Consider the following 461,373-nt stretch of genomic DNA (forward strand, 5'->3'; position numbering starts at 1 on the left):
TCAACGAGAGTGACTACAGAACCATTGGCAGGTTAATGAATGTGAACCATGGACTTCTCGATTCCATAGGAGTTGGAAGTACGGAACTTTCAGCCCTTGTATATGCAGCACGCCACAGTGGTGCCATAAGCGCCAAGATAACAGGTGCAGGAGGTGGCGGATGCATGGTCGCACTTGCAGAGGATGACAATGCGATATCCATTGCCAAAGCTATCGAAGAAGCTGGCGGAGAAGCCATTATTACAAAAAATACGGAAGAAGGCGTACGACTGGAGTAATTAAATGGATAAAAATAACATCACCATCCTGAAGATAGGTGGCAGTGTCATTACAGACAAAAGTGCTGATGACGGTGCTGCAAGAGTGGATGAAATAAAACGTATTGCCAGTGAAATTGCAGGTTTTGACGGTAAACTTATCATAGTACATGGAGCCGGTTCATTCGGTCATCCACAGGTCAAACGTTTTGACCTTACAGGAAAATTCGATCACACAGGATCAATAATAACACACATGTCTGTAAGGAAACTCAACACAATGGTTGTTGAAGCCCTGAACTCTGCCGGAGTGAACGCATTACCAGTACACCCAATGGCATGTACGGTTTCCAATAACAGCCGGATCGAGAGCATGTTCCTTGAACAAATCAAGAAAATGCTTGAGAACGATTTTGTTCCTGTTTTACATGGAGACATGGTGATGGACAGTGAGCTTGGGACTTCGGTTCTTTCCGGAGACCAGATAGTCCCATATCTGGCAATACAGATGAAAGCATCAAGAATTGGTATTGGAAGTGCTGAAGAAGGTGTGCTTGACAATAAAGGTGAAGTGATACCTAATATCAGCAATGAAAACTTCGAGATAATAAAAGAGTACCTCGGAGGGTCAGCTAATACTGATGTAACAGGCGGCATGCTGGGAAAAGTACTTGAGCTTTTAAATCTTAGTGAGCAGTCAAGTAGCACTTCTTATATATTCAATGCAGGCAATTCAGGAAACATATCCGATTTTCTGAAAGGAAAGAATATTGGCACCGCCATTTCTGGTGTCAAAATATAGATTTTAAGGTATTATCATGAGCACTTCCAGGAGAAAGATAGAGCATCTAGAATTATGCGCTGCAAGCCCGGTAGAATCGAGGAAAGTTGGACCAGGATTCAAAGATGTAATGCTGGTACACAGGGCTTTGCCAGAAATGGATATGGAGGATATAGACCTGTCTGTTCGTTTTCTGGAAAAGGACATGAATGCGCCTTTTATGATAGCATCCATTACAGGCGGACATCCTGATACAACACCAGTCAATGCTGCACTTGCAGAAGCTGCGGAAGAACTTGGAATTGGAATTGGCGTCGGAAGTCAGAGAGCAGCCATAGAGGACCCTTCACAGGAAGAGTCCTTCAGTATTGTAAGGGATAAAGCACCCAGTGCTTTTGTATATGGGAATATCGGTGCTGCACAGATAAGGGAATATGGCGTTGAAGGTGTGGAAAAGATCATTGAAATGATCGATGCAGATGCCATTGCAGTTCACCTGAACTTCCTGCAGGAAGCAATACAGCCGGAAGGAGACAGAGATGCTTCCGGAGCACTGGAAGTTATAAAAGAGATATGCTCCCTGGCAGTACCTGTAATTATTAAAGAAACAGGAGCTGGCATCTCACACGAAGACGCATTGCTTCTTAAAGATGCAGGTGCTTCTGCCATAGATGTAGGTGGCGTGGGAGGAACCAGCTGGTCCGGTGTGGAAGTATACCGTGCCAGAGAGAGAAAGGATACCGAATCAGAATTGCTTGGAGAGTTGTTCTGGGATTTCGGCATACCCACAGTACCAAGTATAGTGGAATGCAGTGTATTTTTACCTGTTATCGCAACAGGCGGCCTCCGAACAGGTTTGGATATTGCAAAATCGATAGCTTTAGGAGCATCAGTTGCAAGCGCTGCACTTCCTTTTGTTGAGCCGGCCCTGAAAGGAAAAGATGAGGTAGTAAACAGCATTCAACATATGCTAAATGAATTTAAGGTAGCAATGTTCCTTTGTGGCTGCAAAGATGTGAAAGACCTACACTCATCACCTACCGTAATCAGTGGCTGGACAAGAGAATATCTTGAACTACGTGGCTTTAATGTGAAAGACCTGGCCCTTCGTTCAAAGAATACTGATTTCCAGAGAGTTTAACATTCATCCAGTAAGGGAATACTTAAATAAAACACATACTATAATTAGAGAGTAATATACATGACAGAAATAGGAATTATTGCAGTTGGCGGCTATAATGAAATGGGCCGTAATATGACTGCCATCAGAATCAATGATGACATAATCATCGTTGATATGGGCCTCCGTCTGGATAGAGTTCAGATACATGAGGACGTAGAGATCGACAAAATGCATTCACTTGAACTCATTGAGATGGGAGCGATTCCCGATGACACAATTATGAAAGAGGTGAATGGAAATGTGCGTGCAATTGTCTGTACACACGGCCACCTTGACCACATTGGCGCAATATCAAAGCTTGCACACAGATACACAGCCCCCATTATAGGAACTCCTTATACAACAACCCTCATTAAACATCAAATTGAGTCTGAGAGAAAATTCGGAGTAAAGAACAACATCGTATCAATGAATGCTGGCGGAACAATGGAAATCACAAAGGACATTTCCATCGAATTCGTCAATACCCAGCACAGTATAATTGATACTATATTCCTTGTGATCCATACCGTAAGTGGTGCCATTGTATATGCATGTGACTTTAAGCTTGACAGGACACCTACCCTCGGGGAAGCACCTGACTTTAACAGGCTTAAGCAGCTTGGTGAGGAAGGAGTCATTGCACTTATCACAGAGAGCACAAACTCAGGACGTAACGGAAAAGCTCCGTCTGAAATGATAGCACACTCTATGCTAAGGGATGTACTACTTGAAACAGAAGAGTCAGATGTAGGCATGATCGTAACAACCTTTGCATCACACGTAGCCCGCATGAACTCCATTGTTAAATTTGCAGAAGAAATGGGAAGGACTCCCGTTCTTATGGGAAGATCAATGGAGAGATACATTGCAACTGCTCACCAGATGGGATACATAGACCTTCCGGATTCAGTAGAAATCTACGGAAACAGAAGAGAGATAGACAAAGCTCTGGCTAAGATCATGGAAGGCGGCAAGGACAAGTACCTGCCAGTTGTCACAGGTCACCAGGGAGAACCCGGTGCAGTTCTTGGAAGAATTGCAAACGGAGAGACACCTTTTAAAATTGATAAAGGTGACAGAGTAATATTCTCTGCAAATATCATACCAAACCCGATGACACAGGCAAACCGCTATGCACTTGAGACTAAATTGAAGATGCGCGGAGCCAGAATATATGATAATGTCCATGTTTCAGGACACGCATACCGTGAGGACCACTGGGAACTTCTGAGAATGCTCAAACCTGAACATGTGATACCTGCACACGGCACCATACAGATGCACAGCGAGTACATACAGATGGCAGAAGATGCAGGATACATACTGGGAGATACTCTTCACCTCCTGAGGAATGGAGAAGAACTCTACATTGACGAAGAGTAATTAATATAGATAGGGATGTTTATGGATTTGATTGAAGAGATTAAAAAACGTTCAGTGCATGTCGATAAAGGTATTGAGGAATACCTTCCTATAGACAAGCCATATGAACTTTATAAAGCAGCCAGATACCTTCCTGACGCCGGAGGTAAAAGACTTCGTCCGGCAACTGTAATTCTTGCTGCAGAAGCCGTAGGTTCTGATCTTGAAACGGTTCTTCCAGCCGCTGTGGCCGTGGAACTGGTCCATAATTTCACACTTGTCCATGATGATATAATGGACAGGGATGACATACGCCGCGGAATGCCTGCAGTCCATGTAAAATGGGGAGAAGCAGGAGCCATCCTTGCAGGTGATACCCTTTACTCAAAGGCTTTTGAGATACTTACACATGCATCAGGAGATCCAGAGCGCATACTGAAGTGTATCGACATACTTTCCAAGACATGCAGAGATATCTGCGAAGGACAATGGATGGACGTGGAGTTTGAGAGTCGCACAGATGTTACAAAGGAAGAATATCTCGAAATGATCGAGAAGAAAACCGGTGTGCTCTATGCCGCTTCCATGGAAATTGGCGCGATTCTTGGCGGTGCATCTGAAGAAGTTGCTGATGCATTCTACGAATGTGGAAGGTTGATAGGTATCGCTTTCCAGATCTACGATGATGTCATTGACATGACAACTCCTGAAGAAGTACTTGGAAAGGTCAGAGGCAGTGACCTTATGGAAGGTAAGAAGACACTCATAGCCATACATGCCCTGAACAAGGGTGTAGAACTTAAGATCTTTGGAAAGGGAGAGGCTACAACAGAAGAGATCAATGAAGCAGTTCACCAGCTCGAAGAAGCAGGATCCATAGATTATGTAAGAGACCTTGCACTGTCCTACGTGGCAAAAGGTAAAGAGCTTCTTGATGTTGTTGAAGAGTCAGAAGCAAAGACTATACTTCTGGCAATTGCAGATTATATGATCACAAGATCATATTGATCTGTTCACTTTTTTGAAGAGCCATGCTCTTCACACATCTTTTTTAGCCTAGCCATTTGTTAACAGACAAGGACAGATAGTTGTCAAAGCATCCCGAAATCGGATAGACGTTAGCTTAGGCTATTAATTGAAAATTCTGTTCTACTAAAAAAGAAAACAAAAAGTATTGAAAAATCAGGAGTTATCCTGTTTTTCAATTACAGCCTGTGCTGCGGAAAGTCTTGCTATTGGCACACGGAAAGGAGAGCAACTTACATAGTTCAGTCCGATATTATATCCGAACTTCACAGAGCTTGGTTCTCCACCATGTTCACCACATATACCAATCTTAAGATCAGGTCTTGTGGAACGTCCCTTTTCAATACCAATCCTGACAAGCTCACCAACGCCTTCCTGATCAAGGACTGCGAAAGGATCGTTTGTAAGTATGGAATTCTCGATATAGAATGGAAGGAACTTACCTGCATCATCCCTGCTGAAACCAAATGTTGTCTGTGTAAGATCATTAGTTCCAAATGAGAAGAACTCTGCCTCCTTTGCAATCTGATCTGCAGTCAGAGCAGCTCTTGGAAGTTCGATCATTGTACCTACAAGATAATCCAGTTTTACACCATTTTTGGCCATCACGGATTCTGCAACTTCAACAAGATCCTTCTTGGCGGAACTAAGTTCATTGACATGAGATATCAGAGGGACCATTATTTCAGGAACAATGTCCATACCACTTGATTTAAGCTCACATGCCGCTTCGATGATAGCCTGGACCTGCATCTTGTAAATTTCAGGGTATGTGATACCAAGACGGCAACCACGGTGGCCGAGCATCGGATTGGTCTCTACCATAGAGTCAACACGTTCCATCAGCCTTTTGATATCTTCCATCTCTTTGGAACTGCCACCTGCCGCCTCAACTGCCCTTAGTTTATCTGCAAGTTCTTCATGTTTCGGAAGGAACTCGTGCAAAGGCGGATCAAGAAGACGGATGGTTACAGGATAACCTTCCATTACCTTGAAGATACCCATGAAATCTTCTTTCTGCATTGGAAGAAGTTTATCGAGAGCTGCTTTTCTTACATTGGTATCTTCAGCCAGAATCATATCCCTTACTGCAGGAATACGGTCCTCGCCAAAGAACATATGCTCGGTTCTGCAAAGTCCGATACCTTCAGCACCAAATTCCCTGGCAACCTGAGCATCATGTGGTGTGTCTGCATTTGTCCTGACACCCATCTCCCTTACTTCATCCGCCCAGGAAAGTAGTACATCAAGTTCACCGCTTACAGTCGGAGTGATAAGGTCAACTTCACCAATGATGAGAGCACCAGTGGTTCCATCCAGAGTAACATAATCACCTTCATTCACAGTAACATCGCAGACTGTGAATGTTAAACTGCTCATATCAATACTGACTGCGCCACATCCGGCTACACAGGGTTTACCCATACCTCTTGCAACTACGGCTGCATGAGATGTCATACCTCCCCTTACAGTGAGGATTCCCTGTGCAGCATCCATGCCGCCTATATCCTCAGGAGAGGTCTCTGTACGGACAAGAATGACCTTTTCATTGTTCTTTGCCATTTCCTCTGCATGTTCTGCGGTGAAAACAACTTTACCAACAGCAGCACCCGGAGATGCAGGAAGACCTGTGGCAAGAACTTCATATTCAGCTTGGGAATCAATTGTTGGATGTAAAAGACGATCAATTTGTTCAGGAGAGACACGCATAAGAGCTGTTCGTTTATCAATGAGTCCTTCATTGACCATATCAACAGCGATTTTCAGTGCAGCAGCAGCAGTTCGTTTACCTGCTCTTGTTTGCAGCATGAATAATTTGCCCTCTTCAATGGTAAACTCGATATCCTGCATATCACTAAAGTGATTTTCCAGCTTCTTATATATCTCTTCAAGTTTTGCATAAGATTCTGGCATTGTATTCTCGAGGGTCACTATTGACTCAGGAGTCCTGATACCTGCAACAACATCCTCACCCTGCGCATTCATAAGATACTCGCCAAAGAAGCGTTTATCTCCTGTCGCAGGATCTCTTGTGAATGCCACTCCGGTACCAGAGGTTTCACCCATGTTACCATAGACCATTGATTGAACGTTTACAGCTGTACCCCATTCACCAGGAATATTGTTAAGGCGCCTGTAAGTGATCGCACGCTGGTTGTTCCATGAATTGAACACAGCATCAATTGCCATTTGGAGCTGCTTGCGTGGGTCCTGAGGGAAATCTTTGCCAGTTTCATCCCTTATTATAGACTTGAATGTTTCAACAAGTCCCTTAAGGGCATCAGCATTGAGATCAGTGTCAAGAACAACACCCAGCTTTTGTTTTTTCTCACTTAGAGCCGATTCGAACTTGTGATGTTGAATATCCAGCACAACATCACCGAACATGGTGAGGAACCTGCGGTAGCTGTCATAAGCGAATCTTTCATTGCCAGTCTTCTTTGCCAGACCTGCTACAGTATCATCATTTAACCCTAGGTTTAAAACAGTGTCCATCATGCCAGGCATAGAAACCCGTGCACCGGACCTTACTGAAATAAGCAAAGGGTTCTCATTGTTTCCGAACTTTTTGCCAGTTACCTTTTCGAGTTTTAATATTGCATTATTTATCTGGTCAATAACCTCGGTTGGATAAACCCCCTTATCAAGATAAAGTAAACAAACCTCAGTTGTTATGGTGAATCCTGGTGGAACAGGGATTCCCAGATTGGCCATCTCTGCAAGGTTGGCACCTTTGCCACCCAGCAGATCTTTCATACTATTTTTACCTTCAGTTTCTTCGTTTCCGAAAAAATATACGAATTTATTATCTGCCACCGAATTTCCTCCATGCATAAGAATATATGATGGACATTCATTAGTACTGTAAGTCGAGCCACAATTGTTCTTTTATAACTTTAAGGTTGTGGTCTGCGAACAACTGACATTGTCTGAAAAAACACAGATATGTTTTTGTACTGAAAAAAACTAATATTAAAATGCTTACGATAAGTATTTATAGAATTAGCGTACCATATAGTATAAAACCTAAAGACAGTAAAAGAACACACATGAAAAGATTAGGTCAGATACTGCATATTTCTAAGCAGAATGAAGTCGTTATTAGAGGCGACGAAAAGAAGTTTTCCGGGTCGATGAGGGAGTTACCCAGAATTAATTCTTTAGTTCTTGATAAATCCATTAAGCCTATCGGAAAGGTTTCCGGCATATTTGGTCCAGTTGACCAGCCCTATTTTACTCTGAAACCTGATAAGAGAATTATAGCTACCGGATTGGAAAAACTTGTAAATGAGCGCGTTTACGTTCAATGACGCATTGACGTAGATTATAAGTGATTACGCTGTGAGCTGTGGATGACTAAGAATATACTTACCAAATATATTTTCTTAAATGTTTATAAAAGGTGATTTTAATGGTCGAAGTTGAAAGGGTACGATATTCCGATACTTCCGAGAGGGAGAAGATACGTGCAATGATTAAAGCACGTAAAGAAAAAGATAAGAATTTAGATGTAGAAAAAGCGAAGGTCCAGTGTCCGGAATGTGGAAGCCGTAACCTTGTACAGGACTATGAGAGGGCAGAGCTCGTATGTTCTGACTGTGGGCTTGTGGTCGACGCAGAGTTTGTTGATGAAGGACCTGAATGGCGTGCTTTCGATCATGACCAGAGAATGAAGCGTTCCCGTGTGGGCGCACCAATGACCTACACGATACATGACAAAGGTCTGTCTACTATGATAGACTGGAGAAACCGTGACTCATACGGTAAATCAATTTCATCAAAGAACAGGGCTCAGCTGTACAGGCTAAGAAAATGGCAACGTAGGATAAGAGTAAGCAACGCTACGGAAAGGAACCTTGCATTCGCACTGTCCGAACTTGACCGTATGGCATCAGCTCTTGGTCTGCCAAGGACAGTTCGTGAAACTGCCGCTGTAGTATATAGGAAAGCAGTCGATAAGAACCTCATCCGTGGAAGAAGTATTGAAGGTGTTGCAGCAGCAGCATTGTATGCAGCATGCCGCCAGTGCAGTGTCCCAAGGACACTTGACGAGATTGGAGAAGTATCAAGGGTAAGCAGGAAAGAGATCGGCAGGACATACCGTTTCATTTCAAGAGAACTGTCCCTCAAACTCATGCCAACCTCACCAATAGATTATGTCCCAAGATTCTGTTCAGGACTTAACCTTAAAGGTGAAGTACAGTCCAGAGGTGTTGAGATCCTCAGGCAGGCTTCCGAGAAAGAACTTACCAGTGGCCGTGGACCAACCGGTGTTGCAGCAGCAGCAATTTACATTGCATCCATCCTTTGTGGAGAGCGCCGTACACAGCGTGAGGTCGCAGATGTTGCAGGTGTGACAGAAGTCACTATCCGTAACAGGTACAAAGAGCTTGCAGAAGAGCTTGACATAGAGATCATTCTCTAAAGAACTTGAACAATGACTGAACAAAGGAAGGCTGTACCACCACTTCCTTTGTTACACATACTTTTTTCCAAATCATTTTTAACATTTGACCGGATTTACCAGTATAGACTATGTTCGAACTACTGGAAATGCTGACAATAGGTTTTGCCGTGGGCATGACAGGTGCACTTGTACCTGGACCAATGCTTTTTGCCACGATAGACTCCTCCCTGAAAAAAGGATGGAGAGCAGGCCCCGAGATTTTCATAGGTCATGCGATTCTGGAGTTTCTGGTGTGCATATTGATAATATTTGGCATTACAGCGGTTAGCGACAATACAGTTCTTGCAATCTCCATAGCAGGAGGAGCCACACTTGTTGTGTTCGGTATCCTTACCATGAGAAATGCAAAAGGTGCAGCAAGTTCAATACATGAGCATGGGACCACAAACTCAAATCCAGTGCTTGCCGGAATAATCACTTCTGCCTCAAACCCATATTTCTGGTTGTGGTGGGTGGCTGCCGGAAGCGCCCTTGTCCTTAAGGGACTTGAGATAAGCATACTTGCAGCGGCGATGTTCGTGATAGGGCACTGGTTTGCAGACCTTGGCTATTTTACGGTTGTATCCACATCATTCAGTAAAGGAAAGAGGCTCATGTCCCCAAAAGTTTATGAAAGGGTACTGATGTCTTGTGGTCTGTTCCTTGTCCTGTTCGGGTCATGGTTTATTATAGGTACGTAAACATGAGAAAAAGTTGCATCAAGGTTTTGAAAAGAGAGGGCGAACCCATACGCAGAGCACTGCTGGAAATGGACCTGCTGGATAATTCCGCACGCATATGCTCCGAAGAAGATTACTTGTTCCTCCCGCTTACAGAAAAGCCACCGGAATCACAGTTAAAGGAACTGCCCGGAGAATTTGAACTTACTGAAAAGGAGTTTGAAGAACAGAAAGGACAATTAAAGCTTGAAGATCTACTGGACAACGCACCTCATTTTGAAATTGTTGGAGATATCGCACTTATAGAAGACGATGTGCCGGAACCTCAGAAGGTTGCTGATGCCATCATGAAGGTGAAGAAAAATGTAAAGACGGTTCTTGCTGCCATGAGTCCTGTGCAAGGAGAGTTTAGAACCCGCAGATTCAGAACTGTTGCGGGAGAGGACAGGACATCAACAATCCACAGAGAATATGGTTCACGCTTTTACATTGATCTTGAAAGAGCATACTTCACCCCCCGCCTTGCAACCGAACGCTCACGCATCCTTACACAGATAAAGGATGGACAGACTGTCGTAGACATGTTTGCAGGGGTTGGACCATACAGTATAATGATAGCCAGGAAAAGTCCCGACATCAAGGTTATCGCTATCGACAAGAACCCTGATGCTGTAGAGTTCTTACGCCACAACGTTGAACTCAATTCCACAAGCAATGTGGAGGCAATCGAAGGCGATGCCAACATTGAAGCTGAAAAGTTTGCAGGGGTAGCAGATCATGTGATCATGAACCTGCCCCACAATGCAAACGAGTTCCTTGACGCTGCGGTTAAACTCTGCGCACCAGGGGCAATTATTCACTATTACGATATCACACATGAAGACGATCTCTTTGACAGTTCCCTGAAACTGATTGAAGAAGCGGCAGAAAGAGCAGGCAGGACAATTGAAGTTGCTGAAAACAGAGTTGTGCGCTCATACGCCCCTCACCAGTTCAATGTCTGCATTGAAGTGAGAGTATTATAATTAAATATAATAACAAGCGAAATTATTAAATCAACATATAGAGTTATAGTGTCGTTCACAGTTGCCTCTGTGGCTTAGGGGTATAGCGGCTGATTCGTAATCAGCAGGTCGGGGGTTCAAATCCCCCCGGGGGCTCTTTTTTATAAATATTAAGCCGAAAAGTTTAACCTATAAACAAAAGCCTATAGAATAATAGCTTCCTCTTCGTTATCCTTTATGTTCTCCAGAATATCCCGTTCCATTTCTTCCAGAGTATTACCCGAATCCCACAGAAAATTCGGAACACCTAAGGACATTTGCTCTATATGCTGTTTTCTAAAATATTCACCACTTGCAGTAACAAAGCCTAACAATATTCCGATTCCTGTGAAAACGTACAGAATAGTGAATATCTTTCCTGCATCAGTTACCGGGGCAAAATCTCCATAACCTATGGTTGTCAGGGTGATTACTGAAAAATACAGGGAATCAAGCCATCTCCAACCTTCTACTGAATGATATACAATAGTTCCAAAAGTCAAGGTAATTATAACAAGCACAAAAAAACTTCTGAATTCAGGCTGCTTGAGCATTTTGTAGAGAGAACGCAGATATATGAAAAATGTCAGGAAAAACGGAATCATAATTGTTCTATTACTAAATCTTTCTTTATATGCAAATACTATTCGCTATTCCTTTTTAAAGATGATATCTGAAGAATCACGTAAAGATTCCATCAGATTAAATCCTTATTCATCTTTTCAGGCACTTGTAGAAATTGGCCTCAGAACACAGGCAATCCAGTTCAAACCCGGATATTCCCGGTATCCCTTGGTTTTGCATGCACCATAGATATATTTTTGATCATTAAATTCAAAAAGGCCGGAAATTTTCTCTCCTGAATGTAGAGCAGAGACTTCATCGGGAAGGGTAAGAATAGAACCAACGGAAAAATCCTCGTTGCCTGTTGTTTCAATCACTTCAAAATCATGGTTAACGTACACAGCAACACTGCCAGGGATAATCTCGCCTTTCCTGTCTTTAGGAAGACATGTTGACAATATCGTTTTCGCTTCAGTATCCCAATCGAACAGGACCCCAAGTACTCCTATAGATTTACCTTCCCGCTCGCCATTTTTGCGAACGCCGCCGGCATATATCAGAGACCGCTGCTTATCCTTTTCCAGAGAGGAATTCATGACGTCCTGAACAGCATATTGACTTGATCGTGAAGTACGGGCCCCTTCCTCAAACCAGATATGATCTGACACATCAAGTTCACTAAGTTCACTCATTAACTCTGTATTTGAACAGGCCCTGATAACTCCATTCAAGTCCGCTAAAAACAGATTCCTATACATGGTATAACTGCCATTGATAACTTTTAGCCGATCACTGGCTTTCATGAATTCCTCTTCAGATGGATTTAATAGCGCTTTCCAGAAATATTCATCAGTTGACCACCAGCGAATATCAGCCGACCTTTCAAAGAGATTTCGATCAATTAGATCGATGGCCTGTTTAGCAAAGTTTTCCAGTGTCTTTAAATTCAACTGCAGTTCAACAGCTGCCATCTCCTGCAGCAGCCCTTCCATTTTAGACGTAATGAAATTGCTGGATTGTGTGATCTGATTGAAAATTGGCCCCAACTGATCACCGCGTACTCCCATTTTTGAGCCGTATATGGTCCCGTTAATCGATATCAATAAAATTTCAGTTTTGTCATTTTGTATTTTTGCATAGGTCTGCTTATTGATATCCGGGTTGATATTGGAATTCATTAACTCTTTTGATTCAATATTATATCCACCATCTTCGATTGTGTCCACAAAAATATGTGATTTGGGAAGAATGATATGGGAACTCCAACCAAGCCCGCGATATTCCAGATAACCGTCTGTTCTGGAAGAAAATATGGCAGATTCGACCCCTTCAAAGGCCATATAGGCATTAGCCTGCCCTCCATCAACTAAGGCACGGTTATTTCGTGGAATATGCGCTTTTGTCCCAACCTCGAGTATATCTTCATCTGTGGAGGCAATAATTTTTCCATCACTACTGGTAAACATCGAATAACAGCCATCCTGTATGATGCCTTCCTGAGTTAAAGGCATATATTCATCCAGGATGATTTTGGCCTCTCCCTGAAAATCAAAATAGATACCCATGGCCCCAAGCACGTTGCCATCCTCATTGCTATCTTCACGAACAGCAGTGGAATATACAAGAGAAAGCTGCTCCTCTACTTTAGATGGACAAATATCCTCAGCAATATATTCTGTTCCGTTTTTAGTTTTCAAAGCCCTAGTAAACCAATCTTCATCGTTTACCCTTATACCTAAAACGTCTGATCTTCTAAGGCTGTTTGAATTAGCGATGACATATCCTTCAGAATCGGCAATGACCAGATCCCTATAAAGTGTATAGGAGGTCTTGATATCTTCCAACCGATCGCAGGCAAAGGAGATCTTAGAATCCAGATCCACCATATTTTGCAAAAAACTTTCCAGAGCCTTTTGATTTTTGTCCCCAGCCTGAGACGCATGGCAAAAGTGCTTAAATCTTCCGATAAAGTCCTTTAATGCTCCATCTTTTAATAATTCGGGGAAATTTCTAAGTTCGTCGGCGATCTGAGAATTTATATTTAATTCTGCCGCTGAAAGAGAAGCATCTGTTCCTTCAGTAATTGCCGGCTCTTGGGGTTGAGACTGACTTTGGCCTTCCCCCATAATTTGCAAAATAGATACCGCGTTTTGTTTGGTTTTTTCGTAAAATGCAATGCAATCGCTAAAAGCTGTTTCCAGTGCCCACCATCTTACATCGCAAGTCCGCTCAAGAAGATTCCTGTCCAGAGTGTTGATCTTATTATAAGCAGTAGTATGAAGAATTGATTCATGTTGTTCCTCTTTGGCGATATAATATTGATCAAATAATTTCTTTGTAATCTGTAATAACTGTCTAGAGAAACCTTCCACATGTTTCATCAATTCGATGATTTGATCCCGTTCTACTGAATTTTCACTGATTGCAACAGCTATGGCTTCTCCATAAAAACATACCGGGATAATAACATTCAGTTCATTGACAATTTCTTCATAGAACTCACGATGTTCAAAACGTATTGAAGGATCAAAAACACTGAAATTTTTTTCCACACTCATCTCAATTCCTCTGGACATTTACCTTTTTTACTTTTTTGATTATCTTCAAAATAGTGCGAGCAATGTTAACTTCCCTGCTATTAAATTTGTTAAATATGCTTAATGTTGCTGCTCTTAAGAGAACCAAATTTCTCTCATAACCAATTCGAACTAAGCATGCTTTTTCCGTATTAATCTGGATTTTTTGACCGCCAGTATAAACAATAACGTCCCATAGACCATATTCTTCATTCATTATACCTTCTAATCAAGTAGGTAATTATATTCCTTGTGAATATATATAAGATTAACTATAATATGAACTGTTACACTTATACAGTTAAATGCTTGTGCCAATTTTTGATTTTCAGGTTATTGATAAAAACGCAGCATGCACTCAAACTTATGTCCAGCATATAGCTCTACCAGTTCCACAACCTAGCGTTTTCGTGTTTTTTAGATATAATTACGGAGACATTATGCATATAAGTGACAAGTACAAAACAAAAAGAACTTACCCCGCCTGAGTATTTTAACTGTGTAACATACGCTGATTTCAAAAGAGTTCAGTGAGTATACCAGATGATTTACGTCAAATAATTTTAAATCAGCCCATAGGTGTTCTGGACTACAAGATGGGGTGCCTCACGGATTTTCTATTTATCCTAATTTCCAAATGTGAAGAATTAATAATTCAATTTCCCGAAATTGCCTATTTTTTAGAAAGCAGGAGCTAGCCACAAGCTACATCATCACCCTGAACCGACACCCACTATCCCCGGTAAGCACCTTTTTTTCCATCAGAATATTCAGAGCCCTGACAAGAACGAGCCTGAATTTCTTTTTAATATTTCCCATTGTACAATAGCAAAGTGTCCTTGAAGCAACTTCAATATCACATTAACAAGAAGGAAAAATAGCTGAACTGGATAAGCAATATGAAGCACTTGTTACGGAATCGAGAAAACTGTAATGGCATATGGTTTTAAAAAACATGAAGCCTGTGTTCTTTCAGGCTTCACAGATAAGTTCATGTTTTTAGAGATTAATCGATCTTATCAAACTTAGAAGCAGGTGCTCCGCAGATAGGACACTTGTCTTCAGGCTTACCCTCGTGAGTATGGCCACAGACACTGCATACGTAGTAATCGACCTCTTCATTGTTACCAATTTCAGCCAGTGCCTTTTCATAGAGGCTGGCGTGGATCTTTTCTACTTTATTTGCAACTTCAAAACTCCAGAGAGCCCTGTTGTCGCCTTCTGCCTTTGCCTCTTCGATAAATTTAGGATACATCTCCTCAAATTCATACGTTTCTCCGTGGATTGCTTCTTTCAGGTTATCCATTGTGGTCCCGATGCCGCCCATGCGCTGAAGATGATTTAGAGCATGAACTGTTTCAGCAGCAGCAGCAGCCCTGAAAAGTTTAGCTATCTGTGAGTAGCCTTCTTCATCTGCCTTCTTTGCAAATGCCAGGTATGTCCTGTTCGCCATTGATTCCCCAGTAAATGCTGCTTTAAGATTATCTTTAGAACTCATACATATCTCCTTTTGACTGTTTGTCATACATCATTAGGAACTTGTGCATATATCACACTAACGCCATGATGCCTGGAAATAGAATACACGTTAGCAGCAGTTGGATAGGATACTAAAAATCAATATTGGAAAAAGCGTTCTAAAATGGAAATACATATTGTAAAGAAAAAGGTGGGTTTTAGGTCACTCCACCAATTCTTCATTCTCCTGTGCCCATGCCGGCTGATCTATTGCAAAGAATTCAAGATCAGTATTTCCTGTATTTTCAGTATGCTGCTTTGAGCTTGCAGGTATGAGAATGAGTTGTCCTTCACCCAGTTCAAATGGCACATCCTCTATGTAAAGTACGCCTTCGCCTGCAAGAACATAATGAACTTCAGGATTTTTCATCATGTGAGATTCAATGGAACCACCCGGTTTGATGATCACATGAGCAATGCTGTAATCTACACCCAGATCCCCGTCAACTATTCCCGGATGGAGAAGATTTCCAAGTGATACGGTTCCAAAGCGAGTGAAATATTCAATATCCTGAAGATTATTGGTGTACACGTAATCATCCACATAGAAACCGGAAGTCACAAGATATGTCTGATCACCGATAGAAGCTCTTTTGACAAATGTGTATTTCAGGGTAGGAGAGGTCTCACCAGGTTTTGGCCATCGGTAATCGACCCATCCTTCGCCATCTTCACTCAGGGCAGTATCTATGAAAAGTTGACCAAGAGGATTACCGTTGTAGTCTTTAAGGTCGGATACATTTTCGCCCTCACTGCTTACATTCGGAGCGTAAGCCACACGTATTCCTTCAGTTGTCCATATACTGAGATAGATATCATTATGGAACCACTTGCTGTCTTTTTCTCTGAATTCATCAAATGCAAGTTCTCCTTTTTCATTCATGAGTTCGACAGCTTCATTTACCAGGGACATTGTAGCCCCTTTCTGAAAAGCCAGTCCGACAGAACCTTCTTCTACTGTTTGAACTTCCTGTCCAACAGGGTTAGCAGCATGTTTCTCACCCACGGTTGTATCTTCGGACTGTACACAACCAGCAACTGCCAGCAACATAATTGTGACAAAAAGAACACATATTAGTTTCTTAAAACGATTCATATTAGAACACCTGTAAAATTGAAATTAAAATTAAAACGCAAACCAAAAAGTTCTTTTTTTCTTTAGTGAGGTACTCCAGGAGATTCATTTTCCGGTGGTTATGTATATGTCCTGATCGGATCAGTTCATACCCCTGCTACTCAAATTGATTACATGTTACGATTGTGGTTATTAGCACATACATAAAAAAAAACTTATATTATAATTTGCAAACGATACTAATTGGTTAATACTATATTTAACTTACCAATATTATTGATATACACAATCATGTTCTCTCCTAAAAACTCGCCAATGCCCTGATTTTTAAGACTATGGATCATTTTGCAGATTACATAAATGAATTATACCAAAGAACCATTTGTTCATGTAGTTCAATAGAGGAAATGATCGAGATGAATAGATATATTATATGTAGCCTGGCAATTTTGTTAATAATAGCTTCTGCGATCTCAATGGGATGCACTGGAACTTATGATGAAAACAATATAAACGAAACCGGCAGAGTAGATGATAGTGCAAATAACGACTCTGATGAAAATCAGGTTTCTGAAGAAAATACCATTCAGGGAATGATAATCTTTGATGAACCTGTGGAATCGTTCTCCAATGCCACTGTATATCTGGAAGTAGATGATGTCAGTCTTCAGGATGTTGCATCCACTGTAATATCAGAAGAATCCATTGTTGGAGTTTCCATGAATGCCAGTGACATTCAGCCAGTGACATACCTTATCCACTACCCTGAACTTGAAGAGAAAAGAACATATTCACTTTCAGTACATGTAGATGTAGACGGCGACGGTAGGCTTTCAAATGGAGATTATTATAGTACATGGCACAACCCGGTTCCCACCGAACCCGGCGTATATGAGCTTGATGTTCATGTGGAAATGATCTGATATCTGATTATACTAAGATCCCGGTGCACCTGATTTGTGGATTGATGAATTAAAAATTTCAAGACGGGACAATTCCAGATCGGAAATAATATTCTGTTCTGGGATCCTATCCACCAACTTTTTAAGCGAACCATGAATTGATTCATACTATAGCCTGAAGTCATCTTTTAATGGCTTTTATGGCATCATAAGAAATGCAGCTAATGGTGAATAGAATTAGTCAATTAGAATAATATCATCAGTGATATTTACAACTCAATTATAGATTTATTAATATATATCCCCCTTGTTTCGTGTGGAATGAAAAATCAAGTACCTTCGCCATATTCTCACCTTAGTGCTTGACTCTTTTAAATATATAACTATTTATTCAAATAAATGTGTACTTTTTGTCGTCAATGAGCACCGTTCAAAAATAATAAAATGTAACCGACTTGTGAATAAATTTTAATTAAATACTGCTAAATTTAATAAGAGGCAGATTCCATTAGAGCATACATTTGACTATAGCACTTTACTTGCTTAGCAATTCTGTATTTGCCATCAGGGTGCTGAAAATTGCAAATAAACACAGGACATAGATTGATAATCAAAAACAAGAGGAAACAAAGTTGAATGAAAAAGCATTAAAATGGATAATGGGTTGGATAACTTTGTGGATTATCATTTCAATAATAATTCCCGTTGCATTTCACCTTTCTCTTGGATTTTTAGGAATCATGGCCCTTGCAATCATCTTCTGGTTATCTATGCTAATTGACTGTCTACAAAGAAGTGAAGATAATTTTCCCCTGCCTGGACAGTATGAGAAACTTATCTGGTCACTTATTTTGATATTCCTCAATGCCATAGGTGCAATTCTGTATTTTAGTCTGGTTCTGCTAAATACTAATGGAAAAAAAACAGAAACACCTGAAAAAATGGCCTGAAACTCCAGGATATTCCTGAGTTTCACAGCACCTTCAGATATTCGACAATATCATCCAGATCCTCATCAGACATATGCCATCGGGGCATGGCAAGATCCAGCTCGTCTCCTGAAGGTTCAAGCCCATCTCTGATAGCAATCTTTATGGTTTCATCTGTATATGATTCGTGTTCCTCGCCCTCTTCCATTTCGTGTTCTTCGGAAGTCAGTGAATCATAGGTGATATCCGCAGGTATAGCATAAGCCATCATGATAGGAACGCCGCCTTTTCCACTTACGCCGTGGCAATTAACACAACTTCCGCCGTGGACGTAAAGCCAGTTCGGACCATATGAAATGGGTATTTTCTGTCCGCTTTCATTGTATCCGGTATAATAGATAGTCTCGCCGTTGGAGTCGAACTCATTCTTAAAATCCTCTACACCATAAGGATAAACGTAACCTGAACCCATCATTCCACCCTGGCTATAACCTGAACCCATCATACCGCCAGGCATATTGTAGTAGTCAGGACCATAGGTAGTATACCCTGATGTCGGATTATTCAACATATTGAGAACAATCACCAGAAGGATAATTACAACCAATCCCAGAAACGCAAAGAAGTATCTTTCAAATTTATCCATACGCAAACCTCCCTTATAATACTGGAAACGGAATGAATATAATACTTTGCATTAAAACCTAGAATGTAGTGTTGTGATTGCTATTGCAGGACTTGTAAGCCTGTAATAATCAGGCAAGCATCTTATTAACACACATTTTTGGTTCTTAGTTGAGTGGACACTAACTTGTTTTTTGTCATTTTTTTGTTCTAATACAAAATGAATAAGCATAATAAACGGATAAGATTATTATTAATTATTTATAGAAATCTGTCGAATTTAATTAAGGTATTTATAAATAGAATTAGAAAGAGAGATTTTAATGTAAAACGGGATTATAGCCGGAAACATTCCGGCACTTAAAAAATTAAGGGGGAATTAATATGGCCGCATCACCAATAATGGATAGTGTATACACTATGCTAGACAAGATGATAGCTTTTCTTCCGACGTTAGTAGCTGTGATAATACTGCTGATAGTCGGAATGATCGCAGGAAAGGCATTAGGAAAGATCGGATCAAAGATACTTGATAAGATAGGTCTTGATGACCTTATAGACAAGACATCAATAGGGAAAATGATAGAGAGAACACAGATCACAACCGTGGAATTCTTTGATGCTACGATCAGGTGGTTTGTCTACTTTATCTTCGCCGTGATAATCATAGACCTTCTCAATGTGCAGATAGTTGCAGATTTTATCACCAATATAATACTCTACATACCAATAATACTCTCCGCAGTAGTAGTACTTATAATCGGACTTTTGGTAGTTGATTTCCTTGCAAACCTGGTAAAGAACGTACTGATAGCTTCAGGACTTGACGAACGTATATCAAAAACAAGTTTAGGAAATGCCATGAGTGCAAGCGGTATGACATCTTCGGGACTCATTGCTGGCATTGTACAGGTATTCGGTTACCTGATATTTATCATGGCAGCACTGAACATCCTCAAGCTCAATATGATTGCAGGAGTGGTAGAAGCAATCCTTGCATACCTGCCAAATCTCTTTGCAGGAGTACTCATACTTCTGATAGGATTATTGACCATTGATCTGTTTGCAGATTATATCGGCAGCCTTCTTGAGAACATGGATGTCCAGGGCACCAATGTATGGATACCTGCACTCAGGGGATTCCTCGCATTCATTGTAATCCTTCTCGCACTGGATGCGCTGCTCATCGACACAAGCATCTTCTACATACTCATCGGTCCGCTTGCATGGGGAATAGCTGTTGTAGTAGCTTTCAAATGGGGCATCAAGGATGCAATTGTAGAATATGCAAAAGCAAGGAAGTGAAAAATAAATAAAAAGGAAATAGCCAACTTTGCTGAATATATAATATAGACTGCTGGCCTCCCTGAGCCAGCCTCTTTTTTATCATTGTTCCTTCGTTGAACAAAAATCTTTTATCATCCCGGCTCAATCAGAACTATAATCCTTACCGGCGATGAATAACATGTTATCTGAAAAAGTTGCAAACATTCCCCCATTCTACGTGATGGAAGTACTTGAAAGAGCACAACAGCTTGAAGAACAGGGCAGGAGCATCATCCACCTGGAAATTGGAGAGCCGGATTTTCCAACTGCCACCCACATTTGTGATGCCGCAAAAGCAGCCATGTGTGCCGGCAATACAAAATACACACACAGTCAGGGACTTGCAGAACTCAGACAGGCTATCGCTAAGAACTATAAGGACAAATTCAATGTTGATATCAGTCCTGAGCAGATAATAATATCATCTGGCACAAGCCCGGCTATGCTCTTGCTTTTCCTTGCGCTTATCAACCCGGAAGATGAAGTGATCATGTCCAATCCCCATTACGCCTGTTACCCTAATTTTGTGACAACTGTGGGAGGTGTTCCAAATTTCATTTACACCAATGAGGAAAACGGATTTATGTTACAAGCAAAGGAAGTTGCAGCTCACATAAACCCGAGAACAAAAGCTATACTCATCAATTCACCATCCAATCCAACTGGCCAGGTTCTGCCTGATGCAACGTTGAGAGAACTTGCAGAAGCTGCCGGAGAAGTGCCAATAATATCAGACGAGATATACCAGGGACTTGTCTACGAAGGTGAAGACCATACTATATTAGAGTATACCGAGAATGCATTCGTCCTTAACGGCTTCTCAAAACTCTACGCTATGACAGGATGGAGACTAGGCTACCTTATAGCACCCAAAGAACATGTCAGAACGCTGCAAAAGATCCAGCAAAACCTGTTCATCTCAACCAATGCTTTTGTCCAGTATGCAGGAATTGCTGCCCTTGAAGGACCACAGGAACAGATTATGGAGATGGTTGAAACATATAACAAAAGACGTGTTTACCTGATTGGAAGACTCAGAGATATTGGTTTTGAAATAAAGACTGAACCAAAAGGAGCATACTATGTCCTTGCCGATGCTCGCAAATTCGGAGAAGATTCCCTGGAACTGAGTAGAAAGATACTGGAAGATATTGGAGTTGCTATTGCACCGGGAATTGATTTTGGACAGGGTGCCGAAGGGCATTTACGATTTTCATATGCAAACAGCCTTGAGAATATAAAAGAAGGCATGGACAGGCTTGAAGTCTATCTAAAATAATTGATACCGCATCAGGATACCTGCAATCTTGTAAAGTAAATTAAACAGAACAGGAATAATACAGGTATATTTATATATAACCTGCATCTCATTGTTACAAACAAGAATAGGCAATCCAAAAAAAGGTAGTTTTTTACATGACAACTGAGAGAACTGAAGATTATCTGAAAGTGATTGAAAAGATCATTGAAAGGAAAGGCTATGCCCAGGTAAAGGACGTATCCAGGGAGCTTGAACTCAGTTCACCCAGTGTCACAGGGATGTTCAAGAAGCTCACGAAAATGGGATACATCAACTATGAGAAATATGGCGGTGTTACCCTTACCCCTGAAGGCGAAAGAATCGCAAAGTGTACCATGGAAAAGCACAGCGTCATCAGGGATTTTTTGCAAATCCTTGGTTTGGATGAGGAAATTGCAGACCATGATGCCTGTAAGATCGAGCATGTACTTGCCCCTGAAACTTTTGATATACTCACTAAATTCGTAGAGTTCATCAATATGAGGGAAGAGGAGCCATACTGGCTTGAACATTTTGCTCACTACCACGAAACCGGTGAATACATTAATTGTAAGCCCTCTGCCAAGGATACCTGCCCTATACACGGAAAACGAAAAGAATAGACAATCCCGTATTTTACTTGTTCACTATTCTGTAAAAGCTCTTTACTAGCTGCATAACACGCATAGCTGGAAGTCCATATGTATTTTTCATGTTTTGCACACAAAAACAAATTAGGTAATGCGAAATTACTAAATACCAAAAAATAGATTACTGCTATCATCAAAATGGACAGGTAATGACTTGCAGAATATCCAGGAAACAACACTCGACACACTTAAACCCGGAGAGAAAGCCAGGATTACGAAAGTAAGGGTTAAAGGGGCTGCAAGACGGAAACTCTTTGACATGGGAATGGTTGCAGGTGCTGATATTGAACTTATCAGAAATGCACCACTTGGAGACCCCATGGAATACAGGATAAAAGGTTATCACCTTTCTATCCGAAAAGAAGAAGCAAGAGACATATATATTAATAAACATTAGTTTGGAGCTTTTCTTTCAAACTTTTAATATTCTGGCGCATAACTATTTTCAGAGGATTACTCGATGGAAGGCAGGGACATAAAGATAGCACTTACAGGAAACCCCAATGTCGGTAAGACCACACTTTTTAATGCACTTACAGGCTCCAGGCAACACGTAGGTAACTGGCCTGGCGTTACCGTTGAGAAAAAAAGCGGCAGGGTATCATACAAAGAGTATAATATCGAAGTTATAGACCTGCCCGGCACATACAGCCTCACAGCATACTCGATGGATGAAATAGTTGCACGAGATTTTATAATAGAGGAAAAACCGGATATTGTCATTCAGGTCGTAGATGCATCTAACCTGGAAAGGAACCTTTACCTCACCACACAACTCATGGAACTTGGTTCGAAGATACTCATTGTTCTTAATATGTGTGACATTGCAGAGGACAGAGGAGACCGAATTTATATCGATAAAATGCAGGAGCTGCTCGCAACACCCGTAATAAGAACAGTTGCAACACAGAAAAAAGGTCTTTGTGATCTCCTGGACAAGGTCATCGAACAAAAAGAACTTGCCCAGCATCATGGACATGAAATCGGATATGGCAACGAAATCGAGCAAAAGATCCTTGAGATCGAGAAAGTGCTTATAGAAGACGAAAACCGTGACAAGAGATACCCTCTGCGATGGGTAAGTATACGCCTGCTTGAAGGTGATAATAATGTCAGGGGAAAAATAGCAAACAGTCCTGTATATGCCAAGACCATGGAAATTATCGATTCAATTGACCAGGAAGAGTATGAGGCTGAAATCGCTGACAAGCGATACCTTGCTATTAATACCGTATTTCCCCAGATGTGTACCCGGGCCAATGACACATTGACCAAATCCGACATGATCGATAGAGTACTTACCAATAAATACCTGGGAATCCCCATATTCCTTGCATTGATGTGGGGAGCTTTCGAACTTACATTCGCCTTCGCAACTCCTTTTATGGATATGATAGACTTTGCAGCCTCATGGTTTGGAGAGTACGTTTCATCAACCCTTCAGCCAGAATGGCTGGCATCCCTTGTAGGAGACGGAATAATCGGCGGTGTAGGAGCAGTACTCGTATTCGTACCGAATATATTCATTTTGTTCTTCCTGCTATCGTTACTGGAAGGAAGCGGTTACCTTGCAAGAGCTGCATTCATCATGGACAAGCTCATGTACAAAATCGGCATGCATGGCAAGTCATTCATACCCATGTTAATGGGATTCGGATGCAATGTACCTGCCATCATGGCTGCAAGAAGCATTGAGGACGAAAAGGACAGGCTCATTACAATACTTATAGTACCATTTGTTTCATGCGGAGCCAGACTACCTATATATGTACTATTTGCAGGTACTTTCTTTGGAAGACAGGCAGGAACGGTCATTTTTGGAATGTACATACTAGGAATAGTCATTGCCGTAATATCAGCCAAAATATTAAGGGAAACAATCGTTAAAGGAAAGCCGGCACCATTCATAATGGAGCTGCCACCATACCGCGTTCCAACCCTTAAGACCAGCCTCATACACATGTGGGACAACGGCTTCATGTATATAAAGAAAGCCGGCACTATTATATTAGTAGGTGTTGTTGTCATCTGGATACTGGCATCCTTCCCATGGGGTGTTGAATACGGAAGCGAGGGAAGTTATGTTGGTAGCCTGGGACATGCCATAGAACCCTTGCTGAAGCCTCTTGGTTTTGACTGGAAGATCTCAGTTGCACTTATATTTGGACTGGTTGCTAAAGAAATAGTTGTTGCATCTATCGGAGTGCTCTATGGCACAGGAGATAATTCAGAAGCCTTGAGTGAGAGATTGTTGGCAGACCCGGGAATCACAGCACTTAGTTCACTTTCGCTTATGGCTTTCAGTTTGTTATACATGCCCTGTGTGGCAACAGTCGGAGTTATCAAAAAGGAAACAGGTTCATGGAAATGGACAATATTTGCAATCATCTATGGAATTGCTGTTGCCTGGATAACAGCATTCATAATATATCAGGGAGGAAAACTGCTTGGATATTAATGGAGATAATGTAAACGATGAAATGGATACCAGAATACCAATGATCTTCTCCATTGTCGCTGGTTCCCTTTATTTCCTGTTAGGACTACTTCAATTGTCAGCAGGCTTCACTAAGATCCTAATCGGACCGGAGGTACAGGTCCCATTGACCGGACTGTTGTTCGTGCCTGCGGACATAATTGGCTCGTTCGTCCTGCTATTAATAGGAACTGTTTTCATTTACGGAGTTATGGAGATGCGTTCAGGAATCCCGGAAGGCATATCGTATGCTTACGTAGGCATCCTTATCGCACTAATTTTTGCAGTAATATATATGTTAGTAAGTACAGGGAATATGCTTGAGGCATATCTCCTAAAAAACGAAGAGTTTATAGGATGGACACCTGCCAGTGACCTGAGACCCGGAATATACCTGGCAGTTCTTCCATTATTCGCACTCATTAAATGGCAGAATATGTTTAAACCACCACAGGAGAAAGGACTGTTAAAATGATTAGAGAAACATTGAAACTCCTGTTCATTGATAACTGCACAATGCAGGAAGCAGCAGAAAATCTTGGAATTAACCAGAGTAGCATGAAAGACAGACTAATTATGCTGCAACATATGGGATATATCAGGGAACTCTGCAATAATGCCGGGCCAAAGACATCAGCATGTTGTTCATGTAGTGCTGCGGCACCCACCTGCACTACCGGAGCAGGAGGCTTTGAAGGAAAGGCATACCAGCTGACAGAAAAGGGCGAAAGGATATGCTGTAAGTGAATTTATGTAAAATGTACTGAGTATTTTACAATAAATCATAGCATCAAATTTGCATTTTACACTTCTTCTAATTAATATGAATCGTTAGCATGCACGGAATAATACAGAATAGTACTGTCAAATTACAGCGGTTTTGGAATGTACTTCAATTAGTTTAAATATGATACTACGAGACAAAAAAACACCGCAACATATATTTTTAAGTTAGAACACAGATATTACGTTATTAAAATTTAAAAAGATGTAAAAGGGATTCAAATGAAACTTGGAGTTGCAATAGATATAGGTACCAGTGGTATCAGAGCACAGAAAATAGACCTGGAAAGTGGCGATATCCAGAAGACCGTCATTACTCTTCGCAATCCCCTTCCGGGAGCTAATGTAATGGATCACCTGGATTTTGCCATCACTTACGGGTTGGACCTTGCTCAAGGCCTGCACGTCAATGCAGTTAAACATGTCATCGAAACGCTTGGCATTAAACCAGAAGAACTGGAGAGAATGGCCATTTGTGGAAACCCTATACAGCTATCCATCTTCCAGGGAATCCCAATAGATGACCTTGCATATGCAGGAGAAAGGAAGAAAGAAAAGCTGAACATAAAGGAATCTGATAGAAGTGCCAGGGTAATTGAATGTTCAGAGATCAAAGGACTTGAAGTATATCCAAATGCAAAACTAGTAGTTCCTCCAGCCATCAGACACGAAGTTGGTGCTGACGCACTTGCACTTATTATTAAATCAGGATTCCTGGACACAAAGGACACAGCAATCGCCACTGATTACGGAACAAACGCTGAGATGGCACTTATTCATGAAGGCACCATCTATACAGGTTCTGCAGCAGCAGGCCCTGCACTTGAAGGTCAGCAGATAAAATACGGAAATCTGGCATCACCTTTTGTTATATCAGATGTTGAGTTTGAGAATGGAAACATACGCAATTATGTACTTGACGAAGAGATGAACACTGTAAAGGCCCAGCTCATAAACCCAAACAACGGAGACATAATTGAAGAGGATTCCATTAAAGCAAAGGGAATTACCGGAACCGGAGTTATTGCTATCATTGAAGCAGGAATGAAGAACGGAATTATTCAGCTTCCAAAGATAAACACCCCCGATCATATACTATACTTGCAGAACAAGATCAAATTCTTCGAGAAAGATGTCGAAGCTGCAGGACTCGCAATGGGTGCTATCCGTGCAGGACACCTTGCACTGTGTAATGCAGCAGGAATAGAGGTGGCAGATGTCAAGAAAGCATACATGTCCGGTGCTGCTGGCACATACATGGATGCTGTAAAGGCACACAAGGTAGGTATGGTTCCATTCAATGTAGAGGAAGTCATACAGATAGGTAATACATCACTTATAGTTGCCAGAGAGATCCTCCTTTCTGAAGACAGACTATGGGAACTCCAGGAAATTGCTTCAAGGATTGTAAGCAACCATGTAATGTTTGCAACTGACCCGGCATTCAAGGAAGCATATATCCAGGAGATATCATACTGGACTGAAGGAATGCCTTTCAAAATGCTTAAAAAATTCCTTAAGAAGAAGGGCCTTCCACAGATAGACCTACCCGAAGGCACCACAAAGGTCACCAAAGTTGTGGAGAAAGATATACCCGTACTTGGTGATGAAGGACTTGAAGTGCTCGAACGTGTAGGTACATATCTGACAATGAAGGTCACATGCCCAGAATGTCCAAAATGTATTAAGGTCTGTCCGAATGATGCAATTACCATCGATGAAGAAGGTGTCGTAATGATCAGTTCCGACCTTTGTGATGGTGCAAACTGTAAGAGATGCATTAATGCATGTCCAAAAGATACATTTAAATGGGAAAACCTTACTGTGCTGGAACAATCAGCATAACCTCTTTTTTTTTTGGATTTTTTTTAAAAGAAGGTATCAGATATGAAAATACTCGTAGTCGGTGGATTTTTAGGTAGTGGAAAGACTTCCACCATCATAAGATTAGGAACAGAATTCAGTAAAGCTGGTCAGAAAGTTGCCATTATTGTGAATGAGATCGGCGAAGTGGGTATTGATGGAGATGTAATCTCAAAGTACGGCCTGGACATGACCGAACTTACAAGTGGCTGTATTTGCTGCTCACTGAAGGTTAATATGAAAGTTACATTGACCCTTCTGGAAAAAGATTACAAACCAGATATAGTACTCATTGAACCTACCGGAATAGCATTCCCACAGCTCATCAAGAATGAGATCAATTTGATGGACCTAAAGAACACTACCATACAGCCTCTTGTTACACTGATAGATGGTAGCAGGTTTAAACAATTAATGAAAGAAGCCAAGAATTTTGCTATGCGTCAGATCATCGATGCAGAGATATTATGCATCAATAAGATCGACCTGATAGAGAAGATACGAGTACCTATCATTGAGGCTTCCGTACAACAATTGAACCCAACTGCAAAGGTCATACTGCTTTCTGCATCCCTGGAAGATGAACACTGGCATGACTTTGTGAAACTGGCAATGGGCGATGAACCCACCCAACAGGAAATGCGCGAGTTAAAAACAACAAGTGCAGATACGAAAGAGATCGATGAGACCACAGGGGCACCGGTCCAGGAGAGTCTCGATTCCATTGAAGCATCAGGCATAGCCAGCTACGCTACAGAATATATGATAAATGACAGAATTACCGCAGACCTTGCACAAAACGTTGCTAAGGACATAATGGATGCCATCAAATCAAAAGTTATGGAACTAAGTCCGGAATTTGTGGGACATATCAAGTTGTTCATAGAATCTGAATCAAATACATTCAAGACGAACCTAACTGCTTACGACCAGGATGTGACAACCGAAGTTATTGATACTGTCACCGGAGACATGCCCCGACTCAAGGTACTCTCCGCAGTTTCAAGTATAGACCATGAAAAGCTTGTACACATAGTAAATGATACAATTTCAGAGAAGCTGAATGACAACATGATCAATTTCAGGCACAATAAGCCACATGGACATGAGCATAACCATGGGCACCCAAAGCCAATTAACCTAATCAATAACAATTGATTAAGATACAGCTTTACACAAATAAAGCCTGTACCTTCTTTTTTTCATTAATTTTTAACTAATAAAGGATGACTATTCCTTTTTTGATAGATCAAAAATAAGATAGTCCCATCACCAGGTGTGAGATATCTGTGCGATTATTAAACATTATATAAGTATATCGCATGAACAGCAGAAAACCATTATTTTTGTAGATTTTGTGCCATGCACAATGTAGACTTCGACTTTTGACGATACTTAAATCAAACGGTTAACAAATGATAAGAAAATAGATACGAATCTAAAAACAAGGAATGAAATGAAATAGTTAACTAAGTTAAATGACATTTATTAGCATCGGACCAAAATAATAGTGTGTGTTTAAAAAATATATTAATTGATAATTAAATATGCCAATAACAAGCAAACTTTAGTTACATGCCGAGAAACAAGGAAATCTGCCAGTCATATATAAAACTAACCCATACACCCAAAAATTCCAACCGCAGCGAGTAAATAAAAATAATAAGTCCCACACATACTGTCTAAAGATAATCATATCTAGAAGCCCTAATATACTACTAAAAATGAAAACAGGGAGTACTGTGCAAGAAAATGTACTATTTTTCTATTTGAATTATATTATAAATGCACTAAACCGATAGGTTTATATACATATTTTGTTTATGTAATTGTGTGGAAAGATGAAGTTAGTTAATGACTAAAGATCGTTAGCAAATTGTTGTGGAGACTTTTGCTACATCACTCAAAGTCATAAGCCAACTGATGCCCATCTACTGCTTTATCGCATACTTCGCTTGAATGTATGACAAGTAGTAGAGTCAATCTAGATCTAAGGAGGTAGAATTAGATGGATATAGACCCAAGTAAAATATTAGTAAGGTACAATGTTGCTAAAGAAAAAGCACAGTCACCAGAAGAGTTAGCAGCTGAGATGTTCCCAACTGCAGAACCAGCAAGGTCAATCTGTGCTGCAATCTTTGATGGAGAAGAAGACGACGTAATCGAAGGCCTTGAGAAGGCAATCGAGGGCGGAGCAGACCCAATAGCACTTATTGATGATGTGCTCATGGTCGGAATGAAGATCACAACAGACCTGTATGACCAGGGTGTAATCTTCCTGCCAAACGTTATGATGTCAGCAGATGCAATGCTCGAGGGTATCGAGTTCTGTAAAGAACAGGGCGGTTCATCACCAAAACCAAAAGGAAAGGTTGTCTGCCACGTAGCAGAAGGTGACGTACACGACATCGGTAAGACAATTGTAGCAGCACTCCTCAGAGCAGCTGGATATGAAGTAGTAGACCTTGGACGTGACGTACCTGTCGATGAAGTTATCGCAGCTGTAAAGAAGGAAAGCCCAATGATGCTTACCGGAACAGCATTGATGACAACAACAATGTATGCATTCAAAGAAGTCAATGACAGACTCCTCGAGTCTGGTATCAAGATACCATTCCAGTGTGGTGGCGGAGCAGTAAACCAGGACTTCGTAACCCAGTATGAACTCGGAGTATATGGAGAAGAAGCAGCAGATGCACCAAAGATGGCAGACGCAATCGTTGCCGGAAAAGGACTTGCACAACTGAAGGAAACCTTCCACAAACACTAAGGAGTGAGAGAAATGGTAAAAAGATACACATCAATGGCATACAAAGCTGCTGACGACATGATCTTCGGTAAGTCAGTTTACCCAGTCAAGGCAGAACTCGGTTTAGAAGTAGGAGCAGGATACGTAACAGCAGAAGTTAACTACGCTCCAAGACCTGAAGCAGGTGTTTCCAAAGAGAAACTCGTTTCAGAATACCGCAGGCTCACAACCGACATCATGGCAAGAGCTGTACAGGTCGGTTTCCCAGCAATTTCACTGGAAACAGAACACGTCGAGCAGATGACCAACAACCCATCATGGGGAGCAGAAGTCGCTCACGTACAGAAGACCATCATGGAAGAATACCATGAAGAATACGGAATAAAATGTGGTCTCAGGCACACACCTGGTGACATCCGTGAAGACCGTGACCTCCTTGCACTCATCGGCAAGAAGTATGACACCCTTATGGAGTCATTCGAACAGGTTGCAGACTCAGGAGCAGACTTCCTGTCCATCGAAACAATGGGCGGTAAGGAAATTCTCGACTACGCAATTCTCAGAAACGATATTCCAGGACTCGTATATGCAATTGGCTGCCTTGGTTCAATTGACATGACCATGATCTGGGAAGACATCAGAAAGATTGCAGACAAGAAGGGCAGAGTTGCAGCTGGTGACACTGACTGTTCACAGGCAAACACCGCTATGTTCATAGCAGGTGGTCTCCTTGACAAGAACCTTGCACACACCATTGCAATCATTGCAAGAGCAATCTCCGCACCAAGAACACTCGCTGGATATGAAGCAGGTGCTCAGGGTCCAGGAAAGGACTGTGGATACGAGAACACAATCGTAAAGTCCATCACCGGATGCCCAATCGCTCAGGAAGGAAAGACCTCAACCTGTGCACACTCTGACGTAATGGGTAACCTCGTCATGCAGTGCTGTGACCTCTGGTCAAACGAATCTGTAGAATACCACGCAGAATTCGGTGGTACCTCTGTACAGTGCTGGTCCGAGTCCCTTAACTACGATGCAGCAATGCTTAACGTAGCAACAGAGACAGGAAACGCAAAGATGCTTCGTGACATCCTCGTACTCTCTGACAAATACAGAGACCCACAGGGATATGTCCTTGCATACGACAACGCATACAAGGTAGGACAGGCAATCGTAAAGGACGGCGACGATCTTTACCTCCGTGCAAAGAACGCAGCAGTATCCTGTGTTGACATCCTCAACTCAGCAGACAGCAAGAAACTCGTCATGTCAAAGTTCGAGATCAATGCACTTAACAATGCAAAGGCAGCACTCGACGCAATGACCGACGAAGCTGACACATTCATGAGCGATTCTGTCGAGAAATACAAGGCAGAAGTTGCAGTGTTCAGACCAGACGCAAACTACAAGTTCTAAATCTAGAACTTGTTTCTTTTTTCTTTTTTTCTTCTCTTAAAAATAATATACCCATACTGTTAAGTATGCTGTTTTCCTATGCATTGCTAAAAAAGAAAGTGCAGTCAGAAAAAGGATTATAATACGAACTTTTTAGGATAACCTACACCTGAAATTGTAATTGTGGTTTCAAGAGGAGCGTGTTTCCAGCCCTCCGGTAAAAATGTTTTTGTTGTCATCTTGATATCAATATTATCCTTGCTTACACCACATTCACCCATATAATCAAGAACCATACTTTTTCCATGTTCATTTGCATAATCTACAGCTTCGCGATATTTCTCAAAATCAGATCTTCCAACTGGAGAAAATACCAGATAACCTTGCTCAGGATCTGCAACAGAAATTGGCCGTATTATTATCTCGATTCTTTTGATTCCTTTTCCAAAGAGAGCACCTGCAGCATTTCCAACTTCTGCATGCTCAGGAATAATTATTTGTGCATCAATTATGTTTTCTATATTCTTCCGATAAGCTGAAACCGGCCCTCCAAGCAAAACTACCGGAATATCCACCTTGAATCTGGCATTGAATTGCCCATCAACTATTTTCTTGATCCCGGATTTATCGACATCATTAAGAATATAAGACATTAGATTGAAAGCCATATTTCGGGCCACAATATCCTTTACATTATTACAGAATTCAAAGGCACCCATTTTATTAAGATTACTAAGCTTGGCAGCCCCTACTTTTGACGCTTCAACATCCCAGAAAGTATAATCACCAAGTACATGAAGAGCATCTGTTGGAGTAAAACCAATTGCTTGTACCAATCTTTTCTGAATTAGGGAGTCAATCATAACAGTAGAAGGATATCTTTTGGACAAACTGGCAATTTCATTCAGGCTCATTGGTTCATCACCAATTGCCTTGAACACTTCAGCTTCCGACTCATCAAGACCCATAGGTTCAAACCCTGACCTCATGAAAAATTTTGTTGGCTGGATGTTCCTATCAAGCACACTTCTCAAGGGAGCAACACTTTTCTTCAACTTTTCCAGGAATCCCGGATATTTGGAAGATGCAAGACAAAGAGGAATTACCCTTCTCGGGCCAATATGAATTTCTTTGGAAGACGTCCACACATGACTATCTCCACCCATTGCAGAAGTCTCCATCCTTGTTGCACGAACCTTGGTATTCCAACCACCCACAACAGCCCCTGTATCAGATAACTCCGGTACGCCATCAGTTATTGCTGAAACATCAGTACTTGTTCCACCAACATCCACCACTGCGCAGGTATTCTTTCCTGAAAGGAAAGATGCTCCTACAAGACTTGCAGCTGGCCCGGAAAAAATAGATTCTACAGGTTTATCCAAGGCATCCTTCAAACCTACAACAGTGCCATCACATTTTAGCATTAGTAATCTGGCATCTATATCTTTTCTTTTGATCTCATCCATGACAGAAAGGATGAACTTATGCGAAATGGGAAGTAACTGGGCATTCAAAGATGCAGTAACTGCCCTTTCATATGCACCTAGATCCTGGGACAGTTCATGACCGCATACAACCGGCAACCCAGTAAGCTCATGTATTACTCTTGTGATGGCTAGTTCATGTTCTGGATTTCGGATGCTGAAAAAAGAAGAAACTGCAAATGCAGCAACATCGTCTTTGAATTTTAAAGCAAATTTTCGGACTGCATCAATATCAGGTTTTTCAATTTCCTCCCCATTATAACTATGACCACCAGGAATTGAAAGCACATGTTTTGTGGGGAATTCACCTTTCATAGGATGCTCTCCCACAAGGATCAGAGCTACCGGACTTCCGGTACCTTCAAGCACTGTGTTTGTAGCAAGAGTCGTGGAAACAGATACAAGAGTTACATTTTTAAGATAAACAGGATCAAGTCCATCAATAGCATTTCTAATACCTGCCACAAGATCAGGATATGTTGTAAGTGATTTGCTCGAACCCACCACAGAAGCATCTGAATCCCTTACCAGAATAGCATCTGTATACGTACCGCCAGCATCAATTCCCAGACTATAGTGCATAATAGACCTCCATTTTAAAATTAAAAATCCAAAGTTAAATTTGAAAAAAACAAACTAGTAGCGCAAATACCCTTTGGTTAATTAAAGATGAAACAGGTTATATTAAAAATTTATGTTAACACTGAATAATGAAAACGAAAGCAATAGAAGGGAAAATTAATAGAATTAAATCAAAAAAGAATGGAGACATGACCATAGTTGAACTATGGTATGTCTGTTTAGAAAATTTATGCGTAGTATTCGTCTCTTGCTTCGACCATTGCCTTAAGGTTTGCAACTGGAGTGTCAGGTGCAATTCCACAGCCTGGTGCAAGTACGTCGATACCGTCTTCGAGAGCCTTTGTTGCAGCTGCCTTGACTGTTGCTGCATCGCCTGCGAGGAGAACAAAAGGACTTGAAACGTTACCACAGATTGTTACCTTTCCAGCAACCTTTGCCTTTGCGCCCTTAAGGTCCTTTACTTTCTCTTCAATGCTGATTGATGGGAAGTGGCAGTCTGCCATCATTTCAAGGATTGGGGAAACATCGCCACAAATGTGGAGAATCATTGGGCCCTTTACACCATCTGCGAATTTCTGAAGGAATGGCTTGAGCATCTTGTCAAATGTGTCTGGTGACATAAGGTCAGGTGAGGCTACTGGATCTGGTACACTGATAACGTCTACTCCTGCGTCGAAGAGTGCGTTTGCGTACTCGATACATGCATCACATGCGAAGTCAAGAATTGTGTTGAAGTCTTCTGGTGCCTTGATGGACCATTTCATGAACTTCTTTACACTTGCAAGGTCGGATGCGAGTGTTACTGGACCTTCCATACCTGCAATTATAGGTACTTCGTCTCCTACTTTCTCCCTGATGATCTTCATTGTTTCAAGTACAGCAGGAATTCTGCCTACACTAAGGAGATTCTCTGGCATTGCAAGATTGTCAACGCCCTTTGGGTATGGGTGGTCGGTAACTGAAGGCTGCCTGTTCTTTGTACCCATGTTGACTTCACAACCCATTGCTTCTGCAAGTACTGTGAGACAGTATGGAGCTCTTACACCCTCAAGACCGCATACTTCGTATGATGCGACTGCAAGGTCTGCCATCTTCTGTGAGTCGGTGTGTGCTTCTGGCCATGCTGCGCCTGTGAGGTCCATGAGCTCAACAATAGCGGACTGTGTTACAGTGCAAACAGGTACTTTGTCGACTTCTTCACCTTTTAATGCTTTGAGTAATCTTTCTTTCATGTTCATAATGAATCCTTCTCTGTTGAGTAGATTTAAGTCACCCTGATTTGAGTAACATCAGATATAAAACTATTGGATTGAAGCAGAGGGATGCAGAAAATGAAGAAAAAACACAATTAATAACCATGAACAAATAGACATACGTATGTAAGAAAAAAGATAAAAAAACTAAAATATTGAATTACAAAAAAATAAGTTACAGATAAAAAGCTATGTCAAACCATCAGATTTGGCCTATTAACTACTTTTTACCATCACCCCAGATCGCAATAATCTTATCAATGGATATATGCGTGTACATATCATCATCCTTGATTGTCAGGACCCCGTCTGCACATGCTTCAACAACTCCGTAGAACCTATCAGGACCGCCACAATAGATATCTATCTTCTTGTTCAGATAATGTTCAACTATGAATGATTGCATTTTTAGCCTCCCTTTTATAGATTAAAAACCTTTACCCACATAAAATTGGTACTTTTATTTATATTAACGTTATCTATCCATCCAGCCTTACAAATAAAAGCAATTCAGCTCCAGAATCTCTTATTCTTGGCATAGTTCCTTTCAGCAACCAGTATATCGCGATAAAAAGCCTCTTCGTCATGACGCATTTTTTGTATTACCCTGGTTGCCATTTCCGGTCCCACACCCCTGCTTGCAAGTGCAATTGCCGCCATCTTCCCATGAGTCATTACGATATTTGCGTTTCTGTAAACTCTTCTGATACGCTTTATGTCCTCTTTTGCGGTCACTTTTTCCTGCTTCCTCACAAGTTTGATCTCATCTTCCTCCCATGGCTTCAAAGCAGCCACAAGACCTGAATCACAAACAGGACAGATTATCTTATCAGGAACATTCTTTACCATTCTTCTGGATGTCCACTTCTTACAATGAACACAGAAAAGTATCACATTATCATTCATTATGCGCTCTTTCAAAGCCATAACAATTGACCTGTCCGCCTTTTCAGGAGCTACAAGATCGCGTTTCATGGAAAAACCGGAACTACCAATAGGCGTTGAATTGCTGACAACAACCTGAATATCGCCCGAAGATACCTTTGTGAGTATATCTGTAACCCTTTCCACATCAAGCATATTGTGAAATATCTCTCTTATGACCTCGTCATACATCGCAGTGTCACGATATATCTCAAGAAGTTTCTTCATGCTGATCCGGTCATAATCCAGATCCTTACTAAGAGCACCGAACTTCCTGGCAACATGAACCATCTTCCATTTCATCAATGATGTGTTCTTCAGGGTCATCTCAATAATAGGTTCGATATGCTCCGGCTGAATATCTCTTAAAAGAACCTCGATCTCCTTTGCCTTGATCCTGCGTGGAAGTGTCATCCGTATCCTGTAAGGATCTATCTCCTGTGCAACACTGCTTCCATACCTTGCAGCGAGAAGGGAAGTGAGGACTTTTGCCAATGTCTCGTTCGCGTTATGGCCAAGGCATGTGTTTATAAGAACAGCATCACCATCATTCTCTATAACGAACATATGCTGATCAGGCAACGGATAACCACCTTCAATATGCTCCCTCAGAATAGAAAGCAACTCCTCCAGACCTTCAGGCTCCATAGGATAAACAGAACATACCTCTTTTGCAATGTCCTCATCCTCCTTCCCTTCATGGATCATACCCGCTACTAAGGAACGAATGCTTGCAACTTCCTGAGCTACCTCAAATGGCACCGGAATTTCCTCGCCGACCCAGCTTGGTATCTCCCCCATACCCCTTACGGGTTCCACTTTAATCCGATCACGGTCACTGACCATTTCAATGACTCGCCACATATCACCCTTGGTGATAAAAACAGCTCCTGGAGTAGCAAAATTAATTACAAAAGCCTCGTCCAGAACACCAACTGGCCTGCCGGTGACAATATCGAATATCTCGTACTTCCTCTCATCAGGTATCATGGAGAGGTTCTCATAATAGTATTGCCAGCTTTTTTTTCTCCGGCTTATGCAATCCGAACCTTCTTCCTGCCAGACCATCCGATAATCCAATATCTGGCTGATAACCTTCCTGAGAACCTCTATCCTCAGGTCTTTGAAAGGATATGCACGTTTCAAAATATTGTATATTTTCTCTACCCTGACCTCTCCGAAATCAAGTACCATACCTGAAAGCTGATTGGCCACCACATCCAGGGAATTCATATGCGGAGATATAGACTCAACTTTTCCATTCTGAGCCAGTTTGCAGATAGCCATGCTCTCTGCAACGTCATCGGCATCCATGGCAATTATAGTACCTCGGGAAATCTCATGTATCCTGTGTCCGGCACGCCCTACACGTTGTAATAATCTGGAAACCTGCCTCGGAGAACCATACTGGACCACGTGATCGACATTACCGATATCAATACCAAGTTCCATTGATGAAGTGCATATAAGACCCCTGAGGTCTCCATTCTTGAACGATTCCTCAGCCTCGATGCGTGAATCCACCGAGAGGGAACCATGATGAACACCAATTGGAAGCTCCAGCATATTAAAGCCCGCTGCAAGGGCTTCAGCACTTTGCCTTGTGTTTACAAAAACAAGAGTAGATACATTATCCATAACTATATCCCTGACACAACGCAGATGTGCAGCGAACTGAACATCGCATGCCAGCTTCTTTGAAAGTACCACGTCATCTTCTGTGACCTGCGGACTTACAACATTGAAATCCAGAAGCTTTAGCATGGATACCGAAATAACGGAAACATCCCTCTCTGTTCCTGCCAGGAATTTCGCCACTTCTTCTGGATTGCCTACGGTTGCCGAAAGTCCTATTCTCTGGAACTCGCCTGAAAGTTCCACAAGCCTTTCAAGACCAACTGAAAGCTGGGTTCCTCTTTTGGATGATGCCATCTCATGTATCTCGTCCACAACAACATGAGTGACGGATTCCAGATTCTTCCGAAGGCGTGAGCCCGTAAACATTGCCTGCAAAGTCTCAGGAGTCGTTATTAAGAAATCAGGCGGCTTTCGTGATTGCTTCTGCCTTTCATACTGGGAAGTATCACCATGCCTTACCTGTACGTCAATTCCAAGCTCTTTTCCCCACCACTGGATACGCGAGAGCATATCGCGATTTAGAGCACGCAGCGGTGTGATGTAAAGAACAGATATTCCAGTTCTCTGTTCCTGTGTTTTAGCAAGTATAGCGTGGAATATGGGGAGAACTGCTGATTCAGTCTTACCGGAACCGGTAGGCGCAATGAGGAATGTGTGGTCACCTCTGAGTATATATGGAAATACCTTTTCCTGAGGTTCAGTGGGAGCCTTAAATCCCTGCTTTTCAAGGGCAGCCTGTATCCGCGGGTCAAATGAATCGAAAATATTACCAAAGCTCATTTTTTAGTTCCCTTGCATTTTCTTTTTGAAGGACGCATCCTGCTTTCTTCCATTTTTCTTATGTTCTTCAGTTTTCCGAGTTTGGTCCCGTCCAGAAGATAGGCTTCTGCATTGTCAATATCCACACCTTTTGATGAGAACAGAGGACCAAGCAGGTCATCATGCAGGGATTCATTGAAAGCCACACCACCACATAATTCATTGAACGATGGCACGATTATCAACTCCGGATCGTTCCAGCTACCATTTTCTTCCCGCAGGTCCATGCTTGTGAAATGCTCCCTCATGACCTGAAGGTTCAGATGTGTCTTTATCCAGCTTTGTTCTACCGTGGCATATCCCAGGGAGTCAGTGAAACGAATCGTTGGATGATTGTGAGCGGCAATAATGTATTTTGCTGAAAGCAGAGCCGGGTCCGGCCAGGTATGCCCGTGGAAATATCCCACGTCCTCTATTACAGAACCACGTACTGGATGCACGGTTATGTTCTTCCTTTCCGGTAACAGGTATTCGATGCCACCATCATGATTGCCGGGGAAGATATCCACCATTGCTTGGTCGGAAAGCACTGAAAGGAAATATGGGATCTCATCCCGCTCCTGCCATGATATCTGTGGAACATTATGCTTCACATCCCCAAGCAGGATTATCCGGTCAGGAGATACTTTTTCAATGTATCCGAGGATTCGTTCAAGACCGTGTTTCATACGACTTGGAATGGAAAAACCACTTCTGTAAAGGTCCCACTCGATTCCAAGGTGTACATCGGCAATTATCAATGCCTTTGTATCATTGCTCACTACAAGTGCAGGTTCATCAAAAACCGGGTCTATCTCGATTGTCATTGTTGATGCAAATTAACGGTTGTCTTTTTCAGCTATTTGATCCATCTTTTTTGACAGCTCAATGACAGCAGTTTTTAGTTCTTCGATATCACTTTCGATGTCCAGCACCTTGTTAAAAAGAGGACTCCTGTCATCCTTGATGGCCTGTTCCTGTGCAAATCGCTGTTTGCTCGGAAACACATACACATAGGTCAGCCACATGCCTATGAATGCAGCAATGAATAATGCTGCAAGGAAGAAGAGATAATGAGGAAAGAGTGTCCTCATGAAACTGTCCCCTGAACTATAGTACTGAAGCCTTGTTATCATCAGGAAATTCAGCAGGGAGAAAAGGAACATGGTCTCTCCCACGATTATCAGTAACCCGCCAACTTTTGTTGACATCTTTCGTTGCTTTGGTACTATCCGATCAACTATAGAACTCATTAAGGAAATATTGGACTCATGGGATATTTAGATTATGTAGTATGGACAGGGAGATAACTGATCACTATATAATTCATGCATATTACGTGTTTTAATTATTAGACGGGATAAATATAGTTCTTTATAAATAACAAGAAATTCATATTAACTTTTTACTCTCGACTAAAATAACAGTTACCTGAAAGTTATGTCGCAAATCAAAAAACCATTGATTGATGTAATATTTGCATCTGAGAAAAGAAAACAGGTACTTTGGCTCTTAAAAGATGGAGCAAAGGAAATGGAGACACTTCTCAAATCTCTTGATACCAACAGGATAGCCCTGCTTCCTCAAATAAGGATACTTGAGGAGCATTACCTTGTTTCGCATGATAACGACATCTATGAATTGACAACTATTGGAAAACTAGTTGTTGATGATATGGCACCTTTACTAAATATTGTTGAAACTTGTGATACAGATATCGACTATTGGGGAACCCATAACCTTGATTTCATTCCAGCTCATCTCCTGAAAAGAATGAATGTATTTGAGAACTGTCAGATAATAAATCCCCCTATTACAGATCAATTCGATATAAAATGCATTTACAATGAAAAAAGTAAAGAATCAGATTTTCTCTATGCAATTACTGCAATGCTTTATCCTAACTATCATGTTGTATTCTCTGATCTGATTGACAACAATTTAAAAATAGATTTAATTGTCTCTGAAGATCTACTCAAGAAAATACGCACTGATTATCATGCGGATTTTGAAAATTATATGAAAACTGGATTAATCAATATCTATGCTTACAATAAAAGAATGGATATCTTGTTTTTTACATTTACGGAAGATAATTTGTTGATACGTTTGCTTAAAAGCAATGGGGATATTGATGGTAAGCTTTTGCTTTTCAATATAAATGCAAAAACGCTTGACTGGGCTGAAGAGCTCTTCAACTATTATCTAAAAGACTCGATTCCAGTAACTGAACTTTAGCAAATACTTGGTTTTTAAGTGGTTTGTTGGACACTAGTGATTAAAAGTTGAAGTTCTGTTTCTTGAATTTGAAAAATAATTGCTATTTAATTTTGATGAGAAGATTTCCGTTTTTGCTGCCATACACCAGAACAAACACCAAAAGATAGAATCCCATTTAATGTCCTTCAATCATTTTAAAATATGGACATTGCCGAAGAAACCTTAAAGAACATTGTTGCTGTAAATCAGCGTATAAGAGGCTTTCAAATGGAACATTGTTCAAAGGCAGAGAAACTTCAGAATCCTATTAGACAGGCAAAGATCATCGAAAACATGAGCGTTGACGAGCTGGTTCATGCCATTGATGGCTGCGCTTTCGGTGCAGGAAAATTAGCAGATGCTGTTGACATTTATACAGAGATGCTGGCTGGCGGATCTACCAGCTTCTTCGGATTGGCAGGAGCCATGGTGCCTGCAGGAATGCGGGACATAGTTACAGATCTTATAAAAGACGGGTACATCGATGTGCTTGTCACCACCGGTGCCAATATGGTGCATGAGATAGTGGAATCAATGGGACTGCACCACTATAAAGGATGTTCGGAATGTGATGACATCGAATTGAAGCATGAAGAAATAAACAGGATATACGATGTCTACCTGCCAGAACCTTATTTTGTCGATTTTGAAGAGAAACTGAAGGCAATTCTTTCTGACATAGGTCCTGACACCATCTCTATCAGGGAATTCATGACCCACCTCGGAAACAACATAGATGACAAGAATTCAATACTAAAAGCTGCAGCCGACATGAACGTCCCTGTCTATTGCCCTGCAATACAGGATTCAATGATAGGGCTCCAGGCATGGCTCTTCAAGCAGACAAACCCACTGAACGTCGACGCATTTGCAGACATGAAAGAGATAATCGATATCTGCTACGAGGCAAAGAATCCCGGAGCAGTGCTTATCGGCGGCGGTGTCCCGAAGAATTATATATTCCAGTCCATGCTCATAACCCATCAGGAATTCGAGTATGCCATCCAGCTCACAATGGACACCCCTGAAACAGGAGGACTTAGCGGTGCAACACTTGATGAAGCACGCTCATGGGGTAAGGTCAGCGAGACTGCACGCTCGGTAACAGTCCACTCTGATGCCACAATAACACTCCCGATCATGGTCGCTGCTGCAAGAAGCAGGCTTGCCAAATTGTAAGAAACACATTAAGGAGCGATTATATGGAAAAGAACACAAGACTCATACTTGCACTTGATGTCACAGACAGGGACGAAGCAATACAGATATCCGAAAAAGTTGCCGGATATGTAGATGCTATCAAAATAGGTTATCCCCTTGCCCTTGCAACAGGAATGGAAATAATTGGACAGCTTTCAAAGTATGCACCAATCATTGCAGATTTTAAGGTTGCTGACATACCAAATACAAACAGACTCATATGTGAGCAGGTATTCAAGGCTGGTGCAGATGGCGTAATAGTTCAGGGATTCACGGGACATGACAGTCTCGAAGCTGCTGTGAAACTTGCAAAAGAGCAGAAAAAGGATATTTTTGTCGTTACCGAAATGAGCCACCCCGGTGCTCTTGATTTCATGCAGCAGGCAGGAGAAGGCATTGCAAAGATGGCAGCAGACGTAAAGGCTTCCGGTGTTGTCGCACCGGCAACCCGTCCTGAGCGTGTTACAGAAATAAGAAAAATAATAGGAAACGAACTATCCATAATCTCACCTGGCGTAGGTGCCCAGGGAGGATCAGCCTCTGATGTAATAAAAGCTGGTGCTGACTGGGTGATCGTTGGCAGGAGCATTTACCAGTCGGATGAACCGGACATGGCTGCCAAAAAAATAGTTGATGAGATTAAAGAAGTAATCTGATCTTTTATCTGAAATTGTGTGCCGATGATGATAAAACCAAATCTGATATATGATGAACCCTATGAGTTCTGAGGCACACATTCATCCCATCAATTCTATATTCTGTTTGAGTATCTGTGAAAATACCTCATTCTTCTTGACATCTGATTTTGCTTCTTCAAGACTTCTCTTTAGATTTGAAACGGAGTTTTCAAGGCTCTGAATATAGATCATCTGCTGTTCCAGTTTGTTATTGAGCTTCTTGATATCGAGATTCTGGCGATGTATTGTAACATGAGTACCAATTTCATTGTTGGTTCTCTCAACCATCTCTTCAAGCTCTTTTCTTTTGGATTCCATCTCTGCAAGAGCTTTTTCAATATCCCCTTCTAATATTGAATTATCCTCACGCTTCTGCCTTAGCTTTTCATCCTCAGCCTCAAGCTCAGATTTCTTCTCTTTCAGAGCCTTCATCTCATCCTGCAAAGCAAGTTCTTTTTCTTTGTGAACCTGTATATTTTCCTCATGCTTTAACCTGAGTTTTTCATCCTCAGCCTCAAACTCAGATTTCTTTGTTTCCAGAGCCTTTATTTGCTCCAGGAAAGCCAGCTCCTTTTCTTCATGAGCCTTGACACTTTCTTCGTACTTCAGCCGGGAAGCTTCCAGTTCACCGGTCTTAGAACCAAGTTCAGAGAACTCAGTATGTATATTACCTTTTATGCTTTCAATTGAAGAACGCTTTTTAGTAAGGACTGATTCTTCATCCTCAAGTTCACATCTAAGTGTCTCAATGTCTGCACGCTTTCGGTTAAGCTCTTTTAACTCAGCGTAATAATCGGACTTTATTGCCTCAATGGCTGCAGGATAGGTGATATCTGCCAGATCAATAGAGATTTCCTCACCTGCTATTAGTTTCTCTTCCAGATACCGTCGCTTTTCATCCAGATCATGTTGCTGTTGGTTGTATTTTTCAAGCTCACTATCATAAGTAGATCTCAGGGAAGATAATTCTTCCATCTTTGCAGTATACTCAGCAAATTCTTTCTCATACCCAAGTCTTGAGTCTTCAAATTCTTTAACCTGAGCTTCAAATGCAGAACGCTTTTGTTCAAATGCAGCGATCTCTTTTTTAAGCGCTTCTTTCTGTTCAGGAGGGATTGACTTTTCAGCTTTCTGCACAGCAGATTTCATTATCGCACATTTATTCTTAAGCTCCTGTTCCTGTTCAGAGAATTTGCTTTTGAGTTCATCAAGTTCTTTTTGTTTTTGCTCATATTCGCTGAGATTGGATTCATACCGCTTCTTAATTTCTGAAAGAGCAGACTCTTTCTGGAGAAGCTCTTCTATGTCTGAACCCAGCTTTTTATAAACAGACTCCTGATTTTCCCGAGCATGACCCTGATTATTCCCTGACATGTAATTCTGCGGGCTTGAGGAAGATTCACCTTTTTTTACTTCCTTTCCCACATCATCTGTTGCATTAGGTTTTCTATAGATATTCGGAGTGAAAACCTTAGCTGAATTTTCAGCCTTTTTATTTTCCTCAGACCACAATGACTTCATGATATCAATTCCTCATTCTGTTTTCCAGCATGCAGTTGTTGCCAGAATTCCAGCGGCATGTTCCTGGCAAGTTCCAGTGCACCTTCAGAAATAGCAAATGTAGAGTCCGGGTCAAGGAATACTTTACCTCCACCAAGTTCTTTAAGCTCATTTTCAATAAAAGTACCAAGATTTGGTAGATTGCTGGTACCGCCAAATATATGGATATTGTTCCTTACGGTTTCACGTATATCCTGATCAACATCAGATAACACCCTGGTGATGCCTGAAACTATGTCAGTTAACACAAACTCACATGCAATCTGCATCTCTTCAGCTATTGATTCCTGAAGGGTGCCATTTTCAAGAGGAACATCCACAATACAAGAATCATGTACTGAACCAAGATTTCCGTATTTTTCTTTCCACTCCATAGCAAGTTCTTCCGTCATTTTTGAATCCGGCCATCTTTCATTGATAAGTTTAACGATCTCACGATCGATGTCCTTTCCGGCACATGGAAGACTCAGACACTCATTTTGCTGAGGAATGTTGCTGTTAATAACGCATATATCTGTTTTACCAGATCCTATATCCACTATCATTGACCCTTCCTGAAGAGACTTTTTGTAAGCTATGCAAAAAAGCTCATCAACAACCATTGCACCTGAAAATATCTCACTGGAAAGCTCCAGAAGATTCATTTTGTATTTCCGGTCCGCATTGGATGGTACACCTATTATTGCATAGGCAGTCTGTTTATCAGGGTCAACATCATGTTTATTAAGAAAATCTTTTAAAAACTTCTTGAAAGCAAGAACGTCATCTTTCCCCTTCAATTCATTGTTCAGGGGTTCTTTGATAACACCATCCTGCAATTCCATAGCTTGTTTACCGGATAGTATTTTCTCTTCTGTATTGTCGTTACCGTCCTGCAGAAAAGTTACCACACTTCGCTCAGAGAACTTTTTCCCATTGCTGGTGCAAACCGATGTTTTGAACACACCCGCATCTATTCCAAGATACAGGCACCCATTATTACTGTTAAAGTCCTCCATATTGATCTACCACTTTTTACTTGATCCTCATGAAACTCACACAAATATGATCATAAGATATTTTTTCCTGAATATGATGTCTTATTAAATCAGTATTTATATATTATGAACATGGGATTTCAGTTTATGGCGATGAATTAACAGAAAAAAAATTAACAGAAAGTAAAAAACAGATACATACGGCATTAAATGAACAAATATACCTATGAACAAGATTTGGAAATATATGTCATTGGATTATATATAACTCTCTTTATGTTTTTTGTACAAAACGTGTATGATACCATCTGCAAGTCCCAGTTGTGGTACATGCATATAATTGATATTACCCCAATTCATGACAGAGTAATATATCTTTGATGCAGGTACAATAACATCAGCCCGATCAGGACGCAGACCAATCTTTGTTATACGCTGCTCCAGTGTGAATCCTTTAAGGTAATTATTAAGATCTTTGATATCTTCAGCCATTAGAAGAGTACCATCCTTCCTGCCAGACATACGAAAGAGCTTGTTAATATTTCCACCACTTCCGATAGCATGCTCAGGTGCATTCTTACTGGTTACACTTTTCACCCAGCTTTTCATCTCATTCCAGTCCTTTTTTGTAACAATGCCTTCTAGCATTCGGATAGTACCTATATTGAATGACCTGTAAGCAAAAACATTGCTACCTTTGAACAGTATCAGTTCCGTACTGCCGCCACCCACATCAATATGCAGATAAGTTGAATCACTGCTTCCAACTATCTTTTCTATACGATTGGAATAGATTATCTTCGCTTCTTTCCTTCCGCTTATAACTTTAAGGTCAATTCCACTCTTTTTCTTGATCATGGAAACAATCTCATCGCTGTTGTCAGCCTCTCGCATGGCTGAAGTTGCACATGCCATAAAGTCAATTGGTCCATATGCATCCATCAGGTGTTTGAATGCGATCATCGTACTCACTAGACTGGAAATCTTTTCCTGAGATATATTGTTATGAACAAATGCATCCTCGCCAAGACGGATGGGCATACGCACAAGAGATACCTTTTCATAGATAGGTTCCACACCCCCGGAATCAACTCTTGATAGAAGCAACCTCACGGCATTGGAACCTACATCAATAGCAGCAAATTTCATCAGGCATCCTCATTATTCAATTGCTTTTCAAGGAAATCATAGATATCATCCTGAGCCCGGTAAGACCTGTCCCCACCTATTCTGTATTTATTATTCTGGTGCTCATCGATAATTCTTGCTTTGGTATTATCCAGGAATTGTAAACTCATGTATTCTTTCAACTCATTTTGAAGAGAAGGACCATATATGGGTGTCGCAACTTCCACACGCCTGTCCAGATTCCTTACCATCCAGTCAGCAGATGAAATGAAATACCTTTCCTCTTCATTGTTGCAGAAAATGAAAATACGGGAATGCTCGAGATACTTATCAACTATACTGATGGCTTCGATGTTTTCGCTGAACCCTTCAACACCCGGAACTAGTGAACAGATACCCCTGATAGCCAGTTTTATCCTGACCCCTGCCTTACTGGCATCATAAAGTGCATTGATCATCTCGCTATCCACAAGACTATTCATCTTCGCATGAATGTATGCCGGCTTCCCTTCTTTTGCATTCTTTATTTCATTTTCAATGTGTTTTTTGAATGCATTGCGCATTTGCAGAGGAGCTATTATGAGATGCTTGTAATCATATACTTTATAGTTATGAGTGAAGAAATCAAAAACCTTTTCCACTTCAAATGTCAGATCAGGATTTGATGTCATAAGCATATGATCACAATAGAGCTTTGCAGTAGATTCATTGAAATTACCTGTCCCGATGCAGGAATAATGAACAGGACTATTTCCCTCATTCCTTGTAATATGACAGAGTTTTGAATGGACTTTCAGACCGGGCACACCGTCAATAATCTTTGCACCCGCATCTTCAAGTTTCTGGGTCCAGTAAATATTGGATTCCTCATCAAACCTCGCCTGAAGTTCAATGACAACTGTAACGCTTTTCCCATTCTTTATTGCGTTAATGAGCGCATTGATAACATTGGAATTGCGGGCAACCCTGTAAAGGGTGATCTTTATGCTCGAAACATTGGGATCGATGGCTGCCTCTCTTAGAAGGTCAATGAAATAATCAAAAGACTGATAAGGATAATGAAGTAGAATATCTGTTTCCCTTATAGCAGCAAATATGCTTTTATGGCGCAGAAGGTCTTTGTGCGGTAAAGGATGTTTATTTTCATAAAAGAATGAATCGGGTCCTACCTGTGGAAAATTCATGAAATCCTTTGCATTATGATATTTACCACCTGGTACAAGATTTTCGAATTTTTGGATCTTTAGTCTTTTGAGCGTGAAATCCAGAAGATAGTAAGGCATATCCCGGTCATAGACAAAACGAACTGGCTGGCCTTTTTTTCTTTCCTCAAGGCTCTCAGATACCTTTTCAAAGAAACTTTTGGTTACATCATCATCAATATCCAGTTCAGAGTCCCTGGTCAGTTTTATCGTATATGCACCTATTGAATCATATTCAAATGTTGAGAAGATATCATCAAGACCAAAACGTATCACGTCATCCAGCATGATCACACATTTCTTCTCACCACAATGAGGAAGCATGATAAAACGGGGAAGAACATCCGCAGGAACCTCGATCAAAGCAAATTTTGAACCGTTTGGATCCCACTTTTTCCTGACATCGATTAGAAGATAGATAACCTGATTCTTTAAATATGGAAAACTTGGAATATCTTTCAGCATGACAGGAATAAGACGTGGCCGTACTTTTTCCTGGAAATAGGTTTTAAGGAAAGTCTTTTGAGCTTCATCAAGCTGTGTTTCATCAACAATGAAAATATCATGCTTTTCCAGCTCCTTTGTAAGTTCTACAAACACTTTGTCAAACTCATCCCGAAGCTCCAGCACTTTATTATGAACCTGTCTCATAACCTTTCTAGGTGAAACACCCACCATAACCTTGGATTTAAAACCAGCATCTATCATCCGCTGTAAAGTACCAACCCTTACGCTGAAAAACTCATCAAGGTTCGAAGAGAATATCCCAAGGAACTTGAGACGTTCAAGTAATGGGACTCCAGGATCTTTTGCTTCCTGGAGTACTCTTTCATTGAATGAAAGCCAGCTGATCTCCCGGTTAATATAATCCTTCACTTCATTGGACATAAAGCTCATTTTTCTTGATTTTAAAAACATTAGAATGCTGTCGTATTTTAATATAAATACAGCAATCCTGTTATTTAATACTTCATACAGATTCATATATAGTAGTATATAGTACAATATAGCCTAATACGATCAATACAAGTCAACAGACACCATTTTCAAGATAGGTAAATACCTGATATTGACTGCGAAAACCTCACACTGAAATCCGGATCGATAACCTTTGACCATACATCAGGGAAGGTATCAAGGAGGTTTTGAAGTTCCTGTTTCCTGTATTCAAGATAAGCATCCACACCCGGATAATCCTGAAGTCCGGTTGAAGCATGGGAACTTTTTTTATCAACTTCACCCCACCTGCCATATTTCTCGAAATTCTCCAGGAGTTCAAGTGCAACCACCGTATCATGCATATCTCCCAGATTATCCTGGAGGGCCTTCAGATCCCTTATAAGATCCCTGGACTCTGAACCAAGTACTTCTTTAAAGAATTCAAGTGTATAGCGTAGTATCTTAACATCAATTCTCAGCTGATGATATTTTTCAAGGGATGGATCGACTACTGTTTCATCTGAAATAACTTCATCATATGCTCTGACAGCTGCAAACTGGGTGTATAAAAGTACAGGCAGAACATCCATGACCCTGCAAGGAACAGGTTCACCATTCTTATTTATGGATTTCATTTTCCAGGCTTTTTTCCCCAGAAGATAATCAGCAAAATTATTTTTGAACTTATTATACTTTACATCATCCAGATACTCAAGCATGTTACCGCGCTGCTTTGCCTTCTCTATTAGAATGGAATCTGTAAGTGGATCCATGTCTATTCGTATTTCAGGAGATTGGCCCTCAAGGTAATGATCTATCTTCTCAAGGAAAACATCCAGATCTCTCACAGAACCCAGTACCCTTCTTGTAGATTTGATGTTCCTGTAATGTGAAAACATCTTTTTCATATCAAGATAATCTTCCAGAACCTCGATAGCCGAGCGCATACGCATTGCAGCAACCCTCATATCATGAAGTTGTTCAATATCCTTTCCTACTTTCGTCCCTCTCTCGTGCTCAACCATGACTCCGAAATGGAACATGAGTATCTTGCGTGCAGCATCTCGCATTGTATCGGTGGCCTTGATGTCGGTCTTTTTCATTGACCTGAATTCAGAGAACGGAACAACAGGCATGTCGGAGGCAGATATTTCTAGTGTCTCTGCGGAAGCCACTGCAATTGACCCAATATCTTCAACTTGAGTTTTTTCAGGTATTCCAATATCCTCTGTTTCCGGAATTTCAACTATTTCCGGGAATTGTGTTGTTTCCAGAGCTGTGGGTTCGATGAAGCTATTATCTTCTTTGATCTCTTCAGCAATTGCTGGATCAGACATCGTGTTTTCCTCAGTGTTCTCCATTATTTGTGACTCCGGCTGTTTTTCTCCAGAAGCTGTATCAGTTACGATGAATGTATCGTCGCTTCCACTTGTATTTGTAAGGAAAGCTGGCTCGTAAGAAGCTGTTGTTATATTAGTTATCAAGATACCTGCAAAGGTTGCAAGTACGGAACAATCATTATGTTGATCAGGTTCATTGGCGATGACAGAGCATTGTTTCTGAACGGTTGTTCCCTGCTCTTTTGAGCTTTCAAACGCCTGCAGAAAATAATTAGCGAAAATATTGATCAATAGCAGAAAAATCCCCAGTGAATAAAATATTATCACATAGGATACCCTTGGATATAAACAGTTGTCAGGGAATGAGAATACGAACATAAGAACTCCTGTTACAGAGAGCAGCATACCTGCTATGAAAGAATAATTCTGTGAAAGCTGACGGCGAATTCCTGCAATATTGATGCCTGCAAGAATTAACAGTATCCCAAAACCCAGTAAGAAGCAGACTATTAATATTACCTCTGAACCGGAACTGCGACTGAGCCTGCTGACTATTGCAAATAGAAGGCCGGTCATGCAAAACACCAGACCGATCAAAAAACCCAGAGATGCAGTTAAGGAATATTTCTTAACAAACATGTTCGATGACAATGATCTCCCCTCGGGTAATATCGACTATTATAATTTAATGCGCTTCAGTTCATTTATAGTCTCACTGAGAACCTTTTGCTGCATTTTCATTTGCCTGATATGACTTTTTATCAGGCGTTTTTTTGCTTTTTTGCTTTTGTTTTCGGAAAGTGAACCTTTTAGTGCCTTTAGCTTTGATTGGACCTTGAATTTCACTATTTCCCTGTCCTTAAGGATTGCTTTAACCGGACAGATCTTTATGCATTTGCCACAGTTGATGCATTTTTCATTTAAAATAAGAGCTTTCCCCTTTACCATATCAATTGCATCCACAGGACATTTTTTTACACATTTCCTGCACGAAATACATTCCTTTTTATTGACCCATGGCATATTATTCACTCCCTATTACTAATGGGTCAAGCAGGTATAAAAGTATATACAGTGAAGGAAATATACTATACGTTGCTGTCATGTGAAAACTTATGCTGACCAGATTCAACATTCATTTGCTTAAAGAGAGATTGATATGATCCAGTCCATCCAGTGGGGTATTGACCCTTTATCATTCGTTTTTCTGGAGAAGATAATACTTTCACTGATGATAGGGATACTTATCGGTATTGAGAGGGAACACTGGCGTGCAGATAAAAAGATATTCGCAGGGGTCAGAACCTTTGCCATTACCTGCATAACAGGTACTCTTGCCACGCTACTTGTTGATTATATCGGCGTATGGATACTTGTTATAACAAGTCTTCTTGCAGTTCTTTCTTCAGCAGCTCTCATATACGTCGTCAACATCCTCAAAGGTAAATCAGGACTTACTACTGCAATTGCACTCTTCTGCACATACCTTTTAGGAATAGTCGTTGCCCAGGGACTATATCTGGTAGCAATAGTCACAGCCCTTATACTGACTTTCATCCTTATAGAGAAGAAACCTCTGCATTCATTTGCAGAGCATCTCTCGGAAAGTGACATAAATAGCGCTATTAAATTCCTGGCAGTTGCCTTTGTACTTTACCCGATAATGCCGGAAGAACCCATCTATGGAATTCTGAGGCTCAAATCAGCCATACTTATAGTAGTACTGGTCTCATTCATTAGTTTTGTAAGTTATATTTCCCTGAAAAAGATGGGGCCAAAAGGTGGCATTCCGTATTCTGGTTTTTTTGGAGGATTCATTAGCAGTGAAGCCACCGTAGCTGCACTTTCAGGATTATCAATGAAAAGACCGATACTCAAGGATTCCATTCACATCGGTTCAATGCTTGCAGTAGTATCTATGATCATAAGTAACACTATTATAGCACTGATTGCAGATCCGACTGCAAAGACTGCCTCATTAATGGCTCCACCTTTCGTGGTAATGGGAAGCATCGCCATTATAGTTGTAGCACTCAAATGGAAGAATACATTGAACCTGGAAGAAAGCATAGATATAGGCTCACCGTTCGCACTTGGTCCGGCATTCAAATTCGGAGCTGTATTCACAATACTCCTTGTTATCGCTAACTTCGCTAACGAATATGGAGGAACAGGGGGGGCTTATGTGACAGCACTCGGAGGAATAGTCAGCAGTTCTGCAGTGACTGCTTCTGTAGCAGCACTGGCATTCTCAGGAAACCTTTCGGTCCAGACAGCTGCTGAAACAGCGATCCTTGCCGGACTTATCAGTACCCTCAGCAAAACATTCTACATAAAGGTCACCGGCTCACCCGAGCTGTTCAAAACATCCCTTTTATCATTCATCGCGATTGTAGCAGCCGGGTCTGTCACATTGATAATATGGAGCTTTTACATACGGACATATCTTGGTTAATTAGAGAATCTATATAACTATATATATTGAAGCGTACTATTTTTTATGGATAATACATGCTTGAAAATGTAGATCTGGATAAAAGTCTCAGCAAAGAAGAATATGATGACATAATCGAAGATTTGACGATACGAATTGGAGAACTACAGAGAAAAGCATGGAAAACGGACATACCCACCATCATAGTCTTTGAAGGTTGGCACGCATCCGGTATGACAGAGATAATCAACCGATTCCTTTTGACCCTCAACCCAATGGGATTTGACCTTTACACAACCGGAAAGCCCTGTTATCAGGAAGAGCAAAAACCACTATTATGGCGTTTCTGGACAAAGATACCGAAGAAGGGAAGCATCGCTATCTTTGACAGGAGCTGGTATCGCAGAGTAGTCATAGAACATGACGGGAAAGGTAAAGTGGATAAGCACATGCCGAAATGCCTTGAGGGTATAACCTATTTTGAAAGACAGCTCACAGATGAAGGATACCTCCTCATCAAATTCTTCCTTCATGTCAGCAAAAAAGAACAGGCAAAGAGATACCGTGACTTGAAGAAGGAAGGCGTACCACTTTTTATCGTAGAGGAAGAGGAACAGGAATATCTCAATGAATACGACAGGCATCTGCCCGTAATAGAAGGGATCCTTGAAAGAACGGACAAAGCCTCTGCACCATGGACCATTGTAGAGGCTGAGGACAAAAACTTTGCCACTGTTAAAGTGCTTGCAAAGGTTATAGAGTCGATAGAGAATAAAATAGTTGAAGCTGAGAGCAATGCCGAAGCAACTCAAAATGACCAAGTTGATAACTGTGTCATCCCGAACATAGATTCATCGATACTTGAAAAAATAGATCTGGATAAAAGTCTCGCTTACAAAGAATACAAAAAAGAAAAGAAGGCATGTCAGAAAAAGATAGCACAACTCCAGTATGAGCTTTTCAGGAACCGTATTCCCCTTATCGTACTATTTGAAGGCTGGGACGCTTCAGGAAAAGGTGGTAGCATAAGGCGACTTGCACAGAAACTGAACCCCAGATTATATCGTGTGATCCCTGTGGGAGTGCCTTCAAATTATGAACTGGCACATCATTATCTGTGGAGGTTCTACAATGAGATACCCGAAGCAGGCCACATCGGGATATATGACAGGAGCTGGTATGGCAGGGTGCTTGTGGAACGGGTGGAAAAACTGTGTAATACCCATGAATGGAAGCGTGCTTACAGGGAGATAAATGAGTTTGAGGAAATACTCACTAACTACGGCACCATAATCATCAAGTTCTGGACCCATATTGACAAAGAGGAACAGCTTAACCGGTTCAAGCAGCGTGAGAACACACCATATAAGAAATGGAAGATCACATCAGATGACTGGCGCAACAGGGAAAAATGGAACCTGTACCTTAGTGCTGCAGATGAGATGCTTCAAAAGACAAGCACTTCCTGGGCACCCTGGACAATCGTTGAATCCAATGACAAGTACTACTCAAGGATAAAGATACTACACACTGTCATCGACCGCATAGAAGAGGAACTGAAACAGAGAGGACTTCAATAGTCTTCCCTGAAATATACATCCTTTTCAAAGAGCAAACGCCACAGGTCAGCTTTTGTATCTGCCCTGTCGGCATCTGTGTCTGCTCCAGGCCCCATCACTTTTATGACTATGTCTTCTTTCTCAAGATCAATATCAACTATTTTACTATCCATTCTGCTGAGATCCAGTGCATCTGCGAGTCTTAGAATTGCGGACATTTTGAGTATGTCATCCTGCATCTGCAAAGGAAGCTGGGAGAACTTCTTGTTCTGGGATAGTTTTTGAAGCTTCTTTTTATCAATCCTCTTCTTATGGAGGAAGGTCATCCACGGCAGGAACAGACAGAGAGGATAGGGAAGTTCCTCAGGACATGTTGAAAGGAGGATATCCCTTCCTACCTTATGGTGGGTGCTGACATCGGTCATAACCCCTATATCATGAACAAGAGCTGCAAACCTCAATGTCTGGCGAAGATTCCCATCCAGTGCATGAATAGGTTTGAGTGCATCAAAGAGCATTAAGGAATTCTCGGCAACCTTACGGGCATGCTCCTGTTCGATACTGTATTCTTCGAACATATCCCTGATAGGCGAGAATGTTATCTGCTGATTATCAGAAACGATACCATAATCAAGGCTTTTAGCATCTTGTTTAATGTTCTCCATATAGAGTTCAAGCCCATTGTCAAATTTGGAACTGGTGCCTACAACCAGACCTGCTTCATCCCGGAAAAATGCAGCTATCTGATGAAGTTCATCCTCTTTGCCATCACCCATTAGCTCTACTTCAAGCTCAAGATAGATTTTTTTGTTGTTTCCACAAATGATGATAACATCATCAAAACTCAATTCGGCCACATGCCGTTCTCTGTTGTAGACCTGAAGGTCTGTTCTTTTGTGTTCTACAAGAAACAGTGGGAAGAGATTACCCGAGCCTATCATCTTTAATACCCGGTTCTTAAGGTCACAATCATTCCATTCTTTCACAGGAACCTTCTCAGAAAGGGTGAATTCGGTTTCTTCCCTCATATGGATAAGAGAACTTGCACTTTTCAGTGACTTGAGAGTATAGACCACCTTGTCTTTTTTTTCTCTGCACCTGAATGAAAAACCTGAAGCGTATATTGCCATGTCCAGTGTATCAAGGTAAGTATCTCTGAACTCTTTCAGCACAGCATCCGAAATACTAAACTCATTTATTGAATCTATATTCATGAGCTTATCGAACACATCACGCCCTGATACAAGGAACTTAGCTTCAATTTCCATAAAAGCAAATATGATGTCTTAAGTTAAAAGTCTTCTATTCAGGAGCAATGTCCCTTTTTATGGAAAATGTAAGAACCATCGCCATTGTTCGAAAAACCCATTTTTTCCCAGAATCCAATTGCTGTCGGCCTTACCCTGTCTGCAATGACAGTATTGAAATGTTCTTTGAAAAACTCTATTGTTTTACTTCCATAGTTATTTCCCTCAAATTCCGGAAAAATAGTTATGGAATGGATAGTCAGAACATTATCATCCACTCTGCCCCGGGCCTTTCCAACTCTTTGCCCATTGCGGTCGATATTCAGCCACCTGTAATCAGAACTTTGCACAGATGGGAGCAGTTTAAATGATAGTTCATGTGGCATCTCAAAGACATCCGACAATTATGTGTTATCAACCAACTTTTCGGTACAGCTGTGCATTTGCAACAACCGGTTCAAAGTATTCCTGCATTTCCAGAGGAATCTTCTGGGTCTGTTCGGTTGCAAAATAACCACCCTCAAGAGAATCATGGAACATCTTGAGAACTTCTATCCTTTCCTCTTCCTTAAAATGCAAAAGTACATTTTTACACAGAATCAGGTTGAGACCTGTTCTGATAGGTTTCAGATTTAAAAGGTCATTTTTTGTGAATTCAACACTTCTCCTGATTTCATCGGAAATCCGGAAGTGGTCGGGTTCATCTGCTGGTGAGAAATATTTATTGAATATTGGCTCCGGTATCCTCTGAACCATTTCCCGGGGGTATATACCTTTTTTAATTATATCTCCAAACAGGTTGCTGTTATCTATGTCCGTTGCATGTATCTTCACATTCCTGAAGGTCATACCCATATTCTCCCTCAGCACAATTGCCAGTGAGTAAGGTTCTGGACCCATGGCACAGCCGGCATCCCATATATGAATGTAACGTCGGCTTCGAAGTTCAGGAATTACATAATCCCTGATCATTTCCAATGTTTGCATATCCCTGAAAAAATAAGTGAAAGCTATTGCCATCCTCTCCTGCTACTATTTAAATATAATACATTAATTATATTTATATATTTCTCGGTTAAATTAAGGATGACTTGTGCAGATGATATTGAAGAGTAAAAAAAGTAAATTAAAAAGAAAAAAGAAAGGAAAAGAAAAAAGGATTGCCTGAATATCAGGCAAGACTTGCGATATCCTCAACTTCCTTTTTATTCAATACTTTTGCAAGATCAAGAAGTATCAGAAGGCGACCATCCATTTTGCCTACGCCTGTGATATATTCCTTACTTACACTTGACATGACAAGTTCAGGAGCCGGATCAATATTTGAAGCAGGGATTCTCAATACCTCATTCACGGAATCAACGATCATACCCACAACATTATTGCCGATCTCAACAACAATTATGCGTGAATGCTCATCTACTTCCTTTGATCGGAGATTAAAGCGTTTATCAAGATTGATAACCACAATAATCTTTCCACGCAGGTTGATGACACCTTCTACATACTCAGGAGATTGTGGGATCTGTGTGATCTCAGGCATCCGTATGATCTCCTGGACCTTCATGATCTCTACTCCGAATTCTTCACCACCTAGCTGGAAAACTACCATTTGTAATAATTCATCAACGGAAGTTGTTCCGGATTTTAAATCATCTGCCATTTATTATATCACACCTTATTAAACAAGAGCATGCTCTTTCTTTTCTATTCCCTGGCTTCTTGCAGGGCCTTTACTTTGTCCACCTGAGGTAGACGAAGAATCCAGTATAAACTTATCAACGACTGCTTTCATCTCACCTGCAAGGCTTGAGAGATCTTCTGCTGATCTTGAAAGTTCCTGCATTGTTGCGCTTTGTTCCTGAACCGCTGCAGATGCTTCTTCTGTTCCTGCTGCGGATTCTTCTGATATTGCACTGACCTCTTCAATAGAAGAAGTGACTTCTTCAATAGAAGCAGACTGTTCTTGTGCAGCAGCTGCAATATCCTGAACCATACTTGCTATCAGGTTACCTGCAGCAACCACATCTTCAATGACATTAGCTACTTCATTAATGGCAGATGCACCAGTCTCAACCTCTTCAGAACCCTGCTGCATGGATGTAACAGCATTGTGCGTGCCTTCCTGTATCTCCCCGATGAGTGTTGAGATCTGTTTGGCGGCATTACCTGAATCCTCAGCAAGTTTCCTCACTTCATCCGCCACAACGGCAAATCCACGGCCATGCTCACCTGCACGTGCTGCTTCAATTGCTGCATTCAGTGCAAGCAGATTGGTCTGGTCTGCAATGTTAGTGATCAGATTGACAATCTCACCTATCTGCTTGGACTTGCCATCAAGTTCCATTATGACACCGGAAGACTCTGAAGTTGCATTCCTGATGGAATTCATCTTGACAAGGAGATCTTTGGCAATTACACCAAGACTATTGATCAGTTCATTAGACTCCTTTGCATTCTCTGCTGCTTTTTGTGAATTCGTGGCAACTTCCTGCACAGTCATAGTCATATCTACCATTGCCCTTGAGACCTCTTCGGTCTTTGATGCCTGGCTCTGTGCCCCTCTCGAGATTTCTGAAACCGTATCAGCTACCTGATAGGACGAAGAAGACATCTGTTCAACAGAAGCTGACATCTCCTCGGCTGTTGATGCAACATTCCTTGAGCTGTCATATACCATTGAAACAACATCATTCAATGATAGTCTTGTGTTCTCAACACCATCTGTCAGTACCTTGAACTCTCCAACACCGTGAACAGAGACTGCCCTGCTGAGGTTGTTATTTGAAATTTCTCCCAGCACACTGGAGGAATCTGCAATTATTGCCTGCAGGTTTCCACCGAAATCATCGAGTGTATCGGAGAATAACTTGAAATCACCCTTTGTTACGAAGTCGAACCTTGCATCAAGGTCACCTTCAGAATACTTATTGACTATACGCATTGCCTCATTAAGTGGATTCACAAGCGCATCTATAGCCAGGTTGACAGTATTGATAGCGTCGCTGAAACGTCCCTCATAAAGGGAGCCATCTGCCCTGTAGTCAAGGTTACCGGCCTCCGCTGCGTTACCAAGTTTTATGAACTCATTTACAATACCCTCGATGTTGCTCATCATTGAAATGTAACATGGGATGAGCTCATCATTCTCGGAGCGTTTGCCAATCTTCTTAAGCCCTTCAAGATTGCTCAGGTCACCAACAGCGATCTTCTTGTTCACACTCATTGTGGTCAGGATTCTTTCACGAACACCATTTGTAGCGGATGCCACTTCAGCATAGATTCCCTGGTAATTACCTTCAACTTTTCTTGTATGATCGTTGTTAACCATAAGCTGCAGAATTTCATTGGACTCTACAAGACCACCGAGACCATCGATACAACCATTGATGTTGTTCTTGAGAATATTGAAGTCACCCTTGTATTCATCATTGATCTTTTCAGGTATCTCTCCCTTTGCTATCTGGTCAACATACTCAGCTGTCATTTTCAAAGGACAGATAACAGCATCAAATGCTTTGTTCACAGTTGTAGTCGCTTCATTGAAAAGACCCTGGAATCGTGAAGATTCAGCTCTGTGCTCAAGATTACCTGATTCGGCAGCGTGCCCCAGAGCAATGAACTCATCGGCCATTCCCTTGACTGTTTCCATGAGTCCAATGGTGTATGGCAACAGTTTATCATTCTCAGAACGTTTGCCTGCTTGCTTATATCTTTCAAGGTCACTGAAATCACCCTTGGCCATGAATTCGAATGTACGCTGGATATTCAGGAGCCTGTTGCGAACTTCGTTTACAGCCTGGCCTACTTCATAATAGATACCCTGATAATCTCCTTTCACATCCATTGTAAAATCGTTTACTGCCATTTTTTGCAACACATTGTTTGCTTCGACCATACCACCGATGCCATCAATACATGCATTGATGTTATTCTTTATCTCGTTGAAATCACCTTTATAGTCATCAGTTATCTTTTCAGGGATGTCACCTTTGGAGATACGATCAACATATTCAGCCGTCACATTAAGCGGAGCAATCATGGCATCAAATGCAGTATTTACAGTACTGACAGCCTCCTGGAAAAGACCATCAAACTTTGAAGGATCTACCCTGTAGTCTAGCTTTCCATCTTCTGTAGCATGACCAAGTTCAATGAACTCATCGGCCATTCCCTTAACCGTTTCCATAAGTCTGATAGTGTATGGCAACAGCTTATCATTTTCAGAACGCTTGCCTGCTTGCTTATATCTTTCAAGGTCACTGAAATCACCTCTGGCCATGAACTCGAATGTACGCTGGATGTTCAATAACCTGTTACGTACCTCATTTACAGCATAGGCATTATTCTTGAATACTCCATTATATTCACCATTAACACTGTTCTCAAAGTCGTTCTCAGCCAGCTTGAGAAGAATATCAGTGCTCTCATTCAGTGGTCTTGCAATTGAGTCGAGAGTATTATTAAGGTTCTCTATGATAGTCCTGAACTCACCACCATGACGTGTTGCATCGACACGCATATCAACTCTACCTTCTGCGCCTGCTATTGCAAGGCTCTCCGAGTCTTTGATAAGTGCATTGATCGCATCGACACAGATGTTCAGGTTGTTCTTGAAATCATTATAATCGCCTTTGAATTCCTTTGTGATCTTCGGAGGGATATCTCCCTTTGAAAGCCGATCCACATATTTGGATGCTGCTGTGAAAGGTCTGATAATCGAATCAAGCATTTCATTGATCCCAAGAACAAGTTCTTTGAATTCGCCTTCAAAATTCTCAGGGTCTGCACGAACATCAAGTTTACCTTCAATGGCGGAACTCACCAATAGATTGATCTGATCATGAAGCTTCTTCTGCTCATCTACATCCTTTTTCCACCCTGTGGCCTTGTCAAGAAAAGTATTCAATGCTTCTACCATCTTGCCTTCTGTACCATCGACCTGAAGGCTGAGTTTTGAACCAGAACTGCCGTTAGTAGTAGAATTCAAAATATTGATTACATCATTATGCAACTTGTTGCTCTTTTCTATTTTAAGAGAAGTCTGCTCAGAATGTATTTTCTGTTCTGCCACTTCGTTCTTCCACCCCGTGGCCTTGTCCAGAAAAGCATTCAATGCTTCTGTCATCTCTCTTTCAATCCCACTGCTTTGAAGGTTTAGTCTGGAATCAGACTCACCTTTTTCGATGGAATTCAAAACATCAATGATTTCATTGTATAGTTTGTTGTTTTTCCCTAACATATTATCACCCTATAAAATCAAATTCACTAAAGTGTAAGTTTAACTTTTGCACATATAACCTGTAAAAATTATACCCGAGCATACAATTCAGTATAATTATAATTAGGCTGATTTAAAGATAAGCACGATAATATAAAAGTATATCATTAAAAAATATATGAGAGAATCTATCAAAATGTTTTCAAAAGATGAATGACTAATAAAAATAGAATAGATAAAAGAAATGAATAGATCATGCTGAAATACAGGCAGCATAACCAGTACGAACTATCCCTGCCAGTTGGCTCTTTCCGAGCACTCTTATGGAGTTGATCAGAAAAAGCAAACGGTCATTGAGGTTACCGATTCCCTCTACAAAATCAGGAGATTGAGGAATATGGACAAGTTCGGGAATACGGATGATCTCCTGAACGTTGTTATACCCATTCCAAAATCCTCCCTGAACAGCTGAAGCATGTTATCGAAGAATTCTGAGCGATCTAAAGATATTTAATCCATTAAACAACCCCTTTCATCAGACAAGTAGTGGTTTCTGGAAATCACCCTTCTTAGAACTCGATCCTGAACCAGAGTGATCAAAATCATCAGATCCCTTACTCTGATTTTCATTACGTAACTCTACCTTGAACTTGTCAACAACTGATTTCATATCATTTGCAATAAACGCCAGTTCATCAGCAGAATTAGCAAGTTCGTGCAATGAAGAAGTTTGTTCCTGAACCGCGGCTGAAGTCTCTTCAGTGCCTGCTGCAGTCTCTTCAGATATTGCAGCCACTTCTTCCACAGAGGATGCTATCTCTTCAATTGCAGCAGATTGTTCTTCTGCAGTTGCAGCAATATCCGCAACCATTTTAGTGATACCATTTACAGAAATGATTATCTGTTCGATCTCACTAACAGCCAGGTTCAGGGATTCGGCACCTTTTGATACTTCCTCTGTCCCCATCTCCATGGATGAGACCGCTTCACCTGTACCAGATTGTATTTCCTGTATAAGTCCAGCTATCTGCTTTGCTGCATTTCCTGAATCTTCAGCAAGCTTTCTGACTTCGTCTGCAACAACGGCAAATCCACGGCCATGCTCTCCTGCTCTGGCAGCTTCAATGGCAGCATTCAGAGCAAGTAAGTTAGTCTGATCTGCAATACTGGTGATAAGGTTGACAATTTCATCAATCCTTTTTGATTTTTCTTCAAGATTGTTGATGACCTCTGCAGACCTGGAAACTGCTGTGCTTATACCATTCATCTTATTTAGCAGATCATTGGTAATATCACCCAACCCATTCATTTTTGCATTGGAGTCACGGGCATGGCTTGCAGCCATCTGTGAATTAGAAGCTACATCCTGTATACTTTGCGTCATATGTTGCATTGTACGAGATACTTCCTCCGTTTTCATTGACTGGTCTTGTGATCCCCTTGATATTTCCTCCACAGTACTGGCAACCTCAGTTGATGAGGAATTTAACAATGAAGTGGATGCAGACATATTATTGGCAGTATTTACAACCATATCAGATGCTTTCTTAACATTGTATACGATATCATTAAGAGATAATCTGGCACTTTCAATGCCATCTGTCAGTTTCTTATATTCCCCCACACATTCAACGGATATTGACCTTGTAAGATTATCATTAGCTATTTCCGAAAGAACTGTACTTGCATCCACTATTAGCTCATGCAGATTAGTTCCGAATGAATTCAAAGTATTTGCCAGTTCATTGAAATCCCCGTGCATTTCCATTGTGAGCCTTGCACCCAGATCACCTTGTGAATAGGATGTTATGACATCAGAACTTACTTTCAACGGAATTACAATTGCATCCAGAGTCTTATTCACACCATCAACGATCTTGTAGAAATCGCCACCATGCTTTGAGGCATCAGCCCTTACAGACAGTTGACCATTGATCCCCGCCTCTGCCAGCATCTCAGAATCTGCGACAAGTGAATTGATGGCTTCGATGCAACCGTTGAGATTGTTCTTGATCTCATTAAAGTCACCATAATAAGTATCAGTAATAACCTCAGGAATATCTCCCTTTGATATCCGGTCAATATACTCAGCGGCAACGTTCAACGGAGAAACTACCGAATCAAAGGCAGAATTGACATCAATTATAGCTTCTTCATATTTACCATTGAAACCGGATGCATCAGCCCTGTAATCGAGTCTGCCTTTCTCAACTGCAGCCCCAAGATCAACAAACTGGTCCACAAGACCCTGTATACTTTCCATCATTGCAATGTATGCAGGCATAAATTCATCATTTTCCGACCTCTTACCTATATTCCTATAGGCATCGAGCATCTGGAGATCACCCACAGCAAGCTGTTTTGTAGTATTCTGAATAACGATTGTATGCCCAAGAGCCTCATTAGTTGCTTTTGTAATTTCTCCGAATATTCCCTGATATTCCTTCTCGACCTTAATAGTAAAATCGTTAACTGCCATGTTCTGAAGAACATCATTGCATTCCACAAGAGCACCTAAACCATCGATACAATGATTGAGGTTGTTCTTGATTTCATTGAAGTCACCCCTATACTCATCTGTGATCTTATCAGGTATTTCTCCCTTAGATATGCGGTCAACATATTCTGCGGCAACGTTCAAAGGACCAATGAAAGCATCAAGTGTTTCATTAACAGCATTGACAACATCTCTCGGGTTACCTTCAAATTTACTTACGTCAGCACGTGCATCGAGCTTTCCGTTAATTGCTGCATCTGATAATTTCAGTACTTCCTTTGTGACGTTTACCTCTGAAGTCATATCCATAATGTATTCAAGACCACCAATGATCTCCCCGGAACTATCTCTTAGAGGTGTAGCCGTGTAACGGATAGGAAGCTCACCGGATGGCAGGCGTGCAATTGTGTCGGCAGAAGAGACGTTTCCAGTTTTCATGGCTCTTGCAACACGACAGTTCTCCGTATTACAATGAGGGGTATCGAACAGTTCATAGCATTTTGCACCTATACAAGTTTCAACAGCTTTTCCTGCTGCTGTCGCACCTGCAGGATTTATGAAAGATACATTGAAATCCATATCCACTGCCATAACCGGAGCTGGAATCCTGTTAAGAAGTTCTACCTTTGAACCTGACTCTTCAAGAGCATTCTTCACCTCGGTCTGGTCCATGAAAATTTCCAGAGAACCAATGACATTGCCGTGCCTGTCTTTAAGAGGAACTCCACTGCATTTGATAGAGACATCCTGACCAAGGTCTGCAACTGCCTCCCCATGTTCTATATTCTGAGTGATCATAGACCTTGTACATACACAACTATCGGTCTTGCAGACATTGGTCTTGTAATGGTCATAACATTTGGTACCGATCATGCTATTGGTTGCAAGACTGGCAGCTTCTGCTGCTTTGCTGTTGACATAGTTGATATTATACTCCCTGTCAATGACCATGAAGGGAACCGGAATATTATCGATGTGTCCCACAAGCGTACTGACCACATCATTCATTCCCTCTACGAGTTTAGCATATTCACCGCTGAACTTTGCAGAGTCTGCACGGGTAGCGAGCTTGCCCTCAATTGCAGCATCCGTAAGGAACTCAGCTTCAGTTAAAAGAGCATTAATAGAATCTATACAGAGGTTGAGGTTATTCTTGATCTCATTGAAATCCCCGCTGTAGGAATCAGTGATCTTTTGGGGAATATCACCTTTTGAAATACGATCGATGTACTCAGCAGCTACATTAAGAGGACCTATGAATGCATCAAGGCAACCATTCACTCCCTCCACAACCTTACGGAAATCGCCATTATGCCTGCTGGAATCTGCACGGGTATCAAGACGTCCTTCCACACCAGCCTGTGCAAGTATCACAGCATCATCGACCAATGCATTGATAGCATCTATACACATGTTGAGATTGTTCTTGATCTCATTGAAGTCACCTTTATACTCGTCCGTGATCTTTTCAGGAATGTCACCTTTTGAGATACGGTCAATATATTCTGCAGAAACGTTCAAAGGACCCATGACAGCATCAAGAAGCTGGTTTATACCACCAAGGATCCTGTTGCAATTACCTTCCATTGATGAAATATCACCACGTACGTCGAGTTTGCCCTCCACAACTGCATCGATCAATCGAAGGACTTCTCCTGCAAGCTTTTCATTCTGAACTTCATCAGCTGCCTTTAGGTCCAGTATCTTTTCTTTTTGAGCTAATTCATTCTTTAATGAGAAGTATTCGTCTAAAATAGCATTCAAAGATTGTGCCACTTTTCCATCTAAAGAACTACCTTTTGGAGAGATTCTGGCAGTTGAATCTCCCGATCCCACTGCATCAAGTACACTGATAAGTTCAGTCTTCAATTTATCGTTCATCCCTAGCATTATTCACCCTTCCTGAAAATTATGTGTTAATCTGTAAATTAATTAGTGCGATACCAGCAAACATCTGGAATTTAATATGCTGCAAGAGAAAATGCATTTGATTAGCAGCTTTGCCTTGCAAAGAAATATTATAGCGTGCATATATATAAATATATTTAGCATATAAATATTTGTATTTTTATTATAAACTTTAGTTGAAGACTGTCACGGGATTCGGATATGTGAAAGAAAGCCACACTGTTAACGACATCTTTATATATTGATTATTAACGCTTTAACAAAGCAAAAATGGATGCAAAATGAAATACCTCAAAACTATTAACTTTGTGTTCTATTGCGTCACATTTATCAGAGAGAAACAATACATAGTATATAAGTGGAAATATACAAAGAAGAACATCGCCTGATCAAAAATCTTCTGAAGGACAATCCTCGTGGCCTTAGTGTAACTGATATTTCCAAAAAAATAGGAATAAACAGAAATACTGTTGCTAAATATTTAGAGATCCTTCGCATAAGTGGACATGTTGAAATGGAGTCCATTGGTACTGCAAAGGTATATTTCTTATCCCAGAGGATACCTGTCTCTACATTACTTGATTTTTCTTCAGATAATATAGTAGTAATAGATAGTGAGCACAAAGTCATTCAGGCAAATGACAGATTTGCCGAGTTAGTCAACATTCCCAAAAAAGATTTTAGAGACAGACGAATCGATGATGTACCCATATCAATGCTATCAAATCGGACACTGATAGAAAAGATAGATGAAGGTCTGAAAGGAAAAGAACTGGTGGAGATCTTTGACCTTATCGTAAAGAATGAACTGTGTTTTTTCAAAACAAAAATAATTCCTTCAACGTTTGATGATGGGGAAGCGGGCGTAACCCTGATTATGGAAAACATAACAGAAGACGTTAACTCGCACAATACTTTAAAAGAACAACAGGAGATACTAGAAAATAGGGTTTCTGAAAGAACAGCAGAACTTGAAAGATCAAATGAATTACTAAAAAAAGAGATTACAGAAAGAAAAAAAGCAGAGGAACGAATTCTAGAGGAAAATACAAAAGCTCAGACCTATCTTGATGTTGCAGGCGTACTTATAATAGTGCTGGACGAAAATCAAAATTGCACCCTAATAAACAAAAAAGGACTCGAAATACTTGAATGTGCGAATGAGGACATCATTGGAAAGAACCTGAACGATAATTTTATCCTTGAATCAGAGAGGAATGATGTTCATGAGAGATGCTGCAGAATTTTGAATGATGGCTGTGAAATTAATTGTGAAAGCCACATTATCACACCCACTGGTAAAGAGAAACTTATCAAATGGATAAATGCAAGCATTAAAGATAAAAATGGAAACATTCATGGAATAATCGTATCTGGGCAAGATATCAGTGAGCAAAGAAGAATCGAAAATGAACTGAAGGAAAGTGAACAAAAATACCGCCTTCTTGCTGATAACACCCTTGATAGTATCTGGAAAATGGACAAAAACCTTGTATTTACCTATGCTAACCCTGCTACAAACTTAATAACAGACCTTGGTCCTGAGGATTTCATAGGAACTAAACTTCATGATCATTTCCCTGAAAGTGAAATGAAAAAAATGATGGAAATAATGTCCTCTTCTATGGAACACAGGCCTGATGGAAACTTTACAAAAATGGAAACAGTCATATATGATACAAAAAGAAACCTTGTACCAATAGATATCTATGCTAAAATGTTATTTGATGAGAATGGAGATTTTTGCGGATTGCAGGGAACAACCAGAAAAAGAACCAATGTTAATACGTCACATGAGTGAATATTAATATACAGTAAATTACTTTTTATTTACTTTTAATTATACTTTTTGTAGTTGTTGATTTTTTTAATTTACTACCAGATGTGACATGAAAATATATAAGCAGTCACCAGAAACTACATAAAAGAACATGATATATAAGGTACAATTTCATCTGCAAGAAGTTAGATGATTCACTATTATAATTAACCGCTCACAATTATATAGATTCCCGGAGGATTCCCATGAAAGTAAAAATCACTGAAACTATTCTTCGAGATGCGCATCAATCCCTCATTGCCACTAGAATGCGCACCCGTAACATGCTTCCAATTGTGGATAAGCTTGATGAAGTTGGATACTATTCACTTGAGATGTGGGGTGGAGCAACATTTGACAGCTCCATAAGATATCTCAACGAGGACCCATGGGAAAGATTAAGGGACCTGAAAAAACATATGAAGGAAACCCCTGCACAGATGCTCCTCAGAGGTCAGAACCTGGTAGGATACAGGCATTATTCCGACGATGTTGTAGAAAAGTTCGTTAAGAAAGCCCATGAGAATGGTATTGATATCTTCAGGGTATTTGATGCTGTAAACGATGTCCGCAACATGGAAAAAGCAATTACTGTTGCTAAAAAGGAAGGAGCTCATGTACAGGGAACAATAGCCTACACCATCAGTCCTGTCCATACGATTGACAAATATGTAGAACTGGCAACTGAACTTGCAGAGCTGGAATGTGATTCCCTGTGTATCAAGGATATGGCAGGTCTCATATCACCACAGCAGGCATATGACCTTGTAAAAGCACTGAAGTCAGAAGTGAACCTTCCTGTGGATCTGCACGCACACTGCACATCAGGAATGGCACCTATGAGCTACACTGCAGCATGCAGAGCAGGCGTTGATATATTAGATACTGCACTCTCCCCCTTTGCATGGGGAACATCACAACCGCCAACTGAATCGATCGTGGCCGCACTCGCTGAAACAAAGCGTGCTACAGGACTTGACCTTGAACTGATATCTGAAATATCACAGTATTTCAAGGAAATCAAAGAACACTACCGCTGTATACTTGATCCTATATCCGAGCAGGTTGACACCAATGTCCTGCTTTACCAGATACCAGGAGGAATGCTGTCAAACCTCGTATCCCAGCTCAAAGAGCAGAATGCGCTGGATAAGTTCAATGAGGTTCTCAAGGAAATGCCACTTGTACGTGCAGAACTTGGATACCCACCGCTTGTTACACCTACCAGCCAGATAGTAGGAACCCAGGCAGTACTCAATGTACTCATGGGCGAGAGATACAAGGTAATTCCAAAGGAAGTAAAAGATTATGTTCGCGGCCTTTACGGAAGACCACCGCAGAAGATAAGCGCCGAGATAATTGCAAAGATAATCGGCGAAGATGAACCGATCACCTGCCGACCTGCCGACCTTCTCCAGCCGGAATATGAGAAGATGAAGAAGGAAGCGGAAGAGATGGGCATCATAAAGAAAGAAGAGGATATCCTCACTTACATACTCTATCCTGCAATAGCTCCGGCATTCCTGAAAGGTGAACTTGAAGAAGAAGACCTTACACCTATCATGGAGAAAAGACACCCATGTGCTACAGCAGACGTTTCCGGCATACCAACTGAATACAAGGTGGAAGTTGACGGAGAAGTTTTCAATGTAAAGGTAAATCCTGTCGGCGGTTCTGTTAAAGTCGTTGAAGCAGATGAGAAGCCAACTGCAGATTCCGTACCCGGAGCCGTTACAAGTCACATGCAGGGAATGGTACTTTCCATAAAGGTCCAGATCGGAGATTCCATTGAAGAAGGCGACACGGTCTGCGTCATTGAAGCTATGAAAATGGAAAATGCAATCCATGCGCCACATGGAGGAACTGTCAAAGCCATTCTTATTTCAGATGGTGATGCTGTCAAATCCGGCGATGTACTAATGAGTATAGAGTAGGTGAACAGGTATGTTCAAGAAAGTACTGGTAGCCAACCGAGGTGAAATCGCCATCCGTGTAATGCGTGCATGTCGTGAACTTGGTGTTCAGACTGTGGCAGTGTACTCTGAAGCTGATAAGAATGCCCTTTTTGCAAAATATGCAGATGAGGCATATAGTATCGGCCCTGCGCCTTCCAGCCAGAGTTACCTCAATGGCGACAAGATCATAGAAGTTGCACTTGAATGCGGAGCAGAGGGTATTCACCCAGGATACGGATTCCTATCTGAGAACAGTAAATTCGCCCGCAAGTGCGAGGAAGCAGGAATTACATTCATAGGACCATCAAGCAAGTCCATTGAACAGATGGGAAGTAAGATCGCCGCCAGGAATACCATGATAGCCGCAGGTGTTCCGGTAGTACCAGGGACAAATGAGGCCATATCCGACCCGGAGAAAGCAGCGGATATCGCAGATGGTATCGGTTATCCAGTTATAATCAAAGCATCTGCCGGTGGCGGCGGCATAGGAATGAAAATAGTACATTCCAGAAAGGATTTTCACAATGCCCTTAATTCCATACAGTCTGTGGCGGAATCGGCTTTTGGAGACTCAACTGTTTTTATTGAGAAATATGTAGAAGAACCAAGACATATTGAATTCCAGATACTTGCAGACAAGTATGGAGATGCAGTATATGTCATGGAAAGGGAATGCTCCATACAGCGCAGGCACCAGAAACTCATTGAAGAGGCTCCATCTCCCGTAATGACACCTGAGCTTCGTAAACAGATGGGAGAAACTGCGGTCAAGGCTGCAAAGGCAATAGGATACGAGAACGCAGGAACTGTTGAGTTCCTTTACTCCAAAGGAGATTTCTATTTCCTTGAAGTCAACACCAGACTACAGGTAGAACATACCATCAGCGAAATGATTACCGGCATAGACCTCGCAAAGCAGCAGCTCCATATTGCATGTGGTGAGAAATTACCATTCAAGCAGGAAGATATTAGCATAAGAGGTTGGGCAATTGAATGTCGCCTTAACGCTGAAGATCCACTCAATGACTTCGCACCATCCCCCGGAAAAATAAGAAGATATCGTTCCGCAGGCGGACCAGGCATCAGGGTCGACAGTGGAGTTCATATGGGATACACCATTTCACCGTACTACGACTCCATGATCTCAAAACTCTGTGCATGGGGAAGTACCAGGGATGAAGCCATTGACAGGATGCAACGTGCACTTTATGAATACGTGGTCGTAGGAGTCACAACCAATATCCCATTCCATAAGGCAGTACTGAAACATCCTGCATTCAGGGAAGGAAAACTTACAACACACTTCATAGAGGACAACAATATCATAGAAGATGTGAAAAAGGTTGTTGAGGAAGATTCCGCCAAAGGTGCCACCCTGGCATCAGTACTTGATAACAAGGACCAGAAAATTGCTGCTGTCACCGCTGCTGTGGGCTCATATGTAAATGCTGCCAAAAAACAGACAAAGTAATAAACCTTTGGCAACAACATATAATATGGTGGGGAGTAAACATTCGTATGGTGGAATGCCTGTGAATGACAACAGAAAAGAGATTATAAGATTGTTAAGACAATCTGAAGGAAATCCGGTTTCAGGTCAGGATATAGGGGAAAAACTGGGCATATCCAGAGCAATGGTCTGGAAGTATGTGAGGAACCTCAGAAAAGAAGGATATGACATCCGTTCTTCTCCAAAAACAGGATATATACTTGATGCATATCCGGACAGAATAGACCCTGATGAGCTAAAAGCTATCTTGAAGACAAGTCTTATAGGAACTGATGTCCGATACTATTCGGACTTAGAGTCTACCAACAATACAGCCAGGGAAATTGCAACTAGATCGCCGGAAGGCACCGTAGTAATTGCGGAGACGCAGAGAAAGGGTCGCGGACGCATGGGGACCGAATGGCAATCTATCCCCGGCGGCATATGGTTGTCCCTTATACTCAAACCGTCTGTACCACTTGATAATGTCTCAAAGATAACACTCGTAGCTGGCATTGCAGTAACAAATACACTGAGAAATGCTGGAATTGATGCACGCATCAAATGGCCAAATGATGTATTAGTTAGAGGCAGGAAAATATGCGGAATACTCACCGAGGTCAGCGCCGAAGTTGAAAAGGTGGATTACGTCATCCTTGGTATCGGGATAAATGCAAATGTCAAACTTGTTGATTTTAGAGAAGATATAAGACTTAATTCCACAAGTATTTCCAATGAAATAGGAAAAGTAATTAACAGAACCGCTTTTATCGCATCGCTTCTTTATGAACTTGAACAGCAGTATATAATGTTCAAAACCCGGAAATTCACTGATATCATTGACGAATGGATAAATCTCTCTGATACTATCGGGAAAGAAGTAAAGATCAAAACACCAAATAAACTCATTGAAGGCAAAGCTGTGGGAATTACTGAAAACGGAGCGATTGTCGTCCTTGACAGAAACAATGAGAGACAGGAGATCATTGCAGGTAATTGCCGCTATCGTAATTGACTTTATGATGTGATACTTTGATGCCGCACTCAAAAAGAACCTGCAATATCATCATTGCATTTCTGCTTTTTATTTCAATAATAACATCGGTGTGTGCTGAACCCCTATTTATAAATGAATATAATGAACCTTTGATCATAAGAGAGCATAGCGAACCTTTGTTAATAAACGGAACCGGAATATTTCTGACAACCGGTGATTCATGGGATTTCTATCAGGGTTATACCTTAACTATCAAGAGTGTCAATATTGAACAAAAGCAAGTGTGGATCAAACTCCTGCATGAAGATGAACTCCTTAAAGAAGCGATCCTGTCAGAAGATGCTACTTTTGTCTATACTAAAGACCATGAAATACTGAACATTACCATGGATACTATATATGCAAGTCCCGGTGGAGAACTCGTTACTTTCAAACCAGTATACCAATACCAGGACAGTGATTTTCCGGAACCTGTAACCTCAGACGATGATGAGAATGTAAATCAAAGCATCGATAATCAGACTCCCGGAAACAGCACCAATAACCAGACAAGCGGATTTACAATATTCCAGGTAATTGCATCCATATCAGTTTTACTGGCATGCAGACGCTTTGTAAATTAAGCAAAAATAGGAAATATGGAAAGGAGATTAGAATTTCAGATCGCCTTTCTCCATTAATACTTTAAGGTCTTCAAGACTCAGACGACCACTCTTCTCCAGCTTCTCTTTGGCAACAACAAGATGCTCTTCCTGCTTCTTATCATCCTTTTCAACCTGGATATCATTGAGTTTCTCAAGATAAACACCAAGCTCATCCCTAAGAGCAGCGATCTTCTTCTTAAGAGGGTCGATCTTTTCCCTGATGGGGGCAGTAATAGCATATTTTTCTGAGATCAGTTTGTGAGCTTCATCAGCAGCTTTTCTCAATTCATCAGCTTGATTATAGAGATCGATCATTTCAAGATGGTATTTCTGAGATTCTTCTGCAAGTTTTCCAATTTCATCGCCAAAGTCTTCCTTTGATTCAAACACATCTTTTGAAGCTTCATATGTTTTCATTAGCTTCAGATGAATATCATTTGCATCAAATGCTGCTCCGAGACGCTCTTTAAGTTCAAGTAACCTGCCAAACAGATCCACCTCATGATTCAATGGAATATCAGCATTCAGGAAAAGGTCAAGGTCTGCAGCATAGGCTTTTGAAAGTGTCTCAACGCTTCCCTTAGACAACTTATTGAGGTCATCTCTTTTCGTTTTAAGTTCACTGATATCATCTGAGAATTTACGTGACTTTTCATGAACCTCATTCCTTGAAGATTTCAAAGCAGCTATCTTTGCATTGATAGAGTCTCTCTTGGCTTTGACATCCCGTGCTTTTGCCACCAGACCCTTTACCTTGGAATTAAAAGCATCACGCTTTACTTTCAGATCATCTGTGTTGGTACGATGAAGTTTGAGTTCCCTGAAGATACTTTTAAGCTCACGTTCATGGTGATCTACCTGAGTACGAAGGTCATTCGCTTTGTTCTTCAGTTCTTTTTCATTCATTGAAGAGATATCTATATCTGTCATGCTTTGACATCTCCCACATCAGCAGTTATGGGTTGTTTTTCCCAGTAATCCAATGCCTCTGTATGACTCTTAATCCTGTTCTCCAGCCATTTATATCTTGGAGATATTTCGTTCATTTCCCCCTCAAGTGAAGAGATGGAATTATTGTAGCTCTCCTCAGAACTATCAATTGAACTTAATTCCATTTTTGAACTAAGAGCCTGCCTGATCCTTTCCTGTATAGCATTAAGACGATCGTTAATCCCAGATGCTTTCGAGTCAAGAGAAGAGACACTCTGCAAAATAGAATCTACCTGTTTTTGTTCCTCATCAAGAGTAAGTGAACCTTTTACCTTTGAAAGCTTCTCTTTGGCGGAGTCCATTGCACGGGAAAATTCGTTATTATCGGAAATAGAGTCACTCAGTTCATCAAGCAACTTTTCTGCCTGATGATAGAACAATTGTCTTTTCTCAGTTAATATCTCTACTTTTTCCAGAACATCTTCCCTGTTCTTTTTAGAGGACTCGATACTTTCCAGAACTACTTTCATCTTATTTCCGAGTTCATCGAATTCAGAAGCATATTCATCTATGAATTTCTTATGCTTCTGCACAACTCCTCCAATCAGCCCTTTTCTGTCAAAGGTGTTTAGCGCATTATTCTCTGCGCCCGAAACTGCCATCTCATCATTCATAATAAAACCTCGTAGCATCTATACCCTGAATACCTGAGCATGTGCTACTTCATTAATGATCATTACATTGTTTTTATTTACAACACCGGACCTAACGGCACATGAAACTGCCTTTTCACCAAAGATGTTGACATTTGATGCTTTTGATATAACGTCAATAGCATCTTCCTCTGATATTAGTTCCCCTTTATAGAATTCTTCTGTTATTGTAACAGTGATATTTCCTTCTTTAAGAGTTTTTCCTATCAGTTCCCGGTCACACAAAGCAACAATACTGGTGTCACCTGATTTATGGATCTTGATATACATAGCATCACTTCTTCAAACTACTTTTACATGTTCTTTGTCGGGTTTTATCAGGTCACCGGAACGTCTCATCTTGGATATCAGCTCTTCTGCGTGCTGATGATCTATCTGCTGATTCTGGGCTTCTGCATAGACCTCTTCAAGCGGTGCTTTTCCACCAGGATGCTTTTCACCGACCATTTTGATAATTTCTTTGATAATCTTTATCTTATCCCTCTGGCTCTTACTTGTACCGGAAGCTATTATGTCCACATCGAATGCCCCGGTATCAGGATCAACACCGACCTGTCGTAGACAGGAATAGACTATCTTGGTCGTTCTTTTGGCATCATCCATTGTCGCAACATTACTGAGCCTAAGACGCGCACTTGCCTCTGCAAGTCTTACAAGAGCCTCAAGCTGACGTGCAGTAACAGGCACAGGAGCATCTTTCCCATCCCCCATCTTTCGCAGGTCCATGTAGAACTTGACAAGATGTTCACGTGCCTCCTGCTCCATTACGGGAAAAATATTCCTTCTCGAATAGGCAACATACTTCCTGAGCATATCGGCATCAATGACAGGTTTGATAACTTCCATATGTTCATCGACCTGTTCCTGAGTAATAATGCTTGAAGGCATGTTCTTACGCTGTTCTGAAAGTTCACCAGCATAATGTGACTTGAGAATGTGTTTGGCTATCCTTGAATCCATATCCTCGTTGGGCGTATCCAGCATAACAAATATCATATCAAATCTTGAGATCAGGGCAGGAGGCATGTTTATCTGCTGAGCTATGCCCTCATACCTGTCAAAACGCCCATATTTTGGATTTGCAGCACCAAGAAGTGCACATCGTGATTTCAGTGTGGCAAGAATACCTGCTTTTGCAACACTTATTGTCTGCTGTTCCATTGCCTCGTGGAGTGCACTCTTATCCTCTGTGCTCATCTTGTCCATTTCGTCCACTGCAGCGATACCCATGTCTGCCATGACAAGAGCACCTGCTTCCAATGTCCATCGGCCATCTCCCAGATCATCTTTTACTGCTGCAGCAGTAAGACCACTTGAAGACGCACTCTTACCTGATGCAAACACGCCTCTTGGAGAGAGCTTTACCATATAACGAAGCATCTGACTTTTTGCAACACCAGGATCTCCCACAAAGAGCATGTGAATATCACCACGTACCCTGGAACCATCGGGCAGATGTTTGGCAACACCTGAGAACAGTTGAAGTGAAAGGGCTTCTTTCACATCTTCATAACCATAAATTGAAGGAGCTATGGACCCTATTACTTTATTATATATTTCCGGGTCACGACTCATCGCAAGGATCTCTTCTTCCTCTTCCGGACTTATCTCGAGTTCATCAAATTCCAGATCCATGTATTCTATGGAATTGGCATGTAAGACCAGATCATAGAAAGGAGATTTGCCTTCACGAGTAGTTCTCTGGTGAGAACGTAAGACCCCATTGATGATGACACGATCTCCTGGTTTCACAATACCTGCCAGGTCATCTTCAATATCTACATCAAGACTTTGAGGTTGTGAACCGCCTTTAAGGTTCTCAGGAGATTCCTGTATCTGGAGTTTCTGGGCATCAATAAAAACAGACTGGTTTATGACTATTTTGAACGGACCATTACGGCCACAGGATTCATTTTCACACCCAACAGGTTCTACAAATTTAACCTCGGTCTGTGGGATCATTGTCACATGTTCACAACGCATACACTGGAATGCAGCTTCGAGAACCTTCGGACGTACTTCTGTCGCCTTACGGATCATACCATCAATGGCAACAAACTGGAGAAGGTGCTTGCTACGAAGATCCCTGTTAGGTATCTTATTTGGTATCCTTACAAAACGTACCCTTGTATCATCCAGAGTTTTCTCAACAGGAAGATCTATCTGACGCAGCGCATTGTTAGCACTGGGCATTACCTCATCAGGATTTATAAGAAGCTCACTGGCAAGTTCCCTATCAAATATTTCAAGATCGGGGAACTCAACTTCCAGACTACGCTGATCAGGATAATTGTTCGCAAGATCCAGAACACTATCCCAATAATATTTTTTAAGGAACACTACGAATTTTTCGTCCCACTTACCTTCAGTCATGGTTACACAATATTAGTTAAAAATCATTTAGGGAATCCAACATAGCCTTCAAATGATATGAACATTTCGAAACATACCCATTATACTATTCTTCATCCTGCTTGCACTCACTATCATAACGCCTCTGGATCTTACGCATGATACCATGAAGCGTATGCACTTCACGAGGAAGCAGACATGCTCTCCCGAATATTCTCTTTAACATCAGTTTGGTCTTTTCCCTTTTATGCACAGGATAATCAATATTGTCAATAAGCTCTGATAGATGCTCATACAGTAATCTCATATCCAGAGAATCTGCCAGCGGAGTATCACCAACTTTGATATCACTGAACTCGTAAAGGACAACAGCTACTGCATGGGATAAGTTCATGACCGGATATATATCAGATGTGGGAATCGTCATGATCAGATCGCACTTTTTAAGCTCGTCTCTGGCAAAACCATGATCCTCTCTTCCAAAGAGTATCGCAACCCTGCCACTCATGCCCTTAAGACGTTCTTTTATCTCCACCGGGGAATATCCGGGAACCCTTAAATGCAGGTCAAATCTCGAACCTGATATACCGGTAGTACCTATAACAATACTGCAATCATCAATAGCCTCTTCAAGAGTTGTGACTATCCTTGCATTAGCCAGTATATCTCTTGCATGTGAGGACATAGCCCTTGCTTCACCTTCAAGTTTACAGGGATTTACAAGTACCAGGTCTGAGAAACCAAAATTTTTCATTGCTCTTGTGACAGAACCTACATTTCCCTGATAAAGGGGCTCAACAAGTACTACTCTGAAATCCATTTGAACGATACAACCGTTGCATCTTGTTTATGATTTGCACTACTTAAGTATGTGACAGCATATAAGGTTAATTAACCAGAAATATTTCCGTGTGCATGAATTTTGAGCAACAAAGTGTCTACTGATATAGATTTCTTTGATGAAAATCTTTAAATAATATCGACACCACAATCATGCAAACCGAACCGGTTACTTATAAGTAAAAAATGATTTCAATTCTCGTAATAATTATACTTATATAGATATCAGGAGAAAACTAAATGGCTATGGATTATTTTGCAGGCGTAACTGACGCCTTAAGACTTACTTTTGTGCAGGTTATGATTATGGCGAACCTGTCCATTGGTATTTTCATTATAGGAATGTATATAAACTTAAAGAAGTGGGGTATGGGCTCCACAGGCTATGGTGCAGCACCTTCAAAAAGCATTTTAGCCTTCCCTAAGATGCTCATGTACCAGATGAGCGAGCACGCCCATGTCCACAACCAATCTGTTCTGGAAACATTTGTTCTTGACATAGTCTTCCAGAGAAGGATACTGAGAAGAAGCCCTCTCAGATGGTTCATGCACTTCACTATTTTCGTTGGCTGGATGGTCCTTTTTGTAATGTCACTTGCTATGTTCCTTGTGGAAATGATACACATGGTCGGCGAGAAAGTAGGATATGCACATTCACTTCCTGAATTTATGAGCCCTGAGGTCTTCAGAGAGCTCCTTGCAGTACCAAACGATGTATTCAGTTACATTCTGCTTATCGGAATAATTATCGCAATCTACAGAAGACTTTTTGTTGCAAAGGTAAGAGAAGCCACAATTGCATATGACTCAGTCCTTCTTATCGGTCTTACTGTAATCACAATATCAGGATTCATTGCAGACGGCATCAGGACCGGCAGATTCTGGGCACTTGGCATAGATGACCCTACTATAGCACCACCAATGGCGCTTTTCCACGTAATTATCTCACTACTGTTCTGTATTGCATACATCCCATTCAGTAAATACATACACATGATTGCAATACCACTCGCACTCCTTGCAAACAAGGGAGGAGAATAAAATGGCAAAACGTGAAACTTCCATTAATACAGAGAATTTTACAGCAGTCCAGCTTATGGAACTGGATTCATGCAGTCGCTGCGGCGAATGTGTGGACTGGTGTCCAACATATGATGCATCAGGAAAAGAACCTGGACTTGCACCAAGAGACAAGATCCTCAGGTGGAGAGAGTACATGAACAAGTCCTACGGACTTCGTGCAAAACTCTTTGGTCCAAAGGAAATACCTGAAGAAGAGATCGAGCAGTTCAAGAATGATGTATATGGCTGTACAACCTGCGGAATGTGTGCAACAGTCTGTGAATCAGCTATCAACACCGTCGAACTCTGGGAATCCATGCGTGCAAACCTTGTAAAGCGTGGAAACGGTCCATTCGGTAAGCAGGGTGCTTTCCTCAAACTAATCGGAGAGTACAAGAACCCTTACATGGAAGACAACAAGAACAGAACCAACTGGTTCCCTGAGGACATCAAGGTCGAAGACAAGGCAGAGATCCTTTACTTCGGAGGATGTACCGCAGAACTTAAACAGAGGAAACTTGCACTTGCAACCACACGTGTACTCAACAAGCTTGGAATCAAATTCACAATGCTCGGTGAAGATGAGATATGCTGTGGATCCGCACTTATCAGAACCGGCCAGTACTTCATCAATGATACTGCAAAGGTAAATGCACAGAAGAACATTGATAATATCAAAGCAAAGGGTGCAAAGACTGTACTCTACGCATGTGCCGGATGTTTCAGAGCATCACTCATTGACTGGCCAAGACTCACAGGAAAGGAACTTCCATTTAAAGTAATGCACATTACAGAGTTCCTGCAGAACCTTATTGAGAAAGGCGAGATCAAATGGGAGAAATCCATTGACAAGAAGGTCACATACCACGACCCATGCCACCTTGGGCGCCACGTAGGCGTATTCGAACCACCAAGAGCTGTTCTGGAAGCAATTCCAGGTATCGAGTTCGTCGAGATGGAAAGAATAGAGAACAACCAGCGCTGCTGTGGTGCTGGTGGTGGAGTGAAAGCAGGTATTCCTGACCTTGCACTCGGTGTTGCTTCAACACGTGTTGAAGATGCACTTGCAACAAAAGCAGACCTCCTTTCAAGTGCCTGCCCATTCTGTAAGAGAAACCTCAGTGACGGAAGGGATGCAATAGGTGCAAAGGAACTTGAAGTAGAGGACGTTGTCGTTCTTACTGCTGAAGCAATGGGAATTGACCTCAGCGACGCACCAGAGTGATTAATTTCACTCTTCCTTTTTTTATTTTTAGGGTAAATTGAATATACTTATTAGTACTATTTACGTTTCTCATGCAAATCCCTTATGAATTACTTGGTAAATTCTTCATAATACTTGCAATTGCTGCATTAGTAGTGTTGGGAATAGCATTATTACTTGGAGCATATAGCTTTAAAAAACAAAGGATACTCTTCCCTAATTTTGTCCTGTTCATTCTTTACCTGTTCTACGGCCCTGCAAAATGGATATGCAGAGTATTTGGTATCAAAGACACCCTGGTTGATGAGATACTGGTAGAAGTACGCAATGCAGTCATGCTTGAAGGGTTTAAGAAGATAAAGGATGGAAGAGTCATATTCCTTCCACAGTGCCTGAGACATCCGAATTGTAAAGCCCGTTGCGACCCCTTAGTGGGCTACGAATGTAAAATGTGTGGCCTTTGTGATATTGGAACCATATGCAAAGCTGCCAAGGAAAAGAATTTCGAAGTTTATGTTATACCAGGAGGGAGCTTTGTGAAAAAAATAATTAAAGCTCATCGGCCTGAAAGCTGTATAGGAGTAGCCTGTTACCCGGAACTGGCGGAATCTATGCAGGGAGCTTCACCCTTTATGATAGTACAGGGAGTTTCACTATTACAGGATGGATGCTATAACACTAAAGTGGATGTTGAGGAAGTGATCAGGAAAATGGAGGAGTGCAATGTATAGAACAATAGGAATTCTGGTTACTATAGTATTCTTACTTTCCATCCTGCTTGCATTCGTTGCGTTGACCGTGAGCCGCATCAGCCTTAACAGGCATGTATGGCTTGCAGGCTTCTTTGCCGGAATACTTGACTTTTTTTATATGCCTTTGAAGTACTTTTTTTATAAGTTCTCAGACCCCAGGATACTTGATAAATGGATGGTATCCCTTAAAAACATCTCAAACAGGAATGATTTCAGGAAAACTCAAAAACGCATGATAATAACCCCACATTGTATGCGTTCCATGGATTGCCCTGCATCCTCCACAAAAACTGGCATACAATGCATTTCCTGTGGAAAATGTATCTTTAGCAAACTTAAGGAAGATGCTGACAAGTATAGATATGACCTGTACATCGTAACAGGCTCTTCATTCGTAAAGCATGTGCTCAAAGAAAAGAACTATGATGCAGCTTTACTAATAGCCTGTGACTATGAACTGAACAAGGTAATGATGGGCCTTAAAGGTAAGAAAATTGTTACTTATGGAATTCCTATGCTCAATGACGGATGCTTCAATACGGAAGTTGAGTATGAAAAGGTAATAGAGACATTGGAAATGCTTTCTGATTAACCCTTTGAGAAATGTGGTGCTCAAATGTATGACCTTATAATCATTGGTGCCGGACCTTCCGGTTCGTCTGCCGGAAGAATAGCAGGAAAAAACGGAATTAAGACACTTATAATTGAGAAGGAGATATTTCCCCGATACAAACCATGTGGAGGAGCATTATCCGAACATGCGATGTCCTATCTTGATTTTAAAATACCGGATGAGATTATCGAAAAGGATATTTTCGGAGGAAGGGTTCGCTTCCGGGGAAAAAGTATAGAATACTTCAAAGATCACCGCCTTTCTGTTATCGTAACAAGAAGCATATTTGACAATTTTCTGCTTGAAAAAGCAAAAGAGACAGGCATTGACATTCATCACGGGGAAAAAGTAACAGACGTATCCCCAAATGGTGCTCATGTTTTAGTTACAACAAATAAAGATAGCTACAAAGCCAGATATGTGGTAATTGCAACCGGCTCACAGGGAAAACTTAAAACTGTGGTTAGAAGAGAGGACAACAAAAGTGAATATGGGGTTTGTCTTGTCACTGAAGTTGAGGAAAAGGATGAAGTTATTGACCAATATATTAAAGATGCTATCGAAATGCACTTTGGTGTATCCGGAGTAGGTTACGGATGGGTATTCCCGCACAAAGGTTATTACTCAGTGGGTGCCGGCAGTGTGATGGCAAAGCATCTCCCATATCCAAAAAAGGCAATGCAAGATTATCTGAAAGTTAATGGGTTCATGGGAGAATACAAACTCAATGGACATGTAATCCCATGTGGCGGCCACAAAAGAAAACTGGTTAAAGGAAGGATAATATTAAGTGGCGATGCAGCAGGCTTTGTTGATGCATTCACAGGTGAAGGACTGGCATATGCTATCCGGTCAGGACAACTTGCCGCGGAGATTATCAAAGAGAATGCAGCAAATGGGTCTGACCTTCAGGAACTTGTAAATTATGAAAACAGATGTTACTCCGAATTTGGCGAGCATCTAAAATATTCACTCATTTTTGCAAAGATAATGCACTACTTCCCCGAACGTTCTTTCAATGCATTTATAAAAGAAACGGACATACTTGACATGTTTCTTGAAGTTGTGACCTTTAACAGAACATATAAAGACCTGGTCAAATGGCTTATATTCAATTTCAAATTCCGCTGGCTTAAAAAATAAGAGTGTATTGAGTGAGGAGAGTAAGCTCCCTTCTGTTAATGCAATACATTCATCCCGCCTGGCAGGATTATGCGCTCCAAAGAGCTGCATTGACGGCATTCGGCTACGCGTCGACAAACTTCGGGAATGGTCTAAACAACCATCGACCCCTACTCCTGACTTGCACCCACGAGGATTCGCCGTTCCATCCGCGATCCATGCGACCTCAGCTTTTCAGCATCATAGCATTAACATGGTACGGTATCGTTTCTGTGCCAGCATGCAGCGAACTGCATGAGTTGCAAAGCAACTGCCCGGGCTCTCGCCCGATGCCCTTTACAGGCATTCGTGTGTTTAGAAGGTGGGGAGACTTTCCTCAGGTCATAAGACCCGGCGGCCGTCCTTCCTCTCTCGGTTATAAAGATGGTATTAAGTGATATATATCTTATTATGAACAAAACCATAAACCATCACAATCAGTAAAATTGCGCACTTCTGTATAAAATAAAATAGAACTGATGTTAATAATTAAAGATAACAACATAACATTTATAATAGATTTGCTAGAAACCTTTAATTGGTAAGATATGAAATACAATAGATACCTCATAGTTGGTATCACTTTACTAACGATACTATTGCTGTTCCTATTCACAGGAGCTGTTTCTCAAACCGAAACAGAGTTGTTTGGACTTGACGGATTAGATTCATACCAACATGGATACAGTACATTATTGTTAGGAATAGGATTGCCTCTTGTGCTGGCAATACTTTATCTATTTACCAGTACGAAAAAAAGCAAATCCCAGGAAAAATAAAAAGTGATTCAGCATTAAAGCTTAAGTACGCCACAGCCGCAGCCGCGATTCAACAGGTAATCTACTTTTGAAATAATCTCTTCCTGATGGAAATCAGATAATTCTTCGAACTCATCCTTATGCTTATCCTTGACGTGCTCTATCATTTTTTCCTTTGCTTTTTTCGGATCGGCATCGATCACAATGAAATCATCATTAAAGCCAAGATCCCTGCATCTTAGTATATGTACTATGATAAAACCTCCCTGATTAAAGTACAAACTCCTACCTTATTAATTTTTGTTTTAACTGCAAAAAAGAGGGCTGTTATCGCCGTACTTCAAAGGAAGAATGAAGCACCGATAACGATGAACAGAATACCTGCAGCTGTTGAGATGGTTCTTTTATTGATTCTCTCCATGAGGATCTTACCAACATATATGGCCATAGAAGACAGGACCAGTAAAGCAAATACAACCCCTATAAACACAAGTACAGGATCGTACTGCGTAGCAAAGAGAGCCGCTGCGAGCTGGGTTTTGTCACCCATTTCAGATACAAGGATGAGACCAAATCCAGATATAAAAGGACTCTTCAGTTCATAGGAGCCATCGTCATCATCCTCTGCCCTGTTCAGGAGTGTTGTCAGACCAAATATTATGAACAGTATGCCGGCACCTATGCGTACATATTCCATCGGAATCCTGTTTGCTATGAAATTCCCTAAAAGGATAGCAAGACCATCCGTCAGTACAAAAGCCAGCATCACACCGGCAAGTAGTGAAACATATTTTGTGGTCTTTGTAGAGAGGACAAGTACTGCAAGCTGGGTTTTGTCACCCAACTCAGCGAGCCCCACCAATAGGAATGGAATAAGAATGTCCTGAATCATGCATCATAAATCCCCAACCTCCTATATAAGATATCTTAAAGTAGCCATGTGAAATTTCGATTTAAATTCAAAATACAAGCAATATTCCAGTAACTGGTATCTGTCCGGTCAGGCTTGGTTGTAACTTTCTTTAATGATAACATATCTGAATTTGTTGATTATACAAATATCCCGGCGTGTCAGGGCAAAATATATAATACGAGATTTATTTGAACTCTTATGATAATTCGATAAACTTAAATACAGAATAACGGCAAGAGGCTGTCTGTTAGCGGTTTATAGACACAAAGAAACATGAAAAATAGAAACTTATTAGTAATAGCAAGCGCCAACCGTTATCCTACTATTACTATCCTGATGGTTAGGAACAGGGCGGAGGTAGGAAGACCGGCCTGCAAAAAATAGTATTATAAAATAGAGGAAGTGACAAAGCATGGGTAACCTTAGGCAACCAAATGCAAATGAAGCCACTCAGACCTTCAACAGGTCTAAGAGTGTAGTACCGATGTCAGGTATCTGTACACGTTGTGTGGACGGATGTCGTGGAAATTGTGAAATATTTAAATCAACATTCAGAGGACGTGAAGTCCTGTACCCCGGACCTTTTGGTGAGGTCACAGCCGGTGCAGACAAGAACTATCCTATTGACTACTCCCACCTTAACATACAGGGATATGCAGTAGGCGCAATAGGAATGCCAGATGACATGTTACCTGGCCCTGAAACTGCGAGATTCCCGAATGTTAGTACTGAGACAGAGTACGGCTGGGACAAAAAAGTAAAGATGAAGGTACCCATCTTCACCGGAGCATTAGGTTCCACCGAAATTGCAAGGAAGAACTGGGAACACTTTGCCATCGGCGCAGCTATTTCAGGTGTCACCATTGTTTGTGGTGAGAACGTATGTGGTATAGACCCTGGACTTAAAAGAGGAAATGACGGTCTTGTAACAGAATCACCAGAGATGGACCGCAGGATTGAACTCTACAACAAATATCATGATGGCTACGGTGAAATGCTCGTCCAGATGAACGTAGAGGACACAAAGCTTGGTGTAGCAGAATACCTTTCCAGCAAGCACGAAATGGATACTATTGAACTCAAATGGGGACAGGGTGCAAAATGTATTGGTGGAGAGATCAAGGTAAAAGAGCTTGACCGCGCTATCGAGCTTAAGAAAAGAGGTTATATCGTAACACCGGACCCTGAACTTGCATCTGTACAGGAAGCATACAAAGTTGGTGCCATAAGAGAATTCGAAAGGCACTCAAGACTTGGTTTTGTCACAGAGGAAGGATTCCATGCAGAATGTGACAGACTCAGAGACCTTGGATTCAAGCGTATTACATTGAAAACCGGTGCTTACTCGATGGCAGAGACTGCAATGGCTATCAAATACAGTTCCGACGCAAAGATCGACCTGCTCACCTATGACGGTGCTCCTGGTGGAACCGGTATGAGCCCATGGCCAATGATGGAAGAATGGGGAACACCAACAATATACCTGCAGTCACTTGTCCAGGAATTTGCAGATAAACTCACTTCAAAAGGCAAGAGAGTACCAGACCTTGCAATGGCCGGTGGATTCTCAAGCGAAGACGGTATCTACAAGGTTCTGGCAATGGGTGCTCCATACTTCAAGGCAGTATGCATGGGCCGTGGCCTCATGATCCCAGGAATGGTCGGTAAGAACATTGGCAAATGGCTTGCTGAAGATGACCTTCCAAAGACTGTATCCGAATTCGGACACAGGAAAGAAGAGATCTTCGTACACTATGAAGAACTGGAAGAGCGCTATGGTGCTGACATTGACAACATACCACTGGGTGCTATCGGTATATACTCATATGCTGAAAAGACCAGGGTTGGCCTGCAGCAACTCATGGCAGGTTCCAGAAGGTTCAATATTTCTACACTTTCACGTAAGGACCTCATGGCACTTACAGAAGATGCAGCAAAAGTAACCGGAATCTCATATGTCATGGATGCATACAGGGACATCGCAGAAGAGATACTCGATGGATAAACAAAGTAAGTTCAATACTTACTTTTATTTTCTTTTTTGATTTTTGAAAAGGGGAAGTTGGTCAGTCCTCAACTTCCAGTGCCTGAATTATATCATGGACAGTAAACTCGCCCCTGGCAACCCTTAGAACCATGGGATATATGAAGGAACAATCATCAATTGCACTCCAGCGTTCTTCTCCAATCGTCCTTATTAATTCATCCATGACTTTCCCGCACTCATTACAATATTTTGTTTCACTTTCAATACCACAAACAATACAGTTCATGAATTAACCTCCACATTTTTGTATTACCACAGGTTCCAATCTATGGTTATTTTAACTGTTTGTGCTGATAGTATTTAGGTTTTGAGTTACCAAATAGCCAGTTGTATCATATTTGAAGTACTTTCAAAACTCCTTTATCGCATACACAGCGTTATATTAATAAAATAACCATTCATTATTCAGCGACATATTACTAATTCATATTTACCAGAGGCCTAAACTTGTCAGATAATCTTTTTGATATTAAGGTAGGAGAACTCTCCTTCAAAAATCCCATCGCTCTTGCCCCAATGGGAGGAATAACCAATAGTTGTTTTGCAAATGAGAATGCAACCGATGCGGGACTGGTGATACTCGGAGGATACAACCTTGATGCTGCAACGCAGAAAGCAGCATCTGAAATGCTTGCAAGAGGAAGGGAAGAATTTGAATCCAATGAACCACTGAAGCTCATCGAAAGCGAGATAAAAGCAGTAAATGAAGGACCTGTCGTTGGAGTCAATGTAAGAAGTACAACGATAGAACCTCTGATAGAAGCTGCAAAGATCGCAAAACATGCAGATGCTATCCTGGAACTGGATGCTCATTGCAGACAGAAGGAAATCACAGACATCGGAGCAGGACAGGCACTTCTCACTGACCTCACCAAACTTTGCGACTGGATAGAACATATCAAGGAAACCGGTGTTGTACTGTCAGTCAAGGTACGTGCAAATGTAGTGGATGATATTGAACTGGTGCAGCAAATTGAAAGTTCTGGTGCTGATATACTTCATCTCGATGCCATGAAAGAAGGTTCCGGAGCAGACCTTAATCTCATAAAGAACATACGTGATTCCACACGGATGTTCCTCATTTGTAACAACTCTGTAACTGACATAGATGCTGCACAGGACATGTTCACACGCGGAGCTGATATGGTTTCCGTTGCAAGGGGTGTTCTTGAAGACTCAGGACTTATCAGTAACCTTGTTCACAGCATATCTGCCCAGCAGGAAGACATGGGATGGTACAATGCACCAAAACATGTTTGCAGAGGAGAAGGAGACCTGAGGGGACTGGCTTTTTGCTGTTTACCCGTAAAACCATGTCCCGTACACAATAATATCAAGAAGCTTGGTTACTCTGCACAGGAATTCGCAGATACTAAAATGGAGTTTGTCAAAGGTACTATGCTTGAGTATGGAGATAGTACATGTTTTGGAAGCCTTGCATGGTGCTGTAAGATATCAAAACGCTGTTACCTCAGAGATGGAGTGCTGGAAACACTTGGACTTTCAGATGCAGAATATATGCGCCTGAAGAAAGAACTTGCAGACTACATAATTAACAATGCTAAAAAGCCAATAGGCACCTCCAAGAATTAAGCAGCTATGAAAGACTCACTTTACACCATTAACAGAGGCAACTATCCGCTCTCATCCTACATTGCACGCTGCGCACAGCTTGCAATGTGCCTGGAAGTTTCTGCCTCTCCTAAACCTGGAAATATTGACAGGTATAATGACTACGAGGACACACGCTACGAGCATTTTCTGGCATCAGCCACAGGTGTTTACCCAGTTATAGAAGAGGCTTCATCCAAGACAGAGGACATAGGCAAATTCATCAGGAATGCTGTTACGGAAAGTGTAATGTGGCAAAAAGGAGGGAATACCCATTTCGGAGCATTCCTGCTGTTAGTACCTCTTGCAATGGCTGCAGGGGAAATTCTTCAGGAAGATGAACCTTTTACCATTCAGCAACTTGTAGAATCTGCGTACAGGATCGTTAAGAACACAGATACAACTGATTCTGTTGACTTTTATAGCTGTTTTGAAGCGGCAGGTGTAAAAGTAAATCCTGCAGATGAGTTCGACCTTCAGAATAAAGCTGCTATTGATGAGCTAAACGAAAGGGACATGAGTCTTTACAAGCTCATGGACATTGCCAGAGGATACGATCTTATAGCCAATGAATGGGTCACCGGTTTTAAAAGATGTGCCGCATGTGCTGAGATAATAATTGATGGCATGAATAACGATCTTTACCCTTCAAAAGTTAAAGCTGATATCAATGACATAACCGTTTATGCATTCATGAAGACACTTGCCGAGAATGAAGACACCTTCATCAGCACTAAATACGATGACAGAACCGCTGCTTACGTATCAGGACAGGCAAAAGCGATAATAAAAGAAATGTATAAAAGTCATGAAGACTTTGAGACTATATTGCCATTGATAGAAAAACTGGACAAAGAGCTTCTGGAGAAAAAAATCAATCCGGGGTCCACAGCAGATATCATCATCGCCGGTCTTTTTATCGCATTGCTTTCGGGAGTAAGGTTCTAATGGATAAGAAAATAAATTTTGATGATTTTGGTCTTTATGAAGGCATATCAGAAACTATTGTCACAACAAACCGAGGCTGGACAGCAAATGCCGCCCCCATGGGCATTATCCGTAAGAAAGACAAACTATTCGTCCGCATGTTCAAAGGTTCTAATACCTACAATAATGTGCTTTCAGAAAAGAGTCTTGTTGTAAATATCACTCTTGACCCATTGGTCTTTGTAAATTCTACTTTTACCGACCTTGAAGATTCAGATTTTGAAAATGTAAACCTGGGTGGCAGGAATTTTACTGCCCTGAAAAAAGCTCAATGCTGGATCGCTTTTGATTGTACGAACACAAAGATCACATCCGAAGCACTTGTTACGGAACTTGTACCCGCAGGTACACGTATGAACAAGATCCAGATAAGAGCACCTAACCGCGGCCTCTTCGGAGTCATTGAAGCCTGTGTACATGCAACCAGATACAAACTAACAGGTGACGACAAATACCTTAAACTAATCAAAGCATATGGTGACATAGTGGACAAATGCGGTGGAGAGGATGAAAAAGAAGCAATGAAATTGCTTTATGGCTACCTCTGACATGTCCCGATGAAAAGAATATAATAAGAAAAAGACTATTTTCTCCCTATGACAAAAACGATAGCATGGGGAATTACCGGGGCCGGGCATTTCCTTACATCCAGTTTTGGGATCTTCAAGCAGATCAAAAGTGAACATGACATAAGAGTTAATACTTTCCTGTCCAGTGCTGCTGAAGAAGTAGTAAGGATGTATGGACTTGAAAATGAGCTGGAAACAATATCCTGCGGAGAATACCTTGAAGAGATATTCCTCGAAACACAGCAGGGGAAAAGCTGGCCAAAAACAGGACGTTTCCTTCTCGATAAGTATGACGCACTAATCGTAACACCGGCAACATCCAATACAGTATCTAAAATTGCACACGGGACTGCTGATTCACTTGTAAGCAACGCTGTTGCACAGGCTGTAAAAGGAAGCGTACCGGTATATGTTGTGCCTGTTGACATAGCAGGTGTTGTCATATCAGAATTACCATATGGGATTGCCAGGGAAATTTGTCAAAAATGTGACCCATGTCCTCCGCGAGATAATTGTCCCAATGATGCTATTACAGACCAGATAGACCTGTTAAAATGCAGCGGGTGCGGAATCTGTAAAGAGCTCTGCAATTTCAATGCAATAAAAGGCGGACCTGTTGAACTGAAGGTCAGAGACATCGATGCAAGAAATGTGGACATCATGAAAGAACTTGAAGGTATAACGGTACTGGAAAAACCTGAGGATATACTGGAAATCCTCCACGAGATCTAAAACATAAGCATCTTACTTTTTATCTTATTCCAATACGTCGGCCAAGCTTATTCACATGGCCGATGAACATCTGCTTGATTACGAATGATACAGGGGTTTTTCCTCCACCCGGACTGGTACGGCCTTTGCGTATGGCATCCAGCACACCTTCAACTGTTCTGGAATCAGCCTGAATCTCCGTATATGACCTTCCCACCATTTCCGCTTCATGGGAATCGCTTCCGCCAACCATTGGAAATCCCAGTTCCTGAGCGACTTTTCTGGCTTTATTGTTGGGACCATCGGTTACACAGCGGGAATTCAACACTTCCACTGCATCAGTATCCAGTCCATCAACATAACCAATGCCATGGGATGTCATTTTAAAAGGATGAGGAATTATTACAACAGCTCCCTGCTGACGTGCCCTTTTGATGGTTTCTTCAGGGCTAAGTCCCGATTCTATGGATTCGCGAACTCCCAGCACAAGAATATGTCCTTTAGAGGAACTCACTTCCACACCAGGTATGACAATCAGATCCGAACCAATTTCCTTTGCCCTCTTGGAACATGCAATACCGCCCTCTATGGCATCATGGTCACATATAGCAAAACCATCGAGGCCGTTTCGGGCTGCATGCTCAAGTATATCGTCAAGGCTGGCATTGCTATCTTTCGAATAACAGGAATGGACGTGAAGATCGAGCTTCATGAAAGTACCTTAGTCTTAAGAGTTTATAAAGATATTTTAAAACCAGGAGAAATTGGGTGGTTGCGAACGGGTAATAGAATTTTGGTGGTTGGGTGGTTGGATAGGATTGGTGGTACATTAGAGAAGTACCCGTTCGCATGCATACAAACTACCTTATCGCATATATATATATCGATGCCCATAAAATTATTTAGGAACATATAATATTGCCCTTCAGGATAATTCTGCTGCTAAAGAAATGGCTTTATTTATAATCTTGTCCCGTGCTTCAAAATCTATCGAAATATCTTTACCGTACTTGATATTATGAACAAGACCTTCATCAAATATCCATGCTACAATTGACATTGCTTTTTCTGACATTGGAAAAGAGAGACTGATCCTTTCCCACTTTGGAAGGAGATCATGGATCTGTGCTTTAAGTTCATCGAATCCAAAACCACTTTTTGCAGACACAGCTACGGGATTGGGAGCAAGATAACCAAGACTTGACATGCGCTCTGTCAGTTCATCCTCTTCTATGAGATCAATTTTATTGAAAACTGTCACGATAGCCACATCCTGCAACTGATCCCACATTGTTTCATGGCATACAAGCAATTTTTTGCGTATGTTTTCCAGATCTTCAGAAGAATCAACAACAAGAAGAACGACATCTGCAAGGAAAATTTCGTCAAGGGTGGACCGAAAAGCATCCACCATCCAGTGAGGAAGGTCTTCGATAAAACCGACGGTATCCGTTAGCAAGACATCTCTTCCCTCCACATTCAGTGAACGCGTAGTAGGAAGCAGTGTTGTGAATAGCATATCCTTAGACTCGACGTTCTCATCCACAAGAGCGTTGAAAAGAGTACTTTTTCCTGCATTGGTGTAGCCTGCAAGTGCCACCAGCGAAAAACCCTTTGAGTGCCTGTGAATCCGGAGGGCTTCATTGTCCTTCTGTATCGTTTCCAGCTCACTTCTGATACGAGTCATCCTGTTCTTTATATCCTGTGCGTATGAATCCTCGTATCCTCCCAGACCCATAAAACCCGGCCTTTCATCTTTTTTGAGGATAGATATCACAGCCCGTGCCCTTGGAAGCTCATATTGGAGCCTTGCGAGTTCAACCTGCAATTTGGAACGATGAGTGGTTGCTCTGGTTGCGAATATTTCAAGGATTAGCTGAAACTTGTCAATAATCTCACAACGGCAGATCTCTGAAATATTGTATATCTGCATTGTACTGAGAGGATTGTGGAATATGATTTTATCAGGTTTCAGATGAACAACCATTTGTGCCAGTTCATCGACCTTGCCCCTTCCAAGATGGAACTTCCTGTCAGGATGCCTGGTCTGGGTTAGTTCGCACATAACCTCATAACCTGCTGCCTCAGCCAGTTCCCTGAGCTCATTTAGCTGAAGCATGTTCTTTTCATCTTCAGACCGTGGGTCATTTCGCTTTACTAAAATAGCACTTTTCATAGGGATACCTGATTTCCTGAATAATCATTGAACGCCCAGCTCTTTTAGAAGGAGTTTTCTTGAACTAAGCGATACATGATGGGCAATTTCAATGCATCGTCTTTCGCTCAGCGATTCCTGATATTTGAAATCATAAGAGAACATACTATCAATAAGCCATTGGGGTTTATTGTACATATCACCTGCTTCGGCGACTATGGTACCCTGGAACTTCAGTTCTGATACGGTCTCCTCGATCATCTTCACAACATACGGAATGTCGGGTGGCGATCTGCTCCTGAAAGACCGTATCGTTATCTGGTTGACCTTCTCAATGTGGTCAGCAGTAACAGATGCAGCGACAGCCGCACATACCATAAGATATTCATCTTTTACCTTATGACGTCCGGAAATGTCTACTGCTATTATATCAAACATCTGCTAAATCAAAGACATGGATATTATATAAGTTTGAGTAAATCTTTACATCTTTATTCTGCCGATATCGATATACTCGATGCCACTTGCAAATTCGACGGAATATAACATCTGTTTCCTGACACTGTTGGCAAGTCTCACTGCCCTTGACATCAGGGGAAGGAAGAATTCATAGTCCTGCGGAATTGCATGTACCAGATAATCCGAATGAGGAAGCTTGTTCAGTGATTTAACTTCATTGTAGACCCTGAAATGAGTACCAAATTTAAAACCGGTCTTTGGAACAAATCCCCTGCTGCGAAGGTCAACATACGTGCTGTACTTGCGTTCAAAATCAGGATCAATGGATGATGCTGTCTCGGAGAATTCGGCAAGGTCAGGAATATTGCCCGTTGTGCCATCCTTAATCTTTATGAGAGCCTGCTCAAGCAGGTATGCAGATTCTACAAGAGATAACTGGAGACGCTCATTATCAAGAGGTTTACCATAAAAACCATTTTCGTAAAGCAGATGTGAAGCCTCTTCATCCCATATCAGGACACGGTCTTCCAGCATCGTTGCAGGAACAGGTTCATCCTCTGGAAGGATTGCATCCATACTCCCTTTGATATCAGCTTTCTTCACTTCATAATAAGTAAGGTCACTTTCTTCATCAACAATGGCAAGCACCATTTGCTTGCGAACGTTTACCGCAGCAGTGTACTGTGAAAGAAGGTCCTTAATAGGCATTGGGATACGCTCAGACCTTACATAGACGAACATCTTTGCCTGGGTCTTGCCCGGATGGCCTCCCCTGGGATATACCCGGAAATCCGTAACACTTGGCTGGACATAGTATCCCCTCTCTCGAAGGTCTTTGTAAACAATGTACTTCAACTCAAAGAACTGCTGTCTGTTAGATGCTTCTGTGAAAAACTCCTGAAATGTAAGGGCCTTTTCATCCATGGTAATCTCAAGCCTGTTCTTGTAAAGCAGATATGCTGCCTCGATAAGTGTGAGTTCAAGAACATCGCCCTTTGGACGTCCGTAATACCCGGTGTTATACAGCTCATTAATAGCCTGTTTCCCGGCCTTTACCCTATCGTTGATAAGTTTTCCAATCAAAAAATTCACCTGAATTAAATAAGAATATGTGTAAGAATGTATATGGATTCAGATATTGGACTACCTATTTAACCATAGTGGACTGGAACCTGTGATTCCTGAAATATTGGAACAAAAGAGAATGTGAGAGTGACAATTGAAAATGAAGCCTGAAAGCCTCAGCTTAGAGGTAGGCTTCAGTAACATAACGGTGCATCATCCTATGACTATTGAAGTAGTATGCGATTAGTTCAATTGAATTGTTTATGAGGTTCACCCATTCATCTTTTCTCCAGTAGTATTTTGGGATTATGATATATTCCAATTTATTGTAAAGGTCATCCAGTTCCATCATTTCAATTTGTTCCAGAGATTTATCCACTTCCGGCCTGGGACCGATGGAATAACCTGTGACACCTTCAACACAACCTTCTATCCACCAGCCATCAAGCACACTGAAATTTACAACACCATTATGTGCGGCCTTCATACCACTGGTACCGGATGCTTCAAGTGGTTTTCTGGGATTGTTAAGCCAAACGTCAACGCCCGATACCATCTTCAGGGAAAGATCCATATCGTAATTTTCCAGATAAGCAATCTTTATTTCACTTTTGAGTTCTTCAGCATACCTAAAGATCATCTCTATGAATTTTTTGCCCTGTTCATCTTTAGGATGGGCTTTTCCTGCAAAGATCAACTGTATCTTTCCGGCTTCATTCACCTTTCTGAGTCTTTTAAGATCAGAAAAGATTAAAGTGGGTCTTTTGTATTCTGTAATGCGTCTTGCAAAGCCAATGGTCAGTGTATCATAATCCATATCATTCCCACATTCACGATTCACATAATCAATGAGATCTTTTTTTGCGAACTCATGCGCATCCCATATTTCACTATCCGGTATACTGCGGACCCTGACAAGAAGCTCCGGCTCATTTGCCCAGCCGGGAAGATATTCATCATAAAGTTTTCTGAAATGAGAACAAACCCATGTATAAGAGTGAACACCATTTGTTATAGAATTGAACTTGTATCCGGGAAACATTTTTTCAGATATTTCCCTGTGCCTTTTTGCAACACCGTTGACATAGTTTGAAAGGTTCAGACCAAGAACGGTCATATTCAATTGGTGTTCTCCGCCATACTTTTTGAGAATCTCAAAATCCGAGTTTTGCCCGATCAACTCCATCACAAGGTCATGTGAGAATACATCGTGTCCGCTTTCAATAGGTGTATGAGTAGTAAAAACACACAGCTCTTTGACTTTTGAGACTGACACATTATTCTGGTGCAGTAATTCAAGAGCAAGCAGACTGGAATGGCCTTCATTCATATGATATTTAGTTATGGAATAACCAAGCTCTTTCAGCATCCTGACCCCACCGATACCCAATATCATTTCCTGCTTCAATCGGTATTTTCGATCTCCGCCGTAAAGACTATGGGTTATCTGCCTGTCTTCCATGGAATTTCCTTCAACATCCGTATCCAGGAAAAGTACAGGAACGGTTTCCTGGGTGAGACTTTGGTGCTCATAGAACCATGCTTTGACCTTTACATCCCTGTTCTGAATTGTCACAGTCACTTCAGCTGGCAGAGGTTGCATGAAATCAGATGGGGACCATTCCTGCGGATGTTCGGTTTGCCTGCCAGCAGAATCAAGCTTCTGCATAAAATATCCCCTTCTGTTCAGGAGAGTGACACCAATAAGTGGAAGCCCCAGATCAGCGCTTGCCTTTATGGTATCGCCTGCCAGTATACCCAATCCACCACTGTAAGTAGGAATCTCCTTCTTTAATCCGATCTCCATTGAAAAATAGGCTATCTTACGCCCTTTTTCCAGAATGATATTATCCATATTATCATGCTCCTTCATGCTCTATGAAATATCTTTTGAAAATATTCTATTAAGGTTATTAACAATAAAATGACGTATTCACTAATATGCTTTCACATGAACAATTATAAATTAAAAAATAAGTGAAGTTACGACTTCCAATATTGCAAAAAAGATTAACTCATTCCCTCATCACAAAATCCACAAAGCTCCCTGCAAACTCCCTGTAAGAACTCGCAACCAGATGAGCATAGCATCCCAGAGTATTATTCACAGTAAGTCCGTCCCAACCGTCAATAATGCCGGTTCCGCGGGATAATTTGATAGCGAACTTTGCATCCTTCGGGATATCTGTAACTTCTGAGTGATGGAACTCATGACCACGGAAAGAGTTTCCTGTTTTGCCGATGACTGAATCCATTGCCAGTGAACCAATATTATAGCTGACAACACGTTTGTGGCCCATCAAAGTATGTCCGGGAAGTGCTCCCACCATATCGTGGGTTGATTCTGGCATCTCAGCCATATTGTGAGCGCCCTGTCCTTTTACTCCCGTACTGAGTTTTTCAGTCAGATACATGAGGCCACCGCATTCCGCATAGATTGGCAGGCCGGAACGTGATGCATCCAGAACGTCTTCACGCATGGAAACGTTGTTCTCAAGTTCTGCAGCGAAAAGCTCAGGATAGCCGCCGCCAAGATACAGGCCATCGACATCCGGGAGTTTTTTATCATGGATCGGGCTGAAGTATTTGATATCTGCCCCTGCCATCTGGAGCAGTTCCAGGTTATCGTGGTAATAGAAATTGAAAGCTTCATCAAGAGCAACACCAATGACCGGACGCTCTCCTTCGATCTCACGGGGAGTGAAAACTGTTTTTGGCGGACGCTCAAGAGCAGGAGCTGTTTGAGCCATCTCCAGCAGACGATCGATCTTAATGCCATCCTTAATGGTATTTTTAATGAAATCTATCCGCTCATCATAATTGTCAGCCCGACGGCGCTCCTCTATTGCAGGAACAAGGCCTAGATGCCTCATGGATATCTTCATGGAATTATTGCGGCGAATCACACCGATAACAGGAATACCTGTGTAGTGTTCGATGGCCTCTGTGGCTTTTTTCTCGTGGCGCGGACCACCTATATTGTTGAGGATGACACCGGTTATATGCACATCCCTGTCGAAATACTTAAAACCGTTTACAAGAGCAGCAGCCGAACGGGTGATACTCCTTGCATTGATGATAAGGATAACAGAACATTTCAGTATCTTAGCTATCTGTGCGGTGCTGCCTGTGTCCGAAAAACTGTCAAAACCTTCAAACAGGCCACGAACACCTTCAATGATAGCGATATCAGCATCACCGTCAGCTTCCGTGCCATGAATGAAAACATCCCGCACACCCTCCTCGTCCATCAGGAAACCATCGATATTACGAGCTCTGCGGCCCGTTATCTCAGAATAGTAACTGGGGTCGATGTAATCCAGTCCGACCTTATACGGCTGGACCTTATAACCCGCCTCGGTAAGAGCCGCAAGCAGACCAATTGTAATAGTGGTCTTGCCTGAGGAGGAACTGCCTGCTGACAGGAGTATCCTTGGTATTTCTTTTGTTTCTTGCTTTATTTCCGGGACAGGAGGATTGTGGGACATGGTCATCAACCTTAACGTGTAAGTTCGCGAAGCCTTTCATCTTCAAGTGCTTCAGGCATGACAGAATCTTCATTTGACATGATTGCATGTGCAAGTTCACGATAGACACCTGCAACAGGTGAGTCAGGAGCCTTTTCAAGCACGGAGAAACCATCCCTCTCGCAGTCCTGAACTATCTGCTCTTTTGGAATGAAAGCCATGAGTTTACTGCCTATCTCCCCCGAGAACTTCCTAACAATATCCTCTTCCCTTGTAACACTTCTGGAATTGCAGATTATGCCGGAAAGCTGAGTATCTATCTTGGCAAGTCCCCTGCAGATATTGTTTGCAGCATAGAGTGGCATGTATTCACCTGATGTAAGAATGTAAGCCTGGTTCACAAGTCCCTTGCGTATAGGCGCAACAAAGCCGCCACACACGATATCCCCAGGAACATCGTAGATGATAAGGTCCATATCATCGATAGACTTGCACATCTGCTTCAATTTCTGGATAGCAACGATAATCCCTCGTCCTGCACAGCCAATTCCAGGTTCGGGGCCACCGACTTCCACACATTTAACACCTTTGTAACCTTCATGGACGATATCTTCCTCCTTGACATCGATCTTCTGCCTGAGAAGGTCAAGGATTGTTGGTATTCTCTTACCACCAAGGAGTGTGATGGATGAATCGCTCTTTGGATCGCATCCGATGATCATGACTTTGTAACCTTCATCTGCACAGGCTGCTGCAACATTTGAAGCGGTACTGGATTTGCCGATGCCACCTTTGCCGTAGATGGCTATTCTTTTCTGTGCCATCAAGCAGCCTCCTGTTCCGCGTCTAATATATCCTTTGCAACTTCACGCATCGTTGCCCCAAACTCGGATTCAACAATGTGGGTCACACCAAGTGTCTTCGGATGCAGGTCGATCTCCACAATGACATTCGTGTGTCCCATTTCCTTTAACGGAATAACCTGTCTGGGACCATTTGTAACGGATATTACTTCCATTCCTGCAAGGTTGTCCATAGGTATTGCATGTGGCACACCGGTGATAACAGCAAAGTCGAAGTCGCTGTATTTTTCGGCGATCAGTTCACTGACCTTTTCACCTGCAATTGGGTACTCGTCCATACCACCAATATTCTCATGGATCGTGATTCCTTTTTCCTTGAAATCTTCCATTATTGATCTGGCATGATGCCGAACCCGTGGAAGACCAAGAGTATCATCCACGTTTGCCATGTTGATGACATTCTCTTCCATGCCAAGCTGGGCAGCTACTTCATTGATAGCAACGGTTATGTCAGCGAACATATAACCAGTCTCTTTCTTAGCATTCATAATGGTAAGACAGCGCTTGCCTTCTTTCAGATAATTGATAACCTTTTCAGCAACCTTATACTTCAGGTCTCCGCGTGAAGGAGTAAGGTATTCCCTGCTTGCTGCACCATGACGCTTCTCCACATTGGTTGCTTCCTCAAGAAGGATCTTCTGCCTTTCAAGCTCATCCGAATCTATGATACCTGCATCACATGCAGATTCCAATGCTATGAGAACACCTTTGGTATTGTTAGGGTATCCTGCATGCACTTCCACCTCAATGACAGGTACATCCAGTTTTGCATCCTGAACAGGCTCACGGAGCTCCTCTCCAATGATCATACTGGCACAGGTGCCCACCACGCCGATGAGTTTCGGATTGAACATCTCATTTACTTTTGTAAGTAAAGATGAGAGTTCATCACGTCCTCCAAAGACAAAGCCATTCTCATCAAGAGCAGTGGTCACAACATGTATACCATCCTCTTCAAGGAGTCTTGCGTGTTTGAATGAGCAACCGGGCGGACCGTGAAGTATAGCAACATCAACATTCAGGTCACGTAATGTATATAAGGCAGCCACGATAGAGCTTGGCCGCGGGTGTATTATTGAGATATCTTTTTCTGCCATATCTATCCCTTTTATCAATTTTGGAGTTATCCAATTATTATATTTGTTAAATTTCGTAATAAATAGTATACTTAAAGTAATACTGTTTTTCTGCACTATCTAGTTCTTTATCGTATAAAAGCACTAATCATACTAAAAAAACAAAGAAGAAAATACCGACAAAACAAAAGATAAAGAGGCTAACATCACCTGAAACATTTAACACATGACAGTATGATATCGCTCTTTGAAGATGCTTCAAGTGCCATACTCAGTCCTTCTTCAAGTCCGCAGGCATACACAACATTATTTTCATCTATGTCTTGCATTCTTTCGCCCACAAGTATCAATTGCCCAATATCCTTGCCACGCCTGCTTACAAACTCCGAAACATTCTCAGGAGGCAAACCTTCACAAACCTGGGCAGCTTCCTCACCAAGCACCATTATGATGCTTCCACTACCAGCCTCCGGTTTACTCAAAGCATAATCCAGCGAACGTTCTGCAGAACGTATATCCATACCGGAGTTGGAATTATCGATAAGTTTCCTGCCCGAAAATTCTTTCTCCTGCATTCTTCCCTGCAGACCTTCAAAGGTGCTGATGACTTTGGAGATGTTCTCCACAGAAACCCCCATCCACATTGCTACAGAACCTGAAGCTGCAAATGCAGTTGCATATGATCTTGAATTATAATTCTGGCGGAGGGATGAAGAAAAAACATCATCCTTGTGATCCAGAACTATACCTCCATCCTCAAAATGAATCTGAACATCGGCATCCAACCCGTCTGAATCGCTAAAAGTGAAAAAGGTCCTGCTATTTTCCTTTGCTTTATCCAGTGCCTTTCGGTCTCTTACATTCAGGAAGAAAACCTCTCCTGGCTTGCAATGAGAAAGTACGTCAATCTTGGAATCACTTGCGTGGGAAGTTGAAGCAGCAATCATGTAATCCGGTTCCAGTGTAGTAATGATTCCCACATCTGCAAACCCTGTAAGACCTATTGAGACTTCAAATACGTAACATTCCGCAGTAATACCCATTTCATTCAGCCTGTCAACTGCAAGAAGTACACTTCCCGGAGCTATACTTAAACCAAGGTGAACTATCCTGGAACTACCTTTATCCCACAATTCAAGACCTCTGGAAGTATGAAGTATCACCTTCATATTCCGTGAAAGCATGTCAGCAAGCAGGGATGCAGAACTTGTTTTGGCCTTTGAACCTGTGACCTCGATCACAGTGGCATCAGCCAGAGAATTTGTCATGGATAATATCAGACCCACGGCCCTGTGGTGGGTCATGATCTCAATCTCTTTTTCCCTGGCATCTGCAAGCATAGCATATTCAGGATACAGGTGTGCAGGGCTTACTATGAGATCAAAGACATCAACAGGCATCGGGTCCTTCGAAGTTATTATACCGTAGTTTGATTCAAGACCTGAAAGTACATTTTCATTCACTGTCCTGTAAACATCTACTACTGTGACATTAAAACCAAGAGAGGATAATTTCTCCGCGATGATAATGCCTGCATGAGTCAGGTCAAGAACTGCAACGTTGGTATGATCTAACATAGTAACATATCGAATTAAAAGAAAAAGAAAAATTAAAGGTCAAAACGAAAATGAAAAGATAGGATAACTGTAGTTCTCCTTACTTTCCATCGTCCGCTTCATCATCTTTATAACTGTCAGAACCTACCATTGCAGCGGAAATTGAATCAATTCCGTCAAGCCACTCTGCAACGAGACCATAAGGAACTTCTTCCATTATTTTTTCGGTGAGCTCTTTTCCACTGATAACAAGAGCACCTATTTCTGCAACTGTGCCAAGAGCGATCTCAATATCATCTGAGAACTCTGCCTCAAGAGCGACCTTTACAAGGTCTGCGATATCGGCACTGTTGTCGTAGTCACCACTGAGGTAAGCCTCGCATGCTGCAAAACCGCCCATCAGAGATGTCTGAAGAGACTCGACCATCATATCCACATCTTCTGAAATCGGGTCTATTTCTGCAAGTGCGATATCCCTTACCTGTGCAACGTACTCCAATGCAGACTCAGGAGAGATCAGTCCCTTTTCGCATTTTGCAATTATCTTTAAACATGCCAGGACAATGTCATCCTCCATGTTGACAAAGATAGCTCCTTCCTTGCCCTGTGGTTCGTCGGATTCATCAAATTTGAAATCGCTTTCTTTTACCTGATTGATCCAGTTATTCCAGCGTTCTGCTGTGTAAAAATCATGATGTACTACATCACCGTCCTTCCCTGCCATATAATTACCTCTGTATGATAGTATAAGATCTAATAAATCTGATATTTCTTTTTGTTCTTACGAATTGCTTTTTATATAAAAGATGTTCGCAACGAAACTATGCTCTTAGCTCCACCTTTTTCAAAGAACATCCCTGAACCTGAGTCTCATCCATAGGACCAAGCACCTTTATGACTGTGCATTTATCCCCTTCCTTAAGGCCTTCAGGATAAAGTATGTCATACACACTGTCGTCGAAAGACTGGCATTTTGGATGTTCGTAGCTTATCTTTGAACCTTCTACTGCCTTCCTAGATTCAATTGCCGCAACTATCGGGGAACTTTCAACATCAACAGTCAGTACTCCACCATCATGAATAAAACATTCGTGAACAGTATCGCTTCTGACCTTTGCAACACGGTACTTACGACCTGGCTCAAGATTCATGCAGGTACGCCTCAACTTGCATTTTTTACATTCACGGGACTCACCCATGAATATGAAATCCTCGCCTTCTTTTGCAAGCCTTGAACCAATAAGTGTAATGGTAGTATTGTTATCTATCATATAAATCACCTTGATAAATTGAATTTGGCTATCCCATTATGAAATAACTTTTGTTAATCGTGCAACCTTCTCGGCAGCCTCGGAAGTCAGACCTGCACCAAGTATTGTATATCTCTCAGGACGTATCTCATGTGCAACTAGAAGCGCCTCTAATATATACCTATCTTCAATTCCAAGTTCTTTAGCGGTTGTCGGAGCTCCTATTATCTCCAGGCATTCCTTTATCTTCTTCCAGTCACCGCCATGAAGATACATCATCATTATGGTCCCTACCCCGCATTGTTCTCCATGGAGAGCCGAGTTTGGAACCACCATGTCAAGTGCATGACTGAACATATGCTCCGAACCGGAAGCCGGTCTTGAAGAACCCGCAATACTCATGGCAACACCACTTGAGACCAGAGCCTTCACAACTATCCTCACAGAACTTTCCAGATCAGGTTTGATAGCTTCCGGAGAATCCATCAATATCTGGGCCGTCATCCTGGAAAGAGCAGCTGCATACTCACTGAAAGGCTCGTTCCTTAACCTATGGGCAAGTTCCCAATCAAGAACCGCAGTATAGTTTGAGATTATATCCCCGCATCCTGCAGCAAGCAAACGGTAAGGTGCACTGGATATTATATGTGTATCCGCGATCACGGCCATGGGAGCATTTACCTCAATGGATGCCTTCTTTCCTTTGTCGTGTATCGAAGCCCTTGATGAGACAATACCATCATGTGATGCCGCCGTAGGCACACTTATGAAAGGAAGATCGAGTTGTGTGGCTGCGAGTTTTGCCACATCTATGGACTTACCGCTTCCAACCCCTATAAGGTACTTCGAATTTGCTTCCTGTGCCTGAGCTGCTGCTTTTTTGACCTCGGCCATGGATGCTTCTTTTGAGACAGTTATAGCTGGCTCATAACCACATTCATCCAGAAGGTCGAATACAACATCTCCGGCTATCTTCTTAGTATTGTTTCCCGTAACAATGAAAGCACCTTCCCGGAGCTTCAGGTCATCACAAACATCCTTTATATCGTAGATAACATCAGGACCAACAACGACATCCCTTGGTAGCTGCATCCATTTTTTCTTGCCTTGTGTCGGGATCACTCATATACCTGCCAAAAACTGAATAATTGAATTTTGTTTGTAACCGAGTTTAGTAATCAATATCGTGTAAGCATCAGCCCGTCAATAAAAAACAGGCTTTAAATGAGATATTTATTATGGTTGGTTCGGTTTTCGCCTATACCCATAAACTATTAAATATTAGTCGTATTTAGGATATTCCTATATTATATGTTACTGCTGTGATTATAATGCCATTAATAGATAAAGTTACCCGATTCATTAACGATTATTACATTGACCCTATTCTTCAAGATAGTGGCTACAACATCGTTAATACTGTCACATGGGCTATATTGCTGGGAATATGTATTTTCGGCGTTGTAAAGTTGTTGAAAAAGCTGGATATAGAGATTGATGACAGGTTTACATTATCGGTGGTTCCATTTGTCCTTGCAGGTTCATCCCTGAGAGTGATAGAAGACACAGGAATACTTACAGCTCCTGCAAGTTACCTGTTCATAACCCCTAACATCTATTTTGTGGTATTTGCAATAACAGTGTTCTTCCTGGTGCTTTCAAAATGGATTGTGAAGTTAAAAGGAAGAGGAGATTACCGGAAAAACTTTGCAGGTTTTGGGCTCGCATGGTTCCTTGTAAATCTCACAGTCCTGTTTTACCTCGAAGACCTGGTTCTTCCATGGGTACCTGTATTTGTCATAGGTGCAGCAAGTGTAATAGTACTCCTGATAAAGCTCATATTTGACCGCATAGGTCTTGACCTGCTTAAAAGCAAGATCAATATAGCAATACTCTGGGCACACCTGATGGATGCATCTTCAACCATTGCAGGAATTGATTTTCTCGGATATTACGAAAAGCATGTGGTGCCATCATACCTCATAGACCTTACAGGTACGGCATTTGTGATGTATCCGTTAAAACTATCTATATTCATCCCGGTACTATATATACTGGATAATCATTTTGACGAGGACGAGGAATCACAGACATTAAAGACCTTCCTGAAACTGGTTATCATAGTCCTTGGATTATCACCTGCATGCAGGAACACCATCAGGATGGCATTCGGAGTTTAGGCCAATGCACGATGAAAATACAAAAGAGCTATTCAGGACCTACATCAACGAGTTGAAACCCTTTGTGTGGGCCAGTCTCCTATTCTTTATTTTATCAACTATTGCAGGTTACGCCTATTACGCAATTGAACCTTCATATGCATTGGATTCACTTGGAGGACTGGAAGAACTTGCAGAGATGCTTCAGGGCCTTTCTGCTTTTGAGATAATGCTGCTTATTTTTGTGAACAATGCCGTGAAAATGTTCTTTTCCATACTGCTGGGTTTTGTTTTTGGCATTATCCCTTTTGGATTTCTGGTGCTGAACGGATTTATCCTGGGTGTCTTCGCGCATTATCAGGGAGCTCAGAGCGGAGCATTGTTCATAATAGCAGGCCTGACCCCACACGGCATCATCGAAATACCCATGTTGATAATATCGTCTGCAATAGGAATGAAGATTGGATATGTTGCATTACAGGCAATCCGTTCACAACCTGCAGATCTTAAAGGAGAGATTATCAGAGGAATCAAATTCTACCTGCACTGGTTGTTCCCACTCATATTCCTTGCAGCCGTAATAGAGACATTCATAACACCAATGGTAATTTACCTGATTACCGGAATTTGAGATTCAAATTAAGCATTCTGACGTGAACAAGTTTATTAATACTAAATACAATGTCTGGAAAAAATCGAGGGCATACAATGATAGACAGAAAAGAGATCGCAGAGATCATTGAAGATTATGACATGGACAAGGTCAAGATAGGTGCTGTTGCTTCACATTCAGCACTAGATATCTTTGACGGTGCAATTGAAGAGAATTTCAGGACATATGCAGTCTGCCAGCAGGGTCGTGAAAAGACATACACGGACTACTTCAAATCACAAAGGGATAGCAATGGCAATGTTGTACGTGGAATTGTGGATGAACATATTTTATTGAACAAATTCAGTGAAACCACAAACCCGGACATCCAGAAAAAGCTGGTTGAAGAGAATGTGCTTTTCATACCAAACCGTTCATTTACATCTTATTGTGGTATCGATGAAGTAGAAAATGATTTTAAGGTCCCTCTTGTAGGAAGCAGGAACATGCTTCGCAGCGAGGAAAGAGGTATTGACCGTGACTACTACTGGCTCCTTGAAAAAGCGGGATTGCCATTCCCTGAGAGAATAAACGATCCACAGGACATTGAAGAACTTGTAATGGTAAAACTTCCCCATGCAGTCAAGAAACTGGAAAGAGGTTTCTTCACAGCAGGAACCTACGAGGAATACCAGCAAAAGGCACAATCTCTCCTTAAACAGGGTGTCATCACACAGGATGCCCTGGATAATGCAAGGATCGAACGCTATGTGATAGGCCCTGTGTTCAACTTCGATATGTTCTACTCACCTATCGAGACAGAGATGAGCAAACTTGAGATTCTTGGTGTTGACTGGCGCTTTGAGACAAGTCTGGATGGACATGTCCGTTTGCCTGCACCACAGCAGATGACACTTGCAGAACACCAGCTCACACCTGAATACACTGTTTGTGGCCACAATTCTGCAACCCTTAGAGAATCCCTCCTTGAAGAAGTGTTCAGGCTTTCTGAAAAGTACATCGAGGCTGCAAGCAAGTATTATGACCCCGGAGTGATCGGTCCGTTCTGTCTGCAGACATGTGTTGACAAAGACCTGAACTTCTACATATATGATGTAGCACCAAGAGTCGGTGGCGGAACCAATGTGCACATGTCAGTGGGACACCCATATGGTAATACCACATGGAGAAATACAATGAGCACAGGTCGCCGTGTTGCTTTTGAGATCAGAAGAGCTATTGAGACCGACCAGCTTGATAAGATCATAACATAAGTTATATTTTGTATAGTCTGAACCTGAAGTTCAGACTTAACTTTATTTTTTACGCCCATATTGCAATTTAATTAATAAGTATAGATGAATAATAGTCTTTTTATATAAGTATCTGCATAATATATTCTACATGGAAATCAACCGAGTTCCAACAGGAATAAATGAACTTGATGCGATACTTGAAGGTGGCTATCCTTCACAACAGGGTATTCTAATAAGTGGACCACCCGGCTCAGGAAAAAGTATTCTTGCAACTCATTTTCTTTACAGATCATGTAAAGACGGGAAAAAATGTATGTTGATGCTCACGCAGGTTAACGTGGAAAGCTACCTGGAGCAGGCACTGAGTATAGGAATCGATTTCCAGGCATGTATCGACAAGGGAAGCCTGCTTATTAAAAAATCATTTGAGACCCGTACAAATAAGATATACAACGCCGAAAGACATGGTACTGGAATCGGATTCCTTGAAAAGGATTGTGTCCAGAACGTGCTGGAAATACCGGATGACGTGGAGATCGTAGTAATAGATAATCTTGACATGTTATCCCTCTATCACAGCACTGAAGAATTTGCGGACAAATTTTTCACTATAAATGACATTCTTTTTGCTAAAAAATGTACAACGCTTTTTCTTATAGGACAGGAAGACTCGAGGACGAAACATACTATCGCACAACACACATCTTTTGGAAACATCGAGCTTTACACCGACCGTGATTCCTTTACAGGAAGAGGGATGCGTCAGATGTATATTCCAAAAATGAGATGCACATATCTTTCGCTGGAACCTCTCAATTTCAAGATCACAAAAGAAGGCATTAAGATAGAGAAGATATTCCAGAGAGATGAGATTATAAAAGATGCCCTTGGAGCTTTAGTGTAACCATACAGATTCAATGGTTACCCCCTTCGTATGACTTTTTAATAGTAAGTTATATACACCATTAAAAGAATAAGACCTGTTTTGCCATACTATAGGCATTTGTACTTTCTGTTTTGTTCGAAATCATTTAAATATGATTAATCGAATGATACACCACAAATCTAAACAGCAGGTAATCAATCTATTAAATTCATATTAAAATTATTACACTTTTAAAATATTGCCCAACCGGGAGGGAAATCAAAAATTGAGTCAACCTTGTGTTAATATCGGCATGGTAGGTCATGTCGACCACGGAAAAACCACACTTGTCAGCGCGCTGTCAGGGGTCTGGACAGACACGCACAGTGAAGAGCTGAAGCGTGGAATATCCATCAGACTGGGATACGCTGATGCCACATTCAGAAAATGCCCAAACTGCCCCGAACCTCAGTGTTATACAGTAAAAGACACTTGTGAAGGATGCAATGAACCATCTGAAGAGCTAAGGACAGTATCATTTGTAGATGCACCAGGTCACGAGACACTGATGGCTACTATGCTATCAGGTGCAGCCATTATGGATGGTGCAATGCTTGTTATTGCAGCAAACGAAACCTGCCCACAGCCCCAGACAAAAGAACACCTGATGGCATTGAACATCATTGGTATCAAGAACATTGTCATCGTGCAGAACAAAATCGACCTTGTATCAAAAGAAAAGGTCATCGAACACTATCACCAGATCAAGGAATTCGTTAAGGGCACTGTTGCTGAAGATGCTCCAATCGTACCAATATCTGCACAGCAGAACATAAACATCGATGCGCTTATCATGACGATGGAAAAAGTGATTCCAACGCCTGTGCATAAGAACGATAAACCACCTCACATGCTTATTGCAAGGTCCTTTGATATTAACAAACCAGGAACCAGCATTAAGAATATAAGTGGCGGAGTGATTGGCGGAACACTCACCGAAGGTCTGCTACATGCTGGCGATGAGCTTGAGATAAGACCCGGCAGGAAAGTAGAAAGTGACGGAGCTACCAGATGGGTGCCTATCAGGACAAAGGTATCAATGATAATTGCTGGTAAGGAAAATGTAGATGAAGCAACCCCTGGAGGACTTCTTGCAGTCGGTACGACCCTTGACCCCACACTTACAAAGAGTGATTCACTTACAGGACAGGTCGCAGGTCTGCCGGAAACTTTGCCACCTATTCACGATGATTTCAAACTTGAGCTCCACCTGCTCGAAAGAGTAGTCGGTGTCTCTGATGAAGAAGAGATAGGACCTATAAAGACCAGTGAGCCACTTATGCTTAATGTCGGTACAGCTACAACAGTAGGCGTGGTAACCAGTGCCCGTAAGGACATTGCTGAAGTTAAGTTGAAGAGACCTGTGTGCGCAGAGATCGGATCCACAGTAGCTATCAGCAGACGTGTAGGGTCACGCTGGAGACTTATTGGCGTAGGAGTTATTGAGGCTTGAAGGTAATTATTGATACAAATGCATTGATGATACCTGTTCAGTTCAATGTTGATATTTTCGAAGAGCTAAGAAGACTTGGGTATGACATACACCTTGTCCCGACAGCCGTTATCAATGAACTGAACATCCTTATAAAGAATCTCAAGGGTAGCGACAGGACAGCTGCAAAGGTTGCACGGGCAATGATAGATAGGTGTGAGATAATCCAGGCGGATGGACATGCCGATGATGTCATTCTTAATCTTGCGACCGATCTTGCAGCATCTGTACTCACAAATGACATAGGGCTTAGGAAAAGACTCGAAAAAAGAGATATCCCAGTCATATGCCTGCGACAGAAGAACAGGCTTGAGATACTACCATAATTCAATCATAGATCAGTTTAAAATCATATAAGTTGTTAAAGGCTAATTATACAGGATTATTGGAGTTAGTCACTATGTACAAAAAGATGAAACTTGCCGATACGATTCGCGTTGCACCCGAGCTTTTAGGCAAGGACGTTAACGAAAATGTCAGGAATGCCTTGAAACATAAACTCGAAGGCAGGATAGACAAGGAAATTGGAGCTATCGTTGCCATCACACAGATAAACGAGGTCGGAGAAGGACATATCCTTGTAGGCGATGGTGCTGTATATTACGATGCGACCTTTGAAGCAATAGTATTCGTACCAACTATCCAGGAAGTAATCGAAGGAGAAATTGTTGAAACTGTTGATTTCGGAGCATTTGTGACTATCGGAGCTATGGACGGACTCCTTCATGTGAGCCAGGTCACTGATGACTTTATGTCATACGACGGTAAGAACGGAAGACTTGTCAGCAAAACTGGCGGCAGGTCACTTGCTGAAGGCGATAAGGTCAGGGCACGTATAGTTGCTGTGAGCATCAACGAGAGAGACCCAAGGGAAAGTAAAATAGGACTGACCATGCGCCAGCATTCCCTGGGCAAGATGGAATGGCTTGAAGAAGCTAGAAGACCATCCGCAGAAAAAGAAGAGTGATCGGAGAGTATTAGATGAGCGAACAGGTTTGCCGGGAGTGTCACCGGATAATTATGAGTCAGACATGCCCTATTTGTGGTTCAAGCAATCTCAGTTCAGACTGGAGCGGCATGGTAATTATCATTGATCCGGAACGTTCAGAGATAGCAAAAAAAATGGACGTAAAAGTTCCGGATAAATATGCATTGAAGGTGCGCTGATTGGGCTTTCATTTAACTTTACCCGATACACTTCGACCACGTTTTCGAGAGATTTTCGGGTGTCTTTACAAGGGTAAAGGCGATGACACCATCAAAAAACTTTCCAAGGACTTAGGTAGTCCCACAAAACTTATATCCGTAGGTGATGTTACTACATTCCACTTGCTCAATCTTGGAATAATACCGGACATCCTTATAGTGGATGACCGCACCAAACGCGGACCGGCATCAGACCGGGTCGTAGTGGGTACCAAGCATAAAGGGTTCACCGAAATATCTGTAGACAATCCAGCCGGGGTCATAACCGAAGATCTGATAGACGCTGTAGGAAATGCGTTGAATGCAGATGAACATGTCAGGATATTTGTGCGCGGCGAGGAGGACCTGGCTGCTGTGCCTGCGATTCTTATGGCACCTGAAGGCTCAGCTGTTCTTTATGGGCAGCCGGACGAAGGTGTTGTACTTGTTAAGATAACGTTACCTAAAAAGGAACAAATGAAGGACCTGTTAACTGAGATACTCAATGAACAGGAACATAATACAGAACAAATAGAGACTATTCGGAGGAAACTGGATGGATATCAAAATCATTAACGATAAAAATAACGCGCTTCTCAACAGGCGTGAGTTAGATCTTAAAGTCACATTTGATGGTGCAACACCGTCAAGAAATGATGTAAGAAGCAAACTTGCAGCTATGCTTACAGTGCCAATGGGACTTGTAATCGTGCAGAAAATGGATAACGAGTTCGGTAAGCAGGAACTTAAAGGATACGTCAAGATCTATGAAGACGAAGCCCGCATGAAGCAGGTAGAAGAAACATATGTCCTTGAAAGAAACAAGATGCCTGAGCCAGAAGTTGCTGAAGAAGAGCCTGCAGAGGAATAAAAATGGCAGTAAAAGATTACTACAAAGTAAGCGGTGACTCCATTGAGCGCACCCACCAGTCATGCCCACGCTGTGGAGAAGGAGTATTCCTTGCAGAGCACAAAGACAGGCGTACTTGTGGCAAGTGCGGATACACCGAATTCAAGAAATAAATCTCATTCTACGCAACCTTTTAGAGGTTGCTTTTCCTTATTTTTAGCTCTATTTTCAGATATTTACTCATTGTTTTTAATGACTAGTGACATCCATCTTCAATAGAAGATTTTCTCATTTGAAGTCCTGTTCATATTCAAAGATATGACATGGACACAATGTCATAAAATATAATACTTTTTTTATACTTACTTTGATGGACATTAAAAATATTTCTAGCTCCTGATACGTGTTTTGTGCAAAGATATTCCGAAAGATTTAATAATAGGTAGATTGTTTGCAATTATTAGCTATTATGCAAATATTAGATAGTTTTGTTGATAAGTTACATTGCCGTATACATTATGAGTGAGTTGCATATTTATATACAAATTAGTAAATGCATAATTCATAGTAAATTATAAAAAGGGGAATCAAATGAGTTACGTTTATGCAGCCGTGATAGGCATATTGATAGGCATATTCATATTTGGCTTGAAGACTGGAGTAGGATGTGGTTTTTCCACTGTCAGAAAAAGAGATATCCTTATACTTGCAAGTGGTTATTTCGTCATTTCCATAATACTTGGTAGTCTGGTGGAAATGGTGGACCAGTCCTATATTGAAGCTATTTCAAATCTTGGAATGACACTGCATGTTTTCATAGCACTTATCCTTATTATCGCAGGGATATATACACAGAAAAAATGGGTCTGCGGCCATGATGTCTCAAAGAAGACATTTCTTGTTATCTCCGTACCTTGCCCTGTTTGCCTTACAGCTCTTTTTGTATCATGCATGATACTGGCATCAACCCTTGAGGTCAGCGGCTGGAAGGTCGGAGTACTTGTAGGCTTTGTTTTCTTTATTTCAGTAATATCATCAACGTGGGTCTTCAGAAAAATGAAAAGAACACCTGAGGATCTGGGAACAGCAATGATGTTCCTTGGAATTTTCTACCTGCTTGGAGCAATGATAGTTCCTGCTTATATCAAAGCAAAGAAACTCAACATGGCGTTAAGTAGTGGGGGAGAGTTTGAGATCATTCCACTGTTGATATTCACTATTTTCATAATTGGAGGCTATGCCCTCAATAACATAAGAGGTCAATAAAAATGGATGCTACTTCTTCGTTGTTTGGTATATTATACACGTTTTCAGCTTCATTGCTGTACCCGGTAATTATCATTCTGATACTACTGGTGGTATTCTCCCTGATGCTTATAGGAGAATTCCTGTCAGAATACGCAAAAAGACATAGAGATATCGGAAACCTTGAACTGTGCTGTAACAAGGTAAGAGAACATGTCAGCTCCCAAAAGTTCGGAGGAGCTGCCAGTTCACTACGTAATGTAAAACAAAATTTCATGGTAACAAGCTTTGCCATTTCTGCTGCAGAACATCTTGAAAAGAACATGATACCTGCCATTGAATGGCTATCACAGGAATATGAGATAAGGATGGCAAAGAGACTTGAACAGACAAGAATCGTTGCAACTATCGCCCCAATGCTGGGCCTGATGGGAACACTCATTCCCCTTGGACCTGCACTTATAGGTCTTGCACAGGGGGATATCGTACAACTTGCAAACAACCTCATGATAGCTTTTGCTACAACTGTCATCGGCCTGTTCGCAGGAACTATCGGCTATGTGCTCACCCAGGTCAGAAAAAGATGGTACTGGCAGGATATGGCTGACATCGACTATATCCTCGACACTCTGGAGGTTGGGGAGTGAAAGGGCGAAGATACAGACGAACAGGCCTCATTAATAACGAGGACGAACAAAACCCTTTGACCGGGGTTGCCAATCTTTTTGATATTGCAATGGTCTTCTCAGTGGCACTTCTGGTAGCACTGGTGATGTCGTACCAGATGCCGGAACTTCTCAGTCCCACAGAGGACATAACAATTGTTAAGAATCCGGGACAACAGGACATGAAGATAATCATCAAAGAAGAAGGTAAACCCATTGAAGTCCTGAACATGACCGATCAGATAGGCGGAGGAACAGGAGAAGCTCTTGGTACAGCCTATAAATTGGCTGATGGAAGGGTTGTTTATGTGCCTGAGGAAGAGGGGGCGAATACAACCTCTACTTAATTTTTTTTGTTTTTTTAGACAAGTCTTGTTGTTTTAAATCAATTAGTGTTTATAGCAACATAGCACATCGTTGTTTGTGATTTAAAAAAAATACAGAAATAAAACGATAATAGGCTAAGAACATAATTGGACACTCCCTCAAGCCGCCAAGCAAGTACAGGAGTGTCCTCACAAGTTATCGGGGGATAACATGCAAAGAAAAATAATATCAATATTAGTATTAAGCATATTGCTAATGATAACACTAACAGGTGTTGCTGCAGCAGATGAAGAGAAAATAAACATAACTTACATTGCATATAAATCGAGTGACGCACTCGAAACTGCAAGTCAAACAAATCCATATAGTGATTTCATAGATTACACTTACATTAGTTACTATGATTCTTCTAAAGACCCACAAGTAAGTGATGATATACTAGAAGCTGCAGAAAATGGCTTTTTTGAAACCCAGGATGTTGTATTCTGTAGTATGGTTTCATATGATGCTTATTCAGCTATTAATGATTCGCTGAAGTCTGCGCACGACTCCGGGACTTCACTGTTAAGCATCAAGACTAAACTTCCAACAGTACCTACTTATTTTGATTACAGGGCATATTATGAAGATGCAAATGACATTGATGTAAATGATACAATAGCTGTTTATTTCAACAACCTGGATACTTCAGGTAAAGGACTTGAGAATGCTGAGAACCTATTAATCTATCTTGCAACGGAATATGGTAATCATCCCGGGCTGACAGACAGTTGGGGCACATCAAGCAAAAACTATGAGGAATTCCTGTTCATTCTTGGTACTGATTTCAACAAGGATAACCTGACAACTGCTGCTCTGGCAGAAGATATAGACCTGGAGCTTAACACAACTGTACTTTCCACGACTGATGTTCCAGATGACTTTAACTTCTCGCAATATGGTGTCATTTTTATTGAATCACAACCGGAGGAACTTGTGAACACCACATGGAGAAGCAGCATTAATACTGCAAGAGCTAGCGGTGCATATGTGATTGGTTATAACCTTTCTGAGAACATCACTCTGACAAATGTTGACCTGTATTCAGATGATTATACTGATATTGAACGGTATTGGATACAAGGTGGTGAAACGAACATGGAAACCATGCTCAGGGTTATGGGACAGAAATTTGTTGACCTGTGGACCACCGATACCTACACTCCTGAGATAATCCAGCCAAAGATGAATGTGACCTATATCCTCAATCGTGACACCGCTGTTTACTATATGGATCTTGTATTGAATGAAAGAGAGATTATTACAGATCGTTTCAACGTTACTGTCATGGCTGGTGAGGAAGCTATCAACAACACTAATCTGGATCTTACAAATGAAGACGTAATTATTCTTTACATGGTTGGATCTAATCAGCTTCCTTTGATCAAAGATGAGCTTCTTGAGGCACAAGCCAATGGAGCTGAGATCGGTACCTTCGGTATGCTGTCCGATGTATATGGAATTGCTACCTTTGAAATGGAAAGTGATAATTATTCCATACTCACAGATTATCTCTATAATGACGGATACGAAAATATGGAGAACTGGATCCGCAGGGTTGGAGCTACATTCGGCAGTGTTTACATACAATACGCTGACCCGGCAGAACCGGAGATTCCAACAGACGGTATTTATCATCCAGATGCATTTCCTAGAATTTTTGCAGACAGTACAGAGTATCTGGAATGGTATGCAGAACACGGCTACAATGAATCAGAACTCACAATAGGAATAATTGGTGGCCAATTTGGCCAGACCGAACTTACATTCAACTCTGAAAATGCTATTATCAGAGAGCTTGAATCACAAGGCTGCAATGTGATCTACACTACATATGCAGTGTGTAGCGATGATGTGGACTACTTCCTCAAAGATGGAGAAGTACTGGTTGATTCTATCATTTCTGTTAAAGGATTCTATCTGAACTATAACAATCAGGAAGAAGGTGTGGAGTACCTGCAGGAAGTATATAACGTTCCGGTTTTAAAAGCAGTGCAGGATTATTACCAGACACCTGAAGACTATATTAACAGCACCAGTGGATTGAGTGTTAGCTGTATACCATGGCAGGTAACACAAGCCGAAATTGATGGTCTTACTGATTACATCTGGATTGCCGGAAGAGTTCAGGATGAAGAAACAGAACAGTATTACTATGAGCCTATTGATTATCAGGTAGAATGGCTCTGTAACAGAGCTATCGCATGGGCAGAACTTGGACAGATGGATAATTCTGACAAAAAGATAAGCATCATTTATTACAACCACGAAGGCGGTAAGAACAACATTGGTGCCAGTTATCTGGATATCGGTTCTAGTTTCACATTACTTATGGAAGCAATGCAGGCAGCAGGTTATGATATTGGAAACGACACTATTCCAAATGGAAGTGAGTTCATTGACTTATTCATAACCAGCAGAAATGTTGGTTCATGGGCACCAGGAGAACTTGAAAAAGTTGTTGAAAGCGGCTATACAACATTGGTTCCTGTGGATGATTATCTGGTATATTATAATAAACTTCCAGAAAGTGTACGTGAAGAAGTTGAGGAAACATGGGGCGAAGCTCCTGGTGACATCATGACCTATGAGAATGAGAGTGGTGAATATTTTGTTATACCAACTGTACAGTTTGGTAACATCAATTTCATACCGCAGCCTACAAGGGCAGGACTTTCCGATGAGTCACTCATCTACCACAATGAATCCATACCGCCAACACACCAGTACCTTGCAACATATTTCTGGATCAACAATGATTATGATGCAGATGCACTGATTCATTTTGGTACACACGGAACACAGGAATGGCTGCCAGGTAATGAAGTAGGACTATGGAAATATGATTACCCATCCATTATGGTTGCTGAGACACCTGTAGTTTACCCATACATTATGGACAATGTTGGTGAAGGTACACAGGCTAAGCGTCGTGGTAATGCTGTAATTATATCTCATCTGACACCTACAATAGTTGAAGCCGGGCTTTACGGTGACCTTGCTACTATACAGGATAAAATAGAGAATTATCAGGATGCAAAAGATGATGACGATGCCACAATGATGGCACTTTATCGTAACAGTACTATACAACTATACGATAATTTGAGTCTTGGTGAGGATCTTGGTTTCTCCACGAATGATTTGTCTACTATGACCGATGATGAATTCTCCAGTTTCCTGGACACTACACTGGAAGAATACCTCGACGAAATCAATGATGAGCTCATACCATATGGCTTACACACCTTTGGTGTCGCACCAGAAGATTTTGAACTTGTTTCGATGGTCAAGTCCATGCTTGGTGATGACTTCATCGATCATATCTATGATGTACTTTCAGAAGGTAGCGGTACAGAGGAACAGTGGGGAGAAGAAGCAAGCGTTGATGCAACATTACTGCTGAATGCAACTTTGCTTTATGGAACTAACATCTCAGTTGCTCAGACAGATATACTTGGAACTACCAATGATTCTGTTACAGCAGATCTTGAACTCGCTCTGGAATACGCTGATAATCTAGAACAAACCACCAGAGAAATTAACCAGACATTAAAGGCACTGGATGCTGAATATATTGAGCCTGGAACTGGTAATGATCCGATACGTAATCCTGATGCTTTACCCACAGGAACGAACTTCTACAGTTTTGATCAGAGACTGATTCCTGACGAGGAAACTGAGGCTCAAGGACGTGCAGTCATAAATGACTGGATAGACTCATATTATGCAGAGAATGGTGCTTATCCGAACAAGGTTGCCTTTATTCTATGGTCAGTCGAGACCATGCGTCACGAGGGACTCATGGAAGCACAAATATATGAGTTGCTTGGAGTAGAACCTGTAAGGAGTTCCGGCAGATTGACCGGTGAGTTCACTGTCATACCACTAAGTAACATGACTCATCCAAGGATTGATGTATTGATGGTACCTTCCGGTCTTTATCGTGATACATTCCCATTCCAGCTTGAACTGCTGGACAATGCGGTTCGTGCAGTTGCTGACCTTAATGAGACAAATGAGACTAACTACGTAAGGATGAACACTCTTGCTATAGAGGATGCAATGCTTGAACTGGGATACAATGAAAGTGTTGCACACTATATCTCAAGATCAAGAATATTCAGTGAGGCTGAAGGTACTTATGGTACTGGTTTAACCTCTGCAGTAGAAGCAAGTGATACATGGGATAACACATCAGAAATAGCTGATCTTTTCATTTCCAGAATGTCAAACATTTATGGAGTGGATGTATGGGGTGACAACTATGAGGATGTGTTCAAGCTCAATCTTATCAATGTAGATGCAGCAATACACAGTGATTCATCAAACCTCTATGGTCTCATGGACAACGATGACGTTTACCAGTATCTTGGTGGACTTGGTCTGGCTATAAGATCACTTGGTGGTGACGTTTCATTATATATTGCAGACTTTACTAGTGTGGATAATCCAGAAGTCATTACTCTTGGTGAAGCTTTCAGTAAAGAACTGGCTGCCAGATATCTCAATCCTAGCTGGTTGACCGGAATGATGGAGTATGATTATGCTGGTGCCAGAGAGATGATGAAGGCAGTCGAGTACATGTGGGGCTGGGAAGCAACAACACCGGATCTGGTGACTGATTCAGACTGGGACAAGATATATGAGACACTTGTGTTGGACTCACAGAATATAGGTGTGGATGACTTCCTGAAAGAGAATGCATACCAGTATCAGTCCGTAACTGCCAGATTGATTGAAAATATCAGAAAGGGAAGTTGGACTCCTTCAGACCCAGACACCTTGAATAATCTTGTCAATGAATTGGTTAAATCGGTGAATGAAAACGGAGTTACCTGCTGTCACCACACTTGTGGTAATGCGCAGCTTGCTGATTTCATAGCTGGAAAAATGCAGGCAGCAGGAGTCACCGCAGAAATGCAGGCAGCATACAATGAATTGATGTATGAAGCAACTCTCCGGGATCAGTTTGTGACACAGCAACAGATTGATACCAGTTCAGTAAAAACAACAGACGATTCTCTTAACTCTGTCCAAAGAACCATGGCAACAGGTTCATCAAACCAGACCATGATATCCGAGACAGGAGGAGCAGGAACGGACTATGACACACCAGTGCAGGATTCTGGAAAATCAACACCAGACAACTACGTCCAAGGTTATGAGATGACTCAAGAGAGTGTTACTAACGACAACAGCGTGAATAGTCCATCATTCTCAAGCTCGGATATCCTTGCTTCCGTATTTGTATTAGGAGCTCTCGGGGCCATATATCTGGGATTCTGGAAAAGAAGAGGTTTCTAAAGACTTTTTTGGCGCTTTCAAAAAAGCGCCTTTCTTTTTTCTTAAAATGGAATGGTGGCAACACACTAGTATCCATACATTAAATATACTTTTTTTAATATACTCACTGCATTTTATATAGAAGTTTGTTTGAATATATTTTACTGCTTAAATAAATCTTATTTTACATTCACGCACAAAAAGGATTCAGGCTCATGAATAGAACTACACTCACATTCATATGTATCTTTTTGATTCTGCTTTCCACCTCTTTCGCTTCGGCCAATGATGAGAATATGATCTTTCTGAAATCAGGGAATATAGATACAGACCTACCACCGGAAAGGAATGTATCCGAACGGGATCAGATCGGCATATCTTCAACATCTGAATTCGTGGACAGTTCCGAAACATATTATATCGTGCAATTTGAAGGACATGTCACCAAACAGTGGAAAGATGAAGTGCAGGACATCGGGGTCGAATTCTTTGATTATATTCCAAACAATGCTTTTGTTCTCAGGATGAATGGAACGGAGAAGAGTCTTGTAGAATCACTTGATTTTGTGCGCTGGACGGATGAACTAAAACCAGAATACAAACTTTCCTCAGGACTGAACGAATATGAAGACCAGGCATCTCTTGCTTCAACAGACACGAATGCTAATCTGATAGTTGTCCTCTTTGACCCGCAAGACAATACAAGAATCATAGAAGAGATTGAAGCTATCAATGGAAACATCATCAGCAGTTCACAAACAATCCTGAGGGTTGAAATAGCCGAAAGCAGGATAGATCAACTTGCTGCAATAAATGGAATTTGCTGGGTAGAGAACTACTCGGAGCCGGTCCTGTTCAATGATGTAGCTGCAGGCATTATGAATGTCAACACTGTACATAATGAACTTGGATTGAATGGAAGTGGGCAAATCGTGGCCGTCTGCGATACCGGACTTGATACTGGTGTTAATGATGAATCAATGCATGCTGATATTTTTGGAAGGATCATAAATATTACAGATTATTCTAATGATGGTCCCGCAGATGAAGGTCCTTTTGGGATATCCGGTGGCCATGGTACTCACGTAACAGGATCGGTTCTTGGAAACGGATCAATGTCGGATGGGCAATATAAAGGAATTGCGCCTGAAGCCAGTCTTTTATTTGAAGCAGTGCAGGATAGTGACGGGAGCCTTGGAGGAATTAGCAGAACCAGTGACCTCAGTTCCCTCTTTCAGGACGCATATGACCAGGGAGCTAGAATCCATACAAATAGTTGGGGTTACAATATTTTAGGTAGTTACACTACTCGCTCAAAACAAGTTGATCAATTTGTCTGGAATAATCCAGATATGTTAATACTATTTGCAGCAGGGAATTATGGCGATGACTCCGATGAAAACGGTGTTGTTGACCAGAATTCTATTACTTCCCCTGCAACTTCAAAAAACTGCATTGCGGTTGGTGCTTCGGAAAATGACAGAGGCGATAATTTTGGAACTGGATACAGGATATGGGGAAATATTTATTGGCTAGCTGGGTTCTTCGAAGGAGAACCTATTAAAAGTGATTATACTGCAAATAACCCCACCGGTATTGCAGCTTTCAGTGGTCGTGGACCTACCGACGATGGAAGGATTAAACCAGAACTTGTTGCTCCGGGAACATTTATTGCTTCTACAAGGTCCAGTCTGATAACTTGGTACGAGTGGGGAATTATTAATGAATTCGATGCATCTTATGCATACAATGGTGGAACAAGTATGGCCACACCACTTGTTGCAGGTTCCGCAGCCCTTGTAAGAGAATACTATACTGAAATAGAACAATTAGATAGTCCAAGTGCTGCATTACTAAAAGCTACCCTGCTCAATGGTGCATACGATATGACTCCCGGACAATATGGAATAGCCGAATATAAAGAGATAGCAGGTAGGCCGGATTATTCACAAGGTTGGGGACGTGTGGATGTTGAAAACTCCATACTTGTACCATATCCTGAAGTCATAGCATATTTCGATAATACTCCCCTTTCAGATTCAGGATCATGGGGCCACACGTATGAATATGTAGAAAGTGGCCAGCCCCTAAGAGCAACTCTCGTGTGGACGGATTATCCGGCATCTGAGTTGACAGGAAAAACACTGGTCAATGATCTTGATCTTACAATTACAGATTCATCAGGCATATATTATGGGAACGATGGACCTGACCATATAAACAATGTTGAAGGAATCGAACTTAATACTGCATTAGAAGGTGACTATACAATAACGGTCGATGGGTATGATGTTCAAGAAGGACCACAGCCCTTTGCACTGGTATTCTCATTCACCTGCGACAACAATGAGTTCCCTGCAAATGGTTCCTATGCAGATAACAGTACAACTGAAGTGTCAACCGATGTTGTACACCCCGGAGGAGTGAATGAGAGTTCCATACAGATGGAAATTGATGGTAACCTTATTGATTACACTGCTGCAAGCATAATTGATGGATACAGGATACAGTATAATGTTTCCAGCCCTTACAAGATTGGAGAACATAACGTCACAATTACAGCTTCGACAGATACCGGGCAGCAATTTTCCTACGAATGGGAATTCAATGTGAAACCTGAGATTACAAGTTTCAAACTCACAGATCCTGCTGTTGATGGAATAATTGATGAAGAAGCAAAGACCGTAGCTATAGTAGTACCATACGGCACTGATGTAACAGCATTGACACCAACAATAGATCATACAGGATCAAATGTGTCACCTGATACTGGAGTCTCGCAGGACTTTACTAATCCGGTTACCTACACTGTAACTGCTGCTGATTCAACCACTCAAGAATATGAAGTGACAGTAACAGTAGCAGAAAACCCTGCTAAAGCGATCACAAGCTTTGAATTTGAAGCACTGGCAGTAGTTGGTACAGTAAATGAAGATACAAAGACCGTAGCTTTATCACTACCATACGGTACTCTTGTAACATCATTGAAACCAACAATAACCCATACAGGAGCAAGTGTTTCACCTGATAGTGGAGTAGAGCAGGATTTTACTAACTCTGTTACTTACACTGTAACAGCAGAAGATGCATCAGCTCAGCAATATACAGTTACGGTGAATGTTGCTCCAAATACAGCTAAAGAGATTACAAGTTTCAAATTTACAGACCCTGTAGTGGAGGGGATAATAAATGAAACTGCAAAGACTGTCAATATAACAGTGCCTTATGGAACTGATAGAACAGATCTCGTACCAACTATAACTCACACTGGAGGCAAAATAGAACCAGATAGTGGATTAGCAAGGGATTTTACCAATCCTGTTACTTACAAAGTAACCGCGGAAGATACTACAACCCAACGATACACAGTTACAGTGAATGTTGCACCAAACAAAGCTAAAGAGATTACAAGTTTCAAATTAACAGATCCTGATGCGGAAGGAATAATAAATGAAACTGCAAAGACTGTCAATATGACAGTACCGTATGGAACAAATGTTACAGCACTTGTACCAACAATTGTGCATACTGGAGAAACTATATCTCCAAATACTGGAATCGCGCAGAACTTCACTAAACCTATAACTTATACCGTGACAGCAGAAGATGCAACTACACAGGAATACATAATAAATGTTCAAATTGCATCAAGTTCAAGCATCGTAACAGCCTCAACACCCGCAACCAGCGGAGGTGGCGGTGGAGGAGGAGGAGGAGGTGGCGGTGGAACTACAGGAGAAGAATACGAGAATATCGAAGTGAAGGATGTCAGTTCTATCTTTGTCGGAAAGGACATTAATGTGAAATTCAACTTCAAGAATGAGAACAACGATATCCAGTATGTTTCTTACAAGTCATTGAAAAATGCAGGAACTATTTCCGTCACTATTGAGTCATTGCGGGATAAGTCAACTTTTGCTGACAGCTTTCCATCCGGGGAAATATACAAGAACATTAACATATGGGTTGGAAAAACAGGGTATGCAACAGATAATAACATTGAAAATCCCGTTATCGGATTCAGAGTGGACAGGCAATGGATAGAAAATAATAATATTGATGTTGATTCGATAGCTCTTAACAGGTACAATGCCAAGTGGAGTAAACTTCTGACAACTCAAACCGATTCTGATAATGAATACTTTTATTTTGAGGCAAGCACACCAGGATTCTCGCCGTTTGCCATTACCGGTGAACCAAATGAGACAAATTTAAATAGTGTTTCTGAGAAACAGTATTCAACTGAAGATGATAATACATCGAATCTCAATACTTCAATAGCAAATGAGAATCAACCGGAAAACACAGTTAACGCCCTCTCAATTTTAATCAGTGGCTTAATAGTATCTTTTGTCTGCTTCCTTATAAGGAAGCAGTAAATTTTTTACTGGACTTTCACGTTCGGATTGAACCTGACCCTCATCCATATTTTTATTGTGCAGAATATATAAATATATTTATTGCAATATCAGAACATTCTGAATACAAAAATGGATGGTGCTTTATGCACACTAAAAACAAGATCCTGGTACTATTTATACTCATAAATTTAACCATTGCTACAATCTCCTCTGTGAGCGCAGACAATGGAAATACAGACGATGGCAACCTTATCCTATTAAAAGCCGGACATATAAACACAGACAATGCCACTGAACCTGAAGAACAGAACAATGGTTCAGAAACCCAGGGACTTTCAACCATGTCCATGGAAGACACGGAAAATTACTACATTGTGCAATTTACCGGTCCTGTAAGAGCTAGTTGGAAGCAGGAAATAACATCAACAGGAGCTACCATCTATAATTATATTCCAAACAATGCATTCATCTTCAAGATGAGTGATAATGTAAAAGTCCAGGTACAATCACTGGATTTTGTTAAGTGGATTGGCGAGTATAAACCAGAATACAAATACGAGCCAGAATTAACATACACCAACAGTATTCAGATAGCAAGTACTGAAATTGACACTGAAAATACGTACCATGTACTTCTTTTCTACTCGGAGGATTACGATAGTATAGCCAGTTCCATAGAATTACTTGGCGGAAAAATCATTTCCGGTTCAGGGAATATACTCAAAGTACAAATAGCCACGAATATGCTACCAGAGATAGCATCTATCAATGGAGTCAGCTGGATTGAAGAATATGTCCAGCCAACTGTAAACAATGATATTGCTGCAAATATTACCAATGCGAATACTGTTCATGAGACCTACAGATTGAATGGCAGCGGACAGATAGTAGCCATCGCCGATACAGGACTTGATACCGGAGTAAATGATAGTTCCATGCATGCAGACCTGAGGGGTAGAATCAAAAGTATAATACAAACATACAATGACGGAAGTTCAGCCGATTACGCTGGGCATGGAACCCACGTAGCAGGTTCAGTGCTTGGTAACGGCTCACTTTCAGGCGGGCAATACAGAGGAATAGCACCGGAAGCTGAATTGGTATTCCAGGCACTTGGTGATAATAACGGTAGTTCCCTTATGTATATTCCAGATGATCTGAATGACCTATTCCAAGAAGCGTACGACCTGGGAGCAAGAATACATACCAATAGTTGGGGCGGTGCTTCTAATGGAGCATATACCGTATTTTCGCTACAGGTCGACCAATTTACATGGGAACACCCAGATATGCTAATTCTTTTTTCAGCTGGAAATTCAGGAACAGATGCTGATGGCGATGGAGTCATAGATGAAGATTCCATAGCTTATCCTGCAACTGCAAAGAACTGTCTTACAGTTGGTGCATCAGAAAATGACAGAGGAGATAATTTTGGACAAGGGTCTTATCAGAATTGGGGATTCACATGGTCCAATAAATATCCTGAATCTCCAATATATGAAGATTACATGGCTAATGACATTGAAGGTATTGCTGCATTCAGCAGTCGTGGACCAACAGAGGATGGAAGGATTAAGCCTGATGTTGTTGCACCGGGAACATTCATCATTTCTACCAGATCAAGTCTTGCAAGTGGAACAGGATGGGGTACTGTTAGTGATAATAGTAACTACTTATACATGGGTGGAACCAGCATGTCCACTCCAATCACTGCAGGGTCTGCTGCTCTTGTAAGAGAATACTACACTGAAATAGAGAATCTGAGCAGCCCAAGTGCTGCATTACTTAAAGCAACAATAATAAACGGAGCAATGGATCTCACACCCGGACAATATGGTAATGGAAGCACACAGGAAATAGAAGGTAGGCCGGATTATTCACAAGGATGGGGACGTGTTGATATTGAAAATTCCATATATCCACAATACCCGGAAACGATCAGATATTTCGATGATCCTAAACCTTTGAACACAGGTGACTTCTGGAATGTGAGCTATGATATCCTTAATTCAGATCATCCCCTCAGAGTAACACTTGTCTGGACAGATTATCCAGGAGATGCAGCTGCAGAATTACAACTTGTGAACAACCTTGATCTCAAAGTAGTAGGACCTGATGATACATACAACGGTAATGGAAGGATCGACACGGTGAACAACGTGGAAGGTGTCGAACTGACCAATCCTTCTGCAGGAACATATACATTCATCGTGAATGGTACAGATATACCTCAAGGGCCCCAGAATTTCTCTCTTGTATTGTATTTTGCAGCCGATGTCAACGAATATCCACAAAATGACTCATATATTACTGATAGCACAACTGCCGTTTCAGTTAACCTTACACATCCCCATGGGATCAACATAAGTAGCATAGACATGACGACAGATGGTACCGAGGTGCTCCCCTCTTGGGTGAATATCACTGGCGGATACAAGGTAGAGAATATAACAACATACTCTGAAGGATACCACACTGTATCTGTGAGTGCATTGACAAACCTGAGTGAAGAGATCAGTTACGGATGGAGATTTTACGCCAGCGTTGAAGACAACGTAATTACGATAGAGGGGCTTGCAGAGAATTCGGTGATACAGGAAGAAACACTCGACATAAATGTCAGCAACAGAAAACTATGTGACTTCTGGTACAACGTTGACAATGGAACAAATTCCACAACAGAAACAGGATTTTCATTTAATACTACCCTCAACCTGACAGAGGGACGACATAATCTTACAGTATTTGCTGAGGACATAACAGGATATATAAATTCAACAACTGTTAATTTCACGGTATTCACAAGCCAACCAATTATTGATTCACCTGAGTCAGGAACTATCTATTATCTGCCAGAAGAGGACAGTTTTACAATGAATGGAACTGCAGGAGTTGCCACAAATGTTTCAGTCTATGTGAATGGAAACATTACCACTGAATCCTGGCCTGTTTCAAGCGGTGTGTTCAATATCAGCAACATTCCACTTTCTAATGGAACAAACACCGTCAACATTACATCCATCTTCAATAATTCAGTGGATGATTATTTCAGTCCCAATACCACCATATACCTGGGCCTTGGGGAGACTTTCAACACAGGTGGAAATGATGAAGTAACACTTGCAGTTCCAGGAATAGAAACCGGTATCGTTCACCCGGTACTTAACTTCAATATCAGCGGTACACCTGCCAATCCGGGCAATGTATCTGCAGCTATTGTAACAGGTAATGAACCTGAAAACAGCTCTAATTTGACAGGCCATGCAATTGATATCAAAGTGATAAATGCATCTGATGCCAACTATTCATATCAATTCGGCAGAAATGTATCCCTTACACTCGGATATAACCATAGCCTTGTTAATGGGAATAGTACCGGAAAGCTTGTGGTCGCATGGTATAACCCTGAAGAAGAGATGTGGATCCCATTCAGAAGTACGGTAAATACCTCCGAACATACTGTTACTGCAAATATTACCCACTTGAGCATTTATGCTCCACTTGAAGATAACACCGCACCTGTGATTTCCGATCTGACAAATTCCAGTACTTTATCATCCATAACCCTCACATGGAGCGAATCGGATGATACCGACCATGTAGAGATATGGAAAAACAATGCATTCCTTGAGAACAGTTCTGAACAGCTAATGGCAGACACTGGACTTTCTTCCAGCACAAGCTACAATTACAGTCTCAGAGCCATCGATTTTGCAGGTAACATTGGTAACTGGTCCAATATGACCGTAGCAACATCCTTACAGGCCAGTACTCCATCCAACCCCAGTTCCTCCGGAGGTGGTGGTGGAGGTGGGGGTTCCACAGGCGAAGAGTATGAGAACATTGCTTTTAAAGATGTACTTTCAGTGTATGCCGGAAAAGGGGATATAGTATACTTTGATTTTGATAATGAGAACAACGATATAGATTATGTCCGCTATAATTCGCTGAAGAATGCTGGAAAGATCAGTACTACCATTGAGATTTTGAAAAATACATCTACATTTGCAGACAGCCCGGTTTCCGGATTAATATACAGGAACATGAACATCTGGGTTGGTAAGACAGGTTACGCCACTGAGGGTAATGTCAAAGACCCCGTTATAGGGTTCAGGGTAAGTAAAAAATGGATAGAGAACAATGACATTGATCCAGCTACCATAGCATTGAACAGGTATAATGAGGAAAACTGGGAAATGCTTGATACTAAACAGAATGACCCTGATGATAACTATCTTTACTTTGAAGCGAGCACTCAGGGATTCTCACCTTTTGCAATTACTGCACAAGAACCATTAACAAAGAATACAGACGATATTGAAATCACTGTAACTGACATGAGTGATTCCGCAATAAAAGATACTGATACCGACACAGACCCTAGACAAAATGAAAATGATGGTGCCAGGAAGATTCCGGCAATATCCGGAATGATAACAATGATGATATTGGCCATCACCTGCGTATTCATCAGAAAACAGCAAAATTAATATTCAACTGCTAACCTTTAAGGGCTGGAGATATCAAATTGAAAGGAACAGTCCTTGGCATAGAGGGGACCGCATGGAATCTCAGTGCTGCCATCGTTAATGAGAAAGATGTAATTGCAGAAGTATCTGACATGTACCGGCCCCCCACTGGAGGAATACACCCCAGAGAAGCAGCCCAGCATCATGCAAAGTATGCATCTTATGTGATCAAAGGAGTGCTTGAGGAAGCGAACCAGAAAGGGGTCGATGCTTCACAGATAGATGCCATCTCTTTTTCCCAGGGACCCGGACTGGGAGCATGCCTGCGTACCGTGGCAACTGCGGCCAGAATGCTTGCAATAACCCTTGATGTACCACTTGTAGGCGTGAACCACTGTCTGGCCCATGTTGAAGTAGGCCGCTGGAAAACACCGGCAACTGACCCTGTTACCCTGTATGTCAGTGGTGCCAACTCACAGGTGCTGGCTTACAGGATGGGAAGATACAGGGTATTTGGAGAAACACTGGACATTGGACTTGGAAATGCCTTTGATAAATTTGCAAGGAGTGCCGGACTCGGACATCCGGGAGGACCACAGATAGAACAGTTTGCAAAAGGTGCTTCAAAATATATCCCTCTCCCATACGTTGTAAAGGGAATGGACCTTTCCTTTTCAGGATTATCTACGGCTGCAACCGAGGCTCTTAAAAATAATTCCATGGAAGATGTGTGTTACTCTTTCCAGGAAACTGCCTTTGCAATGGTTGTTGAAGTCACTGAGCGTGCTCTTGCACACACCGGAAAGAATGAAGTACTGCTTGCAGGTGGCGTGGGCGCCAATGCAAGACTTCGGGAAATGTTGGATATAATGTGCACAGAAAGAGGAGCTTATTTCCATGTGCCTGAAAAGAGATTCATGGGAGATAACGGCACTATGATAGCATATCTTGGACTTCTGATGTATGATTCAGGGAATGTGCTTGATATTGAGAACTCACATGTGAATCCTAATTTCAGACCGGATGATGTGGATGTAACATGGCTTCCCAAAGATTTTGAAGGCAGGAGATGAATATGTACCTGACAAGTGGTGCCGAAGCTACCGTGAAGGTGGAAGATGGGATGGTCATCAAGGAGAGAGTGCCAAAGAACTACCGCCTGAAAGAGCTTGATGAAAGGATAAGGAAAGAGAGGACAAAAGCCGAGGCCAGATTATTATCCGAAGCCAGAAGAGCCGGAGTGCCTACACCAATTATCTATGACATTGATAATTCCACGATAAAAATGCAGTATCTGGACGGAACTGCATTGAAATTCGTTATAGATGAGAATCTCAGTGAGCAAGTCGGGATTCTTGTAGCTGAACTTCACATGGCAGGCATTATCCACGGAGACCTCACAACTTCCAACCTGATTCTTTTCAACGACAGGATATACATGATAGATTTCGGTCTTTCATTCTTTGATAGCAGTACCGAAGCACGCGGAGTGGATGTACACGTCCTGTTCCAGACGTTTGAGAGCACGCACCGGGACCACGATAAGCTTATAGAGGCATTCTGCAGGGGTTACAGGCAGGAATTCAAGCAGGCTGATGAAGTGCTTGAAAGAGTAAAAGAAATAGAGAAAAGAGGAAGATATGCGTAAAATTGTATTTGTCACAGGTAATAAAGGTAAATTCCAAGAAGTCAGGGACATACTTGCAGTCAGGGGATTTGAAGTTATACAGAATACTGATGGCTATCCCGAACTTCAGGAAGAAGATCTGGAACCAATTGCAGCCTACGGTGCAAAGCTGTCAGCCGAGAGACTTGGAATGCCTGTTATGGTCGACGATTCAGGTTTGTTCATAAATACACTCAATGGTTTTCCCGGACCATATTCCGCATTCATTGAGAAGAACCTCGGAAACAAGAGAGTCCTCAAGATAATGGAAGATGAAACTGACAGGTCAGCCATGTTCAAGTCAGTCATCGGCTATTGTGAACCAGGAGGCGAGCCTCTTACATTCACCGGAACCGTTGAAGGAAAAATAGCTTTTGAAGAACTGGGAACCGGTGGTTTCGGATATGATCCTATCTTTGATTACAACGGAAAGACATTTGGTGAACTTGGAGATGAGTTCAAAAACACAGTATCACACCGAAGAAGGGCACTTGATAAGTTCTTAGAATGGCTGGATTGAAGGATTAAAGAAAAGAGGGGAAAAACGTGGGGGTTAAAGTAAATTCATTTCTCATGGATACACGTGGTGTTGATACTATCCCTCTTAAAATGATATTGTATCTTACAGTGACAGGGATTGTTATATTTCTAGTAGCTTCTTCATGGAATAGTTTGGCTCCAGTGTATTCTGGAGCAAAGGACAGCAAGCAGATAAATGCTGCAGCTCTTGAACTGCTATCCATACAGAACGGATATGCAAGGAATATTCTGGAACAGAATAGTCCTGATGGGTCTACATGCACTGTTGAACTTTCCATGCAAGATATCAGCTATCTGGCATTTGGTGTGGACCCGGACCCCGATATGAACGGGAACCTCACAGATAACCAGTGGGTTCCCGAAAACAATACAATCATCTGCCAGTATGTAAATGGTGTCAAAGACAGATACAATATTGATGGCAATGTCATTAATTTCAGAAAAGGAACACTGGATAATACCGGAAAATGGATACTTAATGACGAACTGGATACAAATAGAAATATTGGGATCCTTATTAAAGGACCTGTGGAAGGGAAGTTCAATTTTGAGCTAGTCCTTGCTGATGAAAAATATACTATTTCCCACTTTTAATATCGTTCTTAGTATCTCAGCAGGATGTACTTTTCATCGAAATAAGCACCTGGTGTTGTAAAGTCGAATACCACAAGAGCTCCGGCTTCGGGCCTCACCTGAAAAGAAACTTCCGTCCTTGGAGCAAGACCTTCATATTCCTCGTCATCCTCCAGGAAAACTCTCCTTATATCCACCACTACTTCCATGATGTCACCTGTTCTTAAAACGGGTTGCGTGGCTTTGAATATGGTCTGATCACGTGTTCTTATCGGGCTTACTGAAAAATACTCATCTGTTGGCAGATGTATGACATCACTTGTATCTGCCGTATCATACCTGACATTGGCAACATGTGAACCATCTGAAAGATAAATGATAAGCTGTGACAGATCTACATCCTCACTACCCGGACCAAGGGATACGGAAATATGTAATTTTGTGATCTCACCATAATCAACTGAATCACTCACAACAATCGTACCAGAAGTACTGCCTGAAGTATGAGATACAGTGAAATTATGAGTACCTGAGCGAGAGAAACGATATTCATAGTAGGAATCATCAACAACAGAGGTAGCCGCTTCGCCATCAACAGAAATATTAAACGCTCCGGAAGAGGATATCCACTCAATCATTCCACCTTTGGAACAAGTTAAATTAGTATCAGAAACCACACCATCCGCGACAGTTACCGTAGTATATGTGGCACGTTCACCTTCTACACGGTCAATTCTCATGTTGGAAGCGACTTCACGTGTCGTTTCCTGGCCGGTCTGTGATGCTTTTTGCTGTAGCACACCAGAAGTCTTGATTAAAAGAGCTGATGCTACTGCTGCCACAAGTACCATTGAGATGAAGATGATAAGAGTACCTATACCTACCTGTGCACGGTTGTCACTGTGCATTAAATGCTTCTGATTTGCTTTCGTGCGATTCCCTCATGAAACGTTTTAGCAATCGTGTAACAGGATTATATTGCTATACATACTATATTAATCCTGTTATTTAATACTATTGTGTCGCTAATATAGATATTGGTGGATTAATATCTAAATATTGAATTATATATCGGAGTATAACGATATCGTATTTAAGATAAACTGTAAACTCTCACCATGTCTACCTGTGCCAATTGTTATGTAAAAAAGGCCATATCCAGGAGGATTGCACGTGCGGGCGCACCATCACACCCCACAAGTTTTAAAGGAAGACATATGAAATAATAGATGCCGGCCTTTGCATCAGAGAAGTTCAAATACTCAACAATATTCAATCCATTGCGCAAAAATAGATTATGATTCGGTAGTGAGGGGTCCGTATCAACTGAAAGAGTATCCACACCCACTACACGAAAACCATTCTCTATTATCCATGAACCGGCAGTTGCCGCAAGCTTCCTGCCAAAATCCGTCGTATCTGATGATTCAAAGTGTGTCCCTGTTTTTATCAAAACAACATCAATATCATTTTCATCTGCATATTCCAGATAATGCTTACCAAGCTCATCACTTGTAATGCAGCCTTTCCCTAAAGACAGATCCAGCAAAACAGCTTTCCCCATAAAAGATTCCGGATCAAGACCATCAACAGGGGTTCCATCCTCAAAGATATGGGAAGGAGCATCAACATGAGTACCAGTGTGTGTCCCAATACTTATCCGGGATACTACAAAACCATCTTTTTCTATAGAAGACACTTTCTCTATAAGTGGGATGGGATCACCTTCATACACCGGAGTATTCGGAGAGATGCCGGTGGTGATGTCTATTATTCTGCCTGACATTTCAAAAAGAAGAAATAGATTTCACTCCAGAAAACGGAGTGAGTTATCAAGTACAGCTTGTGCCTGCTTTTCAGTTAATCCTGCGCCCATGGCAATTTTCAGGGCAAATTCCTTTGTAATGAGATTTCCCGGGCTATGGGTATCAGTATCAACTACCAGAGTTGCACCGGCCTCCATACCTATTCTGGCAACATGACCGTTGGTCCTGTTATGCCCATTCCGGGCAGTTATCTCAAGGCATACGTCATTATCACGGGCAATCTCAGCCTCTTCGATAGTGATAAAACCTGGATGTGCAAGTATATCCACATCTGCAAGCTCAACTGAAGCAGCATTGGTACCAGGCATAACAGGCTCATTTATGGTTTCCCCATGGACTACCACAATTTCTGCGCCCAACTCTTTTGCCATTCTTGCAAGCGGAGCTATTTTTCTAGGCGGAACATGAGTTATCTCAACACCCACTTTAACCTGAATATCAAGCTCATCCTCCAGATATTTTGCCTTACTTACGTTTTTGAGAATATGTTCTACATTTGTGAAATCAGCGTGGTCAGTAATACCTATAGCTCTGTATCCGTGAACTACAGCCCTTCTCACAAGTTCACTTGGTATGAGCTCGCCGTCACTAAAAATAGTATGAGTATGCATATCTATCATAAGAATACCTCATTTATTATGAGAATAGATTGTTGTATGTCCTGAAAATAGATAAAGTCATTCATAGGAAGACAAAAATAATATAATGTTTTATAGGCAATTCTTATAAGTTTAAATATTCTTAGAACTATGACTTTCTGATAAGGAAGGATGAAAAATTGACAGGAATTAGAAGATTGGTTCTGGATGTGCTTAAACCCCATCATCCATCAATTGTTGAATTGTCTAAGACACTAAGTGTACTCCCGGGAGTACATGGAGTAAACCTCAGCCTTTATGAGGTAGACCAGCAGACAGAAACGGTCAAGATCACCATTGAAGGTGAAAATCTCGACTATGACGAAGTAAAAGATTCAATTGAGAATCTCGGAGCAGTTGTACACAGCATAGATGAAATTGCCGCCGGAAAGAGGCTTGTAGAAGAAGTAGAGACACTGCAGGAAAGATAAAGGTATTAAATCAATACCTTTTCCTTTTAAGATTCATTTTTATTTTTAGTTTAAATTTGCTTAGAGGCTCTTGTATGCTCTTGCAATATTATGAATGACTCCCTCATGCTCCTGAGGGAAAAGACCGATGGTAAATACCTTCAATGCCTCATGATAGGCGTTAACCGCCATTTCGACATTGCGTTCTTTATTCTCTATTTCCGACATGGCAAAATAAGCATTTCCAAGATTGTTCTGGAGAGTGGCATACTCCACCGGCCGGGTTTCGATGGTATAGACATCAAGAGCAGCATTAAAAGCATTTATAGCATTGTTTATATTGTCCTTTTTATCATTGAATTCTGATATTTCAAGATATAGATTCCCAAGGTTGTTCTGAACCCCTGCATATTCCAGAGGGTAAGTATCTTTCCTGAAAACCCTCAGTGACTGATCATATGCATCAATTGCATTTTGGAGGTATATGGAGTCACTTTCTGCAACACTCGTCTTACGCCAGGCAGTTCCAAGCCTATTATGTATAGATGCAAAATAGATAGGATCCACAGCTATGGAATAATAATCAAGTGCTTCGTTATAGTAGCTGATAGAAGTATTGAGATCCTCATCACTACCTTGAGAAGCATATAATTTCAGGTATGTATCACCTAAACTGTACTGCACTCTTGCATATTCAGCCGGATACTCAGTTTTTGTGATGAACTTCAGGGAGGAGTCATATGCATATATACTGTTCTGCAAGTTACTTGAGGCATTAACAGTATCCACTGAAGCCATTTCCCCATATGCAACACCACGATAATAATGGTTCATCCCATATTCAAGAGGGAACTCGCTTGAAGATATTATTCCGAATACTGAGTTGTAGACCTGTAATGCCTGATCATAATTGCCTTCCTCACGCAATATTGATGCATTCTCCCATAAAGAATCTACTTCATGCAATGTCCTTTGTTTTTGTATATAACCGCCAAAGAGTGCATAACCTGCTACAAGAACCATGATAATCGCAACAAGTACAGGGATATATTTGGATCGATCTTTTGGAACAGGGACTTCAGCATTCATGTGACCAGATTCTCAAGTTTTTACAGAACCTGTTTACAAAAGAATGAGGTTCTGTTCAAGAAAGTACTACAAGTATATAGAACAATCTTGTATAAAAAAAGATAATATTCAGTGAAAAAGTATAATTGTACTTCAACCTGAAATTATATTATTATTCCAGCCTTTTTATCACTTCTGCAAAAGCAAAGTTCGGCTTTACGTCCTGAACCTTTATTCTTACACGATCTCCAAGCTCAACGCCTTTGACAAAAACAACAAAGTTGTCTATCAGAACTGCTCCGTCACCACTGGAACCTAGTTCCTTTATCTCAACTTCAAACTCACTACCACGCCTGACAGGTGATGTCAGGAATTTCTTACCAACAATATATATCTCAGCACTTTGAGACCTTGAAGCCTGGGGAGAGTAGGAACGTGTAAATGCGAAATTATCCCGGACCTCTTCAAGGAACTGGTTGAACATGTCACCCTGGAAGACCTTAACAACAAAATGTCCGTTGGGTTTGAGAATTTTCTTTGCACAGCCTAGAGCTGACCTCGTCAGATCGATAGACCTTGCATGATCAAGACTCCAGTTTCCACTGAGATTTGGCGCAGCATCACAGATTACAACGTCTGCACCGCCCTGTCCGACAAGCCCCAGGATCTTCTCGATTGTCCTGTCTGCGGTAATATCACCCATAACGGTCTCAACGCCTTCGATGGGAGCTATTCTCTTAAGGTCAACACCTACAACTCTTCCGCCTGATATTTCCTTTGCGACTTCCAGCCAGCCTCCGGGGGCTGCACCTAAGTCCACCACAGTATCCCCTTCTTTTATGATATTGTGTTTTCCATTTATCTGGAAAAGCTTGTAAGATGCCCTTGAACGATAACCTTCGTCCTTTGCTTTCCAGTAATACTTATCTCGCCTGTCTCTTGCCATATGAATACCTTGATAATACCTAAAAGTCAAATACCTTGTGCCGACTTCAGAGCTTCAATTCTGCTACTAAGCTCCTGAATCCCGGCTTCAAGACCTGCCATTGTATCTGGAAGCCAGAAACTGTAATCATAATACTGGTTCAATATGTCACTATACCTGTGTTCAAGGTTTTCCAGGTCTTTCGGATGAAATCTACCTTCATTAACAGAATTGATTTTGTCATCCAGATTTTTTATTCTTTTATGCAGGTTCTTGCTGAATCTGCTGGCCACTCTGCTAAGCTCAACTTCCCTTTTTGCCATCTCAAGTATATCGATGACCTCACTCAGGTCAAAAGGAACTTCCGGGAAAGCGTTTGGCCCAGATATATAATAGGAAAGTTCATCCTCATCCAGACCTTCGATCTCCTCCCAGGATACAACAGCTATCAGATGTTCTTTTTCCGCATCTTCACAAAGGTTTTTTATTGAAGGCAGAGTCAATGGAACGCTGCCCCTGAGTAAATATAATTCCTTTGCTACATGATAAATTTCATCTACTGTCAGGGCACCAAGAGCATCGACAATCCCACAGAGTTCTTCTTTACTTAGCATATAGACCAACCTTATCAGAACCTGTATCTCCGACTGATCAATATTTGATTTAAGATATCCGAGATGTTATTCTTTTCTATGTGAATATCAGAAGAGGACAATACTTGTTCAATGTCCAGAGGGATATCTGTCGCTATTTCCCTTGCAAGCTGAGGGTCACCTGCCAGAATAAGATAATCTATGGTCCCTTCAAATTCTTCAAGCATATCCTTGAGAGAGAATTTGACCTTGTCAATATGATGTGCAATATCTTCATCCCGCAGACGTTCAAAGCGTCTCTGGCTGAAACCTCCCTTTGCATGCTTGGCTTTGACACTGCTTTTGATCACTTGGAATGAATCGAATTCTTCCCTGTCAAGAGATAAGCCTACAAAGGATTCACCTGCATGCGCTACCAGGACACATATACTTGCATCCTTATTCAGCAATTCAATTACAGGAGTGATGTCAAAATTATTCCCTGTACCCCAGTAGGAACTCTTCAAAGGCAAAGGAGGAATTATCAACTCATTCACCATATGATCGGGAGAATGGAACAATACAAACCCTGTGGATGAATCGACCTTTTCGATCAATGCAAGGGTCTCACTGTCAATTAGTCTAAGCAGATTTTCATAATCCCTTATGCCATCCAGTCGCCCACCGGCAGCAATACAGACTGTTAGCAAGGATTCTGTCAGGTACTTTACAGACGAGATACATAAAAGAAACTCTTCAGTCCGTTGCTTGTTGAACAGGTCAACATGGGTGAAAGATAAGTCCCCTGAAGCTTCGACCTTTTGTTTATCGAGCTCATGTTCCAGAGTACAGAGCTTCACTTCTGCAGCCTTCAGATTTTCTTCAGCTTCCTGTTTTGCTGCAATAGCCTTCTTTTCGGATGCCGCACCTTTTTCATACCTCACATTAGCTGTTTTCACGTCCAGCTCAAGCTCAAGTATGTGCGACCGAAGCCGGTTGATCTCATTCTCCAGTTCTTCTTTACCCGAATATTTTTTGAAGATATAATTGATATTGTTAATTACCTTCTCTTTTTCGACCATCTAACAGCAATAAAAACGTCCTGTCTAAAAAATCTGTCTATATAGAACGAGAATACCGGAATTTGAATGAAATCAGAAATCAAGTTCAAAACAGATATAAGATACAAAAATAAAAAAGAGAAAAGAAGATCAGGCATCCATCACAAGACGGAAGCCTATTGCAGAATCCCCATCACGAGGATCCTGTTTCTTTCTGTATGCAGTATACAGTGCATTTTCCTTACTTGAGTAACTGCCACCTCTGGCAACCCTCAGGAAACTTGCTCCTTTCTCAACCGCACTGCCATCTTCCTGTGCACCGGAATAATCATCAACCCAGCTATCCTGCACGTATTCCCATACATTGCCGTGTACGTCGTAAAGTCCCCATTCATTTGGCAGTTTCTCACCCACATTATGAGTATGCTCGTAAGAATTCTCCTGATACCATGCATAGTCTTTCAGGAAAGGACCTTCATCCTCATCTATTTCACCGAATGAGTAAAGTGTTGTTGATCCTGCCCTTGCTGCATATTCCCATTCTGCCTCAGTTGGAAGCCTGTATTTAGTAGTTCCTTCCACCTCATTGAGTTTGTCAATGAACTCCTGAACATCATTCCATGAAACACTTTCAACCGGCTGGTCATTTCCTTTGTAACTTGAAGGATTATTGCCCATGACTGTTTCCCACTGCTCTTGTGTCACTTCATACTTACCAATGTAAAATGGATCATCCAGTCTTACCTCATGGATTGGCTGGGAATAAGCATACTTTGATGTACCCATATCAAAACTTCCGTCCTCGATCAACTGGAACTCTACACCAATCGAATTGGTGAACTCATCACCAAGGTCACCATTGTCTGCCGATGAACTGCCACCTTTACTATCACTGCCATTATCATCTGAAGTGCATCCTGTTGCAGCTATTGCAAGCAAGAGCACTGCCATGATTGTTATTACTTGTTTCGTACCTATCCGCATAATAAGCCCTCTATGCAACTTTTTTCGAGCACGATGGTATTAATAGATATCTATTTGTTCTAGTGTAAACGGCAATAGATGTAGTTTTCATCAGGTTTCCTTAAAATACTCATATGTATCGATCATATCCAGATAGATAGACGTCAGTAACATAAGTGAAATGAGAAAATAATAACCAATGATTTCAGACTTATAGATAGTTAGTACATGATAAAATCCACAGAAGTTATTCAGAATGCTGAGTTACAGGATTATGGGAATAAATTTAAAAAAGATGAAATGAGGTTATTAACCTGATTTCATCAACAAGAGAGGTCACTATATCCTCAATAGGCTTCCACGGTCATTTTGTGGGCAGTTACAACATCATCCATATTCATGACGATATTACCGTCTGATATCGTGTATGGAATGCTCTCCTTTGGATATGCAACACAGCCGCCCCGGATACCTTCACCTGTGGCAGCATCAAAGACAGTGCCGCATGAATCACAGACAAGGACATCACCTGTGAGTGTGAAACCTATTGAACCACATGGTGGACATACATTGGACCGGACCTGAACCTCATCATTGAGCTTGTAGGCCATAACTGAAACTTCCCCGATATCCGTATTCACTTTAAAGTGAACATTAGTATACCTTTCCACAGAACTGACAGGAATGGATACTGTATCCGCACTTGTCCAAGGTTCTATCCATGTTCCTTTAACAGGACCTGATCCTCCTGCTGAAGCAGAGCTCTCTGAATCCAAACAGCCCAATGCTGAAATAGATACTATTATCGCTAACAAAGATACAATGATCAATTTTCTATTCATACATATTACTCCTGAAATCTAGTAATGATACTTCCTTGAATTCTTTACTTAACGTAGCCATCCTGTAACTCAATTATTCGATCAGAATATGCAGCAAGCTCACTGTTATGAGTCACCATGATTACCGTCATCTCGCCAGCCAGCGACTTTAGCAGAGATATTATCCTAGAGCCGGTGAGAGCATCCAGCGCACCTGTAGGCTCATCAGCAAGCAGTATCTTTGGATTCATGACAACGGCTCTTGCGATAGCCACACGCTGCTGCTCACCACCACTCAGTTCTGATGGCCTGTGATTCATCCTGTGTGACAAGCCTACTTTTTCCATTGCACTTGCTACTGCACCGTCATCCTTCTCACCTGCAAAAACCAGTGGAAGAGCAACGTTCTCATAAGCCGTAAGTGAAGGGATGAGGTGGAACTGCTGGAAAATAAAGCCCACTGCCTTACGCCTTAGCTCAACAAGTTCTTTCTGGGACCTGCCTGTAATATCATCGCCATTGATATGGATACTTCCGCTTGTTGGATGGTCCAGCATACCTATAAGGTTCATAAGAGTGGTTTTTCCGGAACCTGACTGGCCCATGATGGAGACGAACTCACCGTTTTTTATTGCCAGGTCTATCCCATGCAGAACTTCTACTTCAGTTGAGCCTAAGTTGTAATTCTTTGTCACATCAGTGACCCTGATGACATCATGATTTTCAGACACTTCTAAGCACCTCCGCAGGGTCTATTCCAAGAGCCCTCTTTGCAGGAACAAGGGAAGCTACCATTCCGGTAAACATACAAATAGCAACAACCGGTAGCATAAGATCCCACATTGGATCGGGTGTTACTGAGACCAGCATCGGAGCTGAAACGAATGAAGCCAGGGTACCTATGAGGAAACCGATGCATCCCCCAACAATGCCAATGATCGCACCTTCCAGGAACAGCATGGAAACCACCTGGACATCGCTTGCACCTATGGCACGCATAATACCAATCTCCTTCATTTTTTCGTTAACAGAAGCAAGCATTGTGGAAGCAACGGTCAATGTGCTTACAAGCAGGGTAATAATAGAAACTGCCATAGCAGAGGATTTTGTATGATTGACAATTGCCATCTCATTTTGCACGATCTGGCTCATTGCCCGTGCTTCCATTCCCGGGAGAACACCTTCGATCTGCTGGCTCATTTCTTCAACCGGACAGGCATTACACAATGCACGTACCTCCAGACTGCTGACTTTTCCTTCCTGAGAAAGCAGATACTGGGAAGCCGCAAGCGGGAGTATGATGTAGCTGTCTTCATTATCCCCGGTGCTCTCTATCACACCTGCAACCTGAGCATTTATCGAGATATTGTCTTTTGAAAGTGTTATCATCGAACCTTCCTTAAGCCCCAGTGGAATGGCAATATCCGAACCCACCAGTACTTCTGGTTGTTCAGTGTTCTCTGAAGACATCCAGTGACCCTGAATATTCCACCAGGGTTTGAGATTCATTTCCTGTTCCGGGTCAACGCCCATCACAACAACAGAAGAGCCCTGAAGTTCTGCGATACCATAGAGTCTTGGTGCTACGACCGAGAGACTTGCATTATCCTTGATCGTGTAGATCTTCGGAATATCTGATTCTTCTATGTAGTTGTTTCCTGCGTAGAGTGAACCCATTGAAGAGTATCCATCCACAAGAGGGATGGATTCGATCTCAGGCCGGACTATTATGTTTGCACCGAATTTGTTCGTTGCTTCATGAAAGCCTTCAGTTGCTGCTGAGAATGTAGTTACGACAGCTACTATTGCAGCAGCAGCTACGACCACACCAAGCACAGCCACCAAAAGTTTTGTTTTCCTGCGGAATACGTCCTTCAATACAAAAGAGTGTAAATGCATCCTATTCTCCTCAATTTTGTGTCACCATTAGAGTGATTATACACTAAGTGTAAAGTTATTGATTTACAATAAGTGTAAAGGTAAATGAACTTTACGCCAAATGTAAAGCAAAAACTAAGAGAAACTCATAAGATATATATGGCTTTACAGCAGTTGTAAAATTATGGTAAAATTGGACAGAATAAACCTCTCCAATGAAGGATTGACCAAATTTTTCAGTCCCATTGAATCACAAATAATGCAGACTCTTTGGGAAAGTGAAGAACTGACAACTCCCGAGATAACTGAAAGGACAGGCATCCCATTATCAAGTGTAGCCGGTACTCTGGACAGGCTGGTGAAAGCCGGTTTTGCAACGCGGGAACTTGACAAGAGCGGAGCCAAGGTCAGATATCTCTATTCTGCTGCAGATTCCATGGACAATACTGCAAACACCATCACAAAAAAGGTACTTGACAGTCTTGTAGACACTTTCGGAAAAGTGGCGATAGAAAATTTCCACACATACCATAACAAGAAGTGAAATTTTCAGGACACGGAACATGTTCTCCATACAGGATGAAGTGGAATGCTATATTGCCTGCATTAATGAAGCCGGTCTACTGCCGGTGATAGGCATCTCAATAATCCTGGCACTGGCAATGTTCACTATATACTTCAAAACCAGAAAACCAGTTGCAAGGCTCTCATCATTTGCTGCAGGCCAGTTATTCATTATTTCTGCCATCGCAGCGATTGTCTATGCAATGCAGTGCAGCCAGATGTTAAGCATCGAAATATATCTTGGCTATGTGACACTGTCAACGGTGATCATCCTACTCCTGCCGAGAGCATACTACAAGGTACTTATCAAAAGATACGAAGCCAGGCCAATAACAGAGATCATGGACTGGCCTCAGGGATTTGTCAACGACCTGGATACAAAGTCAAGTGTATATTATTATGATTCGGCGGTACCCAGAGCCTTTGCTTCAGGAAAAGCTATTTTCCTGTCACTTGGAATACTGGAACTGGTAGATACGTCAGAACTGAAAGCCATCCTTGCACACGAAGTATGGCATCTTCGCTACAATAGCAGAACCCCGATATTAAGACAACTGGCACTGATGAGCTTTACAAAGAACCGTTCTGAGGATGAACTTGAGACGCTTGCAGACATGTTTGCAGAAAAGGTTGTCAGCAAGAAAGCACTCGAGTCAGCAAGAGCAAAGATAAGCTAATCTCGATCTTTAATGAAACCGTTCAAGCGTTTTCCTACCTCATGCCATAATCCGGATTAAACCACGCCATAGGAATATCAGCCTCAAACCCACCGTCTGACCTTCTGATCTTCTTTTCCAGCCAGCCTTCCTCGACAAAACCAAGAGACCTGTAGAGGTTTCTAGCGGCATGGTTGCTCTCCTTTACTATAACCTCGACCCTGAGGACCTCAGGATGTTCCGACCTCACCTTAGAGAGCAGAGTGGTAAAAAGCATCCTTCCAATTCCTTTCCTCTGAAAAGAGGGATGCACAACAAGAGTTAGGTGCTCAAGAACATGCGAGAATACACAAAGAGAGGGCCTGTATGTATGAATCTCACCGATTACCCGGCCACTGCCAATATCATCAACCACGAGGATGATACCATCTGCAAGGCTGTTTGTAAGGAATTTGTTGATATATTCCTCTGTGATCTCGTGGGGTTCACGGATAATGCCACCGGAGCGTGAGGCTACCTCACGGTAGAGAGATAGGAGTTTGGGTTTGTCTGCGAGGGTTGCGGGGCGAGGGAACGGCAAAGGATTCAATGAAAAAGCACCTTCTTTTCAATCTTTATAAATTTAATACCGTTCAAGTATAATATAGTACTAGTAGTGGTAAGATTAACAAAAATCTAACTTACATTACCCGCCCTTCTTAAATACTAAAAATCCACTTGTTTAATCAAAAAAGGATAGAATATGCCCCAGATTCCAAACGAACACCCCACCCTCTGGATAAAGTCTGCAAAATCCCGAACGCTTCAGGGAAAGACCATTGTGCTTGCAGTCACAGGCAGCATTGCTGCTGTAAGGACAGTGGAACTTGCGCGGGAATTTATTCGCAGGGGAGCGGACGTACATGCAGTTATGAGCGAGGCTGCCGGCTGGATAATCAACCCCATGGCCCTGCATTACGCTACAGGAAACGAGGTCATCACCAGCATAACCGGAAAAGTAGAGCATGTAGAGTTCTTTGGTAATCTCGGCAGGGCGGACCTATTATTAGTGGCACCTGCAACAGCCAATACACTTGGAAAAATAGCAGCAGGGATTGATGACACACCTGTGACAACCTTCGCAACCACTGCCATCGGTGCGGGCAAGCCGGTGATGATAGTTCCTGCAATGCATGAGGATATGTATAATCATCCTGCTGTTCTGGAGAATATTGAGAAAATAAAAGGTTGGGGAATCAGCTTCATCGGACCCAGGATTGAAGAAGGCATAGCAAAGATAGCCGGAAATGATGATATAGTGCTCCAGGTAGAGAGAACTATCGGAAAAAAGACGCTCTGCGGAAAGAAGATACTTATCACAAGTGGGTCCACGGCAGAACCTATAGACCCCATACGTATCCTGACAAATCGGGCATCAGGGAAGACCGGAGTTGAACTGGCACTGGAAGCCTACCGCAGGGGTGCTGATGTCACCATCGTACACAGGAACAAACTTGGAGTTTCGGGCATCAATGAGATACATACTGAAACTGCTGCTCAGATGACAGATGCCGTACTTGATGAACTTGCAAAGGACTACGATGTACTCATAAGTTCTGCAGCCATTGCAGATTATACTATAGATGCAAACGAGCAGAAGATCAAATCAGGTGAAGGGCTTGAGCTTTCATTCAAACCTACACGCAAGCTCATAAAAGAAGCCAGGAAATCATATCCGCAGGTGAAGATAATCGGATTCAAGGCAGAAGCCGGGGTGGATACAGAAGAATTGCTCAGGAGAGCAAAGCAGACCCTTGAAACTTCCGGGCTTGACATGATAGTTGCCAACGAGGTCAGCAAGAGTGGAATGGGAACCAACAGCAACAATATCACGATCATATACTCCGATATAAGAGAGAATCTTAATGTAGAAGGTTCCAAAAGCCTTATTTCAAATGTCCTTATGGATGAGATAACAGGACTGTTAGCAGCAAAGGACGAAGAATAGATGCCATGTAGATCATGCAAAGAAATTATTGCGGCCAGGGCTTTTGCACCTGCCCATATTACCGGCTTTTTTCAGATACATAACCATAATAACCCTATGAAAAAGGGCTCCACAGGATGCGGAGTGGTACTTGACGGAGGCGTTCATACCACCGTGACCATTGGCGAGGAGATAACTAATACAGAGATATTCCTCAACAAAAACAAGGTCGTGGGTGATACCAGCCGAGCAGTTGTGGAAGCGATAACAGAGCTTCCTGTAAAGGTAGAAAGCATATCTGACATACCAATTGGGTGCGGATTCGGAGCATCAGGAGCCGGAGCACTGGGAACAGCTTATGCATTGAACTATGCCCTCGGACTTGACCTAACCGCAAGCAAGCTTAATGATATAGCACATGTAGCGGAAGTCGGCAATGGCAGTGGACTGGGAGATGTTACAGGACAGGCACATGGTGGGATCCTTATTAGAAAGACACCGGGAGCACCATCTATTGCTTCGGTCGACTGCATACCTTCAAAAGAGAACGATGTTTACTGTGCGGTCCTTGGGGAATTGTCAACAAAATCAGTATTGAGTAATCCGGAGATGGTAAAGAACATCAATGCTGCCGGAAAAGAGGCCATGAAAAAACTAATGCAAAAGCCTTCTGTTGAGAACTTCATGACCTGCTCAAAGGAGTTTACCATGCAGGGCAAGCTTGCAAGCGAAAAGGTCCTGGATGCCATAGAAGCAGCAGATTCTATCGGAGTCACAGCATCTCAGGCAATGCTTGGAAATGCAGTGTTTTCAATGCCTTCACCATCAACAAACTATGAGCTTGAAGAGATTTTTTCAGAGTTTGGCACTGTACTCAAATTCAAGGTGATGACAGGTAGCATCAAAATTACCTGAGTGAAAACATATTTAAGAATTCCATTTATACATGGAGAGAATTAAAAAGTTTTCAATTATTTGAGAGGTTAGAACATGGTTGTTGAAGGTGAATGGGAACCTGAGCCCCCCAGAAGGGCACCTGATTTCCCTATAAAGGAAATACCACCCATAATGGTTAAAGTATTCCGCTCTATTGCAGTTGTTTTTGTAATATTGATCATTTTTTCAGTAATGTTCGGTTCAATTTTTGTTTCTGTCGGAGCCGGAGAAGTAGGTGTTAAATTTAACCAGTTCGGTGGTGTGGAAGATGATGAACTCGGAGAGGGACTGCACATAGTCCCACCATGGGTCAGTGTGACCAAGTACTCGGTCAGAAGTGAAACATACACCATGAGTGGAGTTACCGATGAGGGCCAGATAGTAGGAGATGACCAGATCAAAGCCCTTACAGTGGAAGGGCTTACACTGGGACTGGATATCACCGTCAGATACAGAGTAATACCTGATGAGGCCAGCAACGTACATCAGAATCTTGGAACTAACTATGCGGAAAAGATAATTCGCCCTACGATAAGATCATCCATACGTGAAGTAGTGTCCACAAAAACCGCTTTGCAGGTGTACGGCGAGGAAAGACAACTGGTTGCAGGCGAAATGCTGACCAATATCGACAATGCTCTGGGAAGCGATGGCATCATCGTGGAAGAAGTACTTGTGAGGAACGTTGTGTTACCAACAAGGGTCGCTGAGGCCATCGAGGCAAAACTCCAGGCTGACCAGGATGCCCAGAGGATGATATTCGTAAAAGAAAAAGAGCAGCTGGAAGCAGAAAGGAAGATCATCGAGGCTAATGGTATTGCAAATGCAACCATCGCGAAGGCACATGGTGAAGCTGAAGCACTTGGAATTATCAATGAACAACTGGCAAAGAATCCTAACCTCATAAATTACAAGTACATAGAAATGTTGCAGGGACAGGAAATACAGACTATGCTCGTCCCCACTGATCAGGGGATAATACTTGATGCCAGCAAATGAACATAAGGAGAAAACGGACTGAATGACAGGAATTACGAAAGACCACCCCAGATATGAATCCCTCATCACAAGGGAAAAGATAGTAGAAGGAGTAAATATGGGCATTACCAGCAAGCAAGGACTGGTTGCCCAGGGTCGTGGCGAAGCCTTTGACTATATATTAGGGGAGAAGACAATCGAATCTGCAGCGATTGCCGAAAGAGCGGCAGTCGCCTACATACTTCTTGCAAAGAACCCCATTATATCCGTGAACGGAAATACGGGGGCACTTGTACCTGACCAGCTAGTGTCACTTGCTGACATCACAGGTGCAAGACTTGAAGTGAACCTTTTCCACAGAAGTGATGCAAGGGTGCATAAGATAACAGAACACCTGAAGGCACATGGTGCAGGTGTCGTTCTTGGTGGCAAGGGCGATAAGAGACTTGACCTTTCGCATGACAGGGCAATTGTTGATGAGGAGGGTATTTTCAGTGCAGATGTTGTGCTGGTGCCACTTGAAGACGGAGACCGTTGCCAGAAGCTTGTGGAAATGGGAAAGACCGTTATTACGATCGACCTCAACCCTCTTTCCAGAACATCACTTACATCCACTGTCACTATTGTTGACAATGTCACCAGGGCACTCAACAATATGATCCAGTTCACAAAGGATATGAAAGGCGGGAGTAAAGACTCGCTTCAGGCTGTTATTGATGCTTATGACAATGACAGGGTCATATCAGATGCCCTGTATTCCATGCAGGAACACCTGAAAAACAAAGCAGAAGAGAAAGGAATTACATGGATCTGATAGAGACCACGCGCCAGTTTGTTGCCGAAATCCTTGCAGATGAACCAAGCACCCATGATATGTCGCATATTGAGCGTGTTGAGAACACCTGTATGAATATACACAAAAAGGAAGGTGGCGACCTGCAGGTCCTTCGTCTTGCAGCCCTGCTCCATGATGTGGGTATTGTAAGAGAGCACAAAGAAGGCGGAAATCATGCGCAGTACAGTGCGGAGATTGCAACTGAATTCCTCAGGGAGAACGGAGCAGAGGCAGAACTTATCGATCATGTGGCATCATGCATCCTTACCCATCGTTTCAGCCGGGGAATGCAGGCACAGACCATCGAGGCTAAGATCCTTCAGGATGCCGACAGGATAGATGCACTGGGTTCCGTGGGAATTTTCCGCTCACTCGTTTCAATGGGTGCTTTAAGGGCACTGAAACAGACCATTGGAACTGTGAAGGAAACCTCCATGAATGCTTACGCAGAAGACCCGTTCGATGGTTTCTACGATTATATGGAGAGGAAACCTTTCAAGATTATGGAAAGGCTGAACACAGAGACTGCAAAGGAAATTGCAGACCAGAGACTGGCAATAATGCGAATATATCTTGAGCAACTAAAGCAAGAAACGTTATAGGAGAGAGATTATGGCCGATATGATAATCAAAAATGCTTATATCCTCACAATGGACCCGTCCGTAGGAGACATAGAGAACGGAGTGGTGGTCATTGAGAATGGAATGATCAAAGAGATAGGAACTTCCACGCAGTGCAGCGCAGAGAAGGTTATCGATGCAAAAGGTTCAGTCCTTATGCCCGGACTTATAAACACCCACTGCCACGCAGGAATGACCATTTTCAGAGGCTATGCCGATGATATGCAGTTACAGGACTGGCTTGAGAATCATATATGGCCTGCTGAAGCACAACTTACAGACGAGGACATCTATGCAGGTACAAGGCTTGCATGTCTTGAAATGATACGCTCTGGAACTATCGCTTTTGCAGACATGTACATACATGAGAATAAGGTTGCTCAGGCCGTAGATGAAGCTGGCATCCGTGCTGCACTTTCCTATGGCATGATAGACTTTGGCGATAAGGAAAAGGCAGACAAGGAACTGAAAGAAGGCAGTGCTTTTGTCAAAGAGTGGAACGGAAAAGCAGATGGCAGGATAGATACCATGTATGGCCCACACGCACCTAATACATGTTCCAGAGATTTCCTTATCAGGGTTAAAGAGCAGGCTGTAAAGGATAATGTGAAGATACATATCCATGTCCTTGAAACCGAAGCAGAACTCAACTATATGAAAGAGAACTTTGGTATGTGCTCCATACACTTCCTCAAGGATATTGATTTCTGGGGACCGGATATTCTTGCTGCGCATTGTGTATGGCTTTCTGACGGCGATATCAAGATACTTGCAGAATATGGCGTCAACATTTCACACAACCCGAACAGCAACATGAAGCTGGCATCAGGAATATGCCCTGTTTCCAAACTGCTGGACAACGGAGCTAACGTCTGCATCGGAACAGATGGCTGTGCTTCCAATAACAACCTTGACATGTTCGAGGAAATGAGAATGGCAGCTCTTTTGCAAAAGGTCAGTACAATGGACCCCACAGTGCTTCCTGCACGCAAGGTGCTAGAGATGGCAACCATTAACGGTGCAAAGGCACTTGGCATTAAAAGCGGAATGCTGAAGGAAGGATACAACGCCGATATGATCATAGTTGATATGAATAAGGCACACCTGACACCCGTCTATGATGTTGCATCACATCTTGTTTACGCTGCCAGCGGCAAGGATGTGGAGACGACCATTGTGAATGGCAAGGTACTTATGGAAGAGGGTAAAGTCCTTTCACTGGATGAGCAGGAAGTAATAGACATTGCTATTCAGAGGTCAAAAGACCTTATATTGAAGATCAATAATTGATACAGACTACCATATACAGATTATCTTATTAGAATAAAATTGGAGAATTTAGATGAGCGATACTGAAATGATAGAATCCGGAAACATGAAGATTGACTGGGTTCTTAACCATATGCCTGTTCTCAATATAATCAGGGAACAGTTCGAAAAAGATAAACCACTTGCAGGTCACAGAGTTGGTATGGCCCTGCACGTAGAGGCCAAGACGGCCGCCCTGGTGGAAACATTGGCTATTGGCGGAGCAGAGGTAGCTATTGCAGGCTGCAATCCATTAAGCACACAAGATGACGTTTCTCTTGCACTTCACCAGAAGAATAACATCCAGTGCTTTGCAAAGTATGACTGCTGCACCGAGGAATACTATGAAGCCATTGACAAGGTCCTCGACTTCAAACCTGACATCACCATAGATGATGGAGCAGACCTCATTTTCAAGCTTCACACAGAACGCACTGATCTTTTACCAATGATCCTTGGTGGCTGTGAGGAAACAACAACAGGCATTCACAGGCTCAAATCCATGGAACGCGATGGTGCATTGAAAATGCCAGTCATTGCTGTAAACGATGCAATGACAAAGTTCCTATTCGACAACCGCTACGGTACCGGACAGTCAGCATGGGACGGTATAATGAGAACAACCAACCTCCTTGTAGCTGGTAAGAACGTTGTCATTGGCGGATACGGCTGGTGTGGTAAAGGTGCTGCAATGCGCGCAAGCGGACTTGGTGCAAATGTCATTGTCACCGAGATAGACCCGATAAGGGCACTTGAAGCACGTATGGATGGAAATCAGGTCATGCCAATGAGAGAGGCTGCAAAGATAGGAGACATATTCCTCACAACCACAGGTAACAAGGATATACTGAAAAGAGAAGACTTTGAGGTTATCAAAGACGGAGCAATACTTGCAAATGCAGGCCACTTCAACGTAGAGATCAACCTTGAAGACCTGAAATCCATGGCAAGCTCTGTAAAGACAGTCAGGAACAACATCAAAGAATACACCCTCAAAGACAGGCGTGTCTTTGTACTTGCAGACGGAAGGCTTGTGAACCTTGCCGCTGGTGACGGACATCCTGCAGAGGTAATGGATATGAGCTTTGCAAACCAGGCACTATGTGTAAGGTATATTGCAGAGAACAAGCTGGCAAACGGAGTTCATCCGGTACCCCTTGAATTGGATATAGGAGTTGCAGAGATGAAACTCAAATCCATGGGCATCAGCATTGATAAATTGTCAGAGGAACAAACAGCATATATGGATGGCTGGGAATGCGGGACGTAAGTCCCTTCTTTTTTTAAAATAAATAGTTTATCAGTTGCTACACCGAAAATACATTTTTTAAGCGGAGGTTACAGCCCCGTTGAGGGAGAAATCAGTAGGAACTGCACTGCACTTTGTAAAAAGTGAGAATAATAGCATATAAACCTTCTGTTTTTGATTTTAATTACAAATACATCCATAAAAAACATATAAGTAATATTAGTTCATTTTAGAGTATTGTAGTTCGAACGCGTGGAACAACACGAAAGCATTATATACCATAAGTGCTTTTATCCCCCGCTACACCGAAGTCGATGAACGTGAAGCAGCCTCAGCAAATCCACCCAACAAAGTGGGCTCGTAGCTCAGTCAGGCAGAGCGTCTGGCTTTTAACCAGACGGCCTAGGGTTCAAATCCCTACGAGCCCGCCACACTTTGCACAAGAGTGTTCACGTTCACATTTTTGAGGGAGGAGTAATATATTGAGAAAATTTAGCCTGCTTGACCACCAGTTAATCCCGAAACATGAGATTTTATCGGAAGATGAACTTAAATCTGTTTTAAAGCAATATGCTATTGATAAGGAGCAGCTGCCTAAAATAAAGGTTGTTGATCCGGTCATACAGGAAGTAGGGGCACAGGTTGGGGAAGTCGTTAAGATTACCCGTAACAGCCAGACTGCCGGCGAAGCATTTTACTATCGACTTGTTATCGCTTGAAGAAGCGAATCCCACATTTGTCATTTGACATGGGCTTTTTTACAATTTTACGATAATATAAATCATATAAAGAAGGTGCTATCATAGCGTTAACCAAAGGACAGATCCCACGTTCGTTTTTTACGAAAGATAAGATCGTACAGCATCACATCGATTCATATAACAAGTTTCTGGAGACAGGGTTGCAAAAGATCATCGATGAACAGCAGATAATCGAAACGGATCTTGAAGACACCTACATAAAACTGGGCGCTATCCGTGTAGAGAACCCGGTTGTGAAAGAAGCAGATGGAGCTATTGAGAATCTATACCCTAACGAAGCAAGGCTCAGGAACCTCTCCTATTCCGCACCACTCTACCTGCAGATGAGTGTTGTAGAGAATGATGAAGAAAAGGAACCACAGGAAGCGAAGATCGGCCAGCTCCCAGTAATGATCAAATCCAACATCTGCAACCTCACAAACCTCAGCGAGGAGGAGATGGTCAAATACGGCGAAGACCCACTTGACCCTGGAGGATATTTTATCGTTAACGGAACCGAGCGAGTAGTCATGACCCTGGAAGACCTCGCTCCGAACAAGATACTCACTGAGCTTGGTGAGAGATACGGAGACAGCATCGAAGTATCCAAGGTATTCTCACAAAGAAGAGGATACAGGGCACTGGTTGTTGTAGAGAGGGGCAGAAAATCACTTCTCGAAGTATCATTCCCATCAATTTCAGGACGTATCAACTTTATCACACTTATGAGGGCACTCGGTATCGAGACTGACGAAGATCTTGTTAAGGCCGTATCAACTGACCCTGAAATCATGAAATTCATGTTTGAGAACCTGGAAGAAGCAGAGGTTGATAACATTGAAGATGCCATGGAAAAGATAGGATCAAGGGTTGCTTCAGGACAGGCAAGGGATTACCAGATCAAACGTGCCAACTATGTCATTGACAGATACCTTTTGCCGCATCTTGGAAACGAGCCAACTGACAGGGCTTCAAAGGCAAGCTTCCTTGGAAGAATGGCAGAATCCTGTTTTGAGCTTGCATTGGGAAGGCGTACTTCTGATGACAAGGACCACTATTCAAACAAGAGATTGAAGCTTACTGGTGACCTTATGGAAGACCTGTTCAGGGTTGCATTCAACAGGCTCTCAAGAGACATCAAATACCAGCTTGAAAGAGCTAACATGAGGAACCGTGAGCTCAATGTTATCACACTTGTGAGGGCTGACGTGCTTACAGACAGATTACAGCACCCTCTTGCAACCGGTAACTGGGTAGGCGGCAGGACAGGTGTATCACAACTGCTTGACAGGACCGATTACATTTCAACACTTTCACACCTCAGGCGTGTAATATCCCCTCTTTCAAGAGCACAACCTCACTTTGAGGCTCGTGACCTTCACCCTACACAATGGGGAAGGCTTTGCCCTTCAGAAACCCCGGAAGGTCCGAATTGTGGTCTTGTGAAGAACTTCGCACAGATGGTGGAACTTTCAACCGGTGCTGATGAAGACAAAAAGATAAAGGGCATACTCTATGATCTTGGCGTTGTAAAGACTGTTCTTAACTCATCACTTAAAGCACTTCCAGAATATGATGCTGAACTCGATGACTACCTGGATGAGCTTGAGGCAAAACCAATAGTGGATGATGATCATAAACCGGAACCGATAGGATATACGAATTATTCAGATTCATTAGATGACATGGGAGGACTTCTCGATGAATGAAGCTAAAGTTTTCCTTAACGGAGAACTCATAGGAACCCATACGGACCCCACAGAGCTGATTGAAAACCTTAGAGAGCAGCGAGGTGCAGGAATTATTTCAGACCAAGTCAATGTCACATATTACGAAGACATACACGAGGTAATAATCAATACGGATATGGGCCGTGCAAGAAGACCACTCATCATTGTGAAAAATGGTGAAGCTCTTGTAACTGAGGAAGAGGAAGGACTGCTTGCTGAAGGCAAGATGTCTTACAACGAGATGACAAAGGCCGGCAAAATAGAGTACCTTGATTCCGAAGAAGAGGAAAATGCATTTATTGCACTTTACAGGGAAGACATTACCGACAAACACAGCCATATGGAGATCAATCCTGGACTGATGTTAGGTATCTGTACAGGAATGGTACCATACCCGGAACATAATGCATCCCCACGTAACACAATGGGTGCAGCAATGGTCAAACAGTGTATAGGAGTATCAACATCCAACACCAAGCTCAGGCCGGACACCCGTGCACACCTTTTGCACTACCCACAGAAAGCAATGGTCAGAACACAGACCTGCGAATCCATCCATTTCGATGACAGGCCGGCAGGACAGAACTTCGTTGTAGCTGTTATGTCCTACGAAGGACACAATATTGAAGATGCACTGGTCTTTAACAAAGGTTCCATTGAGAGAGGACTTGGAAGAAGTCATTTCCTCAGGACATTTGAGGGCGAAGAAAGACGTTACCCCGGTGGACAGGAAGACAAGTTCGAGATACCTGACTCCGAGTTCAGAGGTGCCCGCAGTCCTGAATCTTATGCAAATCTTGATATTGACGGTCTTGTGAACCCGGAGACGGTCGTCGGTCCAAATGACGTACTTATCGGAAAGACCAGTCCACCACGTTTCCTTGAGGAACAGTCAGACTTTGGAATCAGTGTTGAACAGCGCAGAGAAAGTGCTATTACAATGCGTTCCAACGAGAAAGGAGTCGTTGACACAGTCATTCTTACCGAATCAATTAACGGAACACGTCTTGCAAAGGTAAAGATAAGAGACCAGAGAATCCCTGAAATTGGTGACAAGTTCGCATCAAGACACGGACAGAAAGGAGTTATCGGCCTTATAGTTCCTTTTGCAGACATGCCATTTACAGAACATGGACTTGTACCTGACCTTGTAATCAACCCGCACGCGATCCCTTCACGTATGACAGTAGGCCACGTGCTTGAGATGATCGGCGGCAAGGTAGGTGCCATGGAAGGAAGAAGGATCAATGCAACCGCATTCTCCGGAGAGAATGAAGATGACCTGCGTGCAGCACTGAAAGAACAGGGATTTGCACACACAGGTAAAGAAGTATTCTCAGACGGCGTTACCGGCAAGAAGATACAGGCAGATGTGTTTGTAGGAGTTATCCTTTACCAGAAACTGCACCACATGGTAGCATCAAAGATGCACGCCAGGTCACGCGGACCTGTACAGGTGCTTACAAGGCAGCCTACAGAAGGTCGTGCCCGTGAAGGAGGTCTGCGTTTCGGAGAAATGGAGCGTGATGTGCTTATAGGACACGGCGCTGCAATGACCCTTAAGGAAAGGCTGCTCGATGAATCGGACAAAGTAACTGAGCTTGTCTGCGGACACTGCGGAATGATTGCAACATTTGACAGGAAGAGAAACATCAGATACTGTGCTAACTGTGGTGCTGAGACTGATATCCACCCTGTAGATATGAGTTATGCATTCAAACTGCTGCTTGATGAAATCAAATCCCTCGGCGTAGCTCCAAGACTCCAACTTGAGGATGCAGTATAATGGGTGATTTTAAAATGAACGATATTCCATCAATTCCAAAAAGAGTCGGGGCCATTAAATTCGGTCTGATATCACCTCGAGAAGTGAGGAAGATGAGCGTTACCGCCATCATAACGGCTGATACCTATGATGATGACGGTTATCCAATTGACATGGGTCTTATGGACCTGCGTCTGGGAGTTATTGACCCAGGTCTTAAATGTAAGACCTGTGGAAGCCGTGCTGGTGAATGTCCGGGGCACTTCGGACATATAGACCTTGTTGCACCAGTCATACACGTAGGATTTAACAAGACCATACGCAAGGCATTACGCTCAGTTTGCCGCAATTGCAGCAGGTTGATGCTTACTCCTGAAAAGAAAAATGATTTCCTTGCACAACTGGAAACTTCAAAAGAAATGGGACACCTTCCGGACGACATTATTAATGAGGTCTTTAAGGAAGCACGCAAGTCAAAGAGCTGCCCATACTGCTCAACCGATCAGCTTGAGATCAAATTTGAAAAGCCCAGTGATTATGTTGAGGACGGACACAAACTTACACCAACAGAGATACGTGACCGTTTTGAGAACATACCTGATGAGGATGTAAAAGTAATTGGAATGGACCCTGAGAGCGCAAGACCTGAATGGATGATCCTTACAGTTCTGCCAGTACCACCAGTAACTGTCAGACCATCAATTACTCTTGAATCAGGTCAGCGCAGTGAAGATGACCTTACCCACAAACTTGTGGACATCATCAGGATCAACCAGAGATTCCAGGAGAACAGGGATGCTGGCGCACCACAGCTCATTATAGAGGACCTGTGGGAATTGCTCCAGTACCACGTTACAACTTTCTTTGATAACGAAGTATCCGGTGTGCCACCTGCAAGACACAGGTCAGGAAGGCCGCTGAAGACACTCACCCAGCGTCTTAAAGGTAAGGAAGGAAGGTTCAGAGGAAGTCTGTCAGGTAAGCGTGTGAACTTCTCAGCACGTACTGTGGTATCCCCAGACCCTAACCTCAGTATCAACGAAGTAGGAGTTCCTTATGCAATTGCCAGGCATATGACAATACCTGAAAGGGTAACAACAAGGAATATTGACCTTCTTCGCATGTATATACTACGTGGTAAAGAAGTACACCCTGGTGCAAATTATGCCATAAGGGAGGACGGAAGGCGTATCAGAGTATCCGAGATCAACAAGGAAGAACTCGCAGAAAAGATTGAGGTCGGATGGACAGTCGAAAGGCAACTTATGGATGGAGACATTGTCCTATTCAACAGACAGCCATCCCTCCACAAGATGAGTATCATGGCTCACAGGGTCAAGGTACTGCCTAACAAGACATTCAGACTTAACCCTGCAGTATGTGCCCCGTACAACGCTGACTTTGACGGTGATGAGATGAACATGCACGTTCTCCAGACCGAAGAGTCCAGGGCTGAGGCCAGCATTCTCATGCAAGTACAGGAAAACATCCTGTCCCCTCGTTTCGGCGGACCTATCATTGGCGGTATACACGACCACATTTCTGGATTGTTCCTGCTAACAAGAAACGAGAACGCAATCACCAAGAATGCTGCTCTTGAACTGCTCAGGAAATCAGACATAAGAGATCTTCCGGAACCTGCAAGCTACTCCGAAGATGGAGAACCACTGTGGAACGGAAAGCAGATCTTCAGTCAGATTCTTCCAAAGGGATTGTACCTTGAGTTCCCTGCACAGGTATGTTTCAAATGTGACACCTGTAAGAAGAGAGGTTGTGAGTACAATGCATATGTGGTCATAGAGGACGGAGAAATGCTTCAGGGCACCATTGATGAACAAGGTATTGGTGCTTTCAAAGGTAAGATCCTTGATAAAGTTGTTAAGGAATACAGCCCGGAAGCAGGTGCCAAGTTCGTAGATGACTTTACAAGACTTGCTATCCGCGGTGTGATGAAGACAGGACTTAGTTTTGGTATCAGTGACGAAGACATACCCAAGACTGCTAAGTTACAGATCAATAACCTCCTTAAAGAAGCGGAAGAAACCGTAAAAGAGCTAATTGACGCATATGAAGCAAAAGAGCTTGAAGCATTGCCAGGACGTACACTTAAAGAGACTATAGAAATGAAGATCATGCAAGTACTCGGTAAGGCAAGAGATCAGACCGGTAACATTGCAGGTCAGCAACTTGGTCTTGAGAATTCTGCGGTTATAATGGCTAAGTCCGGTGCAAGAGGTTCAATGCTTAACCTTACCCAGATGGCTGCCTGTGTCGGACAACAGGCGGTTCGTGGTGAAAGGATCAGAAGAGGTTATGCAGGAAGGACACTCCCACACTTTGACAAGGGTGACCTTGGTGCAGATGCCCACGGATTCGTTAAAGCAAGTTATAAGAGCGGATTGAATCCAACTGAATATTTCTTCCACGCAATCGGTGGTCGTGAAGGTCTTGTAGATACTGCAGTCCGTACTTCCCAGTCAGGTTACCTGCAGAGGAGACTTGTAAACGCATTGCAGGATCTTGAAGTCCAGTACGACGGTACTGTGCGTGAGACCCGTGGTGTGGTTGTTCAGTTCAAATACGGAGAAGATGGAATCGATTCCACAAAGAGTGACTACAGCAAACCTGAAGCAGTACACAGGATTGTCAGAATGGTCACCGGGAAAGAGGTGAACTAATGACAATCAGTGAAGCAACTATTGATTCAATGATCAGTCAGCTCGATCTGCCTAAGAACATCATGAAGACATTGAGAGATGACGTGATGAAAGTAGGCGTCACAAAGAAAGAGCTGGAAGATATCATCGAGCGTGTGAAAGACAGTTACGAATATGCATGTGTAGAACCCTGTGAAGCAGTGGGTGTTGTATCAGCACAATCCATTGGTGAACCGGGCACTCAGATGACCATGCGTACCTTCCACTACGCTGGTGTCGCTGAAATTAACGTTACACTTGGTTTGCCACGTCTCATTGAGATTGTGGATGCAAGGAAACAGCCGAGTACACCAATGATGACCATCGCACTGGAAGAAGAATATGCAACTGACAGAGATAAAGCACGTAAGCTTGCATGGGAAATAGAGGCAACCCACATAGAACACCTTGCCGATATTACCACCGACCTTGCGAACATGCAACTCGTCATTGATCTGCACGAAAAGACACTTTTACACAGATCACTTAAACCAGATGAGATTGCAGACAAGCTTCATGAAGAACTTGGCGTAATGGTCAAGGTCTCAGAAACTGTTGCAAATCAGATCATTGTAATCCCAAGTGCACCCTCCTACAGAGAACTTCTCCAGCTGGCAAAGAATATTCACTTCATTACACTGAAAGGTATAGAAGGAATTAAAAGAGTTGTCATCAGGAAAGATGGAGAGGAATATACCCTTTATACAGAAGGTTCAAAGCTTAAAGAAGTACTTCAGATAGAAGGAACAGATGCTACAAGAACCTACACCAACAATATTGGAGAGATATTTGAGGTGTTTGGTATTGAAGCTGCAAGGAATTCCATAATTAAAGAAGCTACAGATACACTTGCAGAGCAGGGCCTTACTGTCGATATCAGACACATAATGCTTGTATCAGATATCATGTGCTGTGACGGAGAAGTAAAACAGATCGGTAGGCACGGTATTTCTGGTGAGAAAGCCAGTGTATTCGCGCGTGCGGCTTTCGAAGTTACAGTAACTCACCTACTTGATGCAGGTATGCGTGGAGATCGTGATGAACTCAACGGTGTTACTGAGAACATCATAGTAGGACAACCAATTAAGCTGGGAACAGGAGATGTGCATCTCGTAACGAGATGAACACTCTTTATAAAGAGCAACCAGAAAGTAGATATACGGAATCACTTATTAATACAAATCTCAAACTGACATTATAAATGAGTTGATATAAATGGATATTAACATAGACAAAGCACTGATCAAAGTGATCAGAACCGGAAAGGTGATCATTGGATCTAACAGGACTATTGATGCTGCCATGAACAATGAAGCAAAAATGGTTGTACTTGCCGCAAATTGCCCTGCAGATGTAAGAGCCAAGATTGAAAGCCTAGATGTACCGATACTTAACTACTCCGGAACAGGAACAGAACTTGGACCTGCCTGCGGAAAACCATTCATCATTGCTGCAATGGCTATCATTGACAGTGGTGAGTCCGACATCCTGGCTGCTGCTGCTTAAAGGAGTTGCAATATTTGGGCGAGATCAAGTTATCCACCGAAAGTATCCGATATATAGCGTTATTTGAAAATATAACAGGTGCAGCGGTCAAAGATTGCATAATCGATGACGGCAGAATAATATACGTGATCAAATCAGGCGATATGGGTGCTGCGATCGGGAAGAACGGAGACCATATTAACCGCATGAAAAATAAGGTGGATAAACAGATTGATCTTGTCGAATACTCGGACGAACCTGCTGCGTTTATAAAGAACGCATTCGGCCCGGTATCTGTAAAATCAGTGAATATCACAGACAGGAATAATAAGCGATTGGCTTATGTAGAAGTATCTAATAAAGACAAGGGTCTTGCCATAGGACGGAATGGGAAAAACATTGAAAAGGTAAAACTTGTCGCTAAGAGACATCACGACATCGATGATGTCATCCTGCAGTGATAATTCAAATAATATCATACTCATCAAAGACATTAATTGGAGACGTAATTATGCCAAATGGAAAATATGCAGCTCATACACTTCAGCGCATGCGAAAGGATGCAAGATGGAAGGACTCCCGCTATAACAGACGTACACTCGGACTTGACGTGAAAGCAGACCCTCTCGGTGGCGCACCTCAGGGAAGAGGTATTGTACTTGAGAAAGTGGGAATTGAGGCTAAGCAGCCAAACTCAGCTATCAGGAAATGTGTAAGAATACAGTTGATCAAGAACGGACGTCAGGTGTCAGCTTTCTGCCCTGGAGACGGTGCTATCAACTTTATCGACGAGCACGATGAAGTTACAGTAGAAAGAATTGGTGGCCGCATGGGTGGTGCAATGGGAGATATTCCCGGAGTACGCTTTAAGGTCACTGCTGTTAACAATGTATCCTTAAGAGAGATGGTCATTGGCCGAAAAGAGAAACCAAGGAGATAAATTAAATGTACAAGCTATTTGAAAAATGGGATCTCACTGAAGTAGATGTCACTGACCAGGGAATTAAAAGGTATGTGAATCTCGACCCTGTGATAATCCCTCACTCAAACGGAAAGCATGCAAGACAGCAGTTCAACAAGTCAGACATCTGCATCGTTGAGCGTCTTGTTAACAATGTTATGCGCAATGGACAGAACACCGGAAAGAAGCAGAATGCTATGAGGGTTGTTTCTGAAGCATTAGACATCATTAACACAAGAACCAAGAAGAACCCTGTACAGGTACTGGTAGAGGCTATCTCTAACGCAGGCCCAAGGGAAGAAGTAGTCAGACTTAAGTACGGCGGAATATCCGTGCCAAAAGCAGTGGACACTGCTCCACAGAGACGTGTAGACAGTGCACTCAGATACATCACAATGGGTGCAAACAAGGCTTCTTTCAAATCCAAGAGAAGTGCAGCAGACTGCCTTGCAGCAGAAATCATTGCAGCTTCAAACCGCGATGCAAAATGCTTCTCTATCAACAGAAAGGACTCAAAAGAAAGAGTCGCAAAGGCAGCACGTTAATGCAAATCCCAACACTTAGTAAATAAGGATCAGGTAGTAAATATGGGTAGAAGGAAAAAGATGGTTGAGCGCGTCACAGCGCTCATGAGCAATCCTGAAATGATACGTAACATCGGTATTGTTGCGCATATCGACCACGGGAAAACAACATTATCAGATAATCTCCTTGCAGGCGCAGGCATGATCTCAAAAGAACTTGCAGGCCGCCAGCTTTTCATGGACTCTGACGAAGAAGAACAGGCAAGAGGTATTACAATTGACTCTGCTAACGTATCAATGGTTCACGAGTACAACGGAAAGGAGTATCTCATCAACCTTATTGACACACCAGGGCACGTAGACTTTGGTGGCGACGTTACACGTGCAATGCGTGCAGTGGACGGAGCAGTCGTAGTTATTGATGCTGTAGAAGGTACAATGCCACAGACTGAGACAGTACTCAGGCAGGCATTAAAGGAACACGTTAAGCCAGTACTGTTCATCAACAAGGTAGACCGTCTCATAAACGAGTTACAGGTCGATGCACAGGAAATGCAGATCAGGCTCGGTAAACTTATCGACCACGTGAACAAGCTCATTAAAGGTATGAATGAAGAGCGCTACAATGCAGGATGGAGAGTCGATGCAGCAGAAGGTACTGTAGCATTCGGTTCAGCATTATACAACTGGGCTATCAGCGTACCAATGATGCAGAAGACCGGAGTCAGTTTCCAGCAAGTATTTGATTATTGCCGTGCTGAAGACATGAAGTCACTTGCAGAGAAATGCCCGCTTCATGAAGCGGTCAACGACATGGTTATCAGGTTCCTCCCAACACCTATTGTAGCTCAGGCTGACAGGGTCAATGTAATCTGGCACGGAGATAAGGAATCCAAGATCGGAAAGGCAATGCTCAGTGCAGATGCAACAGCTGATCTGGCTTTCATGGTAACAGATATCTCAATGGACCCTCATGCTGGTGAAGTTGCAACAGGAAGGTTGTTCAGCGGATCACTTACCCGTGGTATGGAAGTTTACGTATCCGGTGCTTCAAAGAAGAACAGGATTCAGCAGGTCGGTGTTTTCATGGGCCCTGAGAGGCTTGAAGTAGAGAACATCCCGGCAGGTAACATTGCAGCTGTAACAGGACTTAGGGACGCTATCGTCGGTTCAACAGTAACCACCCTTGATGGTATGGAAGCTTTCGAAAGTATAACCCATGCCAGTGAGCCGGTAGTTACCGTAGCTGTCGAAGCTAAACACATGAAGGATCTTCCTAAACTTGTCGAAGTATTGAGACAGGTCGCTAAAGAAGACCCAACTCTTAAGATCACACTGAACGAAGAGACCGGTGAGCACCTGATGGCAGGTATGGGAGAACTCCACCTTGAAGTCATTGCACACAGGATCGAGCGTGACAAGGGTGTAGAGATCACAACAACCCCACCTCTCGTAGTTTACCGTGAAACTATCCGTGGCACTGCAGGACCTGTAGAAGGTAAGTCACCAAACAGACACAACAGGTTCTACGTTACAGTTGAGCCTCTTGAGGAAGGAGTAAGGGAACTTATCAGAAACGGAGAAATCTCAATGCGCATGCCTGAGGTTGAGCGCAGAGAGAAGCTCATAGCTGCTGGTATGGACAAAGATGAAGCAAAGGGTATTGCAGACATATTTGAGAGCAATATCTACGTCGATGTAACAAAGGGTATCCAGTACCTCAATGAAACCATGGAACTTGTTCTTGAAGGATTCCAGGAAGTAATGAAGGCCGGACCACTCTCCAGAGAACCATGTATGGGCGTAAAGGTCAAACTTACAGATGCAAAGTTGCACGAAGATGCAGTCCACAGAGGACCAGCACAGGTAATTCCTGCATCAAGACAGGGAATTCAGGCAGCAATGCTCATGGCGGACGATACACTTCTTGAACCACACCAGAAGGTATTCATCCAGGTCCCACAGGACCAGATGGGTGGTGCCGCAAAGGAAATTCAGGGACGTCGTGGTGTCATTATTAATATGACCAGCGAAGGTGACATGACCATTATTGAGTCAAAGGCACCTGTATCTGAGTTATTCGGATTTGCAGGAGATATAAGATCTGCAACTGAAGGTCGCGCAATGTGGAGCACAGAATTCGCAGGCTTTGACACGCTTCCAGCTAACATGACAACAGAAGTTGTTAGCGGTATAAGAGAAAGGAAAGGACTTAAGAAGGAACTTCCACAAGCATCTGATTACCTGAGTATGTAATTGCGGAGATTTGCAGCTTTTTGCTGCAAAAATCCTATTTCGTCAGAAAGGTTTAAACGTAAAAAGACCTATTATGGCAAATCAAACTGATACATTATATTAGAATTAACTAAAGGAGATATGAAAATGGCAGCTGACAAACCACACATGAACTTGGCAGTTATCGGTCACATTGACCACGGCAAATCAACCTTTGTCGGAAGATTAATGTTCGAAACAGGAGCAGTACCTGCTCACCTGATCGAGAAATACAAGGCAGAAGCTAAAGAGAAAGGTAAAGAATCCTTCGCTTTCGCATGGGTAATGGACTCCCTGAAGGAAGAGCGTGAGAGAGGTATTACAATCGATATCGCTCACAAGAGATTCGACACAGACAAATACTACTTTACAGTAGTAGACTGCCCAGGTCACCGTGACTTCGTAAAGAACATGATCACAGGTGCATCCCAGGCAGACGCAGCTGTTCTTGTCGTAGCAGCACCTGATGGTGTAATGGCTCAGACAAAGGAACACGTATTCCTTTCAAGAACACTCGGTATCAACCAGCTTATCGTTGCTGTAAACAAGATGGATGCAGCTGAATACAGCGAAGAGAGATACAACCAGGTAAAGGCAGATGTAAGCCAGCTCCTCGGTATGGTAGGATTCAAGGCTTCAGAGATTCCATTTGTCCCAACATCCGCATTCGAAGGCGACAACATCACAAAGTCAAGCCCTAACACACCATGGTACACTGGTCCATCACTTCTTCAATGCCTTAACGAGCTAAAGGAACCAGAAAAGCCAGACAAGCTTCCACTCCGTATCCCTGTACAGGATGCATACACCATCTCCGGTATCGGAACCGTACCAGTAGGTAGGGTCGAGACAGGAATTATGAAGAAGGGTCAGAGCGTAACATTCAACCCAAGTGGCGTAACCGGCGAAGTAAAGTCAATCGAAATGCACCATGAAGAACAGCCACAGGCAGTTCCTGGTGACAACATCGGATGGAACGTACGTGGTGTAGGTAAGAACGATGTCCGCAGAGGAGATGTATGTGGCGCAGCTGACAACCCACCATCAGTAGCAGAAGAGTTCACAGGACAGATCGTTGTCCTTCAGCACCCATCCGCTATCACAGTAGGATACACCCCAGTATTCCACTGTCACACAACCCAGACTGCATGTACTCTCATGTCCATTGACAAGAAACTTGACCCTAAGACAGGTCAGACAAAGGAAGAGAACCCAACCTTCATTAAGGCTGGAGATGCAGCAATCGTAACCATCAGACCAACAAGGCCAATGGTTATCGAACCAGTAAAGGAAATCCCACAGCTCGGTAGATTCGCTATCCGTGATATGGGTATGACCATTGCTGCTGGCATGTGCATGAGTGTCAAACAGAAGCAGTAAGACACTCAAATTTCCTTTTTTTAGGAGAAGAACATGTCACAGAAAGCAAGAATAAGATTATCAGGAATCAGTCCTGTAAACCTTGATGGTGTTTGCGATCAGGTAAAAGCTATTGCAGACAGAACAGGGGTAAGTATCTCAGGACCAGTTCCACTACCAACCAAAAAGATGGTAGTACCTGTCCGTAAGAGTCCAAGTGGCGACGGAACTGCTACATGGGATCACTGGGAAATGCGTGTACATAAGAGACTTATTGACATTGCAGCAGATGAGCGTGCACTCAGGCAGCTTATGCGTATCCAGGTTCCTAAGGACATCAACATCGAGATAGTACTTCAGAACTAAGCTATAGTTATTGCTAGCAATAACTATAACCTTTAAGTTACAGATCAAATCTGTAACCTCTACTTCTCATCTTTCAGCCGGCACTCAAGAGTGCCGGCTATGAAAGATTTTAGGATAGAACTGCTGCAAACCTTCTGTTTTGATAGGTTCTTCCATTTCCTTAAATACTACTGAGATAAACCATCAGTACCGCAAAATATATCTAAACCACCAACTCATTAAAAATGTGGGGTTAAACTATGAAAGAAAAGGTACTGATATTAGGAGCAGGCTATGCCGGATCAGTAGTAGCCAATAAACTTGCCAGAGAATTCAGAAAGAAAATTGCTAAGGACGAACTGGAGATCACCATTCTTGACAAAAGTGACACCAGCATAAATCAGGGAGGATTCACATTCCTTCCATTTGGACTGTACACCCCCGAGGACATAATAAGAAAAAGAAAGAAACTTATCAGTCCACGTGTTAACACTGCCTTTGGAGATGATGGGGAAGTTACATCTGTTAATCTCAATAACAAAGAAGTGGCCGTCAAAAGTGGAAAGAAATACATTTATAACTACCTTGTAATTGCAATGGGAGCCCGTGCAGATGCTGATGCAGTACCCGGACTTGCAAACGAACTAAACACATTTTACACATCCATTGAAGGAGCAATGCAGGTTGGGGAGAAACTTCGAAATCTTGAGAAAGGAGATATAGTTATCTCTGTTGCCTCAATGCCCATACCCTGCCCTGGAGCTCCCGTGAAATTTGCATTCCTGCTCGATAGTTACCTCCGGAATATAAGGAAGAACAGGGAACAATTCAATCTTACATTACTCTGGCCTATGGAACCGATAGGGCCACCTGAATTCAATAAACTTGTAAGCGGCCTCCTTAAAGAGAAGAACATAGAAGTAAAAAGGAGCTTCCCGCTTGGTAAAGTCGATGCTTCCAAAAAAGAACTCAGTTCAAAGGAAGGAGAAACAATCAATTATGATCTTTTGATAGCTGTCCCTCCCCATAAACCTCAAAAACTCCTTGCTGACTCAGGACTTACAGATGAAAAAGGCTGGATACCATGCAATAAGACAACCCTCCAGTATCGAGGACCTGCGGGCAACCACGATGACGTTTACATCCTCGGGGATAACGGACCGGCAGATATACTGAAAACCGGAATAGGAGCACATTATCAGGCTCTCGTAGTTAGCCAGAACCTCATCAATGAGATATATGGCAATAAGATCAAAGTACCATACGAAGGAGAAACCGGCTGCCCCATAATAACAGAGATGGAAACCCCTGTTTCAGCAGGAGAAGCATACATAGCCACATGGAATTACGGAGTCATGCCAGCACCATTCAAGCCAACTAAAATGGGATGGTACATGTATCGTATGTATTACTACCTGCACTGGGACATGAGTGTAAAAGGGTTGTTCTAAGGAGTGATGGACATGGATAATGAAAATACACCAACAAGTATTCCCGTGGGACCTGAAGATATGGAAGCTTTTCTTGATCTGGTAAGAACTGCCAGGATCATGCAGGATTACATGAATGACCAGACAGCCCATGGAATCGCTGAAATCATGGCAACTGTCTTCAAGCTTGCAAACGCAGTAATAAGTACGGACATGGTGGATGTGATCGAGAGAGGATTGCAGGACCCGGAACTTGACAAAGCTCTTATCAATCCACCTAAAGTTGGATTTGGTGGTTTACTAAAACAAATGCAGGACGAGGATTTCCAGAAAGGTCTTGGCGTCATGCTGACACTCGTTAAAGCAATTGGAAGGGCCACAGAAGACTAAAATAAATGCATCCCACTTCCAAAGTGGGATAATTTGTTTTTTGACCTTATTTCGACGTAGAAACATGGTTCAATTTTAGTATGAATATTACACCAGAAGGAACATTGTCTTCTAATGTAATCTCACCATATCTTTCAACTATTTTCCTGGCAATATACAGACCAAGACCCGTATTTGCTGATTCGCCATACTTGAAACCTTCTTCAAATACACGTCCTTTGATCCTGTCAGGTATTCCACTACCATTGTCTGCTATCCTTAATTCGCAAAAGTTATCTTTTTCTTGCATAGTGATATTTATTCTGTCAGCCTTCCCATGGACTATTGCATTCTGTATGATGTTGCTGACCACAGAATGAAGACCGGTATCTGCTTTCACAGAACAATTACCAACCACATTGATGGTAACAGGGAACTCCTGTGCAGCCTCCAATATAAGCTGACGGAGGTTAAGGGTACTCAGTCCTTTAAGGGAAGTAAGTGATTCGAATTCTTTCATTTCCTTTATAAGATTCAGGCTATGTTCAACTGCCTTCTGGGACATATCAAGTTCTCGTTCCTCCATCCTTTCTTTAAGGTTGTCTACTGAAAGATAAATGATATTAAGGTCATTAAGAATATCATGGCGAATTATCTTGTTTACAAGTCCAAGTGTTTCCAGCAGGCTTTCCTGTGATTCTTTTTCCTTTACAAGATCGTATTCTTTCATTTTGAGTTCCCTGTAAAGAAGATCATATGGACTCATAAGACCAGTTACAACTATAGCTTTATACACAAGATAGAAAGAAAGTAGTTTGAAATAGTGCCCTATAAGATTGGAAAAACCATATACATCTATGTAAAAAGTAAATGACAGCTCTGAAAATATAGTAAAGATGATAGCAACGGATAGCAGCCTATAAACATTGTAGTTGAATTCTGCTTTATGCCTGTGTAGCATGAAAAGAGAGGCAAGCAAGAACAATGAGATAATATATTCACTCACTATTTTAAACTGTGTAAGGCCACTACCTTCAATAAAACAATCAGGAAAATAACCTGTAAAAATTGATGTGAGAAGAAGAGAAGTCACTACAAAGTATATGGAAAATACCTTATGAACATTCAGTGCCCTCCCCAGCATAAAAGGAGCAATTAACAGGGAAATACTTTGCATATACCGTGCAGCAATCCATAATTGAGTTGGCAGGTTTGCATCATAACCCAGGAAGATGCACATTCCCTTATAGCTGATTATATGCAAAAAATCAATACCTGCCACAAAAAGAAAGCTTATTCCAAGAAAAAGAAGATAGGAGTTTTTGATATAATTCCTGGAGTTCCAGGCAATCAGAAAAACAGCAGATATAACTACGACACTGGCTACCTCAACAATACTGTGGAATAGGAGATAACTCTTCAGGCTGACAAAATAAAGACATGCCAGAATTAAGAGAACCAGTAAAGTTTCAGAGTATCTTTCACATAAATATCTTGATCCCACAATGCAAACTCCTGTTATTCCCCGAGAATAAACAACAATATAATTTTAGACCACTAATATATGACCCCGTAGATTGAATTTATATGGAAATGAATATCTTTAATTTGCCACATAATTATCCATTCTGGCAGCATTTAGCTCTATCACAAATTTTGCACCTGTTGGTTTATTATCCTCAACCTGTACAGTACCACCATAGCGTTCAATTGTTTTCCTGGCTATATACAATCCAAATCCCGTATGACCGGTTTTTCCATACTTGTATCCTTCATCAAAAGCCCTGGATTTTACTTCATCGGGAATACCTGTACCATTATCTGCAATGGAAATCTCACAAGTGCCATTTTGGCTGACTATTCCAATATCAACCTTGGTGGCGTTTCCATGAATAATTGCATTACTTACTATATTATCAAGCACCGATGACATGGCTTTGTCCGCCATGATAACACAATCCCCTCTTACATTGAATTCTGCTGTGTGTTTACTAATGACACCATCCACCAGACTTTTCACATTCAAAAGCTCAAACTGTTTGTCGCCAGCTGAGACCTCTTCTATTTCCTTTAAATTCCTGATCAGGGCAACACTTTTTTGTGACGCTTGTTTGACCATAGAAAGGAATTTTTCATCGCCATTCTCTTCAAATATATCCAACGCTCCTATGATGATCTGGAGATCATTGGCAATATCATGCCGCAAAATACGATTTGTAGTACGAAGCATCTCAGCAAGTTTTACCTGCTCTTCCCTTGACCTGAATAACTCATGATAACGCCTTATATTGGATATTGCAAGTCCTGAACCTTTTGCAAGATCATAACCAGCACTTAGATACTCATCCAGATATTCCGGGAAAGCAACACCATGTATCTCAATAATACCCAGGACATCAGCAGTTGCCATGATCTTAATCGCAAAACCATCTTCAGTATCAAATACAATATAGTTTGAATCAGAATTCTTCAATTTGATTGTATTTTCCTGTTCAGTTCCAGGTAACTTGCAATACTTAAGCTCCATCCCATCTTCATTAAATGAGTAGTAAACAATATTTTTCGGAGCGAACATAGTGCTGAATAACTTGCAAATAGAATCAATTGCAACAGATTCATCCGTGATATCGGCAATTGTTTTGATAAAATCAATTGACATGGCATATGAAGCCGCTTTTCTGTTGCATATCTTTAACTGGCTCTGTTTCTTTTCAATATTCCATCGAAGTACCAGATTCTCAAATATAAGGTTGAAGTACTCCATACCAACATCATGAATTTTAAATGGAATCCCTGTAAATTCAGATAATTCCTTTGCCCTGACAATAAGGTCAGAATGAACACCTGTATCCAGAATGAGAATAGATGAATATGATTCAGAGAATGAAAAAACTGAATTATTATCATATTGAGCAACAGACTTGATATTATCCTGCCAGTTTTCCAGCCACCCGGAAACTATGATAAAAGAACCTGTCCCTTCATATTCCTGTAGAACTAAGTTCTCAGTAAATAGATCATACATGTGTTCGACCTTATGTACATTAACAGAGCCTGAGTATTCATCCGGAATGGAAACTTTCGGACAGGACCTATCACACAGAAGCAATATATCATTGTCACATTTCTGTTCCCTGATAATATCAAGAATAACTTCAGAGTTTCGGACATCCTGTGAAGAACTAAAATATACAGGTTTTATTCCTTTGAATTGCATATCTTCGGAAAGCACATATTCGACTTCCTTTCGAATGCATTCATGTGTAATGAGATAATTATCGTGAACCATACAATTCTACCTGTATCTTCCCCATTTTTCAACATATTCTGAGACAGACTTAAGCACTTCAGATGGAACAGGATATGGAATCTCACCATGATTGTCAGAGATAATATAGCCTCCACCGGTTGCTGCCTTTTGAATTGCATCTTTTACATGGTCTTCGGTTTCCTGCCGCGTCCAGTGCCTCATTTCTAAACCATTGAGGTTGCCCAATACTGTCATCTTCCCTTTACATACCGCCTTCATCTCTGCAAGATCTTCCAGCACACTTGTACAGATAACCGCAGTTCCGGTTTCTGCAATATCGTTTATTATAGGCAGGCACCTCCCCGAAGCCATGTGAGTTGCGGTCGGACCATTTATCCTGAAAATCGTTCTTTTTGCGACTTTAAAGCCTGTGTCCCGGTAAAGCTCAGGAGGAATAATAGTCGATGAAGAGACCGGATCAAAGTAGCAAATGGCAGTTGCACCTGACTCTATCTGCGCATTAGCCCACTGTATACAGAACTGTTCATTGATTCGCATTAATTCATTGAAAATATCAGGTTGCTCGTATATCAGATCCAGGTAATTACCGAAACCCATCTGCATGGTTGGCAATGAAAAGGGAGACATAACTACTCCAATAATAGGAATATCCTCACCTGCATGTTCTTTTATTATTTCTGTGGTCTTCAGGACTTTCTGCAATTGCAGTGATTCGAATACATCCGGTGCTTCCAGAGAAACTATATCCTGAAAATCCCGGAGTATAGGCCTTCCTGAATTTGGGGGACCATCAGGATAGAAAATTGAATTGCTGCCCCATGCTTCCATTTCAAGGGATGCGTAGTAAAAAGGATAATAACAATCATGACCATATTTATGTTGCATTTTTATCTGGCCCTGCGCAACCATTTCAGGATTTGAGAAATATTCTTCAATAGAAACATTGAACTCCTTGGCACCCTGTGTTGTCAATAACAGGAACAATGGAACCCTGTCAGGTTCTTCGTGACTGAGAGTGGTAAGGACTCTTTCCATGGGTGTCATTTCTTCGCTGCTTATTGGGATACCCCCAGAACCTCGTATATCCTGCCTATAGATTCCATGGCATCCACTGCCATAGCATCAGCACCAACTTCTTTCCACAGGTTACGGTCAAACAAGAATGGTGCACCACCCACTATTATCCTGGTTTTGATACCTTCACGCTCAAATATTAATCTGAGTTTTTTTACCTCATAGGCAATATTGAGCATCAGTGTCGAAGCCATTAGTACCTCAATACCGTCCTCTTTGACCTTTTGGGAAATTTTTTCCGGCCCCATGTCACCATAGTCATGGATATTGAACCCTCTGGCCCTGAGAAAAGAACAAACTATACGTTTTCCAAGCATATGCTCATCGCCCAGGGTTGTAATACCAATAACCGGCATGTCCTTCCTGGCAGGACTTTCGGCAGGCAATATCGTTTCAACTATTTCTTCACAAATCTTGCTTGCCATATACTCCTGAGATAATGCAATTTCACCACTTGCCCACATACGACCTATGTTTTCAAGGGCAGGCGAGATTACCTCATTGATCAACTCAAAAGCATTGTCACCAGTAAATTCATTTATTATCATCGTGGTTGCTGCTACCCTATTTAAAGAAAGTAAAGCATCCTCTAATTCCAAAGCCAGATAATTATCCGTACCTATACACGCACCACCTGATAAATGATATAAAGACTATGGTATTCAGTTATATAAGCTTATTATTAAAAAATAGATGTAGTCTTTAAAAAATATAATGAATGATCAATGTTGTATTACCAGTTACACTTACTCAAGAAAAAACATAATTAGATGATATTGTCAGGAAATAATGGGAAAAAGTATATAAGAAAAAGTACAATTCTCAATTGTGAACACAATGCCTTAAATGGCAAATCCAATCTATATAGAGATATTAAACAAAGGTATTATTCATGACCTACATCGAAAAAACGACGCTTGACAGGGAAGCATTAGTAGAGAAAATACTACAGCTCAAAAAAGAACGTAATGCTGTAATACTTGCCCACAACTACCAGGTAAAAGAAGTGCAGGACATAGCTGACTTCACGGGAGACTCATTGGAACTTGCCAGAAAAGCAGCCAATCAGGATGCAGATGTAATAGTATTCTGTGGAGTTGACTTCATGGCAGAAACAGCAGCCATCCTTTCACCTGAAAAAACAGTATTACTACCTGCTGCAGATGCAAATTGCCCTATGGCCGAAATGATAACTGCAGGAGAACTACGCGTCCTTAAAGAGAGATTCCCTGATGCGGAAGTTGTCTGTTATGTGAACACCTCAGCGGAAGTGAAAGCAGAGAGCGATATATGCTGTACATCCTCAAACGCTGTAAAAGTGGTCGAATCTCTTGATGCTGACCAGGTCATTTTCGTGCCTGACAGGAATCTGGGCAGTTATGTAGCCCGGTTCACCGACAAGGAAATAATGCCCTGGGAAGGATTCTGTTTTGTACATGACAGGATCACACCCGAAGATGTGAAGACAGCACGCCAGCTTCACCCTGATGCAGAAGTTCTGGTACATCCTGAATGCAGATCGGAAGTCGTTGATCTGGCAGACTATGTCTATTCAACATCCGGCATGATAGAACATGTCTTTAAGAGTAGCAGTAAAGAATTCATTATCGGTACTGAAGTAGGGATACTTCACAGGATGAAAAAAGACTGCCCGGACAAATTATGCTATCCTTTATCTTCAAATGCAGTATGCATTACCATGAAAAGAACAGACCTTCAGAAAGTTTACAAGGCCCTTGAAACTCTAACCCCTGAAGTAACAGTCCCGGAAGATGTGGCAGACAGGGCACGTCTGGCAATCCAGCGAATGCTTGACCTTTAAATTACTGAAAAATGAAAATAGGGATCAGGAATTATAGGCTTCCCCGGGTATCCAGCGATCACCGGCATCCCCTATTTCCTTTTTCCATATGGGGACACTTTCCTTTATTCTCTCGAGAATATACTCGCATGCATCAAATGCTTCCTTGCGGTGCCCTGCACCTACAATTATCAAGAGGATATTCTCACCCACAGGCAATTCCCCTATTCGGTGAATAACATCCACACTTTCAATGTCGAATTTTTCAAAGGCTTCATTACGTATGGTTTCAAGTTCACTGATGGCCACTTCTTCATAAACCTCGAACTGAAGTAAGTCCATCCCATCATCCCTGACAGTTCCCAGGAAAGTAACCATTGCACCCATTTTACTAGTTCTTGCCTGAGATATCATTGCGTTTATATCAAAGTCATCATGTGTAATTTTTATCATAGGAATCACTCCTGCAACTTGCCGATGTTACAACACACCTTGCAATCCTTCCTTCGGGATACTTTCAGTGTTTCCATCTCCGAGTAAAGACCATTCCATATGAGCAAACGGTTGGTCAGAAGCTCACCGGTACCCACTAGATACTTGATAACTTCGTTAGCCTGTATCATAGCAATTATACCAGGGGTCACGCCAACAACAGGAAATACTTCCGTTGGCGGAGGACTGGGAAAAACACAGTTGAAGCATGCACTTTCCCCGGGAATGATCGTCATTGCCTGACCATCAAAACCACGGATAGCACCATGAATAAGAGGTATACCTTTTTCGTGGGCAACCTGATTGAGAAGATAACGGACAGGGTAATTGTCCATTGCATCGACTATAATGTCAGCGTCACCTACCAGCTCCCGGATATTGGACTCATCTATTGTCAGATGGAATGTCTCGACGTTAATATGCGGATTTGCAGCCTGGAGTTTATCTTCAACAGATAATACTTTCTCCCTGCCTATATCCGATTCCCAGTGCAGTACCTGACGGTTAAGGTTGCTTGACTCCACAGAATCACGATCTGCAATTCTCAGGTGTCCCACACCGGCAACAGCAAGATAAAGGACTATCGGACACCCCAGTCCCCCTGCACCTGCAATGAAAACCTTTGCATCCTTTAATCGTTTCTGGCCATCCTCACCAAAAAGCATGATCTGCCTGCTATAACGTTCAAGCTCTTCTTTGCCTAGCATAATCCATATTCCTCAAACATGATTAATAACGGATAAGGATATCAAAGTTTATCCCTGTTGACCTTTATTTCATATTTCTCTGCAATATCCTGAAGGGAATCTGCAAGATAGTTGATCTTTTCCCATGAGAGACCATAGGTACTGAGCTTCCACGCGCGGGTTGCGCCAGCAAACTCCCCTACTATTCCCCTCTTTGTGAGTTCATCGGAGAAGAAGAAACCTCTTCTCTTATGTTTTTCTGCAACCACATCAAAGCTTCCGGTGGTGTCAACTTTTGAAAGGGCGTGCTTTCTCGGGTACTCAGATAATACTGCACTTCCTTCTATTTCGAGCAGCTTATCCATGAGGAAATTGGATTTCTTTAATTCTTCATCCCATTTCTGGGTACGCTCTTTCACTGTGGGGAAAGAGGCTATCATTGCCATCAGGGTCGAGCCCATAAGAGTACATCCAAGCATCTCGACCTCTTTAACTCCGAATTTGCGATTGGTCAGGTCACCTGTCATCTGCGTTGTCCTGAATACCACATCAGCCCATTCATCGGTTGTGGCAAGGACACCTGATGGTGCAGGGGACGCCATACTTTTGTGACCGGAACCAACTATAAAGTCAGCACCGATCTTCTTTCCATCCACAGGCATCACACCTACGGTATACGCTCCGTTGTAGAGGAAAGGAATATCATATTGGCGGGCAACCTTCCCGATCCCACTTACATCATGCTCATTTGCAAGCTGATAATCGAAATGGTCGATCATGATAAGTGCGGGAAGCTTTCCGGTCTCAGCAGTAACGTCCTCTATCCTGTCTGCCACTGCATCGGCTGTGATAATATTATTCTCATTAAGAGGGACTTCCTTCACTACACCGCCTGCACCTTCAACTGCAAGGAACTCTGTGTAGTGTGCCAGAGATGAGACGATCACAGTATCCCCCGGTTTCACAAGGCTTGATGTGACAGCCTGGAATCCTCTTCGTGCTCCAGGGACTACACGAGCCGTATCCATGTTAAGGAAAGCAGCAAGCTCCTGGTGGAAATCAGCGATGGGCGGTTTGGATATCTTGTCAAGTCTGAAGGGCTTACGACAACTGTCACAGGTAGAGTATCCGTCCCCATATGCAATGAGTGCCTTGCGGGCCTCCGGGGTTAGTCTTCCTGCTGCCTGTATTGGCTGGATATTAACGTATTCTTCCTCACGGCTTCGAATACCCAGTGTTCCGCCGATCTTAGTGATCTCAGGAACGCCGGTTCCAGCTTCCAGGTCGTCTATTACCGACCTGATATGCCGTATTTGCTCATTGAACCCATCCATATCTGTCGGGCCAGTCGAACCTGGTAGTGACTGACGCAGCATTTCGCGGACGTCTTCAAGGGCAAATAGCGCTTCAAATGTTTTCTGTGCTCTGATATCCATAGGAATACCTCGTGCTGCATCCCGGCTGTCAGTGAAAAAAGCACTTCCAGACAAAATACAGCATTAATATCGTGCATTTATCACCTATTCACGATTGTGAAATGATAATTAACAATAGTGAATATATAAACCATTGCATTGAGGAAAAGGAAAAGTGAAGATGAGAGAAAAGACTTTTAAGATTCAGGTTATATTCACAATTGTGAGCAAATACTCATTTTTAATTAAAAACTGATTAGCCAGAGGAAAAAATATCATGAAATTACCCTGTCAGATGATTGTCTGGGATGTTTTGCCAGCCATCAGAGCAGCAATTGCAGAAGAACTCGTTAACTGCGGCCTTTCCCAGCAGGAAGTTGCCAAAGAACTGGAAATGGCACCTTCGGCTGTTTCACAATACCTCTCCAAGAAAAGAGGTTATCGCATAGTATTTGATGAAGATGTCAAGAAATCCATACGCGTTCTTGCAGAAGACATGGAAGCAGGCCGTGTTGATAACCTTGCAGCAAGGATATGTGACATCTGCCACCAATTGCGTGAAGATGAGCAGCAATGCCATAATAGTGAAAGTGAAAAGTAATTAGAGGCATTTCCAGCCACGTAAACTTCTCCGGATGAGATCTTATGCTAAACGTTAAGCGGATAAGAGGCGATTTTCCAATCCTCGGGGACGTATCCTATATGGATAATGCCGCAACCAGCCTTTCCCCGGAACAGGTGCTTAGCTCCACAAACGATTTTGAAAGGCATTATCGGGCCAATGTAGGACGAGGTGTACACAGACTTACGAATGTAGCTTCCCAGCGTTACTGGCATGCACACCAGAAGATAGCCCGGTTCATTGGCGGAGAGAGTGGCATTACCGTGCTTACGAAGAATACAACAGAAGCCATCAATATGGTTGCCTGCGGGACAAAGTGGAATAAAGGTGACAAGGTGGTCACCACGATCCTTGAACATCATTCTGATTTTTTACCGTGGATGCGTCTGCGCAAGAGAGGCGTGAATGTTTCAATAATAAGAACAGATGCCCATGGTTCACTCGATATTAAAGACTTTGAGGCAGCAATAGATGAGAATACTAAGATCGTTGCCGTCACCCATGCCTCAAATGTCCTGGGAAACCTGTTGCCGGTAAAAGAGATAGCTGCCATCTGCCATGAAAAAGGAGCGAAACTACTTGTAGATGGGGCACAGTCAGTTCCGCACATCCCCATTGATGTAAAAGAACTTGGTTGCGATTACCTTTGCTTTTCAGGACATAAGATGTTAGGACCCACCGGAACAGGAATACTGTGGATGAAAGAGGAAGGACTTCAACCGCTGATGCTTGGTGGCGGTATGATAGGAAAGGTATCCGTGGATGATTACACTCTTGCAGAAGGGTATGAGAAGTATGAAGCCGGAACTCCCAATATTTCAGGAATGATAGGACTAGCAACGGCTATAGATTATCTTGATGATATAGGTATGCAGAACATAAAAGAGCATGAGGATAAACTGACAAAGCGACTGCTTTCAGGACTTCACGGTATTGAAAATGTGACTGTTTACGGACCTGAAAACATTCATGAAAGGATAGGTGTCGTATCCTTCAATGTTGAAGGAATGCATCCGCATGAAGTGGCACACATTCTTGATGAGGGCGCAGCTATCATGACACGGTCAGGAGAGCACTGCTGCCAGCCACTTATGAACCATATGGGACTTGAGAGCGGCACTGTCCGGGCAAGCCTCTATCTGTACAACACTGACGAGGAAGTAGACCTTCTGATAGACACAATGGAAGAACTGACAAGGAGATTATGAATGTACAGAGAAGTAGATTGTATAAAAGGAGATGGTGATTCCTTTGACCTGGAAATGCATCCGGTCATCGAAGAGATGCCACTTGCTGTCACTGTTAATGGGAGACATGCCCTTACCGCAATGGTAAGTCCTGATATGCTAAGGGAATTTGTGATCGGCTTTCTTTACACAGAGGGAATAATCAAAGATACGGATGAGATCGAGTCGATCAAAATTGAAGACACAAATGCCAGCATTCTTACAAAAAGTCCTTTCAAGATACTTGTCTCGAAGAAAACGGTCCTTAGTGGCTGTGGCGGGTCAATGTCCTACCTTGATATAGCCAAACTTCCTGAGATCGAGTCGGACCTCATCCTTGATTCTGAAACGATACGTACCGTTGTGAAAGAAGCACTTGATTCACAACTTCATGTATTGACAGGCGGAATACATGTAGTTGGAATGTACAATGCAAAAGGAAAGGTTTGTGTTGTTGAGGATATTGGAAGGCACAACGCACTTGACAAGATAATAGGCTATGCTCTTGAGAAAAATATCGATCTTTCCAGTACATACATCATCTGTTCCGGAAGGATATCATCGGAAATGGTAAGGAAATGCCTGACAGCTAACATCCCGGTAGTTGTCTCAAGAGGAGCAACTACAACACTTGCAATTGATATCGCAAGATCCCGTGGACTTACTATTGTCGGTTTTGTACGCAGCAAAAAGATGAATGTTTACTCAAGGGGAAACCGAATAACAGATATCCCACTTTCCATTTCTGAATCTCTGCGGGAAGATGAAAAAGAAGAAAGTAAGATGAAATGAAGATGTTCCGGCTCAGCCACCGAATACGACCTGCCTTATGTGAACATTATCACCATTATTAAGTACGGTATCTTCCGGAATGATGTGCCCGTCCCTTGACACAAGCACTTCTCCCTGACTTATGTCCAGATGGCGCAGCAGTTCTTCAACAGTAACTGATCCCATATTCATTTCTTCTGTTTTACCGGATGGCAATTTTACTTTCATGGTATGACCTGTAATAGATGGTAAAAATAAAACAAGGGGTTTTAGACTTTCAGGTTTATACGTTTTTAGCAAGAGCCATTGAGGCTCCTGCTTATCTGAGGGAAGCGAGGTGGAGAAGACCTCAAGCCAAGGCCCGGATTCGAACCGGGATGGAATCGCTCTGCAGGCGATTGCGTAGCCGCTCCGCCACCTTGGCAGACGTTTTTCTTCACAATTGTGAATATACCTAATACACAATTGTGATATTTAAGGTTTTTGTTCGCAACAATACTAAACAAATTATTATGCTTCATACTGAGAACTACTGTACATACTCACACAAATCTCCAAAACAACATCCAAACAACATTATATTTATCTTCAATGAGAAACATGCAGAACGAGCTTATTAATTTCAAGTAATGGACCTGTAGTGTAGCGGATATCACTTAAGCCTCCGGAGCTTAGAACCCGGGTTCGAGTCCCGGCAGGTTCACTAAAATTGCTTATATAGACCTATATGCTTTGTGTTTTTCCAGTTAATATCCACCTTTTTAAATATTGTCTGTGGCACATAATATACAATAGTGCACACCGCATTATAATTTGACAAAGCATAATGTCTTCCCGGAACTACTTGATTATTATTCCATAGCCCTAATTTAAAGTGTCTTTTTGCATACATTGACCATTTTTATCAAATTAGAGTATTGATAAAAGCCATTTAAATCTGGGGGCCACACAAGATTAGACATCTTTCTTATCAATTTTGATTTAGTGAGTTCTGCAGAAATTATATATAGTTGTATAAACCACATTCCTGCGCATAGAAAGGTAGATGGGAAGAAAGTCATCGGCGTACTAATATTTGAAGGAACTTTGTGAATAAACTCAAGTGAGAGCTTGTTCATATTTTTCAGAGCACAAGTATTCCGTTGACAATCTAATGTATTAGACATTAATTGATATATTCCTTGGGTGTATTCCTAACTATTTAGTTGATACAATTATATGATGATAAAAAATGGCACAACTTGATGTAAATTCAGAAATTGTAAAAGTCGTTAATGACAGTCCTGTGACTATATTCATATGGAAGCCAGAAGAAGGGTGGCCAGTAGAATTTGTCTCAGAGAATGTCAAACAGTTTGGATATTCATCTGAAGAGTTTCTTTCAGGCAGATTAAAGTATGAAGATATAATCCATCCTGATGACATTGAACGTGTACACAGAGAGGTTACTGAATACTCTGAAACATGTGTTGATAATTTTGTTCAGGAATATAGAATATTAACGCCATCCGGTGAAATACGGTATGTTGACGACAGAACTATTGTTCGGAGGGATGAGAGCGGTAATATTCAGTATTATGAAGGTATTATACTTGATATAAGCCAGCGAAAACTCTCTGAAAAAATAATAGATTGCCGCAATCAGATTCTTGAGGGCTTGGCGTCGGGTGAAACTCTTAATGAGATTCTCGCACGTTTGGTGAGATCAACTAAAAGACTTATACCGGAAGCAATCAGTATTGTCATGTTACTGGATGAGGAAAAGAAACATCTGGTTCATGCTATTTCTCTTGATCTTCCGGATTTTTACAAAAAAGCTATTGAAGGACTACCCATTGGTGAAGGTATAAGTTCCTGTTCAACTGCTGTTTACACCGGGAAAAGGGTTGTTGTAGAGGACATAATGGAGCATCCATACTGGGATGATCTTAGGGAAGTTGCAGTCCAGGCAGGCATTAGGGCTAGTTGTTGCGAACCCATAAGAAGTTCGAATAATGAGATATTTGGAACTTTTGGAATCTACTTCTGTGAACCACACAGGCCTACAAAAGAAGAAATTGATATCCTAAAAGCAAATGCCAATCTCGCAGCTATTGCAATAAACAAAAAGAACGTATTGGATAATGCTATTGAATCTGAACAAAAGCTTAAGATCATTCTCAATAATGTGAACGATCAGATCTATATAAGTGAACTTGACGGAAAAACACTCGCTGTTAACCAGGCCGTAGTAGATACATTGGGTTACAGCAGAAACGAGATGTTAAATTCCTATCCAATCGACATAATTCCCGCAAAAGATGTGCGTCAAGTGTCAAAACTTATGAAGAAGATCGAAAAGGATGGAAGGGCGGTATACGAGACCGAGGCTATACACAAGGATGGCAGGAGAATACCGCTGGAAGTCAGTGCCCGATTTATAATATATGATGGGAAGAAAGTCATCCTGTCAGTTGCCAGAGACATCACTGAGCGCAAAAGAGCCGAAAGAAAGCGCCGGCTTGAAGAGGAAAGGCTTGAAGCTCTTGTTAAACTAAATAGAATGACAGGTGCATCGTTGAATGAGATCACCGATTTTGCAAGGGAAGAAGCTGTAAGGCTTACTGAAAGTACGCTTGGATACCTTGCGTTCATGAATGCAGATGAAACAGCTCTTATTATGCATTCCTGGTCGAAAAGTGCTATGAATGAATGTGGTATCAAAGACAAACGTTTCGTGTATCCTATAAAGACTACCGGGTTATGGGGTGAAGCAATAAGGCAGCGCAGACCTATAATCACAAATGATTACTCTCATCCAAGTCCTATGAAAAAGGGATACCCTGAGGATCACGTGGAACTTACCAGGCATATGAATATTCCGATATTTGATGGTGACCATATAGTTGCCGTTGCAGGTGTTGGCAATAAAACAGAAGATTATGATGAATCAGATGTACGCCAGCTTACCTTATTGATGCAGGGCATGTGGAATCTCATTCAAAGAAAACAAATAGAAGATGCCTTAAAACAATATTCCGATGAACTAAAGATGGCAAATGAGGAACTAAGGTCCATTAACAGAATGAAGACCGAGTTCATTGCAGAAAGGCTGGAGTTTATAGATGGTCCTGAGCGTGCAGAGTGCGGTATCTTTGATGATGAGATGGTCATGGCTATTGATGATCAGCAGGCAAAAGCTATCGATTCCGTATTGCTTAACTCTGAAAGATTGAAACGTATGGTAAATTCACTTCTGTATATGAGTCAGGAACAGGCTGGAAAGATTGTATATACTTTTTCCCAGACGCATGTGGACAAACTAATATCTGAAGCCTTGATGAATCTTATATTACTAATAGATGAGAAAGGAATTGATTTAGAAGTTAATGTACCTGAGGGATTACCGACAATAAGCTCTGATAAGGATAAACTGACTCAAACATTGATAATTATTATAGATAATGCGATCAAATTCACTCCAGAAGGGGGAAGAATAAACATAGATCTGAGTGAAGAAAGTGCCCATCTGCACTTGAGGATATCTGATACGGGGCCAGGTATACAAAAAGATCTTATTCCGCATATCTTCCAGAAATTCTATCAAATGGAGGACTCAATGAGTCGAATGTACCAGGGACTTGAATCCGGTCTGTACATCTGTAAAGACATAATCCTTGAACATAAAGGGGAGATATGGATCGAAAGTGAAAAGGGTAAAGGAACAACATTCCACATAAGGCTTCCAATAGAGGTTGCGGAAGGCGATTCCACGCAGAATATCAAACGTGAGATGATGGCATGAAACTGGCTTTGTTAGGTACTCTTTTTCTCTCAGACAAAAGAAAAGATCTCCTCCTTCTGCTGATAGAAAGACCTATGAACATCGATGAGATCAAAAGCACACTTAATGTCACGTCCAGTGCTATGATGACGCAGATAAAGATCCTCATTGATCAGGGCATAATACTTTATGAGAATGATCAGTACCGACTTTCCAGTTTTGGTGAAGTTATTGTAAAGAAAATGGTCCCTCTATTAAATACCTTAATGGTCTTTGAAGACAATAAACAATACTGGGAAAATCATAAGGTAAAAGGTATTCCGGCACATCTTCTAGAGAGTATAGAAGAGCTAGGTTCCTGTGAACTTGTTGAGCCGGAACTCAATCGTATGTATGAATTGCCGAAAAAGTTCACCGACAATCTTGTACAGTCAAAATATATCATGGAAATCTCCTCTTCATTCAGCCCTACTTATCCTTATAAATACATTGAACTTGCCAGGAAAGGTGTCCGAATCTCACTCATAATAACAGAGTCTGTATTTGAAAGATTTGAAACGGAGTATTCCGAACAATTGAAGGATTATCTCGGGATGGAAAATACGGAACTTTTTGTGTGTAAAGAGGATATTGATTTTGCCTCAAGTGTAGTAACAGACAGATTCCTTTCATTGACACTGTTCTATAAGAATGGGATGTTCCACAATCATGCTATGATGAGTTTTGAAATGGATGCATTGAAGTGGGGAGAAGATATGTATCAGTTTTTCAGGCAGGCAGCACAAGAAGTGACTGGTCTCTGAGGTCCGTTTTTCATGTAGGGGATAGTTCCTCTGGTTATATTTTACTTTTTTTATCATGAAGTACTTGGATGGATATATTCTATTTTTGCTTTCATCAGATCAAAGCCATTAATTTAATTAAAACCATTAATCTAATTGTTGTTCATTTCAATTGTTAACGTTGTTAATTCCCAGGGTTTCATTCATAGGATTATGGTCCTGCTTAAAATGATAGCTGGTTCATAATATTAATGCCATTAACATATTACCTCCGGTTATGATATATATCGCAAATGAAATACTGTTCTTTGTTAACAGTGAGAAATGAAGGTTCACTGTGGAAACGATTTAAATTTTGGAGGCAATCTATGAAAACAGCAATCTTGAACCAATTAGCGGAAGCTGTGGTCGAAGGTGACGACGACCTGGCAGAAGAACTTTCACAAAAAGCCCTTGAAGAAGGTATCGATCCTTACGAGGCGATTGTGGACGGACTTGCAAAAGGAATGATCATTGTAAGTGACAAATATGAAAAAGGTGAAGCCTTTGTGCCACATCTGCTCATCGCATCCGGTGCCATGTATGCAGGTATGGACATACTGACCCCACATATGAAAGTAGAAGAGGGTGCCGGAAAGCGTTCTATTGGTGTGATTGGTACTATCGAAGGAGATGTCCACGATATCGGAAAGAACCTTGTCAAGACAATGATGTCTGCATCCGGCTTTGATATGGTCGATTTGGGACATGATGTGCCGGTCGAGAAATTCATAGAGGTGGCGAAGGAGAAGAAAGCAGACTTTGTTTCCATGAGTGCCTTGATGACCACTACCATGACCAACATGGAAAGAGTAATTGAGATGCTGCAGGAGGAAGGTATCAGAGATTCCCTCATAGTCATGATAGGAGGAGCACCTGTTTCCCCTGAATTCGCAGAAAAGATCGGTGCAGACTCTACACACTCTGATTCCATGGCGGCTACGGAATGGGCAAAGGATGCGGTAAGCAAACTTGCTCCTGCTGAACAGAGATGGAGCGAAGAGAAGATCTCACTTGGTAAGGTCAAATACAGAGAGATCCTGTCTAAAAAGAAGGTCAAAGGAAAGACAGACATCGGTCTGGAAACTGCGAAGCAGATCATTGCAGACTTTGAGAGTGTAGCTGTCAAGACAAAGGAAGAAATGACCCATATGGACAGGACACTGGCAGCAATGGGCGACAAAAAGGTCGACAGATTACCGGTATATCCTCTTGCCTGTGGAGTACTCAGGAAATTTGCCGGTGTTAATTACAAGCAGTATGCCACTGACATCAATGCGTTTGTTGAGAGTGCTTACCTGGGATCCAAATATCTGGATACAGACATGTTCGTAGGGCTCATAGATCTTTCTGCAACATCATCTGACTTTGGATGTAAGATAAAGTACCCTGAAGATGACACACCTTCATCTGAAGGACACCTTGAGGCATATGAACAGATTGAAGTTCCTGAGGTCAAGGAAGGTACTCGCGCCTATGAACTTATAATGGCTTCCAAGGCGGCTACTGAGAAACTTAACAAGGAACTCAATACACCATTTGTCGGATTCCATGAAGGTCCTCTGCTTACCCTTACCCAGCTCATGGGTGCAGATCGTGTCCTGATGGATATGAAGACACATCCTGATGTGGTGCTTGAAGCTGTCCAGAAATGTACAGATTACATCTGCCAGGTATCTGAACTGTTCTTTGAAGAAAGTGCCTGTAATGCACTGTGTATCGATAACCTATGGTCCAACAACGTAATCATGGACGAAGAGGACTACTGGAAGTTCGATGGAAAGTTCGTATATGACCAGCATTTGCCAATATTCAAGAAATACGATCAGCCATACATAATACACAACTGTGCAGATGCAGTACACTATGAAACACAGATCAAGAAATTCGGAACTCAGTTGTACAGCTACGCATACTATCCAAAACTAAGGAGCAAGGGATCACAGAACTATGCAGACCTTATTCCAAAGTATGGCGATATGTGCTGTATGATGGGAGAGGTCAACCCTGTAGAGTTTATGGATAATACCCCTGCAGGTGTTCAGAAAATAAAGGATGACACTAAAGATCTGCTTAAAGGTGTGCTCCCCGTACTCAAGGAGAACGGACTGCAATCCAAGTATGTAATGGCATCTGGTTGTGAGATACCACCTGGAGGACCTCTTACGACCGTGAAGGCAATGGTGGACACTGTAAAGGAACTGGGTCCTGACCTTCAGAAACAGATATTCGGATAAGCAGGAACTATCACTTCCCCCTGCTTTTCCTTTTTTTATTCTCATACGTGATTTAAAGATCACTTTATGAGGTCTATATCCATTGGGTGGTAAATCCCCATCTCCACAAAAGGGGGGTAAACCGCCCAACCTCCACATAACCCCTCCACATAAAAGGTGATAAGAATGAATCTTGGACTTGGCATAGACACTGGCGGCACATATACAGATGCTGTAATAATGGATCTTGAAGATGGATCAATAATAGATTCAAACAAATCGCTCACTACTTACCCTGATCTGATAACGGGAATAATTAATTCAATTGATGGCCTTAAAGCCGAATATCTTGCTAATGTGAGATTCACTTCAGTATCCACCACACTTGCCACCAACACCACGCTGGAGGGCAAGGGATACCCGGCAGGTCTCATACTCATAGGGTATAATATATCCCGGAAAATTCCAACAGACCATATCCTTTCCATAGAAGGCGGGCATGATGCTGATGGAAATGAAATGGAACCCCTGGGCAACCTGGGGAATGTGAGGGAATTTGTAACAACTAACCAACATAAGGTATCATCGTTTGCTGTATCATCGTATTTTGGAGTACGCAACCCGGAACATGAACTTATGGTCAAAGAGATGATCCAGGATCTGACAGATCTCCCCGTTGTTTGCGGACATGAACTTTCCATGGAACTTGGAGCCTACGAAAGGGCTTTGACAGCACTTCTTAATGCTCAGCTGATCCCGGTAATAGACCAGTTCATAAGGTCTGTAAGGTCTGTGATGCAGAATAAGAACATCAATTCGGTCTTAATGATGATGAAGTGTGACGGGTCGCTGGTCAGGATCGAAGAGGCACTGAAAAAACCAGTAGAATCCATTTTTTCCGGACCTGCTGCAAGCCTGTTGGGAGCTGCACATCTGACAGGCCTTAAGGACTGCCTGACCGTAGATGTGGGAGGGACAAGTACGGATATCTCTATGATCCTCGATGGCATGCCTGCCATCAGCAGTTCAGGTGCTGTGGTCGGCGATTGGGATACAATGGTCAAGGCTATCAAAATGAATACGTCTGCCATTGGAGGGGATAGTCATGTGTGGATGAAGGAAAAAGCGCATATCGGACCTACCAGGGTCATACCCCTATGTCTTTGCGCTGCCGAATTCCCCTCCATACTAAGTAAATTGCAGCATGCTGAAAAGTTCTCAAGTCGCATAATGAACGATATCATCCAGCCAACAACATTTTTCATGTCCAATGGAGCAAAATCCCATTCCCTGCACTCCTCTGAACTGGAGATAGAAGAGATGGAAATATTCGATGCAATTACAGACGAACCATCCTCTATATCGGATATTGCCTCTAAGACAAATAAGCATGCTCTGATGTTCGAAGGTATCCTGAGAAAGCTCATACAGAAAAGATATGTAAGACAGGTAGGCTTCACCCCTACTGACGTCCTACATGTGACCGGTGACTATACAAGATGGGATTCCAGTGCATCGATGCTGGGGGCCTTGGTCCTTTCAGAATATACTTCCATAGAACCCTTTGATCTCTGCACCAAACTCAAAGAAGATGTTGCCAGAGAAATCGTACTCAATCTCATTGCACACTGTGCAGATAAAGTGAAGAAAACATATCTGGAAAAAATATTGACAGGCACAGAACTAATGAAATTCACGATAAAAACCCCTGTGGTAATGGTAGGTGCTCCGGTAGCCCCATATTTGAAAGATATGAAATATTTCATTGATGCGGACATAAGACTTCCGCAGTACCATGAAGTGGGTAACGCTGTAGGTGCACTTGTCGGTAATGTGGTGTACAGGGAAGAAGTGCTGATAAGGCCAGCAGGTCCGGGAAGTTCACAATATCTGGTATTCTCCGAAAAAGGAAGACAAATGTTCGATGATTATCAGGATGCTCTTGACATGGCCAATTCCCTTGTCAACAGCACAGTTTCAGAGTATATGTCCGGCTACGGATTAAGTATGGATAATGTAAGGTTCGATCTTGAATGTAATAATATCGGGAGTATTGGAACAGTACCCCTTGAGACAAAGATTGTAGGGGTAGCCGTTGGTTCCCCCAGGAGGGTAATATGAGCACTTCACTGGAATATGCAGGAAATATGAATGCAGGGAACATGAACAGTATGAATGCACTGGATAATATGGATGCTCTGCGTCAGAGTGTGCGCAATCGTATCGGGATCAAGGATGATGTTGAAGAAGATGGTCTGATATACGAGATGCTACATGCTTCCAGAGATATTAAGGATCTTCTTGTATCCTCTTTTGGGCCACGTGGCTCGAGCAAGATAATAATCAATCCTACAGATGACATTTTCCTGACAAGTGATGGAAAGACCATAATCGAACAGATCGATGTGTTGCATCCTGTGGTCACGTCCCTCAAAGAACTTGCCATGTCCATGGACAGAGTATGTGGAGATGGTACAAAGACCGCAGTGATCATCGCTGCTTCTCTTATTGAGAATGCTGCTAAACTCGTGGATATTGGCCTGCATCCGACAACCATCATAAAAGGATACCAGCTTGCTCTGAACAAAGTGTACGATATCCTCAACTATGAGAGTATTCGGATAAGTTCTGACAGTGATCTTCATTCTGTCATAGAGAATGCCAGCCTGAGTAAAGGGGTTGAACCCCATCAGGCCCGGATAATAGCTGATATCGTTCTAAAAACACTTGCAATGATCAGGGATACCCATGGTGATGGTCACATAGATCTAAACGATTATGTCAAAGTTATAAAAAAGGTAGGTGCTCCATCTATAGAATCTATTTCAGGAATGGTCCTGGATGAAAGACCTGCAAGATCAGACATGCCTTATCACCTGGAAAATGCAAGCGTTCTTATGATCAATGGCAATGTGAAATTTGAGAGTAAGATCATAAATTCCCAGCGCAATCTAAGAATAGATGATCTCGCCGATCCAAAGCTGATCTTGCATGGACAGGAACGAAATTTGAAAGCCATGTCACAGAAGATAATTGATTCCGGGGCTAACCTTGTCTTTTGTGAAGGAGATGTGGATGAATCTATTGAGGCATCACTTGCAAAACATGGGATTCTACTTTTCCAAAAACTGAAGATAAGGGATATGGAGATGGTCTCAAAGGCAACAGGTGCAAGTATTCTTTCCATCAGGGATGATATACTTCCTCATAATCTGGGTTTTGCCGATGAGGCGAAGGTAGAGAAAAGAAACGATGAACATTTCCTTTTTCTTTCTGTCAGTGATCAGCTGATATCCACGATTATGATATGGGAGCCTTTCAGGTATGGTCTTGAAAAGATAGAGGAAGCAGTAGATGATGCAGTCAACAATGCTGCATTCATACTGAAGAATCCTATTGCCGTCAGAGGTGGAGGGGATGTCGAATTTGTGCTCTCACAGATGCTCAGGCATTATTCTTCCACGATTGTTGGGAAAGAGCAACTTGCAGTTATCGAATATGCAAACGCCCTTGAAGAGATTCCCAGAACACTTGCAAGAAACGTTGGTCTCAATGAAGTGGATACGATAACGAAAATGCTCAACTCCTATAACAAGGGAATAGACTGCAGGATCGACCTTAGCCGAAATGTCATTGCCAATGACCCTCCTGTATATGATTCTTTCAGCATTAAACAAATGGCTATTATCGCGGCGACTGAGGCTGTAAGCAATATGTTGAGAATTGATAAGATCGTATTGAAAAAGTCCTGATGGAGGAGTTAAATGCCTGATGAAATGACTTCAAAAGAACGTTTTATCAACGCTCTTGAATTAAAAGAGGTGGACAGGGTCCCACTGGGTTATTTGTGGTTCGGAGCTGGTGATGCAGTACTTGAGCGGATGAATACAAGCATGGAGGATGTTTATTATTCTGCAAAAGGGATTACAAGAGCACAGGTATTAGCAAGGGAAATGTATCACCATGACAATGTAATGTCCCCCTGGGGATGTTTGCTAGTGGAAGCGGAGGCCTTTGGGGCTAAAATAAACATCAAAAAAGATGCTTACCCTTCAATAGCCAGTTTTCCTCTAAAGTCTGCAAAAGAATATGAGAATATTGATCCAGTTGTCATTGAACGCTCTGAAAGAGTAAAGACCATTGAAGAATCCATATCCATGCTCAAAAAACAGCTTGGAGATGAGGTTTTTATTAGCTGTGCACTTCTCACCCCCCTCATGCTTGCTTCCCAGTTAATGGATGGGAGCAGGATGTACATTGAAATGATGAAGGATCCCGATAATTTTCATGCACTTCTTGATGTCCTCACTGATGGTTGCATCACCTTTGCAGATATGTTGCTTGATGCAGGAGCAGACGGTGCATTCATTGAGAATGGTGGCAGCACTTCAGATCTTTTCAGTCTTGAAATGGCAAAGGAATTTGGTTTTGAGTACTCTAAGAAATTATATTCACACATACAGGACAGCGGCGGTTATGTAATATCGCATAACTGTGCAAACCATGCATTCCATGAACTGGAAATGGCTCTTGAACCTGATGCTTTGAATTTCTTTTTTGGGAATGTGGAAACACTCGGAGAAAAGTATGGGATCGATTGCCTGAAGATCCACAATCATAAACACGTTGGTTGCAGGGAGAGATATTGTTTCAGGGATCTCAAAGATTTTAATGATCCAGGTGTATGCCTGATGGGAAATATCAATCCCTATGCATTCTGTTCAGGAAGGCTTGACGATATCGCTGCCGAAGTAAAGAATTGTATGGATGCGGCTCCTGATAAGGGGTTCATACTATCCACTGGATGTGAGATACCACTGAATACACCTCAGGAAGAGATGGGAATTCTCTGGGAATCAATGAAATCTTGTTTTAAGTAGGGGGAATAAAATGTATGGAATTGCCTTAGATGTGGGAACTAGCGGCTTTAGGGCGCAGTTGATAGATCTGGAAACAAAAGAAGTTGTCAAGACCTCAATGACAATGAAACATCCGTTGCCAGGTGGGAACGTGACTGATCACCTTGACTTTGCCATATCCATTGGAGAAGATGTGGCACATAGTATAATCATAGATGCTGTCGGAAAAATGATCGAAGGATTCGCTGTAGATCCATCGCAGATATCAAAGATGGCTGTCTGTGGTAACCCTATACAGCTCTCTCTTTTCCAGAATTCGGAGATACGTGATCTGGCCTATGTGGGGAGAAATATGCGAAAAAGACTGGGCATAGATAACGTACAACGTGATGCCCGAATTTTCAAAGCCACGGATATATTCCATGGAATCCTGAACCTTGTGAATTGTTTGATATTTATCCCGCCTGCAATCGAGCATGAGATCGGGGCTGATGCGCTTGCCATGATGATGGCGACGGATTTTCTTGAACAGGAAGAACCAACCCTTGTAACGGATTACGGAACGAATGCCGAGATGGCCATAAAGGTTGGCAACAGGATAATCACAGGAAGTGCTGCAGCCGGACCTGCTATAGAAGGACAGGGAATCAGTTGCGGTATGCTTGCAGCTCCGGGAGCGATCACGGATGTTGATCTGGAAAATGGTTTCTGGAGAATATCTGTACTGAATGAGAGTATGGATGTTGTAAAAGGTCATCTTATTGATCCGATAAGCGGAACGATACTTGAAGGGTCTGATATAGTACCGGCTGGTATTACGGGAACTGGTCTTATTTCTATATTGTCTCTTGCAATAGAAACAGGAATTATAATCAGTCCACCTAAACTAAAGTACGGGAAGATCAAGCTTGGTGACGGTATCGAGGTATCAGAAGAAGATATAAAAGAGGCTGGTAAGGCTATAGGTGCCATAAGGGCTGCTCAGTTGACCCTGATACATGAATCAGGGATCGACTATGAAGACCTTGGGACCATGTATATGAGCGGTGCTTCCGGAACCTATGTCGATCCTGCCAAAGCAAGGAAAATAGGCTCATGCCCTGATTTTACAAAGAGAACAGTGCAATTCGGGAACACATCCCTGGCTCTTGCAAGAGACATTGTTATTGAGAAGGTAAAGCTTGATGTGCTGATAGAATTGGCAGGAAATATAAAAGCTGATCATCTTATGATGGCAACCAGTGAAACCTTCAAGAAGCTCTATGCCTGTGAACTGGGATACTGGACAGAAGGTATGTCTATGGAGATGTACCGGAAACTTTTGAAGATGTCTAAATTACCTGAGCTGCCTGCTCCGGTTGCTTATCCTATGTTTGAGAAAAGGGTTACTAAAGATATCAGTGAGGCCGGTACCGGCCAGGTAGAAGTAATAGAGGACATAGGTGTCACTCTTGAAGAACTGGCAGTAGGGTGCATAATGTGCCACAGATGTGAAAAAGAATGTCCTGAGCATGCGATATTCATAAAAGCTGATGATGATCTCTTTGCAGAGTACAACTCCTTGAAATGTCTGGGAACGGCGTGCAAAAGATGTGTGACTGTGTGTCCGGTGCATGCAATTGACTACAAAGAGATAAAGATTATGGAAAGCTGACTTTTCCAGTACTTTCGACCGTAGATAAGGAGGATATCAATGACAGAAGTAAAGGTAAATTCCAGGATATGTGGGTTCACCCATGTAGTCAGGGGAAAAAGGGATGGTCAAAAGATAATTGTTGATATTGACACTCCATGTGAGAAGATCAAAAAAATGTCTCATCTGGAAGTCGATATGATGGATCTGTTCGATATAAAAGATAATCTTGTAATGGAAAAAGCTAAAGAGGCCAGGTGTACTGCCACATGTCTTGTGCCCTGCGCAGTGATGCATGTCTGTTGCATCGAAGCAGATTTTATGTCGGGTACACTTGCCAAAGATACAGGAAGCGTCGGTATCGAGTTCCTATAACCCACTCCTTAGTCAAAGTGAAAAACGTTATTTAATATTATAGACAGATACCCGAAATACAAGTACTTTAAATGGATGGTATTATATTAGCGAATCGAAAATGAGTCTCTCTAAAAAATTCCAACATATACTTGATGGAAAAAAGGTTGATACTCCTCTAGTAGGCACAGTTACAACATCAGGAATACTTGACCTGATGGATATTTCCAGAGCTAGCAGACCTGAGGCCGACAGGGATCCGGTAAAAATGGCAAAGCTTGCATCTTCCTTACATACGGTTGCAAAGTTTGAGGTCATACGCATTCCATTTGATGTGACGTTGATAGGCGAGGCACTTGGATGTCAGATCGATTTCGGCACAAAGGCAAGAACCCCGTCAATAATTACTCATCCTTTTGAAAATAATCCTGCAGATTTCGATGTCCCAACTGATTTGCTGGGGCGGGGAAGGATACCTGTTGTAATGGAAGCAATATCCCTTCTCAAAAGTTATCATGGATTACAGGTACCTTTAGTTGCAGGTATTGAAGGGCCTGCTGACCTTGCTTCTTATCTTTGCAGCATCAAATCATTTTTGAAGTTGACTATAAAGGAACCTGAAACTGCAAGGAATATTATCGAAAAATGCATCGATGCCTGCATTACTTGTGCCAATGCCTATCTTCTTTCAGGTGCAGATGCGGTTGTGGTTGGAGATGCTCTGTCCTCCCCGGAGATGATGGGTCCTGATGCATTCAGAAGAATTGTAAAACCTGCGTTGATCAGGTTCAATAAAAGCATAAGTGGCCATAGTATACTTCACATATGCGGCGAAACGGATAGTATTATGCCAGATATACTTGAATGTGGTTTTAGTGCTATAAGCATCGAAGAAAATGTGAAGGATCTGAAATATATGGTCGATTGTGCACACAGAAGCAATACAGCGATAATCGGAAATATTTCAACGGCCGACACCCTGTATAGAAAAACAGCGGAAGATGTCAGAAAAGAGGCCTTGCAATGCCTGGATGCAAATATAGATATACTTGCTCCCGGTTGCGGTATGGCTCCCGAGACGCCTTTAGAGAATATTCGGGCTATGGTCAAGTCGAGGGACGAGCATGTTGAAAAAATGTTCCGATTCAAAAAAGGCCCTGAATAATCATTTTGTGCTATCTTTTCATGAAGATATACTTTTGTTCCATAGTCCGTCTGGGTATATATACCAAAAGAGTATAATAAACCCGGCAGGTTCGTAAAAGTTTTCGGCGATCTTATGAGTCAGAAGCATTCTACAAAAGGAAAAAGAAAGACATCTGAAAAGCAAAAAACAAACATAAAAATGCTTCCACTTGTTCTGGGGGCCTTGCTTATGATAGCAGGAGTTATCGGAATACTTAGTAGTTCTGACGAACAAGCTGACTGGTCAGTTTCAGATGATGCAATTCTTTCTTACCCACAGATTAAGGATGCAGAGTACAGCATAAACAATATCACAACTTTGAATGACTCCGATATTGTGAAAGCTGTAACATTCAAAAGCAGGGACTCATATATCGAAGGATTGATAAGAATACCAGCAGTCGGCACTAGTATGCCCGGTGTTGTGATCCTCCCGGGGGCAGGCGTATCAAAAGAACAACAAACAGCTGTTCCTGAATTGCTCTCCAAATTGGGATATGCCACCATCACTATTGACCAGAGGAATTTCGGTGGAATTGACCCGCAGAGAGATTTTGAGCTGTTCATGAAAGGCGAGGAACCTGTTGAATATATGATGGTACATGATGCAATGGTAGCTGCAAATGTTATTGGTGAGCAAACAGAAGTTGATAGTGAAAATATTGCCATGCTCGGACTCAGCAACGGTGGAAGGTTCGCCATAATTGCAACAGCTATCGACCCTTCAATAAAAGGTGTTGTAGCCATCAGCACAAGCGGGTATGACACTGATACCATTACTGTTGATGAGAACACTGATCCTGATGCATACCTGTTCTACAGGTCCATAGACCCTGATACTTATCTCGAAGATATTTCACCCCGTAGATTTGTCATGCTTCACTCGCTCAACGACACCATAATCCCATATGAACTGGCTCAGCGCAGTTTTAACAAAGCACAGGAACCAAAAGCATTCTATGATTTCGAGGGTAGCACTCATGGCTACAGTGCCCTTATGAATAATGCAATTGAAAATGAGCTCGAACTTATATTCCAATAACTGCAGTTGACCTGAGAAATTAAAAGGATTGGGAAATTGCTTTCCCATGAACTTTTATGTTACTACAATAGTACCTTTGATAGCAGGATTATCCTTTACACTGAAAGCATAAGTTCCAGGCTTTTCAAAGGTGTAAGTGAATATCTTACCGTAGTAGATGGTCTGGTCATCCCATAGTCCGTCATCACTTACAAGAACAATTGGAAGCTTTGGCCTCTGAAGGTTTCTCCACGTTACAGCCTCTCCGGAATCTATTTCTATAATCTCAGGGGTTGCAATGCGGACGATAAGGAACTCATTACTGCGAGTTGTAGTCATTACCGGGGTTTGTTCCTGAGTTTGTACACTAACCTGTTCCATTTCTTCCATCATTACGGGTTCCGGCTCAACCACCATCGTGGTCTCCTTGACAGGAGTGGCTGCTACAGATGGCATCTTCTTTTCAGTCACTATAACTGTGCCCGTAATTGCAGGATTATCCTGTGCACTGAAGGAATAAGTACCGAGTTCCTCAAAAGTATATGTGAATATCTTACCGTAGTAGATAGTATAATCTTCCCAAAGTCCGTCATCACTCACAAGCACAACAGGAAGCTTTGGCCTCTGCAGATTTCTCCATGTAACAGTATCCCCTTCATAGACCTCCAATGTGGAAGGCGTTACTATGCGGATGATAAGGAACTCATTACTAGGAGTTGTGGTCATTACCTGAGTTTGTTCCTGAGTCTGCACGTTAACCTGTCCCATTTCTTCCGTCATTACGGGTTCCGGCTCAACCACCGTCTTAATCTCCTTTGCGGGAGTGGCGACCACAGATGGCATCTTCTTTTCAGTAACCACGACAGTTCCGGTTATTGCAGGATTATCTTTTGCACTGTAGGTGTAAATGCCGGGCTCTTCAAAAGTATAAGAGAAAATCCTACCGTAGTAGATAGTCTGGTCATCCCACAGCCCGTCATCACTCACGAGTACAACAGGAAGTTTTGGCCTTTGCTGGTTCCACCAGGTAACAGTTTCACCTGCTGAAATCTCTATTAAATCAGGTGTTGCGATTTTAATTATAACTATCTCGTTTGTCTGACTACTTGTTTCCATGGATGTGGCAGACATATCCACATCAGCTGTACCATAACCGTCTGCAGCCAATGCCGCAGATGTGAAAAGAACGGATAAGGTTATGAAAACTGTTGCAACTAATGATATTGTTCTAATGCATCTCATAAGAAAATTCCTCCCGAGGTTCCCCCTCCTCATATATAAATCATCTTCAATTCCATATAGCCAAACCCATGGAGACATAACAATAGATAAATGAATATTCTAATGGCCTGAAAAAAGTACAATGTTATTAGAATAAGACAAGATGTTTAGTAGCATACCTAAGAAACATTTTTCCAATGAGTATATATGCATTTAAAAGAAATTAGAATAGGGGGTTTAATGCAGTCCTCTTTACTTGATACATTGTTCCTTTCTGAAAAAAGGAAGGAATTGCTACTATTCCTGAAAGATGGTACAAAAGATTCGGATGACATAAAGGCAGCTTTTGATTTCCCATGGAAGTCCATGATACCCCAGATTAAGAAACTTGTTGAATGGGACCTGATAAGCTACAAAAATGGGAGTTGCACCCTTACTACCATGGGTGAGGTTATTGCGGAGAATATGGGACGCTTCCTGATGACACTGAAAACGCATGAACTATATAGGAACTACTGGCTGGAACATGATCTCAGCCCTATTCCAAAAAAACTTATTTACAGAATAGGCGAACTTGGATATTGTGAGATTCTTGAACCGAAACCCCCCGATATATTCAAACAACAGGAAGAGATACTCAGGAGAATGAATGGTTCGGACAGGATAATGACCTTTATCTCCATATATCACCCTGCACAACTAATTATCCTTTCAGAACTCGTGGAACATGGAACAAAACTTGACCTGATAATGACCGAAGATGTATACAATATGGTCAGGGGAGATATAGTACCAAACCTCAGTCTTATCCAGAGTGAGAATTCAATTTTTTCATCATTGAAAGAGGAATATGAAAAGGAATTAGGAAACCTTTTCAAAGACAAACTATCGGAAATCTTTGTGTACAGAGGAAATTTGAAACCTTTGACCATCATTGTAACGGACAGATTCCTTTCACTGACACTTTTGGACAAAGAAGGGAAGTACAACAATTCCAGCATTACGAGTTCCGAGCCTTCAGCTGTTCTATGGGGAGAAGCCCTTTTCACCCATTATAAGGAGAAGTCCTACAGACTGACAGAAACAGAACGCTGTTCAATTAGAAAAATAGAGAATTAACTACATACATTCATCCTGAAGAACAGTACCCCGATGAACTGTGAAATATTACTTTTATTTTATGCGTATGAAAGCCTGACCACATGAGGAATAGAAACCTTCTTCTTCCTTTTGTAGAGAGGAATTCACATCAGATGCTGACATCTGCATGTCCGTATAGGCGTCATCTTTCTGCTTCAATTGCATGCCAGTAACCATAATTTCCCTCGTCGATTTAAGAATTCAATAATAAAACCATTTATATAAATATATTAATTTATTATATATAAACATTCTTTTAATCAGGTTCAAGCTAAACGAATATATCATATATTAATGCGGCATTATTCCGGGTAAACAAATTACCACAGAATCTCAAAGACAGGATGAAGACATGAAAGAAAAAAAGATAAAAGGCGTCATTTTTGATATGGACAACACCCTTTTTGATTTTGTGAAAGCCAAAATAGCTGCCTGTACGGCCATTATAAAACATATTGGAACAGGTGACCCACATGAGCTATTATCTTATTTCCGCAGGGATAAGTATGGATTTGAGGACGTGGAAAATATCAGTGATTACCTGGTAGAATATGACTTATACTCTCAAGAGATTTTCCAGGAATGCTGTACGATATACCAGAGAGAGAAGATCCACACCATTGAACTTTATCCTGATGTGAAAAGAACCATGCTTGAGCTAAAGAGCATGGAACTTAGTATTGGAATACTCACAGATGCCGACAAAATGAATGCCCGAAAAAGGCTTCAGAAAGTTGATCTGTGTGGTTGCTTTGATTCCCTTTTCACTTTCGATATGACAGGATGGAAGAAGCCTTCCCATGAACCTTTCATGTATGCACTTGATTCAATGGGACTTGCGGCTCATGAAACTCTTTTTGTGGGAGACAGTCTCCGAAGGGACATCAGCCCATCAAAACAAATCGGGATGATGGCCGTGTATGCAGTATATGGAGACTGCAACCCCCCTGTTGACAGTCAATTCGTAGAAGAAAAACCAGACCATGTGATCAATAATTTCAGGGACCTGCTCGCAATCATTCAGAATGGGAATAAATGTGAAAATGACGGAATATGATGTAATTGTTGTCGGAGCCGGGCCTATCGGCTCAACTGCCGCAAGGTATGCTTCCATGCACGGGGCACGGACATTGATGGTAGAAGACCATGCATTTGTAGGAAGCCCCGTGGGATGCACCGGACTGCTAAGTACCCGGGCCGTCAGTGAATGTGATCTCAAGCCCTCGGGTGATTTTGTATTTAATTCAGTAAGAGGTGCCTTTGTGCATCCGATGAATGGAGACTGTCTGCCCATAGACGGGAAAAAGACAAAGGCCTATGTTGTTTCCAGGAAGATGTTCGACCGCCGTCTTGCTGCCATGGCAATTGAAAAAGATGTTGACCTGTGGCTGAACTCAAGAGTAAATGGTATTGAAAAAGCAGACGGCAAACAAAGAGTATCATTAGTCAGAAATGGACAATCTGAAACAGTAGAAGCAAAGGTTGTCATCGCTGCAGACGGTGTTCGCAGCAAGGTGGCAAAAATGGCGGGCCTTGGAAATGTTAGTAAGGTATTGTCAGGAATACAGGCAGAAGTACCTTATCGTTCAGATGATACCGATTTTGTGGAATTGTTCGTTGGTTCACAGGCACCTGGTTTCTTTGCATGGTCAGTTCCTGTGGATGAGAACATTTCCCGCATAGGGATGGCAATTGACCCTAAATACCAGCATGCGGCCGTAGCGAGTCAGACCCTTGAGAAACTGCTGGCAAATAATCCCCATATTGCCTCGAGATATGGAGGAGGAAAACTTGACCTTGTGATGGGAGGAATACCCCTCGGACCACTTGAAAAGACATACTCTGATGGTGTACTTGTGGTTGGGGATGCAGCCGGGCAGGTAAAGCCCACATCCGGCGGAGGAATATATACAGGCGCAGTCTGTGCGAAGATAGCAGGGGAAATAGCCGCAAAAGCTGTTGCTGAAGAAGACAGTTCAGTGAGTTTCCTCTCTGAGTATGATAAAAGATGGCGGACTGAAATTGGAAAAGAGCTTGCAATGGGCATGAGAATACACCGCTTTATCGGTGGACTTGATGACAATGAGCTTGACGGACTGATAGGTTCTATGAACAATCCCGCTATACTTGACACCATAACACGCTATGGGGACATGGACCATCCATCAATACTCATAAAGAAAATGTTGCACCCTTCAAGATCGGTGCATATGTTAAAGGTCTTTGGCGCATTTGCAAAAGCTGTTCTTTGAATGAGTGAGTTCACCCTAGTAGATACTTACGCCTTTTACGGAATCCAGTTTGAGCAGTTCTTCCACAATGCTGCCCGGAACCTTGGTATCTGTAATTATGGTTAGTTTTGCCTCAGTGACAAAGAAAGGATCATCAGATACTGCCTGTCGGATACTGATATTGTGCTGCGCTATAACCGTGGAGACCTCAGAGATTATTCCTTTGTGGGAAGCATCATCTGGTGTGATAATCACAACACCCTGTCCCATCAGAGGCGCAACATCACGAAGGAAAGGTATTGATCTCACATTCTGGAAGACCTTTCTCAGCAGTTCATCGGAAAGTATTACTTCGGTAGTGGAATCCACAACACGCCTGTCAACACCTGCTTCCCTTGCAAGTTGTGTGTGTGCTATCTCTATGGCACCTGAGGTAACCTTGCCCTCATCATTGACCTGAAAACCACGTTCAAAAATAAGCTTTAAGACCTTTTGCTGGGCAGGGTATTTTTCAAACTTGCTGAGTAATGTGCTCCACATATTCATCATGTAATCCTTTAAATTATAAAGATTTAAGGTTAATTAAATATGATACGGACTAATAGAATATAGATAACTTGACAAAGAAAAGACATTTTAAGTATGAGGTCGTGTATAACATTCTGTAATTCATCTTTCAATAAAGATAATCATCCGGATTATAATCGTTTTCTGATGTGATATTAGAATATTGACATTAACTCATTTCTACAATTGATCATAAATTCCGGGATCTTCACGATTTACACCAAAGGAGGTATTGAATGAAAATATACAAAGATTATGAAGACCTTCCAAAAATAAAATTGCCACTTGGGCAGGAAGTATCTATTAGCGACAGCACGATCAGGGACGGAGCACAGATGCCCGGTATTGTGATGAAAAGCCAGCAGAAGTTCCAGATATACAATTACCTGCACAAGATAGGGATAGAAAAACTTGAGACTTTTGTCTATAACGACAGAGATAGAAAAGCTATCAAACTCATGATGGATCAAGGATATGAATTCCCCGAGATCACCGGATGGGCACGTGCAAACCCTGCTGATATCGATATGGTCCTCAACATTGACGGCATAGAAGAAACCGGCATTCTGATGTCAGTCTCTGACCCACACATCTTTGATAAGATGGGACTGCCTACACGTGAGGCAGCCGAAGAAAAATACCTCACTGCACTTCAGTATGCAGTAGACCATGGTCTGCGCACCAGAGCACATATCGAAGATATGACCCGTGCTGACAATTATGATTTCACATACCCACTTGTTAAGAAGATAATGGACATCGACCCTGATTGTACCATTCGTATATGTGACACTATCGGATTCGGAATACCATTTGTTGGCGTTGATGAGCCATTCGGCATGCCTTCAATTGTACAATACCTGAAGGATGAGCTCAATGTGAAGAACATCGAGACCCACTGTCACGATGACTTTGGTCTTGCTGTTGCCAACTCCATTGCAGGATACTGGCACGGTGCAAACTGGTCAAACGTGACCTTCCTGGGAATAGGAGAAAGGGCAGGTAATGCAGAGATGGAGAAACTCCTGCTATTCCTTGCAAGACGCATAGAAGGATTTGACAAGTATAACCTTGAATGTCTTGTAGAATTTGCAAAGTTCATGGAAAGAGAGATTGGTATTCGTGTACCAAGGAACAAGTCAGTTGTGGGCAACAATGTATTCGCCCATGAATCAGGCATCCACTCTGCAGGCGTCATCAAGAACCCATTCACATACGAACCATATCCACCTGAGATCGTCGGTGGAAAAAGGATATTCCTCATAGGTGACTCCTCTGGTATAGAAGTACTGAGGTATAAGGTACAGGAAACACTGAATGAACTGATGGATGTAGAGATAGAGATAGGAAAGGACGACAAGCGTCTGCGAGCTATCCAGGCTGAGATCCAGAAGCTCTACAATGATGAGAAAAGGGTTTCCTGCATATCCGATGAAGAGGTCATGGCGTACGTGAAGAAGTACTTCATGTTCAACCCCATGGTCAGCAAGGACATGCACCGCAAGGAAGATGAAGAGAACGGTGACGAAGATTCAGATTCAAACGACACTTTAGGAAACACTAAAGCCCGTATGCATGATCTTGTAGACTGAACTTAAAAAAAATGACTGCTTTCATTAATGACAGCAAATAATTATTTTTGGTGGAAATATCCACCAAGACTCTTTTTTAATTAGTAAATTAATTTAAAAAAGTATAGGAGATGAAATTACTTCATCTCAGCTTCGACGTACTTTGCAATAGCTTCGGTCATTTCGCTCATCTTTGCATTGCCGCAGGCGCTGGATATTAGATACTAAAAAGCCCCTGCCGAAACCGGGGCTTTCCTTTTGTTCCCACAATAAAATTAAATGGAATCGATAATCCCATTCAAAATCGCACTAGGTCTCATGGCCCGGGATTTCAACTCCTCATCCGGAGCGTAGTATCCTTTGATATCCATAGCTTTGCCCTGAGCTTCTAACAACTCAGTGGCAATCTTCTCTTCATTTTCCATCAGAGCTTTAGCTACAGGTTCAAAAATCGCTTTTAATTCGCTATCTTTCTCCTGATCAGCCAGAGCCTGGGCCCAATACAGTGCCAGATAAAAATGAGATCCTCTGGTATCGATCTCATTCACTTTTCGGGAAGGTGATCTTCCGTTTTCCAGAACCAGCTCTGTCGCTTTATCCAATGTTTCTGCTAAAACCAGAGCTTTAGGATTATCAAAAGTGTTATCCAGATGCTCCAGAGAAGCAGCTAAGGCCAGGAATTCTCCCAGGGAGTCCCAACGCAAGTGACCTTCCGATTCAAATTGTTGTGCATGTTTGGGTGCCGAACCGCCGGCACCTGTCTCGAAAAGTCCACCGCCATTCATTAGGGGAACGATCGATAGCATTTTCGCACTGGTTCCCAATTCCAAAATAGGGAAGAGGTCTGTCAGATAATCCCTCAAAACATTTCCAGTCACAGAGATCGTATCTTTGCCCTCTTTAATTCTCTCCAATGAAAACCTAGTGGCTTCAACGGGAGATTTGATCAATAGTTCCAGACCATCAGTATCATGATCTTCCAAATATTTGTTCACTTTTTTAATGAGCTGTAAGTCGTGAGCTCTGTTCTCATCGAGCCAGAAGACTGCAGGAGTGCCTGTCGCTTTGGCTCGCTTGACGGCCAGCTTGACCCAGTCCTGGACGGGTGCGTCTTTCACCTGACACATGCGGAAGATATCTCCTTCCTCTACCGGCTGTTCAATGAGTACATTATTGTTGTCATCGATAACTTGAACTTTTCCTGTACCAGTCATCTCAAAGGTCTTGTCATGTGAGCCATATTCTTCAGCTTTTTGTGCCATAAGCCCCACATTGGAAACGCTTCCCATTTTTGATGGATCAAAGGCACCGTGTTTTTGACAGAACTCAATAGTTTCCTGATAAACTCCCGAATAAGAGCGGTCTGGAATTATGGCTTTCATATCTTTCAGTTTCCCGTCTGGTCCCCACATACCGCCTGATGAGCGGATTGCTGCAGGCATGGAAGCATCGACGATAACATCGCTGGGAACATGGAGATTGGTAATTCCCTTATCGGAGTTAACCATAGCCAATGCCGGTCTCTTTGCATACACAGCTTCTATATCTGCTTTGATCTCAGCCTGTTTGTCTTCAGGCAGATTCTGGATCTTTGTATAGAGATCACCCAGTCCGTTGTTGGGATCTACACCCAATTCTGAAAGCAGATCACCATATTTATCAAATATCTCTTTAAAGAAGACCTTAACCACATGACCGAAGATAATAGGGTCAGAAACTTTCATCATTGTCGCTTTCAAATGAACGGAGAATAAGACATCGTTAGCTTTGGCATCTTCTATCTGTTCAGCCAGAAATGCCTGAAGCGCTTTTTTGTTCATAACAGCTGCATCAATTATCTCTCCGGCCTGAAGAGGGGCTTTGTCTTTTAATAGTGTTTTATTATCAGCGTCATCTGTAAAGAAAATTCTGTAATTGGTAGCTTCTTCAATTTCAACAGATTTCTCACTGCCGTAAAAATCTCCGCCGGTCATGCTGGCTACATGGGATTTGGAATCGAACTTCCATTCTCCCATGGAATGGGGATGTTTTTTCGCATAATTTTTTACAGCTTTGGGAGCTCTGCGGTCAGAATTCCCTTCTCTAAGTACCGGGTTAACAGCACTGCCCTTGACAATATCGAATTTAGCTTTGATCGCCTTTTCTTCATCATTAGAAGGATTTTCGGGATAATCGGGCAGATCATATCCCTTAGCCTGGAGTTCTGCGACTGTGGCTTTGATCTGGGGAACTGAAGCACTGATATTGGGTAGTTTGATAATGTTGGCTTCAGGAGTTAAGACCATCTCTCCTAATTCGGAAAGGGCATCGGAAATCTTCTGGTCCTCTGTCAGTCTTTCGGGAAACTGGGCAATGATCCTTCCCGCCAGGGAGATATCCCTCGTTTCCATAGTGATCCCGGCGTTTTTCACATAAGCCTGTAAAATAGGCAGGAGCGAACTAGTTGCCAAAGCCGGAGCTTCATCGGTTTTCGTATAAATGATTGTCGATTTCTGTGCCATGTTAACCCTTTTCTCTGTAAATTAATATTGCTCAAAATCAATACGTTTTTTAACAAATTGTAATTTGACAGGAATCGTAAATTATAATATGAAAATTCAAATCGCTTTATTGACGACGACATCATATATATTTCATACCCAGAAAGCAAACATGGGTACTAAAAAAATTGAAAGTTTATTCCTTACAATAAAGACCCATGACCTTTGCAAGGTTCAATAGTCTCAGGATGGTCACTGCGATAACAAAAGCAAATCCAAGTATCACAATTACCAGGATAGCAGCCCTCTCCATGGAAATATCCGTATTCAGCAGCATGAAAGAAGTAATGGATACAATCATCAACTGACCAAGCAACGAAAGCAGACTGAGCCATACTTCCTTCCTTGTCAAAAAGGGCTTCAAGTTCATAGGCCTGTATTGATGTTACGGTCATTTATAGCTATTCACGGTCAACAATGGTCATCCGAATCATATGGCATTACAATTTTAGGTAAGTAACAACATACAGAACAGCATGAAACAGAGTTTCCCCATAACGGACGAGCACATGCACATTGACCCAAGGGCAAAAGGTCTCAAAGCTGTAAAGGAGTTCCAGAACACAGGCGGAACACATATTTTTCTTGTTATGAAACCAAGCTGGACCCTTGGTATAAAGGTCACGAAGCCTGAAGACCAGATCGCAGTCTTTGAAGAAACCGTTAACATCTCACGCCAGATCAATGAAACAGGCGTTACATCATTCCCGGTTCTGGGAGTGCATCCGGCAGAGATTTCAAAGCTAACCGAATACATGGAACTTCAAAAAGCTGTTGAAACCATGAAGGGTGGACTGGACATTGCGGCGGACTATGTGAAAAGAGGACTTGCTGTGGGACTTAAGAGCGGAAGACCGCATTACCCGGTAAGCCCTGAAGTGTGGAATGCTTCAAATGAGGTTATGGAATATGCATTCACGCTGGCCGCTGACCTTGACTGTGCCGTACAGTTACACACAGAAAATGTAGGGGAGCCGGAACTTATCGACATAACAGAACGGGCAAAAAAGACCGGCATCAAACTGCACAAAGTGGTCAAACATTACGCACCGCCACTTGTTGATATTTGTGAACGCCTGGGCATATTCCCCGGAGTGCTGGCAGGCAAAGATGCCATTGAGGAAGCACTGCAACAGGGTACGCGGTTCATGATGGAAACCGATTATATAGATGACCCCGAAAGGCCAGGAGCGGTGCTCGGACCAAAAACAATACCAAGAAAGACATTGAAGCTTGTAGAACAGTTTGGAGAAGAACCTTTCTGGAAGATCCATAAAGAAAATCCCGAAAAGGTCTACGACGTTGATATCGAGCTCTAGAACCTGTCAACAAGGACCATATAGATATCCATTACATTGGTGCCTGTCGGACCTGTAGTTATAAGGTCACCTGTTTCCTTGAAGAAAACATAGGAATTGTTGTCATAAAGCTCGTGTCTTGCATCGATCTGCAGATTTTTCCCCCGCTGTACAGTATCACCGTCTGCAAAGGCACCGGCATGATCAGTAGTGCCATCATTGCCATCCGTACCGGCCGCAAGCAAAAGAACTCCTTCAAGATCGGAAACCTCTATACCAAAAGAAAGAGCCATTTCCTGACATCTTCCACCCAGCCCCTTTCCTTTCATAGTAACTGTAGTCTCACCGCCAGCAAGAATACATGCAGGAAGTGGCAAAGGAGTACCTCTTAACCTTTCTTCCCTTGCAATTGAAGCAAAGACCTTTGCAACCTCCCTTGCCTCACCAACTATGGATGAAGAAAGGACCATGGTATTATACCCTAGCTCAGATGCCTTTTTTTGTGCTTCCTGTAAAGCAAGGGCATTATTGCCAACCAGATAATGAGAGGTTTTTTCAAAAACAGTGGCTCCCAATTTAGGAGTTTCCTCTATCACGCCTTCAAGACCATCTTCAAGCAAGCCGCTCACAGCAGGAGATAATTTCAGATCGTACCTTTCCACGATCTCATTGAACTCACTAAAAGTGGATGTGTCGGGAACGGTAGGTCCGGATGCAATAACATCCAGCGGATCCCCTACAACATCGGAAAGAATGAGACTCACAGATTCAGAAGGATAGGCCATTTTGGCAAGTCCGCCACCTTTTATGGAACATAGGTGCTTTCTTATTGTGTTAAGTTCATCAATTGTAGCACCGGCACGCGTGAGATAATCGGTGAGTTTTACAATATCAGTTATAGCTACGCCTTTACGCGGAAGCGTGATAAGAGCCGAACCGCCACCGGAGATAAGGAAAAATATAAGGTCCTTCTCACCAGTGCGCTCAAGAAAACTATGAACTATTTTCCCTGCAGCAACGCTATGTTCATCTGGCATCGGGTGACCTGACTCATAGACCTTCATCTTTACAAGTGAACCACCAAAACCATGTTTAGTTACAGCGATGCCATCTGTAAGAGAATCACCAAGGATATCCTCAATTGCTTTTGACATGGATATCGCAGCTTTTCCGAAGGCTACGGCATATATGTTATTATAACGTGAAAGGTCATAGGAACGATTATTGATGATAATATTCTTACCATCCTTGTTCATAGCCCTGTAAATACAGGCAGAAGGATCCACTGCAGAGATTGCCTCTGACAATATAGAATTAGCATCGTTTCTCATTTTTTCAGCCATATGGTATCATCCGTATTTAAAGTATTACAAGGATTTGATGGATTCAGGAACGACTGTATACTCCAATCAGTTCCCCGTAAGCAATAACATGACCTTTCATGGCATCTTCCACAAGACTCCTGTCAGAACCACTTTCAATACCCAGGTCCGTGTCAAGTGCATAGAATTTGAAGAAATACCTGTGAGTGCCTGAAGGAGGACATGGACCGGTGTAAGACACCTTATTTGCACCATTTGCTCCCTCTATACCCGGAATACTGTTTTCAGCAATTTGCGTTTCAGGGTCGATATTCCAGACAACCCAGTGTGTAAAAGTTCCAATTGGTGCATCAGGGTCATCCATGATCAATAAAAGCGAGACTGTATCCCCTGAAACACCAAGTGCCTCCAGTGGAGGATTGATATTGTCCCCATCACAAGTATATATTTCCGGAATAAAACTTCCATTTTCAAAAGCAGAACTGGATATGGATAATGCACCTATAGAGCCATTACCGGATAGAGTATCTTCCAGCATGGAAGAATTTGTCGCAGAATTGTTAGTCTCATATACATCAGGAACAACATCAGGATCTTCACCGGAGGGTTCCACACAACCTGAAAAAGATAAAGTTAGTAACAATAGCAATATTATTGCCGATATTGTGATTAAACGGCAAATAAGTCTGCCATCGTCTTTTAAACATTGATATGACTGGCTAAACCCTGGCATATTATCCCACAGATAATACACTAATTGCTGTCTATTTATTGTTTTTGGATACAGTGAAAAATGAATATATTTATGGAATATCAGATTCCGGAGAGTGATTCTGATATTATTCCTCTGGAATTATGATCCATGCAAGCACATATATAAGAAGTCCGGTGCCTAAACTGAAGAAAGTACCTACAGCCCACAAAAGTCTTACAACTACAGGATCAACTTCAAGATATTCACCAAGACCGGCACATACTCCTGCAAGCATCCGGTCATTTCTTGAGCGTCTCAATTTATTTTCCATATTTACCCACCATAACAGTAATGATCAATATCAAAGATCGCAGGTCTTGCAGTTGGTCCCGCAACATTCCGGATTATCGAACTGCCATTTAAGACCCCATTTTTTGATGTTCTGCAATATATTCAGGAACTCCTCGCCACTTTCAGTTAGGGAGTATTCTGATTTGATAGGAAACACTGAATCATCCACCTTCTTATCAACAAGGCCATGCTCTTCCAGTTCTTTCAATCTTGTAGAAAGGGTTTTCGGGGTCACGTCCTGCAATTTATTCTTAAGCTCGTTGAACCGTTTATGCCTGTTTTCCCCCTTGTACAACTCGTGCATAATGCATAAAGACCATTTTTTGCCGACAATATCGACCGTTTTGTAGATAGTACAATCTTTCATAGTATCTTATAAGAAACCACCCAATATATAAGTGAGTATCCGTAATATACTTATTATCCAGAAAAGAATTTTGGAAGAAGGAGTGACCAATATGGCAAAAGATTTACTTGAAAAGGGAGCAATCCTGCAGAGAGACCAGGAAACATATGCAATTGCACCGCACCTGCCTGGCGGAATTGTTTCAGCAGAACAACTCGGTAAAATTGCAGACGTTGCAAAGAAATATGGAGCCGCAACATTAAAAGTAACCTCTTCCCAGAGAGTTGCTATTGTAGGATTGAAAGAAGACGATATCGACAAAGCCTGGGAAGACCTTGGAATTAAGCCAGGTGCTGCCATCGGACTTTGTGTAAGAAGTATAAAGATATGCCCTGGTACTACATTCTGTAAGCGTGGACAACAGGATGCTGTAAGTCTTGGATTAAAACTTGATGAGAAATACCACGGAATGCCGCTCCCATCCAAATTCAAGATGGCTGTTTCCGGATGTATGAACTCATGCTCAGAACCCGCCATCAAAGATATCGGTATCATGGGTACACCAAAAGGATACACAGTCATGGTTGGTGGAAATGCAGCTATCAAACCAAGACTTGCTGATGTCATCGCAGATGAATTAAGTGAAGATGACGTCCTTGCGCTCGTAGATAAGATCATCAGCTTTACTAAGACCAATGGTTCAAAACACCGTCTTAGCAGAGTAATTGATGAAATGGGAATTGACAAGTTCAAGGAAGAGATCGGCTTATAATTTAGATATTTTTAAGGGGGAATTAGCCCCTTGTTTTCTTTCTTTTTATATGTTCCTTTAAAAACGGAGTTGTTATTATCGAAGATGCTAAACCGGCAACAAGAATTGCAGTAATAAGATGCGACATAGTCTCGGAAGCATGTCCGGGAGTAGGATGTTTCATGGCATTCAATAAAAAGAGAATGCACTTTAGTGATTATGAAGAGAATACAGAGATGGTTGCCTTTTTCACATGTGGTGGCTGCTCCGGCCGCAGGATATACCGCCTGTTGAAATCACTTAAGAAACGCGGAGTGGATGTTATCCATCTGAGTTCCTGTATGCAAATGGAGAACTATCCAAAATGTCCGCACATCGATGAGATAAAGAGAACAGTTGAAAATGCAGGAATAAAACTTGTGGAAGGAACACATCACTAACACATGGAGATTAGAATATGAGCCAGAGAATGATAGTCAAAATAGATGAAGATAAATGTACCGGATGTGGAAAATGCGTATCTCCCTGTGCTGAAGGAGCTATACAGATAATTAATGGAAAGGCAAAGGTCGTTTCAGAAGAACTCTGCGACGGAATGGGATTCTGCATAGGAGTTTGTCCTGAAGGCGCAATCACCATCGAAAAAAGAGAGGCTATTCCCTTTGACCTGAGGAAAGCCGAATCACAGCCAAAAAAGACAGATATTTCAATTCACTGTTTCAGTTGCGGCTGTGGCGAGGATAATAATTACCTGATGCCTGTAAGACATAACATGGAAAGTCTCTGGGTTTGCACAAGATGTCTTCCAAAACTTATCCACGGATGAGATAATGGCAATTGAGATCGAACTTAGCAAGGACGCAGACTACCTCTGCGACTACACTTTCAATTTTCATTGGCATAACAAAAGTCTTGATCCCGATTCACTGATACCAGACCAGAATGGTACAAAACTTACTTACAGGGACCTCGTCAATGAAATTAGGACAGGGGGCGAGGTTCGTATCAAAGGCAATGTGGCAAAGAATTTTGCTTACAGTATGGGAGCAGACCTGAAGCACTTCGGAGGGAACGGAGAAGCTGAAAAAACAGGCAGGATATTCATCCAGGGAGATGTCGGCCCTGAAGCCGGCATGGGCATGGTTGCCGGAACTCTGTATATCAAAGGCAATATCGGATATCCGATTGGGAATATAGTGGAACTCGAATCTGATGTGCAGGATTATCGAAAATTCCGCTCGATCACAGATGTCCTCTGTAATGGTCTCGGCGAGGATAAGCTCATAGATAACGACTTTAACGAAAAGCAAAGAACACTGATCCTTAAGGACGGTATATCCAGAGGTACTGTTGCTGCCAGGTGTCCATGTGATGCGAAGGTCATCATAGAAGGAGATGCATACAATGGAACGGGAATACTTGCAAAGAAAGCTACTGTTATCGTGAACGGAAATGCAGGCATGAACACTGGTTCACACCTTAACGGAGGAACTGTGGTGGTCCATGGAGATGTGGGGGAATTTGCCGGAGCATATATGAAAGACGGAAAACTCATTTTCCTGAGTGCTAAGGGTTTCATTGGTGCGGGAATGGAAGGTGGTTCCATATACTCAAAGAATAAGGCCAAAACAAGCCCTCCTGCTGCAAAGTCCAGAATGAAAGGAGAGGACAGTTCACTCATTAGAGAGATGATGGATGCCGGAAGAGTTGAATCAATGCTCTACAACAAGTATGAGCCAGAAGAAGAAAAACAGAAATATGCGGAAGTTCACATGCGTGACGGGTCCATTATTATGCGTAGGATCGACTGACTTCATGCTTTATCCAGCATTACCCAGAAAACGGAGCCTTTACCCTGCGGATTGTCTTCAACACCAACAGTGCCATTGTGGATGTCAACTATTCTTTTGACAATTGCAAGACCAAGACCGGATCCTTTTATACCTTTTTTGTCAGCTCTTTTGAATCTCTCAAAAATGTATGGCTTGGCTTCATCCGGAATTCCATCCCCTTCATCTGCCACCATTATTTTCCAGCTTTTGCCAATTTCAGCAATTTCCACCCTAATAGTACTACCTGAAGGACTATATTTGAGAGCATTGGATATCAAATTGGAAAAAACATCCTCAATTATATCGTTTATTCTGGAAGGATATTCTCCTTTGAGCTCGAAGTCAAGTTTAATGTCCTTTTTTCTAAATTCTGGAGAAAAACTACCGACAACATCCCATAATATAATACCAACATCATTTGTTTCAAATTTCATCTCTTCGTATGATTCAAGTTTTGAGAGTTTTGCGGCAGAACTTATCATTGATATCAGATGATCGGTCTGTTCGCTTATTATTTTGAGTGTTTCTTTTTTCTCAACATCCATTTCTTTCATGTACAGCACATCACTAAAACCTTTGACAATACCTGCAGGATTTAACAGGTCATGTCTCATAATATCTGCGAAAAGGTCCTTTAGTTCGTTTGAATCCTCAAGTTTTGATTTTTTTGCTTTCTCCAGCATCCAACGGGAATGCACTTCAAAAATAATAAAAAGCATAAATATGAGAGCTAAAACATACCAGTACTGGATAATTGCCTGCGTAGGAGATACTTTTCCGTAATCTACATATAAGCTAACCCTGAGTTCTTTCATAAGATTATCCACAGGACTATAGCTTGCCGGAACTGACCAACCACTTGAATCAAGAGTAATGGCAGCATTGCTGTTTGAAGGCATACTTAAAAGGGCTATAGATACTTTATTTGAAATATCATCTGATGTTAAAGCGGTCTTCCCGAACATCCATTCAGGGTAAATATCTGTGCTCACCAGTAGTGGAAAGTTCTCGTATTCCTTCTGATTAAGGACTTTGATATCCTTTAAATTTATCTTACCTTCAAGAGCCATTTTTTCCAGGGTGCCTGTCCGGACCGTTCCAGCATCGACATCCCCATTGATAATGGAAAGAACTACTTTATCATGGGTCTTCCCAAATGTTAGTTCGTTAAAATCAGTATTGTAATTTATACCATTATGGTGTAATTCCCCCGCGCCGGCAAGAAATCCACCAAATGATTCTTCGCTGACTGCCATAAAAGATTTATCTTTCAGATCCTGCAAAGAATTGATATCGTCCCTGTCAGCTCTTGTGAGAATTACACCGCCAAAACCATCGTATGAAGAATTTTCCCACATCGGCTGGAAAGTTGCAATCCTGCCAGCTCCGTAGATGCGCGCCATTTCTACGTAAACCATTGGATTTGAATAGAAAAAATCAATTCCTTCATTGTCTATAACAAAAAAGAATTCATCATAATCAAGAGGAATTACTTCAAAGGTTGTATTGGGAATGCTAGTTGACAGATACTCTGCAGTTGGAGTCCATTGCTCCATAGTATTATCCTTTTCTCCGTTAACAGAAAGAACACCAATTTTGTAAACATTGGATTCGCAATTCACCGTCGGAAGAAAAATAGAATTGAGAACAAAAATAAATAATATTACCCTCAGAATCCAACCAGCTTTTCCCTTACTAATTTACACCCCTCCCCTAAAGTGCAAATGTGTCTATAATACTTAAGATATTTAGTGTTTTTGACGCATTGTAATAAAAAAAGAAAGTGAGTGAAATTATTTCACTACAATGAACTTCAGGAGATTAGTACCACCAGGCTTTCCGTGACCTGAAATCTGACCCTGGGTGAGAATGACCATATCCCCTTCCCCAATATTGTCTGATTTCTTCAAAGCGTCCATTGCAGTTTCCTCCCAATCGAACACCTTCTGGCGGGTAAGTACTGGATAAACTGCATATTGCATTGCAAGTTGCTCACACGTAAGAGGATAGCGGCTAAAGGCAAGTATCCAGATATCCGGCCTGAATCTCGAAATATGCCTGGGAGTCTTTCCTGAAACAGTAGGCGTAATAACATAACGTATAGGAAGGCTGCGAAGTGCATCATTTACCTGTATCGAGATCATATCCTCAACACCCGGATGCATTTTATGGATGGCTTTTTTCATCATTTCAAGGCCTATTGTAGTGTGGTCCCTCCATTTTTCAGTTGACCTTGCTATTTTAGACATCATTTTAACAGTTTCAACCGGATATGTTCCTACTGCAGTTTCCGCTGAAAGCATGACTGCATCTGTCCCGTCTATAATAGCATTGGCCACATCTGTGGCTTCAGCCCTTGTAGGCCGGATATTGCCGGTCATTGATTCAAGCATCTGCGTTGCGGTTATTATCGGCGTGCTCATCAGGTTTGCCTTATGTATAATGTTCTTTTGGACAATAGGAACATCCTGTATCGGGATCTCTACGCCAAGATCACCACGGGCGATCATAATGGCATCGCTCTCTTTGATAATTGCATCTATGTTCTTTACAGCCTCTTCCCTCTCGATCTTTGAAACTATGAATATTTCTTTGCCCTGGCTTTCCGCATAGTTTCGAACCTGTATGATATCCTCTTTTGATTCTATGAATGACAGGCAGAATATGCTCAAACCTTCCTCAAGTCCGAAGTCAACGATCTCAAGGTCCCTTCCGGTTATGGGATTGATAAACATCTGGGAACCTGGCAAATTGATGCCTTTTTTAGAGAACAGGGGGCCGCCAACAACAACCTCACAATGAATATCTTCACCTTCGACACTTACACAATCAAGCTGGATGAAGCCATCATTCAGGTAAATAGGACTACCTGGAACCACACTATCTGTGATCTGTTTGTACTGAACAGGGATCAATAAATCCTTTCCGAGAACGTCACGTGAAGTCAAAGTTACATGCGCTCCTTTTTCCAGTATCATTGGTTCATCCTGGATTATTCCTACCCGTATCTTTGGCCCGGGGAGATCTGCCATTATAGCTACCACCCTGTTGAGTTCCCCGGCTATGGTCCTTATTCTCTTGATGATAGTACGGTGGTCATCAAGATCACCGTGAGAGAAATTCAGACGGGCAACATTCATGCCCTGCAGAATGAGTTCACGTAGCACATCCTCTGAAGAAGAGGCCGGGCCGATAGTACATACGATCTTTGTTTTATGATCTGGCAAGTCCATACTTTATCCCACCTTTATGATAAACAACAATTAATTCATTATTTCTTATGGAACTGATTAAATTAAGGCTTATTCCGAAGTATTCAATACACTATATATAGGATACATCATTAAAAATTATTTAAACTAACAGTATCCAATACATATTGGGGTTACCATGACAAATTCAATGTTTGAACTAACTGAGAAACAAAAGAAAGAACTCTCTGACATTTTCGGAAGAGGAGTTAATTTCAAAGATAAGGAAAGACACTTTTACACACATGATGTGGGAGCATTGCCATCACTTGTAAAAAAAATGGTTGGCAAAACAAAGCCTGCTGCGATTGTAAAAGTAAAGGATGAAGCAAAAGCTGTTGAGCTTGTTAATTTTGCACGCAAATACAAGATACCAATCGTGCCAAGAGCAGGTGCTTCATCAGGATACGGCGGCATCATACCCACAAAGGGCGGTATAATTGCCGATGTAACCCCCATGAGGAAAATAATCGATATTGACAAAGATAATCTCAAAGTGACTGTAGGCGCAGGTGCCGTCTGGTATGACCTTGAATCAAAACTTAACGAGGAAGGACTGGCTGTACAGGCAGTTCCATCAAGCGCACTTTCCGCAACAGTTGGAGGATGGCTTGCGCAGAACGGTGTGGGTTACGGAAGTTATGAATACGGCTGGTCACAGGACACTATGGAATCTGCCAGGGTCGTCCTGCCAAATGGAGAAGTTAAGGATTTCTCAGGAAATGAGCTTGACAAGATCATCGGCACAATGGGAACTACCGGTATCATCACACAGGTTACCCTGAAATTAAGGAAGTACGAAAAGAACGCTGCTATCTCTGCAGGATTCCCTGATGCTTCCAGCATGAAGAAAGCGATCAAGAAAGTAGGGGAGAAGAAAATACCCATCTGGGCCATCTCATTCTTAAATCCACAATGGGCTGACATGAAGAACAAATCCCCATATAAAACACATTATGGAGAAACTGTTGAGGAACACAGGCCGGAACTTCCGCATTCCTACATATGTAATTTTGCCTATCCGCAGTCAAGAGATGTCAGCGGCCTTGAAGACATAATCAGAGAAGCTGGCGGAGTGATCCTGCCACAGGAAATTGCTGACCATGAGACCCAGGAATGGTTCAGGTCCATGAAAGTGAAGAGACTTGGCCCTTCCTTTATTCCTGCTGAAGTGGTAGTGCCTGTCGATAAGATAGACACCATGTTCACAGAGATCGGTAAAAAGATTGGGCTTCCTGTACTGGTAGAGGGAATGGTCACAAAGGGTGATGAAGCTATTATGCTTTGTTTCATGCCTCACTCGGAAAGATCCTTCAAGTACAATCTTGCATTCCCGCTTGCCCTTAGTATTGTAAAGATAGCTGAGGAGAATGGCGGAAGGATATATGCATCTGGTCTCTATTTTGCGCAACAGGCAGATAAGGTCTACAAAAAGCGCCTGCCTCTTATTCAGGAGCTTAAGAAGCAGACCGATCCTGATGACATAATGAACCCTGAAACACTGACTGGCAAAACTATGTTGAAGACAGGACTTTCCTTTGCAAGAGCATTCGAGCCAATGGCCCGCATGGTCGGAAATATGTCAGGGGTTGGCGATCAGGAATTCAAAGAGGAGAAAAAAATACCGGGCGACATTATATCTCATGCGTACACCTGTGCCCAGTGTGGATACTGTGTGAATGAGTGTGACCAGTACTATGGCAGAGGCTGGGAATCACAGTCCCCACGTGGTAAGTGGTTCTTCATCAAGGAATACCTTGCCGGAAAAATGCCGCTTGACCAGGAACAGGTAGATACTTTCCTTGCCTGTACCACCTGTGAGATGTGTGATCATAACTGTCAGCTTGACCTGCCTATCGAACGTTCATGGATGACACTCAGAGAGAACTTTGTCCAGAAGAGAGGCATGATGACAATCCCCCCGTTTGAAATCATGGCTCAGAGTCTGGACAAGGAGAGGAACATCTGGGCAAATTACAGGGTTGACAGGGACAAGTGGCTGCCTGATGATATCAGGGCAAAGATCAAGGACAAGGCCGAGATCGCATACTTTGCAGGATGTACCGCATCTTTTGTGGAAAAGGATGTTGCAGAGGGTACGGTCCGGCTGCTTGATGAAGCTGGAATAGATTTCGCATACCTTGGTGACAAGGAAGCATGTTGTGGAATTCCAATGCTCGTTGCCGGAAAGTGGGATGTATTCGAGAGAATCCTGAAAATGAACATCGCCAACATGCAGAAACTTGGCGCAAAGACGGTTGTTACATCATGTCCTGCATGTCTGCTTATGTGGAGAACTATCTATCCACAGTGGGCTGAGAAACTTGGAATGGACTTTGACATTGAGGCAAAACACTATTCAGAAGTCCTGCTGGATAAACTGGATGTATTGAAGCCAAAGTTCAAGGTACCAATTAACAAGACCATTGCATGGCATGATTCATGTCACCTGGGAAGAGCCGGTGCAGGCGTCTACGAGCCACCACGAGAATTGCTCAAAGCAATCCCGGGAGTAACGTTCAAGGAGATGGAACACAACCGTGAGAAAGCACTCTGTTGTGGTTCAGTTGTAACCCTTATCGATGAGCCGAAAGTAGCAAGCAAGATAGGTAATACCCGTTTGCAGGAAGCTGTTGACCAGGATGCTGACATCATGGCTGCACTCTGTCCGTGCTGTCTTGTTCAGTTCAGGGTCGCTGCAAGGGATAATAATGTAGATATGAAGGTAGAGGACCTTGCAGCACTTGCAGCACGCAGTCTTGGATATGACATACCGGAAACTACAACTGATGCTCTTGTTGCATGGGCGACCTTCGAAAAGATGATAGAGCTGATGGAGCCGGAGAACATGACCGAGATGATGGTGGAACTCCTGCCTGACATGATCGGAGCCATGCCTTCATACATGCAGGCCATGATGAAGACGGTGAAGTACGTACCGGGCATGGATGTACTCATGAAACCCATGATGCCGATAATGATGCCTATGCTCATGCCTTCAATTATGCCAAAGGTCATGCCAAAGATGCTCAAGGCTGTTGAAAAGAGAGTCCCAATGCCGGATTATATGCTCGAGCAGATGCCAGACCTCATGCCGGCTGCAATGGGCAATCTTTTGCCGAACATGCTTCCGCAGCTCATACCTCTGCTGACACCGAAGATGATCGAGTATATCAAGACGAACTGAAGATTTAGATTTGTTTGACATTGCTTGAGGGCAGTGTCAATTTTTTTTTATTTCAGAAAGGTATTAATATATAATATGTAGGTATATTTTAAATTATGGATTCTCAAAATAATATTGAAGAGTGGTTAACATTAGCGGAAGAAGCTCTGACTTTGAATGAGCAAATCGAATGCTATGAGAAAGCATTAGCCATTAAGCCGGATAATATTGATATATGGATCAAAAAAATAAATCGTATTTGCGATATATGCCCCACTCCTTATGATATAATGTCTAATAATATTGATTTGGAAAAATCAATCTCAAATAAATGCAACAAAGAGAAAATTACTATAGAAGAATTTGAACTTTTGTTTATCAAAGCTAAAATATATGACACTTATGGCAAATATGATGAATCTGTGGAAACTTTTGATAGAGCATTGAATATATCACCAGATATTATAAAATTGTCGTGCAGCCAAATAATAGAAAGTTTCGACAATGTTCAATTAGAATTAGTTGATATAGCATTAGAACTCAAACCAAACGATACAGACTTATTAATAGATAAAGCTTGGTTGACTTTTGGTTGCCAATCGCAAGTTGACGAAGGTATAGAATATTTTAATAAAGCAGTAGCAATAAAGCCAAATGATGATTACATATTGAAGAGTAAAGCATCTTATTTAAACCATATGCGGAGATATAATGAAGCATTGGAAACTGTTGATCTTGCATTAGCTATAAAACCAGAAGATACTGTATTGTTAAGTGATAAAGCTTGTTATCTCAACAATTTAAGCAAATATGATGAAGCATTGGAAACTGTTGATCTTGCGTTAGCTATAAAACCAGAAGATACTGAATTGTTAATGAACAAAATTTGCTATCTCATCAATTTAAGAAGGTATGATGATTTATTGAAAAATATTAAGAGAGTCGATACAAGTTCAGAAAACATTAACCATTTAATTGAAAAAATAAGAACGCCTCAGTTTGGTAGCCCAGCTGATTCACCTATAATTTGTTCAGAAACTTATTCAGCATTTTATGATATAGGCACTGAATACTTTGAAAATAATAATTTAGAAAAAGCATTTAATTACTTTAATTATGCATCAAAAATAAAGCCTGATGATGCAGATATTTGGATTAAAAAAGGCGATTCAAAGTATAGAAATGGAAACTATGGACAAGCACGCATACAATACAATAAAGCAACAAAAGTTGATCCGAAAAATGCTGAAGCATTGTACAAAAAAGGTTTATCTTTGGATAAAAAAGGGGAAATTGAAGAAGCAAAAGAATGCATCGATAAAGCTTTAAAAATCAATCCAAATTATACCCTTGACCATGATTTAGACTATGAGATTTTTCCGTCAAACAAAAGTCCTCAAGCTCTCCACAATATTGGGACAAAACAACATAAAGAATTAGACCACCATCTTGAAAAGAAGCAAAAAACAAGAAGTGTTTGGAATAACATAAGTTATAATATTGTTGAAGCTGATGAGGGAGAAGAGGATAGAAGAGAAGTTACTTTTAGGAAACGAAATTCGACACTTATTAAGAATAAGAAGTCAGATTCAGATTATCGATGTGAAGTATGCGGAATCAGTTATGAAGATGTGTACGGCGAGATTGGAAAGAATTACATCATTGCCCATCATATAGAACCAATAGGAAATAGGGAAGGTTCATCCAAAACAACGCATGATGATATTGCTCTTTTATGCTCAAATTGCCACAATATGGTTCACAGAACAAACCCCCCAATGACTGTAGAAGAATTACGCAGTCTAATACAGAACATTTAATAGAAAAGAAGAATAAAAGGCTTTGAGCCTTTATTCTTAAAATTTACTTCTTAATTGGTTGGTCAGGCGTTACACCATAGTATTCTGTTCTTGCCTTGCCCCATGGACAACCTTTCGCGCCAAAAATCTTGAGTTCAATGTTCTGGATAGCTTTGAAAAAGCCATTGCCGGCACGTGCACCTTTACATACAAGACAGTAGTTCTCACAGAATACAGGAGCTTTTTTCTGGTCTGCCATAAATTATCCCCTCCGTTTGTTTCTCAGTTGTTTAGACTCGTCTGACGTTTTTTCCAGATAAAGATAAGAAAGACAGGTTATTATAATTTTGCCTGTATTTCCTTTGCAAATTCCTTAGCTTTCTGTACGCGTGATGCATCAGGCTGTCCTTTTGTGGATGGGCCCATCTCACCGAATGCTTTCATCTGCGGGTCGTCTGCCTTTAACAGCATGTCGATAACAGGCTGTGCAAGCTCACCCTGACAGTCAAATGTGCCAAGTATGTTTGCACCTTCTGCAGCCTGTGAAGCGGAACCGGTCCAGGAGTGGATAGCTTCGAATCCTTCAGGAACTGCATGGGTCATGAATATGGCTACATTCTTGCCGGATGTTTTCTCTGATAAAAAGGACTTTACCTTTGGCGGGACATCGAACTGTAGAACGGGGAAACCTATGAATGCAAGGTCATATCCTTCAAGGTCCGTGACCTCACCTATTGGTTTGATCTCCTTTTCCCCTTCAAGTTCTCCGTAAATGGCTTCTGCGATCTTCTGTGTGTTTCCGGTCTGGGTCATATATGTAACAAGTGTCTTCATATGGATACCTCTGTTTTTTGATAATTTAGTTTATCCACTATAGATTTATATAGATAAGCGTCAGGAAACTGTAGTTAATTGGAAGAGATACAAAAAAATGACCTTAAGTAGTCAATTCACCTGACATTTCAGGCAAGTAACTCTATTATGAAGGGATTTTGCTAAAAAATCAAAAGGGAATAAACCAAAACCCCGAAGGATTTTGGCACTAACTGAAAAAGAAAAAGGGTTAAGCTGAAGCTACCTTTTCAGCTTTAGCATCTACGGCTTCAACTACTTCAGCATCTTCTCTTGTCAGAGCTGCAATCAGACATCCTCTTGCAATGGAATATATAGGGTCTTTAGAGTCTGATAAAACATATTTGTTCTTCTTTACTTTGGAGATATTGATAGGAAGATTTGCTTCATTGATCCTCATTTCAAACATTTCCATGAATCCTCTTGCCCGGCTGCTGCCACCTGCGATAGCAACTGGGAATTCTGCATCCGGAGGAGCTACTTCGGAGAGTTTTCGTTTCAGGTTTGCAATAATATACGTTATTAGAGCATCGTAGTAGAGGGCAAGTGCACCCTGGACACTTCCAATCTCATAATCTGAGCTTAATGAAAAGTCACTTTCTTTTATTGCAGTTATCCTTTCATTTGCTACTCCGGTGGCACTGGATACCTGTTCATCGATCCAGTCTCCGCCTCTTGCAATGCTGAATGAGACTACAGGAGTTGCAAGATAGGCAACTGTTATGTTTGTCATGCCTGCTCCTACACTAATACCGATACCTGTAAAATTGAAGTCACCAAGCTCGGAAAATACAACTGCCAAACCTTCATCGATCAAATGGGTCTGATAACCGAATCTTTTTGCCAGAGCTTCAACGGTTTTGCTGTGATACAGTACGTTGACCTTGCTGTCAACAGGACTTGCAGGAACAGAAATGTATACTATCTCTCCTTCTTTTTCAGGCTTACCTAATACTCTCTCAATGATCAGTTTGATCATCGGAATGGATTCTTTCTCGTCAGGACTGATAATACCCTGTTTCATTGGCCTTCTAATTGGCTTGTTGAATACATTTGAAAACTTGAAAGCATCTTCCCCAAGTACATTGATCATGTTATCCTTCTGGGTGTATAGTATCTTGGCACTGTCCAGCATGTTTTGCGCCAGGTCCCCTGCTTCCATTTCCAAAAATGCATTTCTTTGCTGTGCAAATGAGATAGAATCTCCTTTTCCTTTCTCTGCACTTATTATGTTCATTGTTCCAACATCAAGTCCTTTTGCCATGTTTTATCTCCTGATTGAATTAAATTTAACTTTAAGTTTATCCGAAAAAGTTCTATTTTGCTCTGCTGCACTCTGTTTCATTGTTGCACTTAACATTTTGCTTGTCAGATCAATGCCGCAATCACTCACTTTGACCTTTCCACTGATGGTATTTTGCAGAAATTCGACTTCCCTGATACTATCCCTTAATTCGATTTTGCTCTGTGCTGATTCCTTCAGAGCTTTTCCCAGAACAAAATCACATGAGTCTTCTTTTATACCCAGATTAAATGTCGAAAAACTACTATTGCCGGATAAAGATTCATTTAATGTCTTCTCGACTTCTTTTTCAATATCCTCAATAGAATACTGGTTGACCGTATCTGTTTCAAGCAATAGCTTGGAACGCTCTTCAATAAGCTTTAGAACTGCATTCCCAAAGGCATTTCCTGAAAGGAGACAAATACCTGCAGCATATGAAAAAGATACATAGCTAACATTTGGATATACCCAGCTATTCGAATAGATGGTTGCAAAATAAAGTACTCCGCAAATTGAAGACAGGAATCCGAATATCATAACCCAATTACTATAAAGACCGTAGGGTCTGCGCTGACTTATCATCAGATTTATGCCCAATAGTACAAAGGAAAGTCCAATGCCCAGAAGACCATAAGTGGTTATTATTTCTGAAGGATCAGATGTTCTTCTGAGATGAACCATTATAGCAAATCCGATTGCACTGATGGATAAAATAAGGCCAGAGAGGAATATCATTGATCCAAAATAGTACCTGAATTTTGATTCCATTACGCGTATTGAATATTTTTTATAATATATAGTTTGTGCTTATACATATATATATATTATAAATATTAATAAATAAATATGTGTTAATAAATAGTACATTATATTAACCACCCAGGACTATTCAATGTGATTATCATCGAGATAAATCAACAAAAACATTGGATCTTATTAAATGAAATAAAGTGAAGATACTACAAACATAATACTTTCACCCCGCTTACATCACCCGCATATAGGTAAATCGCCAATTAACAACTCGATGACAGAGTTCGAGAGAAAAGTAAAGATCATAACCTTGATCCGCAGCATCCAAAAAAAGGATTCGGCAAGCAGAGAGAACGCAAGACAACAAACTCTTTTTTAAATTCTGCAGTCCACCGTAAACTATACCTATTAATCAACCTCATGAGATAAACAATGTCTTTGAGCAGCATCAGGATTAAAGGTGCTAAGGAGCACAACCTTAAGAATGTTGACCTCACCCTGCCGCGTGATAAGCTAATCGTCATCACCGGACTTAGTGGGTCAGGCAAATCATCACTTGCTTTTGATACAATTTACGCCGAAGGACAGCGCAGATATGTGGAATCACTCTCAGCGTATGCCAGGCAGTTCTTGGGGCTTATGGAAAAACCGGATGTGGAGTATATCGAAGGGCTGTCCCCTGCCATATCCATTGAGCAGAAGACCACAAGCAAGAACCCTCGCTCCACAGTAGGTACTGTTACTGAAATTTATGATTACCTGAGATTGCTCTTTGCCCGTATCGGTATAAGACACTGCCCTGACTGTGGACGAATAATAGAGACACAGAGCGTTGACCAGATAGTTGACAGCATAATGAACCTGCGGGAAGGCACCAAAATACATGTGCTGGCTCCACTTGTAAGAGAGAGGAAGGGAGAGTACAAGAAACTCCTCACCGACCTGCTTGCTGAGGGTTTCACACGTGTACGCATAGACGGTGAAGTGCACACGCTGGATGATGTTGAAAATATAGAGCTCGGACGTTATTTTAAACATAATATTGACATCGTGGTTGACAGGCTTGTAATCAAGAAAGGAATCGAGGAAAGACTATCAGATTCCGTGGAAACCGCACTTGAGAAAAGCGGAGGTACACTTACAGTTCAGGTCATCGATGGTGAGGAACTGACATTCAGCGAGAAGCTTGCATGTACTAAGTGTGGAATCGGTTTTGAAGAAATGGAACCTGCTGCATTCTCATTCAACAGTCCGCAGGGTGCATGTCCTGAATGTCACGGTCTTGGAACATCAATGGAATTCGATCCTGACCTGATAGTTCCAGACAGGACACTATCGCTTAATGAAGGAGCAGTAGAACCCTGGTACAGCAAAAAAGCTGATGGGTACTACATGCAGTCACTTCAGTCCCTGGCAAACTATAAAGGATTCTCAATGGACACTCCTTTTGAGGAGCTAGAACCAAGTATCCAGAACATCATATTCAATGGCAGTGAAGAACTTATTCCATTTGTCCATGTAGGAAAGAATGGCGGTATGTGGAAACATAAAGGCCGCTTTAAAGGAGTAATAGCAAACCTTTCCAAGGTATACGAAGGCACAGAATCAGAGAGCAGCAAGGAAAGGATGAGCAGGTACATCAGCACAAAACCATGCCTGACCTGCCATGGCAAGAGACTCAAACCAGTTACTATCGCCGTAACCATCGATGGAAAAAATATAATCAACGTAACGGAAATGTCCGTTGATGAAGCACTGGAATTCTTCAAGGAACTTGAACCAAAACTCAATGACAGGGAATATACAATCGCTCGTCTTATACTCAAAGAGATTAAGGCACGGCTTGGGTTCCTTGTTGATGTAGGTCTGGACTACTTGACACTGAGCAGGTCCGCAGCCACGCTTTCAGGAGGAGAAGCACAGCGTATCAGGCTTGCAACACAGATAGGTTCCAGTCTCATGGGCGTGCTCTACATACTTGACGAGCCAAGTATTGGTCTGCACCAGAGGGATAATCTCAGACTCATTACAACATTAAAACACCTGAGAGATATAGGAAATACCGTGATCGTGGTCGAGCACGATGAGGAAACCATAACCAGCGCCGACTATGTTGTTGATATGGGACCAGGAGCAGGCATACATGGAGGAGAAATAGTTGCCGAAGGTGCTCCTAAAGAGATAATGAAGAACAAGAATTCCACAACCGGAAAATATCTGAGCGGAAAACTGAAGATAGAGGTTCCCGATAAAAGAAGGGAAGCTACGGGTACTCTGGTCCTCCGGGGTGCCATCCAGAACAACCTCAAGTCAATTGATGTGGAATTCCCCCTTGGTATTCTTCTCTGTATCACCGGAGTATCCGGTTCCGGAAAGAGTACGCTAATCAATGAAACGCTTAACAAGGTGCTTGCAAAACAGCTTAACAAAGCAAGGGACATACCGGGCAAATACAGTTCCATAGATGGACTTGAGAATGTAGATAAGGTAATAACCATAGACCAGTCACCCATCGGACGCACACCCAGATCAAACCCCGCAACTTACACTAACCTTTTTACCCCTATCAGGGAACTCTTCGCCCAGACAAAAATGGCACGTGCAAGAGGTTACAAACCCGGACGTTTCAGTTTTAATGTCCGCGGCGGCAGGTGTGAAGCATGTTCAGGTGACGGGATAATCACCATTGAAATGCACTTTTTGCCTGACGTATACGTCCCATGTGAAGTGTGTCATGGCAAGCGTTACAACAGGGAAACCCTTGAAGTAACCTACAAGGACAAGAATATAGCCGAAGTTCTTGATATGACAGTTGAGGAAGCTTTTGAGTTCTTTGAGAATGTTCCTACTATCAGCCGCAAGCTTCAGACACTTAACGATGTGGGCCTGGGATACATAAAACTTGGACAGTCATCCACCACACTTTCAGGCGGAGAAGCGCAGAGAGTGAAACTCGCAACCGAACTAAGCAAGCGCTCAACCGGTAAAACAGTTCACATATTAGATGAACCCACAACAGGTCTTCACTTTGACGATGTGAAAAAGCTTCTTGAGGTCCTCCAGAGACTCGTGGATACAGGTAACACAGTTATAGTCATCGAACACAACCTCGATGTCATAAAAACCGCAGACTGGATAATAGACCTCGGGCCTGAGGGAGGAGACCGTGGCGGAGAAGTTATTGCGCAAGGAACTCCTGAAGAAGTGGCAAAGAGCTATATTTCCTATACAGGGAAGTTCTTGAAGAAAATGCTATAATAAAATAGACTCAGACAGTTCCTGCTCATTATCAGTTATTTTTTAATAATACTTTTGTACAAGGCCCATTGAGTACAATATATAAATTTCATAATAATATTATTTTATATATTATTGGCGTGTAATATAATACTCTCTTATAGATTTTATGAGCTCAATACCTGAATCACCAGGAAATGAACTCATGATGGAAAATCTGAAAAACGATTACAAAAATGCTATATGATACAGCAGAAGATGTAAATATGTACCTCAATTACTATGCAATTCCCTTAATCATCCTGGCATGTCTCCTGAGTGTACTGATATTTCATATTCAAAAACATAAAAATACAAATGGAACTACCAGCTTCTCGTTATTATTATTTTTCATCATTATTTATGCATTTTTTTATGCATTTGAAATATCTTCAACAACATTGAATTCTGCTCTAACATTTTATAAACTTGAATACATAGGAATTGCTTTTATACCTCTTTTTATGCTTATTTTTGCGATAAAATATACAGGAAAAAAACACTTGTTAACCACACCTGCAATCGTTGCTACCTTTGCAATTCCATTGATAACTATGATCCTTGTATTTACTACCGGGAAGCATACTTTATATCACAAAGAGATATTCCTGAGCTCTGAAACAATTTTCCCCAGTCTTGTATTCGAGCCAGGAATATGGTACGGTGTTCAGCAATTCTATCAAATTGCCTGTATCATTTTCAGCATAATCCTTCTCCTGAAAATGTGGCTGGAAGTAATACCAGCTTTTCGAAAGCAGGTCACCATAGTAATGATTGGTATAATGGTGCCTTTTTTAGTATTATTACTTTACATTGCCAGGATATTCCCACTTGGTCTTGATCCGATTCCTTATTCCCTTGCATTTAGTGGTCTGTTGATCTATGTAGGAATGACTCACTATAAGCTACTGGATGTAGCTCCTCTGGCACGGAGCTTACTATTTGAAAAATTACCTGACGGAGTGATTGTTCTCGATGGAATGCAAAGAATAGTTGATTACAACCATTCCGCCATTAAATACCTTGAACTTACATCAGAGGACATTGGAAGACATGCATCCAAAGTGCTGGCCTCATGGCCAGAACTTATTGATAATATCCAAAGTACGCATGGAATAGACAGTATTGAAGTAAACAAGAACATTGATGGTGCAAGTGTCTGGCTGAATGTTGATTTCCTTCCGCTTTTAGATGATAATAGGAATATAATGGGACAAATGATCGCTCTTCGAAACATCACAGAGAAGAAGAAAGCAGAAGAAATATTGCTTGAAACTAATAGGTATCTTGAAGAAGCCACAGCCCATGCACAAAATATGGCCGCTCAGGCAGAAATGGCAAATCGTGCCAAAAGTGAATTCCTTGCCAACATGAGCCATGAGATCCGCACACCTCTTAATGGAGTTATTGGTTTTTCAGATATACTGATGCAAACTGAACTTACAGATTCTCAATTCCATTACATGCAAACAGTGTATACATCAGCCAATACATTGCTTGATCTGGTCAATGATGTACTGGATTTTTCAAAGATCGAAGCTGGAAAACTGGAACTTGACCCGGAAATAACAGAACTTACAGAGCTTCTTAACCAAATTACGGATATTGTCAAGTACAAGGCTCATGAAAAAGAGCTTGAGCTCAAATTGAAGATAGTATCTGACATACCAAAGCACATTATTGTTGACAATCTGAGATTACGGCAGATATTGATCAATCTCTTGAGTAACGCCATTAAGTTCACAGAGAAGGGAGAGATCGAACTAAAAGTTGAAACTTTCAATATCCCTGATGACACACATGAGATTGGAATTAAATTCTCAGTAAAAGATACAGGAATTGGAATTGCAGAAAAGAACAGAGATAAGATATTTGATTCATTTTCACAGGAAGATGGTTCCATAAACCGCAGATATGGCGGAACTGGGCTTGGATTAACCATTTCAAACAGACTTCTGGAAATGATGGGATCAAAACTTGAGCTTGAAAGTGAAGTTGGAAAAGGAAGCACATTTTATTTTACAGTCGTTCTTCCCGTAAAAGAAGAAGAGAAAACAATTATTACAGATGTTCCTGAAAATCCCTGCAAAGCCCTCACAGAAGATAAAAAGGAAGCAAAATATTCCATATTAATAGCCGAAGACAATCAAACAAATATGGAATTGGCTTCGATCATCATTTCCGGATTACTACCGAAAGCAGAAATATTGAAGGCAGGGACGGGAACAGAGGTTGTTCAAATATTCAAAGAGAAAAAGCCTGATCTTATCTTCATGGACATACAGATGCCTGAAATGGATGGATATGATGCCACAAGGGAGATCAGGAAACTTGAATCTCAAAATAGGATGCTCACACCAATTATAGCCATTACTGCAAATGCATTTAAGGGTGAAAAAGAACGATGTCTGAAAGCAGGCATGGATGATCAGATCACCAAACCAATTATTTCCAACATGATTCAACATATTCTGGATAAATGGCTTTTCATGATTGAAATAAATCGAAATAATGACAACAATGATGATGCTATTGAGTCAGTCCATTTCGATAAAGAAAAATTGTTGGAAGCAATAAATGAGAATGAAGAAGTATACTGTATGTTGACTTCTATGGCTATTGGATCCATTACATCTAATCTGGAAGATATAATAACGGATCTTTCAAATAAAGATATACAGAGAGTAAAAGCTCATGTCCATAAGATGAAAGGAGCAGCACTTAATATTAATTTTAATATCCTTGGTAATCTGGCAAAGGAACTTGAAGAAGCCATTGAGCTCAACGGAGAAATTGTCCCCGATCTGCTGGAACAAATGAAAGACGAAATTGAATTTGTAAAACTTGACCTGGAAAAATAGATAAAAAAAGAGGAAATCAATTCCTCTTCAGTTTTGCAACAACGGCCTCAACCTGTTCCACAGAAGTACCGATGTATTTGTCCGGGTCTACAAGGTTGGTAATATCATCTTCACTCAGGTAGTTTGCAACGTTTGGGTTTGCCAGCAGGACATCCTTAAAGTGTTTGCCTGTTTCATGGGCTTCCATTGCACTGGAACGTACAAGCTCGTGGGCTTCCTGGCGACCTACTCCGCGCATTGCAAGTTCTATCATTACAGCCTCACCCATGTTCAGACCCTTAAGAAGATCAAGGTTACGGCGGATATTTTCAGGGTAGAACCTGAGATTTTCGATAACACCAATTGCGAGTTTTATTATGTGGTCTGTAAGAACACATGCCTCAGGGAAAACTATTCTTTCGCATGATGAATTAGTCAGGTCCCTTTCATCCCAGAGAGTGTTGTTCTGGAGTTCTGGTTCGACCATTGCACGCACGATCCTTGCAAGACCACAAATCTGCTCGGACTTGATAGGATTACGCTTGTGTGGCATTGTGGAAGAGCCAACCTGGTTTTTCCTGAAGCTTTCCTCAACCTCAGCAATCTCACTTCTCTGAAGGGTGCGTATCTCCACTGCTATCTTGTCAAGGGTTGTAACGGTATTTGCCATCCACATGACAAATTCTGCATGACGGTCCCTCTGGATGATCTGGTTTGAAACATCCACTGAACCAATCTCGAGGTACTTCATTACCCTTTTCTGGATCTCAATACCGTCCTTACCAAATGCAGCCTGAGTACCTACGGCACCTGTCATCTGACCGACTATAAGACGTGGTTTGAGTTGTTCAAGGCGTTCAATGTGTCTTGCAACCTCAGATGCCCATATGGCAAACCTCAATCCATAGGTTGTTGGAACACCGATCTGTCCATGTGTCCTTCCTGCACATACGAGATTCTTATGAGTATCTGCCTGAATAAGAAGTACATCCAGAAGCTTGTGAACCTTGTTTTCAAGGATCTTAACAGCATCCTTTAACTGAAGACCTGTTGCAGTGTCAAGCATGTCATTTGATGTAGCACCAAAGTGTACCCATTTATCTGCATCTTCCTCACACTTTTCGGACATCGCAATTACAACTGCCATCATGTCGTGGTGTATCTCATCCTCGATCTCTTTTACCCTTTCAAGCTCCACAGAACCAATACTGGCCTCTATTATATCTGCAGCTTCCTTAGGGATCAGTCCAATATCTGCTTCAGCCTTTGCAAGTGCAGCCTCAGCTTTCATGATTTTCTCAAGGCGGTTAGCCTCACTCCAGACAAATTTCATTTCGTCTGTTCCGTAGCGGTATTCTATGGGGTGGATTGCCATTTATTGAATCTCCATGATCTTGATATGAATAATATATCGGTCTATATGCTAGTATATTATAGTATCTTCCAATTAATGATATGCTTCTGGTATAGTTAATCTACCAATAAATAGGCTTTGTATGATAAATAAAAGGATAATATGATAGCAATGACGCAGAAGATAATTGCTTTGATCACCTACGACACCATTTATCCTTTTGGAAATCACTGTCAAAATGCAGATTGTGCTAAAGACTCATGATGATGTTTAGAGTTTTTGCTGACTTCAATGGATGCTTCTTCTTTTGTACTCATATTTAGAACCAAATATAAATTGTATTTTGCAGATAAATAATTGTCCATGTTTTTGAAAAAACAAAACAGTTAATGAAATCAAACCAAATTATTTAAATAATAGTGCATAGGAAGTGGGAATAGTATTGCAGACATCCTAATTACAATATATAAACATAGGTGGAACTATGGAACAGATAATAGAACACAATCTAACAAAAACACAGGTGATGTAATTGGTACTCGATACCGGAGATACAGCATTTATCATCATCTGTACCGCCATGGTCATGCTCATGACCCCAGGAGTAGGACTTTTCTATGGTGGAATGGTACGTAGTAAAAACATAATTTCCATGATAGCCATGGCTTTCATAGCCTTTGCCATTGTAAGTATCCAGTGGGTTACAATCGGTTACAGCCTCTCTTTTGGTACTGACATCTCAGGATTCATTGGCGGTCTGGACTACGTAGGCCTTGCAGGAGTAGGGCTTGAAGGTGAAGGAATCCCTGACATGTTATTCATGGCATTCCAGCTTGTTTTTGCAGGAATCACACTGGCAATCCTCACATCAGGAATTGCCGAACGTGTTAAATTAAGTTCTTTTATCGTTCTCGGATTACTCTGGACAACCCTTGTCTATGATCCTCTGGCCCACTGGGCATGGGGAGGCGGCTGGGCCGGAGAACTGGGTGCTCTTGACTTTGCAGGCGGTACCGTAGTACATATCAGCTCAGGATTTGGAGCTTTAGCACTTGCACTTGTTATCGGCAAGCGTTCAGGATTTGGAAAATACAGCATGGAAGCAGAGAACATCACAACAACTCTCCTCGGCGGATCACTTCTCTGGTTCGGTTGGTTCGGATTCAATGCAGGAAGCGCACTTGCAGCAAACGGACTTGCGGTCAATGCACTTGTAGTAACAAATGTATCTGCTGCAGCAGGCGCAATTACCTGGATGGCAGCATCATGGATAAAGGGTAAGCCAAGTTCACTGGGCCTTATCAGTGGAGCTGTTGCAGGTCTTGTAGCTATCACACCAGCCTCCGGTTTTGTTAGTCCTATGTCTGCCATTGTAATAGGTGGATTTGCCGGACTTCTCTGTTACGGAGCACTGCTCTTCCGTGTTCGCAGAGGACTTGATGAAAGTCTTGATGCCTGGGCAGTACACGGAATGGGAGGATTGTGGGGAGCACTTGCAACAGGAATATTTGCAAGCGCAGCCATTGGCGGAGTTGACGGACTCATCTATGGAAATACACATCAATTCCTGGTACAACTCATTGATGCTTCCGCTGCCATACTATATGCTTTCATAATGACCTTTATACTTGCCAAGCTTGTGGACAAGGTAATGGGATTACGTGTGACCGAAGAAGAAGAATATGTTGGACTTGATATATCCCAGCATGGTGAATCTACTACAGCCTGAGGTGATGTGAATGAAGAGAGTAAAAGCAATTATTCGCCCGGAGAAGCTGGAAGATGTAAAGGCGGCACTGGAAGAGAAAGGCTACTTTGCCATGACAGTTTATCAGGTTAAAGGACGTGGAGCACAGAAAGGTATCTGCCTCCAGTACAGAGGAAAACAGATCAAGGTAGATATGATCCCTAAGACCGAAATAGAGATGGTCGTGGGTGATGAAGACGTCAGACCTATCATCGAGATCATTAGAACAAGCGCAAGAACCGGTAAATTCGGTGACGGAAAGATTTTCGTATCCCCGATAGAGCTGGTAGCTGCAATCAGAAATGATGATGAGATAGTGTCTGAATAATATGAGGTAAAACCTCATATTCTTCTTTTTATTACAGATTTACACGCTCAAAACTGCGATTCAATTTCCTGAATTTTTAGCGTTATCGCACGTACCAGTCCAGTGGAACAACTATCTCATCGCCTTTTTTCTTTGCACCAAAAAGAGGAATCTCGAATTTTGTATCTTCCAGAAGAACAATTGAGAGACCACATCCGCCTCCACGAGGAATACATTGGATAACCATTGCTTTAAAATAAAGCTCTTCATCTTCATTCCCCCATGAAGGGACCTTGATGGTAATAGTATCACCCATGTTGTCAGGCAAATTATCTTCAAATTTGGATATTTTCTTGTAATCCAGTGTAAAACCAGTTCCTTTAAGGTTATTCGCAACATCCCTCACACTCAGATCAAGTGCATCTGCAATCTCCTCTATAGAGTATCCGGCCTGATGGAGAAACTCCGTAGATCCTTTGTTGAGATGGTCAAGGTCTGAATATTTCAACGGACGAGTCTTACACAATTGACGCATCTGTTCTAATTTATCACCAATATTCACTTCATGATCCAGAACAAAACCTCCTTAAATTAGCTTAGTGCAATGACATATATAAAATGCTTTTAGTTTATTTTGCTTCTAATGTTTTCTTCGAACCATTCAAGTATTGCAAACATGAGGTCAGAAGAAGACTTGATCAGATCATCCCTGCCACATATCTCATTTTCTGATTGTATGTACATGCCTTCTGCAAGATCGGAGCTGCAGTTTGTGATAAGACTACCCACACACGCCCCATCAACCTCTGGATGAAACTGCAATGCAAGCACATTGTCCCCATAGATAAAACCCTGCTCGGGACATGCTTCGCTTTCAAACAGACGTTTTGCACCTTCCGGGAGACTGAATGTATCACCATGCCACTGAAAAACAGAAATATCTGCAGGAACTTGAAAAAGAGTAACATCAGTCTGGAATGATTCAAGTGGATGAACTTCATGCCAGCCAATTTCCTTGTATTTATTTTTGGACACTTTTCCCCCCAGGACTTCAGAGATCATCTGGGCTCCAAAACATATACCATAGACTGCTTTACCAGATTCAATAGCCATTTTTACAAATTCTTTTTCTTTTTTCAGCCAGGGATATTCCTCTTCCTGATAGATACTCATCAGACCACCCATTATTATGAGCAGGTCGAAGTCATCCGGATGCGGAAAAGATGAATTTACGTATGGCATGGTCACGGATATAGAATGGTCTTTACTACATGCCCATTCTTTGATATTACCGAGAGTTTCAAATTCCAGATGGACAAGGCAATGTATTTTCATAATATATCTACCCCAAATAGGATTTCGGTTTTAAATCCTTTTGGGCTTTTAAAACCAAAAAATGAAGCTAAAATGTAGATATTCAAATATGAAAATGAAATGAGAATTGACTACCACTTAAATTAACTTATTCTTCGTCTTCTTTATAATCAAGTGTGCACTTGAATTCCTTCTCAGAACTGTTTATCAGATAGTAAGTTGCTGCAAGTGCAAGAATAAGTGTTCCCAGACCTATAAGGAACAGGGGCGCTGTATTTTTGATATCAATGATCATCACTTTTCTTACGATTGCAGTAACTCCTACAAGAATGATAACATCGACATTCATTGAAGATTCGGTGATTATCATCTTGACAGTTTCCAGCAACTCTATACCTATAATGACAAGGAAGAAAAGACCGAATACATCCAGTATCTGCTCCACACCGATCAAAAATAAAGGTGGTGTAAATAAGTCTTTAAACACAATCCATCCAATTTCCAATGTAGCACTGAGGATAACAAATGCCATCATCACGATGACTATTTTTATGATCACTTTCTGGAATTCATTGATATATTTGATTATCACATTATTCACCACTGGAGGGACTGTATTCAAGATAGTCGATTATATGGCAGGATTATAAAGACATTATCAATTAGTAACGTCTTGATAAAGTAGTTTTTCCTTTTTTTGAATGAATTTCCCAGTGACGCTTATATGGTAAAACGTATATTTCACATGAAACGTAAATCTAATGATGAATTGAACCTGTCAATTCTCAGGCGAGGTAAAAGATTGGTAGTTATTACTAAATACCGTGCTATTGCAGTATTTGCACTTTTGTTATTGATGATACTTATAGCTTTGATGCCACAGGAACAAATGAATATTGATTTTGAAAATCAGACTAATGAAACTCAGGATAATATGTCTGAAAATTCTACATTGATGTCAACAACAGATGACAAGCAAACCGATGAAGAGCCCGGATGGTGGAAACACGAAGGCCACAGTACAGTGACCGGCACCAACACCACCCCAGGTAGTTACCCTAATACTGATGGCGATGACAGCAAGAATGATACTCAGGAAATTCCCGAGTTCCCCTCAATTGCAGCACCCGTCATAATCACATTATCTATTGTCCTTTTCGCCGGAAAGAAATAGATATTATTTTTTTATCAGCCATGTGGAGGATAGTTCCTGGAATTTGCCCAATGAACGGTAACCCACCGCAGACAGATCGGACCTTAAACCTCCTACGGATATAGCACCAGTATTCCCCGGCTCAAAAAGAAGAATGAGTGCACCCAGGATTATGAAGAAGCAACCCTGTATGGTATTCATGAATATTGGTTCGTGAAGGAACAGGAATCCAAAGATGATGCCACTTACCGGTTCAAGTAATGCAAGTACGCTTACAGTCTGTGCTCGAATTTTTGCAGCACTGTTAAGATACAGAACCGAAGCAAATGCAGTTGTTATCAGCCCGAAAAGTATGAGAGTACGCAGGTTCATTACAAGTATGTCTACAGGAACTTTGCTGCCAAAAGGCAACAGTATCAGCAAACTGATGAAAGTTGACCAGAACAACTGGGAAATACCGGAATATTCATCCTTAAGATAACTTACAGTCATGATAGTTCCACTGTAAGAGATACCTGATATGACACCAAGAAAAATACCCAGCAAAAAGTGGGTATCGTATCCTGATGCGCCACTACCGGGCAATATAACGATGAGAATACCGCTTATCGATATTAACAGGGAAAACATCCCGCGCTTTGTAATCTTCTCTTTTAAAAAGAGAGGAGATAACAGTGTAACATATACAGGTGCAGTGTAAAGCAACAGAACGGCAATAGAAATACCTGCATATTTTATAGAACTGAAGTAAGTATAAAGCGTAAGAACGTTGAAAATAGCAATTAAGAGAATAAAAATCTTTTTTTTGTTCAAGCGTAGTATATCATCTCTTTTAGTCACAATACAATAAGCTAATAACAGCATGAATCCAAAAATAAGCCTGTAAAAGATAATAGAAGTTATTTGCATGTCGTAAATATGTTTTATGAAGATTCCACTAGCTCCAAATATAGTACATGAGATTATAAGCTCTAAATAAGAGTATTTGCTGCTTTTAGTAGATATCATCAGGGCTACGCAGAAACAGCCCCATATTATATAAATAAATCTGAAATCAACAATCATTAATAAATGTTATTACAAAATATGCATTAATAACCTATTAAACATAAAAATGATTTCAAAATAAGTCCGGTAGAAATATCAAAATAACAATCATTTGATGAAAGTAACCTGAATGGCAGGTATTTCTACAAATGAAAATATACAACATCTAAATAGAGAAGGAACTTTGCACTAGTTGTAAATTAAAAGTAGTTTTCCTGCAAATGCAGGAAAACACGTTATTGACAATAACCCCATTGACAATAATTTTAACGATAATGTTGACAATAACCCCGGAGCCACTCCGACAATTTTGAAATGACTACCAAACCGCTCATACTCCACTAAAGCCCCACTTTAACTCGCTCATACTCCTTTTATTTATCCTTCCGGGATTTTGGAAATGTAGACATTTTTCGTTTTTAGATACCGAGAGGGCCAGTATCGTGCCTACAATTCCATGCAATCCAATTTCGTTTTTCCGGAGGAATCTGGGATGAAATCCATATCGTACCACAATATGGCACATTTCGTTTGAGGCATTCTCTGGCTAGTAGATCTTGCCACAATTAATAGTAGATTTTACTACTACATAAATATATCTACACTTTAATATATGATGAGCATGATGATGATGAGGTGGTGTTCAAACCAAAAATCAATAACAACACCCACATAAAGGATTATTCTGAACAAAAGTACTTGCCCTGAAGAGCGAACTTTCCATACATGAAACACTCAGAACACATGCATCCTTTTTTCTGTGTTCCCGGATATGAACCTTTAGAACAAAACATGAAGATACCGTTTCCAGGATATGAAGGACATGTAGGACAATTACAACCCTTGGAATGATGATATGATGTGCAGATTCCAAAATATTTGCCACGACTTTTTGACATATCAGCTTTATCAGTATTCAAAAGCATACCTCACAACATACTGAAAATGTATATAAATAACGAAGAATGCACAGAAATTGAAAAAAGGAAAACTCAACCGAGTTTTTCCTTCAGGTATTCCTTGAAACTGGCATAATCCGTGCCAAGGTAATCCATATGTTCTTCCCTCGCCTCGATCTCTTTCAGGCTTTGAGGAAGTTCAGGCTCAATCCCTGTTTCATTCCTTACATGCTCCGGGAACTTTGCCGGGTCGGCAGTCTCCAGTGTCACAGCAAGTGTGTTATCACCGGTTTGTGATCTGAAATCAAGCAATCCTTTTATGCCGACTGCCCCATGTGGTTCAATTAGGATGCCGTACTTTTCGTAGACTTCCTTTATGGTTGCCTTGGTCTCATCATCTGTGACAGAGCCGGAGTAGATATCTTTTCTGAGCTTTTCCATGTCAGGCTCTTTGCTGATATTGCCCTTTTCATCCATTTCCCCGCCATAGATAGCTATGAGCCTTGAAAGATTGCTGGGATGTCCCACGTTCATTGCATTTGAAAGACAATTCTTTGACGGAACTATCTTTTCGTAGTCACCGGTGCTAAGGAAATGAGGGACTTCATCATTTTCATTCACAGAAGCGATTATCATTTTCACAGGAATACCCATGGTCCTTGCCAGGACGCAACCCATCATATTACCAAAGTTACCCGATGGAATGGAGAAGATAATCTCTTCCGGATAGTTCCTGAGTCTTGCGTATGAATAGATATAGTAGATAGATTGCGGAACAAGACGACCAATGTTTATGGAATTGGCTGATGAAAGATTGAAGTGTTTTAAGTCCTCATCTGCAAATGCCTGTTTTACCATTGCCTGGCAGTCATCGAATTTACCATCTATTGAGATGGCGGTGATATTCTCATTGAGGGTGGTCATCTGCTTGCGCTGGCGGTCAGACACCTCATCAGTCGGAAAGAGCACTATGACCTTTATGTTATCAAGACCGTAGAATGCATGTGCAACGGCACTGCCAGTATCACCGGAGGTAGCTGTGAGAATTGTCAGGCTCTTGTTCTCTTTGCTGAGGTAATACTGCATGAGCCTTGCCATCATACGGGCTGCAAAGTCTTTGAAGGATGCCGTAGGCCCCCGGTCAAGTCTCATGATATAGGTCTGTTCATCCATCTTCTCAAGAGGAACATCATAATTGTAAGCATCATAGGTGATCGCTTTGAGCGACTCATCGTCAACTTCACCATCAAGAACCTTGCTAAGTACCCTGTATGCAATCTCAGGATATGGTGCATCCTTGAAGGAGTCTATCTCTTCTTTAGAGAAGGTCGGAAGGCTCTTTGGCATGTAAAGCCCCCTGTCCGGTGCAAGCCCTGTTATCAGAGCCTCCTGAAAGCTTACTTCCGGTGCCTTAAGATTTGTACTATAGAGTTTCATTTTAATCAGGAATTCGGTTGATAAGTGTATAAACTAGCTAATGACCTTTAAAGGATAAATTAGTATGAATACCTTGCCATTCGCATAAAGCTATAACCTATAGGCAGAGTAGTGACATTTTTAAATAATGCGCAACCGGAGAGTTCCAGAATATTGCCTGGTGTTTTATTCAGAATCATTATTCTGAAACTGAATTTTGAAGCTTTGTTTCCAAAAAGAATTGTACTACCTCCTAAAAAATACCTTATTACCATACATGAACAATGGTTTTTGTCAGATAGAACATGTGTGTCAATAGCATTTGAGGGTAATTCATGTCAACAATAGCTGTTTCAGACGTACATCTCGGTATGAAGGAAGCAAAGGTCGATAAGTTTGTAGAATTCTTAGAATTTGTAAAATCCAATAAAATTGAACATCTGGTTCTTCTGGGAGACATAATCGATATATGGAGAAGGGATTTCACAAAGACTGTGCTTGAATGCTCCAAATCATTGAAGACCTTGAATGAAATGCTGGATAAAACCAAAGTCCATTATATAGTTGGGAACCATGATTTTTATTTGCTGCGTCTTAGCGAGCTTTTAGGGGAAAACTTTCCTTTCGAAGTAAAGAAAACAGCTGTAATTAAAAGTAAAAACCAGGAATTCTTCTTTTTTCATGGCTATCAGCTAGAGGTATTGTGTAACCCATACTACAAATCAATGAAAACATACGAAACATTCAGCGAACACATGTGTCTTGCAGGAGATGATGCAGGCAATGCTGCTGATAAACTATGGAAAAGTATTCAATCACATAGCTCTCTGTGGGACAGTTTGAAGAGATTTCCGGAAAATCCCCAGGATGCGCTTAGGTCAATGATTCAGCCACCAGAGGACAGAATCAAGAATTTCAATAAGCATAATGTCATCGAACCTATTGAAGAACTTGCAGGAGCAGAGACAAGGCATTTCCTTTTAAGCATACGACCCGATCAATATTTGATCTACGGCCATACTCACCATGCATACGTAGAAGATAAGAACAAAGTTGCAAATACCGGCAGCTGGGGCTTTGGTGAAGATAAGAAACTTGAGTATATTGAGATCACTGATGATAAAGTGGAATTGAAGGAATTTAAGCCATAGGCTTAGATTCCCATGCATTAATTGATCAATTGATTCACTCTGAATTAATCTTCTTCAAGAGCCATGCCATATTCAAAGCAAGGTTACCCATAGTCTGCATACCCTCTGCATCCTCATTAACATCCCCGGGATTTAAACCAACACCAAGATTCCAGTAAGAAGAACCCACGGTTATCATATTGGTTATTCCAAAAAGATGATTGATAGAATCATAAGCATGAACTGCACCAGCTCTGCGAACTGCAATTACAGCAGCACCGACTTTTCTTGAAAAGAGTCCACCACTTGCAATAGATACGAAACCTGCACGGTCTATGAGTGCCTTAGTCTCTGTGTTAACATCAGCAAAGTAGGTTGGCGAACCTATGACAATACCATCGGCATCCTTCATCTTTGTGATACACTCATTGATACCATCATCATCGAAAACACAAAGACCGTTTTTCTTTTCAAAACATGTCATGCATGCAGTACAACCGTGAACCTTCTTCCCGCCAATGTGAATAGTTTCGGTTTCTATCCCTTCAGCTTCAAGTTTGGATGTTAGTTCTTTTAATAGAGAGGCAGTGTTCCCTTCTTTTCTAGGGCTTCCGTTTATGGCAATTACTTTCATTTTTAATCCCTTTTTTTGTTTTTGTTAGGTTAGTTAACCAGGGAGAGAATATGTTTTGTGATTTTATAAATGGTTGTAGATATACAGGAAAATGTAATGAGAAAACATTTACTAATTCGACTTATTAAATCACGGCTTTAAAAATAAAAAAAGGAAGAGCATCCCGAAGAGGATACCCTAATTCATTTAATATCAATTTTCCTTAAGAACATGACAACGAACAGGCCTAGAATCCCTGCCGTCACCAGAGGACTGGCTGTTGGCACATATTCTTGTTCTGCCTGTACCGTTACAATAGCAATACAGCCATTCAGATTTACCTCAGGAGTAACAATTGCTTCAGGCACTTCGTTGATCATCACGTCACCATCAAACTCAATGCTGTAAACACCACTTGCAGGAACCAGTGAAGGAATCAATGAAATATCCCCGATATTGTCATCATGCCATTGGAGACCTTTCAAATGATAATGCCCGGAGAACCAGTGAACAACATTGATTCCATAATCATCGAATACTGTGGTGAGCCGGCCATATTCATCCTTACCGTCATAATCCTCTTTGTTGAATGCAAGAAGAGGATCGCCTTCTACCCTGTCAATTATTGTCCCATCCATTATCATCCGGTTGTTCCAGTCACTGAACAGTGCACCTGTCCTGAAGTTTGAGAGTGTCCTGTCATCAAGCAAGTCAAGAGGGTCATCTTTTACATGTATCTCACCAGCAATCTCTGAGGATGGAGATGACATCACCGGAATACCACCTGTGTTCAGAATTGCCGCACTTCCTGCAATCGTATCCAGTTCATAGATAGGAGGATGGTGAGTGAAGACCACCACATTCTTTATTCCCCTGCTACTGCATTCAGCAAGATGCTCGTTCAGCCACTGCCACGTACCATTTTCAATATCCGCATTTGACGAATCCTTGTAATGCAGGTCTGCATAGCCTTCAAATTTCCTGATAGTTGGCGGGAAGCTTGTTTCATCATACGGATCAAAATCATCTCTTGCACAAAAGTCCAGACAGATAAAATGATATGGCCCGTAATCAAATGCATAATTCTGGAAATGTGGTGCGGGGTACTCAGGAACATACGGATTCTCAGAAGGCATTGATTCCTGTTTATCCCAGCCATCCAGTTCAGTACCTAGCTCAGCATACTGTGATTCAAAATATTCTGCAAAAAGCTCTTCCGGATAATCAGGCCAGCCGCCGGATGTTGTATAGTCACCAGACTTGAACCAGATATCATGATTACCTATAACAGGAATGTAATTTACATTGGCACCTGTTGGAAGAGGCTGTTTCAGCCTTTCCAGCTCTGCAATTACCTGCTCATATTCCACCCTGTATCCAGCCTCCCCTTTCCATTCACCAGTGGCTGTGTTCCTACCCTGTATCAGGTCACCAAGGACTATTACGAATTCTATATTATCGTCAGTCACACCATTGTTGTTCAGAGAGATTATTTCGTCCACTGCATTTTTGAGAGCTGATGATGATATCGCATCATTTGAATCGTACTGGAGATCGGATATTATCGCAAATTTGTATTGCTCCCCTCCATTTCCAATCACAACCGGGATTGTCTCAAGCTCACTAATCGTTTGGGACGGAATATAGAATTCTATTGCACCTGCATCTTCCAGGAAGCCTTTTGCGGCATAGGATACAGGCATGCCATCTACAACCCCTTCCACATAATAGGTGCCCAGAAGTTCCCATATTATCACGATAGTGGCATTGCCAGTGTTGTCCAATGTTGGCACAGGAAGTGGTGTTGCCTGTTCAGTATCAAATAATATATTGACAACATCACCCGTTTCACCCGATGTGGCCTGAATAACTGTCTGGTCAGGATAGAAGACAGAAGGCGGAAGGTCAATTGGAAGTCCCACAGGAAGATAGGGTATCAGGTAGGACGTATCAAATTCGCCGGTGCTAACGGTAGTTACAGTTATTTCGGAAAAGTTGGCAACGATTGAATCATTCTTCCAGACATTCAACACCTGACCAAGTTGAGCACCACTGATTGAACTGACGTTTCCAAAAGAAATAGTGTAAAGATCTGCATTATTCTGAGTGACCTGACCCCAGTCCCATCGAAGATTTGCCCAGTTCCAGTAACCCCAGTTATGGTCGTGATAGCCTTTTACATTTTCGAATGTATAAGTGACAGGACCATTGGTACCATCCGGGATGGTAAGTGTTCCATTGACCATCATAAATGGTGATGCCACCAGCCAGTTCATGTCAATCATTTCAGACATGCTTGCAGCTTTCATTAAATGTGGCTCAGCATAAGGTTTGAACAAAGCATCAAAAACAGCATTCCCATCATCTGACTCCACATGCACAAGGTAACCTTCAGGAGTAAGGGTAACCCTACTGAATCCCATTATAACATCAGATGACATATCTGAAAAATCAGCCTGAGCCACCGGACTATAAATTCCAAACTTTGTGCCCGGCATTCCTGCAATACTGTACCCCAGCAATACCTGAGCAGAACTTGTTGCCGGAAATGTAGCAGAATCAGAAACATTACCGTTCAATTTCAGTGAAGCAACAATCGCAATATCCTGTTCTTCATCGATCATATTGAAATAATGCCATTCGTTGTACAGATCCGCACGATAATAATCTGCTGCATCCGGCGGATGAAAGACATCAATAACAGATAATTCAGATATCAGGTCACTGCTTCCATTTGCAAAAGCCAGGCCTGGTAATGCTGAAACAAACAGTGAGACAACTAACATTGTAATTACTATTGACCTAAATTTCATCTAATGTACCCCACAACCAATTTTGTAGTATGAATCTTATATTTTGTAGCGGAACATGATAATATTGATACGATAAAAGAAGTATTTTAGGAAACAATATTCCAGAGGAATGTTATTTAATAGAAAAGAAGGAGCGAAAGCTACGCCTGTATATAGAAAACAATAACAAAATGTAAGAATGAAAATAGTAATGTCAAAATTAGTAATTCTTGGTGCGGGAGATGCGATTCGAACGCATGAACTCCTACGAGACTAGGCTCTGAACCTAGCGCCTTTGGCCAGGCTGGGCAACTCCCGCATTGTGAATGTTGGTTAGTAGCGCTTTTTCTAATTAAACTTTGTGTTTGAAAAAGCTTTGAAGGAAACTGGTTGGTGTTAACCCAGCAGTTTCAGTAAAAGTGCTTTCTGGGCGTGCAGACGGTTCTCAGCCTGGTCGAAGACAACCGAATGCGGACCGTCCATAACCTCTGCGCTTATCTCCTCGCCACGGTGTGCCGGGAGGCAGTGCATAACGATAACATCAGGTTTTGCCTGTTCCACCAGTTCAGTGTTTATCTGGTATGGTGCAAGATCCTTCAGGCGCTTGTCGCGTTCGTCCTCATCACCCATAGAAACCCAGACGTCCGCATAGATAATGTCTGCATCCTTTGCGGCCTCATTTGGATCGTTGGTAATAGTGATATTTCCGCCAAGTTCCCTTGCAAGCTCCACAATGTCCTCATCCGGCTCATATCCCGGAGGACAGGCAACCACAGCTTCCATGTCCATGAGGGCACAGCCGATAATAGCTGAATTACATACATTATTCCCATCACCAACCCATGCGTACTTCAGGCCGGAGAGTTTGTTCTTGTACTCACGGATAGTGAGAAGGTCGGCAAGTATCTGGCATGGATGTTCCTTATCGGAAAGTGCATTAATGACTGGGATAGAGGAATGTTCTGCCAGTTGTTTCACCGTTTCATGGCTATAGACCCTTGCAATAATACCATAGAGATATCTTGAAAGCACTTCAGAAGTGTCTCCAACCGTCTCGCCGCGGCCAAGCTGCATATCCCTGGGATTCAGGTAGAGTCCATGCCCGCCAAGGTCACACATTGCAACCTCAAATGAGACACGAGTACGTGTAGAAGACTTCTCGAATATCATACCAAGACTCTTATTCTTCAGGAGGTCTGTGACCTTGCCCCTCAGACGTTTTTCTTTCAGGTCTTCCGCCATATCAAGTAACTCAATGACCTCATCATGAGAAAGGTCAGCCATGGAAATCAGGTGTTTCATACTATCAACCTTCACTAACTAATATTATTACTGTCCGCGTATTTGCGCCATATGGTCAATGCGTCTCTGGATAAGTTCAGCTTTGCCGATATCACTTCTGTAATGCAGGTCACCTGAGAGGTTTTCCAGAGCATTCTGGGCTATTTTTTCAGCCTCGGCAATGGAATCTGCAACACCTACAACAGCAACCGCCCTTGAACCGGTGGTATAGACCTTTCCATCCTTTTCGTAAACACTTGAATAGAAAAGTATGGCATTGTCAATGTCCCCTACAACTACTTCCCGGTCCTTCGTTGGTTTGTCAGGATAGCCTGCAGGAACAGCATACTTACAGACTGTTGCCTTCTTGCTGAACTTTATATTTAATTTATCAAGTGTACCACTTGTCATTGCACCGAGTACATCCACATAATCTGTTTCAAGCAAAGGCAATACATTCATTGCCTCGGGATCGCCGAAACGTGCATTGAATTCAATGACCCTGGGGCCATCTTTTGTGATCATGAACTGGCCATACAGTGTACCCCTGTACTTCTGCCCGGTTTCATTGTAAAGCGCCTTCACAGTGTCGATCATTATCTGTTTTGAGCCTTCCACATCTTCAGCAGTAAGGAAAGGAAGTATCTCACCAGGTGCATTGTAGGAACCCATTCCGCCTGTATTAGGTCCGAGATCGTTCTCAAATGCCCTCTTATGATCCTGCACTGTTGGCATGAAAGCAAGGTTCTTGCCATCCACAAAAGCCTGAAGAGTGAATTCCTCACCAACAAGGTTTTCCTCAACAACAACGCTTCCCTGGTCGAGCAGACTTGCAGCATACTCTTTTGCAGCTTCAACATCCGGCAACTGGTCACCCATTACCTTGACGCCTTTTCCACCAGTAAGACCTGATGGTTTGATAGCAACATTTCCAAGTTTGTCGATGAAAGCATCCATAGCATCCTTATCAGTGAACACATCAAAGACAGGACAGCCGGCAATGTTGTTATTTCTCATGAAATTACGTGCCCATGCCTTGTCAAACTCAAGTTGTGCTACCTTCCTCTTAGGGCTGGCAACGCTGATACCCGCATCCTCAAGGGCATCTGCAAGACCAACTGCAAGAGGTGCTTCAGGACCAACTACAACAAGTTCAATGTTCTTAGATAATGCGAACTCGACAACTTTTTCGACATTTGTCTCTTTTTCAAGAAGGAAATCCTCACATAGTTCAGCAATGCCCGGATTCTTCTTTGACATCACCGCATAGATGGACGGATCTTTTCTGCTTCGTGCTATTGCAGCTACCATAGCATGCTCTCTTCCGCCGCCACCAACTACTAATACATTCATATATCAAACCTCATCATCAAAAAATTATTATTAGCGATATCCAGATACGCTTGGACTTATATCGATATCTGTTATTGTTTTGTTATTTTATAGGAATCAGAATACCAAAGAGTTCTAATTCCTGAAATAAATAACTTGTCTTTATCTTTGCTGCGCAAATTCAGATAAGGTCACTTGCCCGGACCAGAGGAACGAGCTTCACACCTATATCACTCAGATTCTTCTCTGCCCCTGAATCACGGTCCACTACAGTAATGACCCTGTCCACAATGCCCCCTGCATCACGTATTGCAACGATGGCATCTTTTACAGAACCACCACTTGTGGTTACATCCTCAAGAAGCAAAATCTTAGAATCTTTCTGGAACTCACCGACAAAAAGTCCGCCAGTACCATAATCCTTTTCAGATTTGCGTATCAGCACAAGTGGAAGTTCCGTCTCAAGAGAGACAGCCGTAGCAAGAGGAACGCCACCAAGCACGACACCACCCACAAAATCAATATCAAGCCCGTTTATGACCCGTGCTGCTTCCTTTGCTATCACTTTAAGTGTAGCAGGATCTGTGCTGGCCTTCTTAATATCAACATAATAAGTACTCTTCTTCCCTGAAGCAAGTGTGAAATCACCGAACTTAACCGCACCACATGCTTTCAGTGCATCTACCAATGCACGTTTACCATTCCCTTCAGACATTTGATCACCTATAACTAAAAAGTTTAAAAGAATTATTTTTAAGCTCACCAGGGCTCATTCTTGACCCCGATGAAATATCCTATGATATTCGTACCCAGATGCAGAACAGGAGTCAGCACCAGCAGCACTATGATTATTGGAATTGTGAAATTAGCTGTGAACCAGGCAGGAGATGCTATGTATGTTAACAGCCATGCACCGAAAACAAAATCAAGCTGGTCAACAACAGGCAGGGGAGCGCCTCTTTTAAGTCCAAGTCTCCTCTTGAAGAAACTCATGAACATATCCCCGAAAAGGGAACCAAAAGCCAATGCAAATATCACAATAATAGCACTGGCACTCATGCCATTTCCTGCAAACGATGGAAGCTCAACTGAGAACAATGTTGTTCTCTTAGACAGATAATACATTTGCAGCAGACCCACTACCATTCCAAAGAATAAGCCTGCCAGAAGACCGCGGTATGTTTTCCCGTCCCCCAATATACGCCGCCCATCACTCATTGTTCTGCCACCGTCAATTGGCTTACCTCCACCAAAGACAGCCGCAAGAGGACTGGGAATATAAGCAGGAAGCATTAGCCAGACAGCAATTATCAGCATCTCTATCGTAGTTATCAACTCACATTTATTGCTCTGTTCTGATATACAACATCATTATTTAATATATCGAAGCACGACTGATAAAACATCTCTAATTATAAATATATTATACATATGTGAGTTGCCCTTATCTCTAACTATAAATATGTTGTATACATAAAATTTGCCGCAAGATGAAAAACAAAATACCCTATCCGACAACAAGTAATACCATGCTTGCGGCTGTTGTCACTTTTCTACTACTGGCAACAATAATAACAATGGGGATGTTAACACCCCTTATTGCAAAACTCACAACCGGAGTCGAGCTTAGCCTTGAACCGGAATATTTCAATAACAGAACTGCAATTCCTGTTGCCATCCTGATTCTTATCCTGAGTACAGGTATGCTCGTAGGTTATGCAGACCGCAAGTACATCTACCCAATAGTAGGATCTTCTGCCGCCCTATCAATCGTTTTTGCAGTATTCTCCCCTTTTGGGAATATGCCTATGGACATTTCATTGCCCATACTTATCGTTGCCCTGCTGGCAACCTTTTACAGGATTTTTAAGATATACAGCAACAACAAAAATGCTACTGCTTCAGCAAAGGTAAAGAAGCTCAGCGCACACGTGATCCATGTAGGAATTATATTAATTCTACTGGGAATAATCCTCAGCTCGAACATGAAAATGGAAAGTTCCGCTGTGCTTGGAACAGGGCAGACCGGCTCTTTTGAAGGCCAGCACTACCAATTAAAGATCAACAGCATGGATTCATACTACAGCGGAGAGGCTTTCAGAAATAATCCGGCATCATCCTACACTACAGAAATTGCTTTTGACATATATAAGAACGGGAATTATTTCAAGACCGGACATGTTAATTATATCACCGATTTCAAATGGGGACAAACATACACAACCACTTACATCAACCGCGGACTCACTGAAGAACTTTTCATAGCACCAAGAGCCATTGATGAATCCGAGAGTGAGATAGACCTCTACATGCGAACCGTACCCTTCATCAACTTTCTATGGGGAGGAATCTACCTGATGGTGATAGGTATCATTGCCCTGCTGGTAACAGACCGCAAGACAGATACAAAACCAGGACCCTCCGGCATAAGCAACAAAACAAACGAAGGAAGATATGACCACATGCTCGAGCAGGAAATAGAAAAACGTAAGGCAAAGCGAGCAAAAGGAAAGAGGCGATGATTTGAATTTAGGAATGATTCTCATATGGCTGGCCTTCATCTGTGGATGGGGAGCCACATTCTATTCTATTAACTATTATACAGCATCGAACCACAGGGCAAAAATGCGCTGGAATAAGCTGGAAATGCTGTGTACGGCATGCATTACCCTCTCGTCATTCATACTTGTAATACAACTCCTGAGTGTCAATGCTTCCTACGAATACGTATTCGATCACTCCAGCACAGACCTTTCATGGTTCTATCGCATATCGGCCTTCTGGGCCGGACAGGAAGGTTCCCTTCTGCTCTGGACGTGGGCGACACTTGTAATGCTTTTGCTTCTCCGCTACATCGGACACACAAAAGAATTGTCAGAAACAAGAATGATAGACATCACAAGAATTGTAACCATGATGGTTGTGTCCGTATTCCTGATACTGCTTGTGATTGACAACCCATTCTCTGCGTACCGTATACTCCCGTCAGGCACCATCGAAGCAACTAACTGGAACCCTTTCGCTATACTCTACGATGTACCCTACGGTCAGGGAATGAACCCGCTTTTGCGCAACCCCTGGATGGCTGTCCATCCGCCCGTACTGTTCCTGGGCTATGCAGCTTTTACCATACCTTTTGCAGCTGCCATTGGCAACCTTATTACAAAGGACAGCCGCTGGACACTTGTAGCAAGGGACTGGATGAGAATTGCATGGCTTTTCCTCACACTTGGAATAGGACTCGGAGGATTCTGGGCATATGAGGTACTCGGATGGGGAGCATGGTACTGGACATGGGACCCTGTGGAAACATCCTCACTCATACCATGGATAACTGCCACAGCCTACCTGCATGCCCATACACGTACAAAACATGGCGAATACGGATTCCTGGCACCACTGCTTGCAGTTGCCTCGTTCATACTGGTTATATTCGCAACCTTTGTAACAAGAAGCGGAATATGGGCTTCAGTACACTCATGGCAGGATTTTACAACAGAAGGCCTTATTATTGCCATATTCCTGATAATGCTCACAGGAAGCAGTGTATTCCTGTTAGCAAAAAGATATCTTGAAGATGAGGATGATAAGAAAGGAACGGCAACAGACTAAGTCTGAACCTTTCAAATCATTTTTCTGTTTTTTTTATTTTTTCACTACATAGAAATCATGGATTTGTATCTTTGACCGTCAAAACCTTTTTCCACCCATTCCCCCATATCAAAATCATTCATCAATGAATGTTTCAGTCTTCAGCCTGCCATTCTCTTCGATCAGTACTTCGATCTTCCTTTCAGCTTTTGATAACTTCTGATTGCATACGCGGGCAAGTTTCATTCCACGCTCAAATATCCCAAGACTCTCATCAAGGGTAAGCTGGCCCTTTTCAAGCTTCTCTACAAGGGATTCAAGCTCTTCCAGAGAGTTTTCAAAACTTATTTCATCCAGCCCTTCTATCCCTTCTGAATCATTCTTCCCTTCTTCCATAGACTCAACTCCTTTTCTCACCAATGTTCCTGTTTTCTGGCTTAACACCTGTCACTTTGCATTCCACAGTACCGTCAATTACCCTCAGATCCAGGCATTCATCAGGACCTACATCACCGATATGCCTCACAATGCTATGATCCCTACTGCGAAGAGCGATACTGTAACCCCGCTCCAGTGTGTTCAAAGGACTTATGGCGTTCAGACGCCCTGCAAGACCAGAAAGTGAGGATGCCTTTGATTCAATGATCTTTCGGAGTCCGAATTCCATGCGTGAGCTGAGTTCATCAACCCTTTGCATATCACGTCGCAGTATCTCAGCGAACCTTTCCGGCTCTATCCTTGAATAAAGATATTCCAGATGGTGGTATTTGTCGGATATGAAATGTATTGCAGCCTGCTCCATACGTGATGACAGGGAGAGAACATGTTTCTTCAACTCGGACTTTTCCGGAACCGCTATCTCTGCAGCTGCAGATGGTGTCGGAGCCCTGACATCCGCTACGAAATCAGCAATTGTGTAATCCGTTTCATGCCCCACTGCCGAGATTATTGGTACTCCGGAATCAAATATTACCCTTGCAACGGTTTCCTCATTAAAAGACCACAGGTCTTCAAGAGAGCCGCCACCCCTGCCAACAATTATTACGTCGACATCAGTCTTATTGAGATATTCGATCGACCGGACGATACTTTGGGCGGAGTTCTCCCCCTGAACAATTGCCGGACTGAGCAACACATCAACCGGAAACCTGCGTTTCAGCACGTGGAGTATATCATGAATTGCAGCCCCTGTTGGCGAGGTGACCACCCCCACCTTCCCCGGAAAACGAGGGATCTTTTTCTTGTGAGACACATCAAATAAACCCTCATCCTGCAGCCTGTTCCTGAGTTGCTCATAAGCCTTGTAAAGCTCACCTATTCCATCAGGACGCATATCCAGTACTCTCAACTGGTACTGACCACGTACGGTATAAACATCCACTGTTCCGAAAACAAGAACCTTCATGGATGCTTCAGGTTCGAACTTCAGGGTACGGTTGGTCATCCGGAAGCTCACACAACTAATCTGGGCACCTTTGTCCTTCAGGGTAAAATAATAATGGCCAGAGCTATGTTTTGTCAGATTTGATATCTCACCACGCACCCATAGTTGCCCTAGCTGCGGGTCCTGTGTTAGAACCTGCTTGATATATTCATTCAATTGCGAAACAGTATATATACCCATATAGAATCTCCGGCCTCTTTAATAAATTAGGCACCGGGAATATAAAATCCAGACGGAAGTTATGTGAAAGTATTATATTAACGCTTGTTGCCGATTGATTATAACTGCTGCAAGTACTTCATAAAATATAAGCGTATTAAAAATTAAATTATTAGAAATTAATTTCGAAATCTTTTAATAGATTATTCTGTTTTTCTTAAAAAACTTGACCCGTGAGCTAAAAACGTGACATTTGACAAAGTAGAAACTGACCGGATATTGAAAAACGATACTACGGGCATCACACAATATCAACAAATGCAATTGGTCCTGTCTGAACGAAGGCCAGCCGATAGTATGCCGGATACTAAAGGAAAGATCAACAGGGCATTCAATAAATTCTGGTCAGGTGTATCCTTACATCCGGACAGAATGTGTTCTATGCAGAGAAAAATTCACAGGTGTCCTCTGTGAAATGGAATCCATTTCAAAAGGAATTACAAAGAACATTACTCTCAAAGTGCCCGACAAAATCACAGTAGAATGTGATAATGAATACGGATTTGAATATGAAAAGCACCTCAAGTCCTATGTGAGACCTCCTTTTTCTACATCCAGGATCTACACAGAGCCACCGGATAACACCATTTTCCAGGAATGTTACGACATCAGTTATCAGAATGAGAGAAAGTTGCCGGTGAACATATACCAGTTAGCTGACCGTCCTGAAAAAATGTACATGATCAGCCCGATAGAATATTCCCTTGAAGAAAAAGAGCTCAAACTGATAGAAAGGATCAGGAAAAAGATGATAATGCACCGGCCTGCAGATCTGCAGTTTGCCGACCCTGCAAATTCGAGAGAATACTTCCGCAGGCTCAGCAAACAACTCCTGCTCGATGAGAATGATGTTGACGAAATAATCTCCAATCCTGCAAAAGTGAATATATGCAGCGACCTGCTCACAAAATATACCACAGGACTCGGAATACTTGAAGACCTGCTGTCCGATGAACGTGTCACTGATGTTTATGTGAACGCACCGGCCGACCGGAATCCTGTACACGTAGTACTTGATGGTGAGGAGTGTGTCACCAACATATACCTCTCTTCAGAAGACATGGAATCCATGGTGTCAAGACTTCGTTCAATTAGCGGGCGTCCTTTCGGGGAAGCGACACCTGTACTTGAGATGTTCCTCAGCGAATACGGAGTGCGTGTTTCAGTCATAGGAGATCCACTGAGTGCAAAAGGGATTGCCTATGCCTTCAGGAAACATGCAAAGGACCCCTGGACATTGCCAAAGCTCATCAATAACGGCTCCATCTCACCACTCACCGCAGGCCTTCTCAGTTTCATCATGGATGGACAGGACTCTGTTCTGGTTGCAGGAGGCGTGGGGGCTGGAAAGACTTCACTCATGTGCGCCTTGATCATGGAAATGCCGCAGAAATACCGAATGATAACCATTGAGGACACTCCTGAGATACCTGTTGAAGAGTTCCAGGAAATGGGCTGGAAAGTCCAGGGGCTCAACTCACAATCTGCTATCATGAAGTACGGTATTGAGATAGAGCCTACTGTGGCACTGCGGGCATCCCTGAGACTTGGTAGCTCATCCCTCATTATGGGAGAGGTAAGAGGTCCTGAAGTAGCCGCATTATATGAAGCAATGCAAGTAGGTGCTGCCGGAAACTCAGTCATAGGAACCATACACGGGTCATCCACAGATGCAGTTTACGAAAGAATTGTGAATACACTGGGAGTTCCACCTGCATCATTCAAGGCAACTGATGCAGTCATTGTCTGCTCCAATACCAGAATAGCCGGAAGCATGACAATGAAGCGACGAGTCATGCAGGTTGCCGAGGTCAATGAAAAATGGGAAGGGAATTGTGGAAAAGTGTTTTCGGACATACTCACTTACAATGCTCAGGAAGACTGCCTCAAACCTTCTGACATAATGGACAGGGGACAATCTGCCCTTATTGGAAAGATAGCAGATAAATGGGGCATTTCCATGGATGAGGCTTCCCGCAACATACGCATGAGGGCACAAATAAAAGCAAAGATAGCAGAGTATGCCAAAGAAGACCAACATCTGCTGGAAGCAAGGAATGTGGCTGTTGCGAACAACATGTTCTGGCTGCTTATGGACAGGGAAATTGCAGAATCTGGCGGAACCGATTACCAGAGAGTCTATGATAGATGGCTAGACTGGTTCAACAGGTTTGCCGGCAAGAAAGAAGAGAACTCTGCCATAATAGCGGATGGAACGAAAACTGCAGGGCAACTTGAGCACCACATCTACGCAGGTGGTCAGGTTGTACAATGAGAACTGGTACTACCATAGCTGCAAGTTCACATCTGCAAACTTCAGATGGCTTGTAAAGGATTTCGAGGTTTTCCGCCAGAAATCCGATAATGCTACCAGTGAGAACTACCATAATGCTATGGTCTATACAGGATTTGGACTTGAGCCACATGAAACCGTACTATTTTCCTATGTGGCTGCAGCCCTTGCACTGACAGGAATTCTCATTTTTGACTTTTTTCTTTTCAGGATCACTTCCTTTGAAGCATCCACCAGCAGAGCAGTAGTATTATTGAGCCTGTTATTTCCATTGGCTGTACTGCTTTACATGAGCGAGTACATCAAGATACATGCAAAGTGGATGAAGGTAAGCTCTCTTGGTGATATACCGGAGATAATCAGCTACATTGTAATGTCAATGAAACTTGTACCAAACATGGAGGTTGCCATTCGTTTTGCAGCCAGTAATTCCAGCAGGCCCCTTGCAAAGGACCTGAAAAAAATGATATGGAACCTGCATGTGAGGGAATACAGAGGAATTGATGACGCAATCCTTGAGTTCTCCAATCTATGGGGAAAGGACAGCGAATATTTCAAAAGGGCATTGCATCTTATAAAAAGTTCTACGAGCGAACCTGATGAAGCACAGAGAGTCATCACACTCAACAGGTCACTGGACCTTGTACTTGAAAGTACACGCAACCTCATGGATAGTTTTGCCTCAAAGCTAAAAACTCCCACCTATGTCCTTTATTCCATATTCATCCTGATACCACTTGCACTTGTAGCCCTGATGCCTGCTATAACCGTTGTAGGAATACGTTTTGGTATCGGAACCCTTGTGATAGTATATGATGTGGTGCTTCCACTGCTGACCTTTGCATATGCAGAGTACATACTGATGCAACGCCCTGCTGCTTTTATTCCGCAGGACATACCTGAAAGTCATCCGGAACTCACTAACATCAAAAAGAGAAAACAACAGGCTATGCTGCTTTCTTCAGCTATAGGGATTGTAATATCCTCACTCGGGTACATTTTGATTTACAAAGGGAACCCCTGGAATATAGTATCAACAGCGACGCTGGACGGTATTATTCCTCCCTCGCTTTTCATGATATGGGGCATTGTATTCGGGGTTGCAGTTTATTTGAATATCAGCTACGCGCCTTACAAGAAGATACGGGATGAAATACGCAGAATGGAGAACGAGTTTTCAGATGCACTATTTGTCCTTGGACGGAGAATATCCGAAGGCAGGTCTGCTGAAGAAGCTTTCATCCACACAGCTGCGACCATGCAGGGTTCAGATATAGCAACTGCATTTGAGAGGATATCACTTAACCTGATGAATATGAGAACAGATATCCATTCCGCGATATTTGACGAGGAATTCGGAGCATTCAGGGACATATATTCCGAAAGGATAAAGACTACCATGATGCTTTTCGTTGAAAGTGCACACAAAAGCCATGTCGTGGCAGGTGTTGCCATTGTCAAGCTTGCAGACCACCTCAAGGAACTCCAGAACGTAGAGTTGAACATAAAACAATCACTCTATGATATGACCTCAACCATGCGTACAACCGCTGCTGTCTTTGCACCCCTGATAGCAGGAGTTACAATTGCTCTCTCTGAAGTGATAGCAAAGATCCTCCAGAACATATCAGACAGCATCAATCGTCTCCCTGAAAATGCGTTTCCAGGTCCCGCACAGATATCACCCGAAAACCTGAACCAGTCCATACCCTCTGACCTTTTCATGTTCGCCATTGGAATATACATTATACTGATAACGGTCATACTAATTCGTTTTTCAGGCACTATCGAATTTGGAGGTGACAGGGCACAGTTGCGATATGAGATAGGGCAGATTCTACCAGTTACCATAATAGTCTTTACGGTTTCAACCATTTTTTCAAGGGTCATCTTCAGGGGAATGATATGAGGGAGTAACTGCCGCAAGATTAAAGGTTGCATAATCCCTTTTTTTTATAGAGGTGTATCCTATGAAAAAATCAATCGGAGCAAAATCCTTAGCTTACCCGACACCCGCATGGGTTGTTGGAAGCTATGACATGTTTGGGAATGCAAATGTAATGACTGCGGCCTGGGGAGGTATCTGCTGCTCAGAACCACCATGCATCAGTGTTTCCATGCGCAAGGCCACTTACACTTATGCCAATATAATGGAGAAAGAAGCTTTTACCATAAATATCCCCTCTGAAAAATACGTGAAGGAAACAGATTACTTTGGTATGGCAAGTGGAAAGGACGTGGATAAGTTTGAAAAGACAGGACTTACGGCTGTAAAAAGCGACCTGGTATATGCACCTTACATAGAAGAATTCCCTATTGTACTTGAATGCAAACTTGTACACAGCTTTGAACTGGGACTTCATACGCAGTTCATTGGAGAGATCATAGACATCAAAGCAGATGAGTCAGTACTTGATGAGAATGGGAATCCGGCCATCAGAAAGATAAAACCCATAATTTACTCACCTGAAAGAAATTATTATGGCGTTGGCGAATTACTTGGCAAGGCATTTTCCATAGGAATGGAGAAATAACTGCGAAACTATGGAATGGCTTTGTTCATTCCATATATACCAGCGCCTTGTTAGGACATGTTTTTACGCATTCCATACAGAGATCACATTTTTCATGATCCACATTAACAAAACCATTGATCCTGTAAAGTGCACCATTTGGACAGATGTTCTCGCACTTACCACATTTTCTGCATCCAATGGCCACAATAAAGCCTTCACGCTCTTCCATCGGAACTGATTATTGTTTAGATCGTAAATAATATTTCGGATATAGGACAATAAAATAGCCTTATATACATGCAGGTTATAGGAAACCTGAATGAGTGAAATAATTCAAGGTGAAGCAGGTTCTTTCTATTCTTTTCTTTCAGATGGCTGCAAACTCTGCCAGCAGGGAGCAAAGATGGTTCTTTTTATTACAGGGATCTGCCCGAAGGATTGTTTCTACTGTCCTGTTTCAGACGAGAGGCGTACTGATGCTACGTATGCTAATGAACGAAAGGTCTTTACTGACAAGGATGTACTTGAAGAAGTAAGACAAATGGATGCACTTGGAACAGGGATTACCGGTGGAGAGCCGCTTTTAAAAAAGAATTTGGTTATCCATTATATTAAATTACTGAAAACTGAATTCGGGATGAAGCATCACATACACATGTATACGTCCATTGCACCAGACAGGAAAATGCTAAATGAACTGGCTGAAGCAGGACTTGATGAAATCAGATTCCACCCTGCAGTGGAACTGTGGGACAGAATGGATGATACCAGCTATGCAGATTCAATAACCTTTGCAAAAGAACTGGGAATGGAAGTCGGAATTGAGATACCTTCGATCAAGGGTGCTGAAAATGTGGCACTTTTTGCAGAGAAGGCCGGATGCTTCCTTAACCTTAATGAACTGGAGTTCTCAGACACAAATACTGATGCTATGAAAGCAAAAGGTTATACCCTGAGAGATGATGTATCAAATGCAGTTATCGGCTCAGAGGAATATGCAGCTGAAATTGCCCCAGCTTGTGATAAGATACATTTCTGCTCATCAAGTTACAAAGATGCGGTGCAGCTTCGAAAAAGACTCATACGCATTGCTGAGAATACGGCACGGCCATTTGATGAGATTAGCGAGGACGGCACCATATATTACGGACACATCGAATGTGCTGTGAATGAAGATATAAAAACTGCAAGTAATGAACTATTGCAGATGGAAGTTCCGCCTGAAATGATGGAAACCACTGCTGATGGAATAGATATTGCCGGGTGGATACTGGAGGAAATCGCGGAATCCATCAGGAGTCCGATAAGAAAATTGTACATTCTTGAAAGATATCCTCTCATGGATGGATTAATTGTTGAGAAGATACCCCTGTAAAAGCTAAAATATATATGGGAGAATGATATAGATGGTACAATTTCCATATCCAATACGGATTTTAAGACTATTTCAAATAAATAGTTTTATAAGATAAAATAACATATTGAAGAAAGAGGTGTTTGTACTGGAAACGATTGAAGAGCGAGTAAGAGAAAGACTAATAAAATATCTTAGTCGCGATGATACTGGTATACGAAAAGTAGTACTGAAATTGTTCCTTAATGGTGGTAAATTCACTACAGGTGACGTGTACGAGCATCTTCATAATACGGATTTTGACGTGAGTTACAGAGGCGTCTCCGCAATGGTAGGTCTCATGAACACCAGATTAGGGATACTGAGTATTGATGTTACCGGAGATCACAATATATACTTGCTAAAGGAAGATTACAGGGATATTGTAAGAACCGTTCTTGATAACTACTAATATACCCCTACATTCTTTTTCGTATTTGAAAGGTTTCACGATTTAAAGAAACTATACTCTACGTAATGCACGGGAGTGTCACCCATACTAAGACGTATACCCCGAATATTTTACAAAGGATATGAACGTCTGCTTACGCAGGAAGTTCTAAATGCAGATGTTCCAAGGCACGTAGCCATTATTATGGACGGAAACCGCAGGTATGCGCGTAAGTTTGGCCAGATGACATCATTTGGGCACCGCATAGGAGCAAATGTTACTGAAAAAGTTATGGAATGGTCCTCCGAACTTGGAATAGAGTACCTCACAATATACGCTTTTTCGACTGAGAATTTCAACAGGTCAGACGATGAGAAAGATAAGCTCTTTGACCTTATCAAACTCAAATTTGATGAGATTGTCGTAGATGAAAGAACGCATGAAAGAAAGATGAGAGTTCATGCCATCGGCGATATCGAGAAATTGCCCGAATCTCTCCGCGATTCCATTAAAAATGTTGAACTTGTAACATCAGTATACGATAAGTTCAACCTCAATGTAGCAATCGCATACGGAGGCAGACAGGAAATAGTCCAGGCAGTAAGAGAGATTGCCAGTAAAGTTGAATTAGGAGAGCTGGAACCGGAAGATATCAATGAAGATACCATCTCCAATCACCTGTATCCAGCAGGAGGCTCAGCACTGCCTGATGTGGACCTTATCATACGCACAGGAGGAGATGAAAGAGTCTCCAATTTCCTTCCATGGCAGGCCAATGGAAGCGAATGTGCAGCATATTTCTGTGCACCTTTCTGGCCAGAGTTCCGCAAGATAGATTTCCTTCGCTCCATACGCGTATATCAGGCCCGTATGAAAGAAAGAAGAATGCATACAACCATTCGTGCTGCACATTTCCTGAAAGCCCTTGGAAAGGCGGAGATCGAAGAAGTAAGACAGCATTCCAAAGTAAAGAACTGAACTTTCTTTTGCTTGTTTTTCACTTATAAGCTGCCCTTTAAGTTATAATCATACATCTTGAAGCTGAGAGCTACCCACAGATTAAAACCTTCAGGAATTAAGAAACAAGCTACCATATAGAGTACAGCGCTCAGTTCAGAACAGCTTTTCCACACATTCCTTGAAATCACAGTAGGTACGAGTCTCTGCAATATTCTGGGGACCTGTAGCAAAAGTTTCCAGCATTGACCTGTAGTACCATTCCTGTTCTTCCTTAGGTGCATTGAACTTGTCCCAGAACCCTTCCCCTTCCATCCTTATATCGCTGATAAGGTCCCTGATATTGGCGAGCTTGTCTGCACATGAGAGGAGTTTTATCTCCCTGTTTGCCCGTCCCATATATTTGACGGTATATTCCTTACGTTCTTTCCAGTTTTGTGCCTTGTTGCCAGTAGCAGGCTGCCTGAGCTCTTCAGGTTCGGTAACAGCATCTACGTAATCAGCAATCTGCTGGCCATATTTTCTTAATATTGTTGCAATATCAACGTCAGTATCTTCAACGATGTCATGAAGCAATCCCGCTAAAACAAGTTCATCTGATGCATTCTCTTTGAGAAGGATGGATGCTACATCCATTAGATGTGATATGTACGGAGTACCTGACTTTCTTACACCATTCTTGTGTTCATGGATGGCAAAAGCAAATACATCAGCAAATTGGAGCAGATCATCCTCTTTTTCTTCCCCATACTTCTCCTCGAGATCATGAAACTGTATCCTGTAGTTTGCCAGCCTCACATGCTCATAAACAGTTAGTTCGCCATTGATCTCTGTTAATATCATCCTGTATTGGTCACTGATCCATACCTTCCTGGAAGGTTCCTCGGAGAGGAAATCCACATAGCTGAATAGTTCAGGTGTTTCTATAGGTTCAGAAACATTACCTGTATGAATGGTAATCCCGTTTCCTTTTTTTTCAGTGTTGTTGCAATGCTGGCTGATAAGCTCGCGTATTTTCATAATAATAACTCCGTTATTGATCTACATACTAACTTTACAGGTCTTAACCTATATGCTTTGCAGCTATTAGTACATCCTCCCGACAAAAGAGATCCGATTTCCCTGATTGGGAGAAAACGGTATTCTATAGAGGGTGCACGATAGCATATGAATAGAAAAAGGTATCACTAATAATATCAAATAAATCAATCTTGTTCTTTTAAATCATGCTTTTGCATTAATAAAAATAGTAACCACTGAGGAGTATAATTGATTTAAAAAGCTTGGTGCGGGAGGTGTGATTCGAACACACGAACTCCTACGAGACTAGGCCCTCAACCTAGCGCCTTTGGCCTGGCTGGGCAACCCCCGCATAAGATTTGCTGATGGAATTGTTTTAATTAAAGTGAAAGAATCTTCATTGAAGATGTAACATGTCGGAAAGTATGGTGCGGGAGGTGTGATTCGAACACACGAACTCCTACGAGACTAGGCCCTCAACCTAGCGCCTTTGGCCTGGCTGGGCAACCCCCGCATCATGAAGTACATCCTATAAAGATTAGGAGAGAAAATCTCCTAAACCAAGTCAGAGAGACTCTAAAATCTGCCCCAACTGGCTGGCTTTCTCTCTAATAGTTGTTCCTGCATTTATAATTAACTGTTGAACTGTGTATGAACCATCAGATTCCATGGTGAAAATGAAAGAACTTTCATCTTCAGACACCGTAATGGCATCAATTTCACATGCTGATGCACAGAGTTTACAGAGAATACATTTCAGGATATCGTCACCAGATATTTCTGCGCCGTTTGGACCAAGGTGAATAATGTTTTTCGGACACTCATCCACACATGCACCACACTGGTCACAGTTCTCGAATTTGACAACGGGCATATTCTTGTAGCCACAGGCCACGCCTGCCTGCCATTTTGCATGCTGATAACCATAGCCCATGTGAGCGATAGCTTCAAGCACTACCTTCTGGCCTTCTTTCAGATCAATAATAGGAATATTTTGATCGGCAGCCTGAACTTTTTCATCAGATGACACAAGGTCACCTGAATATACCATTCTCGGACCTTCAGCACTGAGTGTCAGAGATACCTTGCATGCAGGGCATTCTGAACCATCACATGTGCATTCTTCAACAGGTACGAACTCCTCAATGTCTGTTGTCAAAGGAATAAGGCCAAGCCTTAAAGCTAACTGTTCGTCAAAGAGGACAGATGTATTGTTATAGATGTTAACGTCATCTATTGCAAGAGTAGGTACGTCAGAGAGCGATGCTCTCCTTATACCATTTGCAAAGGCTGCACTTGCGTTTGACAATATAAACTTTGCAGACCTCTCTGACAGCTCAAGTATGTCTACTTCCATTGTCATGAGTTCATATCCATTTATTATTTTATACTCTTCTTCCGCCCTTTGGACGTGTACCGTCGTGTGGCACAGGAGTTACATCCTGTATTCTGCCAATCTTGATACCTGCTCTGGCAAATGACCTGATAGCTGCCTGTGCTCCAGGACCTGGGCTTCTCTGCTTGTTTCCACCTGGTGCACGCACCTTGATGTGAACGCCTTCAATGCCCTTGTCTCTAAGGAGATCAGCAAGCTGGGATGCCATTTGCATAGCGGTGTATGGTGAACTTTCATCACGTGCTGCCTTTACAACCATTCCACCAGATGATTTGGCGATGGTCTCAGCACCAGTGATATCAGTCACGGTAATGATAGTGTTATTGAATGAGCATTTGATGTGTGCTACAGCCCATATTCCATTTGCTGCCATAACTTACTCCTCCTTTCCTGCAATTGCTGAAGCTATCTGTGCTGGCCTTTCAGGATGTGATTCACCAGTGAGTGGTGAATTGCCATAGTAATCAATCAGCATTTCTTCGGTGTGTGATATAAGCATGCCAGGAATCGTTGCTTTCTTGCCATCTATTGCAATGTGACCGTGTGTAATGAACTGCCTTGCCTGCTTTGGAGTTCTTGCAAGACCAAGCCTGTATACCTGAGTCTGCAACCTGCGTTCCAGAATGGTCTCAGTCTGCAATGCAAGAATATCATCAATATTTGCATCGGATGGAAGGATTGAGAATCTTCTCAGCCTCTCAAGGATCTGGTCAGATTCAGTCTTAAGGTGGCCTGTAAGTTCTGTTTCTGCAGATTCTGCAAGAATCCTACGAGCGTCGCCTCTGTATCTTCTAAGGATACTGACTGCCTTCCAGAGTTCCTTCTTGTTACGGAGACCGTACTTTTTAAGGAGCTCTACTTCAGTTGCCATCCTGGCTGCCTGCCAAGGATGTTTTGGAGTATCGTAACTCTTTCTTTTTTTACCTGGATATCCCATGAGATCACCTTATTTACTTCTTCTTGCTTACGCCAATGGTTGAGCCACGTCTTCCGGTGGACTTTGTCCTCTGACCTCTGACCTTAAGGCCTCTCTCGTGCCTGAGACCACGGTATGCTCTTACCTTCTTCAGGTTGTTGATGTCTTCCCTGAAGGTCATGATTATGTCCTGACCAAGGTGATGTTTATTTTCACCAGTGATAGGATCTGCACATCTGTTAAGCATCCAGGTTGGGAGTTTATTTTCGAAATCAGCGATTGCTGCATCGAGCTTTGCAACGTCTTCATCAGGAAGATAACCGATAGTCTGCTTCGGGTCTACTCCTGTGCTTTCGACGATAATTCTTGAGGTTCTAAGTCCAATACCGCGAATACCTGTCAGCGCATACATTACAGGCTGACTACCCTGAAGGTCAGTATTCATGATACGGACTAAATGTCTTATTTCTTCATCTGCCATTATTTTTTCCTCCTTAGGGACGCAAAGCGTCCTGTAGCCTCGGAACAAAGTTCCGACACACCCAATAAAGGGCTAGGCGACTAAAGATTAATAGAATAATTCACCGTAATATACTACGTTTCTTATTTACACAATCCATGTAACAGAAAATAGCAATACAAGTGAACATTCCCTATAGGTTAATTACATAAATAGTTTCCTGTAAATTGATTTCGAAAGTTATTCTATGAAAACCCACACATCAGGAAGCAGAAAACATACCTAACTTCAACACTTAAGCAGTTGATTGCAAAAATGGCCTATCAAGTATTTTGAATATAATGACACCGGCAATGGAACAAAGAACAGCAAATACCATCGTTTCCTTAAACCCGTATAACTGAAGCATCGCACCGCCAAGAATAGCACCAACTATATTGCTTGCAGCTATCACAGAATTAAGAATTCCTGTTGCTGTGGCTTTTTCGTCACTGCGCTCCATTAGTAACTGGCTGGCACCTACAAAAAGGAATGACCACCCAAATGCAACAAAAACCATACCAGGAATTATGAAGACGTAATTTGGAGACATAAAATATCCAAAAAAGGCCAGTCCAGACATTATAAAACCCCATTTCATAAGCCACTCATTCCCGAACCTGTCCAACCTTCGCATAATCAAAAATTGCAGGAAGGGATTGATAGCATAGATAAGCCCTATCCATACACCGGAAGCTCCCAGGAATGTAAGATATAGCGGCAATATGGCCCACACCCCTGCAGCACCAGTATGCCGAACGAATACTGACAGATAAGTTGCAATGTTTTTCCTAAAAGTTTTGAGTGAAAAATAACTTACTTTCAGGGATGGTTTTTCAACATCTTTAAGTTGCAATGCTGCCAGAAATGAAATACAATAAAAAAAAGAAGAAATTATAAAAAGATACTTGATATCCCCAACAAAACCTGCAACCAGAAAACCAGCCATCCAACCCAGTGAACCAAATGAGCTAAACTTGCCTATACTTTCTTTTTGATAATATACATATACCGTAAGCGCTGCCGGATAGATGCCCATACAAAAGCCTACCAACGCACGGATAGCAGCAAGTGAAAGCGTATCATTTGCAAATACTTGCAATAAAAAAGCAATTGCGGACATCAACAGGCCAACGAGAACGATTGGTCGAAGGCGATTTATATCAGCAGCTTTGCCGAATATAAAGGATGAAACGAACGTAGCAAGACTAAAACATGCTGCAATGACACCTACTTCAAAGAATGAAGCCCCCAGCGACCTGGCAAATATAGGAATAAAAATGTTGGACATCATATGAGAGGCATTTGCCAAAAACTGAATAGTATTCACTTTCATAGTAGTATAAGGACCAAAAACCATTCCGGGTATTTTAAGTTATTGAAAGCATAACCATAGTTAAATTGAACAGGAATAATGAACACATCAGGCACGCATATGCTTAAAGAGAAATTAGAATCAGGCAGTAGCCGTCGACATTAGGTAGTTAAAAAAATACGCATCACTGAAGGTTGTTGAACGTTTGACCAAGGTCCCTTTCTAAACTTTTCAATAATTCTCTTGCCACATGATCAGCTATTTTACCAATTAGCGCTTCAGACGGATGCACCTGATCCAACCGACTGTTGCAAAGAGGACATACTACACACTCGGCAAGCGCCATGCTATCATCTACAACATTGGAAAATACCACATTAATTTCGCCTTCACACTCAGGACATGTCACCAGCGTGCTCCCATCATCATTGACATCCATGTTTAATTTAATATTGAATACTTTTAGATCATCCATTATATCGCCTCATTCTTCCAAACTTGTGGAGTAGTTTTCCAGTAATACCTAATTAAAGTGGTCCAAAGTAAAAAATCAAATTATACATTGAATGACAAATAGATGTTAAAAAAAAAGTTATGGCGCCGAGAGGGGGATTCGAACTCCCGAGGGGCGGATGCCCCACAAGCTTTCCAGGCTTGCGCCCTACCGCTAGACTATCTCGGCACACGTATTCAATCTGTTTTTGGTGGCTTGCTGTGCCAACCTTGCGCATAAGTGCCAGCATCCATTATTACTCTTTCGGTCGTAGCTACGATTCCATGCTTCTTTTCAAGCATTTCAGCAGTATCCATAAGAGAAGTACATAACGCTACAGCCTCACCTTTTAAGGTGAAAAGACAAATATCATCACCTTTTGCAATATTTTTGTCAAGACTTAATATACCAGGCACTGCTATTGCGGCACCCCTGCATACCGCATCCACCGCACTATCACGAATAATAATTTTTGGCAGATGGGAAAGACCTTCTTCCATAGGCCTGACAACCTCGCGTAAGAATGATTCGTCGCCATCCTCTTTCCAGAAAACATAGGCATCCTTCAGCTCATGGAGAGTCACAAGAGTATCCTCCCTGAAAGGACCAGTCTTAGTCCTGCGAAGTTCCTGCATGTGAGCACCGCAGCCCAGTGCAACACCAATGTCATGACATAACTTACGCATATAGGTACCAGCTTCGCAGCCAACTCTCATGAGAACTGATTTCTCTTTTACATCCAGAACTTCAAGATAATAGATATTTCTCACACGAACTGCACGTTTTACAGCAGAAATAATTGGCGGCATTTGAAAAATAGGCCCCGTGAACTGCCTGCAAACCCTGATAACCTTTTTTTCAGGGACGAACTCATGCAGAGTCATAAGGCAAATATACTCTTTCCCCGACAATCGAAGAGCTGCAACGGTCTTAGTTGCCCTGCCAAGCATAATTGGAAGTACACCAGTCACCACAGGATCCAATGAACCTGAATGACCTGCCTTACCCAGCTCAAGGATATCTTTGACCCAGGCCGTAACTTCATGACTTGTGGGACCTGCAGATTTGTCTAGATTGACAACACCCATTTCCAAATGCTGTCTGATTGGACGTTCATAAGGAGAACAGCCATAAAATGGGCTGGTTTTTGCTTCTGCTTTATGCACCAATTCACGTTTATATTCCGAAGGTAAGATACCAGAATTCATAGAACCCGCCAAAATTAGAAGTTAAAAGTATGATCGATAGCACAGGAAATAATATCAGCTATCTGGAATTGATCCCACTTTCTGGAATCGATCACAAGATCGTAAACAGAAAGATCGTTAATATCAATATTATATATTGTTTTATACCGGATTGCTTCCGATGCCTCACGTTCGATAGTTTCGTTGAGCTTGTCTTCAAAAGAACCGCTTTCCCTGCTGACAATTCTCTTCACACGAACATCAACTGAAGCTTTTATCCAGACCTTCATGGCCTTTTCAGCCATATGACCTGCAAGCCTTCCTTCAAGAATAATATTATCGCGAGTGTTGGCAATTTCTTTCTGACGCTCATCGATCTCAAGATCAATACTATCATCTGATTCGGCAAGTGCACCAAACTCTGCCAAACTCATACCATACTCTTTTGCAAGGGAACGGAAAACCTCCCCCGCAGATATCATTTCAAGACCATATTTCTCAGAAAGTAACCGGGATACAGTGGTAGTACCACTTCCCGGAAGACCACTAATAGTCACTAACACTTTATACTCCACCGACATCCAGAGCCTTTCTTATAAGCTGACTTACAGCCAGTGAGGCAATGAAATACCAGAAGATCCAATACTGGAAAGGACCAAATACAGTATCAGTTAGTATTTGCTGTCCCCAGAATGGAAACACAAATGAAGCAGCCTCATGACTTTTGATGTAATAATAAGCCCACATGAACAATGGCAAGGAGATTATACTGATGTATGCCATTGGCTTGAACTGCTGCTTTGACATCTCCATCTGATCCTGCATCATCTTTGAGCGCTCTTCTTCCATCTTCTTCATAAGAGCAGTGTTATTGGAAAGCTGGGCTTCCCTGAACTCTTTCTGGAATACTTTCATCTTTTCCTGAGTGTTACGCATCAGATCCCAATCAATTGTATATTTCTGAATGAGTGATGCGTAAAGCGCAGTAATTGACGCCATAATGAACAGGACTATATGAAAATTACTTGCTCCAAGTATTGTCACTACCGGGTCCATAATAATACTTACAGACTTGCCCAGAGAGTCTCTGAAGTCCTGTCCGAGTATCATGATTCCCAGCATAAGGGAAATACCGAAAGCCAACAAAAATTTATCCAGCTGTTTCTTAAATGATTGTGTAACCAAGGAGATAGCCTCTTTTGACTTGGGTTTATTTATATTGATCCATTATCCTGGAAATGTCAGCAAGGACAGAATCTACAGATCCTGCGCCATTCACATTTACAAGAAGTCCGGCATTGTCATAATAATCGATCAATGGTTTTGTCTTATCATTATAGACAGAAAGCCTCTGGCGTATGACCTCTTCCTTATCGTCATCCCTCTGGTAAAGTTCACTACCACATGCATTACAAAGTCCTTCCTGTTTAGGAGGATTGAACATCAGATGATAACTTTCACCACAGGCACAACTACGACGTCCACTGAGCCTTTTAACAAGCTCCTCATCTGTCACTTCAATATTAATGACAGAATCAAGAGGCTTGCTTATTTCGTCAAGGATTTCGTTAAGTGCATCTGCCTGAGGAATAGTTCGTGGATAACCGTCAAGAAGGTAACCAGTCTTGCAGTCAGGTTCTGTTAATCTGTTTCTGATGAGTCCTATGAGGACCTCATCAGGGACAAGTTCACCCTTATCCATGTATTCTTTTGCTTTTACCCCAAGCTCAGTCCCATCACGGACATTTGCTCTGAGGATATCCCCTGTGGATATGTGGGGAATACTATAATGCTTTGATAATTCCTTTGCCTGGGTGCCTTTGCCAGCACCCGGTGGGCCAAATAATGCAATATTCATGATTAACACCTTATTCCTGTCCGAAGAAGGATCTTACCATCGGATGCATCTCCATCATCTGCTCAGATGCTATATCCTCATACAGACGGTATACAATACTTACCGTAAGCAGAAGACCAGTACCACCTGCACCTCCAAGGGTACCAAGCAGACTTGCAACAAGTGTCAGAACACCTATGAAAGCACCACCAATGACAGTTACTTTTGGGATGTACCTTAACATCACTTTTTCAATACTTCCCACATTCCTTCTGAAACCCGGAATTTGCATACCTGAATTAAAGATCTTCTTAGCTGTGGGTTTTGCACCCATTCCAGTAGTCTCTATCCAGAACAGAGCAAAGACTATACCTCCTACTATCAGGAAGAAGGCATCGACAAGCACATGCAATCCTATTTGCCACATAGCGGGCACAGGAGCACCATAACTTGTAAATGTTTCTCTTACCAGTGAAGGTATCCAGTCATATGGACTGTGGATGGGAGCCAGATAATACATCAGACCATTGATAGGTTTTGAACCACTGAATTCACCAAGGAAAGTTATTCCCTTGCCGCTCAACAAAAGACCTACCATCTGGATATTAGCCTGCAATGCCCTTACAAGAATCATTGGCAGGACTGATGCGTATATGAGTTTGACAGGGAATTTGCCCCTTGCACCCCTTACTGCACTGTGTGCCAGAGGAATCTCGATACGCGTACTTTCTACATAGACGACAAGCAGGAAGATAACAATTGTACTTACAAGTGCAAGTATTCCACCACTTACCAGCATGAACATTATACCATCGCCGGAAAAGAGGAAATCTGCTTCCACATTTTGCACGATGTATAACCACTTGGGGAAGAAACCCGTTGGTAGACCACTTGAATCTGATGTCCAGTTGAACAAACCGGTCACAATCTGCTGGGAAACTCCAGCCACGATGAAAAGACCGACACCTGAACCAATACCCCATTTGGAAACTACCTCATCCATAAAGAGTACCAGTGTACCGCCTATGCATATCTGTATAAAGATGATAAATGTAATTACTCCCGTACCTACTCCTAAAGTAGCTGCAAGCGCCTGGTCCGGCTGAATGTAGCCGCCAGCGATCTGTGGCAGAGCCTCAAGTACGATCATTACAAAAACCATGAACTTCTGTGCGCCCTGGAAGAACGCCTGATCCGATGGATTGGACATGTCGAGCTTAATGACATCAGCACCAACCAATAGCTGAAGGACAATGGATGCGGTAACAATAGGACCTATACCAAGCAGCATCAAAGAACCCGAAGCTCCGGCAAAAAATGCTCTATAGGACTCGAAAAGATCTATCGAATCCGCTGACAATCCAAATAGCGGTACATTAGCAAGTGCGAAATAGAGCACAAGAATTCCAAGTGTCCACATCAGTTTATTTTTAAAGTGAACATGCCCCTCCGGACTTGCAACCGCAGGCAATTTATTGAAAATTGGTTCCAAACTATCCTTAAGACTCATTAATTCCACCCTTTGAATGGAAAAATCCATGCAATTATTAGGTTATAAAGTACACCTTAATGGATTTAAACATTAATAAATATGTACCCTTTAATTGCAGTAATATAAAATAAAAGAAGTAATGCCAAATGGCATTACTCGTCTATCTCAGTGCAAGATCCACCTGCACTTTCGATCTTTTCCTTTGCACTGGCTGAGAATCCAGCCGCTGTTACGGAAAACTTCTTTGAGACCTTACCGGCACCAAGTACCTTGTCTATATCAAGAACAGCAAGATCGATGACATATGCGCCATCCTGAAGTTCTGCAAAGCCATCTTCAACAAGCTGATCTGCAAGTTCATCGAGTTCTCCGACGTTTACGATTGAAACATCGTTTATGACCTTCAATGGACGTGTAAATCCTCTCTGGTGACCACGGAAGTATCCGAGCTTTAGCGCACGGGTAGCATGATGAGCATTCTCACCACATCTGCCTCGTCCACCACGGTTACCGGCACCACGTCTGTTCTTAGTAGTACCGCCACCACAGGTGCGTGATCCTCTGAACTTCTTTGTGTTGGTTTTCTTAGATGTCATAGGATTACCTCATTTTCTTCAACAACTTGTTGATGTCCTCACCATGGTTACCCAGTACACCGCCCTGCTGAACAGTTCTCTTTATACCAGAATGTCCTTTTCTTGGTGGGTGAAGTCTGAAAACAGGCTTTAGTTTAGGAACATCTTTCACTGTTGTCTCACCGTCACAGATAGCCTGTGCCAATGCCTTGATGGAATCATAGTTTGTGTTCTCAGCTACATACTCTTCAGTAAGTTTTACGTCACCTTCAAGTCTTCCACGGTTGGTGAGCATCTCTTCAAGAGTAGCGGCATCAATAACACCATATGCCACATAGTCCTTTACCTTCTGAATCATTCCTGCATTGTGAGGATTGTCGTTAAGGAGGACACAGTGGTTCACTCTGTGAAGACGAAGCATCTTAAGAGTATCCTTAATGGTACCCCTGACATTCACATCTCCACGTACTCTAACCAAAGCGTACATTTTAATCCTCCTTATTCACTATTTTTGCAGGCACTCTTACTGTACCTGCATTCTGCAATGCTGTGAATGTTGCTTTTGCGAAGTTCAAGGTTGTCCTTGTAGTACCCTCAGTTCTGGTCCAGACATCTTTGATACCTGCCTTCTCAAGCACTTTTCTTGCAGTGTCTCCTGCAGCAAGACCAAGTCCTCTTGGTGCTGGCTTTAGTTCGACAACGACACTGCCGACCTTTCCACGTACCTCGGAAGGTACTGTGTGTTCAAGTCCGCATGCACATTCCCATGAACCGCATCCACGCTTTACTTTAATTATATTGATCTTAGCATTGCTGATAGCTTTCCTGATTGCTGGTCCTACCTGAACGTCCTTTGCCTGTCCGAGACCGACAAAACCGTTTCCATTACCAACAATAACAGTTGCTCTGAACTTTACACGACGTCCAGAGTCAGTCATCCTCTGGACCATGTTGATATCAAGAACCTCATCCTCAAGATCAGGTAACAGAATATCGACTATATTGGATTCCCTTATAGGAAGACCTGACTCGATCGCCTCGTCCATGGAAGTGATCTGCCCTTCTTGAACGAGTTTTCCAAGCCTTGTCTGTGGAACCCATTCCTCTTCATATTGATATGCCATGTAATCACCTAGTTGAACTCAGCAGAGATCTTTGCCTTAACTGTATCGAACAGTTCAGGCAGATTTGAGCCTTCCATGTACTCTGCTACGTGTTCTCCTCTTACTCTCTCATCTGAAGGAAGAACAGATGAGTCATGAGGAATCTCAAATCCTGAATCTACGATGCCTTTCAAGGTTGCATACACACGTGATCCGGATGATGATGCCTGGAGTCCTATATCAAGAACGCCGTAATCAAGTCCTTTGCTTAGTGCCCTGTAACCGAACAACAGACCGGTGAGGTACGCAGCTGTTGTGTTACCAGTAGATGCCTCGTATCCATACTTTTTAAGTTCTGTTGAAATTGCAGATGAAAGGGTTACATCCCCTTCTGGTTTTGGAGCTACAAGCTGAATCTGCATGTGCCTTGAACTCTTGCGTACTACCACACGGTCTTCCTTTGAAAGGAGTAACCTGAGTCTCTGGTGGTAATCAGTACGCCCTTCTCTTCGTCGCCTGAAAGCGACTTTATATCTGGGTCCTGTTGCCATGATTATTCCTCGTGCTTTATTAGCTTCTCTGACTCAAGGTGTGCCTTAAGGTGAGCTACACTGCGGTATTCTCCACCCTTTGCCTTACGGTAAACCTTACAGTAAGTAGACCTGTCCAATGAACCATCTTCACGCATCTGTTTAAGTTCCTTCCTGAGAGCACGGATCTTTTTCATCCACTGCTCTTTACGAGGGTTACGTGCGCCTTTCTTACCTTTCCTCTTACCTTGTCCCTTGCGGTGACCATACTTGCGCTTGATATCTCTTATTCTTGCACGACCACGGCTTACACCTTTAACAGGAACAGCTTTGATACTGCCAGCTGCGACGAGCTCACGGATATCAGCTCTTGTAATAGCTACTGCGATTTCTGCTGATGCTTCAGGATCTAACCAGACCCTGTGAACACCACAATCCAATACCTGAGAAGCAATTCTCTTCTGGTTTGTAAGATCTGTCACCTTACTCACCTCTTGTTGGGTTGAGGATCTTGATAGAAAGCTCTGCAGCTTTTGCCTCAATGATTGCCTTCTTTCTTCCGCCAACCTTTGCAGATATCCTGATAGCTTCCTCAGTTGCATTTACAGAGTCAAGCTGTCCAACTGTGAATACAAGAACCTCTGAATATCCGGAGGGATGTAGACCTTTTACAGCGGCTGGACTTCCATAACCTACCTGAGCAAGAGCACCCTTACCTTTTATGTGCTGACGCTGTTTACCCTGAAGACCTCTTGGACGCCTCCAGTTGGAATCCAGACGCTTGTACTTGTGGCTGTCTGTCCTCTTGAAATCAGGTTTTTTGTGCTTCTGGATTTTCCTTACCTTAAAAAGGCGTTTAATTTTATCATCCATTCAAATCACCTACACTATCTTCTCCACAGTATATATTCCGTCCTGGAATACACGCGGGTCGAATCTCTTGATCCTTGTTGCCTGCTCAATGTTAGCTGCAGTCTGTCCAACATCCTCTTTGTCGATGCCTGTGACAATAACTTCATCAGCCGAGGTCTTGACAGCAGTCATACCAAGGATATTCGCTGACCTTGGCTTTTTCTCTCCAAGGAAATTGCTGATCATTAACTTCTTCCCATCAACCTTTAGTTGCATAGGGAAGTGAGCGTAAACGACCTTCATGCGATATTCGAATCCCTCTGAAACACCTTTAATCATGTTTCTAACATGTGATGCAAAGGTTCCGACCATTGCTTTCTGAGACTTCTTGGAAACACTTGAGTCTACAATGACCTGTGAATCTACAATCTCGATCTTGATGCCTGGGTACCAGAAAGTTCTTTCGTTTTTGCCTTTTGGTCCTGATGTTGTCAGGAGCTGGCCCACGAACGTAACAGTCACACCGTCAGGGATAGGGATTATTTTCTTTATTTCTTTTGCCATGTGACATCACATCCATCAGTACACATATGCAAGTAGCTGTCCACCGACATTATTCTCACGAGCTTCGTACTGTGATATTACACCATTTGAGGTGGTCAATATCAATGTTCCAAAGTTCTTTGCAGGAAGATACTGCTTTTCCCATCTTTCAAAGTCTGCAGCTCCTACTGAATAACGTGGTTTGATAGCACCACATTTGTTGATCCTACCAATAAGTTCTACCTTATAAATTCCCGCCTTACCATCTTCGACAAACTCGAATTCGCCGACATAGCCACGGTCCTGCATAACTTTCAGGACAGTACCGATAAGTTTTGATGCGGGTTTAATGATACAGGAATCTTTACCAATTGCCTCTGCGTTCTTTATCGTAGATAAAGCGTCAGCAAGCGGGTCTAATAATACCATTTCTTTCACCTCACGTATACTTTTCAAATCCCATATCGTGGGCAATCTCACGGAAACAGTGCCTGCAAAGATAAATATCATATTTTCTTACAAGTCCCTGTTTTCGTCCACATCTCTTACATTCACTTGCCCCTCTTCCAAAGCTCTTAGTGGTTTGAACCATTTATATTACCTCCACGGAGTATTCGTCTTTGAAGAAAGCAATGGTATCCTCTTTTGTAATCTTGTGAGATGAGGGGATTTTCCTTTTAACTATCCTTCTTTTGTTGATCCTGTAACCACGACGGTTGACAATCACATTGATATCCATTCCAAAGATACCAATGTTAGGATCATATCTCATGCCCGGGAAGTCAGTATGCTCTTCAATACCAAAAGCAACATTCCCGTACTTGTCAAATTGGGATGATCTGAGTTTGCTCTCTACAATATCAAGTGCTAATTTAAGAAATTTCTCTGCTGCTTCGGACCTAAGAGTAACTTTACAGCCAATTGGCTCGTTCTTCTTAATACCAAATGCCGGAAGAGTTCTTTTTGAGTATGTCCTGACAACAGACTGTCCGGTGATCTCACTGAGAATACCTTCGGCATCCACAAGGTGCTGGCCACTTTCTCCGACACCCATATGAACAACAACCTTTTCCACAATAGGTGTTCTCATTGGATTACTCAACGACCTCACCACCTAATAGAATTGCAGGTTCCTTCTCGCCTATGATGACAACGAAGTCTTCAATGGTCTCGAACTCATAGTCCCCGGATATTGCGACAGTGTTGTGTTTGGAACTCCTTACAGTATTGATCTCTTTGATAGTACCAATCTCGCCTGTATGCCTTCCACCAACGATCATAGCAAGATTACCGACCTCATATTTGATGTGCTTGACAATGTTCTTGTCAGGCAGTGAGAGGATGAGTGAATCCTTTGGCTTATAGTCATTGGAGCCCAGGAGGTTTGTACCGTCATTGAGGTTAAGCTGTACTATTCCACCTTTTAAGATAGTCTTGCCGTCGATCCTGCAAAGCTTGTTTGCATTTGAATCTTCCAGCTTATGAACTTCAAGTCTTCCCTTGCGGTCCAGTAGCATACGGTATGCCACATTATCAAGAGGGATTGAAATTACATCTAAAAGTCCTACAGGGAACCTGAGGTCCTTTCTTATGACACCATCAACAAGTATCTTACCTTCGGAAAGAATACGCTTTGCTTCTGCACGGGTGTCTACGATACCCAGCATATCCCTCAAGACGACGCTCAGAGGAATGCTCTGCTGCTTGTTATGTGGACCCGGTCTTGTTGATGTGACCCATTTGTTGGATTTCTTTGATACCTGCCAGCTGTTAGGGACAGATATTCTTTTCTGATGTTTGCCCACAAAATCACCTGTTATTAATAATTTCTGCTCTGTGTTTGTCCTTCATTTCAAGGGTTGTGATCATTACATTTGAAGGGTAAACAGGTCTTGCAACCTCAGTTCCGTCTGCTTTTGAAACTGTTACGCCTTCTACAACAATCGTTCCGTGCTTCAGGGAAATTGCTTCCACAATTCCAGAGGTACCTGCATGGTCCCCACGCATTACCTTTACAGTGTCACCAACAATTACATTAGCTGTGCGACGACCGTACTTCTCACGAAGATCCTTTGAAAGAAGAGCACCCATATATTTCTGCCTGATGTGCAGAGGAGCATTGTATCTTGCTTTCCTCTGTTTCCTTGGTTGATTTGATACCATATTTTCACACCTCACACAACAGTAGATGCTGTAGTACCTATCTTAGGGAATCTTTCAGCTGCTTCTCTTGCAACAGGACCTTTGATGTCAGTGCCTTTTGGAATTCCATCAGCATCAACAATGACAACTGCATTGTCTTCAAAGGAAACCCTCAGACCATCAGGACGACGAAGTTCCTGCTTCTGGCGTACGATTACTGCAAGAAGAATCTGCTTGCGCATTTCCGGAGTTCCTTTCTTCACGGAAACAACGCACATGTTGCCAACACCAGCCTTAGGATACCTGTTCTTAACACCCCTGTAGCCCTTTACGGATATAATCTCAACTACACGTGCACCTGTATTGTCCACGCAGTCAATCTTAGCACCGGCGTTAAGTGCACGGGGAACGGTGGATCTAATTCCTCTCATTCCTGTGCCTCCGCCTTAATGACTACAAACGACTTTGTCTTGCTAAGAGGCCTGCATTCTGCCACGGTCACAACGTCCCCTACTTTTGCATCAATGCAAGGTGGATTGTGTGCGTGGATCTTGGATTGCCTCTTTTCATATCTCTGATATTTCTTAATGAGAATCTCATGTTTGCGCTGGATGACCACAGTCTTGTCCATTTTATCGCTGACAACAGTCCCTACTAAGACCTGTCCACGAACTGGGAGTGCTCCATGGAATGGACAATTTACATCATCGCATTCAACTGCTGGAGCTGGGACATCCAATCCAATATCTTTAACCATGATTATTACCTCATGTGTATTTTTCTTATATTCTTTGTTCTGTTCTCAGGTTGTGAGAGCAGAAGGTTTCCATTCACTTTAACATACCTCTCAGCATGCTTACCGGATAAATGGGCAGGTATCTGAAACACGAAGGACGTACCGTTTTTCTGAATCATCTTTTCAATCCCTTCATTTGTTTGAATGATTATCATGTTCTTCGTTTCGTCAACCATTTTGCCGCTTATATCTTTCAAGGTCGGATTAGTAGCTTCTACTACTGTTACGTGCAATCCGACCAGTTCATGGAATACCAGTTTAGAAGGAGTGATCTCCAAATCAGATCTCCTTCATTTCCCGCTGGATGGTCTTTACCCTGGCAACGGTTTTCCTGAGTTCTCCAATCCTACCCGGATTGTCAGGAGCTCCGCCAGCAGATGAAAGAGCACGCTCGCGAATGAGTTCATTCCTCATTTTGTCGAGTTCGTCCATCCTTTCTTCCGGGGACATATCCCTGATCTCGTTCAAGCGAAGAATTGCCATTATTTCTCCTCCTTGTGAACACGTGAGACTGGATGCCAGTAATCATAGCTATCATGTTTATGCTGCCATACATCGTCAACCAGCCTTCGTTCTTCTCCGAGCTCTTCTGCAGGGATTGAATCATCAGATACAGATGCCTCGCCTACACAGGATTCATCTTCAACTTCCTCAGCTGAAGCTTCTTCAGTTACTCCTGTTTCTGCGACGTCAGCAACTTCTACTACTTCCTCCTCGTCAGCAACCTCGCCTTCGGATTCCTTGCCTACGAGTTCTGCGATGTCAGCTTTTGCAACTTCTGGTGCAACAGCTTCAACCACGTCAACCTCTACGACATCTCTAATATCAAAAGCGTCAGGTAATACTGCGCCTGGAGGGATGATCCTAACTTTGCAACCAAGAGTTCCCAGCTTCTTTACAGCTGTTGCGAAACCCTCGTCTACTATTTCATCAACAGGTTTTCCAGCGTGCTTTATGTATCCATTGACCATTTTTTCGACTCTGGATCTTGCACCTGTCAATTTGCCTGAAATAACTATTTCACAGCCCAATGCACCTGCATTCATAATAGCCCTCATGGTATTATGACCGGCCTTTCTGAAATACCAGCCTCTTTCAATTGAAGAAGCAAGGCGTGAAGCCATCATCTGAGCATTGAGTTCAGGTCTTTTAACTTCCTGAGCATCGATCTGAGGGTTATCCATATCGTACATCCTGTCGATGTCACGTGTAAGTTTACGGATGACCTTACCAGCCTTACCAATGACCATACCTGGCTTTTCAGCATATACAGTGATCTGAGTACCCATCGGAGTACGATTGATCTCCATTCCACCATAGCCTGCTTTGCTGAGCTGTTTAGAGAAATATTCATTCATTGAGGCTTTTACGTAACCTTCCTGAACGAACTTCTTTTCTATTGCCATTAACGCACCTCATTCAAAATAATCTCGACATTCACAGTATCTGTGTTACTAGGACTGCCGCGTCCACGTGCCCTTGGCCTCATACCATGGATTACACGTCCACGCTTTGCAGCAACATGCGCAATGTACATGTGCTCAGGGTCAAGTCCCTTATATTCAGCATTGTTTCCGGCATTCTCCAAGATCTTCAGGAAGGCCTCAGCGACCTTCACAGGGTACCTACCATTTGCCATTGGACCTTTTCTGTGTCCTGAACCATCGCAGTGCCTCTTGAAAGGAACTGCCTGTTTCATTATAACAACATTTTCAAGGTAATTTTTGGCTACTGAGGTACGCATGCCTTTGATGGCCTTACCAAGTTCTCTTGACTTTTTCGGAGAGATGTGAAGTTCAGAACCCATAGCTTTTGAGCTTACTTTAGGGTCCATTTCTATAGAATATCCTATTCTTGCCATTATCTCACCTTATTTAAGTGGTACGAACTTGCTTGAACGGGTTGCTCCTACACCAGCGCTTCCGTGGGAAACCTTTGGACGGGTTGGTGAGAACTCTCCGAATCTGTGTCCGATCATTTCAGGCTGAATCTCGAATGCCACAAATGATTTACCGTTATATACTTCTACATTTTTGCCGACCATTTCAGGGAATATAATGATATCCCTGTAGTGGGTCCTCAAATTATCCTTACCATCTCTGAGCTGCTGAACAACGCTCTTCCTGCCTTCTGTGTAGCCCCTCTTAAGAGTACGGCGTTCACGTGCAGGCAGCATCTCAACAAACTCATCAGTGCCAATGGCCAGGAGTTCTGATACCGTTTTACCACGGTAGGTGTATTCACCTTTTCGTTTTGGTAATCTTGATGATAATTTCTTTGCCATGTCATAACCTCCGGTTAACGCTTTCCGGTCCTGCGTGCTGCAATCTGACCTACCTTACGTCCAGGAGGCGCATTCCTTCCAACAGTTGTTGGCTTACCAGGATGCTTACGGTTACCGCCACCGAATGGGTGGTCAATAGCGTTCATAGCAATACCTGATACACGAGGATACTTTGCAGCTCTTGTCTTCATCTTGTGGTACTTCTTACCTGCCTTAAGGAAAGGCCTGTCAACCCTACCGCCACCAGCAACGATACCGATTGTTGCGCGACATTTAGGATTTAACCACTTCATCTCACCTGATGGCATCTGAACAACAGTCTTACCACGGTCGTGGGACACAACTGTTCCATAGGTGCCTGATGCACGTGCGAACTGTCCACCATCGTTTGGCTTTGACTCGATGTTACATACTGGGATACCTTCCGGGATCTCTGCCAGAGGCAGGATGTTACCAGGTTTTATCTCAGCTGATATTCCACATGCAATCTTTTCGCCTAAGGATATACCCTCAGGTGCAATGATCAGGCGCTCTTCACCATTGTCAAAGGAAACCCTTACAATAGGTGCTGAACGAGCCGGATCGTGTGTAATCTCAATAATTGTACCATACACTGTACCTTCTTCATCAACACGTGGGTGTTTAAGTGCAGCTTTGTACTTGTGTGAAGGAGCCCTATAAGTAGGACTTCCACGACCCCTGTTTTGTGATATGATTCTCTTTGTCATTTATGTCCACCTCACATCAGGCCAATTCTGGTCGCTATCTCGTGGGCTGCGTCTGTGCCTTCGAAAGTAACGATAGCTTTCTTCAGACCCTTCATTGTGCTCATGGTGCAGACAGATAATACAGGGAACCCATACATCTTCATTACATCGGCCTTGATCTGATTCTTGTTTGCGCGAGTATCAACAATGAACTGGAGTTTATTGTCTTCCAGCAGCATCATTGCCTTTTCAGTTATAAACGGATACTTAATGACGTTCATTCGAACATTCCTCCCAGAGAGGATATTGCAGACTCGGTCCAGACTACTAATCGGCCTGCATGAGTACCCGGTGCAAGAAGTTCAGCATTCAGTGCATCAACAGATACGACATCCACACCAGCAAGATTCCTTGCGGACTTCATTAATGGACTGTCACATGTTGCAACAATGAGAAGACTCTTCTTGTTCTTGTATCTCCTGCCACGAAGTTTGCCCTTTCCTGCGCGGATGTTCCTGCCGTCCTTTGCACGGACTACATCTTCATAAACACCTGCATTCTGCAAGAAACTTACAACATCCTTTGTCTTTGCGACGTTTTCCAGTTCATCTGCAGCCACCAAAGGAAGCTGTGCATCGAATCTGTGTCCACGGCCCTTTACAAGTTCTGCATCGATTGTAGCAGCAATTGCGGAGCGAATGGCCATACGTCTTTCCTTCTTGTTGACCTTTTCAGTCTTGTCTGCTTCAGGCTTTGGAGGATGTGCTCTCCTACCACCTACAGCCTGAGGAACTCTTGCTGCACGGCTACCATTGGCAATTCTTGGGATCTGAGCAGCGCCTCTGCCTGAGCCCCATGATCTTGCGGAAGTCTCCATACCAGCATACATCTTAGGACCGTATGGCTGATACCTGTTTGCCTGAGCTGCAAGAACTGCTCTTTTGATAAGATCAGGTCTGTATGCTTCATCAAATACATCAGGAAGGTCAATCTCTCCCTTTGCATTTCCTGATAGATCTATAATTTTTGCTGTAATCATTCAGTTCACCCCTGCTTGGACTGTGTGCTTACGTGAACGATCTCTGGTTCACTCATAGCAGGTACTTTTGATCTCATTGGATCTCTGAGTCTTACAAGCCTCTTTGAAGGTCCTGGAACGCTTCCTTTTATAAGGATATATTCACCACGGACAAGACCGTAGTTAAGGAAACCGCCTGCTGGAGTGATTTCATCCCCATCAGCACCCACCTTAAGGATACGCTTGTTGTATTCAGTTCTCTGGTGATAGCCCATCTGACCCATCTGAGGAACTCTCCAGTTTACGTGAGCTGGATGGAACGGACCTAGTGTACCGGTCTGCCTGAGACTTCCCTGACGTGAGTGTTTACCTTTCATCAGGCCGACACCCCATCTCTTAACAGGACCCTGAGTACCTTTACCGGTTGTAATAGCTGCTACGTCTACAAATGTACCTTCATCGAAAACATCGCTGATCTTTATTTCAGAGCCAAGTATGGACTTTGCATACTCGAACTTTGCCTTTACATCTGATCCGCTAACTGCAGTTTCCATTATGTCAGAGTTCTTCTTAGGAACACCGGTCAGCTTCTTTGGTAAAGTATAAGTGATCACTTTAATGTCTGTAACGTTGCCTTCATCAATCAAACTCTCGATCTTTGTAAGAGCGGATTCGGTGTTTGATGCCTTTGGCAATGCTATTGTCTTACCAAGACTTTCGTCAAGATCTGCTGCCCATGCTTCAGAAAGTGCTTTGTCACCATATGCTGAGCTGGTGTAGGCACGGACTGCAGCAACACGAACAGCAGGAGTTTCTACAACAGTTACAGGAACTGATATCTCCATACCTTCTGTGAGACTGTACTTAACGTCATCAATCATTACCACATGGGTCATACCTACCTTGTAACCTGCAAAGTCCTGGAGCTTTGGTTCTCCAGCAGTCTGCGGCCATGAGTTAAACCTTGGTATGTGGCTTTTTGCTCTTACGCGTGGACTGAAAGCGAGTGATCCTCGTCTTGGTCTGTGTCCTTTTGCCATTATTATTCTCCTAAATTATACATTTTCTACTTGACAGATCAATGCAATTTTGCAAAGACCCATTTACGCGAGAAAGTCAGGCAGGAACCACTAATGAAAAAGAAGTAGATATGACGCCAGCGGACTCCACGTACTCATATGGTACGCATTCAACACCGACCCTTACATCCCTCCAGTCATCAACGGACCTTAGTATGCCCAAAGGCATTACTGAGTGGTCATCTCTAAAAGATTTAAACACTTCAGTATTTTAACACATTTTGTGTAAGCGGGCATTCTCGAAGAGGCCCAATTATACTTCATGTTAAATCCGACTTTTTCGCACTGTAATCTTAATCCGGCCAGACATCCATATTTCAATGGAATCTAACGTTGCGCCATTAAAGGGATATATTGTATATAAACCTTTGCAAAGAAACAAACAAGAACAAATTAATATGAAATCGTAGCACTGCCAACCAGACATCAGGAAGAAATACAGTATAATAGTATAATAGTATAATGCACTATTATTAACACTGTAATATTACTACCAGAATTGGAGCTAGAATATGGAAATTAAAAAAGCTGTGATACCTGTTGCAGGAATGGGGACAAGATTTCTACCAGCAACAAAATCCATGCCAAAGGAAATGTTACCGATAATCGATAAACCAGTGATCCACTATGTGGTGGAAGAAGCTATAGCTTCGGGAATCGATGATATAATATTCATCACAGGGAGAAGTAAAAGGTCCATAGAGGACTATTTTGACGACTCCCCAGAACTGGAGAGCCACCTACATCAAAAGAACAATGATAAAATGCTGAAGATGATACAGGACATCTCATCCATGGTAGACATCCACTACATCAGGCAAAAAGAGCCAAGGGGTCTTGGAGATGCCATCCTCACTGCAAAGAAACACATCAACGATGAGCCTTTTGCCGTACTGCTTGGTGATGACATAATAGTGAACAAAAAACCGTGCACAAAACAGTTGATAGACAACTTTCAGAAATACGGACGTTCAACCATAGCAGTAGAGGAAGTTCCCCTCGAAAAAACAGGTAGTTATGGAATTATCAAAGGAAAAGCAATGGATGATTCATTATACATACTAGAAGACATCGTGGAAAAACCAAAGCCGGAAGATGCCCCATCCAACATCGGTGCGATCGGAAGATACGTGTTCACACCGGAAATAATGGAGTGTATACAAAAAACCGCCGCAGGAGTAGGTAACGAGATACAACTTACAGACAGTATACGCCTTTTGAAGGAAGAGCAGAAGATATATGCATACAAATTCACGGGTAAGAGATATGATACCGGCGACAAGGTAGAGTACGTGAAAGCCATCATCGATTTTGCCCTCAAGAATGAAGAAACAATGGAACAAATAAAAGAACATATCACAGATTTAAATCTGTGATTCCTTTTTTGGACTTAAAAATAAAAGAATTATTGTTGTCCAGGAGTAACACTCTCAGCCTTAGACCTGCGCTTTACAACCTTCCGGACAGTCCTACCCCTGAAATTCACACCACCAACAAGCTGTACACCAGGTTTGCGTTTGATAATTTCTGCATAATCGCCATTAAAAGTCGCGATTATGTTTTTGTTTGCAACCACTTTGACACGTCCACCAATACCAACAAGAGCTTTCAGAATGCCTTCTATTTGAGAAGGAGTTGCATTATGTGCAACCCTAATAAGATGTGATTCAACAGGCATAGTTCATCACCTTGTAATCGATTTTCTTACAGAGGATAGACGTGAAGGCTGCTTGGCCGGCGATACTTTTGCACCAGGTTTCAGGACATCGATGTTGGCAGGTGATCTAACCAATTCAGGCTTACCAGAGACAGCAGCAAATTCCACCTTTTCAGTCCCAACTACAACATCGATGGGTGCATTAACATCAGCATACTCATTGGCGGCTACTGACTGATCAAGGATAGTACCCACCTTCAAGGCATCAGGTTGCTCCGTCACTTTTCCCATCGTAAGCCTATTGCCCACCAATTCCTTTTTAGCAGAGTCAAGTGTCATTCCCACAACATCAGGAACCAGGACAGAAGTTATCTTTGAGATTACTATATCAACAGTATCACCAGATCTTGCAACAGAACTTCCGGAGGGGATCTGTGAAAGTACAGTACCCTGAATCAAATCACTTTCTTTTTCAGTAATCTCCCCCTGTACGAATCCGGCATCCTTTATTAGAGATAGTGCAGAGTCCACGTCAAGTCCGATAACATCCGGGACATCGATAAGGTCAGAGAACACAGGTTGCTTTGCTGAAGAACTGATGGTGAATTCCACCTCGCTCAGATTGCCAGCAGGGATAACATCATCTGCTTTAGGCAACTGGAAACGCAGTTCATTGTCCTGAACAGCAAGGTTCGTCCTGAGCTTTATGCTCATCGAACTCACACTATAATTCACATTCGATGAAGTGGAATTCATAGTTACATCCATCTCTTCAAGTGAATCACGGAATGTTTTTATAAGATTGGATGAGGTCAGTTCCGGCCTCGTACGTGAAAGTTGTTCCAGTTGCTTTTCAATTTCAGCTTTCTCCTTGAGTATTTCCTGTACCCTGCTGTCAAGGATAGCATAATCCTGTTTTAGGTTCAGGTTCTCCTTCTTCAATAATTCCAGTGAATCGTCTTTTAATACGAGTTCCTTTTGTATTGCCCCATATTCAGATTCCAGCCCTTCGATCGTCTTTTGAACCAAAGTATAGCTCTGCTTCTTTGCGGCTGCTGTTGTTGACCTGTTCAAACGATCAATGTTATTTCTAAGTTCTATGATATCGACCATCCCATACCCCCGAGTATCATTCCTTCACTACTTTGGAAGATGAAGGAACCGACACTATCTTGGCTTTCAGAACACTTGAACCTTTAACATCATAGGAATTAAGAGAATTGTATGAAGCATTCAATGGTGCTGCACTAAGGACACGTTTGTAGCCCCTTATACGGTTCTTTGAGTCACGTTCTTCCTCATACTTCATTGATAGAGCCATCTTCAGTTCGATATCCACCTCTGGTATGTGATACCAGGTTGCTTCAAGGCCATAATCCTGAAGAGCCTCATCACCTGAGAGCTCGATTTGAGTGTCAATGGAATTACGATCAAGTGCCTTCTGAGTCTCTGCAATAGATTTACCCATCTCGCTCAATATTGTAGATAGAGGACTTACAAGTACCTCTTCAATATTCACATTACTACTGGATGGCATATACTACCTCCTTCAATAATCATAAAAATAAATAATCAATGCAGGAATTTCTGCATTGATATTACATTAGTTACTCAGCAGCCTCTTTTACACGGACTGTAGGAACAGCTCTTTCAGGTGCTGGTACTGGCTTAAGGGTAGTTCTCAGAAGACTGGTACCCTCCTCATTGAATGTATACTTGGACTTGTATGTTGCATCATAGGTCGATGTGTATGCAACATTGGTAGTGTTCTCAAAGCTAACCTTGGACTTACCGAAGAGGAGACCTGCAAGACCACCCGACTGGTAGCTGCCCTTTATCTTCGATTCGTTGGTGAACTTGAATTCTCTGCCATATTTCTTTTCTGTAGAATACTCCCTCTTCATTGAAATCGTCATCTTTACCTCAATGATCGATTCGGTGAATTCATAGAAACGTGGCTCCAGACCATAAGTCAACAATGACATTGGCTGGTCGTTCGTAACCACATCTGTTGCGGTGACGTTACCATCCTCATCCACTGTTTCCTCTATATAGAGAATTACACTCCCAGCCTCTAGTTCTGTCTCTGCAAGGGCCTGTGCTACATTGATAGAATTCATATCAAGTGCGGTCTGCCCTTCTGCGATGGCAAAAGCCATCTCTTTTATCATGTCCCCGAATGGGACATCTAACAATTTCTGACCAACAGATACCATATTAACCCTCCCAAATTTTAGGTACATTATAATATAAGACATTATAATTTAAAAGATTTTGCTATAAATAATATAATTCTACCAAAAAATATTGTTGAGTGTTTCCACACATCAGATAAATTCCCAAAATATTGCATTCTGCAATCTATTTCAAAAAAAAACAAGCTGATAATATTTTAAATACAAAAAGAAAAGGTAAATAAGAATGAACTACAGTTCATCCCTGAGCTACAGACCTTCCCACTTCAAAAGCCCTGACATTAATATCAATGGTCTTTGGAGGGACAAGTTCCCTGACACACTCAAGCATAGTGCCTACAGGTATCGGCAGGTAATTTGAGACCGCACCCACCATAACAACATTCATGGATTGCGGATGCCCTGCTTCTTTTGCAAGCTCTGTGGCATTGAAGGCTTTTACCTCATGATTCTGCCCTAGTTTGGCAATTATTGCTTCAACATCCGGGTAAGTGCAAAGACCTGAAGTTACAGTTACCGGAAGTATCGGGTCGGTGTTGACTATAATTATACCATCGTCAGAAAGATATTCAAGGTATCTCAGTGCCTCGCTTGGTTCAAGGGCAAGAAGTACATCAGCACCTTTCAAAGGGATCATGGAACCGAGTTCACAGTCAAGCCTGATGTGGTTTACTACAGAACCGCCACGTTGTGCCATTCCATGAGTTTCAGCTGCACGTACCGGCATGTTTTCCTTCACAGCAGCCTTGCCGATTATATCTGATGCAAGGATCGCACCCTGTCCGCCTACACCGGCGATGACAAGATCGAATCGGGATATTCCTTCAGCACTCATTTCTTCACCTCTGAGATAGCATCAAACTTGCACATACGTGAACATACCCCACAGCCAGTACACATGTTATTTATAGATGCTTTTTTGGTCTTAGTATCAAATTCAATTGCAGGGCAACCGAGATTCACACATAGCCTGCATCCCACACATTTTTCAGCATCGACAGTAAATGGTTTTCTGCGAATGCCGGCACGTTTTGCATCAATGATACAATATTGCCTTGTGATGACAACGGAAGTTCCTTTGTAGCCCTTTGCCCTCTTGAAGACCTCTTCAGTCTGTTCAAGGTCATAAGGGTCGACGACTTCCACAAACTCGGCACCAAGTCCTCTGCAAAGCGCCTCAAGAGATACTTCCACCGTTGGCTCACCTGTGGCAGTCTTACCCATACCAGGATTTGGCTGGTGACCGGTCATTGCAGTGATACGATTGTCTACTATAGTTACTGTGATGTCAGCTTTATTATAGATAGCATTGAGCAGACCATTCATTCCGGTGTGGAAAAATGTTGAATCCCCAATGGAACAGCAGATAGGTTTTTTCTCGCCTGCCTGATACATCCCACTTGCCACAGTTATGCTTCCGCCCATACAGAGTGTTGTGTCAACTGTACCGCTCTGGATACCCAGTGTATAGCAACCAATGTCGCTTGGGAAGATCGCATTCTTACCATACACTTTTTTCATGACATGGAAAGTTGCCCTGTGGGAACATCCCGGACACATTACAGGAGGACGCATAGGAAGGTCGATCCTGCATGCATCGTAATCAAAATCTTCCCCGACATCAGCCGGAACGGCAGTTCGTTCAAGTCCGAGAACTTCTGCAAGAACATCTGCACAAATATCTGTGTTCAGCTCGAACACTCTTGGAACAGGACCCTGCATCTTGCCTATTACCTCAACGCTGGCACCGGTCTGCTGTGCTATTATCCGTACCTGTTCTTCCACTACAGGTTCCATTTCCTCGAAAACAAGGATCCTTTCAACATTTTCCATCAGGGTCCGTATCTTGTCCTCTGGAACAGGATAAGTCCCTATCTTAAGGAATGATGCATTCAATCCCTGTTTTATGATGGCTTCTTTGGCATATACGGAAGCAATTCCTGATGCTATGACACCAAGTGTTGAACCTTTGTTGATCTCCAGTTCATTCCAGGGAGAGTTCTCGAGTTCGGCAAGGATATCTTTTTGCAGTTCAAGCAGGTGAATATGCTGCACCCTGGCATTCTTTGGGACCATGACCCATCTTTCGAGCTCCTTCTGGAAGTTTGCTGCAGGTTTGTTCTCATTTACAGATCCGAGTTCCACATCGGATTTCCCATGGGATATGCGTGTTGTGGGCCTGAAAATTACAGGCATCTGCACCTTATTTGATAGCTCGAATGCATATGAGATCATGTCCTTTGCTTCCTGTGGTGTGGAAGGGTCCAGACATGGGATAAGTGAGAATTGTGAGTACCTGCGAGTATCCTGTTCGTTCTGTGATGAGTGGCATGAAGGATCATCTGCAACGATGATAATCATACTGCCCTTGACACCGGTATATGCCAGAGTCATCAGCGGGTCTGCTGCAACGTTGAGTCCAACATGTTTCATGGTCACTACGGAACGCACACCAGCCATCGCAGCACCGGCTGCAACTTCAAAGGCAACTTTCTCATTGACCGACCACTCTACGTAAAAATCCCTTTCCTTCATTCCTGCCAGTGTACCGATGATCTCGGATGACGGTGTCCCGGGATACCCGGATATAACCTGTCCTCCTCCTTCCACGATACCGCGTGCAATTGCAACGTTTCCCAGCATGTACTCGCGTGTGCTCATTATAATCTCCTTCTAGCCCTTACTTAACGATTATTGATAAAGATATCCAAAAGGATGTTGTATGTTAACATATGTCACTGCATGATGATTTAGTAATAACTGAACAAGAATAAACACGATATCAGCAGTGTCCTGTAAATATTTATAAACAAACACCGTGAAAATATAAACAATAGTTCTCCACAGGAGATAAGAACCCATGATAACGATTCGCTTTTACAGAATCTATGATATAGGACTGGATATTGACCTTGACTGGCTCGAAAAGGAACTGGCCAGCAGCTTCACCACAGCAAGAGCAAGCTTTGTGCGCGTCAGGCCCACATCTATTATCATGGAGGTAACGCCACTTTTTGTAAGACTGGGACAATGTAGTGTGGAGAAAGAAGGAAAGGACTTTGAGTTCTCTGTTTTTGCACGCATTTTCCGAATTGGTGCCATCAGCCTGTGTTTCGTTTATGAGAAAGAAGATGCAGATTTTGAATTCCTTGAAAATACAGCATTGTTATTCTCTGAACAGGAAGGACTTGAGGACCTGTTCCTGTCACATCTCAATACCCTCGCAGACATACTCAAGCCCCATATCAGAGGGTTTTCACTTAGCCCGGATTTCTTTGAAGACTATACTATCTACCATATGAACTGGATAGATGATTACATTGACCCAATGCCACTGCTTGCTGGTGAGAAAATAGATTTTTCACCGCAGATGAAAGAGGAAACGCTTAAAAGTGCGCAGAGTTATACAAAGAATGACCGTGCCATATTTTCCTGGGACTCTGCACTTATATGCGACCCCGATACTCCTACAGACCTTTTTGACCTTATAGAGTTTGCAAATGTTCAGGTCTTTGAACTGCGTTATTATGACAGGGAACTGAGCAGGAGCATGGAAAAAATGTACGATGACATCGCCCTTGCAGACAAACTCCCTTTTTTCAAAAGAAGACACCTGTACAGGACGATTATGACTCAGCTCATGCAGGACAATGCTGCCCTTTCCGAGGTCACCGAAAAGGTCAACAACCTTATCAAAGTCACTGAGGACGTTTACTATGCAAGGGTATATGCCACCGTCCTGAAAACACTGAGAAGCGAACAGTGGAGCGAGAGCGTAAACCATAAAATAGACATTATCAGGGACAATTATTCAATGCTCTCTGATGAGGTAAGAATCCAACACTCCAATTATCTTGAATGGATAATTATTGTGCTGATCGCGATCGAGATTGTGATGGCGGTTGTTGAGAGGATAGTTTGAGCTTGTGTTTTTTGCTTTAATTTTAGTTTGCTTTACTTAGAATGAGGGATGAATCCTAAGTAAAGGAAGCTTTACTTATTTTTAAATCCTTCAACCCTTACGTCATAATCGACAAATTTAAAACCAAAGAACTATGTGCAATACCACTATAATATATAATCTGACATCACTCTTTTAAAAAACCCAAGGTGGTTTATTTCATGGTTCTGGAAATTGAAGAAAAGGTCATTGAAGCAAAGAAGGCATCCATTATCCTCGCAAGTGTCAGCACAGACACAAAGAATGCTGCTCTTGAAGCAATGGCACAGGCACTTGACGATAATCGCGATAAAATACTTGAAGCAAACCAGAAGGACGTTGAGACTGCTGAAAAGCTGAAAAGGAAAGGAGAACTTTCCCAGGCTCTTGTGGACAGGCTCAAGGTCAGCGACAGTAAGATCAGCGGAATGATAGACGGTATACGTGACGTAATAAACCTTGAAGACCCCGTGGGCAAGACCATGGAGGCACTTGAACTTGATCAGGGTCTTGAACTCTACAAGGTAAGCTCCCCTATCGGACTCATCGGAGTAATATTTGAAGCACGTCCTGATGTCGTACCACAGGTCATGTCCCTCTGTCTTAAAAGTGGGAATGCCACCATATTCAAAGGCGGTAGCGAGGCACTCAACTCCAACCGCGTGATCTTCAATCTCTTAAATGAAGCAGCTGAATCCGTAAAAGGAATGCCTGAAGGTGCATTCCAGCTAATGGAAACAAGGGAAGAGGTCAATGACATTCTCAGCATGGACGCATATATCGACCTGCTTATCCCAAGAGGGTCCAACGCATTTGTAAAATACATGCAGGACAACACAAAGATACCTGTTCTCGGACATGCAGACGGTATCTGTCACGTATATGTTGACGATGAAGCAGACCTTGGAAAAGCATATGATGTATGTTTTGACTCAAAAGCCCAGTATCCTGCGGTCTGTAATGCAATGGAAACACTGCTGATCAACGAAAAGATAGCCGATAAATTCCTTCCTAAGATGGCAAGGATGTATGGCGATGCAAATGTAGAAATGCGCTGTGATGACAGCTCCTTTAAGATACTTGAGGAAATAGACTTCCTCCAAAACGTAAGCAGAGCCACTGAAGACGACTGGAAGACCGAGTACAACGACCTGATACTTTCTATAAAGATAGTCGGGTCTATGGAAGAGGCCATTGAACATATCAACAATTATGGTTCCCATCACACAGATGCCATCATAACGGAAAGCGACCTCAAAAAGAAGAGATTCACTGAACTGGTAGACTCATCAAGCGTGATGATCAACGCATCCACACGATTCGCAGATGGTTTCCGCTATGGAAAAGGCGCAGAAGTCGGCATCAGCACTAACAAGATACACGCACGTGGTCCTGTTGGCATGGAAGGACTCCTTATCTACAAATACATACTCGTGGGCAATGGCGACAAAGTTGCAGATTATGCAGGACCCGATGCGAAGAAATTCACACATCGCAGACTCAACAAGACAGCAGCAAATGCTCTTTCCAGAAAATAACTGACACAAAAAGCGGAAGAAAATACAGGAGCATCACTTTTGAACGACAGGAAAGAGCTCTTTAAAGATGTGACAAGGATAGTTGTAAAAATAGGCACATCATCCATCAACACCGAAGACGGTAAGCTGAACCGTCAGTTCATGGACAATATGGCTGCACAGGTTGCTGAACTGCACGAAATGGGTAAAAAGGTCATCCTTGTAAGCTCAGGTGCCATCGGCATAGGGATAGACATACTGGACTTTGACAGCAGACCAAAGGAAATACCTGTCAGGCAGGCATGTGCCGCAGTGGGTCAGGGTGTGCTCATGCAGGAATGGAGCAATTCCTTTGCAAAACATAACCTGAAAGTAGCCCAGATACTCCTCACTTATGAATCATTCTCAAACCGACTGACCTATCTCAACCTCAGGAACAGCATATCTACCCTCCTGAGCTATGGTGTTATACCAATCATCAACGAGAATGACACTACATCTGTTAACGAGATAGAAGCAACGTTCGGTGATAACGATAAACTTTCCGCAATGGTTGCCAGCAAGACAGAGGCCGACCTTCTCATCATTCTTTCCGACATTGATGGCCTTTATGACAAGAACCCAAAGCGAAACCATGATGCAAGACTCTTGAGCCTTGTGGAAGAGATCACACCTGAAGTCGAAAGTTACGGCGGGAATCCTACAAGCATGAAAGGTGTAGGCGGCATGAGAACCAAGATAGAGGCTGCAAAGATATGCCACATGTCAGGATGTTACCTTATCATCACTAACAGTGCTATCGAGAACGTTGTGACGAAAGTACTTGGTGGTGACAATATCGGAACACTTTTCCTCGCTAACCAGGATGTTCATAAGAACAGGATACGCTGGATACTGCTATCAAAATCATGTGGCTCCATCGAAGTCGATGCCGGTGCCAGGGACGCAATACTCAACAGCATGAGCCTGCTACCATCTGGAGTTGTATCCGTTGACAGAGACTTTGACAGGGGAGAAATTGTTGAGATAGTATGCGAAGGACATGTCTTTGCAAAAGGAATCACAGACTACACATCCGAAGAACTGGAAAAGGTCAAAGGCCAGCACACCGACATGATAGCTGACATACTTGGCTACAAGAACTACAACCATGTCATAAAAAAAGAGAATATCGGAATTTGCTGATTTCTTCTTGAATTATTTTTATCTGACAGCAACTTTCATTACTTTGTAATACAATTCCATATACTGTATTTCAAACTCAAGATCAAAAATGACACTGGAAGAACAGGTTCTTGAAAGGATTAAACCCAGTCCTGAAGAAAAGAAAAAACTTGAAGAGATAGCTTCAGAGCTGCTTCAAAAGGTAAGTGATGCAGCAAAACTTCTTGGAATCAACGGTATCACGCCCAAACTTGTCGGTTCTGCTGCAAGGAACACATGGATATCCGGCACCCACGACCTTGACGTTTTTATCGCATTTCCCGAGAGCACCAGCCGTGAAGAACTGGAAAACAACGGACTCCTCATTGCCAGGGAAGTTGCAAAGGAAGGACAGAATATTGAGGAACGCTATGCAGAACATCCCTATCTTAACATTGAGTACAAAGGATTCGATGTTGACCTCGTACCATGTTTTGCCGTAGACTCCGCATCCAATATCAAATCTGCAGTTGACAGGACACCTTTCCACAACGAATTTATCAAAATGAGCATTCCAGGCCGTGAAGATGATGTACTTATCATGAAACAATTCATGAAAGGCACTGGCACCTATGGTTCCGAACTCCGGACACAGGGGTTCTCAGGTTATCTTACAGAAATTCTTATCATACACTACGGTTCGTTCCGGAACACGATCCGAAATGTCTGCAACTGGAAACCAGGACTTACCATCGACATGCTGGAACATGGAATCCTCAAGCATGATGATCCACTTGTTGTCATCGACCCAACTGATCCAAAAAGAAATGTTGCCGCTGCACTTTCCCCTAACCAGTTTGCAAAGTTCATCGATGTATGCAGATCATATACAGAAAAGCCTTCTGAAGAGTTTTTCTTCCCCAGGGAAAAAGAACCTATGCAGAAAGAAGAGATCATCGACATGATGAACTCAAGAGGAAGTTCCTTCATTGCCATAGTTTTTGAGGCTCCTGACCTTGTAGACGACATCCTGTATCCACAGCTGGACAAGATGGAACATTCGGTCCGTGCTTTGCTCGCGGATTATGACTTCCAGATACTGAATTCCGGATACTGGGCAAAAGAAGATGCTGTTATTCTGGTAGAACTCATTTCATCCGAACTTCCTGCAGTTAAAAAACATATGGGACCACCTGTATGGGTAAATGAACACGCAAGGGGCTTCAAACAAAAATATGAGAATTCCGATGAACTATTCTCAATGTATATCGAGGAGGGATTCTACGTTGCCGACATCAGACGAAAGTTTCCAACTGCAAAAGAACTTCTGGTTGAGAGAATGAGAAGTTGTTCACTTGGGAAGCATCTCTCAAAAGCAGTTGCAGATGGTTTTACAATTATTGAAGGTGCCGACATAACAACAATCGAGGACCCCGATTTCAGGAGATTCCTGAGAAAATGGGAGCAGGGGAAGTAATATATTTAACCTGCTTTTCCCTTTGAACTAGACCCCTTCAAGCCTTTTCTGATAGAAGAAATACTGCTGTGCATAGCCGCAGTAATGTCCGAAATACATACGACCCCAGTTACCGATCTTACTCTTGGTAGCATTCCCTTTAAAGAAATCATGGTGACCGTAGACAGTCTTCACGACTTTCTCAACATGCGTATCCACAGGGAAAGCTTCCATTTTTTCAAATGCAAATAGAAGTATGCAGTCAGCAACCTTCTCCCCGATGCCTTCAAGGAACATCAGTTTCTGTTTTGCAGCATTGTAATCCAGATTGAAGATCTCGTCAAGTACAAGATTTCCTTCTTCCACATGCCTTGCAGCCTTAATAACACGGCCTGCCCTGAAACCAAGCTTACAGCCACGCAGGTCATCATCACAGGCATGAACAAGTGAATGTGGCTCTGGAAAACTGTAGTAACCTTCCTCAATCTCTTCCCCGTAGCTGCTGCACATCATGGAAATAGCCCTTTTGATGTTTGGAATACTCCAGGCAGTTGCAAGCATATAGGATATCAAGCATTCCCAGGGTTCCTGCCTGATAAGGCGCAATCCCATGTATTTTCTTATGGCTTCATCCATGAATTCATCCTTGTTGACCTCATTCAGGATAGCATCAAGATCATCATCAAAACGGAAATAATTCTCAAAAAAACTCTTTGGCAGCTTCGAATCCACCAGAACCTCACCGCTTTTACCGTCCTGCTGCAAGCGTGCAACATGACCATTCACAACCCCGGTCCACCATTCATCGATGTAATTCCACCGGAATACCTGACCACAGTCAAGGGTGTAGTCCAGATTGAAGTTCTCTGAGAAAAGAGTATACATGTCAGAAGTTGAGTTCAAGCTCCCTTAAAAAAATAGCGGCTGAGATTGTGTCCCCAAGTCCTACAGTTGATATCGGCTCGACGCAGATGCGGGTCGGAACTATAGCCACCTGATAAGACATATGCTGCCCGCATGCCGTACTGCACTTCCAGTCTTCGTCCATGTGTTTTACAAGTCTTAATGATTCTGCTTTCCCAAACTCACTTTTCGGTATCTCAGATGCTATATCCAGCAGAGTTTGCCTGTCAGAAAGCTTACCGGAGCATGCAAATGCAGCTGCACATGAAGCTCCGAAATTCATTGCTTCGATAATCATTTCAGGGTCGTCTTCTTTCCTGCAAGAAACAGAAACTACGAATTCCCTGGTATGCACAAGCATCCTGCAGAGTCCGAAATCACCACAAAGCCTTATGGCTGCTTCGACAATGGCCACAGAATCCATTGCAAGTATAGGTTTTGGATCCATACCATTTATGCTGGCAAGCATGGCAAGCTCATCTTCATTCATTCCTATACGGTCAACTATAGAAGATAGAATTGAAAATGCATATGATGCTATTTTTCCAGATGAGAAATGTCCGAATTCAACATGGATATGCAGGTTTTCCCTTACTTGTTTCCAGCTTTGGAGCTGTTCAAGAGCCATATCCAGTCTTTCTTCATAACCATATTTTCCGGAACCATCTTCCTGCAGCATATGAAAACCGGAAACAATAGCACCATCCATTTCCCCTGCATGTTTCAGGGAATAATCCCGGAAATGCTCATCAATGTAAAGCTGGAAGTTTAAGGGGTCGTAGGTTGCTATGAACCTGTTCTCTCTTGGAACTGAAATGGTTTCACCTGAAAATCTAACAATGTCATCTTTTTTGAAATCGAATACAAAGTGAATGAGTTCCGGCCTGTTATTCCCGGCTGGCAGGATATTTCCTATTTCCCTACTGCTGTACAGCTTTCCATTATAAGGATGAAAGATTGCCTTATGAGAAAAAAAGGAAGCTTGTAGCTTTGAGAGACTTGCAACATTAGGCACCACCTTTGAAGCGCCAAGTTCAGAGAGAACATTGGCCATTATACCCATGTTACCACCCATCCTCATCAGGGAATCGTTGAAGAACGTCAGTCTTAGCCATTCAAAAACTTCTGCATCATGGATCAGCCATTCAGCACCGGTACCATCACGCATACATAAAAGCAAGCCTGCAAAAAAGTCTGATTTAGAGGATATGGAACCTGGAGGATTTTCCAATTTTGCCTGAATATCCGTATTCCCTCCGAGCATTCGGGAAAGTTCCTCACAATCAATGTGGACTATGGAATCTATATTTGCATTGTAGGCACAGAGGATATTCATCCGGCTACTCCTTTTCCTGACATATATTGAATTTTGGCATTTTGGCAAGCAGGGCAATAAAAGCACCTGCAGATATGGCATCACCGATGCCCACGGTTGCAACAGGGTCCTTTACGATTTTGGAAGGAATGATTATAAGATCGTGGCCATCTGCACTTATGCAGCCATCTTCGAAATCCTCGGCAGTACAGATGCCTCTTCTCACAAGATATTTTTCAAGTTCTATAAGGTCATCATGCCCCTGACCGTAAACAGGCACTTCCAGACCCGCGGAAATATCATCAAGACTTCTTACAGAACCAAGTGTTGCCTGTGTTGCTGCAAGTGCTGAAGCAAAAAGCAATGCCTGCCTGTGAGAATCTGCATCAAGAGGATGATCCTTTGATACCACACAGATATAGTACCCCAGTGAGTGAATGTGCACCCTCTGCAATTCAAGTTCTTTGAGAAGCCTGACTGCGCCTTCATAGAGAGAAACAATGCTGTTCTCACCTTTATTGATAACAGAGTATGCCAGTTCCTCATATCCAAGTACGTTGAGGGCGTTTGCAACTTCAACTGTATCAAGACCAAGTGAAGTTACGTGCTTTTTCACGATATCGGTAAGCAGGGCTTTACGGATGACCTTGTTCTGTATGGATGTGAATTCCACATGTATGCGCATTTTAGGATTACAGCCTTTCAGGCGTTCTATAACATTGACAGCCCTTGCGACATAATCAAGATAGGTAGTACCATCCTCATATTCTTCCCTGATCATCTGGTATCCGGAAAGTATCGCACCGTCTATATCTTCCCTGATGTCTGAGAGCTGCTCATACATTTCAGGACTCATGTCTATCCGTATCCATTGGGGCCTGGAGGATATTATCAGGCGGTTGTCCCTTGGAACTGCGTATTCCTCGCCTGCACACTTGAATTTAATGCCTTTGGAGAATTCGATTATCCAGTTGATCTTTGGTTTTTGTTCAGGGTTATATGCTTCCTTTGGATGCTTCAGAATAAGTTTCCCATCCTCTATAACAGGGTGCAACAAGCTGGAAGAATCTACAAAATACTCTGCCTGCTCTCTTGAAAGCCATGGAACATAGGTGATGACATTCTTCACACCAAGGTTTGCCAGAAGATTGGATATGATACCTGCCTGTCCGCCCATACGTGCGGAGTCGAAAACAAGGTTGTCCATTAACCATTCATGAATGTCAGTAGTATAAGTTGGAACTTCAGCGGCCTTCCCATCCCGCATGGCTATGATGAGACGAGCCATGAAATCTACAGGGTCCCTGATCTCCCTTGGATACTCCACTATCCTTTCATGTATCTTTTCGCATCCAATAATTCCAATGAGTTTTTTTATCTCCGCTTCTTTGATATGTTTCATGGCATCAACATTACTGTTATAAGCCACGAATACACCCCGTACATTTTCAAGCTGCCCCTTTACATTAGAGACTGCTTCTGAATACCGTTTTTCCCAATCAGCAATGTCCATTGTTTCACCCAATGGATGTAAATTATGTTTAGAGAGTATTTATATACGATGGATGAGGAGAAAAACAAAATTAATCCAGCAGTAGCTGCTGGCTTTTCATAAGCACAATATGCCCTCAGAGAAATTGTATGTATTTCCCTGCGATCATTGTATGGAAAAAAAATTATTGAAATAACTTAGCCGGCCTCACAGGAGACCGGTTGTTTCATCCATGCCAAGCATGATGTTCATGTTCTGTATGGCTGCACCTGATGCACCTTTCCCGAGATTGTCCAGACGGGAGATCACCTGTATCTGGTCCTCGTTGCCGTAAATGTAGAGGTCAAGATAGTTGGTATCATTGCTCCCCTGCACATCAAAGGCATTGTCCACCAGATCATCCGCCTCATCCGCTTTATGAACGCGGATGAAAATGGAATCCTTGTAGTATTCCTGATAAAGCTCATACAGGTCGTTCTTTGTAACGGAACTTCCCAGATCCTTAACAGACAAAGGTAATGTTGCTGCAAGTCCTCTTGGGAAATTAGAAACCACTGGCATAAGAATTGGTTTCACATTCAGGCCCGAATGGACCATAATCTCAGGCACATGCTTATGGGTCAGGCCAAGAGCATACTGCCTCGGAGCTTTGTAGGCTCTCTCTTCTGTGGTCTCATATGTTTGTATCATCTGTTTTCCGCCACCGGTATATCCGGTGATCGAGAACAATGGAACCATTGTATCTCTGGAGATGATACCTTCCTCCACCAGCGGATAAAGAGCTACAATGGAAGCCGTGGCATGACAGCCCGGATTGGATAACCTGCTTGCTCCAACAATCTTCTCCCTGTGTCCGGCAGAAAGTTCAGGCAATCCGTAAGCCCATGCTTCATTTATACGATTCGCAGTGGATGCATCGATGATCTTTGTATCCGGATTGGTGATCAGACCCACCGTATCCTCGACCGCTTCATCCGGCAGGCACAGGAATACCAGGTCCGCCTCGTTGAGCAGTTTTGTCCTCAATTCCCTGTTGTGACGCTCCTCATATGGAATCTCAAGGATCTCAACCTGTGGATGTTTTGCCAGGCGTTCATTTACCAGTAAGCCGGTCGTTCCGTGTTGACCATCTACGTATATCTTGTACATTATCTTCCTCAAATGATCAATAAATATCAGGTTGTATACTCAGCATTGATCCTGACATAATCGTATGTCAGGTCACAACCCCATGCAGTGGCACCCTCATGTCCCATGCCGAGATCGGTTATGATGACTACCTCATCCTGAGACATGATGGACTTTAGCTGTGACAATGCTTCCTCGTCGTTTCGGACCACTTTGCCGTCTTTTACCAGTTCCACGACCTCGGTACTGGCAGAGAAGGACAGGGATATCTTTGTCTGGTCCATGTCAGCACCTGAATATCCGGCTGCTACTACGATACGGCCCCAGTTAGGATCCTGACCGAAGATGGCGGACTTGACAAGAGGGGAGCGGACTATCGCTTTGGCTACAAGACGGGCATCCTCTGCTGTGGCTGCACCGGTGACTTTGGATTCGATTAACTTGGTGGCACCTTCGCCGTCAATGGCTATCATCTTTGCAAGTTCGGTAAGAACCAGATCAAGACCAGCCTGTAGGTCGGAGATTTCCGGATGGATGCCGGACTGACCGGTAGCTGTTACCAGAACCATGTCGTTGGTGCTTGTGTCACCATCAACCACTATCATGTTGAAACTCTTGTCCACTGAAGCGGTAAGGCATGACTGTAACATCTCTGAAGGGACGTCTGCATCGGTGTACACAAAGGAAAGCATGGTGCCCATATTAGGTTCTATCATACCTGAACCCTTGGCGATTCCTGCTATGCGGATGCCACAGTCCATCTCGATGGCTATCTCCTTGGGAACGGTGTCAGTGGTCATGATGGCACGTGCTGCCTTCATGCTGGCATCGGCATCCTCACCCATGGAATCCAGAGCCTCGGCAAGATGGGAAGTTATCCATCCGGTGTCAAGTTTGCGTCCGACAACACCTGTGGAAGCAACACCTATCAGTTCCTCGTCAACTCCTAATTTTGATGCAAGCGCAGATGCCATTATTCTTGCATCAGCAAGACCCTGCACACCTGTGAAAGCATTTGCATTGCCGCTGTTAACGATAACCCCGGCAAGCCTTCCGGTTCCGTTGATATGTTCCCTGGTAACTACCAGTGGAGCTGCAATGACCTTGTTCCTGGTATAGGCTCCGGCAGCGTTTCCTTCTGCCTGTATGACTGCAATTCCCATCTTTCCGGGTTTAATGCCACCGGCACGCACGCCTTTTACAGCACAGATACCGCCTTCAATGAATTTCATAATATTCCTTCTTACAATTGTCCAAGACCGTAAATGATGTCCCCGCGTGTGATTATACCTACAAGTGTACCGTCCTCATACACTACAGGAAGGCGGTTTATCTTGTGTTTAGTGATAACTGCAGCTGCATCCTCGATGGAGGCATCAGGACCTATTGCGTAAACGCTTTTTGTCATTATTTCCCTGATTGGTTTTGAACCCACATCCTCAAGCATGTTCTTGGTTTCTTCCCAGTTGAGCAGCTCGCGGATAGGAACTTCAATAACCTCGAACGGACTTGGCAACCAGAGTCCGCCATGTTCTGGAACTGTCAGCAACTTCAGGATATCTCCCTCGGATACAATACCGACTACCTTGCCCTCATCCACAACAGGAATACCACTGACACTTTTCTGTTTCATGAGTTGTGCTACCTCTCTTATCGGAGTATCCAGAGAGCAGGTAACAACGTTCGGGTTCATTACATCTTTTACGTCCATGATTATACCTTACTTTACTATAATATTTCAGGATTTGCACCCTACGGGAAGGTTGCAGTGTGACCTTACCTCTTCTGAAGTACGATTCTGGAACTAAATGCCCAGAAATCCCCCGCCGGTGTATCCCATGCACCGATAATTCCTGCACTTATCATAGTTATCGAATTATTATCAAATATAAGAAGGAGAAGTGATTGTATTGCTATAATGGTTACGCTTTGGTGGTGGAAAGAGATGGAAAGGAATTTTGCTGACCCCATATAGATAAAAAGAAAATAAGATTTAGAACAATGTTCAGTAATAAAAAAAGATCCTTGCAAATCAGATGTCATTTCTGATAACGATATATTAGAATAATTGGTATACGTTGAGAAAGGTATATTTTTATCCATCTGACTTTACTAGCTATTTTTCAATTTACAGATCAGTAGTAAGATTCAGCAATTAAGATTCCAAAAGTATATTGTTTTGAAAACAAAGTATGGGATATAAACAATATGTGCACATTCGTTTTATGTTATTTTGTGGGGATAACAAGGAAAGAAGGTTTTTGTCAGTTAGGGGGTTTGCCATGAGATATGAAAAGATTTTCAAGAAAGAGTTTTCTCCAATAATTCCGGTAATGATATTAATCATATGTATATTATGGCTGATAACTAAATTTCAAATAATGAAAATCGATATTCCATGGTTTTCCATTATTTTAATAATTATTGGAATTATTGTAATCAAAGACATTTATAAAAAAACATAACGTTTTCTGTTCTACAGAGCAAGGTATTTTTTGAATAAATTAAACAAAAAAGAACAATACAAAAATTAAGTCGACACAGTGTGTTTTTGTATAACATTTTTGCATAATGTTTGTATCAAACAAAGTTATTGAAATAATATGACAATTATGTCCTATAGTTGTGTTTTTATTCAAATTATAATGGCATTGAAATTAATATTGACCTATTAAATTAACAAAAGGTTATGTCATATATTATAAACTCATGGGATATTGTAGGGTTTACTATATGGGAGTGGAACCTCATAAAACACCAGCTTTCGAGTTGATGTTTCAGCTTATAGCCTGATAAGGTAAGAATCTTATACCAACCAACCTTGTCTTCATCAGGCTATAATTCTTATCCCTAGACGGACACTTTAACCTGCGTAGGAATATGTCTGGATTTCGTAATCTCTGTTAAAGGCATGGGTACCATACTTCTTGTATAAATGGAAATATTGTTGAATTTTTATAATAACGCTAATGCATATATACTATAGTGATAATTAGGAGTTAAATCTGCGGGGGAACTATTTTCAAATAAATTACCCACTCCCACCAAACCCCACTCCCCAAATCCCCCGCACAAGATTATAATTTTAATATTGGTATTCTTTTCTGTAAATTTTTGTGTGACTTATATAAGTACAAATCAAATAATATTAGCTATTGAAAATTATGCCATCGAAATTTTTGCTGTCATTAAATATTCACTTCTATAGCCCTATTAAGAAACATTTATGTTATATGTCAAAAATTCATATATACACATAGAGTTTTTAATTATTGGGGTGGCATCATCTAAAACACCGGCATTAAAGCTGGTGTTCTCCTTTTCATCTAATATTTCATTAGATTGATATGTATATTAATTATACACTGTATATTAATAATTCGTGGATAATGGTTTAGTATAATCGAATAATTTATTCTTCCTTTTTTGCGTAATTGACTCATAAAATACTTTGATAATTTAACACCTAAGTTCGGTTTTTTGAGCATACATAGATTCGCACCCTACCGTGCAACAGAGTTAATTTGAACAAAAAATATGCATTTTTAATTATGTAGAAGATTAACATAATCATCAAAATATGGATAAAGATATTTCTTTAGTAGTAGAGTCAGATTTCCCCAAAACAAAAAAACACATAATTATTCCAAAAATGAAAAACAGATGGTCAGCCAGACCATCCTTTAAATCAATCCATCAAAATCCAAACAATGATGATACTTTCATTACCACATTTGCAACGGTGTATTTGACAGTATTTATAATACCCACAGGCTCTATCACAATCTCCCCATTGTCTTTTGCAGCAATGAACTCCGCCAGTGGGTCTGATGATCTGATTATGGTTCGTACTGTAGCTTCATTTGCTCCTACGATCATCGTTGCGTCAAACTCTGTATCTTCATCGACTTCTTCAAAAGTGGTTACGTATGCGTCTTCTGTGATTGCTTTTATATATTTCTCTTCGCCATCATCAGTAACGATTACAAGCTTGATAACCTCATTTCCCAGAAGGGATTCAAGATAGGAAGGCACATATTCAGCGTACTGGTTGTATTCATTGACTTTGAGATTGAGATCATTGACTATGTCGGCACTTGCCACCGGCATAAGCATCGTTAGTAATAACATTAAAAAGACTGGTATTTTTTTCATCCACTTCCTCCATTTAGAATTTATCTTCAATAACATAGCTCTGCGAAAAAGTGATGCAGAGCAATTATGCAATTATGCAATCATTCAGGTATCCCCTAACCTCAAATATGACATGATTTTAATTATAGTTTTTTGTATTTGCACCTAAAATAAATCGAATGTGATATTATTGAAATTGCCCATATATCTGATACTTTATCCTGATATCATAGAACACAAAAAGCATGATGCTAAAAAATAAACTCAAAAAAGATGGTCAACTGAACCATCCCTCTGTCCTCAGACATATCCTGACAAGCATGAGCATCACAGGCACTTCTATAAGAACTCCCACAACAGTTGCAAGAGCAGCACCGGATGAAAGTCCGAACAGTATGGTAGACGTGGCGATAGCCACCTCAAAATGGTTCGATGCCCCGATCATTGCAGAGGGAGCAGCATCCTGATAGCTCAATTTAAGGAGCTTTGCAAGAACATATCCAAGTGTGAAGATGAACACCGTCTGAATGAAAAGCGGAACTGCTATCCACAGAATTGTCAGCGGCTGTGACAGTATGACCTCACCCTTGAAACTGAACAGCAGGACCAGTGTGATGAGAAGAGCCGTGATCGTGACCGGTGTCAGCAAATGGACAAAACTTGTCTTGAACCATTCCTCACCCTTTGTCCGGATTATCAGTTTCCTGGAAACATAACCCGCAGCCAGTGGAAGTGCCACATATATACCGATTGACAGGGCCAGTGCCTGCCACGGAACAGGAAGTTTTCCAACTCCAAGCAGGAAACCTCCGAGAGGACCATAGAGGAAAAGCATCGTCAGGGAGTTTATCGCAACCATCACAAGCGTATGGCAGTCATTTCCACGTGCAAGATATCCCCATACAAGCACCATTGCAGTACATGGAGCAATTCCCAGAAGGATACAACCTGCAAGGTAACTTCTCCACAATGGGACCTCCAGCATCTTGACACCATCCTGAAGAACAACGGTTCCTTCACCATAACTCGCACCTACGGGAAGGTCTAGTCCAAAAGGCATCTTCACAAGGTCTGTTGCTTCCGGTCCAATGAATCCGAGAAACAGAGTACCCAGGAAGAAAATGGATATCAGGTACATGGTGAACGGCTTGATAGCCCAGTTGATGAACAGTGTAAGCCCTACAGGTTTTATGTTCTGTCCGGCCTTGAGCACTTCACCGAAATCGATCTTCACCATGATAGGATACATCATGAAGAACAGACAGATAGCAATCGGAATTGAAACCACAGGTGCTTCATTAACATAAATTGACAGGCTGTCAAGATAAAGTGCAATGCCCGGTGCAAACCTTCCAAGCAGGATTCCACCGATGATACAGAGAATTACCCATACAGGAAGATATTTCTCAAAGAAAGCAAGACCCTGCGGCTGCTTTGTAATACATGCTTTTGTTGCCATAGAACTTATCCCCACTGACGTTCTTTTTGCGATGCCATGAATACGAAGTTGGCATATGTAGCTTTTTGACCCGAAACATTCCCTTTCAGAAATGTTTTTCAAATACATTTAAAATAATGAGTTTGAAATTTATAAGGGTTGTTCTAAATCCAAAAAGTGAAAAGTGAACGATTAAAGGAAAAGAATTCATCTTATTTGATAGACATATAAACTTTTTACTTTGTAGAAAGTATGCCATCAAAGACGTAGAAAAAGAATTAGAATTGATGCTGATTCTAAAATACAGCATCATTCACTGAAAATTCCAAAGACATTGATCCATCACATCAATCCTGATACTATTTTCACAGCCATTATCCACAGGACCACACCAAACATCTGCTTGATAGTCTTTGATTTCATTTTACTGTGCATCAGGTGTGAACCTACCTGCCCTCCAATGAATGCAGCCAGAGCTGTGTAAGCCATAAGTGTCAAATCCAGATGTCCTGTACCCAGATGACCGAAGAATCCTGAGAATGAAGAGAACAACACGATAAAAGCCGAAGTGGCTGAAGCACGTTTTGTCTCATAGCCCAGTGCGATCAAAACAGGTACGATAAACACACCGCCACCTAGTCCGAGAAGTCCGGCGAAAACACCGATCACAAATCCAAGACATATGCCTATTATGAATCTCTTTTTCCCGCCTACAGACTCATTATTAGCCTCTGTGTCCTTATTTCCAGACAACAACATCCGTGCTCCCGCAAGTACCAACACAACGCTGAGTATCCACAGCAGTGTTCCAACAGAGACAAACTTTGTGAAATAAGCACCAATAGGAGCACCAACGGTAGAAGCCAATACAAACGGAGCTGCCATATGCAGATCGATCATTTTTTTCCTGTAGTATGTGATCGCTGCTGAGCTTGACGTTATACCATTAAGTAGCAATGCTGTGGGGATGGCTACCAGCATATCGATACCCAGCCAATAGAACAATGGCACATATACCAGAGAACCACCAAGACCCAGCATTGAGAATATGATAGCCAGGAAAAAGATTATAACTGCAACAAAGATTGGGTCCATTTGTACCAGTCCTGATGTTTAAAAATACAGGAGGAATAAAGAAAAGTGGTGCTATTGCACCTACAATTTATGAACCTCTTCCAGACATGACCTGCAGACTATCTTGTCGTCGAGTACATGAGCATACTTCTCGATCACCATTTCATTGCAGCCGGAACATTTTACACGCTTGAATTGCACAACAGGAGAGTCAAGCTCATAGTCAAATACATCGCTTACTTCAATGAAAGCTGAATCAGGCATTGACATTACCATATCTATTGAAGGTTGTGAGATCTCACAGGATACCTGAGATGCCGGAACTCCGGACTTCCTTTGTTGCATAAAAGGAGACTGCTCCATCTTTGCGAAGAATTCAGGCACTACGTATGCTCTGACCGCTTTGTTGTTATTGCGAGATATAAGGGTCATTGCTATTTTTCCGTAATGGGTCTTTTTTATGTTGCCTTTTCCCACCGTACATCCTGTGGCAATCTGTACTCCATCTCCAAAGCAACCTGCACAGTGAGCATCTCCAGTCTCAATAAGGGCTACAAGTTCACCATCTTTGGCTCTTGACACACCAAGTTTCTCCATGGCTGCCCAGGCAACCCTTAGTCCAAGAGGCATTCCAGGACAACGATGTCCGTGAAATTTGAATCCGAGATCAAGCATTTCTTCTTTTGTCATTTCCATTTATATCACCTTAATAAGCTGGTTTGTGTGGTTTTGCCAGTATTGCACAAGACCCATATTAGAATATAAAGTAGTGATACTTAAACATAGCGGTTTCAAATATATTTGAAACACCCGCCAAAAACAATATCTAAAAATCTGTTATTGAACAGTAACAGAGAAATTGTAGAAAAATGAAAGGATGGTCGAATGACCGCCTACCTTGTAGACGGTCCACCGGCCATTCACCTTGTGGATGGCCTGTCAAAGAAGATGTTCTTGCCCTTGACACTCAACGGAACAGCCATTGCAACATCTGCATCTATCATATCAAAATAACATGCAGCAGCACCTGCTGAATACAGCACTCTGTTATCGATACACAGGTCCTTTGCCTTAGCCACCGCGGAGCCGACAGCAATACCAAGGTCCATGTATTTTATCATGCAATGCGGACCAGTGAACTCTACCTTGACCTTCTTGTGCTCAAGCATTTCCTTGCATGTCTTAAATCCGCATGCTCCACAGTTAAGTGAACTTACACCGGAGGATTTCAGACCGATAAGAACCAATAGATCAGCATCCCTGACATTCTTTGCATCCCGTATCAGGAACTTCATATCCTTGATTTCACTGAGCTCCTCCATTTTATCTGCAAGGTCCATTCTTTCATCATCATGCACCAGAAAGGTAACTATGTCATCGACACCTTTTCCCTTGGGTGCGGTCCTTGCAGCTACAAGGATTGTCTTTGCAAGTGATTCAAGTACCTCGAGTTCAGGATTTTGTTTCATGGAAATAGAGATGTTTCAATGATATTTATCTATTGAGATGAAAAGCAGGAACTATTAGTCCTGCCATGAAACCATTTCATTCAGATATCCAGAGTTATCAGATTAGGTTCATCATGTACCTGGAAACTGATCTTCTCAAATGAAATGCCTTCCTTTTCCAGAATCTCCTGGATGCATTCATCAACGATCTCCACAAGTTCTTCCTTCTGGACTTTCGTTACCGCACTCAGGAACTTGAGATGCTCTTCTCCATCGCCCTTTTCATCAAGGATCTCAACAACCGGTTCACCTTCGGATGATGTCAGGCTACCCTTGATAAGACCATCCTTGAACTTGAAACTGATCTTAACATGACCTATGAAATCAGGATTGATCTGTTTTACTTTATCCCTTATATCCATTAAAATATGGACCAGCATTGTTGTGATATTATCAGGATGCAGAGCTTCTGACTTAATGGAATACTCACCTGCATAGGCACCCACACCTGAAACTTCCATAGAGTTCAGGTCCTCGCGTTCCTGTCTTATCTCACTTTCACCTGTCAGAAGGTCCATGAATCTCTCGAATTTCTCATCTGCATTCTTTGCTGAGAATTCAACAACAATTGCATCAGGATTTATTCCAAGGACCATCTGAGTTGAAGTTGCAATAGCTTCACTGTCCACAAGGTCTATCTTATTGATACAAACGATCTCAGATTCCTTTATCTGGCTCTCAATGAACTTTGGGATCTGCTTCCATTCAACACCGAACCTGCTGGCATCGACAATTGAGACCACAGGAGCAAATGAGACTTCACCCAGATCCATGAGTTCTATATGTTCCTTTATCTGGAGAGGGAAAGCAATTCCTGTCGGCTCGATAATAATAACATCCGGTTCATAATCCTCAATAATCGTTTGCAGGGTGAATTCCATGCTGATCTTAAGAGAGCAGCAAATACAGCCACTCGTCAGCTCTTTTGTTACAAGGCCACTGCTTGATATGGTCTCACCATCTACCCCCACCTCACCAACCTCATTGACAATTATGGCAATTTTGTGCCCTTTATCAATAAAATGTTTACCAAGATTCCTTAAAGTAGTTGTTTTTCCGCTGCCGAGAAAACCGCCTATGATTATCACTTTCATTTTTTCACCATGAATTAGCAGATATGAGAATTATTGCCTGAGCAAAGATGCAATCCTGACTAATTATCAGCTCTTATACCATACACCTATACTAAAAGGACTTACAAATAAATAGCCATTGACGTTCAGCCGTACTGAAGAACTACTGATTCAAAGGAAGACGAATGTGCATTGTTGTCCCTTTTCCCTCTTCACTTGTGGCATGGATATCACCCTTGTGATCCTCAATTATCTTCTTGCAGATATAAAGACCAAGCCCGGTGCCACCATACCTTCTTTTCACAGACGAATCCACCTGATAGAAGCGTTCGAAGAGCTTAGGGATCTTGTCTTTGGGGATACCGATACCGGTATCCTCCACGTTGACATAAAGAGAATCTTCTGTGGTGTGTGCTGTAATAGTTACTTTTCCATTCTGTGGTGTGAATTTAATAGCATTATCGACCAGGTTGACAAAAACATCCATCATCTTGTCACGGTCAGCAGTTACAATGGGAAGGTCTGAGGGAATATCCTTCACAAGTTCGATGCCCTTCCCTTCTGCCTGAAGTGCAAGATCCTGCATTGAATTATCAATAACATCCGATAGATTGATGTTCTCAAATGAATAATTCAGCTTTCCGGACTGTGCCCTGCTAAGATACAACAGGGAATCCACAAGTCTACGCAGACGCTCAGAGTTCCTGATAACAGTGTCCACAGCCTTTTTCTGCTGCTCATTAACAGAACCCAGAGTCTCATCCCCTATCAACTGGCTATATCCCTGAATAGATGTAAGAGGAGTTTTAAACTCATGACTTACATTGGACAGGAAATCATCCTTCATCCTGTCAAGTGATTTCAGTTCCTCGTTGGCTGAGGAAAGTTCTTCATTTGCCCTTGATAATTCGGTATTGACCCTGGAAAGCTCATCAGCATACTCCCGAAGCGTATCCTCTGCTCTTTTACGCTGTATAAGTCTCCACATGCCTTCCATGAACAATGTAAGTTGCCTGACATCGGATTTATCGTATTCTTCTTCTTTGTTTCCGACACCTGCAGCACCAACTATTTTCTTGCCATCGAATATGGGAATGTTCATGTAACGTTTCAGCCTTATATGCCCTTCCGGATAACCATGTTTAACCAGGTCAGGATCATCAAAATCATTTATAACTATAGGTTTTTTCTGCCGAATGGACTCTCCCCACAGACCCGTTTCCCCAAGTGGATATTCCAGCTTCTTTCCACTTACCCTACATTCCTTCATTATATTCTTTGACCAGGAATACACAGTAAGGACAGTTCCTTCATCATTCAGGAAAGCGAGATAACCGATCTTACTCTGGGTAAGCCTGACAGCCTCCTCCTGTACAAAATCTGCTATATCTTTAAGGGAAGTATCGGTCAGCTGGTTGATCTTTAAAAGGGCTTCAAGTCTTGATTCATCTAGGCGTAAAGCCTCCTCTGCCTTTTTACGTACAGAGATATCTCCGAAGATACCGATGCCTCCAAGGAAAGTACCGTCATCCGCAATATTTGGACTGTAATCAGCCTTGAGGTAGACATCCTTTCCACTGACGACTGTATGATATTTTCCTTCAAAATGACCGGTTTTTCTGGACAGAGCATCATTAATGGCCTTTTTCATCATTTTGTCAGTGATTTGTGTAACCATGTTAAAGCCGATGATATCTTCCTTATTCTGCAGACCTATTATCTCCAGAAACTTCTCATTACAGTGAGTTACGATTCCTTTATCGTTGAACTGAAATATTCCTAGTGGAGAATTCTCAAAAATAAGTCGGTATTTCTTTTCAGCCTGATGGACAGCTTCTTCAGCCTTCTTACGTTCTGTGATATCCTGTAATGCTCCGGTGACATTCACAACTTTACCATCTTCCATTATTGGATTTCCAATTGTTCTAACCCATTTATGCGTACCTTTAGCTGTGATCAATTCCAGTTCAAGGTCGTAAGGTTCACCTTTTTGTACAGCATCATTAACAGCTTTTTCAATAAGTTCTCTTGAACCCGGTGGGTAGAAACTTAATCCCAATTCAACATCTGCAGGGGTTGAAGGGTCTAATTCATGGATCCTTGCAATTTCAGGTGTCCACGTACCCTTGCCAGTTGATGCATCAAATTCCCAGCCGCCTATTTTGGCGATCCTGCTGACCTCAGTAAGAAGAGCTTCACTCTTAAGCAGTTTTTCTTCAGCAAGTTTGCGCTCAGTGATATCCTGAAAAACCCCGACTCCGCCAAGAAATGTGCCATCTATTGCTATATTTGGACTGTAATCAGCCTTGATGTAGATCGTAATATCGGTTGAAACTGTGTGGTATGCTCCTTCAAAATGGCCTACCTTCCTTGAAAAAACATCAGAAACAGCTCTTTTCATTTGCTTATCTACGATTGAGGCAACAAGATCGAAACCGATTATATCCTCTTTCTTCTTAAGTTGCATTATTTCCAGGAACTTCTCATTGCAGTGGGTAATGATACCCTTTTCATTGAAATGAAAGAGCCCAAGCGGAGAATTCTCAAAGATCATACGATATTTTTTCTCGGACTCCAGAGCAGCTTCTTCAGCTTTTTTCCTTTCTGTGATATCAATGATGATACCCTGATAATATGCAGGGTCGCCTTTTTCATCCCTTATAAGGTACGACCTCTCCGTAACCCAGCGCACTTCCCTGGATTTTGTTAGCAAACGATACTCTTTTGAAAAGAACATCTTACCCTGAACTTCAAGCTGGGAAACATCTGTCCTTACATAATACAGATCATCCGGATGAATGATGTCGCCATATCTTATTTTACCTGATATCAGATCATCGGCACTGTAACCGAACTGGGAAATATTCTCGGAAACAAAAACTACTGGCCAATCATCTTCGGCACTCCAGAGGAAAGCGACAACCGGACTTTTTCGGTAAATATCCTCCAGTTTTTGAATAGATTTGAACTTGTCCCGCAGGGTTTTATGATTTATCTTTTGCTCCACGAGCTTACCAATGGTACCAAGCATACCCCCATAGTTACCTTCATCATCCGTTAATGGAAGCAGAAAACCACTGTGATATATGAACTGGCCGTCTGGTTTGATGAAAGGGAAAATATCATAACTCCTTGAGTGGAGATTTTCCTTTGCCATCTGGAAAATATCTATAAAAGTTAACTCCCCCTCACCTGCATGAGGAGGTATGAAACTGACCAACTTCTTCCCGAACACGTCACCTTTTGACAGACCGGAAATAGATTCCATGCCCTTGTTGAAGTAGACGATATTATCATTCTTATCCACAGCCCAGACACCTGTCCAGACATTCTCAAGCATGTCATCGGGGAAATGTGTCTCTTTCAGGATTGTCTTGCATGATGATGAGCTTTGAAGCAGAGTCCACCTATCATTCTTATTTATGACAGTGCCATCATGCAGACCTATGATCTCAATTATCTCTGACCGTGTACGTGCTTCAAGTAAAAAAGCGAATAAACCAACAATGCCTTTCGTTTTGATAAATTCCATAGCTTTTTTTTCGTATTCAACGAACTGTTGCCAAGCATCTTCCCCTACAATGGTGAACTTATCGACTATTCGCAGACCATCATACCCTTCGGCTATTGCAATGTCATAGATTTCCTGCCATTTTTTCAGGTCGTGTTCCGAAACTGCGCCTTCACCGGCAATGTAACACTCATTACAGGTGGTTAGCATGAGCTGGCCGCTTTCCAGATACTTATCTACGTCCAGACCCGTATCCTTTAGCATGTTTTTTGCATTATCAGTATCAAGCTGGCCTGAAACTCCCCACAGGCAACACTCATTATTACTGAAACCGGCATCAAAGAATGAAGCCACGACATCAACAAACTCTTCCGTTTTCTCGTAAAGCAGGGAAAAAGAACTTCCCCGCGTCATATCTTCTATGAAATCAATTTCTGAATTGATGGTCTGGATGCTGATATTATAACCCCGCATATCTGAAAGTGATTAGCGATCAATAATTTGAATCCCTATAAGTAAGAGTATTCAACTCTTATATTTAATTAATTACACAAGGTGGTTAACCTGTGTAATATATCCTGTATATCATTCCTGCATTGTCATCACTGACAAAAAGCGAGCCATCATCCGCAACGATCACATCAACAGGCCTGCCACTGATAGTCACGTCACCAAGCCATCCGGTTGCAAAGTCATTGACAGTGCGAGTATCCATGTCAATATTGACTATCTTGTATCCTGTTGGCTCCTTACGGTTCCATGAGCCGTGGAAACAAACAAATAGGTCACCCCGATATGCTTCAGGGAAACTTTCGCCATCGTAGAATGTCAATCCCAGCGGTGCTGAATGTGCCTGCAGATCCACAAAACTTGGGATCTTTCCTGTATCGTTGCACGGATTACCTGTATATTCACTATTGTTAAAATCGGTGTCAAGGATATTCTTACCATAACAGTCCGGCCACCCATAATCTCCACCTTCTATTATGAGATTTATCTCATCCGGTGGCAGGTCATCTCCAAGCCAGTCCCTCCCATTATCTGTGACATACAGATCCCCGGTGAGCGGATGGAATGCCAGTCCAACTGAATTGCGAAGCCCCTTTGCAAATACCGTGAGATTGCTGCCATCAAGATTGCTCTTTGAAATAGCAGCCCTTCTTTCATTGGTTTCATAACAGGCATTACATGATGAACCCATTCCCACGTAGAGCTGTCCATCATGGATTTTTACCGTTCTTGTATAATGTCCACCTTTTGGAAGATTGTCAATAACCACTTCCAGGCTTCCCTCATCTGCAACAAGGTCAACATCATCATCCTTTACTCTGATGACCCTGCTTTCCTCTGCAATGTAGAACCAGCCATCATAATAATCAATTCCATGAGGATAATCCAGATCCGAGATAAAAACCTCTACCTCATCTGCAACATGATCTTCGTCCCGGTCCGGTAGTACAGCTATCAATCCTTTATTAGGAATTGAAACAAAAAGAAAATCATCTTTTACCATCATCATGCGAGGACCTGGAGACGGACCACCAAACGAAAGCAACGTGCTGCCCAGATCATCTGCATAGGCATCAATTGCAAAACCCTCAGGCAGAACGATACCGTCAACTCCACCACCGGTAACCGTAGGTCTTACACCAAAATAATTTGCCGCGAATACCACAAGAAGGATTATTACTATAAAAACGACAGCTAACCACCAAATTTTAAGACCTAGCGATATTCTTGACATATGAAAACCCATAAATTGTTGAGTATGGAAGGATAAAAGGATTTGGGATCTGACAAAATCAATTAAAATCGATTAAAGTATCTGTTTCTAACTAAAATTGCAGCTTTACAGAATTAATTCTACAGTTGTATACTATTTTGTCAAACATGGACATATGTAGTTCACATAAGTACACATGTTATTTTTTTTCATATACTAAAGGCAAATATATAAGAATAAAGTAATATAATTTTAACTAGTACTATACATACAATTTATTTGTGAATTATAGTATAATATTCATTGATACCGGCACGTATAAATATTAGAGAATATGAAAAAGTAGTGTATATACAGAAAAATTATTTAGTTAGACCACAAATATTGTTCACCTTTGCACTAAAACATGTAAGAAAACCAGTGAAAAACAGAAAATATTTACTTTCCAGAAACAGGTGAGATACATTAGTTCCAAAACAAAAGCTGGCAATACTCCTGAAAAAGAACAAAGCTCCAGGAGATGTGAACTTGCTGATATCAACAAGCTTAGTTTCCAGAAAATTAATTGGACTGAAAGAGAAATAACAATTGAACTACTTAATCTATTCAATAAAAGTAATCATCTGGAGGATATTATCTGCTCGGTGATCGAGCTTTTGAAAAACTGGTCCGATTGTGAAGCTGTTGGAATCAGGCTTAAGGATGGGGATGACTACCCTTATTATCAGACACAAGGATTCCCGGATAGCTTTATAACTTCGGAAAATTCACTCTGCGTACACGGCATAAACGGACAGATTCTGAAAGATAAAATTGGCAATCCCGTTCTTGAATGCATGTGTGGGAACGTAATTAGTGAAAGAACAGATCCGCAAATGTCTTTTTTTACCCAGATGGGAAGTTTCTGGACAGGATCCACTTCTGAACTGCTGGCAAACACAAGTGAAGAAGAACGACAGGCACGCACACGTAACCGTTGTAATGGTGAAGGATATGAATCAGTGGCATTGATCCCACTCCGTGCAGATAAAGTCACTTTTGGCCTTATCCAGCTGAATGATCACCGCAAAGATGTATTCACAGCAGAAAGTATCGCTTTATTAGAGTGCATTGCAGACAGCATAGCCCTTGCACTAACACAGAAAAAGGCAAAGGAAGAACTGCAATTGAGTGAGCAAAGACTGAAAAGTATATTCAAAGTTGCACCTGTTGGCATTGGTGTTGTATCCAACCGCATACTCACAGAAGTCAATTCACTTGTATGTGAAATGACAGGATATACTGGAGAGGAGCTTATTGGTTCCACCTCCCAGATACTCTATCCTACACAGGAAGAATTTGAATTCGTGGGAAAAGAAAAGTACCAGCAGATCAACAAAAAAGGTACCGGAACCGTTGAAACCAGATGGAAAAGAAAAGATGGCACCATTATCAATGTTTTGCTGTCCTCAACTCCGATAGATGTTTCAGACCAATCAAAAGGAGTGACATTTACTGCACTGGATATAACCGAGCGCAAGCAGGCAGAAATAAGCTTGCGGGAAAGTGAGGAAAAATTCAGGGAACAGGCAGAAAAGAACAGGGCTATAATCAATACCATACCTGATATGTTGTTTGTTATTGACAAAGATGGATATTATAGAGAATATTATTCAAATGACAGGACAAAAATATCATACATCCCTGAAAGGATAATCGGTGCTAACATATCTGATATTTATCCTGTTGAAGAAGCCATTAGGCTAATCAAAGCATGCAGGGAATGCATCAGTACCAATAAATTGCAGACCATTGAATATCAATACCAGAACAAAGGGAAAAAGATGTTCTTTGAAGCCAGGCTGAGTCCAATATACAATAATCATGCATTGGCTGTTGTCCGTGATATAACTGAAACTAAGAATTCTCAAGAGACGCTGAGAACCATTGCTGAAACAGGGGTTTCTTCCGAAGAAGATATTTTCCGCATTCTTGTTCGTCAACTAGCTGTTTCACAAAACATCCGTTATTCGATTCTTGCAGAGATCCATCCGGAAGATCCGAACACAGCCCATACTATTGCTGTTTGGAACGGGGATGAATATGCTGAGAACTTTAGCTATGAACTTAAGAATACCCCATGCAAAGATGTTACTCATAAAGGGTCATGTTTCTATCCTTCAAATATTCAGGAACTTTTTCCTGATGACCATTTACTAAAAGAGATGGAGGCTGAAAGTTACTGGGGAACACCCTTGAAAGATTCCGCAGGAAGAAGCATTGGACTACTGATAATTCTTGATGACAGACCAATGGAACACTCTGCAAATACCCATTCCATGCTCAAAAGCTTTGCTGCACGTGCAGCAGCTGAACTGGAAAGAAGGCGAACTGAAGAAGCCTTACTGTACTCCAAGATTGTGGCAGATGATATAAACCGCATTAAAAGTGAATTCATGAAGAATGTGTCTCATGAACTCAGGACTCCCTTAACGGCAGTGATCGGGTTTTCAGATGTTTTGCTGAACCATAACTCTGAAGGATTGAGCGAATCACAAAAGACCCATATTAACCATATCCACAACAGCGGACAAAATCTTCTGGACCTGATCAACAAAATACTCGATTTCTCGAAATATGAGATCGATGATCTGGAAACTATCAGCCTCAAAGAACTTTCATTGGATTCACTCATCAGTGAAATTATGATGTTGATGTCCCAAAGGGCTTCAAACAAGAATATTAATATCTCATTTAAAAGAAAAGACTCCATTGGCATATTCTATGCCGATGAAGACAAGTTAACCCAGATAATACATAACCTTCTGGATAATGCAGTTAAGTTTACAAAGGAAGGTGGTTCCGTGAGCATCGAGACGAGAACCCATAATAAAATGCTTCAGGTATCCATAGTTGATACTGGAATTGGAATTGAGAAGGAACATATTAATAGTATATTCAAACCCTTTGTCCAGATAGATGGCTCAATTGCCCGTAAATATAACGGTACTGGAATAGGCTTGGCACTGACAAAGAAGTTTGTGGATTTACATGGTGGCAATATATGGGTCAGCAGCGAACCTGGAAAAGGCAGCAATTTTACTTTTGAGATACCAATTGATCCTAACTGAAATTAAGAATTGGTTCTGAATCCACCTTCAAACTTTTATTTATATTATTTTCACCCCGCTTACAACACTATTATTAACCAGACTGACAATATAGGTTCCTCTTAATTTAAGGGATGGAATAATAATGGATGGTAAAAAACAGATCTATTTAGCAGGGCCGCTTTTTTCACAGGCAGAGAGGGATTTTAATGTACTGCTCAGGGACAGGCTGGTAGAGATGGGGTTCTCAGTGTTTCTTCCACAGGAGGATGGGAACGATACTGAATCAAGTCGTCTGGAGGACAGGCAGAGAATTATTTTTGAGAACGACGTCCGCGGAATTGATGAATCTGATATTGTGCTGGCAGTACTTGATGGTGGTAGCGACGTGGACTCTGGAACTGCATGGGAAATGGGATATGCTTATGCTAAAGGAATACCGGTCCTTGGACTTAAAACAGATTTCAGGACATTCGGAGATGAAGGCATCATCAATCTCATGATGGAAATATCTATTGATACACTGCAAAGAGATGTTGAGGATATTCTCAAAGTGCTTGAAAACTATCTTTAAGTAAAGAAAAATGTAAAAATAAGCCAGGAGGCTTACTCACTTGAGCAAGCCTTATCGTTGAAATCCTTTTCAACGATTTCCCCGTTTGGTTCTTTTTCTGAGAATATCTGACCTTCAAATGAGTATACTTCCGCACCTGTCACCCAGGCATCATGAGGCAGACCTGCCTTCATACATGTGTGATTCAGGAACTCAATTTCATCAAAATCGTTTTCCGGTGCCACCTGTGGCAAAAGCAGACCCTGCCTGTAACCGCTTTTGACTATGAGACCATGTTTTCCTATCTTAATAGAAGATGGAAGGTCCTTTGGCGGAACATCAACGAGTTCAGGTTTCGTCAGAACAGTCACCTCCACTAAAATATTATCCATCTCAGAAATACCTACAGGAGGAAAACGAGGGTCCCTCAGGGCAGCGGAGAGAGCAGAATCAGTGATGGCGTACCTGAGCGGAGAATCAGCATAAGGATGACCGATACACCCGCGCAGATCCCCGTTTATTGTAAGGGTCACAAAGACTCCCCTAACCTCATCAAAGATTTCCGGCAGCTGGATCTCAGAGCCATCCAACATTTCGCCTGTTCTCAAATAAGTTTCAATGGCATCCCTGGCAAGCTGAACAGCTGCCTGACCTTCGGTATATGATAGCAATTTTACCCCTTCACTCATAGCAACACTCCTGTATCCTATACAGGAATTTATTATCTTATCTGTTAAGTCTGTATCGTATGGCTGCGGTCTTCAAAGCTTCTATTCCCGGGAGAGCATCACCTGCAAGATAATCTATACAAGCGCCTCCACCTGTGCTTAAATGTGAAAATTCATTCTCATAACCAAGGTTCCTTATCTCCGCAGAGATATGTCCGCCACCTGCGATAGAATACTCTGAATTAATTGCTGCCCTGATTATCTCATGTGTTCCAAGAGCGAATGGCTCTACCTCGGACAGACCTGCCGGACCATTGAGAACAACAGTTTTTGCATTCTTGATCTCTTCAGAAAAAGCAACGATGGTCTCAAGACCAATGTCGTTTATTGGAAGGTTACCATCCGGCAGCTCACTCACAAGAACTTCAACTCGTTTACCACCATCATTAAAAGCAACATCAATAGGATAACCAATCTTTCCATCAAACTTATCCAGAACCTGCTTTGCCCTTGCTATCTGGTCCGTATAACCCTGCGACTCGATGAAATCCAGATTTACCTTACCAATATCCACACCTGCAGCTGCAAGCATGACATTTGCAACAACGCCGGTAACAAGCACCCTGTCAGCACCACCATTGATTAGTACATGTTCTGCGACTTTCAGGGAGTCATCAACCTTTGCACCTCCAAGAACAAAGATGCATGGCCTTTCGCCACCTTTGATACCTCTGTCAAGAGAGCTTATTTCCTTCTCCATTACCCTGCCGGCACCTGTTGGTAGGATCTCGGTAAAGCCCATGATAGAAAGATGGCTCCTGTGTGATACTGCAAACGCATCATTAAGGAAAATATCGAGCAATGGAGAAAGTTTGCGTACCATGTGTGTAGTTGCATGAGCACTGGCAGGTCTCTCTATGCTTTCTTCGGAGTAGAACCTCACATTCTCGAGCAATATTACATCGCCTTTTTCCATTGATTCAATAGAAGACCTTGCATAAGTGCCAAAAATATCATCAACGTACTCTACTTCTTTGCCAAGATACTGGGACATCCGCTGAGCATGGGGTTTCATGGTTGTGAAATCATTTTTTCCTGCCCTGCTCTGATGAGCCATCAGTACGACTTTCGCATCCTCAAGATCCTTTATAGTAGGTATGTGGCTCTTTATCCTCATATCATCGAGAATATTACCGTCCATATCCATCGGAGTGTTCAGATCCACCCGCACAAGTATGGTTTTACCGTCAACATCAAAATCATCAATAGTAAGATAGTCCCTGCTAGTCAAAATTCCATCACCGCTTCTTTTAACCTGAATGACCATTGATCAATATATAAAATTATTAGTAAGTATGTTAATGAGCCTTGTAGTTTAAGTTTTTTGTCTAAATGAACTAATCTTATTATACCTTTTCCATGAAGGTACAAAAGCCAAAAACTAATATCCGTTGCACTCTATTCCAGAGTGGTGATCATATGAAGATACTTGGAATATCAGGAAGCCCTAAAGCTGGCCAAAATAACGATACATTGATAGAGAAATTACTGGATATCGCAAGCGAGAGAGGTTTTGAGACAGATGCAGTATTCATATCCTCATCCAAAATAGCTCCTTGTACCGCATGCGGGGTTTGTGCCACTGGAGAGAAATGTGTTATTGATGATGATATGCAGCCAGTTTATGACAAACTTGTTGAAGCTGATGCTATTATTGTATCATCACCCGTTTACTTCGGAACCATGACAGCCCAATTAAAAGCTCTCTGTGACAGGAGTGTCGTACACAGGAGACAGGGATTCAAACTCAGCAACAAACTGGGCGCTGCAATGGCAATTGGCGGCTCAAGGAACGGCGGACAGGAGAAAACCATCCAGACAATACATGAATGGATGCACATCCATGGAATGATAGTAGTAGGCGATGGCGGACACTTTGGTGGCATACTCAAAAAACCGGCTGTTGAAGATGAAGAAGGTATGAAGACAGCAGTTGACACCATCAACAAGGTCTGTGACGTTCTCGAAATGATGAAGAAATAAATTATTATTTAGGCTCTTAGTCTCTTTTTGAGGGTCTTAGCACCCTTCCTTTTTTCTATCTTATTTATACCAACATGACAAACCATATAAACAAATTGATATAATCATATTACAGGAATATTTTTCCTTTATGTGGGTGCTATCATGGGAGAAAACACAGACCAATCTCAAAAAAATATAACCGGATTCAGACCACCGGAAGATTTTGCCAGGAATGCCATCGTCAACGACCCTGATATATACGGGAGAGCTGAGGATGATCCTGAAAGTTTCTGGGAAGAGAATGCAAATGGCATTGAATGGTACCGGAAATGGGACAATGTACTGGAATGGGAACCCCCTCTTTCAAAATGGTTCATTGGTGGAAAACTCAATGCATGTTATAACTGCCTTGATGTAAACCTCAAGCAGCGTGCTGATAAGACCGCCATTATATGGGAAGGCGAAAGTGGAGACATCCGTAAATACACTTACAAGGAGCTGCTGGAAGAGGTTTCCAGTTTTGCAAATGTCCTCAAGGGCACAGGTGTGAAGAAAGGGGATATCGTAACCATATATCTTCCAATGATACCGGAAGTCGTCATCGCCATGCTTGCATGTGCACGTATTGGAGCTCCACACAGCGTCGTTTTTGCTGCATTCTCCGGAGAATCACTTGCCACACGCATAGGGAATGCGAACAGTAAGGTACTCATAACCTGTGACGGATATTCGCGCAGGGGAAAGGTGGTGGAGCAAAAGAACAAGGTCGATGAAGGCATCCGTTCCTGTGGACTTCTGGACAAGGTCATTGTTATGAAGCACTATGGAAATGACGTTTCCATGACAGAAGGAAGAGATGTATGGTGGCATGAGGTAATGAAAGATTCAGAGAGCTCATGCGAACCCGAGGTAATGGACTCAGAAGACATGCTGTTTTTGATGTATACCAGCGGTACCACAGGAAAACCAAAGGGAATCGTACACACTACAGGCGGTTATATGGTAGCAACCCATACCACCACAAAATTCGTGTTCGACCTTAAGGAAGATGATATCTACTGGTGTACTGCCGATTGTGGCTGGATCACAGGACATTCCTACCTTGTATACGGACCCCTTTCCAACGGTACAACACTTGTAATGTATGAGGGTGCTCCGGATTATCCCGATAAGGACAGGTACTGGGACATAATCGAGAGACATAAGGTAACGATCCTTTACACCGCACCTACAGCGATCAGGACATTCATGAAATGGGGGCCATCGTGGCCACAAATGCACGATATATCCACACTAAGACTTATCGGTTCTGTTGGAGAACCAATTAACCCCGGTGCATGGCTGTGGTATCATGAGAACATAGGACTTGGAAAATGCCCAGTGGTCGATACATGGTGGCAGACTGAAACCGGAATGATAATGATATCACCGCTGCCGGGAATCACAACAACCAAACCCGGGAGTGCCACCATGCCAATGCCCGGCATCAAGGCTGCTGTCCTGGATGAGAAAGGTAATGAAGTTCCACCGGGACAGGATGGATACCTTGCAATCCTTAAACCCTGGCCCAGCATGGTCCGTACGGTATTTGGGAATGAGGAACGCTTCATTGAGACCTACTGGAGCAAGTGGGACAACAAGACTTACTTTGCAGGTGACGGCGCTAAAAGAGACGAAGATGGTTATTTCTGGATAATCGGACGTGTGGATGATGTTATCAAAGTTTCAGGACATCGTATCGGGAGTGCAGAATTCGAGAGTATACTAGTCTCACATCCGTCAGTAGCAGAAGCAGGTGTTGTGGGAAAGGAAGACGAACTCAGAGGTGAAGTTATATACTCTTATGTAACCCTCAAATCAGGTGTTGAGGAAAGCGATGAGCTTAAAAGTGAACTCACTTCCTATGCTGCAAAGAATATCGGACCTTTTGCACGTCCCAAACAGATAATCTTCTCAGATGACCTTCCGAAAACAAGAAGTGGAAAGATTATGAGAAGAGTGCTCAAAGCAATTGCCAATAATAAGGACCCTGGGGATGTAACCACTTTGCAGGACCCTGCAGTTGTGGAAAACCTGAAAGAGAAAACAAGAATTCTGGACTCTGATTAAAAGAGGAGATATTAAAATCTCCTTTTACTTTTCCCTTTTATTTCAGTTCAACCCCGATACTCTCTGCGATTGCAGGAATATCAAGATGATTTTTCAGAAGCTCAACGACCCTGTCCAGTTTGACCTGCTGTTTTATGTGGGCATGTCCTATGAGATTCTCCATTCTCTCGATAGTGTTCATAGTATCGCCACGCACAAGAATCACCGGGATCTCTGCTTCCTCAGCACTTGCAAGGACAGCACCGCTTGGACGCATATTACCTGTCAGTATGAGGCACTTGACCCTTGATTCGATGGCAGCCATCTGTAGATCCGCCCTGTCACCACCTGTGATAACTGCGCTGTTAGGCTGGCGCCTGAAATACTTGATAGCAGAACCGACTTCCATTGCGCCTACCAGATAGTGCTCTACAAGCTGGTCCAGTTTGTGAGGTGCAACAAGAACCTCTGCATGGAGATCCTCAACGATCTCAGAGATAAATACCGAACGCAGTGTATCATCTTCATGAATGGTACCAAATACCTTTATGCCTTTTTTCTCCAGGAATGGAACCACAAGGTCGGATACCCTGTCAGCCATATTCAGCGGAACCTCATTGAGTATAAGCCCTGTGAGCATCTCATTATTCCCGATTATGCGCATGTCGCACAAAATCCTGTCTACTGCAGAGATCGAATCAAATCTTGTCACAAGAAGCATCTTTGTTTCCAGTTTGGAAGCAATTTCGGGATCAGAAAGTCCATACATGGAACCTCCGCCAATGCCACCGGTGCCTTCTATAAAGACAATATCCTTGTCTTTGGATACCACCGAATATGCTTCTACCAGTCTCTCATCGAGGTCTTTTTCCACACCCTTGAGAGCATCATCTATGAGACTGTCCGTAAGATGAACCGGAGTTATGTACTTGGCCGGGTCTTCTATTCCAAGCAGTTTTTTGATGCCCTCTGAATCTTCATCCGTGAGGGAGCCATGCACATCGATAAGGAGATTTCCCACAGGTTTCATGTAACCCACTTTCAGACCGCTGTCCTGGAAGATCTTCCCCAAACCCATACATATAGAACTCTTACCTGAGTACTCTTCTGATGAACTGATCAATATTGAAACCATACTATCATCTCCTTAAACTCTTAACTTTCCAGGGTGAACCTGATATCCATTGCAACACAACCCTCACCTTCGGGCATAACCATTAAAGGATTAATTTCAAATTCCAGTATCTCCGGGAAATCCGTGACCAATTGTGAAACCTTCAGAAGGGTTTGAACAATCGAGTCAATATCTGATGCGGTTTCACCCCTCACACCTGCAATGAGAGGGTAGGTCTTGATGGATGAGACCATGTGCTTTGCCTCTGCAACAGTTATAGGGGCAACTGCGAACGAGACATCCTTCAGGAACTCGACATACGTACCACCCAGACCGAACATTAACAAAGGACCGAACTGCGGATCCCTGTCCATACCTATGATTACCTCTTTACCTCCGCCTATCATCTTCTGGAGTTGAACACCTGTAACTGCAGCCTCAGGCATGTAATGCCTTACATCTGACATCATGGAATTATAGGCACGCTCAACGTCATCCGCATGTTTCAGATTAAGACGGATACCCCCTACATCAGTTTTATGTGAAATATCAGGAGAGAGAATTTTCATGACAACTGGATAGCCCATACCCTCTGCTGCTTTTATCGCTTCGGGAAGTGTCTTTGCAATTCTCGAATCCACAACAGGAATATCGTAGGCTTTCAGTATATCCATTGACTCAAGGCCATGTGTCCTTCTCTTTTCCGAGGATGCACGGTTTATGAATGAACGGGCAAATTCCGTGTCGGAACTCAATTTTTCAGGCTGTTCCTGCTTACGGTTCTTTATAGTATAATAATTGCAGAGAGCATTCATGCTTGCAACTGCCCTTTCGGAAGATGAGTAATTAGGAATACCATAACTGTTGAGCACATCTTCACCTGCAGCTATCCGGCTGCCGCCTGCAAAATTGCACAGTATCGGCTTCTTTGACTTCTTTATCTTCTCTGCGACCTTTTCAGCAATACCCGGTACATCCGTCATTGATTGCGGGGACACCAGAACAATTGCGCCATTTACATTGATATCTTCCAGAACAACATCAAGAGCATGTTCATATAGATCAGCACCAGCATCTCCAAGAACATCTACAGGGTCATAGAAGTTAGCTGCAGCTGGAAGCTTTTCCCGTAATCGCTCAATTGTATTCTCTTCAAAGGAAGCTATTGAAAGCCCTGCATTGTAACATGCATCGGCTGTGAGGATACCTAAGCCTCCGGCATTAGTGATTATAGCGATATTCCTGCCCTCTGGTAATGGGCAGACAGAAAATGCACGACTGTAGTCCAGCATTTCTTCCAGCGAATCAGCCCGTATGACCCCTCCTTGCTTGAAACCTGCATTGTAGGCTGCATCCGAGCCCGCCAGTGTACCTGTATGTGAGGATACGGCCCTGGAACCAACCGAGGTACGGCCTGACTTGACAATTATGATCGGTTTTGAACGGGACACACGCTGTGCTATTTTTATGAATTCGGGGCCATCCTTTACACCCTCAAGATAAGCTGCGATAACTGCTGTTGAGGGGTCATTTTCAAACAACTGCAAAAACTCGTTCTCTGCCAGCACTGCCTTGTTACCAAGACTTATAAATTTTGAAAAACCTGCACCAATCCTCTCAGCCCAATCAAGAGTGACCGTGCATATTGCACCTGACTGGGACATCAATGCAATGTTTCCTTCATAAGCTACATTAGCCGCAAAGGATGCATTAAGACCTGAGGCAGTATCGATGATACCCAGACAATTGGGCCCTATCATCTTCATACCATACTGCTCGCAAAGTGATATGCACTCACGTTCAAGACGCGCACCCTCAACGCCAGCCTCTTTAAAGCCAGCTGAGATAACAATAACATTTTCCACCCCTGCCTGACCGCATTCATCAATAGACCCGGGCACCATCTTTGCCGGAACTACTATTACTGCAAGGTCCGCTTTTGCTTCACCCGGAACATCTATTATATTAGGATAACAGGGAAGTCCAAGTATTTCGTCAACGTTGGGGTTTATGGGTATGACCTTAAGCTCTGAATTTTGCATCAGGTTTTCAAGTACGGCTCTCCCTACTTTGCCTTTTGTCCTGGAAGCACCTATTACGGCTACAGAATTAGGATTGAACATTTTTTCCAGCATAATTTCTCCCTGAGAATATTCCCTGTATATTAATACTGTTCAATAATAGATAAAATTAAGTGATGAAAGAGAAAAACAAGGAAAGTGTCAAATAGAGCATATCTACTGTTTTTGCCTTTCCTTTATCTCAGTAATTTTTTTCTGACACAGGATCCTGTAATCTGCAGACCTGATAGTCTTCAATTTTTCGGAAATAACTGTATAATCCTTATGCATAGAATCTGAGCTCAATTTATACATCGGCCATTTTGCAGCATTTCTCACAGAAGCTGAAACTGCATATAATACATTATAGTATCTGGAAAGAACTACGGATTCATTCCTTGACTTGTAACCCAGTACAGAACCAATGGTAATAATTCCGATGATTCCCATGAAGACTATACCAATATCCACAGGATGTGCTGACCTAGGCTCCAATGCTGTGTTCATTATAGCTGCCTCAGAATCTGATTCAGTGGACTCAAGTCTTGTATCAGCATCATAACTGTATTGCACGTTTTCAACTGTGCTCTTCACTGCAGTGTTCACAGAAACTGGAATTGACCCTGTACTTACAATGGAGAATGGAGAGAATCCGGGCGTTTGAGCCTTGTAGTAATAATATTTGGCATCCATACCTATCCTTGAAGTTTTCAGTTCATTCCAGGAACCACCTGAATACCTGTACAGCCTTATATATGAAGGGTCTGCATTATTGTCAGTAAGCCACTTTTTCTCAACCTTAAAGCTGATCTCTGCCGATGACATATAACCAGCAGAATTAAATTTGGCATCCCCCACCCATATATTGATATTACGATAGACATCTCCTGGTGGGTTGCTGCTGACAAGAGTTGAACGCTCCTTTAGTATCTCAATTATTGCTTTTACCTGACCTGCCGCCTTTACTGCATGGAATTTCACATACTCAAGATCATTTTCCGCATTTGGGAATTCGAATACTATATCCATGCCTTGTGTTACGTATTTTATGGAGTAGTCCTTATATGCGACATTATCATAATCCTCAGCACCGCTTGATGAGCCACCTCCCGAACTGCCACTGCTTGATGTCTCGAATCCGCTAAAATCTGCAATATTACGTAAATCAACGTCATAAACTCTGATGGATACAGCCTCTGATGCATTCAGTTCCCCATCTGTGACCTGGAATTCAACTGAATAGGTACCAGACTGAGTGTAACTTGGTTTCCACGTGAATTGTCCTGTTGATGTGTTAAAAGACGCACCCTTTGGCAATCCACTGACGGAGTAAGTCAGGGAATCATTATCCCCGTCTGTGGCTTCCACAAAGAATTGCAAAGTATTGTTTTCATATACTGAATATGAACCCATGTATTCTATTTTTGGTGGCATGTTAGTCTGATATACCTCCACATGAACCGTAGTGTTGTCTGTCAGATAGCCGTCAGTAACTTTAAAATCAAGATCGTAATCACCACTGTCATAATAGCCTGGTGTCCAGGTAAATGTATTACCTATAACCTTTCCATTTTTAGCAGTTGTTGAAAAAGTCATAGAATCACCGTCCGGGTCACTTGCATCGAGATGTATCACCAATGTCTCGGTCTCATTTACAGTATGCGTGGGAATTGAATCAAATACCGGTGCACGATTGACATTCTCCACTTTTATTACAACCGCATCAACTGCAGGGTATATCCCATCAGAGACCATGAGCTCCACCGTATAGGTGCCGGCCTGCTCATATGTAGGAGTCCAGGTGAAGGTTCCGTTCGTACTTTCAATATTAGCCCCAGCAGGTAGTTCTGAGCATGAATATGTCAACGTATCATTATCGACATCAGAAGCATTCAAAGTGAAAGTCAGCATTTCGTTTTCCCTTACCTGTTGAATTCCCGTATGTATTATTACAGGAGGAATATTGGTGTTACCAACTGCAATGATGGCAAGCTTTGAATCAGAAAGCTGGCCGTCAGATACTGTAAATAGTATTTTGTGGATATCGTTATCGTTTATACCAGGAATCCATGTAAAGATATTACCTGAGATGGATCCATATTCCACATCCTTTGAGAATTCCAGTTCGTCATCATCAATATCAACGGCTGTGAGGTTAATGGTTACAGTTTCAAGCTCGTTGACCAGTATAAGCGATGTGAAATTAATTACTGGTGGAGAGTTGGTATGTGTGACATTAATGGTCAGTGTTTTACTTACCTTGAACTCAGCATCACTTACAGTGAATGTGACAGAATAGGCACCCTCATCTTCATACCCGGGTTTCCATGAAAAGACATCTTCCTGCAAAGTACCAAAAGATACATCCTTTGAGTACTCGAGAATATCATCGTCCGGATCCGAAGCATTCAAATCCAGAATCAAAGTTGAGTTCTCTGGAACATTAATCGGCTCCTGAATGTTAAGAACAGGTGGTCTATTGACATCGTTTACTGTGACGGTTACATTTTCTGTGTCTTCCAGCTGTCCATCTGAAACTACGAACCTGATCAGGTAGCGTCCATCCTGCTCATACGTTGGTGTCCAGGTAAATATACCCGTAGATTCATCTATTTCCGAACCTGATGGAGAGTCTACTACAGAATAATAAAGTGTGTCGTCATCGTCATCCGTTGCAACCGGAGTAATTGTAAGGGGTTTATTTTCATCTACGGATTGAGGACCTATCACCATGAGTATGGGTTCACGGTTGACATCCACTACATTTATGTTGATGATCTCTGAATCAGGAACACCGTTAGCTGTTGCAGTGAACTCCACTTCATAAATGCCGGCACCATCATATCCGGGAGTCCAGCTGAAGAAACCGGTACGGGAATCAAGGCTAGCAGAGTCGGGAAGAGTAGAAGAGGAATAGGAATAACTTACAATGTCACCGTCAGGATCGATTGCAGAGATAGTAAAACTAAGAAGACTGCCCTCATCTACGTTCTTGTTGCCAATGGCTGAGAGTTCTGGTGCTCGGTCAACTCCACCAACAGTAATGATAATGGTCTCTGAATCAGGAACACCGTTAGCTGTTGCAGTGAACTCCACTTCATAAATGCCGGCATCATCATATCCGGGAGTCCAGCTGAAGAAACCGGTACGGGAATCAAGGCTAGCAGAGTCGGGAAGAGTAGAAGAGGAATAGGAATAACTTACAATGTCACCGTCAGGATCGATTGCAGAGATAGTAAAACTAAGAAGACTGCCCTCATCTACGTTCTTGTTGCCAATGGCTGAGAGTTCTGGTGCTCGGTCAACTCCACCAACAGTAATGATAATGGTCTCTGAATCAGGAACACCGTTAGCTGTTGCAGTGAACTCCACTTCATAAATGCCGGCACCATCATATCCGGGAGTCCAGCTGAAGAAACCGGTACGGGAATCAAGGCTAGCAGAGTCGGGAAGAGTAGAAGAGGAATAGGAATAACTTACAATGTCACCGTCAGGATCGATTGCAGAGATAGTAAAACTAAGAAGACTGTCCTCATCTACGTTCTTGTTGCCAATGGCTGAGAGTTCTGGTGCTCGGTCAACTCCACCAACAGTAATGATAATGGTCTCTGAATCAGGAACACCGTTAGCTGTTGCAGTGAACTCTACTTCATAAATGCCGGCATCATCATATCCGGGAGTCCAGCTGAAGAAACCGGTACGGGAATCAAGGCTAGCAGAGTCGGGAAGAGTAGAAGAGGAATAGGAATAACTTACAATGTCACCGTCAGGATCGATTGCAGAGATAGTAAAACTAAGAAGACTGTCCTCATCTACGTTCTTGTTGCCAATGGCTGAGAGTTCTGGTGCTCGGTCAACTCCACCAACAGTAATGATAATGGTCTCTGAATCAGGAACACCGTTAGCTGTTGCAGTGAACTCTACTTCATAAATGCCGGCATCATCATATCCGGGAGTCCAGCTGAAGAAACCGGTACGGGAATCAAGGCTAGCAGAGTCGGGAAGAGTAGAAGAGGAATAGGAATAACTTACAATGTCACCGTCAGGATCGATTGCAGAGATAGTAAAACTAAGAAGACTGTCCTCATCTACGTTCTTGTTGCCAATGGCTGAGAGTTCTGGTGCTCGGTCAACTCCACCAACAGTAATGATAATGGTCTCTGAATCAGGAACACCGTTAGCTGTTGCAGTGAACTCCACTTCATAAATGCCGGCACCATCATATCCGGGAGTCCAGCTGAAGAAACCGGTACGGGAATCAAGGCTAGCAGAGTCGGGAAGAGTAGAAGAGGAATAGGAATAACTTACAATGTCACCGTCAGGATCGATTGCAGAGATAGTAAAACTAAGAAGACTGTCCTCATCTACGTTCTTGTTGCCAATGGCTGAGAGTTCTGGTGCTCGGTCAACTCCACCAACAGTAATGATAATGGTCTCTGAATCAGGAACACCGTTAGCTGTTGCAGTGAACTCTACTTCATAAATGCCGGCATCATCATATCCGGGAGTCCAGCTGAAGAAACCGGTACGGGAATCAAGGCTAGCAGAGTCGGGAAGAGTAGAAGAGGAATAGGAATAACTTACAATGTCACCGTCAGGATCGATTGCAGAGATAGTAAAACTAAGAAGACTGTCCTCATCTACGTTCTTGTTGCCAATGGCTGAGAGTTCTGGTGCTCGGTCAACTCCACCAACAGTAATGATAATGGTCTCTGAATCAGGAACACCGTTAGCTGTTGCAGTGAACTCCACTTCATAAATGCCGGCACCATCATATCCGGGAGTCCAGCTGAAGAAACCGGTACGGGAATCAAGGCTAGCAGAGTCGGGAAGAGTAGAAGAGGAATAGGAATAACTTACAATGTCACCGTCAGGATCGATTGCAGAGATAGTAAAACTAAGAAGACTGTCCTCATCTACGTTCTTGTTACCGATAGCTGAGAGTTCTGGTGCTCGGTCAACTCCACCAACAGTAATGATAATGGTCTCTGAATCAGGAACATTGTTAGCTGTTGCAGTGAACTCTACTTCATAAATGCCGGCATCATCATATCCGGGAGTCCAGCTGAAGAAACCGGTACGGGAATCAAGGCTAGCAGAGTCGGGAAGAGTAGAAGAGGAATAGGAATAACTTACAATGTCACCGTCAGGATCGATTGCAGAGATAGTAAAACTAAGAAGACTGTCCTCATCTACGTTCTTGTTACCGATAGCTGAGAGTTCTGGTGGTTGATCCAAAATTGCTTCGTTTACGGTAATATTGGCATGTGTAAAGTCAACTGCAAAACCATCTGAAACTGAAAAATTAGCATAATATATGTCCGAATCACCTATCGCCGGTGTCCACATAAAGAATCCTGTTGTAGAGTTAAAATCATACCCAGAAGGTAAGCCTTCAACATTATAAGAAAGTGCATAGTCATCTACGTCACTTGCAGATACAGAAAAAGACAATTCTGAACCTTCGTTAACTGTCTTATCAGCAATATAATCAATCTTTGGAAGATGATTGACCCTGACAGAGCCATTGAATACGAACAGCGCAGGATACAACATAGTATTATTTTCAAGAGAAACATTCTCTGCTATAATATCTGAATAACCACTTGCCAGAGCACTGAAGAGAATATCAGCAACATGGAATTGTTCTTCTGCTGTTACATCTACAGAACTCAGGGTCATATTAGCAAAACCCGTGGAATTATTCAGATAATATGTCAGCTCAGACCCTGACAATGTATCATTTGCAACTATGCTGTCAACAGATAACAAAGACGAGTCAAATATCAAATCCATAGATAACGAATTCATATTCGTTACATTTTTAACAAATATTGGTAATGAAAATGAACTATCAGGATTCGCGACAGTGTTTCCTATTACTATTGTTTCATTAGAATCTGCACTGACAAGTGCAGGCAATACGGTTATCAACAAAGCTATGCTTATCAAAAGACAAGTTACTCTTATACATTTTTTAGTCCCACTAAGAAACATGCTTTACCCCCATAAAGCATTCAGAAAGAAGAATTAAATCTCTCTCTGATCAATCGTATGACCACTTGGAGTAGTTTATATCGTAGACTGAAGTAATACCACCCGCTACAATAAGCGTTATATCTGATAGGTAATAAAATTATTCAATCACAGTAATATAATAAAAATAAGTGACCTTTTAAAATCGCATCTGGGTCTGAAAAAATAAAAATGTGCTCTGGAAAGGACATTCCAGTTTTCACTTCTTTATACGCCTGTACCTTTTACCATCAGGATTTCCTATTTGCATGTACAGTTTTTCATAGTAAAACCTGCCCTTGTAACCAAATGCTCCGATAAACACTAAACCAACCAGTGCTATGATATACATGAATGGAAGCGTTGATCTACTCTCTTGGGATGTGTCAGTTGTTGATTCAACTGAAACTGCATCCTCAGTAGACATAACCATATCTTCCGTATCAGAAGAACTGGATACAGCCTCTTCAGCCGTGGACTCCTCTGCTATTAAAGACGGATCAATGCTTGAAATAGCAAATGGTGAGAAACCAGGAGTTGTTGAAGTGAAATAGTAATAAGATTCATCTTCTCCTGTCATCTCAGTTGGTAACTGATCCCAAGCACCACTGGAGTACCTGAAAAGTGTAATTGTGGAGAGATCAAACTTATTATCATCGGTCCAGCTCTTTTCCACCTTGAAATTGATCTTTGAATTACCTATGACATCTGCCCCAAGTTTTGTATCTACATATATATTCATATTCTTGTAAACATTGCCCGGTGCACTGGAGCTTACCTGTGATGAAGTACCCACCAGCGTTTCAACTACTGCTTTTACCTGCCCACCATTAAGCTTTGAAGTAAAACTTACCGAAACAATACTGTTGTCCTCCTTGTAAAAGGAGAAAACTGTTTCAGTATCTTTTACAACTGCCTTCAGGACATAATCCTTGAAAGCAATATTCTCATACTTTTCACCGGAAGAAAGGGAGCCTCCACCACCGCCACCTGAACCGGATGTGGATGTTGTAGTTGAGACTGCATTTACAGTAATTAACTGGCTAGTACCCAGACCACTTGTATGACTAATGGTTACTGTGCCGTCCTCAGTACTAAGTACAGTACCATTGCCAGGATCAGTTGAAAGGCCATTCGAATCAAACGCACTAAACTCAATTTCCTCCACAGTGGAATCAGATTTAGTAATGTTGACTACAAGACCGCTAAGATCCAGAGAATCGCCTTCATAATAGACAGTATTTGTTGGTGCAGTATTTACTGAAATACCGGTTACTGCAACTGTATTAACTGTAATTGACTGGCTAGTACTCAGACCACTTGTATGAATAATGGTTACTGTGCTGTTCTCAGTACTAAGTGCAGTACTATTAGCAGGATCAGTTGAAAGGCCATTTGAATCAAACGCACTAAAATCAATTACCTCCACAGTGGAATCAGATTTAGTAATGTTGACTACAAGACCGCTAAGATCCAGAGATTCGCCTTCATAATAAACAGTATTTGCTGGTGCAGTATTTACTGAAATACCGGTTACTGCAACTGTATTAACTGTAATTGACTGGCTAGTACTCAGACCACTTGTATGAATAATGGTTACTGTGCCGTTCTCAGTACTAAGTACAGTACTATTAGCAGGATCAGTTGAAAGGCCATTTGAATCAAACGCACTAAAATCAATTACCTCCACAGTGGAATCAGATTTAGTAATGTTGACTACAAGACCGCTAAGATCCAGAGATTCGCCTTCATAATAAACAGTATTTGCTGGTGCAGTATTTACTGAAATACCGGTTACGGTTACAGGTACTGCACTTACAATAATCATAGGATTAAACATAGAAAGAACAATCAATATCGACAATGCTGCCCTTGTATACTTCAATATAGCGTTTTGTGTACTGTTTTTCATTAAGGGATGCATACTCTCACCCTTGACAATAATTTGTAACTTTAGTCCGATTATCTGCCAAATATCTAAGTTACACACAAGTCAGTATACAGCTAACGCTGATTACTTTTACGGACATACAGTATTATCACTGATGTCCCCACATTACTCCACAACTTCCATTATACAATAATCTATTATAAATTTATTTAATTTTGATGGATTTATAAATTCAGGTTGATTAATTTAGTATATGATTTGGAAATAAACAGGGAAACTACCCGAAAAGAATCATGCAGACATATGCCATCAATTCAAAAAATATATCTAGCATGTAAATGTTAAACCTGCCACTTAGTAATTAGAGATGAAACTTCTTGGATGGAAAAACAGCTTTTAAAAACGTCAAGCAAAATTTGCTCCAATGGTTGCAGACAGAGTCATTGATATCTAATTCTCTGGCACTTGTTGTAGGTGTCCTGACAGGACTCACCATAGTTTTCTATGACCGTTTACTAGAATTCAGCCATGATTCCTTCCAGGGAATACTTCCAGAATCCCCTGGCTATTTTATAATATTGCTGCCTGCTCTTGGTGGGCTCATCGTCGGTATAATAGTTCACTTTTTCATACATACAAGACGCTATGATATTGAAGAGGTCATTGAGGCAACTGCCCTGCATGGCGGCAGAATGTCAGCGAGAAATGCATTCCTGGAAGTTGTTGCATCTATCGTGTCTATCGGTTCCGGCGGATCAGTAGGAAAAGAAGCACCCGTGGTTCTTGCAGGTTCAGGTGTAGGATCCACACTCTCACAGATACTCAAAATACATGGCAACAGGGTGAAGATACTGATTGGATGCGGCGCCTCTGGAGGAATAGCAGCAGCCTATAACGCACCTCTTGCAGGAGTCGTATTCGCAGTGGAGGTAATACTTGGTGAACTTGAAGCAAGTTCATTCATACCCATTGTCATTTCTGCAGTCTTTGCAACACTTGTTTCAAGCGTTATATTCGGCGTTCAAACAATAGAAGTGTCCTCATATCGACTTGTAAATCCTTTTTTTGAATCCATCCTCTATCTGTTACTTGGAGTACTGGCCGGAGTAGTATCTGCAATTCTAATGCGTGCCCTTTTTGGAACACACAAAGTATTTGATTCCCTGAGCATACACCCGGTAATCAAACCTGCCTTAGGTGGCCTGTTCGTGGGTCTGATAGGATTCTTCTACCCACAGGTATTCGGTGTAGGATACGATGTTATTACTGATGCCCTGAACAACGGACTAGCACTAAAACTCATGCTGGCACTCATATTTCTGAAAATCATCGCATTCTCCTTCACAATGGGATCAGGGGGATCAGGGGGATCAATTGTACCTTCACTTTTTGTCGGTGCAATGCTTGGTGGCGCCTACGGTTCCATCGTTCACGGTATGTTTCCAATGGTCACAGCAGAATCAGGCGCATATGCCCTTGCAGGTATGGGAGCCGTATTCGCGGGAACAAGCAGGGCACCTCTGGCATCCATCCTTGTTCTTTTTGAACTTACACGTGACTATAACATGATACTGCCGATAATGCTTGCATGCGTGGTCAGCAATGTAGTTTCAAGTTCCATTTACTCTGAGTCCATATTCACAGAAGGACTACATCGAAGGGGCTTCACTATCAGAAAAGGCAGGGAAATCGACATCATGGAATCCCTGCTTGTTACAGATGCAATGAAACACAACATTCAGACGGTATCGGAAAACAAGAACGTAGGAGCATTGATAGCTCTCATGCAATCAAGCAGGCATGCAGGATTCCCGGTGCTTGATTCAAACGGAAATCTATCTGGTATTGTTACGCTTAAAGATGTCAGGGACAAAGTAGGCCATGACGAACTTAATAAGACAATCAATGAGATATGCACTAAAGACGTTGAAGTGGCATACCCTGAAGAAACCTTGAACACAGTATTAAAGCGCCTTGCTGCTAAAGATATTGGAAGACTCCCCGTTGTCTCAAAAACAGACAACAAAAAACTGCTTGGCATAATAACACGCAGTGATATCGTGAAACTGTATGACAAGAAGATTCTGGATAAAGTACAGAGACTACAAAAAGAAGGACCTTAACCGGAGTTAAAGCCAATATTTGATGAGATTACCGGTTTAATTTACTTAAACTACAATCCTTCCCAGGAAATAGCCCGGTGTTGCATCATATATGTGTACACGACAGGTAGTTCCCGGTTCAAGATCACATTCCGGAATAACCACTGGTTTGTATGAGTCAGTACGTGCCATCATACCTTTCTGTTTTGCAGGCTTGGAGAGGAAAACATCAACTTCCCTGCCAATCATACAATCTCTTGATTCAAGTTTAACAGATTCACAAACCTCATGCATCTCATTGGACCTGTTCACGATTATGCGGGAATCTATCTTCCGCAGAACCCAGGCTTTGGTATGTGGTCTTGGAGTAAAACGGGATATGTTGACTTTTTCAGGTTTATACGCTTTCACCCATTCAACGGTCTTTTTAAGATCCTCATCAGTTTCACCCGGATAACCTACAATGATATCCGTGAAAATAGTCATGTCAGGAAACCGAGACCTGAACTTATCAACAATTGTATTAGCTTCTGAAATCGAATGATACCTGTTCATAGCTTCCAGAACGCTATCAGATGCGGATTGTATAGGCAGGTGAAGAAATTTGTATATCTTCTCATTTTTAAAAGAATCCAGCAGATCATCAAGAATAGGTGTCACTGAAAATGGATTCATCATCCCAACCCTAATTTTGAACTGACCAGGTATCTTGCATATCATATCAAGCAATTGCGGTAGTAAGACCTCTTTATCGGTTCCATACTGGCCATTGTCCTGAGAGGTCAGCCAAATCTCGCGGCAACCTTCTTTAACCGCCCTTCTGACATCATCCACGACCTCATCCGGCTCAAATGAACGCAGGCTACCACGTGCAATGGTCACTATACAATATGCACAGGCATAGTTGCAGCCCTGTGATAGCTGACTGATATGGATATTAGAATTGAAACGTATCCTTGGAACACTCTGGAAACCCTCTGGCTCCGGCAGGAATACCTTAACACTGCCATTTGCAGAGTTCATGGAATCGAGTACCTGACCCAGTCGAGATATAGAGTTCACACCAAGTATGTGGGCATTGGGATTCTGGTGCATGATATCATCAAGCTGTACTTCAGGCATACAGCCAGTGACTATAACTTTTATGCCTTTTTCACCCAGCTCTCTGATTTTGTAAAGAATCTTCTGCTCAGTAGTATACTTCACAGTACAGGTATTGATAACAACGACCTCAGCATCTTTTTCAGGGACCAGCTCATGTCCGCAGTCCCTGATACTTGCCTTCATTATCTCAGCTGATGCCTGGCTTGCAGAACAGCCGTATGTAGAGATATGTACTTTCATTTTACAGATCAGTAACACTTATATGAATCTCAGGGGAGTTTTCTCGGTGTCATGGATATAGATAGTATCTGAGAATTTGACAACACCGGAACTACCCATGGTAATACTGTGAACCCTTGCGTCGCCGTCGCCGAAAAGATTGACACCCCTAAGCAGTAATCCGGGTGTGACACCTGTAGCAGAGAATATAATATCTTTTCCAGGAGCCAGTTTCTCAGTATCCATTACATCGTTGATGTTTTCTTCTGTGATGCCCATCTTCTCAAGTCTTGGCATTTTTTCAGCCTTTTCCTTTGCTATCTCTTCAGGTGAACCGCCATTTGCCACGGTAGGGAGAACAAGCCTTGCAAGTACCTTACCACCAAGTATCTTAATTGCAGCTGCTGTAAGCACAGCTTCCCCGGAACCACCTGCACCAAGTACCATGTGTACACCTGAACCACGAATAGCAGTTGCTACACCTGGCATAAGATCACCATCGGTTATCAGATTCACCCTGGCACCTGTTTCCCTTATCTCCTTTATTTTATCCTTGTGCCTGTCCCTTTCAAGAATAACTACCACAAGCTCATCCACAGTCCTGTTGAGAGCCTTTGCAACTATCTGGAGATTATGGAGTACCGGTGCATCAAGGTCTATTTTTTCATCCGGATGTGCTTTCTCATATTTTACGACTTCCGAACCGACAACTATCTTGTCCATATAAATATCCGGACCATGGAACAGCCCACCCCTCTCAGCCATAGCCATAACAGATATGGCACCAGGGGTTCCGTTCGCTGCCAGGTTGGTTCCTTCCAGAGGGTCTACTGCAATATCGACTTCCAGGTCACCTTCGCCGGTTCCCACTTCTTCACCGATGAAAAGCATAGGTGCTTCATCGCGTTCTCCTTCCCCTATCTTGATCATACCTTTCATATCAAGACAGTTCAGCATTCTACGCATGGCTTCCACAGAAACCTGGTCTGCATAATTCTTATCGCCACGGCCCATCTGGTAGGAAGCTGCAATTGCTGCTGCTTCTGTGACATGTAATAATCGGGGCAAAAGGGAACACTCGATAGGTCCCGCACATTTAATCATCTCTTCAGCGGTTTTAGGGTGAGGCATAATTATCATTTCCTGAATTGTTTCTTATGAAGAATTTGATGGCACATGTATTAATGGTTTCTATATTAGAGTTTCGCGGGTTCATTCTTTAATTACCAGGCTATTTTAAAACATCAACCAGAGCCACCCTTTCCAGAACAAGTGACGGTATCATCTCTTCACCTGCTGCCTGAATCTCTTTATCAGTTATAGAAAACTGCCCGATCAAAGCCGCTCTTTTAGAAATGGTATATCCCATTACAGCTGTTTCTTCAATGAGGTCCTTTAAGTCCCGGACAGATTGTTCCACTTCTTCTTTTTCACCAAGTACCACAAATACCACATCCATCTGCCCATCATGAACACCCATAGAAAATGCTTCCTCAATCTGTTTTTTTCCTGAAGCATATAGCATTATCTCTATGCCCATATCACGTGCAATACAACAATTATTCGTTTTTGCACGTAGAGCTTTCCGGACAGAAAAAAGAAGGTGTTCTTCACCTGCGATCTTGCCAGCATCCATTGCCTGGATAATAGTGTTATAATTAGAAGAGACAGACCTTACCGTCTTAAGAAAATCAGGCACACTGTCTATGTAGATAGATCCACCTGTCATCTTGAATTCCATGTACCATGATACAAGGTTCCTTGAGAATAAGTATATCGGTCAGATAGCTAGCTCATTATGTAACCAGTTAACTTTATCAACCCATAGACCAACTAACCAAGTAGAGCACGGGAGATTATGAACAAACAATATGATATACATCAAAATAAGCGTTATAAATGCCATAACTGCGGTTATGCCAGAGAAGTGATTGTTCCTTTTAATAACTATGGAGAAGGAGATTTAGTGTGTCTTTTCTGTGGAGAGCAAATGACAAGAAATTGGGAATGATCTACCCGGAATACATCATAAAATATGAATACTGCTTCTGAAATGGTTTATTCAAACCATCGATAATTGCTTTTCCGTGTGTTTTATGTAGGTTGTTATTTATTACCACATAAAACACTACTGAACAGGCAATTGATGTATCACCTGAAGCTTCTTACGGTAATCTCCGTATGTCCGATACAAAGGATATAGGATAACTTCATTTCAGGATGAATACAGAAACTTAATATTTGACCTGAATGAGTTTATTTAATGAACTCTTGCGGTTATTTATGTCCGGTGTAGAGGTGCTAACAATGGAACAGGATTACGATGCACAGAGAATAGAGAACAAATGGCAAAGCCGTTGGAATGAGAGCAGGATATTCGAACCTGAGCCTGATGAAAGGGAAAAATTCTTTATTACTATCCCTTACCCATACTTAAACGGCAATTTACACGCCGGGCACACAAGAACATTCACCATCGGAGATGTCATAGCCAGGCACAAGAGGATGCTCGGATATAATGTCCTGTACCCTATGGGATTCCATGTAACAGGAACACCTATTGTGGGACTTGCAGAACTGATTGCAAACAAGGACCCCCAGACAATAGATGTTTATTCCCGTCTGCACAGGATACCTGATGACATACTTGAAACACTTACAACTCCTGAAAAAATAGTAGAGTACTTCAGTGTGGAAGCGGAAAAAGCCATGCGTTCTATTGGTTATTCAATTGACTGGAGACGTAAGTTCACAACTACCGATGATACATATAAGAAATTCATCGAATGGCAGTTCAATCTTCTTCATGACAAAGGACTTATCGTAAAAGGCGCACACCCTGTAAAATGGTGCCCTAATGACAATAACCCTGTAGAAGACCATGATATCCTCCACGGAGAAGAGGCTACGATCGTTGACTTTACCCTGATGAAGTTCAGGTATGACGGAATGGTGCTGCCATGTGCAACGCTCAGGTCTGAGACTATTTTTGGTGTTACTAACCTCTGGGTGAACCCGGACATAGAACATGCTAAAATAAAGGTTACAAAGGACGGTCGTGAAGAGATATGGATAGTAAGTCAGGAAGCTTACAGGAAACTAACCTTCACCGACAGAACCATTGAGTTCATAGAAAACATTCCTGGAAAAGACCTTATAGGCATCAAAGTAAAGAATCCGCTTTCAGGAAATGAAGTAATTACCCTGCCTGCATCCTTTGTTAAAGCAGAGAACGGCAGTGGAATAGTTATGAGTGTTCCCGCACATGCGCCTTATGATTATCTGGCACTCAAGGATCTCTATGACAAAGACCTCTCTGAATATGGCATTACAGAAGACCTCAGAGACATCAAACTTATTTCCCTTATACAAGCTAAGGAATTCGGAGAATATCCCGCAGTTGAAGCTGTTGAGCAAATCGGTGTAAAGGACCAGAAAGACCCTAAAGCTGAAGAAGCAACGAAAATGGTATACCGCCGTGAATTCCATGGTGGTGTCCTGAAAGAGAATACAGGTAAATATGCCGGTGTTGCAGTCTCCAAGATAAAGGACATACTCACACGAGACCTAATTGAACAGGGAATCGGAGAAGTGTTCTATGAGTTCAGTGAACCCGTTGTTTGCCGCTGCGGAACCCCATGTGTGGTAAACATGGTCAAAGGACAGTGGTTCCTCAATTATTCTAATCCGGAGTGGAAAGATAAGGTCTACAAATGCATTGAGAACATGGACATTATCCCTGAGGAACTAAGGGTTGAGTTCAACAACAAGGTAGACTGGTTAAAGGACAAGGCTTGTGCAAGGAAAAAAGGACTTGGAACTAAACTTCCGTTCGATCCTAACTGGCTCATCGAATCACTTGGCGATTCAACAATATACATGTCATATTATATCACAAACAAGTTCTTTGCGCAGGGCATCGATGTAGAGCAACTTACACCTACACTCTTTGATTATGTGCTTCTTGGCAAAGGATCCGTGCAGCAGACAGCAATTGATACCGGACTTCCTGAAGCACTTATTGCAAACATCAAGTCAGATTTCGACTACTGGTATCCAGTGGACCTGAGATCCTCCGGAAAGGACCTTGTACCAAATCACCTTTTGTTCTTCCTGTTCCACCATGTAGCTATATTTGATGAGGACAGGTGGCCACGTGCCCTTGCAGTAAATGGATTTGTGTCCCTGGAAGGACAGAAGATGAGCAAATCCAAAGGCCCGATACTTACGCTCAGAGAAGCTGTTGACACATATGGAGCTGATGTCTCACGTATGTACATCCTTTCAAGTGCAGAACAAACACAGGATGCTGACTGGAGAAATTCAGGAGTAGAAACGTCAAGGAAGCAGGTGGAAAGGTTCTACAAACTTGCAAATGAGATTATTGATTCCGGTGCAACATCCGGTATTGAAGGAGAACTTAAACTCATTGATCGCTGGATGCTTAGCAGGCTTCAGCAGTGTATCAGGGAAACTAATAACGACATGACATCCATCCGTACAAGGAGTGCGCTTCAAAATGCATTCTTCCTGCTCTACAACGATGTAAAATGGTATCAAAGGAGAGGTGGAACCGCACTTCTCTATGATGTACTCGATACATGGGTACGTCTGATGGCACCATTTACACCACATATAAGTGAAGAACTGTGGGCTGCAATGGGTCACAAAGATGGTGATTTTGTATCGCAGGCAGCATATCCCATATTCTCTCCAAAGTTCGTCGATAACGATGCTGAGCTTGCAGAAGAATTGATATGCAGCACACTTTCAGATATCGAGGAGATCATAAAGGTCACCAAGATAACACCGAAAATGGTGGCCCTTTACACTTCCCCGCAATGGAAAGTGAAGGCTTTCAAGATGGCACTTGAAATGAAGAACGAAGATGACCTCAATCCGGGAAAACTAATTAAAACGCTGATGGCAGACCCGGAGAACCGCAAGTATGGGAAGGAGATTCCAAAATATGTCCAGAAACTTGTGCCGGACATTTCCAGCATGAAGACCGAAAGATTTGAGATGCTGCTTGGAATGAATCTTGATGAAATGATAATTCTTCAGGAGAATATCGGCTGCCTTTCAAACGAAATTGGTTGCACTATACAGGTTTATACTGCTGATGAACCCGAATATGATCCCGAGAACAAGTCAAGGTTTGCAGCTCCCCTCAGACCTGCAATTTATCTTGAATAATTTCTGCTGCTGGCTCTGAAAGCCAGCTTCCTTTTTTTAATTGTGGATTCTGTCCATGCCCCTTACATAATTTGTTGCGATAAATATAAATTTAAGTTGTATAAAATAAGAATAGCATATCACACATCCAACAAATGGAAGAATTACAATTCATAACCAAATCAGGATAAAACACGTCAATTCATTCCTTAAAGTCCTTATTGCCACCTTAATATTCAGTTCACTCCTTACCTCCTGCGCATATGCAAATGAGGTAAAAGTAGGAATATACCAGAATGAACCACTCACCTACTTAAATAAGGACGGAACAGCCGAAGGTCTGTATATTGAAATACTGGAAAGCATAGCTTTGAAAGAAGGATGGGAACTGCAATTTATCCAGGGCACTCTTGAAGAGTCACTTGAGAGATTGGATAATGGCAGTATAGACATTCTGCCTGCTATCCCATTCACACCTGAAATGGATGAACAATATATGCTGACGACTGAGGCAGCATTCACTGACTGGGGACTTGTTTACACATACAGAGGTTCAGGCATAAGTTCCACTAGTGACATTGGTGGGAAAAAAATAGCCGGTCAGAATGATCTCTTTTTTGATAACTTCAATGCAAGTCTGGGCACTTCTAACACCAGCTACGTATTTGTAGCGGCTGATAATTACATGGATGTCTTTGAACTGGTACAGAGCAGAGAGGCGGATGCCGGGATAATCGCAAGGTCCTACGGTGAAAGACATGAAGCACAATATGACGTGGAAAAAATATCTTTTGTTATATCCCCCACTGACATGGTTTTCGCATTACCCAAAAATACTGACAATGAAATTGCCAGGATTATCGATGAAAATATTGCCCAGATGGTAATTGAAGATGGGAATATATCTTATGTGCCAGCCCAAACAAGCAATCCTGACCTGACCACGTGGGAGAGTCCTTCGTGGCTTAAGTTGTCTGTTGGCGTTGGTGGCAGTTTGCTATTATTATTTGTTATATTGAGCCTGACCCTGCGCAACAAGGTGGACGAGAAAACATCAGAACTTAATTCAAAGAACAGGGAACTGGAAGTTGAGATAAGGGAGAGAAAAATAGCTGAAGAAAAATTGAAACAATACTCCCTTGAACTGAAGAACTCAAATGAACTCAAAGACCTCTTTACCGACATACTCAGGCACGACCTCATAAATCCTGCCACTGTAATCAAGGGTTATGTGGAATATCTCATTGAACTGGAGAACGAGGATAAGCGAAAAGACGCACTAAAGGCAATTGAAAGGAATAACAAGAAGCTGATCGACCTCATCGAGAATGCTGCCAATCTTGCCAAACTCGAGAACATGGATGAGCTTGATTTTGAAGCCATGGACCTGAAAGAGATAATCAAAGAGATAATTGATAATCTCAAGCCAAAACTGGATGGAAAAGCAATGAATATTACTTTTGAACCCACTGGCGAATATCCGGCTGATGTTAATACTACTATAGAGGATGTGTTCTCAAACCTCATAGGAAATTCTATCAAGTACAGTCCTGCAGGAAGCACCATTACAATAAATATCGATGATCTGGATGATGAATGGGAAGTATCAATCACCGATGAAGGAGAAGGAATCCCGGATAAAGATAAACCCCACATCTTTGACAGGTTCAAGCGGGCACATAAAGTAAATGTAAAAGGATCAGGCCTTGGACTTGCTATCGTAAAGCGTATAATAGACCTGCATGAAGGAACAGTGGAAGTACAAGATGGGACTGATGGAAAAGGAACCACTTTCAAAGTCACTCTTCAAAAAGCAAAGAATTAAAGAGAATTTTAGTATATATCAGACCTTCTGTCATCGAACACCGGAATCGTTTTTCGTACATTAACAGTCTTTTCAAGTTCAAGGAGATGGGAAATTACAGTTTCCTTATCCCCTGCTTCTTCTTTGACCTCGCCCAGAGCATCAACTATTATTGAACCTCCGAAGAATGATGAATCCGGACCATCCCCCACACGATTACATGCGATATGTGGTATCTGGTTCTCAATTGCACGTGCGATTGCAAGGGATTTCCAGATATGACCCCGCGGAGAAGGAAACTCAGCAATTGTCACAAGAATATCAGAGCCTTCAAGAGCTAATTTTCGGGCAACCTCAGGAAATCGTATTTCATAACATATCTGAAGACCAATTACCAGATCCCTGTTCATGAGCCTGATTGGAACAATCTCATTTCCCGCAGAAAAATACTGTTTTTCTTTTTTGAAAGGATGGGTTTTACGATATAACCCTGCAATCTCTCCGTCCTCAATGCAGATACCAAGATTATAATAATCAGGACCTTTTACACCATCCTTTCTTTCGATTATAGAAAAGATGAGTATGCATTCATGTTCTTTAGAGAAATCACACATCCTCTTTACAGTTTCACCAGGCATATGCTCCGCAGAATCCACCATGTTTTCATAGCAGAATCCGGTTGAAAACACTTCAGGAAATACCAGAAGCTCAGCACCTTCTGACACAGCTACGTGTGCCATAGTAAGGGCTTTTACTATATTCGTTTCCTTTTCGCAGTTGAGTATATCCATCTGGATACAGGCTACCTTTATGCTGTTCATAGAAACAAAACCTTTTGATCTATTTTTAGGCCCAGTGTACGTTTGGCATCAAGAACCTGGAAGGATATACTTATTCAAAATCGGTGATTGTGGTAGATTTTGTTTTAGGTATCAAGCCACTTATATCAATGGAACTCCTGACTATCTTGATAAGTATACAATTGGAATGTTTTATGATAACTGGGTTCACGTTTTTAAGCTCATAGGCAGGCCCTTCAGGAGCGATCTTTATCTTAGTGATACCTGTAACGTATTCTTTTGGAATTTTGTCTGCCAGCGTAATAGCACAATTTGCTGATGCAAGATAATCTGTCAGGCTTTTGGCACTAAAACCCATTTTAATGAACTCTTCCTTAAATACCGGCCTATCAAGCGTTCTTGATAAGACATAAACAGCAACAGGGATCATTAAGGAGGATTCTACCGATTTTATGTATTCAGATATAAATGAATATATGTCACCACTTTCGTTTTGCCCGGCCTCTACAATACTGTATACCTTGGAGGGAGGAATCTCAACTTCATTTAACTTTTTGAGATCCTTGAGAGCACGCAGGTAACCGGTCATTACAAGACGATGCTCATCTATTCCCTTATCTTTCAGCTCACGCGTTACGCCACTGATAGAAAGCTGTCTACCCTTAAGAATTTCCTTGATAAGTAGATAGATGTTTGCAGACATAGTAACTGCATCATGATTGGTAACAAACCTGATATATTTAGCGGTTCCTTTTAAAAAAATTCAGTTTAAAAACAGGTAGATTTAAAAGTAATAATGACGTTATAAGAGTCCCTCATAAGCTGAATGGAAACTATACAATAGTAACCCACTCAATGTTAAGTTGGCGTATAAAAAACTGTTCCCTGTTGCGATGGAATGATCATAACATCATTTTGAATCCACACATCTGATTCTATGAAATTATTTTGATCGATAAACCTTGTGTACCCTGGAATATCTGAAAGCCATTAATATTGCAACATCATTTATATCTATAAGGCAAAAATTGAACTTAATTTCAGTTTGTGACACTTTCGGAGGATTGAATGCGTTTACCTACATTTACCCAAAACCCCACCAGACCAGTTGAGATCAAAGACAGGTCTGTTAGTGATCTGATGGATGCAATGCAATATACCGGATTTCAGGGAAGGAAACTTGCTGAGTCCGTAAAAGCATGGGAAAATATGCTGAAAGATGAAAATGTTACTATTTTCATGGGACTTAGCGGAGCAATGGTACCTGCCGGAATGAGAAAGGTCATAACCTACCTTATAGAAAATCGCCTGATCGATTGCCTTGTAAGTACAGGAGCAAATATATTTCACGATTGTCATGAAGCCCTTGGCCTGAAACATTACGTAGGGTCGCATATGGCTAATGATGAGGAACTCTTTGAGCATGGCGTAGACAGGATATATGATGTTTTTGCATATGAGGAAGAATTCAGGAATACGGACCATTTCATAGCAGATTTTGCTAAAAGGCATGATGGAGAACAATACTCTTCAAGGGAATTCATTCGCCTCCTAGGCAAGGAGATCTCTGAAAGAGGCGATAGTCAATCCATTATTGCCAGTGCCTATAAGCACAACGTACCTATCTTCATACCCGCTCTCTGTGACAGTTCAATAGGAATCGGCCTTACCATTGCAAGAAGGTTTGGCTGTAATGTCAATATCGACCAGATAAAAGATGTTGATGAAATTACGCAGATGGTGGAACTTTCAGAAAAGACCGGAGTTATCTATGTTGGAGGAGGAGTCCCAAAGAACTTCATCCAGCAGACCGAGGTCGTTGCTTCAATCATGGGACATGAGGTCGCAGGTCACGAATATGCAATCCAATATACTGCCGATGTCCCTCACTGGGGCGGGCTGTCAGGATGTACATTCGACGAAGCAGTCTCATGGGGCAAAATTGCAAAGGAAGCAAAAAAAGTCCAGGTCTTTGCGGATGCTACAATAGCACTTCCAATTGTGACCCAGGCACTGTACGAAAAGACAAAAGATCAGGTACGAAAAACACCTTCATTCAACTGGGAAGAAGGACAGGCAAATATCTATTTCGAAACATTATGAAATCACAACACCTTTATTAAGTGTAACCTCCATATTATAGGTACTAAAATAGACAACACGTGGGCAATACATTTCCACATGAACAACTAAGAAGTTCAAATGTAGCTATTTTTACCAGGTACGTTGACAAGATGAGGTAATTAAATGAGTAAACGAACAAGAATTATTAATGATCCTTCCGAACTCGTACCTCTGCTCCAGGTTTTTGGATCCCATAGACACAAAAAAGTATTTGATTCACTTCTGAACCTATGGATGACAAAGGAAGATCTTGAGGAGCTTTTAGGCACTGACGTAACTAAAAGCATTACTATACTCAAAAAAAGCGGTTTGATCGAAAGCCAGTGGCACATGCCAGAACCTGGCAAGACTCCTGAAAAAGAATACCGTTCATCCTATTCTAAAGTCCAGACAAATTTCCAATGTTCTTTTGAAGACATGAGTGACATCATTATGCTCACCTTCATGCCTTATGAAGATGTGAAAGATGCCATTGAAGAACTTGAGAAGTTAGTTGAACAGGGAAACGATTCCATGAGCAGTCTTACAAGAGCATTGAACAAGAGTCCACTATACATTCGTGCGGTTGCCCGCAGGTCTGATAAACTCACAGTCATGGGACAAAGACTCAAGGTACTTCTGAATGGAGAAACAGAATGATAGAACTTCTTCATAGCAAAAGTGGTATCACAAAATTCCAGATACTGATCGAAGTGGCTGCGCACCAACCTAATGTACGACAAAAAGAAATTGCTGAGAAGATAGGAGTTACTCCCCAGGCAGTATCCGAGTACATTAAGGAACTTGTTGCAGAAGGTTTGGTCTATTCGGAAGGAAGAGTACGCTATAGAATCACAAAACTTGGTGTTGAATGGGTACTTGAGAATGCCGCAGATATGAAGAGATATGCACGCTATGTAATGAGCGATATAATCAGCCATGTTTCTACCTGGACTGCAATTGCTGAGGAAGACCTTGAAGAAGGAAAAGAGGTCTACCTTAATATGGACAAAGGCCTGCTATATGTAAGCACCACCGGAGTTACAAACGCAACCGGAACAACGATTTCAAGCGCAAAGAAGGGCGAAGATGTTGGAGTTACGGACTTGATGGGCCTTATTGATCTTGAAAATGCAAGTATTACTATTTGCAGGATACCAAGAGTTGAGCGGGGCGGATCACGCAATGTTGATGTGGAACGATTGAGGGCTCTTGCTAAATCTAAAGCATATATTGCAACAGTAGGTGTGGAGTCACTTATAGCTCTGAAGAGAATTGGCCTGGAACCACATGTTATGTTCGGAGCAAAGGAATCAGTCATAGAGGCTGCTTATCACGGACTTTCATCACTGGTGCTGGCAATCGACGAAGAAGTACCATCCATTCTAAGCAGGCTTGAAACAGAGAACCTGGAATACGAGCTTGTTGACCTTAGTATACAATAATCGGACAAAGATGATTGCATGAAAATCATATTGGTATCGGACACCCATTTGGAAACAGACAGTATTCCAGCTTACCTTTCTGATGTTTTCGACCAGTATGATATGATAATTCATGCCGGTGATTTTGATTCACTGTCTTTTTTCAAAGCCCTTGATGCAACAGGTAAACTAAAAGCCGTACACGGCAATTCAGATGAACCTGCTGTAAAAGAGCTACTCCCTGAAAAGCTGGTCTTTGAAGTAGAAGGAGTTAAGATCGGAGTCATCCATGAAGCGTCACTCTCAATAGTTGACAATACTGCAACAAGATACATGGCTCTGGAAATGGGAGTAGACATTCTTGTGTTCGGACATTTACACAGACCAATTATCGAAAAAAGTGATGTGCTTCTTATCTGTCCCGGATCACCTACAAAACCGAGGATGTCCGATCCATGCGCAATTGAACTACAAATCAAAAACGGCACGATCGAGACAAATATTATTCCGATAACGGGTCAATCCTGTGGATATATTGACTTTTCCCGCAAACTTGGTGAAGACAATAAGTAAAAGGCCTAATTCTGGCCATTGATAGTTTCTGTTTTAAACATCACACCAGTGCCTTTCAATGTCATCTGAATTCTATCAGTGAATAGAAGGATCTCATCCAGATCCACATTGTCGCCCCAGTCATAAACATAGTCATAATTTCCCTGTACCTGTTTGAATCCAAGAGACATCAGACTTCGGTTTATTTCAGAAGGCATTGCGCCGTTACTGTTAAACCAGAGAACCAGATAAGTTTTCATGTAACACCCTCAAAAATCACAATGCTTACGTTACATATGGCACTTTTGGTCGATAAAAGAGTAGAAAAGGGCAAGAATATGCCCTTGAATACGGGTATTTAATATGTTTCTTTTAAGGATCTCAAAGCCTGAGCAACCATTGAAGAATAGTGCTTAGCATCAGGACTGTAGTATTCCTTTGCACGCTGTGTATTGGCAGACGTACTCTCAAGATTCTTGATCCTATCCAGAGTACATTTTGCAGTTTCTATTACCCACATATCCCTGGTTTGTCCATCAACTATATAGAGTGACTCAGGACGTACAGAAGTAATAACATCACCTTCGCCCGTAGTATAAGTACTTGGTTTGCCGACTACTGCAACAAAAGCAGGAGTTTCACATTCAGCAAGCACCTGGGCAGCTTCAGGCTGATATTGCCCGGCATATATAAGGAAAGAACCGGTAGGATCTGTAACACGGCCGCGCCAATATTCTGAATCAGTACCTATATCCTCTTTTTCAATGAGTGTACCGACAATGAATATACGATTTACCTTGGCACCTGTTGGAGTGAGGAGATACTGCGGAGCATATTGGTCATCACCATCCTTGAAACTAAGATTGGACTCCCTGAACTCCTGGGCAAATACTCTTCTGGCAACTTCTCTTGTGTATCCGGCCATTCAGATCACCTCTGCTGCGGCTATTAGTGCATCCAGTTCAGACATTTCGAATGAGAATATCGGAGTTATGGAATCTGCAAGCAGATATCGTTCGATTTTGGACCCACTTACAAGGTAATATTTACCCACAAGTAGTTTTTTCATTTGCTCAAGGACAACTCCCTGATCAAGAGCATCTGCCGCAAGGGCAATTGAATTTTCAAGCGTCATGCCAGTGATCTCTTCGACAAGATCTCTTTTCAGTATAGTATCCTGTATGAAAGCACCATTATCCATAACAGCTTTTATGCGAAGATCATAGACACCATCCACCTTACCGTGCTCCATGCAGGCTCCCTTTGTCAATGCACGATTGCACTCAGGACACCTTTTTATTAAGCCTGAACCGGACTGTATGTCCACCATGGCACCTTTGAACTCCACGGCCGTAGTTCCTACCTCGATCTCCTCATCAATGGATTCAATGGAACTGCTCTTATTGACATTCAACTGGAATTTACCATTCCACTCATTTACGACTACGTTTTTGAATACGTAGCTTTTACCTTCTTCCACCAGAGGTGCTCCGGCACTTTCCCAAAGTGTGAATTTGATGGTTCCGGATTCATCCCCCACAAGCCCCACCTGAGAAATGGATTCATGAGAATTGTCCCATAGCTGGACAATTTTCCCCCTCACATTAACCCACTTCCCGTCTACCGTTATATCAGATATGGCTACAGTTGGTGATTCTGACTGACCGGTGTAGAACTCACCCCTATTGATATTGTATGATTTTAAAAAGTAGTTTACGACGCTTCGGCGTGCTTCTTCCTTTGGAACCTTGAACTTCATTATCATTTTGTCAAGACGTTCTTCGATATCCTCAATAGGAATCTCCACCCCAAGTTCATGGAACCTGCCACTAATTTCCTGTGCTAATTGTTTCATATTCAAATCCTCAAGCCCCTTGTTTGTATCATCTTGAGAGGCAATTTATCTGTATGCTCCAACCCTATATAATTAAGTTGTAAGCTAAGTGAAAGTAATATATAAAGAGTTGATAGTTCAGAGAACTACCACAATAGAGAACTTATCTATGAAGAATATCTGCAACTTCTTTTGCCGCATCATCCTCTCCAATAACAGTAACAAGGTCATCATACTCCAGGACAAGGTTGCCATTGGCGATATGTGACTTATCACCCCTCCTTATCATCAGCAACAAACTGTTCTCAGGAAGTGTCAACTCCTTTATGGCTTTGCCTGCAACCTTCGGGTTTGTGACCCTAACCTCAAGCATCTCCCCTTCTTCCCCGACCTCACACATGGAGAACATAGAAGGTTTTCCTACCATGTTATCAAGAACAAGGGCAGTGGTCATCTGTGGACTCATTGAACGTATCGAGAGATCCCAAAATGCATGCAGATTCTCCACATTGTTGACCCTTGCAACTACCTGATCCTCCTTCAGGTTGAACTTGCTCTTTGCTATCTGGGACACTAAGAGATTTGTATTATCCTGATCGGTAGTAGCAACCACATACTTGGCTTTCTCTATGCCTGCAGCCTTTAGAACGTTGATATCCTCAGCATCCCCGTGAACCACACGTATACCCTGTTTCAACAGGCGCTGACATTTCTCTTCAGAATTGTCAACTACAACTACATTCTCGCCTCGCTTCTCAAATCTCTCGGCCAAGATCCTACCGACCTCGCCCCCTCCGATAATAAGGATTTCCATAGGTATAACTCCTAAAAGATTAGCTACTCTTCTTGCTAAAGTACCGGTTGTTATGACTGTGATAATAACTGTCAGGAATACAAGTCCCACCAGCATCTGACCACCAAGGATATTGAAAGAATCCAGTTTAATTGCAAAATAGGTTGCAATGGATGCCGGTACAACACCCCTTGGACCTATGAATGATATGAACAATTTCTCATTTCGCCTAAGATGGGAATTCACTGTAGAACCAAATACCGCCAGAGGACGAACCAGAATTATCAACAGCAAGACCACTATGATACCATTCACACCGATTCCGATAATGTCCTCGAACTTGAGCATAGCTGCAAGAAGGATGAATATAATAGACAACATCAGCATCACAAGATCAGATTTAAACTCTTTAAGAGCCTGCTTGTGAGGGATGTTGGATGTACCGGTGACTATTCCAAAAACTGCAACTGCAAGGATACCTGATTCATTGCCCAATACCTCAGATAGAACATAGGCTGTTATTACCAGTGTTAAAGTAAAAAGACGGGCAGTCTGATCAGTTACAAGAGAACCACTTGAAAGAAAACGTTTCAGGATGGTTCCGCTTACCATACCTATAACGATACCTATTATAAGCCTCTGCAGAATAAAGACCACAGCACTGAATCCCGTAAGCTGGGAAACTATCCATTCGAACATGAATGCTGCAAGGATGACGCTGGCTGCATCATTAAAAACGCCTTCAATTTCAAGTATCTTACTTACTTTATGATTGACATGTATGTTCCTTACAAGAGGCGTTATCACTGTCGGACCCGTTGCAGCCACTAGGGCTCCGAAAAGTGCTGCAAGTTTTAAGGGAACGTCTAACAGGGAATACGTAACCAGCGTTGCCCCGATGAAAGTTATCAGAACACCGATAGTAGTTAATTTTAAAGCAGTCTTCTGTATAGGTCGAATGCTTTTAACATCAATATGCAGACCGCCGTCAAATACTATTACAGCAACCGAAAGAGATACAATCGCCGTAAGACCGTCACCGAACATGTTCGGATCGATAAAATTCAGTACTTCAGGGCCAACAAGTATCCCTTCCAGCAGAAGGAACATAATAACAGGTACTTTGAAGTACTTACTAAGTGTCTGGGCGACCATGCTCATGAAAAGCACAGAAACCACTATTTCCAGAAGGTATATCGAATCCACAACCATGCTCCGTGAGTATGCAAAATTATGCTTACGTGATTTTAATATATGCACTATGTATTTTATTTATCTGATAGGACTATAGATATAAAACCCTGATGCAGGGAATAAAATGATAATTCCAGACCAATATATGTTATGTGGTATCGTAGTTTGCCATTGATAAAAATGTATTTGTCGAAATCATATACTTTCCTCCAGCCACACAATGATTAAAATAGAAAAACATGATTAAGGGTAGGTAGGAAACAAAACGCTTATTGAATAACATTTTAAACTCGAGTGATTAAAATGGTCTTAATAAAAGAAGAAGACATCAAAGTCCCATTAGATGTGCCGCAGGAAGCACGTGAGACATACATTAAGAATTACATGGAGATTACCCGCGAAACCGGCAGGTTGATGCTATTTGCAGGTGACCAGAAAGTCGAACATCTGAATGATGATTTTTTCGGAGAGGACATACCCTCAGATGACAACGATCCTGAGCACCTTTTCAAAATTGCTGCAAATTCAAATATAGGAGTCTTTGCCACCCAGATGGGACTCATTGCCAGATATGGCATGGATTACCCTGATGTCCCATACCTTGTAAAGGTCAACTCCAAATCCCACCTTATTAAAACAGAGCAGGATGACCCATTCAGCAATCAGTGGTATGATATGCACCAAGTGGCACAGTTCCGCGACAACAGTGGTCTGAAGATACTTGGTATTGGATACACAATATACCTTGGAAGCGAGTATGAAGCTGAAATGCTGCATCAGGCTGCACAGCTGATCTATACTGCACATAAGTATGGCATGATAACAGTACTCTGGATATATCCAAGAGGAAAAGCTGTTGGAAATGAGAAAGACCCACATCTTATAGCAGGTGCAACAGGTGTTGGAGCATGCCTTAATTCAGACTTTGTGAAGGTCAATTATCCAAAAGCAGAAGGTATGAAGTCAGAAGATGCATTCAAGGAAGCAGTCCTTGCTGCAGGAAGGACAAAGGTCGTTTGTGCAGGCGGTTCCAGCGATGATCCTGAAGCTTTCCTCAAGAAACTCTATGCACAGATTCATGTCAGCGGTGCAGAAGGTAATGCAACAGGAAGGAACATACACCAAAGATCACTTGACGAAGCTATTAGGCTATGCAATGCCATCTATGCTATTACCATTGAGGATGCACCTGTTGAAGATGCATTGAAGATCTACAAAGGTGAATAATTATTAAGATAAGAGGGAAACACTGGCCTTGCCATGTTGCCCTCTTTTAACTGACTTTTTTATTTTCAATTTTTTCATGATCTGGAATTTTACTGTGTTATACTTTCCACTCTGCTCGCCTCTGAAAATTGTTAAATATTTGCTTAAAATACAATATTTATCTGATTAACAAGAACAGGCATATATAGAAAGGAGGAAATATATTTCCGGATATAACTAGGATAAGCCGGTCATGGATGAAAAATCAATAAACACACGAAAAGAAATTATCCATAGGAGAATAATTTTTGATACGTTACTGATAGCCTTAGCAACGATAACTGTACTATTCATATCATCACTCATCGGCGTTTCAAGTATTTTTTTTGGTATCTTCGATTCTGTTGAAAAATGGAGATTCGGAGAATTATTGGTCACCATTACATTCCTGATGGCTGCATCATGGATATTTTCATTTCGAAGATGCATGGATGTCAGGAGTGCAGTTAAAGAATTCAATTCTGTTGCAATCATTAAGGAAGAGTTCATTTCAAATCTCAGGCATGAACTCAAAACCCCTCTTGTCCCCATCAGAGGTTATTCTGAACTCCTTTACGATGAAACTCTTGGTGAAACAAACCAAAGGCAAAAAGAATCTTTGAAAAAAATGATAGCTTCTTCTGAGAAACTTGAAAGACTCATTGATTCCCTGATATTTGTCAGTGCTGCAAAATCAGGAGATATAGAATATACATTTACAACTCTTAGAATAGATGATGTGATTACAGGAGCTGTTTTCGAATTATCCGACCAGCTCATACAAAAAAGGCAGAATATTGAAGTTGATATCCAGCCGGGACTTTCTTTTATAGAAGGAGATAAGAAATACCTCCTGGAAGTGTTGATACAGTTATTGGAAAATGCCACCAAATTCAGCCCCACTGAAAAAACAATCCGTGTAGTAGCGCACGAAGGCTACAAAAGTCTCCACATAAAAATTATTGATGAGGGAATAGGCATATCCGAAAATGAGATCGATAACATTTTTGAAAGATTCTATCAGGTAGACGGTTCCAAAACAAGACATTATGGCGGTAACGGACTGGGATTACATATTGCAAGGTCCATCACGGAAGCACATAAAGGAAAGATCTGGATAGAAAGCGAGCTTGGGAAAGGGACAATAGCTCACATAAGGCTTCCAACCCCAAAACACGGACAGATTAAAAAATAGAATATAAGATGTTTGCAAGCAAACACCATACTAATTATTAATTACAGGAACAATCGAAATCGAATCCCAGCAGGAAAGTACCTGTCCCGTGGAGATTGTCAAGTCCCATCTTTCCCTTAAGATACTCATCACTTGGAGGGGAAGGGGATGCGAGTACTACATTACACACCTTGTCCACACATTCGACTTCCTCGCAGGGTTTCGGTGGCAATACAACGATCAATGGATTATTCTTGGCGTCCATCTTTTTGAGGACACTTGTGTCGTATATGACAATATTACCGATAACAAGTTTATCCTTGCAGGATTTCATTTCCTCAAGTTTGGCCTCATCGTCAAGATCCTGACCTACAACACACTCGTTGTGCATGAGAATTACATTCGGACCTTCAGGCCAGCTGAAATCCATATTTGTGGTAAAAGCAAAGATGACATCATTTTTCAGAACTGCTTTTACACCTTTATTATCACCCCTACCAAGCCCCATAAGAGTCATCTCATCCGCTTTTTTCTCAAGTTCCTGGATAATCTCACGGTCCTCCTCATTAAGTAAAAGTGTAGTCCCTACACCCTTCATACTAATGATGCTAGTTTTTACATTTTCTATGATCTCATCATTTTCCATGAATACCCCTTCTTTGATAAAATGTACATTTGATGTGTTGAATTACTTATCAGGTGTAACATTTTTGCATATTTAAGTATATCGCCATGTAGAAACACTTTTAGTAAATAAATAGCCACCTTCAGTGGATTACCTTGAAAAGACCTGCTTTGGGTTCATAAATATGCCCTTTTGACAATAAAGACTTTAATGTTGAATCTGCAATGCTTTGCGGTATCTTTTGAGAAACTGCTTCCCCAATATATTTCGAATAATCAAAACCACCGCCATCATCTAGAGTTTCAAGAATGGACTGAACGATTGATTCATAATCCGGCTCATCCTCCGGGTTATCAAGTGATGCACCTATAGAACAAAGAGCTTTTTTGAGAACACACTTTAGAGAATCATAGTATTCCTTATCCTTGTGATAATAATCCAATGAAAGACACATACCACTTGCAAGTGTCTGCGGAATATTACATGATTTTATCCTGTCCATCAGTTTTTCTGTTCCGATGCTTGAAGAGAAAAATCTGTCAAATGCATCCAGACGCTCAAGAGTCATTTCCGCAGTGTCCACTATCCACCTGTCACGTACTGACTCATCAACATAGTTGATTTCCTCCGGACGCAGGGATACATAAACAGAACCATCCCCCGGCTCATAGGAACGGACTTTGCCAAGTACCATTACATATGAAGGAACACTGACAGTTGATAGAAAAACAGAAGCTTCCGGCTGATAACTACCAGCATAGACTGTAAAAGCCCCTGTTGGATCAGATATACGCGCCCTCCATAGTTCTTTTTCACTCCCGTTCTGGTCAGAGAGACGGTCTACTTCCGTGATTACACCTACTACAAATACCCGGTTAACTTTAAGCCCTGTGGGACTTATGAGGAAATTCGGAGAATATACTTCCTGATTTCCCGGTAAAGAGGAATTTGAATATAAATTAAAACGGGAGTCGTTGAATTCCTGTGCGAACATTCTGTGTGCTACTTCTCTCTCAACCATCACTCACCACATCCGTTACCAATCTTTTCCAGAAGCTGATCCATACGTTCCTGAAGGTCATTCTCCGGGGCCCAGACTGATCTGGCTACCAGTGATACACCAAATTCGTTCTTTGAAGAATTACCGCGGGCTGCAAGATATTTGCCGGTCAGTACCTTTCTCATATCCTCAAATACCGAATCACTGGCCATTGAGATCTGAGCCATTTTTTCCGCATCATACATGCTTTTTCCATAAATGGCTTCGGAAAGTTCACGGTTAAGCATCAAGTGAACGGCACCCGTACCATCATCGAGAATTGCTTTTATACGCATATCCATCAGGCATTCCACTTCCCCATGGGAACGACATACGGATTTCTGTGTGACGCGATTACATGCAGGACATCTTTCGATAAGACCGGAGCCTGGCCTGATGGAAATTATATTCCCCCTGACAGTTACATCAAACATACCTTCTTTTTCAAGAACCTGTTCAATAGCTAAAGGTGAACTTGACCTGTTTACAGATTCAAGGGTAAATGGCAGATCCTCAGTAGATTCCACCGGTTCAATAGAAGTAGTCTCATTGAAATTAATAGATGGCAAACCTCTGAATATTCTTACAGCTGCGCCTTCAAAACGGATATAATTACCTATGTCAAGAGTTCCCAGCGGGACCCATGCTGTGAAGGGGAGTTTGGCAGTCTCGTCTGCTATGACACCTTCCACAACAGTCACTTCCTCTCCTTTTAGCATGATCTCCCTGTGATACATCTCAACTATCAGTACCAAAGAACTTGCAAGTACATCAGCAGGAACAATCTCATCCAGTTTCTTGAGATTGGAATGTGACATTTGCTCAATATCAGGAAGCTCATCGTCCTGCAAATATGAGATTGTACACCTTTTACCAAAATACAGCTCCGGACGGTTATTCCATAAACGGGTATACGCATTTCTGATAGAAATAGCATCCCCGGACTTTAAGGACATGTCATCCCAGCATGTGAAAGAACAAATACCAGTACCATCTCCCAGGGTTCCTGAGAATATAGTCTTTTTCTCGCCCTGTATTGACACTGTTTTTTCAACTATATCAATAATACGGCCCTTGATGTCAATTCCATTCAATCCCGGAGAAAGGTCTCTTACCTTCACAGAATTAGATGAAACTGCTGCATATTTGGATTTTAATATTCTTTTCGCTTCATCAAGAGGAACACGATATTTAAGAAGCTTTTCCAGTTCCTTACTAATTTCCTCTTTACTAATATTTCCAAGCGCCATGGTTAATTCGTCGATATGCGGCGCGATTTTTTCGTCCATATGGAATCTCCGTTATTTGAGGTAGGTAATATTGTATTTCCTGATTGGCAATAAAGATAACCTTTTTGTAAAGATATTGGCTCTTGCCATCAAATACTGGAAATGTTTAATAATAAGCAAACTGCATATTCTTAAATGAATTATTTTGAATCTTTATAAAAGCCGATAATAGAATACAAATAAATGGGGAGTATGGAAAATGTCAAAACTTGCAATCATATACCTTAGTACACAGGGAAGCACAAAAATGATGGCAGAGGCTATTGCAAAGGGTGCACGTGAAAAGCATGTAGATGTTGATATAGATAATTTTTATGAATGGGATCCGGCAGACATAAGCAAGTATGATGCTATTTGTATTGGTTCTTCAACGTTCTATTATACAATGCTTGAGCCAATTGCCAAATTCATAGACAAACTCATAGAAATAGGTATTGAAGGAAAGATTGGTGCTGCTTTTGGCTCTTATGGATGGAGTGGAGAAGCTCCTGTGATGATAGCGGAGAAACTAAGGAAAGCAGGAGTAGATGTCATAGACCCGGTACTGAGAATTCAGTATGTACCAAATGAAAAAGACCTGGCAGAATGTATGAGACTTGGAAAGGACCTGGCAAAGAAGATGAAAAAGAAAGAATAATAAAAATCAAATAGTCTGATAAAATACTCCTGATAAGGCAAATTGCATTAATTTCACGTTGAAATTGCATTAATAAACTATTTATAGTTTATTTTGCTAATTAACAGGTGGAATTAAAGTAAATTTTAAATATAAGACACATAAGAGGATATTTATGACAATTATACCATTTGCACCTATTGAGAGAGTTATAAGAAACGCAGGAGCACAAAGAGTTAGTGAATCAGCTGGAATGGCACTTACCGAGATACTTGAAGAATTCGGACTTGAAATATCCAGAGAAGCTATCAAACTCGCAGAGCATGCTGGCAGAAAGACTGTAAAAGCTGAAGATATCAAGCTCGCAAAAGATATGCTGGGTAAGTAATACCCATTTTTTTTATTTCTTTTTACATTTTCAATGATGCTTTGAAGGCATCAGATAAGGTCTAAAAGACCTATTCCTGTCAATGTGACAACACTGACTATCAATCCGGCTATAAGCACACCTGCAAGTATCGCAATAATTGCATGCCTGAACTTGATCCCAAAAACAAATGCTGCTGCACATCCGGTCCATGCACCTGTAACAGGCAGCGGGATTGCCACGAATATCGTTAATGCAAGAGTACCGTACTTTTCAAACCTGGCAGAATGATTTCGCTGAGTTCTGCCAAATAACCATGAGAAGAAGCTATCAAATATAGCATACCTGCGGAGATACTTTGAAACGGGATCAAGATAAAGAAGTAACGGAACCACCGGTATCATGTTACCCAACACTGCAAACAAATACGCAGCAATGGGATTCATATCATATATCCCCAGAGCAATGGGGATAGCGCCCCTTAGCTCAAAGATTGGAAGGGCACCAATGATCACTGTTGCAAGCCAGTGAGGTACTGAAGAAAGTAACTCCAGCACCACTGCTTCAAGACTCACCGATATTCCTTTCCTGACAGTGCAAAGTGTGCCAGCAGGGATTCAAGCTGTATTCTCTCATTTGCACCTTCTGTTAACCTGAAGTCGATCTCACCAATGACATCTATCAGTTCAACCATCCTTTTCTCAGGAAGCTCTATCTCAAAGATAGCACGGTATATCTGCCCGACCACATCCTCACCTGAAAGACCCTGCTCAAGCAGAAGAGTATCAAGGTGTTTTCTGGCAGCACTGAAATTACCAGCCAATGCGGTATTTATAAGTTCACGGACCTGCTCAGGACGGGCTGTTGCTGTAATCTTGTATATTGCATCCTTATGAATGGTATCCTCTACCAAAGCTGCTGCCTGAAGGGCATTAATTGCCTTTCTCATATCACCCTGGGCAACATACTTGATCGCATCCACACCATCGTCTGCTATATCCAGGCCTTCATTCTGCGCTACAAAACGGACCCTTTCAGCAACCGCTTCATCTGCAAGTGGACGGAACCTGTAAACAGCACACCTGGACTGGATAGGTTCGATTATTTTGGATGAGTAATTACATGAAAGAATGAAACGACAGTTATTAGTATAACGTTCCATTGTACGCCTGAGAGCTGACTGGGCATCTGACGTAAGTGCATCAGCTTCATCAAGGAAAATTATCTTGAAATCTGCACCGCCGATAGGAGTTGTTTTTGCAAAGTTCTTGATCTTTGTCCTGACAACATCTATACCTCGCTCATCGGAAGCATTGAGTTCCGTGAAGTTTTCACGCCATGAATCTCCAAAAAGCTCACGTGCAATAGATACGGAAGTTGCTGTTTTTCCAACTCCCGGAGGACCTGAGAAAAGAAGATGTGGAAGGTTTCTCGTTTTTATGTACGATTTGAGCCTTTCTACAGTCTCTTTCTGGCCGACCACATCATCGAGCTTAAAGGGCCTATACTTTTCAATCCATATCTCTTCTTTAATTTCAAACCCTCCGCATAAAAGTGTACATTCCAGCAATAATAGGAAGATGTAGTTTTTTAAGTTTTCGTAAATAAAAAAGATACAGGATTTAATGCCAGATAAGGCATTTCCTGTATAGAGTTCACTGATATATCAGCTTGTAAGCGTAAGTGCCCACGACAGGAACCTTTAATAAAGCGCCCCTGTATGCTATTATTACAAATATCAGTATTAAAAAGAGTGCACCGAATCCAAGGAAATCAGCTATTATCCAGCCAACTACCGGCACCCATCCCACTAAAAAGATCAATAATGAAAGAGGGAGGAATATCAGCAATGACTGCATTGCATGGAACCTGACAAACTTGTTGTCAGGCTCTATTAGCAGGAAGATTATCCCTGTGATCCAGAAACCTGCATAGCTAAGTGCTGCTACGATGTTCTCGTCCAGGCCTATCTTTGTCTTATATGTCATATGATCACCTGATAGAAATTGTATTCTGCGGACATTTTTCAACACATATTCCACATGCTGTACATTTGTCCTGATCGATCTGTGCAAGGAAGTTAGTGACAGTTATAGCCTCTTCTGGGCAATTCTTTTCACATATCTTACAGCCGATGCAACCAACAGTACAGGACTCCTTAACAGCCTTTCCTTTATCATGTGACATACAGAGTACATGCACTTTTTCGGATTCCTTTGCAAACACCAGTATGTCATTTGGACATGAGGCAATACATAGGCCACAGCTTGTACACAGATTCTGGTTAACATGAGGTAGACGGTCCGCTCCTATGGAAAGTGCATCAAACGGACATGCACGTACACAGGTTCCCCTGCCCATGCATCCGTAGTTACAACCTTTTTCCCCGTCAGAGAGCAACATGACAGCCTTACAGTCCTCAAAGCCCACGTACTCAAAACGGTCAACACAATTGAGACCGCCGTTGCACCTGACGAAAGGATACTGTGATTCACCTTCGGCAACTTCCTGACCGAGTATGCCACCAATCTCCTTGGCGACTTCAAAGCCACCGACAGGACAACCATTGAGAGGTGCACCTTCATTTACCACACGTTCTGCAAAGTCAGCACAGCCCGCATAACCACAGGCACCACAGTTAGCCCCAGGGAGTACTTCCACTATTTCATCAACTAGCGGATTAGTATCTACCTTAAATTTCTTTGCTGCCACAACAAGCATGACACCAACAACCAGTCCAAGACCTCCGAGGATTGCCACTGCCTCTATAAGTAAAGTGCTAAATGATACGCTCATATTGGAATCACCCAGAAGTAATTAACAAAAGCCATAGAAAGCATCAGTGCGATGAAGAATGCCTGAGGAAGTCCGCGGATAGATGAAGGAACATTAACGAATGTTGAGCGTTCCCTGATAGCAGACATCATCAACATGACGATGGTATATCCAAGACCTGCTGAAGTACCGAAAACAACACTCTGTGCAAAGTTGTAGCCTGCATTCTCATTAAGTAATACAGCACCTAATACTGCACAGTTCGTTGTGATCAATGGCAAGTAAATACCAAGTGACCGGTAAAGAGAAGGTATGTTCTTCCTGACAACGAACTCTACCAGCTGTACAAGTGCTGCAATCACAACAATGAAGCTGATAAGGTCAAGGAATTGCATATTTGTAGGCACCAGAATATATGTATAGAGCAAATATGACACCGTAGATGCCATTGCCATAACGAAGACCACGGCTCCTGACATTCCTGCAGCACTCTTGACATCCTTGGTAACACCTACAAAAGAGCAGAGTCCAAGGAACTGGATAAGCAGGAAGTTCTTGATGAAAATACCATCCATAAAGATAGCGAATAATGCTTTTTCCACCATTTTAACCACCCTTTGCTCTCTTCTTTGCTCTCTGATAGTTTACGATTGCCATTAAAGATCCTATTGTCAGGAATGCTCCCGGAGGAAGGATCATTGTTGTAATGGATGGGTTGATAGGTAAAGTGATCAAAGTGTAATCGAACGTTACTATCTGTCCAGTACCAAGGAGTTCCCTTATACCACCGATGAGCATCAAAACCAACAGGAAACCTGTTGAGATACCGAGACCATCTATGAAAGAATAGAACACATTGTTCTTATTGGCATATGCCTCCGCACGGCCGATGATGATACAGTTTACCACAATCAGCGGAATAAACACACCTAACGCCGCATACATTGGAGGGAAATACGCCTGCATTATCATCTTGACTATTGACACAAAGGTCGCTATGATGATAATGAATATTGGAAGTCTTACAGCTGAGGGAATCTGTTTCCTCAGGGCTGAAACGAAAATGTTAGAACATATAAGCACAAATGCAGTGCCTGCAGACATACCGATCGCATTTTCGACTGATGTAGTCACTGCCAGCGTAGGGCAGAGGCCCAGAACAAGTCCGAAAATCGGGTTGTCTCTTGTAATACCACGAATATATTCACTTAATGGGTCCATTAATACCACTACTCCTCTGCCTCTTCTATTTCACTTATCTTGGAATTAAGAGCATCTACCACTGCCTTTGAGGATATTGTCGCACCTGTTATCGCATCAATTGATCCTCCAGAACTGCTAAGGCCCAATGAGGCGATTGGAAGATCAGCGAACTGGCTCTGGAAATTGGCTTCTACAATCTTTGCACCCAGACCAGGTGTTTCTTCATGACTCAACACACTCATCCCGCGGAGAGTTGAAAATGTGGAATCTACACCACCTGCTACAACGATCGGTCCCTGGGCACCTGCCTGTTGCTTAAAGAAAGCATATCCTATGATATTACCTGAAGCGTCCTTTGCACGATAGTAAAGGACTTCCCTGTTACCATCTTCATCAACAACGTCGCCTTCAATCGGTTCGAAGTTATTGTTAGCTTCCGGAATAAGCTCTCCCAGAATTGATGTTCGGGCATTTTCCTCATTTATCTTAAGCTGCGCACTTGTAGGAACATAGGTGATACCAAGCAAGAGAGCCGCTACGACTGATATAATTACAATTTTCCCTACAATCATTATCGTATCTTTGTTGGATTCACTCATTGTTCATCACCTCGAATTTAAGTGATGCAGGAATCTTATCCATTACACCCCTATACACCTTCTGAGGAAGTGTTTTGGTTCCGAATGATGCAGGCATTGTGTTTATTTCAATGAATGAAGCAACACAGTTTGCAAGGAAGATACCATATAATGTTCCATCAACGAAGTTCCCAAAGTGTCCATAGATGAAAACGAGTACACCACATGTAATACCGTATATTATGCGTCCTTTCTTTGTAACCGGGGATGTTGATGTGTCAGTAGCAATGAAAAGAATTCCAAAGAAAACTATTCCTATCATTTCATATGGCAATTCCGGACTCATCTCCAGGAAGGTGAAAAACTGTGACATGTACATTAAAGGATTCAGTACACCTTCATGAACAAGAGCAGCCACACCAGAGATGAATAATAGTGTCTGTGGCAACACAATCATTGTTGCAAAGAATGCAAGAGGAATCCTCCAGTCAATATATCTCTTGTATATGAGATATAGGCCGCCTACCAGCAATATAGGAGAAACATCCACCATAAGACCTGCACCGTTCTCAAGTATAAAATCAGAGAACTGGCCGACATGAGGAATAGATAAAGGAGTCATGTAGGAAGTCCAGGCACTTCTGGTAAAGACCCAAGCCACCAGGGCGGGGTTAAATATGTAAGAACCAATGCCACCAAAAACATGTTTTCCAATGGCAATCGCAAAGAAACCAGCAAAAACAGCAACCCATAGAGGAGCGGACGCTGGGATTAGGAGCGCAAGTACAAGTCCTGTCAGGGCTGCATGTCCATCTGCAATCGTTACTTTCTGCTTGAACATTGTCTGAATACCAAATTCAGTTACTACAGCGGCTACTACACATGCAATGAGTATTCCAAGAGCTGGAACACCAAAGAAGTATATCGCCGCAAGACACAATGGAAGCAAAGCGATTATTTTGCTTATATTCAATGACCTGAAGTCAAGTTTTGTTTTCTTATGAGGGGGGGCTGAAATAGTATAGGTCATTTTACTCACCTCCACAGCAACCAAGTTTCAGATTGGATGATTCCTTTGAAGGCAGATCCTCATAGGCCATCTCTATAGCATCTTTTGCATATCTGATAAGCTGTAATATGTGTATCTTTGAAGGACAGACCGCTGCACAGTCACCACATTCGATACAGTTTTCAATGTATATTTGCCTGCATTCATCAAAGCGACCCTGGTCTGCCATGACAGCAAGGCGACTTGGGATCAGTTCAACCGGACAAACATCCACACAGCGTGCACAATGGATACATTCGATAGACTCATCCCTAATTATCTCTTCTGGCTTCTGCAGGGATATCCTTGTGGTTCCTTTTGTTACAGGGACCTGGTCAGTATACTGGGCTACACCAGTTCTTACACCGTTTGCGATTATCTTACCGATGTCACCAGTGTATCCATAAGAATCGATAACATCTTTGAATGGTGTGCCTATCCTGACAATGAGGTATTCCATGCGATCAGAAACACCTTCTATAGAAACAACTGTTTCATAGTAGGGCTTGCCCTCATGAACAGCATCATAAAAAGCCTTTGCAGATTTAATGCCGCATACTGCAACTCCCACATCCGTAGGATCACAGCCGACATTTACCTTCCTTCCTGTTACATTATAAGTGAAGAAGTTGAGAATCTTTTTGCCGTAAATGCGTTTTTGTGACAGGACGACTATGTCTGAGTTCTGCTCCTTGAAATAATAGCCAATCTTACGACCGCCAACCAGTGGAGCAACTCTCAGCTTTTTCTTGTCAACTTCAATGCCTTCAAAAGCATTAATAGACTCTTTATCATCAGTCCTCAACACAATAGCTCCCTTTTTTGCACCTGCTGTTTTCATGAGCAGCTTGAGGGCATCCATTACATGAGATGCATATTCCTTGGGAGTCTTGAAAGTTCCACCGATCCATTCGGATGATGTCGCATTGATAAGTACTGTGTCGATTTTCTTGCCCTTTGGCTTGAGAACGGTATGTGTAGGCATTCCGTAATGCTCCACAATACCCGATTCCTTTATGAGTTCCACAAGTTTCTCTGGTTTGAGATCCTTACATGGAGAAAATTCAACAGCCTCATTGCTGTCTTCAGGCTGGATGACAATACTCATTGCCTTGTTACCATCCGGATGAGCAGCCTCTTCAATAGCAAGAACCTCACCACAGACACTTGAATGGACTGCAGATGAGTAGTATTCCTTGCTTTCGCCTATTTTCTGACCGATAAGAACCCTGTCGCCCTTCTTCACAAGGGGTTCACAGACAGCACCCCTGTGCTGCCTTAGTGGAATTATTATTTTTTCCGGTAATTTATCCAATGTTTTGATTTCCACATTACCAACTCCTTAGAATGCAGGTTCCCTTTCTACCTCAGTAGGCTTTGCACCCGGGATTGTTACTTCTATTGTCTTTGTGGAGAAATCGGTTGCCGGATCAGTTGCTGCCGGATCCTTCTCATATCCCAGAGCTGTCCAGTTGATAGCTGTTGCAGTTGTACCGTGGCAGTCTGCACAAACAAGAGGGTCATCAAGACCTACACTTGAACTTGCAATGTTATGACTTACCTGGTAATACATCTCAACGTGCCTCAGAACTGCATTCGGATAATCCGGGGTTCCGTCCGCATTACCATCATATGATGTAATCTCATCTTCTGTGACAACACCATCTGCATCCGCATCTGCATTCAATACTTTAGCAGGAGCTATTGGGTTACCTATAGATGAGCTATTATCCGGATCTGCAAGAACTTCCGCATCGATTCCTGCGTCCCACCAGATACCTGTAATCACATTGAATGGTTTTAGCAGGGAGCTCTCGGTCTGTTCCTGAACTGTTGGCAAGGCATCATAATAAACACCTGATGACCAGGATACTGTTGGAGTGAACTCTGAGTCATATACAACATCCTCGCGAACACCGTTTGCCCAGCTAAATGACTTTAACACAGGAGTTCCGGTTGCATCACTGCCCGGAAGCGCCGGGATGTGACATGTTTCACAGCTTACAGCCTCAAGGTGACCGTCAACCAGCGCACCGTGTGATATATCTTCGTGACATCCTGATGAATCACAGTCCAATACACCGCTCTGTGCTTCATGAATTGATTCGGACTCGAACAGATACGCCCTTCCACCTATCTGGTGTTCCTCAGTTTCGTGGCATTCCTGACAGCCTACAGAATCGTGAACATCATAGGAAGCGGAATCTTCAAGTGTCCATGCTACAGCAGTTGTTGCAACATCGCCTGTGTGACAGTTGCTTCCACAGAGTGCCTTGCCTGGTGCACCGTTGACCTCATCATGGATTTCAGTCACAAGAGGAAGAGGTGCCAGAACATCAAGGACATAACTTGCTACATAGAGGGGTTCTTTCTGCAACTCTGCTCTGGATTCTTCGATCGCAGCTTCGTTTGCATTTGTGAAATCACCTGATGCTATGCTTTCTGCACGTGCCTCAAAGTCATATCCCCCAACCTGCTCGTGACAGATCATACAGTCAATGTCAACCCCATAGTCTGCCATGTAACCGCCACCAGGATGTACCTGTCCATAGGTTACAGCCATGGTGTCAACATCAATACTGTCAATATCAACACCATATTCCATGATAGAGGACCATTTCTTTAAGTCCTGTTCTACGTGATATGATTCGGAAACTTCCTCGTACACACCTACATGACAACCGCTACATGAATTGTCAGACCATTTCTGTTCTGTCATGTAATGGGTAGAGAGTGCTTCATTGCCACTGTAACCAACAAAAGCATACACACCGGCTGCAGCGAACATCACGACGAGGATTCCAACCAGAATTACATTTAATTTTGCCATGCTTACCTCGCCCTTATTTCTCTGCAACTTCCTCGAGCTGTTTGATCACAACTATAATACTGTTTCTCAAACTTTGCTCATTTGTTATTTTCATGTCATTTGAGACGTATTTACTAATCTCGAATGACTTGCGCACTACACGTACATTAAAGTCAAAGACTTTATCAAGAAGACCTTTTTGTGGAGTTATTCCTAAAAAGTCCACATCCATGTGATTACCAAGTACATTAGCTTTAAGTTCAATTTTATCAAGAGAAGAACCTGGTTTCACGTAAATTATGTGATGTTTTACAAAACCGAAGTGTTTCTCTATACCTCTCCAACCGTATTCTTCCATTAACTGATGAAGGGCGACAACAAGATACTTATCCTTGCTTGAACTGGTTCCCGTACCTGATCCTGTGCTGGGATTGCTCATTCTATTACTTCCTTCAGATGAATATAATAACTACAAAAGAAGGAAATTCGTTTCCTTCTTTACCGCGGTACATAAGTTTAATATTAATTATCTCTTTTCATACTGCATGAGGTATAAAACTGTTGCCATTGGACTGATAGCGATTTTCACAGTATTATTCATGATAAATTATGCATATGATCAGAATACAGACATAACCGTCGAACAGGTAAGTTACTCACAAACCAGAAGCCTGATGGATACAACTGTCACAATATCAGTTATAGATTCCAACGAAACACATGCCTCAGAAGTTATTGAGCGTGCTTTTGATAGAATGTACTATGTTGACAGAATTATGAACAACTACGACAATAAGAGTGAACTCAGTATACTTAATGAAGAAGGAAGCGTTCGCGATGTAGACTACGAACTTGTCTACGTGATTAATAGATCAAGATATTACTCCGAAGTGAGCGGAGGAGCTTTTGACATATCCATACAGCCCGTTCTTGACCTGTGGGCAAGCAAGTATAGCCCTGGAGGAACTTACGAAGAACCAACGCCTGAGGAGATCAATGAAACACTTATACTGGTGAATTACTCTGCTGTAATGTTAGAAGGGAACAACATCACTCTTGGAAATGACATGAAAATCACTCTTGGAGGAGTTGCAAAAGGGTATGCTGTAGACCTTGCAATAGAATCAATGATTGATGATGGCATAGATTCAGGTTTTGTTAATGCCGGTGGCGATGGAAGATACATTGGCACTAAACCAGATGGCACCCAGTGGAGAGTCGGATTGCAGAATCCGGAAAAAAGCGAAGATGCAGTGACTATTATAAATGTTGAAAATATGGCTGTTGCCACAAGCGGTAACTACGAGCGATATTTCAATGATACTGCAAGAGTATCACACATTGCAGATCCCCGAACAGGTTACCCCTCCCAGAACCTCATCAGTTCAACCATAATAGCTACTTCTGCGATGGATGCTGATGCATTTGCTACAGCAGTATTCATACTTGGAGAAAAAGATGGCATGGATATGATAGAGGATGTTGATGGAGTGGAATGTCTTCTGATTACAACAGATAAGAGGATCATACGCTCCAGTGGTTTTTCCGGTTATGAGATGAATTAAAGAACCACATAATCATTTTAGGCTGACTTCATGCAGAGTCTCATAAACGGGACCATGGGGAGTCAGCGTGCTCTTTTTCAACTTAAATGCATCGACTTGCATTGTTCCTATATCCACATCTGCCAGTTCCTCAAGCAACTTCAGAAACTCTTCTTTCTTCTTATTTGGCAGGTACTTAACCCTGGCAAGTGTTGCATGGGCACTAAAACGATGGATATTATGTTCAAAGTCAAAGGAAGAAAGCGAGCTGTTAATTAAATCATATAGTTTGTCAAAATTTCCATCACACCCCAACCACAGAACCTTGGCGAACTTTGGCTTTGGAAATACACCAAGCCCTTTAACATGTGCTTCGAAAGGTTCACATTTTACCGAATCAAGAGCTTTTGAAATATCAGGAATCTTATCATCAGGAATATCGCCTAGAAACTTCATCGTAATATGTACTATATGCGAATCCACAAATTTGAACTTGAAATCACTGAACTTTGACTGGATATCGGCAATTTTATCATGTAACTCCACAGGAAGGTCAACCGCAACAAAAGTTCTCACCAAACCTATCACCAATTATGATTTATATTGGGGGCATAAATTAATAACGCTAAAGAACAGGTTTTATTTATAAAGTAAGAATGTGTAATATATTATGATTTATTATTTATATCGTTGATATAATCAGAGGGGATAATTTGGACAGTACAGAAGTAGTTGTCAACGCTGCTATAAGGCTTGCAGAAGAGCTGAAGTCTACTGCAATTATAATATCAGGAGATATTAATTTCGAAAGGCCAGAAACATCCATACCTGTTTATTTTGCAAGCCGTAAACAAAAAACACTAATAGACCACCTCGTGGCAAGCAGTAAAACAAAAGAAGACCGCTCAAAGGAAATTATGGATAAAATAAACCAGCAGGCTTCCGGAAAAACAGAACATGTAGAAAATATCTCAGCTATTGAGTTCATGATGGAAGAAATTGAAGATGGCACAGTGATAGGAATAGTTGAAAGTAAGGATTCCTATGCTATTGTTGTTCACAATCTTGCTGACAATCACATCGTGAAGATATTGAAGGAATGTGAAGAAAGAATATCTGCCGAAATACTGCGTGCAGTTTTGAAAGTGGCTTTTGATATATCCAACACTGGTCGCGAAGGAAAACAGATTGGCACAGCATTCATTATAGGAGATGTTGAAGAAGTCATGATACGTTCCCATCAAATGATCCTGAACCCATATGCAGGACAGGCAGAAGAAGATACGGATATTCTTGACAGAAAAAACTGGGAATCCATCAAAGAGTTCGCCCAGTTAGATGGTGTTTTTGTAATATCTGAAGAAGGAACTGTAGAAGCAGCTGGCAGATATCTGGATGTTGATGCCAGAGACATATCCGTAGAAAAGGGCCTAGGAGGACGACATGTATCAGCTGCAGCAATTACAAGAGATACGGTTGCTATTGCGATAACAATATCCGAATCTGGCGGAGTTATTCATATATACATGGATGGAAAGGAACTTTTACATATCGAATCCACAGAAAGAGCCATTCGTATTCAATAATACTGAAAAACAGATTATAAAAAAGAGAGATCGGCCAGAATGCCGATCCAATGAATTTTGCCTATACTTTTTTCGCATTCCCGATTCTAAATTTAGAATACAGGGAATTTGATTAGCTTGCTGCCGACTTCATCCATTACCAGAGCAATGCCGAGGTACAGTGATGAAAGACCGAGCAGAAGAGTGATTATTGCTGCGACTGGCAGAATTGCTACACCAAAGTTTACGAGTGCAAGGGTGAAGAATGTCAGATCCAGGAACACGAAAACTATTGTTATGAGCTTTACACCGATTGCCAGTGTAACGAACGTAAGCAGTGTTGCGATGATTCCCCAGAATAAGAGGTACCATGCAAGAGAGGTTGCGAATGTTGCATCTACCGGCATTACATTTCCGAAGAGACCTACGCTTGTTACCAATAAGATGTATGCATATGAGAACCACCAGAGTGCAAATGCAGTGAATGCTGTTGCAGCAAAGGTGTCACCCTTCTTCCAGAGTTCAAGGCCTGCGAATAACTGAGCAAATCCACCAAGGGTTATTGCCATTGCAATTACCATTGTGGCGTCTGAGAACATGCCCATATTTAAAAGTCCTGCGAATGTAGCTGCGAAACCAAGACCAAGGAATCCTAATGGTGCTGGGCTTCCAGTTGTATCTTTAATTGTTACTTCTCCTTCCATAGTTTATCACTTCCCTAATATAAATATATATAATTGTTAAACAATACTAACAACGTTATAATTGTTTATTGCTGGTCTCAAAATCAATATACCAGAAAATTTTCCATCAAGTTAAATGAATATCGTAACTGCTTGCTACCTCCATCAAGTGTTACCATTTTCACCTCCAGATAAGGACTTTGAAATAGAAGTATATATCATTTTTGATTATTACAAAAGAAGATAATAGACGAAAGCCATTTGTTTCTAATTTGGGCGCTCAATAGAGCTTTAAAGTGTATATAAAATTAATATAGAGCTGTTTTACGGCTAAAACACTAAAAAAAACCTAATATAAGTTAATAACATATAACAGTAAAAATATATATATAAACTGCAGGAGTGTTGTGCATGCTTTGCACAATCCACCCACAATCATTCCGAAAAGTATATTAACAAGGATGAAATACATGTTTGCCTTCCGATAACATACAGGAAACAATGCATTCTGCAAATTACAGGAATCAGCTAGATCTTGAAACGCAGAAGTGCTGCAATACCACCAAGTGCAAGCAATTTTTGACCGGGTTCAAATATTGTACTGAAAACTACCAGTTTCCCCTGAGCATTTTCTACTTCCTGCAAAAAAGAGTCGATGCTACCCTTTTCACGTTCCACCCGCAACATCTCGTCCGCCACAAGGAGCGTTTCGATAGAACCATAATTCAGGGCTATTTTCACCTCATCCAGACCGTAGGCGGCCTTGCCATCTATCGCTATTTGCTTCAGCAACTCATCCATTAGACGAGATTCACGGGCAATTCTCGACTCTTCCATTATCCTGTCAACTGCCCCGCGCCTCAATACTTCCTGAAAACCTGACATACCTATCGAAGAAGTGTCCTCAGTAATGACCCTTGAGGCCAGTTCCGGCTCTTTGGACTGTATATATTTCAGGAAATCCTCCTTTGTAAATCCAGGGCCTGCAACAACGATAGCTTCTGATTCCGAAGCCGCAGTTAGGAGCTGCCCTGCAATCTCCTCGAAAAAGACATTTCTCAGGGTACCTTCACCCTTTCCCGAGGATTGATTGATATGAGAATAGACCTCTATACCATAATGACGCACAAGACCAATATCCGCATCACCTTCTTCGATAGCCACAATCACGACTTTTGGACGTTTTGAGCTTGCTTCGGCTTCATTAATACGTTCAAGCTGGTCTTTTTTCCATGTCTTTATTATAGAAAGATCAAGACCTTCTTCAACATTAAAGGTATGATAATGACCGGCATCCATGCCGTGCTCAATAGGACCGTGGACTCTCAGGCGGTTAGAGAATTTGTGAAACTCAAGCTCCTCTACCCGAACACCGAGGCGTACTGTCTTTTTCTCCACCTTTTCCGGTCGAAGTTTATCAGCAACTCCATCAGCTTTCCTCTTGGTCAGAGCAAAGACGAGATCACCTTTCTCTATAATATACTTCAGGTGCCATAGGTCATCCAATGTTTCAGGAACCAGTGTGATCTCACCTTCTCTGCCCTTCAAAATTCTTTTTTTGACCCTCATTATAACACCTTCCGATCTTTATAGTCCATTAACGCAATAATCCACAATAAAATAAGGAAAATAAAGCAATCACTGCCCCTTAATGTCAGATTCTCCCGGAGGGAGCACCATTGCAATCTTATCAGGGGAAGCGATCTGCTTTACAAAATTGGTATCCTTTAATTTATCAACGTATATTTTGTATATCTTTTTCGCTACATCATTCTGGTTGAACTTACCCGGAACAACTTCAACGACATGCTCCCCATGTTTACTGACAGCTGACAACGGACCGCCTATAACCCGGGTGTTCCCCTTGAGTTGAAGAGCCACAGCAGAACCTACCTGCACATCCTTGAAATAATTTCGCTCACCACGAATAACGAATGAACCTTTCTTAAGATACTCACCGGATTCAGGCGTCTTAGATACCTGTTCAGGTTTTATCCAGTAACAATCACCACTGAACTGACCGGATTTCCATACGCTTGAGTATGAGATGACAAACTGTGCAGCCTCATTAAGAGTTTGCTCCGGCACTTCTTTGCCTTCTGTTTTGATAACCGTGATGGGAGCACCCGGAACCTGGGTATGGAAAACAATATCCCTCTTTTCCATGTATTTTTTAACGATCTCTTCATTGCTGTCGGCATCCCTGCCGGCAATCACAAGGAAATCATCTGAGGAAGTGAACCATCTGTAACGCTCATACCAGTATTTCTTCGTATTGACCTTACGCTTATTGGATACTTTTTTCTCCCTCTTTTGCATCGCAAGTTTTGTATCCTCTATGGCCTTCAGAGCACCTTCTCTCTTCTTGGTGAGTTTTTTAGCTTTATCATAATAGACCTGGGCATTCTGAGGAATGGTCAGTTTAATATCAATGGTTGCTTTTGTCCCATCAAGGTCAAGGACAATATTTCCTGCTGCAGAGTCAATACTTGCAATCCATTTAGCAGCAGGTATCGAATCCTTTGCTTTTTTGAGTATGGACCTTATATCATCCCATGAATATCCCTTTGTACGAGCTTGCTCCAGGACAGCGAGGATCTCCTCTATCTCAACATAGTAAGCATATATCTTTTCTGCCACATGAGTATGTTTCTGGGCATCTTCCCCAAATTTCTCGATTGCAACCTGTTGTTTATGCAGCCTGCGTTCAAAAACATCCACTTTTTCTTTTTTAACCGCAGTTACCTCTTCCTGAATGGATTCTGCAGCCATCTTCCCGAAGAATGCATCAAGAGCAGCATTGAATGTAGGGAATGACTCTTTTTCATACTCCTTGTAAATATCAAGCTCAAAGGGAAGCACATCAAATGCCTGCTTCTCGCCTTTGACATCTTTTTTGACCACACATGGTTCCAGGGTCCCGGACAGAAGAGGGGAGAATACATCCCTTAATGAAGCAACGATGGCTGCGATACCATCATGGCCTATATCCTTTGCGGCCTCGCCTTTATTGACACCTGATCTTGAGCAGACCTCTTCAGCAAGGACGCCACCAAGATTGAATCTGGTAGCAATAGTTCTCACCACATCAGCATCAGATAGGGAAAATGCTTTTTCAAGATCTTCTACGCCCGCATCCACCGGACTTATCTGAGCTTCAGGGTATTGATATACCTCTCCACTACGTATCTTTCTTCCTTTGAAGGACACGGGCTTCATTGGAAGAATGATCTTTCGTTCGGAATCCAGAAGAACGATGTTACCTGGTGAGAAGAGTTCAACAACGAGGACTGTATCCACACCACCACGCACAATACCGATCTCCAGTATCCTGTCAAAATCATACTGCTTGACAAATGTGATACGACCGGCCATTATGTGCTTTCTGAGCATCATCGGAAATGACTGCGGAAGTTTAGGACTGGGCCGCAGGTGCTGGCTCATATGGGCGCGCTTTCCGGCCTCAATAACAAGATTATCCCTGCCCTTATTGTAAACAAAAAGATTTATCCTGATCTCATCAGCTGCAGGCTGATATATTTTAGCTATTTTTGCATCTATTATAGATGTCTCACCAGAGCTGAGCTCAAGTGCAAGAGTAGCTACATCAGCACTTGTCATTTCCTTCTTCATGCGGGGAGTATTATGTAGATGGTGACTATAAGGTTTATGACGCATTAAATAGATTTATAGCAAATCATGATTCTCAGAGAGGAGACAAAAACATCAGATGAATGAGAGCACAAGACAATATTTAGTATCTGCATTCCAGAACTACTATTCTCAGGCAGACATAAGACTGCCGCCTGAATTCACATCAAGGGAATGGGGATTCATTGAGTTTACCAGTGGTCAGGATACTTTCATGAAGAGACATCGCGCCTTTGGTTCTGAAGGCGAGCTCCACGATTACCTAAGAGGCATAGGCCCGGCACACGCTTACTACTCCGTGGCATATTACGAGTACCCCGGTGCCCCAAAGATGAAGGAAAAGAACTGGCTAAAAGCAGATCTTATATTTGATATTGACTCCGATCACCTGCCCGGCAACATAAACTCGTATGCCGACATGCTTGAAAAAGGCAAAAGAGAAACGTTGAAACTTCTTGACTTCCTCATCGAGGATTTTGGATTCAACGAAAGTCAGGTACATGCTGTTTTTTCAGGGGGAAGAGGATACCACTTCCACATCAGTGAGGAATCTGTGCTTTCACTGGGAAGCCCCGAGAGAAGAGAGATTGTTGATTATGTAAGTTCCAAGGGTCTCAATCTGGAAAGAATATTCTCCAAAAGAGATATTACCGGAGATGCAGGAGCTGAATCTGCTAAAATGGCAGTACTTCCTTCCGAGGATGAGGGAGGATGGGGCGGGAGAATCAACCGCTACCTCATATCATATCTTTCATCACTGGCCAGTGACGAGAATGCTATTAAGATACTTACAGGATTCAAGGGAGTAGGGAAAAAGACTGCAGAGAATCTTGTGGAGGTCTTTCAGGATGAAGCCCGTGTGGCATCATTAAGAAAGGGTAAAATGGACGCACTTGGCGGAATTAAGAAGGAAATACTGGAGACAATCGTGAAGCAGGGCGTTTCCCAGATGGCTGCATGTGTTGACGAGCCAGTTACTGCAGACATCAAGCGCCTGATACGCCTTCCGGGGTCACTGCATGGTAAATCCGGAATGAAGGTCACAGCTCTTACAATACAGGAACTTGAAGAGTTCGAACCTTTGAATGATGCCATTGTATTCAGCGATAAGTCGGTAAAAATAAAAGTGATTAAACCGTTTGCTGTGCAAATGAAAGGAAAGGACCTCATGGTCAAAGAAGGCATACAGGAAGTACCGGAGTATGCCGCAATATATCTTATGTGTAGAGGTGTAGCGGAATATGGATCACACTGAACTCAAAAGCGTGCTCAGGGAAGAAAGCAGTTCAGCCCTTAAATCACTGCACCCGGGCTTTTTCCCGGATGTGGAAAAATACGTGAAGGAGCTTGAAGAAGAAATACTCAATGTAAATAATCCACGCTCCGTTGAGTCAAAGATGCTTGATACTGAATTGCAGAGTGCGATCACAGATATTGAAGTGATATTTATACGCCGCATCAGGAAAATAATAACCAGTGCGACAACAAATGCATTTTCCAGCAAGTCCCCTTCCCAGGATCTGAGCAAACTGCTCCCTGAAGAGAGGAAAGTATATGATGCTGTGCTTTCGGCTATTAACACAGCTCGCAAGGAACTGATCGAGCCGATACTAGAACCACAGATGATCAAGAGCAGAGTGAAGACAGGTGTAGGAAAAGAGACTGTAAGCCATCAACCAGAGGATAATGTGCAAATTGACCGTCGTGATGACGAGCAGTTGATAGCGGCCAGTCCGGGGAATGAAAGAGACAATAAGGATGAAATAGGCAAAAGTAATATAAATAAAGAATTCGTTGTTGTGCGAATACTGGAGGACCTGCCTACTTTCAAGGCTATGGATAATCGCAATTATACATTACATGCCGAAGACGTTATCGTTTTACCTGCCCTGAATGCAAAAGGGCTGATCAAACGGAATGTGGCACAAATAATCCTATAAAAAATATCTAACTTATCAAGGTGAAGATAATGAAGATTCCAAAGAGATTCAGAACATACTGCCCTTCATGCAAAAAACACACAGAGCATGTTGCGGAAAGAGTAAAGAAGGGAAAAGCATCATCACTGACGCACATCGAAAGACAGAAGAAACGCCAGACCGGAATCGGAAACAGTGGTAAATTCTCAAAGGTGCCTGGTGGAGACAAACCAACAAAGAGAATATGGCTCAGATACAGGTGCTCAGAATGTAAAAAGGCACACCAGAGACCATGCTTTAGAGCTAAGAAATTCGAGTTTGCGGAGTGATTAAGATGAACAAACCAAAGAGCAGATTTTTACGTGTAAAATGTAATGATTGTGAGAACGAACAGGTAATATTCGGCAGTGCAAGCCGCAAGGTAACATGCCTTGTATGTGGAAGAACACTCGCAGAACCTACCGGTGGAAAGTCAACAATCACAACACACATACTCGAAGTACTCGAGTAGATAAAAGTGATTTATAATGGATGAGAACATTTGGCCCGAAAGCGGGGATTTTGTTGTTTGTGCCGTAAAGAGCGTAACAGACTTCGGTGCATACACTACCCTTGAGGAATTCGATGGAAAGGAAGGTTTTATCCACATATCGGAGATCAAGGCCGGATGGGTCAAATACGTAAGAGACCACGTACGTGAAGGTCAGAAAGTAGTCTGCAAAGTGTTGAATGTAGACCCTTCACGCCGCCACATTGACCTGTCCTTAAAGGATGTCAACGAGCATCAGAAACGTGCGAAGATACAGGACTGGAAGAACGAACAGAAGGCATTTAAGTGGCTTCAGTTCGTTTCAGAGGAAACCGGCACCGACGAAGAAGAGATGGACAAGTTAAAGCTCAAATTGCTGGAGAGCTTTGGCAGTCTTTATTCCGCATTTGAAGAAGCAGCCATTAACGCAGAGGATGCTTTCAACGAAGTAAAGATGAAGAAGAAACTTGTTTCAAGTATCGTCAGTGTCGCACAGAGCAACATCAAGTTGCCTTTTGTAGACATTGCAGGATTCATCGACCTCAACTGCTACCTACCTGATGGAATCGAGATCATTAAAGAGGCACTTAATGCCGGAAATGATGTTGACAAGGAAGAAGGTATCAGAGTGGAGATCAGTTATACCGGTGCCCCAAGATATCGTATAAAAGTGATAGCCCCTGACTATAAGAAGGCAGAAGCAGTATTGAAGAAGTCTGCAACAGCAGCCATCAGTACTATTGAGAAGCTTGGTGGAAAAGGCGAATTCCACAGGCATAACGATACCGTAAAGGCGTGAGATTCCTTTGGGACAAAAAATCTATAAATGCAGGAACTGTGGCAGATATACTCTGGAAACAGTCTGTCAGCAATGTGGTTTAAGCACTATTAGGCCACAACCTGCAAAATTTTCCCCAAAAGACCCTTATGGAAAATATCGCAGGTTAGCGAGAAAAGAGGGAATTCTATGCAGGAAATAGAAGTAGTTCGTATCAAAGAAGACGTTCAGCTTAAAGACCCAATATTAATTGTAGGGCTTCCCGGAGTAGGACATGTTGGAAAACTTGTTGCTGAACACTTGGTAGAAGAACTCGACGCAGAAAAAATACTGGAGATATATTCCCATCATTTTCCACCACAGGTTCTTGTAGATGAGAACAGTGAGATTCATCTGGTAAACAATGAGATCTATGTTTGTAAAACTGAAAAGTATGATATACTTGCACTCATAGGAGATCACCAGAGCTCTTCAACAGAAGGACACTATAAGCTCTGCACACTTTACCTTGATATTGCCCGGGAATTCGGAGTGAAAAGAATATACACACTCGGCGGTTTTCCTACCGGACAACTTACCTATTCTGACGAAGTACTCGGTGCAGTTAACAACATCGAACTTGTTGAACAACTCAAAGAACACGGAGTTACCTTTAAGGAAAACGAACCCGGCGGAGGAATCGTTGGTGCTTCAGGACTTTTGCTTGGAATGAGCAAATTAAAGCATATAGATGCAGCGTGCCTTATGGGACTCACTTCCGGCTATCTTGTAGATCCTAAAAGTGCACAGTCATTGCTTAAGGTAATCTGTAAGATACTCGAAATAGACATTGACGTAGGGCCTCTTGAAGAGCGTGCCAAGGAAATGGAAAAAATTGTTGCAAGGCTTAAGGAAGTAGAGCAGCAACAAAAAGGAATACCTGACATGAACTCTGTCAAAGATGATGATCTGAGATATATTGGCTAAGATCAAATGTTAATCAATGCCGACCTTCATCTTCATTCCAAATATTCGATGGCTTGTTCGAATAAAATGGAACTGCCAGTAATGGCAGAAGAAGCGGCAAAAAAAGGTATAGACCTGGTTGCAACCGGGGACTGCACCCATCCCGATTGGTTAAAGGAAATTAAAAAAGCAGCAGTGAATGATGAAACTGTAGCCATCGGGAAAACTAATTTTATAATCACTACTGAAGTGGAAGATAGCAGCCGCGTACATCACTTGCTTATCTTACCATCAATTTCAAAAGCTGAAGAGCTTGCAGAGAGATTGAGCAAATACACCAACCTAAAAGCTGATGGAAGACCCACGGTAAGGCTCAATGGATGTGAAATTGCCGAGATTGCAAAGGATATAGATGCAATGATCGGCCCCTGTCATGCATTCACACCGTGGACAGCATTGTATGCATACCATGATTCTCTTAAAAGTTGCTATGGAGATATGAAAGACTATGTTTCATTCCTTGAACTTGGCCTGAGTGCTGATAGTGACTATGCAGACAGGATAGAAGAACTCCACAGACTTACATTCCTTTCTAACTCCGATGCACATTCCCCCTGGTCCAATAAACTTGCACGGGAGTTCAACCAGCTTAATGTTCCAGAAATATCCTTTGAAGGATTGCGAAAAGCTATTTTAAGAGAAGATGGTTACGGAGTTACCCATAATGTCGGATTCTACCCCCAGGAAGGAAAATACAATGAATCCGCGTGCATCAAATGTTTTACACATTACAGCTTAGAAGAATGCCTTGCAAGCAATTGGAAATGTGCCAACTGTGGCGGACTCGTCAAAAAAGGAGTTAAGGACAGGGTGAACGAGCTTGCAAATTTCGATGAGCCAAAACATCCCCCACACAGGCCACCTTATGTACACCTGATGCCTCTTTCCGAAATAATTATGACTGCACTTGGACATGCAAGCATAAACACCAAGGGCGTGCAGACTGCATGGAACGGCCTGATGCAAAGATATGGTAACGAATTGAATGTACTCCTGAATGCCAATACAGACGAAATGAGCAAAATGGATTTTCTGGACAAACATGTTGTAAATGCGATACTCGCATTCAGGGAAAAGAAACTTATAATTCACCCCGGCGGCGGTGGCCAGTACGGTCACATCGAAATCCCACAGGAAATACAGGATACAATACCATCGCTCCAAAAGAAGAATCAGAGTTCTCTCTTTGACTTCTAAACATTACCTCGTTACCTTTTTAAGAGATTAAGACCTTCAAACCCAAAGTGCCGAGGTGGCAGAGCGGACTAATCCAACGGCAAATGCCTTGGAGTCCATACGCGACCGGCTCGAGACCGGTTTCTCCGGAAGGAGTGCTTGGGTTCAAATCCCAACCTCGGCGTTCTGCTTTTTTCAACAATTGATATGTTTATTACTTATTTTTAAAGTATCAGTGAGAAACTTTAGATGTATACAGTTGTATAGATTTGTACATTCACATAAATATTTATATATATGTCCATGAAATATTGTATTGTGGATTTTAAGTAAGGGAGGATTTTCTTAAAAACAGGAAATAACAAATACAAATCTAAAAAGGGCAGTTTATTTTAGCTGGCATCATTAGGCAACAAACACCCAGTATTTAATTTATTGGTTTCCGTGCAGGAGTTTTAGACTATTCTGAAGTTTAACTCACACTTCAAGATAGGTCATTGCCATTATTAGTTTATTCCAACCGCAAATAACTTTAATAATGAAGTAAAGGAACCTTACATTGCACATGAATTAATATAATAATTATGTACTGGTTAATCCGAAAATGATACCAAAAAACCATAGCCAAAAGAATGATGATGAAGATTATCAGAAAATAATAAGAGAAGTAAAAGATCTACGTGCCAGATTAGAGGCATCTGAGTCTGAATTAAACGAAGTTAAACAGTTTTACACTGAAAGACTCGACAATCTCAACGATGTTCTTTTTTCAGTTGATACCGAGGGTTATTTCACATACATCAACCCTGCCATCAAAAATATAACCGGCTATGAGATAGAAGAGGTTCTTGGAACGCATTTTACAAAACATGTCCATCCCAATGATGTTGCCGGACTGCTTGAAGATATTGAAAAAACAGTCTCAGGCGAACATAAGCCCTATATGTTTAGAATAATCAAAAAGGATGGCTCAATAAGTTATGTACACACAACATCCCGTCCGATCATTAAGAATGGGGAATTCACAGGCATCAATGGCCTTATGGTTGATATAGCCAGATTGAAACAGATAGAGTTCAAACTCAAAGAAGAAAGGGACAGGGCACAAAAATATCTTGATGTCGCAGGAGTCATCATTCTTGTCATGGACAGAGAAGGTAAGATCAAACTGATCAACAAAAAAGGATGCGAACTGTTCGGATATGGAGAACATGACCTTATATCTAAAAACTGGTTAGAAATATCAATCCCTGAAGAACGTCAGATAAAAGCTAAAATTGATTATTCCGGACTGATGGACGGAAAAACCGAACTTCAACCTTATTTTGAAGCTCCCATCCAGATCAAAGATGAAACAAGGTTCTTTGCATGGCATAACATCTTACTAGAGGACGATGATGGTAATATTACAGGAGTGTTATCATCTGGGAATGATATCACCGACCGGAGAAAAGCCGAAGAGGCACTTATTTTTGCAAAATTGATATCCGATAATGCCCATCGTACAAAGAGACAGTTCCTTTCCAACGTCAGTCATGAACTCAGGACACCTTTAAACCTTATTATAGGATATTCCGACCTGCTCCACGAGGACTATGTCGGTACCACAAATGAAGCACAAAAACAATACCTTGATGTCATTAAAAGAAGTGGTAATCGACTACTTCTTTTAATTAACTCCATGATCGAGCTTTCAGCCATTGAAGAAGGCAAAATAGAACTGGATATGAAGGATTTTTATATCCCCGTACTTATTAAAGATATAGAAAATTCAACGCGTCCAATGGCAAAAAAGAAGCAAGTAAGTCTGGAGTTTGAACTTGAAGATGATGTAACAACCATATGTGCAGATAAAGAAAAAATAAAAACCGTTCTTTATAATCTCATTAGCAATGCAATAAAGTTCACACCTTTGTCAGGAGATGTAAAAGTTAGCATCGCCAGGGATGGGAAAATGTTAAAAATATCTGTCAAAGATACAGGTATTGGCATGGAAAAATCGGAGATGGATAAATTATTCCAACCATTCTCACAAATTGATTCTTCGCTCAATCGTAGATTTGAAGGTGCTGGCCTTGGACTTATAATAGTGAAAGAATTCGTAGAAATGCATGGAGGAAACATACAGGTTGAAAGTGAAATAAACAAAGGAAGCAATTTTACCTTTTTTATCCCCATGCTCCCTGAAGAAAACCAGACACATGTCAGGCATCTTTTAATTTAACTGCAGTGCCGTAAGCAAGCAATTCAGCTGCACCGGCCATTGTCTGGGAATTTGTGAATCGCACATTTACAATTGCATCAGCACCAATTTCTTTTGCATTTTCCACCATCCTGTCAAATGCCTCTTTCCTTGCCTGTGTAAGCATATCGGAATAACCTTTTAACTCCCCTCCAACGATATTTTTCAGAACGGCCATAATGTCACTCCCGATATGTTTGGCACGTACAGTGTTCCCGAATACCACAGCAATTATGTCAAGTTCCTTTCCATCAATTCCGTCTGTTGTTGTCACGATCATTGATATTCCTCAATATCTTCTTTTTTCAATGTGAAAACAAAAGTACTACCCTTACCTGCCTCACTAATTGCAGTTATCGTTCCACCCTGACCTTCTATAATACCTTTAACGATTGACAGGCCAAGCCCTGTTCCTCCGACTTTACGAGTGGAAGTACTGTCTATCTGGTAGAATTTATCAAATATCCTTTCAAGTTCATCAGGACCCATACCAATACCGTTGTCACTTACACTAACCTTTACACTGCCATTATCATCCTCAACAGTAATTGTGACCTTGCCGTTATTTTTACTGAACTTTACAGCATTGTTCAAGAGATTTACAAACACCTGCACAAGTTTGTCCTTATCAGTATTGATCAAAAGCAGATCATCGGGGACCTCTACTAAAATAGTCATATTCTTCTCCCTGATAATGTTGTCAAGCACCTCTAGAGAGAGCTTTATAGCATCTTCGATGTCAACGGGATCCTTATGGAATCTCATCCGGTTGGATTCAATTCTGGAAACATCAAGAAGGTCATCAACCATCCGGGATTGACGATCGATGTTCCGTATAATAATATCAAGCATCTGCCGTCTCAAAGAAACATCACACGTTTCATCCTCCCTCAGGAACTCACTTGATGTTTTCATAGCAGTCAGCGGAGTCTTAAGCTCATGGGATACAATTGAGAGGAATTCTGTTTTTAACCTGTCAAGCTCCTTGAGTTTTTTATTTGCCGACCTGAGTGACTCATTTGACTCCTTAAGCTCCTGTGTCTTGTCATCTACTTCCTTTTCAAGACTCCTACTCCAGTTAAAGAGAATAACAACGATGAAGGAACTCACAAAGATGATAAAAAGAATTGAAACTGCAACTACAATGAACAATTTTAAGTAAACCGAGACCATCAGCCGATCAACTTCGGAAGAAGGACTTGTGATAGCCAATGACCATTTCTGGTTGTACCAGTTAATAGGAGAATATGAGACCAGCCTTTCTTCATATATACTACCATTATCAAGAACCAGATACTTTCCACTACCTTCCGTTCCATTGACCTGTTCTGAAATAATATAAAGTAAATCCGGAGAAATTGAAGTCAGCAGTTCGGTGTAATCAGTCCCCCTTTCATAATGTCCTGACCCATCAAAAAGTAACCTGCCTCGTTCGTCAAGCAAATACACATAACTTGATGAATTTGATTCAACTACATACCTGCTTTTAAGATCAGACTCCCTGATAATAGCAATAAAAGCTCCCCTGAACTCGCCTCCCCCGTAAACAGGAACCCATATAAAAGAACCATAATTACCCTCCATCAACTTCAGAGGCTCGGTAATATAGACCTCTCCGGTTTCCTTTATCCTTTCAAATGCACGATATTGGTTTTCCTCATACAGGTTTAACCCTACAGGAACATATTCATCAGGATAACCTGAAACTATTGTCCCGTTCTCTGAGACATATTCCACCACATAGAACATGCTTGCAACATCATAGACACTTTTAAGATCCGATGCAAAATTATCAGGCGGAACACCAGTATCCTTTTTTGCAATGACCTCTAACAACAATACCTTCTCATTGAGGGACCTTTCTATACTATCGGAGAGATGACGGGTTAATAGCAGTTGCTGATTCTGGTATTGTTCCTCAACGACCGATCTGACCTCCATATTGGTCTTCATCCAGAGGAAGACTATGGAACTTATCAAAAGCAAGACTACTGCAGCAAAAAGAATTAGATTCCATCTGCTTTTTCGGTTCCACATGGATAATTAGAAATTGATTAAATATCCTGATTTCTTCTCAGGATCATTTTAATACGTGCTTTCAGTTCTTTAAGATTGAACGGCTTGGTCACATAATCATCTGCACCCAATTCAATACCTTCAACCTTGTCATCGACTTCACCACGTGCTGTAAGCATTATAACAGGGATGTGGTTATACATCGAATCGGATTTCAGCTGCTTGCATACTTCAAAACCATCGATCCCGGGAATCATAAGATCAAGCAGTATAACATCCGGTATTTCCGAATGTACTTTATCTATAGCTTCATAGCCATCTTTGGCCTCTACAATGTTATATCCTTCAGCCTCTAATGCTACTTTCAGAGCCAACAGGGCATCCATCTCATCATCGACTATGAGGATCTTTTGCCTTATATCCGACATGTTTTTCAACGTATCTTCAACAACTGACTCTGAAACCGATAATTTCTCTGAGATCTCCCTGGTAGTCATCCCGGGGTTCTTCTCCAGAAGTGAAAGAATCTTCTCGCTAATGTTTTCTGAATGCATGATAATTCTACCTGAAACAAGCTCATAAAATATAGAAGAATGATATTATTAAAACCTTTCCAAATATGGTAGAGTTTCTGTTTTAGTAAACAGCCTATCCAATAAAAGAAAATCTTATAAGCCATAACAGATTATTAAATCAGGATAATAAATGGATGCGCTGGAAGAGATTTTTGGAAAGACGGCCCAGATGACAGTTCTGAAGAACCTTATTGCACACAAAGATGAATCAACATATCTTTCAGGAATTGCGGACGAAACCGGACTGTCACACTCCAGTGTTGCAAGAGTAATAACACCACTTATCAAGAGTGATATTGTTATCGAAAAACCCCTTGGTAAACAGATAAGGACATTCAGGTTGAATCTTGAGAATGAAAAAACGAGACTGATACTTGATTTTTATAAGAATCTTAACCTAATACAGGATTAAGATTCCGTATTTTCCATCAAATAGATATCTTGCTGTTGTCCAGAGTTACTCAGCATCTTTCTTGCAAAACCTCCCGAAATATGAGCCAGCAGATTCAGCACATGAAGTGATGCCAAACCTACAAATATCCCTGAGATAGAAATAAGAAGTGATTCATGGAAAGTGCTGGCAAAACTATTACCCATGATATAAAGAATAGGATTGATCAACAGCCCTAATGTCAAAGCTACCAGGAATACCATAACTACAAGTGAAAATATCCCCAACGGGAACTTCACTAACAGGAATAAAAGCGCTTTCCAGGTAACCGGACTCTTGACCCTGCATATAACTCTGCCAAGAATACTTTTTTCATTAACAGGTTTCAGTGACATGGGAGGAATGTCAATACTCAATAACCATATTGCCAGCTGGCGTTCTAAAGATGCTATCTCCCACCAGGCAAGAAATACAAGAACCAGTACAGGAATACCTATCCAGACAAGTAAAAGTCCGAAACCCAGGGACAGACCTGATACAAGGAATACGAAATAAGCTGTCCCAAGCGGGAATGAGAATAACAGATACAGGATATTCATATAGGTCTGCTTTTCAAAAGCGACCTTAACAAATTCCCTCAGACCAGTCTCTATTTCAGCCATTTGTTCTCCTTGTTTTTTATCCATCGGCAGAAGCCTGCCATTCCCTGAAATTCTCTGATATTATCTAATGTTTGCCGTATACTGAAATCTACCTGCCATACTCTTCAATACGTTTTGGTCTTCTTACAAAGAAGTAGACAAGAGCACCCAGCAGATGAGTAAAGATAATAACAATTATCCAGATCAGCTTATCATTTCCCTCAGACGGTTCTTTCATGGCGCAATCAATGAGAATCCACAGCCAGAACAAAGTCCCAAGTATTCCTATTCCAAAGAAAAGGAAGAACATGATAAATGGAATTATCATAAATACAAATTCATCAAACATATTATTTTATTCTCCATTACCCTGTTATTTCTATTGATTATTTCAATACTTCTTTAAATTACTCGTGCCTCAGTGCATCTACAGGATTCATCCTGGCAGCTTTGTTAGCAGGATACATACCAGCAAGCAAACCAACAATCAGTGACACCAGCATACCTAACAGTATGATATCTGCCGGGAACACGTAAGGAAGACCCATTGCATTGTCTGCAAGATAGGCACCGGCCACACCAAGGGCAATTCCCAGTATACCGCCAAGCAGCCCCACTACTATTGATTCTACCATGAAAAGAGACAGAATCTCGTAGTTCTTGTAGCCAAGAGACTTCATGATACCAATCTCCCCGGTTCTTTCAGTGACTGTCACAAGCATGATATTCATAATTCCGATAGAACCTACGATCAGGGATATCAAAGCAACCGATGTGAGCAGCGAACCCAGCGCAGCTGATAATTGGTCAACTTCGTCCAGTATCTCGCCCTGATTCATAAGAGAATAGGGTTTTGCATCTTCGTTATCCAGATCCCTGAAAGGAACTCCCAGATCCCTGGCAAGTCTCTTGTCAAGCTCATCTGTTACTTCATCGATGGACTCAAGGCTCGTGGCAGCTGCAAAGAATCCCCAGTAATAGTCCTGATCCATAATCTCATTCATGGTTGAGATAGGGATGAAGATCCTTTCGTCCGGCTCTATACCGCTTTGCACGAATGTGGTCTCGGGACTGTCCACAATACCCTTTACCTTGAACTGCTTTGTAACTGTCTCGCCATCCGGCCTTGTAAAGGTCAGTTCGATTGTATTCTTATCAGATATCTTGCGGTCGAACTTCTCATATGCAACATCGTGACCAATCACTGCCATATACCTGTCCTTGTCATCGATGAATGTCCCGCTTTCCATCTGGATATTGCCTACTTGCTCATAATCCTCAGAGACTCCCTGGACAGTGATCTGCCGCATGGTGGAAATGTACTTTACCTGAGCCACTTCCTGACTCAATGGGGATACGCCCACAATACCCGGCGTGTTTTTCACTACTTCCATTTCACCATCATGGAACAGATTAGCGGCCTTACCTTCGATTATAATGAAATTGTTTCCCACAGAACCTATCTCTTCGGTAAAGTACTGGTTGAAACTGGCCCCCAATGATACATTGGCAATGACAGCAGCCACACCTATGACAATACCAAGTGTTGTCAGTGCAGACCTCAGTTTTGAGCTGCTAATGCTCGCAATTGCCATCCTAAAGGAATGTTTCAGACTCAGCATAACTGACACCTTAGTTGTTCTGCTTCCTACGCTTTATGAATATGACTGCAGGGATCCCAAGCAATATTGCAAGTCCGATACCTGCGGTTGCAAGATTTCCACTGTTCCCTTCTTCTTCAGTTGTGAGTTCCAGTTCGCGGACAGCAACTTCGGTGCTGTGTTCATTTATGCCGTTCCTGTAATCAACAGTGATAGTAACCGGAACTGATGATTCCTGAATGTCAGTTTTCGCATCCACCTCTATTGTAAAGAGTTCATCTGAATCCATTGACCCGACAAAGTATTCCTCAGGAGAGAAATCAACACCATCTGCACTTAGCTTCACACTTACAGAACTCAAGGTGTTGGGATGCATATTGGCAACATCGAACTCAAGGGTGCCCTCACCATTGATGAGTTCCATTGGTTTGGAAGGTATGACCTTGATAGATGCAGAATCTACCTTTACAGGAATTCTCCAGTTATTATTGTAAGTGTGGGAATTGCCTACCATGGACAGGTCCAGATAGTAAGTGCCGTCCTTCACATCATCGGCCAGTTCAACATTGTAACTAAGGGTAATGGAATCACCTGCACCTACAACACCGGAACCAACATAATTGTCGCTTGTGACATCGATGCCCTCGACACCATTAAGAGCAGCCGACTGGACACGTGCGTTTGTATCATAATCCACATCATCAATGGTCACCGAACTCTCGGTTGCGGTGTTTGTGAGAGTGAAAGACACAGTCCCTATGTCCCCGGGCATGAACACCACAGGGTCGCAGGTGATATCTATGAGTTCTATGGTTCCCTTGCTGTCAAAGGTACTGGAACCCACGTTAAGACCGAAGGATGACTTATACCATGAACCACCCGTGTATATCTGATAATAGATATCTACTGTACCTGTGCCTACCTTTGCATTTTCATCCACATACAGACGATATTCATGCACCGCAGCATCTTCCGGAGAGAGTATGCCTATAAATTCCACTGCATTGTTCTGTGAATCCAGGGAAAATGGATATTCAGGTTCTATCTTTAAGGATACTGCATCAGCACGTCCATAACCTATATTCTCAATTTTCACACTCACACCCACATACTCACCTATCTGAGCCGGGAATGGATCATATTCAATTATATTAACTTTCATTGTAGCTGCTGAAGCTGCTGAAACCGGTGCCATGAAAGAAGCACTTAACATAGCAACACAAACTAAAATGTAAATTGACCTCTGGATAACATTATTAACTTCCATTCAAAACCACCCTCAATTATTTTCGATATATCCGTCTTTGATGTAAACGACCCTGTCCACGTATTGTGCCATTTCAGGATCGTGTGTGATCATCACTATAGTACGTCCTTTTTTGTGAAGGTCGGAGAAGATTTCCATGACCTCTTCACCTGTCTTAGAGTCCAGATTACCTGTTGGCTCATCGGCAAGTATAAGTGAAGGATCATTGACCAGTGACCTGGCTATTGCAACCCTCTGCCTTTGCCCTCCTGACAATTCCGTTGGTTTGTGACCCATACGGTCATCAAGACCTACAAGTTTCAACAAGTCCCTGCCCCGCTGAGCTGTATCCACTCCTTTCTTAGAATTTGAATATGTGGGCAGCATTACATTTTCATAGGCACTCAGGCGTGGAATAAGGTTAAAATTCTGAAATACAAAACCAATCTCAAAACCCCGAAGTTCTGCAAGCTCATTGTCTGAGATACAATTCGTATCCTTACCCATAAGCAGGACCTTTCCCCCGGTAGGCCTGTCAAGACAGCCTATCATGTTCATCAGGGTACTTTTTCCGGATCCGGAAGGACCCATTATTGCAACAAATTCCCCTTTTTTGATACAGAGGTCTATCCCGTGCAGTATAGGTACCTCCATATCACCAAGAAAATAACTCTTTTTCAGATTCGAGATATCGATAACATTCATATCACCAGAAGCATCCGTATTGTAACCGGCCATCTGTATTCACCTCTAATTGCACCAACTTGACTATTTATCGTCAAGTTAGACAATGATATGGAACATACTTAAACGTTTCCATATATCGACTGGTTAGTTATTCAGAACTATAGATGTATTACACATGCCACTAAACAAGACGAAATGTCCAGTACACTGATCACTCGTGACGAAGAGCTTCCACAGGATCAAGATTTGCTGCCTTGTTAGCAGGATATACGCCAGCTACCAATCCAACGAGCACAGATATGGAGAAACCCAGGAATATAAGATAAATTGGGAATACCGGTGGGATATTCAAATAGACCTCTACCAGATAAGACCCCAGAAGACCCATAAGTGTTCCGAGGATACCTCCGATAACTCCCACTATAATAGATTCAACAATGAAAAGTATAAGGATACCGGATTTTGTATAACCCAGTGATTTCAACAGACCTATTTCCCGCGTCCTTTCAGTAACAGTAACCAACATTATATTCATTATGCCTATGGACCCTACAACAAGAGCCACAAGTGCTACAAGTGTAATGAGTATGGTTAGTGACTGTGCAAGAGCATCCAGTTGCTCGATTATCTCTGCCTGATTGAAGATGCGGTACGGTTTTGCATCATCGTTATCAAGATCCCTGGAAGGTACACCCAGCGACCTTGCAAGACGTTTATCAACCTCATCCGAAACCTCCCGGACAGATTCAGCGCTTCCGGTCCTAGCCGAAAAACCTCCGTAATCTGTGACATTCAACATCTCATTTAATGTTGCTATGGGGATGTAGATTATCACATCACGGTCCGGACCACCCGTTACAAAAGTATTATCCTCACTTGCAAGTATGCCTTTTACCCGGAATTTCCGGGTAACACTTGTTCCATCCTGACGCTTGATGGTTATATCAACATAATTCTTAATGGAGATATCCTTCTCGAATTTCTCCTCTGCAACCTCTTTCCCCAGCACTGCCACAAATTTATCCTTGTCTGTAAGGAAATTACCTTCTCCCACTTCCAGATTGGATATATACTGGGCATCTTCACTCACACCCTGTACATCGATCTGCCTTGTAGCCGATAAATATGTGACTGCTGCCGTTTGCTGGTTGAAAGGCGAAACACCATCTATCCCCGGAGTATTCCTGATGAGTTCCAGTTCATTGTCATAGAAAATATTGACATCCTGACTGTAGATTATAATGAAATTTGAACCAAGTGAACCAAGCTCATCCGTAAAATACTGGTTAAAGCTTGCACCAAGGGAAACATTCGCCACAACCGCAGCAACGCCTATTATGATACCAAGGGCTGTGAGGGTTGAGCGCAGTTTCGCACTGCTTATGCTTCCAAGAGCAATGACAAATGCATGTCTCAGATCTATCATGCTCACTCCTTCCTCAAAGCTTCAACAGGGTCCATACGTGCAGCTTTCCTTGCAGGATAAACACCTGCCACCAGTCCCACGACCAGGGACACAAAGAATCCCAGGAATATCAGGCTTACTGGGAAAATGTTTGGCAGATCCAGGAAATTGTTTGCTATTGAGGCCACCCCTATCCCAAGGATAGTACCAAAGATACCACCAATGAGACCTACTATCATTGATTCTATGATAAAGAGAGAAAGCACATCCTTTTCACTAAAACCAAGTGATTTCAAAAGGCCTATTTCCCGTGTTCTTTCTGCAACTGTCACCAGCATAATATTCATTATTCCAATGGAACCCACCAGCAATGAAATTAGAGCAACTGAGGTCAGAAGTGATGTAAGGGCCGCAGAAAGCTGATTAGTCTGCTCCAGTATCTCGATCTGGTCAAAGACAATGTAGGGTTTTGCATCATCATTATCCAAATCCCTGCCCGGAACACCTAAACTGCGTGCAAGTCGCTTGTCTATCTCATCAGCAGTCTCCCGAACTACATCCAGACTCCTGGCTTTTATGAAAAATCCTCCGTAATCATCCCTGCCAAGTATTTCGTTCATGGTTTCTATGGGAATGAAAACACGGATTTCCGGCTCTACACCTGTTTGTGCAAAGGTGGTGTTAGGGTCCTGGATTACGCCTTTGACAATGAAAGACTGTGTGACAACTCCACCATCCTCCCTCCTGAATGTAATATCGATTGGATTTTTGATAGATATCTTCTTATCGAACTTCTCATAGGCAACATCGGCACCTATCACTGCAACATACCTATCCTTATCTGTGAGGAATGTTCCTGAATCCAGATTGAAGTTCGCCACTTCATCGTAGTCTTCTGTGACACCCTGAATATCGATCTGCCTTGAGACAGACATGTAAGTGACCTTGGCCATCTGCTGGTTTATGGGAGAAACACCCTCAACACCTGGCGTATTCTTTATAATTTCCAGCTCTTTATCAAAGAATACATCGATATTCTGGCTGTAAATTACAATAAAATTAGAGCCTACGGCTCCTATCTCATCATTGAAATACTGGTTGAAGCTGGCTCCAAGTGATACATTGGCTATCACTGCTGCTACGCCTATGATAATTCCAAGGGTTGTAAGAGCAGACCTGAGTTTGGAACTGCCGATGCTACCCAATGAGATTCTTATAGCCTGAGCCAGACCTAACATACAAAGTGCATCCTGAGTTACTGTTTTTCCATTCTGCGCTTGTAAAGGATGTAAGCACCTGCACCTACAACAATGAGGAGAAGCACTAGTAGGTAGATACCCGAACCACTATCGCTTTCAACTACATGATGCTTCAATTGACGAACTTCTACCTGCTGTGTATGTTCATTGAGGCCATTCCTGAAATCCGCATTGATAATCAGGTCAACCGGGAAAGTTATGTCCTCTGATGCAGCCTTTGCATTGATCTCGATGGTGAAGAGTTCGTCAGGGTCCATCGAACCAATGAAATACTCTGCCGGGGAAAACTCAATACCTTCTGCTTCAAGTTGCACACTCACAGATGAAAGCATATTGGGATGGATGTTGGCAACATCAAATTCAAGCACCCCTTCTCCATTTTCAAGTGCAAGTGGCTTTGATGGAATAACCCTGACAGAGGACGAATCCACTTTTATTGGAATCCTCCAGTTGTTATTATATGAGTGTGAACTGCCGACAATGGAAAATTCGAGATAGTATGTCCCATCAGGAGTGTCTTCATCGACCTGCACATTGTATGTGAGGTCCACTGACTCACCCGGGCCGATGATACCGTTTCCATAATAAGTACCTGTGGTGACTTTTACTCCTTCAACGCCGCTAAGAGATGCAGATTGTATTCTGGCATTGGTATCATACTGCTCCCCGTCAATGGTGATGGAGTAATCGGTGGCACTATTCTGAAGTGTGAATGAGATTGTACCAGTATCCCCTGGCATGAAAACCTCAGGTTCCTTTACAGGCTCGCCTGAGAGCTGTATAGTTCCTTTACTGTCAAAGCTGTCGGAACCCACCCTTATCTCGAACTCTTTCTTGAACCATGTACCACTGCTGTCTTCCTGATACCATACTTCAAAAGTACCGGTACCCTGTTTTGCAGCCGTATCCGTAAAGAGCCGGAATTCCTCAACTGCTGCATTGTCGGGCGTCAGTATTCCAATGTTGACCTGTGCGTTTGCGCTACTGTCCATGGAAAACGGATAATCAGGAACCATTCTTATGGAGAGGTCATCTGCTTTTGCATATCCCAGGTTCTCCACTTTCACCCATACACTCACATATTCCCCTATCTCTGCAGGAATAGGATCGTACTTAAGGATGCTAACCCTGAGGTCCGCACCATCCGCAGCAGATGCATTCAGCATCATCACAAGTGACAACAATAATACACTTGCTATAATCAAAACCAGCCTCTTTTTCCCAAACATAACCTACCCTCCGTTTTCCTCAGTTATTATCAATGACCCCGTCCTTCAGATAGACGACCCTGTCCGCATATTTTGCCAGATCCGGATCGTGTGTGATCATAACTATCGTCCTTCCTTTTTTATGAAGGTCCGAAAATATCTCCATGACCTCCTCGCCAGTCTTTGAATCCAGATTACCTGTTGGCTCATCTGCCAGAATGAGAGAAGGATCGTTAATCAATGCCCTTGCTATTGCAACCCTCTGCTGTTGTCCCCCGGACATTTCAGACGGTTTGTAGTTCATACGATCCAGAAGACCAACCATCTCCACAAGTTCCTTTGCCTTTTTCCGGGCATCTACACCCTCTTTCTTATTAGCATAAGTAGGAAGCTCAACATTCTGGAGAGTTGTAAGTCGCGGAACAAGATTGAAGTTCTGGAAAACAAAACCTATCTCAAGACCACGCAGTTTTGCAAGTTCCGGGTCTGAAAGTGTGTTCACATCCTTCCCCATCACAATTACCTGCCCACAATTTGGCCTGTCCAGACAACCTATCATATTCATCAATGTGCTTTTACCAGAGCCGGAAGGCCCCATTATAGCAACGAACTCACCCTGCCCAATGCTAAGGTCTATACTTTTGAGTATGGGTACATCCATATCCCCCACATGGTAACTCTTACACAGATTGACAAGTTCAATTACAGGAACTCCATCCATCATTTTTAGACTGCTCTCATTACTCTCAGCCATAGTATGACCCCTGAAACGCCCGCAAGCACTAATGAGTGCCTTTTATGAAAATACCAGATTTTAGGCTGTAAAGTAAATCTGGTCTGAACTTATAAAAATGTTCTTTGTTTGCCGATTATTTCAACTGGTTGAAAGTTGATGAAACCAAAACTGAATTATTTATTATCGTAACAAACTATAAATATCCATAAATCCATGAATGGTTTGACTATATATCGACAGATTTGAATATTTACACGTTGGTTTGCAGATTAACAACTAAATTGGATGTGGAAAGGATGTTGGAAGTATTAACAGACCCTAACGGGTTTTTCAATAGAAGAATAAATCAGGATATCGAGTGGAAGAATCCACTTATTATCATGGCCCTGATGGCAATAATAGGAGCCGTAAGTGCTTATATTGTAATGATGAAAGTAATGGGAACACTGCCGGCAGAAGCAGCGCCCTTTGCAAGTATTGGAGCAGTATTTGGAATAATCGGCGCGGTAATAGGCGTCATTTTTGCGTGGATACTATACAGCGCAGTGTTCTATATCGTATCACTTGTGTTCCATGGTGAAGGAGATTTCAAGAGAGTAATGGAATTTGTATCATATGGATTCATACCAAATATAGCAGGCTCCCTCGTGAATCTCTATTTCACAAACAAAGTATTTTCAAACATTGATTTTAGCATGACAGAGCCGCAATTGCTGCAGGAAGCAATATTATCAGACCCCTCAATGAGAATTGCCGGGATAATAGGAATCATATTTTTGTTATGGAGTGCAAATATCTGGATGTTTGGGCTCATGTACTCCAGAAATCTAAGTTTTAAGAATGCTGCAATGACCGTAGGAATTCCGGTATTAATATATATACTGTACACATTGCTCAACTTAAAACTTCTTGGTGCATGAAAGTGAATAGCATGATAAAAATAATCACTGTGGCCATGATACTTCTGGCCACATTCTCTTTTTGCGGGTCTGCAACCACGGATATCAGGCCTACCCTTACTCTTGAATATGATATAGAACCGGAAGTATTCATGCCAGGAGACATGGGAACGATAACGGTCACACTTGAGAATATGGCAACAGGTGAGATATACGTAGAAGAGGATGACGAGACACTGGACATGAATGCTTACATTGCCAGTGCAAGTCTTGATGGAAACGGCAATCTGGAGATACTCGATAAGAGTTACACCGATGTCGGGCTGCTTGGTCCCGGAGATACTCTGGAACTCACATTCAATATAAAAGTCAAGGAAACAGCTAAAACAGGAGTCCATTTTGTCGACCTTATAATCGTAGGCGGCAGCAATATGTACGACCTCAACTACCGCATACCGGTAAAAGTGGATGACAGGAATGTAAAGCTGATATTGTCCAATTTACCTTCTACCCTGATGAATGAGGTTTCCACTATCAGCGTTGATGTTGTTAACAGAAGACCAAATGACGTAACAAGCGTCATTGTTACGCCTTATGCCGAAGACATGACTTTCAGCCCCTCCGATTACTTTGTGGGTAGCATCCCGGAAGGAAACAAGTCTACCGCTATATTCACCCTTAACACCATGTCCAGTGAGGAAGGCTACAGAAACATTTCATTTACTGCGACCTATTTCAACGGAGATAATTTGCATGACTCCGATACGGCAACAAAGGATGTCAGGATCATTAAACAGTCGCCCCTTGTGTTCACAGGTATTGAGATAGAGAAAGCAGGTAACAAATACACAGTATCAGGCGACCTGAACAATTTTGGTATCACAGATGCAAAGAATGTGATGGTTTCAATCGATGATGTCGAAGGTGTGGAGCCTGTACAACCCTACGCCAATTATTTCATCGGGACCCTGGAAGCAGATGATTTCAGCAGTTTTGACCTCAGCGCCAGAGTAACATCAGGAAACATTTCCTCAATACCCGTACTCATTGAATTCAGGGACCCTGACAATGCCTACACTGCTATTTCCCAGGAAATATCCCTTGAATCAGGAAGTACATATTCAAATGGTGAGGACGAAGGAAGTTCACTGGGCCTCTGGCTGATTGCAGGACTTATCGCTATTGGAATTGTAGCTGTGATAGGATACTCATGGAAAAAACGCAGGGATGAAGAGAATAAAGTAGAAAGGGAAGATGGAACAGAAGTTCCCGATGAGGATTATCTCCTTGAATGAACGGTGCTTACATGCAACATCCTCAACATCCAATAGTACAACTGCAAGATGTAACCCGCATATATACACTTGGAAATAACAAAATATATGCCCTTAACGGAGTCAGCTTTTCAATAGATAAAGGTGACTTTGTTACAATTATGGGATCATCAGGTTCCGGAAAGAGTACTCTTTTGAATATGATAGGCTGCCTTGACCTGCCCACATCCGGAAAGGTAAAGGTCAATAATGTGGACCTATCTAAACTTGATGATGATGGCCTTACAGCCATCCGTAGAAATAATATAGGTTTTATTTTTCAGCAATTCAACCTCATACCGACCCTTACAGCCCTGGAGAATGTTGAGATTCCCATGATATTCAATGGGGCATCCCCTGAAACAAGAAGGAAAAAAGCCCTTGAAGCATTGAAAAAAGCTGATTTACCATTGGAGTTTGCAGACCATAAACCCAATGAAATGTCAGGAGGACAACAGCAGAGGGTCGCAATTGCAAGGGCACTGGCAAACGATCCGCCAATCCTTCTGGCAGACGAACCTACCGGGAACCTGGATACCAGAACCGGCCACAATATCATGGAACTGCTAAAGGAACTCAATGGTGCAGGGACGACTATTATAGTAGTTACACACGACCCTAAGCTGGAAGAATATTCCCACACAACTATAAACATACAGGATGGGGAGGTCCTGATATGAAAGGAAAGCTCTCCGACATCCTTAAGAATAATATGTATGCCGAGCTTGCAAAAAGGAATCTCAAACGACAGTCCGTCCGTACCATACTTGCTGCAATAGGAATTATCATAGGAGTTATTGCAATATCATCAATGGGAATACTGGGAAACAGCCTGAAACTTTCGGTCACGGATTCTTTTGCGGACATAGGGGACAAGCTTATCGTGTCACCTGCTCCGGGTGAGGATTACATCACTGACAAGCAGATAGACCAGATACAAAAGGTAGGGAATATCGAAAGTATAATACCTGTGTCATCCAGCGGAGAAGTGATAGAGTATAAGAACGGTGGAGGCACGGTTCAGTCATACGTTGCAGTCTACAATATTGAAAGGGATGACCTTGAGAAACTGGTAGAACTGGAAGAAGGACGTTATTTTAAACCAGGTTCAACGGACTGTGTTGTTGGTTCAAGTGTGGCAAGTAACCTGGAACTTACTCCCGGACAGAAGATAGAGATAGATGATTCCAAGTTAAGAGTTGTCGGAATACTCAAGGAAAGAGGGCTTGGGTTTGATATTAACACAGATAGTGGTGTTTTTACGTCAGCGGAAATGTATGATAAATTATATCCTGATGCCGATGAAGGTTATGACCAGGTCATTGTCATTGTAAAAGACATAGATGAAATCGATGCCGTTTCAGATGAAATTGAAGAACGTATCAATAAGAAGGATGAACTTGTAACGGTCTTTGCCACTAATTTAATAACAGAAAGTCTTGATGATGTATTCAGGTCCATTTCACTTTTCCTCATGGGCATCGGTTCGATATCACTGCTTGTAGCAGGTGTGAGCATACTCAATGTGATGCTCATGTCCACCATGGAACGTACAAAAGAGATTGGTATCATGAAGGCCGTGGGAGCTTCGAGAAAAGATATACTGAAGATGTTCCTGCTGGAGGCTTTGTTCCTTGGAGTGATTGCCAGCACCGCCGGAGCAATACTAACCCTTGGTGGCAGTTATCTTGTAATGGCCCTTGTGGTCAAGAATACATCATACCTGTTTACATTTTCCAGTATGTTCTACATAATGGAAGGCTTCTTCTTTGGCATTGCAACAAGCCTTGTGGGCGGAATGTACCCTGCATTGAAAGCCTCAAGAATGAAGCCGCTGGACGCATTAAGATACGAGTGATGCAGCCCCCGATATATTAATTGAAGTCACATACTGCTATAAATAGTATCAAAAAGAACTTTATTTAGATACAGGAGCCACGATATGAGATATGCATTTTTGTCCCTGACAGCTGTTCTGCTGATACTTTCCCTCACAAGCCCTTCTTTTGCAATTGATTGTACATCAGAAAACTATGATGTCAGCATCATCGATACCTACTCGGACCTCGATACATGTGACATTACATTGCACAGTGCAGAACAGATAAGCGGACTGAAGCTTGATGTTCATATGGAACATGAAGGCAGCATACTGGACAGGAAAACTTTTACCATAGACAGCATTGCACCCGGCTCAGACGTAACTAAAGCCTTCAAGTGGAATACCGACGACATGGGAGACGGAAAATATACTATCAAAAGTATTATTTCCAAAGACGGATGCACCGTCTATGAGAATGCATATAATTTTGTCAACGGAAGGCAGACAATACCAAGGATCACGGTTGACGACCTGGTCTCAAATTCCCAGGGTTTCAGCGTAATGATAACACCGCAAGAAGCTGTTCTTGTTGATGTTGAATATATGCTCATGGACGGTTCGGATGTAATTTATTCTGGTACAGAAAAGAAGATCTCAGTTCACACACAGCCAATGGAAGTGAGCAAGGACTGGAATGTGCTGCTTGAGAACAATATGGAGTACAGCGGCAGGATCAAGGTCAAACTATACTCACCGTCTGTAAGCTACATTGCCCTTACAGAGGATTTTACAGCACAGGATGATGTTTTTATCAGTGACACCTATGAAGATGATATCGGAGCAAGCGCCACCATTGATGGCATATCACAGGTGCCTTTTACAGGATATGTGAGATTTACAGTCTCAAAGCAGGATGATGATGGAGAAACTGTTATTGAATCTGTCACTAAGAAGTCACCAGTGCTTCTCAACGGTGATGATGAGACTGTAGAAACAATATGGGAAGAACGCCTTACCACAGGAGTATATTCACTTGTCATTGAAGTTATCGGCAATGACGGAGACATACTTGATATTGAGGAAAGTATCATCGAATCTGATTATGAACCTGCAGCAGAGCAAGGAAATACAACAACTTCCGACAATACAGAGCAATCACCCGGACTCATGTTCCCGATCATCCTGGTAATTACTTTAATTGCTGCGTTTATGCTATCCCAAAAGAGAGATTATTGAAAGGTGTGGCTGATGCGATATGAATTGTTCATTGCACTACGTCATATAAGAGCGAGAAAAAGACAGACAATTCTTTCAGTTGCTGCCATCGGGATAGCTGTTATGATCCTGATGGTATCCCAGTCTTTCATGGCAGGATTCACCCAGGAGCTTTACAGTAAGACGGTCAATAACCTGCCTCATGTTGTCGTTTCACCCCAGGATGGCGAGGACTATATCCACCTCTACAAGAACATTGTCGAGAAGATCAATGATATAGATGGCGTTGTTGCATCATCACCTTACCTTATAGGGGAAGCTTCATTCAAATTCAAGGACAATACGAAGAACGCTGCCCTGAAGGGAATAATTCCATCGCAGGAAGATGCCGTTGCCCATACAAAGAAAGACATAGTGAAAGGGAACTATGATGAACTTACATATTCCGACAGGAGTATCATTATTGGAGATACGTTTGCAGAAGATATGGAACTGGACATCGGAGACAGTGTGGAAGTATCGTTCCCCAATGCAAATCCGGTTTCATTGAGAGTCATAGCAATCTATGACACCGGAACGTCACTCGATGAAAGTCTTACATACACTTCACTTAAGACTGCACAGGATTTTTACGATATAGAAGACGTCATCAACGGCATATCACTGAGACTGGGAGATTTCAACCGGGACAGGGAGATTGCACAGATCATCGAGGAGAACGGTTACAATGCTGAAGGATGGACAACTAACAATCCAGAGATATTGAGAACCATCGCAATCGAGACCACCTCTAACAATATCACACTTGGATTCATCCTCTTGATAGCGTCCTTTGGTGTTGTCAGCACATTGAACATGGTAGTCATGGGCAAGGTGAAAGAGATCGGGATACTGCTGGCAATGGGTGCTACAAAATCCAACATTAGATTAATCTTCCTGATTGAGAGTGCTATACTTGGTCTTGCAGGAGCGGTACTGGGTACCGCATTCGGAGTTGCACTTGCATTATCAATTGGAGGTTATGCGCTTCCTGACGGCGTATATGGACTGGATTACATACCAGTTGTTGTAAGGATAAAAGACGTGGTGACAATAATCACAATTGTATTTTTGCTGAACCTTATAGCAGGTATCTATCCCGCACAGAGGGCAGCCAGTCTCGACCCGGTTGAAGCTATAACCACAAGGTGAATAAAACAAGCGCTGTTCGGGATTATATCACTTTTCACTTTTTTGGTTCCCCGTTATACCTGTTGATTCCCTCGAACTTACAAACCGATATTCTCCTTTTGAGAATCAGATAATACATGATCTTGAATGTTGCATAGAGATGAAAGTAAAAGTAGAACAGCGGTTTTGAGAAGAAACCTTCAATGTAGATGATCTCTTTGTTATCCACGAGAGAATCATCGATGAAATTGATAACACCATCCGTATGTGCCACTTCAAAAACTGTGCCCTGTGACATACGGGGGCATATCACAACAACATCTTTTTCCATGCCATCGTCTGCAAGGCTTCCCTCAATAAAACCATAATTGAATATTGTGGGTATTGGAGACAGGAATTCTTTTACGAACTGTGACCCTTTTTTATTATATTTCAAAAAACTGTATTTGGGCGTCTCAATCACAATCTTCATGCAACGTTATTGGTACGCTTTATAAAAAAACATAGGGGATGCGAACGGGCAAAGGGGGTTGGGGTTGAATGCACAGGTATGGTGGCATCAAGTGTGTTGGGTGGTTGGAGAGGTACTAATTAATAGACCCATTTATATGACCCGTTCGCAAGTGTACAAACGGCTTTTGAGAATAAATACTTTTCGTAAGGGTACGAACTAACTGCCGCGCTTTAGTTACAAAGATCAGAACCTCAGGCGCTCTCAATAGCCTCGACAGGATCAAGCGCAGCAGCACGTCTTGCAGGATAGACACCTGCGACTATGTTGATGAGGAAGGAAAATACAATTGCATAAGCATAGTTCATGATATCAGTCTTAAGTGGGAGGGTTGTCAGGCCAAAATACATCTCACTTGGAAGGTCTATCTGATAAGAGGACAGTGCAGTTGAACCTAAATAACCCAGCACACATCCAAGTAATACACCCATTGTACCCAGTATGAGCGATTCCAGAAGGAATATCATTGTGATGTTTCTCTTTGAGGCACCCATTGCCATTAACATACCAATCTCACTTTTCTTGTCCATGACAACTGTAAAAAGAGTGTTGGCGATACCAAAGCCTGCTATCATGTATATAAGGCCATAATATAGCCATACGATCAACATCTGGGTATTAAGAAGATCAAGGATCTCTTTGTTAGCCTCTATCCAGCTTAAAGCATCAAGCCCCGTATCCCGTTCAATGGAAGTCGCAATAACGTCCGCTTGGAAAGGATCATACACTCTTATATTGATCTTGCTGGCAACACCGTTCTCATCAAAGAAATCCAGAGCCGAATCAAACCGCACATATGCAATACTTTCATCATTTGGTGTTCCACTATCGAATATACCAATTACCTTGTAGGAGGCAGCTCCAAACCCTGGCATAACAATGTCAACATTATCACCTATAACAACTTCAAGATCTTCTGCAAGCTTGTCACCAATAACAATACCTTTGTTGCTCCTGCTAAGAGCAAAAAGGTCCCCTGATACAATATCATCGGATATGTGCATAACAGTGTCTTCAGCTATTGGATCGATACCATTGAGATCAATACCCTCTGCATTATCCTTATGGCTTATGGCCGCCTGACCAATAAATACGGGAGATACCGCCTCGACACCATCCATTGCGGCTATCTGCTCAGAGTAGTAATTGTAGAAATGAACGTAATCCTCTTTCTGATCGGCTGAACTCACAACAATGTGCGGGGAATTTTCCACAGTTGTGGAAATGAGCTCTTCAGTGAAACCGGTCATCATGGACATAAGAACAACAATAACAGCAATAGCCAGAGCTACGGCAAACACTGCAAAGAAAGTAAGACGTTTGCGTGCACTTATGTGTCTTAGGGCTATTCTCAGTTCATACATAGACTGGCCACCTATATAGAAGAGATTTGACTGTTATAATATAACTATTCCGTGAATATACAAAATAATAAAACGAAATATCACTGATGGGAAAGTGCAAGCTCCACAGCAATAAATGAATAGATACCTGCTTTAGCCCTGTTGATATGTTTACCCATATTCGGCCTTTCCATGATTTTCATGCCAATAAAACCTGCAAAGATAGATACGAGGAAAAAAACAACCAGAGCCTGAATCAGAAATACAGCACCAAGAAATGTCATCTGCATAGGAACATTTCCTGCTTCAGCGCTCACGAACTGAGGTAGAAATGCCAGGAAGAACAGTGAAACTTTTGGATTCAGCAAATTCATGAAGATACCTCTCCTGTAAAGAAGAGAAATGTCTTTTTCCCTTACAGATTCCATAGATGCAAAACTGCCTTCTTCCCTCAGTGCTTTGTAAGCAAGATATAATAGGTAGATAGCTCCGGCATATTTAAGAGCTGCAAATGCAAGTGCTGAACTGTACAATATAGCAGAAACACCCAATGCTGCCGCAGTGGTGTGGAACAATAAACCAGTACACAGACCGGAGGCAGTTGACATTCCGGCTTTTTTACCCTGGGATATACTCATAGTAAGAACAAAGATAATATCAGGACCGGGTAGCAGAGTAAGAGCTACGGATGCTGCAATGAAGTACAGGAGTTGCGTAGATTCTATCAATAGCTCACCTTTTTTAGATATCAAGGAAACACTGGATATCTTTAATTGGATATATGAGAACAGAATTCTATAAATAAAGCTTGCTATTTATGAACTAACCAGTTACTATCATTTTATCGTGGAGGAATTTCTATCAAAATACCAATCCCTTATGGAAAAGAATTCGTTGACCTCGATGTGAAAATACCACATGAGGTAATTGCACCCAATCAGGTCGAAGTGGGGGACGAATCACAAATTATCGCCGAATCATTGAAAGAACCTGTTGCAACGGAGTCGCTTGAGGATTTCGTTAAGAACAGCGATAAGATACTGATACTTGTAAACGATGCCACCAGACCCACACCAACAGCAAAGGTACTTGCTGAGATGGCAGATATCCTGAGAGAACATGAGGATATCAGGTTCCTTGTTGCCACCGGCGCACACAGAGGACCTACCGAGGATGAGTTCAGATATATTTTCGGTGAGATATACGATGAATTCAGTGACAGGATATTCGTCCACGATGCACGCAAGGATGAGGATATGGAATATCTTGGAGTATCAAGCAACGGCACCGAGATGTATCTCAACAAAATGGTGAACGAATACAAGAATATCATTGTCATTGGAAGCGTTGAACCCCACTATTTTGCAGGTTATACAGGAGGAAGAAAAGCATTCCTGCCTGGCGTGGCATCATACAAGACCATCGAGATGAACCACAAGCATGCACTCTCCGATGCTGCACAACCTCTTGCCATCAAAGGGAACCCTGTTGCAGAAGATATGGAAGATGCAATGAAAGTGCTGAAGAACCTGAACGTGTTCTCAATACAGACGGTCCTGACAGCTGACCATGGCCTGTACGCAATGGTTTCAGGTGACCTATTCAAATCCTTCTATATGGCAGTAGAGAAAGCAAATGAAGTGTTCTGTGCAAAATGCAGCCGCAAAGGAAACATTGTACTCACCGCTGCCCCCTACCCTATGGATATCGACCTCTACCAATCCCAGAAAGCGCTTGAGAACGGCAAGCTTGCACTTGAAGAAGGAGGAGTCATTATCCTTGTATCCAAATGCAGGGATGGTGTGGGAGATGACACTTTCCTGAATCTGCTCTGTTCTGCAAATACGTGTGAAGACGTTATGTGCAAGATCGATGAGGGATACAAACTGGGATATCATAAAGCCGCCAAGATGGCACAGATAGGTGTTTATGCGGAAATGTGGGCAATCTCAGACCTGCATCATGATACAATCAAAATGGCAAAGTTGCAACCTTGTACGGATATACAGGAAACCTTTGACAGGGCGATAGAAAAAGTAAAAGAGCAGGGCAAGGAGCCTTATGCGATAATCCTGCCACAGGGAAGTTTAACTGTTCCGTTGCTCGAATAAAAATTAGATTGAATTAAAAGAAAAAAGGATTAAGCAAATTAAAGCTGAATTCAGCTTTAAATTTGCATGTAACGTGCTGCCTGACCAAGATCTTCTTCAATTCTGAGAAGCTGGTTGTATTTTGCAGTACGTTCACTTCTTGCCGGTGCTCCGGTCTTGATAAGGTCTGCACCAATTGCCACTGAAATATCGGCAATGGTTGTGTCCTCGGTCTCAGCGGAACGGTGGCTTACAACAACACTGTATCCATTGCGGTTTGCCATGTTAGCTGCATCGAATGCTTCAGACAGGGAACCAATCTGGTTCACTTTCAAAAGCAGTGAATTTGCAGCACCCATTTCCACACCTTTTGCCAGACGATCGACATTTGTAACAAACAGGTCATCGCCTACGATAAAAGTGTCCCATGCATCATTAGTGAGGGTTGCGAAGTCTTCGAAAGACTCCTCATGGAATGGATCCTCAATAAGGATGATAGGATATGTTTCTATAAGCTCAAGATAATAATCCACGAGTTCAGCAGGTTTTAACAGTTTTCCATCAATGGAATAATTATGCCCGTCAAAGAACTCAGAAGCTGCTGCATCAAGACCAATGCTTATCTCAGATTCCGTATATCCTGCTTCTTCAATTGCACTTACAAGAGCATCGAGAGCATCGGCAGTCATTTGGATAGATGGTGCATAGCCGCCCTCATAACCTACATTTGTTGCTGAACCGCCATACTTTGATTCAAGTATCTTGCCAAGTGCATGATATGTTTCAGTGCCCATGCGCAGAGCCTCTGAATAAGTTTCTGCCCCTTTTGGCTGGATCATGAATTCCTGAATGGAAAGATCATTGCCTGCATGCTTGCCACCGTTAAGAACATTCATTGTAGGAACAGGAAGTGTGTATGCATTGATACCACCAAGGTAACGGTACAATGGCATCTTCATGGAATCTGCAGCCGCTCTGGCAACTGCCATTGAAACACCAAGAATTGCATTAGCACCAAGTTCCATTTTATTCTCAGTACCATCCAGTGCCAGCATCAGACCATCGATCTCACGCTGTTTTCTGACATCCATACCCAGTACTTCAGCCTCTATTGTTGTGTTTACATTGTCAATTGCGTCAAGAACACCTTTTCCCCCATAACGGTCTTCCTTGTCGCGCAGTTCAAGAGCTTCGTTGCTTCCGGTAGATGCACCGGATGGAACACTGGCCCTGCCGAATCCGCATGGCGTATAAACATCAACTTCAACTGTCGGGTTTCCTCTGGAATCCAGAATCTCACGTGCGTGAATTTTAGTTATCCTGTAATTGCTGTCATTATCGATATACGGCATCCTATTCCACCTTTGTCATATTATAACACCTACTTTGCAATTACCGTATATATTGTTACCGTTCACTTCTTTTATTCAGGCAAATTGATTAAATTAATTTGTGAGGAGTTATATATACATAAATTATATAAACTCAAAAGTATTAATAGTAACAAATGAAAACCGGAAATAGTAACCTTTTAGATGGGAAAGGTTATGAGATAATTGAACTTTTGCAAGGTCTGGAGGTACCCAGAACCGAAGCAATATCTATTGCCTGCCTGGTATGCGGGGATGAATTGACATCCCAGAACATTGAACAGGCATCCGGGCTAAGACAACCAGAAGTAAGCATCGCTATGCGTCCGTTAAGAGAAAGAGGATGGATAGAAGAAAGGAACGAAAAAAAGAACACAGATAAAGGAAGACCTGTGAAATATTACAAACTGGTCGTTCCATTTGAGGATATTGTCAAAACCTTTGAATCCAAAGCCCTTAAAAAGAATCTGGAAATGGTTGAAGCCCTGGAGCAACTCAAGGGCCTTAGTAACAATATTCAATAGTAATCAATTAACATCCGAAAATGTCACCGGGGCAAAACCTCTTTTCGGATCGAATATCCTATTTGCAGATATACCGGATATTTCCATGATGAATATCTCTACGACCATGAAAACTTCACTTTCTCCCCGTAAACAGCCTACTTTTATAGAGTCACCCCTTCCTGCTGCGGAATGAAGATGTATCTTTGGTTTTCCATCTTCCCGGAAGATATTTCCAATTCCCAGGACCTCATGCGCATCATTGAACTTTGCCCATTGTGGATCAGGAGGAACATCATTGGTCTTCGGACCTACAACCAGACTCGCCTCTTTTACAGCACCGAGCATCATGAACATCGCAGAACTGATGTCTTCTGCGACAGCCAGACCTTCAAGTTCTGAGAGAATATCGTCTCCCTGGTCCAGACGAACTGTAAATACTCTTCCGATATTTCCTTTTGAATATTCCATGAATTCACCTTTTTTATCGGATCTCCTGAGAGTCTCCTGATATCCGGCCGTCAACGATCCTGATAATTCGATCGGTCTTCCTGGCCATTTCCTCATCATGAGTAACAAGAATAAAGGTCTGTCCCCTGTCACGATTGAGTTTTCGCAGCAGATCGTATATCATGTCGCTTGCCTTCGTATCAAGGTTCCCCGTAGGTTCATCTCCTATAACTATACCCGGATTGTTCGCAAGAGCCCTGGCAATGGCAACTCTCTGGGCCTGACCACCTGAAAGCTGATTCGGGCGATGGTCCATTCGATCACCCAGACCAACCTCCTCAAGCAAAGAAGAAGCCTGTCTTTTTGCATCCTTGTTTTTCATGCCACCTATCAAAAGGGGCATCATTACATTTTCAAGAGCATTAAAATCAGGCATAAGATGATGATACTGGAAAATAAAGCCCAATACTTCATTACGCACTTTGGACCTCTCTTTTTCAGACATATCCGTAATTACCTTTCCATCTATAGAGATATTGCCTGAAGTAGGCGTATCAAGAATACCGATCATATGCAGAAGAGTACTTTTCCCTGAGCCAGAGGGACCGATTATAGAAAGGAACTCACCTTTTTTGATATCAAGGTCTATGTTATCGAGAGCATGGACTTCGACACCATTCATATATATCTTGGAAAGTCCACGTATCTGAATAATATCGGACCTGTTATCATCAGCCAAAATAAAACCTCTGATACCTTTATTGAGGCTTAGACTATTTGAATGTATTTGGTTTTTTTATAATGAGTGGCAAAGACACTTCAGTCTTATGACTCATCAAAAACAGATAACATGAAGCAGTAAAATAAAAAACAACGGAAAAAAGACTTCAATAAGATGGGTCCATTCCGTCTATCTGTGAAAATGCACGGTCAACTTCTTTATCGTTAGTTACACGGTCCTTCTTTGCACGCTCATACTTGATAGCGTCCACAGCTATCGAATAAAGATTCTCTAGTTCGGCTGCGGATTCAAGGGTCAGAACTGCCAGAACCTGTGGAAGTTCTCCATCCCTGACAATGATACCTTTGAAAACATGACCAACGGAGCTGGATAGTTTTTCTACTTCCGTGGATATCTCATCAATGCTCAGGCGCTCCCTATCTCCCCTTATTATAATCATGGCCCTGCTGGCCTCATCATAAACATCACTGGAGAATAAAAGGCCGGAAGGAGAGACTGCCTTCTGAATAGCAGTCCTTACAGGCATATCTGTTTCTGCCTCATAGAAACCGATGGTTGCAAGTCCTGCACCACCGCTCATGACAGTCTTGAAGTCACCGAGATCGGTCACCATCATCATTTCGCTGTCAAGTGCATCCATGAGGAAAAGAAGACGCTTGGCTACCATATCATTGATACCATTGTAAGCTGATTCGACATTTCCTCCCATTTGTTTGAGGAACTGGTTGTCAGCAAGTATGATACCGTCTGCCCCGCTCTCGCGTATGTCCCTTAGACAAAAAGCTGCATTCTGAAGATAAAGTGTACCTTCTTCCCTGAAAGGAAGTACAACAACGACATAAACTGGAAAATCATGCTTTTCCTTAAGTTCCTTTACAAGCATAGGCGTAAAGGAAGAACCGGTCCCACCTGATGCAGATGTTATAACAAAGGACACATCGAAATTCCCTCTTTCCTCGATCTGTCTCATGATGTGGGTCTTGTTATCCTCAAAAACATGTTTACCTACGTTTCTGTTGGCTCCGACGCCATGAAGATGAGGAATATGTATCCTGTCTTTTGCTTTTGTGAACTTCATCTCTTTGAGATCATTCACTGCAGTATTGATAGCAATTGTTTGCACATTGCTTTTGTATTTTTGCTGGGATAAGTACTTGCCAAAGCGGCTCTTTTTACCAAAAGCCTCTCTGTTAATGGCATCCAGTATGCGGTTTCCGCATTGACCGTTCCCAACGATGAGTATGTTGAGCAATTAATTCCTCCGCGTAGTAATATAATTATAATCAGATAAATCTTGTGATTGTTTTTCTTTTAAGTCTAAATCAAGTATCAGAACTTATATTGTTTGTGCCTGTGGAATATCCATCCGGCCACAGCTCCGATTATAACTAAAGGTATCAGGTATACATATATAGGCTGCTCAAAAAGATAATCATATTTTCCTTTTGCAACAAGTATTTTACTTGTCACTGAATCCGAACTGACCTGCTGTAACTGAGCATCTACACCATTATTGAAAAGATAGCTGTTCTCAGTAGAGATGGTATAGGTACCAACCTCTGCAGCTTTTAAAGTGAAAGAGAATTCTTTTTCCTGCTGGACACCAAACGATTCCAGATATATCGTCGGAACACCTGAGATTGTTTCGATTCCCGAGCCACCATTAAACTCCAGCCCCTCAGGAACCTGAATATTGACAGTCACACCTGTTGCCGAAGTATCCCCTGTATTTTTGATCTTGATAGTACCCCTGATATCATCATTCCTGCTGACAGTATATTTGTCGAGCGTTGTTGTAAATTCGATATTGGCATTAACAAGATCCTCACCGGCTTCCACTATTACAACGGGGGAATTGGATGAGACCTGCGGAAAGTCCAAACCGGCTGTGTTTGAGAAACTTGCCGTAGTAGGTGAAAGGGAATAAGTTCCTGCCTCAGTTGCTTTTAGTTGATATACCGAGACGGTTTTTAGTTCACCCACATCAACTGATGTCTGACCGGTCTGACTTACAAATGATTCGTATAATAAGAATTTAGCCTGTTGTGGTTCCTGGAATATAACTTCTGTTGCCTTGTCGTCACCGATGTTTTCAGCAGTAACAGTCACACGTATAAGGTCACCTACACTGATATCTGATTTGTCAACGGTCTTTGTGATCTTGAGTTCAGGAGTGCCTGAAAATACAGCATACTTATGACCGCCATCAATGACACCGCTTTCATAGACATCACTCAGTAAATAGTTGCTGAGCACTATGGAGACCCTGACCACTGGAAGGGTACCACTGCTAACAGATATGAGAGTGACCTCTATAGTACCATCATCTTCAAAATCAAATTCATAAGAGTCACCTTCATTGATAAGGAAGTCATCAACCTCATTGCCATTATTATATACATAGAATGAGGCAGACTCTGCACTAGGGAAAGCATCCGTAGCATCGATGACAAAATTGTTTATCTGATAACCATCACCAGTAGTGATAGTACCATTATACAACTCCACTGCTGCGGAGGCATTTCCTGCCAGTGATAGACAGAAGATAACTACACACAAAGAAATAACGAAGAATCGAGTAGGTCGAACCATATTTTCCTCAGGAAATCAAAATTTGATTTTGTTTTTCAGTAAAATACGCTGTTTTTGATATAAATGTTATGATTATAATCGTTTTTAAATATTACGTAATAAAAATATTTAGCCACGCCGGTGTCATAAAATCAATCATACTATTATTTCAAGACTTACATCTATCCATCTGGACTGGTGGATGAGAGAACCCATAGATATAATATCAACTCCGGTCTTAGCATAATCTTCAAGATTATCCATATTGATACCACCTGAAACCTCAATTATAATGTGTCCAGGGATTGAAGACCTCTTTAACATCTGCACAGTGTTAATGACCTCACCCGGACCCATATTATCAAGCATGATGATATCAGCACCTGAAGTTGCTGCAGTCAGTGCATCTGCAGCAGACTCGACCTCCACCTCTATTTTCTGGGTGAAACCGGCCTTTGCCTTTGCAGATAACAGAGCACCTTCCACTCCCATCAGCTTCACATGATTGTCCTTTATCATTATAGTATCTGAAAGGTTGAACCGGTGAGGATCACCACCTCCAGCTATCACTGCCATTTTCTCATATTTACGAAGTCCTGGTGTTGTCTTCCTTGTACATGCGATTCTTACATCAGAATACCTGCGGGCTATATCCACACAATTTCTTGTGTTCGTTGCTACTCCGCAGAGATGACCAAGGAAATTCAGGACCAGCCTTTCCGTCCGGAGAATTGAAAGGGAACTCCCGCTTAAGGAATATATGACATCGCCTTTAGAGAGTCGGTCACCATCTGAATGTTCGGTGGAATAATGGATATTGAAATAATCAAAGAACGATTGTGCTACTTCAAGTCCGGCAAGTGTACAATCTTCTTTAGTGAAGATAATGCCTTTTACAGGTTTTTCACCAACGAGCTTACAGGAAATATCATTATATCCGAGGTCCTCTTCAAGGAAACTCTCGATCTCATGTGTGAATATCATATTATCTATCATATTTACAGTAAAGGGATTTATATGCTTCCAGCATATAAGCAAAACCTACTTAAATAATCAATATAAGCAGTAACCAACAAATCTACTTAACAGGCTCAATTTTCAGGGATTAATAATGCTAAAGATCGGACTTATAGGTTGTGGAACAATCGGCACCAGCATCTGCAAAGCCATTGATGATGGTACCATTGAGGCAGAGCTTTTTGCCATATATGACAGAAATATGGATGATGTGGATAAACTGTTGTCTACTCTTAAAAGATACAAACCTCAGGTAATGGAAACTTCCGCGATGATCAAAGAGATAGACCTTCTTGTTGAATGTGCTTCACAGGGAGCTGTCTATGAAGTGATACCCGCAGCCCTGCATGCACATTGTGACGTGATGATCATGAGTGTAGGTGCTTTTGCCGATGAGAAACTGCATAAGACCATAAGGGAACTTGCAAAAGACAACAACTGCAAGGTATATCTGCCATCGGGAGCCATCGTTGGACTTGACGGGCTTAAATCAGCTTCAAGCGAGGAAATATATTCAGTTACACTCACCACTCAAAAGCCACCAAGAGGACTTGCAGGGGCACCATATATCATCAGGAATAAGATAGATCTGGATAAGATAAACGGGAGAAACGTTATTTTTGAAGGACCTGCCAGTGAAGCGGTCAAGGCTTTCCCGGCAAATGTGAATGTTGCTGCCACTCTGAGCATTGCAGGCATTGGTTTTGAGAAGACGAAGGTGAAGATTGTAGCAAATCCGGCACTCACTCGCAACATACACGAGATATCAGTAGAAGGTGTATTCGGAGAGTTTACTACAAGGGTTGAGAACGTCCCATCCCCTACAAATCCAAAAAGCAGTTATCTTGCATCCCTTTCCGCCATAGCTACTTTAAAGAAGATATCCAACCCGTTCCAGATAGGAACGTGAACTGAAATTTCCGACTATTTATAATCACTATCTTCCACAAAAGGAAAGTTGAGACTGGGCGGCTGGTTAAGAAAGGTTATGATCTCATGCAGGATACTCAAAATATCATTGAAAGGATACTGGAGCTGAAAGAGGAACGCAATGCTGTCATCCTGGCACACAATTACGAAAGAGGAGAGATACAGGACATTGCAGACTTTTCAGGAGACTCTCTGGGACTGAGCAAGCAAGCGATGAAACAGGAAGCTGAAGTTATCGTTTTTTGCGGAGTGAATTTTATGGCTGAAAGTGCAGCCATCCTGAGTCCTGAAAAAATAGTGCTCTTGCCAGAGATTTATGCAGGTTGCCCTATGGCATCAATGATAACAGCTGAGGCATTACGCGAGGAGAAAAAGAAATATCCTGATGCTGCAGTGGTTTGTTATGTCAACTCAACGGCCGAGGTAAAGGCAGAGAGTGACATATGCTGTACATCAGCAAATGCAGTTGAAGTTGTCAACTCCCTTGAAGAGGACGAGATCCTATTTGTCCCGGACAAGAATCTTGCAGATTATGTTTCCAGATTCAGTACAAAGAAGATAATTCCCTGGGAAGGATACTGCCCCACACATAACCAGATACTTGTTACGGACGTTATAAAAGCCAGGAAAGAACACCCTAATGCTGAAGTGCTGGCACACCCCGAATGTAAAAGGGACGTAATTGACCTTTCAGATAAGGTTTTCAGCACCACCGGAATGGTTGAATATGTAAAAGATGCAGGGAATGAATTCATCATTGCAACTGAAAGAGGCATCCTTCACAAACTGGAGAAGGATAATCCGGAAAAGAAATTCTATAACGTTTCTGAATATACAGTGTGTCCGGAAATGAAGGCTATAAACCTTGAATCCCTATTGCTTTCACTTGAGGAAATGCAATATGTGATCACCATTCCTGAAGAGACCAGAGTAAAAGCCAGAGTGGCACTTGACAGAATGCTGGAAGTGAAACGAAGTAGGTAAGCTTATTATGCAAACATATCTGAAACTGATCCGTTCAGGCAATTGCCTCATGGCGGCTATTGCGGCTGTTGTTGGGGTTTTTATAGCATACAACATAGTTGTAGCGAATAATACCTTTTTGATCCAGTTCCCGATATTTGATGCAACTAAAGTATTTCTGGTAGTGTTTATGATAACTGGCGCGGGCAATGCCATCAATGACTATTTTGATGTTGGTATCGATAGGATTAACAAACCGGAAAGACCCATACCTTCTGGAAAAATAGGCCTTAGAACAGCATTATATTTCTCACTTGCACTTTTTGCTACCGGTACTATCCTTGCAGCATCCATTAATCTGATATGCGGTGCTATCGCCCTTATTAACTCCATTCTACTCATATATTATGCAAGCACCCTGAAACGTACCGCTCTTCTGGGAAATATTGCAGTCGGATACCTCACTGGTTCAACCTTCCTTTTTGGCGGGGCAGTGTTCTTTGAGAACGGTGGTATCAACGGAGTATTTGTGCTCTTCCTGCTGGCAACCCTGGCAACTATAGCCCGGGAGATAGTCAAGGATATAGAAGATATTGAAGGTGACAGGGAAGACGGGGCACGCACACTCCCAATACTCATCGGAGCTAAAAAAGCGGCATACCTGGCATCATTGATAGGCTTTGCTGCAGTATTGGCAAGTCCGCTACCTTATCTGCAGTCACTAATGAGCATACGCTACCTGTTCATAGTTGCTTTAGCTGACATACTCTTTGTTGTAGCTGTTTACCAAATACTTGGGAAGAACGATCCGGCAAAGTCATCAAAGATGTTCAAGATGGCAATGGCCTTCGCACTCATATCATTCATAGCCGGTGCCTGATATCAACAGACAGGCATCATACCTCTGGCAAGCTGCATGCAGAAATCCTGGATGTGTTCGAGTTCAAAGTCAATGACGTCCTCTACTTCTTTTGCTACAGAATCAACTGAACCTTTTTCCATGATTACCTGGGCTGCTGCCACCTTTGGTTTATCAATGGCAACACCGATGTCGCTCAGGAGCCATACGTATGCTTCTTTTACATCGGGCACTTTGTCCACAATCCTGCCAGCAATATAATGGGACAGGACATTGTATATTTTACCCACATGGCTCACCGGGTTCTTTCCTGCCGCCGCTTCACTGCTAACAGGACGATTCAGAGGAATTATACCATTCACACGGTTGCCACGACCAACCTGCCCGCAGTCGGCATCTTCAGCTGATGTACCTGTAACACTTGTATAGATTCCTTGCATTCCACGGCCGGGAATGTCAAGATTGTTGAAAGAAACAGACGCGTTCATCTCCACACCATTTGATTCCATATAATTTGCCAGGAATCCGTTCATTGCTCCAAAAAGGTCACCCTTCATGTTGAAATAATGCTGTTCGGAATCAACAAAAGAATCAATTAGAGGCATAGCAATTGTAAGATCAAGCTTGTTACCCCGCCTTATACCCATGACCTTAACATCTTCACCTGATTCAGGATATTCTTCCTTGAATTCTGCGGAATTAAGATGTTTCTCCATATCCATCACTGCATGTTCTGTAAAGGAGAGAGGAGCATACCCAACTGCTGCAGATGTATCATTGGAACCAAGTATGCCCTTTTGCCTTCTGAAGATATCTGTTAGTTCTGCTGAGCCGGGTTTAAGTTCCACCTGATATTCCACAAAATCCTGTTTCATAAAACGCAGATTCTCATCAAACCAGCTTCTGGCAGTATCCACAGCTATATTGGCAACATCTATCTCTGTATCTTCAGCCTTGAATGTTGCACGGTCACCAATTACAAGAAGCATGGGGTTTACTACAACGCCCCCGCCAAAGATACCTGCAGTCTCACCGGCAACAAGCAGGCATTTATCAATATTATGATGCAAGATCGCATCGAACTTTTCAAGGTATTCAGTACACAAATTGACTGATATCCTGTCCATAATAGCATCACAAATACTGTCCGGGTGACCCAGTCCTTTTCTTTCGACTATCTCCAGGTGTTGTTCCGGAGCACTTGCTGCCCTGAATTTCTCTACAGTTATATTTCTCAGTTTTACCCCTCCCAAGGATCACTGACCGCCATTGGCAGTTACAATATGTAATTTAGATTAAACAGGTATCGGATTAATAATTATTCATTTTCAGAAGGAGACACATCTGATGATTGGGCATGTTTCAGATATTCCTGCAATATCATGGGGAATGTGTTAGCAGGGACAAACCTTACACCAAGTTCCTCAGCCCATTTCTGAATTCCAAAATCGCTGGCCACAACAGCAGCATCAAGCTCCTTTGCAAGTATAAGAACATCTATATCAGGAGCACTGTCAAGAATACCATAACGAAGTGCAGAACGGTATTTGTTCCGGAATTTGCCGATATGCCCTCCGATAACCCTCTTCTCGATATCAAAACCAATATCTTTCTTGGTCTCTGCTTTTGTATCGATGAGCAGGCATTCGGTGGACGCGTCCCAGATGGTTTCCTCGGCAATTACCATTCCCTTGTTGATACGCTCGCGCATATGTGATACATATTCATGGAATACCTTGGATGGAATCTGCACATTATACCTATCAGGAGCCTTTTTCACAAGCCACGTATCTATCTTTGCAATTACATCGACGTCACAATTGTTGTTCTGGGCAAACTCATGCAGCTCTTTATAAACAGATGGAAAAGGCACGTAACAGCTTATGCCAAGGTTTAGCCTGGAACTGGCTATGAGCTCCAATACCTCTTTCATTCCCTCGCATATACCATTCGACCCCATCTTTTCTCTTGTCTGCAAATCGGTCAGTGCAGTGGTATCCAGAACAAAACGTTGCCTTAGCATGTGATTACCTTCGTGTTGAGGCAGGTATTGAACCTGCTCCGTATAATATAGATGGGCGGAGTATAGTTAAAGTATTTTTGGTAGTAATACACTATCAAAATTATCAATTTGGAAAATGTGGACGATTTTATATATTGGTAGATATTATTATTTTACCATTATAATTAAATGGTAATCACTTGCTTTGAATAATAGTTGTACACACGATAATATCCCACCACACACATTGCGAAATTAATAGATCATCTTTTCGCGAAGATAACGTGTAGCTTTTCAATCACATAAGAGGAATCAAATGAAGATCCGCAGCAAAACCCTGGCAATCCTTGGAATCACCTTTTTCTGCATGTTTGCACTTTTAACAATTACTACCGGACAAATAATAGAGAGTGGTTTCAACCATCTGGAAGTGGAAGAGATCACTAGAAATGTTGAAAGGGTGAACGCTACCATTGACTCACGGATCGATCACCTGGTGATACTGGCAAATGACTGGGGACACTGGGATGACTCTTATTATTTTCTGCTTGGGGAAGATGAAGATTATGTGTACAACAATCTCGACATAAACTCCATGACAAACCTGCAGGTAGACATGATGTTATATTATGATGCTACCGGTGAATTGTACTCCGCTGTCGGGACGGATCTTGATGCTCATGAAGAAAAAGAAGTATCGACTTCAGTGCTTGACTATCTAGGCTCCAATGAGATATTGTTCTCCGGACCTTCTGAACCCGTATATGTAAAAGGTATCATCAATACTCCCGAGGGTACCTTGCTCATAGCATCTAACCCTATAACACAAAGCATAGACTACGAAACTATAGTCGGCACCCTTGTTGTTGGAAGATATGTGGATGAAGCTTTAATAGCAGAATTACAGGACACAACCAAATTACATATTGTTCTGGAAGAAATTGGACCAGATGAGTTGATCCAAAAGAATGAGATGGCTACGCTTTCGCAGGAAAATAGCATATTAAACATTGAATATGTGAATGATGACGCAGTTATTGGAACCACACTGCTAAACGATATTAACGGAGACAATGCAGTCTCACTGAAAGTTGAAATGACAAGGGAAATATACCAGCAGGGGCAATCTGTGATTGCATACCTTTTCTATGCCATACTCTTCCTTGGAATCGTCTACGGTATTGTCCTGATATTCTCCCTTGAGAATTATGTGTTGTCACGCCTATCTGTCCTCAGCAGGAATCTGACTGCAATCACTAAGGATGGAACATTATCTTCACGTGTTAAGATGGATGGTAATGATGAACTGTACGACCTCTCCGAAAACATCAACTATATGCTGGAGACACTTGAGAATAAGGAGAACAAGATACAACAGGCTGAACAGATAAGCCGGAAGAGGATGGAATCCATTGTTGAGAACATAATCAGTGGTGTTCTTGTCATTGATGAACAGACACACCAGATCACCGATGTAAATCCAGTCGCTGAAGAGATAATTGGCCTGCCCAGAAACAAAATTGTGGGCAATTTGTGCCACGAATTCGTATGTCCTGCAGAAAAAGGAAAGTGCCCCATAAGCGACCTTGGAAAAACAGTGAATCGATCAGAACGCATCCTGATCAATGCAAAGGGAGAGAAGATACCAATCCTTAAATCCGTAGCAACTGTGGCCCTGTCGGACAAAAAGTACCTGATTGAGAGTTTTGTGGACCTGAGTAAGATAAAGGAAGCTGAAAACGAGATAATTCAGGCTAAAATTGTGGCAGAATCTGCAAACCGGGCAAAGAGTGATTTCCTTGCAACCATGAGCCATGAACTTCGCACACCCCTTAATTCTATAATAGGATTCTCAGACCTGATCCTGGAAGGGAATGCAGGGGAATTGACCGATCCACAGAGCAGGTATATTACAAACATATCTACAAGTGGGAAACATTTACTTTCACTAATAAACAATGTGCTTGACCTTTCTAAGATCGAAGCAGGAAAAATGGAGCTGTATTTGGAGGAGTTCCCGGTTGAAGAGACCCTTATTGAAGTAAAACAACTGATGACAACTCTCGCTAACAAAAAAGGAATCACTGTCAATTATAATGTAGATCAGCCGGTGACGATGATATGCGCTGATAAGATCAAGTTGAAGCAGATACTTTACAATCTTATCAGTAATGCCATCAAATTTACCCCGCAACACGGCACAATAGACGTTAATGTTGAGGCATTAGAAAATATTGTCAGATTCTCTGTTAAGGATAATGGCATTGGAATCTCGGAAGAGGGTCTTGCCAGGCTATTCCAGCCTTTCACCCAACTGGACTCTGCCGCTAACAGGCAATACGAGGGAAGCGGACTTGGACTTACCCTTGTAAAGAGATTTGTGGAACTGCATAAAGGAAGAATATGGGTCGAAAGTGAGCCAGGAAAAAGTACCACCTTTACTTTTGAATTGCCATTAGATGAAAACATAGATAGTCCTGACAAAAGAGACAATGCTCCTGAAAATGTAGATAGCATCCCTGATTCTCCTGATGATGCACCAGCACACATCATCCCCGAGAACAGCACAGGTGATGAAGCACTCATACTTGTTGTGGAAGATGACGAGACATCCAGGGAATTGCTTGAGGAGACGTTGAAATATGCAGGTTATCGCGTGATCTCTACATCCAAAGGTGAAGAAGCCATAAAACTTGCTGAAAATATGAATCCCTTTGCCATAACTCTCGATGTGATGATGCCAGGGATGGATGGATGGGATGTGCTCAAAGAGTTAAAAAGAAAAGAAAGCACGAGACACATACCTGTTGTTATCACTACAATGCTTGATGATCGCAAGATTGGTACAGAATTGGGAGCAGAGGAACACTTCATCAAGCCGGTGGAGAAAGAGATACTTATAGCAACACTCGAAAAAATAAGAAGCTATAATTCAAAATCATCCTTCAGGGTACTGGTAGTGGATGATGAGAAAATTGCTGTTGAGATGATGGAAGAGATGCTTAAAGATACAAATTACGATGTACTGACAGCCTATGGTGGACAGGAAGCCATTGTTACCGCTTTAAATGACCATCCTGATGTCATCGTGCTTGACCTTATGATGCCAAACGTGACCGGCTATGATGTTATTAAAGCACTGAAGGAAAATAAAGGAACAAAAGACATCCCCATTATTATCTGCACAGCCAGGCATCTGGAGAGAGAAGACGAAGAAGCCTTAAAAGGACAGATATCAGGTTTTATGCAGAAGGGCGAGTTCAGCAAAGAGAAACTGATCTCATGCATCAGGAATCTCCATAAAAATGGAAACCAGAATGATTCCGACAACACATAGAACATTAAATGATGATATGGGAACCTGTATGAATACTGTATTAATGCAGGTTAATCATTTTTTTGAAACTGCATGTGAGAGATATTTGTACAAGCCGTCTGCGTTTTAAAGATATTTGCAAGTAGTTGCTTTAGAAAACACAAAAGAAACGTAGCATTATAAATTAAAGAGCAGGTGCCAGAGTAAACCCTCACACCTCACGTAAATTAAAAATGAACAGGCAGGATGCCTATTCAATTCTGAATTTTGCAGCACCCTGCATCAGGCTGTTTGCAAGATCTGCAAGTTGCTGGGCAGATGCTGAAAGTTCTTCCATGGAAGCGGTTTGCTCCTGAACAGATGCTGATGCCTGTTCAGTACCTGCAGCGGATTGCTCTGAAATTGAAGATACTTCCTCAACGGAAGCGGTTACCTCTTCAATGCTGGCAGCCTGTTCCTCGGCGGCAGCAGCGATTTCCTGTGCCATCCTTGCAATTTGCTCACTGCCCTCAACAATGGACCTTACAGCTTCAACTGTTTCCTTGAGGGATGCTGCACCAACCGATACCTTACTTGTTCCTTTTTCCATAGCATCTACAGCTTCGTTGCTGCCGTTCTGTATGTCCTGGATAAGTACAGAGATATCCTTTGTCGCTCGGCTTGAATCTTCTGCAAGCTTGCGGACCTCATCAGCGACAACGGCAAAACCCCTGCCGTGTTCTCCGGCACGGGCTGCTTCTATTGCAGCGTTGAGTGCAAGGAGGTTGGTCTGGTCAGCAATCGAAGTAATGAGGTTCACAATATCCCCTATCTGCTTTGATTTACCATCGAGTTCACGAATAACTTTAGCTGAGTCGGATACAGCACCCTGTATTTCATCCATCTGAGCGAGAAGCTTTTCTGATTCCTTACCGATACCCCTGATAGTCTCACTTGCCATACTTGCATTCTGAGCTGCATTCTGTGCGTTTGATGCAATCTCCTGAACACTGACGGACATGTCATTCATTGCATTGGAAACTTCTATTGCCTTTGATGACTGGATTTGAGCACCCTGTGAGATGTCAGTCACTGTTTCGGATATCTGGCCGGAGGAAGCTGTCATCTGTTCTGAAGATGCTGATATCTCTTGTGAAGTTGAAGCTACCCTGGAAGCACCTTCCTGAACTTCTGATATCAGTCCTGTCAGGTTTCCTACCATTGATCTTAGCGCGTTGGAAAGTTGTCCAAGCTCATTGGAAGAATCGTTTTCCAGCTCTACAGTAAGATCGCCGGCAGCAACTTTATTGGCTGCATCAAGCATTTCATTGACCGCCTTTGAGATCATTTTAGAAATGAATAAAGCCATTACAGAACCTACAATAATAGCAAGCACAACCATGACGATCATTGTAAGGATAGAGCTTGACATTTCCTGATCCATCTTTTCTTTCTGATCTGCACGGGCTTCCTCTGTTATAACCTGAACATCAGATGCAGCTTCATGCATCTCTTCGCTTGCAACTACCTGTTGTTCTGCATATGAAACATAGGAGTTGAAATCTGATTTATATGCGTTTGTTGCTGCGACTATGGCCTGGACATTTTCTTTGTCTGCCTTATTCTGGAATCGTGAATCGAGGGTTTCTGAAATTACTATAATCTCATCCATTAGCTCATTAACATTTTCTGCATACTGGTGGTCAACATGCATCATAAAACGCAATCTTTCACCACGTGCCTGGAGGAGTAACTGGCTGAGACGATTTGCATATTCAACGTTTTCAAACTCTTCTTCAAGAAGAACGTTGTTAGCATTTTGTTCAAGCGCCTGTGTATAATCCTCGTCCTGGCTGATGAGTACTTCATTTATCAGCTCTTCAAGAACCAGACCCTGCTGGATCATAGCTGCTTCTGTTTCTTCTTTCTGACCTTCGAGTTCAACATATCTATTGAATGCTGTATTATACGTTAGAGCAGCCTTTTGAACATCGTCCATCTGTTGATCATTCGCAGCATCCTTGAATGATACCTTTGATGCCTCGGTCTGGGCTACTATATCATTTACAACAGTGTTTACCTGTGTTGCATAGACATCGTCCATTGTTAATTGATAGGTTGCTTCATCAAAACGAGCATCTTTCATGTATTTTACCAGACGGTTCATGTCATCCGCCTTAATGACCCTATCATCAACCTTTTGCATTCCATTATAACCGCTGTAACCAACGATAGCGGTCAGTATGAGCAATACTGCAAAACTTCCAAGGAGAAGATTTTTGATTTGTATGTTTTCTAGTTTTTTTATAATATCTTCAAACATGGTTTGACATCCCGTGTACCAACACAAGTAATAATTTATAGTAAGTTTCTGTGAACTCATCATTGCTAATGAACTGTTAGTGAAAATGTATGATTGTTCAACAGTTGAGCTTTACATACAAATTATAATATAAAACAGTAATTATACATGATTAATAGATAATTAAACAATAATTTACGCTATCAGAATAACCTTTTTGACCTTCACTCTTTTTTATCATGTAGCTTTTAAAGATTTGTAGCAAATGAGATTCTATTTTAACAAAGTATCCTGCTATGGAAATTGCAAGCACCTAGCAATAATTTTAAATATGGATTTAATTTGCACTGTGGTTTAACCCAGATAAATAGTATATATATTTTATGAGTGAATAAACTTATTTAGAAGAAAAATACGCATCAATAAAACGGTTTTTACTAATACATACTAAATATAGTATGTTTTAAATATAATAAATTAGTATTTATATTTTCGTGTGACGGTGTTGCACTTATTTTGAACAAAATAAAAGAAATAGATGAGAAAAATGAATTTTAAAAATATGAATATCAACACTAGACTAATTCTATACATCGTTACAAGTGTTACTATATTGATGGCTATAAGCACCTATGTAATCGTTGACAAAGTGACAGAACAGGAGATGAATATGGCCTATTCTGAATCTGAAAACATTGCAAGGGGTTATGCATACCAATATGACAGTGGTATGCAGTCGAACCAGTTACTTGCACAAACACTTGCAAGCACCATGGAGAACTATGGAACAGGCGACAGGGATGAAGTCAATGCCATACTGAAGAGCCTGCTGCAAGAAGACCAAGGGCTACTGGGAACATATGTTGCATACGAAGCCAATGATTTTGATGGGAACGATGCAGAATTTGCAAACACACAGGGACACGACTCAACCGGAAGATTCATCCCATACTGGAGCAGGATCGGCGGTTCTGTTGCCCTTGACCCCCTCGCTGGTTATGAGACCGATGATTATTACCAGTTACCAAAATCCCTGAAACAGGATGTTATTCTTGAGCCTTTTATGTATGACGGAGTAATGATGATCAGCTATGTATCCCCCATAATAAAAGAAGGAGATTTCATAGGAATTGCTGGTGTGGATGTTTCACTGGATTATATAGACGAAGAGGTTTCAAAAGTCACTGTCTTTGATACGGGATACGCATTCATGGTCAGTAATTCAGGAATGTTCATGTCACACCCTGATGAAAAGAAATGGATAGGCACAAAATACCTTGCTGATTTCGATGATCCGGAAATAAACAAAATGGCAACTGATATTGAGAATGGTGTCAGCGGACATGTTGAAGTCATTGACCCTACAACGGGTAAAGAAGTGACCATGGTTTACCACCCGGTAGAAACTGCTGATTTTGCATTCGTACTGAGTATCCCTGAAGAAGAGATGTTTGCAGGGGCAATGGAACTCAGGAACCAGTTGATCATCATATCTTTGATTGCGATCATTGCAATGGCAGGAATAGCCTACCTGATAGCACGCTCCATTACCAAGCCGATAGAAGATATCGTTGATGATTTCAAGAATATATCGACCGATGCACTTGAGGGTAAACTCGATCGAAAGGCAGAAACCGATGTCGGTGTGGACTTCGAGGCAATCCCCAGAGGACTGAATGATATTATGCAAACTTTGAATGGAATCATTACCGATATCAGCAGAAATTCAAATGTGATTGCCAGTACATCTGAACAGATGTCTGCAGCTATTGAAGAAGTCACAGCTACATCCGAAGATGTCTCAAGAACTATTGGCGACATCGCAAAAGGAGCACATGAACAATCCTCTAAAGCAGAAGACATCTCCCGTGCAATGACCGATATGTCATCAAACGTCCAGGACATAGCCGTCAATGCGCAGAGATCAGCCGAGATTGCCATGGAATCAAGTGAACAGACAAAAGCTGTCGGATATAAGTCAGAGGAACTGATGAAACAGATGGAAGAGATACAGAGAACATCCATCGAATCTGTGAATGCGATAAGGGAACTGGAATCTAAATCCAAGCAGATAGGAGAAATAGTCAACCTCATCACCAATATCGCTGACCAGACCAACCTCCTTGCGCTCAATGCAGCTATCGAAGCAGCACGTGCTGGCGAACACGGCAGGGGTTTTGCAGTCGTTGCTGATGAGGTTCGCAAACTTGCAGAGGAATCCGGTAGTGCAGCAAAGCAGATATCAGGCCTTATCCATGAGATACAGAATGATACTGATGTCGTAGTTGACTCAGTAGAAAAGGGCAATACCACGGTTTCCAGCGGAGTTCAGGCTCTCGATGAAACTGCTAGAGCTATGAGAGAGATCGTTGAAGGTTCTATCAAGGTCGCTGAAATGGTACAGGACATTGCTGCTGCCGCTGAAGAACAGTCTGCTTCCATCGAGGAGATAACAGCTTCTGTTGAGGAGGTAACATCAATTTCCCAGGAAGCCGCTGCGGGAACTGAAGAGACATCAGCATCTGTCGACCAGCAGGGCATGTCTATGCAGGAACTTGGCCGAAGCTCACAAGAACTTGCCGGCATGGCTGTTGCGATGCAGGAAATGGTAAACAAGTTCGTGCTTGCAAGTGACGATGTTGTGGCGCATGAGGATGCACCTAAATTAAAAAATAGCGGAAAGGGACTGCATTAATTGTCCCTTTTATTTTTGTTTTTGCTTTTTACTTTTCTAGTTCAGGTTTCAAATTGAAGTTATTAGTGATGATTTGTCAGCAAACTGTTGACAATCACTGATACGCCCTCTCATCCTCACCCGTACTCTTTTCATCCTCGTTAGCCGCATACTTGGCAAATGATTCAGCCGCCTGCTCATAGAAACTCATGGCAGTGCGGGAAGTGGTTGGTTTGACGCGTTTTTTGGCTTTGAGGAAGTGTTCGGCTGTGATTTTCAGACCCGTGGCTCTTTCCATGGCATCTTCCTTGCTGAGGCCGGGAGTGATTATCTCACGGAGAGCCAGCATTGTGGCTTCACGGGAAATGGATTCAATATCAGCACCTACGTAACCCTCGGTAATATCGGCAAGCTCATGGACATCCACACCTTCAGCCAGGGGTTTGTCATCCAGATGAATTTGGAATATCTTTTCACGGCTCTGCCTGTCAGGTGGACGGACATAGATAAGACGGTCAAATCTTCCGGGGCGCAGCAGGGCGGGGTCCACAATGTCAGGACGGTTTGTGGCTGCGATTATCACAACATCCTTCAGTTCCTCCACACCGTCTATCTCGGTGAGTATCTGGCTCACCACGCGCTCGGTAGCATGGGCATCCACACTGGAACCACGCTCCGATGCCATGGAATCGATCTCATCGAAGAAAATAATAGTTGGAGCTGCCTGCTTGGCCTTGCGGAAGGTTTCACGAACCGCACGCTCGGATTCTCCTACATAACGACTGAGCAGCTCAGGACCCTTGATACTTATGAAATTTGCCTCGCTTTCAGTAGCCACTGCCTTTGCAAGCATGGTCTTACCAGTTCCGGGCGGACCGAACAACATGATGCCACGAGGTGGTTTGGTACTCACCGCGTCAAATAGTTCAGGATATTTCAGGGGCCACTCAACAGCCTCGATCAATTCCTGCTTGGCTCCTTCCAGACCGCCGATATCCTCCCAGCTCACATGCGGAACTTCCACGAAAACCTCTCTCATGGCAGAAGGCTCTATATTCTTCAGCGCTTCATCGAAATCCTTCCTTGAAACTTCCAGCTTTTCCATGAACTCTGAGGGAATCTCATCTTCAACATCATCGATCTTTAGTTCAGGAAGCAGACGCCTGAGGGCATGCATTGCAGCCTCTTTACACAGGGATGACAGGTCAGCACCCACAAAACCGTGAGTTACTGCGGCTATTTCCTTTAATTCCAATCCTTTTTCCAGAGGCATGCCTCTTGTGTGTACATAAAGAACCTGTAACCTTCCATCAGAATCAGGAATACCTACCTCTATTTCCCTGTCAAACCTTCCGCCACGGCGCAGTGCCTCATCAATTGAATTGGGGCGGTTGGTGGCAGCGATAACTATGACCTTGCCCCTGGAAGCAAGACCGTCCATGAGGGACAGCAACTGGGCAACTATCCTGCGCTCCATCTCCCCTACAACCTCATCGCGCTTAGGAGCTATGGAATCGACCTCATCAATGAAAATAATGGTCGGTGCATTGCGCTGAGCCTCTTCGAATATCTCGCGCAGTTTCTGTTCACTTTCACCATAGTACTTGGAAACTATCTCAGGTCCGCTAACTGAAATGAAGTTTGCATCGGTCTCACTCGCAACTGCTCTTGCTATCATGGTCTTGCCCGTACCGGGAGGACCGTACAGGAGAACACCTTTAGGAGGGTCGATTCCAAGTTTATTGAACAATTCAGGATGTTTGAGCGGAAGCTCTATCATCTCACGCACAAGCCCCAGTTCCCTCTGAAGACCTCCGATGTCCTCATAGGTCACCTGACCGGCGGTGGTCTCTCCGATAGCCGCCTTCTCCCTGAGTTGTATCTGGGTATTCCTTGTCACAACCACGGGACCTGAAGGTTTGGTTGAAAGCACCACGAAAGAAATAGGATTGTTAACCGTTTCAACACGAATATTCTGTCCCTTTACAACAGGACGACCTTCCAGTATCCTGAGAATAAAACGTGCGCCGCCAACAAGATGCGTTTCCCGCGTGGGAGCAAGGCTGACAGCCTCGGCCTCCACTACCTGAACCTTTCTCAGGGTCACCTTGTCATCGATACCCACTTTTGCATTATTACGCAGATTACCATCAATCCTTACAAGCTCCTTGCCTGCATCCTCAAGATAACCCGGCCAGACGATGGCGTAGCACTTTTCCTTGCTCTTTATCTCAATGATATCGCCACTGATGGCACCTATCTGCTGCATGAGGATCTTATCGAGCCTGGCAATTCCCCTGCCTGCATCACGAGGATATGCCTGACCAACGCTGACGGTGATCTCTTCAGTCAAATCCTATCACCACATGTCCAATCTTAAATACGGTATCGATGGTCGTCATTAATAATATATTCATCAGAACTATGATTTAACGCTTCTGGGGTTTTTGGAGAATATATAGTTAGCAGGAAGCAAGTGATCAAGGATTTTCTGAAAATACAACAGGTCAAAGAAAATGAGCACTTTAGAAAAAAGCAGATTAGATACCTACCTATAACCCACAATAAGGAAGTCTGAGAGATGAAATCAGAAAAACAAATGAGAATCAACTTAGAGAGATTGAAGAATCTTAAGAAAAACATTGATTAAAATGTAATCATTTCCAGGACACCATAAAAGATTTAACCAGTTATCTCTTGATATTTTTATGGTAGAATCGCCGATTTTTGAGATATTTGACGGGTTACCCAGACAGGGTCCCGGCAGTAATGAATGTACTGAAAAAGCCTTTAATATGCTTTCTTCCCTTCCTGCAGGTGTTAAGATCCTTGACATTGGCTGCGGTGTGGGTATGCAGACAATACATCTTGCGAAGATATGCAACGACTGTCACATCACTGCGACTGACGTTTACCAGCCTTTTCTGAATAAACTTATGGAAAATGCAGTTAAAGAAGGAGTTGATGACAGGATCACCACGGTTTGTGCTTCCATGGATGAACTGCCTTTTGAAGCTGAAGAATTCGACGTCATCTGGGCAGAAGGCTCCATCTTTATCCTTGGTCTTGAAAAAGGAATTAGCTACTGGAAACAGTTCCTTAGAAATGGAGGATATATGGCAGTGACAGAGAACACATGGTTCACGGATGAACCTTCCCCGGAAGTGCTTCAATTCTGGCAGGAGATATATCCTGGTATCATGAACATACCTGACACTGAGAAAGTTATCACAGCAACAGGATATGATATCATTGACCACTTTAAACTGCCAGTTTCTGTCTGGTATGATTTTTACTCCAATCTGGAAAAAAGAGTCGATGACATCAGTGATAACTATAAAGGAAACACCGAAGCAGAAATGATACTTGAGTTTAACAGAAAAGAGATCAAGCTATTCAGAGAACGTCCGGATGAATATGGTTATGTATTCTATATTTTTCAGAAGAACAAATGACCTGTTACTGATGAACAATTAAATGACCCTAATATTCAAAAAGTAATTCAAAAGTAGTAAAAAGAAGTAACCGAAGTTACATCTCGTTCTTCAACTTATCAACAAGTTCTGCCTTGATGCAGGAAGTCCTGTCGCCGCCGCAGACCATGCCGCGTACACCGATGATGTCAGGCTGGATACGCTTGAGCATTGGAAGGTCCTCGAACTTGAGGGTTCCGGCAAGTGCGGACTCAAGACCTACTGCGCGGATAGCTGATGTGAACTTTGTGAGCTCTTCCTCATCCATGAACTCGAATGTGGAGCGGCCGTCCTTGATACCTGTGTCCACCATTACAACATCTACTCCTGCTTTTGCACCGATGGCAGGCAGCAAATGAGGATTGATGGAATTGATGCGCTCATAATCAGAATAACCGGATGCTACTACCTTAAGATCAGGATTGTAATCCTTAACTGATCTTGTGATATTGGTAAGCATTTCAAGAGCCTGTTCCTCGGTCTGCACATCATAAAGACCAACCTTTATATAATCTGCACCTGCAACTGCGGCACCCAGAGCTGCAAGGGATGCAGTACCGGGCTTGAAATTAAAGTCACCGATCGTTGCACTGATAGGCTTTGCAGAATTAATGGATTCCTTAACAGATCTTATAATCCACGGAAAATTAGCACCAAGAGAACCCTCTTTTGGATTTTTCACGTCAACAATGTCAGCACCGCCTTCGTACGCTGCGATGGCTTCTTCCGGATTGATAGGGCTGATGAGTAATTTCATAATATAAACCTCTTTTTTATAGCATGACAGATGTATCAATTATATATGTTTCGTATCATTTTCGTTCTTGATATATTCAACCAGACCGTAGTTCATGCGCAAGGCGGGAATCGTAGTGAATACAAACCCATACACTTTTCCAGCCACATATGCAATACATCCGATGCGATAAAGATAGTGGATGCGGTAAAACCGGCAGAAATATACATAGCAGACCTCAATCTGCTTCAGAAGATCGGCAAGAGGGAAAAGAACTTTGATATCATTCAGGCCGTTTCTGAAAAGGCAAGAGTAATGCTGGACCCCGGAATTACATCTGTTTCCGAAATAGAAGACGTTATGGAAATAGTACAATCAGTGATACTGGGAACTGAAACAGCATCTCTTGAAACCATAAAACAGGCTAGTTCACTGTATCCCAAAAGGATCAATGTCAGCATTGACAAAAAGAATGGCAAAATACTCACAAACGACCCATCCATGCCCGATGACCCATTCAAGATAGTAGAACTCCTCAATGACTACGATCTGGAGGACATCATTATTCTGGACCTTGACAGGGTCGGCACATCAAGCGGCATAGATTCACAATTTTTAAGTAAGATTGCTTCCATCTCAGACCATAATGTGCTTCTTGGGGGCGGTGTCCGCAACGTGGAAGATATTGAAGCACTGGAAGGGATAGGAATTAAAGGCGCACTTGTTGCAACAGCGCTGCATAACGGCTCAATACCTCTTCAGATGATTCAGTAACAATTTCAATTAATCACAATATATCATTTATCGGTGTAATCATGGCAGACAAAGAAGAAAATGTAGAAATCGGCGAAAACTACGGTGAAATAAAGATGGGAGCAGGCTGGTTCCTGACAATCACTCTCGCATCAAGTGAAAAATACGAGAACGAATACATAGAAATAGCAAAGGAAAGAGGCGGACAGAAAAAAGCACGTTTCAACCTCAACCCTAAATACACCCGTACACTTGGAGAAGCACTCATCAAATTCGCTGATGAGAACAAACTCTAATTATTTTTTTTATTTTAAAACTACTAAAACCGGTCCTGACAATTATTCCCTGCCAGTTCCAACCAGAGAGAATATAGCACTCAGGACATCCTTTTCTACAATATCGACTGGCCTGTCAGTATCAATCACAACAAATCTGTCAGGGTATTCTTTAGCAAGCTGGAGATAGTTTGCCCTTACTTCCTCAAGGAAACCTATTTTTTCAAACTTTGTCTGAGCACCACGGTTCCCGCATCTTTCCACCGCAATTTTAGGATCAATGTCAAACAGTATAGTCATATCAGGATCCACTGTCCAGCCCTCGTGTATACCCCTTATCCATTTCATAGGATCAGGGAAACGGCCTTTCAGTGTCACAGCCTGGTACGCATACCGGCTGCCTGAATAACGATCGGATATTACATTCGTTCCGCTTTCAAGAGCTGGCAAAATCAATTTAGAGATATGTTCAGCATGGTCTGCAGTGAAAAGCAAAAGCTCTGCAAGATGATCCGTATCTGAATGAATAGCACGATTTACAGCCTCGCCTATCCATCCGGTGGTAGGTTCTCTTGTGAAAACAAACTCTGAAAACTCAGGATTTGAACCCAGGCGACTTGTAATCGTAGATTTTCCAGAACCGTCTATACCTTCCAGAGTAATGAGTTTACCTTTCATTGACATCAACAGTGAAAGCAAAGGAATACTATTTAGATTATTTGTTCCTGAAAAACAGAAGACTTTTCCATGATTTTTTCAGGTTACTTATTATGTCCTCGAAACGTTTTCACTACTGCATTGGGGACATCTTACCGGAAATAATTCGGGATTTTCCATAAACAGAAATTCGCAGGTATTACATACGAAATACACTTTATTGGGGTCATAGTCGTCCATAATCTACCTCTAATTAAATAAGAGGCATACTGATAAATATAGTAATCGGTCGTATAAATATCCTGGCAAAGCATATTAATGTAAGGGAAAATAACCCTGAAAAGGAGAAAAATGACTACAATCGGAGTAATCACCAGGGGAAAGTATGGGAACCGTCTGATAGAGACCATTATCACAAAGACTGAAATGAAAGTGGTCCATACTTCCGTGCCGGAAATCCTGCCTGATTTTATAGATGAGCCCGAAGAATTCCTTGAAGAATTAAACATAGATCGATCTGTATTCGATTCGGACATTGTCATCACCTATTCACTTCACCCGGACCTTACCGTGGCACTCGCACACATGGCAGGAAAAGCAGGATTAAAAGCCATGATCGTACCCGGTGGAGCTTCAAAGGCACCTGTGCTAGAACTTGAGAATATTGCAAAACAATATGGTATGCTCATTCAGGTTGAAGATATATGCTGCACCCTTCAGGAAAAACCAGAGACAAAAGAACTTTGCTCCTGCCTTTCAAGTCCGGTGCTTGACATCGATACAGATAAAGGTATAATAGAATCGGTTGAAGTATTGTGCGGAGCGCCATGTGGAAGTACGTGGCACATGGCAAGGGAACTCGTGGGAACTAAAGTTGAAGAGGCACCTGCCAGAGCCGGACTGCTCATACAGCAATACCCCTGCAGGGCTGTCAGGGGAAATATGGGAGGCATCCATGAATCCGGCGAGATTCACAAAAAAGCCGTTGAAGAAGCCCTCAAAAGAAAAAAGGAAGAAAGCTGATAATCGGTGAAAATGGGAAAACGTGGGGGAAACATGGACAACATTCAGATAGCTGAGATGTTCAACCGAATGGCAAAGCTTCTGGAATTCAAGGGTGAGAACCCGTTCAAGACCAGAGCCTATACAAATGCTGCAAGAAGCATAAAAGGACTTGACGAAGAACTGTCAGTGTTATACAAAAGCGGGGTAATGGACAGCATACCGGGTGTTGGGGAAGCACTAAAAAGCAAAATTGTGGAGATACTGGAAACCGGATCATTCGATGCCTATGAGAGAACGATAAAAGAGATACCTCCGGGCATTATGGAAATCATGGACATCCCCGGCATCGGTCCTAAAATGACCAGATCATTCTACGAAAAACTTGGAGCCACATCTGTTGAGGAACTTAGCAAGGCTGCCAGAGAGCACAGAATACGAAGACTTCCCAGAATGGGTGAGAAACATGAAGAGAAGATTCTCAGGTCAATTGTGCGAATGCAACAGGACAAGGACCATGGAAGACACCCCATAGCATTTGCAGGGGAAATTGCAAAGCAGATCAGGGATGAATTATCCTCCAGCCCGCATATCGAAAAAGTTGTCATAGCAGGAAGCCTGAGAAGAAAGAAAGATACCGTGGGAGATATTGACCTTATAGCAATTTCCAATGAACCCGAAAAAGCAATTCGATTCTTTGTTAATATGGAGCAGGTCGAGGAGATAGTGGAATCAGGAACTTCCAAAGGTGCTGTCCTATACCCCGGAAACCTGCGAGTGGACCTGAGAGTTGTGGAAATGGCTTCTTTCGGTTCGATGATACAACACTTCACGGGTTCAAAGGAACACAATATCCACCTCAGGAAGATTGCACTCTCAAAAGGCTACAGCCTGAATGAGTACGGCTTTAAAAATGAGATTAGTGGAAAGCTCACACCATGCAGTAAAGAAAAAGAGATATATGATTTTCTGGGACTGGAATATCTGCCTCCAGAGATCAGGGAAGACATGGGAGAGATAGAAGCAAGCCTCACCGGGAAACTTCCCCGGCTGATCGAGAAAGAAGACATTAAAGGTGATCTTCATGTCCATTCTAACTGGAGTGACGGCGTAAACTCAATAGAGGAACTCGCACAGGCTGCGATACAGAGAGGATATGAATACATTGCGATTACCGACCATTCACATTCCACAGGCATCGCCAACGGATTATCTGAAAAACGCTTGCTTGAGCATATCAAGATAATAGACACTCTCAATGAAAAAACGGATGACATTCGGATACTCTCAGGTACGGAATGCGATATAAGAGCAGACGGAAAGCTGGATTATAGCAATGAGATCCTGGAGAAACTTGATATTGTGATCGTGGCAGTTCATGCAGGGCTCGAACAGGACAGGAACAAAATTACCCGAAGGATAGTTGCGGCTCTTGAGAATGAACACGTGGATATACTTGCCCACCCCACCGGCAGAAAATTAGGAAAACGACCTGCATATGATATTGACATGGATAAAATGATCAGCGTGGCGAAAGAGAACGAGAAGATACTTGAGATAAATTCCTCGCCCTGGAGACTTGACCTTAATGATACCAATGCAAGAAAAGCAAAAGAGCAGGGTGTCATGCTTGCCATCAACACGGACACACATACGATCGAGCATTTTGACAATATATCATTTGGAATAGATGTTGCAAGAAGGGGCTGGGTAGAATCGGATGATGTGATAAATACCATGAACCTGAAACAACTCTGCGCCAGACTTGGTATTTTAAAGTAATGATGAAAAATTAAGATTCATAGATTTAAGTGAATACATATATGATAATGTAAGGAAATTATTGAGATTATCAGTTCTTCCTTCATGAAAAAAGCAAAAAATATAAATTCCTGTCCTGCCAATCAATTTTTGTTAATACAAAACAGAGGTAGAATTGCCGAAGAATGAACAGTGTAATAGACAACGTTTTTGGTACTTTGTGCTTCGCAGGTAGTTAAACACATCATACATGACAGGCTATGAGGTGCGATTTTGAAAAATACAAGAGCTAACAGGCATGACAGATCTATGAAAAAGCATGAGATCGAATTCCAGAAAGAGATAAAAAGGCAGCAAAAAAGAAGAGCATTCTAATATTGCTTTTGTAAATTAATTTTTACTAAAATGATTAACTGGCAGGATAATCCTGCCAATTCCTGTTCTTTGTTCTTATTTGTTCTGTAATTTTACACGCTGGCCAAGTATGCATTTTCCTCCCCTATGACCACCTAATGGATTAAAGGTAGTTCCCAGGGAGTTCATACACCTGGCCATAACTGCGGCACCACGTGCAAGACCATCATCAACGAATACAACATTCTCGTCGATATTGTGGTTGATACCAAGCTCATGAAGGTATTTCAGAATCAGCTTTGGCTTGTTACCGGTTATACCAGCCCTGCCGGTGACACCTATTGCAGTATCCTCAAAGACAAGACCCTCATCCTGTGCCACTTTGACAAGACGCTGTACTACACGTCCCATGACCTCATCGATGACAGCGAACAGGAGCTTCATATTATGTTTCTCATAGATCTCAGCACCAAGTGCCGCTAGCTTATCCATGTCGGAACCATTGTCCCCTACATCACAACCAATGAGTACTACATTTATAGCGTCTGCTGCTTCTGAATTTACGGGAACACTACCATATCTTTTACGGCCTTTGGGTACTTTCTCGATGATAATGTAGTTCAATATCTTCTCAGCATATTCGTTAATGGTCTTTCCCTTCAGTTTAAGCGCAAGACCATCAAGGGACTTGTCATCGGAAATATCAAGTGCAGTACCTTTTTTGGAATCAACCTGCCCGGTTCCCTTGATAATAGCATCAGGAATCGCACCGGCGTAACCACAGAAGTTTCCGATGGTCTTTGCATAGGGAAGATCAGGACTGATTATCCTTCCATCAAGTGTGGTACCAAAGTCCATGGAAATACAGGGATTACGGAAATCCACATCCACCCATTTAGCACCTTCCTTGATTCCTGCCGTTGCAAGTTCTCCCTCCATTTCGTTGGCAACGATCTCAACACCTGTTGCACCTGTCGGAGGAGTCACACTTGCCACTGCGCCATCGAATATCACTTTTTCAAGTTTGGAATATTTCTGGAACCTGTCAGGGATGTTCGAGATGGACATCGGAGGAGTCATACGGTTTGGAGGCACACCTGCCATCAGGCATCCGTCTGCCAGTGCCTTGATGAACTCACCTACTTCATCAGGAGAATCGAAACCAGCAACAACACCTGTTGACCTGACAACGAAATGAACGTCGGTCTTGATGTCAAGATTTGCATCTTTTACAGCTCCAAGAAGTGTATTCTTCACCAGCTCTGCGACCGATTCCCTTGTCAGTTCGACACCATTCAGTGTCATTCCAAATACTTCTTCCCCGGGTTTTGGAGGACGGACATCCCTTGTCATACTAACTGTTTTTTTAACAAGTCTGGTCTTACCGTCTTCCAGATTCGTTGCTGTAAGAATGCATTTAGTAGTTGTGTTACCAACTTCCACCGATGCCACGATAAAATATGATTTGGATTTGTCTTTAAGATCGAGTAAACGAACTGAAGGACTTTCTGATATTCTGGGTTTATGTGCCATTTATATCCCTCACATGTAAGGCTGAAGTTTCTGGATAATATTCTGCTTTGGAACAGCACCTATTAGCTTGTCAACGAATTTTCCTTCTTTGAAGATCAGCATTGCAGGGATGCTGGCTATTCCAAAATTAACTGCTGTCATTTTTTCCTCATCTACATTCAACTTGCCAAAAACAACTTTTCCCTGCATTTCCGTAGCCATTTCATCGAGAACTGGAGAAAGCATTCGGCAAGGTCCGCACCAGGGTGCCCAGCAGTCAACCAGAACTAAAGAGTACTTTGATACGAACTCATCAAAAGAAGCATCTGTAATTGTGACAGGACTTGAAGGATACTGCTTTTGCTCCAGAGATTGCTTCAGTTCCTGCATCCTTTTTTGCTTTATAGATTCTAAGTCATCCATTGAATTCACCCTTTTGAGTAGTATTATTGTTTACAGATATTTAACTGTAAACATGATTTGATACATCTATTGGATTTTCTTCTCAGTATCTGTTGTTAACACATTTAATTGTTTGTATGGTTGTGTGACTACTCCACAACACCCATGTCATCAGGAAACTCCGGCAAAAAGACATAAACAGTATGATGCTAGATTAGCAGGGATAATAATGGCAAAATGGACACTTGAGAATCTGCTTGGGATTGATCCGCAGGAGTTTGAAATACTGCTCTCAAGGCTTTTTTCTAATATGGGGTACAGGACAGAGCTTACCCAATACTCCAGAGACAGGGGAGTTGACATCGTTATTAAGATCGAGAATTTCGGACTCACGCATACATGGCTGGTCCAGGCAAAGAGATATTCAGGGTCTGTCGGGGTCAAAGAAGTAAGGGAGTACAGCAGTCTCAGATACAGGGACCGCGTGGATGGCGTGATCATAGCTGCAACCTCATCATTCACAAAGGAAGCTATGGAAGAAGCAGCAGAACATAACCTCAAACTTATAGATGGAAACCTGCTTGTGGAAATGCTCAACTACTACTTACCGGATGGATGTACAGAAGTGGTGAGTGCAGGAAAACAGACCGATAAGGCTTCAGAAGAAATCGGTGGCGGAGCAATCCTCAAAAGAGGAGAAATGGTCCTTGCAAATCAAATTGTAACAATCGGAAACGAAAAGTTCACCATCACCCTGACAAACAGGAACATATTCCTTAAAAAGGAAAGTTCCGGCTTCTTTTCAAAGAGTTCAGATATTGAAGAGCGAATCGAAATAAAAGAGATATTAGGCATACATACCGAACCAAACAGAGTTATACTGATAACAGGGAACAAAAACCTCAAAATGTATCCCATCAGTTCCAGAAGGCTTTCAGAGCTTGTTGAGATATTCCAGAATCTTCGTCCTGAATACCTGAAAGGCGAACATCTGGATCTTTCGTCGAGAAATGGGACACAGCTTACAATACTCACAAACAAGCGAATCATTGTTTCCGATATTTCAGGAGAGATACAGAAGGAGATCATCCACAAGAAGATCGTTGGCGTTGAACTGAAAGGTGGCTTCCTTAAAAGAGACCAGTTAGTTGTATCAGATAATTCAAATGCTGTGACAAAACATTACCTTGATGTTGATAATCCTATTCTTTGGAAGGATATGATTGAACAGTGTGTAAGGACATTATAACTTTGTCATGACACTTCACAAGCGTGAAGTCTATATAATTGACGCATCAAATTGATATAGCCAGGAGAAATAAAAAATGGTTACAGAAACAATCAAAATCGAAGGCATGATGTGCGGACACTGTCAGGCAAATGTTGAAAAATCCATTGGCGCAATTGCCGGAGTCAGTGAAGTAAAGGTTGACCTTGCGGCAAAGCAGGCAACAGTTACCTTTGATGCTTCCGTTGCAAACCTTGATGCTATCAAGGCAGCTGTAGCAGATGCAGGTTACACTGTTGTAGCCTGATGTATTGAAGTATACTCGAAAATACCCCTTTTCTTTTACTTTTTCCAACAACATGAAAGCAGATATCAAAGTCTATGGCATGACATGCATGCATTGTCATAAACGTGTGACTGATACAATATCAGCCCTCGAGGGTGTTAATTCTGTTGAAGTCAGCCTTGAGGATGAAAAAGCATCCGTGGAATTCGATGCTGAAAGGATTGGCCTTGAGGAGATTAAAAAGGCAGTTACAAACGCAGGATATGAAGTTGGTGAAGATGCCTGTCATATCCCTGAGGAAAGTGAGGCTGCATGTCCCATCATAATTGATGACATGGAACCGGAAGAAAGCAAACCTGAACCGGGAACTGTTAAGGATATTGCCTTCAAGGTATCAGGAATGCAATGTTCTGCCTGCGCACAGAATATAGAAAAAGCCCTGAATAAACAGGACGGAGTGATATCTGCTTCAGTGAACCTGCCTATGGAAAGGGCTTCTGTCAGCTATGATCCTGCACTCATAAATCCTGAAGAGATGGAAAAGATTATTGATTCCATCGGTTATCATGTTGTAAAGGACAGGATAGTTCTTGAGATAGGTGGAATGACATGTGCCGCCTGTTCCCAGAACGTTGAAAAGGTCCTCAAGAGACTGAAAGGTGTCAGCTCAGCAAGTGTCAATATCACCACAGGAAGGGCACATGTGGAGTATAATTCATCCCTTGTCTCGATAGATGAGATAAGAAAAGCCGTGGATGGTATAGGATATTCAGCTTCTCTTCCTGCCGACAGGAAGGAATCGGAAGACAGGGAAAGGAAAGAAAGGGAACAGGAGATCAGACAGCAAAGGAATAACCTGCTCATCTCTATTGCAGTCCTTATCCCGATAATGCTTGGGAATATGAGAATGATGTTCCCGGGTTTGTTCGGATTTGCACCAGCCTTGCTTTCCGACAGGAACGTATTGTTCCTGCTGGCAACCATAGTGATGGTTTTCCCCGGAAGACAGTTCTTCATCGGAACATACCGTGGTCTGAAACATGGTGTAACTGACATGAACCTGCTGATAGCCACCGGTACCGGGGCGGCTTACGTCATCAGTATTGCAGCAAGTTACCTTAATCTCGGTCCCGGCTACGAACATGTATATTACGACACGGCAGTAATGCTTATCACTTTCATCGTTTTCGGAAGATACCTGGAGGCAAGAGCAAAGGGAAGAACATCCGAATCCATTAAGAAACTCATCGGCCTTCAGGCAAAGACAGCACGCATCATCGTTGCCGGCGAAGAGAAGGAAGTACCTGTGGAAGACGTACAGGTAGATGATATCGTCTTTGTAAGACCCGGAGAAAAGGCACCTGTAGATGGTGTTATTGTCGAAGGCTCTTCTGCCATGGATGAGTCAATGATAACAGGTGAGAGCATACCCGTGGAAAAGAACGTTGGCGATATGGTCATCGGGTCCACGCTTAACAAATCAGGAGCATTGAAATTCAGAGCCACCAACGTTGGTGCTGATACCGCCCTTGCAAGGATTATCGAACTCGTGGAAAATGCCCAGAATTCCAAAGCACCCATACAGCGTATCGCCGATGTGGTTGCCGGTCATTTCATTCTTATAGTACATGTTATTGCACTTGCAGCATTCGTCTTCTGGTACTTCATCGGGTATGAGATGTTCGATGTTGCAATGCATTCAGGAATAGCAAGTCCGTTCCTGTTCTCTTTGCTTATTTCCATCACAGTGCTTGTAATATCGTGTCCATGCGCCGTGGGACTTGCGACACCTGCTGCTATTATGGTGGGTACTGGAAAAGGAGCTGAGAACGGTATACTCATAAAAGGTGGTGAAGCCCTTGAGAGAACACTGAAGATAGACACCATTGTGTTCGACAAGACAGGAACTCTCACAAAAGGCAAACCGGAGCTTACAGATATTGTACTAACTGCCGGTCATGACAAAGACGAAGTACTTGCAATTGCTGCAAGTGCTGAAAAAGGCTCAGAGCATCCCCTTGGAGAAGCCATTGTGAAGGCAGCCGAGGAAAAGAAACTGGAAATAATGAATGTAGATACTTTCAACTCCATTGCAGGACACGGTGTTGAAGCTACTATCGAAGGCAAGCGGATTCTTCTGGGAACCCGCAAGCTCATGGAAGACAATGATGTTGATACCGTATCGCTAATCGAGAACATGGAAAGCCTTGAAGCACAAGGCAAGACGGCCATGATAGTTGCAGAGGAAGGACAAGCTATCGGCCTGGTTGCCGTTGCTGACACCCTCAAGGAAAACTCCAAAGAAGCCGTTGAAAAGCTACAGAGTATGGACATCGAGGTTGTGATGATAACAGGAGACAACCGCAGGACAGCAGATGCCATAGCATCCCAGCTTAGCATCAGGAGAGTGCTGTCTGAAGTGCTTCCCGGTGACAAGGCATCAGAGATCAGGAAGCTTCAGGACGAAGGTAGGATCGTTGCAATGGTGGGAGACGGCATCAATGATGCACCTGCACTCACTCAATCTGACATCGGTATTGCAATGGGAGCAGGAACCGATGTTGCAATGGAATCCGCACAGATAGTCCTGATAAAGAACGACCTGAGAGATGTGCTTGCATCCATAAGGTTAAGCCGCCTGACCATGAACAAGATCAAGCAGAACCTGTTCTGGGCATTCGGTTACAACAGCGTTGGCATCCCGCTTGCAGCCGGCATACTGTATCCGTTCATCACCAAGATAGTAATCAGCCCTGAACTTGCAGCGGCTTTCATGGCTATGAGCTCTGTATCGGTCACAACCAATTCCCTGCTTATGAAACGCAGCAGGATAAAATAAGGAGATGGTCACATGAATAAAGTTTCAGGGAACAATACAGGAAAATACACACTTATCGCAAGCATAGCTTCATCACTTTTGCTTGTGATCGTTTTTACAGTACTTTCTTTCAGTGTGAACAGTTCCAGAACAATACCACTATACAGTCAGGTGGATATCATTGCGGGCATGGTCTTTGTGTTCATTCTGAGTATGATAGTAGCGGCCTCGGTGTGGCCTGGAATTATTGAGAAAAGAGCAAAGAACAACTCTAAATAAAAAGATCAGAGGAAAAAATCATTCCTCTAGATCTATATGTGGATTGATGTCGCACCCAGTACATGGCAGGCACATCGTATCAAAAGTATCGGCGCGCAGACCATACTCATCCAGTTTTTCCTTCAGGAAACGGTTTAGATGCAGCAACCTTTCTGCAGATGGCCTCTCTATTGTGACCTCACCCTGACGCAACGGATGTCTGGCGGCTGCCCTGAGAATTGGCACAACTCCTATTGATACGAGTTCCTCAATACCTTTCTCTGCGGACTCATCTGTTTCACCAAGACCTATTATGAAATTGGAGCAGACCTTGTTCTTTCCGAATATCTCGACTCCTTGCCTTAATGCATCAAGCAGGAATTCAAGGTCCTGGTCAGGACAGACCTTTGCATGAATCTCACGGTCCATGGTCTCAACATTGTATTTTAGCTCGCTTGCACCAGCCGCCTTGAGTCTGCGGGTGGAGTCTTCGGTCGGATATACTGAAACACCGATAGGAACATTGTATAGTTCCCGAAGCCTGCGGATGAGTTCTTCAGCCCTGTCAACCTCGTCCTCCGCGGAGACTTCAACGCCTGACGTAATGGAGATTGCATTCATCCTGCCGGTTTTGTGGGCATCTTCGATCATCTTTAGCATCTGATCCATGGTCTTGACCTTGCCCCCAAGCTTTGGAACAGGACAGAACTTACAGTCAAAGATACATTTCTCACACATGGTGATGAAAGCCTGATCCGGGCAGTGGATGAGTTCTTCTTCAATACTGCCTCTTGCGATCTCAACACCGTCCTTTCTTATCACAAGTTCCCCATCTTCGATTTCTGCATTTAATGGGGATTCTTTTTTAACAGCGAGACGCACACGGTGCCCTCCTGAATTGAAAAAGAAGGCAACATTGCCGGCTCCCGGTCCGGCTGTAGGAATGGTTAACCAATGGATAAGAGCAGGGTCCATATTTACGGAACCTACCGAGATGAGCTGTGCTTTGGTTTCTGGTTTCATGAATTCTCCGTTACCAAATGTATGGCCGTTTTTACTAATATACCTATACAGGCTATTTTTGCCGGGAATACTTTATTGTTTCCCCAAACTGATCCAGACCACAGCGGTCAATGACATCGCCAAGCCTTTCCCCTTCAAGAGCATTTTCGCGATAATAGTCAATGGTCTTTTCAAGAATATCAAATACAACTTCCTCGTTGCCTGTTCTAAAAAACATATCACCCATACGTGGCCTTTTACCCACCTTGCCACCAACAAATATCGTGTATCCCTGCCCCTTTACCTGCATGGCATCTTTGCGGCAGGCTTTCACGCATAAACCGCATGATACACATTTGTGCATGTCAAGATACAGGCTTCCATTATCTATTGTAATGGCAGACATCTCGCAGGCTTTCTCACACAGCCTGCACATGACACAGTTTTCTTCAATGAAGACAGGGTCTGTAAAACCCATGATACCAAAGTCGTTTTCCTGAACTTTCAGGCAGGATGCGGGACAACCGGTGACTGCTATTTTGAACTTATATGGAACCGGTTTTCCAAAGTAGAGCTTATCTATTTTTTCGCATATTCCCTGACAGTCGATAAGACCGCGTTTGCACACCCTGTCACCCTGACATGCCACAACCGCTCTTATCTTTTTACCGGAGGCTCCGGGACCAATTCCCGCAGAGTTCATTTGCTCACTGGCAGCATCTGTGTTTTCAAGATGAACGAACGGTATCTCTATGCCCTGGCGTGAGGTTACGTGTACATAACCCTTACCATACCGGTCAGCAGCATCGGCTACTGCCCTGAGATAGTCGGATGTCAGATTGCCGCCTGCTGCATGCAAGCGCATGGAAAAGTAGTCATCCTGCCTCTGGGAAAGGAAACCTTTGTCCTTGAGCAGGTCTTTATCTGTATTTTTTGCCATTTGGGTCACTTTCTGTTCCAGTTAATATGGAATTTACTTGAAACGCCTTTTAATGCGGAGGAAATAATTAAGGCTGTAATATTGAATTAAATGTGGTAAAAATGTTTTGGAACAAAATTGAGAAAAAAAGAATATAATGAATAATCATAATGCTAAGAACTTTAATGATTATATTGTTCAATTTTTGTTTTATACTATAAGAACAATGTAGCATTCCTACAAGGACATCCGTGATCCTGGGAGATTGAGATGCCTATTGATCCTATATGTAAGAAAATAGTCCCTGAGGACACTCCGTGTAATACAGAATACGGGGGAAAGAAGTATCATTTTTGTTCTGACTGGTGCCAGGTTAAATTCGAGCACCTCGAAAAAAGCGTTATACGAATGAAGAGATCCATTCCTGCCAAAGAGCGCATAGCATTTGGAAAACTGAGGAAGGATATAATCAAGCCGGGAATCTGTACTTTATGCGGAGCCTGTTCGGCAACCTGTGATTCCATAACTATCAAAAACGATCAGCCTACTCTTATAGACAAATGTACTGCGTGTGGTGTATGCTACAACCAGTGTCCGCGAACCATAACAACTGAAGAGGGACTGGTCGGTAAAATGCGAAACGCCTACAGGGCGCGTTCAGCACTTCCCAATATAAAGGGACAGGATGGCGGAGTTGTGACTGCAATGCTCTCCTATGCCCTTGATGAAGGACTCATCGACTGTGCTATCGTTACAACAAGATCTGAAGAAGAGCCGTGGAAACCTGTGCCTATGATCGCACGAACATGCGATGAATTGCTGGATTCCTCCGGCAGTATGTACAGCCATAGCATGACGATGAGTGCGCTTATGAGTGCTATTAAGCAGGGATTAAGAAGCATTGCTTTTGTAGGTCCGAGTTGTAATATTGATGCTGTTACTAAGATGCAAAAGAGTCCATACGGATTTTTGAACCTTTTCATGAGGGCAAATATTGTAAAAATGGGACTGTTCTGCATGGATACTTTCTACTACGAAGGAATCAAGGAATTCGTTGAAAGTAAGAACATTCGTCTTGAAGACATAGAATCCATGAAGATCCGCAAAGGTCAATTCGAGTTCCATACCCCTGAAGAATTAAAGGTCTACCCTCTCCATGAGCTGGACATGTACAGGAGCAGTTCATGTAAGTTCTGCACGGATATGGCTGCCGAGAGTGCCGATATATCCTTTGGCGGAGTAGGTACGCCACAGGGCTGGACTACGGTCATTGCCCGCTCCGGTCTGGGATACGAACTGTATAATGAAGCTGTAGATAATGGATATATAGATTCACACCTGCTGGAAGAAAAGGAGATGAAGGGCGCTCTTAATCTTGCGAAGATGAAGAAGATACAGATGTATTCACTCAACCGCAGGCAGAATATTTGAGAGGCATAATACGGCCCCCTCCTCTTTTTTAAGCAAAGTGGACAATATTCTATTATGACCTCCTATGACTACGTCCATGGCTACTCCGAAAGAGAATCAGTTCGCCTCAGCGACCAGGCAAACACACTGGAAGAACTCCTGCACAGCGATACAAAATACCCCGCCGGCAGTAAAGTGCTTGAAGCCGGATGTGGCATCGGTGCGCAGACAGTAATCCTGTCAAAGAACAGCCCGCAAGCACAGATAACATCCATCGACATATCAGAGGACTCCCTGAACAAAGCTAAAGAACGTGCCGCAAGAGAGGGAGTCAAGAATGTGGAGTTCCGTGTGGAAAGCATCTTCGACCTCCCATTTGAGGATGAGAGCTTTGACCACGTTTTCGTCTGCTTCGTGCTTGAACACCTCAAAGAACCAGTTCAGGCCCTTGCAAACCTGCACAGAGTACTCAAAAAAGGCGGCACCATCACAGTAATAGAAGGCGACCACGGTTCATGCTTCTTCCACCCCGAAACAGAGGATGCAGTGAAAGCATGGAACAGCCTTGTTCAAGTGCAGGCAAGACTCGGCGGCAATTCACTTATCGGCAGGCAGGTCTACCCGCTTATCAAAAAAGCAGGTTTCACTGATATTACGGTCTTACCCCGCATGGTCTACAGCGATTCCAGCCGCCCACACATGGAGGAAGGATTTGTCAGAAGGACCATTATCCCTATGGTAGAAGGTGTCAGGGAGAGTGCCATTGAGATGGGAATTATTGATGCAGAAACCTTTGAAAGAGGAATTGAGGATCTGCACAGGACTGCGGCGGAGTACGGGACTTTTGTTTATACTTTCTTTAAGGGTGTGGGAAGAAAATGAATCCAGCTACCGTTATTGAAGAGCATCTGAAAAAATGAATTGCTATGCAAAATATCCAGGGTGAACAAGAACAAGAATAAACAATGACCTTTTACAAAGTCTTTTCAATCATCTATGTTCAATAGTTCTTTAGTCAGCCCATAGCTGTGTTCTGTACATGCTGGAGTGGAATCATCAGCACATTCCTTATAGGCAAATCCTGAAAGCTCATAAAGCACTTTGTTCAGATTCCTGCCTTTACTGGTCAGGTGATATTCTATAGATACTGGAGTCTTGGATACAATGACCTTTTCTATTAACCCGTCCTGCTCCAGTTGACGCAATTTTCCGGACAGTACCTTGCTGCTAAGCTTTGGGTTGCATTTTAGAAATTCATTAAATTGTTTTTTTCCACAGAACATATCCCTGATGATGTTGAGCGTCCATTTCTTGCTTATTATTTTTATTGCACTGTCTATAGGACTGTGTTCCAGGTTTCCCATGATTTCTCACCAGGTTACCAAATGGTTAGAATAAGTATTTACATGTTCTCCCGGTAACTACCGTAATGAAAATAAGGAACGGCAGGAATGCCTGAAAATGCTTTAAAATCATACAAGGCGTTTCTGCAAAATCCTGATTGAGATGATAATATGACAAAAATAGTAAACAGTCTTGTAGGCGAAGCTTTAGTGGGAGAAGGACCGGAAGTTGCTCATATAGACCTTGTGATAGGAAGAAAAGGAAGTGCTGTTGAAACTGCATTTATGAATTCTCTTGCAATGCCAAGACAGGGACACTCTCCTTTGCTTGCTGTACTTGAACCAAATGTTGCACCAAAACCTGCAACATTACTCGTGAACAAGGTGACCATCAAGAATGTATCCCAGGCAGCCCTGATGTTCGGACCTGCACAGGCATCCATTGCAAAAGCTGTGATGGACAGTGTGGAAGAAGGGATTATTCCAAAAGAAGAAGCTGAAGACCTCCTCCTCATTGTTTCAGTTTTCATTGAATGGGATGCAAAAGACAAGGACAAGATCTATGAGTTCAACTACGAAGCAACAAAAGTTGCAATCAAGCGTGCTGTTGAAGGAACTCCTACCGTAGATGATGCACTTGCTAAAAAGGACAGTGCAGCACATCCATTTGCATAAATGAGAATATCCTGCAAGATGATTGCAGGATTCACTTATTTTCCCAGATCGATGACTAAAATCTTTTAGAATTTGAGTTTTGATCTATTCCTTTCTTCCCACAACCACAAAACCATTAACCTGATTCCCAGTCCTTGTCACAAACTCATCGTTCTTAAAATACTCAACCTCAAACCCGTTCTCGATCAACAAAAAGACAAGTTCCTTCTCAGTAAAGTGATGAGCAACATAAGCAAGTTCCCCGGTCTTCTGGTCATAGGCAAGGAATGAACCCTCCTCTTTTGTAACCGCGAGGTCATTGATGTACCGTTCACGATATATCTTCGAGTGCCATGTCTGCCCGAAATCAGCGATGTAGAGATGGCCTTGTGGTTTCAGCACCCTGCAGGCTTCACGGATGATTCGGGCACGATTCTCTTTTGAGATTACTGTGGTCAGGAAAGCCTGCATTACTGCAACATCGAAGGTTGCATCTGCGAAGGGGAGAATTGTGGCATTGCCCTTAGCGAATAATGGAATTTGCAGGCAGTTCTGCGACTTACAGGAGGATTTTGCCATGCTCAGAACCTCGGTGTTGATGTCAACACCGGCCACCGAATAGCCATGCAATGCCAGAGGTATACTTACTTTTCCATTGGCACAGCCGATATCAAGAATACGGCAGCCTGAAAATGTGTATTTGTAGATGATCGGGTCAAGCTCAACGGTTGTCGGGATGTTCTTTCCCTCTATTTTTGACCATGAACATGATTGGCTTTCCATTAGACAGACTCCGTGATAGTTTAGCTACTTGCCCTTTGCCCTTTATAATTAACCTGAAAACTATTTGAATATCTGGTATACCAAGTAACAATATATCCTGAAACAAACGTTTTATTAAGTAAACTGTGAGAAGTAAGTATCATGACCGGACTCGACTCCAAATGCATCTCCAAAAAAAGATGCATTATCTATACTATTCTCCTGTTTATCCTTGCAGGTATTTTTGAGATAGGGGGAGGCTATCTGATCTGGCTATGGATACGAGAGAATAAAGGTATGAGCTTTGCACTTCTCGGGGCAATCACCCTGTTCCTTTATGGAATCATACCGACCTTTCAGCCCTCGCATTTCCACAGGATATACGCCACCTACGGGGGCATATTTGTGGTAATGTCACTGCTATGGGGATGGGTGTTTGACAGGATACCACCGGACACCTATGACATCATAGGCTGTATTGTGATCCTTGTTGGCGTAGGAATCATTTACTACTGGCCAAGGGAAGGTGAAGAATAATGAACGAAGGATTGGTTTCTTTTACATTCGTATCCCTCGGACTGTTCTTCCTTGCAGCCCTCTTTGAGATTGGGGGAGGATATCTGGTATGGTTATGGCTGAGGAAAAAGAAAGGAATATGGATTGGCCTGCTTGGAGGGCTTGTGCTTGCAGTCTACGGGATCATCCCCACATTCCAGCCGGCCCACTTCGGAAGGGTGTATGCTGCTTACGGAGGAATATTCATAGTATCCTCAATTATCTGGGGAAAATACGTGGATAAAACAGAACCGGACAGATATGAGATAATTGGTGCACTGATAGCTCTTATAGGAGTATTCATCATGTTTTACGTGCCGAGGTAAAAAGGAATGTTCAAACATTCTTAAAGCAGCCTGAAGCACACTATTGTAACTGAGGACCACCACGGCCGTATGTCGTGGAGTCCAGGATAACCAGCCAGTCGAAATCTGTGAAGTCTTCAGATGTAAAGGGAAAATAGGTTGGGTTCTTTATACTACCCAAGCGAGTCGGAAGAGCTGCGATTTCCGAGGCTGGAAGCCCCTGTCCTTTATGAGTTGGAATGAATAATGCGGGCTCCGGCAAACCGGTCAGCAATGCTTCGAGAGTTCCAGATTGAGGCAGGCCAATACCATTTTCCTCAGAAACACCCACTCCAGAACTAATGATGGCATAACGTGGACCGAACATCTCATAAAGGTGTGACCCCGCAGGCCACCATTTTAATGCATAGGGCCCCAGTTGCATGTGGGTTTTTCCGCGTTTTAGATGGCTGTTGTGAGCAAAAGCCAGTACTTTCCCCCGGCTGCGCTCTCTCGATACGATGTAAGTCAGATTGTCCGCCATCATCGCATCCCTGATGCCGAGAAGCCTTACCAGCCGGTCATCTGAATTTCGGGCTGATACAGCGTGATAGTTCAGCAATTGCCGGGCTACCGTAGCGTATTGTACAGCTTTAAGATATTGATCATCACTGGTTTTATCCACTAATTCAGGACGGCGTTCGTTTATTTCCGAGATGAGGTCCTCTGTCTCGATCCTGAGCGCATTGGCATTTGAAGATAGACCTACCGATCTCGTCGGGTCCATCGCTGCAGCAGGGTTCTCCCACTCTGCATCATTGCCGAGAAGCGGATCTATTTGTTCATGATGATATCTGCCACTGGCACTATCGACTGAGGTGAGGTAATCCAGTACAAAATGTAAAAGATGTCTTGGGCTGTCAGCGTACATCATTTCACTGGGACTGTCGAATCCATAGAACCGTATTTTAATCTGGTGGGAAGGATCTGCATTGTATTCCCGCATCCACTTCACCAGTTCGCGGTTGGCCTCAAGTCTGCCGAAACCATGACTGAATCCGGCTTCCTGTATATCTTCATAAGATGCAGGGCCACGGCCGGCCACATACTCATTAACTATGTGTGCCCTTGGAAAGCTACTCTCGATTGCAATGGCACTGTACCCATACTTCTTCACCAGATACTTGAAAAGCTGGTTACGGAGCATAAGAATTTCCTCGCCACCATGAAGCGCTTCACCAAAACCAAGTAATTCCACAGAATCGTCAAGTGAAGCGATCAGCCTGTCCACAGCTGCACTGAATGTTTCAGATGAATCGAGGGAAAAAGGAATCGCTGCTTGTTGTATCCAATCAGCAAGAGTTGAGTAAATGGGAACAGGATGAGACATGGATCGAATGTCAGCATTTCAGGATAAATATGTTGCTGTACCATATTTGAGAGAATATTATACTATCTTACCAGAGTATTGATAAAGTCTTTAACCAACATTTTTAATATAATCGTTTGCTTTTCTAACACTTAAATATCTAGACATATTATTCCATTTCAAATTCGAGGAACTTACGATGATCACTAAAGAAGAGGTAGAACACGTAGGCTGGCTCGCACGTATCGAGATCGATGAGAAGGAATCCGATGCTTATGCGCAGAAGCTCAACTCCGTGCTGGACTATTTCGGACAGCTCGACGAGGTTGATACCGAAAATGTGCCACCTACATACCATGTTGCAGACATTATGAACGTATTCAGGGAAGATATTGTTAAGCCATCCATGCCACAGGATGATGTGCTTGCAAACACCGAGAACAAACAGGAAGGCAATTTCAAAGCCCCAAGGATCATGTGAGGTGTGTCAATGGCAGCATGGACAAACATTTCAGACATAAAACAAAAGATTGCAGACTCATCAGCCGAAGAGGTCACAGCAGCATATATAGAGACCATCGGCAAGAGCAAGATAAACGGATTCACAACCGTATGGGAAGAAGCAATTAATGTAGCCCGCGAGATTGACTCAAACGGCCATGAAGGACCTCTTGCAGGCATCCCCATCGCCATCAAGGAGAACATATCCACAAAAGGACTTTCCACAACCTGCTCATCAAAGATATTGCAGGGATATGTGCCACCATACGATGCACACGTCATCGAAAGGTTGAAAGAAGCAGGCGCAGTAATTCTCGGAAAGACCAACATGGATGAGTTCGCCATGGGAACATCCACCGAATCAAGTTGCTACGGACCAACATTCAACCCATGGGACCTTGAAAGAGTGCCCGGAGGTTCTTCAGGTGGAAGCGCCGCTGTTGTTGCAGCAGGTGAGGCACCTATTTCTCTTGGTTCAGACACAGGTGGGTCGGTCAGGTGTCCGGCAGCATTCTGTGGTGTGGTGGGACTAAAACCAACCTACGGCTGCATCTCAAGATACGGACTCATCTCCTATGCAAACTCACTGGAGCAGATCGGTCCTCTGGCAACCAACGTTGCAGACATCGCAACCATCATGGACGTTGTCGCAGGATACGACAGCAGGGACAGCACATCCATCAACAGGGAGAACACATACAGCGATGCCCTGAAGGATGATGTAAAGGGAATGAAAATCGGTGTGCCTGATGAGTACTTTGGAGAAGGTATAGACAAGGATGTCGAGAAATCTGTATGGGATGCCATCGGCAAATTCGAGGATATGGGAGCTACTTACGAGAAAGTATCCATGCCACACACAAAATATGCACTTGCATCATATTATATAATAGCCATGAGCGAAGCTTCATCCAATCTTGCCCGTTTTGACGGAACCAGATACGGACTCCGTGCAGATGGCGAGAACTGGCATGTAATGGCATCAAAGACACGTGCAGAAGGATTTGGAACCGAAGTCAAGCGCAGGATACTGCTTGGAACCTACGCACTTTCAGCAGGATACCATGATAAGTATTATCTTAAAGCACTCAAGGTCAGGACCCTTGTAAAGCAGGACTTTGATAAGGCTCTTGCTAACGTTGATGTACTTATGGCACCAACCATGCCGGCACCCGCATTCAAGATAGGTGAGAAGATAGAGGACCCGCTTTCACTCTACCTATCAGATGTCAACACAGTACCGATGAACCTTGCAGGTGTGCCATCCATCTCAGTACCATGTGGATTCGCAGGCGATATGCCTGTTGGACTGCAGATAATAGGCAAGCAATTCGATGAGAATACAATCATCAAAGCGGCTTACAGTTTCGAACAGAATACCGATCACCACAGCAGAAGACCCCCGGAGGTGGCATAAATGGTATACGAGAACCCTGACGGAGTAAGGATAGGACTTGAGGTTCACGTCCAGCTGAACAAGCTCAATACAAAGTTGTTCTGCGGCTGTTCCACAAACTACCACGACTCCGAACCTAACACCCATGTATGTCCTGTATGTCTTGGACTTCCTGGCTCACTGCCAGTCATCAACGAGAAGGCTGTTGAGTATGCCATGAAGATAGGACTCGCACTGAACTGCAGTATCGTCGAACAGACCCAGTTCCACAGGAAGAATTACTACTACCCTGACCTTCCAAAGGGTTTCCAGACCACCCAGTATGATTACCCGATCGCAGGCGAAGGAAAGATAGTCATTGAGGGCGAGGACGGGGAACGTGTCATCGGAATTACACGTGCTCATATGGAAGAGGACCCTGGAAGGCTTCAGCACATGGGAAGCATCGACAAGTCCAAGGGTACGCTCATCAACTACAACCGTTCAGGAATGACGCTTATTGAGATCGTCAGTGAACCGGACATGAGAAGCCCAAAAGAGGCAAGACGCTATCTGGACAAGCTCAGGAGTATACTTGACTATCTTGATGTTTTCGACGGTGACCTTGAGGGAGCCATGAGGGTGGATGCCAATGTTTCCGTGTTTATGGGAGAGCGTGTTGAGGTAAAGAACATCTCATCCTTTAAAGGAGCTGAGAGAGCACTCCTTTATGAAATAATGAGGCAGAAGAACCACATCAGACGTGGCGGCGAGATCACTCTTGAAACCAGGCACTTCGATGAGGCCAGAGGTGTGACACTCTCCATGCGTACCAAGGAGACAGAGAATGACTATCGTTACTTCCCTGAACCTGACCTCGTACCGCTGAGAGTGGCAGACAGAGTGCCGGAAGTACTCAAAACATTGCCGGAACTTCCTGATGCAAAGAGAGCACGTTTTGTCAAAGAATACGAAATCATCGACATGCACGCAAGGGCACTCACGACTGAGATTAAGGTGGCCAACTTCTACGAAGATGTGGCAGCTAAAGTGGACCCTAAAGCAGCCGCGGTATGGGTTGCAGATATCCTCAAGGGCGAGCTCAACTACCGTGATCTGAATGTCGAGGCTTTCACCGTGGATGACATCGCAGAGATCATCACACTTGTAACCGAGGAGAAGATTACCGAGAACAGTGGCGTAGAGATCATACGCACCATCCTTGACAACGGAGGAAAACCTCAGGATATCGTCAAGGAAAAAGGACTTCTCAAGGTAGAAGATGACATTGTGGCAAAAGCAGTAGAGGAAGCAATTGCCGAGAACCCTGAAGCTGTTGCAGATTTCCATGCAGGCAAGGAGAAGTCAATGAACTTCCTTGTGGGCAAGGTAATGCAGAAGACAAAGGGACGCGCTGATGCCCGTGAAGCCAGAGAAAAGCTTATTGATAAACTAAATGAATAAATTTTAAAACTAAATGGGGCTATAACCCCATTTGCCACCTTTTTTACAGATCTTTGACTAAAATCCACTGTTGAGTGGCTCATTATTAGATTTAAAGGTGCTTTGCATCAACATTCTCAAGGAATGCCTCGCCGCGCACTGTGATAACGTAAGTCGTGTCATCTTCTTTTTCGATATACAGAGTATCCACAAGCATATCAAGATTCAGCCTGGCCTGTACATCATTGAGATCGAACTTGGCCTTAACCTCATCAAAAGTCATTTTGCCTTCACCCAGGCTTTCAACAATGTGCCTGCGGACAGGGTTCTGCATGGCTTTCAAACCAGCCCTGTGGTCTTCTGTGGGATTTTCCTTGAGCTTGCCTTCTTTCTTTGCTTTCTCATACCATTCGTCCCGCCTCTTCTTCAGGTCGTCCAGTTTTTCGTCCTTTGGTTCGATGCTCTCAAGGTAGTCCTCGCCACGTGGTGTGATGACATAGGTGTCATTATCCTCTTTTTCAACGTACAGGGTATCCTCGAGCATTCCAAGGTGTAGTTTCAGTGACATGTTCTCAAGGTTGAACTCAGCCTTTAGTTCATCGAATGTCATCTTCTCCTCATTCAGGCTTTTGATGATGTTCCTTCTGACAGGATTTTGCAGGGTCTTCAGTTTTGCGTCATGTTCCTCTTTAGGACTCCTATTGAGCTTACCCTCTTTCTTCATCCTATCGTACCATTCCTGCCTTCTTTTCTCCGAATCATCATTTGCCATAGTAATCAATCATTATTAATAATGATACTATTAAATAGTTTGTCCTGTGGAAAGAAGAATTAGCATGAATATTTATAGCATAGGAGATAGTGAAAGGGTTAACCAAATAGGATGCGAAACGAAGCATGGTTTTGCCAAAACAATTATATGTTTTGAGCATCATGTATGCAGCCTATTATCCTATTTATAGATCATAATCATTTAGGTGAAAATAATGGCAAGATTTCCAGAAGCTGAAAATAGAATATTGATTAAGAAGATTTGTATGGACTGCAATGCCCGCAATGCAGTACGTGCAACAAGATGCAGGAAATGCGGTGGCAAAGCCCTGCGTATGAAATCCAAGGAAGCAAAGGGTGGCTGATCTTTTTTATGCAAGTGGAAGAGTACCTCAATAAGATCGCAGAACGCGAAGGTACAGTTCACTTGACACTTATCGACCCGGCATCCCAGACTCCTGATGAGGCTGCAGAAATAGCATATGCTGCAAGTCTTGGGGGAACAGATGCCATCATGGTCGGTGGTTCCACAGGAGCCGGAGGAGTGGTACTGGATCAGACACTCCTTAAAATAAAAGAGAAGACGGACAAACCTACGATTCTGTTCCCGGGCAACGCAGCAGGTGTCAGCAGGTATGCTGATGCTATATTCTTCATGAGCCTGCTGAATTCCCGTGACATCAATTTTGTCACCACCAATCAGGCAATGGGAGCACCACTTGTTTACAAGAGTGGTATTGAACCCATCTCCATGGCTTACTTAATAGTAGAGCCCGGAGGAACCGTTGGTTGGGTCGGCGATGCCAGGCTCATACCAAAACGAAAGCCGGAGCTAGCAGTTGCCTATGCACTTGCAGGGAAATACCTTGGCATGCACTACACATATCTTGAAGCAGGCTCTGGTGCTGATGCACCTGTGACCCCGGAGATGATAGGTGCTGTAAAGCATGTCCTTGGAGACAACAAATTAATTGTTGGTGGCGGAATACGAGACGGTGAAACTGCAAAGTTATGCGCCCTCGCAGGAGCCGACATGATAGTAACAGGAACTATCCTTGAAGAGAGTTCAAATGTTACTGCAAAAATAGAAGAACTTGTTTCAGCTATAAAGAAGTAATTAAAGGACTTTTCTTTTTATTATATTTTCTTCAGTCCAGGACCATTCATGGAGGTTTGGCGATGCTTGAAGTATGCAATATCGTAAAAGAGTATGAATTCAATAACGAGAAGAGAAGAATTCTGGATAATATCAGTTTCAATGTTGCAGACGGAGAGATTCTTGGAATTACCGGAAAAAGTGGAAGCGGCAAAACCACGATTTTAAAGATTCTCAGAGGAATTGAGGATTTTGATTCAGGTTTTTTCGAACTTGACGGGGAAAAGATCGAACCAAATGCAGGAAAAGACAAACAGAAATTCCTTGCATGCACAAGCGCAATACACCTTCAGCGCAATTTTGGCCTATGGAACGGACCCGCGATCGAGAATATAATCCGCAAGTTGAATTTCCAGATAGAAGGACATGAAGGATTGCCAGAACCTGATGATGACCTCAACTATGACGAACTATACGAAGAGGCCATGTACTACATGCGCCTTGTAGGACTTGAACACAAGGCAAGACATTCTGCAAACCTGTTGAGCGGCGGGGAGAAACAAAGACTTATACTTGCACGCCAGCTTGCGGCTAAACCACGACTTTTACTTCTGGATGAACCTGTTACCATGACTGGTCCCGACACAAAACAGGACATGCTTGATCTCATAAAGAACATAAAGACAGAACTTAACATTCCTATTATCGTCGTTTCACATCTTCCTGAAGTCCACCTCTACCTTGCAGACAGGGTCGCATACCTGGAAGAGGGCAAGATCATTGAGATTGGCGAAGCTGAAAAGGTACTGAAACATTTCCTGAAGGATATCGAAGAACAGGTCCCACTCACCGACAAAGCAGACGGTCGCCCAATTATAAAAGTAACAGGACTTTCAAATCGTTTTGTCCTTTTGAGAGTGGGTGAAGTGTTAAAGTTTGAAGATATATCACTTGAGATTAACAAGGGAGAAATAACTGCATTTATAGGACCTTCAGGTGCAGGAAAGACAACGCTTCTGAAGATGATAGCAGGACTCAGGGCTCCAAAAGAAGGAGATATCAGTTATCTGCATGATGGAAACTGGATGAATATCATCGAATTTACCCTGCAGCGCATGGATCTTCGCAGGAAGATGAGCATCATGCATCAGGAGTTCACGCTTTCACCCCATTCCACAATCAGAGATCAAATGGCATTCAAACTGCGTCTCAAAGGCGAAAGGTCACTGGATTATGCCCGAAAAAAGGCCATAGAGCTTGGCATATCAGATGAAGCGCTTGATACGCTTTACAAAATAACGGAAGTTAACGAGGACGAGAAGGACAAGGCACTCAAGGAACTGAACCTGTCCATCGACATCTATTCCAAGCTATTCCCCCTTATCACAAGAGAGAATGTTGACGAACATGCCGTAGAGGTATTTGAGGCTCTTGACCTCCCCCTTTCAATACTTGACAAAACCCCTTACCAGATAAGCGGCGGAGAACATGTAAGGGCATACATCGCACTGGCACTTGTATCACGTCCGGAAATACTGATCCTTGACGAACCGTTCGGCGACCTTGACCCGGTTACCCTCAGAGATGTCACAAACTCCCTGAAGAGGATAAATCAGACATTTGGCACAAGCATTATATTTGTAAGCCATCACATGGACTTTGTAAGGGAAGCTGCGCACAGAGCCATTCTTATTGATAACGCAAAGATAATCATGGACGGAAAGCCTGATCAGGTATGCGGCAAACTTGTAGAGATGAGTCATGCGAAGTATCTTGACCACGACATCAGTGAATTGGTCGATAACTGATTGTTATTTCTTTTCCAATTCTCTTTTTTTCTTTTAATTATGTTTGCTTAGTAGGGCATTTGTGATTTTACATCCAAACTTGATTCGGCGCCAAACCTGCTACATCCCAGAATAAGATATTTATTCTTACACAGGATAATTAATCATTGGAGGTTTAAAATGAAAGACGTTTCAGACATCACAGAAATCATGAAAAAGGTTGGTCTTTTTGGAATCGGTTTGTGGGCATTAACAGAGGAGAAGATACAGGACATTGCCGATGATCTTATCGAGAACGGAGAGATCAAGAAGGAAGAAGGCAAGAAATTCGTTCGCGAAGTAGTTGATGAACAAAAGAAACAGAAGGAAGACATCGAGAAAAAGATATCATCCAAGGTCCAGGAAACCATCAACAAAGCTGACATCGCAACAAAAGAGGAAGTCCGCGAACTCAAAGAGATCATTAAAAAGCTTGATGAGAAACTTGACAAACTCACAGGCTCCGATAAAGAAGAGAAGGATGTTTAACCCTAAAGCGGAGGAGTAAACTTCAGCAAAAGCGAAAACCTCTTCCTGCTTTTTTCAAAGATGCTTTATTCTTTGATCTATGAACAGACAGAAGAGAATCCGGATGCACCATTGGATGAATGGAGCATTCATCCCTCCTCGCCCTGCACAGGCGATATACTGGACATAGAGGGAAAAACAAATCCCAGGGAAACTATAGGAATGGCAGTTTCATTCACAATATATACCCCGGTCATTGACAATGAATATAGATACGTATTCAAAAATATCAGGATACCTGGTGGAAGTAACAGTTTTCAGGTAAGATCACAAAAGGTTGATGATCTGAATTTTATTGTTCATATGTTCGTGGATTTTAAGCGTAGCTTTGATGCTGAGGAAGGAATCGCTGAATTCTTCGAAAAGAATGTCCCAGCCGGGAACTATGAGATCGTGATTGAAGGAAATGCGCTTGAAGGTGAAAAGGAAGTAATGATCGATTTTGTAGCCACTCAGACCATCAAGGCAGATGAACAAGGTAACTTTTATCACAAATATGATACCAGTGCGTTACCGGATGGAGAATTCACTGTGAAGATAGGAAACAGTGAAAAAATAATCACGTTGATGCCTGCTAATTAAAGACAAAAAATGGAAGAAAGGGAATCACAATCCCTTTGCGATCATAAGTTTTATGAAATCAGTGGATTCCATAACAGGTACACTGTCTATAACACAGACATCAGACCAGGGAATATTGAATTCTGCATACGCTTCTGAGCTTTCTGCCTCATAGAGAATGAAATACCTGCCCCCATTGAGATCTACCCACTGGTTGATTACATTAATACCTGCAGGTGGCCTTAAATTCTTAAAGTGTTCAATTACCTTTTCACTATCATGGGGATCCCATGAACTTATATCAAAAAATAGCATTCTTCCTCACTCCTTGTTACCTATTTCGAACAATTAGCCAGATATTTCCTGACCATGAACAATTTGGAGTATGAAATTATATAACTGTTCCTCTAAATTTTGAAATAAAGGTATCAACGATAATTTAATAATAAATCCTGTCATAAATAATACTACATCCAAATAAAAGAATCAAAGTACAGGAACGATAATGAGACCCCGGAAACTCCATCGATATTCAATGATCAAACGATACGGGAAGATCGTTGATGCACTTGTAAAATATGAATTCGGACATCTTGTTGACAGGATGGGAATAGGTAACATTCGGCCTTTAAGATCAAGAATAATAAAACAGGAAAAGGTCTTGAAGGATACATATTCCGGGCCAACGAAAGTCAGGTTGATGCTGGAAGAACTTGGACCTACATACATAAAACTTGGCCAGATACTCAGCATGCGACAGGATCTGATACCCCCTGAATACGCAAATGAATTTACCAAGCTTCAGGATGAGATACAGCCTTTTGGAATAGAAGAAGTTGAAAAACTCATCAAGGAAGAACTGGGTTCGGGCGTAGATGATCTTTTTGATCTTTTTGAAGAAACACCTATTGCTGCAGCTTCGATCGGTCAGGTTCACCGTGCAAAATTAAAGAGCGGCGAGGAAGTGGTCGTTAAGGTCCAGAGACCAGGGATCAAGAAGATAATAGAAGCAGACCTCGACATAATATACAGTATTGCATCTTTTACAGAAGAACATCTGCCTGAAGCAAAATTATATCGGCCGATGGAAATTGTAGAGGAATTTGAACGATCCATCCGTGCAGAACTTGATTACACCCAAGAAGGCAGGAATGCCGAGCACTTTGCCCACAATTTCAGAGAACATCCACGCATATACATCCCGAAGGTCTACTGGGATTATTCCAGTATGAAAGTACTGACCCTTGAGTACATTGACGGCGTCAAAAGCAGTTCTTTTGAGGAACTTGACAGAATGAAAGTGGACAGGAAAGAAATTGCTGTCGATGTGCTGAAATCTTTCATGAAGCAGATGTATGATGACGGCTTCTTCCATGCAGACCTGCATCCGGGGAATGTATTCATAATGAAGGACGGAAGGATAGCACTTCTGGACTTTGGAATGGCAGGATTCCTGTCCGCGGATATGCGCAATCTGCTCATTGACGAACTTGTCGCCATCACCAGAGGTGACACTGTCCTGTATATTGAACTTTTAAGGGACCTCGGATCCATCGGAGATGAAGTGGATATAGCATCCCTTAAGATCGATATTGACCACCTCTTATACAAGTACTATGGAAGAACTGCTAACCAGCTTAACACTGCACTGATACTGGAAGAAATGATTGGCCTCCTGAGGAAATATCAGATCAGAGTTCCTGCCAATGTTGCACTTTTATCAAAGGGTGTTATGACCATAGAAGGATTCAGCAGTATCATGGACCCGCAAATAAACCTGGCAGTCGTAGCGGAACCCTTTGCAAAGAAAGCAATAAAAGACCGTATTCGCCTCACAAATATCGCAAGCACTGCATACAGGGATTTTAGCAACTGGTCCCGTGTCCTTCACCGGGCACCTATGAAGATATCACATATACTGGACATTGCTGAAAGGGGTTATCTAAAACTGCAGTTTGAGCCACAGGGTTTTGACAGGGTCGTTGCTGAAATAGATGCAGCAAGTAACCGTCTTGCCTTCAGTCTTATAATTTCAGCCATAATCGTAGGATCCACCCTGATAATACAAACTGGAATGGAACCTCACATATGGGGAGTACCGTTACTTGGAGTCATTGGATTTCTAATGGCAGGATTTTTGGGAATGTGGTTGGTAGTATATATTCTCCGAACAGGAAGGATATAGGTTGAACAGTATATCTTAAATAGACATAGAATATAACTAGTACGCCGTAGACAATAGTCATCGACAACCATCTTCGAGTGAAAAAATGACTGATCCAAACGTTGAGAGAAAGCTTGTCGAAATTATGCGCATTATCAATGAAAGTGACAAGCCAGTAGGTGCACGCCTTATAGCTGATGAGCTGCACAACCGCGGCTATGCAATCGGAGAAAGGGCCGTTAGATACCATTTACGCATACTTGATGAAAGAGGCTTTACAAAGAAACATGGATACATCGGGCGCACTATAACTGAACGTGGCAAGAAAGAACTCAATGATGCACTTATAAGTGACAGGTTTGGTTTTGTCATTACCAAAATAGAAGAGTTGATGTACAGGGCAAACTACAATCTCGAAACCGGTAAAGGCAATGTTATCGTCAATATAACGAATATCGACAAAAATGATTATGATAATGCCACAGACATCATCAGATACGCCATGGAACATGGTGCAACTATCAGCCCCAGAGTAGGAATAATCGAGGAAGATACGGACCTTGATATTTATGTGCCTGATGGAAAAGTTGCCCTTGCAACCGTGTGCAGTATCACTTTTGATGGTTTGCTTTTGAATAACGGAGTTCCGGTAGTTCCTATATACGGTGGTCTGATGCAAATGGAAGACTACAGCCCCACTGGTTTTCTGGACCTCATTTCATACAGCGGGACATCCATTGACCCCATTAAGATATTCCTCAGGCGTAAAGCAACATCCATCCTTGAAGCAATTGACACAGGTAACGGTAAAATGCTTGCAAACGTCCGCCAGATACCTGCATCTGCAGCCCAGAGAGCAACGGAGATTATGGAAATGGCAAAGAAAGAGGACATCACCGGGCATATTACAGTAGGAGACCCTGGAGAAGATGTTCTTTATGCGCCAATAGAAAGAGGAAAGATTGGCATCCCTGTAATGGTTGGAATCAATTCTGTTGCTGCTGTTGAAGAAGCCGGGATCAATGTTGACACACATCCAGTATCAGCAGTTATGGAATACAGCAAGATGAAGAAGCTTTGAAGAACTGTTAAGGTTCTGCAAGCACACACACATCATTCTTATTTTTATATTATATTTCTTTTTGAGAAGGTTTTTGTATTCATTTTTACTGCAGATAGCAGCCTATTTTGAAAATATAGGCCAGTAAAAATATGATACCTCTTAAATGTTAAAATTTACTTCTAATAAATAGGATAATCTTACATATATAAACTATTCCTAAATTGTCAAACTTTTTTTTATATACAGCTTCCTATTAAAATCCTGCCCCGGAATATTGGTGGTGACCAGGGGAGAAGAAGGGAAAATGAGAACTCTTTTTATATTACTTAGATAGAAAAATATCTAATGTGTATGATTTGCTGTTTTTATGCCTGGTTTTGGCCCTAAATGCGAACAACTGTGTATAGAAATAGTGAGTAGCGTATATCATATGCAGAAAGTGATAGAGATAAACCACATTGTTTAAATAATATGAAGTCTACACATAGCATCCGTCTTCCTAATAAGACAAAACAAAGGTGTTACTCATGTATGGAATATCACAGAAACTCAATTCAAAGATGATCTGGCAGGCTTTACTGCTGATGAGCGTCATTTTTATGTTATTTATAGTTCCGGCATCTGCTGGAACGGTTGAAGAGAACAGCGAATCAATAGCAAACCTTGAAACTGCACTTACAGTCTTGTGGCTGATCATTGCAGGTGCAATAGTGTTCCTTATGCATGCAGGTTTCTCACTTGTGGAGATCGGTCTGACAAGAACAAAGAACACAGCCAACATTCTCATGAAGAACTTCATGACCATCTGTCTTGGTGTAGTTGTATACTGGGCAGTAGGCTGGGGAATCATGTATGGTGCTGACTTTGCAGGACTTATTGGTATTGACCAGTTCTTCCTTGTAGGAGCTGACAATGCAGTATGGAACAGCTGGTGGTTCCAGATGGTCTTCGCAGCAACCGGTGCAACAATCGTTTCCGGTGCAATGGCTGAGAGGACTGACTTCAAGGCATATCTCATTTACACAGTACTTATGGTAGCACTCATCTATCCAGTATACGGACACTGGGTATGGAGCGGCTCAGGAATTCTTACAAGCGGATTTATCGTTGATGCAATCGGTGTGGGACACCACGACTTTGCAGGATCTGGTGTAGTACACTCAATTGGTGGTTACTCAGCTCTTGCAGGTGTATTACTTGTAGGCCCAAGAATCGGAAAGTTCAAGAACGGAAAGGCATTGGCAATTCCTGGTCACAGTCTTCCACTCGCATTCCTCGGTACCCTTATACTGGCATTCGGCTGGGTAGGATTCAACGGTGGTAGTACCCTTGATGGAAATGACCCATTTGTCAGCCTTGTTATCGCAAACACATTCCTGGCTGGTGCAGCTGGCGGAATCATGGTTATGATCATCACCTGGATGAAGACAGGAAAGCCAGACCCATCCCTTACAGCAAACGGACTTCTTGCAGGTCTTGTAGCAATCACAGCCCCTTGTGGTTCAGTTAGTAACACAGCAGCAATCATCATTGGTGTCATCGGTGGTATTGTAGTATACGCAGGTGTAATGTTCAATGAGAACGTACTTAAGTTGGATGACCCTGTAGGCGCAATCGCAGTACACGGATATACCGGTAGCTGGGGACTTCTTTCAGTAGGTCTCTTTGCACTCGGAACCAATGGTACAATACTCGAAGGTGCAGCATACACAGCAGAGACAGCAGGTCTCTTCTACGGTGGTGGAGTACAGCTCCTTCTCATCCAGATAGTCGCTGTAATACTCAGTATAGTCTGGGCATTTGGTATCTCATTCATCATCTTCAAGATCCTCGATGCTGTAATCGGACTCCGTGTATCTGAAGAACATGAGATCACAGGACTGGACGTCGTTGAACACGGTATCAGTGCATACCCAGAGTTCCTTATTGCAAAGGAGTGATTTAAATGATGAAGATAGAAGCAATTATAAGACCAACAAAGATCCACGAAGTCAAGGACGCACTGGATGCAGCAGGATATGAAAGTATCACTGTGACAGACGTAAAAGGCCGTGGTAAGCAGAAGGGTGTAATGCAGCAGTGGAGAGGACGCAAGTATTGTGTCGATCTGCTGCCAAAGATAAAGATGGAAATAGTGATCAATGATGAAGATGTCGACAAGGTTGTCGAGGTCATCATGAAGACCGCAGAAACCGGTTCAATCGGTGACGGTAAGATCTTTATCTATCCTGTAAGCAAGATCATCAGGATCCGTACAGGAGAAACAGACGGAGAAGCACTTTAAGTGCTTTCTTCTTTTTTTTTTTATTTTTAAAAACGTATTTACCTACATTACAGAATCATCGCAGTGAGCCCCGGGAATTCAACATACCTATTGCACAGGATTCTGCAAGTCCAGTTGTCACAATATATAGCACACTTCCATAGTTTTTCGGGGCTCTTCCCTAACTACATTTTTACATTGGATTTCTTGTTTTAAAGTTGTTTTCTTTTCGCGTTATTTGCTTATTTTTATCTGCATCCTGACTCAAGGACAAAAGCTTTGCGGACCTTGACAATCTCCCAGATCATGAGAAATAATGGAAATTGTAAATGGGAACGGAAGCAACGACTAAGAATCTACAACCCATTACATAAATTCAAAACATAATATACTATATACTAGAATAATAATATGCATAGGCGTGAGTAGTAAACAAAAGATATTGATCGTGGATGATGAGAAGATCAACGTAGCACTTCTTACGTCATACCTTACTGAAACCTATGACGTAATAACAGCATCCACAGGCGAGAAGGCACTGCAGATCGTGAAGAAAGAAGAGCCGGACCTTATACTCCTTGATGTTATCATGCCGGGAATGGATGGGTTTGACGTATGCAGGATCATCAAGCACGATTACAAACTTGATTTTATACCAATCATAATGCTCACAGCCCTGACATCCAGGGATGACCACCAGAAAGGAATCGAAGTCGGTGCTGACGACTTCCTAAAAAAACCTGCAGACAGATTTGAGCTGGACAAAAAGATAACATCCCTTTTGCGTATCAAAGAACAGCATGATACACTACTTATGGATCGCAACAAGGCATACGAATATCTTGACTATGTAGGCGTTCTGATAGCTGTTCTTGATAAGAATTACAAACTTATCCATATCAACAAGAAAGGCGCTGATATTCTTGGTTACAACAGAGACAACATCATCAACAGAAACTGGCTGGATCTCTTTGTTGCAGAAAGTTATGCAGAACATGTGAAAAACAAATATGACCCTCTACAGCAAGGACAGCCCGATGGACAGGAATATCACGAATACCCCATAATGACCATCACAAGGAAAGAAAGACTGTTCAGATGGTACGACAGCGTCCTTAGAGACGAGAATGGTAGGGTAGCCAGCATTCTCATATCAGGAGAAGATATCACAGAGAAAAGGAAAGACGAGATCAAATTGATGGAATATGCAAACCAGCTGAAGCATTCCAATGACCTGAAAGACCTTTTCACTGACGTACTACGCCATGACCTGTTAAATCCTGCAGGACTTATAAAGTCATTTACTGAGATACTTGAAGAGAAGAATCCCACTAATGAACAGAAACGTATAATAGATAATATCAAAAAATCAAATTTGAAACTTATTGAACTCATTGAGGATGCAGCCCATCTTGCAAAACTGGAATCCATGGAAGAAATGGTATTTGTAAGAACGGACATAGGATTCATACTCAGAGAGACCAGTGATAATTTTTCACATGATCTGAAGAATAAAGAGATCAAGCTTGATATGACACCAAACGCTTCATATCCTGCGCTTGCTAACCCTATGATACAGGGTGTTTTTTCGAACCTGCTTTCAAACGCCATCAAATATAGCCCCGATAACACTAAAATCACCATAAAAGTAGATGATGTTGGTAACAGATGGAAAGTGAGTATTGCAGACCAGGGAGATGGCATCCCGGACAAAGATAAAGCAGCCGTTTTCGACCGTTTTAACAGATTGCATAAAGAAACCATAAAAGGAAACGGAATCGGTCTTGCTATTGTAAAAAGAATTATGGACCTGCATGACGAAAGTGTAGGTGTGGTCAATAATCCTGAAGGGAAGGGAAGTATTTTCTGGTTCACCTTGAAGAAAGCCCAGATATAATTAATAATTTATTGCAAAGACCCTGACCAAGTCGGAGAAAGCAAGCATTTTTTAGCCATATCAAATTATGTGAAACTAAAATTTGCCTTGACCTAGAAATTACACTGAATACTTGAAATGTTTGCCAGTTCGAGTATATAAGCATTCACCTGTTTTGGATGAAAAATATCATTTTTGGCTGGAAGCGGACAGATTATTACATCTTTTGAATAATAGTAATACTGTTAGCTCATGCAGCCCACACATGGCGTTTTTAACACATGCAATCTGAAAATCACATCCTCTATTAGTAGATACTTTTATATATGGTTACATAGTACATAGGATTCCGTTGTACTATGCAACTGAAGCAGCTCCAATAAACACACAGTTGTACAACAAATCCAATAAAAAAACACATCAAAGAAGTACAGAAGGAAAAGACCATGCGACAAGTAGCAATATACGGAAAGGGCGGAATCGGCAAGTCAACAACAACACAGAATTTGACAGCAGCACTCGCCACTATGGGAAAAAAGATACTGTTAGTAGGATGCGACCCAAAGGCAGACTCAACAAGAATGCTCCTTGGAGGTCTTAACCAGAAGACAGTACTTGACACACTTAGAAGTGAAGGCGATGAATCTGTTGAACTCGACCAGCTCATTCAACCAGGATTCGGAGGCATAAAGTGTGTAGAATCCGGCGGACCAGAACCTGGTGTCGGTTGTGCAGGAAGAGGAATTATCACATCAATTAACCTGTTGGAAAACCTTGGTGCATACGAAGATGATCTGGACTACGTTTTCTATGACGTACTGGGTGACGTAGTATGTGGTGGTTTTGCAATGCCAATCCGTGAAGGAAAGGCACAGGAGATTTACATAGTTGCCAGTGGAGAACTCATGGCAATCTACGCAGCAAACAACATCTGCAAGGGTATCCAGAAGTACGCAAAGGGCGGTGCACGTCTTGGTGGAATCATCTGTAACAGCAGAAAGGTAGATGGAGAACGCGAACTCCTCGAAGCATTTGCAAACAGACTTGGAAGCAAGCTCATCCACTTCGTACCAAGAGACAACATTGTACAGCGTGCTGAAATCAACAGAAAGGTAGTTATCGACTTTGATCCTGAGTGTGATCAGGCAAAGGAATATCTTACACTTGCCAGCAACATCGAGAACAATGACCTGTTCGTAGTTCCAAAGCCAATGGAAATGGAAGACTTGGAAACAATGATGGTAGAGTTTGGAATTGTTGAACTCTAAATATAATCTGAGGTGAAAAACAATGCAAATGATTCGTGCAATTGTCAGACCGAACAAGGTAACTGATATTGTAGAGGCACTCGAAAAGGACGGCTTTGTATCCCTTACCAAGACCGATGTATTTGGTAGAGGTAAGCAAAGAGGTATACACACAGCTGATGTACAGTTCGATGAACTTCCAAAGACAATGCTCATGCTGGTAGTTGAAAACGAAGACAAGGACAAAGTCCTTGAAATCATCAAGACTTCAGCTCACACAGGAAAGTATGGAGACGGTAAGGTCTTCGTAAACCCAGTAGAAAACGCATACACAATACGTACTGGCGAAAGCGGACTTTAAATCCGGAGGGGATTTTCAATGAAGGAAATAACGGCAATTATTCGCATGAACAAGGTGCACAAGACCCTAGATGCACTTTCAGAGTGTGGATACCCTTCTTTCACTGTGGAAAAGGTAATGGGAAGAGGCAAGCAGAGAGGATTGTGCTATGAATTCGACCCACCACTTCCTGAGCAGGAAGGAGTATCATCAAAGAACTGCATCCCATTCATTCCAAAGCGTCTGTTCACAATCGTAGTTGATGACAAGGCAGCAGACAGGGTAGTACAGAGGATAATCAACATCAATCAGACAGGCCATGCAGGAGATGGAAAGATATTCGTAACGGACATACCTGAAGCTTACAGAGTAAGAACAGGAGAATCCGGAGAGATGACTGTAGGGAGGAATGAAGAATGAGTTCTGAAGTAGAACAGTCACAAAACATCATTGATGAGATGATGAAGATCTATCCTGATAAGGTCGCAAAGGACAGGAGACAGCACTTAACTGTCAAGGATTCCTGCTCCGAAGAAAATCATATCGAGGCTAATGCCAAGACAATACCAGGCATAATGACAAACCGTGGTTGTGCCTATGCCGGTGGTAAGGGTGTGGTAATGGGACCAATCAAGGATATGGTCCACATCACACACGGACCAATTGGCTGCGGATATTACACCTGGGGAACCAGGAGAAACATGGGTAAGGCAGAAGATGGCGGTGACAACTATCTGCAATACTGTTTCTCAACCGACATGGGAGAAACAGACATTGTATTCGGTGGTGAGAAGAAGCTCAAGGCAGCTATTGATGATGCTGTCAGGATATTCAAGCCTGGTGCAATATCCATCAATGCAACATGTCCAGTAGGACTTATCGGTGATGACATCGAAGCAGTCGCTGCAGAAGCAGAGAGGGAACATGGTGTAAAGATAATGTCCCTTCGCTGTGAAGGGTACAGAGGTGTAAGTCAGTCTGCAGGACACCATATTGCAAGTAACATTCTTATGGAACATGTGGTAGGTACCGAGGTACTTGAAAACCCAACACCATTCGACATCAACATCTTTGGTGAATACAACATTGGTGGTGACCTTTGGGAGATCAAGCCACTCTTTGAGAAGATTGGATATCGTATCGTCTCAAGTTTCACAGGAGACGGTTCATACCACGCTCTTGCAAAGGCACACATGGCAAAGCTCAGTATCCTCCTCTGTCACAGGTCAGTTAACTACACTAACCGTATGATGGAAGAAAAGTATGGAGTACCATGGTTAAAGGTCAACTATGTAGGAATTGAAGGTACAAAGAAGTCACTCAGAAAGATGGCTCAGTTCTTCGATGATGCAGAGATCACAAGGAAGACCGAGGAAATAATCGAAGAAGAGATGGAAAAGATACAGCCAGAACTTGAGAAGTACAGGAACAAACTCAAGGGCAAGACAGCATTCATCTACTCCGGTGGATCCAGATCACACCACTACCAGAATCTCTTTGAAGATCTTGGCATGAAGGTTCTTGTTGCGGGATACCAGTTTGCTCACCGTGATGACTACGAAGGAAGACAGATCCTTGACGGTCTGAAGGAAAAGGCATCCAGCGGAATCCTTGAAGATCTTCACTACGAGATGGAAGAAGGATTTGAACCTGCCATCAGTCCAGAACGCATGAAGGAACTCAAGGAAAAGCTTGGCCTGATGTCCTATGAAGGAATGATGCCGGAAATGAAGGATGGTACCATCGCTGTAGATGACCTCAACCACTACGAAACTGAATTCCTCATCAAGGAACTCAAGCCAGACCTGTTCTGTTCAGGTATCAAGGACAAGTACATGGCACAGAAGATGGGAATTCCATCCAGGCAGATACACTCCTACGACTACAGCGGGCGTTACACCGGTTTCACAGGTGTACTTAACTTCGCAAGGGATGTCGATATGGCAGTGAACAACCCAAGCTGGAAGCTCATAAAGACCCCATGGAAGGCAGAGTAAGGGAGGAAGAAAAATGTTAGATTATACACCAAAGGAAGAAGTTAAGAGAGATGCATTGGTGGTCAATCCTGCCAAGATATGCCAGCCAATTGGTGCATCATATGCTGCAATGGGTATACACAACTGTATGCCCCACAGTCATGGATCACAGGGGTGTCTCTCATATTTGAGAATGTGTCTTACAAGACACTTCAGGGAACAAACCGTAGGAACTACCAGTAGTTTCTATGAAGGTACCGCCGTTTTTGGTGGTGCATCCAATCTTAAGAAGTCACTCGCCAACATTGAGGCAGTATACACACCAGAAGTTGTTGCAATTCACACAACATGCCTCTCAGAGACAATTGGTGATGATGTAAACCAGATCATTGAAGACGTAAAGATGGAAGAGCTCATTGACCCTTCTATCAAGCTCTGTGCTGCATCAACTCCAAGTTATGTGGGTTCCCACGTAACAGGCTATGACAATATGGTAAAGTCATTCGTTACAACCTTTGCCACAAAGACAAAGCCGAATGGTAAGCTTAACCTGATCCCAGGTTTTGTGGACCCTGGAGACATACGCGAGATGAAGAGGATACTCTCCATCATGAAGATCCCAGCTATCGTATTCCCTGACCAGACAGATGTATTCGATGTAGGAATTACCGGAGATGGAGGACTCTTTGCAAAGGGCGGTACACCAATAGGAGATGTTGAGGACAGCGCAAACTCAATGGGAACCATTGCACTCTGTCATATGGCAGGAGGCGCAGCAGCAAATGTATTCCATAACAAGTTCAAGATGCCAGTACAGATCGGACCTGTGCCAATAGGTGTTCGTTTCACTGACAGATTCATCATGAAGGCAGCAGAGCTTGCAAACGTCCCAATCCCACCGGAACTGGAACATGAAAGAGCAAGAGTTGTTGATATGATGACAGATGCTCACTCACACTTCTATGGAAAGAAGGTAGCCATCTTCGGTGACTGCGACATAATAGAAGGTCTGACAAGCCTGGTGCTTGAAATGGGAATGGAACCAACTGTGATCCTCTCTGGTTCAGTGAGCAAGGATTTCGAAGAAAGAGTTTCAGAAATGGTTCATCCACTGTACCCTAACTCACAGATCCTAACCGGAGCAGATCTTTTCACACTCCACCAGATCATAAAGAACGAGCCTGTAGACATGCTGATCGGTAACACCTATGGAAAGTACATAGCACTTGCTGAAGATATTCCGCTGATCAGAGTCGGCTTCCCAATCATGGACAGGGCAAACCTGCACCACTTCCCTGTCATGGGATACGCAGGAGCAGCTCGCATGATCGAGTGGATAGGAAACACATTCTTGGACATTAAGGACAAGACGGTTCCTGAAGAAGAACTTGAGGTCGTTCAATAACGACCTCATTACATATTTAGGGAGTGAGAACATGCCAGACATTACAAGTGTAGTAGACACACTGGATGAAAGAAAGCCATATATAGAACTGAAGCAGGCAAAGAAGAGCAGCGAACTAGCATGCGATAATACATCCATCGCCGGTTCAATGAGCCAGAGAGCCTGTGTGTATTCAGGTGCTCGCGTGGCATTAAATCCTGTGACCGATGCAGTACACCTCGTACACGGTCCAATCGGATGTGCAAGTTACACCTGGGATATCAGGGGTAGCCTGTCAAGTGACAAGGAAACGTTCCGTACCAGTTTCTCAACTGATATGAAGGAACTTGACGTAGTGTTCGGCGGAGAGAAAAAACTCTCAAAGAGCATAGATGAGATCGTTGAGTTATACAACCCTCCGGTCATCTTTGTCTATTCAACCTGTATTGTCGGTATCATCGGAGATGATCTCGAAGCTGTATGTAAGGATGCAAGCGAAAGAGTAGGAATCCCAGTTATACCTGTAAAGTCAGAAGGCTTCAAGGGAACAAAGTCCGATGGATATAAGGCAGCATGCAATGCACTTATGCAGATCATCGGGACAAAGGAACCTGAAATAACCTCTGAATACAGGATCAATATATTTGGCGACTACAATGTAGCAGGAGATGTATGGCTGGTAAAGCCCCTCTTTGAAAAGATGGGAATACAGGTCATCACTTCTATGACAGGAGATGCAACAGTAGATACCATCTCAAAGTCACACGGGGCCCAGTTGAATTTAGTGCAATGCTCAGGTTCCATGACATACCTTGCAAAGTGGATGATGAAGAAGTATGGAATTCCTTTCACCAAGGTGAGTTATTTTGGAATAGAGGATCTTGCAATTGCACTTAGAACAACAGCTGAGTTCTTTGGTTCTGAAGAAATGATGAGAATCGCTGAAGAGATCATTGAAAAGGAAACAGCAAGAATAATGCCCGAGATTCAGGCAATCAGAAACCGGGTTCAGGGAAAGACTGCAGCAATTTACATGGGCGGTGCTGCCAAGGCACTTACACTCATAAAGGGCTTCCGGGAACTTGGAATGGAAGTCGTTATAATAGGTACACAGACTGGAAAGCGGGATGACTACAAGCAGATAAGTTACCAGGTAAAGGACGGAACTGTCATTGTAGATGATGCAAACCCGCTGGAACTTGCTGACCTTCTTGTTAATCAGAAGGCAGACCTGATGGTAGCAGGCGTCAAGGAAAGATTCCTGGCTTATAAGCTTGGAGTCTCTTTCTGTGATTTCAATCATGACAGAGTCATTGAGTTCGAAGGATATGACGGGTTCCTGAACTTCGCAAGGGAAATTGACACTTCAATAAACAGTCCTGTGTGGGGATATGTAAGAAGCAAGCTGGGAGCCGGAACTACGCAAACAAAGGGCACCAGCGAATCTGCTGAACAAAACACAGCAGACTCCAAGAAGGTTGTAGGGGAGAGAA

Annotated in this window: 428 protein-coding genes, 9 tRNA genes, 1 other RNA gene and 1 pseudogene (2 of these 439 cut by a window edge); 211 read left to right on the forward strand and 228 right to left on the reverse strand. The window is 42.2% G+C overall.

Annotated features, from left to right (window positions below):
- The 5 genes in view from RE476_RS06055 to RE476_RS06075 are tightly spaced (at most 60 nt apart) and all read left to right on the forward strand, a layout consistent with a single transcriptional unit that may run on beyond the window.
- On the forward strand, positions 1 to 278 hold the 3' end of the coding sequence (locus RE476_RS06055; RefSeq protein ID WP_309309496.1) for a mevalonate kinase. The gene continues 628 nt to the left of window position 1, outside the view; the window shows 278 of its 906 coding nt (coding positions 629–906); its start codon lies beyond the left edge, outside the window; its stop codon occupies positions 276 to 278.
- Between the two features lie 4 nt (positions 279 to 282).
- Positions 283 to 1,059 (forward strand): isopentenyl phosphate kinase, encoded by a 777-nt coding sequence (locus RE476_RS06060; RefSeq protein ID WP_309309497.1) that lies wholly within the window; start codon positions 283 to 285, stop codon positions 1,057 to 1,059.
- A 10-nt stretch (positions 1,060 to 1,069) separates the two neighbouring features.
- Positions 1,070 to 2,179, forward strand: a complete 1,110-nt coding sequence (fni, locus tag RE476_RS06065) for a type 2 isopentenyl-diphosphate Delta-isomerase (protein ID WP_309309565.1) — start codon at positions 1,070 to 1,072, stop codon at positions 2,177 to 2,179.
- A 60-nt stretch (positions 2,180 to 2,239) separates the two neighbouring features.
- Positions 2,240 to 3,586, forward strand: a complete 1,347-nt coding sequence (locus RE476_RS06070) for an RNase J family beta-CASP ribonuclease (RefSeq protein ID WP_309309498.1) — start codon at positions 2,240 to 2,242, stop codon at positions 3,584 to 3,586.
- 21 nt (positions 3,587 to 3,607) lie between these two features.
- Entirely contained in the window at positions 3,608 to 4,573 is a 966-nt protein-coding gene (locus tag RE476_RS06075) for a polyprenyl synthetase family protein (RefSeq protein ID WP_309309499.1), read from the forward strand.
- Between the two features lie 174 nt (positions 4,574 to 4,747).
- Here the strand turns inward: RE476_RS06075 and ppdK are convergent, their stop codons facing one another.
- Entirely contained in the window at positions 4,748 to 7,408 is a 2,661-nt protein-coding gene (gene ppdK / locus RE476_RS06080) for a pyruvate, phosphate dikinase (RefSeq protein ID WP_309309500.1), read from the reverse strand.
- A gap of 233 nt (positions 7,409 to 7,641) precedes the next feature.
- Between ppdK and RE476_RS06085 the strand changes: the two genes are divergently transcribed.
- From RE476_RS06085 to RE476_RS06105, 5 genes are all read left to right on the forward strand, one after another.
- Positions 7,642 to 7,902, forward strand: a complete 261-nt coding sequence (locus RE476_RS06085; protein ID WP_309309501.1) for an H/ACA ribonucleoprotein complex subunit GAR1 — start codon at positions 7,642 to 7,644, stop codon at positions 7,900 to 7,902.
- Between the two features lie 101 nt (positions 7,903 to 8,003).
- Positions 8,004 to 9,017: a transcription initiation factor IIB gene (locus RE476_RS06090; RefSeq protein ID WP_309309502.1), complete on the forward strand. Its 1,014-nt coding sequence runs from the start codon at positions 8,004 to 8,006 to the stop codon at positions 9,015 to 9,017.
- 110 nt (positions 9,018 to 9,127) lie between these two features.
- The gene (locus RE476_RS06095; RefSeq protein WP_309309503.1) at positions 9,128 to 9,739 is read left to right on the forward strand and encodes a LysE family transporter; all 612 of its coding nucleotides are present in this window, start codon (positions 9,128 to 9,130) and stop codon (positions 9,737 to 9,739) included.
- Between the two features lie 2 nt (positions 9,740 to 9,741).
- Positions 9,742 to 10,743, forward strand: coding sequence for a class I SAM-dependent methyltransferase (locus RE476_RS06100; protein WP_309309504.1), 1,002 nt, complete (start codon positions 9,742 to 9,744; stop codon positions 10,741 to 10,743).
- Positions 10,744 to 10,806: 63 nt separating this feature from the next.
- Positions 10,807 to 10,878 (forward strand) — tRNA-Thr (locus tag RE476_RS06105).
- 47 nt (positions 10,879 to 10,925) lie between these two features.
- Here the strand turns inward: RE476_RS06105 and RE476_RS06110 are convergent.
- From RE476_RS06110 to RE476_RS06130, 5 genes are all read right to left on the reverse strand, one after another.
- On the reverse strand, positions 10,926 to 11,366 hold the full coding sequence (locus tag RE476_RS06110) for a potassium channel family protein (RefSeq protein WP_309309505.1): 441 nt from the start codon (positions 11,364 to 11,366) through the stop codon (positions 10,926 to 10,928).
- 117 nt (positions 11,367 to 11,483) lie between these two features.
- Positions 11,484 to 13,883 (reverse strand): cache domain-containing protein, encoded by a 2,400-nt coding sequence (locus tag RE476_RS06115; protein WP_309309506.1) that lies wholly within the window; start codon positions 13,881 to 13,883, stop codon positions 11,484 to 11,486.
- A gap of 1 nt (position 13,884) precedes the next feature.
- The gene (locus RE476_RS06120; RefSeq protein ID WP_309309507.1) at positions 13,885 to 14,118 is read right to left on the reverse strand and encodes a hypothetical protein; all 234 of its coding nucleotides are present in this window, start codon (positions 14,116 to 14,118) and stop codon (positions 13,885 to 13,887) included.
- Between the two features lie 789 nt (positions 14,119 to 14,907).
- Positions 14,908 to 15,399: a rubrerythrin family protein gene (locus RE476_RS06125; RefSeq protein ID WP_309309508.1), complete on the reverse strand. Its 492-nt coding sequence runs from the start codon at positions 15,397 to 15,399 to the stop codon at positions 14,908 to 14,910.
- 183 nt (positions 15,400 to 15,582) lie between these two features.
- Positions 15,583 to 16,515, reverse strand: coding sequence for a cache domain-containing protein (locus RE476_RS06130; protein ID WP_309309509.1), 933 nt, complete (start codon positions 16,513 to 16,515; stop codon positions 15,583 to 15,585).
- A 428-nt stretch (positions 16,516 to 16,943) separates the two neighbouring features.
- On the opposite strand from RE476_RS06130, the gene RE476_RS06135 reads away from it, so the two are divergent.
- Both RE476_RS06135 and RE476_RS06140 read left to right on the forward strand, forming a co-directional pair.
- Complete coding sequence (locus RE476_RS06135; RefSeq protein ID WP_309309510.1) at positions 16,944 to 17,417, forward strand: YbaY family lipoprotein; 474 nt, start codon at positions 16,944 to 16,946, stop codon at positions 17,415 to 17,417.
- A 611-nt stretch (positions 17,418 to 18,028) separates the two neighbouring features.
- On the forward strand, positions 18,029 to 18,346 hold the full coding sequence (locus RE476_RS06140) for a PLDc N-terminal domain-containing protein (protein WP_309309511.1): 318 nt from the start codon (positions 18,029 to 18,031) through the stop codon (positions 18,344 to 18,346).
- Between the two features lie 22 nt (positions 18,347 to 18,368).
- Here RE476_RS06140 and RE476_RS06145 read toward each other — a convergent pair whose 3' ends face one another.
- Positions 18,369 to 18,971 carry a c-type cytochrome gene (locus RE476_RS06145; RefSeq protein WP_309309512.1) on the reverse strand — a complete coding sequence of 201 codons (603 nt, stop codon included), beginning with the start codon at positions 18,969 to 18,971 and terminating at the stop codon, positions 18,369 to 18,371.
- Positions 18,972 to 19,333: 362 nt separating this feature from the next.
- On the opposite strand from RE476_RS06145, the gene RE476_RS06150 reads away from it, so the two are divergent.
- The 11 genes from RE476_RS06150 (at position 19,334) to mtaB (ending at position 31,494) form a co-directional block, all read left to right on the forward strand.
- On the forward strand, positions 19,334 to 20,254 hold the full coding sequence (locus RE476_RS06150) for a mechanosensitive ion channel family protein (RefSeq protein ID WP_309309513.1): 921 nt from the start codon (positions 19,334 to 19,336) through the stop codon (positions 20,252 to 20,254).
- A gap of 160 nt (positions 20,255 to 20,414) precedes the next feature.
- Positions 20,415 to 21,554 (forward strand): pyridoxal phosphate-dependent aminotransferase, encoded by a 1,140-nt coding sequence (locus RE476_RS06155; RefSeq protein ID WP_309309514.1) that lies wholly within the window; start codon positions 20,415 to 20,417, stop codon positions 21,552 to 21,554.
- Between the two features lie 137 nt (positions 21,555 to 21,691).
- Complete coding sequence (locus RE476_RS06160; RefSeq protein ID WP_309309515.1) at positions 21,692 to 22,177, forward strand: metal-dependent transcriptional regulator; 486 nt, start codon at positions 21,692 to 21,694, stop codon at positions 22,175 to 22,177.
- A gap of 181 nt (positions 22,178 to 22,358) precedes the next feature.
- Positions 22,359 to 22,601, forward strand: a complete 243-nt coding sequence (locus RE476_RS06165; protein ID WP_309309516.1) for a FeoA family protein — start codon at positions 22,359 to 22,361, stop codon at positions 22,599 to 22,601.
- A gap of 63 nt (positions 22,602 to 22,664) precedes the next feature.
- Entirely contained in the window at positions 22,665 to 24,662 is a 1,998-nt protein-coding gene (feoB, locus tag RE476_RS06170; protein WP_309309517.1) for a ferrous iron transport protein B, read from the forward strand.
- Entirely contained in the window at positions 24,652 to 25,155 is a 504-nt protein-coding gene (locus tag RE476_RS06175) for a hypothetical protein (RefSeq protein WP_309309518.1), read from the forward strand. Before feoB ends, RE476_RS06175 begins: the two co-directional genes overlap by 11 nt.
- Positions 25,152 to 25,427, forward strand: a complete 276-nt coding sequence (locus RE476_RS06180) for a sigma-70 RNA polymerase sigma factor region 4 domain-containing protein (RefSeq protein WP_309309519.1) — start codon at positions 25,152 to 25,154, stop codon at positions 25,425 to 25,427. Before RE476_RS06175 ends, RE476_RS06180 begins: the two co-directional genes overlap by 4 nt.
- A gap of 258 nt (positions 25,428 to 25,685) precedes the next feature.
- Positions 25,686 to 27,308, forward strand: a complete 1,623-nt coding sequence (locus tag RE476_RS06185; protein ID WP_309309520.1) for a methylamine methyltransferase corrinoid protein reductive activase — start codon at positions 25,686 to 25,688, stop codon at positions 27,306 to 27,308.
- 42 nt (positions 27,309 to 27,350) lie between these two features.
- Entirely contained in the window at positions 27,351 to 28,484 is a 1,134-nt protein-coding gene (locus RE476_RS06190; RefSeq protein ID WP_309309521.1) for a GTP-binding protein, read from the forward strand.
- 850 nt (positions 28,485 to 29,334) lie between these two features.
- The gene (gene mtaC, locus RE476_RS06195) at positions 29,335 to 30,096 is read left to right on the forward strand and encodes a methanol--corrinoid protein MtaC (protein WP_309309522.1); all 762 of its coding nucleotides are present in this window, start codon (positions 29,335 to 29,337) and stop codon (positions 30,094 to 30,096) included.
- A gap of 12 nt (positions 30,097 to 30,108) precedes the next feature.
- On the forward strand, positions 30,109 to 31,494 hold the full coding sequence (gene mtaB / locus RE476_RS06200; protein WP_309309523.1) for a methanol--corrinoid protein co-methyltransferase MtaB: 1,386 nt from the start codon (positions 30,109 to 30,111) through the stop codon (positions 31,492 to 31,494).
- Positions 31,495 to 31,610: 116 nt separating this feature from the next.
- On the opposite strand, the gene RE476_RS06205 is transcribed toward mtaB, so the two are convergent.
- The 6 genes from RE476_RS06205 to RE476_RS06230 form a co-directional block, all read right to left on the reverse strand.
- Positions 31,611 to 33,542, reverse strand: coding sequence for a hydantoinase/oxoprolinase family protein (locus RE476_RS06205; RefSeq protein WP_309309524.1), 1,932 nt, complete (start codon positions 33,540 to 33,542; stop codon positions 31,611 to 31,613).
- A 227-nt stretch (positions 33,543 to 33,769) separates the two neighbouring features.
- Positions 33,770 to 34,780, reverse strand: a complete 1,011-nt coding sequence (gene mtaA / locus RE476_RS06210) for a methylcobamide:CoM methyltransferase MtaA (protein ID WP_309309525.1) — start codon at positions 34,778 to 34,780, stop codon at positions 33,770 to 33,772.
- Between the two features lie 235 nt (positions 34,781 to 35,015).
- Positions 35,016 to 35,201 carry an MM0924 family protein gene (locus RE476_RS06215; protein WP_309309526.1) on the reverse strand — a complete coding sequence of 62 codons (186 nt, stop codon included), beginning with the start codon at positions 35,199 to 35,201 and terminating at the stop codon, positions 35,016 to 35,018.
- Between the two features lie 104 nt (positions 35,202 to 35,305).
- Positions 35,306 to 38,137, reverse strand: a complete 2,832-nt coding sequence (locus tag RE476_RS06220) for a DEAD/DEAH box helicase (protein ID WP_309309527.1) — start codon at positions 38,135 to 38,137, stop codon at positions 35,306 to 35,308.
- Positions 38,134 to 38,982: a metallophosphoesterase gene (locus tag RE476_RS06225; protein WP_309309528.1), complete on the reverse strand. Its 849-nt coding sequence runs from the start codon at positions 38,980 to 38,982 to the stop codon at positions 38,134 to 38,136. Before RE476_RS06225 ends, RE476_RS06220 begins: the two co-directional genes overlap by 4 nt.
- 12 nt (positions 38,983 to 38,994) lie before the next feature.
- Positions 38,995 to 39,408 carry a stage II sporulation protein M gene (locus RE476_RS06230; protein ID WP_309309529.1) on the reverse strand — a complete coding sequence of 138 codons (414 nt, stop codon included), beginning with the start codon at positions 39,406 to 39,408 and terminating at the stop codon, positions 38,995 to 38,997.
- 187 nt (positions 39,409 to 39,595) lie between these two features.
- Here RE476_RS06230 and RE476_RS06235 point away from each other — a divergent pair, with 187 nt between their 5' ends.
- The 3 genes from RE476_RS06235 (at position 39,596) to pyrF (ending at position 42,270) form a co-directional block, all read left to right on the forward strand.
- Positions 39,596 to 40,393 (forward strand): helix-turn-helix transcriptional regulator, encoded by a 798-nt coding sequence (locus RE476_RS06235; RefSeq protein WP_309309530.1) that lies wholly within the window; start codon positions 39,596 to 39,598, stop codon positions 40,391 to 40,393.
- A 249-nt stretch (positions 40,394 to 40,642) separates the two neighbouring features.
- Positions 40,643 to 41,593 carry a deoxyhypusine synthase gene (locus RE476_RS06240; protein WP_309309566.1) on the forward strand — a complete coding sequence of 317 codons (951 nt, stop codon included), beginning with the start codon at positions 40,643 to 40,645 and terminating at the stop codon, positions 41,591 to 41,593.
- A 23-nt stretch (positions 41,594 to 41,616) separates the two neighbouring features.
- Positions 41,617 to 42,270, forward strand: a complete 654-nt coding sequence (pyrF, locus tag RE476_RS06245; RefSeq protein ID WP_309309531.1) for an orotidine-5'-phosphate decarboxylase — start codon at positions 41,617 to 41,619, stop codon at positions 42,268 to 42,270.
- Between the two features lie 81 nt (positions 42,271 to 42,351).
- On the opposite strand, the gene RE476_RS06250 is transcribed toward pyrF, so the two are convergent.
- The 6 genes from RE476_RS06250 to RE476_RS06275 form a co-directional block, all read right to left on the reverse strand.
- Positions 42,352 to 43,812 carry a coiled-coil domain-containing protein gene (locus RE476_RS06250; RefSeq protein ID WP_309309532.1) on the reverse strand — a complete coding sequence of 487 codons (1,461 nt, stop codon included), beginning with the start codon at positions 43,810 to 43,812 and terminating at the stop codon, positions 42,352 to 42,354.
- Positions 43,809 to 44,849 (reverse strand): rod shape-determining protein, encoded by a 1,041-nt coding sequence (locus RE476_RS06255; protein WP_309306797.1) that lies wholly within the window; start codon positions 44,847 to 44,849, stop codon positions 43,809 to 43,811. The genes RE476_RS06250 and RE476_RS06255 overlap by 4 nt, the downstream gene beginning before the upstream one ends.
- A gap of 237 nt (positions 44,850 to 45,086) precedes the next feature.
- Positions 45,087 to 45,977, reverse strand: a complete 891-nt coding sequence (locus RE476_RS06260; protein ID WP_309306798.1) for a Ppx/GppA phosphatase family protein — start codon at positions 45,975 to 45,977, stop codon at positions 45,087 to 45,089.
- Positions 45,977 to 48,142, reverse strand: coding sequence for a polyphosphate kinase 1 (ppk1, locus tag RE476_RS06265; protein ID WP_309306799.1), 2,166 nt, complete (start codon positions 48,140 to 48,142; stop codon positions 45,977 to 45,979). Before ppk1 ends, RE476_RS06260 begins: the two co-directional genes overlap by 1 nt.
- 62 nt (positions 48,143 to 48,204) lie before the next feature.
- Positions 48,205 to 50,013, reverse strand: a complete 1,809-nt coding sequence (locus RE476_RS06270; protein WP_309306800.1) for a CHAD domain-containing protein — start codon at positions 50,011 to 50,013, stop codon at positions 48,205 to 48,207.
- Between the two features lie 102 nt (positions 50,014 to 50,115).
- Positions 50,116 to 50,460, reverse strand: a complete 345-nt coding sequence (locus tag RE476_RS06275) for a DUF362 domain-containing protein (RefSeq protein ID WP_309306801.1) — start codon at positions 50,458 to 50,460, stop codon at positions 50,116 to 50,118.
- Positions 50,461 to 50,596: 136 nt separating this feature from the next.
- Here RE476_RS06275 and RE476_RS06280 point away from each other — a divergent pair, with 136 nt between their 5' ends.
- Positions 50,597 to 51,892 carry an MgtC/SapB family protein gene (locus RE476_RS06280; protein ID WP_309306802.1) on the forward strand — a complete coding sequence of 432 codons (1,296 nt, stop codon included), beginning with the start codon at positions 50,597 to 50,599 and terminating at the stop codon, positions 51,890 to 51,892.
- Positions 51,893 to 51,948: 56 nt separating this feature from the next.
- A complete protein-coding gene (gene pap / locus RE476_RS06285) occupies positions 51,949 to 53,451 on the forward strand; it encodes a polyphosphate:AMP phosphotransferase (RefSeq protein ID WP_309306803.1) in 1,503 nt (500 codons plus the stop codon).
- Here pap and RE476_RS06290 read toward each other — a convergent pair.
- The 7 genes and pseudogenes from RE476_RS06290 to RE476_RS06315 form a co-directional block, all read right to left on the reverse strand.
- Entirely contained in the window at positions 53,445 to 54,698 is a 1,254-nt protein-coding gene (locus tag RE476_RS06290; protein WP_309306804.1) for a CYTH domain-containing protein, read from the reverse strand. The two genes, pap and RE476_RS06290, sit on opposite strands and share 7 nt — an antisense overlap.
- A gap of 38 nt (positions 54,699 to 54,736) precedes the next feature.
- Positions 54,737 to 55,063 (reverse strand): GNAT family N-acetyltransferase, encoded by a 327-nt coding sequence (locus RE476_RS06295; protein ID WP_309306805.1) that lies wholly within the window; start codon positions 55,061 to 55,063, stop codon positions 54,737 to 54,739.
- Positions 55,064 to 55,091: 28 nt separating this feature from the next.
- On the reverse strand, positions 55,092 to 55,697 hold the full coding sequence (locus tag RE476_RS06300) for a CheR family methyltransferase (protein ID WP_309306806.1): 606 nt from the start codon (positions 55,695 to 55,697) through the stop codon (positions 55,092 to 55,094).
- Between the two features lie 151 nt (positions 55,698 to 55,848).
- Positions 55,849 to 56,340 (reverse strand): chemotaxis protein CheW, encoded by a 492-nt coding sequence (locus tag RE476_RS06305; RefSeq protein ID WP_309306807.1) that lies wholly within the window; start codon positions 56,338 to 56,340, stop codon positions 55,849 to 55,851.
- 18 nt (positions 56,341 to 56,358) lie between these two features.
- The gene (locus RE476_RS06310) at positions 56,359 to 59,919 is read right to left on the reverse strand and encodes a methyl-accepting chemotaxis protein (RefSeq protein ID WP_309306808.1); all 3,561 of its coding nucleotides are present in this window, start codon (positions 59,917 to 59,919) and stop codon (positions 56,359 to 56,361) included.
- A gap of 232 nt (positions 59,920 to 60,151) precedes the next feature.
- A pseudogene (locus RE476_RS12905) lies at positions 60,152 to 60,325 on the reverse strand (hypothetical protein); the annotation flags it as partial.
- A 108-nt stretch (positions 60,326 to 60,433) separates the two neighbouring features.
- Complete coding sequence (locus RE476_RS06315) at positions 60,434 to 64,276, reverse strand: methyl-accepting chemotaxis protein (RefSeq protein WP_309306809.1); 3,843 nt, start codon at positions 64,274 to 64,276, stop codon at positions 60,434 to 60,436.
- A gap of 385 nt (positions 64,277 to 64,661) precedes the next feature.
- Between RE476_RS06315 and RE476_RS06320 the strand changes: the two genes are divergently transcribed.
- From RE476_RS06320 to RE476_RS06340, 5 genes are all read left to right on the forward strand, one after another.
- Entirely contained in the window at positions 64,662 to 66,104 is a 1,443-nt protein-coding gene (locus RE476_RS06320; RefSeq protein ID WP_309306810.1) for a PAS domain S-box protein, read from the forward strand.
- A 224-nt stretch (positions 66,105 to 66,328) separates the two neighbouring features.
- Positions 66,329 to 68,056, forward strand: a complete 1,728-nt coding sequence (gene oadA / locus RE476_RS06325) for a sodium-extruding oxaloacetate decarboxylase subunit alpha (RefSeq protein ID WP_309306811.1) — start codon at positions 66,329 to 66,331, stop codon at positions 68,054 to 68,056.
- Between the two features lie 10 nt (positions 68,057 to 68,066).
- On the forward strand, positions 68,067 to 69,548 hold the full coding sequence (locus tag RE476_RS06330) for an acetyl-CoA carboxylase biotin carboxylase subunit (protein ID WP_309306812.1): 1,482 nt from the start codon (positions 68,067 to 68,069) through the stop codon (positions 69,546 to 69,548).
- Positions 69,549 to 69,609: 61 nt separating this feature from the next.
- Positions 69,610 to 70,581: a biotin--[acetyl-CoA-carboxylase] ligase gene (locus RE476_RS06335; protein WP_309306813.1), complete on the forward strand. Its 972-nt coding sequence runs from the start codon at positions 69,610 to 69,612 to the stop codon at positions 70,579 to 70,581.
- Between the two features lie 158 nt (positions 70,582 to 70,739).
- Entirely contained in the window at positions 70,740 to 71,186 is a 447-nt protein-coding gene (locus RE476_RS06340; RefSeq protein ID WP_309306814.1) for an S-layer protein domain-containing protein, read from the forward strand.
- 27 nt (positions 71,187 to 71,213) lie between these two features.
- Here the strand turns inward: RE476_RS06340 and RE476_RS06345 are convergent, their stop codons facing one another.
- The 5 genes from RE476_RS06345 to RE476_RS06365 form a co-directional block, all read right to left on the reverse strand.
- The gene (locus RE476_RS06345; RefSeq protein ID WP_309306815.1) at positions 71,214 to 72,137 is read right to left on the reverse strand and encodes a coiled-coil protein; all 924 of its coding nucleotides are present in this window, start codon (positions 72,135 to 72,137) and stop codon (positions 71,214 to 71,216) included.
- Entirely contained in the window at positions 72,134 to 72,811 is a 678-nt protein-coding gene (locus RE476_RS06350; protein WP_309306816.1) for a hypothetical protein, read from the reverse strand. Before RE476_RS06350 ends, RE476_RS06345 begins: the two co-directional genes overlap by 4 nt.
- Before the next feature lie 18 nt (positions 72,812 to 72,829).
- Entirely contained in the window at positions 72,830 to 73,120 is a 291-nt protein-coding gene (locus RE476_RS06355) for a DUF424 domain-containing protein (RefSeq protein WP_309306817.1), read from the reverse strand.
- A 12-nt stretch (positions 73,121 to 73,132) separates the two neighbouring features.
- Positions 73,133 to 75,223 carry a minichromosome maintenance protein MCM gene (locus RE476_RS06360; protein WP_309306818.1) on the reverse strand — a complete coding sequence of 697 codons (2,091 nt, stop codon included), beginning with the start codon at positions 75,221 to 75,223 and terminating at the stop codon, positions 73,133 to 73,135.
- An 85-nt stretch (positions 75,224 to 75,308) separates the two neighbouring features.
- Positions 75,309 to 76,022 (reverse strand): RNA methyltransferase, encoded by a 714-nt coding sequence (locus RE476_RS06365; RefSeq protein ID WP_309306819.1) that lies wholly within the window; start codon positions 76,020 to 76,022, stop codon positions 75,309 to 75,311.
- 266 nt (positions 76,023 to 76,288) lie between these two features.
- Here RE476_RS06365 and RE476_RS06370 point away from each other — a divergent pair, with 266 nt between their 5' ends.
- From RE476_RS06370 to RE476_RS06390, 5 genes are all read left to right on the forward strand, one after another.
- Positions 76,289 to 77,083 (forward strand): disulfide reductase, encoded by a 795-nt coding sequence (locus tag RE476_RS06370; RefSeq protein ID WP_309309567.1) that lies wholly within the window; start codon positions 76,289 to 76,291, stop codon positions 77,081 to 77,083.
- A 1-nt stretch (position 77,084) separates the two neighbouring features.
- The gene (locus RE476_RS06375) at positions 77,085 to 78,329 is read left to right on the forward strand and encodes a (Fe-S)-binding protein (protein ID WP_309306821.1); all 1,245 of its coding nucleotides are present in this window, start codon (positions 77,085 to 77,087) and stop codon (positions 78,327 to 78,329) included.
- Between the two features lie 71 nt (positions 78,330 to 78,400).
- Positions 78,401 to 79,039: a DUF116 domain-containing protein gene (locus RE476_RS06380; protein WP_309306823.1), complete on the forward strand. Its 639-nt coding sequence runs from the start codon at positions 78,401 to 78,403 to the stop codon at positions 79,037 to 79,039.
- On the forward strand, positions 79,032 to 79,652 hold the full coding sequence (locus RE476_RS06385; protein WP_309306824.1) for a DUF116 domain-containing protein: 621 nt from the start codon (positions 79,032 to 79,034) through the stop codon (positions 79,650 to 79,652). The genes RE476_RS06380 and RE476_RS06385 overlap by 8 nt, the downstream gene beginning before the upstream one ends.
- Before the next feature lie 24 nt (positions 79,653 to 79,676).
- Positions 79,677 to 80,816, forward strand: coding sequence for a geranylgeranyl reductase family protein (locus tag RE476_RS06390; protein ID WP_309306825.1), 1,140 nt, complete (start codon positions 79,677 to 79,679; stop codon positions 80,814 to 80,816).
- A gap of 9 nt (positions 80,817 to 80,825) precedes the next feature.
- Here RE476_RS06390 and rnpB read toward each other — a convergent pair.
- Positions 80,826 to 81,208, reverse strand: an RNA gene (gene rnpB, locus RE476_RS06395) — RNase P RNA component.
- 174 nt (positions 81,209 to 81,382) lie between these two features.
- Between rnpB and RE476_RS06400 the strand changes: the two genes are divergently transcribed.
- Positions 81,383 to 81,613 (forward strand): hypothetical protein, encoded by a 231-nt coding sequence (locus RE476_RS06400; RefSeq protein ID WP_309306826.1) that lies wholly within the window; start codon positions 81,383 to 81,385, stop codon positions 81,611 to 81,613.
- 14 nt (positions 81,614 to 81,627) lie between these two features.
- Here the strand turns inward: RE476_RS06400 and RE476_RS06405 are convergent, their stop codons facing one another.
- Together RE476_RS06405 and RE476_RS06410 are read right to left on the reverse strand one after the other, a co-directional pair.
- Positions 81,628 to 81,873 carry a hypothetical protein gene (locus RE476_RS06405; protein WP_309306827.1) on the reverse strand — a complete coding sequence of 82 codons (246 nt, stop codon included), beginning with the start codon at positions 81,871 to 81,873 and terminating at the stop codon, positions 81,628 to 81,630.
- A gap of 59 nt (positions 81,874 to 81,932) precedes the next feature.
- Positions 81,933 to 82,484 carry a TMEM165/GDT1 family protein gene (locus tag RE476_RS06410; protein ID WP_309306828.1) on the reverse strand — a complete coding sequence of 184 codons (552 nt, stop codon included), beginning with the start codon at positions 82,482 to 82,484 and terminating at the stop codon, positions 81,933 to 81,935.
- A 433-nt stretch (positions 82,485 to 82,917) separates the two neighbouring features.
- On the opposite strand from RE476_RS06410, the gene RE476_RS06415 reads away from it, so the two are divergent.
- Complete coding sequence (locus RE476_RS06415; RefSeq protein ID WP_309306829.1) at positions 82,918 to 84,510, forward strand: FMN-binding glutamate synthase family protein; 1,593 nt, start codon at positions 82,918 to 82,920, stop codon at positions 84,508 to 84,510.
- 61 nt (positions 84,511 to 84,571) lie between these two features.
- Here the strand turns inward: RE476_RS06415 and RE476_RS06420 are convergent, their stop codons facing one another.
- Positions 84,572 to 84,778: a hypothetical protein gene (locus RE476_RS06420; RefSeq protein WP_309306830.1), complete on the reverse strand. Its 207-nt coding sequence runs from the start codon at positions 84,776 to 84,778 to the stop codon at positions 84,572 to 84,574.
- Positions 84,779 to 84,999: 221 nt separating this feature from the next.
- On the opposite strand from RE476_RS06420, the gene RE476_RS06425 reads away from it, so the two are divergent.
- Genes RE476_RS06425 through RE476_RS06440 form a run of 4 tightly spaced genes read left to right on the forward strand, consistent with a single transcriptional unit; the run spans position 85,000 to position 88,451 of the window.
- Positions 85,000 to 86,145 (forward strand): methanogenesis marker 9 domain-containing protein, encoded by a 1,146-nt coding sequence (locus RE476_RS06425; protein ID WP_309306831.1) that lies wholly within the window; start codon positions 85,000 to 85,002, stop codon positions 86,143 to 86,145.
- A 6-nt stretch (positions 86,146 to 86,151) separates the two neighbouring features.
- On the forward strand, positions 86,152 to 87,111 hold the full coding sequence (locus tag RE476_RS06430; RefSeq protein WP_309306832.1) for a triphosphoribosyl-dephospho-CoA synthase: 960 nt from the start codon (positions 86,152 to 86,154) through the stop codon (positions 87,109 to 87,111).
- Entirely contained in the window at positions 87,111 to 87,698 is a 588-nt protein-coding gene (locus tag RE476_RS06435; RefSeq protein WP_309306833.1) for a DUF447 domain-containing protein, read from the forward strand. Before RE476_RS06430 ends, RE476_RS06435 begins: the two co-directional genes overlap by 1 nt.
- Before the next feature lie 48 nt (positions 87,699 to 87,746).
- Positions 87,747 to 88,451, forward strand: coding sequence for a dihydromethanopterin reductase (acceptor) (locus RE476_RS06440; RefSeq protein ID WP_309306834.1), 705 nt, complete (start codon positions 87,747 to 87,749; stop codon positions 88,449 to 88,451).
- 19 nt (positions 88,452 to 88,470) lie between these two features.
- Here the strand turns inward: RE476_RS06440 and RE476_RS06445 are convergent, their stop codons facing one another.
- The 12 genes from RE476_RS06445 to RE476_RS06500 form a co-directional block, all read right to left on the reverse strand.
- On the reverse strand, positions 88,471 to 89,142 hold the full coding sequence (locus RE476_RS06445; protein WP_309306835.1) for a PHP domain-containing protein: 672 nt from the start codon (positions 89,140 to 89,142) through the stop codon (positions 88,471 to 88,473).
- 213 nt (positions 89,143 to 89,355) lie between these two features.
- Entirely contained in the window at positions 89,356 to 90,606 is a 1,251-nt protein-coding gene (gene hflX / locus RE476_RS06450) for a GTPase HflX (RefSeq protein WP_309306836.1), read from the reverse strand.
- Between the two features lie 24 nt (positions 90,607 to 90,630).
- A complete protein-coding gene (locus RE476_RS06455) occupies positions 90,631 to 91,023 on the reverse strand; it encodes a DUF2209 domain-containing protein (RefSeq protein WP_309306838.1) in 393 nt (130 codons plus the stop codon).
- Positions 91,024 to 91,068: 45 nt separating this feature from the next.
- On the reverse strand, positions 91,069 to 92,127 hold the full coding sequence (gene endA / locus RE476_RS06460) for a tRNA-intron lyase (RefSeq protein WP_309306839.1): 1,059 nt from the start codon (positions 92,125 to 92,127) through the stop codon (positions 91,069 to 91,071).
- Between the two features lie 163 nt (positions 92,128 to 92,290).
- Positions 92,291 to 93,964 carry an alpha-glucan family phosphorylase gene (gene glgP, locus RE476_RS06465; RefSeq protein WP_309306840.1) on the reverse strand — a complete coding sequence of 558 codons (1,674 nt, stop codon included), beginning with the start codon at positions 93,962 to 93,964 and terminating at the stop codon, positions 92,291 to 92,293.
- A gap of 160 nt (positions 93,965 to 94,124) precedes the next feature.
- The gene (cfbB, locus tag RE476_RS06470) at positions 94,125 to 95,597 is read right to left on the reverse strand and encodes a Ni-sirohydrochlorin a,c-diamide synthase (protein WP_406600960.1); all 1,473 of its coding nucleotides are present in this window, start codon (positions 95,595 to 95,597) and stop codon (positions 94,125 to 94,127) included.
- 11 nt (positions 95,598 to 95,608) lie between these two features.
- The gene (cfbC, locus tag RE476_RS06475) at positions 95,609 to 96,403 is read right to left on the reverse strand and encodes a Ni-sirohydrochlorin a,c-diamide reductive cyclase ATP-dependent reductase subunit (RefSeq protein ID WP_309306842.1); all 795 of its coding nucleotides are present in this window, start codon (positions 96,401 to 96,403) and stop codon (positions 95,609 to 95,611) included.
- Positions 96,400 to 97,536, reverse strand: coding sequence for a Ni-sirohydrochlorin a,c-diamide reductive cyclase catalytic subunit (cfbD, locus tag RE476_RS06480; RefSeq protein WP_309306843.1), 1,137 nt, complete (start codon positions 97,534 to 97,536; stop codon positions 96,400 to 96,402). The genes cfbC and cfbD overlap by 4 nt, the downstream gene beginning before the upstream one ends.
- A 185-nt stretch (positions 97,537 to 97,721) precedes the next feature.
- A complete protein-coding gene (gene cfbE / locus RE476_RS06485) occupies positions 97,722 to 99,092 on the reverse strand; it encodes a coenzyme F430 synthase (protein ID WP_309306844.1) in 1,371 nt (456 codons plus the stop codon).
- A gap of 79 nt (positions 99,093 to 99,171) precedes the next feature.
- Complete coding sequence (locus RE476_RS06490) at positions 99,172 to 99,795, reverse strand: DUF2150 family protein (protein WP_309306845.1); 624 nt, start codon at positions 99,793 to 99,795, stop codon at positions 99,172 to 99,174.
- 97 nt (positions 99,796 to 99,892) lie between these two features.
- Positions 99,893 to 100,342, reverse strand: coding sequence for a UPF0179 family protein (locus RE476_RS06495; RefSeq protein ID WP_309306846.1), 450 nt, complete (start codon positions 100,340 to 100,342; stop codon positions 99,893 to 99,895).
- A gap of 36 nt (positions 100,343 to 100,378) precedes the next feature.
- The gene (locus RE476_RS06500) at positions 100,379 to 101,413 is read right to left on the reverse strand and encodes an NAD(P)-dependent glycerol-1-phosphate dehydrogenase (protein WP_406600989.1); all 1,035 of its coding nucleotides are present in this window, start codon (positions 101,411 to 101,413) and stop codon (positions 100,379 to 100,381) included.
- A gap of 239 nt (positions 101,414 to 101,652) precedes the next feature.
- Here RE476_RS06500 and RE476_RS06505 point away from each other — a divergent pair, with 239 nt between their 5' ends.
- From RE476_RS06505 to RE476_RS06605, 21 genes are all read left to right on the forward strand, one after another.
- A complete protein-coding gene (locus RE476_RS06505) occupies positions 101,653 to 102,501 on the forward strand; it encodes a DUF63 family protein (RefSeq protein ID WP_309306848.1) in 849 nt (282 codons plus the stop codon).
- 4 nt (positions 102,502 to 102,505) lie between these two features.
- Complete coding sequence (locus tag RE476_RS06510) at positions 102,506 to 103,111, forward strand: stage II sporulation protein M (protein ID WP_309306849.1); 606 nt, start codon at positions 102,506 to 102,508, stop codon at positions 103,109 to 103,111.
- A 77-nt stretch (positions 103,112 to 103,188) separates the two neighbouring features.
- Positions 103,189 to 104,346, forward strand: coding sequence for a formate--phosphoribosylaminoimidazolecarboxamide ligase family protein (locus RE476_RS06515; protein ID WP_309306850.1), 1,158 nt, complete (start codon positions 103,189 to 103,191; stop codon positions 104,344 to 104,346).
- A 130-nt stretch (positions 104,347 to 104,476) separates the two neighbouring features.
- A complete protein-coding gene (locus RE476_RS06520; RefSeq protein ID WP_309306851.1) occupies positions 104,477 to 105,232 on the forward strand; it encodes an RAD55 family ATPase in 756 nt (251 codons plus the stop codon).
- A 247-nt stretch (positions 105,233 to 105,479) separates the two neighbouring features.
- Positions 105,480 to 106,706: a translation initiation factor IF-2 subunit gamma gene (locus RE476_RS06525; RefSeq protein WP_309306852.1), complete on the forward strand. Its 1,227-nt coding sequence runs from the start codon at positions 105,480 to 105,482 to the stop codon at positions 106,704 to 106,706.
- A complete protein-coding gene (locus RE476_RS06530; RefSeq protein ID WP_309306853.1) occupies positions 106,703 to 107,071 on the forward strand; it encodes a DNA-binding protein in 369 nt (122 codons plus the stop codon). The genes RE476_RS06525 and RE476_RS06530 overlap by 4 nt, the downstream gene beginning before the upstream one ends.
- Positions 107,072 to 107,145: 74 nt before the next feature.
- Entirely contained in the window at positions 107,146 to 107,712 is a 567-nt protein-coding gene (locus RE476_RS06535) for a DNA-directed RNA polymerase (protein WP_309306855.1), read from the forward strand.
- A gap of 14 nt (positions 107,713 to 107,726) precedes the next feature.
- Complete coding sequence (gene spt4 / locus RE476_RS06540) at positions 107,727 to 107,912, forward strand: transcription elongation factor subunit Spt4 (RefSeq protein WP_309306856.1); 186 nt, start codon at positions 107,727 to 107,729, stop codon at positions 107,910 to 107,912.
- Positions 107,913 to 108,506, forward strand: coding sequence for a GTP-dependent dephospho-CoA kinase family protein (locus RE476_RS06545; protein WP_309306858.1), 594 nt, complete (start codon positions 107,913 to 107,915; stop codon positions 108,504 to 108,506). It begins immediately after the preceding gene.
- Positions 108,487 to 108,801 carry a 30S ribosomal protein S24e gene (locus RE476_RS06550; RefSeq protein ID WP_309306860.1) on the forward strand — a complete coding sequence of 105 codons (315 nt, stop codon included), beginning with the start codon at positions 108,487 to 108,489 and terminating at the stop codon, positions 108,799 to 108,801. The genes RE476_RS06545 and RE476_RS06550 overlap by 20 nt, the downstream gene beginning before the upstream one ends.
- Positions 108,802 to 108,803: 2 nt before the next feature.
- Complete coding sequence (locus tag RE476_RS06555; RefSeq protein WP_309306862.1) at positions 108,804 to 108,953, forward strand: 30S ribosomal protein S27ae; 150 nt, start codon at positions 108,804 to 108,806, stop codon at positions 108,951 to 108,953.
- 418 nt (positions 108,954 to 109,371) lie between these two features.
- Positions 109,372 to 110,046: a DUF2162 domain-containing protein gene (locus RE476_RS06560; RefSeq protein ID WP_309306864.1), complete on the forward strand. Its 675-nt coding sequence runs from the start codon at positions 109,372 to 109,374 to the stop codon at positions 110,044 to 110,046.
- A gap of 2 nt (positions 110,047 to 110,048) precedes the next feature.
- Positions 110,049 to 110,672, forward strand: a complete 624-nt coding sequence (locus RE476_RS06565; protein ID WP_309306865.1) for a MotA/TolQ/ExbB proton channel family protein — start codon at positions 110,049 to 110,051, stop codon at positions 110,670 to 110,672.
- Positions 110,669 to 111,037: a DUF2149 domain-containing protein gene (locus RE476_RS06570; protein ID WP_309306866.1), complete on the forward strand. Its 369-nt coding sequence runs from the start codon at positions 110,669 to 110,671 to the stop codon at positions 111,035 to 111,037. Before RE476_RS06565 ends, RE476_RS06570 begins: the two co-directional genes overlap by 4 nt.
- 235 nt (positions 111,038 to 111,272) lie before the next feature.
- Entirely contained in the window at positions 111,273 to 116,363 is a 5,091-nt protein-coding gene (locus tag RE476_RS06575; protein WP_309306867.1) for a cobaltochelatase subunit CobN, read from the forward strand.
- Between the two features lie 194 nt (positions 116,364 to 116,557).
- Complete coding sequence (locus RE476_RS06580) at positions 116,558 to 120,721, forward strand: PGF-pre-PGF domain-containing protein (protein WP_309306868.1); 4,164 nt, start codon at positions 116,558 to 116,560, stop codon at positions 120,719 to 120,721.
- Between the two features lie 125 nt (positions 120,722 to 120,846).
- Positions 120,847 to 125,193 (forward strand): PGF-pre-PGF domain-containing protein, encoded by a 4,347-nt coding sequence (locus RE476_RS06585; RefSeq protein ID WP_309306869.1) that lies wholly within the window; start codon positions 120,847 to 120,849, stop codon positions 125,191 to 125,193.
- Positions 125,194 to 125,231: 38 nt separating this feature from the next.
- Positions 125,232 to 126,245 (forward strand): bifunctional N(6)-L-threonylcarbamoyladenine synthase/serine/threonine protein kinase, encoded by a 1,014-nt coding sequence (locus tag RE476_RS06590; RefSeq protein ID WP_309306870.1) that lies wholly within the window; start codon positions 125,232 to 125,234, stop codon positions 126,243 to 126,245.
- Between the two features lie 2 nt (positions 126,246 to 126,247).
- On the forward strand, positions 126,248 to 126,820 hold the full coding sequence (locus tag RE476_RS06595; protein WP_309306871.1) for a Kae1-associated kinase Bud32: 573 nt from the start codon (positions 126,248 to 126,250) through the stop codon (positions 126,818 to 126,820).
- Positions 126,813 to 127,358: an XTP/dITP diphosphatase gene (locus RE476_RS06600; protein WP_309306872.1), complete on the forward strand. Its 546-nt coding sequence runs from the start codon at positions 126,813 to 126,815 to the stop codon at positions 127,356 to 127,358. The genes RE476_RS06595 and RE476_RS06600 overlap by 8 nt, the downstream gene beginning before the upstream one ends.
- 26 nt (positions 127,359 to 127,384) lie before the next feature.
- On the forward strand, positions 127,385 to 127,972 hold the full coding sequence (locus RE476_RS06605; RefSeq protein WP_309306873.1) for a hypothetical protein: 588 nt from the start codon (positions 127,385 to 127,387) through the stop codon (positions 127,970 to 127,972).
- An 8-nt stretch (positions 127,973 to 127,980) separates the two neighbouring features.
- Here RE476_RS06605 and RE476_RS06610 read toward each other — a convergent pair whose 3' ends face one another.
- From RE476_RS06610 to RE476_RS06620, 3 genes are all read right to left on the reverse strand, one after another.
- Complete coding sequence (locus tag RE476_RS06610; RefSeq protein WP_309306874.1) at positions 127,981 to 128,859, reverse strand: archaellin/type IV pilin N-terminal domain-containing protein; 879 nt, start codon at positions 128,857 to 128,859, stop codon at positions 127,981 to 127,983.
- Positions 128,860 to 129,089: 230 nt separating this feature from the next.
- The gene (locus tag RE476_RS06615) at positions 129,090 to 129,737 is read right to left on the reverse strand and encodes a cyclase family protein (protein WP_309306875.1); all 648 of its coding nucleotides are present in this window, start codon (positions 129,735 to 129,737) and stop codon (positions 129,090 to 129,092) included.
- 21 nt (positions 129,738 to 129,758) lie between these two features.
- The gene (locus RE476_RS06620) at positions 129,759 to 130,397 is read right to left on the reverse strand and encodes a histidinol phosphate phosphatase domain-containing protein (RefSeq protein WP_309306876.1); all 639 of its coding nucleotides are present in this window, start codon (positions 130,395 to 130,397) and stop codon (positions 129,759 to 129,761) included.
- Positions 130,398 to 130,555: 158 nt separating this feature from the next.
- Here RE476_RS06620 and RE476_RS06625 point away from each other — a divergent pair, with 158 nt between their 5' ends.
- Positions 130,556 to 130,846, forward strand: a complete 291-nt coding sequence (locus RE476_RS06625) for a DUF211 domain-containing protein (RefSeq protein WP_309306877.1) — start codon at positions 130,556 to 130,558, stop codon at positions 130,844 to 130,846.
- 60 nt (positions 130,847 to 130,906) lie between these two features.
- Here the strand turns inward: RE476_RS06625 and RE476_RS06630 are convergent, their stop codons facing one another.
- The 8 genes from RE476_RS06630 to RE476_RS06665 form a co-directional block, all read right to left on the reverse strand.
- A complete protein-coding gene (locus tag RE476_RS06630) occupies positions 130,907 to 131,914 on the reverse strand; it encodes a tetratricopeptide repeat protein (protein ID WP_309306878.1) in 1,008 nt (335 codons plus the stop codon).
- A gap of 151 nt (positions 131,915 to 132,065) precedes the next feature.
- Positions 132,066 to 132,839 carry a 23S rRNA (uridine(2552)-2'-O)-methyltransferase gene (locus RE476_RS06635; protein WP_309306879.1) on the reverse strand — a complete coding sequence of 258 codons (774 nt, stop codon included), beginning with the start codon at positions 132,837 to 132,839 and terminating at the stop codon, positions 132,066 to 132,068.
- A gap of 26 nt (positions 132,840 to 132,865) precedes the next feature.
- Positions 132,866 to 133,432 carry a DUF7109 family protein gene (locus tag RE476_RS06640; RefSeq protein ID WP_309306881.1) on the reverse strand — a complete coding sequence of 189 codons (567 nt, stop codon included), beginning with the start codon at positions 133,430 to 133,432 and terminating at the stop codon, positions 132,866 to 132,868.
- A 14-nt stretch (positions 133,433 to 133,446) separates the two neighbouring features.
- On the reverse strand, positions 133,447 to 134,472 hold the full coding sequence (locus tag RE476_RS06645; RefSeq protein WP_309306882.1) for a Vms1/Ankzf1 family peptidyl-tRNA hydrolase: 1,026 nt from the start codon (positions 134,470 to 134,472) through the stop codon (positions 133,447 to 133,449).
- A gap of 129 nt (positions 134,473 to 134,601) precedes the next feature.
- Positions 134,602 to 135,435 carry a formylglycine-generating enzyme family protein gene (locus tag RE476_RS06650; RefSeq protein WP_309306883.1) on the reverse strand — a complete coding sequence of 278 codons (834 nt, stop codon included), beginning with the start codon at positions 135,433 to 135,435 and terminating at the stop codon, positions 134,602 to 134,604.
- 326 nt (positions 135,436 to 135,761) lie between these two features.
- Positions 135,762 to 136,256 carry a Fe-S-containing protein gene (locus RE476_RS06655; protein ID WP_309306884.1) on the reverse strand — a complete coding sequence of 165 codons (495 nt, stop codon included), beginning with the start codon at positions 136,254 to 136,256 and terminating at the stop codon, positions 135,762 to 135,764.
- A gap of 44 nt (positions 136,257 to 136,300) precedes the next feature.
- The gene (locus RE476_RS06660) at positions 136,301 to 136,966 is read right to left on the reverse strand and encodes an ABC transporter ATP-binding protein (RefSeq protein WP_309306885.1); all 666 of its coding nucleotides are present in this window, start codon (positions 136,964 to 136,966) and stop codon (positions 136,301 to 136,303) included.
- Positions 136,959 to 138,134, reverse strand: coding sequence for an ABC transporter permease (locus tag RE476_RS06665; RefSeq protein WP_309306886.1), 1,176 nt, complete (start codon positions 138,132 to 138,134; stop codon positions 136,959 to 136,961). Before RE476_RS06665 ends, RE476_RS06660 begins: the two co-directional genes overlap by 8 nt.
- 163 nt (positions 138,135 to 138,297) lie before the next feature.
- Between RE476_RS06665 and RE476_RS06670 the strand changes: the two genes are divergently transcribed.
- Together RE476_RS06670 and RE476_RS06675 are read left to right on the forward strand one after the other, a co-directional pair.
- A complete protein-coding gene (locus tag RE476_RS06670; RefSeq protein WP_309306887.1) occupies positions 138,298 to 138,657 on the forward strand; it encodes a BlaI/MecI/CopY family transcriptional regulator in 360 nt (119 codons plus the stop codon).
- A 19-nt stretch (positions 138,658 to 138,676) separates the two neighbouring features.
- Positions 138,677 to 139,354 carry a M48 family metalloprotease gene (locus tag RE476_RS06675; protein WP_309306888.1) on the forward strand — a complete coding sequence of 226 codons (678 nt, stop codon included), beginning with the start codon at positions 138,677 to 138,679 and terminating at the stop codon, positions 139,352 to 139,354.
- 34 nt (positions 139,355 to 139,388) lie between these two features.
- On the opposite strand, the gene RE476_RS06680 is transcribed toward RE476_RS06675, so the two are convergent.
- A complete protein-coding gene (locus RE476_RS06680) occupies positions 139,389 to 139,922 on the reverse strand; it encodes a GNAT family N-acetyltransferase (RefSeq protein WP_309306889.1) in 534 nt (177 codons plus the stop codon).
- A 153-nt stretch (positions 139,923 to 140,075) separates the two neighbouring features.
- Between RE476_RS06680 and coaBC the strand changes: the two genes are divergently transcribed.
- The 22 genes from coaBC (at position 140,076) to RE476_RS06790 (ending at position 162,925) form a co-directional block, all read left to right on the forward strand.
- Positions 140,076 to 141,320 carry a bifunctional phosphopantothenoylcysteine decarboxylase/phosphopantothenate--cysteine ligase CoaBC gene (gene coaBC, locus RE476_RS06685; protein ID WP_309306890.1) on the forward strand — a complete coding sequence of 415 codons (1,245 nt, stop codon included), beginning with the start codon at positions 140,076 to 140,078 and terminating at the stop codon, positions 141,318 to 141,320.
- 96 nt (positions 141,321 to 141,416) lie between these two features.
- Positions 141,417 to 142,214 carry a pantoate kinase gene (locus tag RE476_RS06690; protein ID WP_309306891.1) on the forward strand — a complete coding sequence of 266 codons (798 nt, stop codon included), beginning with the start codon at positions 141,417 to 141,419 and terminating at the stop codon, positions 142,212 to 142,214.
- Between the two features lie 75 nt (positions 142,215 to 142,289).
- On the forward strand, positions 142,290 to 143,234 hold the full coding sequence (locus RE476_RS06695; RefSeq protein ID WP_309306892.1) for a prohibitin family protein: 945 nt from the start codon (positions 142,290 to 142,292) through the stop codon (positions 143,232 to 143,234).
- Positions 143,235 to 143,256: 22 nt separating this feature from the next.
- Positions 143,257 to 144,027: a 4-phosphopantoate--beta-alanine ligase gene (locus RE476_RS06700; RefSeq protein WP_309306894.1), complete on the forward strand. Its 771-nt coding sequence runs from the start codon at positions 143,257 to 143,259 to the stop codon at positions 144,025 to 144,027.
- Positions 144,018 to 144,650 (forward strand): HD domain-containing protein, encoded by a 633-nt coding sequence (locus RE476_RS06705; protein ID WP_309306895.1) that lies wholly within the window; start codon positions 144,018 to 144,020, stop codon positions 144,648 to 144,650. Before RE476_RS06700 ends, RE476_RS06705 begins: the two co-directional genes overlap by 10 nt.
- A 10-nt stretch (positions 144,651 to 144,660) precedes the next feature.
- The gene (locus RE476_RS06710) at positions 144,661 to 145,959 is read left to right on the forward strand and encodes an amidohydrolase family protein (RefSeq protein WP_309306896.1); all 1,299 of its coding nucleotides are present in this window, start codon (positions 144,661 to 144,663) and stop codon (positions 145,957 to 145,959) included.
- Between the two features lie 52 nt (positions 145,960 to 146,011).
- Positions 146,012 to 147,247 carry an adenosylhomocysteinase gene (locus RE476_RS06715; protein WP_309306897.1) on the forward strand — a complete coding sequence of 412 codons (1,236 nt, stop codon included), beginning with the start codon at positions 146,012 to 146,014 and terminating at the stop codon, positions 147,245 to 147,247.
- Between the two features lie 333 nt (positions 147,248 to 147,580).
- Positions 147,581 to 147,657, forward strand: a tRNA-Lys gene (locus RE476_RS06720).
- 51 nt (positions 147,658 to 147,708) lie between these two features.
- Positions 147,709 to 147,945 (forward strand): DNA-directed RNA polymerase subunit H, encoded by a 237-nt coding sequence (locus RE476_RS06725; RefSeq protein ID WP_309306898.1) that lies wholly within the window; start codon positions 147,709 to 147,711, stop codon positions 147,943 to 147,945.
- A gap of 104 nt (positions 147,946 to 148,049) precedes the next feature.
- Complete coding sequence (locus tag RE476_RS06730) at positions 148,050 to 149,675, forward strand: DNA-directed RNA polymerase subunit B'' (RefSeq protein ID WP_309309568.1); 1,626 nt, start codon at positions 148,050 to 148,052, stop codon at positions 149,673 to 149,675.
- The gene (gene rpoB / locus RE476_RS06735; protein WP_309306899.1) at positions 149,668 to 151,482 is read left to right on the forward strand and encodes a DNA-directed RNA polymerase subunit B; all 1,815 of its coding nucleotides are present in this window, start codon (positions 149,668 to 149,670) and stop codon (positions 151,480 to 151,482) included. Before RE476_RS06730 ends, rpoB begins: the two co-directional genes overlap by 8 nt.
- 14 nt (positions 151,483 to 151,496) lie before the next feature.
- Positions 151,497 to 154,139, forward strand: a complete 2,643-nt coding sequence (locus tag RE476_RS06740) for a DNA-directed RNA polymerase subunit A' (protein WP_309306900.1) — start codon at positions 151,497 to 151,499, stop codon at positions 154,137 to 154,139.
- Positions 154,139 to 155,281, forward strand: coding sequence for a DNA-directed RNA polymerase subunit A'' (gene rpoA2 / locus RE476_RS06745; RefSeq protein WP_309306901.1), 1,143 nt, complete (start codon positions 154,139 to 154,141; stop codon positions 155,279 to 155,281). Before RE476_RS06740 ends, rpoA2 begins: the two co-directional genes overlap by 1 nt.
- 91 nt (positions 155,282 to 155,372) lie before the next feature.
- Positions 155,373 to 155,663, forward strand: coding sequence for a 50S ribosomal protein L30e (locus tag RE476_RS06750; protein ID WP_309306902.1), 291 nt, complete (start codon positions 155,373 to 155,375; stop codon positions 155,661 to 155,663).
- Positions 155,664 to 155,677: 14 nt separating this feature from the next.
- Positions 155,678 to 156,103 (forward strand): NusA-like transcription termination signal-binding factor, encoded by a 426-nt coding sequence (locus RE476_RS06755; protein WP_309306903.1) that lies wholly within the window; start codon positions 155,678 to 155,680, stop codon positions 156,101 to 156,103.
- Between the two features lie 50 nt (positions 156,104 to 156,153).
- Positions 156,154 to 156,582, forward strand: coding sequence for a 30S ribosomal protein S12 (locus RE476_RS06760; protein WP_292466712.1), 429 nt, complete (start codon positions 156,154 to 156,156; stop codon positions 156,580 to 156,582).
- Positions 156,583 to 156,587: 5 nt separating this feature from the next.
- Positions 156,588 to 157,148, forward strand: a complete 561-nt coding sequence (locus RE476_RS06765) for a 30S ribosomal protein S7 (RefSeq protein WP_309306904.1) — start codon at positions 156,588 to 156,590, stop codon at positions 157,146 to 157,148.
- 42 nt (positions 157,149 to 157,190) lie between these two features.
- The gene (locus RE476_RS06770) at positions 157,191 to 159,383 is read left to right on the forward strand and encodes an elongation factor EF-2 (protein ID WP_309306905.1); all 2,193 of its coding nucleotides are present in this window, start codon (positions 157,191 to 157,193) and stop codon (positions 159,381 to 159,383) included.
- A gap of 126 nt (positions 159,384 to 159,509) precedes the next feature.
- A complete protein-coding gene (tuf, locus tag RE476_RS06775) occupies positions 159,510 to 160,781 on the forward strand; it encodes a translation elongation factor EF-1 subunit alpha (RefSeq protein ID WP_309306906.1) in 1,272 nt (423 codons plus the stop codon).
- 33 nt (positions 160,782 to 160,814) lie between these two features.
- The gene (rpsJ, locus tag RE476_RS06780; RefSeq protein WP_015052947.1) at positions 160,815 to 161,126 is read left to right on the forward strand and encodes a 30S ribosomal protein S10; all 312 of its coding nucleotides are present in this window, start codon (positions 160,815 to 160,817) and stop codon (positions 161,124 to 161,126) included.
- A 239-nt stretch (positions 161,127 to 161,365) separates the two neighbouring features.
- Positions 161,366 to 162,556, forward strand: a complete 1,191-nt coding sequence (locus RE476_RS06785; RefSeq protein ID WP_309306908.1) for an NAD(P)/FAD-dependent oxidoreductase — start codon at positions 161,366 to 161,368, stop codon at positions 162,554 to 162,556.
- Between the two features lie 12 nt (positions 162,557 to 162,568).
- Positions 162,569 to 162,925, forward strand: coding sequence for a DUF1641 domain-containing protein (locus RE476_RS06790; protein WP_309306909.1), 357 nt, complete (start codon positions 162,569 to 162,571; stop codon positions 162,923 to 162,925).
- Between the two features lie 46 nt (positions 162,926 to 162,971).
- Here RE476_RS06790 and RE476_RS06795 read toward each other — a convergent pair whose 3' ends face one another.
- The 4 genes from RE476_RS06795 to RE476_RS06810 all read right to left on the reverse strand — a co-directional run bounded on the left by RE476_RS06795 (position 162,972) and on the right by RE476_RS06810 (position 167,848).
- Positions 162,972 to 164,408, reverse strand: coding sequence for a sensor histidine kinase (locus RE476_RS06795; protein WP_309306910.1), 1,437 nt, complete (start codon positions 164,406 to 164,408; stop codon positions 162,972 to 162,974).
- Between the two features lie 99 nt (positions 164,409 to 164,507).
- Complete coding sequence (locus RE476_RS06800) at positions 164,508 to 166,193, reverse strand: ATP-binding protein (RefSeq protein ID WP_309306911.1); 1,686 nt, start codon at positions 166,191 to 166,193, stop codon at positions 164,508 to 164,510.
- Positions 166,194 to 166,199: 6 nt separating this feature from the next.
- On the reverse strand, positions 166,200 to 167,219 hold the full coding sequence (locus tag RE476_RS06805) for a uroporphyrinogen decarboxylase family protein (RefSeq protein ID WP_309306912.1): 1,020 nt from the start codon (positions 167,217 to 167,219) through the stop codon (positions 166,200 to 166,202).
- Between the two features lie 11 nt (positions 167,220 to 167,230).
- A complete protein-coding gene (locus RE476_RS06810) occupies positions 167,231 to 167,848 on the reverse strand; it encodes a cobalamin B12-binding domain-containing protein (protein WP_309306913.1) in 618 nt (205 codons plus the stop codon).
- Positions 167,849 to 168,141: 293 nt separating this feature from the next.
- Between RE476_RS06810 and nadA (RE476_RS06815) the strand changes: the two genes are divergently transcribed.
- Complete coding sequence (nadA, locus tag RE476_RS06815; RefSeq protein WP_309306914.1) at positions 168,142 to 169,071, forward strand: quinolinate synthase NadA; 930 nt, start codon at positions 168,142 to 168,144, stop codon at positions 169,069 to 169,071.
- A gap of 24 nt (positions 169,072 to 169,095) precedes the next feature.
- Here nadA (RE476_RS06815) and RE476_RS06820 read toward each other — a convergent pair whose 3' ends face one another.
- From RE476_RS06820 to pscS, 3 genes are read right to left on the reverse strand one after another with little or no spacing between them, the layout of a single operon-like run.
- Positions 169,096 to 169,503, reverse strand: a complete 408-nt coding sequence (locus RE476_RS06820; RefSeq protein ID WP_309306915.1) for a molybdenum cofactor biosynthesis protein MoaE — start codon at positions 169,501 to 169,503, stop codon at positions 169,096 to 169,098.
- Between the two features lie 5 nt (positions 169,504 to 169,508).
- Positions 169,509 to 170,249, reverse strand: a complete 741-nt coding sequence (locus RE476_RS06825) for a HesA/MoeB/ThiF family protein (protein WP_309306916.1) — start codon at positions 170,247 to 170,249, stop codon at positions 169,509 to 169,511.
- Positions 170,250 to 170,290: 41 nt separating this feature from the next.
- Positions 170,291 to 171,664, reverse strand: a complete 1,374-nt coding sequence (gene pscS, locus RE476_RS06830) for an O-phospho-L-seryl-tRNA:Cys-tRNA synthase (protein ID WP_309306917.1) — start codon at positions 171,662 to 171,664, stop codon at positions 170,291 to 170,293.
- A gap of 256 nt (positions 171,665 to 171,920) precedes the next feature.
- Between pscS and RE476_RS06835 the strand changes: the two genes are divergently transcribed.
- From RE476_RS06835 to fdhD, 3 genes are read left to right on the forward strand one after another with little or no spacing between them, the layout of a single operon-like run.
- Positions 171,921 to 172,244 carry a transcriptional regulator gene (locus RE476_RS06835; protein ID WP_309306918.1) on the forward strand — a complete coding sequence of 108 codons (324 nt, stop codon included), beginning with the start codon at positions 171,921 to 171,923 and terminating at the stop codon, positions 172,242 to 172,244.
- A gap of 44 nt (positions 172,245 to 172,288) precedes the next feature.
- Positions 172,289 to 173,473 carry an aminotransferase class V-fold PLP-dependent enzyme gene (locus RE476_RS06840; protein ID WP_309306919.1) on the forward strand — a complete coding sequence of 395 codons (1,185 nt, stop codon included), beginning with the start codon at positions 172,289 to 172,291 and terminating at the stop codon, positions 173,471 to 173,473.
- Entirely contained in the window at positions 173,474 to 174,283 is an 810-nt protein-coding gene (gene fdhD / locus RE476_RS06845; RefSeq protein WP_309306920.1) for a formate dehydrogenase accessory sulfurtransferase FdhD, read from the forward strand.
- A gap of 12 nt (positions 174,284 to 174,295) precedes the next feature.
- On the opposite strand, the gene RE476_RS06850 is transcribed toward fdhD, so the two are convergent.
- Both RE476_RS06850 and RE476_RS06855 read right to left on the reverse strand, forming a co-directional pair.
- Positions 174,296 to 174,490, reverse strand: a complete 195-nt coding sequence (locus tag RE476_RS06850) for a MoaD/ThiS family protein (protein ID WP_309306921.1) — start codon at positions 174,488 to 174,490, stop codon at positions 174,296 to 174,298.
- A 124-nt stretch (positions 174,491 to 174,614) separates the two neighbouring features.
- Positions 174,615 to 174,686 (reverse strand) — tRNA-Cys (locus RE476_RS06855).
- A gap of 207 nt (positions 174,687 to 174,893) precedes the next feature.
- Between RE476_RS06855 and RE476_RS06860 the strand changes: the two genes are divergently transcribed.
- The 11 genes from RE476_RS06860 (at position 174,894) to RE476_RS06910 (ending at position 190,135) form a co-directional block, all read left to right on the forward strand.
- A tRNA-Arg gene (locus RE476_RS06860) sits at positions 174,894 to 174,965 on the forward strand.
- Positions 174,966 to 175,493: 528 nt separating this feature from the next.
- Positions 175,494 to 178,046: a sensor histidine kinase gene (locus tag RE476_RS06865; RefSeq protein ID WP_309306922.1), complete on the forward strand. Its 2,553-nt coding sequence runs from the start codon at positions 175,494 to 175,496 to the stop codon at positions 178,044 to 178,046.
- On the forward strand, positions 178,043 to 178,828 hold the full coding sequence (locus RE476_RS06870) for a helix-turn-helix transcriptional regulator (RefSeq protein ID WP_309306923.1): 786 nt from the start codon (positions 178,043 to 178,045) through the stop codon (positions 178,826 to 178,828). Before RE476_RS06865 ends, RE476_RS06870 begins: the two co-directional genes overlap by 4 nt.
- A gap of 347 nt (positions 178,829 to 179,175) precedes the next feature.
- A complete protein-coding gene (locus RE476_RS06875; RefSeq protein ID WP_309306924.1) occupies positions 179,176 to 181,083 on the forward strand; it encodes a methyltransferase cognate corrinoid protein in 1,908 nt (635 codons plus the stop codon).
- Between the two features lie 165 nt (positions 181,084 to 181,248).
- Positions 181,249 to 183,183, forward strand: a complete 1,935-nt coding sequence (locus RE476_RS06880) for a hydantoinase/oxoprolinase family protein (RefSeq protein ID WP_309306925.1) — start codon at positions 181,249 to 181,251, stop codon at positions 183,181 to 183,183.
- On the forward strand, positions 183,180 to 184,814 hold the full coding sequence (locus RE476_RS06885) for a TCP-1/cpn60 chaperonin family protein (RefSeq protein WP_309306926.1): 1,635 nt from the start codon (positions 183,180 to 183,182) through the stop codon (positions 184,812 to 184,814). Before RE476_RS06880 ends, RE476_RS06885 begins: the two co-directional genes overlap by 4 nt.
- Positions 184,815 to 184,826: 12 nt before the next feature.
- The gene (locus RE476_RS06890; protein ID WP_309306927.1) at positions 184,827 to 185,942 is read left to right on the forward strand and encodes a uroporphyrinogen decarboxylase family protein; all 1,116 of its coding nucleotides are present in this window, start codon (positions 184,827 to 184,829) and stop codon (positions 185,940 to 185,942) included.
- A gap of 10 nt (positions 185,943 to 185,952) precedes the next feature.
- A complete protein-coding gene (locus tag RE476_RS06895) occupies positions 185,953 to 187,575 on the forward strand; it encodes a methylamine methyltransferase corrinoid protein reductive activase (RefSeq protein ID WP_309306928.1) in 1,623 nt (540 codons plus the stop codon).
- Positions 187,576 to 187,614: 39 nt separating this feature from the next.
- Positions 187,615 to 187,929, forward strand: a complete 315-nt coding sequence (locus RE476_RS06900) for a DUF6951 family protein (RefSeq protein ID WP_309306929.1) — start codon at positions 187,615 to 187,617, stop codon at positions 187,927 to 187,929.
- 100 nt (positions 187,930 to 188,029) lie between these two features.
- Positions 188,030 to 189,073 carry a methylcobamide:CoM methyltransferase MtaA gene (mtaA, locus tag RE476_RS06905; RefSeq protein WP_309306930.1) on the forward strand — a complete coding sequence of 348 codons (1,044 nt, stop codon included), beginning with the start codon at positions 188,030 to 188,032 and terminating at the stop codon, positions 189,071 to 189,073.
- Between the two features lie 114 nt (positions 189,074 to 189,187).
- Positions 189,188 to 190,135 (forward strand): alpha/beta hydrolase, encoded by a 948-nt coding sequence (locus RE476_RS06910; protein WP_309306931.1) that lies wholly within the window; start codon positions 189,188 to 189,190, stop codon positions 190,133 to 190,135.
- A 54-nt stretch (positions 190,136 to 190,189) separates the two neighbouring features.
- Here RE476_RS06910 and RE476_RS06915 read toward each other — a convergent pair whose 3' ends face one another.
- Positions 190,190 to 191,356 carry a cupredoxin domain-containing protein gene (locus RE476_RS06915; protein WP_309306932.1) on the reverse strand — a complete coding sequence of 389 codons (1,167 nt, stop codon included), beginning with the start codon at positions 191,354 to 191,356 and terminating at the stop codon, positions 190,190 to 190,192.
- Positions 191,357 to 191,575: 219 nt separating this feature from the next.
- Between RE476_RS06915 and RE476_RS06920 the strand changes: the two genes are divergently transcribed.
- Entirely contained in the window at positions 191,576 to 192,454 is an 879-nt protein-coding gene (locus RE476_RS06920; protein ID WP_309306933.1) for a helix-turn-helix transcriptional regulator, read from the forward strand.
- Positions 192,455 to 192,508: 54 nt separating this feature from the next.
- Here the strand turns inward: RE476_RS06920 and RE476_RS06925 are convergent, their stop codons facing one another.
- Positions 192,509 to 192,652, reverse strand: a complete 144-nt coding sequence (locus RE476_RS06925; RefSeq protein ID WP_309306934.1) for a hypothetical protein — start codon at positions 192,650 to 192,652, stop codon at positions 192,509 to 192,511.
- Positions 192,653 to 192,827: 175 nt separating this feature from the next.
- Between RE476_RS06925 and RE476_RS06930 the strand changes: the two genes are divergently transcribed.
- Both RE476_RS06930 and RE476_RS06935 read left to right on the forward strand, forming a co-directional pair.
- Positions 192,828 to 193,532 (forward strand): HAD family hydrolase, encoded by a 705-nt coding sequence (locus RE476_RS06930; protein WP_309306935.1) that lies wholly within the window; start codon positions 192,828 to 192,830, stop codon positions 193,530 to 193,532.
- A complete protein-coding gene (locus RE476_RS06935; protein WP_309309569.1) occupies positions 193,519 to 194,727 on the forward strand; it encodes an NAD(P)/FAD-dependent oxidoreductase in 1,209 nt (402 codons plus the stop codon). The genes RE476_RS06930 and RE476_RS06935 overlap by 14 nt, the downstream gene beginning before the upstream one ends.
- Positions 194,728 to 194,742: 15 nt before the next feature.
- On the opposite strand, the gene RE476_RS06940 is transcribed toward RE476_RS06935, so the two are convergent.
- Positions 194,743 to 195,246 (reverse strand): ACT domain-containing protein, encoded by a 504-nt coding sequence (locus tag RE476_RS06940; RefSeq protein ID WP_309306936.1) that lies wholly within the window; start codon positions 195,244 to 195,246, stop codon positions 194,743 to 194,745.
- Between the two features lie 263 nt (positions 195,247 to 195,509).
- On the opposite strand from RE476_RS06940, the gene RE476_RS06945 reads away from it, so the two are divergent.
- The gene (locus RE476_RS06945; RefSeq protein ID WP_309306937.1) at positions 195,510 to 196,865 is read left to right on the forward strand and encodes a homocitrate synthase/isopropylmalate synthase family protein; all 1,356 of its coding nucleotides are present in this window, start codon (positions 195,510 to 195,512) and stop codon (positions 196,863 to 196,865) included.
- 254 nt (positions 196,866 to 197,119) lie between these two features.
- On the opposite strand, the gene RE476_RS06950 is transcribed toward RE476_RS06945, so the two are convergent.
- Both RE476_RS06950 and RE476_RS06955 read right to left on the reverse strand, forming a co-directional pair.
- Positions 197,120 to 199,345 carry an NADP-dependent isocitrate dehydrogenase gene (locus RE476_RS06950; protein WP_309306938.1) on the reverse strand — a complete coding sequence of 742 codons (2,226 nt, stop codon included), beginning with the start codon at positions 199,343 to 199,345 and terminating at the stop codon, positions 197,120 to 197,122.
- Between the two features lie 175 nt (positions 199,346 to 199,520).
- Positions 199,521 to 199,754: a hypothetical protein gene (locus RE476_RS06955; RefSeq protein WP_309306939.1), complete on the reverse strand. Its 234-nt coding sequence runs from the start codon at positions 199,752 to 199,754 to the stop codon at positions 199,521 to 199,523.
- A gap of 106 nt (positions 199,755 to 199,860) precedes the next feature.
- On the opposite strand from RE476_RS06955, the gene RE476_RS06960 reads away from it, so the two are divergent.
- On the forward strand, positions 199,861 to 200,703 hold the full coding sequence (locus tag RE476_RS06960; RefSeq protein WP_309306940.1) for a TatD family hydrolase: 843 nt from the start codon (positions 199,861 to 199,863) through the stop codon (positions 200,701 to 200,703).
- Here RE476_RS06960 and RE476_RS06965 read toward each other — a convergent pair.
- The 4 genes from RE476_RS06965 to RE476_RS06980 all read right to left on the reverse strand — a co-directional run bounded on the left by RE476_RS06965 (position 200,700) and on the right by RE476_RS06980 (position 203,416).
- Positions 200,700 to 202,025: a glycerate kinase type-2 family protein gene (locus RE476_RS06965; RefSeq protein WP_309306941.1), complete on the reverse strand. Its 1,326-nt coding sequence runs from the start codon at positions 202,023 to 202,025 to the stop codon at positions 200,700 to 200,702. The two genes, RE476_RS06960 and RE476_RS06965, sit on opposite strands and share 4 nt — an antisense overlap.
- Positions 202,026 to 202,068: 43 nt before the next feature.
- Positions 202,069 to 202,617: a YbhB/YbcL family Raf kinase inhibitor-like protein gene (locus tag RE476_RS06970; RefSeq protein ID WP_309306942.1), complete on the reverse strand. Its 549-nt coding sequence runs from the start codon at positions 202,615 to 202,617 to the stop codon at positions 202,069 to 202,071.
- Between the two features lie 226 nt (positions 202,618 to 202,843).
- A complete protein-coding gene (locus RE476_RS06975) occupies positions 202,844 to 203,029 on the reverse strand; it encodes a PspC domain-containing protein (RefSeq protein ID WP_309306943.1) in 186 nt (61 codons plus the stop codon).
- Positions 203,030 to 203,059: 30 nt separating this feature from the next.
- A complete protein-coding gene (locus tag RE476_RS06980; protein WP_309306944.1) occupies positions 203,060 to 203,416 on the reverse strand; it encodes a winged helix-turn-helix transcriptional regulator in 357 nt (118 codons plus the stop codon).
- Positions 203,417 to 203,507: 91 nt separating this feature from the next.
- Here RE476_RS06980 and RE476_RS06985 point away from each other — a divergent pair, with 91 nt between their 5' ends.
- The 4 genes from RE476_RS06985 to RE476_RS07000 all read left to right on the forward strand — a co-directional run bounded on the left by RE476_RS06985 (position 203,508) and on the right by RE476_RS07000 (position 205,957).
- Entirely contained in the window at positions 203,508 to 204,167 is a 660-nt protein-coding gene (locus tag RE476_RS06985; protein WP_309306945.1) for a nitrite/sulfite reductase domain-containing protein, read from the forward strand.
- A 113-nt stretch (positions 204,168 to 204,280) separates the two neighbouring features.
- Positions 204,281 to 204,586: a CGGC domain-containing protein gene (locus RE476_RS06990; protein WP_309309570.1), complete on the forward strand. Its 306-nt coding sequence runs from the start codon at positions 204,281 to 204,283 to the stop codon at positions 204,584 to 204,586.
- 17 nt (positions 204,587 to 204,603) lie between these two features.
- On the forward strand, positions 204,604 to 204,972 hold the full coding sequence (locus RE476_RS06995) for an ATP-binding protein (RefSeq protein WP_309306946.1): 369 nt from the start codon (positions 204,604 to 204,606) through the stop codon (positions 204,970 to 204,972).
- 4 nt (positions 204,973 to 204,976) lie between these two features.
- Complete coding sequence (locus RE476_RS07000; RefSeq protein ID WP_309306947.1) at positions 204,977 to 205,957, forward strand: formylmethanofuran dehydrogenase; 981 nt, start codon at positions 204,977 to 204,979, stop codon at positions 205,955 to 205,957.
- 2 nt (positions 205,958 to 205,959) lie between these two features.
- Here RE476_RS07000 and RE476_RS07005 read toward each other — a convergent pair whose 3' ends face one another.
- Positions 205,960 to 207,600: a sensor histidine kinase gene (locus tag RE476_RS07005; RefSeq protein WP_309306948.1), complete on the reverse strand. Its 1,641-nt coding sequence runs from the start codon at positions 207,598 to 207,600 to the stop codon at positions 205,960 to 205,962.
- Between the two features lie 171 nt (positions 207,601 to 207,771).
- Positions 207,772 to 209,211 (reverse strand): pyruvate kinase, encoded by a 1,440-nt coding sequence (gene pyk, locus RE476_RS07010; protein WP_309306949.1) that lies wholly within the window; start codon positions 209,209 to 209,211, stop codon positions 207,772 to 207,774.
- 157 nt (positions 209,212 to 209,368) lie between these two features.
- On the opposite strand from pyk, the gene RE476_RS07015 reads away from it, so the two are divergent.
- Both RE476_RS07015 and RE476_RS07020 read left to right on the forward strand, forming a co-directional pair.
- Positions 209,369 to 212,416: an FAD-binding and (Fe-S)-binding domain-containing protein gene (locus RE476_RS07015; protein ID WP_309306950.1), complete on the forward strand. Its 3,048-nt coding sequence runs from the start codon at positions 209,369 to 209,371 to the stop codon at positions 212,414 to 212,416.
- A 95-nt stretch (positions 212,417 to 212,511) separates the two neighbouring features.
- Entirely contained in the window at positions 212,512 to 214,215 is a 1,704-nt protein-coding gene (locus tag RE476_RS07020; RefSeq protein WP_309306951.1) for a tetratricopeptide repeat protein, read from the forward strand.
- A gap of 43 nt (positions 214,216 to 214,258) precedes the next feature.
- Here RE476_RS07020 and RE476_RS07025 read toward each other — a convergent pair whose 3' ends face one another.
- The 4 genes from RE476_RS07025 to RE476_RS07040 all read right to left on the reverse strand — a co-directional run bounded on the left by RE476_RS07025 (position 214,259) and on the right by RE476_RS07040 (position 217,129).
- Positions 214,259 to 214,453, reverse strand: coding sequence for a hypothetical protein (locus RE476_RS07025; RefSeq protein WP_309306952.1), 195 nt, complete (start codon positions 214,451 to 214,453; stop codon positions 214,259 to 214,261).
- An 80-nt stretch (positions 214,454 to 214,533) separates the two neighbouring features.
- Positions 214,534 to 215,028, reverse strand: coding sequence for a flavodoxin family protein (locus RE476_RS07030; RefSeq protein ID WP_309306953.1), 495 nt, complete (start codon positions 215,026 to 215,028; stop codon positions 214,534 to 214,536).
- A gap of 229 nt (positions 215,029 to 215,257) precedes the next feature.
- Positions 215,258 to 216,310: a disk-shape morphogenesis protein volactin gene (locus RE476_RS07035; protein ID WP_309306954.1), complete on the reverse strand. Its 1,053-nt coding sequence runs from the start codon at positions 216,308 to 216,310 to the stop codon at positions 215,258 to 215,260.
- A gap of 3 nt (positions 216,311 to 216,313) precedes the next feature.
- Entirely contained in the window at positions 216,314 to 217,129 is an 816-nt protein-coding gene (locus tag RE476_RS07040) for a DUF7139 domain-containing protein (protein ID WP_454786169.1), read from the reverse strand.
- Between the two features lie 387 nt (positions 217,130 to 217,516).
- Between RE476_RS07040 and uvrA the strand changes: the two genes are divergently transcribed.
- Both uvrA and RE476_RS07050 read left to right on the forward strand, forming a co-directional pair.
- Positions 217,517 to 220,342, forward strand: coding sequence for an excinuclease ABC subunit UvrA (gene uvrA / locus RE476_RS07045; RefSeq protein ID WP_309306956.1), 2,826 nt, complete (start codon positions 217,517 to 217,519; stop codon positions 220,340 to 220,342).
- A gap of 245 nt (positions 220,343 to 220,587) precedes the next feature.
- Entirely contained in the window at positions 220,588 to 223,221 is a 2,634-nt protein-coding gene (locus RE476_RS07050; protein WP_309309571.1) for a histidine kinase N-terminal 7TM domain-containing protein, read from the forward strand.
- A 16-nt stretch (positions 223,222 to 223,237) separates the two neighbouring features.
- Here the strand turns inward: RE476_RS07050 and purB are convergent, their stop codons facing one another.
- A complete protein-coding gene (purB, locus tag RE476_RS07055) occupies positions 223,238 to 224,575 on the reverse strand; it encodes an adenylosuccinate lyase (RefSeq protein WP_309306957.1) in 1,338 nt (445 codons plus the stop codon).
- Positions 224,576 to 225,086: 511 nt separating this feature from the next.
- Between purB and RE476_RS07060 the strand changes: the two genes are divergently transcribed.
- Both RE476_RS07060 and RE476_RS07065 read left to right on the forward strand, forming a co-directional pair.
- Entirely contained in the window at positions 225,087 to 226,283 is a 1,197-nt protein-coding gene (locus RE476_RS07060; RefSeq protein WP_309306958.1) for an ammonium transporter, read from the forward strand.
- A gap of 10 nt (positions 226,284 to 226,293) precedes the next feature.
- On the forward strand, positions 226,294 to 226,629 hold the full coding sequence (locus RE476_RS07065; RefSeq protein ID WP_309306959.1) for a P-II family nitrogen regulator: 336 nt from the start codon (positions 226,294 to 226,296) through the stop codon (positions 226,627 to 226,629).
- Between the two features lie 82 nt (positions 226,630 to 226,711).
- Here the strand turns inward: RE476_RS07065 and RE476_RS07070 are convergent, their stop codons facing one another.
- From RE476_RS07070 to RE476_RS07080, 3 genes are all read right to left on the reverse strand, one after another.
- The gene (locus RE476_RS07070; RefSeq protein ID WP_309306960.1) at positions 226,712 to 227,170 is read right to left on the reverse strand and encodes a hypothetical protein; all 459 of its coding nucleotides are present in this window, start codon (positions 227,168 to 227,170) and stop codon (positions 226,712 to 226,714) included.
- A 62-nt stretch (positions 227,171 to 227,232) separates the two neighbouring features.
- Entirely contained in the window at positions 227,233 to 227,943 is a 711-nt protein-coding gene (locus RE476_RS07075; protein ID WP_309306961.1) for a type 1 glutamine amidotransferase, read from the reverse strand.
- A gap of 127 nt (positions 227,944 to 228,070) precedes the next feature.
- Complete coding sequence (locus RE476_RS07080; RefSeq protein WP_309306962.1) at positions 228,071 to 228,514, reverse strand: phosphate-starvation-inducible PsiE family protein; 444 nt, start codon at positions 228,512 to 228,514, stop codon at positions 228,071 to 228,073.
- Positions 228,515 to 228,667: 153 nt separating this feature from the next.
- Here RE476_RS07080 and RE476_RS07085 point away from each other — a divergent pair, with 153 nt between their 5' ends.
- Complete coding sequence (locus RE476_RS07085; protein ID WP_309306963.1) at positions 228,668 to 229,096, forward strand: hypothetical protein; 429 nt, start codon at positions 228,668 to 228,670, stop codon at positions 229,094 to 229,096.
- 3 nt (positions 229,097 to 229,099) lie between these two features.
- Here RE476_RS07085 and RE476_RS07090 read toward each other — a convergent pair whose 3' ends face one another.
- The 3 genes from RE476_RS07090 to thrC all read right to left on the reverse strand — a co-directional run bounded on the left by RE476_RS07090 (position 229,100) and on the right by thrC (position 232,458).
- A complete protein-coding gene (locus RE476_RS07090; RefSeq protein WP_309306964.1) occupies positions 229,100 to 230,140 on the reverse strand; it encodes a DMT family transporter in 1,041 nt (346 codons plus the stop codon).
- Between the two features lie 662 nt (positions 230,141 to 230,802).
- On the reverse strand, positions 230,803 to 231,042 hold the full coding sequence (locus RE476_RS07095; protein ID WP_406600961.1) for a DUF2769 domain-containing protein: 240 nt from the start codon (positions 231,040 to 231,042) through the stop codon (positions 230,803 to 230,805).
- 72 nt (positions 231,043 to 231,114) lie between these two features.
- Positions 231,115 to 232,458, reverse strand: coding sequence for a threonine synthase (thrC, locus tag RE476_RS07100; protein ID WP_309306966.1), 1,344 nt, complete (start codon positions 232,456 to 232,458; stop codon positions 231,115 to 231,117).
- 314 nt (positions 232,459 to 232,772) lie between these two features.
- Between thrC and RE476_RS07105 the strand changes: the two genes are divergently transcribed.
- Positions 232,773 to 233,588, forward strand: coding sequence for a UDP-2,3-diacylglucosamine diphosphatase (locus RE476_RS07105; protein WP_309306967.1), 816 nt, complete (start codon positions 232,773 to 232,775; stop codon positions 233,586 to 233,588).
- A 34-nt stretch (positions 233,589 to 233,622) separates the two neighbouring features.
- Here RE476_RS07105 and RE476_RS07110 read toward each other — a convergent pair whose 3' ends face one another.
- The 7 genes from RE476_RS07110 to RE476_RS07140 form a co-directional block, all read right to left on the reverse strand.
- Positions 233,623 to 234,201, reverse strand: a complete 579-nt coding sequence (locus RE476_RS07110) for a flavodoxin family protein (RefSeq protein WP_309306968.1) — start codon at positions 234,199 to 234,201, stop codon at positions 233,623 to 233,625.
- Positions 234,202 to 234,383: 182 nt separating this feature from the next.
- On the reverse strand, positions 234,384 to 236,966 hold the full coding sequence (locus RE476_RS07115) for a metallophosphoesterase (RefSeq protein WP_309306969.1): 2,583 nt from the start codon (positions 236,964 to 236,966) through the stop codon (positions 234,384 to 234,386).
- Between the two features lie 237 nt (positions 236,967 to 237,203).
- Positions 237,204 to 237,291, reverse strand: a tRNA-Leu gene (locus RE476_RS07120).
- A 77-nt stretch (positions 237,292 to 237,368) separates the two neighbouring features.
- Positions 237,369 to 238,274: an ornithine carbamoyltransferase gene (gene argF / locus RE476_RS07125; RefSeq protein ID WP_309306970.1), complete on the reverse strand. Its 906-nt coding sequence runs from the start codon at positions 238,272 to 238,274 to the stop codon at positions 237,369 to 237,371.
- A gap of 27 nt (positions 238,275 to 238,301) precedes the next feature.
- Complete coding sequence (gene purD / locus RE476_RS07130) at positions 238,302 to 239,606, reverse strand: phosphoribosylamine--glycine ligase (protein WP_309306971.1); 1,305 nt, start codon at positions 239,604 to 239,606, stop codon at positions 238,302 to 238,304.
- A 160-nt stretch (positions 239,607 to 239,766) separates the two neighbouring features.
- Complete coding sequence (pyrE, locus tag RE476_RS07135; RefSeq protein WP_309306972.1) at positions 239,767 to 240,300, reverse strand: orotate phosphoribosyltransferase; 534 nt, start codon at positions 240,298 to 240,300, stop codon at positions 239,767 to 239,769.
- 44 nt (positions 240,301 to 240,344) lie between these two features.
- The gene (locus tag RE476_RS07140) at positions 240,345 to 240,878 is read right to left on the reverse strand and encodes a CDP-2,3-bis-(O-geranylgeranyl)-sn-glycerol synthase (RefSeq protein ID WP_406600990.1); all 534 of its coding nucleotides are present in this window, start codon (positions 240,876 to 240,878) and stop codon (positions 240,345 to 240,347) included.
- 197 nt (positions 240,879 to 241,075) lie between these two features.
- Here RE476_RS07140 and RE476_RS07145 point away from each other — a divergent pair, with 197 nt between their 5' ends.
- Both RE476_RS07145 and ccsA read left to right on the forward strand, forming a co-directional pair.
- Entirely contained in the window at positions 241,076 to 242,107 is a 1,032-nt protein-coding gene (locus tag RE476_RS07145) for a cytochrome c-type biogenesis CcmF C-terminal domain-containing protein (protein WP_309306973.1), read from the forward strand.
- 1 nt (position 242,108) lies between these two features.
- Complete coding sequence (gene ccsA, locus RE476_RS07150) at positions 242,109 to 243,197, forward strand: cytochrome c biogenesis protein CcsA (RefSeq protein ID WP_309306974.1); 1,089 nt, start codon at positions 242,109 to 242,111, stop codon at positions 243,195 to 243,197.
- A gap of 114 nt (positions 243,198 to 243,311) precedes the next feature.
- Here the strand turns inward: ccsA and RE476_RS07155 are convergent, their stop codons facing one another.
- On the reverse strand, positions 243,312 to 243,572 hold the full coding sequence (locus RE476_RS07155; protein ID WP_309306975.1) for an exodeoxyribonuclease VII small subunit: 261 nt from the start codon (positions 243,570 to 243,572) through the stop codon (positions 243,312 to 243,314).
- 4 nt (positions 243,573 to 243,576) lie between these two features.
- A complete protein-coding gene (gene xseA, locus RE476_RS07160) occupies positions 243,577 to 244,800 on the reverse strand; it encodes an exodeoxyribonuclease VII large subunit (RefSeq protein WP_309306976.1) in 1,224 nt (407 codons plus the stop codon).
- A 225-nt stretch (positions 244,801 to 245,025) separates the two neighbouring features.
- On the opposite strand from xseA, the gene RE476_RS07165 reads away from it, so the two are divergent.
- From RE476_RS07165 to RE476_RS07180, 4 genes are all read left to right on the forward strand, one after another.
- Positions 245,026 to 245,253, forward strand: a complete 228-nt coding sequence (locus RE476_RS07165) for a hypothetical protein (protein ID WP_309306977.1) — start codon at positions 245,026 to 245,028, stop codon at positions 245,251 to 245,253.
- A 1-nt stretch (position 245,254) separates the two neighbouring features.
- On the forward strand, positions 245,255 to 247,114 hold the full coding sequence (locus RE476_RS07170; RefSeq protein ID WP_309306978.1) for a type II/IV secretion system ATPase subunit: 1,860 nt from the start codon (positions 245,255 to 245,257) through the stop codon (positions 247,112 to 247,114).
- Entirely contained in the window at positions 247,050 to 249,041 is a 1,992-nt protein-coding gene (locus RE476_RS07175) for a hypothetical protein (protein WP_309306979.1), read from the forward strand. Before RE476_RS07170 ends, RE476_RS07175 begins: the two co-directional genes overlap by 65 nt.
- Positions 249,042 to 249,102: 61 nt before the next feature.
- Positions 249,103 to 249,666: a flavin reductase family protein gene (locus RE476_RS07180; RefSeq protein ID WP_309306980.1), complete on the forward strand. Its 564-nt coding sequence runs from the start codon at positions 249,103 to 249,105 to the stop codon at positions 249,664 to 249,666.
- A 25-nt stretch (positions 249,667 to 249,691) separates the two neighbouring features.
- Here the strand turns inward: RE476_RS07180 and RE476_RS07185 are convergent, their stop codons facing one another.
- A complete protein-coding gene (locus tag RE476_RS07185; protein ID WP_309306981.1) occupies positions 249,692 to 249,877 on the reverse strand; it encodes a DUF362 domain-containing protein in 186 nt (61 codons plus the stop codon).
- Positions 249,878 to 249,967: 90 nt separating this feature from the next.
- Here RE476_RS07185 and RE476_RS07190 point away from each other — a divergent pair, with 90 nt between their 5' ends.
- From RE476_RS07190 to uppS, 3 genes are all read left to right on the forward strand, one after another.
- A complete protein-coding gene (locus tag RE476_RS07190; protein ID WP_309306982.1) occupies positions 249,968 to 251,023 on the forward strand; it encodes a radical SAM protein in 1,056 nt (351 codons plus the stop codon).
- Between the two features lie 106 nt (positions 251,024 to 251,129).
- Positions 251,130 to 251,453, forward strand: coding sequence for a DUF2551 domain-containing protein (locus RE476_RS07195; protein WP_309306983.1), 324 nt, complete (start codon positions 251,130 to 251,132; stop codon positions 251,451 to 251,453).
- 84 nt (positions 251,454 to 251,537) lie between these two features.
- Positions 251,538 to 252,410, forward strand: coding sequence for a polyprenyl diphosphate synthase (gene uppS / locus RE476_RS07200; RefSeq protein ID WP_309309573.1), 873 nt, complete (start codon positions 251,538 to 251,540; stop codon positions 252,408 to 252,410).
- Between the two features lie 135 nt (positions 252,411 to 252,545).
- On the opposite strand, the gene RE476_RS07205 is transcribed toward uppS, so the two are convergent.
- From RE476_RS07205 to rpl3p, 38 genes are all read right to left on the reverse strand, one after another.
- On the reverse strand, positions 252,546 to 253,409 hold the full coding sequence (locus RE476_RS07205) for an HD domain-containing protein (protein WP_309306984.1): 864 nt from the start codon (positions 253,407 to 253,409) through the stop codon (positions 252,546 to 252,548).
- 264 nt (positions 253,410 to 253,673) lie between these two features.
- A tRNA-Leu gene (locus RE476_RS07210) sits at positions 253,674 to 253,761 on the reverse strand.
- Between the two features lie 74 nt (positions 253,762 to 253,835).
- Positions 253,836 to 253,923: transfer RNA gene (locus RE476_RS07215), tRNA-Leu, on the reverse strand.
- 51 nt (positions 253,924 to 253,974) lie between these two features.
- Entirely contained in the window at positions 253,975 to 254,772 is a 798-nt protein-coding gene (locus RE476_RS07220) for a DNA-directed RNA polymerase subunit D (protein ID WP_309306985.1), read from the reverse strand.
- 22 nt (positions 254,773 to 254,794) lie between these two features.
- Positions 254,795 to 255,178 carry a 30S ribosomal protein S11 gene (locus RE476_RS07225; RefSeq protein WP_309306986.1) on the reverse strand — a complete coding sequence of 128 codons (384 nt, stop codon included), beginning with the start codon at positions 255,176 to 255,178 and terminating at the stop codon, positions 254,795 to 254,797.
- A gap of 3 nt (positions 255,179 to 255,181) precedes the next feature.
- A complete protein-coding gene (locus RE476_RS07230) occupies positions 255,182 to 255,742 on the reverse strand; it encodes a 30S ribosomal protein S4 (RefSeq protein WP_309306987.1) in 561 nt (186 codons plus the stop codon).
- A 13-nt stretch (positions 255,743 to 255,755) separates the two neighbouring features.
- Positions 255,756 to 256,202 carry a 30S ribosomal protein S13 gene (locus RE476_RS07235; protein WP_309306988.1) on the reverse strand — a complete coding sequence of 149 codons (447 nt, stop codon included), beginning with the start codon at positions 256,200 to 256,202 and terminating at the stop codon, positions 255,756 to 255,758.
- A gap of 274 nt (positions 256,203 to 256,476) precedes the next feature.
- Entirely contained in the window at positions 256,477 to 257,580 is a 1,104-nt protein-coding gene (locus RE476_RS07240; RefSeq protein ID WP_309306989.1) for an MFS transporter, read from the reverse strand.
- A gap of 139 nt (positions 257,581 to 257,719) precedes the next feature.
- Complete coding sequence (locus tag RE476_RS07245; protein ID WP_309306990.1) at positions 257,720 to 258,010, reverse strand: hypothetical protein; 291 nt, start codon at positions 258,008 to 258,010, stop codon at positions 257,720 to 257,722.
- Positions 258,011 to 258,130: 120 nt separating this feature from the next.
- A tRNA-Ser gene (locus tag RE476_RS07250) sits at positions 258,131 to 258,217 on the reverse strand.
- A gap of 8 nt (positions 258,218 to 258,225) precedes the next feature.
- Entirely contained in the window at positions 258,226 to 259,236 is a 1,011-nt protein-coding gene (locus RE476_RS07255) for an RNA-guided pseudouridylation complex pseudouridine synthase subunit Cbf5 (protein WP_309306991.1), read from the reverse strand.
- A gap of 14 nt (positions 259,237 to 259,250) precedes the next feature.
- Entirely contained in the window at positions 259,251 to 259,778 is a 528-nt protein-coding gene (gene cmk, locus RE476_RS07260; protein ID WP_309306992.1) for a (d)CMP kinase, read from the reverse strand.
- Between the two features lies 1 nt (position 259,779).
- Complete coding sequence (locus tag RE476_RS07265) at positions 259,780 to 260,400, reverse strand: DUF106 domain-containing protein (protein ID WP_309306993.1); 621 nt, start codon at positions 260,398 to 260,400, stop codon at positions 259,780 to 259,782.
- Between the two features lie 25 nt (positions 260,401 to 260,425).
- Entirely contained in the window at positions 260,426 to 261,073 is a 648-nt protein-coding gene (locus RE476_RS07270; protein ID WP_309306994.1) for an adenylate kinase, read from the reverse strand.
- A gap of 10 nt (positions 261,074 to 261,083) precedes the next feature.
- A complete protein-coding gene (gene secY / locus RE476_RS07275) occupies positions 261,084 to 262,562 on the reverse strand; it encodes a preprotein translocase subunit SecY (protein ID WP_309306995.1) in 1,479 nt (492 codons plus the stop codon).
- Between the two features lie 134 nt (positions 262,563 to 262,696).
- Positions 262,697 to 263,140 (reverse strand): uL15m family ribosomal protein, encoded by a 444-nt coding sequence (locus RE476_RS07280; protein WP_309306996.1) that lies wholly within the window; start codon positions 263,138 to 263,140, stop codon positions 262,697 to 262,699.
- Between the two features lie 4 nt (positions 263,141 to 263,144).
- On the reverse strand, positions 263,145 to 263,606 hold the full coding sequence (locus RE476_RS07285) for a 50S ribosomal protein L30 (protein ID WP_309306997.1): 462 nt from the start codon (positions 263,604 to 263,606) through the stop codon (positions 263,145 to 263,147).
- Between the two features lies 1 nt (position 263,607).
- The gene (locus tag RE476_RS07290; RefSeq protein ID WP_309306998.1) at positions 263,608 to 264,243 is read right to left on the reverse strand and encodes a 30S ribosomal protein S5; all 636 of its coding nucleotides are present in this window, start codon (positions 264,241 to 264,243) and stop codon (positions 263,608 to 263,610) included.
- Positions 264,244 to 264,251: 8 nt separating this feature from the next.
- Positions 264,252 to 264,773: a 50S ribosomal protein L18 gene (locus RE476_RS07295; protein WP_309306999.1), complete on the reverse strand. Its 522-nt coding sequence runs from the start codon at positions 264,771 to 264,773 to the stop codon at positions 264,252 to 264,254.
- Positions 264,774 to 264,775: 2 nt separating this feature from the next.
- Positions 264,776 to 265,234 (reverse strand): 50S ribosomal protein L19e, encoded by a 459-nt coding sequence (locus tag RE476_RS07300; RefSeq protein WP_309307000.1) that lies wholly within the window; start codon positions 265,232 to 265,234, stop codon positions 264,776 to 264,778.
- A 1-nt stretch (position 265,235) separates the two neighbouring features.
- A complete protein-coding gene (locus tag RE476_RS07305; protein WP_309307001.1) occupies positions 265,236 to 265,625 on the reverse strand; it encodes a 50S ribosomal protein L32e in 390 nt (129 codons plus the stop codon).
- Between the two features lie 9 nt (positions 265,626 to 265,634).
- On the reverse strand, positions 265,635 to 266,168 hold the full coding sequence (locus tag RE476_RS07310) for a 50S ribosomal protein L6 (protein ID WP_309307002.1): 534 nt from the start codon (positions 266,166 to 266,168) through the stop codon (positions 265,635 to 265,637).
- Positions 266,169 to 266,183: 15 nt separating this feature from the next.
- The gene (locus tag RE476_RS07315) at positions 266,184 to 266,576 is read right to left on the reverse strand and encodes a 30S ribosomal protein S8 (protein ID WP_309307003.1); all 393 of its coding nucleotides are present in this window, start codon (positions 266,574 to 266,576) and stop codon (positions 266,184 to 266,186) included.
- A gap of 10 nt (positions 266,577 to 266,586) precedes the next feature.
- Positions 266,587 to 266,739 (reverse strand): 30S ribosomal protein S14, encoded by a 153-nt coding sequence (locus RE476_RS07320; RefSeq protein ID WP_309307004.1) that lies wholly within the window; start codon positions 266,737 to 266,739, stop codon positions 266,587 to 266,589.
- The gene (locus RE476_RS07325; RefSeq protein ID WP_309309574.1) at positions 266,740 to 267,237 is read right to left on the reverse strand and encodes a 50S ribosomal protein L5; all 498 of its coding nucleotides are present in this window, start codon (positions 267,235 to 267,237) and stop codon (positions 266,740 to 266,742) included. It abuts the gene before it with no gap.
- Positions 267,238 to 267,241: 4 nt separating this feature from the next.
- On the reverse strand, positions 267,242 to 267,952 hold the full coding sequence (locus RE476_RS07330; RefSeq protein ID WP_309307005.1) for a 30S ribosomal protein S4e: 711 nt from the start codon (positions 267,950 to 267,952) through the stop codon (positions 267,242 to 267,244).
- A gap of 4 nt (positions 267,953 to 267,956) precedes the next feature.
- On the reverse strand, positions 267,957 to 268,310 hold the full coding sequence (rplX, locus tag RE476_RS07335) for a 50S ribosomal protein L24 (protein WP_309307006.1): 354 nt from the start codon (positions 268,308 to 268,310) through the stop codon (positions 267,957 to 267,959).
- A gap of 11 nt (positions 268,311 to 268,321) precedes the next feature.
- Entirely contained in the window at positions 268,322 to 268,720 is a 399-nt protein-coding gene (locus RE476_RS07340; protein ID WP_309307007.1) for a 50S ribosomal protein L14, read from the reverse strand.
- Positions 268,717 to 269,046: a 30S ribosomal protein S17 gene (locus RE476_RS07345; protein ID WP_309307008.1), complete on the reverse strand. Its 330-nt coding sequence runs from the start codon at positions 269,044 to 269,046 to the stop codon at positions 268,717 to 268,719. Before RE476_RS07345 ends, RE476_RS07340 begins: the two co-directional genes overlap by 4 nt.
- Before the next feature lie 5 nt (positions 269,047 to 269,051).
- Complete coding sequence (gene rnp1 / locus RE476_RS07350; RefSeq protein ID WP_309307009.1) at positions 269,052 to 269,363, reverse strand: ribonuclease P protein component 1; 312 nt, start codon at positions 269,361 to 269,363, stop codon at positions 269,052 to 269,054.
- 1 nt (position 269,364) lies between these two features.
- Positions 269,365 to 269,568: a 50S ribosomal protein L29 gene (gene rpmC / locus RE476_RS07355; RefSeq protein ID WP_309307010.1), complete on the reverse strand. Its 204-nt coding sequence runs from the start codon at positions 269,566 to 269,568 to the stop codon at positions 269,365 to 269,367.
- Positions 269,568 to 270,491, reverse strand: a complete 924-nt coding sequence (locus tag RE476_RS07360) for a 30S ribosomal protein S3 (RefSeq protein ID WP_309307011.1) — start codon at positions 270,489 to 270,491, stop codon at positions 269,568 to 269,570. The genes rpmC and RE476_RS07360 overlap by 1 nt, the downstream gene beginning before the upstream one ends.
- On the reverse strand, positions 270,491 to 270,946 hold the full coding sequence (locus tag RE476_RS07365; RefSeq protein WP_309307012.1) for a 50S ribosomal protein L22: 456 nt from the start codon (positions 270,944 to 270,946) through the stop codon (positions 270,491 to 270,493). Before RE476_RS07365 ends, RE476_RS07360 begins: the two co-directional genes overlap by 1 nt.
- A 9-nt stretch (positions 270,947 to 270,955) precedes the next feature.
- A complete protein-coding gene (locus RE476_RS07370) occupies positions 270,956 to 271,369 on the reverse strand; it encodes a 30S ribosomal protein S19 (RefSeq protein ID WP_309307013.1) in 414 nt (137 codons plus the stop codon).
- A 14-nt stretch (positions 271,370 to 271,383) separates the two neighbouring features.
- The gene (locus tag RE476_RS07375) at positions 271,384 to 272,097 is read right to left on the reverse strand and encodes a 50S ribosomal protein L2 (RefSeq protein WP_309307014.1); all 714 of its coding nucleotides are present in this window, start codon (positions 272,095 to 272,097) and stop codon (positions 271,384 to 271,386) included.
- A gap of 11 nt (positions 272,098 to 272,108) precedes the next feature.
- Positions 272,109 to 272,357 carry a 50S ribosomal protein L23 gene (locus RE476_RS07380; protein WP_309307015.1) on the reverse strand — a complete coding sequence of 83 codons (249 nt, stop codon included), beginning with the start codon at positions 272,355 to 272,357 and terminating at the stop codon, positions 272,109 to 272,111.
- The gene (gene rpl4p / locus RE476_RS07385) at positions 272,354 to 273,115 is read right to left on the reverse strand and encodes a 50S ribosomal protein L4 (protein WP_309307016.1); all 762 of its coding nucleotides are present in this window, start codon (positions 273,113 to 273,115) and stop codon (positions 272,354 to 272,356) included. The genes RE476_RS07380 and rpl4p overlap by 4 nt, the downstream gene beginning before the upstream one ends.
- 5 nt (positions 273,116 to 273,120) lie before the next feature.
- Positions 273,121 to 274,134, reverse strand: a complete 1,014-nt coding sequence (gene rpl3p, locus RE476_RS07390) for a 50S ribosomal protein L3 (RefSeq protein ID WP_309307017.1) — start codon at positions 274,132 to 274,134, stop codon at positions 273,121 to 273,123.
- A 551-nt stretch (positions 274,135 to 274,685) separates the two neighbouring features.
- Here rpl3p and galU point away from each other — a divergent pair.
- Positions 274,686 to 275,549 (forward strand): UTP--glucose-1-phosphate uridylyltransferase GalU, encoded by an 864-nt coding sequence (gene galU, locus RE476_RS07395; RefSeq protein ID WP_309307018.1) that lies wholly within the window; start codon positions 274,686 to 274,688, stop codon positions 275,547 to 275,549.
- Between the two features lie 29 nt (positions 275,550 to 275,578).
- On the opposite strand, the gene RE476_RS07400 is transcribed toward galU, so the two are convergent.
- The 6 genes from RE476_RS07400 to iorA form a co-directional block, all read right to left on the reverse strand.
- The gene (locus RE476_RS07400) at positions 275,579 to 275,851 is read right to left on the reverse strand and encodes a hypothetical protein (protein WP_309307019.1); all 273 of its coding nucleotides are present in this window, start codon (positions 275,849 to 275,851) and stop codon (positions 275,579 to 275,581) included.
- A 6-nt stretch (positions 275,852 to 275,857) separates the two neighbouring features.
- Positions 275,858 to 276,943, reverse strand: coding sequence for a PASTA domain-containing protein (locus RE476_RS07405; protein WP_309307020.1), 1,086 nt, complete (start codon positions 276,941 to 276,943; stop codon positions 275,858 to 275,860).
- A 16-nt stretch (positions 276,944 to 276,959) separates the two neighbouring features.
- Positions 276,960 to 277,367 (reverse strand): hypothetical protein, encoded by a 408-nt coding sequence (locus RE476_RS07410; RefSeq protein ID WP_309307021.1) that lies wholly within the window; start codon positions 277,365 to 277,367, stop codon positions 276,960 to 276,962.
- Positions 277,368 to 277,437: 70 nt separating this feature from the next.
- Complete coding sequence (locus RE476_RS07415; RefSeq protein ID WP_309307022.1) at positions 277,438 to 278,046, reverse strand: hypothetical protein; 609 nt, start codon at positions 278,044 to 278,046, stop codon at positions 277,438 to 277,440.
- A gap of 217 nt (positions 278,047 to 278,263) precedes the next feature.
- Positions 278,264 to 278,860, reverse strand: coding sequence for an indolepyruvate oxidoreductase subunit beta (locus RE476_RS07420; RefSeq protein ID WP_309307023.1), 597 nt, complete (start codon positions 278,858 to 278,860; stop codon positions 278,264 to 278,266).
- Positions 278,857 to 280,686 (reverse strand): indolepyruvate ferredoxin oxidoreductase subunit alpha, encoded by a 1,830-nt coding sequence (iorA, locus tag RE476_RS07425; protein WP_309307024.1) that lies wholly within the window; start codon positions 280,684 to 280,686, stop codon positions 278,857 to 278,859. The genes RE476_RS07420 and iorA overlap by 4 nt, the downstream gene beginning before the upstream one ends.
- 199 nt (positions 280,687 to 280,885) lie before the next feature.
- Between iorA and RE476_RS07430 the strand changes: the two genes are divergently transcribed.
- From RE476_RS07430 to cca, 4 genes are all read left to right on the forward strand, one after another.
- Positions 280,886 to 281,947: a hypothetical protein gene (locus tag RE476_RS07430; protein ID WP_309307025.1), complete on the forward strand. Its 1,062-nt coding sequence runs from the start codon at positions 280,886 to 280,888 to the stop codon at positions 281,945 to 281,947.
- 200 nt (positions 281,948 to 282,147) lie between these two features.
- Complete coding sequence (locus RE476_RS07435) at positions 282,148 to 283,503, forward strand: glutamate-5-semialdehyde dehydrogenase (protein WP_309307026.1); 1,356 nt, start codon at positions 282,148 to 282,150, stop codon at positions 283,501 to 283,503.
- Positions 283,504 to 283,542: 39 nt separating this feature from the next.
- A complete protein-coding gene (gene proB / locus RE476_RS07440) occupies positions 283,543 to 284,667 on the forward strand; it encodes a glutamate 5-kinase (protein ID WP_309307027.1) in 1,125 nt (374 codons plus the stop codon).
- Positions 284,668 to 284,755: 88 nt separating this feature from the next.
- Positions 284,756 to 286,102, forward strand: coding sequence for a CCA tRNA nucleotidyltransferase (cca, locus tag RE476_RS07445; protein ID WP_309307028.1), 1,347 nt, complete (start codon positions 284,756 to 284,758; stop codon positions 286,100 to 286,102).
- 27 nt (positions 286,103 to 286,129) lie between these two features.
- Here cca and RE476_RS07450 read toward each other — a convergent pair whose 3' ends face one another.
- From RE476_RS07450 to RE476_RS07520, 15 genes are all read right to left on the reverse strand, one after another.
- Entirely contained in the window at positions 286,130 to 286,984 is an 855-nt protein-coding gene (locus RE476_RS07450) for a DNA-3-methyladenine glycosylase family protein (RefSeq protein WP_309307029.1), read from the reverse strand.
- Positions 286,968 to 288,320: an ADP-dependent glucokinase/phosphofructokinase gene (locus RE476_RS07455; RefSeq protein WP_309307030.1), complete on the reverse strand. Its 1,353-nt coding sequence runs from the start codon at positions 288,318 to 288,320 to the stop codon at positions 286,968 to 286,970. The genes RE476_RS07450 and RE476_RS07455 overlap by 17 nt, the downstream gene beginning before the upstream one ends.
- A gap of 4 nt (positions 288,321 to 288,324) precedes the next feature.
- A complete protein-coding gene (gene pfkC / locus RE476_RS07460) occupies positions 288,325 to 289,812 on the reverse strand; it encodes an ADP-specific phosphofructokinase (protein WP_309307031.1) in 1,488 nt (495 codons plus the stop codon).
- 186 nt (positions 289,813 to 289,998) lie between these two features.
- Complete coding sequence (argC, locus tag RE476_RS07465; RefSeq protein ID WP_309307032.1) at positions 289,999 to 290,940, reverse strand: N-acetyl-gamma-glutamyl-phosphate reductase; 942 nt, start codon at positions 290,938 to 290,940, stop codon at positions 289,999 to 290,001.
- Positions 290,941 to 290,966: 26 nt separating this feature from the next.
- Positions 290,967 to 292,151 (reverse strand): bifunctional ornithine acetyltransferase/N-acetylglutamate synthase, encoded by a 1,185-nt coding sequence (argJ, locus tag RE476_RS07470; protein WP_309307033.1) that lies wholly within the window; start codon positions 292,149 to 292,151, stop codon positions 290,967 to 290,969.
- Between the two features lie 11 nt (positions 292,152 to 292,162).
- Positions 292,163 to 292,630: a CBS domain-containing protein gene (locus RE476_RS07475; protein ID WP_309307034.1), complete on the reverse strand. Its 468-nt coding sequence runs from the start codon at positions 292,628 to 292,630 to the stop codon at positions 292,163 to 292,165.
- Between the two features lie 65 nt (positions 292,631 to 292,695).
- On the reverse strand, positions 292,696 to 292,890 hold the full coding sequence (locus RE476_RS07480) for a hypothetical protein (RefSeq protein WP_309307035.1): 195 nt from the start codon (positions 292,888 to 292,890) through the stop codon (positions 292,696 to 292,698).
- 1,725 nt (positions 292,891 to 294,615) lie between these two features.
- Entirely contained in the window at positions 294,616 to 295,074 is a 459-nt protein-coding gene (locus RE476_RS07485) for a hypothetical protein (protein ID WP_309307036.1), read from the reverse strand.
- Between the two features lie 256 nt (positions 295,075 to 295,330).
- Positions 295,331 to 296,512: an ACR3 family arsenite efflux transporter gene (arsB, locus tag RE476_RS07490; protein WP_309307037.1), complete on the reverse strand. Its 1,182-nt coding sequence runs from the start codon at positions 296,510 to 296,512 to the stop codon at positions 295,331 to 295,333.
- Positions 296,513 to 296,833: 321 nt separating this feature from the next.
- The gene (locus tag RE476_RS07495) at positions 296,834 to 297,586 is read right to left on the reverse strand and encodes a sulfite exporter TauE/SafE family protein (protein ID WP_309307038.1); all 753 of its coding nucleotides are present in this window, start codon (positions 297,584 to 297,586) and stop codon (positions 296,834 to 296,836) included.
- A gap of 60 nt (positions 297,587 to 297,646) precedes the next feature.
- Positions 297,647 to 298,261 (reverse strand): FmdE family protein, encoded by a 615-nt coding sequence (locus RE476_RS07500; protein ID WP_309307039.1) that lies wholly within the window; start codon positions 298,259 to 298,261, stop codon positions 297,647 to 297,649.
- A gap of 224 nt (positions 298,262 to 298,485) precedes the next feature.
- Positions 298,486 to 299,034, reverse strand: coding sequence for a ferredoxin domain-containing protein (locus RE476_RS07505; protein ID WP_309307040.1), 549 nt, complete (start codon positions 299,032 to 299,034; stop codon positions 298,486 to 298,488).
- 80 nt (positions 299,035 to 299,114) lie between these two features.
- A complete protein-coding gene (locus RE476_RS07510) occupies positions 299,115 to 300,167 on the reverse strand; it encodes a GTP-binding protein (RefSeq protein WP_309307041.1) in 1,053 nt (350 codons plus the stop codon).
- A gap of 142 nt (positions 300,168 to 300,309) precedes the next feature.
- On the reverse strand, positions 300,310 to 304,131 hold the full coding sequence (locus RE476_RS07515) for a PAS domain S-box protein (RefSeq protein WP_309307042.1): 3,822 nt from the start codon (positions 304,129 to 304,131) through the stop codon (positions 300,310 to 300,312).
- Positions 304,132 to 304,216: 85 nt separating this feature from the next.
- Positions 304,217 to 305,401, reverse strand: coding sequence for a PQQ-dependent sugar dehydrogenase (locus RE476_RS07520; RefSeq protein ID WP_309307043.1), 1,185 nt, complete (start codon positions 305,399 to 305,401; stop codon positions 304,217 to 304,219).
- A 434-nt stretch (positions 305,402 to 305,835) separates the two neighbouring features.
- Between RE476_RS07520 and RE476_RS07525 the strand changes: the two genes are divergently transcribed.
- A complete protein-coding gene (locus tag RE476_RS07525; protein WP_309307044.1) occupies positions 305,836 to 308,490 on the forward strand; it encodes a sensor histidine kinase in 2,655 nt (884 codons plus the stop codon).
- Positions 308,491 to 308,614: 124 nt separating this feature from the next.
- On the forward strand, positions 308,615 to 309,043 hold the full coding sequence (locus tag RE476_RS07530; RefSeq protein WP_309307045.1) for a nucleoside 2-deoxyribosyltransferase: 429 nt from the start codon (positions 308,615 to 308,617) through the stop codon (positions 309,041 to 309,043).
- 32 nt (positions 309,044 to 309,075) lie between these two features.
- On the opposite strand, the gene RE476_RS07535 is transcribed toward RE476_RS07530, so the two are convergent.
- The gene (locus RE476_RS07535; protein ID WP_309309575.1) at positions 309,076 to 309,693 is read right to left on the reverse strand and encodes a TIGR00296 family protein; all 618 of its coding nucleotides are present in this window, start codon (positions 309,691 to 309,693) and stop codon (positions 309,076 to 309,078) included.
- A 55-nt stretch (positions 309,694 to 309,748) separates the two neighbouring features.
- Positions 309,749 to 311,017, reverse strand: coding sequence for a phosphoglycerate kinase (locus tag RE476_RS07540; RefSeq protein ID WP_309307046.1), 1,269 nt, complete (start codon positions 311,015 to 311,017; stop codon positions 309,749 to 309,751).
- Between the two features lie 152 nt (positions 311,018 to 311,169).
- On the opposite strand from RE476_RS07540, the gene RE476_RS07545 reads away from it, so the two are divergent.
- Positions 311,170 to 311,733 carry a flavodoxin family protein gene (locus tag RE476_RS07545; protein ID WP_309307047.1) on the forward strand — a complete coding sequence of 188 codons (564 nt, stop codon included), beginning with the start codon at positions 311,170 to 311,172 and terminating at the stop codon, positions 311,731 to 311,733.
- 144 nt (positions 311,734 to 311,877) lie between these two features.
- Positions 311,878 to 313,824, forward strand: coding sequence for an acetate--CoA ligase (gene acs, locus RE476_RS07550; protein ID WP_309307048.1), 1,947 nt, complete (start codon positions 311,878 to 311,880; stop codon positions 313,822 to 313,824).
- Between the two features lie 37 nt (positions 313,825 to 313,861).
- Here the strand turns inward: acs and RE476_RS07555 are convergent, their stop codons facing one another.
- The 4 genes from RE476_RS07555 to RE476_RS07570 all read right to left on the reverse strand — a co-directional run bounded on the left by RE476_RS07555 (position 313,862) and on the right by RE476_RS07570 (position 324,820).
- Positions 313,862 to 314,938, reverse strand: a complete 1,077-nt coding sequence (locus RE476_RS07555; RefSeq protein WP_309307049.1) for a phosphotransacetylase family protein — start codon at positions 314,936 to 314,938, stop codon at positions 313,862 to 313,864.
- A 20-nt stretch (positions 314,939 to 314,958) separates the two neighbouring features.
- Complete coding sequence (locus RE476_RS07560; protein WP_309307050.1) at positions 314,959 to 317,052, reverse strand: acetate--CoA ligase family protein; 2,094 nt, start codon at positions 317,050 to 317,052, stop codon at positions 314,959 to 314,961.
- A gap of 102 nt (positions 317,053 to 317,154) precedes the next feature.
- A complete protein-coding gene (locus tag RE476_RS07565) occupies positions 317,155 to 322,929 on the reverse strand; it encodes a putative Ig domain-containing protein (RefSeq protein WP_309307051.1) in 5,775 nt (1,924 codons plus the stop codon).
- A gap of 283 nt (positions 322,930 to 323,212) precedes the next feature.
- The gene (locus RE476_RS07570; RefSeq protein ID WP_309307052.1) at positions 323,213 to 324,820 is read right to left on the reverse strand and encodes a PGF-pre-PGF domain-containing protein; all 1,608 of its coding nucleotides are present in this window, start codon (positions 324,818 to 324,820) and stop codon (positions 323,213 to 323,215) included.
- A 440-nt stretch (positions 324,821 to 325,260) separates the two neighbouring features.
- On the opposite strand from RE476_RS07570, the gene RE476_RS07575 reads away from it, so the two are divergent.
- Entirely contained in the window at positions 325,261 to 327,006 is a 1,746-nt protein-coding gene (locus tag RE476_RS07575) for a chloride channel protein (protein ID WP_309307053.1), read from the forward strand.
- 45 nt (positions 327,007 to 327,051) lie between these two features.
- On the opposite strand, the gene RE476_RS07580 is transcribed toward RE476_RS07575, so the two are convergent.
- The 3 genes from RE476_RS07580 to cgi121 form a co-directional block, all read right to left on the reverse strand.
- Entirely contained in the window at positions 327,052 to 328,329 is a 1,278-nt protein-coding gene (locus RE476_RS07580) for a tRNA (N(6)-L-threonylcarbamoyladenosine(37)-C(2))-methylthiotransferase (protein WP_309307054.1), read from the reverse strand.
- Positions 328,330 to 328,347: 18 nt separating this feature from the next.
- Positions 328,348 to 329,439 (reverse strand): class II fructose-bisphosphatase, encoded by a 1,092-nt coding sequence (gene glpX, locus RE476_RS07585; protein WP_309307055.1) that lies wholly within the window; start codon positions 329,437 to 329,439, stop codon positions 328,348 to 328,350.
- Positions 329,440 to 329,539: 100 nt separating this feature from the next.
- Entirely contained in the window at positions 329,540 to 330,049 is a 510-nt protein-coding gene (gene cgi121 / locus RE476_RS07590) for a KEOPS complex subunit Cgi121 (protein ID WP_309307056.1), read from the reverse strand.
- A 117-nt stretch (positions 330,050 to 330,166) separates the two neighbouring features.
- Here cgi121 and RE476_RS12910 point away from each other — a divergent pair, with 117 nt between their 5' ends.
- From RE476_RS12910 to RE476_RS07600, 3 genes are all read left to right on the forward strand, one after another.
- The gene (locus RE476_RS12910; protein WP_406600962.1) at positions 330,167 to 330,319 is read left to right on the forward strand and encodes a hypothetical protein; all 153 of its coding nucleotides are present in this window, start codon (positions 330,167 to 330,169) and stop codon (positions 330,317 to 330,319) included.
- A 296-nt stretch (positions 330,320 to 330,615) separates the two neighbouring features.
- Complete coding sequence (gene leuS / locus RE476_RS07595) at positions 330,616 to 333,504, forward strand: leucine--tRNA ligase (protein WP_309309576.1); 2,889 nt, start codon at positions 330,616 to 330,618, stop codon at positions 333,502 to 333,504.
- Between the two features lie 265 nt (positions 333,505 to 333,769).
- The gene (locus RE476_RS07600; RefSeq protein ID WP_309309577.1) at positions 333,770 to 335,308 is read left to right on the forward strand and encodes an ATP-binding protein; all 1,539 of its coding nucleotides are present in this window, start codon (positions 333,770 to 333,772) and stop codon (positions 335,306 to 335,308) included.
- A gap of 8 nt (positions 335,309 to 335,316) precedes the next feature.
- On the opposite strand, the gene RE476_RS07605 is transcribed toward RE476_RS07600, so the two are convergent.
- Complete coding sequence (locus tag RE476_RS07605) at positions 335,317 to 336,108, reverse strand: nitrilase-related carbon-nitrogen hydrolase (RefSeq protein ID WP_309307057.1); 792 nt, start codon at positions 336,106 to 336,108, stop codon at positions 335,317 to 335,319.
- Between the two features lie 70 nt (positions 336,109 to 336,178).
- The gene (locus tag RE476_RS07610; RefSeq protein ID WP_309307058.1) at positions 336,179 to 336,790 is read right to left on the reverse strand and encodes a hypothetical protein; all 612 of its coding nucleotides are present in this window, start codon (positions 336,788 to 336,790) and stop codon (positions 336,179 to 336,181) included.
- Between the two features lie 365 nt (positions 336,791 to 337,155).
- Between RE476_RS07610 and RE476_RS07615 the strand changes: the two genes are divergently transcribed.
- The 4 genes from RE476_RS07615 (at position 337,156) to RE476_RS07630 (ending at position 340,187) form a co-directional block, all read left to right on the forward strand.
- On the forward strand, positions 337,156 to 338,190 hold the full coding sequence (locus RE476_RS07615) for a deoxyhypusine synthase (RefSeq protein WP_309307059.1): 1,035 nt from the start codon (positions 337,156 to 337,158) through the stop codon (positions 338,188 to 338,190).
- Positions 338,191 to 338,334: 144 nt separating this feature from the next.
- Positions 338,335 to 338,850, forward strand: a complete 516-nt coding sequence (locus RE476_RS07620) for an ArsR family transcriptional regulator (RefSeq protein WP_309307060.1) — start codon at positions 338,335 to 338,337, stop codon at positions 338,848 to 338,850.
- The gene (locus tag RE476_RS07625) at positions 338,847 to 339,635 is read left to right on the forward strand and encodes a DUF7839 domain-containing protein (protein WP_309307061.1); all 789 of its coding nucleotides are present in this window, start codon (positions 338,847 to 338,849) and stop codon (positions 339,633 to 339,635) included. The genes RE476_RS07620 and RE476_RS07625 overlap by 4 nt, the downstream gene beginning before the upstream one ends.
- 18 nt (positions 339,636 to 339,653) lie before the next feature.
- The gene (locus RE476_RS07630; RefSeq protein ID WP_309307062.1) at positions 339,654 to 340,187 is read left to right on the forward strand and encodes a metallophosphoesterase; all 534 of its coding nucleotides are present in this window, start codon (positions 339,654 to 339,656) and stop codon (positions 340,185 to 340,187) included.
- Between the two features lie 5 nt (positions 340,188 to 340,192).
- On the opposite strand, the gene RE476_RS07635 is transcribed toward RE476_RS07630, so the two are convergent.
- The 4 genes from RE476_RS07635 to RE476_RS07650 form a co-directional block, all read right to left on the reverse strand.
- Positions 340,193 to 340,426: a hypothetical protein gene (locus RE476_RS07635; protein WP_309307063.1), complete on the reverse strand. Its 234-nt coding sequence runs from the start codon at positions 340,424 to 340,426 to the stop codon at positions 340,193 to 340,195.
- 98 nt (positions 340,427 to 340,524) lie between these two features.
- Positions 340,525 to 341,091 carry an RPA family protein gene (locus RE476_RS07640; protein ID WP_309307064.1) on the reverse strand — a complete coding sequence of 189 codons (567 nt, stop codon included), beginning with the start codon at positions 341,089 to 341,091 and terminating at the stop codon, positions 340,525 to 340,527.
- Positions 341,092 to 342,021 (reverse strand): replication factor A, encoded by a 930-nt coding sequence (locus RE476_RS07645; RefSeq protein ID WP_309307065.1) that lies wholly within the window; start codon positions 342,019 to 342,021, stop codon positions 341,092 to 341,094.
- 142 nt (positions 342,022 to 342,163) lie between these two features.
- Entirely contained in the window at positions 342,164 to 344,005 is a 1,842-nt protein-coding gene (locus RE476_RS07650) for a cation:proton antiporter domain-containing protein (protein WP_309307066.1), read from the reverse strand.
- 285 nt (positions 344,006 to 344,290) lie between these two features.
- Between RE476_RS07650 and RE476_RS07655 the strand changes: the two genes are divergently transcribed.
- Both RE476_RS07655 and RE476_RS07660 read left to right on the forward strand, forming a co-directional pair.
- The gene (locus RE476_RS07655; protein WP_309307067.1) at positions 344,291 to 345,214 is read left to right on the forward strand and encodes a beta/alpha barrel domain-containing protein; all 924 of its coding nucleotides are present in this window, start codon (positions 344,291 to 344,293) and stop codon (positions 345,212 to 345,214) included.
- 232 nt (positions 345,215 to 345,446) lie between these two features.
- Positions 345,447 to 346,427, forward strand: coding sequence for a sensor histidine kinase (locus RE476_RS07660; protein WP_309307068.1), 981 nt, complete (start codon positions 345,447 to 345,449; stop codon positions 346,425 to 346,427).
- Positions 346,428 to 346,464: 37 nt separating this feature from the next.
- On the opposite strand, the gene RE476_RS07665 is transcribed toward RE476_RS07660, so the two are convergent.
- From RE476_RS07665 to RE476_RS07675, 3 genes are all read right to left on the reverse strand, one after another.
- Positions 346,465 to 347,052 carry a hypothetical protein gene (locus tag RE476_RS07665; RefSeq protein WP_309307069.1) on the reverse strand — a complete coding sequence of 196 codons (588 nt, stop codon included), beginning with the start codon at positions 347,050 to 347,052 and terminating at the stop codon, positions 346,465 to 346,467.
- Positions 347,053 to 347,173: 121 nt separating this feature from the next.
- A complete protein-coding gene (locus tag RE476_RS07670) occupies positions 347,174 to 348,052 on the reverse strand; it encodes an RPA family protein (RefSeq protein ID WP_309307070.1) in 879 nt (292 codons plus the stop codon).
- Positions 348,052 to 349,359, reverse strand: a complete 1,308-nt coding sequence (locus RE476_RS07675; protein ID WP_309307071.1) for a Single-stranded DNA binding protein — start codon at positions 349,357 to 349,359, stop codon at positions 348,052 to 348,054. Before RE476_RS07675 ends, RE476_RS07670 begins: the two co-directional genes overlap by 1 nt.
- 199 nt (positions 349,360 to 349,558) lie before the next feature.
- Between RE476_RS07675 and RE476_RS07680 the strand changes: the two genes are divergently transcribed.
- Together RE476_RS07680 and RE476_RS07685 are read left to right on the forward strand one after the other, a co-directional pair.
- On the forward strand, positions 349,559 to 349,996 hold the full coding sequence (locus RE476_RS07680) for a flavodoxin domain-containing protein (RefSeq protein WP_309307072.1): 438 nt from the start codon (positions 349,559 to 349,561) through the stop codon (positions 349,994 to 349,996).
- A gap of 154 nt (positions 349,997 to 350,150) precedes the next feature.
- The gene (locus RE476_RS07685; RefSeq protein WP_309307073.1) at positions 350,151 to 350,363 is read left to right on the forward strand and encodes a histone family protein; all 213 of its coding nucleotides are present in this window, start codon (positions 350,151 to 350,153) and stop codon (positions 350,361 to 350,363) included.
- Between the two features lie 50 nt (positions 350,364 to 350,413).
- Here the strand turns inward: RE476_RS07685 and RE476_RS07690 are convergent, their stop codons facing one another.
- The 11 genes from RE476_RS07690 to RE476_RS07740 all read right to left on the reverse strand — a co-directional run bounded on the left by RE476_RS07690 (position 350,414) and on the right by RE476_RS07740 (position 359,194).
- Positions 350,414 to 350,917: a COG2426 family protein gene (locus RE476_RS07690; RefSeq protein ID WP_309307074.1), complete on the reverse strand. Its 504-nt coding sequence runs from the start codon at positions 350,915 to 350,917 to the stop codon at positions 350,414 to 350,416.
- Positions 350,914 to 351,876: a replication factor C small subunit gene (locus RE476_RS07695; RefSeq protein WP_309309578.1), complete on the reverse strand. Its 963-nt coding sequence runs from the start codon at positions 351,874 to 351,876 to the stop codon at positions 350,914 to 350,916. Before RE476_RS07695 ends, RE476_RS07690 begins: the two co-directional genes overlap by 4 nt.
- A 121-nt stretch (positions 351,877 to 351,997) precedes the next feature.
- Complete coding sequence (locus tag RE476_RS07700) at positions 351,998 to 352,330, reverse strand: DUF4870 domain-containing protein (protein ID WP_309307075.1); 333 nt, start codon at positions 352,328 to 352,330, stop codon at positions 351,998 to 352,000.
- 4 nt (positions 352,331 to 352,334) lie between these two features.
- The gene (rnfB, locus tag RE476_RS07705) at positions 352,335 to 353,138 is read right to left on the reverse strand and encodes an Rnf electron transport complex subunit RnfB (RefSeq protein WP_309307076.1); all 804 of its coding nucleotides are present in this window, start codon (positions 353,136 to 353,138) and stop codon (positions 352,335 to 352,337) included.
- Positions 353,135 to 353,722 (reverse strand): Rnf electron transport complex subunit RnfA, encoded by a 588-nt coding sequence (rnfA, locus tag RE476_RS07710; RefSeq protein ID WP_309307077.1) that lies wholly within the window; start codon positions 353,720 to 353,722, stop codon positions 353,135 to 353,137. The genes rnfB and rnfA overlap by 4 nt, the downstream gene beginning before the upstream one ends.
- 1 nt (position 353,723) lies before the next feature.
- Positions 353,724 to 354,338: an Rnf electron transport complex subunit RnfE gene (rnfE, locus tag RE476_RS07715; RefSeq protein ID WP_309307078.1), complete on the reverse strand. Its 615-nt coding sequence runs from the start codon at positions 354,336 to 354,338 to the stop codon at positions 353,724 to 353,726.
- Positions 354,339 to 354,346: 8 nt separating this feature from the next.
- On the reverse strand, positions 354,347 to 354,919 hold the full coding sequence (gene rnfG / locus RE476_RS07720; protein ID WP_309307079.1) for an Rnf electron transport complex subunit RnfG: 573 nt from the start codon (positions 354,917 to 354,919) through the stop codon (positions 354,347 to 354,349).
- Positions 354,912 to 355,928 (reverse strand): Rnf electron transport complex subunit RnfD, encoded by a 1,017-nt coding sequence (rnfD, locus tag RE476_RS07725; RefSeq protein WP_309307080.1) that lies wholly within the window; start codon positions 355,926 to 355,928, stop codon positions 354,912 to 354,914. The genes rnfG and rnfD overlap by 8 nt, the downstream gene beginning before the upstream one ends.
- Position 355,929: 1 nt before the next feature.
- Entirely contained in the window at positions 355,930 to 357,276 is a 1,347-nt protein-coding gene (rnfC, locus tag RE476_RS07730) for an Rnf electron transport complex subunit RnfC (RefSeq protein ID WP_309307081.1), read from the reverse strand.
- A 12-nt stretch (positions 357,277 to 357,288) separates the two neighbouring features.
- Positions 357,289 to 358,776, reverse strand: coding sequence for a methanogenesis multiheme c-type cytochrome (gene mmcA, locus RE476_RS07735; RefSeq protein ID WP_309307082.1), 1,488 nt, complete (start codon positions 358,774 to 358,776; stop codon positions 357,289 to 357,291).
- Positions 358,777 to 358,789: 13 nt separating this feature from the next.
- Positions 358,790 to 359,194: a hypothetical protein gene (locus RE476_RS07740; RefSeq protein WP_309307083.1), complete on the reverse strand. Its 405-nt coding sequence runs from the start codon at positions 359,192 to 359,194 to the stop codon at positions 358,790 to 358,792.
- A 106-nt stretch (positions 359,195 to 359,300) separates the two neighbouring features.
- Here RE476_RS07740 and RE476_RS07745 point away from each other — a divergent pair, with 106 nt between their 5' ends.
- Positions 359,301 to 360,320, forward strand: a complete 1,020-nt coding sequence (locus tag RE476_RS07745; RefSeq protein ID WP_309307084.1) for an FAD:protein FMN transferase — start codon at positions 359,301 to 359,303, stop codon at positions 360,318 to 360,320.
- Between the two features lie 12 nt (positions 360,321 to 360,332).
- On the opposite strand, the gene thpR is transcribed toward RE476_RS07745, so the two are convergent.
- A complete protein-coding gene (thpR, locus tag RE476_RS07750) occupies positions 360,333 to 360,875 on the reverse strand; it encodes an RNA 2',3'-cyclic phosphodiesterase (RefSeq protein ID WP_309307085.1) in 543 nt (180 codons plus the stop codon).
- A gap of 137 nt (positions 360,876 to 361,012) precedes the next feature.
- On the opposite strand from thpR, the gene RE476_RS07755 reads away from it, so the two are divergent.
- Complete coding sequence (locus RE476_RS07755; protein ID WP_309307086.1) at positions 361,013 to 361,885, forward strand: DNA integrity scanning protein DisA nucleotide-binding domain protein; 873 nt, start codon at positions 361,013 to 361,015, stop codon at positions 361,883 to 361,885.
- A gap of 92 nt (positions 361,886 to 361,977) precedes the next feature.
- Here the strand turns inward: RE476_RS07755 and RE476_RS07760 are convergent, their stop codons facing one another.
- From RE476_RS07760 to rqcH, 3 genes are all read right to left on the reverse strand, one after another.
- Positions 361,978 to 362,568, reverse strand: a complete 591-nt coding sequence (locus RE476_RS07760; RefSeq protein WP_309307087.1) for an acetate uptake transporter — start codon at positions 362,566 to 362,568, stop codon at positions 361,978 to 361,980.
- A 507-nt stretch (positions 362,569 to 363,075) separates the two neighbouring features.
- Positions 363,076 to 364,116 (reverse strand): mRNA surveillance protein pelota, encoded by a 1,041-nt coding sequence (locus tag RE476_RS07765; protein ID WP_309307088.1) that lies wholly within the window; start codon positions 364,114 to 364,116, stop codon positions 363,076 to 363,078.
- Between the two features lie 69 nt (positions 364,117 to 364,185).
- A complete protein-coding gene (gene rqcH / locus RE476_RS07770; RefSeq protein WP_309307089.1) occupies positions 364,186 to 366,180 on the reverse strand; it encodes a ribosome rescue protein RqcH in 1,995 nt (664 codons plus the stop codon).
- Between the two features lie 97 nt (positions 366,181 to 366,277).
- Here rqcH and priS point away from each other — a divergent pair, with 97 nt between their 5' ends.
- From priS to RE476_RS07820, 10 genes are all read left to right on the forward strand, one after another.
- The gene (gene priS / locus RE476_RS07775) at positions 366,278 to 367,453 is read left to right on the forward strand and encodes a DNA primase catalytic subunit PriS (protein WP_309307090.1); all 1,176 of its coding nucleotides are present in this window, start codon (positions 366,278 to 366,280) and stop codon (positions 367,451 to 367,453) included.
- Positions 367,440 to 368,138, forward strand: coding sequence for a hypothetical protein (locus RE476_RS07780; RefSeq protein ID WP_309307091.1), 699 nt, complete (start codon positions 367,440 to 367,442; stop codon positions 368,136 to 368,138). The genes priS and RE476_RS07780 overlap by 14 nt, the downstream gene beginning before the upstream one ends.
- Before the next feature lie 29 nt (positions 368,139 to 368,167).
- Positions 368,168 to 368,446, forward strand: coding sequence for a 50S ribosomal protein L44e (locus tag RE476_RS07785; protein ID WP_309307092.1), 279 nt, complete (start codon positions 368,168 to 368,170; stop codon positions 368,444 to 368,446).
- A 5-nt stretch (positions 368,447 to 368,451) separates the two neighbouring features.
- Positions 368,452 to 368,628: a 30S ribosomal protein S27e gene (locus tag RE476_RS07790; RefSeq protein WP_015053158.1), complete on the forward strand. Its 177-nt coding sequence runs from the start codon at positions 368,452 to 368,454 to the stop codon at positions 368,626 to 368,628.
- 16 nt (positions 368,629 to 368,644) lie between these two features.
- Positions 368,645 to 369,445 carry a translation initiation factor IF-2 subunit alpha gene (locus RE476_RS07795; protein ID WP_309307093.1) on the forward strand — a complete coding sequence of 267 codons (801 nt, stop codon included), beginning with the start codon at positions 368,645 to 368,647 and terminating at the stop codon, positions 369,443 to 369,445.
- Between the two features lie 7 nt (positions 369,446 to 369,452).
- Positions 369,453 to 369,626 (forward strand): RNA-protein complex protein Nop10, encoded by a 174-nt coding sequence (locus tag RE476_RS07800; RefSeq protein WP_309307094.1) that lies wholly within the window; start codon positions 369,453 to 369,455, stop codon positions 369,624 to 369,626.
- Complete coding sequence (locus tag RE476_RS07805; RefSeq protein WP_309307095.1) at positions 369,614 to 370,390, forward strand: proteasome assembly chaperone family protein; 777 nt, start codon at positions 369,614 to 369,616, stop codon at positions 370,388 to 370,390. Before RE476_RS07800 ends, RE476_RS07805 begins: the two co-directional genes overlap by 13 nt.
- Before the next feature lie 6 nt (positions 370,391 to 370,396).
- Positions 370,397 to 371,626, forward strand: a complete 1,230-nt coding sequence (locus RE476_RS07810; protein ID WP_309307096.1) for a TIGR00375 family protein — start codon at positions 370,397 to 370,399, stop codon at positions 371,624 to 371,626.
- Between the two features lie 49 nt (positions 371,627 to 371,675).
- A tRNA-Ser gene (locus tag RE476_RS07815) sits at positions 371,676 to 371,789 on the forward strand.
- A gap of 420 nt (positions 371,790 to 372,209) precedes the next feature.
- Positions 372,210 to 373,829 (forward strand): PAS domain-containing sensor histidine kinase, encoded by a 1,620-nt coding sequence (locus RE476_RS07820; protein ID WP_309307097.1) that lies wholly within the window; start codon positions 372,210 to 372,212, stop codon positions 373,827 to 373,829.
- Here the strand turns inward: RE476_RS07820 and RE476_RS07825 are convergent.
- From RE476_RS07825 to RE476_RS07835, 3 genes are read right to left on the reverse strand one after another with little or no spacing between them, the layout of a single operon-like run.
- The gene (locus RE476_RS07825; protein ID WP_309307098.1) at positions 373,810 to 374,127 is read right to left on the reverse strand and encodes a heavy metal-binding domain-containing protein; all 318 of its coding nucleotides are present in this window, start codon (positions 374,125 to 374,127) and stop codon (positions 373,810 to 373,812) included. The two genes, RE476_RS07820 and RE476_RS07825, sit on opposite strands and share 20 nt — an antisense overlap.
- Positions 374,124 to 375,884, reverse strand: a complete 1,761-nt coding sequence (locus tag RE476_RS07830; protein WP_309307099.1) for a sensor histidine kinase — start codon at positions 375,882 to 375,884, stop codon at positions 374,124 to 374,126. Before RE476_RS07830 ends, RE476_RS07825 begins: the two co-directional genes overlap by 4 nt.
- 17 nt (positions 375,885 to 375,901) lie before the next feature.
- Positions 375,902 to 376,417 (reverse strand): response regulator, encoded by a 516-nt coding sequence (locus RE476_RS07835; protein WP_309307100.1) that lies wholly within the window; start codon positions 376,415 to 376,417, stop codon positions 375,902 to 375,904.
- A 151-nt stretch (positions 376,418 to 376,568) separates the two neighbouring features.
- Here RE476_RS07835 and RE476_RS07840 point away from each other — a divergent pair, with 151 nt between their 5' ends.
- Positions 376,569 to 376,850, forward strand: coding sequence for a MarR family transcriptional regulator (locus RE476_RS07840; protein WP_309307101.1), 282 nt, complete (start codon positions 376,569 to 376,571; stop codon positions 376,848 to 376,850).
- Here RE476_RS07840 and RE476_RS07845 read toward each other — a convergent pair.
- From RE476_RS07845 to RE476_RS07885, 9 genes are all read right to left on the reverse strand, one after another.
- Positions 376,847 to 377,491: a sensor domain-containing protein gene (locus tag RE476_RS07845; RefSeq protein WP_309307102.1), complete on the reverse strand. Its 645-nt coding sequence runs from the start codon at positions 377,489 to 377,491 to the stop codon at positions 376,847 to 376,849. The two genes, RE476_RS07840 and RE476_RS07845, sit on opposite strands and share 4 nt — an antisense overlap.
- Before the next feature lie 88 nt (positions 377,492 to 377,579).
- Complete coding sequence (locus RE476_RS07850) at positions 377,580 to 377,819, reverse strand: PLDc N-terminal domain-containing protein (protein ID WP_309307103.1); 240 nt, start codon at positions 377,817 to 377,819, stop codon at positions 377,580 to 377,582.
- Positions 377,820 to 377,877: 58 nt separating this feature from the next.
- Positions 377,878 to 379,092, reverse strand: a complete 1,215-nt coding sequence (locus RE476_RS07855; RefSeq protein WP_309307104.1) for an ABC transporter permease — start codon at positions 379,090 to 379,092, stop codon at positions 377,878 to 377,880.
- 10 nt (positions 379,093 to 379,102) lie between these two features.
- Positions 379,103 to 380,338, reverse strand: coding sequence for a COG1361 S-layer family protein (locus RE476_RS07860; protein ID WP_309307105.1), 1,236 nt, complete (start codon positions 380,336 to 380,338; stop codon positions 379,103 to 379,105).
- A 12-nt stretch (positions 380,339 to 380,350) separates the two neighbouring features.
- Complete coding sequence (locus tag RE476_RS07865) at positions 380,351 to 381,055, reverse strand: ABC transporter ATP-binding protein (protein ID WP_309307106.1); 705 nt, start codon at positions 381,053 to 381,055, stop codon at positions 380,351 to 380,353.
- A gap of 160 nt (positions 381,056 to 381,215) precedes the next feature.
- Positions 381,216 to 382,430, reverse strand: a complete 1,215-nt coding sequence (locus RE476_RS07870; protein ID WP_309307107.1) for an ABC transporter permease — start codon at positions 382,428 to 382,430, stop codon at positions 381,216 to 381,218.
- Between the two features lie 2 nt (positions 382,431 to 382,432).
- Positions 382,433 to 383,647, reverse strand: coding sequence for an ABC transporter permease (locus RE476_RS07875; protein WP_309307108.1), 1,215 nt, complete (start codon positions 383,645 to 383,647; stop codon positions 382,433 to 382,435).
- A gap of 17 nt (positions 383,648 to 383,664) precedes the next feature.
- Complete coding sequence (locus tag RE476_RS07880; RefSeq protein WP_309307109.1) at positions 383,665 to 384,897, reverse strand: COG1361 S-layer family protein; 1,233 nt, start codon at positions 384,895 to 384,897, stop codon at positions 383,665 to 383,667.
- A gap of 19 nt (positions 384,898 to 384,916) precedes the next feature.
- Positions 384,917 to 385,630, reverse strand: coding sequence for an ABC transporter ATP-binding protein (locus RE476_RS07885; protein WP_309307110.1), 714 nt, complete (start codon positions 385,628 to 385,630; stop codon positions 384,917 to 384,919).
- Positions 385,631 to 385,908: 278 nt separating this feature from the next.
- On the opposite strand from RE476_RS07885, the gene RE476_RS07890 reads away from it, so the two are divergent.
- The 6 genes from RE476_RS07890 (at position 385,909) to RE476_RS07915 (ending at position 392,052) form a co-directional block, all read left to right on the forward strand.
- The gene (locus RE476_RS07890) at positions 385,909 to 386,532 is read left to right on the forward strand and encodes a Yip1 family protein (RefSeq protein ID WP_309307111.1); all 624 of its coding nucleotides are present in this window, start codon (positions 385,909 to 385,911) and stop codon (positions 386,530 to 386,532) included.
- Positions 386,533 to 386,543: 11 nt separating this feature from the next.
- Entirely contained in the window at positions 386,544 to 387,806 is a 1,263-nt protein-coding gene (locus RE476_RS07895; protein WP_309307112.1) for a COG1361 S-layer family protein, read from the forward strand.
- Between the two features lie 11 nt (positions 387,807 to 387,817).
- On the forward strand, positions 387,818 to 388,504 hold the full coding sequence (locus RE476_RS07900; RefSeq protein ID WP_309307113.1) for an ABC transporter ATP-binding protein: 687 nt from the start codon (positions 387,818 to 387,820) through the stop codon (positions 388,502 to 388,504).
- Positions 388,501 to 389,682 (forward strand): ABC transporter permease, encoded by a 1,182-nt coding sequence (locus tag RE476_RS07905; protein WP_309307114.1) that lies wholly within the window; start codon positions 388,501 to 388,503, stop codon positions 389,680 to 389,682. Before RE476_RS07900 ends, RE476_RS07905 begins: the two co-directional genes overlap by 4 nt.
- Before the next feature lie 84 nt (positions 389,683 to 389,766).
- Positions 389,767 to 390,882, forward strand: coding sequence for a hypothetical protein (locus RE476_RS07910; RefSeq protein ID WP_309307115.1), 1,116 nt, complete (start codon positions 389,767 to 389,769; stop codon positions 390,880 to 390,882).
- A 12-nt stretch (positions 390,883 to 390,894) separates the two neighbouring features.
- Positions 390,895 to 392,052: an ABC transporter permease gene (locus tag RE476_RS07915; RefSeq protein WP_309307116.1), complete on the forward strand. Its 1,158-nt coding sequence runs from the start codon at positions 390,895 to 390,897 to the stop codon at positions 392,050 to 392,052.
- Positions 392,053 to 392,086: 34 nt separating this feature from the next.
- Here RE476_RS07915 and RE476_RS07920 read toward each other — a convergent pair whose 3' ends face one another.
- From RE476_RS07920 to RE476_RS07930, 3 genes are all read right to left on the reverse strand, one after another.
- Positions 392,087 to 392,503 carry an inorganic diphosphatase gene (locus tag RE476_RS07920; protein WP_309307117.1) on the reverse strand — a complete coding sequence of 139 codons (417 nt, stop codon included), beginning with the start codon at positions 392,501 to 392,503 and terminating at the stop codon, positions 392,087 to 392,089.
- A 233-nt stretch (positions 392,504 to 392,736) separates the two neighbouring features.
- Complete coding sequence (locus RE476_RS07925; RefSeq protein ID WP_309307118.1) at positions 392,737 to 393,906, reverse strand: ABC transporter permease; 1,170 nt, start codon at positions 393,904 to 393,906, stop codon at positions 392,737 to 392,739.
- Positions 393,907 to 393,986: 80 nt separating this feature from the next.
- On the reverse strand, positions 393,987 to 394,613 hold the full coding sequence (locus RE476_RS07930) for a LysE family translocator (RefSeq protein WP_309307119.1): 627 nt from the start codon (positions 394,611 to 394,613) through the stop codon (positions 393,987 to 393,989).
- A gap of 144 nt (positions 394,614 to 394,757) precedes the next feature.
- Between RE476_RS07930 and larA the strand changes: the two genes are divergently transcribed.
- Entirely contained in the window at positions 394,758 to 395,996 is a 1,239-nt protein-coding gene (gene larA / locus RE476_RS07935; RefSeq protein WP_309309579.1) for a nickel-dependent lactate racemase, read from the forward strand.
- 56 nt (positions 395,997 to 396,052) lie between these two features.
- Here larA and eno read toward each other — a convergent pair whose 3' ends face one another.
- On the reverse strand, positions 396,053 to 397,327 hold the full coding sequence (gene eno / locus RE476_RS07940) for a phosphopyruvate hydratase (RefSeq protein ID WP_309307120.1): 1,275 nt from the start codon (positions 397,325 to 397,327) through the stop codon (positions 396,053 to 396,055).
- Between the two features lie 155 nt (positions 397,328 to 397,482).
- Between eno and RE476_RS07945 the strand changes: the two genes are divergently transcribed.
- Positions 397,483 to 397,869 (forward strand): transcriptional regulator, encoded by a 387-nt coding sequence (locus RE476_RS07945; RefSeq protein WP_309307121.1) that lies wholly within the window; start codon positions 397,483 to 397,485, stop codon positions 397,867 to 397,869.
- A gap of 3 nt (positions 397,870 to 397,872) precedes the next feature.
- Here the strand turns inward: RE476_RS07945 and RE476_RS07950 are convergent, their stop codons facing one another.
- From RE476_RS07950 to nadC, 5 genes are all read right to left on the reverse strand, one after another.
- Positions 397,873 to 398,319, reverse strand: a complete 447-nt coding sequence (locus tag RE476_RS07950) for a PPC domain-containing DNA-binding protein (protein WP_309307122.1) — start codon at positions 398,317 to 398,319, stop codon at positions 397,873 to 397,875.
- A 13-nt stretch (positions 398,320 to 398,332) separates the two neighbouring features.
- Positions 398,333 to 398,980, reverse strand: coding sequence for an ABC transporter ATP-binding protein (locus tag RE476_RS07955; RefSeq protein WP_309309580.1), 648 nt, complete (start codon positions 398,978 to 398,980; stop codon positions 398,333 to 398,335).
- 205 nt (positions 398,981 to 399,185) lie between these two features.
- Positions 399,186 to 400,292 (reverse strand): FtsZ/tubulin family protein, encoded by a 1,107-nt coding sequence (locus RE476_RS07960; RefSeq protein ID WP_309307123.1) that lies wholly within the window; start codon positions 400,290 to 400,292, stop codon positions 399,186 to 399,188.
- A gap of 77 nt (positions 400,293 to 400,369) precedes the next feature.
- On the reverse strand, positions 400,370 to 401,632 hold the full coding sequence (locus tag RE476_RS07965; RefSeq protein WP_309307124.1) for a BatD family protein: 1,263 nt from the start codon (positions 401,630 to 401,632) through the stop codon (positions 400,370 to 400,372).
- Between the two features lie 135 nt (positions 401,633 to 401,767).
- The gene (gene nadC, locus RE476_RS07970) at positions 401,768 to 402,607 is read right to left on the reverse strand and encodes a carboxylating nicotinate-nucleotide diphosphorylase (protein WP_309307125.1); all 840 of its coding nucleotides are present in this window, start codon (positions 402,605 to 402,607) and stop codon (positions 401,768 to 401,770) included.
- Between the two features lie 115 nt (positions 402,608 to 402,722).
- Between nadC and RE476_RS07975 the strand changes: the two genes are divergently transcribed.
- The 3 genes from RE476_RS07975 (at position 402,723) to RE476_RS07985 (ending at position 405,401) form a co-directional block, all read left to right on the forward strand.
- On the forward strand, positions 402,723 to 403,538 hold the full coding sequence (locus RE476_RS07975) for an aspartate dehydrogenase (protein WP_309307126.1): 816 nt from the start codon (positions 402,723 to 402,725) through the stop codon (positions 403,536 to 403,538).
- Positions 403,539 to 403,624: 86 nt separating this feature from the next.
- Entirely contained in the window at positions 403,625 to 404,542 is a 918-nt protein-coding gene (gene nadA / locus RE476_RS07980) for a quinolinate synthase NadA (protein WP_309307127.1), read from the forward strand.
- Between the two features lie 7 nt (positions 404,543 to 404,549).
- The gene (locus RE476_RS07985; protein ID WP_309307128.1) at positions 404,550 to 405,401 is read left to right on the forward strand and encodes a geranylgeranylglycerol-phosphate geranylgeranyltransferase; all 852 of its coding nucleotides are present in this window, start codon (positions 404,550 to 404,552) and stop codon (positions 405,399 to 405,401) included.
- Positions 405,402 to 405,403: 2 nt separating this feature from the next.
- On the opposite strand, the gene RE476_RS07990 is transcribed toward RE476_RS07985, so the two are convergent.
- Both RE476_RS07990 and RE476_RS07995 read right to left on the reverse strand, forming a co-directional pair.
- Entirely contained in the window at positions 405,404 to 406,633 is a 1,230-nt protein-coding gene (locus RE476_RS07990; RefSeq protein WP_309307129.1) for a methionine adenosyltransferase, read from the reverse strand.
- A gap of 65 nt (positions 406,634 to 406,698) precedes the next feature.
- Positions 406,699 to 407,403, reverse strand: coding sequence for an RNA ligase partner protein (locus tag RE476_RS07995; protein WP_309307130.1), 705 nt, complete (start codon positions 407,401 to 407,403; stop codon positions 406,699 to 406,701).
- Between the two features lie 295 nt (positions 407,404 to 407,698).
- Here RE476_RS07995 and RE476_RS08000 point away from each other — a divergent pair, with 295 nt between their 5' ends.
- Positions 407,699 to 410,719 carry a response regulator gene (locus RE476_RS08000; RefSeq protein WP_309307131.1) on the forward strand — a complete coding sequence of 1,007 codons (3,021 nt, stop codon included), beginning with the start codon at positions 407,699 to 407,701 and terminating at the stop codon, positions 410,717 to 410,719.
- A gap of 229 nt (positions 410,720 to 410,948) precedes the next feature.
- Here RE476_RS08000 and RE476_RS08005 read toward each other — a convergent pair whose 3' ends face one another.
- Positions 410,949 to 413,000: a methyl-accepting chemotaxis protein gene (locus RE476_RS08005; RefSeq protein ID WP_309307132.1), complete on the reverse strand. Its 2,052-nt coding sequence runs from the start codon at positions 412,998 to 413,000 to the stop codon at positions 410,949 to 410,951.
- A gap of 541 nt (positions 413,001 to 413,541) precedes the next feature.
- On the opposite strand from RE476_RS08005, the gene RE476_RS08010 reads away from it, so the two are divergent.
- A complete protein-coding gene (locus tag RE476_RS08010; protein WP_309307133.1) occupies positions 413,542 to 415,674 on the forward strand; it encodes a methyl-accepting chemotaxis protein in 2,133 nt (710 codons plus the stop codon).
- A 94-nt stretch (positions 415,675 to 415,768) separates the two neighbouring features.
- Here RE476_RS08010 and RE476_RS08015 read toward each other — a convergent pair whose 3' ends face one another.
- Positions 415,769 to 418,006 carry a CDC48 family AAA ATPase gene (locus RE476_RS08015; protein WP_309307134.1) on the reverse strand — a complete coding sequence of 746 codons (2,238 nt, stop codon included), beginning with the start codon at positions 418,004 to 418,006 and terminating at the stop codon, positions 415,769 to 415,771.
- Positions 418,007 to 418,361: 355 nt separating this feature from the next.
- Between RE476_RS08015 and RE476_RS08020 the strand changes: the two genes are divergently transcribed.
- The gene (locus tag RE476_RS08020) at positions 418,362 to 419,108 is read left to right on the forward strand and encodes a class I SAM-dependent methyltransferase (RefSeq protein WP_309307135.1); all 747 of its coding nucleotides are present in this window, start codon (positions 418,362 to 418,364) and stop codon (positions 419,106 to 419,108) included.
- Between the two features lie 76 nt (positions 419,109 to 419,184).
- On the opposite strand, the gene RE476_RS08025 is transcribed toward RE476_RS08020, so the two are convergent.
- The gene (locus RE476_RS08025) at positions 419,185 to 419,883 is read right to left on the reverse strand and encodes a (5-formylfuran-3-yl)methyl phosphate synthase (protein ID WP_309307136.1); all 699 of its coding nucleotides are present in this window, start codon (positions 419,881 to 419,883) and stop codon (positions 419,185 to 419,187) included.
- Between the two features lie 45 nt (positions 419,884 to 419,928).
- Between RE476_RS08025 and RE476_RS08030 the strand changes: the two genes are divergently transcribed.
- Entirely contained in the window at positions 419,929 to 420,636 is a 708-nt protein-coding gene (locus RE476_RS08030; protein ID WP_309307137.1) for a HisA/HisF-related TIM barrel protein, read from the forward strand.
- Between the two features lie 41 nt (positions 420,637 to 420,677).
- A complete protein-coding gene (locus tag RE476_RS08035; protein WP_309307138.1) occupies positions 420,678 to 420,911 on the forward strand; it encodes a hypothetical protein in 234 nt (77 codons plus the stop codon).
- 42 nt (positions 420,912 to 420,953) lie between these two features.
- Here the strand turns inward: RE476_RS08035 and tmk are convergent, their stop codons facing one another.
- Positions 420,954 to 421,568 carry a dTMP kinase gene (gene tmk, locus RE476_RS08040; RefSeq protein WP_309309581.1) on the reverse strand — a complete coding sequence of 205 codons (615 nt, stop codon included), beginning with the start codon at positions 421,566 to 421,568 and terminating at the stop codon, positions 420,954 to 420,956.
- Positions 421,569 to 421,898: 330 nt separating this feature from the next.
- Here tmk and RE476_RS08045 point away from each other — a divergent pair, with 330 nt between their 5' ends.
- Positions 421,899 to 422,570 (forward strand): DUF166 domain-containing protein, encoded by a 672-nt coding sequence (locus RE476_RS08045; RefSeq protein ID WP_309307139.1) that lies wholly within the window; start codon positions 421,899 to 421,901, stop codon positions 422,568 to 422,570.
- Between the two features lie 33 nt (positions 422,571 to 422,603).
- Positions 422,604 to 424,331, forward strand: a complete 1,728-nt coding sequence (gene polX, locus RE476_RS08050) for a DNA polymerase/3'-5' exonuclease PolX (protein ID WP_309307140.1) — start codon at positions 422,604 to 422,606, stop codon at positions 424,329 to 424,331.
- 429 nt (positions 424,332 to 424,760) lie between these two features.
- Here polX and RE476_RS08055 read toward each other — a convergent pair whose 3' ends face one another.
- Positions 424,761 to 426,197, reverse strand: a complete 1,437-nt coding sequence (locus tag RE476_RS08055) for a methanogenesis marker 14 protein (protein WP_309307141.1) — start codon at positions 426,195 to 426,197, stop codon at positions 424,761 to 424,763.
- 9 nt (positions 426,198 to 426,206) lie between these two features.
- Entirely contained in the window at positions 426,207 to 426,599 is a 393-nt protein-coding gene (gene trxA, locus RE476_RS08060; RefSeq protein WP_309307142.1) for a thioredoxin, read from the reverse strand.
- A gap of 208 nt (positions 426,600 to 426,807) precedes the next feature.
- Between trxA and RE476_RS08065 the strand changes: the two genes are divergently transcribed.
- The 4 genes from RE476_RS08065 to RE476_RS08080 all read left to right on the forward strand — a co-directional run bounded on the left by RE476_RS08065 (position 426,808) and on the right by RE476_RS08080 (position 431,189).
- Positions 426,808 to 427,827 (forward strand): restriction endonuclease, encoded by a 1,020-nt coding sequence (locus tag RE476_RS08065; RefSeq protein WP_309307143.1) that lies wholly within the window; start codon positions 426,808 to 426,810, stop codon positions 427,825 to 427,827.
- 76 nt (positions 427,828 to 427,903) lie between these two features.
- Positions 427,904 to 428,113 carry a heavy-metal-associated domain-containing protein gene (locus RE476_RS08070; RefSeq protein WP_309307144.1) on the forward strand — a complete coding sequence of 70 codons (210 nt, stop codon included), beginning with the start codon at positions 427,904 to 427,906 and terminating at the stop codon, positions 428,111 to 428,113.
- A 79-nt stretch (positions 428,114 to 428,192) separates the two neighbouring features.
- Positions 428,193 to 430,931 (forward strand): heavy metal translocating P-type ATPase, encoded by a 2,739-nt coding sequence (locus RE476_RS08075; RefSeq protein WP_406600991.1) that lies wholly within the window; start codon positions 428,193 to 428,195, stop codon positions 430,929 to 430,931.
- Between the two features lie 12 nt (positions 430,932 to 430,943).
- On the forward strand, positions 430,944 to 431,189 hold the full coding sequence (locus RE476_RS08080; RefSeq protein WP_309307148.1) for a hypothetical protein: 246 nt from the start codon (positions 430,944 to 430,946) through the stop codon (positions 431,187 to 431,189).
- 18 nt (positions 431,190 to 431,207) lie between these two features.
- On the opposite strand, the gene RE476_RS08085 is transcribed toward RE476_RS08080, so the two are convergent.
- Positions 431,208 to 432,191, reverse strand: a complete 984-nt coding sequence (locus tag RE476_RS08085; protein ID WP_309307149.1) for a radical SAM protein — start codon at positions 432,189 to 432,191, stop codon at positions 431,208 to 431,210.
- A 52-nt stretch (positions 432,192 to 432,243) separates the two neighbouring features.
- Positions 432,244 to 433,110: a 4Fe-4S binding protein gene (locus tag RE476_RS08090; RefSeq protein WP_309307150.1), complete on the reverse strand. Its 867-nt coding sequence runs from the start codon at positions 433,108 to 433,110 to the stop codon at positions 432,244 to 432,246.
- 249 nt (positions 433,111 to 433,359) lie between these two features.
- On the opposite strand from RE476_RS08090, the gene RE476_RS08095 reads away from it, so the two are divergent.
- Positions 433,360 to 434,520, forward strand: coding sequence for a Coenzyme F420 hydrogenase/dehydrogenase, beta subunit C-terminal domain (locus RE476_RS08095; RefSeq protein ID WP_309307151.1), 1,161 nt, complete (start codon positions 433,360 to 433,362; stop codon positions 434,518 to 434,520).
- 54 nt (positions 434,521 to 434,574) lie between these two features.
- Entirely contained in the window at positions 434,575 to 435,381 is an 807-nt protein-coding gene (locus RE476_RS08100; RefSeq protein WP_309307152.1) for a methyltransferase domain-containing protein, read from the forward strand.
- Positions 435,382 to 435,485: 104 nt separating this feature from the next.
- Here RE476_RS08100 and RE476_RS08105 read toward each other — a convergent pair whose 3' ends face one another.
- Entirely contained in the window at positions 435,486 to 435,863 is a 378-nt protein-coding gene (locus RE476_RS08105; RefSeq protein ID WP_309307153.1) for a winged helix-turn-helix transcriptional regulator, read from the reverse strand.
- Between the two features lie 150 nt (positions 435,864 to 436,013).
- On the opposite strand from RE476_RS08105, the gene fae reads away from it, so the two are divergent.
- Positions 436,014 to 436,517 carry a formaldehyde-activating enzyme gene (gene fae / locus RE476_RS08110; protein WP_309307154.1) on the forward strand — a complete coding sequence of 168 codons (504 nt, stop codon included), beginning with the start codon at positions 436,014 to 436,016 and terminating at the stop codon, positions 436,515 to 436,517.
- 84 nt (positions 436,518 to 436,601) lie between these two features.
- On the opposite strand, the gene RE476_RS08115 is transcribed toward fae, so the two are convergent.
- Positions 436,602 to 437,279: a class I SAM-dependent methyltransferase gene (locus RE476_RS08115; protein ID WP_309307155.1), complete on the reverse strand. Its 678-nt coding sequence runs from the start codon at positions 437,277 to 437,279 to the stop codon at positions 436,602 to 436,604.
- Between the two features lie 141 nt (positions 437,280 to 437,420).
- Here RE476_RS08115 and RE476_RS08120 point away from each other — a divergent pair, with 141 nt between their 5' ends.
- Both RE476_RS08120 and RE476_RS08125 read left to right on the forward strand, forming a co-directional pair.
- Positions 437,421 to 437,795 carry a YnfA family protein gene (locus RE476_RS08120; RefSeq protein WP_309307156.1) on the forward strand — a complete coding sequence of 125 codons (375 nt, stop codon included), beginning with the start codon at positions 437,421 to 437,423 and terminating at the stop codon, positions 437,793 to 437,795.
- Complete coding sequence (locus RE476_RS08125) at positions 437,795 to 438,139, forward strand: YnfA family protein (RefSeq protein ID WP_309307157.1); 345 nt, start codon at positions 437,795 to 437,797, stop codon at positions 438,137 to 438,139. The genes RE476_RS08120 and RE476_RS08125 overlap by 1 nt, the downstream gene beginning before the upstream one ends.
- 40 nt (positions 438,140 to 438,179) lie before the next feature.
- On the opposite strand, the gene RE476_RS08130 is transcribed toward RE476_RS08125, so the two are convergent.
- Entirely contained in the window at positions 438,180 to 439,487 is a 1,308-nt protein-coding gene (locus RE476_RS08130; protein WP_309307158.1) for an erythromycin esterase family protein, read from the reverse strand.
- 178 nt (positions 439,488 to 439,665) lie between these two features.
- On the opposite strand from RE476_RS08130, the gene gatC reads away from it, so the two are divergent.
- Genes gatC through gatB form a run of 3 tightly spaced genes read left to right on the forward strand, consistent with a single transcriptional unit; the run spans position 439,666 to position 442,806 of the window.
- On the forward strand, positions 439,666 to 439,947 hold the full coding sequence (gatC, locus tag RE476_RS08135) for an Asp-tRNA(Asn)/Glu-tRNA(Gln) amidotransferase subunit GatC (protein WP_309307159.1): 282 nt from the start codon (positions 439,666 to 439,668) through the stop codon (positions 439,945 to 439,947).
- Between the two features lie 9 nt (positions 439,948 to 439,956).
- The gene (gene gatA / locus RE476_RS08140; protein ID WP_309307160.1) at positions 439,957 to 441,384 is read left to right on the forward strand and encodes an Asp-tRNA(Asn)/Glu-tRNA(Gln) amidotransferase subunit GatA; all 1,428 of its coding nucleotides are present in this window, start codon (positions 439,957 to 439,959) and stop codon (positions 441,382 to 441,384) included.
- A complete protein-coding gene (gene gatB, locus RE476_RS08145; protein ID WP_309307161.1) occupies positions 441,385 to 442,806 on the forward strand; it encodes an Asp-tRNA(Asn)/Glu-tRNA(Gln) amidotransferase subunit GatB in 1,422 nt (473 codons plus the stop codon).
- Between the two features lie 91 nt (positions 442,807 to 442,897).
- Here gatB and RE476_RS08150 read toward each other — a convergent pair whose 3' ends face one another.
- Complete coding sequence (locus RE476_RS08150) at positions 442,898 to 443,557, reverse strand: winged helix-turn-helix domain-containing protein (RefSeq protein WP_309307162.1); 660 nt, start codon at positions 443,555 to 443,557, stop codon at positions 442,898 to 442,900.
- 214 nt (positions 443,558 to 443,771) lie between these two features.
- On the opposite strand from RE476_RS08150, the gene RE476_RS08155 reads away from it, so the two are divergent.
- The 5 genes from RE476_RS08155 (at position 443,772) to RE476_RS08175 (ending at position 447,588) form a co-directional block, all read left to right on the forward strand.
- Positions 443,772 to 443,921: a 50S ribosomal protein L40e gene (locus RE476_RS08155; protein ID WP_094227728.1), complete on the forward strand. Its 150-nt coding sequence runs from the start codon at positions 443,772 to 443,774 to the stop codon at positions 443,919 to 443,921.
- Between the two features lie 8 nt (positions 443,922 to 443,929).
- A complete protein-coding gene (locus tag RE476_RS08160; protein WP_309307163.1) occupies positions 443,930 to 444,673 on the forward strand; it encodes a geranylgeranylglyceryl/heptaprenylglyceryl phosphate synthase in 744 nt (247 codons plus the stop codon).
- Between the two features lie 62 nt (positions 444,674 to 444,735).
- Entirely contained in the window at positions 444,736 to 446,460 is a 1,725-nt protein-coding gene (locus RE476_RS08165) for an ABC transporter ATP-binding protein (protein ID WP_309307164.1), read from the forward strand.
- Positions 446,461 to 446,619: 159 nt separating this feature from the next.
- Positions 446,620 to 446,967 carry a phasin family protein gene (locus tag RE476_RS08170; protein WP_309307165.1) on the forward strand — a complete coding sequence of 116 codons (348 nt, stop codon included), beginning with the start codon at positions 446,620 to 446,622 and terminating at the stop codon, positions 446,965 to 446,967.
- 60 nt (positions 446,968 to 447,027) lie between these two features.
- Positions 447,028 to 447,588 carry a hypothetical protein gene (locus RE476_RS08175; protein ID WP_309307166.1) on the forward strand — a complete coding sequence of 187 codons (561 nt, stop codon included), beginning with the start codon at positions 447,028 to 447,030 and terminating at the stop codon, positions 447,586 to 447,588.
- A 24-nt stretch (positions 447,589 to 447,612) separates the two neighbouring features.
- On the opposite strand, the gene RE476_RS08180 is transcribed toward RE476_RS08175, so the two are convergent.
- On the reverse strand, positions 447,613 to 447,882 hold the full coding sequence (locus RE476_RS08180; RefSeq protein WP_309307167.1) for a DUF3303 domain-containing protein: 270 nt from the start codon (positions 447,880 to 447,882) through the stop codon (positions 447,613 to 447,615).
- 220 nt (positions 447,883 to 448,102) lie between these two features.
- Here RE476_RS08180 and RE476_RS08185 point away from each other — a divergent pair, with 220 nt between their 5' ends.
- The 11 genes from RE476_RS08185 to nifE all read left to right on the forward strand — a co-directional run.
- A complete protein-coding gene (locus RE476_RS08185; RefSeq protein WP_309307168.1) occupies positions 448,103 to 449,752 on the forward strand; it encodes an ABC1 kinase family protein in 1,650 nt (549 codons plus the stop codon).
- 85 nt (positions 449,753 to 449,837) lie between these two features.
- A complete protein-coding gene (locus RE476_RS08190) occupies positions 449,838 to 450,812 on the forward strand; it encodes a DUF128 domain-containing protein (protein ID WP_309307169.1) in 975 nt (324 codons plus the stop codon).
- A gap of 509 nt (positions 450,813 to 451,321) precedes the next feature.
- Positions 451,322 to 452,734 (forward strand): ammonium transporter, encoded by a 1,413-nt coding sequence (locus RE476_RS08195; RefSeq protein WP_309307170.1) that lies wholly within the window; start codon positions 451,322 to 451,324, stop codon positions 452,732 to 452,734.
- 5 nt (positions 452,735 to 452,739) lie between these two features.
- On the forward strand, positions 452,740 to 453,078 hold the full coding sequence (locus RE476_RS08200) for a P-II family nitrogen regulator (RefSeq protein WP_309307171.1): 339 nt from the start codon (positions 452,740 to 452,742) through the stop codon (positions 453,076 to 453,078).
- A 400-nt stretch (positions 453,079 to 453,478) separates the two neighbouring features.
- On the forward strand, positions 453,479 to 454,954 hold the full coding sequence (locus RE476_RS08205; RefSeq protein WP_309307172.1) for a sensor histidine kinase: 1,476 nt from the start codon (positions 453,479 to 453,481) through the stop codon (positions 454,952 to 454,954).
- A gap of 425 nt (positions 454,955 to 455,379) precedes the next feature.
- A complete protein-coding gene (gene nifH, locus RE476_RS08210; RefSeq protein WP_309307173.1) occupies positions 455,380 to 456,201 on the forward strand; it encodes a nitrogenase iron protein in 822 nt (273 codons plus the stop codon).
- Between the two features lie 22 nt (positions 456,202 to 456,223).
- A complete protein-coding gene (locus RE476_RS08215) occupies positions 456,224 to 456,541 on the forward strand; it encodes a P-II family nitrogen regulator (protein ID WP_309307174.1) in 318 nt (105 codons plus the stop codon).
- Between the two features lie 18 nt (positions 456,542 to 456,559).
- Positions 456,560 to 456,940 carry a P-II family nitrogen regulator gene (locus RE476_RS08220; protein ID WP_309307175.1) on the forward strand — a complete coding sequence of 127 codons (381 nt, stop codon included), beginning with the start codon at positions 456,560 to 456,562 and terminating at the stop codon, positions 456,938 to 456,940.
- Entirely contained in the window at positions 456,937 to 458,517 is a 1,581-nt protein-coding gene (gene nifD / locus RE476_RS08225; RefSeq protein WP_309307176.1) for a nitrogenase molybdenum-iron protein alpha chain, read from the forward strand. Before RE476_RS08220 ends, nifD begins: the two co-directional genes overlap by 4 nt.
- A gap of 13 nt (positions 458,518 to 458,530) precedes the next feature.
- Complete coding sequence (gene nifK, locus RE476_RS08230) at positions 458,531 to 459,901, forward strand: nitrogenase molybdenum-iron protein subunit beta (protein WP_309307177.1); 1,371 nt, start codon at positions 458,531 to 458,533, stop codon at positions 459,899 to 459,901.
- Positions 459,902 to 459,932: 31 nt separating this feature from the next.
- A protein-coding gene (gene nifE / locus RE476_RS08235; RefSeq protein ID WP_309307178.1) for a nitrogenase iron-molybdenum cofactor biosynthesis protein NifE crosses the window boundary here: on the forward strand, positions 459,933 to 461,373 show its 5' portion. 50 nt of this gene lie beyond the right edge of the window; the window shows 1,441 of its 1,491 coding nt (coding positions 1–1,441); it begins with the start codon at positions 459,933 to 459,935; its stop codon lies beyond the right edge, outside the window.

The sequence above is a fragment of the Methanolobus mangrovi genome, assembly GCF_031312535.1.
GTDB classification, from domain to species: Archaea; Halobacteriota; Methanosarcinia; order Methanosarcinales; family Methanosarcinaceae; genus Methanolobus; species Methanolobus mangrovi.

Excerpts from the sequence above, each read along its gene's own strand:
- RE476_RS07880 (WP_309307109.1), bottom strand. The coding sequence starts at position 384,897 with ATGTTTGGGAAAAAGAGGCTGGTTTTGATTATAGCAAGTGTATTATTG.
- RE476_RS07115 (WP_309306969.1), bottom strand. The coding sequence starts at position 236,966 with ATGTTAGTTGTCTCACTGTTTGTTTCAGCATTACCAGGCCTGGCTTTT.
- RE476_RS07760 (WP_309307087.1), bottom strand. The coding sequence starts at position 362,568 with ATGGAAGGAGAAGTAACAATTAAAGATACAACTGGAAGCCCAGCACCA.
- eno (WP_309307120.1), bottom strand. The coding sequence starts at position 397,327 with ATGCCGTATATCGATAATGACAGCAATTACAGGATAACTAAAATTCAC.
- RE476_RS07380 (WP_309307015.1), bottom strand. The coding sequence starts at position 272,357 with ATGAACGTCATTAAGTATCCGTTTATAACTGAAAAGGCAATGATGCTG.
- RE476_RS06180 (WP_309309519.1), top strand. The coding sequence starts at position 25,152 with ATGATTAGAGAAACATTGAAACTCCTGTTCATTGATAACTGCACAATG.
- RE476_RS08215 (WP_309307174.1), top strand. The coding sequence starts at position 456,224 with ATGCAAATGATTCGTGCAATTGTCAGACCGAACAAGGTAACTGATATT.
- RE476_RS06655 (WP_309306884.1), bottom strand. The coding sequence starts at position 136,256 with ATGAATAGAAAATTGATCATTGTATCTTTGTTAGCGATAATAGTATCT.
- pfkC (WP_309307031.1), bottom strand. The coding sequence starts at position 289,812 with ATGGACATTGCTGATTGGGAAAAACGGTATTCAGAAGCAGTCTCTAAT.
- RE476_RS07370 (WP_309307013.1), bottom strand. The coding sequence starts at position 271,369 with ATGGCAAAGAAATTATCATCAAGATTACCAAAACGAAAAGGTGAATAC.
- rqcH (WP_309307089.1), bottom strand. The coding sequence starts at position 366,180 with ATGAAGAAGGAAATGACAAGTGCTGATGTAGCTACTCTTGCACTTGAG.
- argC (WP_309307032.1), bottom strand. The coding sequence starts at position 290,940 with ATGTACAAGATATACGTAGATGGTCAACACGGAACGACCGGCTTACTG.
- nifD (WP_309307176.1), top strand. The coding sequence starts at position 456,937 with ATGAGTTCTGAAGTAGAACAGTCACAAAACATCATTGATGAGATGATG.
- RE476_RS07205 (WP_309306984.1), bottom strand. The coding sequence starts at position 253,409 with ATGAAAATACGCGAGCTTATCAGCCAGCATTGCAACAACACTGAAAAA.
- RE476_RS06695 (WP_309306892.1), top strand. The coding sequence starts at position 142,290 with ATGGTTGTTGAAGGTGAATGGGAACCTGAGCCCCCCAGAAGGGCACCT.
- RE476_RS06400 (WP_309306826.1), top strand. The coding sequence starts at position 81,383 with ATGAAATACAATAGATACCTCATAGTTGGTATCACTTTACTAACGATA.
- RE476_RS08200 (WP_309307171.1), top strand. The coding sequence starts at position 452,740 with ATGATGAAGATAGAAGCAATTATAAGACCAACAAAGATCCACGAAGTC.
- RE476_RS07645 (WP_309307065.1), bottom strand. The coding sequence starts at position 342,021 with ATGAAACAATTAGCACAGGAAATTAGTGGCAGGTTCCATGAACTTGGG.
- RE476_RS06355 (WP_309306817.1), bottom strand. The coding sequence starts at position 73,120 with ATGTATATCAAGATCCATAAATCAGGTGACACCAGTATTGTTGCTTTG.
- fdhD (WP_309306920.1), top strand. The coding sequence starts at position 173,474 with ATGTACAGAGAAGTAGATTGTATAAAAGGAGATGGTGATTCCTTTGAC.
- RE476_RS07615 (WP_309307059.1), top strand. The coding sequence starts at position 337,156 with ATGCGTTTACCTACATTTACCCAAAACCCCACCAGACCAGTTGAGATC.
- gatC (WP_309307159.1), top strand. The coding sequence starts at position 439,666 with ATGATCACTAAAGAAGAGGTAGAACACGTAGGCTGGCTCGCACGTATC.
- coaBC (WP_309306890.1), top strand. The coding sequence starts at position 140,076 with ATGCCCCAGATTCCAAACGAACACCCCACCCTCTGGATAAAGTCTGCA.
- gatB (WP_309307161.1), top strand. The coding sequence starts at position 441,385 with ATGGTATACGAGAACCCTGACGGAGTAAGGATAGGACTTGAGGTTCAC.
- RE476_RS08125 (WP_309307157.1), top strand. The coding sequence starts at position 437,795 with ATGAACGAAGGATTGGTTTCTTTTACATTCGTATCCCTCGGACTGTTC.
- glpX (WP_309307055.1), bottom strand. The coding sequence starts at position 329,439 with ATGCCTCACCCTAAAACCGCTGAAGAGATGATTAAATGTGCGGGACCT.
- nadA (WP_309307127.1), top strand. The coding sequence starts at position 403,625 with ATGCAGGATACTCAAAATATCATTGAAAGGATACTGGAGCTGAAAGAG.
- RE476_RS07655 (WP_309307067.1), top strand. The coding sequence starts at position 344,291 with ATGGTCTTAATAAAAGAAGAAGACATCAAAGTCCCATTAGATGTGCCG.
- RE476_RS08195 (WP_309307170.1), top strand. The coding sequence starts at position 451,322 with ATGTATGGAATATCACAGAAACTCAATTCAAAGATGATCTGGCAGGCT.
- RE476_RS08020 (WP_309307135.1), top strand. The coding sequence starts at position 418,362 with ATGGTAGAATCGCCGATTTTTGAGATATTTGACGGGTTACCCAGACAG.
- RE476_RS06115 (WP_309309506.1), bottom strand. The coding sequence starts at position 13,883 with ATGAGTGTGGAAAAAAATTTCAGTGTTTTTGATCCTTCAATACGTTTT.
- RE476_RS06455 (WP_309306838.1), bottom strand. The coding sequence starts at position 91,023 with ATGTTTGATATAATAGCAGTAGACATTTCCGGACGTCATAAGGTAAAA.
- RE476_RS07495 (WP_309307038.1), bottom strand. The coding sequence starts at position 297,586 with ATGGACCCAATCTTTGTTGCAGTTATAATCTTTTTCCTGGCTATCATA.
- RE476_RS07435 (WP_309307026.1), top strand. The coding sequence starts at position 282,148 with ATGGTTCTGGAAATTGAAGAAAAGGTCATTGAAGCAAAGAAGGCATCC.
- RE476_RS07515 (WP_309307042.1), bottom strand. The coding sequence starts at position 304,131 with ATGCGGGGTTATAATATCAGCATCCAGACCATCAATTCAGAAATTGAT.
- RE476_RS07235 (WP_309306988.1), bottom strand. The coding sequence starts at position 256,202 with ATGGCAGATGAAGAAATAAGACATTTAGTCCGTATCATGAATACTGAC.
- RE476_RS06665 (WP_309306886.1), bottom strand. The coding sequence starts at position 138,134 with ATGCATTTACACTCTTTTGTATTGAAGGACGTATTCCGCAGGAAAACA.
- RE476_RS06280 (WP_309306802.1), top strand. The coding sequence starts at position 50,597 with ATGATCCAGTCCATCCAGTGGGGTATTGACCCTTTATCATTCGTTTTT.
- RE476_RS06085 (WP_309309501.1), top strand. The coding sequence starts at position 7,642 with ATGAAAAGATTAGGTCAGATACTGCATATTTCTAAGCAGAATGAAGTC.
- RE476_RS06565 (WP_309306865.1), top strand. The coding sequence starts at position 110,049 with ATGGATGCTACTTCTTCGTTGTTTGGTATATTATACACGTTTTCAGCT.
- RE476_RS08190 (WP_309307169.1), top strand. The coding sequence starts at position 449,838 with ATGACTGATCCAAACGTTGAGAGAAAGCTTGTCGAAATTATGCGCATT.
- RE476_RS08005 (WP_309307132.1), bottom strand. The coding sequence starts at position 413,000 with ATGTTTGAAGATATTATAAAAAAACTAGAAAACATACAAATCAAAAAT.
- RE476_RS07325 (WP_309309574.1), bottom strand. The coding sequence starts at position 267,237 with ATGAGAACACCTATTGTGGAAAAGGTTGTTGTTCATATGGGTGTCGGA.
- pscS (WP_309306917.1), bottom strand. The coding sequence starts at position 171,664 with ATGGATATCAGAGCACAGAAAACATTTGAAGCGCTATTTGCCCTTGAA.
- RE476_RS07790 (WP_015053158.1), top strand. The coding sequence starts at position 368,452 with ATGAACAAACCAAAGAGCAGATTTTTACGTGTAAAATGTAATGATTGT.
- RE476_RS07085 (WP_309306963.1), top strand. The coding sequence starts at position 228,668 with ATGAAACGTAAATCTAATGATGAATTGAACCTGTCAATTCTCAGGCGA.
- RE476_RS06885 (WP_309306926.1), top strand. The coding sequence starts at position 183,180 with ATGAGCACTTCACTGGAATATGCAGGAAATATGAATGCAGGGAACATG.
- polX (WP_309307140.1), top strand. The coding sequence starts at position 422,604 with ATGGACAACATTCAGATAGCTGAGATGTTCAACCGAATGGCAAAGCTT.
- RE476_RS06805 (WP_309306912.1), bottom strand. The coding sequence starts at position 167,219 with ATGACACCCATGGAAAGAGTCCTTACCACTCTCAGTCACGAAGAACCT.
- RE476_RS08120 (WP_309307156.1), top strand. The coding sequence starts at position 437,421 with ATGACCGGACTCGACTCCAAATGCATCTCCAAAAAAAGATGCATTATC.
- RE476_RS06950 (WP_309306938.1), bottom strand. The coding sequence starts at position 199,345 with ATGGCACAGAAATCGACAATCATTTATACGAAAACCGATGAAGCTCCG.
- RE476_RS07065 (WP_309306959.1), top strand. The coding sequence starts at position 226,294 with ATGAAGAGAGTAAAAGCAATTATTCGCCCGGAGAAGCTGGAAGATGTA.
- RE476_RS06760 (WP_292466712.1), top strand. The coding sequence starts at position 156,154 with ATGCCAAATGGAAAATATGCAGCTCATACACTTCAGCGCATGCGAAAG.
- RE476_RS06875 (WP_309306924.1), top strand. The coding sequence starts at position 179,176 with ATGAAAACAGCAATCTTGAACCAATTAGCGGAAGCTGTGGTCGAAGGT.
- RE476_RS06380 (WP_309306823.1), top strand. The coding sequence starts at position 78,401 with ATGCAAATCCCTTATGAATTACTTGGTAAATTCTTCATAATACTTGCA.
- RE476_RS07030 (WP_309306953.1), bottom strand. The coding sequence starts at position 215,028 with ATGAAGACACTTGTTACATATATGACCCAGACCGGAAACACACAGAAG.
- RE476_RS08070 (WP_309307144.1), top strand. The coding sequence starts at position 427,904 with ATGGTTACAGAAACAATCAAAATCGAAGGCATGATGTGCGGACACTGT.
- pyk (WP_309306949.1), bottom strand. The coding sequence starts at position 209,211 with ATGGACTTGCCAGATCATAAAACAAAGATCGTATGTACTATCGGCCCG.
- pyrF (WP_309309531.1), top strand. The coding sequence starts at position 41,617 with ATGGAAAAGAACACAAGACTCATACTTGCACTTGATGTCACAGACAGG.
- RE476_RS07580 (WP_309307054.1), bottom strand. The coding sequence starts at position 328,329 with ATGAAAGTACATATCTCTACATACGGCTGTTCTGCAAGCCAGGCATCA.
- RE476_RS07540 (WP_309307046.1), bottom strand. The coding sequence starts at position 311,017 with ATGGTCATTCAGGTTAAAAGAAGCGGTGATGGAATTTTGACTAGCAGG.
- RE476_RS07555 (WP_309307049.1), bottom strand. The coding sequence starts at position 314,938 with ATGGTTTCAATATTGATCAGTTCATCAGAAGAGTACTCAGGTAAGAGT.
- RE476_RS06880 (WP_309306925.1), top strand. The coding sequence starts at position 181,249 with ATGAATCTTGGACTTGGCATAGACACTGGCGGCACATATACAGATGCT.
- RE476_RS07560 (WP_309307050.1), bottom strand. The coding sequence starts at position 317,052 with ATGCTGGAAAAAATGTTCAATCCTAATTCTGTAGCCGTAATAGGTGCT.
- RE476_RS06930 (WP_309306935.1), top strand. The coding sequence starts at position 192,828 with ATGAAAGAAAAAAAGATAAAAGGCGTCATTTTTGATATGGACAACACC.
- RE476_RS06160 (WP_309309515.1), top strand. The coding sequence starts at position 21,692 with ATGACAACTGAGAGAACTGAAGATTATCTGAAAGTGATTGAAAAGATC.
- RE476_RS06955 (WP_309306939.1), bottom strand. The coding sequence starts at position 199,754 with ATGAACTTGAAGCCCTTTTTGACAAGGAAGGAAGTATGGCTCAGTCTG.
- rpmC (WP_309307010.1), bottom strand. The coding sequence starts at position 269,568 with ATGGCAATTCTTCGCTTGAACGAGATCAGGGATATGTCCCCGGAAGAA.
- RE476_RS07255 (WP_309306991.1), bottom strand. The coding sequence starts at position 259,236 with ATGAATTCTGGTATCTTACCTTCGGAATATAAACGTGAATTGGTGCAT.
- RE476_RS06785 (WP_309306908.1), top strand. The coding sequence starts at position 161,366 with ATGAAAGAAAAGGTACTGATATTAGGAGCAGGCTATGCCGGATCAGTA.
- RE476_RS06190 (WP_309309521.1), top strand. The coding sequence starts at position 27,351 with ATGAAAATACTCGTAGTCGGTGGATTTTTAGGTAGTGGAAAGACTTCC.
- nadC (WP_309307125.1), bottom strand. The coding sequence starts at position 402,607 with ATGATAGATAATATGATATTCACACATGAGATCGAGAGTTTCCTTGAA.
- rplX (WP_309307006.1), bottom strand. The coding sequence starts at position 268,310 with ATGGTATCAAATCAACCAAGGAAACAGAGGAAAGCAAGATACAATGCT.
- cgi121 (WP_309307056.1), bottom strand. The coding sequence starts at position 330,049 with ATGGAATTCAAGATGACAGGTGGATCTATCTACATAGACAGTGTGCCT.
- RE476_RS06310 (WP_309306808.1), bottom strand. The coding sequence starts at position 59,919 with ATGTTAGGGAAAAACAACAAACTATACAATGAAATCATTGATGTTTTG.
- RE476_RS06350 (WP_309306816.1), bottom strand. The coding sequence starts at position 72,811 with ATGAATGATGAGATGGCAGTTTCGGGCGCAGAGAATAATGCGCTAAAC.
- rnfE (WP_309307078.1), bottom strand. The coding sequence starts at position 354,338 with ATGGACCCATTAAGTGAATATATTCGTGGTATTACAAGAGACAACCCG.
- RE476_RS07015 (WP_309306950.1), top strand. The coding sequence starts at position 209,369 with ATGACAAATTCAATGTTTGAACTAACTGAGAAACAAAAGAAAGAACTC.
- acs (WP_309307048.1), top strand. The coding sequence starts at position 311,878 with ATGGGAGAAAACACAGACCAATCTCAAAAAAATATAACCGGATTCAGA.
- RE476_RS06620 (WP_309306876.1), bottom strand. The coding sequence starts at position 130,397 with ATGATAGATATGCATACTCATACTATTTTTAGTGACGGCGAGCTCATA.
- priS (WP_309307090.1), top strand. The coding sequence starts at position 366,278 with ATGAATGAGAGCACAAGACAATATTTAGTATCTGCATTCCAGAACTAC.
- oadA (WP_309306811.1), top strand. The coding sequence starts at position 66,329 with ATGAAAGTAAAAATCACTGAAACTATTCTTCGAGATGCGCATCAATCC.
- RE476_RS07455 (WP_309307030.1), bottom strand. The coding sequence starts at position 288,320 with ATGAATATCCTCTGTGCCTACAATGCAAATATAGATTCCATAGTCCAC.
- RE476_RS06445 (WP_309306835.1), bottom strand. The coding sequence starts at position 89,142 with ATGAAGCTCGATCTTCACGTCCATTCCTGTTATTCGAAAGATAGCAAT.
- RE476_RS08085 (WP_309307149.1), bottom strand. The coding sequence starts at position 432,191 with ATGAAACCAGAAACCAAAGCACAGCTCATCTCGGTAGGTTCCGTAAAT.
- RE476_RS06490 (WP_309306845.1), bottom strand. The coding sequence starts at position 99,795 with ATGGCAGGGAAGGACGGTGATGTAGTACATCATGATTTTTACACAGCA.
- RE476_RS06740 (WP_309306900.1), top strand. The coding sequence starts at position 151,497 with ATGAACGATATTCCATCAATTCCAAAAAGAGTCGGGGCCATTAAATTC.
- RE476_RS06370 (WP_309309567.1), top strand. The coding sequence starts at position 76,289 with ATGGATTATTTTGCAGGCGTAACTGACGCCTTAAGACTTACTTTTGTG.
- RE476_RS07855 (WP_309307104.1), bottom strand. The coding sequence starts at position 379,092 with ATGCTGAGTCTGAAACATTCCTTTAGGATGGCAATTGCGAGCATTAGC.
- tmk (WP_309309581.1), bottom strand. The coding sequence starts at position 421,568 with ATGAAAGGTAAACTCATTACTCTGGAAGGTATAGACGGTTCTGGAAAA.
- RE476_RS06145 (WP_309309512.1), bottom strand. The coding sequence starts at position 18,971 with ATGGATAAATTTGAAAGATACTTCTTTGCGTTTCTGGGATTGGTTGTA.
- RE476_RS06270 (WP_309306800.1), bottom strand. The coding sequence starts at position 50,013 with ATGACCGGCCTTCTATTTGCAATAGTCAGCAGGCTCAGTCGCAGTTCC.
- RE476_RS07570 (WP_309307052.1), bottom strand. The coding sequence starts at position 324,820 with ATGATTATTGTAAGTGCAGTACCTGTAACCGTAACCGGTATTTCAGTA.
- RE476_RS06610 (WP_309306874.1), bottom strand. The coding sequence starts at position 128,859 with ATGCACAGTGACAACCGTGCACAGGTAGGTATAGGTACTCTTATCATC.
- RE476_RS08030 (WP_309307137.1), top strand. The coding sequence starts at position 419,929 with ATGTTTCGTATCATTTTCGTTCTTGATATATTCAACCAGACCGTAGTT.
- RE476_RS08170 (WP_309307165.1), top strand. The coding sequence starts at position 446,620 with ATGAAAGACGTTTCAGACATCACAGAAATCATGAAAAAGGTTGGTCTT.
- RE476_RS07910 (WP_309307115.1), top strand. The coding sequence starts at position 389,767 with ATGAGATATGCATTTTTGTCCCTGACAGCTGTTCTGCTGATACTTTCC.
- RE476_RS08095 (WP_309307151.1), top strand. The coding sequence starts at position 433,360 with ATGCCTATTGATCCTATATGTAAGAAAATAGTCCCTGAGGACACTCCG.
- RE476_RS07305 (WP_309307001.1), bottom strand. The coding sequence starts at position 265,625 with ATGGATGATAAAATTAAACGCCTTTTTAAGGTAAGGAAAATCCAGAAG.
- RE476_RS06925 (WP_309306934.1), bottom strand. The coding sequence starts at position 192,652 with ATGGTTACTGGCATGCAATTGAAGCAGAAAGATGACGCCTATACGGAC.
- RE476_RS06250 (WP_309309532.1), bottom strand. The coding sequence starts at position 43,812 with ATGAAGTCATTGTGGTCTGAGGAAAATAAAAAGGCTGAAAATTCAGCT.
- RE476_RS07170 (WP_309306978.1), top strand. The coding sequence starts at position 245,255 with ATGGAATCCATTTCAAAAGGAATTACAAAGAACATTACTCTCAAAGTG.
- RE476_RS07140 (WP_406600990.1), bottom strand. The coding sequence starts at position 240,878 with ATGCTTCCTGCTTATATTCCCAGTCCTCTTGCGGCTGTCTTTGGTGGA.
- rpl4p (WP_309307016.1), bottom strand. The coding sequence starts at position 273,115 with ATGATTACAGCAAAAATTATAGATCTATCAGGAAATGCAAAGGGAGAG.
- RE476_RS06495 (WP_309306846.1), bottom strand. The coding sequence starts at position 100,342 with ATGATAGATAACAATACTACCATTACACTTATTGGTTCAAGGCTTGCA.
- RE476_RS07025 (WP_309306952.1), bottom strand. The coding sequence starts at position 214,453 with ATGGCAGACCAGAAAAAAGCTCCTGTATTCTGTGAGAACTACTGTCTT.
- RE476_RS06255 (WP_309306797.1), bottom strand. The coding sequence starts at position 44,849 with ATGGAGGACTTTAACAGTAATAATGGGTGCCTGTATCTTGGAATAGAT.
- RE476_RS07860 (WP_309307105.1), bottom strand. The coding sequence starts at position 380,338 with ATGGAAGTTAATAATGTTATCCAGAGGTCAATTTACATTTTAGTTTGT.
- RE476_RS08090 (WP_309307150.1), bottom strand. The coding sequence starts at position 433,110 with ATGGCAAAAAATACAGATAAAGACCTGCTCAAGGACAAAGGTTTCCTT.
- secY (WP_309306995.1), bottom strand. The coding sequence starts at position 262,562 with ATGAGTCTTAAGGATAGTTTGGAACCAATTTTCAATAAATTGCCTGCG.
- RE476_RS06385 (WP_309306824.1), top strand. The coding sequence starts at position 79,032 with ATGTATAGAACAATAGGAATTCTGGTTACTATAGTATTCTTACTTTCC.
- mtaB (WP_309309523.1), top strand. The coding sequence starts at position 30,109 with ATGGTAAAAAGATACACATCAATGGCATACAAAGCTGCTGACGACATG.
- RE476_RS06825 (WP_309306916.1), bottom strand. The coding sequence starts at position 170,249 with ATGCTAGGCAAAGAAGAGCTTGAACGTTATAGCAGGCAGATCATGCTT.
- RE476_RS06635 (WP_309306879.1), bottom strand. The coding sequence starts at position 132,839 with ATGGCAAGAGACAGGCGAGATAAGTATTACTGGAAAGCAAAGGACGAA.
- RE476_RS06215 (WP_309309526.1), bottom strand. The coding sequence starts at position 35,201 with ATGCAATCATTCATAGTTGAACATTATCTGAACAAGAAGATAGATATC.
- rnfD (WP_309307080.1), bottom strand. The coding sequence starts at position 355,928 with ATGACCTATACTATTTCAGCCCCCCCTCATAAGAAAACAAAACTTGAC.
- spt4 (WP_309306856.1), top strand. The coding sequence starts at position 107,727 with ATGAGCGAACAGGTTTGCCGGGAGTGTCACCGGATAATTATGAGTCAG.
- RE476_RS06290 (WP_309306804.1), bottom strand. The coding sequence starts at position 54,698 with ATGGAAATTGAAGCTAAGTTCCTTGTATCAGGGCGTGATGTGTTCGAT.
- RE476_RS06710 (WP_309306896.1), top strand. The coding sequence starts at position 144,661 with ATGGCCGATATGATAATCAAAAATGCTTATATCCTCACAATGGACCCG.
- RE476_RS06560 (WP_309306864.1), top strand. The coding sequence starts at position 109,372 with ATGAGTTACGTTTATGCAGCCGTGATAGGCATATTGATAGGCATATTC.
- RE476_RS07675 (WP_309307071.1), bottom strand. The coding sequence starts at position 349,359 with ATGGACGAAAAAATCGCGCCGCATATCGACGAATTAACCATGGCGCTT.
- RE476_RS07175 (WP_309306979.1), top strand. The coding sequence starts at position 247,050 with ATGGAACGAAAACTGCAGGGCAACTTGAGCACCACATCTACGCAGGTG.
- ppk1 (WP_309306799.1), bottom strand. The coding sequence starts at position 48,142 with ATGAATCTGTATGAAGTATTAAATAACAGGATTGCTGTATTTATATTA.
- RE476_RS07925 (WP_309307118.1), bottom strand. The coding sequence starts at position 393,906 with ATGTATGAACTGAGAATAGCCCTAAGACACATAAGTGCACGCAAACGT.
- RE476_RS07220 (WP_309306985.1), bottom strand. The coding sequence starts at position 254,772 with ATGACAATGGAAGTAGACATACTTGAGCTGTCAGAGAGGTCTGCAAAG.
- RE476_RS07230 (WP_309306987.1), bottom strand. The coding sequence starts at position 255,742 with ATGGGATATCCAGGTAAAAAAAGAAAGAGTTACGATACTCCAAAACAT.
- purD (WP_309306971.1), bottom strand. The coding sequence starts at position 239,606 with ATGAATGTATTAGTAGTTGGTGGCGGCGGAAGAGAGCATGCTATGGTA.
- RE476_RS06125 (WP_309309508.1), bottom strand. The coding sequence starts at position 15,399 with ATGAGTTCTAAAGATAATCTTAAAGCAGCATTTACTGGGGAATCAATG.
- RE476_RS07240 (WP_309306989.1), bottom strand. The coding sequence starts at position 257,580 with ATGGTTTTTGGTCCTTATACTACTATGAAAGTGAATACTATTCAGTTT.
- RE476_RS07420 (WP_309307023.1), bottom strand. The coding sequence starts at position 278,860 with ATGAGTGCTGAAGGAATATCCCGATTCGATCTTGTCATCGCCGGTGTA.
- RE476_RS08025 (WP_309307136.1), bottom strand. The coding sequence starts at position 419,883 with ATGAAATTACTCATCAGCCCTATCAATCCGGAAGAAGCCATCGCAGCG.
- RE476_RS06295 (WP_309306805.1), bottom strand. The coding sequence starts at position 55,063 with ATGCCACATGAACTATCATTTAAACTGCTCCCATCTGTGCAAAGTTCT.
- mtaA (WP_309306930.1), top strand. The coding sequence starts at position 188,030 with ATGAGTCTCTCTAAAAAATTCCAACATATACTTGATGGAAAAAAGGTT.
- RE476_RS07670 (WP_309307070.1), bottom strand. The coding sequence starts at position 348,052 with ATGGTTGAGAGAGAAGTAGCACACAGAATGTTCGCACAGGAATTCAAC.
- cfbD (WP_309306843.1), bottom strand. The coding sequence starts at position 97,536 with ATGGCAGAAAAAGATATCTCAATAATACACCCGCGGCCAAGCTCTATC.
- RE476_RS06820 (WP_309306915.1), bottom strand. The coding sequence starts at position 169,503 with ATGATAAAAATTACACATGATGACTTTGATATAAACGCAATGATATCT.
- RE476_RS06235 (WP_309309530.1), top strand. The coding sequence starts at position 39,596 with ATGTCGCAAATCAAAAAACCATTGATTGATGTAATATTTGCATCTGAG.
- RE476_RS07700 (WP_309307075.1), bottom strand. The coding sequence starts at position 352,330 with ATGACATATAAGACAAAGATAGGCCTGGACGAGAACATCGTAGCAGCA.
- RE476_RS06705 (WP_309306895.1), top strand. The coding sequence starts at position 144,018 with ATGGATCTGATAGAGACCACGCGCCAGTTTGTTGCCGAAATCCTTGCA.
- mmcA (WP_309307082.1), bottom strand. The coding sequence starts at position 358,776 with ATGGCAAAATTAAATGTAATTCTGGTTGGAATCCTCGTCGTGATGTTC.
- RE476_RS07640 (WP_309307064.1), bottom strand. The coding sequence starts at position 341,091 with ATGGCCGGATACACAAGAGAAGTTGCCAGAAGAGTATTTGCCCAGGAG.
- RE476_RS06150 (WP_309309513.1), top strand. The coding sequence starts at position 19,334 with ATGGCCGCATCACCAATAATGGATAGTGTATACACTATGCTAGACAAG.
- RE476_RS06420 (WP_309306830.1), bottom strand. The coding sequence starts at position 84,778 with ATGAACTGTATTGTTTGTGGTATTGAAAGTGAAACAAAATATTGTAAT.
- RE476_RS07995 (WP_309307130.1), bottom strand. The coding sequence starts at position 407,403 with ATGCTAAGGCAACGTTTTGTTCTGGATACCACTGCACTGACCGATTTG.
- RE476_RS07510 (WP_309307041.1), bottom strand. The coding sequence starts at position 300,167 with ATGAAAGTGATAATCATAGGCGGTTTTCTCGGCAGCGGAAAAACAACT.
- pyrE (WP_309306972.1), bottom strand. The coding sequence starts at position 240,300 with ATGTCTGAAGGGAATGGTAAACGTGCATTGGTAGATGCACTGAAAGCA.
- RE476_RS07295 (WP_309306999.1), bottom strand. The coding sequence starts at position 264,773 with ATGGCAACAGGACCCAGATATAAAGTCGCTTTCAGGCGACGAAGAGAA.
- RE476_RS07810 (WP_309307096.1), top strand. The coding sequence starts at position 370,397 with ATGTTAATCAATGCCGACCTTCATCTTCATTCCAAATATTCGATGGCT.
- RE476_RS08035 (WP_309307138.1), top strand. The coding sequence starts at position 420,678 with ATGGCAGACAAAGAAGAAAATGTAGAAATCGGCGAAAACTACGGTGAA.
- RE476_RS07965 (WP_309307124.1), bottom strand. The coding sequence starts at position 401,632 with ATGGTTCGACCTACTCGATTCTTCGTTATTTCTTTGTGTGTAGTTATC.
- RE476_RS06205 (WP_309309524.1), bottom strand. The coding sequence starts at position 33,542 with ATGCACTATAGTCTGGGAATTGATGCTGGCGGTACGTATACAGATGCT.
- RE476_RS07500 (WP_309307039.1), bottom strand. The coding sequence starts at position 298,261 with ATGGAAATGACAAAAGAAGAAATGCTTGATCTCGGATTCAAATTTCAC.
- RE476_RS06945 (WP_309306937.1), top strand. The coding sequence starts at position 195,510 with ATGAAAATATACAAAGATTATGAAGACCTTCCAAAAATAAAATTGCCA.
- RE476_RS07820 (WP_309307097.1), top strand. The coding sequence starts at position 372,210 with ATGATACCAAAAAACCATAGCCAAAAGAATGATGATGAAGATTATCAG.
- RE476_RS07605 (WP_309307057.1), bottom strand. The coding sequence starts at position 336,108 with ATGAACAGCATAAAGGTAGCCTGTATCCAGATGGATATACTCAACTGC.
- RE476_RS06390 (WP_309306825.1), top strand. The coding sequence starts at position 79,677 with ATGTATGACCTTATAATCATTGGTGCCGGACCTTCCGGTTCGTCTGCC.
- RE476_RS07110 (WP_309306968.1), bottom strand. The coding sequence starts at position 234,201 with ATGAAAGTAATTGCCATAAACGGAAGCCCTAGAAAAGAAGGGAACACT.
- RE476_RS07365 (WP_309307012.1), bottom strand. The coding sequence starts at position 270,946 with ATGGCAAGAATAGGATATTCTATAGAAATGGACCCTAAAGTAAGCTCA.
- mtaC (WP_309309522.1), top strand. The coding sequence starts at position 29,335 with ATGGATATAGACCCAAGTAAAATATTAGTAAGGTACAATGTTGCTAAA.
- xseA (WP_309306976.1), bottom strand. The coding sequence starts at position 244,800 with ATGGGTATATATACTGTTTCGCAATTGAATGAATATATCAAGCAGGTT.
- RE476_RS07835 (WP_309307100.1), bottom strand. The coding sequence starts at position 376,417 with ATGCATTCAGAAAACATTAGCGAGAAGATTCTTTCACTTCTGGAGAAG.
- RE476_RS08175 (WP_309307166.1), top strand. The coding sequence starts at position 447,028 with ATGCTTTATTCTTTGATCTATGAACAGACAGAAGAGAATCCGGATGCA.
- RE476_RS06615 (WP_309306875.1), bottom strand. The coding sequence starts at position 129,737 with ATGTCAGGCAGAATAATAGACATCACCACCGGCATCTCTCCGAATACT.
- RE476_RS07795 (WP_309307093.1), top strand. The coding sequence starts at position 368,645 with ATGGATGAGAACATTTGGCCCGAAAGCGGGGATTTTGTTGTTTGTGCC.
- RE476_RS07830 (WP_309307099.1), bottom strand. The coding sequence starts at position 375,884 with ATGTGGAACCGAAAAAGCAGATGGAATCTAATTCTTTTTGCTGCAGTA.
- RE476_RS06965 (WP_309306941.1), bottom strand. The coding sequence starts at position 202,025 with ATGGCTGAAAAAATGAGAAACGATGCTAATTCTATATTGTCAGAGGCA.
- hflX (WP_309306836.1), bottom strand. The coding sequence starts at position 90,606 with ATGAAAAGTGCTATTTTAGTAAAGCGAAATGACCCACGGTCTGAAGAT.
- RE476_RS07405 (WP_309307020.1), bottom strand. The coding sequence starts at position 276,943 with ATGGTCGATATCATAGAACTTAGAAATAACATTGATCGTTTGAACAGG.
- RE476_RS06800 (WP_309306911.1), bottom strand. The coding sequence starts at position 166,193 with ATGGTTCACGATAATTATCTCATTACACATGAATGCATTCGAAAGGAA.
- RE476_RS06360 (WP_309306818.1), bottom strand. The coding sequence starts at position 75,223 with ATGACTGAAGGTAAGTGGGACGAAAAATTCGTAGTGTTCCTTAAAAAA.
- galU (WP_309307018.1), top strand. The coding sequence starts at position 274,686 with ATGGAAATTAAAAAAGCTGTGATACCTGTTGCAGGAATGGGGACAAGA.
- RE476_RS06895 (WP_309306928.1), top strand. The coding sequence starts at position 185,953 with ATGTATGGAATTGCCTTAGATGTGGGAACTAGCGGCTTTAGGGCGCAG.
- RE476_RS07635 (WP_309307063.1), bottom strand. The coding sequence starts at position 340,426 with ATGAAAACTTATCTGGTTCTCTGGTTTAACAGTAACGGCGCAATGCCT.
- RE476_RS06835 (WP_309306918.1), top strand. The coding sequence starts at position 171,921 with ATGAAATTACCCTGTCAGATGATTGTCTGGGATGTTTTGCCAGCCATC.
- RE476_RS06585 (WP_309306869.1), top strand. The coding sequence starts at position 120,847 with ATGCACACTAAAAACAAGATCCTGGTACTATTTATACTCATAAATTTA.
- RE476_RS06580 (WP_309306868.1), top strand. The coding sequence starts at position 116,558 with ATGAATAGAACTACACTCACATTCATATGTATCTTTTTGATTCTGCTT.
- RE476_RS06230 (WP_309309529.1), bottom strand. The coding sequence starts at position 39,408 with ATGAGTTCTATAGTTGATCGGATAGTACCAAAGCAACGAAAGATGTCA.
- RE476_RS07915 (WP_309307116.1), top strand. The coding sequence starts at position 390,895 with ATGCGATATGAATTGTTCATTGCACTACGTCATATAAGAGCGAGAAAA.
- RE476_RS07805 (WP_309307095.1), top strand. The coding sequence starts at position 369,614 with ATGCAGGAAATAGAAGTAGTTCGTATCAAAGAAGACGTTCAGCTTAAA.
- tuf (WP_309306906.1), top strand. The coding sequence starts at position 159,510 with ATGGCAGCTGACAAACCACACATGAACTTGGCAGTTATCGGTCACATT.
- rpl3p (WP_309307017.1), bottom strand. The coding sequence starts at position 274,134 with ATGGCAAAAGGACACAGACCAAGACGAGGATCACTCGCTTTCAGTCCA.
- RE476_RS07485 (WP_309307036.1), bottom strand. The coding sequence starts at position 295,074 with ATGAAAAAAATACCAGTCTTTTTAATGTTATTACTAACGATGCTTATG.
- RE476_RS06410 (WP_309306828.1), bottom strand. The coding sequence starts at position 82,484 with ATGATTCAGGACATTCTTATTCCATTCCTATTGGTGGGGCTCGCTGAG.
- RE476_RS06060 (WP_309309497.1), top strand. The coding sequence starts at position 283 with ATGGATAAAAATAACATCACCATCCTGAAGATAGGTGGCAGTGTCATT.
- RE476_RS07410 (WP_309307021.1), bottom strand. The coding sequence starts at position 277,367 with ATGCCATCCAGTAGTAATGTGAATATTGAAGAGGTACTTGTAAGTCCT.
- RE476_RS06535 (WP_309306855.1), top strand. The coding sequence starts at position 107,146 with ATGTACAAAAAGATGAAACTTGCCGATACGATTCGCGTTGCACCCGAG.
- RE476_RS07225 (WP_309306986.1), bottom strand. The coding sequence starts at position 255,178 with ATGGCAGCAAATGGAATATGGGCTGTAGCACACATCAAATGCTCATTC.
- RE476_RS06345 (WP_309306815.1), bottom strand. The coding sequence starts at position 72,137 with ATGACAGATATAGATATCTCTTCAATGAATGAAAAAGAACTGAAGAAC.
- argF (WP_309306970.1), bottom strand. The coding sequence starts at position 238,274 with ATGAAACACCTGATTTCCATGGCTGACCTTTCTCATGATGAGGTCATT.
- rpsJ (WP_015052947.1), top strand. The coding sequence starts at position 160,815 with ATGTCACAGAAAGCAAGAATAAGATTATCAGGAATCAGTCCTGTAAAC.
- RE476_RS06870 (WP_309306923.1), top strand. The coding sequence starts at position 178,043 with ATGAAACTGGCTTTGTTAGGTACTCTTTTTCTCTCAGACAAAAGAAAA.
- RE476_RS12910 (WP_406600962.1), top strand. The coding sequence starts at position 330,167 with ATGAACAAACAATATGATATACATCAAAATAAGCGTTATAAATGCCAT.
- RE476_RS06100 (WP_309309504.1), top strand. The coding sequence starts at position 9,742 with ATGAGAAAAAGTTGCATCAAGGTTTTGAAAAGAGAGGGCGAACCCATA.
- RE476_RS06920 (WP_309306933.1), top strand. The coding sequence starts at position 191,576 with ATGCAGTCCTCTTTACTTGATACATTGTTCCTTTCTGAAAAAAGGAAG.
- RE476_RS06890 (WP_309306927.1), top strand. The coding sequence starts at position 184,827 with ATGCCTGATGAAATGACTTCAAAAGAACGTTTTATCAACGCTCTTGAA.
- RE476_RS07270 (WP_309306994.1), bottom strand. The coding sequence starts at position 261,073 with ATGAATATTGCATTATTTGGCCCACCGGGTGCTGGCAAAGGCACCCAG.
- RE476_RS07475 (WP_309307034.1), bottom strand. The coding sequence starts at position 292,630 with ATGGACGTAAAAGATGTAATGAACCCGAACGTTGTTACCTGCTCTCTG.
- rnfB (WP_309307076.1), bottom strand. The coding sequence starts at position 353,138 with ATGAGCGTATCATTTAGCACTTTACTTATAGAGGCAGTGGCAATCCTC.
- RE476_RS07945 (WP_309307121.1), top strand. The coding sequence starts at position 397,483 with ATGAAAACCGGAAATAGTAACCTTTTAGATGGGAAAGGTTATGAGATA.
- RE476_RS07505 (WP_309307040.1), bottom strand. The coding sequence starts at position 299,034 with ATGAAACAAAATCCTGAACTCGAGGTACTTGAATCACTTGCAAAGACA.
- RE476_RS06595 (WP_309306871.1), top strand. The coding sequence starts at position 126,248 with ATGTACCTGACAAGTGGTGCCGAAGCTACCGTGAAGGTGGAAGATGGG.
- RE476_RS07685 (WP_309307073.1), top strand. The coding sequence starts at position 350,151 with ATGACAATTATACCATTTGCACCTATTGAGAGAGTTATAAGAAACGCA.
- nifK (WP_309307177.1), top strand. The coding sequence starts at position 458,531 with ATGTTAGATTATACACCAAAGGAAGAAGTTAAGAGAGATGCATTGGTG.
- RE476_RS07900 (WP_309307113.1), top strand. The coding sequence starts at position 387,818 with ATGCAACATCCTCAACATCCAATAGTACAACTGCAAGATGTAACCCGC.
- RE476_RS07890 (WP_309307111.1), top strand. The coding sequence starts at position 385,909 with ATGTTGGAAGTATTAACAGACCCTAACGGGTTTTTCAATAGAAGAATA.
- uvrA (WP_309306956.1), top strand. The coding sequence starts at position 217,517 with ATGTCTTTGAGCAGCATCAGGATTAAAGGTGCTAAGGAGCACAACCTT.
- RE476_RS06095 (WP_309309503.1), top strand. The coding sequence starts at position 9,128 with ATGTTCGAACTACTGGAAATGCTGACAATAGGTTTTGCCGTGGGCATG.
- RE476_RS06130 (WP_309309509.1), bottom strand. The coding sequence starts at position 16,515 with ATGAATCGTTTTAAGAAACTAATATGTGTTCTTTTTGTCACAATTATG.
- RE476_RS07545 (WP_309307047.1), top strand. The coding sequence starts at position 311,170 with ATGAAGATACTTGGAATATCAGGAAGCCCTAAAGCTGGCCAAAATAAC.
- RE476_RS07310 (WP_309307002.1), bottom strand. The coding sequence starts at position 266,168 with ATGGCAAAAGAAATAAAGAAAATAATCCCTATCCCTGACGGTGTGACT.
- RE476_RS06515 (WP_309306850.1), top strand. The coding sequence starts at position 103,189 with ATGATAGACAGAAAAGAGATCGCAGAGATCATTGAAGATTATGACATG.
- RE476_RS08080 (WP_309307148.1), top strand. The coding sequence starts at position 430,944 with ATGAATAAAGTTTCAGGGAACAATACAGGAAAATACACACTTATCGCA.
- RE476_RS06120 (WP_309309507.1), bottom strand. The coding sequence starts at position 14,118 with ATGAATGAAGAATATGGTCTATGGGACGTTATTGTTTATACTGGCGGT.
- RE476_RS06750 (WP_309306902.1), top strand. The coding sequence starts at position 155,373 with ATGGATATTAACATAGACAAAGCACTGATCAAAGTGATCAGAACCGGA.
- mtaA (WP_309309525.1), bottom strand. The coding sequence starts at position 34,780 with ATGAACATGAAAGAAAGATTACTCAAAGCATTAAAAGGTGAAGAAGTC.
- RE476_RS06155 (WP_309309514.1), top strand. The coding sequence starts at position 20,415 with ATGTTATCTGAAAAAGTTGCAAACATTCCCCCATTCTACGTGATGGAA.
- RE476_RS06510 (WP_309306849.1), top strand. The coding sequence starts at position 102,506 with ATGCACGATGAAAATACAAAAGAGCTATTCAGGACCTACATCAACGAG.
- RE476_RS07650 (WP_309307066.1), bottom strand. The coding sequence starts at position 344,005 with ATGGTTGTGGATTCGATATACCTTCTGGAAATAGTGGTTTCTGTGCTT.
- RE476_RS06440 (WP_309306834.1), top strand. The coding sequence starts at position 87,747 with ATGACAAAAACGATAGCATGGGGAATTACCGGGGCCGGGCATTTCCTT.
- RE476_RS07870 (WP_309307107.1), bottom strand. The coding sequence starts at position 382,430 with ATGATAGATCTGAGACATGCATTTGTCATTGCTCTTGGAAGCATAAGC.
- RE476_RS07975 (WP_309307126.1), top strand. The coding sequence starts at position 402,723 with ATGCTAAAGATCGGACTTATAGGTTGTGGAACAATCGGCACCAGCATC.
- cfbE (WP_309306844.1), bottom strand. The coding sequence starts at position 99,092 with ATGTTAGATCATACCAACGTTGCAGTTCTTGACCTGACTCATGCAGGC.
- trxA (WP_309307142.1), bottom strand. The coding sequence starts at position 426,599 with ATGGATGACTTAGAATCTATAAAGCAAAAAAGGATGCAGGAACTGAAG.
- RE476_RS07680 (WP_309307072.1), top strand. The coding sequence starts at position 349,559 with ATGTCAAAACTTGCAATCATATACCTTAGTACACAGGGAAGCACAAAA.
- thrC (WP_309306966.1), bottom strand. The coding sequence starts at position 232,458 with ATGAAACTCTATAGTACAAATCTTAAGGCACCGGAAGTAAGCTTTCAG.
- RE476_RS06575 (WP_309306867.1), top strand. The coding sequence starts at position 111,273 with ATGATAACACTAACAGGTGTTGCTGCAGCAGATGAAGAGAAAATAAAC.
- RE476_RS07665 (WP_309307069.1), bottom strand. The coding sequence starts at position 347,052 with ATGGAAAATGATGAGATCATAGAAAATGTAAAAACTAGCATCATTAGT.
- cca (WP_309307028.1), top strand. The coding sequence starts at position 284,756 with ATGACACTGGAAGAACAGGTTCTTGAAAGGATTAAACCCAGTCCTGAA.
- RE476_RS06935 (WP_309309569.1), top strand. The coding sequence starts at position 193,519 with ATGACGGAATATGATGTAATTGTTGTCGGAGCCGGGCCTATCGGCTCA.
- RE476_RS07075 (WP_309306961.1), bottom strand. The coding sequence starts at position 227,943 with ATGAAAATACATTGCCTTGTCCATCTGGAATTTGAAACTCTCGGTAAT.
- RE476_RS06070 (WP_309309498.1), top strand. The coding sequence starts at position 2,240 with ATGACAGAAATAGGAATTATTGCAGTTGGCGGCTATAATGAAATGGGC.
- RE476_RS06330 (WP_309306812.1), top strand. The coding sequence starts at position 68,067 with ATGTTCAAGAAAGTACTGGTAGCCAACCGAGGTGAAATCGCCATCCGT.
- fae (WP_309307154.1), top strand. The coding sequence starts at position 436,014 with ATGACAAAAATAGTAAACAGTCTTGTAGGCGAAGCTTTAGTGGGAGAA.
- RE476_RS07050 (WP_309309571.1), top strand. The coding sequence starts at position 220,588 with ATGTACCTCAATTACTATGCAATTCCCTTAATCATCCTGGCATGTCTC.
- nadA (WP_309306914.1), top strand. The coding sequence starts at position 168,142 with ATGACCTACATCGAAAAAACGACGCTTGACAGGGAAGCATTAGTAGAG.
- RE476_RS07840 (WP_309307101.1), top strand. The coding sequence starts at position 376,569 with ATGGATGCGCTGGAAGAGATTTTTGGAAAGACGGCCCAGATGACAGTT.
- rnfG (WP_309307079.1), bottom strand. The coding sequence starts at position 354,919 with ATGAGTGAATCCAACAAAGATACGATAATGATTGTAGGGAAAATTGTA.
- RE476_RS07020 (WP_309306951.1), top strand. The coding sequence starts at position 212,512 with ATGGATTCTCAAAATAATATTGAAGAGTGGTTAACATTAGCGGAAGAA.
- iorA (WP_309307024.1), bottom strand. The coding sequence starts at position 280,686 with ATGAGCACACGCGAGTACATGCTGGGAAACGTTGCAATTGCACGCGGT.
- RE476_RS06640 (WP_309306881.1), bottom strand. The coding sequence starts at position 133,432 with ATGCTAAGTAAAGAAGAACTCTGTGGGATTGTCGATGCTCTTGGTGCC.
- RE476_RS07360 (WP_309307011.1), bottom strand. The coding sequence starts at position 270,491 with ATGGCAATAGAAAAGAAGTTCGTTCAGGAAGGTTACGTAAAAGCCTCA.
- RE476_RS06550 (WP_309306860.1), top strand. The coding sequence starts at position 108,487 with ATGGATATCAAAATCATTAACGATAAAAATAACGCGCTTCTCAACAGG.
- RE476_RS06275 (WP_309306801.1), bottom strand. The coding sequence starts at position 50,460 with ATGCCATGGGTCAATAAAAAGGAATGTATTTCGTGCAGGAAATGTGTA.
- RE476_RS07985 (WP_309307128.1), top strand. The coding sequence starts at position 404,550 with ATGCAAACATATCTGAAACTGATCCGTTCAGGCAATTGCCTCATGGCG.
- RE476_RS08220 (WP_309307175.1), top strand. The coding sequence starts at position 456,560 with ATGAAGGAAATAACGGCAATTATTCGCATGAACAAGGTGCACAAGACC.
- RE476_RS06700 (WP_309306894.1), top strand. The coding sequence starts at position 143,257 with ATGACAGGAATTACGAAAGACCACCCCAGATATGAATCCCTCATCACA.
- RE476_RS07905 (WP_309307114.1), top strand. The coding sequence starts at position 388,501 with ATGAAAGGAAAGCTCTCCGACATCCTTAAGAATAATATGTATGCCGAG.
- RE476_RS07780 (WP_309307091.1), top strand. The coding sequence starts at position 367,440 with ATGGATCACACTGAACTCAAAAGCGTGCTCAGGGAAGAAAGCAGTTCA.
- RE476_RS07745 (WP_309307084.1), top strand. The coding sequence starts at position 359,301 with ATGAGGTATAAAACTGTTGCCATTGGACTGATAGCGATTTTCACAGTA.
- RE476_RS06505 (WP_309306848.1), top strand. The coding sequence starts at position 101,653 with ATGCCATTAATAGATAAAGTTACCCGATTCATTAACGATTATTACATT.
- rnfA (WP_309307077.1), bottom strand. The coding sequence starts at position 353,722 with ATGGTGGAAAAAGCATTATTCGCTATCTTTATGGATGGTATTTTCATC.
- RE476_RS06220 (WP_309309527.1), bottom strand. The coding sequence starts at position 38,137 with ATGAGCTTTGGTAATATTTTCGATTCATTTGACCCGCGGATACAGGCT.
- RE476_RS06430 (WP_309306832.1), top strand. The coding sequence starts at position 86,152 with ATGAAAGACTCACTTTACACCATTAACAGAGGCAACTATCCGCTCTCA.
- rpoB (WP_309306899.1), top strand. The coding sequence starts at position 149,668 with ATGAATGAAGCTAAAGTTTTCCTTAACGGAGAACTCATAGGAACCCAT.
- RE476_RS07415 (WP_309307022.1), bottom strand. The coding sequence starts at position 278,046 with ATGGTATCTGTTGGTCAGAAATTGTTAGATGTCCCATTCGGGGACATG.
- RE476_RS07480 (WP_309307035.1), bottom strand. The coding sequence starts at position 292,890 with ATGGGGTCAGCAAAATTCCTTTCCATCTCTTTCCACCACCAAAGCGTA.
- RE476_RS06865 (WP_309306922.1), top strand. The coding sequence starts at position 175,494 with ATGGCACAACTTGATGTAAATTCAGAAATTGTAAAAGTCGTTAATGAC.
- RE476_RS06675 (WP_309306888.1), top strand. The coding sequence starts at position 138,677 with ATGTTCTCCATACAGGATGAAGTGGAATGCTATATTGCCTGCATTAAT.
- RE476_RS07920 (WP_309307117.1), bottom strand. The coding sequence starts at position 392,503 with ATGAAGATTGTGATTGAGACGCCCAAATACAGTTTTTTGAAATATAAT.
- RE476_RS07630 (WP_309307062.1), top strand. The coding sequence starts at position 339,654 with ATGAAAATCATATTGGTATCGGACACCCATTTGGAAACAGACAGTATT.
- RE476_RS07865 (WP_309307106.1), bottom strand. The coding sequence starts at position 381,055 with ATGGCCGGTTACAATACGGATGCTTCTGGTGATATGAATGTTATCGAT.
- RE476_RS06435 (WP_309306833.1), top strand. The coding sequence starts at position 87,111 with ATGGATAAGAAAATAAATTTTGATGATTTTGGTCTTTATGAAGGCATA.
- RE476_RS06555 (WP_309306862.1), top strand. The coding sequence starts at position 108,804 with ATGGCAGTAAAAGATTACTACAAAGTAAGCGGTGACTCCATTGAGCGC.
- RE476_RS08010 (WP_309307133.1), top strand. The coding sequence starts at position 413,542 with ATGAATATCAACACTAGACTAATTCTATACATCGTTACAAGTGTTACT.
- RE476_RS06850 (WP_309306921.1), bottom strand. The coding sequence starts at position 174,490 with ATGAAAGTAAAATTGCCATCCGGTAAAACAGAAGAAATGAATATGGGA.
- RE476_RS08155 (WP_094227728.1), top strand. The coding sequence starts at position 443,772 with ATGGCAAGATTTCCAGAAGCTGAAAATAGAATATTGATTAAGAAGATT.
- RE476_RS08100 (WP_309307152.1), top strand. The coding sequence starts at position 434,575 with ATGACCTCCTATGACTACGTCCATGGCTACTCCGAAAGAGAATCAGTT.
- RE476_RS08165 (WP_309307164.1), top strand. The coding sequence starts at position 444,736 with ATGCTTGAAGTATGCAATATCGTAAAAGAGTATGAATTCAATAACGAG.
- RE476_RS06185 (WP_309309520.1), top strand. The coding sequence starts at position 25,686 with ATGAAACTTGGAGTTGCAATAGATATAGGTACCAGTGGTATCAGAGCA.
- RE476_RS07280 (WP_309306996.1), bottom strand. The coding sequence starts at position 263,140 with ATGACATCTAAGAAAACCAACACAAAGAAGTTCAGAGGATCACGCACC.
- cfbB (WP_406600960.1), bottom strand. The coding sequence starts at position 95,597 with ATGTCCCACAATCCTCCTGTCCCGGAAATAAAGCAAGAAACAAAAGAA.
- RE476_RS06715 (WP_309306897.1), top strand. The coding sequence starts at position 146,012 with ATGAGCGATACTGAAATGATAGAATCCGGAAACATGAAGATTGACTGG.
- RE476_RS07340 (WP_309307007.1), bottom strand. The coding sequence starts at position 268,720 with ATGAGAGGAATTAGATCCACCGTTCCCCGTGCACTTAACGCCGGTGCT.
- RE476_RS06315 (WP_309306809.1), bottom strand. The coding sequence starts at position 64,276 with ATGAACGATAAATTGAAGACTGAACTTATCAGTGTACTTGATGCAGTG.
- RE476_RS07375 (WP_309307014.1), bottom strand. The coding sequence starts at position 272,097 with ATGACAAAGAGAATCATATCACAAAACAGGGGTCGTGGAAGTCCTACT.
- RE476_RS07320 (WP_309307004.1), bottom strand. The coding sequence starts at position 266,739 with ATGGTTCAAACCACTAAGAGCTTTGGAAGAGGGGCAAGTGAATGTAAG.
- RE476_RS07620 (WP_309307060.1), top strand. The coding sequence starts at position 338,335 with ATGAGTAAACGAACAAGAATTATTAATGATCCTTCCGAACTCGTACCT.
- RE476_RS06690 (WP_309306891.1), top strand. The coding sequence starts at position 141,417 with ATGAAAAAGGGCTCCACAGGATGCGGAGTGGTACTTGACGGAGGCGTT.
- RE476_RS06985 (WP_309306945.1), top strand. The coding sequence starts at position 203,508 with ATGGCAAAAGATTTACTTGAAAAGGGAGCAATCCTGCAGAGAGACCAG.
- RE476_RS08150 (WP_309307162.1), bottom strand. The coding sequence starts at position 443,557 with ATGGCAAATGATGATTCGGAGAAAAGAAGGCAGGAATGGTACGATAGG.
- RE476_RS06305 (WP_309306807.1), bottom strand. The coding sequence starts at position 56,340 with ATGGCAGATGATTTAAAATCCGGAACAACTTCCGTTGATGAATTATTA.
- RE476_RS07345 (WP_309307008.1), bottom strand. The coding sequence starts at position 269,046 with ATGGTTAAAGATATTGGATTGGATGTCCCAGCTCCAGCAGTTGAATGC.
- RE476_RS07950 (WP_309307122.1), bottom strand. The coding sequence starts at position 398,319 with ATGGAATATTCAAAAGGAAATATCGGAAGAGTATTTACAGTTCGTCTG.
- RE476_RS07845 (WP_309307102.1), bottom strand. The coding sequence starts at position 377,491 with ATGGCTGAAATAGAGACTGGTCTGAGGGAATTTGTTAAGGTCGCTTTT.
- leuS (WP_309309576.1), top strand. The coding sequence starts at position 330,616 with ATGGAACAGGATTACGATGCACAGAGAATAGAGAACAAATGGCAAAGC.
- purB (WP_309306957.1), bottom strand. The coding sequence starts at position 224,575 with ATGGCAATCCACCCCATAGAATACCGCTACGGAACAGACGAAATGAAA.
- RE476_RS08000 (WP_309307131.1), top strand. The coding sequence starts at position 407,699 with ATGAAGATCCGCAGCAAAACCCTGGCAATCCTTGGAATCACCTTTTTC.
- RE476_RS06915 (WP_309306932.1), bottom strand. The coding sequence starts at position 191,356 with ATGAGATGCATTAGAACAATATCATTAGTTGCAACAGTTTTCATAACC.
- RE476_RS06225 (WP_309309528.1), bottom strand. The coding sequence starts at position 38,982 with ATGACAATCGAGATAGACCCGGTTTTTGATGAACCTGCACTTGTAGTG.
- RE476_RS06415 (WP_309306829.1), top strand. The coding sequence starts at position 82,918 with ATGGGTAACCTTAGGCAACCAAATGCAAATGAAGCCACTCAGACCTTC.
- RE476_RS07315 (WP_309307003.1), bottom strand. The coding sequence starts at position 266,576 with ATGGTATTATTAGACCCGCTTGCTGACGCTTTATCTACGATAAAGAAC.
- RE476_RS07875 (WP_309307108.1), bottom strand. The coding sequence starts at position 383,647 with ATGTTAGGTCTGGCTCAGGCTATAAGAATCTCATTGGGTAGCATCGGC.
- RE476_RS06500 (WP_406600989.1), bottom strand. The coding sequence starts at position 101,413 with ATGCAGCTACCAAGGGATGTCGTTGTTGGTCCTGATGTTATCTACGAT.
- RE476_RS07145 (WP_309306973.1), top strand. The coding sequence starts at position 241,076 with ATGAAAAACAAAATACCCTATCCGACAACAAGTAATACCATGCTTGCG.
- RE476_RS06960 (WP_309306940.1), top strand. The coding sequence starts at position 199,861 with ATGAAACAGAGTTTCCCCATAACGGACGAGCACATGCACATTGACCCA.
- RE476_RS06840 (WP_309306919.1), top strand. The coding sequence starts at position 172,289 with ATGCTAAACGTTAAGCGGATAAGAGGCGATTTTCCAATCCTCGGGGAC.
- RE476_RS07285 (WP_309306997.1), bottom strand. The coding sequence starts at position 263,606 with ATGTACGCTTTGGTTAGAGTACGTGGAGATGTGAATGTCAGGGGTACC.
- RE476_RS07105 (WP_309306967.1), top strand. The coding sequence starts at position 232,773 with ATGTCAACAATAGCTGTTTCAGACGTACATCTCGGTATGAAGGAAGCA.
- RE476_RS06975 (WP_309306943.1), bottom strand. The coding sequence starts at position 203,029 with ATGGAAAATAAATTGAGACGCTCAAGAAATGACCGGATGCTTGCAGGA.
- RE476_RS08180 (WP_309307167.1), bottom strand. The coding sequence starts at position 447,882 with ATGCTATTTTTTGATATAAGTTCATGGGATCCCCATGATAGTGAAAAG.
- RE476_RS08160 (WP_309307163.1), top strand. The coding sequence starts at position 443,930 with ATGCAAGTGGAAGAGTACCTCAATAAGATCGCAGAACGCGAAGGTACA.
- RE476_RS06765 (WP_309306904.1), top strand. The coding sequence starts at position 156,588 with ATGTACAAGCTATTTGAAAAATGGGATCTCACTGAAGTAGATGTCACT.
- RE476_RS07185 (WP_309306981.1), bottom strand. The coding sequence starts at position 249,877 with ATGGAAGAGCGTGAAGGCTTTATTGTGGCCATTGGATGCAGAAAATGT.
- RE476_RS07245 (WP_309306990.1), bottom strand. The coding sequence starts at position 258,010 with ATGGATGATCTAAAAGTATTCAATATTAAATTAAACATGGATGTCAAT.
- arsB (WP_309307037.1), bottom strand. The coding sequence starts at position 296,512 with ATGGCAACAAAAGCATGTATTACAAAGCAGCCGCAGGGTCTTGCTTTC.
- RE476_RS06940 (WP_309306936.1), bottom strand. The coding sequence starts at position 195,246 with ATGTGGAGCACATTACTCAGCAAGTTTGAAAAATACCCTGCCCAGCAA.
- RE476_RS08045 (WP_309307139.1), top strand. The coding sequence starts at position 421,899 with ATGACTACAATCGGAGTAATCACCAGGGGAAAGTATGGGAACCGTCTG.
- RE476_RS06110 (WP_309309505.1), bottom strand. The coding sequence starts at position 11,366 with ATGATTCCGTTTTTCCTGACATTTTTCATATATCTGCGTTCTCTCTAC.
- RE476_RS07290 (WP_309306998.1), bottom strand. The coding sequence starts at position 264,243 with ATGGCATATCAATATGAAGAGGAATGGGTTCCACAGACAAGGCTTGGA.
- RE476_RS07850 (WP_309307103.1), bottom strand. The coding sequence starts at position 377,819 with ATGTTTGATGAATTTGTATTTATGATAATTCCATTTATCATGTTCTTC.
- feoB (WP_309309517.1), top strand. The coding sequence starts at position 22,665 with ATGGAAGGCAGGGACATAAAGATAGCACTTACAGGAAACCCCAATGTC.
- RE476_RS06910 (WP_309306931.1), top strand. The coding sequence starts at position 189,188 with ATGAGTCAGAAGCATTCTACAAAAGGAAAAAGAAAGACATCTGAAAAG.
- rpoA2 (WP_309306901.1), top strand. The coding sequence starts at position 154,139 with ATGACAATCAGTGAAGCAACTATTGATTCAATGATCAGTCAGCTCGAT.
- RE476_RS07825 (WP_309307098.1), bottom strand. The coding sequence starts at position 374,127 with ATGATCGTGACAACAACAGACGGAATTGATGGAAAGGAACTTGACATA.
- RE476_RS08075 (WP_406600991.1), top strand. The coding sequence starts at position 428,193 with ATGACATGCATGCATTGTCATAAACGTGTGACTGATACAATATCAGCC.
- RE476_RS07610 (WP_309307058.1), bottom strand. The coding sequence starts at position 336,790 with ATGTCTGCAAACATCTATCTACTTATCAAGGAAATTCTTAAGGGTAGA.
- RE476_RS07895 (WP_309307112.1), top strand. The coding sequence starts at position 386,544 with ATGATAAAAATAATCACTGTGGCCATGATACTTCTGGCCACATTCTCT.
- RE476_RS07765 (WP_309307088.1), bottom strand. The coding sequence starts at position 364,116 with ATGAGGGTCAAAAAAAGAATTTTGAAGGGCAGAGAAGGTGAGATCACA.
- RE476_RS06300 (WP_309306806.1), bottom strand. The coding sequence starts at position 55,697 with ATGGCAATAGCTTTCACTTATTTTTTCAGGGATATGCAAACATTGGAA.
- RE476_RS07400 (WP_309307019.1), bottom strand. The coding sequence starts at position 275,851 with ATGCCTGTTGAATCACATCTTATTAGGGTTGCACATAATGCAACTCCT.
- RE476_RS08105 (WP_309307153.1), bottom strand. The coding sequence starts at position 435,863 with ATGGGAAACCTGGAACACAGTCCTATAGACAGTGCAATAAAAATAATA.
- RE476_RS07430 (WP_309307025.1), top strand. The coding sequence starts at position 280,886 with ATGATAACGATTCGCTTTTACAGAATCTATGATATAGGACTGGATATT.
- RE476_RS06630 (WP_309306878.1), bottom strand. The coding sequence starts at position 131,914 with ATGAATGCTGAAGTCCCTGTTCCAAAAGATCGATCCAAATATATCCCT.
- argJ (WP_309307033.1), bottom strand. The coding sequence starts at position 292,151 with ATGAAATTCATTGAAGGCGGTATCTGTGCTGTAAAAGGCGTGCGTGCC.
- RE476_RS07090 (WP_309306964.1), bottom strand. The coding sequence starts at position 230,140 with ATGATTGTTGATTTCAGATTTATTTATATAATATGGGGCTGTTTCTGC.
- RE476_RS06670 (WP_309306887.1), top strand. The coding sequence starts at position 138,298 with ATGGTAAAATTGGACAGAATAAACCTCTCCAATGAAGGATTGACCAAA.
- gatA (WP_309307160.1), top strand. The coding sequence starts at position 439,957 with ATGGCAGCATGGACAAACATTTCAGACATAAAACAAAAGATTGCAGAC.
- RE476_RS06980 (WP_309306944.1), bottom strand. The coding sequence starts at position 203,416 with ATGAAAGATTGTACTATCTACAAAACGGTCGATATTGTCGGCAAAAAA.
- RE476_RS07155 (WP_309306975.1), bottom strand. The coding sequence starts at position 243,572 with ATGGAAGAAGGGAAGAATGATTCAGAAGGGATAGAAGGGCTGGATGAA.
- RE476_RS06600 (WP_309306872.1), top strand. The coding sequence starts at position 126,813 with ATGCGTAAAATTGTATTTGTCACAGGTAATAAAGGTAAATTCCAAGAA.
- nifH (WP_309307173.1), top strand. The coding sequence starts at position 455,380 with ATGCGACAAGTAGCAATATACGGAAAGGGCGGAATCGGCAAGTCAACA.
- RE476_RS07955 (WP_309309580.1), bottom strand. The coding sequence starts at position 398,980 with ATGAATGGTGTCGAAGTCCATGCTCTCGATAACATAGACCTTGATATC.
- RE476_RS06260 (WP_309306798.1), bottom strand. The coding sequence starts at position 45,977 with ATGAAATTTGCTGCTATTGATGTAGGTTCCAATGCCGTGAGGTTGCTT.
- RE476_RS06375 (WP_309306821.1), top strand. The coding sequence starts at position 77,085 with ATGGCAAAACGTGAAACTTCCATTAATACAGAGAATTTTACAGCAGTC.
- RE476_RS06075 (WP_309309499.1), top strand. The coding sequence starts at position 3,608 with ATGGATTTGATTGAAGAGATTAAAAAACGTTCAGTGCATGTCGATAAA.
- RE476_RS08115 (WP_309307155.1), bottom strand. The coding sequence starts at position 437,279 with ATGGAAAGCCAATCATGTTCATGGTCAAAAATAGAGGGAAAGAACATC.
- RE476_RS08130 (WP_309307158.1), bottom strand. The coding sequence starts at position 439,487 with ATGTCTCATCCTGTTCCCATTTACTCAACTCTTGCTGATTGGATACAA.
- RE476_RS06090 (WP_309309502.1), top strand. The coding sequence starts at position 8,004 with ATGGTCGAAGTTGAAAGGGTACGATATTCCGATACTTCCGAGAGGGAG.
- RE476_RS07190 (WP_309306982.1), top strand. The coding sequence starts at position 249,968 with ATGAGTGAAATAATTCAAGGTGAAGCAGGTTCTTTCTATTCTTTTCTT.
- RE476_RS08065 (WP_309307143.1), top strand. The coding sequence starts at position 426,808 with ATGGCAAAATGGACACTTGAGAATCTGCTTGGGATTGATCCGCAGGAG.
- glgP (WP_309306840.1), bottom strand. The coding sequence starts at position 93,964 with ATGGATAATATCATTCTGGAAAAAGGGCGTAAGATAGCCTATTTTTCA.
- RE476_RS06240 (WP_309309566.1), top strand. The coding sequence starts at position 40,643 with ATGGAACATTGTTCAAAGGCAGAGAAACTTCAGAATCCTATTAGACAG.
- RE476_RS06650 (WP_309306883.1), bottom strand. The coding sequence starts at position 135,435 with ATGCGGATAGGTACGAAACAAGTAATAACAATCATGGCAGTGCTCTTG.
- RE476_RS07035 (WP_309306954.1), bottom strand. The coding sequence starts at position 216,310 with ATGGCAAAAGGACTTGATGTTGGAACAATGAACATAATAAGTGCAGAG.
- RE476_RS07180 (WP_309306980.1), top strand. The coding sequence starts at position 249,103 with ATGAAAAAATCAATCGGAGCAAAATCCTTAGCTTACCCGACACCCGCA.
- RE476_RS07625 (WP_309307061.1), top strand. The coding sequence starts at position 338,847 with ATGATAGAACTTCTTCATAGCAAAAGTGGTATCACAAAATTCCAGATA.
- RE476_RS06770 (WP_309306905.1), top strand. The coding sequence starts at position 157,191 with ATGGGTAGAAGGAAAAAGATGGTTGAGCGCGTCACAGCGCTCATGAGC.
- RE476_RS06900 (WP_309306929.1), top strand. The coding sequence starts at position 187,615 with ATGACAGAAGTAAAGGTAAATTCCAGGATATGTGGGTTCACCCATGTA.
- RE476_RS06645 (WP_309306882.1), bottom strand. The coding sequence starts at position 134,472 with ATGGTCGAAAAAGAGAAGGTAATTAACAATATCAATTATATCTTCAAA.
- RE476_RS06790 (WP_309306909.1), top strand. The coding sequence starts at position 162,569 with ATGGATAATGAAAATACACCAACAAGTATTCCCGTGGGACCTGAAGAT.
- RE476_RS08185 (WP_309307168.1), top strand. The coding sequence starts at position 448,103 with ATGATCAAACGATACGGGAAGATCGTTGATGCACTTGTAAAATATGAA.
- RE476_RS06520 (WP_309306851.1), top strand. The coding sequence starts at position 104,477 with ATGGAAATCAACCGAGTTCCAACAGGAATAAATGAACTTGATGCGATA.
- RE476_RS07660 (WP_309307068.1), top strand. The coding sequence starts at position 345,447 with ATGGATGAAAAATCAATAAACACACGAAAAGAAATTATCCATAGGAGA.
- RE476_RS06995 (WP_309306946.1), top strand. The coding sequence starts at position 204,604 with ATGAGCCAGAGAATGATAGTCAAAATAGATGAAGATAAATGTACCGGA.
- RE476_RS06365 (WP_309306819.1), bottom strand. The coding sequence starts at position 76,022 with ATGGATTTCAGAGTAGTACTTGTTGAGCCCCTTTATCAGGGAAATGTA.
- RE476_RS07520 (WP_309307043.1), bottom strand. The coding sequence starts at position 305,401 with ATGTCAAGAATATCGCTAGGTCTTAAAATTTGGTGGTTAGCTGTCGTT.
- RE476_RS08055 (WP_309307141.1), bottom strand. The coding sequence starts at position 426,197 with ATGGCACATAAACCCAGAATATCAGAAAGTCCTTCAGTTCGTTTACTC.
- RE476_RS07000 (WP_309306947.1), top strand. The coding sequence starts at position 204,977 with ATGGCAATTGAGATCGAACTTAGCAAGGACGCAGACTACCTCTGCGAC.
- RE476_RS07740 (WP_309307083.1), bottom strand. The coding sequence starts at position 359,194 with ATGAGCAATCCCAGCACAGGATCAGGTACGGGAACCAGTTCAAGCAAG.
- RE476_RS07530 (WP_309307045.1), top strand. The coding sequence starts at position 308,615 with ATGGATGGTAAAAAACAGATCTATTTAGCAGGGCCGCTTTTTTCACAG.
- RE476_RS07785 (WP_309307092.1), top strand. The coding sequence starts at position 368,168 with ATGAAGATTCCAAAGAGATTCAGAACATACTGCCCTTCATGCAAAAAA.
- RE476_RS07885 (WP_309307110.1), bottom strand. The coding sequence starts at position 385,630 with ATGGCTGAGAGTAATGAGAGCAGTCTAAAAATGATGGATGGAGTTCCT.
- pap (WP_309306803.1), top strand. The coding sequence starts at position 51,949 with ATGCTTGAAAATGTAGATCTGGATAAAAGTCTCAGCAAAGAAGAATAT.